A 461,373-nucleotide genomic window follows, 5' to 3' on the forward strand; every position below is an offset into this window, starting at 1 on the left:
TTTGCTGAACAAATATTGCTTTTCTCAGCCGTTCGTTTCCAAATAACTCAAGATAACTCCAAATCACTGGACATCCCAGCGACCAGCCTAGCACTGTTACATCCTGAAGATTGAGCTGAACAAGAACATCATAAAGATCCCTCGCCAATCTTGGTACGTGATAACTGTGATCTGGTTTATCTGAATTACCGTGCCCTCGAAGATCAATTGTGATAACGCGTGCGTGCTTTGCTAAACATTCCATATTTCGTTGGAAAAAGCGTCCTGAAAAGCCCCATCCGTGAATCATCACTAAGGGACGCCCTTCTCCGTGCTCCTCATAATATATATTTGTTCCATCATTTGTTTGAACAGTAGGCATAACTCTTATCTCTCCTTTTGACCGCTTTTTAAAGCTTACAGATATTAATAAAAAACCTGTTCCAAAAGAAGATTTCCCTTGAGATATTCCGATAAACGTAAAATAACCAACTAATCTTATTTATTGAATTGAGTTTCACTAGAACTAAAGGTTTCCTTGTGTAATATGCTAAATATATATCCGCCTAATCCTCCTAAAAGGGACGGAATCAACCATCCTAATCCTATATCACACATTTGAAGAAGCTCGTTGAAAAGATGATGAATTACTTTAATTTGTACTCCAGCAGCATTTAAGCCGTCAAATAAGCTAACAAAAAAAGTAAGAATTAAACTCCCGTGATAGACTTCTCTTCTTCCTTAAAACAGATTTATTAAAAGAACAGTCTTTATCCGGTTGTTCTTTTAATCTTTTCCAATTCCCATAAATTCTTTCTATATTATATTTTTATGCTGTGAAAAAAACACAAGCCAATCCATCATCCGTTAGCTTCTATCTTCTCCTCCAATATACTCGAACGAATGAATATGGGTTTTTGTTAAATCAATAACTTCTTTAATAAATTCCTCTTGGGTTTCTTTAAAACCATTGTGAATCCAATTATGAAGGAGCCCGTAAAAACCATAAGCTGTATAACGTTTGAAATAATCCATATTAACGGTGATATTGTTGATCGTTTCAAAAACAAATTGCTCTTTATAGATTTTTAAGATGGTCTGGGGAAAGCGAGTATGTAATCCTGGTAACGTATCCTCATAGTTAATTAATTCAAAGAAATTTCGGTTTTTATAAATATAAGAAACAATATTAAAAGATGGTTCATTTAGCTTAGTTGTATACACCTTTCGTCCGCGTATATGTGGTCTCCCCACTGAAAACTCTAACCCTTGAAGCATAGAAAGTAGTAAATCTTCAGCTAATTCCAATTTATCTAGGTAATGAATATAAAAGGTACTGCGGTTATAAGCAGCATAATCAACAATGTTTTTGACAGTAACAGAATGATAGCCCTTTTCTTTGATAAGTTCAATTAAAGCTTGCTTCAAATGTGTCTTTGTCCGATTTTGTCGTTGAGATGTCGCATTTTGTTCATGATTCACGAAAAAACCTCCCTCAAAATAGACAGATTCATGATAAGTGTCTAACTGCTAGACACTTAATGATATCTTAATGATTGTTAAATGTGAACAAAGGAGTACAATTAAATTGTGAACAAAACAGCACAGATATAAATTATATCTAGCTATTTCCCTTGAAATATGATAAGGAAATTTTATATTAGGAGGAATTAAGATGGGAAAATTACAAGATAAAGTAGCTGTCATCACTGGGGGAGCATCTGGTATTGGAGCAGCAACAGCACGTTTATTTGTATCAGAAGGGGCAAAAGTGGTCCTTGTAGATTTAAATGAAGAAAAAGGAAAAGCTTTTGAGGAAGAGTTGAAAGCGCTTAATGCCGAAGCTCTTTTCATAAAAACAGATATTACGAGCGAAGAAGAGGTTGAAAATCTATTTAAGAAAACAGTTGAAACATTCGGTAAAGTAGATATCGTCTTCAATAATGCAGGGATAGGCCGCGTGCATCCTTCACACGATTTAGAGTACTCAGAATGGCGAAAAACGGTCAATGTTGACTTAGATGGTGTCTTTTTAGTAGCCCGTGGAGCAATTCGGGAAATGTTACAAACAGGCTGTGGTGCAATTGTGAATACAGCTTCTATGTATGGTTGGGTTGGATCACCTGGTTCAGCAGCTTATAATGCAGCAAAAGGTGGCGTAATTAACTTAACTCGTTCACTTGCGCTTGAATATGCAGAAAAAAATATTCGTGTCAATGCACTATGCCCTGGTTTCATTGATACACCTATTATACCAGAAGAAGATAAGCAAGTTTTAGCTGCAACAACACCGTTAAAACGTCTTGGTAAATCAGAAGAAATGGCAAAAGCAGTATTGTTTATGGCTTCTGATGATTCTTCATTTATGACGGGTAACAGTTTAACTGTTGATGGTGGGTATACCGCTCAATAATAAAGATTCACGATTATGTTTTGTCTAAAACTTAAAATTTAGAAACTAAAAATACTTTTGATTAAAAATATTTAAGCTATATTAAGAGTTCAGTTTAGAAAACTAGAATCTATCGGGGTGATTGATTAAAATGACATTTCCAGTATTAGAAGGTAAAGTAGCTATTATAACAGGTGCAGCAATGGGGATGGGACTTGCGACTGCAAAACTTTTTGCCGAAGCAAAAGCAAAAGTAGTTATAGCAGATTTTAACGAAGAAAAAGGAAAAGCAGCCGTCTCTGAGATTGAAGCTAACGGAGGAACAGCTTATTTTGTAAAAGTTGATATTTCTAAATCTGATCAAGTGCAAGAGATGGTAGCTAAAACAGTTGAGAAATATGGACGTCTTGATGTGGCTATTAACAATGCGGCTCTAACACCAGATAACGCTCCTGCCTCTGAGTTTGATGAGGAGTATTGGAAGAAACTAATTTCCATTGATCTTACGGGAACAGCATTATGTATGAAATATGAATTACAACAAATGATTAAACAAGGCCAAGGCGGAAGTATTGTTAATATATCATCTGTAAGTGGTTTCCGTCCTCAGCCAAATAATATTGCTTATGTAGCGGCTAAACACGGAGTTGTAGGCATGACTAAAGTTGCTGCATTGGAAAATGGGGATAAAAATATCCGAGTTAACTCAGTAGCCCCTGGAGCGATTGATACACCTATGTTAAGAGGATCATTGGAAGAAACTGGACAAACTGAAGAAGAATTTGCTCCTCAGCTTAGTTTATTAGGTCGATTTGGTCAACCTAGAGAAATTGCTCAAGCAAGCCTATGGTTAGCTTCAGATTTATCTTCTTATGTGACAGGTACAACGATTCACGTTGATGCAGGTTATACTAGCCGCTAAAGAATGTAAATACAAAAGCAATCTAAGCCTTTTTCTTATTACAGTCTTCAGCTATTTATTGAGGAGTAAAAAGGGTGTGTAGTTTTTAATACTACACACCCTTTTTATTACGCAGAATGATAATTATATGAAACTTAAATCCTTCGTTCCATTATCAAGAACAATTCCCTTTACAATCTTTAGAACTCCTTCGGCATCATTTAAATTCACTAATTCTACTGGGGAGTGGGAATACCTACGTGGTGTCGAGACGATGCCTACAGGTACCCCTTTATTTGTTAAAGCTAAACTAGCAGCATCTGTTGTATAGAAATCTCCGAGTAATGTAAGAGTTTGTAATGAAACATTTGCTTTTTCTGCTTGCTCTTCAATCATTTCTCTTACTTTTGGATGGATATGGTTAAATATCATTGTTCCGCTAACACTATCTGCAAGGGGACAAGCAGGACCTCTTCCGAGATAAACAGGAAGTGATCTTTCTGTATCAATATCTGGAGTATCGCCTGCTGGTATTGTGTCTAAAACAATCGCGTAATCAGGATTTATTGCATTTCCAGCCGTAACCGCTCCTCGAAGCCCGACTTCCTCTTGAACAGTTATTACACCATATAAAGTCCCTTCAAACTCTAACCCTTCTATTTCCTTAAATAATTCGATTAAAATTGCGCAGTGAATGCGATTATCTATTGATTTTGTCGAGATAAGATTTTTATCTGCCATTTCCATGAAATCACTTTGAAAAACAATAGGATCTCCAACCCTAATCCCTAGATTTTCTACTTCTTGTCTAGATGAAAGACCTACATCAATATAGCATTCACGAGTTGTTTTAACTTTTCTACTTTCTTCAGGTGTTTGCATGTGTCCAGCTTTTATTCCAATAATTCCTGGTATTTTATTTGTTGTTATCCAAACTTTTCTCCCCAATAATAGCTGATCAGAAACTCCTCCTACTTTATCAAATATAATAAAGCCGTTTGGCAGAATATTTTTAACGCAGAAACCTACTTCATCAGAATGAGCGGAAATCATAAGTTTTGGTCCTTGCCCAGCGCCATATTTAATAGCGATAACATTTCCATTGTGATCGACTTCTACTTTATCTGCATATGGGGTCAACTTTTCTTTTAAATATTTCACTACTTCTTGTTCTGTACCAGAAACTCCAACAATGCTTGTTAAATCCCGTAATGTTTCCTTGATTCTTTCTTTTGAATTTCGAATGCTCCCTACAACTTTTTCCATCATTCAACATCTCCTTATAATTTAGAAACCTACTTCTTTTTGGAGTTCAGGGGTTACCAAGCCGTCTGATATATAATTCAAACATGCTGAAACAAATAATTGACCAATCGTTAAAATAGCTCGTTCATCAACGTCAAACTTTGGATGATGATGAGGATAGCTCTTATCCCCTTCCTCATCTCTTCCCCCTACCCAGAAAAAGGTTCCTGGAACTTTTTGTAGATAGTAAGAAAAATCCTCCATCCCCATATGAGGCGGTTCATGCCCGACTTTTTCATCACCAAAAAGTTTTTTTGCTAATTGTTCAATTCTTTTGGTTTCTTCCGGATGGTTCCAAACAGATGGATAACCTCTTTCATATTTATATTGAAATGAAGCTCCCGCACTTTCACAGGCAGCTGCTGTTATTTGTCCAATTGATTTCTCGATTAAATCTTGAACATCTTTATCAAAAGTTCGAACAGTTCCTTTCATTTTAGCTGTATCTGGGATAACATTATAAGCTTCTCCACCATTAAACGAACCAACTGTCACAACTGCAGGCTTTAGAGGATCAACTCGTCTGCTGACAATTTGCTGTAGATTCAATAGGATTTGACTTCCTACTACAAGTGGATCTACAGTTAAATGGGGTGTAGCTCCATGCCCTCCTGCCCCATATATGTCTATTTCGAAGGTATCCCCAGCAGCCATTAGATGCCCTTCACCTACGCCAACAGTTCCAAACGGAAGGTGGGAAGCAACATGAGCCCCATAAATTACATCTACTCCACTAAGACATCCATCTTCAATCATTGCCTTCGCTCCGCCTGGGATCACCTCTTCAGCAAATTGGTGAATGAAAATAACATTCCCTTCAAGTTCATCCTTTACTTCACTTAATACTTTAGCTACCCCAAGTAAGGCTGCCGTATGAATATCATGGCCACATGCATGCATAACTCCAGGAATGCGAGATTTGTAATCTACTCTTTTTTCATCCTGAATGGGCAGAGCATCGAAATCAGCACGAAATGCCACCGTTTTCCCAGGCTTTCCTCCTCTTAAAATCCCCATCACTCCCCTGCCCCCCACTTCTGTCCTAACTTCTAATCCTAACTGGGTTAGAAAATCAGCTACTTTTCTAGGTGTTTCCTTTTCTTGAAAGGAAAGTTCAGGATACATATGGAGATCTCTGCGAAATGTTACTAACTCTGGATATATTTCTTGGAGTCTAGCAAACAATTTTTCCGTCATCATAAATATTCTCCTTAGTATAGATTTAGTTATATAGCAGACGAAAACAATTAGTTTAAAGTCTACTTATGTTCATATACTTTTCTTCTCATAGCTTAGTTGACTGAGAATCCTTCATATTCAGAGGTGAGACTAGATTTTTAGTAAGCAAACTTACAATTACCATAAAGAAAACGTTTATAAGTAAAGCGATAACCCCAACGTTCAAATCTTTCAGCACGTGTGGTAATGAAGGAAATAAAGTCCCGATTGTAGACTCATTGATTGTCATATAAGCAACGGTAATTACACCTACAATCATCCCTGCAGCAGCTCCTTGTTTTGTGATTATACTACGCTTTGACAGACTAAAAACAACAGCCGGAAACAGCTGGGTTATAAAGCTATAAGCCATTAAAAGCAAGGTCACAATAGAATTGCCTCCGTTAAACGTAAAGTAAACACAGATAAGCGATATAACAGGCACTAAAGTTCTTGCAAGGTTTGCAATTTGCTTTTCTGTAGCTGAAGGCGTAAACACCTTATATACATTCTTGGATAACGTTGTTGATGCGGCCATTAATAGCATGGAACCTGGAACTAAAGCTGTCAGTAAACCTGCGGCGCCAATCATTCCCACAAACCAAGGGTCAAAAGTTTGAATGGAAAGGCGCAGCAAAGCTAAATCGCTATCAGCTCCTGTTAACCCAGGCACCTGTTTAATAGCGGCAAAACCAACAAAAAAGATAAACAGTAACATAATGGTATAAAGCGGCGTAATAATAGCATTTTTACGAATAGCTTTTGCACTTGATGCTGAATACGTAGCCACAAATAAATGCGGCCACATTAAACCACCCAAACAGTTCATAATAACAGTGGAAATAAACCATGAAGTGCTCAGCCCTTGATCAGGTAGCGTAAGAAAGTTAGGATTTGTCTCTTGAATCTCTCTAAACATTGGTTCTATGCCGCCATAGTAGTGAAAGGGAATATAAATGCCGATAAAAAGAACAATAACAAAAATCATAATATCCTTAATAACAGCTGTCCAAGCAGAGCCGTGTATGCCGGAAATCATGACATAAGCCGTAACAGCAACAACCCCAATCCAAATGGCAACAGTAGGAGAAATCAATCCGTAAGAAGCCTCAGAAACAATAATCCCTAATCCCTTTAACTGGAGAACAATATAAGGAATCATCGAAATAACACCAATTACAGCTGCAAGAACACCTAAATATGGACTTTTATACTTACTTGTAAAAAAGTCAGACTGTGATACTAACTTGTGCTCCTTCGCGTATTTCCATATGTTCGGATAAAACCAATAAAACAAGCAATAGAGTAGACTTAAATAACCAATGATGTAAAGAGCTGGTCCCCCTTTTCCATATGCCCATGAGCTTGCACCAAGAAAGGTAAACGTTGTATAAGATTCTCCTGCCATTAAAAGAAACACAAAGACTGTCCCAAATCCCCGTCCACCAACTGACCATTGTTCGAGATCCATATCCTTTCCCTTTTTAGCTTGAATTCCTAAGTAGATTGCTAGTAGTAAAAAGCCAAGTATGACGAAAAGGGACGCATTCATTCCGTATCCTCCTTATTGGCCCGATCGAATCTAAAAACAATGGCCATCGTTACAGAAGTTAACATCGCCCATAACACCACCCAAAACATAATAAATGGCATTCCAAGTACATAAGGCTCTACTCGATTTACTAGGGGTAAGAAGCCAAGCATACCGATAAAAGGTAGCATAGATAAAAAGTGAATCCCTTTCATTACACATCACCTCTTCATCATTTTTTCATCTTTACAAGGAGCGAATTTTAAAAGAAAGGTTCTCTCTAGTTCACTTGAATATTATTTTAAAAATTCTGAATATTAATTGCAATGTAGGTTTCTACCTATTAAAATTTAATTAAATGTAGGTTTTTACATAGGAGTTGTGGTAATGATGACAAATACCGGATTAATGCTCTCTTATTTAGAGAAAAATTCAAAAAATATTCCTTATCAAGTTTGGATTGGGAAGCCACAGGGAGAAAAACAGTATGTGACAAATGACATAAATATAAACAGCAAAGTTTCCCCGCCTTCCATTCCTAGAAATCCAACTTTTACAACGTTTCGGCAAAATCAGCATGTTTATCTTTCTTTTGGTTACTTGGAAGACTATGAGGTGATAATTGCTATTCCGGAAACGTTCTATGTGATGAAAGTTGAAGAGTTGGAGTATTTAAATCTTCTTTATCAGCTTTCGTATCAACAAGAAATTGTCCAAAAAAAGGATCTAGAATTGGAAAACCTTATTGAAGGCATTCGATCGATTACTTCATCTCTTGATTTGGATGAAGTATTAAAAAAGATTGTAACAAATACTTTAAAAGTGATTCCTGCTGCAGATAGAGGGTTTCTGCAATTATATGACCCTGTTATCGATAGACTTATCCCTAAAGCATTTGTTGGGTTTAACGACCGTCTCCAGCTTTTTAAAGTTAAAGTTGGAGAATCTATTACAGGAAAAGTATTTGAGGATGGCAAACCAAGAATCTATTATACAGAAGAAGAAGTTTATGCTGCGATGGACAAGTATCATATATCAGAAAAGAATAATGATCATATTCTCTCTTCTACCTCTCCTTTTAACAGTATAAAATCTGCTATGTGTGTACCCATTTCTATTGGAGAAAATCGATTAGGAGTCATGATTGTGCACCAACGGTCTAGAGAAAAGAAATTAACAGATCATCATCTAAATTTATTAAATGGGTTTGCTTCTCAAGCTGCTGTTGCTATTCAAAATGCTCAGCTTTATTCAGAGGTCAAAATGAGATTAGAGGAAGTAACAGAGTTAAGTGAAAAACTAAAGGAAAAAAACCAGTTACTTTCAAAGAGAAATGAAGTCCACGGGACGTTAACAAAGCTGTCTCTGCAAAATAAAGGGGCGGAAACCATTGTTTTAGAATTAAACCGGATGATCGGTAGATCCCTCTCCTATTTTAATGCAACGGAAAATGTATGGTACCCAAACCAAGCAAATCGTGTACCTGTGTTTAGCTCCGATGAAATCGAAAAAGTCTTTTTAAAAAGACGAACACCGGTTTATGTTGACGTCTTTACTCAAAAGAAAGAAAGTTATTATTTATATCCTATTGTTAATGGAGCTATTTTTTTAGGTTGTTTCGTTGTATCCGTTTCTGAACCATTTTCACCACTTGACCAAATTACAGTTGAACAAGGGAGTGCTGTTCTAGCTTTAGAACTAGTAAAAAAATTAACAATGACAGAGCTTTACTATACAAAGACACATGAGTTTTTCAATGAACTATTACAAAATAAAAATCGAGAAACATGTTTAGAGAAAGGAAAAGAATTTAATTTAAACTTGAATTCTTTTTTATTCGTGTCGATATTTGAAATTACTATATATAATGACCTACAAGTGTTAGAAATGAATATTCATCGTTTAGTCTCAAGAATCAAAGGAAAATTACAACCCTTTAGTATCCTTATTTATGGTTTTCATAATAAGGTTGTTCTTCTTGTTTCCCTATCTAATCCAAGCTCTATATCCGCTGTTACTAAACAGTTTAATGTCACGATGAAAGAATGGAGAACAAACAGCGGGGCCCCTTTGCGTGTAGGGGTAGGCACTCTCTATAAGGGGATAGAGAATGTGGCGAAAAGTTATGAAGAAGCAAATCTGTCACTCTCTTATTTAAAAAGTCGTAATAAAACAGAACTTTTCTTTTATGAAAATATAGGGGTAAATCGCCTATTTTTACAACAACCTTCCGATGATATTGAGAGATTTTTGAATGAAGTATTTGTTCCATTACAGACTGAACATGGAGAACATAACGATTTAGAAAAAACTCTCCTCTCTTATATTAAAAATAATAAATCAGCAACTAACACCGCAAAACAACTCCACATTCATATTAATACTCTTTATCAACGGTTAAAAAAGATTGAAAAACAATTAAATTTGAGTTTTGATAATCCAGAAGATGCTTTAAAAATCCAGTTAGCTTGTCATCTTCGAGAGACATTTTCTTATTTGCAAATTTAGAGATGTACTTTCTATATAAAGGGATAAAACAACAACTTTCTTAAAAATTAGGGATTCTACTGTTTCTCCTTTTGCAGACAAACTCACCCTTCTCCAGACAGGTTTCCTTTTTGGGGTATATGTTAATAAATTCAAAGAAACCACCTTATGTAAGGTGGTTTCTTTGAATTTCATCTTAAAACAAGTTTTTGAGATACAGTAAGTCATAACCCCTTTTTACCCTCAATAAATAGTATATAAATAATCGATTTTAATGTGACTTCATTTGCCCATTCTGAGCGATCACAGTAAGTAAATACTGCATTCGTCACAATCCCAGCATTATAAAAGAATGCATAACGTACAGAATAAACAAGTTTCACCTAATCTTGATCAAGAGCACAAATTTACTTTACATCAACTATATTCTCACTTCTATGCTTCTTCTTTTTTCTTCAGTGTACATTGGTAAATATGCATTGCCTCTTCATATGGAATATGATGTAGGGAAACTTTCACTTTTTCTTTTCCTGAAGTTACAGCCGTATTGATGGATGCCAAATGTTTTCTTTCTTGCAACCATGTTTGGCGTAGCACTATCCATTGAATACGTCCTCGTTTAATAATGGCCGTATTACGAAAAAAAACACCGTATTGCAAAGTTAGAAAATGTTCGCTTTGATTCCAACCCGTAGTGCGGTATTCTCTCCACCCTAGCCATAAACTTAAGATTGGGGTAATGAGAGAAAAATAGCGATATGGATCCGGTATATATATCCATAATGGAATTAAAAGAAGACAACCTATAAAAAAAAGTGGTCCTACATAAGAAATTCTAGCTTTCTTTGATGGAGTGTGTAGACTGTCGCTCCTTTTATATCCAGTAAAAACCTCAATTAAAGATTGTGCTCTTTCCTTTTTAACAAAAGGAATCAAAGAAATTGTTTTTTTCACTTGTTCATCTTGACTATTTTGGATAACAACAGCTTCGATTGAGGCATATCCTAGCAGGCGCTGTAATGGTCTTTCGGTGATAAAAATGGCTTGTATGCGGTTTTGTGCAATTGTTCGATGCTTCTTTTCGAATAGTCCTTGTTGAATTTCAATTTCTCCTCGTTCATTTTTATCTAATTTAAAATGATAATCACTAACATAGGTTAGGAACAAGGAAAGAGCAAAAGAGAGAAGAATCATCAGAGTAACCGTAGTGAAGATCCAGTTAGAACCAAACCAACTGGCTAAGTACGTAAATAAAGTGTCCCTATCGTCTCCTTTTGTTATATCCCAATATTTCAGTAATCCGAGAAATAAAAAGGTAAATACAATACCAAACTTCGGAGAAAGCAGGCTATGGACTATTAAATCTTTGTTAGATAATTGAAGGCCGGATTCTTCGCCACTCTCCCCTAGCTTATCCTTGTTATACCCGTATAAAACCTTTCGAATCCGCTGCTCTTCCTCCTTGGAAATGCAGCTAAGGATGATACTAGATTCCTTACCACCTGCAAGTTCAATCGTTAAAGTTCGGGTAGAAAATAAATGATCATACACACGTACTGTAGAATCTAACGATTGAATGCGGTCAGATGTTACCCACCTTTTTTTCGTGACAAATACACCTGTTTCAATATATATTCCTTTTTCTTGAATTTGATAAGTAAAAGCTCGCCATTTCAACCCCGCTACAACTAAAAGTAGAAAAATAATTAAACTACCTGCGGTTACGTTGATTATCCAAGTAGAAATTTGATCTCCTATTTTTTCATGAACAAATAAAACGATAAGTGGAAAAACCCATATAAAAGATAGAGATTCTTTAATAGCAGCAACCATAAAATAAAGAATGGAAATAGGATGAAGCCGGTGAATCGTTAATTTGTCAGACTTGTTCATCGTCTAACCTCGCATACATCTCAATTTCCCCACGAATCTTATCAGCTGTTTCTTCGGATACTCCAGGAATCTCATGGCTACCTGCTGCTGTGGATAAGACAATGGTATAAAGACGATACTTTTTCAAGATAGGACCTTGTTTTGCATCAACATGTTGGACTTTTACCATTGGAATTAATATTTTACGCTTAAACAGAAATCCTTTTATAATTTCAATACTTGTCTCACTTATACGGTATCTCCATATACGGTATTCCCACTTCGGCAGAAAATAAAGATGAAACGGTATAGACAATAGAGATACACATACAGTCACACCTATAATCCATTTTGGCCACTCCCATTTTGACGTGCAATAAAACAATACAAGAATAATGATTGCATATACACCTAAAGAAAGGATGCCTTCTATCATTTTTGCCTGCACACTTTTTTCATTTAATCGTCTAAACCCCGTGTTACTCACTAAATCCTCTCCTATATATTTCTTCTCATGTCATTTACTTTATACAATTCTTTTTTTCGATATTACTTCCTCCTACCTTCCTATTTTAAAATGGTTTTTCCTCTTTCTCTGTTAATTCTACGAGAAAAGGGAAAAAGAGAATGAACAGGATAGCAACGGTTGCACTTATATATCCTAGTCCCATTAAAGGACTTGCATTTTTAAAGGAGATAAACTGCTTTGTCCTACAGACAGGACATTCTCTTCCTTTTTTTGAAAGTCCTAGTTGCCATACTCTTCTTTTTTTCCATTTATAATTACAATTTGTACAATGTGCCATAAGTTCACCTTCCTCTTTTCTTATACGTAACCTCATCGTTTTTGTTTCAATATTTTTGCATTTTTTCTACGGATAGCTCCAATCATAAAAAAGAGCGAGATCCTCTTACGACTCTCTCGTTAGTTAAGAAAAGCCCTTATTTTAACTTTTTCTTAGATTAATATGGTACTAAAATATTCGTTACAGCTGTAGTAAAAAACTTTTAAATCCTCGCTTTTTGTGACAGTTAGAAGTGAATAAAACATAATTTGTTTAGATTCTTTATATTCCAAACAAACACCTTGTTTTTTCACTAATAAAAAAACACTCAGTATGTACTAAGCAGATTATTAAACAAAACCTCGACATTATATTAAAATATAATAACTGAGATAAAAGAAATCCATTTTATTTCCTAACTGCACAAAAAAGGTAAATCTACTGTATACATTAAAAATTGTATGAAGAAAGGACACACTCCTATGTCAAATATTAATATCCCTGTTTCGGTTTTAAACTTAGCTCCTATTCGAGAAGGCCAAGATGGGAAAGAAGCGATTGATGCTGTTGCCGATCTTGCTCAAGCTACAGAGAAGATGGGCTATAAACGATATTGGATTGCAGAGCATCACAATACACCTACACTTGTAAGTTCTGCAACTTCTATTTTAATGAAACATACGCTAGAAAACACAAATAGCATCCGCGTTGGTTCTGGAGGAATTATGCTTCCTAACCACGCTCCATTAGTCGTTGCAGAACAATTTGGGACGATGGCAACAATTTATCCTGACCGCGTTGATTTAGGTCTTGGGCGTGCACCTGGCACAGATATGATGACAGCAAGTGCTCTGCGTCGCTCAAAAAGTGATTCTGTTCATACTTTCCCAGAGGACGTAAAAGAATTATTAACGTATTTTGGTTCAGAAGAAACACAAGGGTATGTAAAAGCCTATCCTGGGGTAGGGACAAATGTGCCCATTTATATTCTTGGCTCTTCCACTGATTCGGCTTATTTAGCTGCGGAACTTGGATTGCCATATGTATTTGCATCTCACTTTGCTCCTGCGCAGATGGAAGAAGCTATTTCTATTTATCGTAGACGTTTTAAACCTTCTCCCTATTTAGATAAACCATATATGACGGTAGGGCTAAATGTTATTGGAGCTGAGACTGATGAAGAAGCTGAATTTCTAGCTTCAACAATGCATTTCTTCTTCCTTAATGTTATTCGCGGTACAAAAATGCCGATGAGACCACCTGTAGAAAACATGCAGGCTCATATGAATCCGATGGAGGAAAACATGATTTCATCTATGACAAGCGTAACCTTTAAAGGAAGTAAAGAGATGATTCGTAAACAGCTAACAGCTTTCCAGAACAACTATAACGTAGATGAAATTATGGCTGTTTCATATATTTACGATCGTGAGAAACAAAAGCGGTCATATGAAATCTTAAAGGAAGTAGTAGACGAAAAATAAAGTGGAGAAATGCGGATATAAAAAGGGTTCCTAATGAGGAACCCTTTTTTTTGCGTTTTTTTCTATTGAATCATAGCTTTATCATCTTTTTGATCATGAGTTCGTACACGCTTGTCTATTCTGAAAGCATAATAACTAATCACAACAATGGCAAGGAAACCAATTCCTACAATAAGGGATATCCTTGTTTCTTCATTAATCCACATACCAATAAGGACCATTAGTAAGAACGCAATGGTGATATAGTTTGTGAAAGGAGCAAAAGGCATTTTGAATGGATGGTGATCCATTTTCGCCCTATTTCTCTTCCTGAATTGAATTTGACTAATAAGAATCACAAACCATGGAATCATACCTGGAAGAACGCTTGCACTATATACATGTACAAATAAGTTTTCTGGTGCAATATAACTTAAAACAACACCAATGGCTAGCCCAATTAAAACACCGAATGTACCAAATAAAGGAACCCCACCATGAGAGACTTTCGCAAAGAATTTAGGAGCTTGTCCGTTTATACCTAACGTATAAAGCATACGTCCTGCACTATAAATCCCACTATTGCATCCAGACATCGCAGCTGTGATAACAACAAAATTAATAAATCCAGCGGCAGCTGTAATTCCAACTTTTGCGAAAGTGGCTACAAATGGACTCCCAATTGCATTCAGTTGATCCCATGGATAAACAGTGACAATAACGAAAATAGCGCCAATATAAAAGATTAAAATACGCCAAATTGTACTTTGAATAGCTTTTGTTAACGTTTTTTTCGGATCTTTTGCTTCACCAGCTGTAATTCCAATAAGTTCTACACCCTGATAGGCGGCAACAACGAGGGATAAGGCAAAGAAAAATCCTTTCCATCCGCCTGTGAATAAGCCACCATGCTCCCATAAGTTCGATAATCCGATGGCTTCCCCTCCACTTCCAAACCCAAAGAAAATCAGTCCAATTCCCGCTACAATCATTAAAATAATCGTTACAATTTTAATGAGTGCAAACCAAAATTCAATTTCGCCAAAAGATTTAACAGAAATTAAGTTAGCTGCTCCAAGAATAATCATGGCAATAAAACCTGGAATCCAAGCAGGAAGATCAGGGAACCAATACTGCATATACGTTCCAACCGCAATAATTTCCGCCATCCCAACAATTACCCACTGAAACCAGTTACTCCACGCTGTCATATACCCTGCTAATGGATGAATATACTTATAGCCAAATGTCGCAAATGAACCTGTACTTGGTTCTACATACAACATTTCTCCCATTGCCCGCATAATGAGGAATATAAAAACACCGGAAATTGCATAAGCTAACATAACAGACGGCCCTGTCCATTGAATTGTGCTCGCTGATCCCATAAATAAGCCAACGCCAATTGTACCGCCTAACGCAATCATCTGAATATGACGACTTTTCAAATCCCTATTCAAATCTTTGTTTGCCATCCTATTTCCTCCTACACTACTCATAGTCAAAGTTTGATGAAACTAATGCTCCTGTTTAAAAGTTTTCTTCACGCTAATAGAAAGCGCTTACTTTTAAAACAATATTAAGAGTGCATAACGTACTGATCTTTTCTTCTCTTTGAATACTACATACAGTACTTCGAATAATAGGTTGATTTAGGCAGTCACTGAAATTGATTTTAATCTTAGCTTTGATAATATATCTTTCGTCATTTTTTCTAAATTATATTCTGGATTAAATCCCCATTCTTCTTTCGCACAAGTTGAATCTATTCGATTAGGCCAGCTGTCGGCAATAGATTGTCTTACAGGATCAACTTTATAATTCAAGACAAACTCTGGAATATGCTTTTGGATTTCAGCGGCGATTTTCGCTGGATCAAAGCTCATAGCAGATACATTAAATGAATTTCGGTGTTTTAATTTGGAAGCATCAGCTTCCATCAATGTAATAATAGCCGTTAATGCATCAGGCATGTACATCATATCCATATACGTCCCCTCAGCAATGTAAGATGTGTATCTTTTATGTTTAATGGCTTCATAGTAGATTTCAACTGCGTAATCCGTTGTTCCCCCACCAGGAGGTGTCATATATGAAATAAGACCAGGGAATCGAAGCCCCCTTGTGTCTACTCCAAATTTGGAGTAATAGTAATCACATAGTAATTCTCCAGATACTTTATTGACCCCATACATCGTTGTTGGTCGTTGAATAATATCTTGTGGAGTCAGATTTTTAGGAGTTGTGGGACCGAAAGCGCCAATAGAGCTAGGCGTGAAGAGTTGACAATTTAGTTCTCTTGCTGCTTCCAACGCATTTACTAATCCACCCATATTTAAATGCCAAGCTAAAAGCGGCTTCTTTTCAGCTGTTGCTGACAGTAAAGCAGCTAAATGAATAATTGTATCCACTTCATATTTTTTAGCCATGTTGAACATTGCTTTTTCCTCTGTCACATCCAAAATTTCAAATGGGCCTGATTGAACAACATCACTTTCTGTTCTTCTAATATCTGTTGCGATGATATTGTCGTAGCCGTAAATCTCTCTCATTTTTAGCGTTAACTCTGAACCAATTTGACCTAAAGCACCTGTTACTAAGATCTTTTTCATGAAAAAACCTCCCCTTTTTTACTTACGATTCTGCAAGTACTCCCCTTAAATAAGTTCCATCTCTTTGCCTACTTTTTCATAAAGAGCTAAGGCATGGTCTAGCATCTCTTTTGTATGCGCAGCCGTTGGCATATTTCTTACTCGCCCTGTGCCTTTTGGAACGGTAGGAAAAACAATAGATTTTGCATACACACCCTCTTCATTCAGTCGCTTACTAAACTCTTGTGTTTTTGCTTCATCTCCGATTACACAAGGGGTGATCGGTGTTTCGCTTGCTCCAATATCAAATCCTAATGCTTTCAGCCCTTCTTTTAAATAATTGCTGTTTTCCCATAGCTTATTTTGAAGATCCGAGCTATCCATCAAAATATCAATAGCTTCTATACAAGCGGCAACTGCTCCAGGTGTGACCGCTGTTGAGAATAAGAATGGACGACTTCTTACTTTTAACCAATCTATTAAATCTCTCTTTCCTGCTACATAGCCTCCTACAACCCCGATAGCTTTAGATAACGTTCCTATTTGAAAATCTACGCGATCTGATAACCCAAAATGTTTCACTGTTCCTGCGCCATTTCCTAATACACCTGATCCATGGGCATCGTCAACATACGTCATTACATCAAATTCTTCAGCAATCTCCACAATCTCTGGAAGCTTGGCAATATCTCCGTCCATCGAGAATACTCCGTCTGTGATAATCATGATTTTGTTGTACATTCCTGACTCTTTTGCTTGGCGTGTTTTTGTTCGTAGATCTTCCATATCAGAATGGTTATAGCGGATAATCTTTGCCTTTGATAATCGACATCCATCAATAATGGAAGCATGATTAAGTTCATCTGAAAGAATAGCATCGTGTTTATCCATCACTGCTGAAATGGCTGCCATATTACAATTAAATCCTGATTGATAGGCAATGGCTGCTTCTGTATGTTTAAATTGGGCGAGTCTCTCTTCTAATTTGACGTGAATATCTAGCGTTCCATTAATTGTGCGAACAGCTCCAGCTCCAACGCCATAGGTTTTCGTTGCTTCTAAACAAGCATCTATTAATCGCTGATCTGTTGCCAAACCTAAATAGTTATTAGATGACAAATTAATTAACTCTCTTCCTGCGATTGTAATGATTGGTCCATTTGGCCCTTCTACAGGGTCAATCACATTATAAAGTCCTTTGTTTTTTAACTCATCCAAGTTTTCTTTTAAAAATTCATGTAATGTTTTACTCGACATTTCATGTACCCCCTTATTGTTTGTAGAAATAAACGTAAAATCTTTAATGATTTACCCCTATTTTCAACGCTGACTTTTAAGAATACTACGCTTATTTCTCTTTTTAAAAAACACATGTGTCCTCCCCATAAAAACACAAATAATCGCTAGAAAGCTTTAATGATAGCGTTTACAAAACTTATAGTAATAGAAAAAAATGATTTTGTCCACCTTTCATGGACAAAAAATCAGAATTTTATTTGTAAATAATTCTTTAGTCCTTAAGGATCCCCATTTCATAAACATGCTCAAATTAAATTTAATTCTTTTGATTAGTCTGTTAGAGAGATAATAAAATACTAACTAAGCATAGTACAGGACAGTCAATATTCTATACCTACAGAGATAAGAAGGAATCTTCCAACTCCTCTTGAAGTAATGTAGCTATAAGATAAATTTAAAAGAGAGGAATATGGGATGAAAAAGAATCTGAACAAGTTATAACCTCTTTCTATTTTGTTGCTTTCACATCGCCCCCGCCCTCCTCCATGGCTAAGTTAAAACAAACTAAATATTCTCAAGTCTCAAGGAGGGATATGGAATGAGGACTGAACAAGAAATGATGAATACAATCATGAACATTGCCAAAAATGACGATCGGATTCGAGCGGTATACATGAATGGCTCACGAACAAATCCTCATGTTCCGAAAGATATTTTCCAAGATTATGATATCGTTTATGTTGTGACAGAAACTTTACCTTTTATAAAAGACAAAAAATGGCTAAATTTGTTTGGTGACGTACTTCTCATGCAGGAACCAAATAAAAATGATCAATCTCAAAATAGTGCTATAGATTCTCCTTGTTCATATGGGTATCTTATGCTTTTTACAGACGGTACTCGAATAGATCTTCATATTGAAAAAAAGGAATATATGCAGGAGCATTATGGTCATGAAAAACTAACCCTTCCACTACTTGATAAAGATCATAGCTTATCACCTATGTCCTCTCCGACAGATGCGGATTATCATGTAGAAAAACCATCAGAGTTTATGTTTATCGAGTGCTGTAATGATTTTTGGTGGAACCTTCAAAACGTAGCAAAAGGCATTTGGCGTGACGAACTTCCATATGCTAAAGGAATGTTTGAATGTGTGATTAGATCAAGGCTAGATGAGATGGTATCATGGTGGATTGGCAGTCAGCACAACTTCGAAATTTCAGTAGGTAAAATGGGGAAATATTTCAAAAAGCATCTTCCTGAAGAGTACTGGGAAATGTACAAAAAATCGTATGGGGACGATAACTATGATACCTTTTGGAATGCAATATTTGTTACATGTGAACTGTTTAGATGTTTAGGAAAAGATGTAGCTAGAACATTAGGGTTCACTTATCATCTTACTGAGGATAGAAATATGATGAGCTATCTTACACATGTAAAACATTTACCTTCTGATGCCAAGAATATTTATTAGGGAAAAATCTTTAGCTTCTAAACGAAAGAGCGTGCTTTAACGAAAATAAAGCATGCTCTTTCTTCTTTAAATAGGCAGAAGATATACCATAGATGGAGATTTCAAGTTTTACTCGACTCTTTTGAAGCCAATTTCTTGTTACATGGAAAACATATCAACTGACCGTTTCCGATAATAATTCCATCTAAAAATCCATTCAAACAATAAATGTCTCTCTTACATTCAATGCATACTCCAATGAGCTCTTTCACTCTTCTCCCTCCCTCTATATTGAAGGTTAATTCCCTTACTTAATGTTTTCGATTAAAGAAATGAAGAAGTTTATAGTCTCTACGATATTCCAATTTATTCTCCTCTATCTTTTGTTTGAACAAATAAAAAGTGGATTTTTTATATTTCTATACTCTAACGCAATATATGATAAAAGTCCCCTATAACCAAATGAACTGTTTTGATAAACCTAATAATTCGAAAGAAAGAAATACTCAAAACCTTGATAAAAGTTGACCAATGCTTTAGTCTTTTCATCAGGGAGTGAATACTATGAGGGAAAATATTTCTGATATTGACTATCAACAAGTAATGGAATATGCATTAGATCCACTTATCATCCATTCAAATCATAAAATTATATATGTGAATCACGCAGCTGAAGAGTTTTTTAGAGGTACAAAAGAAGAAATTATTGGCGCAAGTCCATTAGATATATTTCAAGAAACTTCTAAAGAAGCTATAAGAATGAGAATTCAATCTGCTTATGAACATCCAGCAGAGCTCATTGAAGAAACGATATATAGAATGGATGGAACAACAGTTAATGTTGAATTGTACTGCCACCCTATATTAATGGGAAATACAAAAGTAATCCAAACTTATGTTAGAGATATAACAACAAGAAGAGAACATGAGAAAAAACAAAAAGAAATCGTAAAACAAATAAACGAACTGTCTGCAACCCTTGTTCCTCTTTTAGATGGGATCGCAATCCTCCCATTAGTAGGCTCCATAGATGAGGAAAGAGCACACCAACTCTTAACAGATGTACCCATAAAGGTACAGACTCAAAAAGTAAATTGTTTAATTATCGACTTTTCAGGTATTTATAAATTAGATTCAATTGTAACAGAGCATCTTTTTAAAATTAATCATGTAATGTCATTACTTGGCGTTCATTGTATTTTAACAGGATTAAGACCAGAGCTAGCTTTATCTGCTGTACAACTAGGGATTAATCTTGAGGGGACTTTAAAAATGGCTACTGTAAAAGACGCCCTGAACTCTTTGGGGATCATTTTTACTAGTGATTCCTCAAAATAAATAATATTAAGTTAATCAAACGTGTTTTATGGATATTCTATTCACACCATGTAATTTTAAGGAAATAAAAGGCTCGAGTTGAAATAAACTCAAGCCTTTTTACTTATTACGTAAAAGTACATTTGTTTTTACAAGCTTTTTAAACAATGCCAATCCAAATTTTAAGAGCAGTAGCTAAAATGAATAGAGCTAATAGCCATTGCAGAAACTTTGCATTCACCTTTTGTCCTAGATAAGCTCCTAGTGGAGATGCTAGTAGACTAGCAATAATCAGAACGGAAGCAGGTACAAAGAGAACTTGACCTGTGCCAACTTTGCCAATGACTGTTCCTATAGAAGAAATAAAGGTAATAGCAAGAGAAGAAGCAATCGTTGTTCTTGTTGGAATGTTCAATACACTAAGCATAATAGGAACCAATATGAAGGCTCCTCCTGCTCCTAAAATCCCTGATACTCCTCCAATGATAAAAGCTAACGAGGAAGCTAACCATTTATTAAAGGTCACTTCTCCATTTGCCACGTCTTCTCTCTTTGTCTTAGCAGTAAACATAAAAATAACAGCTATAAGAGCCAAGACTCCATATATATAATTCATTCCTTTTTCAGATATCAAATAAGAAAAGTAACTACTTGCTATGCTGCTTATAAAAATACTGCTTCCCATATATATAATTAAATTTTTGTGTAAAAATCCGCTTTTTCGATAGGCCCAAACCCCGCTGATTGTAGCAAAAAACACTTGGATAGCACCGATGCCTGCAACCTCATGTGCTGTTAATGACATCACCCCTACTAACGGAGGAAGATACAATAACATAGGATAGTTGATAACAGATCCTCCAATGCCTATCATCCCAGATATAAAAGAACCTATAACCCCAATGATAAAAAGAGTTATAACAAAGGCAATATCCATTAGGGTTTCCTCCCTTTCAAGATGAAGGGGTATCCTTTCATCTTGATTGTTCTTTATCCTTTTTTAATCCAAAACATTAACACATGGTCCTCTTCCACTTGCTTTAAAAGTTCATGGCCGTTTGAATTAGTCCAAGCAGTAAAGTCCTTTTTAGCTCCTTTGTCTGTTACATGGACTTCTAAAATTTCACCTTGTTGTAACTCATTGATTACTTTCTTTGTTTTAATAATTGGCATAGGACATGCTAATTTTTTTGCATCTAATACTTTATCTGCTTTCATATTTACAGCTCCTTTGTTATTTTCTTATCAAACTTTTCATATTTTTATTTATCGAATAGCACAGCGATTTGGTCCAATTTCCATTTCACGTTGCTTTTCCTCATCAGGATTTCTTTTCCCCATATTTGTTTCTCGAATTTCTTGGTACGCATGCGGTTGAGGCGGCAGATAATCTGTCACTAAGTGTTTAAATTCTCTCTCATGATCAATATTTAAACCATGATTTTCAGCAAACAACGCACTTAGTAGTTTGGCTACACTTCCATCTTCATTTAACTCGTCAATCATCATAAAGTGAGCTGGTAGTACAATTAATTCATCACATAATTCTTTGTATCGCTTGTAGAGCGTCTCTCTTAAATCGCTTATCCAATCTTCCGCCATACCGGCTAGATCTGGTCTACCAATCGAGTCAATGAACAGAATATCGCCTGAAAGAAGATACTGTTTATCGATGATAAAAGAAGTCGAACCAATCGTATGACCTGGAGAGTAAAGAGCTTGAATAGAAACGTCTGTATTTCCAATCGTAATAACCGTTTCTTCTTCTAATGGTTCATAATCAAACTCAACTTCTTTAGCATCCTTTTCTGGTAACCAGTAAGTTGCTTTTGATTCTTCTGCAAGTGATCTTCCACCTGAAATATGATCTGCATGGAGATGTGTATCAAATACATGAGTGATGGTTGCTCCGATTTCCTTTGAAAAATTTACATAAATATCTGTCATACGTGTAGTATCTATCACAACTGCTTCTTTATTTGCTATAACCATGTATGAGAGACACCCTTTACCGATTCGAACAAATTGATATATCTCTCCACCACCTTTTAGATCTCCTACTTTTACAGGCTCCACATGTTCACTCCATGCTCTCATCCCCCCTTTCAGATATGCTACAGTAAGACCAGCTTCTGAAAGCATATCAGCTACCATAATCGAAGAACCTTCTTTAGCACAAACAACTAAAACCTCTTTATTAGGAGGTATTTTTTCCAAGATCTCTTCTACTCCATCTAAAAGATTAAAGTAAGGTATATTGAGATATTCAAAATAATGGCCCTCAATCTTCCAATCCTTAAAATCATGTTCATTACGAACATCTAAAATAAATAATGGTTCTTTATTCAATATTTTTTGGGTGATCTCTTTCGCAGTAAGAGCATATACAGACATCCTAAATACCCCCTGTAGTATATTTTTTAGTAAAAAATTTTTATAAAAATCAGAATATGAATCATACTTCTTTTTCTCGAAATAGTTCAAAATTTCTCTGACTTTATTTGTAGAATAGCTAGTTTTGTTTAATATACAACACCCCATTTTATTGTTCTATTTCACCTCTCCAATCACGCATTCCAGGGACAACATTAATCAACTTTTTAAAACCTTGTTTTCTCATAGTTTGAGCTGCGATTTCACTTCTTTTTCCAGAATGACAAATAACGTAGATTTCTTCCTCTTTGTTTAACTCATTTGAACGCTTTTCAACTTCACCAAGAGGAATATGAATCACTCCTGGAATATGAGCTTGTTTATATTCCCCTATCTCCCGAACATCTAAAATACAAGGCTGTTTATTACTTTCAACTTTCTTTCTGAATGCTTCTAGTGGAATAGTAGGAATAGCAAATCTCTCCTCTAAGAGATAATCGCCATCTTTACGAAGAAAATGATGAAGTATATTTCCTTCTATTCTCGTTTCTAAATATTTGTGACCTGTATTTTTTGCCCAAGCTTGTAAATCTGCTGTCGAGCCTTTATCTGTTGCTTGCACTTCTAATACTTGTCCAGGCTTTAACTCATCCATTTTCTTTTTTGTTCTTACAATAGGCATTGGACATGCTAATCCTTTTGCATCTAACATAACATCTGCTTTTACCATTCTTCTTCCTCCTTATTTTATATAGGGGGCGGGGTATACCAGAGCTTAAAAATTATTTTTCTTACGCTCAATACCTCTATTATTTTCTAAGAACATTTTTGTTTCTATGTGATGATGAGAAGACTCTATATCCAAGTGTTCATCCCACCTTTTATATTCGTTACTCTTTTAAACCCAAGCTTTGTTAACAATCGACTCCCTTTAGCGCTTCTCATACCGCTTTGACAAATTACAAAAACTTCTCTCTCCTTTGAAAGATGATGGGACTGTTGACGGAGCTCTGCAAGAGGAATATTCTGAAATCCCTTAATATGTTTTGTGCGGAACTCGGAAGGTGTACGAACATCTATAAACTGTTTTTCTTTGTCTTCCAACTCTCTTTTTAACTCTGTTGTTGTAATTTGTTTCATTCCGTTTCTAGTAATAAAACGTTGAAATACAAACAATAAAATGAGCCCAAATATAAGTATGTTAATGAAAATACTCTCGTTCATCGTCTTTATTACACTCCTTTTATTCTGTGAGCTTTTTAACTTATTAGATGAATAAGTTCACATTTCCCTCTTCTGCATCTGCTAAGTAAGCTGCTACACCTGCATATTCGATATCATTCAGCAATTCTTCTTTCTGTAACCCAAGAAGATCCATCGTCATTGTGCAAGCTACTAAGTTCACATCTTGTTCCTGTGCCATTTCAACTAGCTGTGGTAATGTTAGAGCATTATGTTTCTTCATAACGTGCTTAATCATTTTAGGTCCTATTCCACCGAAATGCATTTTTGACAGTCCCATTTTATCTGCGCCACGAGGCATCATTTTGGCAAACATCTTTTCTAACAGCCCTTTATTAACAGGAGCTGATGTTTCCTGACGCAAAGCATTTAATCCCCAAAATGTATGAAAAATAGTTACTTTATGGTTATAGGCTGCCGCTCCATTGGCAATAATATAAGCTGCCATTGCTTTATAGTAATCCCCACTAAATAATACAATTGTTGTTCGTTTCTTTTGTTCGGTCATAATAATTCTCCTTCTCTCCTCTTGAATACATACAGGGGTATAAAAGCGAAAAATAAAATAGTAAATTTCAAGTTTCAGTATTACTTACGGTGATTAATTACACATACCCGTATAGGTATATAAATATATGTAATAAAGCACGTCAACCTTTAATCAATAAGGTTGATGAACTTTATTATCTGCTTTTGACTAATAATTCGACAGCTTCTCTTACTAGATCTTCTGTACTTTCCCCTTTTTCAATGCTTTCACGGACACACTGCTCTAGATTTTCACTTACAATAACGCCCATAGTTCGATCTATAGCGCTTCTGGCAGCTGATAATTGAGTTACGATATCTCTACAATCTTTATTTTGTTCCATCATACTTAGCACACCTTTAATCTGCCCTTCAATTCGGCGCAAACGATTTTTCACTTTTTGATCATATTCCAAAATTCAACACTCCTTTCTTTTTTATTCAGGCTAGGTGGTTCTAAAAAACGATATTCCCAGCTTCGCAACATTAAAAGTACTCCTTCATTTACAAAAAGAACAATGAGGATTACAGTCCCAATATTATACCCCCGTAGGTATAAAGTCAAGGTTAAAAATTATCTTTCTACATTAAAAGTTCATCTTAGCACGGAGGAGAAGTAACCTTAAAAGCTTTCTTCGATTAACAAAAACCTACTTTCTACGATAAGAACTATAATAATAATTGAAGCATTAAAATACATTTCATTCCAATTAAAATATAGAGAAATGTAAGGGTAACAGACTATTAGCCTGTTACCCTTTTTTTATAAAGCGAATGAAAATGAAGCTCTTTAAAAGTTTGCATAATTAGACTTTTAAAGAGCTTTTGTTTAAAAAACCTTTAGATAACTATAAGTCTCTAATTTACGATGATAGGCAATACTAAGACAAAATTGTTTTTCTAAAAGTATAAGAATCTTAGTTTCTTAGTTATTTTACTGGAACACAAATTTCACAATAATCTTGTTCAACTAGTTCAATGCTATATCTTTCAAAAATGGACCTATCATCAATTTGATAGCCGCTGTTTAGCAATTCAGTAAAAATTTCATCCCATGCTTGTTGAATGTCTTCTGCTGTATGTTTCACTTTATAGATCGCATATTTCCCACCAGGTAGTTCACTTTTACTCACAGCCTCATCAATCTCGTAATTGTTTGAAATGACAAGACAAGCATCATAGCGACATTTTTCAGGAGGAGTTGTGTCGGGATGATCCTGCGCAATTCCAAGTATTATCGCCTTCTCATGAAGTAGATTATTGTCTTTAGCCCAGTTTTTTAATTTCCCCATTGTTTGAGCATTCTGAGGACCATATGGACCAACTTGTCTTACGTATGCAATGTGATAGTTTGGTAAATTTTCAATCTTAATCTTCATAAATCACTTCTCCTTTTATTGTTATTTCCTACATTGTAAAAATTATCATGTTATAAAAAAATAAACACTTAAATTTTTAAAATTTTTATTGTATAAAAAATCAAAGAACAGAAAAAGCTATCCACATTTATGGATAGCTTTTTTTCTATTCTTTGTTAGCTCTTCTGAAGTTGTTGATCTTTCCGCTTTAGCGTTAACGCCAATACGAAAGCGAGAGCTGCAAAACCTAAAGCTGTATAATAGACGATATGCACGCCTTCTGTCATCCCTTGTACTTCAAGAAGAGATTGGTCCCCTCCCTCTGCACCTTCTATAAATCTTTGTGACCCCATTGTCATAATACTTGTATAAAGAGCTGGACCAATTGCACCTGAAACTTGGTTAATTGTATTTGAAATCGCTGAACCATGCGCATGCAGTTCTTTTGGAACTTGATTGAGAGCGAGCGTCATGGCAGGTCCTACGCTTAGACCTACGCCAATCGTAAAGAAAGCATATAAAATCGTTGCTTCAGTGGTTGTTGTATCACTCGAAATTCTCGTAAATAAGCTTAGCATGATGATAAGAAGAATAAGACCTACAACAAGAAGAGGCTTGAAGCCTATTTTATCGAATAATCTTCCTCCAATCATGGCTGTAAAAGCAAGCGTAATTCCACCTGGCAGCATAAGAAAGCCTGTTTGGAGTGGAGACAATGATGCTGCTGTTTGAAAATAAAGAGGTAAAATAAGCATCATAGAAAACTGAATCATCATAACGAGAAACATTAAAAGAATGCCTCTTGAGAAAATAGATGATGTAAAGGGTGTCATGCTAATCATTGGTGAGGTCATTTTTGTTTGTTTTCTCACAAAGATAGCAAGAGCAATAATGCCAATTGCAAGTGTAATCCATACTGATGGATTCCCCCACCCAGAACCTTCACCAGCTACACTAAAGCCATAAACAACTCCGCCAAAACCTAGCGTTGAAAGCACCACAGATGGAATATGAATCTTTGGTCTTGAGGTTTCTAATACGTTTTTTAATTTAAAAGCGGCAAATAATAAAATAAGAACTGCTGCAATCAAAAGACCTAAAAAGATAATTCGCCATGAATAGTATTGAATGGCTATCCCTGAAAGGACAGGTCCAATAGCAGGAGCAAATAAGATAGCAACTTGGAAAACACCCATTACTGTCCCTCGTTTATGTACAGGCACAAGCGTTAACATCGTACTCATCACTAAAGGTAAAACAAGACCTGTGCCCAAGGCTTGAATCATTCTTCCTATTAACAATATAGAAAAAAGCGGTGTCATAAAGGCCATCAAGGACCCTACTACATATAAGCTCATCGCTGTCATAAATAACTGTCTAAGTGTAAATCGTTGAATTAAAAAGGCAGATACAGGGACAGATATGCCAATAATGAGCATATATCCAGTTGTGAGCCACTGAGCAGAACTTGTAGGAACGTGAAACTCTGAAATAATTTTTGGTAAAGCCACATTCATGACCGTTTCGCTAATTAAACATAAAAAGTTTCCTAGAATTAAGATGAAGAGAATAAGCTTACTTTGTCCGCTCATTTTTTCGCTGTTTGTCATTTCATTTTTCCCCCTTTAGTATTCTATTTGCTAGTTGTAAGGATATCATAATAAAATATGTATCTCTAGACATATGAATATTAAAAGAATGGGATGTTTTTACGTTTACGAACCAAAACCTGATCTCTCTCTACACCACTTGAAGGGAAAACAGAAGCAGGAAAAGCTGCAAGAAATATGGGGAGGATTGAGGAGAAACGCTTAAAAGGAGAAAAGTTTGATCTACTATTCTTAACAATGCTCTCCTCTTAGAAATGGGAACAGAAAGAATACAAAAGAGCCTTTATTAACAAAGGTTCTTTTGTATTCCCCCCTCCTAAAACTCAGGGTGCTCTCTACAAAAAATGATAGGAAATACTTCATATCTCCTACACTTTCTTTTCCTCTTTTCATATATTAATTATTATAATATATAGGGAGGATCCTTATGAGCGAATTTGAGCAGTTTCAATTGTTTCTCAACCAAACTAGGAAGCGATATAAATACTGTCTAAGGCGCTTTGGCTATTCTTCTTCTATTACTGAAAAAGCAGCTCAGCGGCTCGTTATCCTACTACGAGTTGAAGAGGCTTATCTTAACAGATAAGCGCTTTTTAAATGAAATGTACGGAAGTTTTTTTCACTTTTATTTGTCAGACAACCTTTATTCCACTACTTCCTCTATAGAGTTTAACATTCTGAAATAGATGAACAAGAAAACCACCTTTTGAAGGAGATCTCTCAAAAGGTGGTTTTTATTATCTTTACTTTCCTGTATTTAATACTGTTTCTTTAAAACTTTCATAAACATATGACCATAAAACAGACTCGTTCATATAGCGTTTTTGTAAAGATTTTATCACTTCTTTTTGCTTTTCTGGGAAAGAAGGATCTTCTTTTGGTGGAAGAGCTGAGCGCACTTCGTTGACTATTTCTTGCACTTTTGGCGCGCGTGGTCCCCATTTTCCAATTAGCTCCCCTTCGTTGTTAAGAATGAGCACCATCGGAATGGCACGTCCTCCATTTGTGAGATGGCGGTCAATCAAATTCGTATCTTGATCACGTAAAGCAACGCGCACTTCTACATCTGCCGCTTCCGCTATTTTTCGAATCACGGGATTAATCATCATTGCGTCTCCACACCAATCTTCTGTAATAATTAAGAAATGAAGATTTTGTGTTTTTAGCTGCTCTGCAAACTCATCTTGAGGAAGCTGAAACGCATTATATACAGAAAAGCTTTCTTCTTTTAATGTACTCATTTCCTCCATATATGTTTGAAGTGTTTTTCCTTCTTCAAAATACTGTTGTTCTGTTTTCATACTACTACCTCTTTTACTTTAATATTGATAACTATACCATACTAAATTTTTAACTTTTTCTCGACTATTATGCCCTATTTATCTCATTTCACAGATAAAAACGTCCTCTAAATTACTTTGTTCTTATGAACTTGTTGCCTTAAAGTTCACTTTAAGGTCTATAATGAAAAAGAAAAAAGGAAATCATGGAGGATACAATGGGACTTTATATAAAAGAAGCAGCCAAAAAAGTCGGATTGCCAACACATACACTACGCTATTACGAACAAGAAGGACTTCTTCCTTTTTTAAAACGAGATGAAAATGGAAATCGCGTTTTTGAGGAAAGCGACTTGTCTTGGTTAGAACTGATTATCTGTTTACGAAAAACAGATATTGTTCTTTCTAAGCTGCGTGAGATTGTGGAACTAACAACAGAAGGCGATTGGACGATTCCACAGCGAAAGAAAATTCTCGAAGAGCACAAAGAGAAAATGTTTGAAAAACAAAGGCAGTTAGATCAGGCTTTTGCTAAAATTGATCATAAGCTCCACTACTATGATGAGTTAGAAGAAAACGCTAAAAATAAATTGTAAAAAACGCCGTAGGCATCTAGTCTACGGCGTTTTTATGATTATATTTTGAGATTATAATGTTGCCACATCAATGACAAAGCGGTAGCGGACATCACTTTTTAAAACGCGCTCATATGCTTCATCCACTTGACTTGCATTGATGACTTCAATTTGAGGAGCAATCTTATGCTCTGCTGCAAAATTAAGCATCTCTTGTGTTTCCTTAATGCCACCAACAAGAGAACCTGCAATACTGCGACGTCCCATAATTAAAGAGAACACGCTATATTGATCAGGTTCAGCTGGAGCCCCTACATTCACAAGCGTACCATCAATCCGAAGAAGAGATAAATAAGCATCAACCTCAAGGTTTGCTGATACAGTATTTAAAATTACGTCAAAGCGTCCTGCTAATTCTTTAAACGTCTCTTCATTGCTTGTTGCGAAATAGTGGTCGGCTCCAAAACTTAACGCTTCACTTTCTTTGTTCATAGAGCGGCTTAATACCGTTACTTCTGCTCCCATTGCATGAGCAAATTGAATGGCTACGTGACCAAGACCACCCATACCAACGATTGCTACTTTCTTACCAGGTCCTACATTCCAATGCTTTAGAGGAGAGTATGTTGTAATACCTGCACATAGTAGGGGGCTTGCTACGTCCATTTCTAAAGCGTCCGGAATACGAACAACGAATCCTTCTTTTACAACGATTTTTTGGCTGTAACCGCCGTATGTTTGTTCCCCATCATAGTCTAATGAATTGTACGTTTGCACAACACCTTTTGTACAATATTGCTCATCCCCAGCCAAGCAGTATTCACACTCTCCGCATGAGTCTACGAAACAACCAACTCCAACGCGGTCTCCTACTGCATATTTTGTTACGTTTCGGCCAACAGCTTCGACAACTCCCGCAATTTCATGTCCAGGTACCATTGGGAACATATCTTAACCCACATTCGCAAAGTTTCGTTCCTTTTCGCAAATTCTATAAAAACCTTTATTTAAATAGGAGAAAGAGGGAAAATCTATAATTCTATACTCGTAAGCAATCGATAAATTTGTGGTCATTTACGTGGTCATGTGGTCGTTTATGTGGTCGTTTTTAGTATTGAGCCAAACTATACAGCATAGCCTTTAGTAACATAGGTAAAAGTTGAATGCAGACATAAGCAAGTGAAGTGGTCGTCATCCACTTTATACACTTACCTTTCATTCCAACAATGAAAAGTAAACCTGCTGTCGTAAGAATAATACTAGCGATTGGCTGCGACATAACGAGCACTATATCCAGGAACGGATCTATTAAGTTATAAATTGCATCTACCCCATGCTCTTTTGTTGTTTGGAGAGGATGCAGAATCCAATCAAAGAAAGTTAGGTTAGGGGCTACACCAAGTGTGGCCTCTTTATTTATGAACTCTGATATACTCATAGTTTGCATGATGTACCTCCTAAAAACCTGTTGTAACAGAAGTAAGTAATTTCATAATTAACGGAGCTAACTGTACAACAAAGTAACCAATCGTTGCACCTTGTAAAGTATCCATTGCTCTCTCACGTCTTCCAATGATCCACATGATTCCTGCTCCTGCGATTGCAATAAAAGTGACTGGATAAGCAAGACCTTGTGCTAATTCAATCAGTGGGTTAAAAGCCTCAATGACTTTTGCTTTTACTTCCTCTTTAGTTGACATTGCTGGAACGGCTTCTGCAGCAAATGCAATGTTGGTAAACGATTCGATTAAGAAAGGAAGTCCTATCATGCCTAGAGATAATGGCAACCACTCTTGCCCTGTCTTTACGTCCCCTCTATTCCTCTTTGGATTTGTCTCTTTTCCACCGTTCATAAATTCCTTAATGCTCATCGTTTGAGTTTTCTTAGCTGCTAAGATCATGTTGTTAACCTCTCTTCTTCTTAGTAGTTTTTGTGCGCTTCTTGCTTGCTTTCTTCTTTTCCTTACGCTTCTTCAACCCATAATCTAATGCCATAAACCCAACTTGAACTGCTGCCTTTTTCCACATGATGACCACTTCTTAGTGAAAGTCTGATATAGTGAAAATCTGAAAATCTAAGCCTTCTAATAGCTCTGTAAGCTGTCTACGACGATATTCTGTTGTCGTTACCCATATAAGCTTAGGTGGAGTTTTAAAAACTCCTAAACTAATAAGAGCTTTATATTTATCAACCTTTGCACGGTTCTTGTTCATCTTTTGTGTGTTATCGACTTCAACCAAGTGGTAGCGACCGTCTTTCTGAAAAATAGCATCCGCAATAATTTTGACTTGCCCAGGAACTTCAAGCTTCATTTCATTCTTCCAAGAAGAAGGGCATTCATAAGCGATATACAAATCGTTTCGCATGATATAGTGGAGGGCTTGCGTGGTCTTTTTACACACCTTTTTACTACCTGTCAATTCACGACCTTGTTTGCTTAAATAGTAAATGTTTTCTCCATCGCGGAAAGAATGGACATACTCTTCTAGATCTTTCATAACTCTTGAAGCGTTACGATCACTTCCTAAAGCGTGAAGAATTTGCAGTTGTGAACGGGATAAATAATCAAACTTCTTCAATGACAAGAGTATGTTCTCTGTTCGTTGTTTCTTTTGAATCGTCCTTTGCATGTTTCTCATCCTTTCGCGGTTTTATGTTGATATGAGGTTGTATAGTACGTTTTATCAAATCTTCTCCAACCAAAGGCACTTGGATCTTATGACGAGATACACCATCCATCACTAAAGCCCGACCAGGACATTCCAGCTTTTCCGCTCCCCACTCATCTAGTACAACTTGACTTTGGTTTCCACTTCTTAATTTGAAGCAAACTACCTGATTCAGATTTGATTTTATATCCTTGCTCATAACATCCACTGTTGGGTACTGAGTACAAAAAATCAGAATATAATTGAGCCCTGCTCCTAAACGCGCAATCTCTGATAAACGTTGCTGACATTTGTTCCTCCGCTCTCGTTCATCCTTTTTGATAATAGGTGACAACTCAGCTGCTTCATCGATAATGACAAAGTGTTTCTCAAACATTCCTGCTTCGTCTGCTGTTTCAAGTCCTTTATCCTTAATAACCTTCTGTTTTCCAAGCATCTCTTCATATACAGCATCTAACGTATTTGTAGCCGTATAGATATTTTCAGCAAAATTCACTGTTTGAATAAGGTTCTCGTATCTCTGGAAAGACACACCGCCTTTAAGATCAATAAGAGAGAATTTAATTTGCTCAGGATACAGTTGGAGCAAGGAAGTAATTAATAGCTTGAGAAACTGTGTTTTACCTTGCCTGGTTCCTCCTGCTATCGCCATATGTTCACGCCCGATTTTCCAATTCAACATCTCCTCTCCGTTATCTCCTAGGGGAACACGCCAGTCATAGCAGCCATCGAAGAAAGATTCCTCAAACTTAATCATCGTTTCCCAATCCTTATCAAAGACTTTGAAATGCAGCATGCCATCATAGTTCATTTTGATGGATTTTTTAATGTCATTTTTGGTGAAAAGAATGTTATGAATGTCTCTTCGAAAGGTTGCTCGATTAAAGCGACCTTTTTTTAAATATCTCCACAATTCCTTTAATCCTTTTCTGTTGAACTCATATTCTCTCTTTTTAATGTTCAAGCCATCTTGAAATTCATGTATATGCTTTTCGAACTTCTTAAAAGACAACCCTTGGGGAATTTGATAAACATATTCGGTAAAACGTTCTTCTTCTGTTTTTCGATGAAGGCGAAGAGACTGACCCTGTTTCGTTAAATCGCACGCCTCAGCAATACGAATAATTTTCTCGTGATCGTTAGCTCCTCCCCCTCCCTTTTGCTTCATTGAAGCTTTAATATATAAACCTCCAATCAATGAACCGAAAGCTATCTCTGCAATCATGTTGTTCTCCCACCTCCTATGGATATCTACAGAGTAGATAGTCCCTTTCAATTCGACATAAAAAATTAAGGATGAGAAGCTCCGCTATAAGGGTTTAAATGTCTTTTAGAATGTCTGAGCAGGATTTTAGAAAGGAAGTATTGAAACGACATATAGAACGACATTTGAACAGCTATTTGAAATGCAACTTGAAAGGGTTTTTTGTTGGTATAGTAAAGGGTATTTCATTCAGCTTGGTCATTATTCCGAACTTTTCTACAGATTTGCATAAAACTTCGGATTTCCGGACAAGTTAGAGGTATTAAAGAGGTGATAAACTAATGTTTGGACTAGGGAAAAAGCGAAGTAAATTAGGTGAATGGTTAGACAAAAGAGGCGTTTCTCAACAATGGCTTGCTAATAATTCTAAAGTTAGTCGGTCAACTGTTAGTGAACTGTGTCAAGCCGACGGGAAGCATGCTCCAACTCAGAAAACGATGGCAAAGATTTTAAAAGCTCTTAGAAATATTGATCCTAATATTAAAGTAGATGATTTCTGGAACATGTAAAAAGCCCTTATCCACTTGGATAAGGGCCCTTTGAGGTTTCGCCTACTTCATGCGAGAAGAAATGTACAGCCATACAGCCATACATTTGTATCATGTACAATGCTTACTGTTTTATTCTTTATGGCATAAAAAGCCCCTCTCTTAAGAGAAGGGCTTTTTCGTAATATTAGTCTTTTCCACATGAGGTAAAGTAGAGGAAATCGACATTTGGTATTATGTACTGGAATATTGTTTTTCATTCTCAATCGCATGAAAAAACCTCTGTTTATTAACAGAGGGGATAGGAATAGATGTCTAGTAAATTTGAATAAGATTTCTCTCATTCACTCTATTATATGAAATAAAATAAAAGTTGTCCGTAATGAATTGAAAATGGATACATGACTTATATTATAAACAGGTACCTGCAACAAGGTATTCCACTTATTGGGATAAAAAAAAGAAACCTCCTACTCATTTGAGTAAGAGTTTTCCATTATTAGGGATATACAAAACGAAAATACCATATGGATAAATATCCAAAAGGTATTTCATCTTCCATACATTATATAAATTAATTTAATATATATGATTCATTTGAATAAAATCTCTTTAACTCCACCATACTATAAATACCTTCTCTTATTATCCGTTTTAGTTGCAATAATACCCCTTTTGCAAAAACAAAAGCCCTTTACTTTGTCGAGTGAGGGCTTTTGTGTATTTAATACATACAAATACGAATAGATAGACCTCGAAAGGATAACAAAATATATCCCCTTACCCCATTATATAAAGATGGACAATAAGTTGTGACAAGGATGCATAGAAAAAGGATCCCTAGGTCATAATATAAGTGTAGACTTTACAGCATGTTTTTTCTTTATAAGAAGATAAAAAAGCCCCTACTCGCAATGAGCAGGGGTTTTAATACGTGCTGAATATTGGAGAAAGGGGTTACTTTCTCAATAAAACTTTATACTTTTAATCATTATTGGTAAAGTTTTAACTCTCTAGGGAGAAATCCCATTTAAATTGTTGAACAAGCATATCATTTGAAAGTTCTGCACTCGTAACTTTTGATAAATCTTCTAGGCACACATTTTATAGGTTATTACATAGTATATAAAGGTGGTAGTAGGGAATCTTCACTTCACCTCCCATGGATGAAATTCCAATTTGCTACTGCTCCTCTTCATAGTAAAAGTAAAAAAATGGCCCGCTCGTAATGAGCGGTTTTTTATTTAATGAATAGGAAATAAAAAAAGAACCCTCTCACGATAAAAAGAGGGTAAGAGTAAATATCTAGAAAACTAAGTTGGGATAAAGAGAAATACCTCTTTCCATAGTATATAATGAGATAGAAACAACTGTGTTAACATGTATATAAAATAAATAAATATTTCATAATATGAACAAGGACTTATTCAGATTTCAACCTCCTGTTTTTGTCCTTACTGCGATAACACCAAAAGCCCCCTACTCACACAGAGAAGGAGGCTTTTGATTGTGGGTATAACAATGGTTGATAAGGCCAATGTCATTCCTTAGTATACGCTATCTATTTAAAAGAACGTAATGTAAGTTGTGCCATCAAGTAAATGACTTCTTGTGGCGTTATATCACCGCTCTTTAACTTCTCTTCCCAGTGATCAGGTTTTTGGAGCGGAAGCTTATCTTTTACTTCTATAAACGTCTTAGCTAATTCATTTGTTTGATACGATTGGAACTCTCCAGCTCTTTTAACCATGACCATGACTTCCTCACGCTTAGCAAGATCTTGAGGGCGAGAACCATTTGTAATACCTCTTTCGACCGCTTCTTTTACCTCCTCTTTGAATTGTTCTGAAACCGGTAATTTACTTGTTTCCACTTTTGGTTCCTCCTTTTTAGGTGGTGTTACAGGTTTTTCTTTTGGTTGTTGTGCTGCTTTGTATACTTGCTCTAATTTGTTTAATGTAAGTGTTCCAGCGATTCCATCAGCGGCTAAGCCATATTTCTTTTGAAAAGCCTTTACAGCTGTTTCTGTGGATGGTCCGTATTGTCCATCAATTCCATACTTACCAATGTTAAAACCTAATGATTGAAGCTTTCCTTGGAGCCCTTTTACATAAGTTCCTGCATCACCACGTTTGAGTAAAGTAGGAGCGATGGAAGATGAGGGACCTGATTGAGTTACTGGCGTTTCGACAACCTTACCTCGTAGAGCATCCAATTCATTCTGAATACGTTGCAGAACTTCATTCCATCGTCCTTCTTGCAAAACAAGATGAGGACAGTATTTTCCGCTCCATTGTTGATGCCGTTTTACTCGAGATACACCCCAACCTCTCTCATGCAATAACTGAGCAATGAATTTAATACCTAATTCTTCAGCTTTTCGATAACGTTCTCCACCACTTTTGCTATAGCAAATTTCTACACCAATAGATGTTCTGTTTCCAGACTTAGCTCCTGATCCATCACCACAATGCCAAGCATTACGATTGAGAGGTACAGCTTGTACAACTTCTTTATCATCCACAGCAAAGTGGTAGGAAACAGAATTGTTATTACTGTTCATATACGTTACTTCGTTTTCTGCACTTGCGTCATTCGCTGTGTTATGGAAAGTGATATACGATGGGTTCATAACATGTGGACATTTAATCTTATACTTACTTGAAGAAACAAGTTTCTGTCTTACTGGAATAGTCATATTATTTCTCCTCCTTAACTCTTCTGGCTCGTGCTTTTCGTGTAACATCATTGTTTTTCCACCAAGCTACAAGTGAAGTTACGATTGTGAAGATCATGGAACCTAATAAATACGCTAAATCAACTGTACTTGTAATCTCTTCCTCACCAATTGGAATTTCCGTAAATCCTAATAAAGCTAATGTTTGGTTAATTAAAGCTACAAATAATAAAAGAGTACGAATTAACGTACCCTTGTCGATTTTTTTATTCATTTTTGTTTCCTCCCTTTATTGTTGAGTTAATACTGCAAACAAGACACCAATTGCCCCTGTTGAAATTGCTCCAATGATGGATGCTGTAATGGTTCGTTTAATCCACGTAGTGTTTTCATTAATACTTTCAAGTGTTCGGTTAATAGCTGAAATTTGTTCATCATGACGGATGGTTGTACTTTTTAATTCACTTACTTCTTTTTCTAGCGTTTTAATATCATTCTTCATCTCTACAAGCTCTTTCTCATAAGAATTCACTGGGACTCCCTCCGCTACCTGTGACATGGATATTCCCCCTAAATAAGATTTTGGTTGCCCATTTATTCTGTCTTGACTTGATGATTCTTCAATAGGCATCACCCCTTTTTATCCATAAAAAAAGACACCTATGTGTCATTTAATCTCTTAATATAGTTCTGATACATCTAACCCTTAACGATTCAGTTGATGAAGCTTCTTCAGGGACATCGAAATAAGAGAGGATATTGATATAGTCACTTCTTGTATTAACTCCTTTAACTAATTTGATGCCGTCTGGATAAATCCAAATCTGATAAGATCCTGCTTCTGGAACCGTTAAAACAGTTTCCTTGGTTGTACTGAATATTAATTTCTCTTGGTTGTAATACTCCCCGGAAGAAACAATAATGTTATTCTTTTCAATTCGAATATCAAATGTATAGAAAGTTGTCTCCTTTTCCCCAATAACGTCAATATAGCTAATCATTTGACCGCTCCCTTTCTATCCCATTGCAATCCACCCGTAATCGAAGACTATTGCACCGCTTGATGTATTTTGCCCTGTGATTTGAAAAGAAGTTGTAGTTACTACTCCAATGGTAGGCGCAGGATACTTATCTGGAGAAACACTGTTGTTTATACTTGCTGTAACTACAGGAAAAGCAGAAAACCCTTCTGGAAAAGTAACAGTCGTTGTTTTTATAGAGTTTCCTGGAATTGTTACTGTCACTTTACCGAACTGAATTTTTTCACCTTTTACTTTTCCATCTACATAAGATTTAGCCTTTGTTTCTGCTTGATTGGCTTTAGTTTGAGCACCCGTAGGCGTTTCATACTTGTTGTCAGATTCTGCTTTAGAATAAGCTCCTACTTGCTCTGCTGTTACACTATGAGGATTATCCTTTTTGTTGGCATGTGTATTTACTTTCGCTTCAGCACCTTCAGTTGTTTCAATTCTCACCCAAGAAGTCCATCTAGCGGGTGTTGTATGCCAATGTCGAAGGTATACACCAACTTGAGTATCATTAAAGGCATGTTCAAAAAACCATTGAGACATGCGGGAATTGTTGATCTTACTCGTCACAACAGTTCCAAACAATGTAGGATAGCCTGTTAAATTTGTAGCATCAAAAACAGTCAAACCTGTCGGATAAGAATCCCCACTTACTGTCCCATCTATTGCAGCAACAGCGGTCACTTGTTGGCTTGTGACTTGGTGAGGATTATCTTTTCGATTTGTATGGTTAGCTAGTTCAGTTGTCGTTGCTGCTAGATTTTGTATTTCTTCAATTGCTTTATATGTCGTATACCATTGCCAGTTAAACCAATCAGCGGGAGGATATTCTCCCGCTCCCCAACCGCGTTCTATAGTGCTGTCTGGTGGTTTTTGACCTGGATTGTTCCATATTGGTAAAGGTGCTGTGAAAGGCACATTATCACTCCTTATCTATTTTTAATACAGAAAAAAAGAGAACTACTATCGAGTCCTCTTTCCTCTACATTTTACTTAAATTTATAAAGTTATAAGCTTAGTAACTTTTTTCCTCAAACAATGGCAAAGATAATTCAAGAATATCAAATATCATTTTTTTAGTTTCATTTACAAATAAACATATGAAATCTTCTACCTTATAGAGATACTCACCATCGTTTCTTTCTTTAACCTCTTCGATTTTCTTGTGTAATCCTTCAATATCACTTGAAGAGAAATTCAATGACGCTCCCATTGGTACAATTATTCCTATATTATCGTCTGTTAAGCTGGGATCACCTGGTCTTTTATCTCCACCTATAACTGCACCACCAATAATACGGTGTATCCATTCCATTCGATATTTGTCTAACATTCCTAAAAACTCCTTATACTTATCAAAAAATTGTTGATAAGAAGGGTTAGCTAGTACAATCCGATTTTGGAATAATTCTTTACTCAATGAAATGTTTGCACCGTTAACTGTTAAGGAGTACTGTTTCTTTAACCAGACTGCAATATTGTCCAATGTTGCCTTTAAAAAAAATACTAATGAAGCTGAATGATATTTGGCTTGAACCTGATTTAAATTATAATCTTCTAAGATTTTAACACCTTTCGGCAGTTGATTAATACTTTGATAGGCATATTCCACACAAGCTAAATAATCAAATATCCCTCTCCACTCAACAAAATAAGGATGCCAATTACCAGGACCCTTTTCAAAACATTTTTCACTAAACAATTGTATTGATTTCACATTACAGTAACCCAACTCTTGCAAATATGGGGGTAACATAAGTCTAATATTATCATCCATATAATCAACCTCTATTTTTATTAATGAGTACGATCATATTCACTTAGCGCTGCATTTAATGCTTCTTGGTTTTCAACCCCTTGTTTCATTTGGTACTCCTGATACATTAATTCATCCTCTGCTTCAATTTGCTCAACACTTTTAGATTCTGTTTTCACATCGGATTTTGTGGTGTCTTTAGCTTCTTCTGAAACAGGTTTTTCTTTATGTTGTTTTTCTTCCGAAGCATTTTCTTTTGGCTGAATGAAATAATGATTAACTGAAAGCACTATTGCACATAGTAAAAAACAAGCTACTACTATTTTCCCGACTGTTTTTAGCATCGTCCCAACACTCCAATTTTTAGTATGTTAGTACCATTTTATACTAAAAGATATACTTTGTGGGAAGTATTTAAAAAATTAAATTCCTATAGGCATTCTCATCTCTACCCAATCAGTGTTTAGCACATGAGTGGAGCCATCAGTTAATCTACGCCACCCATGGAGAACCACTTTACTACCTGCATCTCCAGAGATAGTTGGAGTAGGTTTATATATAATATCTCCCGCCTTATATATTCCAGTAGTGGGTATATTATTATGATAAAAGATTCTTGGAGACCTTTGGATTTGCTTGTCGTTAGCACTAACACCTGTCAATCCAGAAAAAATACTGGTATCCCCATTTGTAATCTTATATTTTTTTAAGGTAATATGATCTGCACCAAGAAAACTAATAGATCTAAACATTTTAGAGGTAGAGGTAGTAGCGTTTAATTCGATGTTGTCAATAGTTACAGTTTGAATTCCTGAAGCATGTAAAGCCTCTAACCTAATGCCGTTTTGAGCCCCTTCTAGATATAAACCATCAACAATTAATTCCTTTCCTCGGTAATCAATGTTTTCTGTTTTGGATGAATCACTTATAATCCTTACATTCTTCATAACAAGTTGGTTATTTTTTTCCATAACTCGCATGTAACCATTCAATTTTACATCTTTCATAACCACTTCTTTTACTGACTCTTGAAAGTTTATACCATAGGTACTGCCAGTTCCTAATAGTTCAGAATTCTCAATAATAACACTATCAACAAATTCACATTTTAAACTATTTGAACCTACAGTTCCTTTAACCGTACACTTTATTACTTTAGCAACAGCTAATGTATTTCCTTCCCCTGAATCAAATAAAATACCATCTGCAGCTGGATCTGTAGTGTTCGTCTCTCCATAAAAATCATCCAATACCACTAAATTAGCATTACCGTTGTGTTTAAACCCTTTAATTCTAAAGTTAAAGGCTTGGCACTTACGTATAGTTAGATAATCTCCTGAGACATTAGCAAAAGCAGCATATCCAGCATTATAACTAACACATGTGTCAAAGACATTGTACTTTCCCATATTTACAAAGGTATGTCCATATCCATTATCTAGCGTGTCTCTTGATATACAACGATGGACAGTACAATAGTTACCTTCTAAACGTAAACCCTCAGCTCTTCCTGTATTACTCGCTGTATTAGCCTTATTTCCGTCAAACCATACCCCTTCAATAGTTGAGTAATCCCCTTTAAGTGATAAAATATAGTCGCTTGATGTTGTTCCATCGGCTAATTTTAAGATCCCAAAGCTTCCAACGATATTAATGGTTTTTGTAAAGGTGAGAGAATTTACTGTGTAAATCTGATTTGGAATAAATAACTTTCCACCATCTACTAAAGAATCATGAGCCCTCATGAATCGACCATTATCATTAGCTTCAGGTGTAATTCTAGGGAAACTTTCAATATTTATACCTACACTCGATAAAACATCAATTTTAAAATCTTTATCATCTAACATTTCCTTTAATGTGTTAAATTCTTCTCCACCTGCATTCACTAGGGCCTGTGATATTTCTAAGTTTGTATTTTCTAAAGCCTCTCTAATCTCTGTGTTATCGATTTTTATAAGAGGGTTGTTTTTATTTCCATATCCCATTTAAGAACCTCCTATACATAGCGGGTTACGATGTAAGTAGCAGCACCACTCACCTGAACTATAGCTTTTGGAGTGCCCCCTATATTCGCTTCAAATGATTCACCGGCAGGAACGTGAATATCAATCCCATTGACGTTAAATACTCCTGCATTCTCTTGGTCCGTATTGTAAATACCGATAGAAGAAAGATTCTTAGAGAATGTTAATTTTCCAGATACTGCATCCTTTTCCGTAAGTTGCTGTTCAACATTACTTCCTGCCATTTGCATTTCTCCTAATACTCTTAGTGCACGTGAACCATCTTTATTAAAATATCCAAATAGCTCTGCTAAAGGAAAATTTGACATATAATCATCTCCTTACATTCATTGTTCATACTTTTTCTACACGATATGAGAGACCGAATAAATAAAAAAAGAACAGCTCGACTCCGCTAGCTGTATCAAAGTCTCGATCTTGATTCAGTTTGTACGTTTCACTAATTACATGTTGATTATCTAATAAAGGAATGACCTCAAACCCTTCTAGACTCAACTTGTTATTCCGTTTATTCTCAATATCCACATTAATATCTTTCGACAAGGTATTCACCTCCCCTCATTAGCCATAACTAAATAGGTAAAACATCTTCTTTTTGGGGAGAATAAACTCCACCAAGTGTTCCCCCATCTGTCCCATCACTTGAGAAGCCATCAGGACCCTGTTCCAGTTGGTTTGGATCTATAGATAAGCGGAACGAACCTTGTAAATTTACAAGCGCTACACGAATGCCTCCCGCTACCGTTTTTTGAGCTAATTGAGCAAACTGTTGAGGGCTCATTCCTACACGGTTCAAGGCTTCAAGGGGGGCCTTTGTAATCATAAGAGCAGCGGGTTCATTATCCCCTGTTTCTTTTAAAGTCTTTATTTCAATTTCAGAAGGTTCACAATCGAGAGTGAGAGACAAAACCTCAATCACCTTATTCAGGGTCCCATCTGCTAGATTAAGAGCGGATTTTCCTCGAATAAGAACACGATAAATTTCATCTGACGTTTGTCCCCTTGGTTGATTTAAATTCTCCCCCATTAAATCAAGGGTTGTACCTTCCGCTTTATACAAGTCTCTCCACTCTTCAGTTTTGATAAGAGCGCTCTTAATTTGGTTAATCTCCTCGTCTACAAGAGTAAAGATCTTTCCTATATTTGAGTCTTTGCTTTTCTTAAAGATATCCGTCAGCTTGCTTAACCAATCTTGAATCATGCGAGAATCACCTCAACAGACGCAACATCCGTTTGCGATACTTCGCGTGATCCAATAGGCACGTTAGAAGTACCAAGTGTTCCTCCTTGAACTCCAATAAGAAGGGTCGCATCTTCAATTCCTGTTACCTTATAAATTTGGCTAAATAGCTTAGAATAGATAATATCTTGTCCCATCTTGTTTCCTATCCACGTTGTGCCGTTACTATCTACTCCACCGATAGATTGAATGAGGTTGTCCTTAATCTGTACCTCTCCATCTACAGGGAAAGTAGCATCTGTTTGAAGGGTTAATTGAATCTGTATTTTCTTTTCAACTGCATAATCAAAGCGGACTTCATGACTCACTCCACTTAAATCCTCTACCATCACAACCTCTTGCCCTACGGTTTCTATTCCGGCCGCTACGGAGTTAAATAAAGAAGTTGCAATGGCCTCTTTCGTTCCTCCTAATACATAAGCATGGACAGATTTCGGTGGATTACCTTCTGCATCTGCTTCTAATTTGTTATTAATCACGATGTTAGAAGCCTGAACCCCACTTGTTTGAGTAAGAGCGGAAGAGATAGCGGAAATGGTAGCTTTTCCTCCACCAGCAGCAGAGCTAATAATACGAGCTCTAAATTCAGCGTCCGTTTCAAGAGAGCGCCCACCTGTTGCCGCTTCTGGATTATTCACGCTAATAATCTCTTCTAGCGGTTCGGCAAGTACGGTAATGGTATTAGCCCCTACGTTGGTATGAAGACCTTTCTCGACCGATACAGCGTTTCCTGAGCCGTTTCCCTGACTGTCTAACGTTACATTTTCGATTAGATAAAAGTACACATCGTTTTCTGTAGAGAATTGAGTCTGCTCAGGTATCGTAAACCCCGCATTCCCTGTAAAAACAAGAGAGACATAGGATTCAGCAGCGGGCTCTCGTGATAATCCTTGGATAGTGGAGAGTCTATCTAGTTGAACGCCCTCCGATTTACTTACAAATCCTGAATTATAGACCTTCTCAGCTAATTCCCACCCTAGAGAAAGGAACCAAGCAAAAAGCGTAATAATGATGCCTAGAGGACTCCTAACGGATACATTGATGTTTTCACCAAACAACCCTCTAGCTCTGTTCTGCATATCTTCTAATAAATCCTGATAGGTTTTACGGTGAAACCCATTCTTATCAAGCACCGATTACCACTTCCTCTAACTCCAATTCGGCTCCATCCTCTTTTTCAAGCGTCATCTTGACCTCTCGGATACGAGTCTTAGGATTATCTGAAAAAGAAATATCTGTAACGAAGCGGATTCTTTCTTCTTTAGAAACAGCTTCTATGATGTCATCTCGTGTTGCCGCTTGGTCCGCTACCTTACCTAAGATGTTATCGAATGACATACCGTGTTCTTCATTTAAAAAGAACTCGCCTTTCCGTGTCTGGAGTACAGATGTAACGGATTGAGCAAGTTCTTCATCTTCATCAACCATAATTAAATTGTTATCTTCAATGACTAAATCGCCATCTCTTAACTTAGGAGCAAGCATTCTACACCTCCTATACTTGATAAACCCCTACGATAACAGCATCGTTCATACTGTGAATACGAGTGAAGCCTGGATCAAAGGTTTGATTGTTTCGTAGATTGTCTAAAGCACGATCAGTAAAGTTTACATGTACAACATCACCCACGTTTACTGTACCTACATGTTTTAAAATGTGAGCTCCTAGAACCAGAGCATGTTCCACTAACGAACCATCTTTTTTCTTAACTTTAAATAGCGGTTTAATATCCGCTTTATAACCATATACTTTGGCTACTCTAGCAGGAGCGGACACGTAAATCTGCAAACCTACGGATCTTGTAAGCTCCGAAAAGAACTTATCATCATAAGCCATTAAATCACCTGCACTTCTGTACGAAACTCAGAACCGGTTGCAACATGCTTTCCTTTTTTAGCACGATACTTCCCATTAGCCGTTCTACTCTTTAATTCAATGATAGAAGCAGTTGTTATACGATGTTGCAGCAAAGATTTTACGTTAAATCCTTTTGCATCCTCTTCTTCAAAAGGTTCAGGGGATTCCGTTAAACCTGTACTGGATTCAAGTACAAATCGCTCATCATCACCTTCTTTAATAGAGCGGATAATCATCTTCCCTCGCCTCCAGTACATAGAAGCGCCACAATCTTTTACGACTTCTGTTAGATTGTTTAAAATTTGTCCTGTTGCCGTGTATCCATTGGAATAGGTCTTATCTGTAGGTAACTTCATCTCAGCAATTTGGAAGCCTAGATCCTTTACTAATGTACGGATAATAACAGAGGCTTTTGTTCCTGCTTTAAAAGCAATTCGTAATTCTGAACCTACATTAGTTGAGGTTTCAGCGGTCACCTCTACCTCTGAATAGTCTTTCCCCTCTAATAAGTAAATGTTTGTCACCTTATCTACTCCATCTTGCTCCGTTAAAGTACGATCAATGGTTCCCTCGGTAATCACTCCATAATCAGAACGATAACCCGCTTGGAGTGTAAGATTAGCTCCTTTTTTAATACGGGAAATGGAGTTAGTTGATAAGTTATAAATCATAATCTTGGTTTCATTTGGCTTCTCATCATCATCAAAGGGAGATTCAAATTCAATATGAAACTTATCATTCGTGAAATCCGCTTTGTAATCTCCTTCGATATGCACTTTAATAACGCGGCCAAATAATTCATTTGTCACTACGTATCACTCTCCAAGCTTGGTTCCTCTTGTGTTGGTGCTACATCGTCAACAAAAAGGAAGGTAGTCACCATGAAGTTATCAAATGTTATCCGCTCCGTATTCCCTGACTCATCCATAGGAATAAGAGTGGGAGCAGGGAGGTTATCAGAGACTAAATCTGACCATAAAGGAACGCCTAGCACCAGCTTTTCCCCAATAACGAGCGGGTTTTGTTTGTAATCATATAAATCTACTGTGAAAAAATCATAGGTCTTGTTGTAGTTAAATTGAAAGACAAACGTATCTCCCGCTAGATTCATTTCAAATCGTTCAGGTAAACGATTTTTTTCAATTAGTACGTAATCTCTCATTATTTCACCCTCAATTTCACACCAATGGGAATTCTACGATCAGGATACTTATTCCATGCTCTTAATTGCGAGATAGAAGTACCATACTTTTTCCAACATCCCCAATACGTATCGCCTTTCTTAACCAAATGATAAACGGCTTTAGGTTTTGTAGAAGGATTCACGGGTTTTTTCTGTCCGCTATTTTGCACCTTAACCCAAGGAGTAGAAGCAATCCGGATGGTTCTTAGTTTAATTGAAATGGAACTACCATTTACAATAGTGGCATCTTGGTCACCGTCAAGACTCAAAATAATGACGTTCTTCGCAATATTTCGCCCAACATAGGTCATTAAGGTCCCTTTTTTCATTTCTTGCTTTAAGTATTCTTTATCCGCTTTATAGTTAGAACCAATAATATAACCGGACAAGGAAAACTCGTCCGGCTTTTCTTCTACATGATCACTGAGAGGGACTCCTTGCTCCACTGGATAAGATGTTGCATCCACAGAGCTAGAATCACTTTCTTTCTCAATAAAGAGATTAATCTTACCTAGCTTTGCCATTAATATTCCTCCCCTGACTTAAAGAGAGCTAGTAGCTTTTGATATTGCTCGTCCAATGCTTTTTGAACTTGTTCTTTGACCTGTTGGTTTGTATCGTCACTTGCACCTGATACATTGACATTCACTGTTGGGCTGTAATTAATATTGACTTCTTTACCACCAGACGAAGAAACAGAACTGTTTGACGGATTGTAAGTATCTTCTGAAGAGCTTGATGTACTATCTGACGGATTATATCGACCAGAAATCATATCCATACTATCTGGATGACTAAATATCTCAGTTCCTCTATTTAGTCTCATAAGTTCTGGACCTTGTTCACCAACCCAAGCCCATTGCGAATGAGATAAAGGACCATTCGTACCTTTTGCGTATCCTTTATACGGACCACCACGAGCCATACTCTTAATTCCTGGTGTATTAAATACCGTGCCATATCTTGCTTTAATGTAGTTGATTGCGGCAGCAGCGTTATGAACTGGATTAAAAATATCGTTCATGCCTTTTTGCTTATAAGCATTAAATGTTGGTGGGATTGTCTGCATAAGACCGCGTGATGCTATGCCGCGTTTTGCGTTAATATCCCAACCATTATAAGCTCTAGGGTTACCATTACTTTCTTTCATTGCAATCGTTTCCAAAGCGCTTGCCCATGTGCGAGGAACACCTGTAGCAGTAATGGCTTGTTGAATCCAAGCCTTAACATTTCCACCCGCTCCGCTTGCTCCGCCAAACGCACCACCGAAACCATCCGGATTCATCGCTTTATTCCCTTGGCGGATTTCAAAATGCAGATGGTTACCTCTCGAGTCGCCTGTGTTCCCTACAGTACCGATAATTTGCCCTTTTTGAACCATATCACCGGTTTCAACAAGGTTTCGAGTGTTATGACCATAAAGATAAGAAAGACCACTTTTAGAGCCAACATGGACTACATTTCCGTAGCCACCATCGATTTATTAACTTTAGTTCGCTAGACTAAAGCCAGCCTCTTGTGCTGCTGTATGTCGCCATACAGTCTAGACTATATCTTGCGGCTTTTAACCGCCCTCCCGTTTCGAACGCCAATCGCTTGCGTTCTACTCTACTCACTCGGCAACTGCCGGCTTTCGATAGTCGTTACACCTTCGTTAGACAAGATTTTTGCTTTTTGTTTTCTCGATCTTCTTTCAAACATATTTATTGCTTTTAGTTGTTCTCTTAGATGAGGTAAAACATGTTTTTGTTTTCTGTTGTTTTTAATAGCAGACACAAGTGTTTTTGTTACATTGTATTCTTCTGCTATTTCTTGAATGCTAGCGTCAGTGTTAAGCAATCGGAGAATAATTTTTTCCGTGTCTGAATCACTAAGTTTTTTGCCATGAGCATTTTCACGCATCTTCGCCTTCGACTCTTCTGTGTGATTTATCCCAAATCGTGGATGTGCCTCTCCTTTAAAACTCTTTCCGTAAAAGAAGTTCTTTTCTCCTGCAAACAAACCTTTTCTTTGCTCACTCCATCTTTTCTTTGTTTCTTCAGAGTGTGTTTTTCCGTAAAAGGGGTTCTCCACTCCTGCCATACTGATGCCAAAAAAGTGATTTTCTGAGCCAGCGTATTTGCCTTTTCTTGATTTACTCATTTTAATTCTTGTTTCTTCTGTATGTTTCGCACCATAGAAAGGATTCTCTGGACCTCTCAAAGCATTCCCACCCGCTGAGAGATTATATCCTTTTTCTTTATTGCAAGAATCAAGGTGCTCAATCCAATAACGCTCCCTTTGATCTAAGATTTCGATAGAGCAAGTTTCTAAAATTTCAATTGAGAAATTATCTGCTCCATAAACGTTAAACGAATTTTGAAGGTATTGATTGGTATGTTCTCCTCTGGCTAGTTCTCCCATGTGTTCCCGTCTTCTTCTGTTAAGGTCATTCGTTTGTCCTATATATATTTTTCGGTTTACTTTGTTGATTATTTTATAAATATATCCGTGCACTATTTTCACCCCCTTTTTATTATATTATATAGATATCTTGTCTAACGCTTGGCTCGGGATTGTCTCTGTGAGATTTTCCCCGAATTAGAGAGATTTTATATTTTTTAATGTGGTTTGATTATCAAAAGATAATGTGGGCTATGGTAATTAACCCACTTCCACGCTTCCCAAATCCTGCATAAATAACAGGACCTGCGCTTTGAGAAGGAATTGGTGTACCAGCCGGAGCGGCTAGATCAATGCCTTTATGCATTTTGCCGTTACGCATACCAAAGTTACTTGTTTTACGGAATATACTAGGGAAAGAATATCCACCCCCGGCCGCTCCTCCAAAAGCATCAAATTGTTGCTTTACGTAAGTAGCCATCTTTCCTCTGATGTACTTAACAGATCCGGGACCAATATCTTTCCAAGCGCCACCGATATTAGGGAACGTTACACCTAGTTCATTAAACACTTTGCTCATTAGCTCGCCTGGATTAGAAGCATACTCCCAAACATCGATTGCTAAATCTTTGATTGCTCCTGCAGCATTCTTGGTACCTTCCCAAGCATCACTAGCTACGTTTTTTGTTCCTTGCCAAGCGGCATTCGCTGTATTTTTGGTACCCTGCCAAGCGGCATTCGCTGTGTTCTGCACTCCATTCATGAAGTTATTGATTGTGGTATTCCCTTTAGCATAAGCTGGCATTCCACTATTCATAAGAGCTTGTGTCTGTTTATGAGAAAGAATTTGAGTACCCCGTGGGAGGTTCATCAATGTATCAGTTCCAGGTGACATTCCAACTTGTCCCGCTGGTGTACGATACAATTCAGGTCCACCACCATCACCTAAGATAGCTGGACCACCAGGGTGAAAGTTTGTTCCTTTTGCATACTTAGGAACAGGCCATTCTTTGATTACTGTATCCACTCCAATTTTCCCAAGCACCCAGTTTAGACCTTTGATAGCACCATTAACAATCTTTCCAAAACCGCTAAAAATTTTGTTTCCGAGTGCTGATAAACCTTCTCCTACACCACCAGCCATTGCTTTGATACCGGCACCCATTTTTCCAGGTAAATCTTTTGCGGCACCAACAATTTTCTCAAAAACGTCAGATACATCTTTTTTAATCATTCCTAGCAGAGAAGACATTTCAGAACGTACTGTAGTCCAAGCGGTTTTAATTGCTGTACCGATTCGACCTAGAATTCCCGATATGCTACCATGCATAGCGGTCCAGATTCCAGTTACCGCATTCTTAAAACCTGACATCAAGGTTTCTCCTACTAATTTCATAGCGGTAAACCCTGATTGCACCGTATTTCGGACTGCGTTTACACTTCCAAAGAAGAGATTCTTTAAGAAAGTCCACATTCCAACTAATACATCACGGAATCCAACAACAAAGATTCTTCCAGCACTTAAGATTTTCCCAAACAAGAGTAAGTTTACATAGTTCCAAGCAACCTGGATGGCTCCGAAAAAGATTTGTTTAATCCCTTCCCACATTTTCGAGAAGTCACCAGTAAAAAGACCAGCGAAAACTTTCACTAGCCCCATAATGATATTTAGAGCTCCATTTATGATGCCTTTTATGTTGTTCCAAACGGATTGGATTAACATAACCACCAACGGCCAAATGAACTGCATCACTGACCAAATACCACGAACGGCTCCACCTATGATTGTACTAATGAAACCCCAGATATTTTGTGCCGCCTGAAGAATTTGCTGACCGTTTTGGTCCCAAAAGGTTTGGAGTTGTTGCATTTTTTGTTGTACAAAAGTTTGCACAGCAGAAATGGCTTGCATAATATAAGGTTTCAAGAATCCCCATACTGCTAGCGCAGCATTTTTAATCGCTTGCCACCCTGAAATTACTATATTTCTAAATGTTTCAGAGCGTGTCCAAGCTAAATAAAGCGCTGCTCCTAAAGCTATAAGACCTCCTGCAACTAACATAGCTGTACCTGCTACAGAAGCTAACCCAACAACAAATGGACCAATAATCATCCAAAGAGCAGAAAAAGCAGCAGACATTCCGCCGAGTAAGCCAATTCCTACAGCTAGAGGTGATAAAAGAACAATGAAAGTAGTTGTCAAATATATAAACATACCCGCAATCTTAGTGATCCACGGACTGATTTCATTTAATTTCTGAACGAATCGACCAACCATTGTTCCTGCTCTAACCACGTAGGAAGCAATTTGACCCCAAAAATCCACGAAAGGAGCAAGAGCTACTGCCCAGGTGTTCTTAAATTCTTCCCAAGCAATCCCTAAAGGTTTTAAGCTGTCTTGAAGTGACTTAATTTGCTTATCTGTATCTTGTTTAAGTTGGGATAGCTCATCTGTTGCTTGAGTTCTAGCCAATTGCATCTTTTCACGCCACATACCTACGTACTTATCAAGTTCTGGACGACTCATTTGGTCAATCCTCTTAATTTCAGTAGCAGCGGCAGGACCAGCTTTTTGCAACTCCTGAATTAGCCCTTGATCGACACCCTTTTGAGTCAGACTTTGAAGGCTAGAACGGAATGTCTTCATAGCATCTAGTTGACTTTGCAAAGCATTCATGACATCTGTTTTTGAAACCTTTGGAACAGATACTTGTTCAAAGATATTTACAAAATGAGCAATTTCATCAACTCGTTTTTGCCACTCTTTTGTATAAGCCTCTGTTAGTTCTGCTTGTTGGGCTCGTACCTCAGCGGGGTCAGGTCCAAGCGCGGCATTTGCTAGAATGGCAGTGAATCCAATCCACGCTGTACCCATGACCATTAAGAGCATTTGCTGGCGCATAATACCTTGATTAATCATGTTCGTCATATCCATGAGCTCTTTCATACTCGCGTTCGGTCCCAATGTTTGTAAAGCCAATTGAGCGGCATTACCATTACGAGCCATACGCTCAAGGTTACTTGTAACAGATAGTAAAGGTCGATTGACGTTATAAAAAGTGTTTCCCATACGCTCATAGTTAGCAGAAATCTTCTCGCTTTGACCGCTCATTGCACTCATGGTAGCAACTTGTTCAATCATGCTTTGTCTCATAGCAACATTGCTATTAATCATCTGGTCGTTGATTTTCTTATGCTCTTTTCCTAAGCGACGAACTTCACTCATAAAGTCATTCGTAGAACCAGCGTAATTTCCCATCTGACGACCTAGCTTCATCATTTCGCTTCTATTTTCCATGAGCTGCTGACGGTATCCAGCCATCGCATTATGGTTTTGAATCAAATCACGACGCATTTGTACACTCATACTTCGCCAGTCACTAGCCATTTGAGTAGCAGTAGTACCAGAAGTACGGGCAAGTTGACGAATAATATCATTCTGACGATTGAGTTCATTATTGAAAGCTGTGGCTTGTCTGATTACACCACGGTTCATATTAGCCATATTTCGCGATGCTTGCTGGACACTGCTGTCTGCGCCTCTTACTGTACTATTCAGTTGGGCAAACCGTCGATTCAAATCTGCAAGCGGTGAAGAATCAGCATTAATACCAACATTAATACTCAAATCCCTTAGAGCCATATGTCTTCCTCCTTTCCTAGTTTTTTATAGATCTATTTTTTCTTTTTCATAGCAGCTTCTTCTCGTTCTGCTTTAATTTCAAGAGCCATATTCACTTTCAATAGTTGGGTTTTGGACATCTGTAAAGCTTCTGTAAAAGTGATGGCTTTGTTTATAATAGGTTGCCAAAACCACCACTCGTCTTCTACTTCTTTACGTAAAGAGGTTTTATCCTTACCCTTACTTTCCGTCTCCAAGAAAGGTAGACGCTTCTTTAAATAGCTCGTTAAATCCATCTGTAGGCTCAATGCCCTTCTCTTCATTACCATCAAAGTAATCCCAATCTACTTTAGGATTAACAATGACATGCTTAAACAGTTCCTCTGCCATTTTTTCAGTAGAAATAGTACCTTTTTCATTTACGCAACGATCTTGAATTCTTGTTTGTTCTCTGTGACCTGGAAATTGTAATGTGTATTCAATACCTTCTACTTCTACGATTTTTTGAGTTCCGATTTTAGCCATTTTAAAATTCTCTCCTTTGATATATAAATTTAAAGAGGCAACCCAGTTGGACTGCCTCTCTTCATTAGTTTTTATTTTGTTCTTCCGTTTTTTCTTAGCCATTCAATTACTCTTCCGTATAATCAAAAACTTTGAAAGAGAATTCACGCCCACTCGCTTCATTTCCAAACTCTTTACTTGGTGTCTTAGTAATACGAGCTTGTGTACCACCAGCTTTCTCTTTAGTAACCCCATCGTTGTAATTAACCCATACAGGGAAGGGTGTCTTCCGCTTTGCTAATGCATTTAGATAAGCATATGAGCTAGATGTCTGAGAAAGCGTACTTGCAATTGTACCAAAAGGGTCATTGCTTTCTGTAATAATTGGTACACCTTGCGCATCAGCTTTTGTAGTGAAGAAATCTTCATCTTTTTCTGCTGTAAACATAGCCCCTTCATCAAAACCTGTAATATAACGTCCATCTACAATCAGTGTTGCGTACTTCGGATCGTAAGTTGGCATTTATTTTCCCTCCTTATGCTACTGATAAAATTTCGCCTTTAATATTTGATTCATGAATTGCTCCTTGAGCTGTGTACGAGAATGAAATACCGTTGTAAATACGCTTTTCGCGATCTGCTACGGACATATCTTCACGGCTCTTCGTTGTAACTGTGTAAAGAGCATTTCCGCTAGCATCAGCATCGATAATCCCATTTTGGAATGCTTGCTGAAGAACAGTTGTTACTTCTGCTTCAATTAAGCTAATACCATTGCTGTTATAAACAACTTTATCCGTATTAGCAAAAACAGATTGAATACGACTTTCCATATTGAATTTAATCCAGTCCTTACCGTGCATAACATCGATATATTCACCACTTGCAACAATACCTTCACTTGTTTGAGGAATCCCTGCTTTCGTTACATAAGCAATGGCGCCATCCGCATGAATAGCGTCAAGTTCTTCTTTCGTCACATCAATTGGGGTAATTCCAACAAGAGTTTTAAACTTCCATGTTTGGGAACCAACAGGACGATTTGCTACTTCTCCGATTAATGCAGCGTCAGGATGTTCCCCAGTGATAAGGTGATAAAAATCAATAGTTCTCTCATATCCCTTCACTTTAAAAGCATTTCGGCTCTGCTCATCAACAGTAATTGCTACATAAACTTTGTACCCCTTTTGTTCCACAAAATCCGCTACAGCAATTTGATCTGTCAATTCTGCATCTGAAGTTACAACAAAAACCCAATCCTCGTCGTAATACTTCTCGAGAGCTTCCATCGCACTCACTACATCGCTACCCGCTGAATCATAAGACGCAATAGAAAGGGTAGCTGGTCTATTCTTCTGAGCAAATACAGCTTTAGCTTTCGCATATGCCGTTGTACTCTCTGCAAAATCTACTTTTACTTCATCTAATTCCTTATAATTTTTGAGAAAGCTTGTTCCTGTCTTTTCAGCAAGAATAAGCGGTTTACCGAAACCGATATAGGCAGCAGGTTTCAAGATATCAATTGTTACTGTCACATCTTGTAATGGCATGCTTTATCCTCCTAGATTAATATTTTCAATAGCTTCTTGAATCTCTCGTACTTGTTCTTGAGTTGCAGCAATTTGAACATCAAATCCATGTTTGTATTCGTAATGCTCAACAAGAAACGTAGTACGATCTTGAACATTTCCTACTTGACGAACAGACAGATTGTTTTCAAGAATAAAAGATTCTCCCAAAAATAAAAACCAGTCATGAACCCTTGTTGCAAGCTCAATCGTGGTTTCAACATCTTTACCAAAGAAGGTAAGCGATATAGTCATCTTGTATTCTGCCGTTCTCTTCTCATAGGTCTTGTCATCCTGTGTAAATTGAGTGATACTTCCGCGTCCTCGCCCTTTAATATAAGGAGAAGTAATGTTATATACTCCATAAGGTAGAGGGGGTCTAGGAGCAGTTGTATTCCCTTTAATAATTGAAATGCCCGTATCTCCCTTAATGCGAGCAATCATTTGTTTAATCAGGCTAATATTCATTGTTCAGCCCACCTTGCGACATAAATAAAGACGTCTGTATAATCCGTGTAATCCTTAAAGGTTTGGACGGTATACGAAACGCCTTTATATTGAATCTTTTGCCCTTTTTCAAGAGGATCTAATGTGTAAAGTTTTCGGTCTTGAGTAGGGTAAGTACCACCAATATCGTACTTCAGGTCATCGTCAGATAAGGGAAGAATAACGCCAAAACGATTCTCGGGTGCTGGAACGCTAGGAGAAACCCAATCGCCTGCATCATTGTAATAACCCTCAGTCCCTTCGACTATTGCTACAAAAGGAACGCCATTCTTTTCAACCATTCGTTTAAAGCTAATCGTCTTAGGCATTCCCTTCGACCACCTTCCACGTTACACGAGAACGTAAGCCTCCTGTATCCATTAAAGGATTTGATGAACCTTTATTCTCTTTGGTGATTCCGGCATTTTCGGGGCTTCGAAGTGTTGTTATTTTCTCTTGAATATCTGCCGCTATACGAGCACCAAGGTGTTCAAATAGCGTTCTTGCAGACATTTCTAGAGAAACAGCCTTCTCAATCATCCCTTCCATGAACTGTCCCCAATCGGACTCATTTTCATCGAATGTAGAACGAACAAAAGAGCGTTCTGGAATCGTCACGCTCTCAACAAGAACAAACATTATTTTAATTCCATCTCCATCCTTTACAGCAAGAATGTTTTTTCCTTTAGGACGAAACAAGCCGGGAATTTCAGAAGCTTTACGCCCTTCTGCCGCTGGTTTAGGAATAGTTAAGAATTGTCCCTTTGGTTCAATCTTCATTCCGAACTCATGCACATTAGCAATCATGGCATAAAAAGAATCATCAGATGCAAAGATACCGACCTCAACTGAATAGCGGCTTAAATCTCGTACGGCATTGACTACAGACTCAAAGTTATCTTCATTTGTACTAATATTAACTCCATTCCTACGTCTAGCCATGTTATAGCACCATCAAATTTAAGCTCTTAGGCTTCTCTGTGAGCTTATCAAACAGCCTTTGGTATTCTTGACCATAAGATGTGCTTTCAAGCGCTACAGAAGCGACAGGAGCATGATATTCAGTCTCTAATCCATCTAACTTTTCTCTTTTGATATTCTCAGCTTTTAAGGATGCTAGATGAGTAGCATAAAGACGGACTAACCGCTCTTTGTTACCCTCTGATATATCCAAGTCCTCTACCTCAAGCGTGGCTTCATCAATGAAGATTTGCAATACTGCGGGATCTACATTAGCTAGATGACTCGCTGTTTTCTGAATGATTTCAGGAGTAATCAAAAGACTCACCTGCCTTATTCAGTTTCTTCTTTAGATTCGTTGAATGATTCCAGTTGCTCAGCAATTGCTTCTAGAACACCTTTGCGTTTTTCGGAAGCTTGCCATTCTTTTAAAAGAGCTGGATTGAATGTGTCTTTAACGAGAGTGACAGCTTCTTCTGCTTTTAAGTCCTTGGTACCCTTTGCTTTCTCATGAGCAACAATCTCTCCTTGCTCAATAAGTTTCTCCATAAGTGGATGAGCACTAAAAGTTTTCCAATCTGAATCTTTCACGTCATTTGCTCCAGGCAAAATCATAACACCTGCAGCATGACGGACGTAATTACCTGTATTTTGTACCAACATTAGATACCATCTCCTCTTACGATAGCCATTGGATAACGTACAATTGCCCCGCCTAAACGTTCTTCAAAAGGAACCTTATAGTTCGGGAACTTGTACTCAGTTTCATGACGGAAGATATCCATTGTTAATAGAATTTGAATAACAGATGGAGAGTTATCTAGTACTAGGAAACAATCCGTTCCTCCTGTACCTTGTCCTTCAAGGTCAGAGGTTGCCACAATATTTGTGAACCAATTTTGACTACGGATGTACTCAAGAACTGTTTTATCTGTGTTAGCGTTGTATTCCATTTCCAGCATTTCCATGCCTGCTGGTGTAAGAATCAATGTATTTGCTGTATGACCAGGTAGACGATTGATTAAGTTACGCGCTTTGCGAATATCCGCTACAATCTCTTTTCCTGTTTTATCTCTCCATTCTGTTTTTCCGCTTGCGCCTGCATCTACCGCTGTGGTTTGAATTCCTTCTGCATTTACGACACCTGGAATGTTGTGGTCTGCATCCCCATGCCAAATGATACGGTTTTCTTTTTCTGCAATTGCACGACGTGCGATTTCCGCTTTTGTTGAATCAACAGTAATACCTGCCATTTGAGCATTGCGAAGCTCTTGAATAGAGTAACGAATAGCTGCTGCAATTGAGAAGATGTCCATTTTATGACGACGCTTATCCGCATCTACTAACGGAATATCATCCGCTCCCGGTGCTAGAACCTTAGCTGAACCAGAACGGGTAATAACATCATAGCCATATACTTCAGCTCCTGAAGGTACATCTGTTTTTAAATTAAAAAGTGTACGACCAATGAGCTCTTCCTTCTTTGGTTCGTACACCACGCGATCAATAGCTTCTAAATCTTCTGGACGAATTAACATATTCTTTTCACTCCTTAAGGTAAATTAATTTCAAGTTGAACTAAACCGCCTGCTTTTGCATTTGTTTTAAAAGCAGCGGAAGGTAATGCTACGACTCCAGTAGTTGTTGTATCAGCAGGTCGAAAGTTACCTGTTGTTGGGTCAACCACAACATCATCTGTCATGCTTACATCTTCTAATGCCTCAACCCAAAGAACTCCTTTACGCGCAACGGATACTGGAGATTTCGTCTTGTACTTTTGGTCATCCGCTTGAGTAACCCAATCGTGAACCTCTTGAGCCATAGCAATACCATACGGTTTACCTCCCTCAAAGACTTTCACTGTTTTACCATCACCAGTAAGCTCTGTCATTACGCCAAATGGAATAACTTCTGCAGCGGCTTTTGTATCTGCACTATAATCCTGATAGTTTGCAAGCTTTCCTTTGCCTGTTGCTTCATCCATGTACTTTCCATAGCTTGTAATAGCCAATTAAATCCCCTCCTATTTATTCATGTTTAAACGTTGATTTTTCATATCTTGTACCTTTGAACCATTACCACTATCCCCAGTGAACATATGGTTACTACCTGTAGAAGAGAAGCCTTCTTGCTTCGCTTGACCTACCGTAAAATCAAAAAAGGCGTTGACATATTCATCAGATTGTCCATCGCCTTTAAAATCAGGTTTCGATTTTTGAATAACCGCTTCTTTAATTTCACGTTCTGATTTCCCTTTGAAGTCAAACGAATCACCAAGTAATGTCTTTGCACTACTAAGTAATTCAACACGAGCTTCCACTTTTGCATCTAACTCATCAGCGGAAAAAGTATTTACTTTCGCATCTTTTAGTTCTTGTTTAGTGTTATTGAGTTGGATTTCAAGAGCATCATAACGTCCTTTTAATCCGTCATAATCTTTCACTTTAATATTGGCTGTCTCTAATTGGGCTGCTTGCACCTCTAAATGTGATTTAACAGCGGAATCTACTTCATATTCCTTACCGTCAATTTTATAAGTTGGCATTTCACCGTTTCCCCCTTTATTATTTGAATCAATTTGCCATGCGTCTGAATCGTTTCGGATAGCAACTTCTGGTCCCGCTCTCCCCTGATCTACGATGGCAATATGGTTAATTTCTAAATTTCGTTGCACATATTCATAGTTATCACCGTTATAAGTACCTTTTTCAGCAACAACATCCGATAAGAAGCCAATACTAATCTCTCGTTTACCATCGCGAATCTTTTGGATAAGTGCTTTATCCGTAATCGTCATAGAAACATAGAGCTTAAGGTTTCTAACAGCTGCATCGGTATGAGATAACCCTTTAGCATAGCGGTTATAGTTGTCTATAGTTACAGGCTCATTAGGGTGGTCATCCGTTACTGGCTTAGAACGAGCAGAACGGATAGTAGACTCCTTGAATATCTCATCAGGTAGCTTAGCTTCCATTTGGATAGTTCCATCACTCCGCTGATAAGGGAAAACTCCAGGGCGAGTAATAGGTACTGTAACAGTTAAATAACCTTCTGACGTTTCGTCATAGTCTTGAATAAGTGCTTTGTCAAAACGTTGCGTCTTCACACATTCTCACCCCCTTCCAAAACATAATAAAAAAGACCATTTTAATTGGTCTTTAGAGTGTTAGATTAATATGAAAATTGTTTTATTAGTTTGTCCATGGTGGTCATTATATCCATGGCTTTCTTTCTAGTGACATAATCCTTATTGAAATTATTAGCATGTATAAGGTTTCTAGCATTCCTAACATCGTGCATGATATCCTTTTGCTTCACTGATACAATCTTTTTCTTCACGTGAGCATCATGAATCATGTTAGAGAAAGTAAGATTAGGCATACCTAACTTAGCATAAAGCATACCTTCAAAAACCCCGCCACACATTAAGGCGAATGACAACCAAGCGCCTTGATTAAAACTTCTTTCTGCTTCTTCATAGAACTTACCTATTCTAGTTCGTAATTCAGTATCTTCTATCCATGGAAATAAAAGAGCGTAATCTCTGATACCATGATAATGTAACTTAATAAACACTCCACTGTCAGCAAACGTTTCTATGGATCCATACTCAGACGAAATAACTATATTGTCACCTTTGATTTCACTATCTATATCATCAGACAAGTCACCTAGTGGTCCATATTGTATCTCGAAATATTCGACTGAGAATGCCGGTAATGTTGGGATGTGTATATTCCATATATAGTGGCTAATACTAGTACGATCAGGATTATCATGAATTGTTAAATCTTTTTCTTCTATCTTAAAAAGCATTGATTTCAATATATTTCCCCCAGACTAATTATAATGTCTTTATAATACCAATAATTAGTCTATTAATCATCAAATACCGGAACAGCAACACAACGACAACGATAATCGGTGCCAGGCAAACCAACTACAGGTGGATCTGAGTAAGAAAAGACTTTATTGCTAAGCTCACTATGCGTTTTCCTCACTCGTTCATCTTGGGAAGTTACCCACTTGAACTTACTCACACCCATTTGCTGGTGCCGTTTAGCGGTCATCTGTCCCATAATAGAACCTGTTTGGTCAACAGCAATAAACATGGCCCGTTTACGAGTCATGCCTACACGTTCAACCAATTGGTCCCGTATTTTCTTTGCACCGCTACCATTCTTAATGCCTTGATAAATAATGCTTTCAATTCTAGGAAAGTATTCATCCCGAATCGTTGTAATATAGCTTGTATTCTCTGCTACAGACGTTCTCATAAAGCTCTCTAGCCATGGCTCATATTGCGTAGGGTCAATCCCCTTTATTTTGCCTTGAGCCTGCATGTTGTTTGCATTAAACAGGTTAAGAGAATTCATAAAGCCTTGAGCAATACTCTGAACCTTATTCGAGTTAAAAATGTTAAGAGACAATCCCTTTATCATATCAATAGCGGTTCGAATTACATCAAGTGGAGCATCTTGTCTGAAACTATCCGCTTCATAAAGCTTAATCTGCTTGCGTATATGCTCATCAAACATGCTTAGAGTGGCTTTCCCTAGCTCAGTAATCAATTGGTTTATGCTCCGATAATAAGCAACAGCAACGGCATCCGGGTAGCGTGTTGGCGGTACTCTCCTAGCCATTCTTCCTATGCTCCTCATGAGCTTTATAGATTTCATCAGCTATACGTTTTAAGTCCGCTTCATCACCGCTGAACTTCGTCTCATTCGTTAAACCAAATTGTCCAAAGCGGGTTTCTCTCAATTCATCTGCTGTGACAACTCCATTTACTAAATAAATAGAATCTGTTTCAGCTGTTAACTTACGAATTTCAGCATCTGTTTTAGAATCAACAGACCAAAGGGGGTTGAACTTAATCTCCCACTCTACTGTATCAGGATCTATACGACCACCAAGCTCGTCTTCACACCATAAAAGCATGCGAATAAGCTTTTCGAGATGAGGCTTCATTTCATTCTCTTGTGCAGCCGCAATACGTTTGTAATAGTTCATCACATCATATTGAGCACCTGTAATGGTTCCTGCTTCTTGCCCTTTGATTACAGTTTTAGGCATACGAACAGAACCTGCTAGCATGTCCCATACATAATCCAGCAAGTCTTTCATACCTGACGTATTTGTTGATTCTTTTCGAAGCTCTTCATTGCCTCCAATAATAGCTAGGGCTTCTGTTCGGAACATATAATCTAAGAGCATAGTAAGCTCATTCTTTTGTTCTGTACTCATCCCATCGACTGCATCTGATTTATAGATTTTGAAGGCATAATCGTAAAGGATTTGACCAACAGACCAAAGAGAAGTATCAAGCACTGTGATAATGTCATAGAGCGGTTCAAGAATGGATTGTCCTCTATACTCATCCTCCAACTTTCTCGTTTGATCATGGAGAACACGAGAAGAATGAACGTGATTTTGTTGTACACCCATTACCTGCTCACCGAATTTAGATTGTCGATTGATTTCAAAGGATTCAACTTGTCCGTATTTTGGACTAAACATATCCTCATTCAAGAGAAAATCTTTTACTTTCATTCCGCTAAAAGCATGAATATAATCTAACTTCTTTAACTTATCTTCTTGAATGGCTTGCGATAAAGTGAAATTAGTAGATTGAGTAACACCTAGAGAAATAAAGCCATCACCACGTAACCGCTCGTATGAACGCATCTGTTTAAAGGCAGACTTCGCTTTTAGGTCTGCAAGCTTACTCATGATATTTCGTTGCAACTGGTCATCCTTCATCCTCAATGTAAACCAGCTACTTGTCATATCTTCCGCTGGTATATCAATAATATTTTGAACAATGCTATTGTTAGCATAAAGGTTAGACAAATCTACATCCGTTAACTTTCTTCTCACTGCTGGTTGCTGACGAACAAGAGCATCCTTTTCATTTCCTTTCCCGTGTCCTAACATGAAGTCATTACGAAACTGTTTGGCTTGATCTATTGTTTTCATATCCTCACCCCCTGCCTGTTAAATGCTTGTATCTATTAATCAAGCTCTTAGCATCAGACACCTCGTAATCATCAAGCGCATACCAAATAGCACTGAACGTATGAGGGTCAATGTTAAATTCATCTGGAATGATCTCATCCCGCTTATTCTTTTTATACGTTAGTGGTTTGAGCTCATAGATAGTATTAGTACAGCGGTCGGAACAAACTATTTTCTTAAACCGCTTAACCTTTTTCGTATATTGTAATCTGGAGCCCTGAAACTTCTTAGCCCCTCGTATGTTGAAACCATTCTGTTTAAAGAACTCAATCGTTTTTGGTTCAGCAGAATCAGCACGGATTAATTCTCTTGTTTCCCTGAATTCTTTCAAATCCTCAGCTGTTTTGTCATCCGTCATTTTGTTTTTATAATACTCCCAATAAATATAGAGAATCTTTTTCTCTTGATCTATTGCAAGACGAACAACCGCGTTATAAGAATCCTCAAATCCAAAGTCCATCCCTACACGTTTCAATGGATTAATAGTTCGTCTGATTGTATCCATTACTTCATCATGAGGTTGTACTTCAAATTGTGGTAAAACTTTTTCTCCATTCACGCCAAAATGGCCTTTCCTTGCAATGCGATAAAGGTCTGGATCATAATCTTTTAATTCATCTAACTGAGCAACATAACTTTCAGGAAGAAAGAAATTATCGTCAGCGGTAGAATGGTGATAGTACGTGTCATTGACTATAACAGTGCGTTTCTTATACAATTCTGCATCATCTAAAACCAAACGGTTATTCATTTCATCTTTAAAGAAATGTTTAAATGACCAGTTATCTTCTCCTACAGGGTTTGTAGAGAGAATCATATGAAGCTTTAATGTTGGATGTCTTAAGCGCCCTAAAAGCTCTTTAAAACCTGCATATTTAATTTCTGAGCACTCTTCCAACCAAACTAAAGAAATGTTATTGATAGACTTTAATTTAGCAGGCTTATCCATTCCCTTGAATATAATCTTGCTCCCATTTGGAAAGCGGATTTGCATAGGAGAAGTCATACACTTTACGCGACCTTCTAATCCTAAATCAATGACCAACTCTTCCAGTAGAGAATAAGTAGAATCTCTGTGAGTATCGTATACCTCACGTACCACAAGAGCCGTTCTCTTTTCGCTCAGAAGCTTTAAAATAATCTTCAATGCAATATGATAACTCTTGCCCGAACCGTAGCCACCAACAAGGAATTGGAACTTTGTAGACCAATCAAAAAGGAAATCATCAAAGTGTGGACTTACTTCTTTTTCGAGAGTCGTCATGTGTCCTCACCTTTTCTCTTGATGACAATTTCAATTGGGCCATCATCCTTCTTAGTGCTTAGTTTATCAAGTTGAGCCTTTGATTTATCAATATTTACTTGCATTGCTTCAAGTTTCAAGCGGCGCTCATCATCTATATGAGCCTGTTCATCAAATTGCTTAATTAAATTACGAAGCTCAGCCATAGCTCGAGATTGAGCAACTAAAAAGTTTGCGTATTTGTCCCAAGCAAATTGAACTAAATAACCATGTTGTTCAGTTTCTTGAGAAGAAGAAGATTTTCCTGTAGTCTTATTTGAACTACTACGCATATAGAAATTCTCTTCTTTAGTCATGTCATCTTTATCTTTAACAAACATAATTTGTTGCGCTCGAATAATAGCAGCGTATTGAAGTTGTATCTGTTGCCATATCAAATCAGTGGAAGAAAACTCAAGCATAGCGTCCATGATTTCTTGTGTCTCTTCTGGAAGAAACTTAGAGAACAGACCATGCTTCTCTGCTGCTTTGTTCCGTTTTGTAAATTGATTCTTTGGATTAGGATTGCCACTTCTTTTTCGCTTAGGTTTTGCATCTTGAGTGGATGCAACCTTTTTGTTTTGGGTTGCATCCTTTTTAGTTGGATCCCTTGACCATCCTTCACGACTTTTACGACTTTTCAATGTACCAATTTTGATATCATGCTTTTCTGCTAATGCAGCAAGAGTAATTTTAGTGGTTTCCCATTCATTTTTAATATCCTCCCAATTTGTCATCTCACATCACCATCCACACCTCCAAATAAAAAGAGACCAGCCTTTTTCTAAAAAAGATACGGTCTCTCCTTCTAATTGTAGCTCTTTATTCTAGCTACTATATTCCTTCTTTCATGATTATCCCGCTTTTCTTCCATCCCTTATTTTTATTAAGAGTCTTGTAAACACATAAGGAATCATAGCTAATCCTACATCAATAATAAAAAAATGATACAGTTTCATCCCTTTTTTTAGCTCACCAAGATGAAAAAGATATCCTTCAATAGGATCTAAAACAAAGGAAAATAAGGCACTTAATAATAGCGTAGATAAAAAGAACTTTCTTATATTATTGCTGTAACATTGATATAAAAGCAGAAATCCTACCGGAATTATAGATGCAGTTATATTTAAGGAAATAGGTAGTTGTGGGATCAAAAAATATTTATAAGTAAAGTAACCATCTCTCCCAAGTACAAGATTTATGTATGTACCAAGGAGATGTACTGTATATCCAAAGAAGAATAGTTCAAATATCCGTTTTCTGTCCACTGTAAAGCATAACAAGATTAGAGGCAATGTTAGTGAAGCAAATAAAAACCAAAACTGCCATGTACTCCAATCGGAATATTTACTCCAATAGGAAGTTAATAAAGATTGTAATTCCTCATTGGTTGTATTTATTTTTCTCCAATACTCATCATAATTCATATTCTCACCTTCCTATCTAAAATCCCTATTTATCATCTATGCACTCATAATTAACTTTTTATACCGAAAGGATTCTATTACTATTATTTCTTACAATAAAAAAGCACCCTCGAAAGGATGCTCCTAATTAATCTAAATTTCTTACTTTCATATCTTCAGTTCCTATTCCGCGTTTTGTATGGCTATACAACTCTTCTAAGTATTCCTCATAAGTGATAATACCTTTTTTCTCTAGAAGGTCTATAAGAGCCATAATATGGTTGCCAATTATCGTAGTTGAGTCTAGATCATATTCCTGACAAAGCTTCTCGATTTTTGTAGATAGTATATCTTTTTTAGTATCCATTGCTATCACCTCCCCCTCATCCATTATATAGGATAATAAGGAATATTTACACAATTATTACAATTATTGAACTTATCCCCTGTTATAATTTTCAAACAAGGAGGTGACATATGAACGATTTAGAACAACTTCAATTATTCCTCAATCAAACCCAGCTTCGATATAAGAGATGCGTGAAACGCTTTGGCTATTCCTCGCCTATAACTGGTAAGGCTGGCCAACAACTTATAATCCTTCTCAAAGTTATGCACGAAAGCTTGGACAATTGAAAAAACACCCCTAAAAGGATGCTGGTTATATTTAAATATACGAATATTCCACAATTTAAAACATATACATCAATTAAAGGGAGGTCCTAACTCCCTTTAATTTCCCTCCTAGAAAGGAGGATCTTAATGAAGTACACAGAATTTTTACTCTGCATTGTAAGTGTCATAGTAAGTGTACTTGATTTCATTCTACATGTCGTAGAATACCTGCAGTAACTATTATTTGAAGGTTGCTTTGACACAGGCATGTCAAAGTAACCTTTTTTCTTTATACAATATCCTATGACATTAACAAAAATAAATTACATAAAAAATAAAATAATTATATATTAGTAGCTTTTCTTAACGTCCCATTACGCTAATTTCTATAAAAATTAAAAAGGACGCTCCGAAGAACGCCTCAATGACTTATTAACCTAATATCATAATAGCACGGCAGAACGTGAAATCTTTGCCAACGTTCTGCCGTTTGTCTTTCGGTTTTCTGCCATTTATTTTGCTTCCAATAGGTCTTCTTCAAATATCTTCAGGTTAAGAGCAAAAGCTAATTTATAAAATGCTTTTCCTTTCACCCTGTAGTAACCACGTTCACTCATTCCAAGCTTGTTATACACTTCATAATCATATTGCTCTTCTGGTAACATATAACGCTCTATAATGATTTGACGCTCTTTTAGGGCTAAACGATTAACCGCTTTTTGAATTCGTTGCAGAAATGCATCTCTTTGTCTTTCATAATCTACTTTTTCAATAGCAGCACTTTCTGTAGAAGAATGAAACTCATTCCCGAAATGAGGAGGAACAAGTGAGTAAGTTGCTGTTACTTTCGGTAATTTTGTCTCTGGTACTTGCAATAAGAATAAACGATATTTCTCTAAAATGCCTTCCACCGCTTTTTTTGTTTCTTCACGATCAATTTTAGGTAAAGTAAAGGTTAATTGAGTCATCATTGTTCCTCCTCATTTTATCTTAGTATCTTTGTTTCCAAGCTCCGCCAACGCCTCTTGTTAAACCACGGTTACGGACACCCATCAAATCTTCTAAATCACGTTGCGACAATTTCTCTTTATATACTTGTCTATTTTTCTTTTCTGATCTTTTATCTATGTTGAAATGCTCTCCTAGTTGTTCGTGTAAAGACTTTCTCATGGTCTTCATCTCCCTTTGAACAAATAAAAAGAGGACACCAATCAAAACACAGTTATCCTGTGTAGAGATTAGCGTCCTCCAGTGAGCTGGTAGAACTTATTCTTTTATAGACTTGAGAATAGATAAATAGAGTATACTCCTGTTTTGATCCCTAACAATAAAAAAATAAGCAACAACCGACAAAGATATAATTCCAAAAACCCAAATATTTCCTAAATAATTAAAAATATTACTATAGTCCATCAGATTGTATTTTTCACTTAATTTCGTTGCTTTAACCAATAATTGAATGTTTACATTATATAGAAATACCATAAATGCTAGAATAAAGGAACTAATTATAGTAATGAAAGATATTACTAGACTAAGAAAAAATTTATAAAATTCATTTCGTTTATTCAAATTTAGTTCTAATTCTATTACCATCATTTTAATTTCTTCAACAGATAAGTTCTTTTCTAGGTATTTTCTAAATGTCACTTTATCTTGTTGACTTCTTATTTTATGACTTAAAGCCAACTTCTCTAGCTTTTTTAAGAATTGCAAGGAATCCTTGCTATTTTTTCGAGAGTTTATAAGGTCTAAATTCAAAACTCTTCCCCCTCATCAAACTTAACGCGCTTCACCTTACCTTGATGAGTGATGATTTTGGTCTCACCATGTTGGGGCAATGCTGTAAGCTTTGCTTTACCATCGCTAAAAATAATGGCAAAGTTTCCTTTTTGCTCCATTATATCAACTTCTAGCCTCATTGTACTAGGATCTATCCCGATTTCTTGTAATTTCATCTGAATTCCCCCATATGGTATACTTTGTTCAAACGAATTTAGAGAAACTCATTCGAGAGACGCTCCCACCAGAGCGTCTTTTTTTATAAAGCCATATCTTCAAAAGGAAATACTCATCCTTATTCAAATCAATATCTTTATTGCCAGTCACACAAGATAAATTCATTCTGCTTCCTCCAATACCTTGATAGCTGTAGTTAGTTCTTTCTCCCTTGTTTTTAAGGTTTCAAGTGCCTCTTTTTCATCTTCAATAGATTTAATTAATTGTTTTATATGGATTTCTTTATCCTCAATCTCCTGTTTTATGAGCTCTTTTTGATTTTCTAACATTTCCCTTACCATTTTCACGTTATCCACTCCCTTAATATCCAGTATCTTGTCTTTCATGATTTACTTTATTCTTATCTAAATAGGCTTGTTCAATTCGTTTCCATGTGAAGCCAAGCTTTTCTCCTAAAAGGATAAATTGGGTAAACATATCATGATACTGATCTACAATACCCGCTGGTCTATCTAACCAAATGTTGCCTAGTAAATCGGAAATGGATACAAACACGCTGGTGAATTGTTGAATTACATTTCTATTTTTATTAAAACGTTCATTTCGTACAACATTCCCTGCTATAGATAGCTCCAATCCAATTGACAAGATAAAATGTAAGCAGTCAACGTACTCTTCAAGAAGTGAATTTTTATCTTTTACAAAACCAGTTTCTTCGCAATCATTGCAAGACTCTGTCTCATACTGAGATTCAAATGCGTCAAAGAAGTCAATAAATCCTTTCCCTTTGCATATTGGACATTTCTCTTTAACTCTCGGTTCCTGATCATTACTCCATTTCTTAAAGCCTCTATGCTCATTGGCGCATTCACCTAGTTCAACTTGTAAAGCAAGCAACTTCCATTCTAAATTATTTTGACCTTTTAATTCTGGGTGCTTATCTAGGATTTTTTCATCTAATACCTTTTGAATTTTAAACAATCTCTCCAGGTTCATTTAACGTTCTCCCCCTTTTTAGCTTCTGAGGCAATTTCTTATAATGCAAAGAATGTATCCTGACCAAGCCCTTGAGCAATTAGCAAAGCTTCACGCGGTGTTTTTCCATCCTCCTCAACCAATGCTGCCAAACCTGTGATAATCAACATCTCACCTTTTGAATATTTCATTTCAAAACTCTCCACCCTCACCACTCCTTATATAAGTGTCAACTGTTCATACTGCTCTTTCCGTTTAACAACTGGCTTCCGTTTTCCTTCCACTTCGATATGATCCATGTAAGCTCCGCAGCATGATAGTTTAATAACTGGTTTTGAGTATGTTTCCTTATGTCTACAAGCCGTGCAAAAATAATAGTATGTAGATTCGTAGTTGGGTAACGGCTCGATTATATGTTTTTTCACTTGTACGTCACATTCATCTGCTGGCCTTGCTCAGACATTTTACGAATGTGAATGTGTTCAAGCTCCGTTAGTGTTAACTCGTATAATTGGCACCCATCTAAGCATTTTGTGTAGCCGAATTTATAAATAAGACGATTGATTAAATGGTCCTTTCGTTCTTCCACGCTTTTCATTAACCGCACTGTTTATCCTCCAGTTCCCAAATAGCCATAAGGCCTTGTAATCTTTTCTGTTGCAAATGTAAATCGATGTTTAGATAATGTCTGTCATTTGAACCTAACTGCGTGCAATTTGGGCAAGCAGCAAATTCATATACCCCTATATGACCGTGATGAACAGCTCCGACTCCATTACATAAATGACACATTGCATTCTCCCCTTTACGATAAGCGATGATTTAATTCGCGACGACTCCCTACAATTTCAACTAGATACGATTTACACATTTGATAAATTCGAGATCCTAACGCTTCATCAATGTCTAGTAAGTCATCGATAAGACATTCAGATGAGATTAAGAGTGGTTTATGATTGAGATAACGATAGTTGATGACTGAATACATGGTCTTTACTTCAAACTCCGTAGCACTTCTTTTAAACAGGTCATCGATAAAAAGAACCTCTACTTGTTTCATTTGCTCAATTTTGCCTTCCATAGAGTCAAAATCATCTTTGAAAGCATCAAAGCCTTCACGGAATGGAAAGTATAGAACGGGTACCTTCTTCTGTAGCAAATTGTTCGATATGGCTGTGAGTAAGTGTGTCTTCCCTGCTCCTGGATTCCCTAGTAGAGCAATGCTGTTCTCCCGTGACTCCTTTAGTTCACCATAACGCTTTACATAAGCTAACGACGTTCTCTGAGCATGTACTACTGAAGAGTGCTTACCTTCTAAGCTGAAATTCTTAAACCCTAACTTCGTAAACTCTTCTGTAATATGAGAAGTTTTAAATAACCGATCAATCTTTCTTTGCTCTCTGCAGCTGCATATCTTAGCAGTATCGTTATTAATGAACACTAGCCCTTTATCTTTACAAACTTCACATTTATAAGAGTTCATTGATGCTGTCGTCGATGTTGTGCTCGACTGGTTTGTGGAAGTCACTTTGTTTTCGTTCGCTTTCCTGCGTAGATCGTTGAGCACTTCTTCCATAGTGTTGAACTTTCCCCTTGCTTTGGCCATTTCGTTTCTTCCTCCTTTTCTCTAATTCCAGAGCTCGAATATCGTCCATTGTTCGAGCATTTTTTCCGTGCCAATCCTTTAAGATAGCTTCGATGTATTTCCAATTCCTTGCGTTATGCTCCACAGCTACTTTCATAGCAGCAATGATAACTTCCTGATTTCCGTCAAAGTCATCTATCCATTGATTAATATTTTCAGCAATCATGGGGGCTAAAATCCCTATCTGTTGCTGGTAAAAATCATGAGTATTTTCTTCACTCTTAACTGGGAGCTGTGGCGCTTCTGTTTGGCTCTCTTTAGGCTTTTGATATGTTGTAAGCTTTTGGTATTCGTCATAATTTTTGACTGTAATAAGAATGCCTCTGTTTTGTTTGAGCGTTTCCTTCTGAATAAGGTCCTGACTCTCCAAACGTTTAATAGAATTTGTGATAATATTAGCTGTTACTTTCATTTCTTTGGCTAGATCCTTCACCACATATCGTTGCTGGCCCCGTTCGCAATAATCTGTAGTAGCAAAGTTCGCTTCATCTACAAACAACCCGTACAAAGCTTTATCAAATCGATTTGAAAAGGATAACCGGGGCTTGATGACGTACCCCGATGTTAAATTGTTCATGCCCCGTCTCCTCCTACTTTTTTATACAAATAGCGTGATGTTTTGTGATACTGACCAACTCAAGATTAGGATGATATTTTGCTAGAAATGCCTTGATGTATTGCTCATATTGTTCTGCATCTGAAGACATCCACTTATAACAACTTGGAAAAGAAACTTCATATTGCATCATTTGTTAAACGGTAGGTCATCATCTTGGATTTCGACACCATCAAAAGCGCTTGGTTTTTCTTTTGAAATAGGAGCTTCTAGTTCACTTACTGGCTCATCGTCTTCAAGCTTGTACTCTGCATCAATAAAGGATTCACCGAACTGTCCTTCTTTTACCTGACTGATAGAGTTATCTTGATTTAGACCTTCCATAACCGTTTTTGTTTCTTGCTGCTCAATTGAGATAGGAGCTGTTTTTAAGAGCTTAATAAGAGCTGTTTTCTTCGCCATTTCTGTAAAATGGTCTTTCCACGGACCAAATACATTTCCGTTCTTTTGGCTTTTTGTAAAACGATCACGATGGCTTTCTACTTGTTTGCGACTCATTACTACAAAGTCATAAGCACCATCTTTTAATTTGTACACCGCATAGAAATGAGTGATTTTGTCTTCATCATCTTCACCACAAGGTTTATGTTTTAAATCCTTTTCTAAGCCATAGCTGTAATCAAATTCATCACCTTCATATACTTCATGAGCATAAACACTTGTGATTTCCCCTGTACGTCTTGCTAAGTCAATCAAACCGCGATATCCAAGCTGAAATTGTGCTTCCATCTTTTTTGTTTTTCCGTTAAAGAATGGAACGATATAAGCGTGACCTAGAAGGTTTGGTTCAACACCAAGTACTGAGCAATTCACTACAGCCCCCACAATCGTTTCTGGCGTACATTCCATTAACTTAGGGTTACGACTTACGGCATTAAGTCCGATACGCACTAGACGTTCAGGTGTAACGTGTTTTGGAGCAATTGATTTAATAGCTTTGAATTGGTCTTTGAACATATCGTTCAGTTGCCCTTGGAAGCTGTTTTGTTGCTTTGCAACCCCAGTTTTTTTCTTTGCTAATTGATTTTTAATTGTCGTGTTTGTAGCCATTTATAAAATCCTCCTTATTTAAAACCGAATCGACGGTGTGAACTTGTTTTTGTATATTTTCCAAACAAATCTGGATGGTCTTTTTCAAAAGACTTAGCATCGAACCGATTGGACTGAATGGTTTTCCATATGACCATATGATTTTTTGTTACGCCCCGCTCATTTTCCCCTAGCATGGCTTTTAAACGATTCTCAATTTCTTTAACTTTAGTGTTTGCTTCTGCCCTGGACTGTCTAGCTTCTTCATACTCTTCTAGCAAGCTATCAACCGTATCAGGAAGCTCAATTTCCTCGTCTATACCTTGAGGATACATATGGCTTAACAAATCCGTTGAAGCGTCTGAACCATCGAATAAAGGCGGCTCTTTCATGAGTACATGGTCATTCCAGAAGCTAACCTCAATGTCTATGAGTTGTTCAATTAACTCCTCATCACGATCAACTTTTTTATAAACGAATTTGTTTCCCCCAATAAGAACAGCAATCCACCAAGCTTCATATCCTGTCACCGCCATATAATGTTGACATTGAATAAGATAAGCAGCTGGTACTTCATCTTCTTCCCATTCACCCTTGAGGTATTCAGAAGCTGTTTTACACTCCAGGCCAATTCTTTCGCCAATAATCAGGCGATCTACGTTTGCTAGGATAAAAGGATGTTTTGGATGCTGTAGCATTGCATTTTTGCGTCTTACCTTAAGGCCTGTACGCTTAGAAAACTCTTTTGCTACAAAGTCCTCTAGCTGTGTTCCGAAATAAGCAGCCTCACTATTAATATCTTCATCTGGTGCCTCACCGATTTTTTCAAGATAGACCGCTACAGGTGATTTCCATTTACTTAACCCTGCAATGGCAGCTGCATCTGAGCCACCAATGCCCTTTTTACGTTGTTCAAGCCATTCTTCACGGCTCATATCTTGTGTAGAAACCAAAACAGTTGATTCCATGGCCTACCTCCTTGATTTTTAGAGGTCCATACGCTAAAATAAAAACAACTTAACATTTCGTATGAACCTGAGCTCGTAGTTACCGCTACGGGCTTTTATTCTGCCTCCGAAAACTTAAATTCATAAACTTCTTTGAGATACTTCTCCAAGTCTTCTTTTAATACCACTTCACCAGTCGCTGGATCTTCTACAATGTCATCACCAGCTAAAAGCTCTGTTCCGAAGTAATCAACACCTGCATGTTCTGATTGTTCTACCATGTTTGGATAGCCTGTCCTATTGATTTGAGTGATTTCAGGATGCTCCATTTACTTTTCCTCCTCTCGCATGTAATTTCCAAAAATGCTGTTGCTTTTTACGAGCAAACTGAGCGACATTGAAACGTCCTTGCAAAATCATTCGAATCTCAAATTCCAGAAAGAAAGATGACAACTCCGACGCTTTTACGTTATTCAATTGTTTAACCTCCTTCGTCTGTCTCATCAGTGCCAGGCGACGAACCCTGACAGACTGGGGAACCCCCCAGTTTCGACCTTGTTTTATAAGGGTTTTCGTGGTATAATTTAAGCATTCCAATATATGTTTCAACCTTTCAGCAGTAAGCTACTTCCGATAGCTTGCTGTTTTTATTTTGCTTAAGTGGGTATCGAGAGACGATATCTACATCAAACCCTTGCGCTTGTAATTTCATTGCTAGTTTGTGTGCTTCTGTTGGTGCACTAAGTGTTTGAAGATGTTGAGCAAGACAGACAATTTGATAAGCCTCATGTTCAAGTTCTCCCTCGTTTGTTTGAGTAAGTATCCATAAATCTTCCGCAAGTTCTTTTAATTGTTGAGCAGTTTCATGAATCTTTTCCATGCGCTCGCTGTTCCTCATTGAACAAGCCCCCTTGATTTGAATGACAACTCCATTTGTTGGTCCACTTCTTTCAAAGAAAATCCATACTGATCACAAAACGCTGCAAGTAAGTTATATTCCGCGGCTATTTTTTCAGCGTATTCTTTTACAAAACGCCTTGCCTCTTCCCTTTCCGTTTCGTTTGCAAATTCAGCTGGTACGTGCCAGAAGTCTTTATCCCAGAACTCCATTGCTTCACGACGTTCTTTTTCTACAAGCATCCTGAGCGATGCCACATCACGTTTGACGCGCTTACCATCCATGAAAGGAACTAAATTAATACCGGTTGTTTCTCTGAACGTTGCTACATAATATTTGAAACTATCAATCCCTCTTGCAAGTATTGGCTTTGCATCCTTTCCTACTGGGCGAGTTCCGTTTATCCACTTAGAAATAGTTGATTGATCATAGCCAACCTCCTCCCCAAATTCCATTTGAGTGAATCCTTTTTCCTTAATTGCTCCTTTTAAGTCTGCTTTACGTTTCATACTGATTCTCCTGTCCTATTAAATTGTATTTTTCTGTTTGAACAGCCATAAAACACTGGTTTATTGATGGCGGTTTCGCATGTTACCCTATAATTAAGAGCTATTAAATAATTTTGCGATTGGAATGAGTGTTATCTTCAATCCAACGTGTATTGTTCTCGATCCAAATAATAAATTTATGTTTAGGAATTCTCGTTCCAGCTAACTTGAATACCGGGAAATCTGAACGATTCATCAATTCTGACATCTTTGTTTGCTTGATTCCTAGAATCTCTCTTACGTGGGCAGTGGTTAACATACTTGGGTATTCACTTAACCACTCATTTTCTGTAGGTGATGGAGTTACACTTTGTTTGAACTTTTCTAACTCTTGTTGAAAGATTTCTCGAATTGATTCTTCAAAACTCATTTATGAGCGCCTCCTTTACGCCAATTTGTGAAGCGTTCCTTTTCTTCTATGAAGATGTAAATGATTAGACCAACGCTGAACCAGAATGCTGGAACTATCAAGAAAGCCATTTTTAAAAATTCTGACATGGACATATATGGAACCCCCTATTAAGCTGGTTTTGAAAACTGTTTAATGAGTTTATTAATAAAATAGACTTGACCTTTACCTGTGATTTTAGGTGTTCTCGTTTTCTTCATTTCGCCATTTGAACCCGTGCGTATTCCATGTTTGATGACAATGACACCAAGATCTAAAGATTTTTGAGTAGGCATATTCCACATATCGCCCTTTTGTTTGCAAAGGTAGCCGTTAACACGTAACCAGCTGAACAATCTGTTAGCTCCGATATCAAGACCCTGTTGTTTTAGCGTGATCGCCAAATCCTTAACTAAAACCGTGTCTTCTGATACCGTTACAGCTTCTGCATAAACCACTTTAGGTTTTTGTTCATCAATTAACCGTTCAGCTTCCATACGTTTCTGCTGCTCATCTTTTAATTGAGTTGCAAGATTGATAATGGTATCTGGATTAAGTAATGCTCGTTCAATGGTTTCTGGTGTCATATAAGCACCATGTTTACGAATTGAAGGAATAACTTCTTGTGTAACCCAACGTTTGAATTGTTTTGCTTGTTGTTTACGACTCGTGAGGATTAGACAATAAAGACCGGATTCATTAATAGCTGTCATTTCTTGTTGACCACCAAGGGTGTCCACTACTACCGACTCCCTTTCATCAAGATCTAAGCGAGATATTGCATCTCGGTACTTACTGATTTCTAGCACTTCACAAACATCTTTAGCAATGAACCACGGTTCGTTATCCTTAACAACCGTTCTGATTTGATGGTTTTGATACTGAAACCATTTAGTTAACTTGTCCACGTTATAACTTCCTAAGCTAAACTCTTTTTATTCAACTTTACGTGGAATTCTTCTTCAAAAAAAACTGTTGCTGGAACCTCTAATGCCTTTGCTATTATTTCTAATTCATTTGTAGTGATAGGTCTTTTTCCAGATTCTTTCATACTGTACCCCGATGTTGTCATATCAATCTTCTCAGCGATGAATGTTTGAGAAACGCCTTTAGACTTCCTTAAAAGTCTAATCTTTTCGTGTAACTTCATATCTTTCACCTCCTCTAAATTCCACGTTAAGTGAACTTCTTAAACTTAGTTTAACTCCACGTTAAGTGAAAGTCAACAACTTTATTTAACTTTTAGTGGAATTTATTTAACATAGCGTGAAATATTGATAATCTATTATATATCTCGTGTAATACACTGCCTTACACGAATGTACACAAACATTCACGACTTTACATAAACATTGGAAAAATGAAACGGTAGGTGATACTTATGATGACTTTAGGTAAGCGCCTAAAAGAAGAAAGGGAAAAACGTAAGTGGTCTCAGAAATTTGTTGCTGAAAAGCTAGGGATTACTAATACTGTGCTTTCTAACTACGAACGTGACTACAGAGATCCTGATACAGAAAACCTAAAAAAGCTTGCAGAACTCTATGAAGTTTCGACTGATTATTTGTTAGGTAGAGAGACACCTTCTAAGGAAAAGCCAGATGTACAAGGTCTCTGGTTCTACGATATGGATGGTATTTCTAAAGAAGATTTAGAGGATATTGAAGAAGAACTCACTGAATATATGGAATACTTACTTGCTAAGAAGAGAAAGAAGAAATAATTTTTTTAAAAAACAGCGTTAAGCAAAAGTATCGAAATGGATTCTCGTTTTTTATACATTTGCTTAAGGCTATTCCTTATCTTCTTCTTAATACGTTATTGACGTTATTAATGACGTTATTAATATAAGTTCATTACTTGTTCATTCTTGGTTTATTACTTGTTCATTACTGTAAAAAAATACAAGTGGTTAAACCTTAGAGCCACAAGGGATACAAGATTTGTCCGTTCATTACTTGTTCATTCTTGGTTCATTCCTTCATCATTCTAAAGTGTTTTCCTTTAGAACAAGAAAAAACCTGATATAATAAGGTTTCGAAGAAAACATATAGAAAATTTCGAAATTTATAGTTTAGGTTTTCATAGAGAGGTTAAGGGAGAAGTAAGTACTTTTTTTGCACAAAAGGTTAACTTACTTCTTTACCTTACAACGTATTTATCAAGGGGGCGCATTTATATTATGGATTATCAGTACGTACCAACTCATCTAGAGGAATGGATTTCTAATGAATATATTAAGAGGCAGATTCTTACGCCTGAAGACTTAATAATTGAAAATATTGCCAAGTGCTTTCAAGTAGACTTATTCATTCGTGCTGGTCAAATTTATTCAGCTGAAGTAAACGGACAGTTTGTTATTTTTTTGCGTGAAGAAGAAACGCCACAAAAGCAAAAGGAGAGATTCTTCCATGAATTGTGTCATCTCTTAATTCATTCTGGAAGACAACCAGACATGCCTATTCTTTTACGTGAGCTTCAAGAGAATCAAGCGGAGAATTTTGTTAAGTATGCTTCTCTCCCCTACCACATGTTATCCTACCTCAAAGAAGATGATATGTATCATACTTCCGAGTTATTTAATGTTTCTATTGACGTTTGCAAGGATCGTATGATTTCTTTGCAGAAAAGAAAACCCTATAAAAGAGGTTACATATTCCATCAATTAGTACCAGCGCTGTCCCGCTGTTAATTTTTTACCCTTTTGTTGGTAAATTAGTCCTGTAGTTCTATTTTAATATTAAACTTCCAAAAATCTTATACTCAGGGGGAATTTACGTTGAAAAAGTTAGGAATTACATCATTAGCATTAGCTTTAACTCTAGGATTAGCTGCTTGTGGAAACTCCGAGAAAAGTTCTTCTGAAAGCTCAGAAACGAGTAGCCCTGATACAAAACCAGTAAGTCAACAAGAAGTATCTGTCAAAGTTACAGATAAAGTTTTCTATACTTGGGAAAACGAAGCCATTGGCGACATTCCGCAAATTGTAGCTTATGCAGCTTTAAAAAACACAGGTAAAACATCCGTAGATGTAAGAAATACCAAACTTACCTATTTAGATAAAGATGGTGGAATACTACAAAGCACTTCTGCAAGTCAAACACTAATTACTAGTATTGCCCCTTCAATGATTGCTCCAGGAGAAACTGCGTATCTAGCTATCTCTGAGGATGTTGGAGAAACATTTAAAGATGTTGAAGATATTGAAGTTGAAGTATCTCCTGAACCTATTGATTTTGGTCTTAACACTTTGAAAGCTGAAAATGTAAAGGTAGTAAAGACTGATGACTGGGGTGGAGATATACACGTTACAGGATATTTAAAAAACAGTATTGATCAAGAAGCACCTACGGTAGAGGCAGCTGCTGGGTTATATGATAAGAACAATAAATTCATCGGTGCTATCTTCCCTGGCACTGATCATCAAATAAGTCTCCAAGCTAAGGATAAAACTAGCTTTCAATTAGGGGTTCCGTCATTCCCTTCTGACAGAGTCGAAGATGTAGATCATGCTGAGATTCAGGCAATGGCTGTAAAATTTGAATAAATTATGATTTGCCCTTTCGGGGGCTTTTCTTATAAAATTAAACCGAACGTAGGTTTGTAAAGGAGGAGCATATATTGGCGTATTTTCGAAAAATCAAATCTAAAACAGCTAAAAAAGGTTACACTTGGGGTTTTACTATGGATGTAGGGATAGACCCAGTCACAGGAAAACGAAAGCAAACTTCAAGACGTGGCTTTACAACTAAATCCGAAGCAGAAGTCGCTTATCACAAATTAAAGGATCAGATTTATAAAGGCTTGAAACTCGAATCAAATGACGTTTTGTTTAAAGATGTATTAGCAGACTGGTTAGAAATGTATAAAAAGACCGTAAAAGTTAGCACTATCAAATCACGTAGAAATTTAATTAATCATCTACTTCATTATTTTGGAGATATGAAACTTAAAAATATTAAGCGTCCTATGTATCAGCAAATGTTGAACGATTTTTATAAAAAAGGTTATTCTCTCAATTCAATATCCAGTCTTCATACGACTGCAAATATGATTTTTAAACGTGCTTTAGAATTGGAACTTATCCACCAAAGCCCTACTGATTTTGCTAAGTTACCTAAAAAACAAGTGACTGTAGAGGAAATAGAAAGTAAAGAGTCAAAAATTCGGTTTCTTGAGAAAGAAGAATTAATGGAGTTTCTCAAAATGGCTAAAACAGAAGGTTTATACTTGGATTATCAATTATTTTCTACCCTTTCCTATACAGGAATGCGGATTGGAGAAAGTTTGGCTTTAAAGTGGACAGATATCAATTTTGAGGAAGGTACAATTAGTATTACAAAAACGTTGTTTAATCCAACAAATCATGAAACGAAATATCAATTACTCACGCCTAAAACAAATAAATCTATTCGGACTATTTTTATTGACGAATCTATTCAGGCTATCCTAAAGAAGCATAGAGTACAACAATCTCAATATAAGTTAATGTCAGGTACCGATTATGTAAATGAAGACTTTGTATTTGCTAAGTTAAGTGGGCATCCGTTAACAGTAAAACTTGCTGGTGAACGGATGAAACGAATTTTGAAGAAAACATCTTTAGAAAAAGATATCACGCCTCACTGCTTACGTCATACACATACTTCCCTTCTTATTGAAGCAGGAGCTGGGATAAAAGAAATACAAGAAATACTAGGCCATGGTGATGTACAAACAACTATGAACATCTATGCTCATATGACAAAAGATTTAAAAGAAAAGACCTCTCAGAAATTCGGTGAATTAATGAAAGGCCTCTCGGAAAATCTCTAGTTTTTAACCAAATGTGGTCAGAATGTGGTCGTTTTGCAATCAAACCTCTTACGAACCTTGTTATATCAAGGTTTTCTTCCCTTTCAGGAACCATTGGGAACATGCCTCCTCCCCATTCATCAAAAGCACTATGAATATCAGAGTGACAAATTCCACTGAACTTAATATCAATTAACACATCGTCTGGACGTAATGCTCTTCTTTCTATTGTTGTTGTTTCAAATGGTGCTTTCGCATTTGCAACACTTAATACACGTGTTGGCGTTGTGTTTGTATGTTGATTACACATAAGGAATAACCCAATCCTTTCTCAATAATTTGTTATGCTGTAAGGTTACAAAACTATCATAATCCTTAAAGTACACTTTAAGGCAAGAGATTTTCCTCAAATATTTTAAATCTATGGAAAAGAACCTTCTTTTTCTCTATTTTCTTTGCAGAAAGCTATTAGAGAGAAAATCTAATAAAGTTTCTTTCAAAGTAAGATGCTCATTTTATAGATAGATTGTTTTTTCTCTACTATATTCTCTTTTCTAGGCATAAAAATAATATAAATTGTCACTATTTAGAGGGGGGAGTTTTTAACTTTGAATAAAAAAGCAAATAAATATCATCAAAATCTTGTTGACCAACCAGGATATGTTAATCATATGCCTGCTTCTCATTCTCCTATTTATCCCATTGCAGGGGTTCCGCAACCTAACCAATATGTAACAGGATTAGATCCTGTATTTGTGCAGCATCTAAGTAGACATCAAGGTCAAAAAATTGCGGTGATGACAACAGGAGGTAGAATTGAAGGAATAAATGCTGGAGTTGCTGTAGATCATATTCAAATTAATCTGGAAGACCGTTCTACCCATATCCGAATCTCACAAATCATTTATTTTGAAGGTCCTTTGGCTTCTTACAGAAAATAAATAATTGATAATAACATCTTGACTTCTTTTCATAAAAAACAACTACCTTTGCTCATTTCAAGAAAAGGTTGTTGTCTCTTTTTCATTCTATTTAAAAATGAAAAGTAGATAGTTAGTATGGTTTTTAGAAGGTTCCGCTTTCTTCATATTACTTCCCCTTATAAAAGGTAACCATCAAAATACAGTATAGTACTTCTACTACTAATCAATAATCGTTATTTTTTCTACAATATCTTCACGCGGCTGAGCCTCTGGAACGTTATCGAATTTACCAACCATTAATATACCGACAATCTTTTCGTTTTCTCCTACTCCTACGGATTGTTGGAAGGATGAATTGTGAATTAATTTTCCAGTTTTCCATAAAACACCGATTTTGTTTTCCCAAGCTAACAGAAGGAAATTCTGAATTAAAGCAGCTACAGCGCTAAGGTCTTCTTCTTGTTTTAAAGGATCTGTATTTTCAGGCATGATTACCACAATATTAGCCTGAGCTTGAGTGAACTTTTCTATTTTCTTAGAAGGAATATTATCGGATGATTGAAGTAAAATATCCCTAAGTTTTTCTTTGCCATCTCCATGAAACAATACAAAACGCCAAGGTTCACGTAACTTATGATTTGGAGCCCATGTTGCGTCTCTTAGCATCTCAATTATGGTATCTAAAGAGATAACCTCATTATTAAAATTTCTAATTGTTCGTCTCTGTTTAATAATTTCCCTTATTGATGTAGTCATATTGTTCTCTCCTCGTATTATGTAATAACCATTTCTCTGTAACATTTTTTAAAGCTAAAATGGACAATCAATGTTTAGACTTAAGAGGTTTTATCAGTGTTATTCTTTATAAAAAAGCGAATAGCTTGCGATATATCCATCTTATGTTTTGAACAAAAGTTCAGTAAAGCTTCATACGTATTTTCATCTAATCTCACATGAATAGAGTGGTTAAGGTTCCCCTTCTCTTCTTTTAGAAAATGTTTCTTTCCTCCATGTTTATGTTTCCCTCTTTTTCGATGAAAAGAGATAGTAACAGACCCCTGTTCCTTAATAGCCTTATCACCTTCATTTTCTATCCAAACCTCTTGTATGTGGTGTTCATAGTTTTCAAGATGGTTGTTTAGTTCTTCTCCTTCTATCCCTTTTCTTTTCGCTTTATGAACAAATTTTCTTTTCATAAATTCTTCATACTGGGTATAACTCTTAAATGTTATGGTTCTCATTTCAGTTCACCATTTCTATTCTTTGTATATGGAGGTCCATCTAATTGATAACAATTATTTTGTGTAACGATAATTGTTATCAATTAGATTAAATAAATCATAAGCTAGATTTTATTACTTGTCAATGCATGATAAAAAACTGCACCTCCAATTATTAGCTTTGTCTAACAATTGGGGTGCAGTTTTTTATCAGCAGTTTCTTATATTCATTTACCTTGTATCTGCTCTATATGCTTCTTCATAAATCTTCTCAATTTCTTTAACCGTTAACCATCTTGGATTATTGTTGAGCAGACGATCAATTTTACTTGCTTCTTCTGCGAGGTTTGGAATATCTTCCGCAGTAACCCCTACATCTTTTAAACTAGACGGAATTTCTATATCTTGGGCTAATTGCGTTAATGCGTAAACCGTACAATTAGCTGCTTCCCTCAACGAAAGACCTTCTATATTTTCCCCTAATGCTTTTGCAACTTCTGCAAATTTTTCTAAATCGGTCACCACATTATATTTCATTACAAAAGGAAGAAGAAGAGAATTTGCGACCCCATGAGGAACTTTAAATTTCCCGCCAAGTGGATAAGCAAGTGCATGAACTGCTCCAACGCCTGCATTACCTAGTGAAATACCTGCAAGCAAACTACCCATCGCCATATCTTCACGTGCCTGTACGTCTTTCCCATTGTACACTGCTTTGCGTAAAGAACGAGAAATTAGTTTAATCGCTTGTAAAGCGATTCCATCCGTTAGTTCTCCAGCGCGAATAGCTGTATAAGATTCAACAGCATGAACAAGAGCATCCATCCCTGTTGCTGCAGTTACTGATGGAGGAACAGTTAACGTTAATGATGGATCTACAATTGCTACTTTAGGAAGAAGATAAGGACTAACAATTCCTTTTTTCACCTTATCCCGTACATCTGTAAAAATAGCGTTGTACGTAACTTCAGATCCTGTTCCAGCAGTAGTAGGCACTAGAATTGTAGGAATTCCTGCATTTTGGACCTTTTCAATTCCTACCAAGTCTCGTACATTCTCTTGATTAGTTAACATAATGGAAAGAACTTTGGTGGCATCAAGCACGCTCCCTCCTCCTACACCAATAAGGAGGTCATATTCTTTTTCTTCAAGTTGAATCATCATTTGTTCTAAGTTCTCAAATGGAGGCTCAGGCATTACTTCATCCATAGTGTCTACAGCTAAATCAATCTCTTCTAAAGAGGAAATAACTCTAGATAGGAGACCAGTCTGTTGAATAACCTTATCTGTTATAATCATAGCTTTTTTTGATTCTAACTTTTTAGCTTCTTCCCCTATTTTAGAGATAGAGTCCCTTCCTGTAATTAAAGTTTGAGCTGTTCGAAAATAAGAAATGGTCATAATACTTCCTCCCTATAGTAACTTGACACTCGTAAATTTAAGTTCAGTTATACTTTGTTTCTTAACTTAACGCTGAATTTTTTTAAAAACTTACTATTAAAAGAAATTTTCGTTTTCTCTTTGGAGACCTTTAAAATTGGTACATTTGACGAAAAAAGGCTTTGTAAATCGTTTGGATTACATAGGAGGAAATGCTTTTATTTCATAGTTAGTGGAGGGGGTTTTTTAGAGAGTCAATGAAACTATAAAAAAGGAATCATAGCAAAAGCCATTCAAAACTTATTCTGAATGGCTTTTGTCTTAGTAAACAAAATAATTATTTTTATATATGATATACCACCTAAATATCATAATATCACGGCAGAACATGAAACTTTGCTAACGTTCTGCCGTTTATTTTGCTTTTAATAGTTCTTCTTAAAATACCTTCAGATTAAGAGTAAAAGCCCCAACTTATAAAATGCTTTAACTTTCTACGATAACAATCACGTTCACTCATTCCAAGCTTGTTGAACCTTTCATAATCCTATTATTCTTCTGGTGACATGTAGCGCTCTATAATAGTTTGAGGCTTTTTCAACGCTCAACGATTAACCGCCCCACAATCGAGTGATCACTTTATCTATTTACCTGTTTCCTCTATATTATCTCTCAATTAAAAAATTTTCTTCACAACAATCTCCTGCAGAAGTAAGAAAACACTCCACCCTCCAATGCCCAACATTACGGATACTATTAAAGGGAAAGAAGATTTGAGTGAGATAGCTACAATGATGAGAAGAACGGCTGTTGCTGGAAAACCCCAAATGACTCCTAAAGCAAATCTACTGAGTTCTGTTGTGGTTTCTCCCTGAATAGAAAGCCAAACTAAGCTTAGTAAACTTACTAATGGCAAAGCCGCTATAATTCCGCCATACTTAGGCGAAAGTTGAGCAATTCCTGAGACAATTCCAATAATGAGCGCTGATACCAATACTTTAAGAATTAAAAACATTTTTCGCTTCCTCACTAAGAAGCGAAAAAGCTTTTTCAATAGCTTTAACTTCAGACACTTCCATACTTTCTAATAGTTTCTTTAATTTCTCTGTATCTAATCGAGTATGTCTATGTAGAATATTTGTCCCTTTCTCTGTTAACACGACAAGTACTTGTCTTTCATCTTTTGGACTTCTTTGTTTAGAAACAAGTTCTTTTGCAATAAGTCTTTTAATATGTTCAGAAGCGGTATTATGAGAGACCTGCAAGTATGCAGCTAAATCCCCTATTTTTGTTTTAGATTTCTTTTCGATACGTTGGAGAATACGTATTGCTTGATGGGAGATATTCTCTTGATGAACATAGTGTAAATGATGATAAATATCTGTCCAATTCTCATTTATATGAGTGATAGCTTTTTCAATAGTCATCAGTTCAGTTTTTCTCCTTTTTATTTACATCTTAGCATACGATACAATCGTTTTAAAAGATACTTTTTAATACTATTAAAAATATAAAATGATGTTCCTTTATGAGATAGAAAAAACAGCCTTTTCAAAGAGGCTGTTTTTTCTATAGCAATATATAAAGTTTTATTTCTCTTTTAATTGCTGATATGAAGTAAATAAGCTTGGATAAATAAGAAAACTAAGCATAACGCATGTCAGCGTAGCAGAAGCCATCATCGTAAATACGATTAACAACTGAAAACGGACAGCTTGGACAGGATCAGCTCCAGCAAGAATTTGTCCTGTCATCATGCCTGGTAGTTGAACAAGGCCAATCGTTTTTTGGCTTTCTAAGGTTGGAATCATACTTGCTTTCATACTTGCTTTTAAAATATGAGAAATTGCTTGTCTAGTTGATCCGCCAAGCGATAAAATAAGCAAAACTTCCTCTTTCCTAATTTCTACTTCTGAAGATAGACGATTTAGAAATAAACTAGCAAGAACCATAGAGTTTCCGATAATCATTCCACTGATTGGAATCATGTACTTTGGTGTGGGAGGAATAATGCCTAATAAAAGAAGCAAACCTTGTGTTATGCCTTCTACAACAATAAGTGTAAGCAGAACTTTCCAAAACACGCCTTGCTTCTTCTCCTTTTTTTTCACTACATTTTGAGCTGCTACTAATATCATGCACAAAATCATAATGATCGTAAAAAAAGGATTATTTAAGTTAAAAATGAATGTTAGGAGATACCCAATGAAAAGCAGCTGAATGCTTGCTCGAATTGTCGCAATAATAATGTCTTTTTCAATGCCGATTTTAAATGATTTTGATAGAAACAGAGCAATAAATACAAAAACAATCGTAAATAAAAGTACTATAAAGTCCATGCTGCTTCTCCCATTAAAAATTGCTTTGTTCGTTCATGTGTAGGAGCGGCGAAAAAATCTTGAACAGAAGCTCTTTCAACTAAACGTCCATCTTCAATCAACCAAACTAAATCTCCTACTCTTTTGGCTTGCGCAAGGTCATGAGTAACCCAAACAACCGTTTTGTTCTCTTCTTTATTCAAACGCAACACAAGATCCTCCACTTCGTGTGTGGAAAGAGGATCAAGAGCAGCTGTGATTTCATCTAAAAGAAGGATTGAACTATTATTAGCAAGCGTTCGTGCTAACGACAACTTTTGCTTTTGCCCTCCGGATAGACTTCTAGCATCTTGTTGTAAAAGGTTTTTAGGAAGACCTGTAAAAGCTATCAGCTGTTCAACGCTGTATGTCTGTTTCTTATGAAGTTTATATGTAAGCAAAAGATTATCCTCAACAGTACCGTCTAAAACAGGCGCATTTTGAAATGCAATGCCTACATGCTGTCTCAACTTACTTATATTCCACTCCCGCACCTCCTTCCCTTCTACAATAATTTCTCCTTCATTAGGAGAAATGAGCAGATTACAAAGAGAAAGAAGTGTACTTTTTCCTGATCCAGATGGACCAACAAAAACGACAACAGAATTTCGCTGAATCGTACCAGAAATTCCATGAAGCACAGGCTTCCTTTCCCCATTTTGGATAAAATGTTTACTAACAGATTTAAATTCAATAACAGGTGACTGAATCATGGGTTTTACACCTTTCTTCTCTTTTTATATGTATATTTTTCATACTTTACTTTTCGTATGAATCCTAGTAAATTTTATCATTTATTGCACCTTATAGATAAGCCAAAATATAAGAAAGTTCATTTTAAAAAAGATGCTAGTACAATTTTGCCGTCGCTAAGTGTTAACTAAATGTAAAAGAGGCCTTTATCATTAAGGCCTCTTGTGCATGTTTTCTTTCTGCTTTTTTCTTAATCATTCTCTATTCTTTTACAATTAGCTTCTGTTTTTATTACATATTTATTTTGTTAAACATCATATGTCTAACAATTATTTCTTGCGTCCAAAAGAGGCAATACTAGGATAAATCTTCAACTACACGCCCATCTTTATAAATATGATACCATCCAATTGTACCTGTACCACCTTCATCTATCCAGTCCTTATTGGCTGCTTTAAATCTGTAATAAGACTGCTTTTTAGAGTCTTTTAGTAGTCTACCATTACCACCAAATACAATATTGCTCCCTAATTCCTTCTGCCCTAATGCAATGGCATCATCGACGGTAAACTGCTGTCTTTCCACTTTATTCTGATCTAAAGCAGCCCATGTTGCAGGGCCCACAATTCCATCTGAAGATAGATTGTGATCGGCTTGAAACTGTTTTACTATACTTTGAGTTTTCGGGCCAAAAATTCCATCAATCCCTGTATTATACTTCACATCTGTAAGACTTTGTTGCAGGATTCGTACATAACTAGAGTGAGAACCAAGACGCAAAGTCGGTCGTGTTTCAGCTTTTGTTGCAATCTTTTGAGACTCAGCTTTAACTACTGCATGATTAGGCAATGCTCCCATTGTTAAAGGTGTTGTGACAAGCATGAAAGTTGGAATAACAGCTAACAATTTCTTCTTCATAATAACTAACCTCCATGTCTAGTAATACGGTCCATTCCTTTTTCTAGTGTTCTAAATAAATTAACTTGATCAGTTATTTAGAACGCAATAAAAAAACAGCTAAACAAACTACTCTTCCCCTGCCAGTAGTGAACCATTCGTCAATTAACTTACCTATATATAAACCTAACTATAAACATCCTTCATTTAAAAACCAGTAAAGGAAATTTATATAATAATTACAACGTTTATACTACAACCATCACATAAATAAAACAACATATTTTTTAGAATAATTAAAATTTTTTGATCCCCGAAAGTTATTCTCTAATATATTCTCCCTATCCTTTATAAGTTATTTCCCATAAGAGTGCTCTTTCCTGACGTTGTTTAAATAACTTCTTTGTGACTTCGACCCCTCTCATTGATTTAAAATTTATCTTTTTTAGAAAAAGTTACGCAATGCATACCCCTAATCAAAAAGAGAACAATAAGCTAGAGGTTAACTTTATGACGGCAGATTTTATTCGAGAACCTGCTAAATGCTGGTCCTGCTGATTATCGTTGGTTATGTTGATTAGTACGTTGCTGCGTTGAATGCCTAATCTACTCTCTAAACAATTCTTTAGAGCAGTGTCCAAATGTCATTGTTTTTGGTCTTAAAGAGCTTCCTTTATTATTTTAAATTCATAAGAAAATCTTCATTTATTTAACTTGAAGATAACAAGTATTGTTAGGTGTGAAACAGATGTATAAAAAATTATTAGGGTTCTTCGGATTGATGTTATCTATTACAGTAGTGTTGTTAGAAAAGGATACTTTGTTAGACATAATAAAAGAAGGCACAATGAGGTCTATAATCCTCAGTATTTTATTTATAGCTATTGTTTCTCACTTTCCCATTATTCCTTTCTTTTTAGCTGTTGGTATTATGGGGGCCATCTTCGGTCTTCTGAAAGGAACTTTAATTTCGTTAATAGGCGTTATAATAGGTGTCTTGGCTGTTTTCTTTCTTACAAGATACAGCTTTCGAGATTTGATAAGCAAAAAAGTAAAGAATTCTCCTACAACACGCAAATATGAAGACTATTTTGCTAAAAATGCTTTTACATCCATCCTGTTTTTCGGAGGGATACTCCCTCTTCTTCCTTCATTATTCACAAGTAGTTTATGTGGTTTGAGTAGTGTACGATGGACTGTTTTTTTTCTTGCCTCACTAGTCGGTCAAATTCCAAGAGTTTTTGTTATCACAACAGCAGGTGTTTATTTTCCTACTAACAAGCTAATGTCATTAAGTATATATGTGGGCTATATTGCCGTTACTTTATCGATGAGCTTTCGAAAGTTTCCAAATTTATTTAGAATACCAAAGGGAACAGACAGAGGAATAATGAAAATGATAAATAAACGTATCAAATAAACCAAGAATGTATACGAACTCATCCTTGGTTTATTTTTATCAACTATTAAAATGGTTACTTTGTCATCTCCTTTAAACACGCTGTCTTAACTTCAATATGAATTTCGTGAACCAATAAGCAAGAAACACGATAACGAGATCTATGATATAAAAGTGAAAAAGTGTAATTCCTTTTTTTAATTCAATTATGTTAAGTGCTCCTTCAATAGGAGCCAGAATAAATGCGAATAGAGCGCTTAAAACCAATGTATAGAGAATAAAGCTTTTCTTGTGATTTGTACAATACTGATAGAGAAGTAAAAATCCTATCGGGAGAACAGATGCCGTAATATTTATAGAGCGAGGTAACAAAGGAGTTAAATAATAACCTCTAATAACATAGCCGCTATTTGTTAACGCAAGCTCCGTATACGTCCATATTATATGTACTGTATACCCGAAGAAAAATACTTCAAAAATCCGTTTTCGATCAACCGTAAAGTACAGTAAAATAAGAGGAATAATTAAAGAAGCAAGAACTAACCAAAAATGCCAGTCACCAAAATCTGTATACTTTTCCCAATAAGAAGAGAATAAAGAAGACATTTCTTGCCCTTTACTATAGATTTTCTCTAAGTGCTGCTCACGATTCATAAAAGAACCTCCTAGTGAAACGTTCTTTTTAGTCTTGTTACAACACTTCTTTTTTATACACAATCCTTCTTCTACTCTTTATGTAAAAAAACATGAAGCAAAATAAATTTCTTCATTCGTAACTTATAAATTCTGTAAGAACTGAATAAACTTTTTCATACTTTGAGATCTTTGCTTTCCTTTTTTCACCACAAATTGAATTTGAACATCTTCTGAAAGCTCCTCAAACTGTACGACTTCCCTACTCAGGCAAGAATGTGCTATATCCGCTGGGATAATGCTCATTCCAAGTCCATTAGCAATCCCTTGCAAGATCGATTCTAATGAATCAAATTCCATTAAAACTGGTTTATCGAAATGATGGTTTTGAGAGAACTGTAATATTTTCTTTCTATATATACAATTTGGGTCACTATTTACGAGTAATGTTGGGGATGATTCCCTTTTATCATGTCCTTCACAAGACAGAAGAACAACTTTTTCACGATCAGAATAAACTTCTTCAAATGGATTTTCATCGTTATCTCCACTAAAAAAAAGTCCATCAATTTCTCCATACAAAAGTTGCTCTTGCAGTATTTGTTTTGTATCTGTTTTAACTTTTACTTTTATATTTTTATTTTGTTTTAAGAAATCGGAGAGAAAATGAGGAATTTTAAAGGCAGAAATAGTTTGAGAAGCTCCAATTGTTAAAGAGCCCTCTCCTTTACCCTCCTTCATTTTTGCTTTTACTTCATCCATTAAAAAGAGAATTTTTTCTGTATACTCTAACAAAAGAACTCCTTCATCTGTTAATGTAACTCCTCGGTTTGTTCGACTTAATAATTTAGTATCTAGTTCTTCTTCTAAATGTTTTATTCTTCCACTAACATTTGGTTGAACATAGCCTAATATTGCTGCAGCTTTTGATATTGATTTCTGCTCTGCTACGCATTTAAAAATTCTTAAATCTTGGCTTTCCAAAGGTAAACTCACTCCTTTGATATCATTTAAAATGATACTAGTCTTATTATTAACTATTATATCTTCTTTACATAATAAAGTTATAATAAATTACAATAAAGAGAAAGGAAGGATAAAAACATGAGCGATTTTGAAAACAAAGTATACATTATCATTGGCGGAGGCACTGGTGTCGGAAGATCAATTTCCTTAAAATTAGCAGAAAGAGGCGCAAAAGTTATTATCAATTATCGTAAATCAAAAAAAGAAGCAATGGAAGTAACCGAGAAAATTACAGAGTACGGAAGGGTCGCTCTCCCTTTTAAAGCAGACGTTGCGATAGAAAAGGAAGTGAGTGAAATGATTTCACATGTTATAAAGGAGTTTGGGCGAATAGATGGATTGGTAAATAACGCTAGTATTACTACTCAAATTGCTATGAATGATTTAGAATCTGCCACAGATGAAATATGGGATTCCTTGTACGAGGTAAATGTAAAAGGTATGTTTCATTGTATAAAAGCTGTTGTTCCTTTTATGAAGAAACAAGGCTCAGGCGCTATAGTAAATTTAGGAAGCGTAGCCGGAACAACCGGAATTGGCTCTTCTATCCCCTATGCAGCAACGAAAGCAGCTATTCATAACATGACAAGATCTCTTGCAATTGCTCTTTCTCCTCATATTCGAGTAAACTGCATATCTCCAGGTGCTATAGACACAAGATGGTGGTCTGGCAATAAAGATAAGATGTATGAGCTTGTTGGGAATCTACCACTTCAACGTATTTCATCACCAGACGATATTGCAGAGGCTGTCCTGTTTCAACTCACGCAGGCGTCTGTTACAGGGCAAGTGTTTACTATTGATAATGGTCAAACTCTTTAGTTTTAAAGATGAGTTGTTTTTATATTTTTTGTTTTATATTTCTTTTAGAACAACGTTTATTTAGATAAAATTGCTGCTTTACAACCTATTTTCATTTAAATTTGTAGTTATTTTCAGTTACTTCATTTTAATAAATAGAGGAAGAAAGTAAACTATCGTAAATTTAAAAGCCCTCATCCTATATAGAATGAGGGTCTCCTTTATATAATTGTCCAACCTTTGGTGGATTTCACTTATTTTTTATTTTTGTTAATGAAATAGTCTCTTCGCGTTTACTCTATCTTCCCCTCCCCTTACAATGTAGACTTAACTATCCTAAAAGTGTAAAAAGTTATTTGGAGTAACACGGTTTTTTCTACTGTCCACTAAAGCAATACAATGAGCCAATCGCTCTACTCCTAGTTCAATTTTACTCTCGTTCACTTGAGAGATACTTAATCGGATAAGATTTTCCTTTTTATATTCTGGTAAAAAAAATCTAGAGGCATCATCAACATATACATGCTGTTCGTTTAGCATATGAACTATCTGTTTTGCTGTCACCTTCTCAGGCAAACTGATGGATAGATAGAATCCTGAAGAGGGCTTAGAAAAATGAGTATTAGCCGGTAGCAATAATTCACATGCTTCTTGCAGGATATGCATCTTTGTACGATATATCTCTTTTACTTTTTTTAGATGACTATTAAACATCCCACTTTTCAAATAAATTTCAAGAGCCCCTTGAGAAAGTGCTGGACTATTAAAATCTGAACTAAATTTATATCGTAAAAAATCGTTATTCATTAATGGAGGAAGAACGACAGTAGCAATCCTTAATCCCGGGAGAAAAATTTTCGAAAAACTTTTAATATAAATCACTCTTCCATAAGGATTAAACGAAAATAAAGGATCTGATTTCGCATTTGGATCAAGGTCTCCTAAAAAATCATCTTCTACTATATATACATCGTATTTTTCAGCTAACTCAACGATTTTTTTCTTTTCACTATTTGTGTAACAATGTCCAAGAGGATTGTGGAATCTCGGGATAATATAGAAAAATTTTACATCATTATTTCGAAAAATGTATTCTAGACGATCAAGATCGATCCCTTCCTTCGAAAACTCAATTCCAAAAGTAGTCGCTTGGTGCAGAGTGACAGACTCAATAAACCCAAAATAAGTAGGCTGTTCAATAAGAATATTATTTTTTCCATTTGGAAATGGCATAGACACTAGTAAATTAAGGGCTTGCTGCGAGCCGGATACAACTACTAATCTTTCAGGTTGAGTGAACACCTGTAAATCCTGCAAATATTTCACTATCTGCACTCGTAATGAATAAAACCCTTGCTGATCAGAGTATGTAAAAAGTTCTTCTTTATATTGTTCAATTGCTTGATTCATACAGTGCTGAAATTCAAGATAAGGCATCACGTTTTTATCTGGACCCGCAGATAAGAAATCAATGATCTCATGTTCATTCGTTGCATTTTGAAATTCATTCACAACATAGTAACCACTTTTCGGAACGGAATAAATTAAATGCTCTTTTTCTAGCTCAGCATATGCTTTAATAACTGTATTCTTGCTACATGAAAAATTCTGGGATAGCTGACGAACAGAAGGTAGCTTACTACCTGCAATAAGCGATCCATCCTCTAGGCGACGCTTAATCCCTTCCATTATCTTAATATATTTTGAGCTCATATATTCATTCCCCTTTTAATTGTACCAGTACAGATAGGTGAAAAAACAATTTATTTTAGGATATGTACCCCATTATTATTTTAATTATATCAGAACTGTTTTTTAGAAAAGCAGAAAATGATACAGATATGGTACAAATTTAAAAGATAGGGGTAGAATGCTATGCAGAAAGAAACCAGAGAGAAATTTGGATTATTATTAGGGTTAGCAGGCGTCATTTGTTTTAGCTTAACGCTCCCTTCTACAAGCATTGCAGTAGAGTATTTTGGGACTACATTCGTCGGTTTAGGAAGAACAGTGGTTGCCGCGATTTTAGTAGCTGTCGTATTGATTGTTCGAAAAGAAAAACTACCTTCTCTTCACCAATTCAAAAGTCTATTTGTTGTTGCCTTTGGTGCAGTTCTGGGATTTCCTCTCCTCACTTCTTGGGCAATGGAATCTTTGCCTGTTTCTCATGGTGCTGTGGAAGTAGCCCTGTTACCATTAGCAACAGCTGGATTTGCTATGTTTAGAGGAGGTGAAATTCCCTCACTCAAATTTTGGATTTCAAGTGTAATTGGTTCTTTAGCTGTTATTATATATGCTCTTCATCTTGGATTTGGGGGATTACAATTTGCTGATTTAGCTTTACTTGCATCCGTGCTCATACTTGGACTTAGTTACGCAGAAGGTGGGAGATTAGCAAAAGAATTAGGTAGCTGGCAAGTTATTGCTTGGGCAATTATGATCGGTGCTCCATTTTTTATTGTTCCAGTTGGGCTAAACCTGACAACTGAAATGATTCATGCTCCAATACATGCGTGGGTTAGTTTTATTTATCTCGCAGTGGTCAGTCAATTTCTAGCATATGTTGCTTGGTATAGCGGAATGACTATGGGCGGAATAGCAAGAGTTAGTCAGATTCAATATTTACAACCATTTTTAATGATCCTATTTGCAACCGTATTTCTAGATGAATCCATCACATTTTTCACTCTTTTAATAGCAGTAATTGTTGTCTTTTCTGTAATATTAGGTAAAAATGCTCCCGTAGCAAAAAAGAGAACCTCATTAGATAAAAACTAACTGTATGTTCAAAAATTGTGAAAAAATCCACTTAAACTAAAGGGTACATTTGATAATATTAGTTACATATAATATGGAATGGCCCTTGATTTATATATTTCTTTTAAAATTAGGTAATGATAAAAATTCAAGTTTAGATAGACTATAAGTACAAAAAAGGTTGGGCTTCCTTTGGATACCTAACCTCTTTTGAATATAACAAGATAACTTTTTGCTTTTTCAGTACCATCTATTCGGAAAACTTTACTTATTTATATTCTTCTTAGAGAATTTATTTATATTTCTAGGCAAAAACAGGTTTTTGACGCATAGTACTCATCCAATCTTCGCTTTAACAATTTCATATGATATTACATATAGAGTCGAGGAGGTGAAGATATCTATGTATGAATACGAATACGAGTATGATAGAAAAGACTATTATGATGATAAACATGACAAACATGATAAAGATAAAAAAATGAAATGTTACTATGAAGAGTTAGAGGAACACCCTGAGTATGATGAGTATTATGGTAAATATGATCGTAAACTTGACAAGCATTACAAACATGATAGATATACAAGGTTAAAATGTTACTGGGAAAAACCAGATAATGAGTATGATGAATATGACAAATATAGTAGTAAATATGATGATCAAAAAGATTACGAAGAATGTGACTGTAAAAAAAGATATTACTAAAGTGATTCTACTTTAAAACATCTCCCAATGATAAAAAAGGCTAGTCCAAGAGTTCAGTTTTAACTCTCTCTTGGACTGGCCTCTTTCCCTTCATTTTCTTTATAAAAACCTCTAAATTACATAAGTTAATAAAAAATGAAATTAGATTTACTAATAATAAAACTTCCCTCCTTCATCAAGCTTCACTCCCTTCACTTTCCCTTCATTTGTAATTCAAAATACTTACTACAGCGTTATAATCAAATTATTTAATGGTAACAAGCCTCCCTTTAAAAAGGACAGATTGTTTTAGCTGTTTAAATACACATTAAAACAAAGTTCGAATACGCTAGGTACTAATACAAATAATACTAAGCTTAAAATGAGGGATAATATGATACAAATATTTGGGATGCCTTTTCAACAAACTGACATGTGGCCATCTGGTAGCATTGAAAGTATGATCGTTCAACGAATGAATGAAGACCAAATCGTTTATTCGTATCAATCTGTCGATGAATTATCGTTTGAACTCAAATTGCGGGAAAATATTATAGCAAGCGCAAGAGCCATGAATGAAGGTCATGCAGATTTTGAAATCTTTGAAAACTCTCGTTGTAATCCTCAGTACTGGCATTTAACGCGTTCTGGCGGATTCCAACTGAAGCGTGATGTAATGCCATCTGATGCAATTCAAGATATTTACAAGAACAGTTCACTATATGCTTTTGAATGTGCTACAGCAAAAGTAATTATCTATTACCATGCCGTTCTAAACAGTATTGGTGAACATTTATTTAATCGATTGTTCCGTCCTCTCTATTTATACAGCTGGCATTTTGATCCTGATCTTGGAATACACGCTATTAAGACGAGGCATTTCTTACCTGGAGATATTGTTTATTTTAATAATCCGGATTTTGATCCAGAGGCCTCCTGGTGGAGAGGTGAAAACGCCGTTGTTCTCGAAGATGACACTTATTTTGGTCATGGGGTAGGAATTGGAACCGCTGAACAAATCATTGACGCTCTGAATCAAAAGAGAAAGCCAGGAGAAGGTAATCAATCAGCTTATCTGACAAATTCAGTCGCAAGACCATCTTTTAAACATCTAGCGAACATTTCGATGCTGCCTCGAGGTTATAGAGATTATAAAGTTCAATATATTAAAGTGCATCATAACGAAATTTCGATTTCATGTGATCGACATCTATTCTATTTAAATGAGGTATACAAGAGGATAACGTATTCCAACCCATTTTCATAATGAAAATGGGTTTGGTAATTTTAGAAATCAAATCATTTATGAAAACTCGTAAACTGAGGGCTTACAAAATGGATAGCAAATTATTTTAAATAGAAAATCCAAGAGAACAGATTACCTGCCCTTATTCTGTTAACATGACAGTTCAGCAGAAGGACCTTTTTGTTAAGAGCATAAGAAAAGAACACCGTAATTCCTTTCGCACTTAAAAAATTCAAGTGTGAAAGGAGTCAGCATTCTCTCTTTATAAACAATGTTAAGATTTTCTTTACAAGTAATCCTGTAAACACCCCTGGGATTACAAATAACATCGGTAAAAAAATAGGCCCTAACAGTAACCCGAAAATTTTAATTTTAGTAGAAAACATCAAACCTACAGTAACAAAATACGCAGAAAAAACAAATGGCAAAAATAAAAGGGTCGAATTTTCGCTCTCTTCATCCGCGTCTTTTACAGCATCCCACATCGAAAAAAAATATAAACATGGGTAAAACATAAGCCACTGAAAATCAATTACTTCAATAGAATGATGAATATTTCCAACAAAGCTTGAAATGATTGCCGTGTTAAAGTTGGATTGAATATTGACAAAAAGCTCTAAGAAAATCAACAAAATCCCTTTTACATATTTATAATTTAAAAGTTGTCCAAAACCGGGAAAAGCAATAGACCATAATAATCTTTCAAACATATCCTTGTTCACATTTTTAGCATCCTACCTTCTTTTATCAAATTAATAAATAAAAAAGTTATTTCAACTAAATACTTTAGCTTTGATTTTCTTCTGAGGATTTTGAAAGCCCTTTTCTGTCAGGAGCTGTATACGGTTCCTCAAACCAACCATGTTCAATCATCATATTTACGCCATCATTATTAAATTTTTCAACTAACGAAATTAGCTTTATAAACTCAGCTGCTAAGTCATGTCTTAACATTTGAGAGAGTGCAGCACCAAAGTTTTGTACAGCTATATTTCCTGCTAATGACGCATGGTACCTCATAAGTTTATCTGAAAAAGGTGATGTGCATCCATTAGCTTAGGAGCAGGCAAATCTTGACTCATTAGATGATCAGAAAAGTTCTTTATTTGATTTCCTGATAATTCAGCTCCCTTTTGAAAATATTTTCTAATTTTACTTGAGGAGGCAACCTGACCAAAACCTAACATTAATGATTTACCTAGAACATTGGGATTAATATTGTATTGCAAATGCTTAATTTCATTAGCTGTCAGTGGTCGATCTCTACCTGTAATAACAGAGATAAAGCTTTTTTTCTCTACAAAATCAACTTTTTTAGCATAGGGTATAGTTGGAAAGCTAGGATCCTTCCCCTTTGAGAGCAATAAATGCACTCCTCTTTCATAGGTTTCGGCCGAATCATTCGTACAGTTTCGAAAATATTTTAGAATGTCTTGTCGTGTTGTACATGAGTAAGCATTTCCATAAATCACTACAGAAGCACTTGCCATCTGAACAATGTAAAAAGCCATGAACATATCACTAAAAAGACGAGGAGCGTCTTTTCTAATATCCTGTTCTCCAAATCCAACAGGAATAGGAATATTTTCTGTTTCAAAAATGTCCTGAATTTCCTTCACATGCTTACGGGAGAATTTTAATGCAAAGTTCAACAAAGTCTTTAATTTCATCATCTTGTACGACTTGAAGAAAGTGCTCAAACATACAACTAAATAACGAATCACCCATCTAATTACTAAACAAATCAGCCAATTCAGCTGAAGTTAACTGTTTATTTTGTTGATGTTCTTTTATTTCCTTTTCAGTCAATGAATCTTTATCCATCTTACCCCTCCATTCGTTTATATTTATATTATCTGTAAATAAAGGGAAATTATTTAAAGAAATGAAAGAAGGTAGAAAAAGCGGCTATCAAAATTTATTACAATTAGCATTCATTTTGATAGGGAGAAGCACTCTTTTCATTGGGTATTTGTCACAAAATGAAACGTCTCTCATACTATACGTTAGATTAAATATTCAGCGAAGTGGAGATGAGAGCACGTGTCAACGTCTTATATGGATTATACAAATGCTAATGTTCAATATTTCTCTGATGTAAACAAGAATAGATTAAATACTAGAGATTCTAAAAATTTTATTAATCGATTAGGTCGGGATGTTTTGAATACGCTTGGAAACGTTTCGTTACTTGATATTTATTTAAGTGAAGATCGAGTTGTAGAGCCACATTACCATCAAAATGCGGCTGAACTCGTTTATTGTATTTCAGGCGCTGCTGTTGTTTCTTTAATCAATCCGTTTAACAATAAAGTAATTAACATTTCAATCCGTCCTGGGCAAGTTGCCAATATTCCTCAAGGGTGGTGGCATTGGGAAGTTGCTTCCGAAAACAATACTCACTTGCTAGCTATTTTTGATGCTCCGTATCCAGAGTATATTTTTGGCTCAGATATTCTTACAAAAACTCCGATAGAAGTTCTTGCTCATACGTATTGTTTGGATGCTGAAAAATTAAAAGAAACGTTGGCTCCTTTGAAAAATGAAACGATTGTAATTGGACCGACTAATGAGTGCATCTCAAAGAAATCCAAAAAGAAAAGCAAATATGCCCGCTTCACCTATCCATCTATCTCAAGTTACCAACAGCCGAGGCAAGGACATCATTGGTATCCTTATTACTATCAGTAAAGAACAAACCTTTGTTGCTTCAATTTCGATGTGAAAATCTTTTCCCAATTTAAAACTTTATGGAAGCATTACACTATAAAATCGCATTGCTTCTGACGTTTCGTTTATCTCTAAAATGTTATTTGTAATCAAATGACGCAGTCGATATTCACAATAATCATCACTGTGATACTCGGGGATGTGACCAACAAGCTCACCAATCATTCGTGCCGAGGGAAGGAAATCTCTGTTCTGTTATTCTTTATATAAAGAGAGGCATGTATTAAGAATATAATGATCATAATAGTAATCTACCATACTATGTATGTGATTGTTTTCCCCTATTCTTAATACTTCTGCTGTTTGAGAGCGCATTCTCCATTCCTTCTCAAGCTGACCTCGTTTTTGCGATGAAAGAAAAGTTACCCCCTCTTCACATTTATATATTCCCTCCAATTTTTCATGTCTAATTGTCCTGTCCCATTGATTATGTGCTATATAAGAGGCCTAGCTTCTTTAGACCTCTTATAAGTTTATGGTAGTTCAATCCCTGCCCCCTTTTTTTCTATCATAAGCTTTCATAAGCTTTTTTTCGAAAAGCTAAATAAATGCTGATTCAATCAACTTTATAACTTCTTGTTTTGTTTTGCTCAAATATTCATTTGTCTTAGTTGAGATAAGGGTCCCTATAAGCAAATTTGGTTGAAATTCGTTGACATTAAAAACAATATGGTCTTGTTTTAGAGCCGTTCCTTTAGGAATAATTCCTATTGCATCTTCGAACAACATGTCGGGAATGAGATGAAGGGCACTGCAATTATAGACCCGTTTGAATACTAGATTGTTCTCTGTCAAGAAGGCACGAACAGATTGAGTATAATAACAGCTGTTTTCTCCCATTAGGACAGGGTAATCGACAATATCTGAAATTCTAACATTCTCTCTTTTCAAAATTGGATGTTTAGAAGAGTTAACAATGAACTGAACTTCTTCTTTCCACAGAGGGTTAAATGCTACGTTAGACATGGTTTGATTATATCCACAGACAGCAAAGTCAATTTTATTTTGATTTAATAGCTCTGATAAAAGGGCCGTGTTTCCTACCGTAAAATGACAATGAATATATGGTTTCTCTTTGTTTAAATAGGCTAATATTAACGATACTAGCTTTGTAGAGAGCGATTCTACAATGCCAATTTTTATTGTTCCTTTTTCTTCATTACTAATCCGCTGTGCTTGAGAAATAGAATAGTCCCAATGGGCTAACAAGCTTTCTACCTCTTCTGCAAATAAAATTCCTTCATTTGTTAACCGTGCATCCCATCCTCGTTCAAATAATAAAAAACCAAGTTCATTCTCCAATTTTTTGATATGGGTTGTTACAGTAGATTGGGCATAGTTCAATTTTTGAGCGGCACGTGAAAATGTTCCTTCTTCTACAATCTTTTTAAACGTATGTAACTCTTTTATTTCCATTTGCTCTCCTCTTTATCGCTTTTTTTGATAATTATTTAGTATATTTTCAATTATACAAATAGAAAAGAGAGCAGTAAAATAAATTCATACCGAAAGGAAGTGTTCAGATGCCATTTGTTCATGTTTATTATCCAAAGTCACAGTGGGAAGAAAAAGAACTGAGGGAAGTGAGTGAGGAAATCCACAAATCTTTAATGATCTATTTTAACATTCCAACAGAAGATTATTTTCAGCTCTTTTCTTCTTATGTATTAGGACAATTTTATTATCATTCTAATTATCTTTTAGAACATAAGGCAAAGAGAACAGATAGAATGATACTTGTTTCAATTACTTGTGCTCCAGGTAGAACTGCCGAGCAGAAAACAGGCTTATACCAAGCTATTGCTGATGCTTTTAAAGAATATTTAAATATTCCTATTGAAAATATTTTTATCACACTAAATGAAACTCATCGTGAAAATTGGTCGTTTGGTCAAGGAAAAGCACAGATGATTTCGATTAAGGAGGAAAAGAACAATGAATCATCCTATTGAATCTAAAACGTCAAAAGAGATGAAAGAACTAGCCCCTATTTTTGTAGCTTACGGAGAAAAAATATTATTTGAAGAGGTGTGGCAAAATTCTATCTTAACATCAAAAGAAAGAAGCTTAGTGACACTTGCCGCTCTCATTAGCATGGGTAATACAGAACAGCTGCCATTTCATCTTCAATTAGCTGAAAAACATGGGATAAGTGAAAAAGAAATTGTTGCTTTAGTTACACATATGGCCTTTTATTCAGGATGGCCTAAGGCAGCTGGTGCTTTAAATGTTCTATTAAATAAAAAAAACCTCTAGAGTCATAACTCTAGAGGTTTTCATTTTCGCCTTATTCTTCTATTCCAAATTACTATGTTGTTGAAATGCGTCGCTATGGCTAACTTGATTCAACTGTCCATATTCTAAACAAATCGTATCAAACACAACATGTGCACATTGATCAAAAAGTGAGCCTAATGGTTGAATGGATGGTGCTTCATTTTCATTACGGTATTTAGTTGCCGCCGGAATATGAACAACCTCTGTTGCATGTTCACTTAAAGGTGAAGCAAAATTTGTTGTAACCGCAATAACAGAGCAGCCTAATTGTTTTGATTTTTGTGCGACAGTGACAACTTGCTGTGTTTTACCTGAACCGGACACGGCTATTAATAAATCATTTTTAGTAATAGACGGTGTGATTGTCTCGCCTACGACAAAAACGGTTGCTCCTAAGTGCATAAGTCTCATTGCAAACGACTTTGCCATAAGCCCTGAACGTCCCTCACCAATGACGAAAATACGCTTTGCTCTATGAAGGGAACAAGCAATATCATCAAGGTGTTGTTGGTCGATTTTATTGATAACTTTTTCTATCTCTTTTAGAACATTGTTTAATTTTCTCATTTCACTACCCCTTTATCTTCTATTGTATTTTTAAATGCTTCCGCTGCTTTTTCAATATCTTTTGCTTTTGTAATAGAGGCTCCGATAATAACAACATCTGGCGTTAATGAGGAGAGAGATGACATTGTTTCTAGATTCACGCCCCCTGCAACAGCGACTTTGGCCCCTTCAAAAAAAGGCGCTCGTAAGTTTGTATAAGAGCGAGATGACTTCCCTCCTATTTCTTGTTCATCTTTACTTAAATGATGACAAAAAACGGCTTTGTTATAGATTGCTAGTTTTTGCTGCGTTTCCTGTGTTGTATTCAACAAATCAATCATCATCATTTTGTCCCATTTTTGTGTAACGTCATAGCACGTATGGAGTGTTGCTTGAGGTGAAACACCCATTACGGTCGCAATGTCTGCTCCTGCTTGGTAACATATTTCAAATTCATATTTTGCATTATCAATTGTTTTAATATCAGCGACAACGGACTTGTGTGGAAAAGCGTTTTTGATTTCATAAATACTTTCCATTCCAAATTCTTTAATAAGAGAAGTTCCTACTTCAATCCAATCAATGGATGCTTCTGCCTTTTTAGCAATGTTTATTGCTTCTTGAATTGTTAAGCGATCTAAAGCTAGCTGTATTTTCATATTAAACTCCCCTTAGCTCCTGTTTAATAAACCGGTTTAGTAATAGTATAAAACAAATGTAAGCGCTTCTCAATCATTAAAATAAAAAAGTGAGCCTTTATAACTCACTTTTTTATTTTAAGAGGCTTTGGACCCGTTGTTTCGCGAATTATTAGCATGCATTGATACTCATTTTGTTCAATTGGTGTTGCCTCTTTTTGAATTTGACGAATGAGTAAACTTGCTGCTTTTTCTCCCATTTCAAAGGCTGGATGTGAAACAGTTGTAACAGAAGGCGTAGATACTTCTGCATGCGGAATATTATCATACACAATTAATGATAAATCGTTTGGAATTGATAACTTCTTACGTTTAATATATTTTTGCACTTCAATGAAAACTAAGTCATTTCCAGCAAGCAAAGCTGTTGGAGGTTCAGAATAAGAAAAAAGCTCGTCTAACTTCTCTTGCATGCGCGTTTTTTCACAGTTAATAATAAATTTTTCATCTACAGCAACATCTCGTTCTCGTAAAGCTTGTTTATACCCTTCTACACGTTCGATCCGCGGAGAAATTGTAAGAGGCTCTGTTATAATCGCTATTTTCTCATGACCAAGATCTAATAAATGGGAAATAGCTTCGTGCGTTGCTTCACGGTTATTAACAAAAATAGATGGAACTTTCCCTGTGAGCTCCTCTACTTTTCGGTCCATTACAACAATGGGGTATTCTTCCTTTACCATTTGTTCATAAAGCTTAGTATTTTCTCCTGTTGGAAACAAAACAAGTCCATCCACTTGTTTAGCTTTTAACATTTCAATATATTTCTTCTCTTTTTCCGGGTTATCGTCTGCATTGCAAATGATGGCGTGAATATCATACTTATGGCAGTAGTCTTCAATCGCACGAATTACTTCAGTTGAAAGGTGATGCATAATATTTGCAATAATAATGCCAATCATTGATGTGCGTTTTTGCTTTAGACTTCGCGCTAGATAGTTTGGCTGATAGCCTAATGTCTCAATTGCTTGTTGAATTCTTTTTTTCGTCTCTTCTCCCATATATTGATATCTTTTATTAATATATTGAGATACTGTACTTTTGGATACATTTGCTGCTTTTGCAACGTCAAGCATCGTTACTTTCTGCATATCATCCGTCCTTTTTCTATTTCTATGTTATGGGTGAAGCTGTTTATTAATAGTTTAAACAAAACGAACAGAAAAAGAAAAGCTTTCAGCACCGGAAATTCACGAGGCTTTCCAACTTTTCTTTCGCATTAAAAGAACAATCAGAGGGATGCCTCTCTGATTGATGATTTACGCCATTTTTTCAACGTGTTTTACAGCTTCTTTCTTTCCTGGCTTTTTTGTTGCAACAATCGTAAGGATGGCTGCAATGAATAAGGAACCAGCCATAAATACATAAGAAGCACCGAATCCACCTGTTAATCCGTTCAAATATCCAACAATATATGACCCAAGGAAAGAACCGAGTGCTCCCATACTATTAATCAATGCCATTGCTCCTCCTGCTACATTTCGAGGTAGAATTTCAGGAATAATTGCAAAGAACGGACCGTATGGTGCATACATTGTTCCACCTGCAATAACTAGCAATGTAAACGAAAGCCAAAAATTACTTGTACCAATAAGGTATGATCCAGCAAAAGCAAGTGCTCCAACTAATAGGAATGGCCATACAAAAGCACTTCTATTTAGAAACTTATCAGAAAGATATGAAACCGCTAACATTAATACAACGGCTAAAACGTATGGAACAGAGGAAAGCCAGCCTGTTTTTACTATATCCATGTTTGGCGCTGCTTTAATAATAGATGGTAACCACATTACAAATCCGTATACTCCAATGCTCCATAGTGCATATTGAATACTTAATAAAATAACAGTTCGATTTTTAAAAGCTTCCTTATAGCCTTTAACAGGTTTGATTCCTCTCTGTTCTTTTTCTAACTCTTCTTGTAGATCTCTCTTTTCTTCAGATGATAACCATTTTGCATCTTTTGGTTCATCACTTACTAGCTTCCACCATAGAAATGCCCAAATAACAGCAGGAAATCCTTCTAAAATAAACATCCATCTCCAACCAAATGATTCCAATAGATAACCAGATACAATTGACATCCACAAAACAGTAGCTGGATTACCTAAAATCAGAAACGTGTTTGCACGGGAACGTTCAGCTTTTGTAAACCAGTGGCTTAAGAAAACAAGCATCGCTGGCATAACAGCGCTTTCAACAACCCCTAAGGCAAAACGAATAACAAATAAGAAGCCAACATGACTAACTAAACCTGTCGCAGTCGCAAGTCCTCCCCATAAAATAAGTGACCAGAAAATGAGTTTTTTCGCACTTTTCTTTTCAGCATAGTGTGCGCCGGGAATTTGGAAGAAGAAATAGCCTAAGAAAAACAAGGAACCGAGCAAAGACGAAATAGCTGGTGTAATATGCAAATCTTTTGCTAATCCAGCAGCGGCTCCAAATCCATAATTCGCTCTGTCTAAGTATGCTAAACTGTACGTAATAAATACTACCGGAATTAATCGTAGCCATCTTTGTTTTGCAATCTGTTTTTTCATCTTTACTTCACTCCTTGTGTATGCGATTGTAAATAAGATTGTAGCTCTTTCTCTGTTGGGTATCCATCGTTATCTCCTTTTGTACCAACAGCAAGGGCTCCAATTGCATTTCCTCTTCGGATGGAGTCCCAAATTGATTTTCCTTTTACTAACCCGCTAAGCAAGCCGCATGCAAAGCCATCTCCTGCTCCAACGGTATCAACAATGTGTGGAACTTCAAACCCTGCAACAGTTCCTTCTTCGTAAGAAGTTTTAAAATAGGCCCCTTGTTCACCTAGTTTAATCACAACAACCTCAACCCCGCTATCTAAATAATACGACGCAATGTCTTCGGGCTGTTTGTAACCTGTAAGTAGCTCTCCTTCATGAATACCAGGTAAAACATAGTTTGCTTGTTTAGCTGTTTCATTTGTCACTTTAATCATTTCCTCCTGAGATGACCAAAGCGATGGGCGTAAGTTTGGATCAAAAGAAACCGTTTTTTGTGCTTTTTTCATAAAGTTTAAAGCATATTGAGCAAATTCACGTGTTTCGTGAGAAAGTGCAAGCGGAATTCCTGTCATATGCAAATGAGCTGCTGAGTTAAAATACATATGATGAAAATCACCTATATTTAAATGACTCGCAGCCGAGTTCTTTCGGAAATAAAAAACATCTGGATCTCCTTCTGTTACTTTTGATTTCATTTGGAAGCCTGTTGAATGATGTTCATCATACAATACTCCATCAATATTAACATTCTCTTCTTGAAGTCTATTCATAATAAATGTTCCAAACGGATCACGTCCGACCTTGCTTACCCACGCTGACTGGACGCCTAAGCGAGCTAACCCAATTGCAACATTTGTTTCTGCCCCTGCTAACTCTTTTGTAAATCCATTAATCTCATGTAATAGTCCTTGTTCATTTGCCATAAACATGGCCATTGCTTCTCCGAACGTAATCACATCTAACTTTTTCATACGAATTCCTCACTTTCGGTTACTGAGTTAATATGTTTTGCTAGTGAATCAATGTGGTGAATGGACTCAATAGGAAATTCCAGAGCTTTTACTGTTGCTTGTGGAAACGCTAACAAAATATCTTTCCACTTTTCGTACAAATCATCTAAAATTGACACAGTGACTAACTTACCGTTTAATGAATAAACATGTTTTAAATGAATGTACTGAACATAAGAGCCTAGTTTTTTTATAGCTTCTAAGAAGGATTGATTGGTATATAGCCAGTTGCCGCTATCAAACGTCATAGCTACGTTCACACTAGATTTAGAAGCCTCTTCAAAGAATTTTTGCAATCGCTTAATATTACCTCCATAAGAAGTTTGATCATTTTCAACAAACAGTTGAAGAGTCCGATAATCACTTAAAAAGTGCTGTAACTCCTCTAAGCTTGATTTCCCTTCTTGATAAAAACCTAGCGAAACTTTAATCCACTGTGCGTGAAGCTCTTCCCCTTCTTCAAAAATCACTCTTAGTTCGTGTTGATTTAAGGAACCATCTTCTAACCATAATTGGATTGGTGCAGAGTACACAATAAATAAGGAAGTTTCTTCAAGCCTTTTTTTAGTCTTAGTCCTATCATTCTCTTTGTCTCTAAATAATTCTCGTCTAATTTCAACCCCGTACACGCCCTTTTCATGTAACGGTTTAATAAATGAATGTTGACCGTTTTCTTCAAGCTCATTTTGTGGAAATGCGTTTAAAGGAATAATTAATTTTTCCATAGACATGCTCCTTACATTATACAACCCTCTTTAGAAAACCGGTTTAGTAAAACGGTTTAGTTAGATTATAAAACTATTGTAAGCGCTTTTCAATAGTTTTTTATGAAAAGTCTGATATTGATAAATTTGCCTATTTTCTATCCTCCTTTTTAAACTAACCGCACTCTTTTATTTCAAACAAGAGACTTATAAAATGATAGATACCAAAAAGAGCGCGAAATCCTTCAAAAAAAGGTTTTCGCACTCTTCTATTTTAATGAGTAGTTATAAAGAAATAGCACCTGTCAGTAAAGCAACAATAATCATAACTGTACACGTTCCTAAAGCCCACTTTATTATAAATTTTTGATGATCTCCAAAATCAACCTTTGCCATGCCGACTAATAGATGAGTAGAAGCAATTAAAGGACTCATGGCGTGTATTGGTTGTCCGAGGATAGAAGCTCGCGCAATTTCAACTGAATCTATCCCGTAAGCTTCTGCGGTTTGCGCAATAATCGGGACTACGCCAAAATAATATGGATCATTTGCCATTACGTAAGTGAGCGGAAGACTCGTAATGGCTGTAATAAGCGCAAAATAACCTCCTAACTCTTCTGGAATAATGGCAATTAAACTGTTGGCCATCTCATCTACCATATGTGTTCCTGAAAGAATTCCAGTGAACACACCAGAAGCAAAGATTAAAGCAACAACGATTACAACGCTGTCTGCATGAGCACCGAGTACTTTTTTCTGAATGTCTAGATTAGGATAATTAATTAATAAAGCTAAAGAAAAAGCGATTACAAACAACACTGGTAAAGGAAGTATCCCTAAAACTAATGCTACAATTAGCGCAATCGTTAATAGTGCATTGAACCATGTAAGATGAGGTCGTCTTAAATTCGACTCTAGAGCTGCAGCTTGTTGATGCTGAGATAAATCTCTAGATAAATCTATATTCATGACGCCTAATCGTTTTCGTTCTTTTTTTCCAAGAATATAGGCGGTGAATAATACCCATACAATACCTCCTAGCATAACCGGAACAAGAGGAAGAAACACATCGTTTACATCAAGCTTTAATGCACTTGCAGCTCTAGCCGTTGGCCCTCCCCATGGAAGCATATTCATGACGCCAAACGACATCATGGATACACAGGTTAGAATAAGGGGATTCATTCCTAAACGCTGATATAGTGGTAACAATGCAGAAACTGTAATGATGTAGGTTGTGGTGCCGTCACCGTCTAAGGCAACAAGACCGGCAAGAATTGCCGTTCCAAACACAACTTTTAAAGGATCTCCTTTAACAATAGATAAAATCTTAGAAATGAGTGGATCAAACAAACCGGCTTCAATCATAATCCCAAAATACAGAACGGCAAACATGAGCATAATCCCAGTAGGGGCAACACTGCTTAACCCTTCTAAAATCATTGGTCCTAACTCTTTGGCAAACCCACCAATAAGCGCAAAAACTAATGGAACCACAATTAATGCAAGTAAAGCTGACATTTTCCTTGTTACAATTAAAAAGATGAAGCAGGCCATCATTGTAAATCCCAATAAAGAAATCATCATATCCCCCCTATTTGAATACGCTTACAAAATGAATTAATATAAATCTCAAAAGTCTTTTTTATAACAATAGTGGGAATAAGAATCCAAGACACACCTTTATTCTTGAATTCTTATTTCACTCTTCGTCTTTTTAGGTAAAATGCTACTCTAATAATTATCTCTTAAACTATTATTGAATCATCTTTTAGTGAGATGTCTGGGCTGATTTCCCCTTTTGATTTATCATTTGACGTAAGACGGTTTGCATAATCCCACCGTTATGATAATAATCAATGTCTACTGCATTATCCAAACGTACGATCACATTAAATTCAAAAGAAGTATAATCTTGACGAATAGCTTTAACTTTTATTTTTTGCTTTGGTTTAATCTTGTTGCATAGCCCTATTGTTTCAAACGTCTCATCACCGACAATCCCAAGTGTTGACGCATCCTCTCCTTCTATAAACTGAAGAGGAAGCACTCCCATTCCGACTAAGTTGCTGCGATGAATTCTTTCAAAGCTTTGTGCTATTACAGCTTTCACCCCTAGTAGATACGTTCCTTTTGCTGCCCAGTCACGAGAGCTTCCTGTCCCATATTCTTTACCAGCAATAACAACCAGTGGCGTTTTATCTTCTCTGTACGTCATAGCCGCATCGTAAATAGACATAATTTGCCCTGTTGGTAAATACTTAGTTATCCCTCCTTCATAACCTGGAACCATTCTATTGCGAATTCGAATGTTGGCAAAAGCACCTCGAATCATAACTTCATGATTTCCTCGTCGCGAAGGATAAGAGTTAAAATCTTTTGGACTGACTCCTTGCTGTTGGAGATACATTCCTGCCGGGCTATCAGACTTTATGGCTCCTGATGGAGAAAGATGGTCAGTTGTGATAGAATCACCAAGTAAAGCAAGAGAACGGGCCCCTTTAATATCTTCAATATTTCTAAGTTTTTCAGGTACATCTCTTAAAAATGGTGGTTCTTGAATATAGGTAGAAGATGAATCCCATTCGTATAGATCTCCTTCTGAAATATGGATTGCATTCCAGCTTTCATTCGCTGTATATACATTTTGGTAGCGTTCACGAAAAAGCTCAGGACGAACTGCATTTCCCATCCATTCTTGAACTTCTTCAGAAGATGGCCAAATATCTTTTAAGTAAACAGGCTTTTTGTTTTGATCATAGCCAATTGGATCACTAGTCATATTAATATCCACTGTTCCTGCTAGAGCATAAGCAACAACAAGTGGAGGAGACGCTAAGTAATTAGCCTGAATTTGAGGATGTACACGACCTTCAAAATTTCGATTTCCTGATAAAACTCCCCCCACAGCTAAATTGTGATCACTAATAGCCCTACTTACCTCATCAGAAAGCGGACCTGAGTTTCCAATACAGGTTGCACACCCGTATCCTGCAACATGAAACCCTAATTCCTCCAAATATCTTAACAATCCAGACTCTCTTAAATAATCCGTCACAACACGTGAACCAGGTGTTAACGAGCTTTTTACATAAGGAGCTTTACGAAGACCTTTTTCGACTGCTTTTTTGGCAACTAATCCTGCTGTGATAAGAACGTTCGGATTTGATGTATTTGTACAGCTTGTAATCGCCGCAAGAACAACAGAACCATTTTTTATAATGGACTCTTCTCCATTCTCATGCTTTACGACCACTTCTTTTGCTAAATCGCTCTCACTAAGATCATATCCGCCCTTTTCAACCTTTTCACGCATTACATTATGATATTGTTTTTTCATCCTAGTTAATTCAACTCGATCTTGCGGACGTTTAGGACCAGCAAGACATGAAACAACAGTAGATAGATCAAGCTCAACTACATCTGAATAAATGGCTTCAGGACTGTTTTCATCTAAAAACATTCCTTGAGCTTTGTAATACGATTCCACAAGAGCTATTTGTTCTTCACTACGCCCAATGAGTTTTAAATAGTTTAGTGTTTCTTGATCTACAGGAAAGAAACCCATTGTTGCCCCATACTCAGGTGCCATATTGGCTATTGTTGCTCGATCTGCAGTGCTCATCTTCCCTACACCAGGACCGAAAAATTCAATAAACTTACCAACAACACCCTTTTTCCGCAGCAAATTTGTTACTGTTAATGCTAAGTCTGTTGCTGTTGCTCCTTCAGGAAGAGACCCTGTTAGTTTGAACCCAACAACTTCAGGAATAACAAAATATAAAGGTTGCCCTAGCATTGCTGCTTCTGCTTCAATTCCCCCTACTCCCCAAGCTACTACTCCTAGTCCATTAACCATTGTTGTATGGGAATCTGTTCCAACAAGAGAATCAGGATAAATTTCAATATCGCCGTCCCTTTCTTTTGTAACTGCAACTGATGATAAATATTCCATATTAATTTGATGCATAATGCCTGTTGCAGGTGGAACGACTAGAAGATTGTTAAAAGCGTTTTGAGCCCATTTAAAAAAGCGAAACCGTTCCTTGTTACGTTCAAAATTAATCCTTTCATTTAATTCCATTGCATCAGGTCTTCCGAAGTAGTCCACTGTTACAGAATGGTCGACTACAAGATCAACAGGAATTAATGGATTGACTTTTGAAACATCTTCTCCAAGCCGTTTTACCGTCTCTCTCATTGCAGCTAAATCAACAATGGCAGGAAGACCTGTTGTGTCATGCAGAAGAATACGTGAAGGTTTAAAAGGCACTTCTTGGTTGGAATCACGTTCAACAGCCCAATTGGCTAATCTTTCCACATGCTCTTTCGTAATATTAACTCCATCGTATTCCCTTATGACAGATTCGAGCAGTACTTTTATTGAATAAGGCAACCGAGAGATGTTTCCTATCCCCTTTTCCTCTAATGAATTTATTTTGTAATAGCTATAAACTTTTTCACCTACTTTAAGAGTGGCTTGTGTCTTAAAAATGTCTCTTTTCTCATCCATACTTTTCAACCCCTTAGGTCTTTCTCTATTTTCCATAGGTTTATTGTATTGTAAATAATGAAGTCATAAAAATATCAATATTTCATAGTTATGTATGCAACTTTTTCATGACAAAGGTTTGTCCTTCTTCTTTTTTAACGGGGCTTTGTGTGCTATTGTTCTAGTAAGCTATCCATAAAATAGCCGTCATAAAGACCGTTAAGCAAAGGGGGAACATCACGTGGATAATCGTGATTGGCTTATTTTACATACGTTATTTCATGAGAAAAACATCACAAAGACGGGGAAAATCCTGTATATTGCTCAACCAACGTTAACAAAACGTTTAAAACAAATTGAAACAGAGTTAGGAGTAAAAATTGTTGACAGAGGGATAAAAGGAGTTCAATTTACACCTCAAGGAGAATACATTGCAAAGCGTGCTGAAGAAGTGCTTCATATCTTTCGTGAGATAAAGGAAGATATTGATAACTTTAATCATAGTGTGTCAGGGACGTTAAGATTAGGTGTATCAAACTTTATTAGCAAGTACAAACTTCCCATTCTATTAAAGCTGTTTAAGGAGCAATATCCTGACGTCGAGTTTCAAGTAGACACAGGTTACAGTAAGGATATTTTTAATTTAGTTTACACTCAATCTTCGCATATTGGGTTTATTCGCGGAGAATACAGCTGGCCAGATCAAAAGCACTTATTATTTGAAGAAGAGTTATGTATAGCGTCTAAACATCCCATTCAACTTGACAAGCTTCCCCATTTACCGAGGATTGACTACCGAACAGATCAGCTGTACAAACAGTTAGTGGAAAATTGGTGGACAGAACACTATTCCGAGCCACCATACATTGCGATGTCTGTTGACCAAGGAGATACATGCAAGGAGATGGTGTTAAACGGATTAGGTTATGCCATTATGCCCTCCCTCTTTCTGCGTGACATAGAGAATATTCATAAAATTCATCTAAAAGATAAAGAAGGAAAAAAGATAACTCAAAAGACGTGGATGTTTTATTATAATGAATCAACAGAGTTAAATGTTGTCAGCGCATTTGTAGATTTTATAAAGGAATTAGATGTCTATCACCTTTAATCCCCTAAAAAAATAATAAAAGGGACAAGCTAAAGATTAGTCGTTCCAACGTTGTTGAATACAACTCTCTTTCTGTACTAGTCTGTCCCTTTTTTAATATCTTTCGTTTTCACCCTTTCTTTTACTTTGAAAGAAAATGATCTAGATATTTTATAACTTCTTCCCGATCCCCAGAAACCTTCTCTTCTCTTTTTATATCTAACGCTAATTTATCTAATGCTTTATCAAGAACTTCTCGTTCCATTGCTTGAGGCACTACTACGACCCCATCACCATCACCAATAATAAGATCGCCAGGAGAAATGGTAACCCCTCCACAAGAAATAGGCACATTTAATTCACCATTCCCTGCTTTTCCACTCGCCGCTACTGTTGTTCCTTTACAAAAAACTGGAAAGTCTAGTCTTTTAATTCCTTCAAGATCACGGATAACTCCATCGACAACAATTCCTTTAATTCCTAATGTTTTGGCCATGCCTACTATAAAGTCGCCGGCAATTGCCCGATATGTATCCCCTTTTGCAGCAACAACTAATATATCTCCTGGTCTAGCTTCTCTAATCGCTCGCAAAAAAATGAGATTGTCGCCTACAGGCATTTTAACGGTAAAAGCTCTTCCCATAACTTTATACTTATCTTGTAATGGCTTGATCGATGAATCTAAATTATTAAGACCTTCCATAGCATCAGAAACACAGGTAGTTGAAACCTCTTGAAATTTATTCTCTATACTCATCTGTTATCTCTCCTCTTTCCTCAATAAATGCGTTATCTTTGTGAAAACCAAATGTTCTATCAAATATCTTTTTTCTAGCTACATTTCTTTATATTCGGGTTAAGAGATGTTGAATTTATTTTAACTTAGAATTGTATAGCATAAAAATCGAAACAATTCATACCTATATATGAATTTTAGGAATGCTAGTTTACTCTTAATGTTGGATACAAATGCTATAATGACAGCTGTCAAACGTGAAAATACCCTTAACTAAACCATCGAGTAAATAAAGTAATTAAAGTTTGAATATGAACAAGGATCCTCCATATTTTGGCCCCCTTCATTAAACGATTATAAGTCTGCACTTGTTAGATCACCGGGTTGAAGATGACATTTAAATAAGTATTTTGATTTTAAGTGAGGAAAGTCAGCTTTATTTAAAGGAGACAAATGGGAAAATGACGTTTAAAAAATTCTCATGTAAGAATTGAAAATTAATATAAGGGCAACATAATGATTATTAATTGAACACAGGCTTAGACAAAAAAGATATCGAGGATTATTCCGAATAAATAAAGAGTTGAAAATTTCCTTGTTCTAATCTGTGATTTTCTAAAAGGAATTGAGGTGTTGAGATGTGGACACTCCTAATTGCGATTTTTCCCCAATGAAACAGCAATTGGCAGAAGGAATACAGCAAATTTCGACTGAACTTCAACATAGTATAAGTGTACTAGACAATGAAAGCTATTGTCTTTTAGGGAAACTAGAGGGTATTAAAGAAAAGTTTATTAATATTGAATCTGTCGCTGCTTCTTTTTATTTAAACTGCTATTTAGCAGCTTTTACAGACAAATATGCGGAGCTGTCTCTTTGTGTTCAGCGACTGTCCGACCGGCGTCATGGTGCATTAATCGTCGTAGAACGTCGTGATGTCCTTGATTCTTTCATCCAAAAAGGAACCGATATAGGAGCCAATTTAACTCCTGCATTGTTAGAAGCTATCTTTTACCCTGGGAACCCTCTCCATGATGGTGCTGTATTGATCCGCTCTAACCAAATCATTTCAGCGGCGAATGTTCTTCCTCTTACAGCTACCGTTATAAGTGGAAAAAAACTAGGTACCCGACATCGTGCTGCACTAGGCTTAACAGAGCGAAGTGATGCGCTTGTCCTTATTGTATCTGAAGAGACAGGAAGAGTTTCCTTTGCGCTTAACGGAAAACTCTATCCTATTATTACGACTGCCTCGTTATAAAAAAGAAGGATCATTGTAACGATATAAATCTCCCCCTCTAACATCATGTACTTTACAAAAGTCAAGAAGGCACAAATCATTTGAGTAATAAGAGATTTGCGCCTTCTATTTTTATGTCCATTGTTGATATATAAGAAAGTGAATTTCTCTATGTTTTATTGGGCATAAAAATCATGCTTTTTGATTAATAAAAAAACCGCTTCTTCTTCTTTTTAAATTTATACTAAGGTTATTAAAAAAATGTTCTACCCCTTTAATGAAATATATATTTCATGTTATAATTAAAAAAGAAATATTTATTTAAATAAAGGGTGGAGATTATTTTGACGAAAGGTCAAGAAAATGGATTGTTATCCGAAAGCACGCAAACATCAGCAACTCTATTTAAAAAAGCATGTAAAGTAATTCCTGGTGGAGTGACAGCAAATATTAAATATTTTAATCCTCATCCAATAATGATGGAAAAAGGAAAAGGAAGTAAGCTCTTTGATGTAGATGGAAATGAATACATTGATTACTTATTATGTTATGGTGCTCTTATTTTAGGCCATGGTCATCATAAAGTATTTGAAGCTGTAACAAAGCAAATGATGGAATCTGGTACAACTATCTTCGGTACACCACACAAAATGGAAACAACGATGGCCGAAAAATTAATTGAGTTATATCCAGGTATTGAAATGGTTCGCTATACAAACTCAGGATTAGAAGCAACACTTTTAGCTATTCGTACGGCTGTTGCCTACACAGGTAAACAGAAAATTGCAAAATTTGAAGGGCATTATCATGGCGGCTATGATCAAGTACTTGTAAGTGTTAATCCTGATATGGATAGAGCTGGGGAACCATCAGCTCCTAAAGCAGTAGGTGAATCAAGAGGATTACCAGATTACTATCTTAAAAATACAGTTATTCTCCCATTTAATAATTTAGACGCAACAGAGAAAATTCTAAGAGATCACGCACATGAATTAGCAGGTGTTATTCTAGAACCAATTCAAGGTGGTTTTATCCCTGCTAATCAAGATTTTATGACAGGTCTTCGCAAAATTACAGAAAAGCTGAATATTGTATTAATCTTCGACGAAGTAAAAACTGGGTTTAGATTATCACTTGGTGGTGCACAAAAAATTTATGGGATTAAACCAGATATTACAGCTTTAGGAAAAGTTCTTGGTGGTGGTTTCCCTATAGGAGCTATTGGTGGGAAGAAAGAGATGATGATGATTAGTTCTGCTAGAGATGGTCGCGACATTTTAACAGCAGGTGCAGAAAATACCGATAAACAAGACCCTCTATATCATAGTGGAACATACAATGGTCATCCAACTATACTTTCAGCAGGATTAGCAACGATTAATGTACTAGAACAAGAAGGTACAATGGACAAATTATTTGCAAGAACTCAATTACTAAGAAAACAGTTAGAGGAAATCTATAAATCTTATGGATTAACTATGCAAACACTTGGCATGGGGAGTATTTTTAATATTATCCTTGGTGAAGGAGATATAAGAAATTATCGTGATATGAGCAAAACTAATACAAAATTACGAAAACAAATTGATTATGAATTGTTGAAGTTAGGTATTTATACAAAACCACTTAATCGCTACTCAATGTCAGTAGTGCACACTGAAGAAGATGTACATCGTACAGTAGCAGCTCATGATGAAGCCATCAAACGTGTTTTAAATAAATAAGCGTTCTTCACTAAAGCTAAAGAAGGAAAAATAGAGCTATAACAGGTGTGTATCCTTACACCTCTTTATAGCTCTATTTTCTATTCAATGAGTACAATCATCTCTTTTTTATGAAAAAATATTTGAATAAGTAAACAGATTGTTACCAACACCTTTTAGAAAAAATTAAAGGCTATATACTATAAGATAATCCTGAAATATGTTTCCCCTTTAAAATAAGAGAAGAATTAGCTTCTAGAAATAATATTTTAAAATCTCGAATTCACCTTATTCCTTATATAGGTTTGCTACGCATTTAGAATGATATACAATCTATATAAGATGAGTATTTTTAGTTTATAATCTTAACTATATCCTTCAAACTAAAGCCTTAATATAGTTTATAACATTAACAAAATAAGGAGATTGTCTAAACCTATGGAAAATATATATATACACATCGCAGAGCAAATGCCTAGTATGAGTAAGGCAAATATGAAAATAGCTAAATATATTTTAGAAAACCCTAATACAGTTCCCTTTTTAACCGCAGATAAATTAGCAAAAATCACAAAAGTTAGCCATGCCACTGTTGTACGGTTTGCCACTTTTTTAGGTTGTTCTGGTTATCCAGAGTTACAACAATATATACAAAATTCTGCGCAACAACAGTTGACAACAACCGATAGATTAAAAATTTCTAAAGAGGTTTACAATGATGAAGACCAAGGAATATATGATATCTTTTTAGATGATATCTCAAACATAAAATCAACTTTTGAGAAATTGGACATCGATATGTTTAAACAAGCAGTAGACAGGCTTATACAGGCTAAAAGAGTGTATATTGTAGCGAATCGAAGCGCTACAGCCTTAGGCGTATTTTTACAATACTACTTTCAATTTCTCTTAGATAAAGTTGAGCTGATACACTCAATAGAAACAGTGTCAGAGCGTTTGTATGATTTGAATAAGGATGATGTAGTTATTGGCATTAGCTTTGCGAGATATACGAAAAGCACCATACAAGTTCTAGAGTACGCCAAAGAAAGAGAAGCTTCTACTATAGCAATAACAGATAATCTTTTATCACCTCTTATCCCATACGCAGACATGCCATTAACAGCATCGAGTCAGATGCCTACTTTTATCGATTCATTTGTGGCACCCCTTAGTTTAATAAATGCCCTTATTATATCAGTAGGGAGAGGAAGAGAAGAAAAATTCCAAAATAAATTAGAATCTCTTGAAGAAATATGGGAGAAATTCGATATTTTCTATAAAAAATAATCTTTAAATGTCTTACAATTACATAGTGAATAAGACAAAGCAGATTCATGAAGTATGAAAGCACGCTTTGTCTTATTACATTTTAATAAATGTACTTAAAAACCATCAAAGATTTTGTAATTCAATTCGATCTAATTCTTTTTGTCTTTTCTTTTTAAAACGTTCTCTTCCTGAAATCCATGTGCTTAACAGTCCACATAAAGCAACAATTAGGATGACCCATGTAGAAGAATTATCATTATTATCCATTAATCTATTAAAAAAGAGGCTAATAACACCTATGTATACAATGGGAAGAATCCCACCTAAATAAGGGTTCTTTCGCGTTGATAAATATTCTTGAATAAGCAAAATAAGAATGACTACTAGTATTTTCACTATATAATCCATCATTAAACATCCTTTTCTGTTTTATATTTTTCAATAATGATTTTAGCCACATCGAGGCTCAAACGTTCATCAATAACAAAACCCTTAATCATATTTACAAATTCTACATCTTCCTCTTGACTATGCACTTCAATTTTTTTTATTAAACGATCTAGTTTTGCTCGTACAGTTGGATAAGAAACATCATAGAGACTAGACATGTTTTTTAACGAGCCTGAATTCAAAATAAATTTCCTAATAAATTCTAAAGACTCTTTATCTAATGCAAGAACCCATGAAGGAATTTCTCCTCTTTCCATAAATAACCACCTCCTTATATAAATAATGTTAAATTAAAAATTAATTTTATTCAAGTTTAAAATAAAAATATTTAAAATTATTTCAATTATGTTATAAAACTTGGTTGGTATTATCGATAAAAGATATGTTGTATATGATATGAATTTCTAGTTTGGATAAAACTTCTTCAATAAAGTAGTAAAAGCTCAAACTCGTTGCCATTCAACAAATTTGAGCCTTTTCTTTCCCTTTAGTTATACTTTTAAGGACGTGAATTAAATGAAAAAATGGTTACCAAAGTTAAATGCCGGTCTTTTCATCTTATGATTATTCATTATGATTAAAAATGATTCTCAAATTTCCTTTTACTTTCCCGTTCCTTAAGTACGTAATCTAATGTTTTGTTGTTCGTTCATAATACATTTTAAATTAAATCTGATTACCGTTTTTCCACGTTATATCGTAAAGTTCTTTTCCATTACTTGCCCACTTATTAGCTATGTATACCCTTTTTATTCGTGCCGTTTCATCATACTTATTTTTAAAATAAATTTCTATCTTATCAGGACCAGCAATAAGATGATTTTCGATTTATGCAAGTTATACTTTATTTAGATGATGGAGAGATGACGATTTTAAAAATGTGGTTTTTTTAAAGCTACTCCAATAATATAATAAGCCCAACAAAAGATCAGTCTTATGAAGAGTATTAAAAGAACTATAATAAGTTTTTCTGTTATAAACTCTCATTTCTTGATGGTTTACCGAAATAGGAGTAACACTCCAATCTTCAAGGAAATAACTTCTAAAGATTATATATTAGATACGCTGGGAGTGAAAGAGGATACTAATTTTATAGGAATAGCGTCAGGAAAATATGGATTTATAACTTTAAGGAAAATTCAATATTAAAAAGCCTAATTTCTCAATTTAATGCGAAGAAATTAGGCTTTTTCCTTAATTCATTAAAGCGCCCTTTAGTAGAAAATGGGTGCGAGAATCAGCATTGGTACTGAACAGAAAATCATAAAAACACTGTTAGTCTCTTATATTGACTTACTACTATTGCTAATCCTATAGATTAGGTACAAAATGACCAAAAAGACGAAGCTGTTTCCCTTAAAAAAGGCGACTTAGAAGTTTTATTTAAAGCTTTACTTCTACCTCAGTTCCATCCTTCAATCTCGTTTCAACAAGGATAACTCCACTGTACTTAGAAAATCCTTGCAGCAACAGCTTCAAATCTTTTCTTTCAATTTCCGGGAATATGAATTTGCTGCCGTCTTTTTCAATTGCTTTATTTATTAAGCGATTAATCCTTTTTGATGTAACAATCAAACTAACCAAATTTAAAACCGTATAGGGAACGGGAATGGAAAATCGTTTATCCTTTACTTTCACCTTGACTTTTAACATAATTTACTCAATCACCACGAAGACTTTATCACCCTTGGATGAGGTGATGTCAACAATCTGTCCGTCCAATTCATTTTCAATTGCTTCAATGAGCAGGTCAATGTTAATATCTTTTACATATTTTTCTGCCTCAGGTATTTTTTCAGCAATGTTTGTCCCTACTTTCAAAACAGCCTTTACCAGATTAATTGGTAAATTCACATTTACATTATCTCCTTCTTCAGAGCTCACACGAATCTTTAACATTTTATTTCCATATGGGACTTCTTTATTTATTGTCACTAGCTCTGGCTGATCTTTACCTTGTAAAATATTAATTAATTCACTTGCTTTTTCCTTATCAATCTTTCCTTCCTCCACCAGCGTTAAGACTCTCGAAATTTCGTCCTTCATTATACTTCCCCCTCTTTTAATAACTGAATGGCTTTCTCTGCCGTAATTTCGCCTTTTTCCAATAGCGATACAATTTTTTTCTTATCTACTTCCGGTTTCTTTTGAGAGGAATATCCCAGGGTAGAGATAATTTCATCTAATTTTCCTCTGACAGTCGGATAGGAAATTCCAAGTTCCTTCTCGACTTCTTTTATATTTCCACGACATTTAAGAAAAATTTCAATAAAATGCAGCTGTTCCTGACCGAGAGCCGCCAGTCTTGAAACTTCAAATTCGTTTTCTACCGTTGTCTGGCAATGGTTACACTGTAGCTTAGTAATTTTAAGCGCCTTCGTGCAAACCGGGCAATTAGTGAGTAAAGGATATGCCATACTGTTCTCCTTTCTTTCATTTAATCATATCATACACTACATCTTTTAATTTTAAAATAAATATTTAATATTTTTATAAAAAATCACGATTTTATTTAATAAATCAAATCACAAATTAAATAAATTAATTTTCCAACGCATGATTTAAATTAAAAAACAGACTCATTAGAGAGTCTGTCTGATTGTCGAGAAAGGGATAAGAGCCTATTTGACACTTAAAGAAAGGTTCTTCGATCTATAGTGAGTTCATTATTTTAGAACATTTTCTGAAACTTTTGGAAGACACTTTTCTTCATAACAAACATTACTATTTTATCAAGAAAATCAAGACCATAAAATTAAAACAAGATGAAATCGAAAAAGAGTTTGTGTCGTAAGTAAAGGAGAGCTTCATAACGCTCTCCTTTTTATTTTAATAAATATAAGAATAAATCAACCTACAATCGTCAATTGGTAACAACACATCAACAAGGCATTTTTCTTAATAAAATCACTTAATATTTTAAATTTCCGTTATCTTACCAATTGCAAATTTAAACTTTATTTTGCGTACTTTTTGCATTTTACTTTGTAGAAGGATTAACACCCTGTCCGGAAAACTAGGATTTCTTATATCTTCCTATTTTTTTGGACAGCCCCCTTTTTCCACCAGTTTAAGAAAGACTTACTGATCCTCTGATTCTACCTCAAGGCTTTCCACTTTATTATTTTTTTTAACTTCTAGACGCACTATCTTACCTTGAATATCTTGAGATTTATTGTCAACATCCTTTTCAAAATCATTTGCTTTTGTATAAGTTTTTTTACCATTATGTACTTCTATCGTGACTTCATTACTTGTTTCATTAATTAGCTTTCCAATTACGTTGTAATCTCCATCTGATTCTTTTTCGTAAATACCCTCATCATTAGCTTTAGCTTGAGGGGTTAATTCTAAGCTTTCAGCATTTTGACCTTTTGTGTTTACCTCAATTTTCACCAATTCCCCTTTTATGTCCCCATTTATTTCATCCTCTTTTTCAAAGGTATTTCTTTTTGGTATTTTGACTTTTTCATTATCAATGATAAGGGTTAATTCGTCTTGTGTTTCCTTATCCAGTGTTCCTACTAAATCAAACTCTTCATCTTGATTACCATTCTTTTCGGGATACTTAGTGTATTTCTGTAGATTTGTTTGTTTTTGAGAGGTATCAGTGTTAATGGTAGGAGATTTTTCTTCACTAGCACATCCAGAAAGACTGCTCATAGTAAGAGCCCCCACTATTGAAACACATAGCACAACGGTTTTCTTATTCATATAAACTTTTCCTCCTTCGTCTACTTATGATTATATTGCCCGTCTGGCTAGTAAATAAACAAAAAGAGGTTTAAATCAATAGATACGTCTAACAAAAGTGCAATGAATCTCTAAAACTCCTTATATCTTCATTAAATTGGTTTATTGAAAACAAAATTCATACTCTATGGTGAAGACTGTTCAATTTAAGAAGTCCAGAAGGAAATATTTTTTTATTGATGAGTTTTGAAAAGATGTTTTACGTAAAATATATTCCAGACAAAAAATCAAAGAGACCTATTATTTAGTCCTAACTACATCGTTCTTACCTCTACATTATTAGGAATGTAAAAAACGATAGTAAGATAGAGGTGATAAACATAGCAATCAGTGGCTTAAAGGCTTTTGTTCGGAGATCTTTTAAACTTACGTTTAATCCTAATCCCACCATAGCCATAGTTAAAATAAAGGTTGTTAGACCTGAAATATCATTCATAATATTCTTAGATATAATAATGTACTTTCCTAGAACATAGCTTCCAAAAACACTCATCATAATGAATCCTATTAAAAACCAAGGGAATTCAATTTTTGTATCTTCCTGAACTTTTCCCGTACGTTTCATCCAATACATTAAGATAAAACTTAATGGAACAAGTAGGAAGACCCGACCTAATTTCGCTAATAGACCTATTGCTAAAGCATCGCGTCCACCAGGAGCTGCGGCTAAAGCTACATGTGCAATTTCATGTAGTCCAACCCCTGCCCAAATGCCATATTGAACATCTGTCAATCCGATATAAGGTCTTAAAATTGTATATCCAATAGCAAATATTGTCCCTACCAAAGCAATTATACCAGCCCCTATAGCCGTATCTTTTTCTTTTGCTTTCAAAATCGGAGAAACGGCTGCGATAGCAGCTGCTCCACAAACTCCTGTTCCAATTCCTAAAAGGAGAGATAAAGAAGCATCTGCCTTTAGCCATTTAGCAATTAAAACTGTTAAGAAAATTGAAAAAACAATGGTTCCTACATCTCGGACTAGTAGACCTAATCCCTGATGAATGACTACATCAATATTTAACTTTAAACCAAATAAAATAATAGCAAAACGTAATAGTCTCTTGGAAGAAAATTCAACTCCTGAGCGTATACTTTCAGGATACCCCCACATCTGACGGTAAATTACAGCAATCACAATAGCACAGGCAAGTTGCCCAACGTGATTAAAACCAGGAACTTTAGCCAATCCATACCCCATTAATGCAATAATAAAAGTAAACCCAATGCCCACAAACCATAAGGCAAAAGAAGAGAGTTTCTTAACTTCTGTGCGTAATAACATTGTATTTTTTTCTTTAGCTGTCATATTCTTATCCCCAATACTAATTATTTAGTTTTAAACTAAATAATTTATTTATACTTTTACTATAAAAGGAGATAAAACATTAGGGAAATATAGATAAATTATCTTAATGATTAATAATGTTAATCGTTAACATTAGGGGAGAGGAACTAGGGTATTTTTATCAACAAGCAATTTTACATCACGAATATTGTTCTATGCTACTTAGAGGATTTGACCAAGTTTTTACCCGCTGCCAAAAGACAACAGTCTTTCTTTCTAAAAATTCATTAGGGTATGCCTAGGAGTAACATTCCCCTCCCCCATAAAGACTCACGTGCACGGTCTGTCGTTATAATTTTATCTTTAATTGAAGACTGTCAAACTAACTTACACATCATCTTTAAGAATCTCAATTTACACTTCTACATATAAAAAAATAATTTGAGACTTCTTCTACCCACCATAATTTCTTAGTTTAAGATAAAGCCTCTTCAAGAAACTAATAAAAGCTCAAACACGTTGAATGCCCACTTGCTTGAGCTTTTTCTTGCTTTTTACATATACTTTTACAAAAGTCTAGCAGCTCAATGAATATTTATCTCTTTTAGGTGTTAGAGGGTTAGATCATTTTTATGTTTTAGATAAAAAGTTTTTAAAAATGCTTCATCATGAATTGCTTTCACAAAAGATTCTACTGTTTTACCTTTATTCACAGGACAAACCTCCTCGTATAAAACCAAATATTATACAGGATAGACGGGGTGCTTACGCTCAGAAAAAATTAGGTATTTTGAAGAATATGCTTCAAAGCGTTTAGTTAACTCATCGCGTAGTGAGTTTGCCGGAATGACTCCATCAATAACCATTTCTGAAGCAAGCCGGTAAATATCAATATCTTCTTTATATTCCGCACGCTTTTCAGCAATAAATGCAGCCTTCTCTTCTTCAGGTAATACAGCAATTTTGTTGGCATACACAGCATTGACGGCTGCTTCTGGTCCCATCACGGCAATTGAAGCGGAAGGTAGAGCCAAACAAGCATCGGGTTCAAACGCCGGGCCGGCCATTGCATATAGACCTGCACCGTATGCCTTTCGAACGATAACAGATATCTTGGGCACAGTTGCCTCCGCCATCGCAGAAATCATTTTTGCACCATGTCGAATGATTCCTGCCCGTTCTACCTTTGTGCCAATCATAAATCCAGGCACATCAACTAGGAACAATAACGGAATATGGTATGCATCACAAAGATTAATAAATTTCGCAGCTTTGTCAGCACTATCATGGAATAGCACGCCACCCTTTACACGAGGCTGATTAGCTATGATGCCGATCGGTTTTCCGTCCATACGGGCAAGACCTGTAATAAGCTCGGTAGCAAATAATTTCTTAATCTCAAAGAAAGAACCTTCATCAATAATTCCATTAATAAGGTCATGCATATTAAAGGGAGAGTTTTGATTTGCCGGAATCAGCTCTTCCAATGATTTCTTCATTTGTTTAGGTGCTACTGCCTCATGAACTGGCGGCTTTTCTGAAAAATTTGCCGGAAAGTAAGAAAGATAATTGCGGGCAATGGAAATAGCTTCCTCTTCATTTTTAGCGAGTACATCACCGCACCCTGATACTGAACAATGCATACGAGCGCCGCCCATTTCTTCCAATGTAACTTTTTCCCCGATAACCATTTCGGCCATCCGTGGTGAGCCAAGGTACATTGATGCATTTTTATCTACCATGATAACAATATCGCAAAATGCCGGGATATAAGCCCCACCTGCGGCAGATGGACCAAACAGAAGACAAATTTGCGGTACTTTTCCAGATAGTTTCACTTGATTGTAAAAGATTCTGCCTGCCCCGCGACGCCCAGGAAACATTTCTACCTGATCTGTAATCCTTGCTCCTGCTGAATCTACTAAATAAATTAGTGGTATGCGAAGTTTCTCAGCTGTTTCTTGAATTCGAATGATTTTTTCAACCGTCCGTGATCCCCAGGAACCTGCTTTAATAGTTGAATCATTAGCCATCACACAAACAACCTGGCCATTAATCTTCCCCATTCCTGTCACAACTCCATCGGCAGGAAGTTCCCCCGCCATGCAGTTTGCAAATAGCGCATCCTCCAGTTCAAAGCCAGGATCGAATAACTGTTTTAAACGGTCCCGAACAAAAAGTTTTCCTTGTTCTGTGTTTTTTTCATGATACTTAAGAGCACCCCCTTTTTTAATTCTTTCTACTCTTTCTTCAAGTATTTGTTGTAGAGGTTTCATATCCATTGTCTTTCCTCCTCTATTCATTCCATTTTTTTATTCTCCAATATATATGGGGGTTCTTTTTTCCTTAAAGGCCTGTAAGCCTTCTAAACGATCCTTCGATGGAATCGTTACTTCATAGGCACTTTGCTCAATGGCAAGACCGGTGTTCATATCAACATCATAGCCTTTATCAATGGCGAACTTTGCTTGCGCGACGGCAATTGGACCATTTCGGACAATTTGCCCTGCGATTTCTAAAGCTTTTTTAATCAAATGATTTGAAGGGGCCGTATGCTCTACTAACCCAATTTCTAAGGCTTCTGCTGCATCAATACGTCTCGCTGTAAAAATAAGTTCCTTAGCCCGTCCTTTTCCTACTAATCTCGGTAAACGCTGCGTCCCGCCTGCACCAGGTATAATTCCCAGCGAAGTCTCCGTTAGACCAAGCTTCGCTGTTTCAGAAGCAATACGGATATCACAAGCTAGCGCAAGTTCTGTTCCCCCACCTAACGCAACACCATTCACAGCCGCAATAATTGGCTGTGGTAATGATTCTAAATCATTGATATTCTCACGGATCAAAGCAAGCGTCTTCCGTACCTGAATCTGGTCCATATCTGCGCGTTCTTTTAAATCAGCACCCGCACAAAAGGCCTTTTCTCCACCCCCTGTAATGACTACACAACGGATTGTCCGGTCATATTTACATAATAGAACCGCTTCTTGAAGTTCCCCTAGCATTTGAAGAGATAAAGCATTAGCCGCTTCAGGGCGATTTAATGTAATCATTACGATTCCGTTTTCCAGCCTGTTAACTAATATCATTTTATTCATATTTTCACCTTCCTCACACGGTATTAATGTCTATTGGGAGGTTGAAGCTTGAAGACTTTTACTAGGTAAAGGTCTCCCAATCTTCTTCTGAATAAATTGGGATGCAGATAAAAGCTTTTTCTGATCCACCCCAGTGTGGATTTCCATTCCGTGAAGCATATAAAGTAAATCATCAGTTGCCACATTACCTGATGCTCCAGGCGCATAAGGGCATCCTCCTAATCCTCCAATGGAAGAATCAAAAGTGGTAATACCCATTTCTAACGATACTAAGACGTTAGCTAAGGCTGTTCCCCTTGTATCATGAAAGTGCATCGCTAATTTATCTGCCGGAAATCTTTTCAAGAAAACTTCCAATAACTCTTGGACCTGCTTTGGATTCGCAACACCAATCGTATCTCCAAGTGACAGTTCGTTAATCCCCATCTCAAATAAGGTTTCTGAAACTCTTATAACCTCATTTATATCGATAGGCCCTTCATACGGGCATCCAAAAACAGTAGAAACATAACCTCTGCTGGGTTTTCCTACTGCAAGGGTTTTTTGGACCAGATTTCTTAAGATAGGGAATGTATCGCTAATCGATTTATTAATATTTTTTAGATTATGAGTTTCGCTGGTTGACATAAATACAGCTACTTCATCAACATTTGCTTCAAACGCCCGTTCCAAACCTTTTTGGTTTGGAACGAGAGCCGTATAGGTTACACCTGGCACTTTTGTAATGCCTGTGGCAACCGCAGTGGCATCTGAAAGGGTAGGAATCCATTTTGGATTGACAAAGGAGGTAATCTCAATCGATTTTAATCCGCTAGCAGACAATTGATTAATCAAGGAAATTTTATCTTCTGTTGAAATGAAATCCTTTTCGTTTTGCAATCCATCCCGTGGACCAACCTCTTTAATGGTTATATTCTTGGGCCATTTCATTGCTTTATCACCTTTCTTCCGATGATTTTAGGACTTATTCAACTTTTACAATAATGTCTCCTTCATTCACAAATTCACCCTCGTTCACTTTTACTTCTTTAACAGTCCCACCAGATTCGGCTGCAATCGGAATTTCCATTTTCATTGATTCTAAAATCACTACATCTTGGCCTTCTTCTACTTGATCTCCAACTTTAACAAGTACTTTCCACACATTTCCTGCCATGCTTGCTACGATTTCACTCATCATTATTCCTCCTCTATTCCGCGTTATTTGTTTTTTTAGTTTTTAAATACTTTCCAACAAAGTCCGTTGTCGTATCACCTGAACGAAATGCCGGGTGGGCAATGACTTCTTTCAGCATTGGTATATTTGTTTTAATTCCTTCGATATGATAATCCACTAATGCCCCGTGCAGACGATTTATTGCGTCGTCACGATCATTCCCTTTTACAATGAGTTTTGCAATCATTGGATCATAAAAAGGCGTAACTACAGATTGATCATGAACCGCTAATTCATGCCGAATTCCAGATCCTTTTGGCAATTCTAATTTGGTGATTTTCCCTGGAGAAGGAAAAAATGTTTTTGGATCTTCTGCGTAGATTCTGACTTCAATCGCATGACCTTCACGCTTTACCTCTTCCTGAGAAAAATCCAGTGCTTCATCCCCTGCGATTTTCAATTGTTTTTCCACTAAGTCCAAACCTGTAATTTCTTCTGTAACTGGATGTTCCACCTGCAAACGGGTGTTCATTTCAAGAAAATAAAAATTTTGCTCTTCATCTACTAAAAACTCAATTGTTCCTGCATTTTTATATCCAATTGATTTTGCCGCTTTTACTGCTGCCTCCCCCATTTTTCTGCGAGTAGTTTCAGAAAGAAAAGATGACGGAGCTTCCTCAACGACTTTTTGATGGCGACGCTGAATTGAACATTCACGTTCCCATAGATAAACGGTATTGCCAAAACCATCTGCCAGGATTTGAATTTCAATATGCCTAGGGTTTTCCACAAATTTTTCAATGTACATGGTACCATCGCCAAAGAAATCAGTAGCCCGTTTTTGATTCCCCGCAAACGCTTTGCGGATTTCATCCCCGCTATGGACAACCTGCATTCCGATGCCGCCTCCTCCAGCGGAAGCTTTTAGCATTACAGGATAACCAATAAGGTCAGCCGCTTCTACCGCTTCCTCTGCATCAGCAAGAGGATAGGTAATCCCGGGAACCACAGGGACTCCTGCTTCTTCCATCGCTTTTCGTGATTGGATCTTGCTGCCCATTTTGGAGATAACCTCTGGAGAAGGTCCAATGAATATCAGGCCTTCCTTCCCACAGCGCCGGGCAAATTCGGCATTTTCGGAAAGCAGACCGTATCCAGGGTGAATAGCCTGTGCTTTTGTTAAACGGGCGACTTCTAAAATCTTATCGATGTTTAAATAACTTTCTGCTACACGCGAACCTCCAATTAAATGGGCCTCATTCGCCATTTTTACATGGGGAGCGTCCGCATCAGCTTCTGAATGTACAGCAACTGTAATAATTCCTAGGGCCTTGCATGTCCGAATTACCCGAACAGCAATTTCACCACGATTAGCAATCAAAACCTTTTTGAACATACTTTCCGCCCTTTCTATCTTTTATTTAATGGGACTTTTCGGTATCATCATGAAGCTTAAAGTTTTATGTTATGGAGATATGTGAATCTATTTATAGCTTCATCTTTAACTACCAATCTAGTGATTACAAAGAAAAAGATTAAATGGAATGAGGCATTTGCCGATCATTTTATGAACAAATGACCGACCCGAATAAAGCATTATATAGCTGATAATTTACTAGCAACGATCTTCTGGATTTCTACAACAGTTGATGGGTCTTCAAGCCCTGTAATGTCACCAGCTACCTTTCCTGTTGCCACAATTTCCTTTAATAAACGCCGCATAATTTTCCCACTTACTGTTTTCGGTAACATATTAGTCATAATTATTGCTTTTGGACTGGCAATCTTACCAATTTGTTGGATGATACTCCTATTTATCCGTTCTATCATCTCTTCATTATCTTCAAAACCATCAGCTAGACGAGCAAATACTAAAGGAACTTCCCCTTTTATTTCATCAGGAATCCCGATGACAGCGCATTCAAAAATACCTTCGCATTCAAGTACAGCACTTTCCATTTCCAACGTACTTAATCGATGTCCTGCCACATTAAGCGCGTCATCAGAACGGCCAACCACCCATATATATCCATCTTTATCTATCAATGCAAGATCGCTGGCATAATAACTTCCTTCTACTTGGCTAAAATAGGATGCGTAATATCGCTCCGGTTCTTTCCAAAGTGTACGGCACAGCATAGGAAATGGTTTTCTAATTACTAAGTTTCCTAACTGACCAGATTTAACTGGATTGCCTTCTTCATTAACAACATTAAAAACTGCACCTAAAAATTGAGTCCCTGCAGAACCAGGTTTCATTGGCGTCAGCCAGGCTGCGCCTGCGATAGGAGATCCCGCTGTTTCCGTTTGGCCCCAAGTATTATTGATATATACCTTTTTCTTTCCTAAAACTTCATATGTCCAATGCCATGTTTCAGTATCAAAAGGTTCTCCCACAAGAGAAATGACATCAAGACAAGATAAATCAAATTGTTCTAGTGGTTTTTCTCCCATACTTTTTAACATTCTCAATGCAGTTGGAGCAGTAAATAACTTATTCACCCGGTATTTTTCAATAATTTGATAAAAGCGGTTCTTTTCTGGATAATCAACGGCTCCCTCATAGACAACGGTTGTTACACCATTTGCTAAAGCACCAGTAATACCCCAAATATGCATCGTTAACCACCCAATATCAGCAGTACACCAGAAAACATCATCATTGTGGTGATCCATATGATACTTGGCATATGTGTAATTTTGAATAACAAAAGCCATTCCAGAATGGACGACACCTTTAGGTTTTCCTGTCGTACCACTTGTATAGAATACAATCCCTCCCTCATTTGCTTCTATTCTCTCAGGTTCACAAACGATGCTTGCTGTTTTTGTAAGCTCGTGCCACCAGTAATCACGCCCTTCTTTCATTGGAACTTCTAAACCTAAGCGGCTGACAACAATGACTGCTTCAACAGATGGAATAGTTGGTACAACTTGATCAACTTTTTCTTTTAATCGAATAGCTTTACCCCGACGTTCTGTTGCATCCGCAGTTACCACTATTTTGGGTTCAAAACTGATGAGACGGTCTTTCAATGACTTTTCGGAATAACCTGAGAAAATAGTGTTGTAAATAGCACCAATACGAAAACACGCTAACACGGCAATACATGCTTCGGCCAGGTTTGGAAGAAAAATAGCTACACAATCACCTTTTTTCACCCCAAATGAACGAAGAACATTCGCAAATCGATTCACTTTTGCAAGAAGCATATTATAGGTATAAAATTTTGTGTCTCCGTTTTCACCCTCCCAAATGAGAGCTGTCCGGTTACCTGCTCCATTAGCTATATGCCGGTCAAGTAAATTGACACTTGGGTTGCTAATGCCGTCGACAAAAAAACGAAAATCAGGGAGTTGTCCACTAATGGTTTCTTTCCAAGGTTCATACCACACAAGGTCCCGGGCTGCGCTATCCCAAAAAGCAGCAGGATCTTCTTGAGATTGTCGAAGAAGTTCTTGAAAAGCTTCTATGCTTCCAATAGAGGTAGAGCGTACCTTTTCTTTATTAGGAAAAATAAGTTTACTGTTTGCAACTACTTGTGAAATTCCATTGATATCCATGGAGTTACTCCTTTATCTTTTTTTGAAAGCCGTTACAAAAATGAATCTAGCATCCTATTTGCTTTGCAATTACCATACGCTGAACTTCGGATGTTCCTTCCCCAATTTCTAGAAGCTTCGCATCACGGAAGAATCGCTCAACTTGATATTCTTTCATATATCCATAACCACCATGAATTTGAATAGCTTGATCACATGCGCGCATGCATATTTCGGAAGCAAATAATTTTGCGTATGCTGCCTCTTTTTTAAATATTCGGCCTTGCTCCTTCAACCAGGCTGCTTTGTAAACCATATTCCGGGCAATTTCAATATTCATTGCCATATCGGCCAATTTAAATTGGATTGCCTGGAAGTTCGATAGACTTTTTCCAAACTGTTTTCTTTCTTTCGCATACTGAAGTGATTTTTCATAAGCGCCCTGTGCGAGTCCAACGGCCATTGCCCCAATTCCAATTCTTCCACCATCAAGGGTCGCTAAAAATTGCTTGAAACCCTCTCCTTCTGTTCCCAACAGATTATCTTTAGGAACCCTTACATTTTCCAAGATTAATTCTGTTGTATTTGAAGATTGAAGACCCATTTTTTCGTAATTATTGATAACAGTAAATCCTGGTGCGTTCGTTGGAACGATAAATGCGCTAATTCCATTAATTCCTTTTGAGCGATCTGTTACAGCCGTAACGGCAAGATGTTTGGCATAGCTTGCATTAGTAATAAAACATTTTGAGCCATTAATGACCCACTCCTCCCCATCAAGAACTGCAGTTGTTTGTGTTCCCCCGGCATCGGAGCCTGCATTTGGTTCAGTCAAACCAAATGCCCCAAATGACTCTCCTGTACAAATTGGCGTTAAGTATTTCTCTTTTTGCTCATGGGTACCAAACAAATTAAGAGGTTCTCCCCCTAATGAAATATGAGCTGAATATGTGATTCCTGCTGATGCACAAACACGGCTTAACTCTTCAACGACAATGGCAAAGCTGATCGTGTCAGCATCACCACCACCGTATTGTTCTGGGAATGGAAGGCCCATGATTCCTAACTCTGCTAATTTTGAAAACATTTCATAAGGAAATGCTCCCGTCCGATCTCGTTCATCTGCTCCAGGAGCAACTTCTGCTTCCGAAAAATCCCGAATTAACTTACGTATCATCTCTTGTTCTTTTGTTAAATCAAAATTCATTTTTCAACGACCTCCATTTATTGTCGTAACATTCTAGTTATTATTGATGAATTTTTCCACCTTCAAAAATATACATAATCGACTTTCCTTTTTAATAATTATCAAAATAACAACAAAACTCTATGCACCGACCCCCTTTCGATATTTTTTAATATTTATAATTATCAATATTAAAAAAATATAAATCTATGTATACTTCTATGAAAAATTTGTGTGTTTTACACCAATAAACATAAATGTATAAATATATTAAGTTCTAAAAGTAAGGATGATAAATGAGGCAAGATACATTAACTCACCTGAAACTAAAATTCCTCATCCCTGTTCCAAACGTTATAAATTCTTCCTTAGATATTAATACGATCTTTGATTCTATCAATAAATGAAACGATTTCTATCATAGAAGTTACAGACGGAAGGTCTATTTGGATATTTGACAAAAATCAAAAATGATTAATTGTGGAGTCATCTTAATGATTATTTTATCTACATATTTTTAAATCTATTAAACTACATAGTAGTGCATTAATAACCAGCATGACTTTGAATACAAAAATGCATTTTCGGAATAACAAGGAAATAAAACAGGTTCTAGATACATTAACTTTATATAATAAAGACTTATTAGACAGATCAATATCAAATAACTTTGATTTTATACCTGTCATTTCTTCTCCCCTTTTACAAAAGGGTAAGTATGAATAAATTTTAAATATTTTATATTTTTCATCTGAACGTATATCTATGTTACGATCATGTACGAGTCTATTTATATTGATAAATGGGTATTGTACAAAAAAAGGAGGAAATATAGAATGGATCATGTGATAAAACCAGCGGGATTTTGGATACGCCTTTTAGGCAACCTATTAGATGGTGTAATTGTCAGTATTCCTTTAACCCTCATTGTTTTTTTACTTACAGGAGAAGTCAATGAAAATGACCCTGTTATCTCAATTTTAGGGTTTATCTATACCGTTGCTGTACCTATTTTATGGTCAGGGTATACAATTGGAAAACGAATCGTTGGTGTTAGAATTGTAAAAGTAAACGGAAAGAAGCTTGGAATCGGAGCGATGCTATTACGGGTTCTTGTAGCCGGAATTGTTTATAGTCTTACGTTAGGTATTGCTTTAATTGTGAGTCTTTTTATGGTTGTTTTCCGTAAAGATAAGAGAAGTCTGCATGATTTAATGGCAGGTACCTATGTTACATATGCAAAACCTCACGAAATGGAAGATAAACATACAGTTGCAAGTTAAGTAGGTACCAACTCTAAGTATTACAAACTGGAGGTTTTCACCTTACTTAATCTGTACAATTCTGATTCAAATTTTTACATAAGAACACCAAAAAATAAGACTCCCTCACAGACAAAGGGCAGTCTTATTTTTTTGATGGCGTATATTCGGAACTAACCAACTTAAAATCCCTAGGCGCTCAAGGGATCTCATCTTTATACAGATAAAAAAAGAGAAAGGTAAAAAGTGACTTAATACTTTAATATGACTGCTTCCTTTATTAGTCGAGATTATATGAACTAAGAAATTTTAAAAATAAAAATCACTTTATGCTGCTGGATATAAACATTGAAGCGTCTTGATTCATAAAGATATGATTACCATGATAGAATGTCGTAATTTTAATTGATTTAAATCCAACTTCCGATAATGTTTTTTTCAGTTCTTCATGTGAAAAACCGTTGTGAACTTTCGGATGATTTATCTTATGATTTTTATCAAAATCAATAACAACTAGCTTTCCCTCATCATTTAAAACGTTAAACAATTCTTGTAAAATTTTTTTAGTATCTGGAATATGAAGAAGGACTAGTGACATTAAAACTATATCTGCTTTGAGGTCAGGAGTTCCTTGAGTAAAGTCTGAATAAAGTACCGTTGAATTAGTAATTTCTTTTTGAGAAATTTTAGCTTCCGCAACCTCCAACATTTGCTTTGATGAATCAACCAACAAAATAGAATCTACTAAATCTGATAATTCTAAACCAATTAGACCAGTACCACTCCCATAGTCTATTAAAGAGCTTGATTTACTATTTTGTAATTCTGTTCTTACTTCCTTAACTATAATTTTAGCTAATTCAATTCTTTCTTCTGTATCATATCTTTTTGCTATCTGTTCAAAAACATTATTTTCCATATCTCACTCTACTTTCCTCTTTATTAAAAGCTAGATCTACATAGTGTTCATTATATCAAAAAAACAAAAATTTTAAAAATCACAAAATAGTTAAATCATGTACAGTAAATACATGGCTTTCATTTTATACAAAAGAATTCAGCATGAATGGTGTAAAAGACAAAAACATACTAAAAGAAACATTATCGTTGAATAATTAGCAACGGGCATGAAAAGTTGATTTTGTAACAAAGAAATCAAGTGAAGATGAAATTGAGAATTTGCACTAAAAAAATGATAAAGTAATCTAATTGTTCTTCTGTAAAGTAGCTATATGTATCATATACATTAGATTAAATTATTCAATGTACCACATAGTGCCATTGAACACCTATTTTTAGTGAGTAGAAGAACCTACTACATATAGTAGTAGGCTTTCCTGTTCATGAATGTATAAGATATCCAAATTTAGTTGTTAAATTTTAACTATATAAGCGTTTATTTAAAGTATTATTACTATAAAAAAATATAACGTTTACATAATGTTGGTAATAGGTAGAAAAATCTTATTAGTATCAATAAGTTTAAAATGTCGTAACTTATTTTCAAACAACATAATTTTTTATAAACATAACGACTTTATTTTAAATCTACAGTAGAAGATTAAATGTTACAGTAAATAGTCCTTTAAAGATTGCTGTAGTGTTCCTTTTGTTATTGCCTTTTGATTGAAATTAATGCCAAGGTGAATCATCTCTCTCACCAGTTCTGGTCTCAATCCGGTAATAACTGACTTACACCCCATCATATTAATTCCATCCAGCACTTTATGAAAATGATCGATAACAACCACTTCCATATCCGTAATACCTGATAAATCCATAATTAATGTATGAATACGGGTTCTTGCGATATCAGTTAGTACCTTTTCTTCAATCGTGTCCATTCGATACGAATCAATGGTTCCTATTAAAGGAAGAATGGCAACGGTAGGACTAATTGGGATAATAGGTACAGATAGATGTTCCACATTTTTTCTTTGCCTATGAATTAATTCGTCTTTAAAATCTGAATAGCTTAGGAAAAATGTATTTAGAAACTGATCAATGTTGTTATTGATTCGTTCCTCTAACTCAAAAAAATCTTCTCTAATACTAGGTAAGTTAAATTCAGATTGATATTCATAAATTGTTTTCCATAAGGATCTTCTTATCGCCTGAACCCATTCAAGTTTAAAAGCTAAAGTAAGCGAATATTGAGCCCAAGCGACCCCTTCCTGTTTAGCAAATACAACAATATCTTGATCATTGTTTTCTAAAATATAAACAACTAATCTTTCAGCATTCTTTAAGAGATCAATATTACCTTGCTTTAGAATATCGTGAATAACCTCTGCAACATTTACGGCTTCTGATAACAACTTCTGTTGAAAATCTTCTCTCTTAGCCTTAACATAGTGAATCATCTCTTGAATATCATTATTGCTATTCCTCATTGAACGTAACCCCTTTCAGAACAACCTTATAATATCCCCCTAATTCTGTATTATAACTCGAATATACAAGATATCGCTAATTCTAACCGGCCCCTATAGTAGAAAAAATCCCGCTTCCTTACGACAACCACTCTTATTGTACCTTTAACAAAGGTTTAACTATATAATTATATATGTATATGAACCTACGAAACTGTTCATCATATTCATGTATTTCCCAAAACGAAAAAACTACTGATTAGGCACAGTAGTTTTCTATTTCTATCTTTCCTTCATAAATTTATATTTTCTTTTTTGCCACCTCTGTACTTTTTCACCACGATAGATGCTATTGGTACACCTACAATAGTGGGTAAAAACCAAAACCACAATTTCGGAAGTTTATTTAATAAAGGGAGCATATCTCCAATGTTAACTAAAAGGGCTGTTACAGCACCGATATAAGAACCCAACATACCTCTAATATGATGATTAAGCCAATTTCCCCACCGTCTTTTACCTGCAAGATAACCATAAATCGCAAAGGAATAAGAAAAAAGAGCTACATAAAACAAATAAGCTATTTCTTCCCATCGTAATATAGATAAAGTAATGGCAGTAATAAATACTCCAACGTAAGAAGCATGGTAGACTTCACCCCATTTTGTATGAATCCCTCTTCTTTTGGGGGCTGACATGGCTAGGAGCCCGAAAAGCAAACATATTATTCCACACACAATGTGAATGATTAAAATTATGTTAAAAATCTCCACAATAACTCCTCCTTATTTTATCGTTAGGAGTAGAAAAAACGGCTATTTATTTGATTTAAACGTACGTTAATCAACTAAAATCATCTTCTCCATATGACTATTATATAACCTTAACATTTTAAAAATTAGTGCATTATCTCATCATTGAGATATGAGATTTATCATATTATTTTTAGTTCGCATAATGCTGTTTATCAGGATCTATCTTTATATAGGCAAAAGGCATTTAAGAAACATCTTAAATGCCTTTTGCAATCTTCATGTTATTTTTACTTATCGATGATAATAGTATCAGCGTTTTTATCTTCAAAACAGAGATTTATCGTTCTTTGTTTAGCTCTAGTCCTATGAACAGTTCCAGCTGGAATAAGTATTGTATCATTTGGTTTTAAAACAACGGTATCCTTATCTTTGAGATCAATTAACAATTCACCTTCTAAAACCATAAATAGTTCATCTGAATTAGAATGATAATGCCATTCGTATTCACCTGAAAAAACGGCAATACGAAGACAGTGATTATTGACATCAGACACGGCAAAATTCACATGTTGATCTTTAATATCCTTTGTAATCTCCAGAAGATTGATCTTTTCCAAATCTATTTTTTCTATCATCTTAATTCTCCTTTGATTTTTAAGGGGATTCTAATATAATAAACTATGTTGTGTAACTATAGTTTATTTGGAATTTCTGCAAAGGCTCTAACTGGAAAAGTCCCAAAGTCTTTGATTTTTGGGGAAACAGCATAAAATAAAAAGTTTTCAGTTGAAATTTGTTTTAAGTTGCATAAATGTTCAACGATGAAAATTTCTTTCCCTAATAAAGTGGTATGTACAGGACGATCTTTACCTGACGTATTATCTATATTCACAGAATCAATCCCAACTAAAGCAGCTTTTTTATCCACTAAATATTGTGCAGCTTTCTCCGTTAAATATGGATGATTTTCAAAGTATTGATCTGTATTCCAGTATTGGTCCCAACCTGTGTGAATAAGGACGGCTTTTCCTTCAATATCAAGGTCATAAAACACGTCTTCATTAATCTCTTTTTTATTTTTATCAATATGAATGGTAACTCCTTCTAGACCAGCCATCTTATCAATTGGTATTTCCGATAGATCTTTGCCATTAGCATACCTATGAAATGGAACATCAATATAAGTTCCTGTATTAGACACCATTTCTATTTTTCCAATTTGAAATTCTGTTCCTTCTCCATAATGTTTTCGGGATTCTTCTCGACTTAAATAATCACAAATGATTGGAGCAGGAAGCCCTTTATAAGTTATAATGCCATCTTGAATCGTATGGCTCAAATCAATATATTTTTTTCTCTTCATATTATAATCACACTCTCCTTTTATATTAATAAAAGCGGTTTACATATGGAAATTTTATCATATTTTTCTTTTTAGAATGTATATTATATAAACCTAGGTTACATAAAACTTTTCAAGGAAGTAACAAAAGCACAAACCCGTGATTAACAACAAGTTTGTGCTGTTTCTTTTCCTTAATGTATACTTTTGTGGACGGTAATTAAATTGAAAAGTTCGAATATTATTTTTGAGATTCTGTACATAAAGATATACAGAGAAGAAAATTACTATCTCCTCGTCTTCATTTTAGCGCGAGAGGTTTTTTAGATGTTTAATGGCAAGAGACAGAAATTCTTCCCCTCCAAAACTACCTGATTTCAAAACTATTAGCATATGGCGTCCGATGGCTAATCCTGATGGTAAACCTGTTTCAATCTCTTTCAACACATAGTTTCCCTTTATGTCCAACTTTCTACTGACTGTTCCAGCAGTATCTCCACCTGCTACAATGAGTCTTTTTAAATCAACTTGATCTACAATAACCTTTGTGATATCTGAGATTGCGGCAGATACCATCTTGCTAATTGAAAGAGGGTCAATTTCTAATTTTTTGCCCATCTCCTTAGTCTCTAAGATAATGTCTTTATTGTTGTCGGCCATGATTAAAACATCTTCTCCTTGAATTAACAGCTTTTGAGATTCTAGGGAAACACGCATAACTTCTTTATCATATTCAACAGGTGAAAATACTTTTCTAGAGTCAAAAACTTTATAAGGGACTCCAGAAGAAATAAGGTGTGCTGTTTGCGCTCTTGTTTGAGGAGTTAAACTTCCTGAAACAACAAGTACTCCATTTTGATCTTCAATGTTTAAATCGGTCACTAAGTTATGTGTAGATCTTTTCCCTAAAAATTTAGGCAACTCTTCGGCTATAGCTGAACTTCCACCTAAAATTTTGTAATCATGGATTGCTTCAGCTACAATAGTTAAATCTGATTGAGTTTCGCTATCAATAATACAATAATTGAAATGCTTTCTTATTTCTTCAATTGTCCGTCGTAAAACTGTTGCTCCTTGTCTTACAATAGATAAATCTACAAATGTCACTTTTCTAAGGGTTTGCTTTTGTAAAATGGATACTAAATCTGACTCCTTCATAGGATGCACAGGATCATTAGCAAATGCTGAATATTCTAATGGCTGTCCATAAACAGTATGCATTCCTCCTATTGTTGTTCTCCCATTCTTCGGGAAAGCTAAACTAATAACAGCAAATTCCTCACCGAGCGCATCTAGCATAGCATCAAACTCTTTGCCAATATTTCCACGGAAAACTGAACATGTCTTCTTGAAAAACATAGAACATCCTGTCTCTTGTAATTTCTCTGTAGCTCCATACACTTTTTGATAGCTTAAATTATCCAAGTCTAACCGACTATCTGTATCTACAATAACGACATCAGCATCCCCTTTAACATTCATTTCTTCCTCAAATATTTGAACTTTAGCTTTGTATCCCTTATTACTAAACATAATTCCTATATCGTTTGCTCCAGTGGTATCATCAGCTACCACTCCTATTATTTGTCCCATTACTATCCCTCTTTTCTATCTTTCATTTATTACTAGGCTTAATAGAATGATTCACTGTCTTTCTTGGTTTATAAAAGGACTCATTTAAAAAACTTTGTACAGTTTTCTGTGGAATTAAGCTAAGTTTAATCCCTGATTCTTTTGCTTTTAAAATCATATGACATGCCATCTCTAAAGTTTGTAGTCTCATTTGAGCTTCTAATAAAGACTCATCCAATACTACTACCCCATGATTTTTCATAATGATGATATTGGCGTTGGATGCTTGAGCAGTTACAGCCTCAGCTAATTCTTGTGAACCAGGGTGAAAATAGTCTACGTAAGCAATATCCTCTAGATAATACATCGTTTCTACAAATAATTTAGAAATAATGGCTTCATTACTACAAGAAAACAAAGTCGTATAAAATGGCGATGAATGTAAGACTGCGTTTATGTCTTCACGCTTCTGATAAATTCCGAGATGCATGGGTGTTTCTTTGGAGGCTTTCCTCTCACTGTAATTCTGACCTGTAGAAATATTAAACTTTACAAAATCATCTTCCGATAGATTAGCCATATATGTTCCGGAGGCCGTGATAAGCATTTCATCAGGATCAGTCCTAACGCTTATATTTCCTGATGTTCCCCATGCTAGCTGATTTGAGATAAGATACTTTCCTGTATTCATTAATTGCTGTTTGTAATTCATGAAAAAACTCCTTTTATGAGATAAACTTTTAGATGGAACACCTTCAACAATTTATTAGTTGTTTGATTTTACAGTTATACTACTGTTCATGTAGATGACATATTATCATGATGCAATTGAAATAGCTCCTGTAATTAAGGCAAACACGATTAACATGAGGGATAAAATAATAACTGGAATAAGCGCATAACGTTGAAATGCTCCTAAATCTCTCCTGATAAGCTCTAATAATACCCACAGCGGGGCAGAAGTTGGACCCATAGAATGTAAAGGCTGCCCAATTACTCCTGCCCTTGCTATTTCGATAGGATTTATTCCATATTCAGAAGCCGATTGAGCCAGAACAGGCAAGGCACCAAAGAAGAATGCATCGTTTGACATAAGAAAGCTTAATGGCAGACTAATTAATCCAACAATAATGGTGAAGAAAGGCCCTAAGGATTCTGGAACAATTTGGAGTAAATCAGATGCCATTGAATCTACCATTTTTGTTTCAGATAATATCCCTGTGAAAATTCCAGCTCCTAACACTAACATGACAACTGGCACAGCATGACTAGCATTTTCTTTAATCACGCTTTTTTGTTCTGCAAGATTAGGATGATTAACAGAAAGAGCGATTACAAAACCTATAATAAATAAAATAGGAAGAGGTGCTAGACCCAAGATTAGGGCTATCATAAGAGCAAGCGTTAATAAAAAGTTAAACCAAATTAACTTAACATTTTTAGGAGGATTGTCTGCAACAGTTGCGGCCATTTCATTGTTGCTCTCCATACTTTTATTGACTCTTTCTAAATGTATAATTCCAATCCTTTTTCTCTCCATTCTCCCCATTACATATGCGGTTAGAATAATCCAGGCTGCACCAAATAGAATGGTAGGAATTAACGGTGTAAAGTACTCTGTAGAATCCAGTCCTAAGACACTTATTGCCCTTGTTGCAGCTCCTCCCTACGGTGTCATTCCTGAAACAGTACCTAAAGACATAACAGATATCGTAGCTAATACGAGTGGATTAATACCTATTTTTTTATAAATTGGTAACAAGGCAGAGCAGATAATCATGTAGCTTGTCGTTCCATCCCCATCTAAAGCCACTAATAATGCTAAAATGGCGGTTCCTATTCCAATCCTTACAGGATCACCTTTAGCTAGTTGTAATATCTTTCTAGAAATCGGATCAAATAAACCTGCATTCATCATAATTCCAAAATATAAAACGGCAAATAAGAGAAGTATAGCTGTAGGTGCGACTATCTGGATTCCTTCTAGCATCATAGAACCTAGATTTTTACCAAATCCTCCTATTACAGCAAATATGAATGTCAATTCTCCCCAAACGTTTATAAGCCTGATCAACCATGGAGTAAATTTGGTTAACATTTTGGATATCAGCTATCAGATAAGAGCAATTAGGATTAAATTCAATAAGTTCGCCCGTTGTTTTTTGCAAGTCTTCTTCGTTTCTGCCCGTAATAATCACGTCTGCGCCTAGTTGAACGAAAGCAAGTGCTATATCCTTCCCAATCCCCTTGCTTCCACCTACTACGAGGACTTTTTTTCCTTTAAGTTCAGAAAAATAGTTCATTTCCTTCCCCCCCATTTTGATAGACTGAGAATTTAAGGTGTATTGTTATGTTGTGGCTAAGGATGGAGATTCTACTGTTCCATATGCTTCCTCATAGATGTTCTTAATTTCTTTAACGGTTAACCATCTAGGATTATTATTAAGCAGTCGATCAATTTTCTTGCTTTTTCTGCTAGATTTGAGATATCTTCAGCTGTAACTCCTACATCTTTCTTTGAGGCTTGTTGGAATTCCTACATCCTGAGCTAACTTAGCCATGGCTTGAGCAGCACAATCTGCAGCTTTACTAAGAATCTCTGCACGGCGGTAAGCCGGCATTTTTTTCATTGTTTTATGGAAAACCTGATGTGCGGATTCAATCGCCTTTTTAGCATCTTCTTTTGAAGCTAAACTTACTTTCCCTACTACTTCTCCGCTAAAAGAGTTAATAACTTCCATTGTTTTTTCCTGTTCCTGCGTAACGGGTTTTCCCTCTATAAGTGAAGTAACTTTCATTAATTCAGTATTTATCATAAAACTATCTCCCTTTTCGATATTTCATTGACAATTGCTTTTACACTTATTTGTGGACTTGTTAGGATAGGTGTTGTCACACCGTCTATACTTTTCAAAGCTCTTGCCATACTAAATTGAGCAAAAAGAATAACGTCACAATCTCCACTCAGCTCTTTTACCTTTTCATGGATTAGTTCATCATGCTTGGCAGTGTTTCGATTCTGTAAGGCTTGGAATGCTTGTGGGATAACCTCTGTTTTGACAGAAATCTCTTTTCTCTTTTCACAAGATATCTTTTCTAATAATTTTGTTGTTGTTGGACCAGCTGCCTCTACGGTAGCGATAACCCCTATTCGATGTCCTATCTCTATTGCACGCTCTAACATACTTAAATCTGCGCTTAGTACGGGTACGTCGAATAAATGGCTAATTTCTTCCACGGCAGGAGTAAAAGATGAGCACGTTAGTAAAACACCATCTACGTCACTTTGTACCGCTTTTTCTACCAAATTTAATAAGCGTCTTTTCATATCTTTTGTGACAATGCCTGTTTCGTTTAATTCCACTATAAGACTTTCATCCATGAAATTTATTAATCTAACTTGAGGTTCATAAACTTCAAAAGCCTCTAAGATAGGCTGAACTGAGTTCATTGTGGCATGGACGAGCCCAATTTTATAATCTTTACTTGCCAACTTATTACCTCCTAACCAATTGTTGAATTCACTTTCAAAAGGTTTCCAAGAAAATAAAGTCTCTAAACTTTTTCTGAATACACCTGAAAATAAAAGTTGTAGTAGTGATAAAACAAATGTATTACAATGATAGAAATTAATAAAATATTAAATTCCTATCAAAATCAATCGAAAAAATTAATTACAGAAAAGAGGCTTACTCATGGATAAAAAGGATTGGCGGATTTTAGAGGCCGTTTATGCAGAGAAAAACATTACAAAAGCTGCTGAGCGTCTATATATTTCTCAGCCTACTCTCACATACCGTTTGCAACAAATTGAAAAAGAATTTAATATTAAACTTTTCTATCGAGGAAGAAGAGGAGTTGATTTTACGGATCAAGGAGAAATGTTAGTGAACTATGCTAAAGATATGCTAAAGCAAAGACAAAAAATAGAAGAATTACTTTGGAACTCAGGTAACGAAATACGTGGAACTTTACGATTAAGCGTTTCAAGAACATTCGCCTTCTATCGATTACCGCAAATCTTAAAAGCTTTTAATGAGAAGTTTCCTAAAGTTGAATTTAATGTTAATACGGGGGTAAATATTGAGGTCCTTCACTCTATATATCAACAAGATTCACATATTGGAATTGTAAGAGGCGAGCATAGTTGGCCAGGTAAAGTTGTGACATTAATGCAAGAGAACATCGCCATTTTATCTTCAAAAAAGGTTAATTTAGAGGGCCTCCCGTCTATGCGTAGAATTAGCTACAAAACGGATCCCACCTTAGAAATGGTCATTGATAATTGGTGGAAAGATAACTTTTCTACTCCGCCTATTAGTCATATGAATGTTGACAATGTAGAAATAGCTAAAAGAATGGTTTTTAATGGATTAGGTTATTGTATTGCTCCAAGTATTGTACTAGAGGACAATGATGAGCTATACAAAATTCCCCTTAAAGATTCGAAGGAATCCCCAATAATATGGAATACACGTATCCTATATAGGGAAGAACTTCTAGAATTAGAGATGGTAAAAGAGTTTGTTCACTTTATTCAAGAGTACCATCAATATTAAATTCCTCTCTAAGTCTATTTTATGTAGAAGATAATTACTAGTTTAAGTTCGGTGTAGTATTTAGTATATACCTAATATTTTGAAATATAGAGAGCCTGCTTTTTTATTAACTTAGTTTATAAGATTCCAAATATCCCTCTATTTATTTTTAGGTTCACCTACGTAACTGATTTAATGGTTCTTTCTTAATACACTATATTTTGCATTAAAGTTCTCTCTTTAACATTAGGGATTAAAAATTTCTATTTATAAACATAAAAAAATAATATTTTATTAATTTCTATCTTCGTATTACATTAATAGTATAAAGTTCAAGTTATTACAGGACTATTAAATTACCCTACTATATAGTGAAAGGATTGTTAAAAAATGACCACTTATCGTTTGGGAGTGCTAGCTGGAGATGGAATTGGCCCTGAAATTGTAAGCGCTACAGTTGAAGCGTTTAAAACAGCCGCAGATAAGGTTGGAGTAAATATTGATTGGATTGATTTACCGATGGGATGGGAAGGAATAAAACAATATAATGACCCCCTTCCAGAATTCACTACAAATGCTTTGAAGGATACTCATGGATGGATACTTGGTCCTCATGATTCCGCTGCTTATCCACTAGAACATAAAGTGAAACTTAATCCAAGCGGTGCCCTTCGTCATACGCTCGATTTATTTGCTAACATCCGCCCTGCTAAAACAATGCCAGGGATTAAAAGCGTAGTAGGAGAAGCTGACTTAGTTATCTTCCGTGAAAATACAGAAGGTTTTTATGCCGATCGAAACATGTTTGCGGGACATGGAGAATGGCAAATTACGGAAGACGTTGTTGTGACTTCAGGTGTCTTCACAAGAAAAGCTGTGGAACGAATTGCTCATGCCGCCTTTAAAATGGCGATGAAGCGTCGTAAAAAAGTAACCATCGTTCATAAAGCCAATGTTCTTCGATTAAGTACAGGGTTATTTTTAAACGTTTGTCGTGAGGTCGCAAAACAATATCCTGAAGTCACTGTAGATGATTACCATATCGATGCAATGGCCGCTCATTTAGTACGTCGAGCGAAAGACTTTGATGTGATTGTAACAGAAAATATGTATGGAGATATTCTTTCAGACCTAGCAGGTGAACTTGTTGGAAGTCTCGGATTAGCTCCTTCCATTAATGCAAACGCAACTGTAGCTATGGCCCAAGCAGCCCACGGTTCTGCCCCGGATATTGCGGGTTTAAATATAGGAAATCCAACAGGGATGATGCTTTCAACTGTCATGTTAATGGAATGGCTCGCTGAACGGCATAATGATAACAATCTTGAAGAAATAGGTAAATTGGTTGAGCAAAGTCTTTATCAATCACTTAAAGATGGAATTAAAACGAAAGATTTAGGAGGCAATGCTTCGACTTCAGAATTTGCAAAGGCTATCTCAGAAAGAATTAACCAAATCTTTGTAAATTAATATAATCCCTGTCTGATTTAAAAGTTAATTTTCAAATCAGACAGGGATTTCTATTTATGTATGGCCACTGACTACTGAGGGTTCTGATTTATATTTTTGTCATCTATTTTTTAATTACCATAATGTTCGTTATCCATATTAAAAAACTAATTCTCAGTTTGTATCTGATTTAATTTAATTAAAGCCTCTGTTACTGTTTAATGCTGGTTTAACACTTCTAAAGGGAAGTTTATGATTAACATAATACCTGAATTAAAAAAAATTCAACAAGCAAGATGATAAAACCTATAATAAAGGGTAAAAGAGAAAATTCTTCACCCTCTTCGTCTATAGCAGTTTGGTTCTGAGATATCTGCTCTTCTTTAACCAATTCATCTGGTGTAATAGCATAGATTTTACTCAGTTTAATCAAATTATCCATATCAGGATAATTCTTATTTGTTTCCCATCTGTAAATGGCTCGCCTAGATACATTCATTTGTTGAGCAAGGTTCTCTTGAGACATATTTTTCACTTCTCTTAATTTTTTCAATCGCTTACCCAAAGCCACTTTCATCACCTACCTTTCACTATTACTCTATAACAGATAAGTGAAATTATCTATAAACCCTTTGTAATAGGCATAAATCTTTAGTTAACAAGGTAAATGTTAGATATCAAAGATGTATTTTTAGTTTATAGAGAAACAATTCAAGGAAGCTAAGAAAGCTTAATGCCCTTATAAAGGTAGAGAAATTTGTAAAGTCTGTAAAACCCGATAAACTATTAATGTATTCCCCTATCCTTAATAAATAAGAAAATCCTTTGCAATTTATGGGCAAAGGATTTTTTTTTATTAAGGGCTAGTCATTATAAGTAAATTACCAAGAACCCTCATCATTTACAAATCAATAACATATAATAAATGTTCTTGATTTATACGATATAGAGGATCTATATCTTTATTCATGTATCCTATATCTTTATTAGGTCATCGTTAGAAAAACTTTTCTTGATTCAGTGAGAGCTCTATGAACATTTACTAACGGAAAGGATTGAGAAATTTGGCTAAGTTGTAGAGTGTCATCTCGAATCATTTGTATAAGTTGATGAAAAGTAGCGTGCCATTCCTTTACAGAGATGTTTTTATTCCAATGCCGAAGATGAAAGATATCCGCTTGTGTTTGTGTACGTTCCATAATTTCCCGATAATTCAGAGAAACTCCTGACAGCAACCCAATACTTAAAAGGGTTCCTTTTGGTTGTAAGCAGAAGGCTAGATGAGTTCCTTCTATTCCTCCAATAGAGTCAATAGCAGCTGTAGCTCCTCTTCCCCGTGTTAAATCCATAACAGCTTCCTTTAGAGGTATCTCTTCTGTGTTAATAACATAGGAAGCTCCTATCTCTAACAAGGAGGCTGTGTGTTTATCATTTCGAGTAATAGCAATAAGTCGGAATCCTATAATCTGAGATAATTGGGCAAATATACGCCCTATAGAGGATCCACATGCATTGACAAGGAGGATATCATCCGGTTTAAGCTTTAACACTTGATTACAAATGACCCACGCTGTAATTGGATTAATATATAACTGTGCAGCTATATGATTATGAATATCCTCAGGCAATATAATCGCTAATTTTGCTGGCGATGTCACAAATTCCTGCCAAGTCCCTTGTCCTCTCAAAGGAAGGACTCGTTTGCCAATAAACCATTTCGAAACGGAAGGTCCGACATCCTCTACAATTCCTACCCCTTCATAACCAGGTATGCTTGGCACCGTGATTCGGTTAGCGTATGAACCTGTAATCGGAATAATATCTGATGGATTGATAGGACTCATCTCCATTTTAACTAATAACTCTCCCTCCTGAGGTAATGGAACATCTATTTCCTCTATACGTAAAACATCTGAGGGGTTCCCAAATTCATAATACTTAATACATATACCTTTTAAAGACATCATGTCCCTCCTTGTTAAAATTCTCTATTGAATTGAAAATACTTATCTTAGATTAAGAATATGATATTTTTACTCCAAAGACAAAAATTTAAAAAGAGAAATAATAACATGAGGGAATGTTGAATTAACATACTCAAAGCTATATATTAAAAAAATAAGAAAATGTTTAAAGGGATTATTTTTAACTTTCGTTTGAAGATAATATTATATAGAATGAGTTAGCATAAAATCTATTATCAATAGTATTGGTGAATTAGGAAGCATAGTTGATGATGTTTGGTATTACAAAACTACCGATAGCAAATAATAATAATACAATGATTATAAGTGCGAGAACGTATTTGTCTATAACTAATTCCCCTCCCCAGTACTACTATTAAATATTTATTAAATGTTTAAAATTCTTTTTTATATCCTATACACTCATAGTTAACATAACTTTATTATTGGAAACAAAAAGATGTAATCCTATTGTATAACAGCACGTTTACGCCTTTCCTTTTCCTTTATGTGTATTTTATAGAACCCACTAAGTCATAATTACTACTTTTCTTTCTATGCCTTTTTCATCCTCGAAATTTAATTTGAATAAAAAGCAATTAATCGCTTTTTATCGCATAGCATTCAATATACTTAAAGAGTATCATCGTTTATTCTTCGATTATAACGTGAATTTCCCACCATGATAGCAATAGTAATTTTCAGCTTTAAGATTTTTAATCTTTATCAGAGACTGTTCAGCTTTCTCAACATTTAAACAAAACTGTGGATTAGCAATGACTAATTCATGATTCTCTTTAACAGCTGCATCACCTGTAATTATGCTTTTTAACCTTGGAAAATATAATGAAATATGCCCTGAAGTATGCCCTGGTGTTGCTACTACTCTACATTCATTATCTAAAATCACATCTCCATCATTTACCTTTTTATTAATTAAAACAGGCTTCAAATTCTTTAGTTGTTGTATAAACCATTTACCAAATTCTATATCTTCATTTGACATATTTTCTAGCAGTTCTTCAGCTTGAACCAATCTTTCTGCCTTCAATTCACCACTAATGTATTTTGATTCAATTTCACTAGCTATAATAGTAATCCAAGGATACTTTTCTTTAAATTCATATAAAGAACCTACATGATCATCATCATAGTGAGTAATAATTATATTTTTTAGATTATTCACTCCATATCCATTTTTTAGAATTTCACTTTCGATTAAAGTTAAAAAATTAGTATATCCTGTATCGACCAAGGTTAGTTCCTTATTCACTATAATTAAGCTAGGATAAATATAATTTTTTTGTCTATTAAATTCATATTCAATTGGTAATTCTATTATCTTCATTTTTTCTTCCTCCATTGATTTCTTACTTAATTTTACTATTCACCTTAATAGAATTTTTACATAATCTCATTACTTCACTATGTATAGATTATTCATTTTCAGTTCACATAGTGTTCGCTATAGTTATCAGATAGTCCTGTAATAATCAACTTTACCAAAAGCGGGATGTCTATTAAATAGACATCCCGCTTTTCAGGCACATGCTCTCACTTATTCATTTCTTCCCATTCACTAAAGGAAAGTTTGTTTGTTATATGTCTTAATTGTTCAGGTACTTCTACATAACACATTAACATCTCGAATTGTTACCTTTCCATCATCGCTATTAAGTAACCCAGTAACAATTTTTAATAAGGTACTTTTCCCAGCCCCGTTCGCCCCTAATAAGGCATAAACAAAACCTTGCTTTAAAGTAATATTGACATCTTTTAAGACCTCATTTCCTTTAAAGCTCTTTTTTACATTTTTGATTTCAAGAACAGTTGAGTTCATGGCTCGCTCCTTTATTTAATAGAATTTCTTAATTCATTTCTTAGTTTGTCAATCCAGGTTTCTTCAGGAAACTCAGCTAAGAATGAGTCGGCAAATTCTGCAATATCATTTCCTACTACTTCTCGTATACTTAAACCATCACTGGCACTACTCTCAAACATCTCTAAAATATTGGTTAAAACCTCAAACATACCCGATCCCTTAGCAAAGCTCCACATATAACTTTCAATTGCTTTCATTGCCTTTTTGTATTCTTCAGGTAATTCATTCACTCTTTTTTTATATGCACGATATTCTCGTTTTTCTTGAATCATCTTTTTAAACATCTCTTTGCTCCTTTATTCCATTCATCTTTTCAGCCAAAAATGACCATCTTATCCAGAAATCATTTAATTCTTGTTCTCCTTTGGCATTCAGGGTATAGAATTTTCTCGCAGGGCCAAGCTCAGATTTTTTCTTCTCAATCTCCACAAGCCCTTTTTTCTCTATTCGAACAAGAATGGTATAGACTGTTCCTTCCACAATATCATCAAAACCTAACTCATTTAGATACTTAGTAATTTCATAACCATAGGTTTCTCCTGTTTGAATTTTTTGGAGCACCACACCTTCAAGAACTCCCTTAAGCATTTCCGTTAAATCTTTCATATGTCCTCCTTACAAGCTACTCATCATTACTTAGTACCACTATATAGTATTACAAAGTAGTTAGATGTGTCAAACAAATTTATTCATATTATTTATTTGGGCAGCTTTACTCTTGCTAAGTCTAAGCATTAAGGCAGTTTTTATGAATAATAAAAAAAACCGCTTTCTCACTACAGGAGAAAGCGGTTTTCTCAAATCTGAAAATTTGCTTGATAGAAATTTTCAGACGCATGATTTAGTTCAGTATAAAGTACATCCCTGTAAATATTACCACCTCAAAGTGCAACACTTGATCTCTTAATGAAATAACCTAACTGTCGATTTTAGACATCTTTATTATCTCTCAACAGGCATAGGATTAAATCTCCTCTTCATATATTAAGTGAGAGTGAAAATGGTATATAAAATGAGAAGTCTAAAGGGAGTACAGTGTTGAAACTATTTACTTTTGTTCTTATTATTGGTGTAATCATGTGTTCTAGTATAAGTTTACCTATAATGCTACAACAGAAAGACAACAATTATGGTCAACCAATTAAAAAGAAAACAGGTAAAAATAAAAAAGAAACCCATAAATCATGGGAAATAGTTTGGCATGAAGATTTTCGAAGGTTTGATTCATCAAAATGGACTAAACTTCAACGTAAAGGAAATATCGATGAATTGCAGTTTTATCTGCAAGAAAATGCATTGTATAGAGATGGGAAGCTTTATATAATAGCAAAACAAAAAAAGCACCATGGTCAACAATACACCTCCTCTAGAATTACAACAAAAGAAAAATTTGAAGTTAGATATGGGAAAATTGAAATCATAGCTAAAATCCCGGAAGGTAAAGGGTTATTCCCTGCTTTTTGGATGCTGCCATCAAGTGGAGAAGAATTGCCAGAAATCGACATTTTAGAAGCTATAGGAAGTAATCCATATAAGGTGTATTATGTTAACCACTGGGAAGAAAAAACAAAGTATCGGTCTTATGCTACATTTAAAATTGATAATGTCGCCACTTTTCATAAGTACTCCATTATATGGAATAAGCATTCAATTCATTGGTATGTTGATGGTAAACATATTTTCACTTCTAAACAAGGTATTCCACAAGAACCAATGTTTTTTATTTTAAATTTGGCAGTTGGAGGTACATGGCCAGAAAATCCAAATAAACATACCAAATTCCCTAGTTACTTTATCATTGAAGATTTAAAAGTTTATAAACAGATTAAAATAAAAAGAAAAAAGCCTTCGCGTTCATTTAACCATGATGGCTTTAGAATATAGCATAGAGGTTATTTAAGTTCCATTTGTTTTTAATCGATCTTTCTTCTTGAAACGATTACGAATGAGGGTAACAAGCAGCATTAGCAATGGAATGAAAATATGGAAATAAATAATAATATAACGGGTAAAATAGATACCTTCCTCTGTGTGTTCTGAATAACTGGAGGCCATAGCCATTGACAAAAAGATGATAACAAAAGCAATAGGTAAAATAATCTGCTGATGATTTTTTAATTTGAACAAATCTACGATTCCAATTAGGGCACCATAGAAGAAGATGGATGCTTTGAAAAACACTGTAATCAACAAAGTAAATACAACAATAACATCTAGGCGTTGGATAAATTCAAGAAGATTGATCTTTCCAACCGTTAACAACAAAGGAAAAGTAGATTTTTTCACTTCTTCCACACCAAGGATAGCGATATTTAAACTTGCTGTCCAAGATAAGATAAGCCCGCCTGAAATCAAGGCAGACAACCATACTTTTTTTACTAATCTAGGGCGATTTAAATAAGGAAGTAACGTCATAAAGACAATCAATTGATTAAAAGGAAAATTGCTAGTCTCAAGAAGGGCCGTCGTTAAGATGGGTGTCCACCCGTTTTCCAGAAACGGCTGGACTTTATCTAAATCAATATCGCCTGAAACAAGAGCAAGAAAGTTTCCAGTTACCCCAAATAAAACTAATATAACAATAAATACTTCCGCTGTTCTCCCTACTACTTCAATCCCTAGATAAAGTACATAACACATGGTGAGAACGAATAGGATAATGATGGCTAGTAATGGGGTTTGCGGTAATATCGATGAAAGCAGCAAATCCCCGAAACTACGTATATTGTCGGCAGCATTATACAAAAAGTAGAGAACGTATAACAAGCCAATAATCCACCCTAGGTATTTACCAAATATTTTTCTAGTATGTCCAGTAAGAGGTAAGTTGGGATATTGTCGAAATAAAAAGTAATAAACGAAAAAAAAGACTACTCCTACAAACATTCCTAAAAGAATGGCCAGCCAGACATCTTTTTTCGCATTTATTCCATAACTTGTGACAACTGCAGTCCCCATCTCAAATATAAACATCAAGGCAAATAGCTGAATAACGCTAATTTTAGCTTTCTCCACCGTTTAGGAACTCCCCCCTTTATCCTATTATTTAACCTGCACGCTTGTATATCTTATCTAGTCATTCATCTATCTTCTCCTACTTTCCTATTTTCAATACTTTTACAGATGTGTTGTAATGTGAAATAATTAAATAATAAAAGGATTTCATGAAGAGCAAGAAGGCTTTTTCATCGATCAACCAGATATCTTTAGGTGATTTAGAAGAGGAAAATAATTTGTTAAGAAGCTGATGGAAGAACAAAATCCCGCGAAAAACTTTGCTTTTTAAGCTTTGTACCATTTTTAATTTTATAAATCATAAGAAATATCAAAAGGAAGAACTTGATACCTCTTATAATTTTCTTGGGGAGTGAGAGAAATGAATGCACATGTATTGTTTTATGGTTTGGTGAAGACATGTTTCGTCAAATGAACTACTTCCAGTCATGTATCAGGCAATAGATATATTTAGATATGGTGAAAGAAAATAATGCAGTAACAAAGTATATTTCTAAAAATAAAGATTTACCAACACCAGAATTAAGAAATAGGTTATTTAATCTTTTCCCAACAATAAGATATGGAGATTCACAATACATAGAGCTTATTAATAAAACGAGATAAAAAGAACAACCCCATCACACATACCTACGGTGAAATGGGGTTGTTCTTTTTATCTAAATTATCTTAATACACATCACGCTGATAACGTTTTTCTTTTTTCATAGCCGCTAGCTGTTCTTCGGCATCTTCACGACTCATGTTTCCTTCTTTTTCGATAATGGAAATCAATGCTTCGTGAACATCTTTCGCCATATACTCCTTATCTCCACAAACATAGAAATAAGCTCCATCTTGTAGCCATTGATACAATTCCTTGCTGTTTTCAAGCATTTTATGCTGTACATATACCTTTTGTTCTGTATCACGAGAGAACGCTGTGTCTAACTTTGTAAGTACTCCCTCTTTTTGATACTTCTCTAACTCGTCTTGATAAAGGAAATCTGTTGTTGAATACTGATCACCAAAGAATAACCAAGACTTCCCATTACCTTTATTGACTGCACGCTCCTCAATAAATGAACGGAATGGTGCAATCCCAGTTCCTGGACCAACCATAATGATATTTGTTTCTTCTGATTCTGGCAGATGAAAATGTTTATTTGGTTGAATGAAGATTGGAAGTGTATCCCCTGCTTCTGCACGTTCTGCACATTGAACGGAACAAACTCCTTTTCGGTCCCTGTCGTAAGATGTATAACGTACAACACCAATTGTTAAATGTACTTCATCCGGATTTGCAGCTAAACTGCTCGCAATGGAATAAAGGCGTGGTGGAATTTTTCTTAAAAGAGATACGATTTCTTGGGCAGAAGCCTCCCACGGACCAAAGTCACGTAACATATCAAGTAAATCGCGTCCATAAATATATTCCTTTACCTTACTTACATCTTCAGCATCTAAAAGCGCTTTTAGATCTTCACTTTCTGTAAACTGTGCTGCTTGTTGTAAAATTTTCTTTGTTAGTAACGTAATTTCGAAATAAGTTGTCAACGCTTCCTTCAGTGGAAGTGTATCGCCTTTCTTATTAATCGTTACAACTTGTTCTTCATCCCATTGCATTTCTGTCAGAAGTTCAGCTACTAATTCTTGATCATTTTCTGGTACGATACCTAAAGCATCACCTGGAACATAAGAAAAGCCTGAATCTTTTAAAGATAATTCAATATGTCTTGTTTCTTTATTAGAGCCCTCTTGATTTAAATTAATATTTTTAAGCACCTTTGCTTGAAAGGGGTTTGTTCTTGAATATACTGGCACTTTTTTGTCTCCCTCTGTTTGATCTATAGTAAGTTTCATATTGTTCACCTCACTAAGTTTATCACATAATTATAACATTGAAATAATTCCCTATGTGAAAATAAAACCTAAGTTTCTTAAATTTTTTCTGTCTGATAAATTGAATAAAGCTCTTCCCCCAAAACTCTCAATGTAAGTCGGCAGAAGCTCGTTCAATGAAGAGTAATTATATTAAAAGGATCAGTTATGTAAGACCTTTGCTCATGTGGAGCAAAAGCTTTCTTTATGAGTGTAAAATAACAATAAACCGATTGATAGTCAACCGATTTATTGTTATTCAAACATTTTCTTCTTAAAAAAATCCATAAATACAGACTCTGATTTTCCTTTTAGATATATAAAATCAATACTAATATTAGTCTTTATATCTGGGTCCATTTCTACTCTGAATAATTTATTATGTTCGATCTCTTTTTGCACACAATGTGCAGGCAAAAAACTAATACCTAATCCTTGCAGTACTAGATTTTTAGCAGTTTCCATATTGTCTACTTCTAAATATATATTAGGAGTTATTCCTTTGTTTAAGAATAATCTATGAATGAAAAGCCAATCCATAGAGCCGTAATCAAATAAAATAAGAGGGTGCTCTCCTACGTCTTCTATTGTTACTTTTTCTTTTTTTAAAAATGGATGATTCGGTGGAACAAAAAGGCCTATAGGGTCATTATAAAGACGAATAGATTCAATTTGAGAATGAGCCTCCGTTCTTATAATTCCGAAGTCGACTTCTTTGTTAATGACCTTACGTAGAATATCTTTAGAATGCCCTGTTAAGAGTTTTATTCTAACATCCTTAAATTCAGATTTGAAAGCTGGCAGGATATTTGGCAATACATTGTTTGAAATTGATAAGGCACTCCCAATCACTAACTCATAAGGAATAAAGACTTGTTGTAATCCATATGTTGCTTCTTGATAAGATTGAAGAATTTTCTGAGCATGTGGTAAGAAATACTCCCCTTTTTCCGTTAATGATGTTTTATTCCCGGCTCTATTAAAAAGTTTTATACTCATCTCCCGTTCTAATGACTGGATACGAGCTGTAACAGAAGGCTGAGTTAAATAAAGAGCTTCTGCTGCTTTGTTGAAACTGCCTAGTTGACAAACGTATAGGAAAGCTTCAATGTTTTCAATATTCATTTTCTAATTGCTCCTTATTTATATATAATGGGCGGATATATTTTATTATAACGACTGTCTATTCTTAATATTAACCCCCTCAACACTTTATCAAATCATTGGCATTTTCGATTACAGCTCGAGCTAAAATCTCTGTTGGATCAATAATTACAGAAGCGGAAGAGGATTTAAGAACTAAAGGAATTTCCGTACATCCTGCTATAATGGCTTCTGCTCCTTCTTCAATTAAGCTTCTTGCAATTTCCGAAAGATAAGAACTACCCTGTTCTAACTCCCCTCCTTTAATGGCATAAATCCCTTTCATGACTTCCCTTTGCATTCGCATAGTTGGTTCGATAACTTCTACCTTATAATGATAGCAACTATGTTGGTACAGTTTTGTATTGATGGTTCCATCAGTAGCTAATAATCCTACTTTTTTAAAATGACGTTTCTTTAAAAACTTAGCCGTTTCTAATGGCATATGCAAAATAGGGATACTAACAGCACTTTCTACTGATTTAACAAAGAAATGAGCTGTGTTGCACGCTACTACAAGAAAGTCTGCCCCTGCAGACTCTAAACGGTGTGCAGATTCAATCATAAAAGGAGTAGGATCTGTTCCTTTTCCTAAAATAGCTGTTGTTCGATCAGGTATTTGAGGGAAATTATCTGTTATAAGGTGAAGATGATCTTGGTCTTTCTCAGCAGGGGTAAACAAGATTATTTTTTGCATTAAGTCAACCGTTGCTAATGGACCCATTCCACCCATAATTCCTACTACTTTCTTCACTATATTCACCACTTTTATGTTATTTTGAATCTTGTATTTCCAATAAGTGAAACTATTTTCTTTATTATAGTTTTAGTTTCAAGGTGTGAATTATAGAAATAATCTATATAGTAATAGAAACTGTATATTGATAGAATTTTTAAAAGTATGCTGAAAATAAAAAAATTACCGATATGTACTGTATAACATCAATTTACTTAACGTGAATTCCAGGAAATGAAAAGGATAGATCTCAAATAACGATGGTTTTTGAGTTAGTTGATATACTAACTGTTTGGTAGGAAGCTTGTTCAGCCGTTAAAAAACCGCTGTTCAACTTTTATAAAATATAAAGCAGATTTATAGACATGAACAAGGTGGATCTATTATATTTCAAGTCAGATACATTCTAATCCTAAGGAGGAATTGGATGAAAGAAGTGACAGAATTAATTTCATTGGATTCAATAGATAATTTTATAAACAATCACAAGTTAAGTTTCTTATATATCTCAAAACCAGAATGCGTAGTATGTTATGCTGTTCTGCCACAACTAAGAGTATTGTTAGAGCAGTTTCCAAGTATCAAATTGGGTTATATAAACGCTAACAATGTAGAAGAGGTTGCTAGCAAATTTTCCGTTTTTACTGTTCCAGTACTTCTTTTGTTTATTGAAGGAACTGAATTTGTAAGAGAAGCTCGTTTCGTCCATTTTGAACAGTTGGAACAAAAATTAAAAAGAATCTATCAGTTATACAAAGATTAATTTATGAATTTTGCGTATGGATCTCTTTACATAAAAATAGCGCCCAATTAATTGGGCGCTATTTTTATGTAAAAAGTCATTTTAATTATTTAAACAATCGTTTCGATCCTAATAGCACTCAATATTTATTTGAATAATGAAATAAACCATCTTTATTCAAATAAAAAAGGACATTCCTTATATGCCCTGTTCCCTTGTATCAGCCCCACCTACGCTAAATACTGTGACAGCCACTCATGCCATCCTGCCTACTCTTAGTATAATTGAAAGCAGTTACAAATTAAAAAGTTATTTAACTTTTATATTTTTGAAATGTATATCCTATTCCTTCTTAATCAACATTAGTAATCTAAAAGGAAACTCCTCACTATCTAGGATGTGGGGAACTTTCCTTTAGATGAATAAATTTATCACTATGTGATTATACATCCCTTAATTATGTAAAAAGGATTTTATTGAATTGTAATTTTCATTAAAGATTATCTATGAGTCGGGAAAATCGTGAATATAGTTGCAGTTGCTCCTATCCTTTTGGCTTTGCCCCTCTGCATTGAAAGCTAATCTCTTTCTATTATCCTACTTAGCGTTTCATAACCAGTGTTGAGGGTATTGTCGTTTGGAAAATAGATTATTATAAAAAATTGAAATAAAAATCAATAGTAGGACCCCTAAGAAAATAGGAACTAGAAATCCCCACCCTGTTTGATTGTTCACTACAACCAGTGCGCTAGCTGCTGCAGGAGGATGAAGAGTGTTAGTAAGAGCCATTAAGATTAACACAATAACTAATACTATCCCTATAGAGAACAAACTTTTACCTAGTAAACTCCAAATAATAAGGGCAGAAGTAGTAGAAAGTAAGTGTCCTCCTATCACATTTCGTGGTTGAGACCACGCACCTTTATGAGCCTCAAATATGAGTATACAGCTGGCTCCTAAAGGTGCTATTGCCATAGGGTAGCTTAAATGAAGAGTCATAAAACTAATGATAATAATAGCGATAAGTACACCTGTAGCTGAAACAATAGAATCCCTATAGTTAATTTTAATTTTCCCTCTACTCTCTCCCTTCATTTTTCTTAAATATGTGTTTACCCCTATACTTACCCCATTACTTACATTCTTTTCAAGTTTCTTTTCCATCATAATATCCTGCTGTCCTTTCTACTTCTTTTATAAATACTATGTTAGACTTTCTGTCATTTAGAGTTATTCTATATGAAAACTCTGAATATTTAAAGATATATTCCAAATAAATCTTTTACAAACTTAAAAAATTAGGTTAATAAAGAGTTTTTCAAAAGAGGAAACAGCAAGACTTTTAAGAAAAGTGATAAGTTGTTGAGTTGATTTTGACCGATTTCAATAACTTTTACCCTTCTTCTCTTTTAGCTGATACATATCTTATATCTCTCTTCTAAAATACTAAACAATCTAATCTCTTTTTAGAGTGGTGCATTTATTACAATTAAAGATGATTTGCAGAGCTCCCCTCCGGCCTATTCTCCATATATCTTTAACGTAGACAAACGATAGATGAATTTGTTAGACCGTTTTTATAATCTAAAGTCATATATTGATGTAAACCTTTCTGTAACAAAATCCCATATTATAATGTCCCTTCCTATTAACATAAAATAAATTATTGACAAAAATACGCTTGAATCAAATGATTCAAGCGTATTAAAACATTAACTATAGATTACTTAACATTTGTAGCACCTTTATTTCTCAAATTCTTTCCTTTGTAAAAAGAATTAACTATGAATATAAATGTACCTAGAAACCAGCCTACAATAGGAGAATACTCAAACACATTTTTTAAGGCCATGCCTAAAGAAATAGAGGCTAACCCTAACATTAACAAAAGGATAGTAATACCTTGTTGTTTTTGCATATACGCCACCTCTCTCCAACTAAATTTCACCACAAAATAACGTTTTACAATATAAGTGACTGCTTTACATAATGTGAGTTATCGAAATCCTGTAAAAAAGAATACTTCTTTCTAAAAGAGTTCGTTTCAGTAATTTTTATCTATTAAGGGTTTCCTTTTCACGAAAAATCGTATAAAATTCTAGAATCTATAGCTCACACCGCAAAAAGATATCTTTAAATTTTTTACACATCGTTTAATGATTAGATTCTTGATGGAAAGTATAATTACTTCAATTGTCCTTTTGTAGCATAAGGATAAACTTTTTTATGATAAACAAAAAATATCTTGAAAATTGGAGGTCATGATGAGAAATATTCCTGTGAACTTATTATGGTTTATGTGTTCCATTATATTAAACGCTTTAGGAAATAGCTTTATGATAACTTCTAACTTAGGAAGTTCCCCTTGGGCAGCCGCTGGGCAAAACCTTGCGTTCATATTGCCGCTTTCCACTGGTGCTTGCATTATTATTTTAAATTTCTTTTCGTTTATACTTAGTTATTTAATAAAAACAAAATTCACCCTTGTGATGATTATCAAAAGTATGGCTCTTACCTTTGTTTTTGGAATGTTCATTGATTTGTTTGTATACTTACATCACATTATGTATGTACCGGAGAATCTATGGATCCGTGGTTTATATTCATTAATAGGGCTCAACCTTATGGCAATCGCTGTATGCATTTATTTTCAATCAGGCTCAATATACTTACCATCTGACTATCTTTTAAAAGCATTTGGAAAGCGCATGAAAAATTATACAGTAGGAACAATGATTTGTACATCGATACCATTATCTATTAGCATTGTGATTATTCTTTTTCAACACCATATAACTGGTTTAGGTATAAGCACCTTCTTATTTATGTTCGGAATTGGATTTTTAATTGATCTTTATAATCGCTGGATTGTGATTGATAAAGTTCCCCAACAAAATATGTACTCAGCATAAAAGGTATACAGACCAATTAGATCACGTAATAACTATCAAGATAGTACAAAATCATTCCCTTAATAATATCACTATAAGTATATCTTTTAAGGAAATAAAGGAGCCTACACGCATTGAGAAACAATACGTTTGGGCTTTTTTCCTTTAAATATACTTTTACGAACCTCGCACCTTCTCTATAGGTTCTCTCTATGTCCTTATAAAGTTTACTATAGAGATATATCGCGTAAAATAAAGTGCACGAATTAGCCTTTAAACCTTTTTTCTCATTATAATTTTATCATAAACAACTATCCCCAAATATCAAATGGAGGAGAGATTAGCTGAGAAATATAAGAGAGACTTTTATGTTGATCTATTGCTATTATTCCATGGATTATGAGAAGAATATGATTAATATATATTTGTTGAAAATAAATAAAACTTAACTATTAAATACTTGAATGTGAGGATGAAATCATGCAGATTCGTGAAATGAAAGAAAAGGATAATCAAAGAATGGAGCAAATTATTAAACGCTCTTTGGAATCATTTGACTTGAACATCCCAGGAACAGCCTATTTTGATCCCGAGCTGAGCAGTTTATCACAATATTACCAGCAACAACCAAATGCGAAATATTGGGTTGTAGTGAATGATCAAGATGAAGTGATAGGCGGTGTCGGAATTGCACCATTTGGACAAAAAAAAGAGGTCTGCGAGCTGCAAAAGCTCTATATTTCACCCGAAGCTCAAGGGAAAGGTCTGTCGAAAGAATTGATGAAAGTAGCAATCGACTTCGCAAAGGAACACTATACATGCTGTTACCTAGAGACATTTAAGGAACTCCAAGCAGCTAATTTCCTTTATATTAAATTTGATTTCCGACAACTCGAAAAACCACTAGAGGAATCAGAACATAATGCCTGCGACGCTTGGTATATAAAAAAATTATCATAAAGCTCCTGAGTATGATACTAATGAGCTATAAAAGTTCAGGGATTCTATATATGTAGGGCAATCTAAGAAGCTTGACAAACTATTAACGTATTTCCCTATAATCATATATTCAAAAAACCTTTGCTAAGGCTGAGCAAAGGTTTTTTTCCACAAGAAATTTACCCTTAATTAGTTACCATAAAAACTATTCTCGATAGTTATTCTAATTAAGTAATCATTACTTCATATATTTTCTATTACTCTAGCAACACGATAACTGTTAAGTTTTAATGTTTTAGCTCCACAGCGATTAATAATTTCATCGTTAGTAGTTTGGACTTCATCACGCCCTGAAGCTTGAAATGAATTAGACCAAGCTTCTTCCGATAGCCACTGGGCATAGTTAATAACTCGCTTACCGTCTTCACTAGCATGAAAACTTGATGAAATAAACCCATCGTAATCCTTAAAATATGTTTCAATTTGATTTGTAAGACCATTAATTAAGTCTTGCTGATATTTTGGATTAACTTCCCATTCAATAATTACCGTAAACAACTGATTTTCTTCAATTTTTGGCATATGAACTCTCCTTTATTAATCCCGATATTTATAGTGTATTCCAGTAAAGTTATTCTAGCGTCAACAGTATGAATCCTTCTATAACTTTAGTACAGTTAAAAATGTGTACAATTATATACTAAGCAATTAATTAGCTAGTACAGAAGATAGAAGTGCGGGGATTAATAAAAGGAACTCAACATGAATACAAGATTTATAAAACATAATCTTCCCGATACAATCTTTTCAATCAATAAATACCTTAGTTCCTACAACCTTGATTATGAGACATAAAACCTCTTAGGAGAACTTTTTAAACTATATATGTATATGAATCTATAAATTTGGACAAACTACTCATGTATTCCCCTATTCGTATAAATAAGAGAACCCTTTGCTAACGATAAGCAAAGAATTCTCTTATTAAAAGTAATTCCCGATAAATTAGTTAACATAAACCATCTTTTTCATATAACTACTTTGTTACGTTTACCCTGTTTTTTACGGACACTCTCACAGTTAAAAAAGATCTCACTTAAACCGTAGATGAAGCAAGATAAGGACTATTAAAATAAATAACCTCGGTAAGAATCTTATTTCCTTCGATGTCTTCAAAAGCTTCTCTTGCTTCCTTCTCTGTGTTAAATTCAAACATTTTCGTGTTCTTCCTTGAATGAACCGTAATCACCCACATGAACTATTCCTCCCCCATTTAAAATGGTCCCTTGTACATGTCCTCACTCATATACAAGGAACACTCAAAGACATTATGAACAATATCATACAAAATGAAAACCCTTTCTACAAAAAATATCAAAATATTACAAAAAAATAATCGCATCATAGGAAATGAAGAAGCTTCAATGTTTATTTACAATAAAATAGATTCTCGTACCAAAGAAGGAATTAAATAAAAAGTATTATTCACCTTCAAAAGAAAACTTGTAGAATATAAATAGTTACCTAAAAAGAATACCAAGCACCCTACGTAAACGTGAGGCTTGGTATTTTATAATATTCCTGTAAAGTCTATCTCCTCTGTTACTTGTAGAGTAGCGTAGATAACAAAGTTCATTAAGATTACCTCTAATGTTACTATGATTATTTCTAAATCAAAGCACTTGTTAGATTAAAAGTTTTAAACTTCAAAATCTTTAATTTTAGCATCTGGTCTTAACACTTTTTCTGAATCAAACTCTACTAATGGTTCCCCCTTTTTGACTCTATTGACCCAATCATGGTTAGCAAGAGCCCCTTTACCTAAAGTAATCAAATCGGCTTCACCTTTTTCAACAATTTCTCTCGCCTTAACAGGATCCTCTAAGTGCCCGTTAGCTATCACAGAAATTCCCCCATACTTTTTTGCAAGAGCCGCAAGCGATGCCCCGCCGTTGTCCAAGGCTGAATTAGCTGCAATTGTGGATTTATCCATTGGAAATGCAGGTTGCCATGCTTCATACTCCGTAACATGAATAAAGTCAAGACCTGCACGCCCTAACTGACCAAAGATAATCTCCGCATCTTTTTCTTTTCCTTCCCACTTGTGGTTATAATCATTCACCTTTCCTTGTGAAATCCGAATACCAATAGTAAAATCTTGGCCAACAGCCTCTCGAACTGCCTTGGAAACTTCAACTAATAATCGGACTCGGTTTTCAGTAGAACCACCGTATTCATCTGTACGTTTATTGGTATAATCAGTAAGAAACTGATCAAGTATGTAACCATTGGCCCCGTGAATTTCAACTCCATCAAACCCAGCAGCTTTTGCACGTTTAGCCGTATTAACAAACCCGTTTATCACTTCTGTGATTTCTTCTTTTGTTGCTTCTCTTGGGGTTGGGTACAGGCCTTTTCCTATATAGGCTTCCATTTGTTTTCCTTTTGGCTGAACGGCAGAAGGACCGATTGTTTCTTGAACAAAACGATTTCCTTGTGAAAGGGCTCCCGCATGCATTATTTGTGCAAACATTTTAGCACCTGCTTGATGGACAGAATCTACCACTTTCTTCCATGCTTGTGTTTGTTCCCCATCAAGGAGCCCTGGCTTATTAAAATACCCTTGACTATACTTGTCATCAGTATACATTCCTTCTGTAATAATTAGTCCAAATCCTCCACGGGCAAATGATGTGTAATAGGATACCATCTGCTCGGTTGCCACTCCTTCAAAACTTGCGCTTATACGCGCCATTGGGGCAACCCCTATCCGGTTATCTAATGTTATATTGCCTAATGTAACAGTTTCAAATAACGATTTTGTATTAGTCACAGTGAAGACTCCTTTCTTTTTCAAACAAAAAAACCTGTATAAAAACTTCATTTATACAGGTTTAGGTTACTCTAAAATAAAATTTCAGATGGACCTTATTGAAATGATGCAGCCCTTATTTCAATAAGATGTTTAATTTGGCTGAACAAAAACTTCTCACATATTATTTGTTATCAGCAACTTGTGTTGAGATTTGCCAAGTTACACCAAATTTGTCTGTTACTTGTCCATATGATGGACTCCAAAAAGTTTCTTGAAGTGGCATGTTTACCTGACCACCTTCTTTTAATTTTCCGAACACTTCTTCTGATTTCTCTACATTGTCTATTGTAATGGATACTGTCACTTGTGATCCAATTTGGTATGGGTGACCTGGGAATGTATCAGAAAGCATTAAATCATTATTGCCGATTTTTAAATGCGCATTCAATACACGGTCTTTTGCTTCAGCAGGAACAGAGAAGTCGGGTTTTTCAGGCATGTCTCCGAAAGTTTGAACTCCAATAACTTTTGCACCCAGTGCATTCTCATAAAATTTAACAGCTTCTTGTCCATTTCCGTTCATAACTAAATAAGGAAAAATTCCTAAAATCATGAAAAACACCTCTTTTAAAGTTTTGTTTAACAAACTAAAAGCTATAACTAATCACAAAGAGAACTTACGTTCCCCATTATACTAACATGCAATATATACCTATACAACAACTTTATTAAACTATCCTGCTGCATGATTGATTTTCAGATACTTATAGATAAAAAAAGAAGACCATCTAAATTAAATGTTCTTCTTTTTTTATAAAATTAATCTATATTACCTTAAAACTGGGACTTATAGGAATGAATAAAGAAAAAGAATCCTTACTTATCAAGAACTCTTTGCAAGGTAGTTAAATTATTCTTCCCTTTCTTCACAAGATTTTAAGTTACCTCTTAATATAGCTGGTCCCAGCTTTTGAGTTTTAGAATTAGAAAGCCGTACTTCTACATTAACATTTCGCATTTCTGCTGTAATTAAATCAAATCTTCCAGCCCAAGTAGGACTGTCTTCTTCAGCCGTGGGATAAAGTTTAAAACGCCAACTAATTTCATTAGGTATTGAAGAAAAACCTTCATAGCCATCATAATTACCAAAAGAAGATGGATTAGGAAGGTGCACAGCTAAGATACTTATATTAGTTCGAGCAAAACTCGGTGGATTCAATTGAACTTTGTAAATTAATCCTACTCCTTTAGCGTTTTTAAAATTTTTATCTACAGGTTCTAGAATTAAACTACAAGGCATTTTACTGGCATTTGTTTCAGTTGGATAAGCAATTACAATAATGGATAAGAAGATAACTAAAATAAATTTTTTCATCACATGTCCTCACAGTTTTTAGTTACTATCCCCCTTTGATTGCTAAATTATTATAGCCGTTTGAAATTAACCCATAATTTATATTTAATACATATATAGTTATCCTAATGTTGATTCTCTACAGCTTTTATAGACGAATTTTAATCATTCACCTGTTGAAAGTGACAAAGTATAGAAAGTAAAAAATAATTCTTAAGAAAAGGAGCCGGGTAGAAATGACAACTTCAGAAAAAAAATTAAAGATTTGCAGCAAAGGACATAAATATTATAAAAGTAGCGACTGCCCAACTTGTCCGACTTGTGAGCAAGAACGTAAACCTGCCGATGGATTTCTTTCAAAACTCTCATCCCCAGCAAGAAGAGCATTAGAAAACAACGGGATAACTACTTTATAAAAGCTATCAACATTTAGTGAAAAAGAGATTTTGCAATTCCACGGGATAGGACCAGCTTCTTTACCTAAACTTAAGGTCGCTTTAAAAGAAGAAGGATTATCCTTTAGAAAATTAACTAACGAGAAGTAGTATAGTTACAGAATTATATTTTAAGCTAAGTTCATTAATACATGAAAAATCTCTACTTCTTGATCACAAGTAGGGATTTCTTATGTGTAAATTTATTAAAGTATTCCAAAGAACCATAAATACTATATTCACGTAAAGTTCACAGAATCAATATTATCGCCAGAAAAAACTTACTCCATCTTGAAGTAAAGCTCCCTTTCGTTTATATAAATTATTCTAAAAATATAAAAAAGCTTACTCAAAGAGTAAGCTTAAGTTCCCCTATAAACGCTATCACATGTTCCAGGTTTTGGTTCATAATAACAATGATTTTTAAATTGACCAGCAAAAGGTTGACCGTACCATGTTGGAGGGCATGGAGCATAGGGGTTAAAATACCAAAGAGCATATTTCCCTGGGTGTTCCCTCCAATAATCCAAGTTCTTTTTTGCTAATCTTTTTTCAACAGGTCTCGCTCTTTGATAAAATTCGTTACCTTTTTGAACTGCTTCAAAAGAATAATTTCCTCCTTGGACTTGGAAAATGACTTGTCGAACTGTTCTTAAGTCTTTAAAGTCTAAACAATTTGCTTTAAGACGATTAACAATTACATTTCCGACATATAACATTCCTTGTTTTCCTTCACCTACAGCTTCTGCTCTCATCATCCTTGCCATTAAATTAACGTCTGCATCTCGGTAACTTACTCTTGGCATTTTCTCACCTCAAAATATAGTATGAAAAAAAGCCTATATTGATGTTAGCGTTTATAAAATAAGTGTCTAACCAAATCATTGCCACACTAAAGAGAAAAATCAGTTCACATAAAACGGACTAGAAGAATTCAATACGAAAAGGGAAACCAATACACTTCTTTAAACATTCTAAAAGCCCTATTTAGAAGCTCATGGATTAAGAAAACTTCTTACAGCGCCTAAAAAGGCTGGCAAATTACCTGTATGCACATCATGCCCAACATCCTCTATCGTCACCAATTGGCAATTTGGAACAATCTCTGATACTTCCCTCAATTTATCTTGAGGAATATGACTTGATCCCCCTCCTATGATAAGGGTAGGTGCTACGATATCTGTAAGGTTTGCCCACCATTGAGGATTAGGGTTATTTAATTGTCTTAGAATTGAAGGCACAACCTTCCAATCAAATGGTAGAGGACCAGGAGGTTTAGAAGGAACTTCGAACTGCTTTCCCGAAAAAGGAGGAGGTGTATCTTCAACAATCAACCGTTCTATCCTTGAGGGGAATGTTTCAGAAAAAAGATAAGATACCGTTCCTCCCATAGAGTGCCCTATTAACGTAAAACGTTCCAAATTCATAGCATTTACAAACTGAAGCAAGTCATCACACATTAATTCGAACGTATAAGTGTCAGTTCTAGCACTCCCACCGTGACCTCGTTGATTTAAAGCGAGAACCCGATATTTTTCTCCTAATACAGCTGCTACTTCGTCCCAGGATTCTGCATTCATTCCCAAAGCATGAAGTGCAACAATTGTCGGTGCTGAGGCTTCCCCAGTTTCGCGATATTGAAAAGTTAAACCGTTTAATTCTATTTGATTCATCCGTATTTCCAAATCAAATCATCTCCTCGTTTAGATTTTATTCATTAAAATCTAAATTATTTAAGGTTCATATATATATTAGTCAAGGAGTGAAAATCCCCTTTGTATATCCCACATCCTTCCTTGGATTTGTTGCAGGATACACCATGACACCTATATATTTTATAGATGAGGGAAGTCCTTCTTCTGCCAGAACGTCACTATAGATCTAACCTCAATATTTACTACTCTTGGTGGTTCTCTTAAAGCTGCTGTAATTTCATCACTAGAATACTACTAAACCTAACCTGATCGTATGATCTACGACTTTATGTTGTGTCAAAAAAAAACAACCATCTGGAATGGTTGCTCACATAACATATATTAAAAACTAAGCAATATCTTTTACCTCTTTTGGTTTGTTAAGCGCTAGCTTTTCTTTAAGGGGAGGAATAATCATACCATCTACACCATATCTTCCTGCATTCATAGCAGACACAAGAATAAACAGGGATAATAAAACAAGTTGTGGATTTATGCTTATAGCACCGCTAAACATATAAGAAAAGTTCATTGTGATTCCAAAAAACACGGCTGTTTTTGTAAAACAACCTACTAAGAGACCTAGACCTACTAATAGCTCTCCCCAAGGTACTAGGAAGTTAAATAATTCTATATTAGGAACAGCGATATTTTGTAGAAATACACCCCACCATTCTTGAACAGCCGGCTGTTCTCCTGTTGTTTTTGCCAAAGCCCCCTGTATAAACCCTGAAGTATCAAATGATCCACCTGTGATTTTTCCTAAGCCCGCCATGAACCACGTATATCCGAGATATACACGTAACACAGCTAAAAGTATGGAAACTCTTTTATCCCGTCTTAAAACATCAATAATCATGCTTATCCTCCTAATCAAAATAAGAATTATTAGAAATATAATAGCATAATTGATAATGATTTTTATTATCAATTATGTAACAAATATGTAAAGAATTTAGATTACACGCAAAACTAATTTACATAAACTTGATTCTAAGTAATAAAATCAACAAAATTAATGACCATTTATATGTAATAAATATCTTTGAGAATAATATTTTTGTTTAAGAACTAGGAAAGAAAAAACGTAGATAATAAGAATGAGTCTATATTTGGTATTGGACTTCTCACCCTATTATGAACAACCATTTATACAGCAATACTTTCATCACAGGTAGTGGCTACTAAATATAGAAAAACATAAAAACTAGTTTTGCTGGGAGCTAATTATCATATTTTTTCCTTAAAGGAAGTTTAATATTCTATTCACAAGATTACAGAGCTTTTTTCCGGCTAAAACTTTTAATATTTAAACAAACTACTCAACAAACCTTAGGATGAGTCTAAAGAAAAAGCTATTGTTGAAATCAATAGCTTTTTCTTCTTTAAATTTATATACTCTCTGAAAATCTATTAAAGGAATAACACTCTAAGAAATTAACTTTACCCCTACAGCTGCTCCCAAAATCATTACAATAAAGAGAAGTCTTTTCCAATCTTTTGATTCTCCGTAAAAAATCATCGATAATAAAGCTCCTCCTGAAGCTCCAATACCGGTCCAAACTGCATAAGCAGTGCCCATAGGTAGTGTCTTCATTGCATAGGCAAGGAAGATGAAACTTGCACCAAATCCAATAATTAAAAGAACAAGCGCTCGCCATGTGCGTTCTTTATTGACTTTATTGATCATTATGACGCCGAACATTTCACATATCCCGGCCAATACTAGGGAAATCCATGCCATTATGCCTTCCTCCCTTCTTTAGACTTATCTTTGGTAACGAGCTTTAATCCAACTACACCTATTAATAACAAGAGAATTAAGAAAATTTTAGATACTTTAAATGCTTCTCCGAAGAAGAAAACTTCAAATAACACAGTACCCGTTGTACCCAGCCCTACAAAAACAGCGTAAACAGTCCCTACCGGAAGCTTTCGTCCTGCTGTTATCATCAAATAAAAACTGATGAAAATAGCGATTGCTGTTCCAGACCATGTCCAGAAATCAAAAGCATGTTTTAGTCCAACAACCCACCCTACTTCAAATATTGCTGCTACAATGACTTTAATCCAATTTTTATCCATGTCAATAAACCTCCCTTTTTAATAAAATAAAAAAGCCTGAGAGACAACTGATACACAGTTTCTCCCAGGCTTTTATCCTTCCGTGGCATAGTTTAATCAACTATGAGTTTTCTCTCGGACCAGGCTAACGTATTCGTTACGGAACCCTAGAAAACATGTTTCTTATCTAATTATCTTATAGTATACACACATTAAAAAATTATTCAAGGATATCGTATTTTTCTAGTTCATACGCTATATATCAATGGGCGGAATATATATGTTTACCAAGTATTGTTTCTATATTCACCTAAGAAACAAAGAATATGAATCTATGTTAAAGATAGCTAGTTAATCTAACTCGAATTATTGATACTGTACTGGAACTGGAAAAGGACCTTCAAATGAAGATCCTTTTATACTAGTTGTTGTAATAAACAAATATGAGTTAACGAATATTAGCCTTGCGAAAACCATCGAATACACTAATTGCCGCTGAAATTATAAAGAAGAAAATCCCGCCGCTAATTATCCATGTTTTAAATTCATTACCCGTAATAGTAAATAAATCCGTCATATAAGCAATAAAACCTTGGTTGAGTAAATTTGAATTTACTACTATGACAATAAACACAACGGTACCAATTAGCTGAAGGATAGTATTGGAAATTGCTATTCTTTTCGTCCACTGTCCTTTTATTAATTTATAGAGGGATAATGCTATTTCGAACACAATGACAATAACGACGACTGGCCAATACTCCATTAATACTTCTTGATTTAAGGCTGATGTCACAAATTCAAGTCCGTTTCCACTGTCTCTATATACACCTACAAGATGATTCGCATAAAAATAAAGGGTTGCCCAGATCGCAGTCCACATTAAACTTCCAAATACTTCGAACTTTGAAATAGCCTTTTTCTTAGGAACATAAGCGATGTTTTTCAAATCATCAGGAGTCCATTTTTGTAAGCTTGCTGTTAATGGCTGCTCATCTTTTCTTTTATCCGTTCGTTCCAAAATGGCAAAAACGATTGTTAGCCAAAAGAACACTTGGATACCAACTTCAATAATTTTCCACACGCCGAAACCAATGATATCTAAGACTACATTTATTAAGGCTTCCTCACCCTGATACCCTACAAAGTATTGGGCAATCATTGAGATCAATGAAATGACAGCAGCAATCGGTAAAATCATTTTTAGTAATGTGACATATATATCAAAATAGCGGGGGCCAATTAAGTGCATTGGACGATCTCCATAACCACTAGCTAATGTGGCTGGGTTCCCCAATTTTTCAAGAGCTACCTTTATATCTTTTTCACTGTAATCATCAGGTAACATATCCTCAATAGTCGATTGTAACTCAAGTGCAATATCTTCCCGATTTTTTTCAGGCAGCCTCCGAGTCACTTCATGAATATAAATTTCAATTAAATTCATCCTCTTCATCCCCTTTTAATAAGTCACAAAGCCCTTTAGAATGATTGATCCATTCCTTCTTCAAGTGTAAAAAAACCTCTAAGCCATATTCACTTAAAACATAATACTTACGGGGTCTACTCTCAGATTTATCCCAGTTACTTGTCACCAATTCTTGTTTCTCTAAACGGCGAAGCAACGGATATAAAGTACTTTGATCAATAACAATTCCTGATTTCTCGAGTAATTGAACAAGTGAATATCCATACTGAGGTGTTCGTAATTGACTTAAAACAGCTAAGGTTAATGTCCCTCTCCTAAGCTCTGTCATTAATGAATTTAATAAAGTGTTCATTTATCCACCTCATTTCCACTAATACTATATGTCATACAGTATATGATTTATACTATGTATCATACAGTATAATTGTTACAAAGTCATTAATTCATAGTTCATATAAAATATCTTATAGAAAATAAGGTGAAAATTTTTTGGAAAGGAAATAGTCTTCCGCTAGAGAATGGAATATAGGAGCAACTTTCATTTCTCTAATACAAAAAAAGGTGGGAAATCCTGAATGAATGAACAAATACTAAAAGTGGACAAAGTGGAGATTTGTACTGAAAGCTTTGGAAACCCTGAAAACCCTGCTGTACTTTTAATTATGGGAGCAATGTCCTCGTTAGACTGGTGGGATGAAGACTTTTGTATCAGCCTCGCTGAACAAGGGAGATTTGTAATCCGTTACGATCATCGTGATCTAGGTCGATCTACAACTTATACGCCTGGTACTTCAAACTATACAATAACAGACCTTGCTGATGATGCAATTGGAGTTCTAGATGCTTATTCTATAGAACAGGTCCACATTGTGGGAATGTCTCTTGGAGGAATGATAGGCCAGATTCTTGCTCTCAGATATCCAGAACGCATATGCTCCCTTACTTTAATTGCATCAAGTGTATTTGGAACTGAGATGGAAAAGTTGCCTCCTATGGATCAGTGTATACTCGATTACCATTCAAAGAGTTCCTCCATAGACTGGTCAAATCGTGAGGAAGTAGTTCACTATCTTGCAGGTGGATGGAAAACTTTAAGTGGAGCAAAACTTTATGAGCAGGAAAGAGTATATAAACTAGCAGAAAGAGAAGCCGATCGTGCAAAACAGCTACCGAGTAGATTTAACCATGCTTTGCTTCAAGGTGGAGACCAATACTATGATAGATCGAATGAAATTAGTATACCGGCGCTTATCATTCATGGAACAGAAGATCCAGCACTACCTTACGAACATGGGCTTGCTCTTGCAAAAGCCATTCCCCATGCTAAATTAATAACTCTTGATGGTACAGGACATGAAATTCATAGTGAAGATTGGGAACAAATGATCAAATCAATTGTAGAGATTAGCTCGTAATAAAAATAACTAGTTCATGTTTTAGAATTCAAAAGAGTTGAACAATTTATGAGAAGTAACTGTTTTCAGAAAGTAGGCTTAAACCTGCTTTTTCACCTTATAGAAAGGTAGTATGATACTTTTTAAGCGTTATACTGAAAGTAGATTACTTCTCTAATAATTAGGGGAGGTTTATGCAGATGGAGGTAACATTTACAGTAGACAAATGGGATGAAAAGCCAATTGATAACACTAGACAAGAATACCCTATTAATATTGCTCATGTTGAATATAATATTGATGGTGAATTAAAAGGAAAAGCTTTTGTTGAATATTTACTATATTATTTAGACTCCAATGTAGATGATGGTCACTTGGCCACGTCCAAAATCTCTGGCTTTTTGCATTTTGAGGGAGCTTACAAGGGGAAACGAGGAACATTTACAGCTATAGAGCAAGGAATATTTGATAAAGGTAATTTAGATTCTCCAGCAACAATTATCAAAGCTACTGGTGACTTAGAAGGTCTAAAAGGGTCCTATAATTATAGATTTGCAGGTCAAACTAGTAAAATGATTCTAGACTTTGAGTTCTAGCAAAACAGCCTATAGTTTAGTAAAAGGAACCTTTCTTATAATATTAAGAATATCTTTTTCATCGAAAGAGCCATTCAACTTTCCTATTATGTTAATTGCACACAATCGTAGATAATCAATGAATATTTTATACGAATCTAGTTACTGTAATTTGGTAAGCACGAAATAAAAGAGCAAACCCATTAAGTAACAACAAGTTTGCTCCCTTTCTCTTAGGTATACTTTTATGGACTGGTGTCCAGTCTATATTTCTGTAAAAACTATTAAAAAAAGAGACCATGTTATGAAGTCTAGAAGTCCACCGAATAGATTGTTGTATGATAAAGACTAATTATAGACAAGCCATGATATTCTTTAGATAAATGAAGAGTGAGAGATTGTTAGCTGCATTAGATTTTATAATGCTATCCCCTATTTTAGTTGTGCCTCCTTCCTGCTGATTGTATAATCAATTTTTGTTCTGTTTTAATATCATTAGGGATTGAACAAGATTTCATAGTAACTGTATCTTTTGATTTTTTACACCCTAACGGTAATTACTGTTCTTTTGAAATATTATTATTTCTTTTTACTAAGAGAACGATGGCAATGACAAAAGCAATTACACTATATATCCAGGTAAACATAAAAGCTAATCCCAAACCGATATTGGCATCCACATAATGATTGTTCATATCATCTATGGCTAGATAGAGAAGTGGTGCGCCTCCAATAATCAGCAAGGGTATTAAGAGAATATTCTTTTTCGTCTTTCTAGTTGTTAAGAAAATGAGCAGGAAAGACGCCAAAAGAAAGAATTCTGAAGCTATTGTTAAAATTAACAGTTTGTTCATACTAAATTCTCTCCTTTTCAATAGTCTTATTTATAAAAACATATGTAATGACCCAAACTTATTTAAAAGACAGACAAATGAATGGTGCCCCTTTATAAGCATTAGACGATAAAATCATTAAATAGGTTTTTCTCTTTTTGAATATATTTTTCAAAAATGCAAATGACATTACAAAATGAGTTAACATAACACATTCCCTAGGAATTTAAAAACTAGTTTCTTTCATTAGCAGTCAATTATGACTTAGAGATTCCATATAATGTACATTATGAGCAGGAAAAGCCCTTGAATTCTCAGGAAATCCAGGGGCTTTGTCATATAACTACTTTGTTATGTTTACCCTTTTCTTTACCAAAAAAAGACCTCACTTAAACTGTAGATAAAGTAAGGGTTATTAAAACAGACAACCAAAGATACTTATATTAAGAGAAATAAAGAATCCTTAATATTTAGTTTATATAAAATTGACAGTAGTCTTTAAACAGTAAAAAAAACAAGCAGCACTTTTATCACACTGCTTGTTTTAGAGAAAATTACTAGTGAACCTTATAGTTTTACTTTCCGCGTCACACTCTTTCGTATATTCATTGTTCTATTTCTAAGTATTGCTTTTGAAACATACACATTCTTATTGCATTATGATAGCTACCGTCAACGAAAAACTCATCTTCTAACTCACCTTCAACTGAAAAACCAACCTTTTTGTAAATGTGAATAGCCTTAGCATTTTCTTTATCTACAATTAAATACAGTTTATGCATATTTAATACGGAGAAGGCATATTTCATAGCTAATTTAGTGGCAATCATCGCATAACCACGGCCTTGATGCTTAGGGTCGATGATAATTTGAAACTCTGATCTCCGATGAATATAATCAATTTCTACTAATTCAACTAACCCAAGCATTTCACCATCTTTTTCAAGTATAAAACGACGCTCTCCTTGATCATGAATATGCTTATCATATAAATCTTGTAACTCTACAAAAGCTTCATAAGGTTCCTCAAACCAATAAGACATGATGTTTGCATCATTATTAAGTTCATGTACAAATTTTAAATCTTCACGTTCCAAAGGACGTAATTTAAGATTCTTACTCATTTTTTATTTAGCCTCCATAAATTTGTGATAGCTACAGCTTTTTGAATTGCACCTTTCACTTCTGCTCTCCTTTTCCGGTTCTAACTTTATAAATTCATAGTTATGAAGTCACTCCAAGACCAATAACCCCTATTAAAATAAAAAGCAATGATAAATACTGAAAAATGTTCAATTTCTCTTTAAACCATAACATTCCAACTAGCGCGATCCCAATACTTCCAATACCTGTCCATACTGCATAAGCAACCCCAGCTGGGATAACTTGCATTGCCTTTGATAGACATAAAAAGGATAAAATAAAACCAATTGACATTGTAAGGATGGCCCACTTTTTTCTTTTTCCATTTATATATTTCATCGCAATCGTAGCAACAACCTCTTCAAGTCCAGCTAATAATAACAAACCCCAAACCATTACTTTTCACCTCTAGCTTCATATGTCTCTTTTCCTGTGAATACTTTCATTCCTATTATCCCAACTAATAAAATACCTAAAAAAACAAGTTGTTTAATTGAGAAAGAATCTCCTAAAATAATTCCTACAAGATATGTTCCAACTGTTCCCATCCCGACAAACACTGTATAGGCAGCTGCAATAGGAAGTGATTTATATGAATAAATCAAAAGTATAAAGCTTACTAGAATGAGGATAAAAGTCCCTCCCCATTGGAATCCTGTTTCAGCATGTTTCAATCCTGAGGCCCATACTACCTCTAAAAGTCCCGCAATAAATACAAATAACCAATTCATATCCTCTCAGCTCCTTATAATAATGAATGAACGTCATTCATTTTTTGAGTCATAAAAATTACTGGGTATCCCCAATAATTTTTATTCATTAAGTAATGATCTCTTAATAAAATTAAACAACTCTGCCTGATACTTTTCTAGAGATTGATCTTGTTCTTGGCCTATATAATATCTTTCAGCTGCATTTTCAATCAGATTGATAATCGTCTTGGAAGTCCACTTGACGTTTGTTGTACTTCTAATCTCATTTTGTTTAACGGCCTTCTCCATTACATTCCCAATCCAGCTGTAATAAGGTTCGTATACTAATTCCCATTTGTCTAAAGAATGATTGAAAGCAAGCCCAGAATAAACAAGCACAATGATATCCTTATGCTTTTCGGTAATCTTAAAAGTATCAACAATTAGGACTTTCAAAGTATCCCAGAAGCTCTCTCCTTCCTTTACCTCTTCTTGAACGCTTTTCAAAGTGAGAGTCAAAAGGTAATCTGCAATAGCAGGTATCAAGTCATGTTTTGATTTAAAGTATAAATAAAAAGTTCCTTGTGCAATTCCAGCTTGTTTAGCAATTTCTGATATAGATGCTTTATGAAGACCTTTCTCAGATATAACTTCTATAGAAGCTTGCAAAATTCTTTTATATTTATCATCTGATTTCTTTTGCATAAGGCATCTCCCTTCTTAAATGAATGACGTTCATTCATTCTAACACATTATTTATAGAATTTCTAGGTAATAATGATACAGAAAAATTTAGGGTTATTACCTAGCATGAATGAAAATCATTTTCATTACTAATAATACAAATCATAAAAGGTAACCAGACTTCTGGTTACCTTTTAAAAAATTAATGCTGTGGTTTAAATGTTTTGCAGTCTGTTTCTTCACTATTTGATGCTTCTTCACCCTTATGACTTACTACATAAATGGCATCTGCCTGACACTTGTTTCCAGAACCCCAATACGTACAATTGCTGACTTCGCAAAGAACATCTTGAGCCATCGTTTACACCTCCTTTTTTGTTATTATTAACAGATATAATATAGTCAATACTATTTGTGTATCTTATACAAATCTAATTACCATAATGGGATTTATCAGAAGTATCCCTTTAGAAGTAATGATTATAAAAAGTTTCGGATTAAAAATGATCAATAAATTTTTTCTTATAATTGTGCTGGTTATTGAAGAACAAAACAATTATAGATATCTTACAATGTCGATCAGTAAAAATATTTTATTGGATAATTAATAACCATTTGAAGCACAATTTAATTATAGAAATGGAGGTAAAGTATTGTGAAAAATAAAAATCCCATAAGTGCTTCAGAACTCGGTACCCTTTGGCTTACATATCAAGAAAAAACCATGATTTTAAGAATATTAGAGTATTTCATTGAAAAAGCTGATGATCAACAAGCTAAAAATATAATGGGAGGCTTATGGCAAGAACTAAGTTACTATGTATCAAAGATAAAGAACATTTTTCAAGAGCAAGGTATAACTATACCTATTGGATTTACTGAAGCAGATGTTAATTTAGAAGCTCCTAAGTTATATGACAATGGATTTGATATTATGTTCGTGCGTATTTTAAAAGAAATTAGTATGGGCATGTACACACTTAATATGAATATGTCCTATCAAGATGAGGTTATGGAAATTTATGAAGGTTTGACTTCTACCACCCAAAAAATTTATAAATCATCTACTCTTTATTTACTCGAAAAAGAGATTCTTACCCGTCCACCTAAGGTAACAATGCCTAAGTCCTCTGAGTTTGTTGAAAGTAAAAATTATTTAAATGGATTTAATCCCTTTAATAAAAAAAGAGCTTTGAATGACATTGAACTAGGTTATCTTCATCATGGAATCGAGACAAATAATATTGGAATGCAGTTGATTACTGGATTCGCACAATGTGCAACAAATAAAGAAGTTAAACAATATTTTGTGAAAGGAAAAGAACTGGCTAAAAAACAGATAAAAGTATTTGAAGACATTCTTCTTCAAAATGATGTTCAGTTTTCTGCAACTTCTGGAAGTACTGTAACAACTTCTAAAGAGGCTCCATTTTCACAAAAACTTATGATGTTTTGCATTTACCTTCTAAATGGTTTTGGACTTGTAGGAAGTAGTTTTGGAACCATTTTCAGTCTGAGAAAAGATATATCGATGAAAACGATATTAATTGCAAAGGATATCTACTTCTATGCTGATGATGGAGTTAAAATTATGATTGAAAACGGTTGGTTAGAGGAACCACCACAAATGGAAGATCGAACAAAATTAATGAAGGATTAATCATAACAAAATTAGATTGCATATGAATTGAGCACTCTAGAAAAATAAAAAATAGAAGTGAAGAAAATGACCAAAAAGGGATTAGAAAGTATTTTTTGGAGCATAGCATTACCAGGTTTTCCTCAACTAATGAATAGGAAACTTGTAAAAGGAATTCTATTTATTGGATTAGAAATATTAATCAATGTTCAGTCTAATTTTAATACAGTTATCATATTAAGCTTTCAAGGAGAAATTGAAAAGGCAATTGAGCAAACCAATTACCAATGGTTAATGTTTTACCCCTGCCTTTATTTTTTTGCGATGTGGGATGCTTATAGAGATGTTGAGGATGAGCATTCCCCTTTCATGTTTATTCCATTTGTATTCTCCGCCTATGTTGTTACAGTTGGAGTCATTTACTCCTCTACGTTTACGATAAAGAATATATTATTAGGACCAATATGGCTATCCTTTCTTTGTCTACCAATTGGCTTACTAGTTGGAATGACTATAAAGAAAATAATTCTTTGGAAAATAGAACACTCCAGCTCATAAAAAACTCTTTTTCACCAAAAAGAACAGACAGTAAAAATTCTGTCTGTTTCTCAAAATCTAGCATGTGTATTAAAAATAAAAGATGAACTTCTTCTTTGTATGATAGTCTATTGAACATAATCAAGAACTTTTTGTGTTCTTATTTACATTGCTACCCTTTTCATTGTTGGATGTGTTAGCTATCTTTTTAACATTAGAAGATGTAGAAGCTTTTGATGATGCAACGATATCATCCGTCCACTCAAACAGCTCATCTAAGTCATAATCCCCGCCGTGCGATTGGTCCCAAGGCATAGAGAAATCAACATTGAACCCGTTGTTTTCCAATTTTGCTGATAAAAGAGTTGGAACGGCGAGAGAGGTATCATTATCTACTGTGCCCTGACGAATACGCCAATACGAAGAAGTAGTAGTTCCCTTTGCTCCGATATAGTACAGCGGGTTCATCATTTTTATTAGGGAGGCGTCCGCAAGTGTACTGCTCACTGTGCTATTCTCTAAACCATACTGAGTAAAGTGCTGAGCCTTCGTAGTTGACGTACCAAACAGCTCGTTCTCAGCATTGGTTAAATCCAAGCCATCAAACGCAGACGGAGTCTTCATTCTGCCGACGTATTGGATGTATTGATCAAAATCAAGGTTAGTCACTTTTCCATCTTTAATTGTAATCCATGTAAGAGAAGATAAATCGGTCCCGCTGTCTAGTGCTTTTTGCGCGGAATTCATAACAAAGGATTTAACATACTCTTTAAACGTACCGTTACCATTCTTATTTAATGTTAATGGTGTTCCATTAGAATCGGTAAGCTTTAGACTATTTACATAGTTAGGGAATAGAGCACTTAGTTCGTTTGAGACTTGGATTTGATCGTCGGTCAACGTTCCTTCCACCATTTCTCTTTGAATGTGATAGTCGGTATCGCTAGAAATGACAAGCTTCTTATAATCATTAATACCATTAAATAGCCACTCATAGGCAATATCAGCATGATCTAAATCTGTGATTGCAGCGTAGGAAGATACGGCAAAGATATCGTCACGCTCATTTGCTGCTCCAAGTTTCTTTAAATAAGAGTCGTAATCCTTACTATTACCAGTAGCACCAAGCAAAGCAGAGAGTGCACCACCTGCGCTTGTCCCATTTGAAATAATTTTCTCAGCATCACCAGGCATAATTTTATCGTTATAACGTAAATAACGAACCGCAGCTTTTAAGTCCACAATAGCCGCAGGAGCTTTACCCGTATATTCTCCACTTTCATTTTGCGTTGTTCGACCGCGTGCACCAGACTCTGCTACCACGTATCCTTTTGATAGTGCCACAAGTGCCGCATTTGGTTCCCCACTTCGTTCATCTAGACCAGGACTTCCCGGCTCTGCAGGCATATAACCCCCAACTGTATTTGGAAAGAAGATAGGCGCGGTATCTGCATTGTAGCTACCAATGGATGTTCCATCATAATACTCTTCAGGCACATAAATATTCATAATTTCATACTTCGTGTCAACAGGATTCTTAACATAAACGATTTTTTCGTAAGCACGATAAGTAATCGTTTTTCCGTCTACTGTTGCCGTCTCTTCTGTGTAGTTATTCGAGTTAAATTTTAAACTGTACTTTGTAGTTGTATTAGTATCTGAATTAGCAGCAGAAACATTCATCAATGGCGCGCTTAGAAACCCACACACCAAAACAGAAGTAAGTATTTTTTTAGCTTTCATTTTTTAATCTCCTTCTTAAAAACTATACTTTTTCCTTTTAGACGGGCTTCCTGTATTAGAGGTGTATAGTACAACATCTTTGTACCCTCTATTATAGATAGCTTATATCAAATTTCTCTCCCATCATTACCTGTACTAATAAAAATATTAAAGTGAATTTAAATGAAACTAAATAAGAACTAGTCTCCCTCCTTTCATGTGAAACAGCACCTCTAGATTTAAAATTTATTGACTACACGTATTATTGCGAATAAACCTTAAGAAAACCTTAAGATTTTTCTTTTAGGAATTGAAAGCAAAATAAAAAATCACGCTCTGCGTGATTTTTTCATCGAACTCTTTGTTTTCGCATCCACTGAGTAGCGACCCATTTTTCTCCTTTCACAACAGGCGCTCCGCCGTGAAGGGTGAGTTCATTAAGTTCGGTATTTTCATAAAAATATTCAAAATACAAGCCCATTCCTTTTTGGGGAGATACAGAGAAACCTAGCTTAGGAAAATAAGTTTCTCCCCCCTCTTCAACATCGTTTAAGTACATAATTAATGTACTAATGCGATTATTTTTAGATGCTTTGCTTGTAGAAGCAAAATAATCATGATGTGCTTTATATTCCTGATCAGGTAAGTATTTTAAAATTTGGAGACCTTCAGCATGCTCAATAGATGGGCCCATAATATCAGAAACTCTCATTTCAATTGCATGTACAAGTTCGTTTTCGCTTTCTTCAAAAAACATGCCGCTACTCGTTCTCATATTATTCACTTCACGTGCAGCGCCAATTCTTGAACGTTGCATTTTATCTTTGGATAGTTGTATGAGTTCATCACATTCTTCATTACTTAGGACATTCCCTAACACTAGAACAAGAGGCTCTTCTAAACGAGTAATAATATCAATCTCTCTATCTTTTAATTTAATTTTGCTCCCCAAATGGTTAAAAATTGTTTGTTCTTTAGTCATTAAAGATGTATGATCTAGCTTCATCTTTCACCGGCTCCTCAAAAGAATTATTTTTCTGAATCTTCACCTAACTATATGTAATCGCTTACCTATATGGATTATATCATAACAGACAAGTGAATTCTGCTAGTAAAGTAAATAAAAAGACCGCTCTCATTTCAGAAAGCAGCCTACAGTCTATTCATTCATTTTTCTTTAAAAAGTTTCTTATAAAGCGATTAGCTTCTTCCGATTTCTCATGTTGAGGCGCATGTCCTACAAGCAAAGATCTCTATCATCTTATTCACCTACACCAAACCAAAAATTATCCCATATATTTTGTATTCTTGATTCCATCTTTTCAGGACCATAATAGGAAAATTCAATAAATATTCCGTCAATTAAACATAAATAAGACATAATTAAGTTTTCAATATTTCCTGGACGTATTTCTTTCTTTTCAATACCTTCTAAAAAAATAGCATGTAAAATAGACGAAAAAGAAGATTCAGACGAGAGAAATTTCTCATTTAGAATATGTTTTAGGTGCTTTGGCGGAAAAATCATAGCTCTTTTCAAAAAAGCTGATTTATTTTCATCGTGTTTATAATATTTACATGTGTCAAGAAGAATGGACTTTAGTTTCTCTTTGGGAGCTAATTCGTGAATCTCTTTTATAAGTTGATTAATTTTATAGATATGCTCTTCAAGAATAAATTCAAAAAGGCATAAATAAAGATCTTCTTTACTCTTAAAATGATTATATATTGATGGCTTCTGTATCCCTACTATCTTCGCAATTTCTGATAAGGTCGTTCCATCATATCCATACTCAGTAAAAAGTTTTAAGGAAACGGCTTTAATTTTATCCTTTGTCATTGTTACCCTCCATAATTTCTGATATCACTATATAAAATTATAAACACGTTTCCCCTCTAAATCTAATTCTTTTCATATTCTCACTCATTATAGAGAGCGAGAATACATCATCTCATTACGAAGATGCCTCAGAAATCGAGACTTCTTTCTTTTCATAGACAATATTTCCATCCTTTATTGTAAGTTGCACTTTAGTCTCAAGAATCTCATGTGTTGGCACTTCAAAAAGATTCCGATCCAAAACAATAATATCAGCAAGTTTTCCCACCTCAATTGTGCCTAGCTCATGTTCCCTAAAACATCCATGTGCTGGTCCTGATGTGTAGGCTTGTAGTGCCTCACCGATAGTCAACTTTTGTTCAGGAAACCATGTATTATTTGGATCTCCACTATTATCAATTCGTGTAACTGCCGTATATATTTGTCTCATAGGATTTAGTGATATAGAAATAGGATAGTCTGTTCCCAAACATAAATGAGCTCCAGATCTTAGAAGATTTTTTGCCTGAAAGATATTTCTCTCCCTTTTAGAACCGATAATAGCAGAATACACATCTCTTGATGAAGCGGCCATATGATCTGGTTGCATAGAAGCCATAACCCCTAACTTTGAAAATCGTTCCGTATCCATAGGATCAAGAACCTCAATATGTTCTATCGTATGCCTAGAATCTCTTTTCCCATTCTTTTCGATAGCCTTTTCAAAGGCATCTAAAGCTAAACGAATTGCAGCATCTCCAATAGCATGAAACCGTATTCTAAAACCGAGTTTGTCTGCCTCGATAACTCTATTAACTAAAATTTCCGCATCTAGAGCTGGGTGTCCATAAGAATTTGGTTGATCAGAATAAGGTTCTAGAAAATAAGCGGTATGTCCTGTTACTGTTCCATCTACAAATTGCTTTAGACCTGAGAATTGAAGATTTTTTGATTGATATTTATCACGAAGAACCTCTGCTTTCTCTAAGTCACCATCTAATTCGGGTGTAATATGAAATCGAGTTGTTAATTTTCCTTGTTGGTCAAGTTTTTCATAGAGGCTGTAATCTTGAATAAAATCGTCTATTGGAGCGTATAGGTCATTAACAGAGGTAATGCCATATTGAGCCGTCATTTCTAAAAATTTTTTTAGTAACGTTTCTTTTTTGCCTTGCGTTAATTTTAATGCTTCTTTTAGAACTACCTGTTGAGCTTGTTCATATAAAACCCCTGTAAGTAAACCGTTTTCATCTCTTTCAAAGCGACCAAAGCTTGGATCATCTATATCTTCGTTAATTCCTGCTAAACTCATAGCCTTACTGTTTACCCATGTATAATGACCTTCAGCATGAAAGAGAACAACAGGTTGATTTGGAATCATAGAATCAAGGATTTTGTAATGTGGTTCTTGTTTATCATCCCAATAACCAGCATCCCATTGCATCCCTATAATCCATTCACCTTCCTCACATTCCTTTGAAAATTCCCCAACCTTTTTAGCTACGTCCTTAGCTGACATAGCGTCAGATAGATTAACACTATTTATACTTAATGAACCAAACATAATGTGAAGATGAAAATCATGAAATCCAGGCATAATGAGTTGATTTCCATAATTTAATATTTTAGTCTCATTTCCGATAAGATGTTCAATTTCAGTTTTTGACCCTACCCCTATAATTTTATTATCTAAAACCGCAATTGAGCCTGAAGTTGGTTTCTCCGTAAGTCCCGTAAATAAAGCATCACTTGAAATCACCATATCTGCTTTTTTCATATCCATATAAATTACCTCTTTCCTTATAAAATGATAAATACATATCTATATATAGGCTCTTACATAGAGCTTATATTTTTGTTTTGCAAATCAAATTCTGGAGGACGCTTTTGAAACATTTTGGTTAAATATAGTAAATAAATAAAACCAACCAATAGCCAAGTTCCTCCTAATAATAGAGAGTAAATATTTAACTTCGTTATAAACAATAAAATAATAACAGCACCTATTAGAGGAATGAGTAAATTAAATATGCCACTTCTCAGCGTCCTCTGCTTTCCTCTTATAAAATAGTGAACAATTACAGCAATATTCACAAACATAAAAGAGAATAGAGCTCCAAAGTTAATGAGAGAGGTAGCTGTTTCTATACTTAGAAATATGGCACTTAATGCAATACAAGCAATTATGAATAAGTTATAGATTGGTGTTTTAAAGGTTAAAGAAATATAACCAAACACTTTTTTAGGAAGAACATTATCTCTGCCCATCGCATACAATATCCTCGCTCCACTAGTACCTGAGGCTATGGCAGATGAGACGGAAGAGGTTAATACAACAGAAACAAACAGGCTATTCAGAAAATTACCTCCAGCATATTTTATGACATCTACTATAGCTGTATCAGGATTTTGAAACGTACTAAACTTTGGAAATATAGCCTGTGCGAAATAAGTTGCAATGACGAAGAGTAGACCTCCTATTAATGTAATAGCAAAAATAGCCTTGGGGAGTGCTTTTTTAGGATTTTTAGTCTCTTCAGCCAACGTAGTAATCGCATCAAACCCGAGAAAACTAAAACATAGGAGAGGAACAACAGATAGAATGTTATTCCAATCAACACTTGCACTATAAAAAGGTTCTCTCGTAAATAGTTCCCCTTCCCCCTTTCCTGAGATCAATCCCTGTATACAAAAGAAACTAAAAATGAGAATGAAAGAGATTTGGAAAAAGACAAGAAAGGTATTAACATTTGTAGCAATTTTAATTCCCAAAATGTTAACTATCGTTACAATTACCACAAAAAACACAATACAAAGTTCGATTGGAACTTTTGGAAAATACGCATTTAGCATAGTTCCAAAAAGTAAGGAACTAATCATAGGGCTAAACATATAATCTAGCAAGATGACCCATCCTACTAGAAAACCAAGATGTGAATTAATCCCTTTCTGAACAAAAGCATAAGCAGAACCAGTGGCAGGATAAACTTTAACCATTTTGGCGTAACTATAAGCAGTGAATAAGATAACCATTAAAGCAATAATATAAGCTGTTGGCACCATCCCTTTAGTTTGATTAATAGCGATGCCATATGTGCTAAAAACAGTAATAGGGGCCATAAAAGATAGACCAAATAAAACGATATGCCTTGTATTTAACAAAGGTTTCAACTCAGATGTTTCTTTTGTCATAACACTCTCCTCCTTCATTCAATAATGTCTTAAAATTTATATAAATCTCATTTTATGTAAATACTAAAATGGCACCACAAAGATTATTAAAACGATGATAATTATCTATATACTGCGGAAGAAATGAGAGTTTTTAATAAGGAAGCTAAAATATACTTGTTTATGCAGGATAAGATTTTATAAGTAGATGTATAGGAGTAGATCATCATTTATTTTTATTTTTGACATAACACCCTACCCAATATTAACTACCGTTAGTTAGTATAGGCAGGATGTTGATTTATGACTAATCAGTTAATCGAGTGACTGCACATTAAGAAATACAATTGTAAGGCATTTGAAGAGAAATATGGTTACTGGCTGCTGGTTGTTTTCCATTCCAAGAATAGCATATAGATATATTTTATGTTGAAATTTGTCATCTTGTCTTACATAGATAAGATGACAAATTAACTTTTAATATGGTTTTTACTTAATAATTTTTCTGAGACGTAGATGCAGGTTGTTGTTGTGTAATACAATGAATATTTCCTCCAGCTATCGGAAGCTCACGCGTATCTATTAAGATGACTTTTCGATCTGGATAAATTTCCTCAAATTTCTTTCGAGCTTTATCATCACTTGGATCATCAAATGAAGGAACAATTACAGCTCCGTTGCATAGATAGCAATTAATATATGTGGCAACAAAAGGCATGCCTTCTTCACGCTTATAACTAGACGATGCAAAATCAATATTCTCACTGGCTTCCTTAGAGAGAATAAGTTCATTAGGTAATTCAATTTTATGAATGATTAGAGGTCTGCCCTTCGCATCTGTAGCTTCTTTTAGTATTTTATATGCTTCCTGATGAACATGGTATTGAGGATGATTAACATCTTCTGTCCAGCCAATAGCAACTTCTCCTGGACGAACAAAAAAAGCCAAGTCATCTACATGTCCATCTGTTTCATCTCCTATCAATCCATCTTTAAGCCATATTACTTTTTCAATGTTTAAATACTCCTTTAATCTATCTTCAATTTCACTTTTAGAAAGATGTGGGTTGCGGTTCTTGTTTAATAGACATTGCTCTGTTGTAATTAAAGTTCCTTCTCCGTCTACCGTAATAGATCCACCTTCTAAGATAAATTCTGTACATTCATAACAGTTTTTGTTTTCGATTTCAAGAACTTTCTTTTTCACCATTAAATCAAGATCCCAGGGAAAGTATAATCCTCCTTGAAGTCCTCCCCAAGCATTAAACCCCCAGTTTATTCCTCTTATCTCTCCCTCCTCATTCTTTACAAATGTAGGACCAATATCTCTCATCCAAGCATCATTTGAAGAGATTTCTACAACTCGAACATGATGAGGAAGCATAGCTCTTGCATTTTCGTACTGTTCTGCGTTCACACCTACGGTAACAGGTTCAAACTCAGAGATAGAACTTACTACTTTAGCAAAAACTTGTTGTGCAGGTTTTGCTCCATTGCGCCACGTATCTGTTCTAACAGGCCATAACATCCATGTACCTGCATGTTGTTCAAACTCTCCGGGCATTCTAAACCCGTCCTTTTTAGGTGTACTATTTGTAATTGATAAACTCACTGTAAATTCCTCCTTAAACCTTTCAGTTTCTGTCAGTTATTTATAATGCAAGTTTTGTGCCAATTCATTTTCAATTTAATATTTAGAGATTCGTAAATAAAAAGTTAGGAGATATCATATTTTTTCATTCGACGTACAACGGCAGATTGAGTCAAGCCAAGCTTCTCTGCCATTTTACGAGTAGATTTATATTTAGAATAAGCTCTTAAAATCATCTTACGCTCTATACTATCTAAATACTCAGAAAGACTTTTTCCTTGTAACTCCTCTTCCTCTGCTCCTAATGAAGCTGGTTCATCGTCAGTTTTTAGCATGTGGTATGGCAAGTCATTTTCCAAGATTTTTTCTTGCCTTACTGTAATAACAAGTCTTTCGATAAGATTTTCTAGTTCACGGATATTTCCAGGCCAGTTATAACGATAGAAAAAAGGCTGAACTTCTTTTGATAATACGACATTTCTTTGATATTTATAGTTATACGTTTGAAGAAAGTGATGTGCAAGTGGGAGAATGTCTTCTCTTCGTTCTTTAAGGGAAAGAATCTCTATAGGAATGACATTTAACCGATAATACAGATCTTCTCTAAAACGTTTTTCTTTTACAAGCTGTAGTAAATCCTGGTTTGTTGCTGTAATTATCCTTGTATCAGAGTGCTGTAAAACTGTAGAACCAATAGGAAGAAACGACTTATCTTGAAGAAATTGAAGCAGTTTAGGCTGTAGTTCTAGAGGGAATTCACCAATTTCATCTAAAAATAAGGTTCCACCAGAGGCTTCTTCTATTAAACCTGTTTTTCCTCTGCTGTTAGCCCCTGTAAAAGCTCCTTTCTTATAACCGAACAATTCTGACTCAATTAAATTAGCTGGAAGAGCTCCACAGTTTACTTGAACAAATGGTTGATTTCTTCGGTCACTTAAAACATGGACTTCTTTTGCGAACACGCTTTTTCCGACTCCTGTTTCTCCTTGTAATAGAATAGTAGCGTCAAAATTAGCAACTCTTCTTAAAAGATCCATTACTTCATTATGTGCGTCACTCGTTCCAATAAGTCGCTTTTCTCCTGTTTCGACCCTTTTCTCACTTTTCATTTTCTGTATTTCATTCCAGTATTGACTCATAAGAGTTTCTGCTTTTTTAAGTTTAAAAGCATTTTTAACCATCTCAGAAATATCTTTAACATGCACAATTACGTATTCTTCTCCTGTTTCCTCTAATTCAATTAAACTACCTGTAGCTAAATATTGAATTCCTTTTGAAGTTTGAGCTTTAGATATTGTTTTTCTTTTCTTTAGTACAATTTTTGTGACAGAAGGAGTAAATAAATTTCGTGCTTCTAGTTCATCAGCTGTTTTCCCAATAATATCTTTTCGCTTCACACCTAGTTGTTTTTCACTTGTTTGATTAATCCATAATGTTACTCCATTTTTATTAGCTATATAAATACCATCTTTTAATTGATCAAGCATCATTTTTATTTCTGAGCTTAAAAAGATAGGGCTCATAGCTTTCCCTCCAATCCTATCTGAGTCGATATCGATTTGTATTTGAATCACTATCGATTCATTTTAAATTATTATTCTGAAAATTTCAATTAAACATCACCTTTTTATGTTGGCACGATACTTGCACCTAATTACAGTACGGAGGTGATTTAACAAATATGAATGGTTTAAATATTAATCAAAAAAGACTGCTCCAATCTATAAAAGAAAGTTCAGCAATTGGAGCAACTCCTAATGGAGGCTTACATCGTTTAGCTTTAACAATAGATGATCAACAAATGAGAAATCTACTCATCAATTGGTTTGAAGAAGAAGGATTATCTATTAGAGTAGATGATTTTGGCAATATGTATGGTAGACGTGAAGGAAAACATCCTCATCAAATGCCTGTTGTCATTGGATCACATCTCGATACTCAGCCTTGTGGAGGGCGTTTTGATGGAGTTTTAGGTGTATTAGCAGCTTTGGAGGTTGTTCGTTCTCTGAACGAGGCAAATGTACAAACAGATCGTCCAATTGAGATTATTAATTTTACAAATGAAGAAGGAGCAAGATTTGAACCACCAATGCTAGGATCTGGTGGAGTATGTGGTGTATTTGAGAAAGATTTCATTTATTCTCGCCAAGATAAAGATGGAATAAAGTTTCGTGATGCCCTTTCAGATATTGGTTATAAAGGACTAGAAGAGAATAGGTTACAAAAAGCAGAATACTTTATAGAACTACATATCGAACAAGGCCCTATTCTTGAAGAAGAACAATTAGAAATTGGAGTTGTAGAAGGTATTCAAGGAATTAGTTGGATTAGTGTTACAGTGGAAGGTGAGATGAATCACGCTGGTCCGACGCCAATGGAAAATCGTAAAGATGCAGTTGTAGCAGCAGCAAAGATGATAGAGAGCATAGATAAATTAGCACAAGAATATGAAGGTTTAAAAACTACGGTTGGACAATTAAACGTCTATCCTAACGTACCTAATGTTATTTCAGGAAAAGTTGAGTTTATCGTTGATATTCGCCATGAAGATGATGAACAGAGAGAAAGAGCTCTTGAAGTCATGAAACAGCAATTGAGCACAATCTCAGGTTTATGCGATGTAGAACTAACTTTTCATACCTCATGGGAAAATGATAGCGTTACTTTTTCTGAAAAAGTTATTGAGACAATTAGCAAATGTGCGGGAAACAGAAATTTATCTACTAAACGAATGTTTAGCGGACCTGGGCATGATGCGAAATATATGGCTGAAATAGCTAAAACAGGGATGATATTTGTTCCAAGCCATCGAGGCATTAGTCACAATGAAGAGGAATTCACGAGAGATAACGACTTAGTAAATGGCGCCAATCTTTTGCTAGATGTTGTGTGCCAGTTATCTGGGGCAAAAATCCCAAAAACTATTTAATGAATAGGAGCGATATAAATGAAAAATCAAACGCTTTATACACTAGCTGAATTGGATAAACAACATATTTTACATCCTTCTACGTCCCCTGCTTTTAATCGTAATAATGGACCTACGATTGTTTTTGAGCGAGGTGAAGGACTTCATATCTTTGATATGGATAACAACAAATATATTGATGGTGTGTCTATGTTATGGAATGTAAACGTAGGACACGGTAATAAAGAGTTAGCACAAGTTAGCTTCGATCAAATGCAAAAGCTAGCTTACAGCTCAATGTTTTATGGGTATTCAAATGAACCGGCCGTAAAACTTGCTGAGAAAATTACCTCTATGACACCTGGGGACTTAGACAGCGTATTTTACACCTCCGGGGGTTCTGAATCTAATGATACAGCTTTTAAATTAGCTCGTTTTTATTGGGAAAGAAAAGGATTAGCAAACAAAAAGAAAATTATTTCATTAAAAAGAGGATACCATGGGGTAACGGTTGCCGCTCAAAGAGCTACAGGTATTGAAGTATATCGTGCATTTTCAGGCTCAGGAGATCCCGACATTATAAATGCGGAACCTCATTTAACTTCTTGTGAACTTGGTGATATCAATCACCCTTCTTATCAAAACAGTATTCGCGGTACTATTGAACGAGAAGGTGCTAATCATGTAGCAGCTGTTATTATAGAACCTATTCAAGGCGCTGGTGGCGTCCACGTACCTCCAGAAGATTATTTACAGGCTGTTCGTAAATTATGTGATGAGCAAAACATTCTCCTTATTGCAGATGAAGTAATTTGTGGTTTTGGTCGTACTGGTCGTTCCTTCGGTGTAAATCATTGGGACATTGTTCCTGACTTAATGTCTGTGGCAAAAGGAATTACAAGTGGATATGCTCAACTTGGAGCGGTTGTAATGCGAACACCTATTATGGATGCTATATGTGAAGTACCGGATATGCTTGCTCATGGATTTACCTATAGTGGTCATCCTACAGCATGCGCAGTTGGCTTAAAAAACCTTGAAATTATTGAAAGAGAAAATCTCATTGATCAAGCTGATCAAATGGGGAAACTTCTTTTAAAAGGATTTGATTACCTCAGCGATAAATATCACTTCTTTCAGAATGGTCGAGGACGAGGGTTGTTAACGGGGTTTGATTTAATAAAAGACCCTGAACAAAATATCACATTTACACCAGAGGAAGCTGCCGCAATGAGTATTGTTGAAGAATGTAAGAAACGTGGATTGCTTATTAGAGGATTTGATTTCGAACCTGGGATGAACATTGTGGCTATCGCTCCCCCTCTTATCTCACAACAAGAGGATATCGAGACCATTATCTCAATTGTAGATGAATCACTCTCTACGTATTCAAAACGACTTGGGCTATAAGGAGGAAACACTCGTGTTGAACATAACAAAAGAAGTATTAGCTTTCTTAGAAGAACCTAAAACACTATTTATCAATGGAGAATGGTATTCATCTCCTATGACTCGTACCTTTGAAACATTTAATCCAGCTACCGGCGAACTTCTCGCTCAGGTTGCTGAGGCAACGGAAGAAGACGTTGATCGAGCTGTTTATGCAGCTCGATCTGCATTCGAACATGGAGAATGGGCTCGGATGGATGGCTCAATTCGTGGTCAATATTTATATAAGTTAGCAAACTTAATGGAAAGAGATATTCGCATTTTAGCAGAGATCGATACACTAGATAATGGAAAACCTATCGCAGAAATGCTAGGTAATGACTTACCAAACGCTATTGAGCAGCTTCGTTATTATGCAGGTTGGACAACAAAATGGGGTGGCCAAACGATTCCTATGTCTCCTCAATATTTCACTTATACACAGCATGAACCAGTCGGCGTTGTAGGACAAATTATCCCTTGGAACTTTCCTATTATGATGGCGATTTGGAAAATCGCACCTGCTTTAGCTACCGGATGTACTGTCGTATTAAAGCCCGCTGAGCAAACTCCCCTGTCAGCTTTATATCTTGCTAAATTAATTAAAGAAGCTGGGTTTCCAAAAGGAGTTGTAAACATTATAAATGGAAAGGGTTCTATCACAGGTGAAGCACTTGTACAGCACCCTGATGTCGATAAGATTGCTTTTACAGGCTCTACCGCTGTTGGGAAAGCAATCATGCAGAAAGCTGCACAAACACTAAAGCGCGTAACATTAGAATTAGGAGGAAAATCTCCTAACATTATCTTACCTGATGCAGATTTAACAAAAGCTATACCTGGTGTATTTTCCGGAATTATGGCTAACCAAGGGCAAGTTTGTTGCGCCGGGTCTAGGGTCTATGTTCAAAAAGATTCTTATGACCACGTTGTTCAAGAGTTAAAACATTATGCTGAAAATGTGAAATTAGGAAATGGTTTAGAAGAAGATACAGAGATGGGACCTTTAGTATCGAAAAAACAACAAGATACAGTTCTTTCCTACATTGAGCAAGGAGTTAATGAAGGTGCAACACTATTAGCTGGTGGCCAAAAGTTAGATAAAGGTTGCTTTATTACTCCTACTGTTTTTACTGATGTAGATGATGAGATGACAATTGCGAAAGAAGAGATATTTGGTCCTGTTGTTGTTGTTATCCTTTATGATACACTAGAAGATGTTGTGTCTAAAGCTAATAACTCAATTTACGGTTTAGCAGCTGGAATATGGACAGAAAATGTAAAAAACGCCCACCAATTAGCAAGTAAATTAAAGGCCGGAACTGTATGGGTCAACTGTTATAATCTTACGAATGCAGCTGTTCCTTTTGGAGGTTACAAACAATCAGGATATGGAAGAGAAATGGGATCGTATGCATTAGAAAATTATACAGAAGTTAAAAGTGTTTGGGTAAATTTAGATTAGAGAGGTTATCCTTGGATGAATAATTCAACTAAACAAGTAGCTCCGGAGCGTCAATTGAGGATGAAACATGTAGTAGCGATTGGCTTTGCTTATATGGCTCCTTTTGCTGTATTTGACACTTTTGGGATTGTCTCACATGTTACAACTGGACTTGTTCCCCTTGCTTATTTTATTGTGTTTATCTCTATTTTATTTACAGCCCTTAGTTATCGGAAGCTTGTGCAAAAGTATCCAATAGCAGGTTCTGTATATTTATATACGAAGAGAATTATTCACCCTTATGCCGCAATCCTGGTTGGATGGGTATCCTTTATCGCTTATTTAGCCTTACCTATGATTAATGCTTTACTAGCTAGCGTTTATTTATCATCAGGGTTTCCAAATGTTCCAAAGTGGGTGTGGGTCATTTCATTAATTACTTTTATTACTTTAATGAACTGTGTAGGAATCAAAATAGCGACAACCCTAAATACTTGGCTTGTTATCTTACAATTCATTGTTGTAATAGTTTTTATAGGTCTTTGTCTCAAAGATTTATTAAATACATCAGCTCAATTTATGCCTGTTCATGATTTATTGCCAACACCTAATGAATTTCCTACTCTACTTCCTGGAGCAGCTCTCCTTACGTTATCTTTTGTAGGCTTTGATGCCATCACAAATCTATGTGATGAAACAATTAGGCCAGAAAAAACGATTCCAAAAGCTATTATCTTACTAGCAATAGGTGGACTAGTCTTTTTCGTTACTGTTACCTATCTTATGCAATCTCTTTTTCCTAGTGCTAGTCAGTTTAATAATTATGAAGCAGCTTCTCCCGAGATTGCCGTTCATTTAGGTGGGAACTTGTTTCTTGCTTTCTTTTTAGGAGCAGCTTTATTATCTTGCATTGCTTCTGGATTAGCATCACAGTTAGTCGCATCAAGATTTTTATATGCAATGGGACGAGATGGGGCATTGCCTAAGAGAGTGTTCTCTTATTTGCACCCTCGTTCTAAAACACCCCTTTTTAATATACTAATAGTGGGATTACTAGCAGCAACTGCGCTTTTTTTAGATTTAGAAAAGGCAACAGCCCTCGTTAATTTTGGGGCTTTCTCGGCTTTCACTTTTGTTAACATCTGTGTTTTATATGCCTACTTTAAGAGGAAAAAGAAACCTGCTTTTTTGGAGAATTTCCTATTCCCTTTCCTCGGCCTAGTTTTTACTGGTTTTCTCTGGATAAGTCTTAATCCTTTTTCTTTACTTATAGGAGGCATTTGGACTTTGTTAGGGATAGTGTATCTGACTAGTACAACGCGTTTCTTTAAGAAAGCACCTGTTGATCTTCACTATGATGAACTAAGTGGCATGTAATACCCATATTTACCAATTAATTAAAACTAGTTTCACACTTAGCTAATGACGGAGATGCTAAATCACTTGTTATCCAATCTCAACAGGTCACTGAAGAACATCAAAGATATGCTGATGTAAGGCTTAATACAATTTGCCTATCCATTTGTTCTTAACTTGATTTAAATGAAGCGTTAGAACAAAAAAAGGTCATAAGGAAAGAACACTTCAAAACAGAATGATTGCTCCTTTTAACTCAAAGTGTAAAAAAACAGGTAATTCCCCTAGGGAACTGCCTGTTTTTTTATAAGTTGTACTAAGAAAGCCTATCAGTTTCTTCTTGTGTAAGAGCTATATTGTTTCACTGTCTTCTCCTAGGATTGTAGTCATAACTTGTTTAAGAATTACATTAGAATGCAATATTCTCTCTTTTGTACGCCATGCTACAAAACCATCCGGTCTTATTAATACGGCACCTTCCGAGGAAACATTGTACACGGATTCCCAATTCCCCTCATACTCAACCAGATTACTCTCTGAACCAAGGCCATAAACATCGATACAAATGCCTAGGTGAGAAGCTACATCCTCAGCAGCAGTGCGCCAATATTTATTATCTTCCCCTGTTAATAAGACAAAGTTTTCATCTATTAAATCTAGAACAGATATATACTTATCTCCATCCTTCAACCACATATGTGGAGCACGTGTACCTGGTTTTCCATTTAACTCTAATCGATCCATTCTATGTGTAGTGAATTTTTCCTCAATGATAGCTTCTGAGCTATATTTATATCCTACGGTAATTGCAAGATGATCCATATTATTAAGAGTGCTTACACCTTTATTCATCGCCTTAAATAACAAATCACTAGCATATTTAGTCGTTTTTTCTACAACATCGTATCTTTCGTCATGATAAGTTTGAAGCAATCTTGGATGCGCTTTTTTTTGGATGACTGCTGCTAATTTCCAAGCTAAGTTATGGGCATCTTGAATCCCTGTGTTTGAACCAAATCCTCCAGTAGGCGGCATAAGGTGTGCGGCATCTCCAGTTAAAAAGACTCGCTTATCCATAAAACAAGTAGCTGTATGTTCTACAGCTGCCCAAGGTAAAATACTGAAGATGACAATATCAATAGTTGAAACTCCTATAGCTTTTTTTATGATTTCACGGCATCGCTCTTCAGAAAAATCTTCCGGACGTTCTCCATTTGAAGGATTATAGGCCACGTGGTAAATCCATTCATCACGGTTATTAACCGTGATGAATGCACCGAATGCTTCCGGATTTAAGATTTGAATCCAACCAAACTGGCTACCTTTCAGAAAATAACTTAGATCAGCCTGAAAATAGATATTAATATAGTGGCCTCCTATAACTCCTCTTCCTGTGGTTGGAATTTTCATATGTTTACGAATTGTACTTTTAGCACCATCTGCTGCAACTAAATAATCACTTCGAATGATTTCTTTCGTTCCTGTCTCTCGATCCACGATAGTGGCTGTTACACCTAAATCATCTTGCCTATATGCTACAAGTTCGGTATTATAGCGTATATGCCCTTTCCCTTGCTCAGCAGCTCGAAGAAGGATCGGTTCTAAATCCATTTGATAACAAGATGCTGCTTTTGAAGGGCTAATCTTTTCAATCCTTTCAACTATTTTTTTGTCAATTTCCCTCTGAGTACTCTCTCCCTGTTTTAATTCTGTTAGGTCTATGTTTTTGATTGTTTCTACAGCAATTCGTCCCCGAATATGATCCAACGGCTCACTAGCAGTACGGATGGCTTTCTCTAATCCTAATTGTCGAAATAATTCCATCGTACGAAACGTAATTCCTCCGGCTTTTGGATGAATAGCTGTACCAGCATGCTTTTCAATGAGCAAATAATCAGTGTTATGACGTGCAAGAAAAAGAGCAGAGGTGAGTCCAGTAAGTCCTCCCCCAACAATTAAAACTGGGACATGTTTGTGTTTCATAGACAATTTCCTTTCAATATTATATTTATCCATGGATCTTACTGAATTCAGTAATCAAACTATAATATAAAATTCAATGAACTTATAGACTTTTTTTGCATTATGTTTTATCATATAGATAGAGTACGCCCCTAATAAGGCGTGCTTTTTTCATAACAAATAATGCTTATAATCTCATAAAAATATGTAACTAATACATATTCTAGATAAACTACGCAAAGATGCTGTGAAACATCGATTAATTATATGAATATCTAACAACCCTCCCCTTCTCTCCTAAGAAGTTTCTTCTTTTTTAAAGATATACCTTACATACTTTCAGTTACCGTTACCACAATAATCAAAAAGTTTCAAAAAGCGAATCTGTATGAAAGCTCAAAAGGAGGGCAAACTATGAAAAAATAGTTTTTATACGGAGGAAAAAGAAATTGCAAGAGAATAATCATTTAACATCGCCTGAAATCTCAAATTTATGGGCCCATTATATCCGTGAAACCTTATCTGTATGTGTAAATAAATATATGCTTCAAACAATTCAGGATTCTGAAATACGGCATCTCTTCCAATTAGCCTTAAACCTTTCATCTAACCATATAGAAACTTTAAAGAATTTATTTAAGCAAGAAAATTTTCCTGTTCCTAAAGGATTTACAGAAGAGGATGTAAACCTAGATGCTCCTCCTCTATTTACAGAAGTTCTGTGTCTCAAATCTCTTTATACAATGACTACCCATGGCCTCAATGAATATAGTTTATCGTTTACAGCCTCCACCCGGGAAGATATTGTGGAATTTTATTATCAATGCAATCTTGATGCGATGGAGATTTATAAAAAAGCGAAAGATCTTCTTATCTCAAAGCAACTTTACCTACAACCACCTACATATGTAACACCAAAGAAAGTTAAGATTATAAAAAACTATAAGTATGTCACAAATATTTTGGGTAAACGTAGACCTATGAATGCCGTTGAAAGCGGACATATCTATTTTAATTTAAGTAAAGCCATGACTGCAAAGGCAGTAATGCTCGCTTTCAAACAAGTTGCTAAAGACCCGACTGTACGTACTCTATTGGAAAAAAGTCTGCAAGTAAAAAACAAGCATATTGAAGGGTTCTCCTCCTTATTAATCCAGGACAATCTTCATCTTCCCCAATCGTTGGAGACAGAAGTTACAAATTCTACGGTTTCTCCTTTTTCAGACAAACTTATGCTTCTTCAAACAGGGTTCCTTTTTGGGGTAGCCGTAACTTACTATAATGCTTCTGTCATTTCAAGTATGAGAGCCGATATTTCAGCACACTGTGAAAAGGCCGGGTTGAATAGTTTATGGATATATAGTCGTATTGGAAAAAGTATGATTGATCATAAGTGGATGGAAGAACCACCTAGAGCAGAAGATCGTAAAAAATTAGATGGTTAAATCTTTTTTAATGTCTAGTACTTTGAGGAAATCCTTCAAGTTGCTATAGACTATCTTCCTTTACATAGGTGTATACCATTTACAATTTTAGTTCATATCATGTTGCTTACAGAAAGCTATAAAGTAGAAGAGAAGATTACATTCGTAACCTTCTCTTTCTTTCTACCTAAAAATATTTATTACACGCCTCTATCAACATTATTTTTTAACACAGGTATCCATATTTCACTTTTAAAAGTTGGTGACGTTACCTCTTTATGTTCATTCCATAAAATTTCTGGTCCTTCTACTTGTTCATAATTCGAGGATGGAAACCATTCAGAATAAATTCGTCCCCATACATCTTGTAATGTCTCTGGGAATGGCCCAACTGCTTCGAACACCGCCCACGTTAAAGCAGGTACTTTAAGCTGTTTCAGATTATCTGGACATTTCTTTGTTGTTGCCACACCAATATAATGGTCAAGCTCCCCTTTTTCTTCCATTCGCTCCTCAGAAAAATTCACGGATGCGCTAAGCAGTCCTAATGGTTCGACATTAGAAAGGTTTTTGAGTTTATTTATCGTTTCCTCATTTAAACTTTCCCACATAGCAGCAATATGTGGGTTAACTCCGTGAAAAATGATCGGGACTCTTTCTTTAATACCCACTATACAAAATGCCTCTTTTTCTTCAATTCGATAGTTCATTTCATTTCCTCCTTTAATTGATAACTCGAAGGTCATTCGTGGATAGGCTTTAAGTGAATGGCCATTCTTTTTAGCTTCTGAAGGAGTTATCCCATGTAAATTTTGAAAAGCTCTTGTGAAAGAATCCGGTGAATTATATTGATATTTTATCGCAATATCAATAACTTTCCTGTTACTATTTTTAAGTTCGAATGCTGCAAGAGTAAGGCGTCTTCGCCGAATGTACTCTGACAACGTAATGCCCGCTAGGAAAGAAAACATTCTTTTAAAGTGATATTCAGAACAAAAAGCCCTCCTTGCTACTTCTCTAAAATCCACATCGTTAGTTAGATTCTCCTCGATATATTGTAAAGCTCCATTCATATTCCTAAGCAAATTCATTTATATGACCTCCTTATGATCAGAATAGCAGAATTTAAATTGAGCTATCCGACATTTTGTGCACCATTATGTAGGTTTTCCTCGTTCTATTGGTCTTAATTAGCCTTTCGTTATAGCTTTCCTCTATTACACCTAAAAACTGATTCTGTGGTGAAGTAAACCCAAAACATGAATTTCACCTTTTTAAATTGAATTTCAACACAGAGCTACTTTGTTCATAACAAAGCTATTTCACCAGATATAGTAAAGAGTACATATAACAAATCTATCATTTCATCTATTTAAAAAACAGAAAAAGGAGGCATGCGAGATAGAATATTAGCTCACCTAAATCTTTTCTTGAAGTTAAGAAGGTCCAGTCCCTTAAGCAACAAGGGCTGGACCTTCTATTTATTCTTCTTTATACAGATTTTTATCCATCTTAGTGTATCAAGCTTTCTCTCGTTCTCCGCCATAAAATACTGCATGATAATGAATGATTTTATCCATTTCTTCGTAATATGTAATCCTGAATCCTCTTTAGAAAACGTTTCCGATTTTATATCTCTTGTATCATTCAAAATGAAGAACTCATGTATATGTAATCACATTGCTTTGAAAAGCCTACCCTTCTTCCCTAAACTCAAAGCTACTTTAGCATACCTGCACCCCTTTAATATAATCTGTGGTTATTCTTTATTAATCGCCTCTTTATGGTTACATTGAGGAAAAGAAACACATCCAAAGAAACGTTCTCCATTTCTATGACGTATGCCTAGCGAGTTTCCGCATACAGGACATGTACGAGGCTCTGGCTTGACCTCTCGATAAATATCTTCGGCTGTATGTATAGGATTTACCTCTAAAATCAAAGTTTGAAGAGCATGACGATCAAATAATTGCACATGACACACTTCGGCCAACACTTTAGCCTGCTTTGTAAAAAAACTATTTGTCATCACCCATGCTTCATCCGCTTCATAATAGGCTTGAGCGCCATAGACTTCTTGAACAGCCGACTGGCTAACCTTGTTTTTAACGCCGTAACGCTTGGCTTGAATGACAATTTTCTTTTTCCCTTTCATAATTAAATCCGCCCCAAAATCTCCTGACTGAGGGGCAAGCTGTGCCTTATATCCTAACTGCTGAAATAAAGCTTTTAAATACATCTTAAATTGAAATCCGTCCATCTGGTCAATATAAGGAATCCCTGATTGCATTAAACGCCTCAATGCTTGTCGTTTTAGTACCGTACGATAGACATAACGCATGAGTTGAAATAATACAAGCAGGAGAAAAAAAATGATAAAGATAAATACGCTGTTTGTCATTTTGTTCAATCTCCTGTTCGTGTATAAGTTTATCTCTTCTTCTCATTTGATTAAAAATTTCTTGTTATCGTCTTTAAATACTCTTCTTCACCTCCTCATTTTAATCTTTTTTAGAAGAATAGTAGATGGAAGCATGTAATTTTTTAATGATACTAACTATCACAACTAGTACTATATTAAATCAAAACTGATTCTGAACATAATTGCTAAAAAAACAAGCATTCAAGAAAATGAGTACTTGTTTTTTTAGCAATTAGGTATTTGATAGATGTGACTTTGTTTATATTTCTTCAACATCTTCGGAATCTTTGGATTAATATTACTGTCCCTTGTTGTTAATGAGAAAAAGGAAGGAGCCATACAGGAACCTCTCTTGGCAGTGAAAAGAGATAGCGTGCATTGCATTCTTCTTTCGTAAAAGGCCCTTCAATAAAAGAAGCAAAGTATTCGGCATCTTCTTGACTTCTCGTACCAAATAACCCTTTAACACTATACTTTATCATCTGTTGTGTAGCTTCTTCGCCGTATAAGTTCTGTAAAGAAGATAAATGAAGCACCGTAAGAGAGAAATTTACATTATATTTTCTTCCTGATGCTAGGAATAAAGGAAGATGAGGAACCTTGTAGGCTTGAGCTTCGTCCATCAAAACATGGATGCCCTTATGATAGAACCCTTGTTCTTCAATCGTCTCATATAATGTATTTATCAAGTTGGTAAACGTCTCCTCTTTCTCTTTATTCCCCTCTCTATGATCAAACTGGAGATAAACCACTGTTTTTTCTTTAATTAGAAGCTGTGCTATATATTTTATTGTTTCTTCATCCAATGAAAGAACAGGATAATCTTTTACAATATACCCCTGTTCTCGCTTTTCCCCCTGTGTAAAATGATATCTTGTACCCCGAGGATCAAATACAAGTAAGCTTTTCTCTTTTTCTTCGAGAATATTCGGCAATATATAAGTAGAGGTTTTGCCTGTAGCTACTTCTCCTATGACCACAACATGTTTATTTTCTTCTAGCGAACAAGAATCTCTTTCCTCTATTCCGCCTGATGTAATCGCTGATTTCTTGATTTTATCAGTCTTCATTTTATTCTCCTCCTTCTATCATAGAAAGGCAGTCGCTTTGCCCTCTTCCTCTTTCACCGACCCTTTTTCTTTATGATCTTGTAGGAGGTAGATTTCCTCCAACGTCAAATCCAATGCCTTAGCAATTTTTCGAATCGTTTCATACGTAGGGTATTTTCGATTTCCTCTTTCAAGTTGAGAAATCGTACATTGAGGAACCCCCGATACTTTCGCTAATTCTAACTGAGTCCATCTTTTTTTTATTCTCTTTTCCCTGATGATATTAATCTCTTCCACCCCCTTAATTTAGACCGGTTATTTTTAGAGAATATTAAATATATAGACCATATAGTCATTGCCTACATGCTTCTGTTGAAGAGTATGGATGAATTAGATTCTACTCAAAAGAACCCTTTTTCTTAAATTTATAATGAATAACAAGTCTTAACTATATGATATAAAGTTTATGCAATTTAAGGTAGTGTCATTTTTCGAGGCTCTTCTTTACCAAGAGGGGTTATAAATACTCACCCTTTTTTTTAGATGGGGCTATAAAAAGTAGTCCCTTTATACTTGAGGTTATTACAAAATAAAAAAGGTGATTACGCTTCATCGCGTAATCACCATAAACCTCCTGATTTCACTTTTCTTATCGCCTCTTTGGAATTAGAAACAGACATCTTTTTCAGTATATTTTTAATTTGGTTTTTTAGAGTATTATCTGATTTCATTAATTTCTTTTGAATATCTCTTCGTGAATGGCCTTGCTCTATCAATTTGTAAACTTCTCGCTCTGCATTAGTTAGATCTTTGAGCTGCTCTTCACTCTTCATACGTCGATAGTCTTGTAAAATAACTTCAACTGGATTAGATGGTTCATGATAAATGGAACGGATAATATGTGGTATTTTATGTACATCTTTTTTTAGAATGTAATCCGTTGCTCCTGCAATGAATGACTTTTGAATGATATCTTCATCAGACATTGACGTTAACATTAATACTTTCCAATCACCACTGCTCTTTAACTCTAATGCTGTGTAAATTCCATCCAAGTTATTATCCGTTAGATTAATATCGACAAGGAAAATATCAATATGGTCCAGTGCCTTCGATAAGTTAATAGCTTCTTCCTTTGTAGTGCCACAACCAACTAAAACGATATCATCTTCATTTCCTATAATTGTTTCCATAATATTTAACCAATCAATATCATCTTCAATAAGAACTACTCTAATGGGATTCATAAGCATCATCCTTTTAACGGGAACGTTAGCGTCACAGTTGTTCCCTTATTTAGTTCACTTTCAATGTGTAGATTACCATTACTTTTTAACATTACATCATAGCAATAATGTAAACCTAAACCAAAGTTGGTCCCCCTTCTCCCTTTCGTTGTAAAAAAGGGCTCTGTGACATGTCTTAGATTTTCTTCTGATATACCACTACCATCATCCGTAAAAGAAACCGTAATCTGATTACCATTACCTTTAGTAATGACTATCCTTATATTACCACGTTTATCCATTGACTCTATGGAATTTTTAATTATGTTTAAAAATACCTCTTTTGTATGAGTACCATCACAATAAGCATCGTTATTGGATTCATACACCTTATCTATAGTTATACACTTTGCCTCAATTTCTTTTTGCACATAATTTAAAGTTTCATCCATTAATTCACTTAAATCACAGTTATTTTTTTTAACTTGAATCTCTTGAGTTTGACTTTGCATTCTATCGACCATTTCGATTAAATGATTAGAACTTTTATTAATAATCTCAACTGCCTTTTGACATGAGGCATCAAGATTGTGACTGTGAGGTTGTATAATTTGCAGGCTTGAGTTAATTTTATAGATTTGATTTTTAATAGAATGATTTAATAAGCTTGTTCCTGAAGTCACGACTTTACTTGTTTTTTCTCTCGCTTCTCTTTCATAACGTAATTTAATTCCATTTAATGAGCCGCTCCCTAGAGCTTTCCATATAAAAATAAAAAACGAGATAACAAGAAAAAACACCACGTATCGCCAAATTTGATTACTACTATTAAAAGCTCTTACGATATAGTTTAAAATTAAGGCCGTTAATATAACTGGAAACATGAGAGACAAGGTGATAAAACGACTCTTCTTCTTTTTTTCATCTTTCTCTGTTATATATGCGTAAATGTGAATAATACATGCAATACATATATAAGGGACTGCCCAATAGAGCATAGAATCAAAATCAGGGACAATGTCTGGAACATATACAGTAGTCTCAACCATAAAAGGGATTGGAATTAACAAAATATATTTCAAAGTTCTTATAACTTTAGATGTAAACCTCCCACTATAAACAACTGCATGCATTAAAATTCCATAAGGACAAAAATAAATAGATACAAAGCCCGTGAAAATCCTTAGACTATACAAAAAAGTATTAAGTAAATCAAAGTTCATATCATTCTTGTTTAAAGCCGGGATAAATGATTCTACAATTGCACGCGATAAACCAGCTAATGACGAACATATTAGCAAAAATACGACCCATCTTAAAGATGGTGATTTAGGATCATAGCGATAACAAAGGATAGCGAATATAGCACTAACCAAGAATAAAGCAATCATTTATTAATTCCTTCAATAGTTCTTACAATGTCCAAAGGTTCCTTCACTATATAATCCGGTTGGGCTTCTTGCAATAGCACCTCAAAATCATACCCCCATGTAACAGAGATAATTTTAATATCACTCTTTTCACAAGCCATAATGTCCCGATGTTCATCACCAACAAATATAATGTTTTCTCTTTGAACATTATTACTTTTTACGTAACTATTAAGTGTGATATGGCGACCGAAGAAGCGATGAGATCTGAGAATTTCATCAAAATACTCCATGTCATTTAGTTTTAGAAATTTTTTAATGTTTTCTTGCGAATTTGCAGAAACTAATATTAACTGAAACCCTGATTCTTTTAATGTTTTCAAAACAGATTTTATGCCATCAATAGGTTCTAAATGTGGAATCTCTTCTTTATATTTCTTTACGATATCAATGGTCAACATTGGGATCTTCCACAAAGGAACATTAAATTTCTTAAATCGTTCTTTAAAAGTGATAGTACGGATATAATCACTCTGTTCTTGGGGCATTTTCGTGTATTTATATTTATCTGCAAAACTATTAAAAAGATCAAATACTACTTGTCCTGATTCTACAATTGTTCCATCAAAATCAAAAATTACTGTTTTAATCATTTTTCACATCCACTTTCATAATTCTTCTATGTTTAAACAGAACTTACATTATATATTTATAATACCATATTCTCCTTTTAATTCTGTTAAAATATTCTACTATTGTTTGGAGAAATTCTTTTAACAGATGCTAAATTTTTTTCTTCTTATTGGAAATTAAATAAAAAAGAGTTCATTAGCCAAATTGTTCACCTAATATTATAAGAAAGAATTAGAATTAAAATTGAAACTAAAAACCTAACTCTTGGCTGCAACATAGATTAAAACCTTTGGTCAACTTATTGAAGTAGTTAATTACACAAAAACAAAGAAATAGAACTACTTTTATACCTTGAATTTATCGGTTTCGTAAGCCGTATTCATGTTGTGAAGATAATTAAAAAGCCTTAGTTTTCTTAAACCAAGGCTTTTTAATCTATTAATTCACATAAAATTAGGTATAAGAATAAGTGCGCTTTCTAAATTCCATCTTATTGTATGATTAGCACACACACTACTTCTGCTTATTCTTCTTCTCAAAGCTTAAGCCAATCGTTACTCCAAAGCAAAGGCCCGTTCCAATACCTAAACCAATATGATGAAACCGAGAGCCCTACAAAAATCCAAAAGATAAACCAATTCCTAGCCATAGTGCTAAATAATTTGTACTTCTCTTTTTGTCTTCAGAGAAAAAACCGCTCCCTTATATTATCATTTTTTCTTATAGTTACTAGTACGGAGCAAAATGATATAGGTTCCATAGTTTAAAATGAATAACCTCGTTTTTTAAGGCTTCATTTTGAATATGTTCTGTATGAGAGGCTAGCCAATTCTGTAATTGCGCTCTTAAAAATACCCATGTTAGCCTGCATGATGATTAGTTTGTTTTTTGGAAAATAGAACTTTCATCGCACCTATAATAGCAGCGGGAAGTAAAGTGACAAGGAAAACTGCTGTGAATAAGTTGAATGTTGGATTTTCATATGGAGCAAACTGTTCGTTGAAAAATTTAGCTTCAGTGAATTTGCCTAACACTGTTCCCTCATCATCTCTGAAATTCATTGACCATCCATTTTTATCACAGACAAAAAAGATTAATTGCAAAACGAGTAATGCTATAAGGGGGCGTACCCATTCTCGTTTTAAAATAGAACGTCCTTTTTTTAATTTATTTTTCATTCCACTAGTTCTCCTTTTTATAATTTAAAATGAAATAAATTCCCCTTCTTCAATACGCCTTATATCATCTATAAATTATAACGTTTATTACAAAAAAAGGAATATAAAATCTAGAATAACACTTATATATCTCACACACCTAACTTCTTTCCCTACAAATGTAGTGATAAGGAGCCGCTATTCTGTCTTAAGGAAGTAAGAGAAATATAGTAAAAAACCTAAAAAAATTCTCCTTTACTAAAACGAATAATCACCTTATTGTTATAGTTCTTGGTCAACTTAAAAACCTTTCCTCTTCAGCATCACCTATCACATGACTGAAGAGAAAAGGTTCCTTTAATGTTTAATTCTGACTCCATAAATTGACAAGCTCGGTAGAAAATTAGACTTTTTCTATTGTTTCAATATGTCTAACTTGTTTTTCGTTTATAAGTGACGAAGGGAATACATATTATCCGTAAACAGGTCTTCTTATAATATAAATGGTGGCTACATCGTTTCTGCTAATCTCCAAATGGCAAACTCTTGATTTTTATGTTTTTCAGCAGCCGTTAAATCTCCATTTGCTGTATCAAGAACTCGCCTATAAATTTCTTCCCCTATCTCTTCGATAGTATTAATCCCTTCTACAATTTTCCCTGCATTTACATCAATATGTTCAGACATAATTTCATACAACTTAGGGTTTGTGCCAATTTTTATAACAGGTACAATAGGTGATCCTGTAGGAGAGCCTTTACCAGTGGAAAATAACACAACTTGAGCTCCACCTGCTGCAAGTCCTGCTACAGATTCAACATCATAGCCGGGTGTATCCATAAAAATAAATCCCTTTTCAGTTGGAGGTTGCGCATAGTTGACAACTTCCATTAGGGGAGAATCTCCACCTTTTTTTATACAACCCAAAGATTTTTCTTCTAAAGTAGTTAGGCCTCCAGCCATATTTCCTGGCGTAGGATTTGCAGACCTCATATCCTCCCCTGTGGCTCTAATTCTCTTCTCATAATCTCTTACAATTTTAAGGAAATCTTTTGCTATATGAGATGTGACCGAACGATTAGCTAATATATGTTCCGCTCCAATTGCTTCGGTTGTTTCCGCTAGAATACTAGTTCCACCATCTTTTATAAGGGCATCAGAACAAACTCCTATTGCAGGATTTGCCGTAACTCCTGACCAAGCATCAGACCCTCCACACTCAAGTCCAATCGTTAACTCCGTAATATCAATGATTTCTCGTTGTTCCTGCTTACTCCGTTTGACTGCTTCTTCTAGCCATAATTTTCCTTCTTTAAGAATGTCAGTGATTGTCTTATCCCTATAGAAATAAATAGCATGAACGTAATGGCCCTCATCTTTTAAAAGCTCAACCATTTCTTCAGCAGGATCTCCTTGCCCCATTCCTAAAAATAAAGCGGCACTTACATTCGGATGACCGGCGGTTCCTTTTAGAGTTCTCAATGTCTGTTGAAGGTCTTCTGGAAATTGCGCTTTTCCCGTTTGATGAGATACAGGAATAACTTCCGGTACAAGCTGTGCTAGCTTTTTCGTGAAGCTAGCTAACTCTCCTACCGTATTAATTACAATAACATGATTTCGAACTCCTATTTTCCCGTTCTCTCTTCTATATCCTTCAAATGTTTTCACAAATTTTTACCTCCTTTATAACTTTCTACCTCTTGATTAGTCCCCTACCTTTTTTATGCATTAAAAGAAGACGATTGTTTAAGTATATCTACTCGCTCTTCTTCTTTTAGTCCCCGAACATTTGATATATGAACATGGTATCCTTGATAGATATCTTCAGTCGAAATTCCCATACATTCTCCATATTTTATAATTTTCTCTTCTTTATTAATAAAAACGGTTGCGATTTTATGTCCATAAGGAATGTTCTCCATAACTTGTAATATCTTGTCTTCTCCTTTAATAGAAAGATACTCTCCTTGTTTAATATTCGTTAGCGCCACAGCAACGTTATCAGCTTTGTTTAACTTAATTGCATTAAATGTTTGATTCACTATACTTCCCTCATTCCTCTGTTAAAATGTAGTTCCTATATGAGGAATAGCAAACTCACCTAAGCCGAACTTTTCAAGACTCGTTTGCTTCCCAGAACAAATATCTATCATCATTTCAAGCACTTTCTCCACATGATTAACATTCATATTTTCCGAAACAGTATAGTCCGTCAGCTCATCAAAAGGCACATGAGAATTCTGTGGGGTGATCATCATACAAGGAAGCGCAATGGAACTGGCGAGTAAACCTCGGGTACTTACAATCATCACCATGTTACAGCCACTTGCAGCCATATTTGATAAGGCTTCTACTAAATTGCTTGGAACGGTTAATAGATGAAGACCTTTTTGATTAGGTTGTTCCGTATAACCCAGCCACTTGTAAATAGGCTTAGAACCTGTTAGGTGAGCTTCAACAGCGGCATAAGATTTCTCTGATGACGAAAATTCGTCACATCTACTTGACGTGTTCGTAATTTCTTTCCATCGTCTCCGTTTTAATCCCTCTCCTGCTTCTTGAAGCCTTTGTTGTAACTTTTCACCTATTGCCCGTTTAGACAAGAGAGCACCTGCTGGTTCTAAAGATTTTGACATTCCCACAATCACTGTTGCCTTGTGGTCAACTAAGGTATCTACAACATTCCCAATAACAGGTGTTACTTTAGTTAATGATTCCTCATCTATGTCAATAGCTAATATGCCTACTGTTAAGGAAGATAGAGGTACCTCTACTCTTTTTTCTTCTTCTACTTCTTTTGCCCATTCTTCCACAATAGTTTTTCCTTTAATTACGGTATTCCTACCTCCAGCTAATTGTTGGATTCCAATTCCTTCAATAGGTTTTGTTTTCATGGCGCTTTCAAGAAGCCCACTCACTTGGTTTGTTTCACATCCTAATCCTATAAAAAGTGTCGAATGCAGATTAGGATTCGCGGATATGCCCAACAACGTATTTTTAGTTAATTGAAAATCATCTCCTAATTGAGCACAGCCATTTGTATGAGTAATAGGAATAGCTGCTGGTACTTTGTCTGCAATTTCTTTTGTAATAACACTTGAACAGACGACTGAGGATACCACTCCAATATAATTTCTGATCCCTACCGTTCCATCCTTCCGTGCAAATCCCTTAAAAGAATAGCTCATGTTTAGCTCACCTTTCTTTTATAAAAAATAATGAAATTTTAATTTGAAGTCTCTTTTCATCATTTGAATGCTAACTGAGATCAGTTGGAGGCATTTTAGCGTTAACTTTTACTTCATTAATAGAATGATCTTCTACTTTTCCATCGATTCCTCTTTTTCTTTGATATTTATCAGCTAAAATAACAGCAATCGGGACGAGAACGGCTGTGCTAATTGAGGCAATCGAAATTTGTGCTGTAGCGATACTAGCTATACTTTGGTAGGTTTGAGCTTCTGCAGCTGTCATTAACCCTGTGCTACTTGCAACCCCCGCTGCTGCTGCGATAGCCGCTGGGGTTGCTACTGCATTTCCAGCTGTCGATGCTTCTGCCCAAGGTGCAATAACGCTTTTCTCCCGGAATACTTTAAAAGTAAGAGCCATTACTCCTCCTGAAATAAATACTGTCATGAGAGCTAAAGCAATGCCAGCTCCCACTACTTCAGGATTGAAAAAATTAGATAGATTCATTCCGGCTCCTAATGTAAAGGCAAAGAACGGAATAACAAGCGATTCTCCAGCAGATAAGAAAGTGCGAATTTCACTATCAAGATTTCCTAATATCATTCCTATTAAAATAGGTAAGAGAACGGCAACAAAAGCGATGATCGGAAAGTTAGCTCCCATCATCCCAAGCGCCATTAGTGTAAAAAATGGACCATCATTAAGTGAAAGAACAGCTGTTGCCCCTACATCAGAACGATTCCCATATTGTCCTGTTAAAGCAGCGAACATTCCACCATTTCCATTTGTCATAGCTGCAATAATTGCCATTGTGGATAATCCAAGGAAGCCATTGATTGGGTCTGACATATAGCCCCACAGTAAACCAGTTCCAAGTCCAGCTAAGTATTTAGAAGTAGTCAATAACACCCCTTTTTTTAAAGCTTGTCCTCCCACCCTAAGATTCATTTGACTACCAGCACAAAACAAAAACAGTGCACATAATGTAAGGGCCCCATCTTTAAATAGAGCTTGTGAAAATCCCCCTATTTTTAAAAACTCATAGTAGCCCTCTTCTGTAGGAGCAACCCCCAGACTCTTTAGGAAATTCATAATAAACGGTAAGTGAAGTTGATCAATTGTATTTATTAAAGCACCAACAAACAGCGGAACAACCATCAAACCACCAGGAACTTTGTCAATCCTTTGCTTGATTTTCATCGCTTTAATCAATCCTCCAATTTATAAAATCTTTCGAACTTGAGGCTTAAAGCTTAATCAATTGGCACAAATCGACATTTGTTAACGCTTACAAATTGATCCTTAATAAACTACCTTAATGCTTACTTGCTGTTGAATTTACATAAGAGGGATGCTTTTCCACAGAATTGTTCAAGGTTCCAATACTTTCAATTGTAATCGACAACTCGTCGCCTTCTTTTAACCATACCTGTGGAGTTCTACCCATCCCTACTCCAGGGGGCGTACCTGTTGCAATTAAATCACCAGGCTTTAACGTCATTGATTGCGATAAATATGAGATAATATATGGAATTTTAAAAATCAAATTTTTTGTATTTGATTTTTGCATTACTTCGCCATTTAAAGTTAGCGAAATGTCTAAATTATGAGGATCCTTTACTTCATCTTTCGTTATAATATAGGGACCAATTGGGGCGAACGTATCTGGTGATTTTCCACGTGTCCATTGATTATCTGCAAACTGAAGGTCTCTTGCGCTGACGTCGTTCATAATTGTATATCCAAAAATGTACTCATCTGCTGTTTCTTCCGTAACACATTTTGCCTTATCCCCAATAACTACTACTAATTCTGCTTCAAAGTCTACTTGATTTGAATTAACAGGGAGTTCAATAGCATCGTTATCTCCAATAATTGCATTTGCATATTTTGAAAAAATGACGGGTGTTGGAGGTGGATCCATCTCCGTTTCTTTGCAATGATCAAGATAATTTAATCCAACACAAATAATTTTTTCTGGCTGTGAAACAGGAGAAATGATCTCTACTTCTGAAAGAGAAAATGTCGTTTTTATATCGCTTGTTCCGTGGTTTTTATGATATTCCATCAGCTCTTTAATATAAGGAATCATAGTATCATGATTTTGAATCAACGTTTCCATTGTATCCGGAATAGCAGAACGGCTTTCTATTTTATGTTGATGCAAATCATGAAGGGTTGTTAAATTCACAATTTTATTGTCTTGTAAAACACCTACATACGTATGGGACTGAGAACGAAATGATAGAAGTTTCATATTTTTTCTCTCCAAACTTTAAATTTTTTAAACACCGCTCTGATATTTCCGCAGAGCATAAAAACTCGTAAATTACTCCTTTATGACTTTAAACTATGGGAGAAGAAACTAGTGTGGGAATACCGAGGTCTTTAGTACCGAGTTTGGATGTTTTCGCTTCTGGGCAATAACGCTCAATCATTTGAATCCCTAATGCAGCACGGTGAACTCGTTCTTGCACTAATGAAATGTTGGTTGCTTCCCATTGCTTCCCTGAAGGATACACATCTGGATGATTACGAAGCCCAAATTTAATATATACGGGTGCCAAAACACGAATAATTTCAGGTATTTCATAGTATCGTAGAAACCCGCCAAAATTATCCGGAACTTCAACATATAGATCAATTGGTATATCGATAGATTGACGAATGGAGGCAAGTTTAGCTAAGGTGAGGGCTGGTGGAACATTATAAGTGTCTGCTCCTAAGTCCTGCATTAACTTCACGGAAACTGGATTTGCTGATCCCATTTGAACTGAAACCTTTATAACAAAATCTTCTGGAAGATGACCTTGCTTTTTCATTTCTTTTGTAAGCAGTAAAAGTCCTTCATCTGCGATAAGAGCGCCACGAAGCCCAAGATTTGCTCCCCTTTTCAAATCTTCCATTGCATAAACTAGCTGATCAGCCCCTTCATGCCGTAACCCCTGGGTCTTACCAGCAGATGTTAGAGGACCTGCGCTAATATCCCATGTTCCCCTTGGCCCAACAAACAGACTTAATTCCATTCCTCTTTTGGCAGTGAGCTCACACATTTGTTTGATTTCATCATCTGTAAGAAGCATAATTCCACTTCCTTGTGAGATGCGATGAATCGTTAATCCATAACGATCAATCTCTTTTAACATCTTTTCTAAAGCAATAGGTCCTTCTGTGCTAGGAAGTTCTATACGGTATTGAGCACCATCTGGAAATGTCTTTGTAGAAGTCGGAAGGTCTCTTAGATCTGTTGAAGCATAACCTAAACGTTCTAATAATTCCCGAGATTCTTTCATATCCCTATTCCTTCTTTCTTTTCAAATTTTTTTAGAGATAATAAAAAGGTTCATTTTTATTATGTGCTTTATCTAAATAATGTCTGCATAACAATGTTCCTCTTTTTTTAATTTGAATCCGCCTTCATTTTTTACTAGAAATCTAAGGAATTTCTTAAATTCCTAGTAAAAAGCTCCATTATTCAATATTTTGTCTTGCCTTTCCTGTATAGCCCGCAAGCTGTGATAAACGATAGGCTAGTTTTATAATTTCTTCTTGTGCAGCGTCTTTTTTTGTATTCCAACTATTCTCTAACATAGTAAAGCTCACACCGGCAATTATCTTGTTCTCAAAATTATAAATCGGTGCGGCTACACAGTGAAATCCGATTGCTGATTCCTCATTCTCAGTAGCATACCCTCTCTGTTTTGCTCTTTGAACATTATCATAAAGTTCGTCAATATTTGTAATTGTATTTGATGTCTTTTTCTCTAACTTATGAGAAGCATAGATTTGTTTTAGTTGCTCTTTGCTATATTGGATAAGCTGTATTTTACCGATAGCAGATGCGTAGGCAGGAAAACGCATGCCAGGATCTGTTACAAGACGAACTCTTGAATCTCCTTCCATTTTCCCTAAATACACCACATCCCCTTCTTTTAGAATACCTAACTGGATATGTTCATTAATACTTAGAACAGATGAACTCGCCTCTTTATAAAAGGATTGCAGAATATCAAACTGGTGGAAGTATCCTGCACTAAGTGCCCCTAATGAATGTCCAAGTGAATAGGTATCTCCTTCTTCTTTAGTAATCCAACCTAAAATTTCAAGCGTGTTTAATAAAGAATATAATGAGCTTTTGCTAATTTCTAGCTTTTTGGATAAATCAATTAAACGTAGCTTTTTTGGATGTTCACTAATTTCCTCTAGTACTTTGTGTGCTCTTTCTATTGCTGGGACCCAATACTTTTCTTTCATAAATTCTTTTTCACCTTCTAGTTTAGTTATAATATGGTTCATTATAAAGAACTAAGTTCTATATTAAAAACTAATCTCATTATAACATATTGTTTTGAATTTTCAATAAACTATAATCACTTTTCCCGAAATAAAAAATAAGGAATACCTATCTGCTATCTCTTCCCTTTTCCTTTATTACAACTGTATAACATCCTTTTTACCCCTTATAGCTAGAAGGGGCGTGAATAATAAAAAAAACGGATTAAAGGATACACAGAAAAAAGGCGTTGAAATGAGGAAAATTGGCGGAGCTATGTTATGTCAATAGACAAACGATTAATGAAATTGAAAATAATAGGTAGAATCCTAGCTTACAGTTAGCATTTGAATATCACTAAATATTTGGGGAGGATAATGAAAGAGTTAGTTCCCCATTGGAGAACGGAAACAAAAAATAAATAAATCAAAAACAATTGGGGGGCAGTTCACAGTAGAAAGTTTTTTCTGCTTTTTAACTGTATATAATATTTATTTTCATTTTATGTAATATAAGTTATCAGAAATGTATCTTTAAAATATTCTCTAATTCAAAAGACAGCACCTATTTAATAGATGCTGTCTTTTGAATTTTAAGCTCACTTCTTTAAATTTATACTTTCTTGTAAAAATCCCACTATAGCCATGACATAAGTAGTAGAGATATACCTAGGGATTCGTCCAAACTCCGTTTCTCTTGATTCACCCCAGCTAATTCCTTTTTCAAAAACATAATCTAGCCCTTTATTTAACGATATCCTAATCATCCTGAGAAATACCCTCTCTTTTTATCTATTTCTAAAAAGAATTATAGAAAGGATATGGAAAAAGTTTATCAACTATTTTAGAAAAGAAAATAGAGAGGTAATTTATAATGTTTCTCACATAAAAAGCAGCCAAGACTTTTAAGAAGTGCTTGGTTACTTGGTTAATCCTGGATATACTTATGGGGCAAAATCCATTCTATTAGGAAAACCCTCCCGAATGTAAATTCGTTTTACTTTTTAGGGACCAGTGGTTAGCTAAATAAGGAAGTACTGTGCATAGGCTGAACTTTTGCTGTAGGGTCAATATAAGCTTTAGCATTATTAATTGCTGTAGGACCTTCACCAAATCCTGAGGCAATTAACTTAACTTTTCCACCATATGTACAAATATCTCCAGCAGCATAAATACCTGGAATGTTAGTTTCCTGCCTAGAATCCACTACAATGGCATTTCTCTCGATGTTGAGGCCCCATTCTTTAATTGGACCAAGCGAAGAGATGAAACCATAATTAACAATTAAATCATCTACATCAATTACCTCTTTCTGCTTAGTCTTATTGTGTTCCAAAATGATTTGGGTGATTTGATCTGCCCCTACTAGCTCTGAAGGAATATAGGGTGTTTTGACTTCAACAGAGGAACTTACTAATTGTTTTACACTATGTTCATGAGCTCGAAATTTATCTCTTCGATGAATCAGCGTTACTTTCTTAGCGATATGCTCTAGCATAAGTGCCCAGTCAACAGCCGAATCTCCGCCACCTAAAATGACTACTTTTTTATCTTTAAATTGGTTCATATCATTTATAAAGTAATGTAAGTTCTTGTCTTCGAACCCTATTGCATCTTCTAGTTCTAGTTTACGAGGCTGAAAGGCTCCATTTCCTGCCGTAATAATAATGGCTTTACAAAAGTGAGTATTAAGGTTTGTAGTGATTTTGAATGTTCCATCCACTTGCTTTTCAACCTGCTCAACGGCTTCTTTGAGACAGATTTTGGGGTTAAATACGTACATTTGCTTTTTTAAATTCTCTACTAACTCCTGAGCCCTTACTTTTGGAAATCCGGCGATATCATAGATGAATTTCTCGGGATAAAGAGCTGTGAGCTGTCCTCCTAATTGAGGAAGGCTCTCTATAATTTTCACACTTGCTTGCCTCATTCCCCCGTAAAATGCTGTAAACAAGCCAACTGGGCCACCTCCGATAATTGTTATATCGTAAATCTTTTTTTCTTCTATCATTAGTAATCACCTTTCATTGGATCCTTATTAGAATTCCTGTTTCAGATTGAATATAGGGATATGAAACGTAGGGATGGATTGATAATATTTATTGAGACCACTATATTTTTTCCCTTCTCAATTAGCTAAATGTTTGATACTTATTCTATATTTCATATTCTCTTAGTTAAAAAATACTTTAATTTCAACGAGACATATTAATCTAATATCCTCTAAAATATATAGGGAATTTTATTCAAATTTATGAGGATTACAATTGAAAGTCTTTTCAGCTACTTTAATTGATCCTGTTGGGCATCCTTCTAAAGCATCCATCATATCGTCTACCAACTCATCAGGTATAATAGCTGTTCCTTCGTTATTATCTAATCTAACAGATGCAATCCCTTCCTCATCATAATCATAAATGTCAGGAGCAGCAGCCCCACATGCTCCACAAGCAATACAAGTTTCTCTATCTATAATTGTATACTTTTTACACACCTTCATTTTCCTTTCCCCTCTCCCGGCACCCCGTTTATTATGATGCTTTTCTAAATAACATTTAGAAATCTAAGATAATGTCGATCTTTTTTATTTATCTATTTTCATTAAGAAATTCTATAATTCTTGAATTAAACACTTCAGGTTCTTCTTGATAACATAAATGCCCGCCTTTTGGAATAATTGCGAGCTTGGAATCTATGAGTTCCTTGTGAATAGCTTTTGATTCGTTTACAGGAGTAACGATATCAAGTTCACCACAAACAACAAGAACAGGAACGGTTATTTGAGGTAACAAACTCATTTGGTCTAGATGATAGAGAGAATATGCTACTGAACGATACCCTGCCAATCTTACTTGTGACATAATCTCTTTTACTCTCTTATACACTTCTTTTGAAGCATAAGGAGATAACAATGCTTTTATTCTCTTGTCTGCTATCTCCTCTGGAGAAAGATTTTCAATTGAAAATAATCGATTTTCTAACTTCCTCTTATTCTCTTCTTCATTCAAAGCAGCAGCCCCTCTGGTCGGGTCCGCTATAATAAGTTTTTCAATTCTATTAGAATAAGAGCTACAAAATTCTATGGCAATGGCTGCCCCCATTGAATGACCAAGAAGATAGATTTTTTCTAACTTTAGCTCATCTATCATGCCTTTCAGAATGTGGGCAAACTCTTCAAAGTATCTGAATTCTTCAGCTGGATCTGAACTTCTCCCATAACCTGGCGCATCCCAAGCAATCACTTTATAATTATTTTTTAATTCACGTATTTGTTCTTTCCATGACTGTGAATTGTTGCTCATTCCATGAAGCAATACTAATGGCTCTCCAGTACCTTCTATCTCATAATAAATACTTAAGTCTTTTACTTGTACATAAGGCATAATACAAGTCTCCTCTATTCATTCTTAACTTTAAGAAGGATATTTAATTTTTAATTTTCAGAATTCTGGTTTTTTACTTTTCTATAAAAAAGGGTAACTCTCATAATATTTAACCAAGTCCCCGGACTGATAATCCACCGTCACTCGAAATAACTTCACCTGTAATTGCACGTGACTCATCAGATGCTAATAACACATATGCTGCAACGTGATCTTCTGGTAGCTGGGCAAGTTGAAGAGGGTTACGTTTTTTTATGTTACTTGCTTTAGTATTATTATCTATGATTTTTACAAATGGACTTAGCGGTGGAATGACTGATAGTTCTGTCAGTGTGCCCCCTGGTGCTACTGCATTAACTCTTATATGTGGAGCAAGTTCGAAGGCAAGCTGGCGCATTAGTCCGATTTGAGCATGCTTGCTCGCTGTGTACCATACACCGCCACCGTCGGGATAGAAACTTGCACCAGACACAGAAAAAATAATATTTCCATTTGTTTTCTCCAACTCTTCAAGCGCTGCTTTCGCTCCGAAAAAAGAGCCTTTAACATTAATATTAAGAAGAAAATCATAGGCTTCAGAAAGCGCATGTGGAGGCACATCGGCGAATTTAGCAAATCCATCGAATACACCAGCATTAGCAATAAAAACATCTAGCTTGCCAAATTGATTAATAGTAGCTTGAACAGCTTGATCATTGTCTTCGTATTTGCTGACATCTCCTTGATAGGTAAGAATGTCTGTTCCAAATTCTTCTTTCATTTTCACTAGCTTTTCCTTAGAGCGGCCCATAATGCTCACTTTTGCTCCTTCTTGTATAAAACGGCGTGTGACAGCTTCCCCTATCCCCGAAGCTCCGCCTGTAATCAACACTACTTTATCTTTTAGCATCATTGCCATTGGACACGACCTTTCTTCTTATCTTTTATACATAATGAACTGTTATACAAATATAGCGAGATTTCTTGTATTTATTGTTGTTTGATCTACAATGAATACACGCTTTGAAAGTTTCCACTTTCCATCTTCAAATGTAAACTCATCATTTCGTTCACCAGAAATTAAATCATGATGAATGTCTTTGCTTCGGCTTCGATAAATAAGTAAATAGCTTTTTACAACTGCTTTTTCTCCTTCAACAAAATCCTTGACACACACATTGCTGACAAAGCGGCGTGTTCTTGAAGGAGGAATTTCCGCCCATGCATAGTCCGTTTTTAAACGTTCTACTCGAAGCTTTAGCAACTCAATATCATCATTAAACGTGAACATATCTGTTGAATAGTCTGGACGCTCTGTTCCTTCTTTATTGACACGTACAGGCATTTGATAACGCAAACTAGAATGCATTAAACTAAACCAGTCATCAAATTCAATGTCATCAAGTAATTGTGCTTCATGATATAACCATTGTTCAAACTCACATTTCACTAGCATTTTTTCTATATTCATTTTTCCCTCCTCCTCTCGTTTATCACTTTGTCATGAGTTCCATCCAGTATTTATAAAAATTCCGCTGATTTGCTTCTGTGAATTTGTCATCATAAGCAACACCAGGTCCAACAAATTCAGCAGGTTCACGGTGCAAACCCATTGTGTAGTTATAAGTTAATTTCTTTTGAAAAGGCATAGCGCCTTGGGCAGCTTCTGTAATATCTGTGAATACTTCTGTATCATCTTGTTCAAAAATCCCGGATGGACTAAATGTCAAAATAAATGAATCTCTTGAGCGCTCTTTCCACTCTTTTGGGGCATTTTTTTCAACAAACATCCAAGCAATCACTTCCATCTTATTAAGACCAATTGGTCGCCACATTCTTATGGAAGTGTTAGAGATTAAATGATCTTTTATTTTTGTATGTGAGATTAAAAACGATAAGTTCGGAAAAACATTTCCAATCATATTTTTTAAGTTTGATAATACTTCATATTGGTCTGGGGACAAATTTCTTTTATATTCATCTTTTAATTCTTCAGGAAAAGCGAAATCTGGGTTAGGGGTTCCGAGGTTTAAACCATGTCCGTTTTCTGTATGAATTTGAAAACCGCGTTTGGAATACGTTGCATTTGGCACCATCCCTAATTTTGCAATTGAACCATGTGTAACCATCGTATGGTAAGAATCACCAACAAAGTTATCAGAACCAACTTTCCAGTTAGAATGAACAACAAATCGTTGTGGAGCTCCCACGACTTCCATTTCCGCACGTCCTACAAGGATATCTAAATACCATCTGAAGTCACCTAGAAAATCTTCAAGCGGTTCTGCATGATCATTCCATGTTCCAAATAAAAGCCCTTTATAAGATTCAAGCCTCACTTGGTGGAGCCCCATTTTGGAACGGTCTATCTTTCCGCCATAAGTATCTTTTTGAAGAGGAACGCCAACAAGATCACCCGTGTTTTTAAAACTAAATCCATGATATGGACATGTAAATAAAGATTTGTTCCCTTTATCAGCTCGACATAATTTCATGCCACGATGGGTACACATATTATAAAAAGCATGAATTTCATCATTATTATCACGTGTAATAATAATGGAGTATCCGGAAAGTTCACGGGTCATAAAGTCGCCTTTATGAGGAACTTCGGATTCATGACCAACAAAGATCCACGTTTTTAGAAATACTTTTTCGTGCTCTAAATCATAAACCGTTTGATCACCTAAAAGATAGGCTGGAATGACTCCTTCCTCAGGTTTGACTGTCTCATTCAGATATTCAATAACTTGCTCTTTCGACATTTCCTCTAAAGGTCTATCTGTTTTAATCATTTTATCCTCTCCCCCTCGATGAGCTTCATTATCCAATTTGAACCATTCTCTCTTTGTTTTGCAATGTCGCTAATATACTTAATGAGGCTAAATAACTTGTTTTTGGATTATTTGGCATTGGGTCATTTTCAATTTCAACCTTAAGGTTTCCAAACGAACCCCATGCTTCAATAAGATGATTATTTTTCACGACATTTGGGTCAGCAATAATAGTTACTTTTGTGTTTTCAACACCAAGACCAGCCAAAGATAACACAATCGCAACATTAATATTTCTCGGAAACTGCTTAATAGCTTCCGCTGCAGAGCCTTTAAATAAAATCGTTTCGTTTTCTAATGAAACAGCTTCTGTCAAGGCACTTGGTGGTTTTCTCGTTGTAAGAGATACAGACTTAAGTCCGTTCACAGCTTTTGCAGATTTAAGGATATCAAGTCCTCCAATTGCTCCAGAAGGAAGAAAGACCCTTACCTTGTTTTTGCGACACAGTTCTCCTGCTTTTTCTTCAAAAGTAGCATCTGCCATAACTCCTATGCTACTTAATAACAAATCTTTTTCAGATTTAAGTACCTTCAATGCATACTCCCTAGCAGCTTCAATTGTCGCTACCTCAATAACTAAGTCGATGTCAGAGGTAAGAAATGACTCAATATCACCATAAAACTGGGCATCAAATTCTTTAGCTAGTTGAGATGAACTTTCTTTGCGGCGTGTATAAATTGAACTAATTTTCCCCCCAGGGAGAAATTCATCCTTATTTATGGCCTGAAGCAGAAATTTACCGATATTCCCGCATCCAATTAACCCTAATTTCATGTTCTTTCATCCTTCCTTAATTAGCAAACCCATAGGAGTCTGTGAAAAATTCCAGTCCACAATGTCTTGTTTCCCTAGAAACACCGCTTTCTTTTAAACCTGGAAAATCAAGAGCCAAATCGTTAAAAATAGTATGATTGTTATGGAAAACAGCTCCTGCTTCAAGACGATCAGCCATTTCAATAGCTAATTTTTCATTTTCCGTCCACACCGAAGCTCGCAGACCAAATTTGCTATCATTCGCTAACTCTATAACTTCATCAATATTAGTGAAAGGCAACACAGGGATAACTGGTCCAAACTGCTCGTCCTGTACGATCTCGCTTTTTTGATTTGCTCCTGTAACAATAGAAGGAAGCATATAATAACCTTTATCCCATGTTTCTGGATTAAGTTGAATACCAGTAGTGACCACTTCTGCACCTGAACGAGATGTACGTTCAATTAATTGACTAACGTAATCAAACTGTGCTTTATTATTTAATGGCCCCATTGTTACATCAGGTTGTATCCCATCACCTACAACAACTCGTTCAAATTCTTTTGTTAACTTTTTCACAACTTCATCATAACGTGATTTGTGGACATACACTCGTTTAATAGCTGAACATACTTGGCCTGATGCTCGTAAAATACCTGTTTTGAGTCGTTTGATTGCTTCTTCATCAAGATCGGCATCGTCCAAAATAATGGCTGGATCATTTCCCCCTAGTTCCATATATACTTTTTGGAGGTTTTCGGCAGAATTCTTCATAATATCTTTTCCTGTTGTTGTGCTGCCAACAAAAGCGACAGTACGAACACGGGAATCAGAACAAAGGGTGTCACCAATTACTTTTCCTGAACCTGTTACAATATTAATGACGCCTGGGGGGAAATGTTCGGCAACTACTTTTAAACAGCTCATAATTGTTAAGGGACAATTCGTAGCGGGTTTGACAACAACCGTATTACCAGCTAAAATGGCCGGGATAACTCGTTTAAATGTTAAAATCATAGGAGAGTTCCAAGGGGTAATCACGGCTGTAACGCCTCTTGCCCGTCGTCTAACTTGGACTTTTTGGGTTCCTGTAAGTACTTCCGGGTTCCACCAGTTAAGCAGTTCCGCTGCCCCGCCTTTCATAATCTCAACACAACGTAATAAATCTTTCTTAGCTTCTACAAGCGTTTTTCCATTTTCCCTCACAAACAAGGTGACATTTTCTTCGATGATATTCGCTAGTTTTTCTGCCGCTTTGTTCATTAGAGCAGACCTGTCTTCTACATTAGAGCGAGACCACATTTTATAAGCTTTCTCTGCCGCTTCTATTACTTCATTTACAATTTCTTTAGAACATATTGCAACTTCCCCGACTACTTCTGACGTGTTTGCAGGATTGATGACATTAGCTGTTTCTCTTATTTCTTTCCATTCTCCGTTAATAAGATATTTTCCCGAAATAACAGGATATGTCGAAATCATTTTTATGTCCCCCTTTATCGTTTTTTTGGTTTAAATGCTTCCGCTGCTCCTGGGGGTCCGCCGAATGGCTTTGCCATTGGCCCAACAGCTTCCATATCAACTACAATCATTGAAGGGTTACGTCTTTCTTGTGCTTTCTTTAGTTCGTTGACAAATTCATCTCCAGAACCAATTCTCACCGCATCAAAATGCATGGACTGAGCAAGCTTCACAAAGTCTGGACTTAGTAAATCAACAGCTACTTGACGTCCATATGCAGCTTCTTGAATATTACGAAGAACTCCGTACCCTGAGTCATCAAATAATACAATAATAAGGGGTAACTTTTCTTCTGCTGCAGTCACCATCTCTCCAACATTGAGCATAAAGCCTCCGTCCCCAGCCATTAGCACAACTGTTTGATCTTGACAGCCTATTTGTGCACCAATTGCTGTTGGAAGACCTTGGCCGATTCCACCTCCTGATGCATGAATAGAAGTTCTCGGTTCATAAATTTCGAATAAACGACTTCCCCACACATTTGCCTGTACAGTTACATCTCGAACTAGAATCGTATCTCTTGGTAATATGTCTCTCATTCCATCTACAAATTGCTCATATGGTCCAAGCGTTTTACGAAGTTTGCCGCGTACTTCATTTCTAAGAGAACCTATTTCTTCTATATAAGTAGAAACTGGCGAAACCGATTTTTCTTCAAGTTTTTGAATAAGAGCCTTTAACATTTCTTTCGCATCGCCCACTAATCCAAATGTTGCTTTATAGTTACGATTAATTGCTTGAAGATCTGCATCGATTGCGATATGTTCTTCTGGCACTACCGCTTTCCAGTTCGACGTTTCATTGCCCCTAAACCGCACTCCTACACTAATTAATAAATCTGCATTTCGTAAAAACTCTCTTGTGGACTCATATGCCATAAAATGTCCTATGCATTGCTTATGATCTTCTGGGATCGAACCTTTTCCTGATTGACTTGTTATCACTGCCGCACCAAGCATCTCCGCTAATTTTTGCAATTCTTTTGAAGCATTAGCAGAAATCACGCCACCACCTGCCCAAATTACCGGCCGGCTTGCTTCTATAATTTTTGTCACGGCTTGTTCGGGAATTAATGCTGCTAATGATGATTGGGACGCTACAAGCTGTACTTCTTCAATAGAAAGATCTTCAATGATTGCTGATTGGAAGTCGATCGGGATTTCTAAAGATACAGGCCCCATAGGTGCAGTTAAAGCTTCTTTAATAACCTTTCTCACTACCGAAGCTGTTTGCTCAGGATTTCTAAGCTGAACAGCCTTTTTACATGCACCGCTCATCATTGAAAGTTGATCTTTACATTCATGTATGTAGCCTCTCCCTGTACCAAGATACGCAGAGGCTACTTCACCAGTAAGATGAAGTAGTGGAACACCGGCAGACCATGCTTCCACTAATGAACCAGCCGCATTTCCTGCTCCTGTTCCTGTGCTTGTAATTACCACACCTAACTTCCCAGTCGCGCGAGCATAACCATCTGCCATATTAACAGCACCACTCTCTCCGCGCGAACAAATCAGTTTAATGCTTCCCTCTCTAAGAATGGCATCATAGATAGGCATATTATGAATACTGACTACACCAAAAGCAGCTTCTACGCCTGCTCGTACTAATTCTTTTACAATGGCATCGGCAGTTGTAAACTCTATTATTTCTTGTTTTTTCATTTTCATATCCTACCTTTGTTCAGTGATATAATTAAAGGGCTTTGCCAATTGCTCCTGCAGTTTCAATTGTTGAACCAGCTACATAACTTGCTTTATCTGAACCGAGAAATACAATCACACTAGCAACCTCTTCTGCCTCTCCGACACGACCGAGTGGAATGTTTCGTTTTTCTGCAAGCTCACTGTAATACCTTTCCGGATCCATATCAGGCGCATTTTTTAACCTTCTGCGTTCCCATTGATCCGTTCGAATTAATCCAAGGCTAACGGAATTTACTAAAATGTTATCGAAGGCCAGTTCTTGAGAAAGCGTTTTGCTTAAATTTAAAAGACCAGCTCTGGTAGCAGCTGTAGCAACCATATGACGTTCAGGTTCTTTAGCTAATGTAGCGTTAATATTGATAATTCGTCCCCCGCCTCTTTTAACAAGATGTGGATGAGCTGCACGCACTGCATAGATGATAGCGAAATACTTTAACTGAATTTGTTCTTCCCACTGTTCATCCGTGATATCGAAAAAGTAACCCATCACACTTTGTCCAGCTGCATTTACTAATATATCAATTCCACCAAATCTTTCGGCTACACCGTTAATAAATGAAGCAACGTCTGATTTCGAAGTAACATCACAAGTTGACGTAAAAATATCTTCTTTATTGCCATATGAAAGCAATTGACTTTTTGCCTTTTCCAGTCGTTCTTTGTTCCTTCCACAAATCGCTACTTTTGCTCCTTCGTCCAAAAACATTTCCGCAGTTTTTAATCCGACACCAGATGTGCCGCCCATAATAACAGCTACTTTTTCTTTTAAACCTAAGTCCATCTCATCATTTCCTTTCATAAGCAGCTTCTCTCTAAACGTTATATTGTTGGAAAATGAACAAGATGTGAAGTCTTACTTACAACTATAACGTCTTGTTTTGATGATAATAAGGTGAAGCATTTTTCTAAATTGATCCTATTTTTAGTTATTCCTTTCATTAACGAATGTCAACTGTTTCCTCTACCCATCCTGGATCCGGATCTCCCTTCATTGCTTTACGGGCTTTAGGTTTTGGTGGACCTGCAATTCCCCATTGATCCATTAAATGAGGCACACGTTTCCATACACGTGCTCTCCACTCCGACTCATCTTCAATTGTCTCAAGATAGCACGTATACTCCATAACAAAACCACCTGGATCTTGAAAATAACAGAAGATGTTATCTCCTGGCCCATGACGTCCAGGTCCCCATAGCTCTTCCAGTCCCGCTTTTCGAACGTTGCTTATACCACGCATTAGTTCATCAACTGAATCAACCTCATAAGCAATATGGTTAACTGAAGCATGCTCATCTTGATTGAATGCAATGGAGTGATGTTTTCTATTGCATCGTAAGAAAGACATTTGGTGCTCGCTCCAATCTGTTACTTTAAAGCCAAGTACATTAGTATAAAATTCTACAATCATATCTAGGTCTTTTGTATTCATCACAACATGATTCAACTTCACAGGATCTACATTTTTCTTATTCCAAGTAGACGTTTGAACTTCCACCCAAGCTGAAAGTTCTATTACACGGTTTTCTGGATCTACAAACTGAAGACCATATCCAGCTCCTGCTTCATCTAAATTACCTGGTTCTTTGGTAATACGTACACCTTTTGATTTTAATATTTCAGCTGCACGATCCACGGCATTCTTATCGACCATTCCAAATGAAATATGGTGCAACCCGCGCTTTTCTCCCTTATGAAGGCTTACAATGTGATGTTCTGGTCCTGCACCGCGAAAGTAAACAGTATTCTTTTCTTCCGGAACATCTACTCTGTCTAACCCCCACACCTTCTCATAAAAATTAGCTTGTTCATCAAAGTTCGGAGTAATCATACTAATATGTCGCAAATGAGTAATTCCAAGCACTATTTATCCCTCCTATTAGATGGATCCCTCTTTATAGAAAGCGCTATCATTTATCATTCCACTTAAAAGGGGTACTGCATTATTTTCATAATGCAGCCCTTCCTCCTCTACTTCTCTCGTTAATCTTTAATAATAGCTTCTCTCTCTTTAGCACGTTGTTTACGGAGTTCTTCAAGTTCGCTACCTTCTGGATATGTTGGTAAATTTGGTTTTACCGCTCCAAGCATAACGAGCATACGTGCCTCTTCTTTTCCATGGTTTCTAATGCCACGATATACTCCTGGCGGACTGCTAATGCAGTCTCTCGCACTTAGTTTAATTTCATGCACTTCACTGTCGCTATCTTCCTGAATCAATGCTGTAACTTCTCCCTCAAGGATAAAGAACACTTCTTCTACATCATCGTGAAGATGTAATGGTCCAATACATCCTGGAGGAAGAACCATTGTACTTAGAGTAAAATGTTCTGCTGTAATAACATTTGAATCATTATTAGCTGTAGCACCGCGCCCAATATACCTCATTTGTGCACGTCTATAAGCTGGATCAATCTCTTCTTGGAACTTTAACACATTCCAATCAAGTGTACGATCTTGCAAGCGAGCCACATATTTCTTTTCAAATTCTTTTACGGAAAAAGTTGCTTTTGTCATTTTAAAAATCCTCCCTTTATTAGCTATATATAAAACTATGTTTTGTTTTATATATGAAACTATGTTTTATCTTTGAGTTAATTCTAAAATGAAAATATTATATTGTCAACAAAATTTTCAGATAATTTAAAAATTTATTTAGATAGATCTTTTTTGTGAATAATCTAAGTAGCTAGTTCAAACTATTAAAATACGACCAAGCAGCTTCTCACCTCTAACAAGCATAAAAAATCCATTTAGAAAATTGTTCTTTAACTTTCTAGATGGATTTACGAACTGATAAATATGAAAAAGTGCACAAAGCTCGTGATCGTGAAATCTTCATACATATGTAAATTTATACTCTTTTAAATAAAAAAAGTGTGATTCCCCTTAACAATTGAGGATTCACACTTTTTCAAAAAAGATAATGAGTTTTATAAAGACGGCCTACTGCTTTTTAGTAATCTTTTTAAATAAACGCTTATAGCACCGTTTTACCTCCACTGTAGCCCATATAATCTGATAGTAAGTGAGCTACTTCAAGCAATTTTGGCAATGCTACTTTATCAATAAAGTCTTCCTGATAAACCGATTCTACGGCTACGACATTTAAAGCAGCTACAACTTTCCCTGTCCGGTCAAAAATTGGCGCTGCAACAGAGTAGATATCAGGAAGGAATTCTCCACTTGTTATCGCATATCCTTTTTGACGAATGGATTCCAAATGCTGCTGAAGCTCACCTGGGACTGTTGGAGTCTTATCCGTATAAGGAGTAAGATTTGAAATATGAAACATTTCCGTTACTCTCTCTTTCGGTTCATATGCAAGTAGTAATTTTCCATTTGCTGTTGCATGAGCTGGGAGCCGTAAGCCAATATTTACATTAACAACAGATATTCCTCTAATCGGAGCACTTCCTACATATACAACTTCCTGTCCATCCAAAATGGATAAATGACAAGAGGCACCGATTTCATCACGTAATGTTTCCATATAAGGCTGAGCAATCTCTGGAAATTTTAAACTGTTTAAATAACTAAAACCTAATTCAAGTACTTTTGGCGTTAGACTATAACGCTTTGTATTTTCATCTTGGGAAAGATAACCAAGGTTTTGAAGTGTAAATAACAAACGATATGGGACCGTTCTGCTTACGCCCAAGTGTTTCGCTATTTCTGAAAGCGACAAACTAGGCTGCTCTTCATTGAAAAGCTTTATAATTTCTAATCCTCTTGTTAATGCGTTGGCGCTATATTTTTCTTTCTCTACGCTTGCCATTTAAGTACCCCTCCTGTTGTTTATTATTCTAACTTTCTGCCACCTTAAGCTTACTATAGAAGTAAACTACCTTCACCTTTCTTTCTCTAAAAAAGGTAAAAGCTCCCCTGACAGCCTCTTTTTATCAGACCATCTATCGTCACTATAAATAAGAGTAAAAACTAAGTGACTCTAACTTCCATATGCTTTAGTTAATCATTTTTCAAAAGGTTTATATTAAAGAGTTATGTACAACATTTCTAGTTTTCTTTGCTTAAACCTCTATTTAACCTCTGATTATACAATAATTTCATAGTTAATCGTTAATCGTTCATATCCAAAACATTATTTATATGTAAATTATAGGTTTTTATAAGTTTGAATTCAACACGAATTATGGATTCCTTACAGCCTTAATATTATTTTTTGTAATTACAAGAAATAAAGTTGTCGATGACATAAGTTTAAGTAAAAATGTCAACTCTAAAAAATATTGAATTTTCAAAATATTAAATTGACAAATGATTCTTGTTATCTTATTGTTAAAAAATAAAAACAAAGTTTTATAAGTGAAACATAAATAATAATCCTATTTATTGTGTTTTCATAGAAAAGTAAAGAATGAGGAGAATTATTACTTTTGCTGAAGAGAATAAATCTTTCTTTAGTGTCCCCTTGATTCATTTGCTTTTCGCTTTATATCATAAGAAATTTAATATTTAATAGGGAGAGGATAAGATGTTGCAGGGACAAAAAAGATGGTTGTATATTATCGTACCCGTTTTCTTTTTTTGGTTCTTCGGACAAATCGATAAGGTTGGGATTTCTGTCATTCAAACAGACCCTGAATTTTTAGATGCACTTGGGATAACAGGTGAAAATAAAAATGCAAAAATTGGCCTCCTTTCATTTGTGTTTACTATTGCATATGGGGTGTCAAATCTCTTTTGGGGCTTCATTATCGACAAATTAGGTGCACGAAAAACTGCTATTGCCGGATTATGCGTTTGGACGCTTACTATGATTTCATCAGGTCTCAGTACTTCATATGAAATGTTTTTAATAAGCCGAATTATTCTTGGATTTGGAGAAGGAATGATGATACCTGTATCTGGTAAGTTTATTTCTGCATGGTTTAATAAAATTGAATTAGGACGTGCTCAGGCATCATGGCTTACAGGAAACTATTTAGGGCCTGCTATTGGATCCGTTGTACTTGTACTCGTTATTTCATCATTTCACTGGCAAGCAGCTTTCTTTATGTTAGCAGCCTTTAACTTATTTATTAATATCCCTATGTTTATCTTCCTCACAAGAAATACACCAGAAGAACATCCTGGAGTTAGTAAAGATGAACTCGCTTTTATCCGGCAGGCGGATTATGAAAAAGAAGAAAAACTAGCCGAGAATAAAAATTTTGCTCAAGATTACCGTTTCTGGCTTGTCTGGATTGGGATGCTAGTAAACTCTTTTCTCTTCTTTGGAATTAGTATTTGGCTCCCTACATATCTCATAGAAGCCAAAGGATTTGAACAAGAAGGCATGTCAAGCATTACTTCACTTTCCTGGTTATTTGCGCTTGGGTTTGTTTTAGCATGTGGTTTTCTTGCCGATAAAACAAATCGCCCAAGTTTAATGGCAACCATTTTATTTTCAATGACAGCCCTTTTTTTAACACTAGCTGTTTTTATCCCTAATCCAATTTTAGCGGGAGTTTGTATGGGACTAGCAATGGGCTGTCAGGGAGGAGTTTTCCATCTAAGTAATATGCTAATAGTAAAATATTCAACGCCTAAAACAGCTGGACGGGCAGCTGGTTTGTTAGGATTTGCAAATATTATGGGCGGCTTTTCAAGCTATATTATGGGATGGCTTCGTGATTTATCAGATGGTGACTTCAGTACATCAATTGCTATGTTAATTTTCACATCCCTTCTAGGTGTAAGCGCTTACGTATTTACTATTAAGAAAGAATCTTCTGAACTTCATGAAAATTACTTGTCTATTCAAAAAACGAATGGTCCTGACTCTAAAACTCTTTAATAGCACTACAGAAACTTTGTAGCCTTTACAATGATAAATCATATCCAACATAGAGCCTATTTTTAATAACACAATCATTATATTATAGGTACCTTATACGTCTAACCTTTCATATCTTTAAAATTTCCTCTTTTAACTGTTTAATAGGTAATCATTAGACTCTTTTTATGTCTAATAATAGGTAAGAGGTAGAGTGCCAAACAGCCAAGGCTATTTCGAAAACGCACTTGGCTGACTAGGTATCACTAGATTTATCTACAAGAAAGGCAACCTTCTTTGTTCTTGAATAAACGAACTGATGTCAATATATTAGGAGGTAATGAACTGTGCTATTTCGTTTTATATTCTTTTTATGTATATAAAGCAGTTAAACGTAAATACTGTAACTGTTATAAATGAGAAAGGAGGCTATCAGCATGGATGCGCAAAGAGCACAAGAAATTTCTAATTCAACGGACATGGCAAATATAATGTATAATGGAAAAAGTGTTTATATTGAACATGTAGACCAAGAAAATGGGACAGCTACAATTCATAATATTGACGAACCAAATAATAAACAAAGTGTTTCTATATCAGATTTAACAGAACAATAATTTAGTTAAAAAGATATATAACACAGTGTACTTTTTAAAAAGACTCCTTAAAAGAAGTCTTTTCAGATCGTAGACAAACCCCATCCTAATCTAAAGTTAGGATGGGGTTTGTTTACATATCTGGTAAAATTCTTTATTGATTAGGCTGAACATGGCCTCATCATTTGCAACTAATCATTTAAAAGTAAATTGGCCTCTATATAAAAGCATTTACGATATCTGCTGTCTTTAGTTCTAATAATCTCTTTAGAAATTGTATAGTTTTCTTAGTACCTTCGTTTTCCTTCATATCAGAATTGTTTTGTTCAAATTCAGTAAGATTTTGAGTAATTGCTGCTTTATAACCTGTTGTTTTGATAAACCATTCACCTAAAAGTTGCTTAGTAGCTTCTCTCTCTTCTTCATTTTTAATAGCAAATAAACTTTCCATCTCAGGCTCTTTTAATGTAATTGAACTGAGGTTTTCGTCCATAACAATCCAAAAAGAATTTTTTTGATGTTCATAATGATGCTCATAATGTTTGTGTTCTTTTAGTAACAAATAATCAATTTCAAGCTTAACCCCATAAAAAGGGTTATTTACAGTTGGAATAAGAAGTTCCTTAATATTAACGTTCTTTACTAGGTCCACATATAGTTCTACACCATGTGTAGTGTGAATTCCTTTAGCATCTAACAAACTCATCTCACTTCCCCCCACTCATATTAAAATAAAGTATATTCATTTAATTAATTTACTTTTTAACTGCTTTTTCCCAATCAGCTGCAAATTTTTCAATTCCTTGCTCAGTTAAAGGATGCTTCACTAATTGCTCAATGACAGCATAAGGGATTGTTGCAATATGAGCACCTGCAAGTGCCACACGCGTGACATGATCAGGATGTCTTACAGATGCAGCAATAATTTGAGAATCTATATTTTGAACTCGGAATAGTTCTGCAATTTTAGATACTAAATATACTCCATTTTCAGAGATATCATCTAGGCGTCCTAAGAATGGAGAAACATAAGTTGCACCAGCACGAGCTGCCAAAAGAGCTTGATTCACTGTAAAAATAAGTGTTACGTTTGTTTTTACACCTTTTTTAGAAAGATAACGTGTTGCCTCTAATCCCTCTAATGTCATAGGAAGTTTAATGGTTATCTTTTTATCTCCATTGTTAATTTTAATTAATTCTTCAGCTTGAGCGATCATTTCTTCGGCTGTAACAGCATCTGGCGTTACCTCTGCAGAAACGGATTCAACATCTGGTACTATCTTACAAATTTCTTCAATACGGTCTTCAAACTTTATGCCTTCTTTTGCAACTAAAGATGGGTTCGTTGTCACCCCAGATAAAATACCGATTTTGTATGATTTCTTAATATCCTCAAGGTTTGCAGTATCAATAAAAAATTTCATAATTTTATTCCTCCATTATTTTAAAATTCATATGAGTTTATCTTTTTATTTTTTTTCTACAGCATGACCGCCAAATTCGTTTCGGAGAGCTGCTACAACTTTTCCTGTAAATGTGTCGTTTTCTAATGATCGATAGCGCATTAATAAAGACATTGCAATAACTGGAGTGGCTGTCTGTAAATCTAAAGCTGTTTCAACTGTCCATTTTCCTTCACCTGAAGAATGCATAATACCTCTAATATCATCCAATTTAGCATCTTTAGAAAAAGCATTTTCTGATAGTTCCATAAGCCATGAGCGAATAACCGAACCATTATTCCATACTCTTGCTACTCCTTCATAGTTATAATCAAATTCACTTTTTTCTAATACTTCAAATCCCTCACCAATTGCTGCCATCATTCCATATTCAATACCATTATGAACCATTTTTAAGAAATGCCCACTTCCCGCTTTTCCTGCATAAAAATATCCATTTTCTACAGCTGTATCACGGAATATAGGTTCGACTAAATTCCATGCTTCAGGATCTCCACCAATCATATAACAAGCCCCATGACGAGCCCCTTCTATTCCACCTGAAGTCCCCACATCCATAAAATGAATCCCTTTTTCTTTTAACTGATTATAACGGTTAATAGATTCTTTATAGTGAGAGTTACCTGCTTCGATTACAATATCTCCTTTTTCTAACAGAGGCGTCATTTCCTCAATAACTGAATCTACAACAGTATGGGGAATCATCATCCAAAGAACTCTAGGTGTTTCCAATGAATGAATAAGTTCCTTTAAACTAGATGTGCCTGTACCTCCATACTTTCTCATTTCTTCAACAGCCTCTTCATTTACATCAAATGCTACAACCTGGTGACGTTGGTCTAATAGATTTTGACCTAAATTTATACCCATTTTCCCTAAACCAATTAACCCAATTTTCATCATGATTGCCTCCTACCCTTAATATTTAGCTAAATAAAAATTGTTATTTTCTATTTAACGGTCTAGCTTTTTCGATTTTTAAATATTTGGTTTAAAAAAGCTGTTGTGCTTCTTGTCTTTACATGTTTTTGATTTAGACATGTATTATCCTTTTATTCATGTGAAGAATATTTCCAAATGATTCACCTATAAAGCATATCTCATAGGCGTATCACCAATAGAAATCCAGGATAATCAGATTTCTCCTCATTAACAGTATCGGTAGATAAAACTCGAATGATATTTATAGCAAGTGGTTCAATGTTAGTATTCATAGCTATTATTCCTTCATAACAACTTTTTTATTTTTTTTGTAGAGGTTAAACTAATTTTTACGTTCCACATATTCTTCATCAAGCCACCATTTGAAGCCGTCTTCATCTAGTAAATGATTAGCTTCATCTGGACCATAGGAACCTGATGAGTATAAATAAAGAGGCAAAAGATTTTCTTCAAAGGCTTCTAATATTGGTTGAATCCACTCCCAAGCTAATTCAACTTCTTTCCAATGAGCAAAGAATGTGGAATCACCTGTTAAAGCATCGAAAATGAGACGTTCATAAGCTTCAGGTGCCCCTTTTTGATCTGCTGCAAACTCCACTCTAACCGGTTCGATTTTTCCATTTTTTAATGGGTTTTTACTATTCAATTGTAGAGCTACATTTTCATGGGGGTTAATTTCAATAATTAAGAGATTTGGTTCAACTGTCTCATCCTGATTTTCGTACAGATCTTTTAAGTAGTTTTTGAATTCAATGACAATTCGAGTTGACTTATCCTTCATTCTTTTTCCAGTTCGAATGTAAAAAGGTACTCCATTCCAAAAGGAATTATCAATCCATAAGCGTGCAGCTACAAATGTATCATTTTGAGAAGAAGAATCAATTTTAGGTTCATCGGTATATTTCACAACTGGTTGACCATGAATTTCACCTGCATCATATTGACCTCGGATAATATGCAGACCTACATCTTCTTTCTTTATTGAACGAAGTGACTCCATCACTTTCCTCTTTTCATCACGGATTTCGTGTGAACTAAGTTTTTTAGGAAGATGCATAGCAGTCATCATTACGAGTTGTAGCATGTGATTTTGAACCATATCCCGAATTGCGCCTGCTTGATCATAATAATCAGCTCTTTTTTCTACTCCGACCGTCTCACTTGCTGTAATCTGAACATTAGCAATATGTTGGTTATTCCATAATGATTGAAGAATAGGATTGGCAAATTCTAAAGCCTCCAAGTTTTGAACCATCGACTTTCCAAGATAATGATCAATTCGATAAATTTCATCTTCTTTGAAGGCTTGACTTAATTTTTCGTTTAAATCTTGCGCAGATGTCAAATCATGCCCAAATGGTTTTTCAATAATAAGACGCTTCCACCCTTTCGTAGAACCTAATCCACTTTCTTTAATATTTAATGCAATAAGATCGAAAAAATCTGGTGCTACCGATAAATAGAACATCCGATTTTCTGGAATCCCTAGTTCTTCTTCACGTCGCTGAACAAGATCTAATAAATCTTCATAGTCTTTATTATTTGTCGCATCTAAGGCTTTGTAACAAAAAGAGCTTATAAAATCCTCTATTTTTGAATGGTTATTTATCAATCGTCGAGAAAAAGTTTCTACTGATTGTCTCACCCCATTTTGAAAATCTATATCAGACATTTCTTCTATACCTGACCCAATAATAGAAATAGATGGAGGGATTTTCTCATCTAAAAACAGATTATACAGAGCAGGGAAAATTTTTCTTTTTGCTAAATCTCCTGTCGCTCCAAATAAAACAAAAGTCATCGATTCCATTCCACAATCCTCCTTTTAATAAATTTTTTTTAATTTTTTACATTAACTATGAAGAACCCTATCTCATGTCTCCCCCGTTTAAATAGTTCTTTATTGATTTCACTAGGAACGATTTCATGAGAGGATACCAATAACTGACAAACGAAATTCCTTTGTTTTTAGGAAGTTTTCCCACTTTGAAAAGTTTGTCCCTTTGCTTTATCAATTATGTACATGATAGTAGGATGGATAAAAGATATCAGCAGAACAAGACAATGCTTCTTCCCCCTTTAAGCTAAAAATGTTCTAGTAAGAAGCTGAAGATTTATTTCTTACTGAACTAAAGGATATTAATGTAAATAAGTAGCAAAAAAGGACCTTCAACTGAAGATCCTTTTTTTTCCCTAAATATTTTATGATTTAATTCTGCTTATTTACGATTTATCATAATGACAAGCTTTTCTTAGATAGATACCATTTGAATGTAAGCTTAGCGTCTAAAACCATCCACGTATTGTTTAGGAATTTCAGTTTCTTTGTTTAATTTTTTCGATGCTTCTAATGCCCAGTAAGGATTTCTTAACATGCCTCGGCCAACCGCAATGAGGTCTGCTTCCTCATTTCCAATCACTGCGTTAGCAAGTGTTGGTTCATCTAATCTTCCTACAGCAATAACAGGAACATTAAGCGCTTTTTTTATTTCTCTTGCAAGAGGTACTTGGTATCCCGCGTGTGTTCCAGGACGTCCTCCTGCCCCGATTGGACCTTCTCCACCTGAAGAGATGTCAAAGATATCAACGCCTTCTTCTTGATATTTTTTTGCAAATTCGATGCTTTCTTCGATATCATATCCAGCTTCTACATATTCTTTTGCAGAAATACGCATTATTAATGGCATATCTTCTGGCATTTCCTCTTTAGCTGCACGAAGAACTTCACAACCAAACTTCGTTAAATCTTCTCCATACTCATCATCACGTTTGTTTGTTAATGGAGAATGAAATTGATGAATTAAGTAGCCATGAGCACCATGAATTTCAATCGCATCAACGCCTGCTTTCACTGCACGTTGTACCGCTTTACGGAACTTTTCAACCATTTCCCTCACTTCTTCAGTTGAAAGTGCACGAGGTTGTTTATAATTTTCATCAAAAGCAATGGCGGACGGTGCTACAGGAACTTCTGCATCTTCTGCTTTACGTCCTGCGTGGGCAATTTGGATGCCTACTTTCGCTCCGTATTTGTGACAAGCCTCTACAATGCGTTTGAGTGCTGGAATTTGATCATCAGACCATAAACCTAAGTCGAAATCTGAAATTCGTCCGTCTGGTTCTACATCTGTCATTTCAATTATAATAAATCCAGCTCCACCGATTGCCCGACTTACATAATGTAGATAGTGAAAGTCTGTCGCAATTCCATCTTTCGCATTTACTGAATATTGACACATGGGAGGCATAACAATACGGTTTTTCATCTCCAGCCCTTTTAGTTTATAAGGCGTAAATAAATCGTTCATTCTAAAAACTCCTTTATCATTTTTTTCTGTTTTAATAAACACCCAAAATAAATGGAGAATGAAAAATTTTCTCCACATCTGACATCAGCGATCATCTTTTGGACTATTTATTGTCCATACACTTTAATATGCATGTGCACGCATTTAAATTATTATCCCTATCATGCTTCTATTAAATGATATTTCATCATTCAATGTAGTTCAAAGACCAATCTATATAAATACCGCTAATCTTAAAAGTGATGAACTTAACATGCATGCGCACGCATATAATTTACCATCTTATTTTTCTTCTGTCAAACGCTAATTCTACATAAACTTTAGTAGAAATTCATGTATTACTATAACGATTGAGTGAATACTTAAATGTTAATAATCCCCATTCATTATAAAGTAAAATGGGTAGGAGATAGAATCAAGAGCGCCCTCATATTTATTTCTATCTTCTTATACCCATATCCTTTATTATTGAAATTTGTTTAGAAACGATTGCCACTCACTTTGCATTTTTCCTTCTGCTAAGATTGATTGAAGAATTTCTTCAAAAGTAGCTAAAGCTTTGTTTAATTTTTCTTCCCCTAGTGATGTTAACCGAGTGTAAATACCTCGACGGTCATCTTCACATAAGTGTCTCTCTAATGCTCCACAGCTTTTTGCTTCCATTCTTCCAACTAACCTTGAAATCGCACTTTGACTCAATCCGACCATCTCTTGCAACTGCTGAAGTCTTAATTGCTTATCATCTGTCTGTGATAAAAAATAAAGAACATAAAACTCTTTTAATGATAGACTGTATTGTTCCTCTAGTGCACGTTCTAATGTATTTGCAATGTTTGTTTGGACATTAATGATGGATAGCCAATTATCTAGAAGATTATGTCTTTGATTGCCCTCCATACAAACCCCTCCTGTTTTATCTAAATCATTTGTTAGCTCACTGAACTACATAATAGTTACTATAATAGCATATAACCTACACTCATTATTAATATTTTAGTTTACTAAGTCAAATTTATAAAAATAATCGAGAGCTATTAATATGATCATGTTTAGCTTACTAAAATATGCTGTCTTCCCTAAATATACATTTTTGGACGACGTTTTTCTATCGCACATAAAGTGAAGTAACATGTTCAAGATGGGCGAGAATGAGATTGATTATAATATAAAAGCCAATTCCCCTGTTAAGGAATCAGCTTTTTAAAAAAGGATAATTTATAGACGATCTATATTTCAAATTCTTTAATTTTTGCATTAGGTCTTAAAATTTCTTCTTGATTAAACTCTTTTAGTTGTTCACCATTTCTTACTTTTCGAACTCAATCGTGATTAGCAAGCGCTCCTTTTTCTAAAGTTCTTCTACTTATCTTTACATTGTTTTAGTTAACATAATATTTTTATAGAAAACTTCATTCTCTATGAATTTTATTATTTATTAAAGCCTCTTGCTTACTGTTCTTCCAAAAGCTGATTTACCTTACTTACATTCTCCACCAAACAGAAGATGAATGTGATATCTCTCCTGTTAATTCAACAGTTTCTCCAATCCTAGGAACTACCATATTCACCCCCTCTTTTTGTGCTTCTATTAAGGCCCGTTCGACAGGTTCCGTCCAAGGATGAAAAGCAAGTGTAAAAGCTCCCCAATGGATTAACATCATCTGCTTTCCCCCTACATCGATATTAGCCTGCACAGATTCTTCGGGCTTCATATGAATATCAGACCAGCGTCGATCATATTGGCCACCTTCCATCAAGGTCAGATTAAACGGTCCATATTTTTTTCCGATTTCCTTGAAATGGGCATCATATCCCCCGTCTCCGCTCGTATAAAAACGTGTTTTTTGTCCAAGAACAACCCATCCTCCCCATAGAGTTGTATTTCGATTAAAAACCCCTCTTCCAGAAAAGTGTTTTGATGGTGTTAGCGCTACTGTTAAGCCGCGAAACTCCCTTTCCTCCCACCAGTTTAGTTCAGTGACTTTTTCTTTGACAATGCCCCACCGAAGAAGGTGCGGCCTAACACCGAGAGGAACAAAGAAATGTTCCACTTTATTCTTTAACTTTCGGATTGACAGATAATCAAGGTGGTCATAATGATCATGAGTAAGAAGGACAGCATCAATACGAGGTAACCGTTCAATAATTGTTAATGTATCTTGGCTATAACGTTTACTTCCTACGAACGAAACTGGTGAAGCCACGGAACCTAACATGGGATCGACGAGCAGTTTTTTCCCATCAATACTAAGTAAAAAAGCAGAGTGACCAAACCAAGTTAAACTATCCTTTTCACTGTTGACTTTATTCCAATCAACCTCAACAATAGGGAGGTTTTGATTCGGTTTGCGCTCTTCTCTATTCCTAAAAGAATCTTTAAGCATAGAGAACATATCACCAACACCCACCTTCTCATTCGTTGGTACTAAATTTATGAATCTTCCATTTTTATAATTATTAAGGCTACTATAATTCTCCTTTTGTTCTTTCTTTACACTTCCCCCAAATACAGGATGAAAGTTGATAAATAATACAATGGCCAGACATAATACAAGTAAAACAGCGATTAAATAAATCATCACTAGTTCCCCCATTCCTTTCAACTTTAGCTATGTATTTTATGAAGATGTCTCTTGCTCCTATTAGTATACTCTTATTCTTGTAAATTCAGAAAATAAAAAAGCCTAACAACCATTATAAAACGGTGTTAAGCTTTTTATTTCTAGATTCTCAGCTCATTTAAATGAAATTTCTGAATTTTAATCTCGTTGATTTCCATTTTTATTTGAAGCGCTTACAAGTGTAGAGTTAGTTTCTTTATATTTTTAGTTCTGACTCTCTTTTAAAATTACGCTCAATCTGTTCTAATGATAACCCTCTTGTTTCTGGTAAAAACTTAGCAATCATAATTAAACCGATGATACCAAAAACAGCAAATACGAAAAATGTTGCTGAGATTCCAACTCCACTAAGCAGTACAGGGAAAAACAGCCCAACTAAGAAGTTCGCAAGCCATAAACATAAAACAGCAATTCCCATCCCTAGACCGCGTAGGCGCGCAGGGAAAATTTCTGAAAGTATTAACCATGTTAATGGACCAACTGCTCCTTGAAAAAAGGCTAAATAGAGAACTGTCAAAGATAAGGTAATGTAGGGGAGCATTGAAGATCCTTCCAGTACAATAGAAGAAATACCAATTAAAATAAGAGACAAAGTTACACCCGTTAAACCAAAGAGAAACATAGCACGTCTATTCACTTTATTCATAAGCGACATTCCAATGATACACGCAATTACCGCGATCAGTCCGTTGGCTACATTGCCGATTAAAGCGGCTTTTGTACCAAATCCTGAATCTTGAAGAATTTTTGTGCCGTAGTACATAATGGAGTTAATACCTGTAAATTGTGAAATGACACCAATCCCTATTCCAAGGAAGACAATTCGACGAATCCACGGGGTATTTAAATCTTTAAATCCAATTTTTTCGATTTTTTTCTCCGCTTCAATATATTGATTAATCTCATGTAACTCTTGCTGGGCGTGTCCTTCTTTTCTAATTTTTTGAAGAACTTGCAGTGCATCCCCTAATTTTCCTTTTGTCACTAACCAGCGTGGGCTTTCAGGTAATATTGCTACTCCAATCCACAATGCAATGGCTGGTAATGCAGCAATCACTAACATATAGCGCCATACATGCCCTGTGTCTCCAAAAGTATTTCCAATAATGGCGTTAATCATAAAAGCAAGAAACTGTCCTGTTACAATCATCAATTCGTTTTGAGTTACCATTCTACCACGCCTATCGGCAGGAGACATTTCAGCAAGATATGATGGAACAATAACAGAAGCGCCACCAACAGCTAGGCCTAATAGAAAACGAAAAAACACGATAACAGCTAAATTTGGCGAAAATACACAACCAAGTGTAGAAAAGAAGAAAAGAATGGAAAGATACATAAGGCTTTTTCGGCGTCCTTTATTATCTGATAAACGACCACCAAATAATGAACCAAAAGCAGCCCCTAATACTAAAGAACTTGCTACTACTCCCTCAGTAAAAGCCGTAAGATTTAACTGATCAGGCTGAGCCATAAAAGGAAGTGCTCCATTTACAACTCCAGTATCATACCCAAACAATAATCCCCCAAAAGTTGATACAATAATGACTAATGTTAAAAACTTTCGAGGATCTTTTTTCTCAGGAACTTTTACTTGAATTGACTCATCGGAAACCTTCACATTTCGCATAGTTAAAATCCCCTTTTAGTGATATTGATTTTATCTATCTCATTACCTCATTAGCGGTAATGAACATGCCACATATACCTCTTCTATATTTAAAAATATTGCAAGTATAGGAAGGAGCCTATTTCATAGGCTCCAATCCATTAACTCATGCCAATAACTTTTAAGTATTCTCTTGTTCTTTTCGCAATTGGGAATGGTTTGTCAAACGGTGCAGGGTACATGTCCTGTTCTACAATTGCCCAACCTTTGAAGTCAATGCTTTCTAACACTTCTACAAATGCTTTCATATCAACAACACCTAGTTCTGGCTCACACATAATATCATTGCTTACTGCTTTAGCGAACGGCCAATTTTCTCTCTGCATTTTTTCTCGTATTTTTAAATCACAACTCTTTACATGTAAATAAGGTATTCTTTTGTGATGTTTTTTCATAAATGCCCCAGGATCTCCATCTGCGTAGGCATGATGACCTGTATCAAGGCAAAGATTAATATCTGTATCATCTAAAAGACGCTCGATTTGTTCTTCTGTTTCGATATGACTTTGAGCATGTGGATGGAATACGACTTCTAAGCCATACTGTATTTTGGCATAATCGCGTATTTTCAGAATATTACTCACAAAATTACTCCACTCAGCATCGTTCAAAGTTCGCGGTCTTACTAGCTCACCTGTAAAAAGGTCTGTGTAGCAGTCATCGATTAAAACAACATATTTTGCACTTTCAAATTGGAGCTGAAGTTTAGCCATCTCATCTAGTAGATCCATCATCTCTCTTGTTTTCTCTTCAGACATAAGATCTCCTACAAGTGTTGTTGCCGTCAATTCGAGATTCCTTTTTTCAAGTTCATTTTTTAACTTCTCATACTCATTCGGAAGATATCCCCATGGCCCTAATTCAATACCTTGATATCCTGATTCCGCCATTTCATTCATGCATCTTTCCCAATCAATTTGCTTCTCGTTTTCTGGAAACCATACTCCCCAAGAATCTGGTGCTGTGCCAACTTTAACTTCCATTTTATTTCTCCTCCTTTATTTCACTTCTACTAATGTTTGAACGTCTACCCACGATTGTTCTGAAGCGGATTTTAAAATAGCGCTTACAATCTCATCAATTTTCCAACCAAATTCAAAATCGCATGCATATGGTTTACCTTCTGAAATGGCAGCAAGCAGCTCATGTACTTCTAAAACTTTCATGTCATTGTACCCAATTGCAATTCCGGATGCTGGATAGAATGCACTGTAACCTTTGTGATCTGGCCCAAGGAATACGGTTCTAAATCCTCTGTCAGCACTGTCATCAGATGCAAAATAAACATTTACTTCGTTCATTCTCTCTAGTGAATAGCAAACGGAACCTTCTGTACCTTGAATTTCAAACGTTAAGTAGTTTTTTCGTCCTGTTGCAACGCGGCTTGCTCCTATTGTACCAACTGCCCCGTTTTTATACTCGGCAAGAATCGTAATCAAGTCATCATTTTCTACATCCGCTAACTCTGATGAACCAGCTTGTACGGGTCTTTGTGGAATAACAATTTTCGATAAAGCATTTACACGGCTAATATCACCAAGGATAAACTGAGAAACGCTAAGTAAGTGAGAGCCAAGATCTCCAAGAGCACCGCTTCCAGAATGTTTGTTAACATGACGCCATGTGATCGGCAATGTCGGGTCTAGCAGACCGTCTTGATCATATGTTCCAGAGAATCTCATAATCTTACCTAATTTTCCGGAAGAAACAAGTTCTTTAATATAAGCGTTTGCAGGATTCATTACGTTATTGTAACCAACATAATTGACAACACCTTTTTGTTTAGCAAGTTCGGCTAATATTTTAGACTCCTCTGCAGAAAGTGTCAGTGGTTTTTCACAATATACATGTTTACCATTTTCTAACGCTGCTTTTGCTACTTCGTAGTGAAAAGCATTTGGTGTCGCAATATCAATGACATCCACATTTGAATCTGTCACAACTTCTTGCCAATTATTTGCCCATCTTGCAAAACCTAATTTTTCGCATGCCGTTTTCGCTGCTTCAACGTTCACATCTGCAACAACTTCAAAAACAGGTTTTCCTGCTTGTGGGCCATACAGCATTAGTGCATTTAAAAACGCGTTAGTGTGAGCCTTCCCCATCCATCCAGCACCAACAAGTCCAATTCTAATTTCTTTCATATGTATCTCCCCTTTTTTGAATATTACTATTACTTATTGCTTTCCGTAAATTCATTTTATTATAATAAAAACACAAATACACTAAGTTATATTGCTTAGTAACTTAACAATATTGCTATACAGGGAAGCGTTTTCAAACATTTAATAAATCTACATTATAATGTAGCTAACATCATTTCTATTAGAAGGAGAACTAATATGAAAATCATTGAAAAAGGTGTACTAAATCAATCTGAAATCTTCTTTCATATCCCAAGCGAGTTTGCAAAGAATGCCCTTTACTGTTTACATGATTCAGGGCTATTCTACTGTAACAATACATATTTTATAGAAAGAGAGCATTACAATAACTACCTTATGATGTTGATCAAAAAGGGATCAATGACAATTCGATACCAAAATCAGGAGTTTCAAGCCCCAAAAGATACGCTCGTTTTTCTTAACTGCTGTCAGCCTCATATGTACCAGGCAAATGAAGACGTATTTTTTGAATGGTTTCATTTCTCTGGCATACCTAGTGAGCATTATTTTAATTTACTCTTTGAAAAAAGCGGCTGTACTTTTTCAATTAAAAACAATTTTGTGATTCCAGAATGCATGAGTCAAATTGTCCGTATGGCAGAAAAAGCAAATATTAATGAGCATTTAATCTCTATGAATATTCATAAAACCATGTATGAATTGAATGAAGTCTCACACGAAACAACGGATATTCAAGAAAGAGTAATTACACATGCTATTTCATATATTGAAAATCACTTTACAAATGAGATTAACCTAAAAGAGTTAGCTCAGTATGTTCACTTAACTCCTTTCCACTTTTCCCGTGTATTTAAAAAGTACACTGGCTTCTCACCATATGAATACATTATCAACTTCCGAATCAACTATGCTAAAAGGTTACTTCAAAACACAAACATATCTATTAAAGAAATTTCGATTGAAGCTGGATTTAATAGTGACACCCACTTTATGACAACCTTTAAAAAACATACAAGCTTAACTCCAAAACAGTTTAGAGAAATTCAATTTTAGGTGCTCTGTATAAAAACTTAATTGATAAAGTTCTTATTTAAAATCTCTATAAATAGAAAAAAGCAACTTGCTATAGAAGCAAGTTGCTTTTTTCTATTTTATTGAACTGCATCAAATTTATTTACTTTCCATTGTGTTCCCGCTTTGTAGAATGTTACAGTACGTTTTACAGTTGCTCCATCAACTGTTGGAACTGTAAACTCATAAGAACGAACTGTCGATGTTTGATAAACAAGTTTTGCTTTCGCTTTTGTCCACTCTAGCATGCTGAATCCGTCGCCAACTGGGTGAGCAAGTTTGCCATTGTATGTGATGTAGCTGTATTTTGTTAATCCTTTTTCAACTGCGTTATTTGTAAATGTTTCAGATAAGTAGTTTGTTAATTCTGCTTTAGTATCAAATTCTGGGCAAAGGTATGTGTATGGTGTTCCTTTATAGTTAAATGTGCCTTGTGTACATGGTGTTTTTTTATAACCGTGTAGGGCATTCCAGAAATGATCGCTGGCGCTAGCGGCGATTTTAATCGCATTTGCATTTGTTAGTGTTTGAGAATTTGTCTGGGCTGTAGCTCCTGTGCTTAGAGCAAAAAACATTGCGATTGATGATAATACTAGTCCAATTTTCTTCATTTCTAAATCACTCCTCAATTTTAAATTCATATCTTTATGTAACGTAAATTTTCTTTGTATTACTTTTGTTACATTTATATTACAACAGTTTTTAAAAAAAGAAAAGGTTTTTCTCTCTTTTTATGAAATTTATTTACTATTTCTCTATTTATTACGTATTAAGAGAGAATTTTTGACTTAAGTTAAAAATAAAACGGTTTTTGTGTGACAAAATTGTTACAATAAAGACATTTTCCGACTTATTTTTTATTTACCCTTTTCTTTAGAAAAAAAACTAATAAAAACGGCTCTCATTTATTTTCCATAAAAAGTTTAGGGAAGGTTCTTAGTCTATTCTTGCTCTGATGCCGTATTCCTTCTTCTTATGTTTCTTTATTTCAAATTCTCTACCCTTCTTAAAAAAAGAGAGTTATATTTTTGTTAACGCTTACAAATATCTTTCCCGCCTTTTTACATTTCAAAACCCTATAGAAACCACATTATATTTATCAAGATTTAAACAGAATAGTAGCGTTAGTATGATATAGTAAAATGTATATTCTTTCGCAACCAAAAAGCGACGATGACTCTTATCATCGTCGCTTTTTGGTTTTTAAAATGGAATAGCTCCTGTTAAAACAGCGATTATTGTCATAACTACAGTTGTTCCAATCGCCCATTTTAACAAGAATTTTTGATGCTCTCCAAAATCCACTCCAACAAGTCCAATTAAAATAAATGTTGCTGGAACAAGAGGAGATAAAGGAAAGCCTACAGTTGAATGTCCTAAAAGAGCAGCTCTCCCCACTTCTGCTGGATGTACACCAAAGTTTGCTGCTGTTTCACTTAAAATCGGCAAAATTCCAAAATAGTACGCATCAGGAGAAAAAATAAAGTTAAGCGGAAGACTTGTTAGAGCTACAACTAATGCCAAGTGTGGTCCTAACCAATCTGGAACAATTGAAACAATGGAATTTGCCATAGCATCCATCATTTTTGTACCGCTGAAAACTCCAATAAAAATACCTGCTGCAAACACAAGAGTACTGATCGTAACAAAGCTATGAGCGTGACTCAAAATTTTCTCTTGTTGCTCTTTTGGATTTGGAAAATTAGCAAATAGAGCAATTGTAAAAGCAATTGCAAATAAAATTTGAATTGGCAATACTTCCATAACTAAAAGAACCATAAGCGTTAATGTAAGCAGTAAATTAAACCAAAATAGGCGTGTCCCCCCTTTTTCAGCTGCTATAGCTTGTTCTGCGAGACCTTTTGTTTGAGTTGTTTCTAGATTAATAACACCTAAGCGATCACGTTCTTTTTTGCCAAGTATATAAGCGGAAAAGAGCGTCCATAAAAGGCCTGAAATCATAACAGGAATAAGCGGAATAAATAGATCTGATACTTCAACCCCAAGGCTTGCAGAAGCTCGTACTAAAGGTCCTCCCCAAGGAATAATGTTCATAACGCCCGCTGCTAATGCAACAACACAGGCTAAGATCAGTCGATTCATTCCTAATCGTTTATAAAGAGGGAGCATGGCTGAAATTGTAATCATAAAGGTAGACGAACCGTCTCCATCAAGCCCAACAATGATTGTAATAATAGCTGTTGCCATTACAACCTTCAGCGGATCTCCTTTTACAAACGTAAGAATACGAGAAACCATTGGATCAAATAACCCTACATCAATCATTAATCCAAAATATAAAATAGCAAAAACAATCATCACCGCTGTTGGCGCGACAGTTATAATCCCATCCATCATCATCTCGCCCATATTTGCTCCAAATCCACCTATGAGAGCAAAAGCAACAGATACAAACACAAATGCAACAACAACCGAGAGCTTTTTAAAAATAACGAGAAAAAGAAAAGTAGCGATCATACAAAAACCTAACATCGACAGCATGACCCAAATCCCCCTTTGTATATAAAACAGAAAACTTCGAAATCCACCTTTAAAAGACTAAATATTCTAAAAATTTTACCTGCACATGTTCTCCCCCTCACTTTTTTTATAATAGTGGAACTAGTATGTAAGCCTTATCATAGAAGATTAATGTTCATTATAGCATCTCTGTTAAGCCTTTTTCGTAAAAAAGGTAAATTTTTAAAACTTTTTAGAACGAATCTCGTCAAAAATTATATATAGATAAGGAGAGAGAAAATGGAAAATTTTGTTTGGGCTGTTTTCATTTGTATTATCTTTCTATTAAACATTTGCTCTTTTATTTTTTTGAAACGATCACGATGGCGATTTGTTTTATGGGGAGTCTCTATCATGCTCTTGTCCCCTATCATTGGATTTTTAAGCGGTAGTTTGCTCTTTCATTTTCAACATCTTGAACAAGGGGAAACTGGAGAAGGAGCTGCGTACGGAGGCGCTATTTTAGGGCTTTTCACATGTGCAAATGGATTTCTAATGGTACTAAGCGGTTTTATATATGTACTAGTTCTTAAACTTCGCACGCGTTAAGTAAAAAATAAACAAGGATGAATAACAAAATCCCTCGTTGTTTGCTTTTTCTCTATTATTAATAAAATGTGATGAAATACATGCCATAGTCTGTTTTCATAGAGCTCTATACATTTCTATAGAATTTCTATAAACCTTTATTATAGTAATGAAAAGAGCGGTTTCTATATAAATTGACTTTTGTTGATATCCATAGATTCAGATAAAATTCGTGGTCATTTTTCGAGCCAAACTATGTATAGCATAGTAAGCAGATAATATGGAATTAAACGGAGGGAGAATTGTTTCTTATTACAGTATGTATCAGAGTTTTTATCCTTCCAGATTATCTTTTATGTTTGACCAGGTTAAAAACAGACGGGGATAGTTTAAAGGGAGAGAAATTTGGAATTCATTATGATTTTATTTGTTTTTTTTATTATGATTGTCATTAGTTCATTCTTAAATATAATTTTTAAGCTGACAGAAAAAAAAGATTGGATTATATCTTTGTTATTAAGTATAGTTTTATCAATTATAATAGTTGCGATTTTAGGAGTACCATAAAGAGAGAAACTAAAATTCTAATTTGTAGTCATACATATTCAAAAAGGCATTGGAACTAAGAATTCCAATGCCTTTTCTTCCGATAACATGGTTTTATTAATTATTCTTATATATTATATACATAGGTGTAACCTTCCATTAATTTAAAATAATAGGAGCTTTATTTCATAAAAAAGGATTAATTTTAACTCCTTTCATTTGCTTGCCATGAATAGCTATATTTTTAGTAAATATACTTACAATAAACGTTACTATCAAATTTATTAATAATGCTATAATACCTGTACTAATGTCATTAATTACATGTGGCACATTTGGCAGAAACGTAGCAATCTTTACGCCTGAAATTGTCGCATATAAAACTATAAGTACCCCTGAAATAATTCCTGCAATTGCTCCATACTTATTAATAATATTGTTCTTGGGTAGGCTAAAAAACAACGCTGGTGCTAATTGAGTAATTAAACTATATGACATGATATTCAAAATAGCTAGTGCGTCTCCACCTGTTATAGTTACTATTAAAGCAACGAGAGATAGACCAATAATAATTAGTCTTGAGACAATTAGTTGCTGTTTCTCTGTAGCTTCTGGTACCAGAGCTTTGTAAAAACTGTTTGTTAACCCAACTGATGCAGCCATTAGCATAACAGAAGCTGGCACTAGAGCCGTTAGTAAGCCAGCTGCCCCAATTAAACCAATTATCCATGGATCAAAGGTTTGAACCGATAATCTTAAAAGAGAAAGATCTCCATCAGCTCCTCGCAAACCTGGAATTTGCACAATAGCTGCAAAACCTATAAAAAAGACAAACAGTAGTAGCAAGGTGTATAAAGGTAAAGCAATCGCATTTTTACGAAGCGTTTTTTCTCCATTTGACGATAAAACTACCATGAAAGTTTGAGGTAATAAATAAAAACCTACGGCTTGTAACAAAACGGTGGAGATGAACCAGGATTGACTTAACCCTTGATCTGATAATGTAAACATTTCGGGTTTAACAGCCTGAACTGTTTCAAACATTGGCTGAATTCCGCCAAAGTAGTGAACAGGAATATATATACCTAAAAATATAACAACTACCAAAATCATAAAATCTTTAACTATAGCAGTCCAAGCAGAGCCATGGATACCTGATATCATTACATAAGTAGTAACAACGATGGCACCTATAATACTTGCGGAAACTGGTGAAATAACCCCGTAAGAAGTTTCTGAAACAATTATTCCTAATCCCTTAATTTGTATGACTATATAAGGTATTAGGGCCAAGCTTCCTAAAATAGCTACTATAATCCCCATTGTACGACTTCCATATTTAGATGCAAAATAATCAGGTTGGGAGATAATAGAGTGTTCTTTAGAATATCTCCAAATTTTGGGCAATAACCAATAAGAAAGTACATAAGCTAAAAAAATATATGCAGGAACATAATAAGCAGCTGCTCCTTTTGAGTAGGCCCACCCACTTCCACCTAGAAATGTAAACGTCGTATAAATTTCACCGGCAATTAGTAGGAAAACAAAAAATGTTCCAAAGCCTCTGCCTCCTATAGAAAATTGCTCCATATCCATATCCTTCCCTTTTCTTGCTTGTATGCCTAAATAAAGGGCTAGGGCTAGGAAAATAAAAATAATAATTAATGATATATTCATTTTTCATCACAACCTTTGTTATCAGGATCAAACCTATATACGATTGTTAAAATAATTGAGGATAGCACCATCCAAAATGCAACCCAAAATAACAGAAAAGGCATGCCCAATACGTAAGGTTCAATCTTATTTGCAAAGGGCAAGAAACCCAAGAATCCAATAAACGGAACGAAAAGTAAAAGTTTAATAACTTTCAAATTATACCTCCCTAATAGTTAGTCGATCTTCTGCAGGCACTAACTAGCACCCTAATTTCATGAAACATTGTAGTTAGCTCAACCCTATTTTGTACTATCTGGATTCAGAGTTTAAGTTATATTGACTGTATTGGTATTACAAGAACACTTATTTTAAAAAACCCACATAATACTACAAAAATTACATAGAGATACTTGATGCCATATTAGATTTTTGGTAATTTTTCCCTCGGGTAGATAATCTCGCCATCAATAATCGTTGTTTCTACTTTTAAATCTTTAATTTGATTTGGATTGATACGTAAAATGCTATCATTTAATATAACTAAATCTGCCAACTTTCCGACCTCTATACTTCCTTTTATCTCCTCATCAAAACTCGCATAAGCGCCATTCCAAGTATATAGTTTAATGGCTTCCATTACGCTGATAGATTGATTATCACCAATTTTCATTCCGGACTGACTTTTTCTATTAACAGCAACGTGAATTCCTAATAAAGGATTATAATCAGTAACTGGCGCATCCGATCCACCTGCTGCCATGATGCCACTATCAATAAAATCACGAACAGCATACATGTAATTGACACGTTCACCATAGTGCTGGACATATATCTCCCCAAATTCATATGGAAATGGAGGGTTCGGAATAGGAATAACCTGGAGTTTTTTCATTCTCTCTTGTAAGTCTGGTGACGAAACTCCCGCATGTTCAATCCGATGACGATGGTTTCTTCTTGGTGAGTCCTTTAACGCCTTTTCTATACAATTTAAATACATTTCAATGGCCTTATCCCCTTGTGCATGCACAGTGATTTGGTAACCTTTTTTATGTGCTTCACCTAAAACTTCGTAGATTTCTTCCTCATTATAATAAAGAATGCCAAAATTATCAGAATCACTGGAGTATGGCTCACGAGTTGCAATTGTAGGTCCAGTGCTACTCCCATCTATGAACAATTTTGCTGGTCCAACTTTGAATCTCTCATCTCCCGTACCAGTTACTACACCAGCTTCGACCATTTTATTAACAAATTCATGGGAGTTATTTAACGCACCTATCATTGCATATATACGGACACGAATATCCTTACTCATCACAGCTTGTTGCAGTAAACGGTAACTTTCAGAGCCATATCCACCTGCCTCATGTATACTTGTTATACCTGCCGCAATGAAATGATCAGATGCAATCTTTACAGCTTTCATTAGTTCACTTCCTGTATAACTTGCAACCTCGTTCATTACCATATGTGCTGCTTCAATTAACCTCCCTGTAAGCCTTCCTTCCTGATTCTTTTCAATAACTCCCCCATTAGGATCCGGGGTATTTTCGTGAATTTGCGCAATTTCTAACGCTTTGCTGTTCACCACGCTTATATGGTTACAAGTACGGGATACAATAATGGGATGTTCTGTTGAAATTGCATCAAGCTCAGCGATCGTTGGATAACGCTTTTCCTTCACAACGGTTTCATTGAAGCCCCAAGCACGTATCCATTCCCCTTTTGGAGTTTTTAGAGCTTTCTTCCTCAAGTTGTCTAACAAAGACTCAATAGAGTCCATGTGTTCAGCTTTACAACTTACCGCCAACTGATTAACCCCATATAAAATAAGGTGAATATGAGAATCAATGAATCCAGGAAGAATCGTTTTTCCTTGTAGATCTATTATATCTGTTTCTTCTCCTATAAAATTCTTGACCTCCTGATTTGAACCGACAACTATGATACGATTATCTTTTACTCCCACAGCTTCGACTACTGTATTCTTTTGATCTACTGTAATAACTTCTCCGTTTATCAATACAACATCAGCTTTCACAAACATACCCCTTTCATCATTACTCATTTTTTTGACTAGCTAATTCCAACCATTGACCATTCATGAAGTTCTTTACTGTTTTAATATCTTTTTTCACTACCATTGAAAAACCTCTTTTAATCATTAAGTAATCAAATATTCTGACAATATAATCATATTGGTATATAGTTTCTCTTTCATTGGACAAAATGTAAAAATATTAGGAAACAAATATAAATTTTTTAATTAAGTAAAATATGATTTAGTTAAATTATGTTGAACATAGAATCAAACAAAGGGGTCATAAAAGTATAACTAAGGGAAAAATAAAAAGCGTAAAACGTTTGTTACTCAATAGTTTTACGCTTTTTTACTTCTGATAAGATCTATTATGATAACTAGAATTGTATAGGTATTTATTCTTAGCTCGCATAATGAGAATTAAGTATCTCTTTCATAACTCCCCTTAGATAAGAGAATATCAATTGATTTATTATAAACATCCATCGCATACATATTACATTGATAGTAATAGTGCCGAATGTCTTTCCAAACTGAACCACTAAATGACATGCTATGTCCAGATAATCCATGAGTCGTCACAGTATGTAGGTATTAGGTCCGTAAACAAAGGAGGCTTCTTGGGTAGATTGCTCAAGTTTTTATTTGTTATTCGATAAATTATTCATTAATTCAAAAGAACAGGTAATAATATAATTTAAAATATAGTTTAAGGAAGGAATTTTATGGCTCATTATAGTAAAAAAAAGACTTTTTCTTTAGCAATGATAATCATTCCCTGGCTAACAGTCCCTTTTATGGGGAAGAAATCATTTCTTAGATTTTTACCTGTGGCAAGTTTTATTAATTTATTTTTGAGTTTACTTAGCCTTAAGGCAAACAAAAGAAAATGGTGGATGAATAAAAATCCTTTATCTCCTGGTTCTGTAGATTTTTCGTATATATTAGGGCCTTATTATGTAGCTACACTATGGATATTTAAATTAACATATGGGAATTTCCCTAAATATTTACTTACTAACATGATATTAGACTTTATTAACGCATTTCCTTTTGCTTCTATTTGGGAAAAAGTTGGTATATTTAAATTTCAAAAAATGAAACATCTTACATGGTATTTTGTATGTGTATTCTTGGCAGTTCTTATTTACGGATATCAATATTTAGTGGAACAAGCAATTAGACAAACAAATAATTCTCAATCTAAGTTATAAGGGACTTTTACTTAATTATTAGTTTGTTTTGTTTATGGATTGAAAAAAGATCTTCAATCTTAAAATCCTTTTTTGATGGCGATAATGCGGATTATGGTAACTAATCACTGTTGAATTTCCCCCAATAATAAAAAGAAACCCTTTGCTCAGTCCCACTTATAAATGAAGGTTTTCTTTTATTGTTAAATGTGTATTTCTGTTTTTTTATTCTCCATAAAATGTCTTAGTGGGGGGGGTATGTCATTTTGTTGACAGGCCCCCCGCAGTCAATCGTCTATTCCTTTATTTTACAATATATGATATATTATGTTAAAAAGGAAAATTAATTTTATGATAGGACTTATTATTACCATTATTCTTGTTAATTTTATTGCCTTTAAAACAAATAAAAGGTTAACAGCAAATCAGATTGTTCATCTTTGGTTGTTTACAATCGCTTTTCAAAGTAATTTCGATGTGTATATAGATTTGAAATATCATGGGTACTGGTATTTTACAGACGGTGCAGATTGGAAAGGACTTCTTGTTCATACTGTGTTAATCCCACCTGTTAATATGATGTTCCTCAATTGGTATCCATTTAAAAGCGATTATATTAGGCAAGTTCGATATTTTATTTTTTGGTTGATAGTCATTTTGCTTTATGAAATGTTTACATTATTACCTGAGCCTTGGGGTTATTTCCATTATGGTTGGTGGAATTTATGGCATTCAGCTATTATCAATCCTGTACTTTTACTTATCTTACTAGGCTATTATAAGTCAGTATGTAAGCTAGAGGACAGGCTTTTAACAAGAAAGAAATAAAAATAAAAAGCGACCTCAGCGTTGGCAAGCGAGGTCGCTTTTTTAGGGATACTCATTAGTTTTACCCCATCTTATTCTAGCAGGATTATACAATTTTACACTCTAACATTTTAGCGTAAAGGAATGAATTTAATTTAATCTATTCTTTCAATTATCATCGTAAAATCGCCATTAAGATTTTCAAGCTTTTCTATGCCCGATTCAATTTCACCTAGTTTAATGAGCCTATTTGAATATCCAGAATCCTTATAAAATATAGCTAAGTTCCCCCATGGAGCATAATAAGTGAAGTCCCCAATTGCAGGATCAGTTCCTGCCGGTGCCTCTTCAGTAGATAATTTATTAGAAGGGTAACTAATTTTTTCTGTGCCTGCATAATCCTCAAATGTTAATGTAAATGGGAGTGATGATAAAAATCTTTACTTGCTGGATTATCATACATGTTAACAACGATTTCTTCATTGTTAATTTTCAACTTTTTATAAGTGATGCAAAATTTTATGGTTAGAATACCACTTAGAGTTAACTCTGATTCAATTAAAATATTTTATAGTTGACCTTCTTGGTTTCCATAAGTGAGATGGTCATTCATCCAACAAGACAGCCAATTTAAGATACATAATAGAACGGGAATCTAAATGAGACTCCCATTTTACTTTTTTGATAAAAGTGATAGCTAAGTGGATGTCTTAATTATGCATGTAACGTAATAAGAATCCCTATTGGCTAGTTATTTTATCAAAACTATCGACATCTATTTCAACTTCCCCTAATTCTGTCCTATCGATTAACAGTTCCTTTGATATGCAAAGTTCTCTATGCCTTTCAACAAAATCATTATTTTTTCTTCAGATTTTCTTTGAAGAAGAACTCAAGTTTGTCAAAGGGAATTAAATTCACTCGGTCGTACAGATCCACATGACCTGCACCTGGCACAATGTAGAGTTCCTTCGGTTCGCCTGCTAGCTTGTAGGCGTCTTCACTGAACTCTCTGGAATGAGCATTTTCACCTGCGATGAAAAGCATTGGACGAGGAGAAATTGTCTCTATGTCTTCGAATGGATAAAAATTCATGAATTTGACGTTGCTGGTCAGTGTCGGGTGCGTTGTAAGTTGTGGCGACTGATCCTTAGGCGTGTATTCCCCTCTTGAAGTACGATAGAAGTCATAAAACTCACGCTCAATGGCGGTAGAGTTTTCATTTAGTTCATGTACTGTCCCACTAGTATATTTGGTTTTACCGCCTGTGAACTCGACATAGCGTTGCTCTGCTGCCTCTTTGAGAATCTTCTTTCTTTGCTCGAGAGTCTGCGAGTGTTTAAGCCCGTTACGGTTGGCGGCACCCATGTCATACATACTAACCGTTGCAATGGCTTTCATCCGCGGATCAATCTTAGCTGCGCTAATGGCAAAACTCCCACTGCCACAAATCCCGAGAACACCAATCCGATCCTTGTCAACAAACGACTGGGTGCCTAGGAAATCTACCGCAGCACTGAAATCCTCGGCATAAATATCCGGCGAAACAGAGTTGCGAGGCTGACCCTCACTCTCTCCCCAGAAAGACAAATCCAAGGACAACGTAACGAATCCCTGTTCAGCCATTTTCTGGGCATACAGATTCGCACTTTGTTCTTTTACCGCGCCCATAGGGTGCCCGACAATGATCGCGGGATTTTTGGTGTTCTTCTTCAACCCTTTAGGAATAAAAAGATTCCCTGCCACTTTCATGTTGTATTGATTTTCAAACGAAACCTTCTTCTTCTTTACCTTGTTGCTCTTGTAAAAGTTGTCTGCTCCATTGGACATGTCCGGCTTGTATGAAACATTGGTTGTGGATGCAACTGCATCGCCAGTTTTGGATGTAGCATCAGCATTATTTTGGGATGCAATGCCAACAATGATCACGGATAAAAGCAAGCCCAATGCTATCACCGTGAATACACGCTTGATAATAGATTTTTTTTCATTTTAAAATAACTCCTTTCTTAATTTTTTACTGTAAAGCTTTAATAATTTGTGCTAAACGATCCCATTTTAAATTTTCTGAAAGTTTAAACCTAATAGAAAGATGAGATAGTAGACTCATTCAACGAAAATTATTAACTGCTTTGCTATTTATTCTAGCGTGCTCTTTGTATATATCAAATACTTATATCTTATATCGAGAAATTCCTTTTAGGCATTTCTTGAGCATATAAACTAAAGCGCTATTAAGGAGGAGTTTTATATGGAATTAAGAGTTTTGTATTATTTTCTTACTGCTGCAAAAGAATTGAACCTTACACCGTATAGAGAGACTTATACCTTTTGTAGCATGAAGACCCAACGGAACATGATTGTTTAAAGAATCCAATATCAACGGGACCGAAGAACTTCATAAAAACAACAAAATAGAAATCTCTATTACTAACTAATAGAAAGAGCCACCTGTATTTTAGATGAATAAATACAGATGGCTCTCTTTTATTATTTCTTTATAGCTTACGCTTTCCTAAATGTAACAAATTAGAACTTTGAGGCTTACGAAGATAGTTGCACTTGTAGAAGAAAAACAAGCTAGTTCGCTACCCTCTAAAATTATTAAAATTCTCTATTGCATTAGAGTTAACTCTATGGAGTAAACTCACCCTATATACAAAGGAGGAATAAAGATGGCAATTGAAAATAAAGTAGTTATAATTACTGGAGCTTCATCTGGAATTGGTCAAGCAACCGCAAAATTATTGGCTAGTAAAGGTGCTAAAATTGTTTTGGGGGCTCGTCGCGAAGACAAATTAAAAGCATTAACTGAGGAAATTCAAAAAGCTGGGGGAGAAGCTACTTATCGTGTCACAGATGTTGTTAATCCAGATGATAGTCAGCAGCTTGTTCAACTAGCTAAAGACACTTTTGGTGGCGTCGATGTCATCTTCTTGAACGCTGGAATCATGCCTAATTCACCACTTTCCGAATTAAAAACTGAAGAGTGGAACAGTATGGTTGACATTAATATTAAAGGTGTATTGAATGGCATCGCCGCAGTATTGCCAACATTTACATCACAAAAGTCTGGACATATCATCACTACTTCATCCGTAGCTGGGCTTAAAGCTTATCCAGGCGGTGCAGTTTATGGCGCAACAAAGTGGGCTGTTCGTGATTTAATGGAAGTGTTGCGCATGGAATCTGCACAAGAAGGTACGAACATCCGCACAGCAACGATTTATCCAGCTGCGATTAACACGGAATTGTTGGATGCGATTACGGATAAAAATACTTCAGAAGGTATGACTGCGTTGTACGAACAATATGGTATCACACCTGATCGAGTTGCCAATATTGTGGCATTCGCAATTGATCAGCCAGAAGATACAAACGTTAATGAGTTTACAATTGGACCGACAAGTCAACCTTGGTAATAATTAGATAAGATAAAACTAAAATCTATTCATTTTCTAAAGATTATGCTGTCGAGAAGACCTCGACAGCCTTTTTATTTTTCCTCAGTATTTTATACAGATTTTGAAGTACTACTTAATAAGATAAACGTCATGGTGATTGGATTTATTAGACTTATAAAACAAGAGGAATACATTATAATAAATAACTTCTAATATGTTTACGAGATTTTCCTATACATCTGATAAAATATTTGAAAATTCCACCTGCATTTTTTTAAAAAACATATTAGCAGCAATGGAAAAAACCTGATGCTTTTTCCAAACAATATTTAAGCCAGATTCAAGTCTAGGCTCTAAAGGTTTAAAACAAAGGTTACTATCACTAGACGTATCCACTATTTTATCAAGGGTTATAGCATAACCAAGGCCTTCTTCAACCATAATAGCAGCATTATAGGCAAGATTATATGTAGTGACAACATTTAATTTATCAAAATCTTCTCCAAACCAATCCGCGAATTCATTTTTGGAATATGTCTGTTTCATGGCTTGTCGTGAACAGATTAGTGGAACATTTAATAAATCCACTGCTTGAATAGTATTTTTAACAGCAAGGGGGCTGTCTTTCCTCATTACAACTCCCCAAACATCTTTGGCTGGAATATTAATATAATTGTACCTTGATAAATCTGCGGGTTGAATTAAAATGCCAAAGTCAAGCAATCCCCTATCAAGTCGATCAGTCACGTCTTCTTCATTTCCACTGTAAAGGTGATACCGTATGTTGGGGTAATTTAACTGTAACTCTTTTACTACTCTTGCAATCTGTCTCATAGCATCTGTTTCCCCACCACCTATGTAAACATCACCACTTATTGTTTCTTCCATAGAACTAAATTCTGCCTCTAATTTATCGACCATATCAACGATTTCTTCAGCTCTCTTTCGAAGAAGAATGCCTTCATCTGTAAGAATGATACTGTGACTACTACGAATGAATAGTTTTTTCCCTAACTTTTGTTCCAGCTCTTTTAATTGTCTTGATAACGTTGGTTGGGTAACATGTAGAAAATCAGCAGCTCTGGTGATGTTTCCTTCTCTTGCAACTGTCAGAAAATAACGCAACACTCTCAATTCCATAAATAAATCCTCCTTATTATTGTTTTAGTATATACAACTTAGAAATGACTGTGAAGCATATGTAGATATAAGATATAAGCATTAGCTATATAAAAAAAGTACGCTAGAATAAATAACAAGAGAATTTATATGATGGCTTATATTCCGGACCTTTTGAAAATGCAGGAGAATTACAGCATTCCCAACCTAAAGATAAGTGAATATTATAGTAATTTAACTTTAATCCATTAATAAAGTCAAAAGAGTAAGGCTATGGACCAGTTTTACGTAGATCTTAGCTGACCCACCTCTAACATTTAAAGTATCACTATATCTTTTTAAAGAAATATTTAATACAAAGTTAGCTATATTACCAATTATACGAAGTAAAGAGATAAGAACAAGCAGATAGAATAGGATGAGAGATTATGTTGATGAAGAAGCTTATAGTTAAATTACCTCGAGGACTTCAAGCGAGACATACAGCTTTATTTGCACGCAAAGTGACTGCGTTTGAGAGTAAAATCATTCTTTCTAAAGATGGAAAAACCGCAGATGGAAAAGATATCATGAGGATTATGGATTTAGTAGTCAAGGAAGGAGATGAAATCACACTACTGGTAGATGGGTGTGATGAACAGATGGCAATGGAGACTTTGGAAGTTTATCTTTTAAACATTTCATAAATATAGTTAGCAAAATTCTATTGTTACCCGTTATTTTACTATTCCTGTTTTACTTTTAGTTTACATAAAATAAATTATAAAACGTTACAGTACAACAAATAGGGAGACCCTTTAAAGATCTCCCTATTTCCCTATGTTTTAATTAGTGACGAAGCTTATCAATTTCATCCCGTGATAGGCCTGTAAGTTCACTTATAGTTTCACTGTCTATACCTTTTCGAATCATACCTATGGCCATGTTTCTAATGGCCTCTTATTTTGGCTCGTTTTAATGCAGACTTTTCACCCAATAAGGCCTTTCTTCTCGCTTCATAAGCCAGTAAAACTTCAGGGTCTTGACTCACACGCTCCCATTCATCTATTGCTTTCTTCAGTACTTGATCTTCTTGCATCGCAATCTCCTTCAGTACTTGAGTGATTTCTTCATCTTCCGATGCTTCAAGTAATAATAGTCATCTTACTAATTGATCTTCTCGAGGATCTATCTCTCTTCTACGCCACATAATTAAAAGTTTAGGCAGTTCCATAAAATGAATTTCTAACATGTCCGTTAATAGTAATTTTTCTTCTCGTTCAGATAACTGGAAAACGGAATGATAATGATTGATATGAGACAAATAACGGAAGTTTACAATGTTAATGGTAATCGTTTGACATAGCTCACCACAGTCCATTCCTTCCTTCATCTGACTGCTATACATCTTGGACCAATAATAAAGCGTTCTTTTTTCCATATCATGCTTATATTGAGTTGAATTTCAATGTTTATACGAGTTCCATCTTCTAACCGAGCATGGACGTCCAAGATGGAGCGTTTATCTTCTTGATTTGCTTGATTAAAGGGTGGATCTAATAAGTGAACGATCGTAATTTTCTTTTCCTCTGGTAAGCGAAGGGCTGCATTTAAAAAAGCAGCTAAAATAGATTCATTTCCATGAGTCTCAAAAAGAGATTTAAAGGTAAAATCGACACGTAAATCTAAGCGCTTTATCATTATGTTCTCCGTGGTTTCTTCTTTTCTTTTATTATAACATGAGTTTTACTTTTTCCTCATAAGTATACTTTTACGGACGGGTTGTTCAGCTATTCATTTGCTTGATTAAATGATTCTTTGTTTAGCTCTTCTTTCGTAGGTTTTCTTAGTTTAGCAATGTGTATAAAGTCACCTTTTACTTTTATTTTATATGTCTGCTGTACTATTTGCTTTTGAACTTCTAGCGTTAGCTGAAATTATTAAAGTTTTGGGTATTTGATACCAGTAAACACTTCTATCTAATCGGAATAGATAGCCTCATAATCACAATCCCCTCGTCTTACCATTTCCTCAATTCTTACTTCACGATCATCAATTACATGTTCATGAAGCACTTATCCCTTCAGGATTAGTATGACAAGATTATCTTCCTTTTTTAGGAAGTTATGATAAAATTAACGTGGGAATATGATTAGAAGGTCAACTGATTTACTGGGAGGAGTTCTTATGAATTTGTATAAGGATAAAGGAAAAAGCTTATCCCAAAAAATAACTTTACTATTCCTTGAAACAATTATTTTAATTATAGGCGGATGGCTTTTATTATTTCAGGGTGGACAACAATTAAATAAATGGATTGGATGGGGGTTTTCAGAAAGTAATCATACACGAAATACTATCTTATTTATTTTGTTTTTAATTGTATATGGGCGTATGTATGTTACAATATTTTATCTATTAAAAAGAAAAATTCCATGGGGGGAAGCTTTTACTATCCCTTTAGCTTTTTCGTTATATTATATTGGTTTTTCACTTTTTTCTCTAACGACTAATAAGTCTCTAACACTACTAGATATAATATATATTTTCCTATTCTTATTTGGTTCATTTCTTAACACCTATTCTGAACTGCAACGGAATGAATGGAAAAAGAACTCTGATAACACAGGGAAATTGTATACCAAAGGGTTATTTAAATACTCCATGCACATCAATTACTTTGGAGATCTAGTTTGGGTAACAGCTTTAGCCTTATTTACTAGAACACCTTGGGCGATGACCATACCGATAATTTTGTTCTGCTTGTTTACTTTTTATAACATACCCCTTTTAGATAAGTATTTGTCAGAAAAATACGGAAGTCAATTTGACAAATACAGTAGGGTTACAAAGAAATTCATTCCATTTATTTACTGAATATTATTCCCCTAGAACCTTTACAGATACCATTCACTTTGTTCAATTACAGGACGCTTTAATAGAGCAATGAAAAACGCCTAACTTCTTCGCATTACATTGAGAAATTAGGCTTATTTTTAATATTGAAATTTCCTTAACGTTGTAAATCCACATTTTCCTGACGCTCCCCCCATATACAAAATTAGTTTACATAATAGATCTTACAGGAAGTAAAAAAGCGTAAACCCATTGAGTAATAACGGTTTTACGCTTTTTCTTTTCTCTTTGTTACACTTTTATAGTTATATAATAAGGGCATTAATATAAGGCATGGCAAAGCTATCACGCCTTATATTTTTATGTGTTATTTTACCCACTGCACGACCTGATCCATACTTCTTCTTGTCTTTTCACGCTTAGGTTCATGAATCCGGTAGCCAAACGCTACCATAACGGAAATATCATATTTAGCTTCTTCCAGTAGACCTTCTTCTTTTAAAATTTCATGGACTTGATCATAATTAAACCCTTCAATTGGACAAGAATCGATACCAATTTGAGCAGCCGACGTCATCATATTTCCAAGTGCAATGTATGATTGTTTACTTGCCCAGTCAAATAAAGCTCGTTCGCTTTCAAACAAATGAAAGTCATTCTCTTGGAAGTCCTTATAGCGAGGCATTAATGTTTTTAATACATCGTCTGGCACTTTTTTTACATTCTTTTGAAGATCTAAAACGTATTCAGAATCGTATCTTGCATCTGTGCGAGCAAGGATAATAACGAAATGACTGGCTGTAGGGATTTGACCTTGTGCTCCCCAAGAAACAGCTTTTAATTTCTTTTTCAAATCGTCATTTTCAATAACCAAAAACTTCCATGGTTCATACCCTACTGAGCTTGGAGATAAGCGACCCGTTTCTAAAATAAATTGAAAATCTTCATCGGAAATTTTCTTGGTTGGATCAAATTCTTTTGTGGCATGACGAAATGTAAATGCGTCTAAAATTTCTTGTTTCTTATCTTTGTTGTTCATATGAAATCAATCCTTCTTTAAATATTAAGTAAAGAACCATTTAAAGGAATCTTTTCTCTCTATAGCGTGCAACTAAAGACTAGTCAACATGCAATTTTATATAATTTCCGTTTGTACATTTATAATAAATCCTATAAAACGCCTGAACAAGTACGCACATTTTTGTGGTATAGTATACTTTTTTATACCAATATACATGTTTATAGTGTCTTAAGAGGGAATTTTATAAAAAGTTAGAAATGATGAAATAAAGTAGATAAAGTTTTGCTATTGTTTCAGAGAGTATTTTACTCTAATATACTTAATCAACATAATACAAATTATCGGCAGAAACAAAAAAGCCCCATTATAAAAAGGGGCTTTTCATTTTAATACATATAAGGCATAATTCTCCTCATTAAAAAATCCTAGTTTATTGGCTAACACTTTTGATGATTCATTATTAATATCACAATCCCAAGCAGGTAGAACATTTTTGTCTAAACATTGCTTTATAAACTCCTGCCCTACTATGGTTCCTAAGCCTTGCCCTCTATAGTTAGGATTCGTAATAATATCTATTTCAGCCGTCTTCCCACTGTGAAATATGGAAACACATTCTGCTACAATATTCTCTCTATCCATAATACAAACACCTAAACCATTTTTATTAAAGTTACTCTCTGTTCCCCAATACTCCAATATATATGATTCATTGAAGTTGTCGCTTTTCCTTAAGATATTAGGATTAAAGGTTTTTAAATGATAGGAATTTGGCAGGTTATATTTAGAATCAAATGTTGAAGAAACAAATTTATACTTAGAACGCCTCATTTTTTGTACATAAGGTTTAAATGTACCATCAAAAAAAGACTCCCATTCAGTTGATGGAGTAAAAACAGTAAATCGTTGCTCTTTACCATAAATATTCTCCATAAAATAGCTATGAAAAGCTTTATTAAACATCGAATCATTTGCTTTACCAAATACAAGATAGATGCCTGAATGTGTTCTAAGAAATCCTGATGATGGATTTACAATATCATTTATGTAAATCGATCCTTGAATAATATGATTGGCAATAGCAAAAGCAAATGTTGGAGTCTTAAATGATTCTTCTAAAACATTATGTATCTTACCGTAATCTTTTGGTTCTAAGCAATACATCTTCCCCCCCCCTTTTTTATTAAAAATAATATCATATAAAATCTTCTACGGAATGAAAATACTGCGCCTACCTAGTTAGCATAAAATACAAAAACAGAAGTTAGCTATTGGATTCTTTTATTTTCATCAGGTATATTGTTAAAGACATCTTCCTCTGTATCAAATCCCTCGGGATTCCAACATTCCTCTGGATATCCTTCTTCCTCAAATACTGTTCTTAAATGTTCAATGGCTTCATACCAAGTATCAAATTGCGAAAAGGAATATGGAGGATGACCTTCATCATTCCAAACAATCCATGTCTCCTTTGATAATCGTGTGGCATAATAAGAAGCATCAGGAGGGATTCGAAAGACTTCAAACGTACTCTCCATGACTTCATTCCAGGATGCAAAACCTAATTGCTTCGCAAAATCCTTATAGTTTCCACTCGAAAATGTTTTGAGGAATTTAAAGATACGGTCCATTAATTCCTTTCCCCCTTTTTAGCATTTAATCTATAACATATAAAAACTTAGTTACATAAGCTAAGTTATAAGAAGTAAATTAACTCTTCATTTTTCATCCGACCAAGGACTATACTTTTTTAGTTGATTTTTAGCTTCTCTAATGATCTCTTGAAGCAGCACTTCCTCTGTTACTTCTAAGTCATTATCCTCATACTGAAAATTATCGATCAAATCACTTATATAAACCCAGGCTACTAGCTCTTCGGGACAGTCCAGTTCGCAAAACATATTATACAGTTCATAAGCTTCCGTTATAGCCATGTCTTCATCTTGTGTAATTTTTTGAAGTCGCGTATAGATCATGTAATCTATACATTCTTGTTCAGAGGGGATAGTTATTTTTAATTCTCCTATAGCCCGTTTAAAGTACTCTTCAACCTCAAATATATTATATGGGCTTTGAAGGGATGCTAAGATGTAAAGGGATGGAGATTCATAATCCTTCTCTAGCATGCAAAGGGCCCAAGGTAAATAATGTTGTTCTGCTGTTACATTATTTCTGTAAATATCATAAAAGAGTTTCCGTGTATCCATAATTCATCTCTTTTCTAAATTCTTTTAAATTCCTTTTAGATATATGCAATTTATTAAGGTTAAAATGATTTTAAGATTGACCTTAGATTACCCAAGGCACTTCTATCTCAAAATTCAGCTGAAGGACAGGATTAGTGAATCCATCAGGAACGAATTCTAAATCATTTGAAAAACTAACCTTTAGAGTATTGCTTATTTCAATGACTTCATCCGTCCCTATGGCTTCAGTAATGCATTCAGGAGAGATTATACCTACAATATGATAGCAGCCGATATATAAGTGTAACCCATTCTCTTCAGGTTCAAAATGAGAAACATGATTACATTTTGAAGGATTAACACCTAATCTATTAAAAATTTGAAACTCTACTTCTGATAGAGATTCCATAGCCTGATAAAAGTTTAAGCAATATAAACAACCACATAAATCCCAATCATTTAAATATTGTTTTTTAGTTCCTTCAATATCAATTTCCAAAATCCAATTGTTTATTTTTATCGTTTGGTACAAGGTCTTCACTTCCTCTTCTCGTCTTTACAAAATTTAAATTGTACATATTAGACAATAATAGCTAACCTCTAGTTATTTAGTTTGAAATACAACAAAAAAGAGGGTAAATTGTTATATAGTAAATCATCTATATCCCCTCTTAAATAAAGGGACATAGATATTTATATTACTTTATCTAAATTAGAATTGTCTGTCAGCTTCATCTATCCAATGGTAGTATTTTTTATAAAGAGGATGTATTCGTTCTACATCGAGAGCGATAAGTTCACACCCTCGGTCATCGTAGACAAAGAAAATAATGTCTTTTGTAATGTTTACAAAGAAAACATCAGGATAACCAACGGGGTAACCTCCGAACTTTGGTTTTAATGGAAAGTCTTCATTACTTGCTGCTTTTAGTAATTCATTTACACGTATATCCTTACGTTTGCATAGTAGAGAAAATTGTTACATCTCGTATTCTTCTGCTTTATCTACCTCGAATGGGTAAGGGTATGTCTTCACCTGAATTTGATTTAAATAACGTTTATGCTTAAGAAACGGTTGATATACCTTCAACTTCCTTGGGTATTTCCCTTCCGTTTTATGCTTGTATACATTTGTTACAAGAAATAAATCATCATTTGGTTCAAATAATTCATTAAAGATGGTAAAAGTTTGTTTATATACAAGTCTAAATAGATCCAGATTCAGTTCGTTATTTTCTTTAAATTGATAAATATCCTTACCAAGTGAAAAGTGGATTCCAGTGTTCCATTGATAATAAATACTAGGAACTAATTCGAGAGTTGGAAACTTTATCTCTAAATAATCCTTTATTTTCATTTATACATTCTCGCTTTCATTTATATGGGATAATTTATTATTGTATCTAACAAGTATATAATCTTAACCTATTATAAGTTACATTGGTGGATAAGAAGATAAAGAGTAGGCCTATAAATGAAGGAGCAATTATATGGAATTTAATAAATTAATACCAGAACTATCAGTGAAAGATATTCAGAAATCAAAAAGATTTTACTTAGATATACTTGGATTTCAACTTATTTATGAACGTATAGAGGACCAATTTGCATTTATTTCATTAAATGGTGCTCAGATGATGATTGAGCAATGTAATGGGCATTGGCAAACTGGTAAACTTGAGTATCCGTATGGTCGAGGAATTAATTTTCAAATTGAGATAGAAAATATAGAAATTCTTTTAGAAAATTTAAAGAAACATAACATTCCACTTTTTAGGGATCTTATGACAAATTGTTATAGTGGATTTACTCAAAAGGAGTTTATAGTTCAAGACCTCGATGGCTATTTGTTAAGATTTTGCCAGTCATACTAAGGCGCAATTATTGAATTATTTTTTCTCTTTTGAACATAAAACTATTTTAACTTATATACATGATATATAAAGTTGGTTTACATAAAACATATTATAGGAAATAAAAGCCGTTGGAATCCTTATTTCCAATGGCTTTTTGACTATGTATAACTGCAGATTAAAACTTTAGTTTCTCTCTTCATATTACCCCTAAAATAGCAACTATTATAATTGATAAAACTATACTTAATAACAAAGATATAATCCAATCTTTTTTTGCTGTCAGCTTAAAAATTATATTTAAGAATGAACTAATGAAAAACAAAATAAAAAAACACATAAAAGCATAATAAGTTCCATTTTCCCCCTCCTTAAATCATCTCCATTTCCTCTCCTTTAAATTCCTTTTACTTCCACTTTATTAAAAAGTAAACCATAAAGCACTATATATAAACTATACAAACGAAAACCTCGTTGAAGAAAAACAAAGGTTTTAATACCGATTAATTCCTTTTCAAACTTCTTTTTTATAAAAAACATAAAAAATAATAAATCTGCCCAAACGTACGTATGCAGCACTAAAATACTTTGTTACGATTTATCTTGTTCAATAGATTGATTATAGAATTGAGAGGAGAATGAAATGTCTAGATTGTTATATAAAATAGGTGGCTGGTCTGCCAAACATAAGTTTAAAGTCCTTGGTGGTTGGATTATTATAATGATTGCCATCCCAGGAATTGCCTTTTCGATGAAACCAGCGTTCAATGAGGAGATGACCATTCCGGGCACACCTTCTGAAAAAGCAGCTGATATCATTTCTAAAGAATTTCCATCTACACCTAATTTCGGGTCGATAAGGATGATTTTCGGTGCTAGTGAGAACGAGAAACTTGATTCAAAAGAGGCTCAAAAAGCTATCTCAGATGCGCTTGCTAAAATCTCGCAGGATAAATCAGTAAAATCTATTGCGAATCCTTATGAAGTAGGCACCATCAATAGTGATGCTACTGTTGCCTATGCCGATATTACTTATAAAGAAAAAGCTGAAGATATAACTGAAAAAGCTAAAGAACTAGTAAAAGATAGTGCCAAGATGACAGAAGATCAAGGTATTCAAACAGAATTAAGTGGAGATATTACAGCTTTCAACCTTGAGATTGGAGGCATATCTGAAGTAATCGGAATTGTTATGGCATTTATCGTGTTAATTGTCATGTTCACTTCATTTCTGATAGCAGGATTACCTATTTTTACTGCTTTAATTGGATTAGCTACAAGCTTAGGAATTACATTTTTAGCTACTAATTTCTTCGATATCTCGTCCGTAAGTATGACACTATCCATTATGGTTGGTTTAGCAGTGGGTATAGACTATGCATTATTTATTTTCTCTAAGCACAGACAACAGCTATCTGAAGACATAGATATTCATGAATCAATTGCCCGAGCAACGGGAACAGCTGGGGGAGCTGTTTTATTTGCTGGTTTGACTGTAATGGTAGCGCTCTGCGGTTTAACTGTAGTTGGCGTACCATTTCTCGCAGTCATGGGTTTAACAGCAGCTATCAGTGTTTTAATGGCCATGCTTATCTCTATTACGTTAGTTCCAGCTGTTTTAGGTTGGATAGGAAAGAGGATGAAACCTAATCAGAATAGGTCGGGCATTTTTCGATTTATTACAAAAGGAAGAGAAAAGAGACAAAAGCAATCAACCAACTGGTGGGGAAGATTCCTCAAACGTCAGCCATTGTTGATTACTATTATTAGTATTTTACTTCTATTGACTATTAGTGTACCTGCCCTTCATCTAAGATTAGGTCTTCCAGATGATGGAATGAAAGCTGAAGACACGCCAGAAAGACAAGCTTATGATTTAATGGCAGAAGGGTTCGGTAAAGGAGTTAATGGTCCACTCGTTGCCTTGATTGATGCATCTAATACAAATGGAAATAAAATAGATGTGATCAATACAATTGCTAAAAAATTAACAGAATTAGACAATGTGTCTAGTGCAACTCCCCCCGTACCAAGTGAAAGTGGAGACTACGCAATTGTCAATATCACACCTAAAACTGGACCTAACGATGAAGAGACGACAAACTTAGTACATGATATTCGAGATATTACGGCATCAGATAGCAAAGGTAGTCCACACATATATGTGACGGGTATGACTGCAATTAATATTGATATAGCCGAAAAACTAAATGACGCTATACCGTTATTTGCTGGTTTAATTGTAGGATTTGCTTTCTTACTACTGTTAGTTGTATTCCGATCTTTACTCGTTCCACTGACTGCAGTACTAGGTTTCCTATTAACTATGACGGCTACGCTAGGATTTGCGGTCTTCATTTTACAGGATGGTTATTTGGGTAAATTATTCGGAATTCCAGCAGAAGGACCTATTTTAGCCTTCCTACCCATTCTTGTAATAGGTATCTTGTTTGGTCTTGCTATGGACTATCAAGTCTTCCTTGTTAGCCGTATGAGAGAGGAATACGTGAGCACAGGAAATGCAAGAAAATCTGTTCAAGCTGGTATCAAGTTCAGTGGCCCTGTTGTTACAGCTGCTGGATTAATTATGATTTTCGTGTTTGCGGGCTTTATATTCGCAGGGGACGTAATGATTAAATCAATGGGATTAGCTCTCGCATTTGGTGTTTTATTTGATGCTTTTGTTGTTAGATTGACCATCATCCCAGGTCTTATGATACTTATGGGTAAAGCATCTTGGTACTTACCAAAATGGTTAGATAAAATTATTCCAAATGTGGATATTGAAGGACATAAATTAAACGAAGTACTCAAAAAAGAAGCAAGCGAAAAAGGAAAAAAGCATAGCTTAAGTTATGACAAGTAATAAGGAGACCTCTACCTGGTGTAGAGGTCTTTTTATTACCTGCTTCATTATTTTTACTTACTGATATTCCAGAAATCTATTTTAAACATTTCTAACTTTTTATTGGAGGAACTGTAGTGATACTTATGATTATTTATTCAGTGAATCTTAGCTTTCTATATGTATTATTTATAATAACCTTAAAAAGAAAATCATAGTTAAGTCACAAAAAGAAGAGATGAATCATCTCTTCTTTTTTCTTTGCGAGTCCGCGTTCACTTTATAAATGAATGATACCGGATTGAATGGCTACAGCTACAGCTTCAGTTCTTGAATCAACTCCTAATTTATTATAGATACTGGTTAATTTAGACTTTACTGTTCTCTCTGCAATCCCTATGTCATAAGCAATTTCTCTACTTGTAGAACCATGTGCAACAGCTTGTAAAATGGTCATTTCTCTTGGTGTTAACATTATCTTAGCTTTACTTTGCTCTTTTCGAAGTTTTGTCTTATAGTTTTGAATTCGCTCTGTGATTTCAGGTTGTAGCAAAGTCTCTCCCCTAATGGCTGAATCGATGGATTCAAATAAAGTATCTATACCTGTATCCTTTAATAAATACCCCTTCGCTCCTGCTTCAATTCCTTCCATCATCAATTGATCCTCGTTATAAGTAGTAAGGATAACAATAGGGATTTCAGGATTTGTTCTTCTTATTTCCTTAATGGCTTCTAATCCACTCATTACTGGCATATACAAGTCCATTAAAATGACATCTGGCTTTAGTTTTTCTACTAGATCAATAGCCATTCTCCCATTTTCGGCTTCCCCTACAATTACATATTTATCACTTGTTTCAATAAGTAGTTTAAGACCCTCTCTCACTACAAGGTGATCATCTACAATTAATATTCTATGTTGCATTTACTCAGCTCCTTGCAGTGGGATGTTAATTTGTACATTTGTTCCTTTATCCTTCTTACTATCAATGTCTACTTTTCCTCCTATAATACGTACTCTTTCTCGAATACCTAACAAGCCATAATGACCATCCTTGTTTATTTTCATATCAGTATTAAAACCGATCCCATCATCTTTCACTGAAATGAAAAGAACCTTTTCCTTTTCTTCAATCCTTATCCAAATATTTGTGGCTTTTGCATGACGTGCTATGTTTGATAAACATTCGCTTATAACACGTAAACAGTGTTCTGATATCGTACTGGAAAGCTGTTGCATCACCCTGAATTCAAAATGACATTCTAGTCCGGTTGCAACAGTAAAATGCTGTACTTCCTCTATAATAGATTGTTGGAAGTCGTACTTTTCTTTAGTATTCAGGCGTAAATTATCAATCGTTAATCGAGCATCAGCTAATAATTCACTCACTCTCTTCATAGATTGCACGATAATTTCTTTTGCTCTTTGATCATTTCCCTTAGTGAGGTAGACATTCGTTGCTTCTAATTGCATTTTTAGTCCAGCCATCCCTTGTGCTAATGTGTCATGTAAATCCCTTGCCATCCTTTGACGCTCGTTATGTAGCGTGAGCCGTTCAACTTGTTGGTGAGCCAATTCAACTTCTTCTAACATATACTGTGTCCGTATTCTAGCATTAACCTGGTTAAAGAATATGACCGCATAAGACACAATAATCACCATGGTAGGTAGTGTAATAAGCAAAAATGTATCAATGATTTCAAGAGGGACCATAACTAATGTATTTATCGTGAATAAAACAAGAATCATCAAAAATAGATAGTTTTTTTTGCGTCCTGTGGTTCCTATTGCTTGGCCAACTAATAAGGGATAAAGAGTAATGATTATTACAGGAATATCTTGTGTGAAAAAAGCACTGATATATACGATGAATGACTGCAAGACAAAATACATCCAAAATCTCCCTGGTAAAAATAAATTAGAATAACAATAGATAGTTGTAAAGAGTAAGATGAGTATTGTAAAAATTACATATTGCTCGATTGCAGGCACGGTTTTAATTTTTAATATTAAAGATACAGTATAAGCTATTACTATCCATATTAGTCCAGGTAATCTCGCAGCAATCATGTTGTTATATTCTTTCTCATTCGGTGTTTTATCGTAAGATGGACTGTTCATAACTACTCACTTCCTTTAGTATTAAACATAATATAAATTCTCTGCTTATATATGCCCTTATGGGCAAACAAAATTTCTTGTGTGTTGCCCCTCATATTCAAGAAAGAAAGCTTGCCACACTGGACCTTTTAATTATACGTTTTCCACTTTTTTATTAAACAATGGGAACTTAATTTCTGTTTATATAAATGCTTATTTTAATTGAGAACTTTAAAAATATAACCATATGGCCTAATAGTCACTATATGATTTTAAATAAGTATGCATAAAAGCAAAAGGAAATTTCAAATTTTTAATGCAAAAAATGAAGTTAACATAATAGATTTTATCGGAAATAAATAGAGGAGAGCTTTTGTAGTAAAAACTCTCCTCTGCTATTATTTCAATTTTTTCATTTTCTTTGTACCAATCAATACTTCTAAATCAACGGTTATATGGTAAACATCCTTCTCCATAAACGAGTTCATTTTGTCTTTCTTCACAGCCCATGTCAAAGGCGTCATTCTCAGCAACGATTGTATAGAAGGTTTATTTAATATCACTTTATAATCCAAGCTTAAACGACCTAGCAAATTGAAACTTTCTTTAAATCGTTCAACTGTTTCTTTATTAGAATAAGATTGCTTTTCAGCTTCATTAAAAAAGGCTTCTCTTAATTCTTTTAAATATCCCTTTTGAGGAACAACCTTAATGATTACTCCGTCATCTTTTAACAGTCGGTTGAATTCCCCATAATTTGAAGGAGACAAAATATTGAGGATAACATTAAACTGTTTATCTTTAAAAGGTGTATTTGCAAGATCAGCAACCACCCAAACCTTATGGCTATAACTTCGAGAAGCTACTAAGATACCCTCTTTAGAGATATCAATACCTACCCCTATAACATCCTTATCCTTATAAGAGCTCAGTATATTACAGACAGTAGATAAATGAGAACCTTCACCACATCCCATATCAAGTATAGATAGGTTTTCTTTTTTTACATCGATCTCTTTATTTATAGCATGAACAATGGTTTGACTTAGGGGTTCAAAAAATTTGTCATCTACCATAAGTTTTTTTCGAGCTTCAAAAAGTTCTTTATTATATTTTGTTTTTATTGGATGATTCATCAAGTTGAGATACCCATGTTTAGCAAAATCAAAGGTATGATTATGTGAACAAATTAAACTTTTAAATTCAAAAACTTCCATAGGTGAATCACAAATAGGACATTTGAAAATGTGTTCAAAATGGCCTACATATTGTACATTCTTTCTTTTTTTATTCTTTCCAGTCAAAGAAGACACCTCATTCATTCGTTTTATAGATAAATGAAAAAGGCATAGACAAATAAACCCACAGCATATTTTTTAAAAAAATATGAGTCGGTTGTAAAAGTAGTCTATACCTCTCATTATCTATAGCGCATGAATTGAATAATCATAGTAAAGAACTCCTTTGAAATTTAAGAATGGGATTTACCCCAATAGACATATTAACAATTTGTCGTAGTAATAGCAAATAATTATTAACATATACCTGAGAGTTCAGTAATATATACGCTATTCATTTTTAGTTTACATAAAACATGCTCCAGGCAGAAAAAAATCGCAAACCTGTTTAATAAAAAACGATTTGGATCTTTTCCCCAATATGAACGAGCATAACTCCCCTATCCATTAATTACCTCCCAATTCTACAAAAAGGAAATATAACCATATAATTCGCAAAGTGAACGACCTTAAAAGTGTACTTTTACGGATATTTCCTTTTAATGTGAAGTATATAGATAAAAATAAACAAAAATTCTAATATAACTTGTAGTTTATTACCAATTTAGGAACATATGTGATATTATTGTGAAATTGTTTAATATATAAAGTTTTAGTTATAAAGGAGAAAAAGATGAAGAAACTTTTAAAAATTACGTCCCTCACTTTATTAGCACTTATTGTAGTCGGATTTTTTGTTCTTAAATTAATGTACAATCCTAGTGAGCAAGAAGCACAGAATGAAGACTCAAAATCTATTGAAACGACTAAACAGGAGAATCCAGAAAACTCTCAAGTTGCAGATGAAAACACTAATAAAAAGACTCATGAACAAGAGAAAGCATTTGAAGTTCCTGAAAATCCTACAGGAACAGACATTGAGAGCATTATGCATAAGATGACTCACCAGAAAGTAAGAGCTGAAAGAAAAACGGGAGCCGTAAGAATGACTCCAGAATCTATAGACGAAGTTATTGAGTTAATTAACAACGTTCAACCATCTAATAGTCAAGAGCTTTTAAAAATGGCTAATCATTGGAAGAACGGTAATTATGAACATATTATTGAGGAACATAACTACTTTTGGAATCGTGAAGGTGGAGGCGTGGGAAAAGCTTATGGACGCCTGACTGTAACAGAAGAAACTGAATTTATTCAGCAAAATTTTTTAAGGTAAAAAAGGCTCAATAATATAGTTTATATAAACTATATTATTAGCATTAAAAAAGAGCAAACCTGTCGTTTACCAACGGGTTTGCTCTTTTATTAAGATTCACTTTTACAACTCCATTGTGTACAAATAATACTATAGAATGTTCTTTCCACCTTATATCCTATTTAGTAATGATAATCAAATTTCATTTTGCTCTCTTGATCCTTAAAATCGTAATCTAATGTTTTAGTGATTCGTTCATAATTCATCTTAATTTGAATTTGTTCGTCGTTTTTCCACGTGATTTCATACATTTCCTTCACATTACTTGCCAAATGATTCGCAATATCTACGGTTTCTACTCGTTCTGTATGATAATACTTGTTCTCAAAATAAATTTCTATTTTCTCAGGACTAGCATAAAGACTATTTCCAATTTGAACAAGTTTTACACTATTGATTTGATTTGGAGACGAAGATTCTAAAAATGTGGTTTTCTTATAACCACTCCAGTAAATATAATAGGCACAGCAGGAGGCTAACAGTATGATGATTATCAAGAGGATTATAGGGAATTTCTTTCTGTTGTGAACTTTCGTTTCTTGATGATTTAGGGTAATGGGGTAACACTCCAATCTTTAAGGGAATATCTTTTGAAAATTATATCTTAGATACGATGAGATCGAAAGAGGGTACCAACCTTATATTAACATATTCCCCGAAAGAATTTCTTTTCATCTAAGATAATGGATGATAAATAATTCTCCGAAATGTCAAGCCACCAAACATCCACCTGTAAGTACACTTATTCATAAAAAAATCATTATTTTCCTTCAACTACTTCATTACTTACTTTTACTTACCTTGTGATTCCATAAAAAGTGAACTCAAACAGATAGTTCATAAAGTGCACGTCCATAAAAGTTTACTTTTAAAGACTTTTCTCTTTTATAACAACTCTAGCCCTTTTAATGTTTGTTTAAGTTGAAAATTAAATTACGAATGTCCTTGAAAATACATATGCTTTTACGAGCGTTTTTTAAGAGAATAATAAGGAAAATTAAAAAGGAAGTATGAAAAAGAAAAAAAGGCTCATTCATATTAGAACAAGACTTTTTATCGCCCTATAAATTTACATATCCCGCTAACTGAAAACATATAAGTGTGAGCTAAGCAAATAGCTGACCATAATAATGGATATATACACTTTTTTATCAGCCATCTCTCCTCCTCTGTAAAATTTCATCAGATAGGCCCGCGTACTCGTAAATTTCAAATCAAGATTTTCATATTTTTCTTCTGTATGATCCATCATATCTTCAAGACCCCCACTATAAAATACATCACACTTTAAATTAAATGATTTAAACCTTCATTCGTCTTATAACATCACATGACGTTATGGTATAATCAAAGTTCAAAGTTGTTTAAAAGGAGGGAAAACATGAAGCTAAACACTCATAGTTCGACACCTTTGTATATTCAATTAAAACAAACGCTTACTGAAGATATTAATAAAGGCGTTTACTCACCAGGAGAGAAACTACCGATTGAAACAGATTTATGTGATATATATGGAGTAAGCCGTATTACTGTCAGGAAAGCTATATTGGATTTAGTCGAAGACGGACTTCTTACACGTCAGCAAGGAAAAGGCACATTTGTACAGTACCCAAAAGCAAAAAGAGAGCTATTCGCTGTCAATGGACATGCGGAATATATGTCTGAAATGGGAAAAGCGCCCAAAACAAAAATGCTGTCTTTTGGCCTTAAAGCAGCAAAAGCAAACATTGCTGATATTTTGTCCATTTCTCCTGAAAGTGATATTCTTGAGCTACAGCGTATTTTATTTTACGATGACCAGCCCCTCACCTTAGAAATTTCTCATTACTCTTTAGAATTGCTACCAAAGTTAAATGAATATGTTCATAATTCTGTTTCAATGTATGAAACCATTAAGAAGCATTATAACGTAACCCCTGTTCATAACAAAAAGTTATTAAATATGGTATTTGCTAATGCCGATGAAGCAAAGCATTTAAATTGTGAAGTAGGAGAACCTCTCTTTAAAGTGGAGAAAGTGGCCTATGATGCTCAAAAAAGACCCATTCACTCTTCTTTTCTTTACTACCCTGCAAATCGCGTAACATTTACAATTGATAGTTCAATGTCAAATGAATAAAGAAAGACTCTGCTAAACTAGGCAGAGTCTTTCTTTATTGAACCATTTTATAATTTGGATTATACTCTTTTCCATATCCAAAAGCTCCATAACTTTGACACGTTTGGGAAGCAACAGTTGCTCCTTTTTGCATTGCTTTAACTACATCTTGCTCTTCCCCATAGGAAGAAAGGAATCCTGCAATAAAAGAATCTCCTGCTCCTAATGTATCAACAACTTCTGTGGGAATAATCGGTTGTTTAAATATCTTATCATGAGTAGAAAGCAGAGCCCCTTCTCCACCTCGTGTTATACAAACCATTTTTGTTCCTAATGAATGAGCTTTTTTCATTAGTTCCATACACTCTTCTTCAGATAAATCACTTCCTGAGAAAAAGGCATAATGAATGTATGGACAAACTCTTTTTAAATAGTCGTCTTCATAGGTTGTCGAGAAATCAAACGAAATATCGATAACCTTATTCAATTGTGGTAAACGGTATTCTAAACGACTAAATACACTTGTATGAAGAAGATCGTGCTTGCTAATATAATGAATATCTTGCTCATCTAAAATAAGACCAAGCCTTGATTGAATGCCTCCTTTATTTGAGCCTTCAAAAACACGGTCTCCATCTTTATCTAGAGCAACAAAAGCCATTCCATTTTCACCAATTGCCCTTCTTACTCTACTAGTATCAACTCCTTCTTGCTTCAATGAATCCATAACATGTGCAGCACATTCATCGTTTCCGACAATGCCCATATATGCACAAGGATCATCTGTAAGACGATTATAGAAAACCGCTACATTTAGAGCATTTCCCCCTGGATAAATCTTTCCTTGATCTCTGTAATAGTCAACAACGTTATCTCCAATGCCAATTAATTTCACTGTAAGTCCTCCTTTATTTGACACTTCCACTAGCAATGCCTCTGATAAAGTATTTTTGCATAAATAGAAACAAAATAACGATTGGTGCTGCTGATATTGTTAAGCCTGCTAGCAGTACGCCCCAGTCTGTTTGCAAGGCATCTCTGAACTGCATTAATCCAGCTGGAATCGTGCGTAAGCTATCATCATCAATAAAGATGATTGCAAACATAAACTCATTCCACGTGTAGTACGCTGTTAAAATAGTTGTTGTTAACAAAATAGGCACGCTCATTGGAATAAAAATCCTAAATAAAATACCTATACTTGTACAACCATCAAGCCGAGCTGCTTCTTCTAATTCTTTTGGAATGGATAGAAAGTAAGCTCTAATAAGCAAAATTGTAAGAGGGATACGATATGCTACATAAGGCAAGATCAAAGCCCAATGTGTGTTATAAAGCCCTAGTTTTTGAATAATGTTATATAAAGGAATTAAGCTTACTTGCGGTGAAAGCATTAATCCTCCTAAGCAAATCACAAGAATAAATGTTTTTCCCTTAAACTCAAAACGTGATAACCCATAGGCACCTAGCGCACTAACAAAAATCGTTAATATGCAAGACAAGCCTGTAACGATTACGCTGTTTAAAAAATAGGAAGAAATTCCGCTCTCCCATGCAGCTACGTAATTTTCAACTAACCATGTTTCCGGAAGTGACCAGCTGTTTGTGAAAATTTCCTCTGTACTTTTAAAAGAGCTCATTACCATCCATAATAATGGATAAGCAATAATAAGAAAGTAGAAAATTAACCCAGTATAGACGAATGTTACGCTTTTATATCCTTTTTTTCTCTTTACTCTTTTCACATCACTTATCGTTTCTGGAGTCATCATACTTTGTTTAGGAACTTCCATCATTCATCCCCCTTCCCTGTTTTAAATGCTTTCATTTGAAAGAGTGAGAGAAGTAGCGTAATAATTAAGATAACCGTAGCAATTGCAGAAGCATAGCCCATCATATCTTGAGAAAAAGCCGTTTTATAAAGATACGTACTAAGAACTTCAGAAGAAGTACCAGGTCCTCCTCCTGTTAAAATATAAGGCTCATTAAAAACCGTAAAGGCTCCTGTAAGAGTTAAAATGACAGCTACAAATGTCATCTCTTTTGTTTGGGGCACTGTAATATGAAAGAAACGACGAATTTTATTTGCGCCATCAATTTCTGCTGCTTCGTATAGCTCAGGCGGAATTTTTTGAATAGCAACAATGTATAGCATGGCAATATAGCCGATAGACTGCCATTGAGACACTGCAATAACAGCATAAATAGCTGTATCACTATCTCCTAACCATGGTTTTGCTAGACTTTCTAATCCAATCATTTTAAGAAACTGATTTAACAATCCAACTTCAGGATTATAGAAAAAAGTGAAAAGCAAAGCAATAACAGTCATTGAGACAACGACAGGTAAGAAATAAACCGTTCTAAAAAGGGGCGAGAATCTACGAATTAATTTATCTTCTAATATAGCCGCAATAACTAATCCTCCGAAAACTTGAAAAACAATCGAGATTACAGCATAAAGGACGTTATTTCTTAAAGCCTCATAAAAGACAGGATCTTTGAAAAGGGTAATATAGTTATCTAATCCTACAAATGCTTTTTCAGGAGAAAAGGTACTCCATTCGTATAAGCTATCAAAGATATTTTGAAAGATTGGAATATAAACAAGCAATAAAAACGCTAAGGCTGGAAGAAGATATAAGTACGGTATTAATCGATTTAATTTCATTCTCGTTTTTTCACTCCCTTATAAAAAAGGAAGGAAGAGTAACTCTTCCTTTACTTTTTAGACTCCGCACGCACGCTATTTGCTGCTTTTTGCACATCCTTCATTACTTGCTTCGGTGTTTTATCACCGTTTAACATAAGCTGTGTTCCTGTTAAATACGCATCCGCAATACGACTATCAATCGCCATATCAAACCATGGCGCCATTTCCTCTGCTTTTAAGATGTTATCTACAGCATCAAGCTGTTCTGGCGTTGTATTTTCACTATTTGCCGTATTTTGTACAGCACTATATTTCCCAACATCTTTGACAAGCTTCTCTCCCATATCTTTAGAAGCTAGAAACTTAAGAAACTCCATTGCTTCTTTAGGATGCTTTGTTTTAGAAGAAATCATAAATCCCTCTGGTGCTCCTGTTAAGTTAGTTTGATTTCCTTTTCCATCTTCTACTTTAGGAAAATTAAACATGCCTAATTCAAACTTGATTGGTCCAAAAAGCTTAATCTCTGCTGTTTCAGCGAAAATCATGGCTGCTTTTCCATTTGAAAACTGCTGTCTTGCATATTCATGATCAATCGAGTTTGTATTTTTATTAAAATAAGGAGTTAGTTCTTCAAACTTTTCGAGAGCCTGTATGTAGCCTTTATCTGTGAACTTGCCTGTCTCATTTTTATAATCTTTTGCAAGCACGTCTTCTTTTACAATGCGCTGATTTAATGTTCCAACATAGTGAGAAATTGTCCACGTGTCTTGACTACCAAACTGTAATGGTGTATATCCATTCTTTTTTAATACTTTTAATACATTGATAAGTTCATCCCATGTTGTGGGTGGTTGTAAATTCAATTTTTCGAAGATTGATTTGTTGTAGAAAAACATTTTTCCGTCCATTGTGACAGGAACACCGTAAATTTTTTGATCTACTGTGTACGGTTTAACTTGGGATTGGACGAGTTGAGAAGACCATTTAGCGTCTTTTTCATAGTAAGACGTTAAATCTAGAGCTTTATTTCCTCGTACAAATTGGCGAGCAAATTCATCGCTCCAAGAGAAATAAATATCAGGCGGGTTGTTTGTCCCAGTCATGACTTTAATCTTATCTTTGTAAGAATCATTTAAAACAGCTTCTGTTTTAATTTTAATGTCAGGGTGTTGTTTCTCAAATTCTTTCACAACATCATTGAAGTATGTTTTTTCTGGCTCTTTTGGCCATCTATGAAAGAATGTTAACACGGTCTTTCCATCCTCTGACTCTGAAGTTGTTTCTTTACTAGAACATCCACCAAGCAGAAGTGCAAAACTTAAAAGCAGAAGTACCAAAACCTTTGTCTTTTTCATTTCTTATCCCTCCTTCAATAAGATCATATACTATTAAGTTATACTATAATGTTATAAAACATTATAGTATAACTCGTAAGTAAAATATACAGATTTTTCAGTATGTTAGACTTAATATTCGACTTTCCACATGTAGCGTCTTTTACTTAAAGGATGATTGCGTGCTTCTGCTAGTTCCTCTGCATACTGTCTGAGGACGCGATTTAGAATAAGCGGTGCAATATAGCCTTTCATTTCTTCGTCAATACCTGAAAGGTCGTATTCTTTTGCATCGAGTACAGTAAGTTTCTTACCGTATCGTTTTGAAAAAGATAGAGCTCTTTCTTCAAGTGGACGAGTTTCATCTAAGCCTAGTAAAATCATAAATGGCACATTTTCATCAATAATTTCAAACGGTCCGTGGAAGTATTCCCCTGCATGAATAGCATGTGAGTGAATCCACTGCATTTCCATTAAAATGCAAATACTGAAAGAGTATGCTGCTCCATAGTTTGCCCCGCTTGCCATTGTATAAATCACAGGCTCTTCCTTGTTAGCTTCAGCATATTTTCTTGCATTTTCTTTCTCATATTGAAGTGCTTTTTCATAAACAGATTGCAAGTTTTCTAGAGAAGAAACAGCTTTAGCGAACTTTCCGTTGTTTTCTACAACAGATAAAACACCGAAAACTAGTTGATAAAGAACACCTAGATTTGTTTCAAATGCGTCAACATCATTGCCCCACTCATATTTGATTACGCTATCTGCATTTTGAGCAAGTGGAGAAGTTGGTTCGTTTGTTAGTGCAACAGCGTAAGCTCCTTTACTTTTAGCAAACGTTGCTGCTTCTGCTGTTTCAGGAGTTGTGCCAGACATGGAGCATAAAATGACGAGAGATTCTTTTCCTAGTTGTCGAGGGTTACGATGAATGAATTCATTTGAGCTGTATAAGTCTGAAGTAAGGGTTGTAGCTTCCCGATCTAGTACATATTTTGCTGGATACATAATTGCTGAAGATCCTCCGCATGCTACAAAGAAAATGTTTCGAATATTTTTGTTTTCTAATTCATTTAACACCGCTTGCACATCACTTTTTACATTTACAACAGTTCTACTCATACTTTCACTCCTCTAATTTTTAATAAGATATATAACATTATGTAATGTTATATATTGTTATATTAATCTTTAATGTTTTAAGCGTCAATATATTTATCAGAAAATTTAAAAATATTTTTGAATCCGCTTTTGCTCTTTGATACTAATATTTATAGTCACTAATGCACTCTTCCGTATCAATATCAAAGAAGCTGGCTTTTTCTAACTGAAAATGAAAGTGAATTGTCTCTCCAATAGTGAATTCTTTTGGAGAATTTACGCGAGCTACAAAAGCTTGATCTTCTACACCTGTATATAAAATAGACTCTGCTCCAAGCATCTCTACGACTTCTAGCTTTGCTGCTACTTTGGCTGTGTTTTCAAGTTGAACATCGCTATAAACAATATGCTCTGGGCGGATACCTATAATGACTTCTTTTTTATCATACTTTCGAGCTTTTAACATTTCTAACTTGCTTTGTGGAATTCTCATTTTCGTTTTTCCGACAATAAAATAGCTGTCTTCAATCATCCCTTTGAAAAAATTCATAGCAGGAGAACCAATAAAACTTCCAACAAATACGTTTTTAGGATGATGATAGATTTCTTGCGGAGTTCCTATTTGTTGAATTACTCCATCTTTCATGACAACTAAGCGAGTAGCCATTGTCATTGCTTCAACTTGGTCATGTGTAACGTAGATTGTTGTTGTTTGCAATCTTTGGTGAAGCTTAATAATTTCAGCACGCATTTGCACTCTTAGTTTTGCATCTAAATTAGAAAGCGGTTCATCCATAAGAAAAACCTTTGCGTCCCGCACAATCGCTCGTCCTAAAGCAACACGCTGACGTTGTCCACCAGAAAGCGCTTTTGGTTTTCGATTTAAATAGGTTTCTAATCCTAAAATTTTAGCAGCTTCATTTACACGTCGCTTAATTTCTTCTTTCTTTACCTTTTTCAATTTCAATCCAAAAGCCATATTATCATAGACTGTCATATGTGGATAAAGAGCATAATTTTGAAAAACCATGGCAATGTCTCTGTCTTTTGAAGCAACATCGTTCATTCGTTCTCCATTAATGTAGAAATCTCCATCTGAAATTTCCTCTAGCCCTGCAATCATTCTAAGAGTCGTTGATTTGCCGCATCCTGATGGCCCCACAAAAACAATGAACTCTTTGTCTTGAATATGAAGATTAAAGTCCTGTACGGCAATATTCTTTTTGTCATACACTTTTTGAACCTTCTCCAAATCTAAAACAGCCATATCAAATCACTACCCTTCTGAATATTCAGATATCTTTTAAAGCATTCCCACTTTTTCGTTACTTTCCTTAAAAATAGGTTCACTAACTTACTCACTATCTTAATGAAATATCGCTTAAGGAGAAATAACTGTGTAAAGTATCATAACAAAAAATATCCAAACTGTGTTATATGTTTTTTAAATTTAAGACAAAACCTCCTTAATCTCGATTTGTAAACGTTTCCATGAACCTATTATAGGAGAGGTTATGAGAAATGTAAATATTCATCATTTAAAAAAATAAAATGCTCTTTTACCTTCTACTCTCAAAAATAGGTTCAGTGAAAAAAGAGTCGCTTTGAAAAACGACTCCCTTTTTTAAATTTGATTATACGCTCTTTCCAGTATTTCCTGATAATCTTGTGCCGTTATTTTTCGAACATTGCTACTTGTTGAACCGTTCTGTACAGCGAGTTCGACAAGGTGAGCAAAATCTTTTTCTTGTACATAGGGTAAATCTTTTAACTTCGGAATACCTAGCTTTCTTGTGAAATTTTCAATTCCCTCTATCAACTTTTCGACTGCTACTTCATCCTTATCATTATCTTCAGCAAAAAGCATATAGCGCGCAATCTCAGCATGCATTTTTTTATTTTCTTCAGCGTTAAATTTTAAGACGTACGGAAGAAAAACCGCATTTGCTACTCCATGCGGGGTGTCATAAAGTCCACCAAGTGCTTCAGCCAAGCAATGCACAGCTCCTACATCAGAAGAACCAAAACAAAGACCCGCAAGTAAACTACCTTCTAACATGTGAAAACGAGCTTCTTTATTTCTTCCCTCTTCATATACAAGCGGCAAGGAAGAAACAATTTTTTTCATTGCACTCGCCCCTAACGCTTGTGAAATAGGATTTGTTTTTTTACACGTGTATCCTTCAATCGCATGAACAAGAGCATCAACTCCTGTTGCAGCAGTTACTGAAGAAGGAACCGTAAACGTTAATTCTGGGTCAAGAACAGCTAAAACAGGACGCAGAACTTCATGTTTTAACGTTATTTTACGATGTGTTGTTGCTTCTGTAATAACAGACGATCGTGTTACTTCTGATCCTGTTCCGGCTGTTGTTGGAACGCAAATAAGCGGCGCTACATTTTTGTAATTTCGCTTTCCATCAGCATAATCTGTTGGCGTTCCCCCATTTTGTCCGCACAATGCAATGGCTTTTGCCGTATCCATTGCACTTCCTCCTCCAATAGCGATAACGGCATCAGCTGTGAAATCTTGAAATTGCCTCGCTCCTTCTACGCAATGAGCAAAACGAGGGTTTTGGGCGACAGAATCAAAGATTGAAACACGATAGCCATAAGCTTCTAAATCGTGTTGAATCGGCGTAACAAGTCCTGCTTGAATAACTCCAGGATCGCTTACAAGCAAAATTGAAGAACCAATCTCTATAGATTCTAACAACTGTGGTAGTTTTCGTGAAATTCCATTCCCCATTTCAATTCGCGTCGAACAAAAATAGCTATATGATTTCATTTATATTCCTCCTGTTATGTAAACAAAGTGTTTTCTTTTTATTTCTACTGTTCTACTCTTTTCCCTTTTAACGCACATTTTAACAATCGAAAAAAATAAAATTAAAAACCATGTAGAACATCTTAAACATGCCCTTTTAAGAGAATTTATTGAAAATTGATTGTTGACAAAAAATAATTCGTCCTTTATAGTGATTATTAATTCGAAAGACCTAACAAACACAACTACATGTATAAACGCAATGAATGGGAGTAGTAAAAGTTTTTTCGTAGATTCAGAGAGCTGCGGGTTGGTGCAACGCAGTCTATAAACACTTTGAACTCGCCCAGGAGCAGCAAGATGGAACGGAGTGGAAGTTCCCTATATTTTGACGAATAACCTACGTTATAAGGTATACGAGCAGGATTCGAAAAGAATCAACAAGAGTGGTACCGCGGTTTGCCTAAGAAGCTTATCGTCTCTTTTTTCATTCAAAATGAGAAAAGAGACGATAAGCTTTTTTGTTTTTTAAAACGTTATCCGGCCGGAATAAAACATTGAGATATTAGAAAGCTTGATTATGGAAAAGTGGAGGTAAGTGTTATGAGAGACAACCAGAATTTACAGCGCACAATGACTTCTCGTCATATTATGATGATGGCATTAGGAGGAGCTATCGGGGCTGGTTTATTTAAAGGAAGCAGTTCAGCCATTGATATGGCAGGCCCATCTGTTGTTATTGCATATCTTATTGGAGGCATTATTTTATTATTTATTATGCAAGGTCTCGCTGAAATGGCGGTTCAAAACAATAAAGCAAGAACATTTCGCGATCTTGTTCAGTCTCATTTAGGCAAATATCCTGCTTATTTCTTAGACTGGATTTATTGGAAGATGTGGGTGCTAAACATTGCAGCTGAAGCTGTAGTTTCCGCAATATTCTTACAATATTGGTTTCCGCAGTATCCAATTTGGTTTTTAACATTACTTGTTTCTGTCCTAGTCACTGTTGTAAATCTACTTTCTGTAAAAGTTTTTGCCGAAACAGAGTATTGGTTGGCTTTGGTTAAAATTAGCGTTATTATCTTGTTTATCTTAGCAGGTGTATTGCTTTTATTCGTATCATTTGGCAGTCATGAAGCAGTTGGATTTTCAAACTTAACAAAGCATGATGGATTTTTTCCAAATGGTTCTGTTGGTTTAATTACAGCAATGCTTGTTGTTATTTATTCTTACGGAGGAACAGAGATTATCGGCGTTACTTTAGCAGAAACTAAAAATCCTGAGAAAGTTGTTCCAAAAGCGGTTCGCAGTACGTTAACACGTATTATTGCCTTTTACATTTTTCCATTTTTTATTATCGTTAGCTTGATTCCTTGGAATGAAGTAAATGGCGTTCAAGAAAGTCCGTTTGTAATGGTATTTAAAATGATTGGAATTCCTGGTGCAGATCATATTATGAATGCGGTCATTTTACTTGCTATTATTTCCTCTATGAATTCAGGGTTATACGGTTCATCTCGCGTTCTATATACACAAGCTGTTGATGGTCGCCTTCCAAAAGTATTTGCTAAACTATCAAAAAGAAAAGTTCCTGTTTATGCAATTTTAACATGTACCTCTTCTTTATATGTAGGAGTGATCATTTCCCTTGTTGCAGGAAGTAAAACGTTTGATTACTTAATGGGCTCTTTAGGATATACTGTTCTATTTATTTGGTTAATCATTGGTCTTGCTCATGTGAAGTCACGTAAGAATTCGTTTGAAGTTAGCTCTTATCATGTGAAATGGTTTCCTTACACAACTTGGTTTGCGATTATTGCTTTGCTTTTAATCTTAGTTGGCGTTATTTTTACAACTTCTTTTATTATTACAAGTATCACCCTTGCTATCTATCTTTTGATTACTTTAACGTATTTTTTCAAACGACATCAAATTCAGTAAGGTATTGGAAAAGGTTTGTTTCATATAACTATTGATTAAGTAGACCGTTCTTTATAACTAGCAAAAAAGCATGGACATAAACACCATGCTTTTTTGCTAGTTTTTTAACCATTGATAGACATCTATTCCATAGAAAAGTAAAAGCCCGCTTCCTATCCCCCACACGGTGATGCTTATGACTTGCCACAGAACTATATTTTCTTTTCTCGCACTTGCTGCCACAGATACTAGTGCACTAATATGATTAGCTCCAACAATTGGGCCTAACAGCGCTAGACCAGGTACGCCATACTTATCAAAGTAATGTCTTGCTTTTGCAAACCGTCTGTTTATAGAAGGATAACGGTCATGGTGGTTTAACTTATCCTTGATCAGAGTAACAAACAAGACAACAAGTAACACAGAAATAATATTTCCTCCTATACCTAAAAATGCGGTTAAAACAAATGGTAACTCCAATAAAATACCTAAAGGAACTGCTACATGAGCTTCAAGAAATGGAATAAATCCAATCACAAAAACCATCACAAAACGATACATTAACTGCATTTCTTTAATTCTATACAAAATTTCTTCAACCAATCGATCTCCTCCGTCCTACCTTTTCAATAGGTAAATCTTACAGTTTTCAGTATAAAAGGTGACGTGGGGAGAGGTTCAAGCCATTTTCAACAAAAAAAGAAGTTCATTTTTTGAACTTCTTTTTCTTGCTAAAAACTTAATCGCCCGATTTTATTACATTCTTGGGCAAACCATAGCGCCCCATCAGACCCTAGGATAATACCATGTGGTTCAGCACTTTTTGTTGGAAGTTGATATTCTTTAAACTCCCCTTCTGTTGTAATGCGCCCGATTTGGTCTCTTCCCCACTCCGTAAACCATAGCGCATCATCAGGGCCCGTTGCAATGCCATGTGGACGAGCATGTGATGTAGGAATTTTATATTCTGAAATTTCTCCATCAAGGGTGATGCGTCCAATTTGATTCGCATTGATTTCAACAAACCATAGGGCATCATCAGGGCCTCCTGTTATACCAACAGGACCGGCATTCTCTGTTGGCAAATTAAATAGGGTTATATTTCCTGCTACCGTAATTCTTCCAATCTGGTTACTCTGATTTAACGTAAACCACAGTGCCCCATCAGCACCATATACAATATACGATGGAAAAGCAGCCCCAGCAGGTAAGCTGTATTCAGTAATCTCTCCTGACGAGGCAATTTTCCCAATCCGGTTCCCTTTTGTTTCTGTAAACCATACATCACCGTCAGGTCCTTTTGTAATGCCAAATGGAGCTGAGTCTTCGTGTGGAAGAGGATATTCCTTTATCTCTCCTTCAGATGTTAAGCGCCCAATTTTATTTCCCTTATTTTCTGTAAACCATAGTTCATCATTATATGAGGACGTAATAAGCAATACACCTGCATCAGCAGTCGGAACTTTTGTATACGTAAGTTGTCCATCTAGCGTAATCCGTCCAATGCTGTTTGCTTTATGCTGTGTAAACCACAACTCTCCATCCGTCCCTGCCGTAATTCCATAAGGACTTGAGTTTTCGAGTGAAAGGTTATACTCTTTATATCTCATCTTCATAAGGAACCCTCCTTTTTATGTATAGCTTCTTACATGCTTCTTCATAAAAGGAAAGAATTCCTGTACAAAACAGTGCTTCACACAAGTTTTTTCTTTTCAAACCGCTCTAGTGAAAATAGCGAAAGATCTTGTTCAGTCTCTCCTTTTGTTACAAGCTCGCTTAGCGCTTTCCCAATGGCACTGCTAAATTTAAATCCGTGTCCAGAAAATCCAGCAGCAATCGCAACATTTGGATAGTTCGGATGAGAGTCTACAATAAAATCTTCATCAGGGGTCATCGTATACATGCACGTTTTGCCATACTTTAAGCTCGGTTCCTGCACAATAAACTGTTTTAAAAAGCTTGTTAAATCTTGTTCATCTTCCTTATAGGTAGAAAATTCTTTTAACGGATTATTAGGGTCTACAGGATGTCCTGTATCATGACGGCCTACTTTTAACCCCGCCCTGTTAATGCTCGGAAAACCGTAATACATGCCTTCTTCCGTCTCAAAACCAAAGGCTGGGAACTCTCTTTCGTTATATATTTCCTCATCACTATTAAACCAAGCGAATGTTTTGCGAATCGGCTGTAGCGGTAAATCTAAATGAAGCATAGAAAGCAGCTCATTTGAATAAGCTCCCCCTGAAACAATAAGAGATTTCGAAGTAAACGTTTCATTATCTGTTTCTACTGTCACCCGTTCCTCACTTACTATAAGATTTATCACTTTGCGATATGGCAAAAGAGTCGCTCCTTCCTCCTCTGCAAGCTTACGATATGCTTCAATACATCTCTCACTATGAAGAACACCTGACGTTGGCTCAAAGCACCCTGTTAAATGTTCATCAATTGAAATGCCTTTCCACTTTTCATTCACTTCTTTAGCTGTCATAACGGTTAGTGGTAAATCGTAGGTTTTGGCACTTGAGATGACGTTTTGGACAAATGTCGAATCTTTCGGACCAAGGGTTAAAACACCTGTTTTCGTAAATAAAGTTTGTCCCCATTCTTTTTCAAGTTCAGCCCACAGCTTTTTAGACTGTAATAACAGGGGTACATATTTTTCTCCTTCACCATATGCATAGCGGATAATCCTCGTTTCTCCGTGATGACTTCCCTCTGTGTGTGGAGGATCGAATGCATCAAGCAATAATGTGTTTTTTCCGCTTTTTGCTAAGTAATAGCCAGCTGCCATCCCCATGGATCCAGCTCCAATAATAATGATGTCATAATGCATAGTGATGTCCCCTTCTCTTTTATCGGTTTTTAGTTGATTATAAGATGTATGTATAGAATATTCTCTCTATTATAACAAAAAAGTAGAAGAACTAAATATTCTTCTACTTTCTTGCTATATTAAAGCTCTAAAATCCTTTTTGTTAACTCTTTAAATTTCTGGTCAAGTTCCTCATATTCTTTATGTCCTGGGGCTATAAAACTAAGTTTCCCTAATACTTCTTGCCTTTCCGTTTCAAGTTTTAACTTCAATTCTTCTCTATTGTCTCTTTTTTCGGGTATTTTATTGAATTGTTTTTGAATAGTTCCATTTGTTAATAAGAGCTTCGTCTCTGTTGTTTTCTCAAGAAAATAGCGATCGTGAGAAACAATAAGAAGCGTACCGTTGTAATGAGAAAGCGTCTCTTCAAGCTGTTCACGTGATGGTAAATCAAGATGGTTTGTGGGCTCATCGAGAATAAGCACGTCTTTTTCTTCTAATATATACATCATTAACTTACATTTTACCCGCTCACCCATGCTCATCTTTTCGATTGGCTCTTTCCACTGTGAAGACATAAAACCTAAGTGTTTCATTAAGTTTTGAACTTCACCTCTTTCGGCAAACGTTTCCCGGTAAAAAAGTTGCTCTGGTGTTTGCGCAAACGGCAGGTCAAATACTTCTTGTGTTAAATAGCCGATATGAGCAGATGGCGATATCCATACGTCTCCTTCTGCTGTTTCTTCTCCCATTATAATCTTCAACAAGGTTGTTTTCCCGCTTCCATTTTCCCCTGTGATTGCTACTTTTTCTCCGTGCTGAATCGTAAAATTCGCATTTTGGAACAGTATCTTTTCGTTAAATGCCTTTGTTAACTTTTTAACTTCTAAAAAGCGTTTTCCAACTTTATGATGAGAAGAAATAGAAAACTGTACCGTATATTCATCTTCGACACGCTCCACTTTCTTTTTATCTAACTCTTTTTCAAGCCGTTTTCTTTTAGACTTTATTTGAGAATCCGTTCTTTTCGCTTTCACACGATGATATTCTTTAAAGCCTTCTTTTTTAGTGGACTCAGCATGTGCTTTCTTTGACCATGAAGAAAGTTCATCCATTTGAGATTCAATCCGTTCAATCATTTTTTGCTGTTTTTCATATTCACGCTGCTCAGCGCGTCTTCTTTCTTTTCGCATTTTCATATAGCTGGAGTAATTTCCATGATGCTCAATAAGCTGTTTGTTTTCAATAGCCCATATTTTAGTTACCACATCATCTAAAAAAGCACGATCATGGGAAACAAGAAGAATTGTCCCTTTATAAGCAGTAATTTTACTCTGTAAAATATTTAAACTTTCTTCATCAAGATGGTTTGTGGGCTCATCGAGCAATAAAAGATCACTCTCTTCTGCAAATCCATGTGCAAGGCGCGCTTTTAACTTTTCTCCACCGCTTAATTTTGAGAAATCATGGAGCGGCACTCTCCATTCGTTTAAAAGTTTTCGTTGTAATGGGAGTTCATAGGTCGAAGTGTACGCTTCCTTTTCCTGTTCAACAAACACAACATTTATATTTTTTTCGAGCCACTGAATACGCCCCTTTGTTGGCTGTATCTGCTGATGAATTAGGTTTAGTAACGTAGACTTTCCCGATCCATTTTTACCAATAATCCCGATTACTTCTCCTTTATGAACCGTTCCATTGATTTTGTCAAACAGCTTATTTTCCGTCACTTCATAGCTTACATTCTGCAATTTCAACATTTCTTTCATAAAATCCGTCCCTTTCTATAATGGGAGGACAAAAAAATCCTCCCAAATTAATTGGAAGGATTAGCCGTACCGATACATAGACAAATAAGCTACTGTAAAATAGCTAAAGAGTTATAAAAGTGGGCAGACTAATCCTATTTTGTGTCATTTGAAATATCCGATTTCAAACTAAAAAAATAAGATTAGTTAATCATCGTCCACCCATCACTCCTTGTCATAATATTACTGTTAAGTATAGCATACATTTATGAGAGATAAAACCGTGTATTTACTTTTGAGTCATTAGCCGTTTTTATAAGGAACGTAGTTACGCAAATATTGCCTATTATTCAGAAGTATGAATTCTAAAACATTTAGCCATCCCTATGCTTTACGTTTGAAAAAAAGACCATCTGGACGGTATAATTATCAAAGAATAAAAAAGACCGTCCGGACGGTTTTATAGAGGTGATTTTATGACTACAAAATCTGAAGAAAAACGAGCGCTTATTTTAAAAGCAGCTACAGAGTGGATTGTTGAACATGATTTTCACAATTTAACACTTGAAGCAGTTGCTAAAAAAGCAGGCATTAGTAAAGGTGGGCTTCTTTATCATTTTCCAAGTAAAGAAGATTTATTAGTTGGCTTAACACAATCTATTTTTGAGGAATTTACCCTGTTACTGGATGAAAAAGCAGAGAATGATCCCATTGAAAAAGGAAGATGGTCTAGAGCCTACATTGAGCTTTCAAGATGGGATCTTGAAAATAACTCAAAGCTTAATGTAGCAGTGATGGCTCAATCACTTTTAAATCCAGAAGCTTCTAAAACAATGGTTAAAAGCTATGAATATACTCAAGATCGGCTGTTAAACGATGGACTAGACCCCGTTATAGGAGCTATTATTCGCCTAACAATAGACGGTCTTTATTATTCACAGCTGCTCGATATTGCACCAATTGAAAAAGAGTTAAAAAAGGAAACGTTTGAAAAATTATATGAAATGACAAAGTAAGGAGGATTGGAATGAACGCTATCATTCTTTTAGCTTTTGCGATTATATGTGAAGTTTTTGGCAGTACAATGCTCAAAAAATCAGAAGGATTTAAGAAGTTTTTGCCTTCGATAGGAGTTGTAATAGGAATGGGACTCGCCTTTTATTTTCTATCTTTAGCCATTCGCACTCTTCCTATAGGAACGGTTTATGCGATATGGGCTGGCGCTGGTACTGCTTTAACTACGCTTGTCGGCGTAGTTGTTTTTAAAGATCATTTTAATCTAAAAAAAGGAATCGGATTAGCTTTTATTATCTGTGGTGTTATCGCCTTAAAAATCTCTACAGGTCAAGCTCATTGATTCATAGCAGAGGAGGAATTGAAATGAAGGGATATATTTTGCTCGCTCTCTCCATTATATGTGAGGTTTTTGGAACAAGCATGCTAAAGTTATCTAACGGGTTTACTGTTCTACTTCCTTCTTTTGGGGTTGTCTTAGGATTTGTGCTTGCTTTTTATTTTTTAGCCCTTTCTCTCAAGTACATTTCCCTAAGCCATGGATATGGCATCTGGGCTGGTGCTGGTACTGGATTAACTACACTTGTTGGCATCGTCTTTTTCAAAGAAGCATTTAACGTTATTACATTTATAAGTTTGGCCGTGATCATTCTAGGAGTATTTTTGTTAAACTCTTCTAGCTCTGATAAGGAAGAAGAAAAGCCATCATCAGCTTAAGATGATGGCTTTTCTAATAATATATCAACTTTCTTCCCTTCTCTCCTGTTGATAAACAAAAGGTGTTATCTTCATCACTTTTTTAAACTGATCAATAAAATAACTCGTACTATTAAAACCTACTGCATACGCTACATTCGTCACGCTCGCTTCTTCCTCTAACAATAGGAGCAGGCTCTTTTGAATCCGATATTCCGTTATATAGCTGACTGGAGTTGTGTGTAAAATTCGTTTGAAATATCGACAGCACTCAGAGCGGCTGAGTTGCCCTGATCTGGCAATATCATTTAATGTAATTTTCTCTTTGTAGTGCTCATGAATCCAGTTCAGCATCTTTTTCATACGCTCATTTTTCAGCGTATTTGTCTTAGGGTAATTTTGTTGAAAAGCATGAGAAACTAATTTTTTCCATATCATTGTTAATTGAGTCACAATATCGATTTCAAAGAAAGGAGCTTTTTCCTTTAAGAGCTCTTTCACTTTTAAAATCGATTCTATTATACTTTTCCCCCATCGCTCTGTTCCATCTATAAAAATATACGACAAATGAGGAGCTTTGACATATGGATAACCATATGTTGTATAAAGCTCTTGAGATAAAAATAAATGCGGAAGTACATTTAAACAAATATAAACACAGTTTGACCCTTTCTTTTCTTCTGCCATGTGCAAACAGCCACTGTTTATAAAAAGTGCATCTCCCTCTTTAACAGCCCTTTGGTTTTCATTAATTTGAAAAACGGCTTCTCCCTTTAGGACAATAATAAGCTGAATTTCTTCATGCCAATGAAGCGGAATATAGCCGTTTATATTTTCGCTAATGGTTGTTTCGTAGCATGCAATAGGCAATGTCTCTGTACGGTGTTTTGTGATTTCCTTTAAGTTTACATCAATCTGAAAACTTCTCTCTTTCAATAAGGTCACCTCAATATTGTTATATTTTTTAATCCTATATCGGTATTCTTAACCTTTTTGTTCTTTTATTATAACAATATCGTAGTATAAAGACAGGAGAGATATAATGAATGAACAAAATCGCAAAATAGGGTTATTTTTAGTCATAACAGGAGCTATTTTTTGGGGAATTGGCGGAACGGTCTCTAAGAAACTTTTTCAAGAATATAGCATCGATGTAAATTGGCTTGTAGTCATTCGCTTACTTATCGCAGGACTTCTACTTTTAAGTCTTAAATGTGTGACGAAAAATCGGGGCGAAGTTTTTAAGGTGTGGAAAGATAAAAAAGTAGCCCTTCACCTTATTATTTTTGGAATCTTTGGGATGCTTGGTGTTCAATATACGTATATGGTAGCCATTGATTATGGAAATGCGGCTACCGCAACGCTGCTTCAATATTTATCACCTGTGATGATTATCGTATATCTTCTTTTACGAAAGCGTATTGTTTTCACCCTGAGTGACATGATAACCGTTTTGCTCGCTCTTTTAGGGTCTTTTCTTTTATTAACAAACGGGTCGCTTTCTCAAATGTATGTCCCTATTCCAGCTATCGTATGGGGTGTGTTATCTGGAGTTGCCGCTGCTTTTTATACTTTATATGCAGCGCCGCTTTTGAAGAAGTATGACTCTCTTGTTGTTGTAGGATGGGCAATGGTTATAGGTGGAGTTGCTTTAAACTTTATTCATCCTTTATGGGCAGCAGCGTGGACATCCTTCACATTAAAAACTTATTTATACCTAGCATTTGTTATTGTGTTCGGAACAATGATCGCTTTTTGGTTTTATATTAAAAGCTTACAATCTCTCTCCCCAAAAGAAACGAGTCTTTTAGGAAGCTTAGAGCCTTTAGCAGCTGTTATCACAACTGTCTTTTGGTTAAAAGCACCTTTTGGAACGTTTCAATGGCTTGGTGCATGTTGCATCATAGGAGTTGTGTTTATTTTAGCTTTTTGGAGCAAGAAGCCTGCTAAATTAAAGAAAGGACAAAAAAATGTTAGCTCAAAAATTAGCTAACATAATGCTTTATCACACGAAATCTCCTATTATTAGGAGCTTTCGTGTGAATCAATTACTAAATAATAATGACATTCTTCTTTACTTTCATTAATAAACCGGTGCTTTATATCCCCCTCAAAATAAAAAGAATCTCCTTCTTTTAACTCTTCTAAGAACACGCTGTTCCCTAACTCAATCCTTAATGTTCCTTTAGCTACAAATATATATTCTTTTACCCCTTTTTTGTGTGAGGGAAAAGTGCCTGATTCTTTGAACGGAGGGACAACATTTAAAATAAATTCCACTCCTTTTGAAGGAAGTGAAGGCGATAATAAATGTCGCTCAAATCCTGACCGTTCATCACGGTAAATAAGACGTTCCTTTTTCCTTATTGTGATCGTTTCCTTTTGCTGTTGCTCTTCAATAAGGAACGATAATGTTGTATGTAATGACTCTGCAATTTGGCAAGCTACTTGAAGCGTGGGGTTTTTTTCCTCACGCTCAATTTGTGAAAGCATCGAGACGCTCACATTACTTTGCGAAGAAAGCTCTTGAAGAGTCATCTTTTGTTTTTTTCTCATATTTTTTATATTTGATCCAAAACCCATTTTCATCACACCTTCTACACATTTTCTCAAAAACAAGGGTGGAAATTAATTATACTATAGTGTAAAATTTTATTCTATAGTATAAATACAGATAGGAAGTGTTGTTATTCTCGAGATTATTTTATCTTTTCTTCCTCTTTTCAGTATCTTGTCACTTCTGTTCTTTTTCAAAAAGTCTTCTATTTTCACAGGAATATTCACTCTTATTCTAACAGCTCTGCTTGCTCATTCTCCATTCTTTCATAAGAGTCCAACAGCGTTGCTATATCCTATGGTTAAAACTTCTTTAACAACCTTTATGATTTTCTACATTTTATTCTTCGGTATTTTACTTTTTCATCTCATGGAGAAAGCAGAAGCTATTAAAAAAATTGCATCCTTTATCTCTTTATCAACAAACGACCGAATTTACCAAGTATTAATGTTATCACTAGGACTATCTCCTCTAATAGAGTCTGTTAGCGGGTTTGGTCTAGCTATTATTGTGATCGCTCCTATTCTTATTGCTTTAGGTTTTAATGGTATTCAAGCTTCTCTTCTCTCTTTAATTAGCTTATGCGCAATACCTTGGGGAACACTAGCTTTAGGAACAATTATCGGTGCTGAATTAAGCAATGTAAATTTAGATATGCTTGGTATAGGAAGTGCCTTAATGTCTTTTCCTCTTTATATCTATTTTGCTATTTTAGTATGTACGATTGCTGCGGGAAAAAGGAAAGTTCTAAAAAGATTACCCGAAATTATTTTTGTAAGCTTAGTTCTCAGCAGTAGTATTTTATTATGCAATAGGTATATAAGTGTTGAACTTGCAGGCTTATTTGGGTCACTTATTACAATAATTGTTGTATTTACACTCATTAAAATACAAAATAAAACACCTAATATTTCTTGCCTAGAAAAGTTAACATTCATTAAAAATATAAGCCCTTATCTTTTTTTATCGTTTATTCTTCTTACTTCTAGAATGATTCCTAGTTTTAAAGTAAATTTAAATAATACCTTTAATATAAAAATGGAAAACTATGATTTCGAACTTCCATTGTTATATTCTCCAGGTTTCTTTCTCGTTTTGAGTTGTATTTTCACGACCATTCTTTTTAAACTCTCGATACCAAACATCTTAGAAAGTTTAAATTTAAGTGTTAGGAAATGTTTTCCGGTTATTCTTACAACATTTCTATTTATCTTCATTTCAGAAATTATGGCAGCATCCGGAATGATTCATGTTCTATCAAACTTTGCCGCTTATTCCTTTGGAGCATATTTCATTTACCTTTCTCCTTTTATTGGATCTGTTGGCGGATTTCTCACAGGAAGTAATACAGCTTCAAATACAATGTTTATTAAGCTTCAAACCCAAACAGCTGCTGAAATTAGCTCCAAGCCTCTTTTAGCAGCCTGTACTCAAAATGTAAGTTCTTCAATGGTTACTATGATTAACCCATCTAGAGTTACGTTAAGCACTTCTGTATGTAAAGTTGGAAAATACGAGAGTAGCATTCAAAGGAAAATGACTTTTATCGTAGCAGGAACGCTAAGTTTTTTAGCTTTTGAAATTCTTCTTTTGTCACTATGCATTTGAAAAAACATAATCAGCTACAAACACTATAGGTTAAAAGATAAGCGAAAAAACCTGCTTGTGAGCAAAATTGCAGGTTTTTTGAAAGTTACTTTATTTTGAACCTCATAGAAATCCATTTTTTTTAATGCTCAAGCAATAGGCGTGCCGTTTTTTACAAACTGATCTGGCTTCAATAAAACCACATCACCTTCCTCAGGTACGCCGCCTATAACAAGTACCTCCGATTTAAAACCTGCAATGCGCATAGGAGGAAAATTGACAACAGCAATTACTTGTTGATTTATTAGCGTTTCTGGTTTGTATCTTTTTGTAATTTGAGCTGAAGAGCGTTTAATTCCTATTTCACCAAAATCAATTTCTAATTTAATTGCTGGCTTTCGAGCTTCTAGAAATGGTTCTGCTTTAATAATCGTACCAACGCGAATATCTAAGTTTAAAAAATCTTCGATTGTTGCCATTGCTATTCCTCCAAGACTTAGTTTGTTTTTGTTGATTTAACAGAGTATTTCGGATATTTATGAGGTAATAAAGTGAAAGACTACACTTTCACTAGCTTTCTTTATTTATGGATAATTTCTAATATTTTATATTTGTTATCAACAGGAGATCGTTCTGTTTCATTGTTTTAATAACAATTCGATCTGTTGTTCCATAACGTATCCCAATATGTACTGCTTGTTTTTCTTTTCCAACATATGTCTCATCTTCCGCGACTTCAATAACGTCTTCTAGTGAACTATGAATTGTCGCTAATCTCCATTGAATAATTAATTCTTTCTTTCTCTCTCTTTTCGACATTCATGTCTATTGTAATTAATAGCCCCACTTCCTTATAATTACATTTTAACATATAAAGGAAAAATAAAAAAAGGCTGACTAAAAGGTAATTGTTTTAAGACCTTCTTTCTCTCATAAACCTAATGAACAATGAAAAAAGATGAACATCAAACTTTGCTTTAATATAAAAAAAGACGTTCAAGATAATGTTGAACGTCTTTTTATTTAATACGCAGCTTCTACTCTACTTGGTTCTTGTAAGCAATCTGAAAGAAGACGATAAGCAACCGTGGTTTTCTTATATTGCTTAAAAACGTCCACATGATCGTTATAGCGATAAACTAGAAATGTAATATCTTTGCTTCCTTTTTTCGTCTCAATCACAAGAGGCGTACCATCTGTTTTAGGAAAGAGATCGTAGCGGTTTAAAAAAACGGCTTCGTTAAACGAGCGAAGAACCTCGTTTTTGTCTTGCCCTTCTATTTGATTTTCTCCTACACGAATTGTCACATCTTTTTCTTCAAGCTTTGGATGAAGCTCGAACTTTCCTACAAGCCGTTCTGCCAGAAAGTTTGGCGGACAGGCAATTATTATTTTAACTAAACTAATTACAACTAATGAAATTATAAAAAACCAAGTCACACTAATCATCTCCATTATAATTCAATTACCTATGATATTTACATTCTTTATCTTACCATACGAGCATCCCTTTATCTTTGTCATATTCGTGACATCTCTGCCCTCTTCTCCTCAAAAATAACAGTCATTCATAGTGAAAGAATTCATTTTTCATAAAAATAAAAGATGAAAAATATACCAATATATAGTAATCTCTTAATAAGACATTTAAAGGAGAAAGATATGATTGAACTAAGTGGAAAGTACAACAAAGCAAAAGTATTTACTACGAACTTAGACAACAAAGCAAGAGAACAAATTGTAGAACTTTGTGATCAGGAGTTTGTGAAAGATAATAAAATTCGCATTATGCCTGATACTCATGCAGGAGCTGGATGCACAATTGGAACAACCATGACAATTGGAGATAAAATTGTTCCTAATTTAGTTGGGGTTGACATTGGTTGCGGGATGGCTGTTGCCAAGTTGAATGTAACAGCAGAGCAGATATCTTATGATCAATTAGATGAAATGGTCCGCAAACATATTCCAAGCGGTTTTTCGATGCGTCACAATCCACACTCTTTATCAAATGCGATTCCATATAACGAGGTACGAGCTCCGATTAATGTCCATCGAGCGAAATACAGCATTGGAACATTAGGCGGAGGTAATCATTTTATAGAACTAAATCAAAGTAAACATGGTGATGTTTATCTTGTCATTCACTCTGGCTCCCGCAATCTCGGCAGACAAATTGCCGATCACTATCAAAATCTAGCATATGAAAGATTAACAGATTTAAGCGAACAGAAAAGAGATCTTGTGGAGAAACTAAAAGCAGAAGGCAGACATGGTGAAATCCAAGATGCTTTAAAATCAGTCGCGACCTCAAACATCAAAAAAGCACTCGCTTACTTAGAAGGTCAAGGATTTGAAGATTATATGCATGATATGAAGATTGCCCAAAACTATGCTCTTTACAACCGTCGCGCTATGATTGAAGAAATCGTTCATCATATGAAGTGGAACATCACCGAGCGATTTGATACGATTCATAACTATATTGATATGGACAATATGATTCTTAGAAAAGGAGCAATTTCTGCTCAAAGAGATGAAAGAGTAATTGTGCCAATGAATATGCGTGATGGAAGTATACTTGCGTATGGAAAAGGAAATCCAGACTGGAACTACTCTGGTCCTCACGGGGCCGGAAGACTGATGTCACGTACGAAAGCAAAACAAGTCGTACCTTTTGAAGATTATAAAACAACAATGAAAGATGTCTGGTCAACATCTGTTGTAGAATCTACGCTAGATGAAAGTCCAATGGCATATAAGACCATGAAGGAAATTATCGAGCATACAAAAGACGCGCTGACTATTGAAGAAGTAATTAAACCACTTTATAATTTTAAAGCACATTAAAGAATAAACATCCTAAAAAGGAGACTAGAATACTAGTCTCCTTTTTCTCTCTAATTCATATACGTCCCACCGTTAATATTGATTGTCTCCCCTGTAATAAAGTCAGCCATATCTGAGGCTAGAAACAATACGCTATCTGCAACATTTTGCGGTTTACCTAACTTTCGAAGTGGAATGCGCCCTGTTACAGATTGACGATATTCCTCTGTCCATTGACTGCTCATATCTGTCTCAACAGGACCTGGACATACGGCATTCACATAAATATTGTAAGGTGACATTTCTAAGGCAAGGTGCATCGTTAAATAGTTTACCGCTGCTTTAGATGCTCCGTAAGACGGGGCCGCGTTTTTATGCGCTGTTTTTGCTGTTGTCGAGCTAACGTTTACAATTTTTCCTCCATTTTGTTCTATCATATGAGGTAAAACGGCTTTGCAAAAATAGAGTGTACCATTTAAGTTTACGTCAAGCACGCGCTGCCAGTCTTTAATTTCCATTTCGAGCGTAGATGATCTCATATTCATCCCTGCATTATTGACTAAAATATCTATTCGGCCAAATGTATGAATGGCTACTTCGACAACTTCATGAGCTACATGTGGATCTGCTACGTCTCCCGCTTTTACAATACATTCTCTTCCTAATGTTCGGATTTCATCTGCCAAATTTTCAAGAAGTTCAACATTTGTTCCATGAATAATAAGAGAAGCTCCTTGTTTGGCAAGCGTTAGGGCAATGGACTTCCCAATTCCACGGCTTGCTCCTGTTACAATCGCTATCTTATTTTCTAGCAGCATCGCAAGTTCCTCCACTTATCGTTTAATTTCTTCCTCAGTAAGCTGAACATACTTGATTGTTTGTCTAAAATACGTAAACGCAATATGAAGATTTCCATCTCTTCCTTGCTTAATCGATGGATAGGAATATTCTCGGTTAAGTTTATCCTTTGAGTTATTTGTCATCGCATAGCCGTCTCCAACTTCAATATCCTTCACAAAAGGCCATGTCACCCCGTTGTCTTCTGAAACGGCAACCGTCATCGGAGCACGAGGAGCTCCCCAGAATGCTTCTCTCTCTCCACTATCCTCTACCGCTTCTGTCACTACATTTTCTTCACTTTCTTCGTCCTCAATATCGTCGTAAAGAGATGCTCTTCGTTCCGTGCAATTTTCAGCGTTCATGTTGTTGAAAACAAGAGCCAAATGGCCATTTGCTAACTTTGTAAACTGAATCGAAGAATTGTTGTTTGGCAGTTCTGTCGGCTTAGGCTCACTCCATGTTCTTCCACTATCAGCTGAATAGCTGATGTAAATATAATCTGCCCACCTGCTTCGAAATAGGGCTAAAAGAGTTCCATTATCAAGCTTCTCAATATTCATATGAACACATCCAGTGCTGTTTGGCACTTCGTATTCTTCCCATGTTTTCCCTTCATCTTTTGAAATTTTTACAGCACTTGTATCTTTATGGCCCGTCCACTTTCTCCCTTTCGTTGTATGACAATAAAACACTGGAAGAAGCCATTCACCATTATCTAACACAACAATTGGCTGACGAATAAATGTCCCTGCTTGATCAAATAGCGTTTTAATAGGGCCAAACGAATGCCCATTATCTTCTGAGATTCGGTAGCGTACAATCGCTGTATCTTGATTCCCCGACTTTTGGGCTGTATACAATAACCATATCTTCTCGTCTGGAGCTTTAAATAACACAGGATTTTGTTCTGAACGAGTTGGATCATCTGATACTTTAACTGCTTTGCTCCAAGAACTTTCTCCTTTTTTTAACCGAGATATATAAATATGAATGTCCGGGATTCCTTCTTGCGTTCCCGCAAACCACGTGCATAGTAGATCTCCATTATCTAGTACAAGCAAGTTTGCGGCATGATTTTGAATGCAATCAGAAGGTAAATAGGCTTCTATCCTTTTTAACCCTTCTGTTACCTCTTTTAATTTTCCATCTGAAATAATAACTGTTTGATTGCTCATTTTTTGCCACTCCTTTTGGTTGTTTAAATTTTCGCACCCTTTAATTCTGAACTTTCAGATATATTTCGTTTTTTATTTCCTCCGATGTAGCGATCAATCACCATCACAATAAATGGCGTGATAACAGCAATATACATATTATCAATGCCGTATGGATCTCCAAGTAAATACCATAGGGACGTTAATACACCTGACAAACCAAGTCCAATCGTTGCTCCTCGATTTGTACTGAAAAATGGAAGATAAAATCCCATAGCAGCTACAACAGCAATAGATGTTCTTAATGCACGAGTGAAAAATGACAAACTTAGCAATTCTGGAGCTAATACAACCCCAATTAAAGGCACAAAACCAACCACAATAGAAACAATACGCGTTACTTTCATAAGTTTTTCAGAAGATGGTTTTGCTTTTGGAGCATAAAAGTCATCAATGATTAACGTTGTTGTTGCAAGAGCAACAGTTGATACTCCTACAAAAATAGAAGCGACTAGAGATGTTGCTACAATAGCTGTTAAGATAGGATTCATATGCTCTAAAAATACTGGAAAAGCATAGATAGGGTCAATATTTGGGTACAAATAGCGGGCACAAACTCCGATAATTCCAATGGCAATCGCTAATGGTAAGCATAACAATGCAGCATACAAACTTGATCTTTTCGCTTCTTTTGCACTTTTGGATGAAGTAATTGCTTGAATGATAAACTGTGTGGAAAAAATAGCACCCATATTTCCAATAAGCCAAGCAAAAATTGTTGCACCACCAATTGTTCCATCCCATGTAAAATAGTGTGTGGGAAGCTCTGCTGCTACAGGCTTAAATCCACCGCATAAATAAATGGCTACCACTACTGTGATCATGATTCCCGCATATTTAACAAGTGAGTGAAGAATGGTAACCCATGCTACGCCTTTCATTCCCCCAAAAGTGAAGTAAAACGTACTGACAATTGCTGTAATAATAGCGCAAGTCATAAGCGGTAATCCTAATATAGAAGCAATAGCTGCTGAACCACTTAAATAGTTTCCTAGATTCACAAGAAGAAGGGCTACAATCATAATAACGGATACTACCATCTTTGTTGACTTTCCAAACTTTTGTTCAATAATTCCTGAAATTGTATATTTTCCAGTTCCATAAAACTTATTTACAAGAAAGAAAGAAAAAAGGAAAAAGGCAATTGTTACAGTAATCAGTGACCAAGAGGAAGCAATTCCGTTTGTAAACGATGATTCTGCCGTTCCTACTGTAGACTTTGTTCCAATGAACTCTGACATTAATAGAATTCCAACAACAATCGCTGGCAGTGATTTTGCTGCATTGTTGAATTCAGCACTCGATTTACTTCGCAACCTCATTGTTAGCCATGTTGTAAATAATATATATACGACAATAACACCTAGTACAAAAGTTAAACTCCCCGGATTTAACGTTTCCATCCTCCGCATCCCCCTATAAGGATCTTTTCCAGCTTTTAAAATCCTTGTTTTATAAATCACCTTACAACTCTATCTACCCTATAAAAGATAACGCTTACATGTGTATTCCTAAAGGAGAAGGCCTTAAAAGCCTCCACTTCCTTATGCTATTTCACCGCTTCTTTTGGAGCTAATTCCGCTGCTGAAGCAATAGCTGCCAGCATACTACGTTCATCAACAATCCCAGTTCCTGCAATGTCAAAAGCTGTACCATGATCAACTGACGTTCGGATAACTCCCCCGTTTAATCCAACTGTAATATTAACTCCTTCTTCAAGTCCTAACACTTTGATTGGCACATGCCCTTGATCATGATAGCAAGCAATCACAATATCAAAATCTCCTCGAACTGCTCGGAAAAAGAGGGTATCAGCCGGATATGGTCCTGTAACATTCATTCCTTCGTTTGCTGCTTTTTCAATAGCAGGAACAAGCTTTTCTTCCTCTTCTCCTTCACCAAAGAGACCATTTTCTCCAGCATGAGGATTAATCCCGCAAACGGCGATCTTCGGATCACTGTACCCAGCTCTTTGTAGTGTTTCATGCGCTAATTTCACCACTGTGTACGTTCTTTCCGGATTAATTAAATCAATCGCTTTTCTTAATCCAACGTGAGTTGTAAGGTGAATCACTTTTAGTTTTGGGGATGACAACATCATAGAGTAGCTTTTTGTATCTGTTAGTTCTGCTAAAATTTCAGTATGACCAGGATACGAATAACCACCTTTATGAAGCGCTTCTTTATTTAACGGTGCTGTGCAAATAGCGTGGATTGCTTTCTCTTTGGCTAGATGAATGGCTTTTTCAATAAATTTGAATGCAGCGCTTCCTGCCTCAGGTGAAACCTCCCCAAATGGTAAGTTCTCTGGAAGAAGATCAAGACTAATGCAATTTATCACACCATGAATAAATTTCCCTTCGGTAACATTGTGAATCTCTCGTATCTCTGCAGAAGACTGTAGCAACTCTGCAGCTCTTTTCAAAATTTTTGCATCGCCAATAACAACCGGGTCACACATTTCATAAACCGAAGAATGAGCAAGTGCTTTGACAATAACTTCAGGTCCTACCCCAGCTCCATCTCCCATTGTAATTCCAATAATAGGTTTCATAATAGCCTCCTCAAGCTTCAAATTTCAAACCGTTTTATGATTTAAAGCATCTAAACGATCGCTTTTTCTTCCTTGCAGTTTATAAAGCGATTTCACCATTGCTAGTTCAGTTCCAAAGCTTCCTGCTTTTGTAACGGCAAAAATCTCTTGATTATCAAGCTTTCCGAGTGGAATCCCAGCTTCCACCTCATCCATGAGTTGAAAAGAGTTTGCGTTTAACCTGTTTAGTACTTGCTGAGCGGTATCTCCCCCTGTAAGAAAGAGGTTCTTAAGACCGTAAACTTCTATAAGTTTGCACGAAACGTCTCCAAGCATAGCTGAAATTTCGTTACTTATTCTCACAGCACTATAACCATATTTCTTCGCCATTTCTTGTGTTTCTTTCACTTTTGCAGACGAGAACAAGGCAACATTTTTCCCGTATTTAAAAGCTTCGCCAGCTTCAGTTAGAATGCGATGAATTTCTTTTCTCAACCCTTCCTTTGGCTCTAGAATGTTTTTCGGGTTTATTTCTAAGCCAACTGTGTTTGTTCTACATTGGAGTGTGTGAAGCTGATTTCTACCAACTTTACTTACGCTTCCTACAACAAATAAAACTGGATTGTTATTATAAGTAAGCTGAAGCTGATCTCTTTTTTTTTGTAATCCGTAAAGAGGCGGTAAGTAGTTAATAAGCCCTGTCGATCCGACCCAAACAACAGAAAGATCTGTTTGAGCAACGGCTGTGACAAGAGAGCTTAAATCTCTTTCTTCAATCGCATCAACTGTTATATATGAAATTCCTTGTTCTTTAAATTGAGCAAGCTTCTTACCCACATTTTCACTGCCGATTCGCAAGTCTTTATAAAAAAGGTGACCAACCTTTCGTTTAGCTTGTTGTTCAATTAAATGTGAAATTTCCGACTCTCTTACAGGAGTTTTAGGGTCATTTGCTACTTCTGTTTCGTGAAGCTCCTTTTGATGCAGAAAGTGAATACCATCTACAACTTGACGTCCTGCTTTAGGAAAAGCGGGTGAGATTAACACAAAATCGGGACAAAAAACATCCGCAACAGCATTGATTTCTTGCCCAATGTTTCCTCTCATTGTGGAATCAATTTTTTTGTATACAATATCAAATGGTTGTTTCTGAACCCACTTCGCTACTTTTCTCACTCTTTTATAGGCTTCATTTTCAGCTAAAGCACGGCTATCTGTATTAAAGATAACAGCTTGGTTTTCTTGAACTTTTTCATGATATTTTTGCAGAACAACAGATACATCAAGCCCATATTGGACTAGCTGACCTCCGCAATCACTTGCTCCAGTTAAATCATCAGAAATTACGGATATTCTCATCAATCATCATCACCTTTACGTTAAACAAGTAGTTTGCGGTAGATTGTTTCCATATCTTCTAAGCTTAGCTCTTTTGGATTGTTATTTAAAAGACGCGTTACTTTTGAAGCCGAAACTGCTAATGAAGAAACGTCTTCTTCTGTTACTCCATACTCTTTAAGATTTTGTGGAATTTCTAACAAGTTAGTCCATTCTACGATTTTTTCGACTACTTTTTCTGCTGCTTCTCTTTCGGTTAACTCTCTTGTGTCAATTCCCATTGGTTGGGCTACTAGAGAGAGACGTTCTTCAATTGCGTCCATATTAAATTTCATTACGTGTGGAAGGAGCATAGAGTTCGCAACACCGTGTGGAATTTTAAATTTGCCTCCTAACGGATAAGCTAAGGCATGAACTGCTGCTGTTCCTGCGCTTGTTAAAGCCATTCCTCCGTACATTGAACCAAGAAGCATTTTCTCACGTGCTACAACAGAAGAACCATTTTGATATGCTTCAACAATGCTAGCTGAGATAAGACGAATAGATTCCATTGCTACCATGTCACTAATTAAATTTGCTTTATTTGAGATAAATGACTCAAGCGAATGTGTGAACGCATCCATCCCTGTTGCAGCCGTAATTGGGCGAGGCAAACTAAGCGTTAAAATAGGATCAAGAAAAACAAGGTTTGGAAGAAGATGCTTACTGACTACCCCTATCTTCAGTTCTTCATCAGGAATAGTTACAATGGCGTTTGGCGTTACTTCAGAACCTGTTCCTGAAGTGGATGGAATTAAAAGTGTTGGAATTCCTGGTTTCTCCACTAAATCCGTTCCTAACATGTCTTTAAGGGATTGTTTATTTGTTGCTAGAACAGAGAGAATTTTAACTGCGTCAAGAACGCTTCCTCCCCCAAGTCCAATGAACACATCATATTGTTGATGTTTTATAGATTCGAAAACTTCTTCAATATTCTGAAGTGTAGGTTCTGGAAGAACGTCAATGTTTATATCTGATTCAATTCCATGTTTGGCTAAGTCATTCTTCACTTGCTCAACAAAACCCAAACGTTTCATCGTTGGCTGTGTCACAATTAACGTTCTTTTAAGCTCTTCCCCTAAAAGATGAAGATACTCTCCTATATTTTTGAGACTATCAGCACCTGAAATAATATGATCAGCTGTTTGAAATTGATATAAGTTTGTCATCTACTCGCCCTCTTTCCTTTCTATCATTCACTTACACTTTATTTTTTGTAGCCCTCAACCATCTTCTGAATATGAGCAAGTTCCATTCCTGAAATCGGTTGAACAGGGAACTTCGGTGGCCCGACCGGAAGCCCATAAAGTTCTACAGCCTTTTTTAAAGCTGCTGGTAACGTTCCATATTGAAAAGTATCACGTAAAGGATGTAACTTTTGTTGGGCTTCTTCTGCTTTATCCAGATTACCTTGGGACCAATTGTTGTAAATATCAACAACTATTTCAGGAATCATATTGGCAGTTGCTGCTATTGCGCCAACGCCGCCTTCTTGTAACGTTTTTAGAATAAGAGAATCTGTACCTGCTAATATGCTAAAGTCTTCTTCCTTTGTTTCATAAATATACTGTTTAATATTTTCGAAGTTTCCACTGCTATCTTTAATTCCGATAATATTGTCAACCTTAGCTAAAGTTGCCACTGTTTGCGGATTTAAACTCATCCCAGTTTTTGAAGGAATGTTATATAGAAGAATAGGTAGAGAAGTTGAGGAAGCTATTTTTTGAAAATGAACAATTACCTCTTCTTGCGTTGGAGTAACAAAATAAGGGGTAATGATAGAAAGAGCATCAACTCCTAATCTCTCCATCTTGTTAGACAAAGAAATCACTTCTTCTGTGCTATTTCCTCCTGTCCCTACAACAACGGGAACTCTTCCATTTACTTCTTCTACAAGCACTTCAGCAATTTTTAATTTTTCTTCTTCTGTTAATAAATGAAACTCACCGTTTGTACCTAGAGCAAAGAGCCCGTGTACTCCTGCATCAATAAGCGAGTTTGCTAGCTGGCGCAATACAGGTTCATTAACTTTCTGTTGAGCTGTTAAAGGTGTTAGTAACGCTGGAATGATGCCTTTTACTTTCATTTTGATTTCCTCCTTATTAAAAGCGAGCTTCATTGTTTATTTTTAAAACACAATGTGTTTTAAACTATGTAAAGCGTTTACAATATTCATTGTATTACCTTATGTTTAATTTAGCAACATTAAAATTATAATTGTTTAAAAAATAACGAAAATTGTTTAAAAATAAAACAGTTGCCTTTATTAAAAAAGGCAACTGTTTTATTTACTTTAACTTTCGCCATAGGGTTGTGCGGTTAATTCCAAGTCTCTGAGCCGTTTTCGTTTGGTTCATTCCTTCTTCTTTCCATACTTTTTGGATGATTTTCCGCTCAATCTCTTCTAATGTGCCGTTTAAGTCTATATTGGCTGAAACTTCAGTTCTTTCTTTTATTACAGTAGCTTTCTTAACGTCTTTGTATTCTAAAAATGGGCCTTTGGCAAGGACCATACTCTCCTGGATAAAGCGCTTTAGTTCATTTAAGTTGCCATTCCATTTCAACCGTTTCAGTTCTTCTACTGCCTGAGGACGAATTCCAACAATTTGTTTTCCAAGCTTTATATTTAACTCTCCAATAAGCAAAATAGTCAAGCTTTCAATATCTTCCGTACGATCACGTAAGGAAGGAAGGGAAAGGATCGTTCCAGCTAAAGCATAGTACAATGGCGGATATAACTCCTCAATTTCTAGCAAGTGTTTTGGGTCTTGCTGAGATGAAGAAAGAAAACGAGATGCTTGGGCCTCATTATTTACATAAAAAGCGAGTTTTTTTTGAAGTGATAAAGGGATATATTCCACATTTTTCAAGAAAATACTGCCATGAACATGATTAGAGAACAAGTGCTGCAGACTTTCGTTGCTTAGTAACTCTTCCCATTGATCAGCATCTACAACATTGCAATCAATCACAACAAGCGGATACTGGCGTCTACCGCTATTAAAGTGAATGTATCGTGCAAGTCTGCTTTTTCCTGTTCCCTCTTCACCACTGATCCATACGGATACATCTGTATTGGCACACATTTCAGCATTTGCGATAGCTTCTTTCATTACATTACTTTTTGTTGCTATTCCCCCTAAGCTGTTTTTGGTTATATATTCAGTTGAAGGTGAAATAACAGATATACCATTTGCCTGCTTTTCATCTAGAAGCCCCTTCGTTATTCGAAAAACAAAAAGCTCTGAACTCTCATTTCGAAGTTTGTTCCCTGTGATGTTCCAGAAAGATCCGTTCATCTGTAACATCGTTTTGAATGTTCCTTGTGTTGATGCGTAACGGATGGCTTCTTTTAAATTAAATTTGTGCTCGAGTTCATTTCCAATCTTCTCCGAGAAAGAAGGATTAGAGAATAGAGCAGCTCCGTTTATATCATATACAATAATTGCTTCTTGCTCTTCTTGTAGAAGCTGATGCGATATTAAATATTTTTTGTGTAAAGAAGAGAGAAAACGATAACTTCTTTTCGCTTGTTGAAACGATTTTAATACGCTCTCTTTTCCAGACGTTAATAAAATTCCGTTTAACCCTAATTCTTCTGCTTTCTTTGTTGTACTAGCATCACCAATAATATTTTCATAGCCCTTTTGCTGTAAATTAGCTAAAATAGGCTGAATTTCGTCTTCTTCTGTTATTTTAAAAGAAGAAATATCAATATCTAAGATTTCGCAAATTGTAGCTGCTCCCTCTGAAATAGGAGAAAACCCTACAATAGCTGTTTTACCCGGGTAACCTTTAACAAGGGTTAAAACACGAAGCATATCGTAACCTGAAACTTCTATTTCAACAACGGGAATCGAAACCTTTCTTTCGATAAGCTCCGCTGTTCCACCGCGACTAATAATTACATCTACCCCGTGATCACAGGCTTTTTTCGCAAGCGACAACCCTTCCTCTAAATCTCCAATCTCTACTTGAAGTTCGAAGTCTTCCTGTTCTCCTAAACTTATCATTAATTCTTTTAGCCCTGTATAAGGTGCAATGGCCATTACCTTCATCTTATCACCTTCTGTTTCTGTTGCAAATTTAAACACATCTTTAATATATCAAACTTTCCTATTTATTCAAAAGTAAAATAATTGTGGAAAAGAGATTTTAAAGATAGAACGATAAGCAACATTCCTTTAGACGATGAATCGTTGCCACTTATATAGAAAGTTAGCACCTATACTATTTATAGAAAGAAGTTCATCACTATCCAACAATCAGAAAAAATGGCATAATAAAAGCAGCTATCTTATGAGGAGTCGAAGTATGGAAAAAAACAAGCAAAAAGAACAAAAACTTGCGGAATTTCAGGACGTATTTCAAAACGTATTTCGAAAGCTAAAAAAGCAAAACGACCTTTTCCCTAAAACAAAATATAATCTAGCAGATGGACATATTTTAATTCTTCTCTATCTTTCTAAAAAAGGAAGATGTACAGCTTCTGAAGTGACGTCTTATTTAGGAATCACGTCAGGAGGGGGTACAGTGTTAACGAGCACCCTTTTTAAACATCATTTAATTGACCGAGTGCGTTTAGAAAGCGATCGAAGAGTTATTCAACTTTCACTCACTGAGGAAGGAAAAAAGGTTGTAAATGAAGTGATAAAGCAACGAGCAGAGGCATTTATTGAACTTTTTCGAGATATGAAAGATGAAGAGATTGATCAAGTGACAAATGTGTTTAAAAAGTTGGACAACTTGTTAACATAAAGTAGAAAAGCTGGCCTTTACTAATAAGGCCAGCTTTTCTACTTTAAAATATTTTAAGCAAAATATTTTTCCATGATAATATACGATTGCCCTCCTTTTATAAATTCCTTACCCTTTTCATATAATCCAAACTTTTTATAAAAATTGATCTTATGCGCTCTTGCGTTACACCAAACTTTACATGCTCCCTCTTCTTTAGCTCTTTCTAGTGTATACCTTAACAACTTGCTTCCATATCCTTTTCCTTGCTCTTCTTCGGTTGTTGCAAATTTTCGAAACTGCGCTTGTTCCCCATCTATGAAAAGAGAAACTACAGAAATTAACTTTCCTCTTCTAAAAAAACCAAGATGAATGCCAGATGAATCATTTTCTAATTTTCTGTACTCTATGCTTTTATTCGGCCACATCACTCTGTGCCTTATATCCCAAGCTTGTTCTTTCTCTATATTAACTATTGTCCACTCCATTTTCTCACTCTCCCAACCGAAAGATTGCGATTAAGCAAACTGAACTGTCAATCCCCCCTTCTTAATAGCGCAGTTCAGCCGTTTATTTATCTCCTTTAATTCCTGCTCCGCACAGCGGAATTACAATACGCTCACTTTTTGCACCTTCATATTTGGAGTAACCCGCATAGTTTGCGGCCGTTGTAGGCTCCACGTAAAAACCTTTGTGAGCTAATTCGACGCGCGCTTTTTGAATTTCTTCTTCTGCTACTGTAATAAACTGACCGTCTGTCGCACGAACAGCTTCTAAAATTTGCGAAGCTCGAGCAGGCGCTGCAATCGCTATTCCTTCTGCTACTGTTTCTTTAGTGTCTTTTCTCTCTTGTTTTTCATTATCACTAAAGGAATCTGCTAAAGGTGAACAGTTTTCAGCTTGAACAGCAATTAGTTTTGGCAATTTATGAATTAGCTTACACTCTTGTAATTCTTTTAATCCATAATATGTGCCTAACAGTAACGTTCCATTTCCAACAGGAATAATAAGTGCATCTGGGAGCTTTTCACTTTGTTCAAAAAGCTCATAGGCATAAGTTTTGGTGCCTTCATAAAAGAATGGATTGTAAACATGGCTTCCATAAAATACTTTTTCAAGCTCAACAGCTTCTTGAGCCGCTGAAGCTACTTCTTCTCGTGTCCCTTGAATAGCTCTTACATTAGCTCCATGCGCTTTAATTTGAGCTATTTTCTTAGGAGATGTTGATTCACTAAGAAAAACATCACAATGAATCCCTGCACGTCTCGCATAAGCAGCAATTGACGTTCCTGCATTCCCGCTGCTGTCAGCAATCACCTTTGTAACGCCTAATTCTTTTGCTTTCGCCATTAAGACAGCTGCTCCTCGGTCTTTAAATGACAAAGTTGGCATCATGTAATCCACTTTCACAAAAGTATGGGGCACATTTTCATCTAATCTAATAAGTGGTGTATAACCCTCTCCCATTGTAATCGTCTTCCATATCGAACAATCTTCACTAAATGGCATAGAAGAAACATATCGCCACATTGTACTTTGTCCTTTTTTCCATTTCTCTGGATTTATCTCCCCTTTCTCTTTCTTTAAATCTAACAAACCTCCACATTTACATTTCCAGATCATTTCAGTGACATTATATTTAGTTTCACATGAATGACAAATATACTGCTCTTTCATTTCTAATCTCCTTCTATATTTAGTCTTCAAAAAAGGTTATCTCTCTCTTAAATTCATCATTTCATCTATCTATTGGCACAATAGAATTCAAAATTCTGTCTTACAAAACTATTAAAATTCTTCATTTAGCTATTCCGATTTCTCATATTATTACGGAATCAGTTTAAAAATCACTTGAAATACTCTTCATATAAACTCAATTAATAATTTATAAAAAATTATACAATATTAAGAAAATATAATGTTTATACGTATAATTATATAAAAAAATATACAAAATTCAACTAATATAATCATTTATATACTTTTTTCTATCAATTATTGTATAATATAAAAAAGATTATAGAGCAAACAAGCCTATATCTAATAAGAGGCCAATACAAGGTGGTTATTATAAAGTGAATGTTTCTAATCAAGAATTAAAAAAATATATCCCTATTGCAAATTTAATTGCTAAAACATTTGGAAAAGATTGTAAAGTTGTAATTCATGATTTAACGGTTCCTCAAAACTCTGTCATTTACGCGGTCAATAATCATGTAACAGGAAGAACTATTGGTCAACCTTTTGATCACTTAGTAAAGGAAGTATTATTATCTCGCGAATTTCATGATGATTATGTAGCAGGTTACAAAACATATACAGAAGATGGGGAAGAAATAAAATCATCGACGGCTTTGATACGGGGAACAGATGATAAAGTAGTTGGAGCTCTTTGTATTAATTACAGCATAAAAAATATGATTCATCTCCAAGCATTCTTGCAAGATTTTATAGGAACTGATCAAGAAGAGACAAAGGTAGACACAATAGAGCCGGTAGAAAACGTGGTTGAAATTGCAGATGATTTAATTGAACGAATCATTTCAAATCATAATCAACAACACTTGAAAAGAAAAGATAAAATTAAGCTTATACAATTTATGGACGAAAAAGGGATCTTCCTTATTAAAGGCTCTGTTGATAAGGTAGCCGATAAGCTTGGAATTTCAAAAGTAACAGTATATAGCTACTTAGATGAGATTAAAAAGAATAGCTTTAAATAACAAGAGAAACTCCTTTAGGAGGGGTTTCTCTTGTTATTTTACTCTATTTCCCCTATAAACCAAATCTCACTTTCCTCTTTCCCTCTCTTCAATAATTTGTTCTTTGTAGCCTCATATTTTTAATTCATCAGAAATGGAGAGCCCCCATTTCCTAGAGTTGTCCTCTCCTAATTCTAGAAGCCATTTTTGTTCTTCTTATACTCTAAGATAAAAGGAAGTCTAGGAGAGAACAAAATAACCTCTAGCTTTACAAAGACGATTAAGCAATTATCTTTTTAAAATTCCCCATCATCGCCCTGAAATCTGTTAATAGTCCGTTGCCCCACTCCCTCTGTTCCTTTACACTTAAGAAAGTGAAAAAACAAAATCATTCAAAAGGAGGAAATGAGCGACATGCAAGGAATTTTATTTGCCTTTTTAGGAGGAGCATGCATTACTCTCCAAGGCGTTATTAACACACGAATTAGTGACACAGTCGGCACATGGCAAGCTGTCTCACTTACCCAATTTGTTGGGTTTCTGCTTGCCTTATGCATTTGGGTTGTAAAACGAGATGGACATATAGCTCAAATTAAAAAAGTAAAACCACTTTATCTTTTAGGAGGTGGCTTTGGTGCTCTTATTATATTTAGTGAAGTTACCGCTATTCAACATATTGGAGTAACATTTGCTATCTCTATTCTTTTAATCTCTCAGCTTTGTACAGCTTTTTTAATTGATATAAAAGGTTGGTTTGGGCTTATAAAACAGAAGATGAAGCTTCCTCAATTTTTAGGGATTGCGATTATGATTGTTGGTGTTCTTATTTTAAGTTATAAATAAGCAAGATACATATTCATCACCTCATGAAAGAAGGCATTGGAATGTTAATTGGTATTTTGCTCGCTGCACTTGCAGGAGCCGTTGTAAGCCTACAAACGGTTTTTAATAATAAAGTGAACGAAAAAACCGGTTCATGGACAACAACAACAACTGTACTAGGAATGGGATTTTTATGTTCTTTCATTGTAAGTTTGATTGTAGAAGGAAAAAATACGTTTGAGCTACAAAATTTACAAACATGGCAATGGTTTGGAGGAGTAATTGGAGTTGGAGTTGTTTTTTGTTTAGTACAAGGGATGAAACGCCTTGGACCAACGTTTACAATCTCCATTGTTTTGACATCACAGCTCGGAACCGCTCTTTTATGGGATTCGCTAGGATGGCTGGGATTAGAAAAAATCCCCTTTACATTTAATAAGCTATTAGGAGTTCTTGTTATTATTGCTGGTATTTTAGTATTTAAGTTCGGAAAAGGGAAAGAGGGAAAAAACTAACGATCACTTTTAATCCTCTATACATACATGAAAAAGGCAGCCAAAAGGCTGTCTTTTTAAATACTTTTCATTTCTATCTACCCTTTTACTTTCCTTTGTCCTTTATGTACTGAAATCCATATAAAAGCAGAGAATCAATAAAGAAAATGAGAGCTAGCCCCCACTTTTTTAGGCGTACTAACGACACAATTCCTTGCTTTTTAAAAAAATCTACTAATACAAAGGTAAAAAGGGAATCAACGAACAGATTCAGCAATAAAAACTGAACAAAGCGACCATATGTTAATTTTAAAATCCACATTGAGCCTATTAAATAAGGCCCCCACATTAAAGGAAATTCACCAGATAATTTTGGATGAAGTTTTTCTTCCCAGTGCCACCAATTCTTTTTTTTTGCTATAAAATGAACGATTCTTACAACAAGAGAAATGCATAACGCTGCCGGCAGATACCTCTTAACAGCTCTTTTACCAAGCAATGGTAAAGAGAACCAAGGTAGAATTAGCGTTAGAGATAACAATACCTTTGGGAATTTTAAGATGCTCAAAATCTCCCTCCTTTTTTCATCTGCTAATAGTATTTCCAGAAAAGAGAGAAATATGAAAGTTTGATTCTATACTATGCATAGAAAAGAACATCATAAGTAGGAAGTTTCCTTAGTAAAATGACTCCATTTCCTTCCCATCAGTAGTGTCTTTGAATCGTTTTTATGAAAGGTAAGCTGATTGAAATAAGTGACTCATAATCTAAGTTCCCTGCTTATTTCTCTTAACGAAGAACCTGTGCTACTTCCCTTTGTCGGTGAAATTGAAGAGGACCGAGCTAAACTGGTTATTGAAAACACTTTACAATCTTCCATAAACTTAAGGGTACATATATTCCCGTTGACTTATCAGGCGTATTGACTGTTAATGAAATGGTGGCACATTAATTGTTCCAACTTATACAGTCGCTAAAATTAATTGACGTAAAAAGTACGCTTTCTGGCATTCATCCTGAAATTGCTCAAACGTCAGTTAGAATTGGAATCGAATTTAATAACTTATCAGTTTTGTTAAGCACTTGGAAAGCATTAACTGCTTACAAAATATAATACTAAAAAAACCCTCAGACAAGCTGAGGGCAGAAGTGAATTTATGGAATATGCAAGGAGCATCATGAAAAGCTAATGCTCCTTTTACATACATATGAAAGGAAAAGAAAAGATGTGCACACATACACCATATTAAAAATATTGGAACTAACACATATTTTTTCCTTCTGTGAGCTGGATTGTCGTAGTGTTTCAAGTCATGAAAAAATACATTTTTTTACTAGAGTCACTGAATACATTATGTTTCTTTAAAATTTTAGACTCTGAGTACATATCTTACATTCTAGTCAACACTTGAAGTTTTTCTTTCTTCTCTGACAACCTTAACCATACTCCACCCATTAGTATTGCGCCTGTTAATAAAAGAAATGGAATACCATACCCATGGAAAAAGTCGACGGACAATCCAAATATCATAGGAGACAGCACAATTGCTAATTGGTTCAAAGTCAACGCAAAGCTAACTGTCAAACTAATAAAATGTGACGAAGCTTTCTCGGAAACTAAAACAATAAATAAACTGAACCAACCAATTCCTAAAAACCCAACAAAAAAGCAAAGTACGGTGTTTCCTGCTATTGATAGATGACTTGGTAAAAAGATAAGAGCTAATAGAAAAAAGACTGTGGCCAGTATTGTAAGCTGCAACGGCTTGCTCCGATTTCCGTTAAAAACGGTATCACTTATAAAAGCAAGCACAATTCTTCCGATCATGCCTCCAATTAAACAGACACTAAGCAGAAGACCTGCTGTACCTAATCTAATATGGAAAGCTTGATGAAGATAACTCATAAGATGGGCAACAAGGATGATTTGAAACGAAATCATCGTCACGCCAATGAAAAAAACAGGATAAAGACTTTTGTTATTCTTAATTTGGTGAAGTTTCTCCATAAATCGTTCTTCTCTTTTATCCTTTCTTTCTATTTTCATATCTTTATAGAAAAGAAGAAAAATAATCCCTCCTATTATGGCAACAACAGATTGCAGAAATAATGCAGAAGCTAAATGAAACTGGTAAAAAACAATAGGTAAAAATGCGGAGGCTAAAGCTCCTCCAATTGGAATTCCCGTCTGTCTAATCCCCATCGCAAGGCCTCGCTGTTTTTTAGGAAACCATTTTATAATAACGCTGCTCCCCCCTGGTTGGGCCGTTCCGTACCATACGCCAACAAAAGTGAGTACTACAATAAGGAAAGCATAATGATGAATAAAAGCGGCGAAAAAAATGTTTAAACCAAGGATGATTGCTCCTCCTCCCACAATCCACTTTTCACCAAACTTATCCATTAAATCTCCAAAAAACAACATTGAAAATATCGGACCAATGTTAACGGCAGAAACAATTAAACCTGTTTGGAACTGTGAAAGAGCATATTCTTGTTGATAAAAGGTCGCGAGCGGTCCCATTCCATACGTAACAAATGTTGCCGCTGTTTGAGCAACAGTGGCAATAAGTAAAACAATCCATTTGTAGCTTGTTTTTTCTAAAAGGTGCTGATTCATGTAAGAAGGTGGTAATCCTGATTTGTCAGCCATTGTACCAAGCTCCTTTTAATTTCTAATGTTTTTAGAAAGAGACATAAAAGTTTAGCTCCCTTTCCTTTTGAAACAGAGTTAAAATTAGTATAATATCTTATATCTATAAATGGTAGGGTTCTTAAGGAAGGAGTTTTTCATATTAAAACAATCGCTGATATCGCCAAGCTCGCTGGAGTAGCAAAGAGTACTGTGTCTCGCTACTTAAATGGCGGCTCGGTTAGCTTACAGACAAAAAAGAAAATCGAGCAAATTATTCAAGAACAAAATTATATTCCAAATACGTTTGCTCAAAGTTTAAAAGCTAAGAAAACAAATATGATCGGAGCTATTGTCCCTCGCTTAGATTCTTATGCAACTTCGCAAACCTTAACAGGAATGGACAAAGAACTAAGAGTTCAAAATTATCATTTGTTAATTTCGAATACAAACCAAGAGCAACAGCGTGAAATTGAGGCTATCTATGATTTTGCAAGACAGAAAGTTTCCGGAATAATCTTGCTTGCTGCAGAAGTGACGGAAGCTCATCTAACAGCCCTTAAGAAAGTTGATATTCCTGTTATTTTAGTTGGGCAAAAACACAGTCAATTACATAGTTTAATTCATGATGATTTTAAAGCTGGCTATATAATGGGGAAACATATTTTAGAAAGTGGCCATCAACAAATCGCTTATTTAGGCGTAACAGAGAAAGACGAAGCAGTTGGAATAAAGAGAAAACAGGGATTTCAAAAAGCCATTGCCGAACACCATTGTGAGATTCAATATTATGAAACAAGCTTTAAAATTAAAGATGCGATAGAAGTAGCTTCAAACATTTTTGATGCCTCCCTCCCTTCTATTGCTGTGTGTGCAACAGATAATATTGCACTTGGGGTCATGAAAGCTGCCCATGCGAGAGGCATCCGTATCCCAGAACAACTCTCTATTACAGGATTTGGTGGCTATGACACATCTGAAATTGTTCATCCTGCTCTAACAACTGTGCATTATGCTTACCTACAAGCAGGGGAACTTTCTGCCCAACAAATTATTCAGCTCGTAGAAGATCAAAGCGTTAATATGTGTTCTACGCTAGATGTTACACTAATTGATCGAGAAAGCGTTGACAAACGATAACGTATCTATTATGATAGTCACAACGAAACCGGTTCCATTTCTTGAGTAGAATTTGGAATTGGTTTTTTCAAAAATTTTATTGGAACCGGTTCCTTAAACACCTTAAGATTCAAAACTGGATGATGAGGATGAAAAAAATGAAAAAGATGACAAGAGAAGAGAAGTATAGGTATATTGAACAAGCTCCTCCTGGAGAGCTTGAGCGCTTAAGAGAAAAAGTTTCAAAAAGTCCATGGCGTCAAAAATATCATATCCAACCTCAAAGTGGATTATTAAATGATCCAAATGGGTTCTCTTATTACAATGGAGCTTATCACCTCTTTTATCAGTGGTTTCCCTTTGGTCCTGAGCATGGAATGAAATATTGGTTTCATACGATTTCTAAGGATTTAGCTCACTGGGAAGAAGTTGGCATTGCGATTAAGCCTGGCGGACCCTATGATTCTCATGGAGCGTATTCAGGTAGCGGAATTGTTAAAGATAACAAATTATATCTTATGTATACAGGCAATACGCGTGATCATTCTTGGGTAAGACATCCTTTTCAATGTATGGCAGAAATGGATCAACACCATTCAATTACGAAATTTAATCAACCCGTGATCTCTCACGTTCCATCTGGATATACAGATCATTTTAGAGATCCAAAAGTATGGAAATCAAATGAAGACTATTTTTGTGTTATTGGCGCACAGCGGGATAATAAAACAGGTTGCGTAGTTCTTTATCAATCTAAAGACCTCCTTCAGTGGGTTTTTAAAGGTGAGATTCTTACAGACCTTAATAAATTCGGTTATATGTGGGAATGCCCAGATTACTTTGAAATGGATGAACACGGTATCCTCCTCTTTTCTCCCCAAGGGATTGAACAAGAGAAGGAAAAATACAACAATATCTATCAATCTGGTTATCTCGTTGGCAAACCTTTAGATGTGACGTCAAGAATATTTGAACATCAACCATTTAAAGAGTTAGATAAAGGATTTGATTTTTATGCCCAACAAACAACCGAAACTCCTGATGGTCGTCGAATTTTAGTTGGATGGATGGGGCTTCCTGATTTGGAATATCCGACAGACAAAGAAGGATGGGCACACTGTTTAACACTTCCGAGGCAAATTAGTATAAAAGATGAGAAATTAATTCAGCGCCCTGTTTCAGAGCTAACTCTTCTCCGTAAAAAGGAGAAAAATATAAATATTAATGTTCATAATGAAACGAAAAAATTAGGGGATTTTCACGGCACAGCTTATGAGCTTATCTGTGATATTGAAGACATAAAAGCAGAGCGAGTTGGAGTAGAATTCCGAGCGAGTAATAATGAAAAAACCGTTCTATCCTACGATTTTATAAATCGCGAGCTTGTTCTAGACCGGTCTTTATCTGGGCTCCCTTTAGGAAATAAAAATGGAAACATACGTCGCTGCTCTTTCAATGCTCAAACACTTAAGATTCACATGTTTGTAGACGTCTCTTCTGTTGAGATTTTTATAAATGATGGTGAAGAGGTTTTTACAAGTCGAATTTTTCCTAATGAGAGCAGTCAAGCTATTCGTTTCTTCGCTCAAAAAGGAAGTGCTACGTTTAAAGCTGTGAAATGGGATTATTAAAACATAGTAGGTGAACAGATGGGAACATTATTTGCAATTGGTGAAGTATTGATAGATTTTATTCCTTTAGAAAAAGGAATGGCTTTAAAAGATGTTAAATCATTTGAACGAGCGGCAGGAGGTGCCCCAGCAAATGTGGCGGCTGCAGCTGCTACATTGGGAGCCGACGCTTCGGTCATTACAAAACTAGGTAACGATCCATTTGGAGACTTCCTAATCGATCAATTATTACGTGTTGGCGTACAAACAAACCTTATCAAAAGAACAAATGAAGCCAACACAGGCTTAGCTTTCGTTTCATTACAAGCTAATGGAGAGCGTAATTTCTCTTTTTACCGAAATCCTTCTGCCGATTTACTTTTAACGGAAGAAGAAATTGATTCAAATTCATTTACAAGCCAAGATATTTTACATTTTGGATCTGTGGATTTAATCGAGTCACCAATGAAACACGCTCATTTGCGAGCAATTGATGAAATGAAGAAAAAAGGTGGACTCATTAGTTTTGATCCTAACGTTCGCCTTCCTTTATGGCATGATTATGAGGAATATCGTCGTACCATTCAATCTTTTATTCCAAAATCAGACCTTTTAAAAATATCAGAAGATGAATTAGAGTTTATAACTGGAATTCAGGACAAAAAGAGAGCCATTTCCTCTCTTTTTATAGGAGATGTACAAGCTATTCTTTACACAAAAGGAAAACAAGGCTCCGAGCTTTTTCTAAAAAATCGAAGTTTTGGTTCAGACGGTTATCAAGTTGACGCACAAGATACAACAGGTGCAGGAGATGCTTTTATGGGAGCTTTCTTATATCAGCTGCTTCAATATGATGTACAAAAGGAAAAACTCCATTCTATTCTACTAGAACATCATGAAACATTGCTGCAATTTGCTAATGCAAGTGGAGCTTTAACAACAACTCAAAAAGGAGCTTTTCCAGCTCTCCCAACTCTTATAGATGTACGACAATGTATGAGGAAAGGAAAGGAATGAAAATCAATGTCTGAAAATCAAAAAATTGCAAAAGAAGTATTAGAAGCGATTGGTGGGAAAGAAAATATCGCATCTTTTGCTCATTGTGCTACTCGCCTTCGAATTATGGTTCATGACAAGGAGAAAATTGATCAAGATAAAGTTGAAAATATTGATAAAGTAAAGGGAGCTTTCTTCAATTCAGGACAGTTTCAAGTCATCTTTGGAACCGGTACTGTCAATCGTATTTTTGAAGAAATCGAAAAGCTAGGAATTGAAAGTTCCTCAAAAAAAGATGTGAAAAAAGAAGGAAATGCTTTTCAACGAGCAGTTCGAACGTTTGGAGATGTCTTTGTTCCTATTATCCCTGTATTAGTTGCTACAGGATTGTTTATGGGCCTGCGAGGGTTGCTCACTCAAGATGAAATCCTTTCATGGTTCGGAGCGACACCTAAAGATATTCCGCCAAACTTCCTTCTATATACGCAAGTCTTAACAGATACAGCCTTTGCCTTTTTACCTGCTCTTGTTGCATGGTCTGCGTTCCGCGTTTTTGGAGGAAGTCCTGTACTTGGAATTGTTCTTGGACTCATGTTAGTAAATCCTGCCCTGCCAAATGCTTATGCTGTTGCAGAAGGTACCGAGAAAGCGTTAACAATGTTTGGTTTTATTCCAGTTGTCGGCTATCAAGGCTCTGTTTTGCCTGCTTTCTTTATTGGTTTAATTGGAGCGAAATTTGAAAAAGCATTAAGAAAGCGCATACCTGAAGCGTTAGACCTTATTTTAACTCCTTTTATTACACTAGCCGTTATGATTACATTAGGACTTTTTGCGATTGGTCCTATCTTCCACTCACTAGAAGAATGGGTGTTAACAGGCACAACATCTGTGCTCAACTTGCCATACGGAATTGCAGGACTTGTAATTGGTTTCTTTCATCAAATTATCGTTGTAACAGGTGTTCATCATATCTTTAATTTCTTAGAAATCCAACTCCTTGAGAAGTATGGAAACAATCCGTTTAACGCCATTATTACAGCTGCAATGGCTGCCCAAGGTGCTGCTTGTTTAGCAGTAGGACTAAAAACAAAAAATAAAAAGTTAAAAGCACTAGCTCTCCCCTCTTCGTTCTCAGCTTTTTTAGGAATTACAGAACCTGCTATTTTCGGAGTTAACTTACGCTTTATGAAACCATTTATTATGGGGTTAATTGGCGGTGCTGTTGGGGGATTTCTTGCTTCCTTCTTCGACTTAGCTGGAACAGGTATGGCCGTAACTGTAATTCCTGGTACACTCTTATACTTGAATGGTCAACTTTTTCTTTATATTTTAACAAATGTTGTAGCAATAACCGTAGCATTCACTCTCACATGGTTATTCGGGTATAAAGATGCACCTCAAGAAAGCTCTCTAAACAAAAAGATAAAAGAAAAGGAGACAGTCAATAAAATAAACAACTCGCTCACATCGCTAGAAATTCCTTCTCCAATTAAAGGAGAAGTGATTAAATTAGAAGAGGTTCCAGACCCTGTTTTTGCTCAAAAACAAATGGGAGAAGGAATGGCTATTCAACCGTCAGAAGGAAAAGTCTATGCTCCATTTGACGGTTCAGTCGGTCTTGTAGCTGAAACCAAACATGCTATTTTCCTAGAACATGAAAGCGGTACCCAACTATTAATTCATATAGGAATTGATACAGTGAACTTAAAAGGCAAAGGATTTACGTCCTATATCAAAACAGGAGATACGGTAAAAGCCGGTCAGCTGATTATGGAATTTGATTTAGACGTAATTAAACAAGCAGGTCTTTCATCCATTACGCCTGTTATTATCCCTTCTGGACTTCCGTCAGTCAAAGAAGTATTACCAAAAAGAAAACACAGTAAAGAAACAGTACTCGCTGTTCAACTTAGTTAGCCTCTTCAAACAAAAAGAGTAGATAACAATATCTACTCTTTTCGTTATAAAAATATTCAAAATACTCGTTGAAGTTTAAACACTAGGGAGAAAAACAAAAACAATTTTTTGAATAATAGTAAGAACAAGAAATCCTAGTATGAAAGATAATATTCCTCCCCATACGATACTATTAAGGTCTTTCAATATATTCATATTGTAAACCTCCATATTCTTTTTACTTACTGTTCTCCTCATAGACTTTTTAAGAATCACTGTACATCCATCACATAAGGGGATTTACTATATATAAGCAATAATAAATCTTATAATGATTTAGCCTTATCTACATTATATTTTCCAAAGTGTCCTTAAATTCCTGCTCATTCTACATCATATTCTAAATTGTGCTATCCTGTTCTTTGATTTTTAGGGAACGTAATTTCAAATTTTGTTCCTTCTCCTAGTTTGCTTGTTACCTTCACTTTTCCATAGTGTTTATCGATGATCCAACGAGCAATAGAAAGACCAAGTCCTGCTCCACCTTCGTCTGATCGGGCTTTATCCACTTGATAAAACCGATCGAAGATTTTCGGAATTTCTTCTTCTCGTAAGCCGATTCCATTGTCTTTTACTTCTATATTGATAGCAGAAGCTGTTTCACGGCAAGATACTTCAATGCGTCCATCACTATTTGTGAATTTCAAAGCATTGTCTAATAAAATGATCATTAGTTGATGAATTCGTTCTTTATCTCCCTTAAAATGAAGTGAGTCCTCTATCCTCATCATAATAGATTTACCTTGATAAGATACAAGTTCCTCATAGTATTCATGAAGTTCCTCTAGCAAAATGCTTAATGAAAAGGTCTCTTTCTCCATTTCTAAACTTCCAGAATCAGACCGTGCAAGCATTAGTAAATTGCCAACAAGTTTAGACAAGCGCCGACTTTCCTTTGAAATCAACGAGATATCCACTGCTTTTTCTTGAATGGTGGCAGACGGAGATTTCCAAAGTAAGTCTGTTCGTGATTGGATAACGGCAAGCGGTGTTCTTAATTCATGAGAAGCATCTGAAACAAAGTCTTGCTGTTTTTGCCAGGCCGCTTTAATGGGGACAAGCGCACGTCCTGCTAGTAGAAATCCTGCTCCAACTGCACAGATACTGCCAATAATCCCTCCTACAAGGAGAAGCAGGAAAAGAGTATGAAGCATTTCTTGCTCAGACGTTACATTTCGAACAAATTGAACAGTTACCGTCTCTTTGCCCATTTCTGTTTGAACAGAAAGAGCACGAAATGAGAACTCCTCTGCCTCAATTTCTTGAAACTCGCCTAGTTTTGTAGGAGCGAACTCTTTTTCATTTTCTGCAAAAATAGGCGATAATCTATCTAACTGATTCATGATTTCATTTTCATCATTCCAAATGAGAACAATCATACGAGGGTCTTTTTCAATTCGAGGAGTCTCTTCTCCCCTTACATCTGTGAAGCGTTGAGCAGAATGTTGCAAGTCATTATTAACATCTCGATTTAACCGAGAATCAGCATAAGAGTAAATAATAACCGCAAGAATCCCCATCAAAATAATAAAGACAAGAGAGTTTACAATTGTAAGTTTAAGCCTAGTTTTGTGAAACATAAATCCACCCCTATTATTCCTTCAACATATACCCAATGCCACGTACAGTTTGTAAGTCCTTATGATATCCAAAGGGTTCCATTTTCTTTCTAAGATGATGAACAAACACTTCAACAATAGCAATTGTTGTATCAGAGTCAAAGCCCCATACACGATCATAAAGTTGCTCTTTTGTTAGAATAGCTCCTTTATTTTGGATAATGTATTCAAGCATCTCGTATTGTTTAAATGTTAATCTAACAGGAGTTTCATTTATCATTACTTCTTTTTCTTTGCCAAACAATTCGATCCCTTTATAACGGATTGTTTGACTTCTCGTTAAACTCCCGCTTCGACGCAAAAGAGCACGAATTCGAGCTTGTAGCTCAGGAGCTTGAAATGGCTTAACAAGGTAGTCATCGCCCCCAAAATCAAGTCCTTTCACACGGTCTTCCAAAGAATCTTTCGCTGTTAGAAATAAAACAGGTGTCCGAATATCTGCTTCTCTTATATGTTGAATCACTTCAAATCCGTCCATTTCAGGCAGCATAACGTCTAAAACAATCAAATCATATATATTTTGAAGAGCAAGAAACAATCCATCTTCTCCATTCTCTGCTCCATCAACTTCAAATTCATTTGATAAAATACTTTTAATCGACTCAAGAAGCGATCGATTATCTTCTACAACAAGTATGCGCACTGCAGTTCTCTCCTTTACTATTTATCATCATACCAAAACAAAGCGGTCGCAGTATATACGATCGCTTTGTTTTTTATTCGTATCTCAGAGCTTGAATTGGATCTAGTTTTGAAGCTTTGTTTGCTGGAAATACGCCAAAAACGATACCGACTAGAAGAGAAAAAGCAAAGGACATTAGGATAACAGGAACCGAGTAGACGACAGCTGTCCCTGTTATCTTTGTGAAAGCTTCTGCACTTACTAGTCCTAATCCAATACCAATTAGTCCTCCAAAAGAACTTAAAATTACAGCTTCAATTAAAAATTGAAGAAGAATATTTCCTCTTTTAGCTCCAATGGCTTTTCGAATTCCTATCTCTTTTGTTCGTTCAGAAACAGATACAAGCATAATATTCATAATTCCAATTCCTCCTACAATAAGAGAAATAGCAGCACTTCCCCCAAGCAGAAGAGTTAAAGTATTATCAACAGAGTCTGCTGTTTCCATTAAATCTTCCTGACTTGATACACTATAGCTGTCTTCTTCTCCAATAACTCCCCGCATTGTTTGTTCAAGTCTGTTCGTAATAAAGTTTATATTTTCTTCATCACGAACTTTCACATATACAGACTCAATGCTTGTTGTTGAAGCTAAACGTTGGCCTGTGCTTAACGGAACGATAACCGTACTGTCTCCACTTGTTCCTAATGAACTACCAACAGATTGAAGAACTCCAATCACCTTATACGATGAACCATTAATCCCTATAGATTGTCCAACTGCATTTCCTAATCCAAAGAGCGTCTGTGCTGTGTCTGAACCAAGAACAGCTACTTTGGAATGGTTATCTTGATCAAGGGCTGCAATAAAGCGACCAGATTGAAGCTCTAAATCTCGGACATCTAAATAAGAAGATGTTGTCCCTGTCATGGACACTTGGGTATTTGTTTCTCCGTTCTTCGCTGTTACACGTCCTGAAACAGTCGGAGCTGTAGCATCTACTCCGTTTACTGTTTCGAGCTCTTTTGCATCATCTTCTTTAAAAGTCACATCTGATCCTGTAATACTTACAGTCAAAACATCTTTACCTAAACTGCCAATTTGGCTTTGTACTTCTTGAGTTGAACCTTGACCAATGGCGACCATTACAATCACAGACGAAACCCCAATTATAATACCTAACATTGTTAAAAACGCCCTTATTTTGTTCCCTTTAATGCTTTTCCATGCCATGGAGATGGAGTTCACGTTTATCCCTCCTTTCTTCATAAAGCTCGCCATCATGAATATGCACAATCCTGCTTGCTTTTTTGGCTACTTCTAAATCATGGGTGATTAAGATAATCGTGTGTCCTTGCTCGTGTAAATCCTTCACAATTTTTAAAATATCATCACTTGTTTTGTGATCTAACGCTCCTGTTGGCTCATCAGCTAAAAGGAGCGGAGGATCTCCAGCAAGGGCTCGAGCAATAGCAACACGCTGCTGCTGACCGCCTGAAAGCTGGGAAGGAAGATGATTCCACCTATCTCCAAGGCCTACCTTTTTTAGAGCTTGCAAAGCTTTTTCTCTTCTTTCTGTAACTTTTACTCCACGATACACAAGAGGAAGCTCAACATTTTCGATAGCTGTTAATTTTGATAAAAGGTTAAAGTTTTGAAAAATAAATCCAATCTTTTCATTGCGAATAGAAGCTAACTGAGAACTCTTCATTTTTCCAACATCTTCACCGTCTAATAAATACTCTCCAGCATCTGGACGATCAAGGCAGCCAATCATGTTCATAAATGTGGATTTTCCAGAACCTGATGAGCCAATAATCGAAACAAAGTCCCCTTTTTCAACTGTAAGCGAAATTTCTTTTAGGGCTGTAACGGTTTCGTCCCCAAGCTTATACGTCTTCTTCATTAAACGAACATCAATAAGAGGCTCTGTCATCTTTATTGCCCGCCTCCTTGTCCACGTCCACCAGCAGAAGAAGGTCCTCCATTTGGTGCCTGTCCTGGATTTCCTGACATTCCTCCACCAGATTCGTTTCCAAAGCCACCTTTCATCATTGCTTTCTCATCTTGAGAAGAAGTTTGATTTGAGCTAACCTTTGGAATTTGAACTGTATCTCCTTCCGATAATCCTTTTGTAATTTCAACGCTTGTATCGTTAGAAATTCCTGTTTCAACTGTTACTTTCTTTGTTGTTTGAGAAGAGTCACTTGAACTTGTTGGGACAAGAACATATTTCTCGTCTCCACTTTCGTAGACGGCTTCAACAGGTATATATAGAGCTCCTTGTTTACTTTCAACTTCAATGCTTGCTTCTGTTGACATGCCTACTTTTAAATTCTTTGGATCTGTAATTTGCACTGTAACATCAAATGTCGATACTCCATTTGATGATGTCCCTTCTGAAGCAACTTCTGTTACCGTTCCTTCAAATTTTTCATCAGGAAATGCACTTGTTGTAACTTCTACACTCTGTCCTTCTTCAATATTTGTAATATCGAGTTCATCAACACTTATCGTTGTTTCAAGAGAACTGTAATCAGTAATATGTGCAACTGTTGTTGAGCCTTGAACAGAGTCACCACTCCCAGCAGCAAGACTTGTAATTGTTCCTTTAGATGGAGCTTGTAAAATACTTCCGTCTGTGAAAGTCATAAGCGTTGTTCCTTTATTTACCGTCTGCCCTTCTTTAACATTTACAGTATCAACAATAAGTCCACTTCCTCCTGAATTATTTCCACTCTCTTCAGTAGTTGCTCCTTCAGTAGATGAAGTTCCTCCTGTTTCTCCAGCCGCACTTTCGGTTTCGGCTCCGTTTTGCCCTTCACTATTTTCTCCTGAGTTACTTTCACTTTCTGTTGTTGTTTCAGATGATGTTGTATCAATTGTCGTTCCATTTCCTCTTGTAATAGGAGAAATAAAACCATCTTCATTTTCTATTCGGAGTAAGACAGTTCCTTCAGATACACTGCTTGCGCTCGTTATCCCAACAGAGGTAATTTCTCCGTCAAATGGAGCTACTATCGTCTCCCCGTTTTCAAAAGTTAATAGCGTATCTCCTTTACTCACACTTTCTCCTGACACAACGCTTACGCTTTTCACACCTAATAAAGTGTTCGCCGCTGTCACATCTTGATCTGTAATCGTCGTTACAGAACCAGATCCTGTAACATTTACTTCTAAGTCTCCTTTTTTTACCGTTGATGTTTGAACAGTAGCAGTCGCCATTTGAGGTTGCTCTTCATTATGTAGAAAGAACCAACTTCCTCCTCCTACCGTTGCTACTAAGACAGAACCAATAATCCATTTTTTCATTTCCTTTTCTCCTCCAACTTTCTTTGTTCCGCTTAAAACGTTTTATTTTTTGATTCCTTTTCACGCTGTTTTTTTGGAATAAAGCTAGTATGCAGGTGATTCCTTAAGATTTCCTTAAGAAATAAAGGATATTTTCCAAAAAATGTTTTTACTTATAAGTAATGGAGAATATTGTCTTTTTAAAGCCTATATCGAATATAGAGCTTTCTAAGATTAAGCCTTATTTCTCTATATTTCTTCATTTTTCGCCTTTTTTGCGTGAAATTTGTCTAAACAATAGTAGAGATGCTCTATTACATTCCTCTTTTGAACCTATTAAAATTAAGATATAAAACTAGATTTGGGGGAATGATTGATGACGTTAAAAAAGAAAATTTTATCTCTTTCTCTATCAAGTATAATGGCATTAGGAACCGTAACAGCTGTAGCTGTACCTGCTAGTGCGGTTGGAAATGGGCCGAATGCTGGAAATGGATCTGTTCAGACGTCCATTTTACATACATACGAAAGTATGGTCAGTTATTTAAAAGAACAAGATAAAAAGCAATCTGCCATGGACCTTGAAGTAATTGGGCAAACGGTAAAAGGTCGCGATATTTATATGGCAAAATATATATCAAATCCCGACAATCCCACAATTTTATTTTTAACGCAGCAGCATGGAAATGAGCAACTTACAACAGAAGGCGCTTTAGATTTTATTAAACATTTAGGAACAGGCAAAACGAAAGGTGTATTAGACAATGTAAACATCCTTATCATTCCGATGTTAAATGCAGATGGAGCAATGGGTGATGTAAACTTCTCGCTTGAGGATTATATAGCAGATGGAGACCGGCATTTAACACGCTATAATGCAAACAATGTTGATCTAAATCGTGAACATGCAAAAGATATTGGGGAAATGGAACCAGAAGCCAAGTTCTTATATGAGAACGTGCTAGAAAAATATCCGATCGATTATATGATTGATCTTCACCACCAGGGAACGCTTAGTGAGACAAACGGTGAACTTGTTTCAGGTTCTATTCTTTACCCAACAAATTCAGAAGTAGACGCTGAAGTTGTTGAAAAATCAAAAAAGCTAGGTTCTGTTGTCTACAACACACTTGAGCCTAAAGGATGGGGGCACATTGGGCAATATAACGGTGGCTCTGGAGCTAATATTGGGCGAAATGGAATCGCCCTTCGCTACGGCGTTGCTACCCTTTTGTTTGAAATGCGTGGTATGTCTGACCACTATATTGAATCTTATGCTCTTGGCCAAAAAAGCAACGGCTACCTTATTAAGCAAACCGTTTCAACATTAGATGCGACCGTTCGAGCAATCGCAGACCGCTCAATTGAAAAAGAGGATACAAGTTTTTGGGATACACTACCAACACAAACAAACCGTCAAAATGATGAGTAGTCCTCTCGTCAAAGAGAAACCGAAAGTTCTCCTTTCGGTTTCTTTCAATATGTCAATTTTAAAAGCCTTTTTCTTTCAATTTGAAAATTTTAAAAGCCTTTTTCCTTCTTTATCGAAAATAATACCATTGACATCGTATTAAACATTTACTATTATAAGAAAATACGTAGAATAATAATTTCATAATGCAAAAGGCAATGAAAGGAACATTAGTAGTTTTAATCTCCCTGTACTAGAGAGTTAACGGATGGTGAAAGTTAACACAAAGATTAAAAATGAAATTCACTCCTTGAGCTTCTTTCTCTATTAACATGAGCAAAGACGGGTAAAACTGTTAACATAAATAAAGAGGTAAATATTTATTTACAATTTAGGGTGGTACCGCGATAATTTCGTCCCTGCTGAAAACTCAGCAGGGACTTTTTTATGAATTTATAACCTTGGGAGGAAAGCATGAAAGAACACAACACGTCGTCAACTCAACTTAAGAAACAACTATTGCCGCGTCACATTCGAATGATTGCAATTGGAGGTATGATTGGAACAGGCATTTTTAAAGGAAGTGCCGATACTGTTGGACTAGCTGGACCAGCCGTAATCTTTCCATATTTGTTTGCAGGATTACTTCTTCTTATCATTATGGGCGCCTTATCAGAAATGGCTATTGCTTATCCTGGTCACAACATGAAAGACTTAATTGAAAGAGCGTTTGGCACTCGTTTTTCCTTTATTGTTGGCTCTATTTACTGTTTCATGTGGCTATCTGTTTGTGTTATTGAAGTAATTGCAGCAGGTAGTTTCTTGCAATATTGGTTTACATCCATTCCGCTATGGGTGTTATGTCTAATTTGTTCTCTTGTGTTAATTTTAATTAATGTAACAAGTGTAAAATCGTTTGGAGAAATTGAGTTCTGGTTTGCAGGAATTAAAATTTTCGTTATTATTGCTTTCATTATTGTAGGAGGAGCCATTTTACTTGGATTGATTCCAAGCGATAATAGCGCTCAGCATTACTTACACAACTATACAGACTTCGTTCCAAATGGATGGACGGCTGTATTTGCGACACTTCTTGTTGTTCTTTTCTCATATGGTGGATCAGAGCTTATTGGTCTTACGATTACAGAAACAAAAAATGCAGAAAAAGTACTGCCTGGTGTTGTAAAAGGTGTGCTTGTGCGCGTTGTTTTATTTTATACTCTTCCAATCTTAATTATTTGTGGATTGATTCCGTGGAATGAGATCGATGCAAATGCAAGTCCATTTGTTCAAGTATTTGAAACGGTTGGGCTTCAAGGTGCATCACATATTATGAACTTTATTTTATTAACAGCTGTTCTTTCAGCCGCAAACTCTGGTATTTACGGTTGTACACGAATGATGCACTCGCTTGCTCAAACAGGTGGGGCACCAAAACGCTTGTCATATGTAAATAAACAAGGTGTTCCGATTTTTAGCCTGTTAGTTACCGTTGTTGTCTTGCTTTTTGGCACATATGTTGTTTATTTATTATCTGATAAAGCATTCACATATCTTCTCGCACTTCCGGGTTTCACTGTTTCACTTGTATGGATTTGTATTTGCTTAGCACAGCTAAAGCTTCGCCCATCATATAAGAATGAGCCTTATTTTAAACTGTGGGGCTTCCCTTATTTAACTATTTTCGCTGTCTTAGTGTTAAGCATTAGCTTTGTTACTTTCTTGTTTAGTGAGACTAATCGTCTAAGTTCAATTGCTTGTGTAACATTCCTTATTTTAATGGTTATATGCTCATTCTTTGTCAAAAAAGAACATCGTGCATAATAAAAAGAGGTTCCTATTATAGGAACCTCTTTTTTATACTCCTTGCTTCTCAACGATCTTTAACCTCTTTATAATCTCATTTGTTACTTCTTCTGTTGTATAATTCCCGCCAACGTCAGGTGTTAAAATACTGTCGTTTGTAACGCTTTCTACAACGTCTAATAACACGCTTCCTAACTCTTCTTCTCCAAAATGATCTAACATCATCTTAGCTGTCCAAATCTGTCCAATTGGATTAGCTATTCCTTTTCCAACGATATCAGGAGCTGATCCGTGTACAGGCTCAAACATGGAAGGGTATTTTCCGTTAACATTAATATTTGCCGCTGGAGCAACTCCAACGCTTCCCATGATACCAGCACCTAAGTCTGTTAAAATATCTCCAAATAAGTTACTAGCAACAATAACATCAAACTGATGCGGACGAGTAACGAAAAAAGCAGCGAGCGCATCAATATGTTGAGAATCTGTTTGGATTTCTGAATAATCTTTTGAAACATCTTCAAAAACGCTGTCCCAAAATGGCATAGAATAATAAATTCCATTTGACTTTGTAGCGCTTGTAACATGTTTTTTTCTTTTAGACGCTAATTCAAAAGCAAAGCGCATCGCTCTTTCAGTCGCTTTTCTTGAAAAAATAGCATTTTGAATGGCAATTTCGTCTTCTCCCTTATAAATGTTTCCGCCAACAGAGCTATACTCTCCTTCACTGTTTTCGCGCACAACAATTAAATCAAAATCTTTAGGGTTGAGGAGCGGTGAACGAATTCCTTTTAATACTTTAGCTGGTCTTATATTAATGACTTGTTCAAATTCACGGCGAATTTTAATCAACATTCCCCATAATGAAATGTGATCTGGAACTAGTTTTAAATTTCCAACGGCTCCTAAAAAGATACTATCAAAGTTTTGTAATCGCTCAAGTGCATCTTCTGGCATCATTTCTCCATGTTCTAAATAATGCTCACAGCTCCATGGAAAGTCTGTGAAATTAAACTGTATCCCTCCGTGAATATCTGCAATCGTTTTCAAAACTTTGTTAGCTGCTGGAACAACCTCTTTTCCAATTCCGTCTCCTGGAATAGAAGCAATTTTGAATGTTTTCATTCTCTCTCCCCCTCTTTTAAATGAAGTACTCTTTCATAATGGAGATATTAATCAACACAGTATCCGGTCGACTGTATCTACTCCTATTTTATAGATGAATTTCCTTTCAAGCAACACTTTTCTTAATTTTTAGTTATAACAACATAAAAAAGAGCACGAATGCATGCTCTTTTAGTCTTTCTTATATGTTTGAAACAGCTTTGTATTGTCAGGAACATTTTCGAGATAAGTGATTTTCCCATCCTCATCTAGCTTTGCTATATCTTTGCCTGCTTGTGTATAAACTTCTCCAGAAGCCCGCTTTCCACAAACGGCCCACCGGGTCTCATATGTACGCGTTTCATCTCCCTGAACTTTTTCCCATCCTTGATACATATGTTTGAGATCTTTATTTTCTGTATAAACCATCTTCACAAAATTGCGCCAGTTTTTAATCCCAGCCTGCTTGTAGCCATTTAGCACAAACTCCATATCATCTGTAAATAAATCAGCAAGCTGTTCAAATGCTTCCTCACTTGTTCTAGATTGATCAAATAGCATAAAATACTTCTCCAAGTTTTCCATAATATCTCCTTTTTCCTCCAGAGTTACTATATCTTTTCCTAATTAACAACTTAGCATAACAAAAGAGGAAGGGGAAAAATATGAGCTTGTAGGAAAGTAAGATAAGTAAAAAGTTTACTTATCTTTATTACTTCTTGGAAAAGAGTAATCTCTTGATAATTTGGACATAATTTACAAGAGTTCAAAAATAAAATTTCTACTTAGAGGTTAATCCTAATTCCCGTAATTTATTGAATAAGGTGATAAATTGAAAAAGAAATTAATCTTAATTCTCAGTATAGCTTTTGTAATTTTTATGACCGCTTTATTTATCTTTTATCTTGTTAAAGACGACTCTTCTCGTTGGGAAGTATCGCTAGGAGGCATATTTGTAAGTGCGTTACCTCTGTTATTGTTGTTTTCAAAAAACATCCCTTTTCCCTCTTTGATTATTATCGGTTATTATCTTTTTCTTTTCTGCACGTTATTTTTAGGTTCTATTGAAGAATTTTATAGCCGCTTTAAATGGTGGGATGCGACTCTTCACTTTTATAAAGGGATCTTTATGGGCGCTATAGCCATTTCACTGTATAAATTATGTATCCCTAAACAAACGCGAGACCATGTTTCTAAATGGATCCTCTTCCTTTTCGTGCTTTCTGTTTCAGTAAATGCTACAGCTTTATGGGAAATTTATGAGTTTGTAGGAGATTTAACGTTTACACGTACAATGCAATCAGGAGGCAATACAGATACTATGTATGACATGATTATAGGAATAGTAGGAGGTCTCCTCGTTGCAATTTATTCTATAGTACGGAGAAAAACACTATAAATAAATATGGAGGTGTAAAAATGAATCGCAAACTTGTTCTACTATTGAGTATCATTTATGTCATTTTCATGGGGAGTTTAGCTGTATTTCTTTATATAGATGATAAATCATTTAAAGCATTGGTTGCTATAGGAGGGGTTATCTGTGGGCTCATTCCTCTTCTACTTGCTCTATTTACTAAGTTTACCTTTAATTTACCTCTTGTTATTTCTTACTTAATTTTCTTATTTTGCTCACAATATTTAGGTTCTATTTTAGGATGGTATGGACTAGGTTGGTGGGATACATTTTTACATTTAATAAGTGGAGCTCTTATTGCTTTTCTTGCGATTGCTTTGTATGAACGACTCATACATAGAAGTGCAGGGAAAAGTATATCCGCATGGTTTATTTTTCTCTTTGTTTTTTCTTTTGCTGCTCTCGGGGGGATTCTATGGGAGATTTATGAATTTAGTTCAGATCAACTCTTTGGAATGACTCTACAAGGAGGCGGAAATAAAGATACGATGGTTGATTTAGTTGCTGATGCAGTTGGAGGTCTTATCATCGCAATATGGGCAGGGATACGGACAAAAGTGAAAAAGAATAAATTGAACTAACCCCCTTTACTTAAGATCTTACACTTAAAGAAAGGACTACAGGAAGTTTATATTTGTAAAAAAAGACTTAGATAGATAAATGTCTAACCCTCTCCCTCAGTATTATCGTAATATCAGAAAAGTAATATTACGACATCTTTATGGTGTGTATCATGATATTTTCCAAATGTATACAGTTTATGTTTCTTGCGAAAAAGATCCTTCAGTCAGAATTGTAAAACTAAACACACATAAAGAATATACACAATAGGAATCAAGACTTAAATGGTTGATATTCATTAAAAAATGGGGTTATAATGAAGGTAATAAAAGAGCGCTGGCTGCAACCAACGCTCTCTGTACAGTTTCACTGCTAGAAGAGCAGTGGTCCATATATCATATAAAGAGTACTGAAAAAAGTAATAACTCCCTTTATACTTTAGTAGGGCTAAAGGGTGATATTACTTTTTTTTCGTGACAGCAATAATCGCAACAACAAGAGTAGATAACGAAATAGCAATTGTCATCGCTTCATACACAGTCAACATGCAGGGCACCACCCCCTTTACTCCGGGAGTACCGCTGCTCACCCTAAAAAACTGTACTCTATCATTATATCATATAGGCCTTTATCTTTTCATAAAAGCGAACATATTTTCTGGTGAATAGTTTTGTTTTTTAAAGATGTTTTCCTCTTCTCACATATTCAGTTCGTAATGCTTCCACTGTGATTCTACCCCTCCCATTTTTGCGTATAGTTTTTGAGCTACAACATTATCTTTTGCCGTCTCCCATGTCATACCCCCATATTCATGTTCCTTAACATATGTAAAACATGCTTGAAAAAGCCGCTCTCCTACTTTTTTTCCTCGATATGAAGGAGAAACATATAAATCATTCAAAATAGCTTTCTTTTGTAAACTAAGCGTGCTAAATGAAAAATAGAGAGTTGCAAAACCAATAAGCTCTCCTTTATGCTCGGCAACATATTGCACACCTTGATTTTGATGTGCTAGTAAATATGTAAAATGTTGCTTGATTTTTTCAATTGGCTGCTTTCTTTGATAAAAGTCAACAATATACTCTTTCATTAATGGAACCATTTTCAAAACATCTTCTTGAATTACTAAACGAATCGTAATAGAATTCATATAGTTTCCCTCCTAAAGCGTACGCTTGATTTTCTATAACTTTTATTATAAAAATCCCTCATTGCTCACAAAAGAGACAGTTTATAAAAATTATTTAGATACAGAATAATGGAGGTTTTTACATTGGTTCATATAACTCCCTTTATAAAGAAAAATAGTGGTCCTTTATATGTTCAAGTATACGACGACTTAAGAACAAAAATTATGGAAGGAAAAATTCCTTTCGGTAGTAAGCTTCCCTCAATTAGAGGTCTTGCCAGACATTTGCATGTTAGCAACAATACCATTTCACTCGCTTATGATTTACTCGCTGATGAGGGCTTTATCGAGAGGAAACCACGAAGCGGGATATACGTAAAAAAGCAGATAGAGGATATTTTCCCTTTTCCACATTCCTCAGAAGAGGATAGGAAAGTAGAATACAAGCCTTCACCTCGCTATGATTTTCGCTATGGAACATTAAACTCTACCCTTTTTCCTGCTAAAACTTTTCATAACATCGCAAATGCCATCTACGCTGAGAGGCAACAAGAATTGTTTACATATGGAGATGTCCAAGGAGAATTTGGTCTTCGCAAAGAGGTTCATCACTACTTAATAAATTCAAGAGGTGTCAAGTGTGCTCCTGAACAAATTATTATTACCTCTGGAACACAACAAAGCCTAATCCTGCTTTCTCAAATTTTAAATCTGCCAGACAAATTAATAGGATTAGAAGAACCTGGCTACAACGGAGCTCGAATTATATTTGAAAATTTGAATGTAAATGTAGAGCCTATTCCTATAAAAAATGATGGACTTAGTATTGAAGAACTTTACAAAATTAATCCTTATGCTGTTTACGTTACACCATCTCATCAGTTTCCAACAGGCGTCATTATGACGCAGAAAAAGCGTAAACAGCTGCTTCAGTGGGCAAGAGACCATCATTCTTTTATTATAGAAGATGATTATGATAGTGAATTTCGGTATGTAGGAAAACCTATCCAAGCGATTCAAGGGATGGATGAAGCAGAGAAAGTCATCTATCTTGGTACTTTTTCTAAACTTTTTCTTCCCTCAATGCGAATGAGCTACATCGTACTTCCTTCTCCTTTATTAAGTATCTATAAAGAGCGCTTCTCTCTTTATGAACAAACTGTTCCTCGCTTACAACAGTGGATTATGGAAGCTTTTATGAAGACAAATTATTTAAATAAACATATTGCGAGAATGAGAAATGCTTACCGAAAAAAGCATACTGTTCTTATAGCAGAAATCACTAAAAGGTTTGACTCTAATAAATTTGAGATCTTAGGGGAATGTTCAGGGTTACATATATTAGTAAAAGTGTACGGGAAAAGTGAAGAAGAACTTATTAAATTAGCCTTTTCAAAAGACGTTAAAGTTTATCCAACAAGTCCTTATTGGAAAAGAAAAGCTCAATGTGAAACAGGGACTGTATTATTAGGCTTCGGATCGTTGTCTGAGGAAGAGATTCAACAAGGAGTTTCCATGTTGTCTGAAGTATGGATGTAGGATTTCTCCTATCCTCGAAAAACCCCTATATCCTTAGCATATAGGGGCTTTATGGAATATTATATCCTAGCTTTTTAGAAATCAAGTGTGCTCCTGAAGTGACTTTTTTAATAAGGATTGGGAGCCTTTCTGCTCCATACCTTCCTTCAATTCCAGCAATACTAAGGCCTGCTATCACCTCTCCTTTATGATTAAAAACAGGAGCACTAACTGCTGTTGTATAATTCTCAAGTTCTGAAATACTTACTGTGTAGCCTTCCCTTTTTGATTCCGCTAATATTTCTCTTAATTTTTCTTTATTTGTAATTGTTCCAATTCCAATTTGTTCTAGCTCTATGTGCTCTAGGTAGGCTTCTCGTTCTTCCTCTGGCAAATAAGCTAGAATAATACGAGAGCAGGCTCCTGCATAAAGAGGAGATCGCCTTCCAACAGAAGTGTATAGTCGAACAGGTTGAAGTGTATCTACTTTTTCGATATACATTGCTTCGTTTCCATCTTTAATAATTAAATTTACCGCTTCTTCTACATCATCTCGAAGCTGTTCCATAATGGGTTTTGCAATTATTCTTATATCTAATCGATTTGCAACAAGTTGTCCAAACTGTAAAAAAAGAAGCCCTAAAGAATAAAAGCCGTCCTTATCTTTTGCTAAAAATCCCATTTCTTCAAGTGAACCAACCATACGATGTAGCGATGTTTTTGGAATTTCTGAGTAAGTTAGCATTTCTGTAAAAGTAAGCTTAGAATGCTTAATAAAAAGATTTAAAATTTGCATAGATTTAATAACCGTTTTATTATTTGCTTGCATTTTCTCTTCTCCTTTATGTCCCTACTCTAACTTTTTTGAAGCTAACAGAATACCCATCTTTAATTTATAAAGTTCTTGCTCCTTTTCCAAATAGAGCTCTTCCGCTTCTTTTAAAGACACATAGGTAAAAGTAACAGATTCACCAGGTTTTTTCTGAGCAATGAGTGGCAAGTCAGTTGTAATGACTTGGGCAATTTTAGGGTATCCTCCTGTTGTTTGTCTATCTGCTAATAAAATAATGGGGTTTCCGTCAGGAGGAACTTGAATGGATCCTTGAGATACAGCTTCTGATAAAAGCTCTTTCTCCTCTTTTAGTTGAAGGGAAGGTCCCTCCATTCTGTACCCCATGCGATCTGACTGTGTTGATACTTTAAAAGGATTCTCTGTGAATTCTTGCTGACTTTTTGGAGAAAAAAAGTCAAATTGACTGCCATGTACAACTCGAATGCTGTCATTATTTGCTAGTGAAACAAATTTTTCATAGTGAACAGACCATTGAGACGTCACGACCCCTTCTACAATGTTTTGAGCTAAAAAGGATGGTATTCCATTTAATCCATGGGCAAAATGCAATTCGTCCCCTTCCTTTAGAGCTCTTCCTTTGAATCCACCAATCTCACCGCGTAAATACGTACTTTTACTTTCTAAAACTTGCTCAAGTTTAAATCCTCCTTTAACCGTTAAATACGCTCGACAGCCCCTTTTACATTGACCGAATTTAATGGTACTCCCCTTCTCCACAAATATCGGTTTCCACATGGGAATAGCTTCATCATTGACAGTTGGAGACAAATCCCCTCCTGTAATAGCAAGTACACAGTCTTTTTCTACTTGTAAAAGAGGACCCATTAACGTAATTTCCAGTCCTGCTTCATTCTCGTCATTTCCAACAAGCAAGTTTGCTATTCTAAGAGAGTAAAAATCCATTGCACCGCTTACAATAACTCCATATTTCTGAAAACCTCTTCTCCCAAGGTCCTGTACAGTTGTAAGTAATCCTTGCTTTATGACACGTAAGCTCATTTTTCTCCCTCTTTTCGCTTGATTTCTTCATATTCTTCTTCTGAGATAGAAAAGAACTTCACTCTATCTCCTGCTTGAAGTAAGCTTGGTGGATTTTGATTTGGAAGAAAGAGCTGGATAGGAGTTTGACCGATAAGTTGCCATCCACCAGGAGTTGAAATGGGATAAACGCCTGTTTGCATTCCGGCAATTCCAACGCTTCCTGCTGGAATAGAGGCTCTTGGTGACGAACGTCTTGGTGTTGCAACTTTTTCAGATAAACCACCTAAAAAAGGAAAACCAGGTGCAAAACCAATCATATAAGCTAAATACTCTCCATTTGAATGAATATGAATGACTTCTTCCTTCGCTAAATTATTATAGTTAGCAACATGCTCAAGGTCCGGACCATAATCTCCTCCATAACAAACAGGGATTGACACTTGACGATGTTTTAATTCCCCTTCGTCAGACACTTCATTTAATTTTTCTTTTATAAGACTTGAAACGATTTCAAAAGGTGAAATAAAGTCTTTTATTGTGCGCCCTTTATTTGCTTTTATAACTTGAAGTGGCTCATAAAAAATCGTTACATTTGTAAATGCGGGAACACATTCAATAAATCCTTGAAATGGATGAACTTCTAATGTATCCATAAACATTTTAATTTTCTTATGAATCTCATAGTCAATACGTTCTCCAAATGTAACAACAATAGCTGAGTCACCGAGTGGTGAAAGTGTTGCTTGCTGAACTAAATCTGTTTTTGTTGAACTCATATTTTCACCTCTTTTTCTATAAAACGCCAAGCTTCTCATCACGAATGTCTGTAATAAACATATGTCCTGGTGCATGCGTAATCATAATAGATGGCTTTGTTTCCATTGCAACAGCTTGTGGAGTAACGCCACATGCCCAAAATACCGGTGTTTCTCCTTCTTTAATTGTCACTGAATCTCCAAAATGAGGAGTATTAATATCTTGAATACCAATGACGTGTGGATCTCCGATATGAATAGGTCCTCCATGAACAGAAGGAAAGCGTGATGTTACTTGTGCTGCTCTTACCACATCTTTGTGAGGAATAGGACGCATACTTGCTACCATATTCCCTCGGAAAATGCCCCCTTCAACACAGGGGATGTTTGTTTTATACATCGGAACGTTGCACTCTTCCTCAATATGCCGAACTGAAATATCGTTATTTAAAAGAGCATGTTCAAAGGTAAAGCTGCATCCAATTAAAAAACCAACCATATCGTCTTCCCAATACTCTGTAATGTCTGTTACTTCCTCCGTAAGTTCTCCATCTCTATAAATTCGGTATTTTGGAATATCTGTGCGAATATCTCCTGACGATGAAGCGAACTTTGGAAAAGGAGAGCCAACCTCTGTTACATCTAAAAGAGGACAAGATTTAGGATTGCGTTGACAAAACAGAAGAAAATCAAAGGCATGTTCTTTTTTTAAGATTGCTAGATTAGCTTGAGCATATCCGTTTGCCATTCCTGCTGTTGGCTGCACAAGTTTACCTTCACGAATTAAATTTCGAATTTCTGATGGTGTTTTTTGAGATAAGTTTCCCACTAAAATCTCCTCCTAAAACAATAGTCGCCTGCACATAGCAATAGTCTTTACATGCAGGCGCTCAGCTTACTTAAATAACTGTGGAATTTGATCAACTAGTGTATACCCACCCATTAAGGCCATTACAACAACAACAAAGACACCTGAAATTGTTAGCCATAAAGGATGTTTATAGTCACCAACAATGCTCTTTTTGTACGCCGCAATAAGTAATGTTCCAAGGGCGATAGGAAGAATTAAACCATTGAGCGCTCCAACAAGCAAAAGTACTTTAACAGGTTTTCCAATTAGAACAAAGCAAGCAGTAGAAATAATAATAAATCCAATAATAATCCAGTTTGTATTTTTATCGATTTTTTGACTGAATGTTCTGATAAAAGAAACGGAGGTATAAGCTGCTCCAACTACAGAAGTAATCGCTGCAGACCACATGACAATCCCAAAAATTTTGTACCCAATGTTTCCTGCTGCTAGTTGGAATACGGATGCTGGAGGATTCCCTGAATCAATTGGGAGCCCTTTTGCCACAACGCCAAGGACAGCTAAAAATAAAGCAATGCGCATAACAGACGTAATTAAAATTCCAGTAATCGAGCTTTTTGTTACTTGTGGTAAGGCATTTACGCCTGTGACTCCCGCATCTAATAAACGGTGTCCACCAGCAAAGGTAATGTATCCTCCAACTGTTCCACCAACAAGTGTCACAATTGCTACAAAATCAATTTTGTCTGGTGCAAAGGTTTTTACGACCGCTTCTCCAGCAGGTGGTGACGTTGTAAAAGCTACATAAAGCATTAAGCCAATCATGATAAACCCTGCTACTTGCGTAACTTTGTCCATTGCTTTTCCAGCTTCTTTTACAATAAAAATTAAAACTGCAACAACTGCGCTTATAGCTGCGCCTGTTGTTGGTGAAATACCTGTTATAGCATTTAAACCAAGACCTGCTCCAGCGATATTCCCGATATTAAAAGCAAGTCCACCAATGACAATTAACGTAGCTAATACGTAGCCTAAGCCTGGTAATACCATATTTGCGATATCTTGTCCTCTTTTTTCAGAAACGGCAATAATTCTCCAAACATTCGTCTGAGCAAAAATATCGAGAATAATCGAGATTAAAATAACAAATCCAAAACTTGCTGCGAGTTTTTGCGTAAAAACCGTTGTTTGTGTTAAAAATCCTGGGCCAATTGCTGAAGTAGCCATTAAGAATGCCGCTCCTAACATAAGTGACCAATTAACTTTTGGTGCAGCAGAAAGCTCTTTCTTTGGTGTGTTTTTTTTCCTTGGCTCCAATTTCTTTTCCTCCTATCTATGCTTAGCTCGAAATCGCCTTCACTTCGATTTCAGATGTTGTTAATGATCCTTGGATACGACGAGCAAATTCTAACGCATGTGCGCCATCTCCATGAATACAAATTGTATCTGCTTGCAGTGAAACATCAACGCCTTGCTGAGACTTCACTTTTCCTTCCTTCACCATCCGAACGACTTGTGCTAGAGCTTCATCGTCATTTTCAATAAGCGCATTTTTTTCGCTTCTTGCTGTTAACGAGCCATCGCTTTGATATGTCCGATCAGCAAACACTTCACTCGCTGTACGTAATCCAATTTCTTTTCCTGCTTTAATAAGCTCACTTCCTGCTAAGCCGAATAAAATAAGGTCAGTGTCTATGTTATAAATAGCTTTCACAATTGCTTTTGATAAATTTTTATCTTTAGCTGCCATATTATAAAGTGCTCCATGTGGTTTAACATGCTGCATCCTAAGTCCTTCCGCTTTTAAAAAGCCATCTAACGCTCCAATTTGATACACAACAATATCATAGGCTTCTTGAGCAGTAATTGAAAGATTACGGCGACCAAACCCAATTAAATCTTGAAGACCTGGATGTGCCCCAATTTGAACGCCTTTCTGTGCAGCAAGCTCAACTGTTTTTCGCATAACGCTAGGATCTCCAGCATGGAAGCCACAAGCAACATTTACAGATGTAACAAAATCCAAAATCTCTTCGTCATTTCCAATGCGATAAGCCCCAAAACTTTCCCCTAAGTCACAGTTCAAATCAACTCTATTCATTCTCTTTCCCCCTCTTATGTCCTTATAAAATTAAAGTGCAACCAAGCTCTAGTGTTCAAAACAGAATATTCTGTTAAATGTTAGTAGATTGTTCCGTTTTTCGGAACTACAGTACCGTTATTTGGTCACTCTTAAATTCTAACACTAGTATGTAATATAAACAATATATATGTCAGAACATTTGACAAAGTCTATCTTTTGTTATGTTTTTATTTCCTATTCTTTTAAGGCTTTTGCTTTATTTTTGTAGTTAAAACAATTAATCATTATTACGTGTTAGATTTCCTTCTCTTATATAGATTCGCTCTCAGCTATTTAGCATTTAGGATGGTCTTTAATACAAATTTATTTGTTGCAATAAATAAAAAAAGAAGTTCTCTGAAAGAACTTCTTTTAAATGATTAAGAGTCAATTGAATTTTGTTTCATCTCAGGTAATAAAGGACGATTAGCAACTGAGGTGGATAAAATAATAGATGTATTTACTTGTCCAAAAGAAACAAGACGATCTACTAAATTTTCTAAGTGTCGAGTGGTAGAAACAGCTGTTTTCATAAAATAACTACTTGTTCCAGTCACTCTATGACATTCAAGAATAGCCTCTTCCTCTTTTATTTTTTCTTCAAAATGCCGACATCCACATTTCAAATTCCCAATTTGGATGATAGCTTGCACACTTTTTCCGATAGCTTCTGGTGAAATGAGAGTTGTAAATCCTTCAATAACTCCATTTTCATGTAGACGTTTTAACCGTTCATTTATACTTGGACGACTAAGATGTAATTCTCTTGATAACTGAATAATGGTAATTCTGCTATCTCTTTGAAGAAGCTCTAAGATTTTATAATCAATCTGATCCATATTATCTCCCTCTTTTTCTCTTTTGCTCACTATTTATCGTATTTCTATACAAACCGAAAAGCTAAGTCTCAATATTTGTACAATTATGAATATAAATATACCGTGTTTTTTACTATAATGCTATTAAACATTTAGAAAGGGAGAAAATAACTTGAGGCATTCATTGAAAGAAACCATATCAACTAGTCAAGGTATTGCGTTATATGTTGGGGCTGTTTTAGGATCTGGAATTTTAATATTACCGGGTATGACAGGAGGAATTGCAGGTCCAAATGCTCTCATCGCTTGGATTATAATGGTATTATTAAGTATTCCTTTAGCTTACACATTTGCTTTTTTATCAATTGATTATCCCAGTTCAGGAGGTGTAGCGACATTTGCTCACAAAGCCTTCGGATATTATGCAGGAGCTTTAGTAGGCTGGTTTTTCTTTATTGCCGGAAGCGTTGGCCAAATTATTGTATCTCTTACAGGTGGAACTTATATTGCCTTCTCTTTTGGTTTGCCTCATCCTATTGCTTATCTTGTTGCTTTTATTTTGCTTATTATATCCGTAACTTCAAACTATTTTGGACTAAAAACAAGTGGAAAACTTCAGCTTCTAATTGCTGTACTTACTCTTTTAATCTTGTTGGCAGCTATCTTGCTCGCTTTACCTTCTGTTGATTATAAAAATTTAGAGTGGAGCCTTGAACCTTCTACTTTTCCTTCTATCGCACAAAGTATCATGCTTATCTTTTGGTCTTTTTTTGGATGGGAAGCTATTTCTAGTCTGGCTCCTGAGTTTAAACAGCCGAGGAAGAGAAATATCCTTTTATCAACGTTAGGAGCTATTATTATTGTTGGAATTCTCTATGCAGGAGTCGCTTTTGCTGTAATTGGTACACACTCCTACTCTATGGATAGTAACAATATACATGAGGCGATGAATCATGCCGCTCTCTCTGAAGTCGTAAGAAAAGGGATTGGAACAAACGGAAGCTGGATTACGGCTATTGTTGCTTTTGTTATTTGCTTAGGAACGATGAACGCTTTTATCGCTAGTATGAGTCGATTAGGATATTCCTTAGCTCAAAATAACTTTGCTCCTTCTTACTTACGAAAAATAAATAAAAAGCATTCCACTCCTGCACGAGCTGTATTAATAGTCGGAGGAATTGCTGGTGGTGGTTTGCTCACAAGTTATGTTTTTAATATAGGATTAGAGCAACTTGTCCTTATTCCTAACTCTCTAGGAATGGCAACATATATTGTTGGAGCTGCAGCAGGAATCAAATTAATTAAACATCTCATTGGTAAAATATTTGCCCTTATAGCTTGCATGTTATGTTTGATTTCTTATGTATTTATAGGAGCTTTTTTAATTATTCCAATAAGTGTAGGTGGATGTTGCTTATTCTATATTTGGAGGAAAAAACGGAAATCAGAGAAGGAATTTCAAAACTTTTAAGTTTCTAGACTACGTAGAATGTTGGAAACTTAACTTCTATTTCTTTATTTGTATACATTCTTTTAGAACAATATTTAATTAAATCATTTAGATTAACTGTTCACTAACCATACTATTTCTTCCTTCTTAATATTTCTTTCTTAGATAAATATTAAGAAAGGATCTCTCAAAGATTTTCACTCTTAAAACTTAAAAAGAGAGTGTGTATAGAAAGCAATTCACAAAAAAGAAAAGCCTTTGCTCAATAGGAACGAAGGCTTACTTTTTTGTGAATTTTTTCAATTTTTCCAAGTGCTATCTAATTTGTACACATTTAAGGAAGAGAGATGCACCTCCCCATTCTTTGCATAAACTTCTAAGCCTTCACTGGTAGGCTTAGGGAATATTTGATTTGTAAGCACTCTTTCTCCATCATTTCCAAAGACTTCAACAGAAGAACGATCAACAAAAATATGCATTTTAACTTTGTTACCCGCAGCCTTTAGTGGTGCTGCATAAATTCCAGAAAAATTCTCGCTAAAGTTTGCCTGTCCAGATTTTGTACGGTCAACAAATAATTCTTCCCTTTTTACATCGTATCCAATTTTCGTAAATTCTTCATCTCCTTTTCGAGCATAAAAACCAAACTCGTCTGCTGTACCTAATTCAAACTCAGCTACAATTTCCTGCGTTTGTCCGTCTATCTTTGGAAACTTAATGTTGTCTGATTGAATATTACGGTTTTTTAATTGGTGTTTTTTCTCTCTTATTTTCTTCATTTCCTGTATCGGCTTCTGAGTAAGTAAAATTTCACCTTTTTCTGTAGTTTTTAATCCTACTTCTCGAGGAAGGGTCATAGCACTGCGCCAAGGAGATGTAGGAATTTTTTCAGCGTAATCCCAATTATTCATCCAAGCCATCCAAATCCGGCGCTGCTGTGTATTATCCCAAGATTGAGCAGCATAGAAATCCTTTCCATAGTCCACCCAATTGATTTCTTCTGCTTTCTGCTCAGTTTTAAAGGTTTTCCCGTCAAAAGCTCCTACAAAATATTGTCCACCTGAACCGCCAGCAACTGCCCCTGGATTAAGGTCTACTTGCAGCACCCATTTTGTATGATTGGGGTTTCCATCTACAGGTATTTCAAATAAATCAGGACATTCCCAAACGCCCCCTTGAGCTCCCATACCTTCACCAAATTCACTCATATATTCCCAGTTCTTTAGATTCTGTGAAGAGTAGAGTTGTATACGCTTACCTGCTGCTATTACCATAACCCACTTGTTTGTATCATCGTGCCAAAAAACCTTTGGATCACGAAAATCCGCAATACCCGGATTTTCAATAACAGGATTTCCATTATATTTATTCCATGTTATCCCATTATCTTCACTATAGGCAATGCTCTGCTGTTGCGTATCTCCTGCATGAGTAAAAATAGCAACTAATCCGCCCGAACCCTTTTTGAAAAGTCCACTCGTATTATGTTTATCAACAACAATACTACCTGAAAAAATCATCCCTAATTCATCAGGTTTCATAGCTACATCAAGATGCTCCCAATGTAAAAGATCCTTGCTGACGGCATGACCCCAGCTCATATTCCCCCATGTGTTTCCTTTTGGGTTATATTGATAAAAAAGATGATATTCTCCTTTGTAATAAACCAATCCATTAGGATCATTCATCCAATTCTGATCTGGGGTAAAGTGGAATTGTGGACGATAAAGCTCATTATAATAAGGATTTTTAATATTCATTTGAAGTCCTTTTAATTCCTGTATTCCTTTGACTTGTCTAGAATCTTTGGCTGCCGAACTTGTAGGATAAGAAAACAAACTAGATGCTAATGTAACACTCGTAATAACTGTTCCTAAACGATAAATATTTCTCATCATCTCTCTCCCTTAATTTAGTACTTCATGTACGATAAATCTCTGAGATGACTAAAATCATAAAATTAGTAACTATTGTATTTAAAAACTGGCACTCACTATATTGAAGCGCTTTCAATTAGTATAATATGTCAACCGATACCATATGTCAACCGCTTTCATAAATATTGCTCTCTTATTTACAATAAGATAAAAAAGTCGAATTCCTCTATGTTAAGAACCGACTTTTTTACATTATCTTAATAACTATCAAACTCATTATCTTAATAAATCTATTAAAGCTTCATTTTTAATCCTTCATGTGTTGCCTGAAAACCTAAATGTTTATAAAAGCGTAAAGCATCATCTCTTTTTTTATCTGTTGTTAATTGTATTAAATGACAACCACGTTCTTTTGCACGTTGAATGGCCCACTTGATAAGCTTAGTGCCTACACCTTTACTACGTACAGAAGACGAGGTTCTTACTCCTTCAATTGTAGCTCTCCATCCACCTTGATGTGTAATATATGGGGTAAAAGTAATTTGTTGGACGCCAATAACTTTATTTCCGTCAACAGCTACTACTAACTCATTATTAGGGTCATCCTTAATAGCCTGAAATGCTTTGAGATAACTTTCTGGAAGTGGTTGTTCATAACGTTCACGCTTACTTCCTAAAATATCGTCAGCAAGCATGGCCACAATTTGCCCTAAATCCTGTTCAGTAGCTATTCTGAACTCTAATTTCTGCTCCAATTGAGATGCCTCCTTTAGTAGTCAAGCATTTCCTCACTTTTACACTATCCCTCATCAGGACATAAAGTCAGTATAGTAGTGATTAAAAAGTATATTATAGTGCTTCTTTATATATATCTGTTAACATTTCTAAGGAATGGAGCATATGCTCAATCAAATTCGGAATATCTTCCATCTGATTCTCGTTTATTTTACGATTAAAATTGATTTCAATTGTATTATGAATGGTTTTTTCTTTGCCATACTGATATTGTAAAGTCTGCTTTGGCGGGTTTTGCTGTGTCCAAATGTCTCCGAGCACTTTTTCGATTTTCGAACACTGTGCTTCTACTTTATTTCGATCGATACCTACGTAAAAGAATAAACAAAGCGTGCAGCTCGGGTTGCTGTTAGGCTCTTCTAAAAGCTCACTAGCAAGATCTTGTAAGGAAGCGTACAAACACACCTCCGCAGTAACCGCATGCTCATCGGAAAGTTGGAATCCTAGCCGGAATTCCTTTGCCATGATTGCCATTTCCAATGTATCTTTACGAGAAACAATGGTGATTTCTTCCTCAAGATTATCAAGGTCATATAGTTCATTTTCAAATGCAACTTTTAAATTATCAAAAACAGTTGGATCGTACATCGGCAAACATTTCCTTTCAACAAGTTTCTACCTATTATATATTACTTTTTTCGAAAGCACTTCCTATTTCTCAAATCATAAAAAATTGTTAGGCGATTTTTATGAACTTTACACTCCTATTCCTTTTCACTCGTTCATTAACCTATATTGCCTCTAATGTTAACTCAATAAATTTTTCAACTGCAGGAGCCTGCCACTTTTTTGATTTGACAAGCAAGTGTGAGTAAATAGGCTCGAATTTTTCATTGTGCTTCATCAAATTTAATAACCCCTGTTCAACCTCATTTTTCACTGTAACATAAGGTAATACAGCAAACCCTAACCCACTTATAACAGATTGCTTAATCGCTTCTAAACTCCACAGTTCCATTGTTTGAAATTTAGGAAGCTTATGATGATTAAGGTATGTTTCAAACATAGAACGATAGCTGCATCCTTTTTCATTTGTAATAAAGAAGTCCGTGGTTTCTTTGTTTTTATAATAATCAAAGTGTTGATTTTTATCTGGACTCGTTATTAAAACAATTTCTTCTTTGTGGAGTTGATGATGAATACAATCATGTAGTTCTAACTCCGGCCAAATCATGAAAGCAACGTCAACATAGCCACTCATAAGGTCTTTTTGATTTTTCCCGCAAGTTCCGTTACTCAATATAATCTTAACGTCTGGATATTTACTAGAATATTCTCTAAGAATAGGGCCTAGACGAGAAATCGTTAATGATTCAGGGGCAGCAATCTTTAACTCTCCGCTTATTGTGTTATAATTTTTCATTTGAGTTATCCGGTTATACGTTTGCAACAATTCATCAGCTAACGGAATCAATTCTTTTCCTAAAGAGGTTAAGTTTAATTCCCGTTTAACATAAGTGAATAATTCTCCCCCAATCTCCCTTTCTAATGCTTGAATATGAGAAGTAATAGTTGACTGAGTGTACCCTAATTTTGCAGCAGCCTTTGTATAACTGCCAACATCAACAATCGTTCGAAAAGTAAGAAGTTGTCTTATTTCCATCCTTCATAATCTCCTCTCATCTATTCAAAAAAATGATATTAGATATTTGTAATTTCAATTTCACTAATAGATAAATGCATATTACAATAAGTCACATAACTTATTCAACTATTTTTTTATTGAGAGGACAGATTAACGAAATGAATTTTACAGCATTCCTTTCCTATATCATTATTACATCGATTACACCTGGTCCAAGTAATCTTCTGATGATGAATGAAGCGAGAAAATTTGGATTTAAAAGATCTCTTCCTTTTAACATTGGTATACTTTCAGGGTTTATTATTTTAGGAATTTTGACCTCATTATTAACTACAAGTTTGTACAAATGGATGCCAATGATAGAACCTTACTTTAAAATCGTTGGGGCCGTATATTTACTCTATTTAGCATGGAAGATTGCTTTTACTAAGGGAGGAAAGGACGAAGGTATTAATAATCAGTCTTCTTTCTTTTCAGGTCTATTCTTTCAAATTCTTAATGTAAAAAGTATATTATATTTTTTAACGGCAATGTCAACGTTCGTACTTCCTTATAGTTGTTCAAATATTACGATCCTCTTTTTTATGTCTTTAACGATCGTAATAGGTTGTGTAGCACTACTATTATGGGCCGTGTTCGGATCGGCTTTTAAAAAGATTTTTTCCAAACACAATAAGGCTATAAATATAGTAATGTGTTTATTGCTCATTTATTCCGCTATTACGATTTTCTAAAAAGCAAGCTCGTTCCTTTATAAAGGAACGAGTTTGCTTTAACATTTATAATGAAATGCATTTCTAGAATAAGTTCACATAAAGGGATGAATTTCTTCATTTTGACCTTAAAGGGGCATTACAGCAAAAATCGTTCCCTGCTTGATATAGGATAAATTAGCTTTATGTTAGGAAGTAGGGATATATACAATTAAAATTTGTTTATTCAAAACGATGTTTAATCAATAAATACCTCGTTTAGACGTACTAAAAGCTCACCAAACAATTTTTGTTCTTCACTAGACCAGTCTTTCAACATATATTGATAGCGCTGTATTCTCATTCTCTTATCCGCTAAAAGCTTTTCTCTCCCTAGCTCTGTAATTTGAAACAAACTCCCACGCCGATCGGAAGGATCTGAAAACCGGGAGATTAACCCTTTGGCCTCTACGGCAGAAGCTTGTCTAGATAGTGTTGAAATATCTAATTTAAAAGAATCTGCCAGCGTTGTTAAACGGGCTGGTCCAAACTCTTCTAACTGCCTTAGTAATAAATAAACAGCTCGCTCTAAGTCCCCTATTTTATTTTCTGAGTTATCTTTGTAAACCGCCCGTCTTATAAAAGTTGTAAGCTCATATTCAATCTGCTCAATTGCTTTTTTATTTTCTCTTTCCACAGAATTCCCTCCAAAAGAATAGCTCTGTTGCAGTTCTTTATTGACAAATAAAGATCTACTTGTATAATACAACTATATACTTGTATCATACAAGAAAACAGATGGAAAATAAAGCGAATCTTGATTTTTATCATGTTTTGAAAGGAGGCAGGTTGTTCTTAAGGGAAGAACAACTTTTTCTTATGAAAGCAATACGCATTATCTTACAAATTACCATTTTATATGTTTTTTCAATAGTTGGAGAAGCTCTTCATCACTTTTTTCATATCCCTATTCCTGGTAGTATTATTGGTCTTATTTTGTTAATTATTTGTTTATCATACAAAATTGTTCCTGTTAAAGTTGTTGAAGATGGAGCAAGTTTTTTATTGTCCTTTTTACCGTTATTATTTATCCCCTCTATGGTCGGTATTATTAACTATCCATCTCTATTCTCCATTAGCGGCGGTATCTTATTTATAGTCGTTGTAATGAGTACGATTATAACGATGATTGCTGCTGGAGTTGCTAGTCAATTTATCGAAACTAAAACAAAAAAACGAAAGAAGAGAAAAGAATGCAACAAACACTTATCGCGATCAGTATAATTCTAGTAACCGTTGGTGCCTACTTAGTCATGACAAAACTATACACGCGTTTTTCATATCCTATTTTTCTTCCTGTTATTACAACAACCATCACCATTGTTTTACTTCTATTAATTTTTCACATTTCATATGAAAATTATATGGTTGGTGGCAAATGGATTAATTCTTTGCTTGGGCCTGGCGTTGTAGCATTAGCTTACCCACTCTATAATAGCCGTAAAATTTTAATGAATAATATTTTCCCTATTTTTACGGGTGTATTTATTGGCATGCTGTTTGGAATGGTAAGCGGACTCTTGTTTGCAGAAGCATTTGGGATCAATCGCGATTTAATTTTATCAATTCTTCCAAAGTCCATTACAACTCCTGTAGCTATCCAAATTACGACAAGTTTAGGCGGAGTTCCTTCTATGACAGCGGTCTTTGTCATGATTGCCGGTATTTCTGGCGTTGTTATTGGGCCAGCCATTTTAAAATGGGTGCGTATCCATAGCTTTCTTGGAAAAGGAATTGCGTTCGGAAGTGCCTCGCATGCGCTCGGTACTGCTAAAACAATTGAGTATGGTGAATTAGCTGTTTCTATGAGTTCTGTATCTATGACACTAAGCGCTTTGCTTGGATCTATATTTGGCCCAATTGTAGTATGGATTTTCCATATTTAAAGAAAAACAGATAAGATTTTAGCTTGTTTATAATAAAAGAGAACTTCCGTACAGATGAACTGCACTTCTAATTGTTAGACACAACCTAACAATTAGAGGTGCAGTTTTTATATAAATAAATATTTGTTAGACATAAAGGTTTCAGCTGTTCACGACTACCTTCAGGAGGTGAAATCCCCTAAGGAAGTGTCTCAAGCTTATCGATCCAACATCGTAATACTAAAAAAGTGGGTAGCTCGATTTGAGAGGCATGGAGATTAAGCCTCTCTGTCCCAATATACAAATTATCCATTACCATTTAAAATAAACATAATTAAATATACCCGTACCATAAGAAACGACTACTTTCTTCTACCTTCCAGACGTTGAAATGATATCATGTAGATAATCCAGCTGAATTCTAACAACTACATAAAGCAAAATAAACAAAGCAGAGAAAGATATGAAAAACGATCCTTCTCTGCTTCTTATCTTATTTTAAGAAATGATCTTTGAAAAAGTCTAATTGATAATCTAATGTCATAGAATCATTAAACATAAAAGCATTTCCATCGACTTCAAATACGTGATGATTCTTCACAGCAGGCATTTCCTTATAGAGCTCTGTATTTTGATAAGAGTTCTCTTGATCTCTATATTTGCTAAGTATTAAATAGTCACCAACATATTCAGGGAGAACTTCTGAAGAAATTGTATGATATCCCTCTTTGCTCGTTGTTTCTTTTACTTTGTCAGGCATACTGAGCCCCATTGCTTGATAAAGAACTTCGGTTCCTCTTCCCCAGTTATCTCCTAATACCGCCATCTCTTTATTGTAACTTTCAACCACAGTGACTGTCGCATCTTCACCAATTTTCGCTTTAATTTCTTCACCAGCAGCCTTTGCTCGTGATTTAAAGTCTTCAATCCAACTTTTTGCTTCTTGTTCTTTATTGACAAGTTTGCCAATCTCCAAATGCTGAGTTAAATAATCGACTTTACCATACGTATAAGTGACCGTTGGTGCAATCTTTTGAAGCTTTTCCAGATTCTTATTTGTACTATCTCCTATAATTAAGTCGGGGTTTAAATCTATAATTTCTTCAATATCTTCATCTGATACTACAGGAACATTTTTTAACTGATCTTTAAATAAAGGGCTCTTTTTAGCCCATTCTTCTACTCCTACTATATTTACGTCAAGCGAGAGTAAATCTCCAACATAACTAGTTAACACAACAACTCTTTTAGGATGAGCAGGAACTTTCACAGGTCCATTTTCTGATTGATATGTAATGGTTTCTTTATTATCCTTACTTTCTTCTCCTGATGGCTTTTCTGTAGACTTGCTTCCGCAAGCACTCATTACAAGGACAAGAATTAACACAATCGGTATAAGTATTTTTTTCACTGTTGTTTTCCCCTTCTACTAATTAATACGTTAGATATTTTCATTTAATTCTTCTACATCTACTCTCTTTACCGTTCATCCATCCTTTTAACAAAATTAAAAACCTCCTCCCCATTCCTATTTTTTACATCAAAAAAGTTAACGATAATGATAATCAATTTCAATAGATTCATTCATATTATGCTTTTAAATTCCATTCCTGTCAATATACTCTTATAAGAATAGATCATAAATTCCGATCTTTTATCCTATTCTTCACCTTTCATTTTCTAAAAAAAGACCTCTCTTTATATAAAAGAGAGGTCTTTCCTTACTTTTCACATACATTCGTTAAACTAGAACCAATTACATAAGTCCTTGCTTTTAAGACTACATATGTTTACTTTTCTATATTCATACTATTCATATATCTACGCTATATTCTTAGCACAGCACCTACAATACTTGATACTTTTGAAGGTTAATCTATTGAACGCAATACTTCAAGTAACATTCCTTTAAACGCACTCCGATCAATAGCTTCGCAAACTCTTACATTTTTGAAGCGTTCTAAACGATTATTAATATCCACAAGACTGTATCCTCTTGTGAGTTCACCAACCGTTTCAACATCTACGTGATATAGATTTGACTCTGTCATAATTTCTTCGTTTGCTGCAACAGCAGCTAGTAATGTATCTGGATGAGTTGTTCCATTTAATTTATGAACACTTTTATTAAATTTCATAACTACTTTATTTACATCTTCGAAAAATTGCGCACCCTTTGTTGAAAGAGCTTCAATTTCACGATGATCGTTATCATCCATAACGGAGTACTTTGTACACATTTCCCAACCAACCATTGTAATAGGAATACCTGCATGAAGCACAATTTTTGCTGCTTCAGGATCCACAAAAAAATTATATTCTGCGCTTGGTGTAATATTTCCTAATGCATTGTTTGTACCACCCATAATGTACAAATGAGGAATTTTAGGAACGATAGCTGGATCTTTTTTTATGGCCATTGCAATATTTGTTAACGGTGCAATCGCTAATAAATGAATTTCTCCTGGATTTTCATGAATGGTTTCAATAAGAAAATCTACCGCATGTCCTTCCTCAGGAGGCTGGATTGCTTTTTCAAAAAACGAATCTCCCATTCCATCTTTTCCATGCACATCTTCAACTGTCCGATGTTGATTTTCCCCAAATCCCATTATTGGGCCTTCATATCCTTTATAAACAGGGACCTTTCCGCTTTTTCCCCCAACTTGAATTGTGTAAAGTGCATTTTCAACTTGTTGATCAAATTGAACGTTACCACCCGTTATCATAATTCCTTCAACTTTAAAATAATGAAGAGCCATTAAGATTGAAATTGTGTCATCACCGGCTGTATCTGTATCAATGATAACTCGTTTCTTCTCTAGCATGGAACAACCTCCGTCACTTTCTTTGCTAATTCTGTTATGTATTCAAAGAAAGCATCACGATCAACGTCATATACTACATTTACAGGTCGTCCATCAGAAGTTTCAACTGTTCGTCCTTGGCTTGGTCCCTCTCTATGTACGATACTGTTAATTCGCTCCACTTTCACAAGCTCAGGATTACCAACAAACGCAGTTGTTAATACATCCCACAGATAATAAGTCGAGTTTGTTGAAAAATGAACAAGTGGTGGCACCATGGCGTAGCACTGACCAAGAAAATCTACACCAAGATATCTTCGCTCCGCTGCCCAGCGCTCGCGTACATCTAAAGTGAGTGGTACTTGATTCGTACTTTCAAGTGCGACTAAATCAATTTCTATACTGCTGTCCCAAACGCGTCCAGCTGCTTCAGGGTCCCAAAATACGTTCCATTCTGCTGTTCCATCATGTTCAGGTTCATGAACATTTCCCTCTTCACGAAACGTTCCGCCCATCCAAACAAGTCGCTCAATCTTCTCCTCAATTTCAGGTGCTTCGTCTAATGCACGGGCAAGGTCTGTTAGCGGACCTGTAAATAGTAATGTTGTCTTTTCTTCAGTTGCATAAAGCGTTTCTATTAGATGAAGATGCGCCGGTTTATCAGCTACTTTTGTTACCACTTTTCCAGATTCATTTAAAATAGGTAAAGCGTCAACATAAAATGCGTGCATACGCCAGTCTTTTGGAAAAGGGTTTTTCCCACGTGAATTTGATTCAGCTACACTTAGATTACCGTCACCAAAACGGTCAACTATTTTACGACTTGCAAACATCGCAGGTTCTAAATAACAATCCGCTGGAATAACAGAAACGCCTGTAAGTTCAACATTATCCATCTGTAGTAATAAAAATAATGATATTAAATCATCGACACCGCCATCATGATTAAAGTATATTTTCTTTTTCATCTCCACTTCATCCCCTTTTATGAACTTTTTAAATAATCCTAACTTTATAAACGTATAATGTATCATTAAATTATGTCAATATATTTTCAGAAAATATTATAAATAAAAAGCCATGATATGATTATCCAAAATAAAAAGCTTTTAAGGGCTACCATCCTTAAAAGCTTTTTATTTTACAATCCTCCGACCAAAACGATATTTCTATAATTAATGACTATAATCTCTTCTTTTTCTCAATCATTAACGCTATTGTTGTATAAAAATTTGTTTACTCTTTTGATTCCTGATTACTTTTCATAACCTTCTGATCTTTGTTTTTTAAAGTTACTACTATAAATAAGGGTAACAATAACAATTAAGATTGTGAGAACAGCGTAAATATTACTGTAGTTCAGGCTATTATGTTCTAGTAGGAATGGATTAAGTTGAAGACTTGCATCTTTAATTTCTAGTGCTTTACTAATTAAGGTCGTTGCCGTTGCTCCAGCAATAAAATTCATCATCATGAAAATCCCCATGCCTACTCCTGCTTGTTCTTTTGGAAGTGAACGCGACACAGTGTTTCCTAGTGCGATTTGAATGAACGTTTGGCCAACATAAGCAAGAAGAAGAACAAACATAATTAAATATGGAGATGAACCTGCAATAATGGATAAAACTCCATAACCTAAGAAAAAACATAATAAAGCTGTATATGCGACAAATCCATTTCCTTTCTGATCTGCTAACTTGCCTCCTTTTCTCCCTAGCAGAGCGGCTAAAACAGCTCCAGGAAACATAACAAGCCCACTTAATAATGGGGACAAGCCATTGATTCCTTGAAGTAATAAAGGAGTGAGATACGGAATACCAAAGCCAATTCCTGAACTTAAAGCTGAAACAAGAAGTCCTGCTGAAAAGCTTTTATTCTTAAATAAAGAACCTTGAATAAATGGATTTTCTGTTGTACGAATTCGCCAAAGAAATAAAGTAAAAAAAACAATTCCAATAAACGCAAGCAATAAAGATCCTTGTGTAATGGCCAGAAGAAGAAAAGCAAGCGTTCCTGCCAGTAAAAAGGCTCCAATTAAATCTGTCTTACTTTTCACTTTTGCTTCCTCACTGTCTAAGAAGCTTCGAAAGAATGGGAGTGCAATAAGGATAAGAAGCGAAATTACAAAAAGATAGTGCCAGCTTATAAAGTTTGTAACAAGCCCTGCCACAATAGGTCCGACAGCTGTTCCAAACGCTGTTGCAGATGATGTAATTCCTAATGCTCTTCCCCTTGTTTCAGGTGTAAAATAGCGAGTTGGAATAATCATTGATGTTGCAGGCATAACAGAAGCACCCATAGCTTGCAAGATACGGCCTGCTAAAACAAACCAAAAACTCGGGGCTAAAAATCCGATTAATGAACCAACCGCAAAAATAAGTAATCCAATGGTTAATAAATTTTTCAGTTCATACTTGTCAGCAAGCTTTCCAAACATAACAGATCCAATTGCATATACAACAATATAACCTGTTACAATCCAGCCTGCTTGTGATGGCTGAAGGTGAAATTCCTCTGTAATCGTTGGAAGAGCAATATTAAACATCGTTGAATTCATGACTGAAATAACCATTGCAAAGGCCAAAATTAAAATAAGTTTTCTTTTCCGACTTTCATTGTTTTCTAGGATCGTTTCTTTCATTGTTTTCCCTCTTTCTAATTTAGCACAACATTTAATTAAATAAGGTCAGAGAGAACTCTCTCTCTAACCTTTATCATTTTCATTTGTTCTCTTGATTCGCCATCTTTAGATCAAGATTATGAATATTTGCAACTACTCGATCAAAACGAAGTGCCTGAGGTTCAGCTGGGAAAATATGAGCATCGTACTTATCACCTAAAGTACGGAAGAATGGTTCGAACAGACCTGATACAAGTACTCCTACCATTTTTGTATATGGAGAATCTAAACGGTATGAATGAACAGTATGAGCTGGAACGTGCAGAAAATCTCCAGGATTCAACTGAATTTCTTCCCCATCTGCCCACATTGTCATTTGACCTTCTAGGCAATAAAAAGTTTCTGTATGATGTTCATGATAATGATCAACGATGCGATCGCCTTTTGGTCCTTCAGATGAAACAACGATAAATTGTCCATCTGTATTTGTTTGTGCCGCAACAATTCGATGAAGCTGGTCACCTGTTAGAAGACGATCACCTTCTCCCGATTCAAGGACATATGGAACAACTTCCTCAGGACGTGTTGCATTTGTTACAAGTATCGCTTCTCCTTCTACGCTTTGTTCGTTTGATACAAACTCAATATCTGAAAGAGCTGCACCTTGCAAGAAACGCTCATATGCTAATTCTTCTCCATATGGAGGATGTTCCACATGTTCATAAGGTGTACCAATTTCAGTATAGAAGTTCGCAACATTTCCTTTCATTGTATATGAAACAAGGCGGGTGCGATGACTTTGCATTGTGTAGCTGTGAGTTGTGCCTGCTGGAATTTGAGCATAATCTCCTGATACAAGAAGATGTTTTTCTCCATTAAGGATGAGTTCTACTTTTCCATCTAAAACAAGAATGCCTTCATGTGTTTCTTTATGAAAATGAAGGGGAAAAGCATCTCCTTTGCCACCTGCAAGTAAGACGATTTCAAACATATCGCCTGTGCTTTTTCCATTTGCCATAATTGTAGCTACTTGACGTCCAAAGAGATAGCGTGGACCCTCCCCATTTCGTAATAAATAAGGTACTTTTTCTTTTGGTAATTTACTTGTTAATGTTGCCATTATATTTCCTCCTCTATATTAGACCGATCTATATAATTATACTCGCAATAGACCAATTTGCATATTTTTGTGTACCGACCGGTCTACAATTTTTGATTATAAAGCAAAGAGTAACAAAATGCTACCCTTTTTTTCGTAAAATATATGGGATTTGCTTTGAAATAAGAAGAAGAGGCCCTTTATCTTTGTGTGCTAACGAAAACATAACGCCGCCTTCAATCATCGAGTTGATAGTCATTCCAAGATCTTCTGCTTCGTCCTTTTCATATCCATATTGCATTAATTTATCAGCAAAAATATCAGCCCAATTTTTAAAAACTTCCACACATATACATCGCAAAGGTTCACTAATGAGAGCTGTTTCACTTGCTAATAATCCAACAGGAATTCCTTCAATACGTTCTGGATCATTAAACTGGTTAGCTGTTACACTTATAAAATGTTGAATGGCTTCAACAGGGTCTAAGCTTTTTGCCATGCTCTCTTTAATTTGTTTTTCAATATATTCACCTGTATATTTTACAGCTTCAATTGCTAGCTCCTCTTTTCCATTAGGAAAGTGATAATAAACAGAGCCTCGAGGTGATCCACTTTCTTTTATAATTTGATTCAAACCTGTTGCATGATATCCTTGCAATTGAAAAAGATATGCTGCTGTTTGAATAATTCGTTCTCTTGCTTCACCTTTCACTTTCATCAAACTTCCTCCTACCTATTATGAAGACCAATCGGTTTAAGTATAGAAAACGAACGTTCAAAAGTCAAAAACTACTTGTAATCGTTAAATGTATGCTTTTTTCATCTTCTACTAAAATAAACAACTCTTTTAAAAAATGCTTCCCCTAATACAATGGTATATATATTATAACTCTTTTATAAACATTTTGAGTATACTTACCCTCTTCTCTTAAACAATGCTATCTCCATATTAAGTCAATGAGAAAGAGGGATTTTTCTTTCTTATACGTTTGCCGCTCAAATAAAGAAATTTATAAAATTCTCTCTTATAAATTATTGTAGAATCATTTTTATTAATATACAATATGATAGATAAAACGCAAAGAGCTTCCATATATCTCTTGTAGACACAAATACGAGATACTTCGGTATCCTTTTTCAACTGACTTTTCTTCCTGTTTAAAAAGGGGTTCTCTTCATTTTCTACTTAACTGGCTTTTCCAAAATAAAAGCTGAAACTTATGAAGCCTTATCCCTTCTATTCAGTATAGAGAAAGTTTTTTACTATATTGGAGAATATATTTTAGTGAACTTATGTTGATTTGCCTTATTTGCTCTACAAAGGAAATGGTTCTCTTTTTGCAAAACTTATGGAGGGATATATGAAATATTTAGTGGGGATTTTAGGTCTCCTTATTGTATTCGGACTAGCTTTTTTAATAAGCAAAGACCGGAAAGAAATCAAATATAAGCCACTTTTGGTCATGGTCATTTTACAACTTTTGTTGGCAATTGTACTTCTTAATACAAAGTTTGGATTTGTTGTTATTGATGCCATTGCCACAACATTTTCAACGCTATTAGATTATGCCAGCGCAGGGATTGCTTTTGTTTTCGGTGGCATTGCAAATGACGGGGAAGCTCCCTTTTTCTTAACTGTTCTTCTTCCGATTGTGTTCATTTCAGCTTTAATTGGCATCCTTCAGCATATCAAAGTTCTTCCGTTCGTCATGAAATGGATTGGGCTTGGCCTTAGTAAAATTAATGGCATGGGAAAACTTGAATCTTACAATGCCGTTGCTTCAGCAATTGTTGGGCAATCAGAAGTATTTATCACAGTTAAAAAGCAGCTTGATAAATTACCTCCACACCGACTTTACACACTTTGCACGTCCGCAATGTCGACGGTTTCAATGTCAATCGTCGGAGCTTATATGACAATGATTGAACCTAAATATGTTGTAACAGCCATTGTTTTGAACTTGTTTGGTGGATTTATGATTGCTTCAATTATTAACCCATATAAAGTTTCACCTGAAACAGACCTTTTAGAAGCGGATCAAGACGAAGAAAAGCAAACGTTTTTTGAGATGCTAGGTGAATATATTTTAGATGGATTTAAAGTAGCGGTTATTGTGGGCGCTATGCTCATTGGATTTGTCGCACTAATGGAAGGAATTGATAGCGTTTTTGAGATGATTTTTGGCGTTACCTTCCAACATTTGCTTGGCTATGTTTTTGCTCCATTCGCTTTTATAATGGGAATTCCTGCATCTGAAGTTGTTTCAGCTGGAGGGATTATGGCAACGAAGATGGTAACAAATGAATTTGTTGCCATGATGAACTTATCTGAAATGGCGTCTGAATTTAGTCCAAGAACGTTAGGCATTGTCTCTGTATTTTTAGTTTCATTTGCTAACTTTTCTTCAATCGGCATTTTATCGGGAGCTGTTAAAGGACTAAGTGAAAAACAAGGTAACGTTGTAGCTCGTTTTGGGCTTCGCTTACTATACGGAGCTGTTCTTGTTAGTTTCTTATCAGCCATTATCGTCAGCTTCATTTTATAGCCTATAAAAAAAGAACTTCATATGAAGTTCTTTTTTTTCGTTTCAGCACTTTTTAGTATGGAATGCCTAAGTCTTCTTCTCATATTTCTTGAAGTGTATATCTTAATTTATGCTCTGCTTTTGGATAATACTAACGAACATCAGTAGAATGCCGCTTAATAATCTGATGCTCAACAGTAATCTTCTTACGTTCCTTTGAAGATGTTGCAAGCTGTTTCAACAAGCAATCTGCAGCTTCATATCCTAATTTGTAGATATTGATATCAACAGACGTTAAAGAAGGAGTTGAAACCTCTGCGAGCAAGAGATTATTGAAACTTATCACAGAAACGGCTTTTGGAACAGAAATCTCTAGTTCAGCTAAAATATAAAGTACTTTAAGCGCTACAAAATCATCTGCAACAACTAGAGCTGTTGGACAGTCTTCTAAACTCATAAGATATACTATCTCTTTTTTCATTTCTTCTTCTGTTAGCTCTTCATGGACAATATAACGACTCCTTAATGAAATCCCTTTCTGTTGGAGAGCTTTTTTATATCCTAGTAAGCGATCGTTTGTAAACATAAAGCTAATATCTCCACCAATAAAGCCAATACGCTCATGACCGAGTTCAAGCAAGTAATTTGTAGCATCTTTGCCTGCTTTGTAATTATCATTATCAATATATGTAATTTGTTCTTCATTTTGAAACGGCTTGCCAATTACCGTAAAGGGAAAATTGACATCTAAAAGATAATCAATAATTTGATCGTCCTCTCGTGAATAAAGCATAACAATTCCATCAACCCGTCTTCCTTGTACCATGCCAACAACTGCTTCATAAATTTCTTTTTCTGTTACTCCTGTTGAAATGAGTAGTGCATATTTTTCCTCATGTGCTTTTGTACTTATGCCCCGCAACACTTCAGGAAAAAAAGGATTTTGAAAGGCCTTTTCAGCAGAACTTGGCATCACAAGACCAAGCGTTTTGGTTGAGCTATTCGCAAGACTTCTTGCGTTCAGATTAGGATGATAACCTAATTCCTCCATCGCTTCTCTTACCCGTCTTTTTGTTTTTTCACTTATTCTTGTATTGTTTGCAATAACTCTTGAAACCGTTGATGGTGCTACATTGGCTAGTTTTGCTACATCCTTAATCGTGACTGCCATAATCCTTCCTCCTGATCTATCTTCTACATATTATTGTAAACGAAATGCACTTCCTTTTCCAATGGCATGCTACAATAAAAAAGCCTTATATTTAGACACAATGCTTTTCATAATTACGTACACTGTTACATTAATAACCTTCCATTAATTTATCTATTTAAAATTGACTAGAGTGATAAATTTTAATAGATCTTATTCAATCCCAAAAATATAAAACATACAACTAGCACAGGCACACAGGCAGCTTTAAAAAAAGTCTAATATATATAGTACATCTTTAAGGAAGACTGATATTCTTTGTCCTCAAATTATAAAAGGAGACGTTATTACTATTGAAATCCTTGTTGTCCAATTTCATGATTTATCTTCTCCATGTAAAAAGGGTGAATTAATTTCTTCTGTTTTTAAAGCTCCTAACTTACGAAACTAATTTACGTAAAAATATCTTATAATACAGAAAAGCCGCTGGATACAAAGGTTCCAACAGCTTTCTACATAACGATATACCCAGCCTATTAGAATCTTAAAAACTTAGCTTACCCTTTAATAATATCTATCTTTCTTATCCTCATGACGTTTTTTTTCAAAATAGTATTTATCTTCTTGATAGTCTCTATCTTTTTTAGTACACTTACCAAACATAAATTCATCCCAGTTCATATCATGTTTGCTTTCAACATAATATTTATTCTCGCGTTTATCTTCTTTACAACATCTGTCTTTCTTATCTTCACGTTTTCTTTCAAAATAGTATTTATCTTCTTGATCATCTCTATCTTTCTTATTACATTTACCAAACATAAACTCATCCCAGTTCATAAGTTATCACTCCTAAAGTGAAAAATGACTTGCAATGTATTATACGTTTTTTTTAAAAATATGCTTGTACGAATAACTAGTTTTAAGCATTATGCCCTTTAGAGATAAGCTCATATTAATGAACCCTTCGATCATACTTCTTCATGTATGATCGAAGGGTTTATCTATTATTCTTAACTTTAAACATCCTCTTTCTTTTAATGTAAGGGCAGAAAATCAAGGGGAAATGAAGTAATGAACCATCATATTAAATTCGTTTGTACGATTTCCCTCACTATCAAACAAATAATCCATTCTTAACAATGTAAATCCATCAAACCCATGAGTAGAAATCTTTTCTGATGCATTTTTAAATCCCCACTCGTTTCCTGTTAAAGCAAGAGCATTTTCTCCATTTAACGAAATCCCTCGTTCCTTTGCTAGATTAGCAATTTGAGCAACTAATGTTTCAGGAGCACTATAGTAAGGGGATTCGTATGCTTGATTATCCTTCATCTCTAGGCATGTAAAAGTAAGGGCTAAGCGGGATGCTTTAAATTGATCAAGCAGTTTAGCATAGTTATAGTATCCTGCGCTATATTCAGCAGAGTGTGGCATAACCGGATCATTCATCTTCCAATGAACGCCTGAAATTTTAGCTCCAATTGGCACGTTAAAAAGAGGATCAAAGCGCTTATGAGCGGCTTTCGCTATTTTTGATAAGTGCTGTTCAAGAGCTCCTTGATACCATATCATAAAATCTTTTCCATACTGAGAATAATAGACTTCACTATTTGTAAAAAAAGCATCCGCATTATGCGGTGGCTCTATATCTTCCCAATTTTTCAGTTTCTTTCCCCAAGCATTGTTCACATTTTTTAACGTAGCATACTTTTTACGCATTGCCTTTTGAAAATCTCGTTCCGCTCCTTCTGAATAGGCTTGAAGCTTCCCTCGTTCAGGATATTCCCAACTGTCCCCACCTTGATATGAGGGATATCTTATTTCACCTGCAGGCCCTCCGCTTAGATAGATTTTTACAATAAGCTCCCTTTTATCTAAAAAATGACGTGCGAATGATTTATACAATTCGTCATATTGCTTTTCCGTTCCTTTCCACCATGGTGCAAGAGCTTCTCGATTGATATAGCCACTCTCACTTTTAAAAGCCATGTTTTCTATTTTGTCTTCATTCCATAACCACGTTGGAATAGGATAGTCACATTGATCTCCAACATTTCCACCACATTGGTGAGTAGATAAAATAGGAACCCATTTTAATCCAGAAGTTTCAACAACTTCAGCATATTTTCTATAATAACTCCAATCAAACTGATTATCCCCTTCTCCTTCAACAAGCCCCCACCATATATCTGTTGTTAAAGCATATACGCCATTTTCCTTTAATTGTTCTAACTTTCTCTTAAAATCTTCCCAATCTGTAATTTTTTCTAAAGGAGCCATAACATATAGCTTATAATTTTCGTTGGTTTCAGCTTGTGTTGGCGAAAGAAAAGCTGTAAAAACGAGTGAAAGAGCTAAGAAAGCACACCATAATTTTTTCATTGATTAAACTCTCCTTCTTTATTGTAGTGGAAAAATAAATGATGCATTCAATAAGAAAAAACACAAGCGATCCCCTTTAACAGGAACCTTCACTTGTGTTTTATCTGTGCTGCACCGTTTATATTTTTACTTCTATTCCAAAATGATCAGATATAATAGGTTGTTCCCTTCCATTAAAAACCGTTTTTAAACAGCGTGGTTGAATTGAAACGTTTGAAAGAATAAGATCAAGACGGAGGTTTTGCGTATTTTGACTCCACCCATCTATCTTCCCCTCCACTGTTATTCCATGATCTTTTTCTTCTGCCTGATTGTACAAGTCGTAAAGCCCCTGACTTAGTAAGTAATCATAGCCTTCTCCTTTTATACTCGCATCATTGTTGAAGTCTCCCATTAAATAAAAAGCTTGCTCTCTTTTAATATTTGCAAGAAGGGTATCAACTTGAAACTGAAACGGCTCTTCTTTATCATCCCACCAGCCAAGATGACAAGAATAAAATGTGATGTTTTCTCCCTTATAAGAAATGCGAGCTCCAACAACTTTTCTTGTTTTCCAAAAATTCTGGTCTTCACTTTTAGAAATGAAAAAGGAAGACCATTCATTAACAGGATGTCTTGTAAGAAGAGCTACTCCTTCCTCAAATACGCTGTAGCCTATATGAGAAAAATCCCATATAAATTCGTAATGTTTCTTTCCCCTTCTTTCAAGCTCTTTTTTCAATAAAAAAGCATAATTGTCTTCTCTTACATTTTCATGAATGAATGCTGAATCTTTATGCTGACTAACTTCTTGGAGAGCAATCACATCATACTCTTCATTGCTAACCTTTTCAGCGAGTAAGGCTAGTTTATCTAACTGATTGTCTTCCTGCCATGAATGACAATTTAATGTAAGCAGCTTCATCCTGCTATGCCCCTAACACATCTTGAATGTCTGATTTTAATACATCTGCTTTTGGTCCATAAATAGCTTGAACACCTTTATCTTTTAGAATAAGACCAAGCGCTCCGTTCTTCTTCCATTCTTGTTCATCTGCTACAAGGTTTGTATCTTTTACTGTTACGCGTAAGCGAGTCATACAAGCATCAACTTCTTCAATATTCCCTTGCCCTCCTAAAAGGCCAATAATAACAGGTGCAAGTGAATCATTTTTGACAGAAGTGCTTTCTTTTCCTTCCTGTTCTTCTTCAATATAGTTTCCGTTCCGCCCTGGTGTTGGGAAGTTAAATCGTTTAATCATAAAGTTTGCAACAGCAAAGTTTAATCCAAAGAAAACAAGGCAGGCTAGAACGAAGTTGAGTAAATCGAGCCATAATCCTGCTTTTACAATCATTGGTGTTCGCGTAATAAGCTCAATAACCCCAAACGCATGAACACGAACATCAATGATGTCAACGACTGCAAATGCAAGCCCTGTCATAATAGCATAGATAATATAAAGAATTGGTGCTGCAAACATAAACATAAATTCAATTGGTTCTGTTACTCCTGTTAAAAATACAGCTAATCCAGCAGATAAAAACATTGATTTATATTTTGAGCGTTTCTCACGATCAACATTTCGGTACATTGCAAGTGCAATTCCGATTAATGCTGCGCACGATAAAATCATCTGTCCAACTTTAAATCGGGCAGGCGTTACATCATTTAATAATGCTTTATAGCTTTCTGTATCTCCTGCTGAAAGGAAGTTATTTAAGTCTCCAACCCATGCAAGCCATAATGGATCTTGCCCTGCAACAATTGAACCTGCTCCAGGACCCGTTAAAATTTTATATGTTCCTCCAAGTTCTGTATAGTTCACTGGAACCGTTAACATATGATGAAGTCCAAATGGCAGCAAGAGTCGTTCTAATGCCCCAAACACAAACGGAGCTAGGATTGGCGCACTATCACGAGATGTTGCAATCCATTGTCCAAAGCTATTTAATGACCCTTGAATAAATGGCCATATAATCGAGAGAATAAGAGCGGTTACAACAGAACCTGCAATAACAACAAATGGTACAAATCGTTTTCCATTAAAGAATGAGAGCGAATTTGGAAGTTTATCATAGTTATAATATTTATTAAAAAGATTAGCACCTAAAAATCCAGCAATAATTCCAACAAAAACTCCCATGTTTAGGGCTGGTGCGCCTAAAATAGATGTGAAGTAATCTTTTACAATAAGCTCTTGCCCAAATAAAGATTGAACAGTTGCCTCAGGATCTGTAAGCATCTCGCTTTTCACACCAAATATTGCCCCTGTAATTCGGTTCATTAAAATGAATGCGATTAAAGCAGCAAATGCTCCTCCCGCACGTTCCTTTGCCCATGAACCCCCAATTGCAACAGCAAATAAAACGTGAAGGTTGTTAATAATCCCCCAACCGATATCCTCCATAACCAGCGCAATCGTTTGCACAAAGGAGATGTCTGCGCCCATCATTCCTACAAGCTTTCCAAGTGATATCATAATACCAGCTGCAGGCATGACCGCTACAACAACTAATAATGCCTTTCCAAACTTTTGCCAAAAGTCAAATGAAAGAAACTTTTTCATTTTCATTTCTCCTCCCTTTTGAAAAATCTAACCCCTATGTCTGCGCTTACATTTATTAGTCATTTGAAACTCATTTTTTTCAATCTAGTCTATACACTCTTGCTTCATACGGTTGTAGTACAATATGATTAGCATTTTGTTCTTCCTTTATATCATAGTTGCTTAATAACAACTGATATGCGCTCCCTTTATATTCTAAAGGCAAATGGAAGTGAGCACGTTCTTTAAATAAATTTACCATAACAAGTACTTTTTCTTCTCCTAATGTTCTTGTATAAGCATAAATTTTGTCATCTTCTTCAAGAATAAGATGGTAGTCTCCATAAACAAGAACCTCTTTTTCTTTTCTAAGACTAATAAGCTTCTTGTAATAATGATAAAGAGAATGAGGATCATCTAAAGCTTTTTCTACATTGATATTTTTATAGTTTTCATTGACCTTTATCCATGGTGTTCCTTCCGAAAATCCTGCATTTTCTGTTCTATCCCACTGCATCGGAGTTCTGGAATTGTCACGCCCATTTTTCCAAATGATTGGCATGATTTCTTCATGAGACTTTCCTTTTTCTCTTTCTTCCTTATATAAGTTTTTAATTGCTACATCATTATAATCTTTAATGGAAGAAAATTGAACATTTGTCATCCCAATCTCTTGTCCTTGATAAATAAACGGCGTTCCTTGCATAAGAAAATACATTGTTGCTAAAGCTTTTGAGGATTCTAACCAATAGTCACCGTCGTCTCCCCATGTCGAAACAGAACGTGGCTGATCATGATTTTCTAAAAAAAGCGCATTCCATCCGATATTGTGCAATCCTTTTTGCCACTTTGTGAGTACTTCTTTTAATGTACGAATGTCAATCTTTCCATCTATCCCTTTTCCCCAAAGATCTAAATGTTCAAATTGGAAAACCATATTAAACTTTCCTTCTTCTTCTCCAACCCAAAGGGATCCATCCTCAACACTTACACCATTTGCTTCTCCAACTGTCATAATATCATATTTGCTAAATGTTTCTCGTTTTAACTCTTCTAGAAAAGGTTGAATTCCTTCTTTATTCATGTGCCCGGCAAAAGAGGAAACATAGCGTTTACCATCAGGATTAGGCAGATCTGGTAATCCTTCAATTTTTTTAATATGAGAAATAGCATCAACTCTAAATCCATCAATTCCTTTATCTAGCCACCAGTTTACCATCTCGTACAAATTCTCTCTTACAGCAGGATTTTCCCAATTTAAGTCAGGCTGTTTTTTTGAGAAAACGTGTAAATAATAGTCGTCTGTCTCTTCATTGTATTCCCAAGCAGAACCTCCAAAAATAGACTCCCAGTTGTTTGGCTCTCTTGCCTCTTTTCCATCTCTCCAAATATAGTAGTCTCGATATTTATTATCTTTTGAAGAACGAGATTCAATAAACCAAGGATGTTCGTCTGATGTATGATTAATCACAAGATCCATAATAAGTTTCATTCCTCGTTTATGTACCGCTTCTAACAGTTCATCAAAATCGTCTAATGTACCATATTCTTCAGCAATTGCTTTGTAATCGCTAATATCGTAACCGTTATCATCATTAGGCGATTTGTAAATTGGACTAATCCAAATCACATCAATGCCAAGCTCTTTCAAATAATCTAACTTTGATAAGATTCCCTTAATATCCCCGATTCCATCACCATTAGAATCCATAAAGCTTCGCGGATAAATTTGATATGCAATCGCTTCCTTCCACCATTGTTTTTTCATATGAACCTCCCTTTCTATATTTTTAAAATACCACACTCAAGATCATCTGCGCAACCGTTTGCACAAATTTATTATTGAAAAGTTTTACAAAGTTAGAAAGACAAACAACTAGTGTCCAAACACTTTTTTCTATGATGAATATTGTAAAAGGAAAACCTATATAAGGAGTGGTAGTATGACTAGAATCTCAAATTTTCCGGAGCACTTCATCCGCGAGCATGAAACATGGCACCATGAGCATATGAACATGGGGAATCTTCGGGCGGGAGATGGCATTGAATTCCTTTCCTTTCACCGTGAGTTTATGGAAAGATGTCTCGAGTGGTATAACAGCCAAGGATTAAATTTAGATTGGGTTGAACCATGGCGCGCTGTTCCTAATCAAATTAAAAGACATCCGGGATGGACAAGAGAACTTGAAGAAGCTGAAAACCGTATTCGAAGCAACCCTTCTTCTTTCCGTTCTGGTGACGAACTCGGACGCTTTTTGCAGGAAACGTCTTTGCACGATGCTGTCCATGTATTAGGAAGCGAAGTATTTGATGAGCCTGATTTTGGCCGCATTTCTCTCTCTCCAAGAAGTACGCTTTTTTATAACTGGCATCGCCTTATTGATAATTGGTGGAGAAGCGTTGAAAGAGGATAAGAAAAAGGGGAACTTGGTGTCCAAGTTCCCCTTTTTTCATTGAAGAAGTTCTTCTTTTTTTAAATACTCTTTTGCAACTGTTGAAGGTTTTTTTCCTTCCACATTTACTTTGTAATTCATTTCGCGCATTTCATCATCAGTAATTTTACCCCCAAGTTTGTTTAACGTATCGCGAAGTTCAGGATGCTCTTTTAACGTTTCTTCTCGCAATAACGGAGCGCCTTGATATGGCGGGAAGAGATGTTGATCATCTTCTAGCACAACAAGGTTATATTCTCGTAATTCACTATCTGTTGAATAAGCATCTACAACCGTAATGTCTCCTTTTTTCACCGCATTGTAGCGCAGCTTTGGAGCCATCGTTACAACGCTTCCAAACTCAAGGTTATATTTCTTTTGGATGCCTTTATAACCATCTTCTCGGTCTGTAAATTCACCTGTAAATCCAGCTTTCATACTGTTTTCAACGGCTTTCAAATCTGAAATTGTGTTTAAGTTATATTCTTGTGCAAGCTGTTTCGGAACAGCAAGCGCATACGTATTATTATAGTTCATCGGTTTTAATAAAGCTAAATCGAATTTTTCTTTCATTCCTTCTTTAGCTTGATTATATACTTCTTTTCGATCCGTACTTATAGGAGGCTCTTTCAAAAACTCATTAATTGCTGTTCCCGTAAATTCAGGATAAAGGTCAATGCTTCCTGATTTTAGAGCGCTATAGACAAAAGATGTTTCTCCAAACCCAGGCTTAATTTCTACTGTTAAATCTGTATCTTGCTCAATCAAAAGCTTGTACATATTAATTAAAATTTCGGGTTCTGCTCCTAGCTTTCCTGCAATTACAAACTTCTCTTTCCCACCGTTTGCTGCAAAAGGAATAATAATAAGGAGTGCAATAGCTACAATAAAGGTTGTTAAAACAACAATAGACTTCTTAAATGAAAGCTTTTCAAAACGACGCAATATCACATCAAACAGAATAGCTAAAATAGCAGCAGGGACAGCGCCAATAATAATAAGGTTTGTGTCATTCCGATCAATTCCAAGCATAATAAGTTCCCCAAGACCGCCCGCTCCAATGAAAGCAGCAAGCGTAGCTGTTCCGATAATTAATACGGTCGCTGTTCGAATCCCTGCCATAATAACGGGCATTGCAAGCGGGAGTTCTACTTTTAACAATCGTTTTCGACCATTCATTCCCATTCCTTTGGCAGCTTCAATAAGTGAGGAATCCACTTCTTTTATGCCTGTATATGTATTTCTTAAAATAGGAAGTAGCGCATAAACGATAAGTGCAATAACCGCTGGAACTTTTCCAATACCCATTAAAGGAATAAGTAATCCAAGAAGAGCGAGTGAAGGAATGGTTTGCAAAACAGCGGTAATACCAATTACCACCTCTGCTATTTTCGGCTTTCTTGTAATGTAAATGCCGAGCGGAATAGAAATCACGACGGCAAAAAGTAAGGCGATAAAAGAAATTTGAATATGTTCTAGTAGGGCGCTTAAAAGATCCCCTTTTCGTTCTCCTACTGCATCAATAAACTGATTCATGTTTGTCATCCTTTTCATCTTCTGTTTCTGCTAAATATTGAATAACCGTCTTTCGATCAATTTTCCCTATCACAAAACCTTCTTTTTCAACAGCTACTTCCTCTTCGATTTTTAGAGAAGCTAGCACTTCTTTTAAAGAAGCAGTAGCGGAGATTTTAGATAATGACTGAAGAACATCGTTTTCTAGAAGTGCTGAGCTTAAAAGCTGCTCTGCCTTTATTTCTTTTTCTAATGAAGTTTTCTGCAGCCCAACAAACTTTTTCACAAAATCGCTCTTAGGATGATGTACAATCTCTTCTGGTGTTCCAATTTGTTCTATTTCTCCGCCTTTCATAACGCAAATACGCGTACCGAGCTTTAACGCCTCTGTCATGTCATGCGTAACAAAAATAATGGTTTTGCGAATCTTTTGCTGAAGACGAATGATATCATCCTGTAGCTTTTCGCGACTTAGGGGATCAAGCGCACTAAAAGGCTCATCCATGAGAAGAATATCAGGATCTGCGGCAAGAGCACGAACAACACCAACGCGCTGCTGCTCTCCTCCTGAAAGCTCATCTGGTTTACGGTTTCGATACTGCTTTGGATCTAATCCAACCATTGTTAACAACTCATCAACGCGTCCTTTAATCTTCTCTCGACTCCATTTTTTGAGTTCAGGGACAATCGCAATGTTTTCAGAAACTGTCATATGTGGAAAAAGAGCAATTTGTTGCAGCACATAACCGATATTGTAGCGAAGTTCATGGATATCATAATCTTCAATACTTTTGTTATGAATATAAATGGTTCCATCTGATAAACCGACTAAACGATTGATCATTTTAAGTGTTGTTGTCTTTCCACATCCACTTGGTCCTACTAATATAAAAAATTCGCCTTCTTTTATTTCTAAGTTTAGAGAGTGAAGGACTTCCTTACTATCGTATCTTTTAGATACATTGGAAAATTTAATCATCTTGTTACTCCTTGTTAAGTTGTGAAATAATATGCTAAAATCTCTCTCATCTTAAAGTGTTAGATAAATAAGTATAAATTTATCTATTTTACTTTTTAGTATAACAGCATATAACCTTCTCTTTTCAATAGAATAAAATAGTTATCCTCTTTCTGCTAGTTTAAATAGGTAATGAACTTGTTGTTTATGAACAACTAGGAAGATCACAGCTCTTCTTTTGTAAATAATTACTAATAACTCTTTTAAAAAGCCCATGTTCCATATAGGATCATTAAGAAAGTGTGTCACAAGCTAAACCTTTAAAAAAAGCCTGTTTGATAAAATCAAACAGGCTTTTTCACCGTGACTTCTCTTCTAAATTCCCGTCAAAAACAAAGATTGTCATCGCAATATCTTCTCCAATATTAATGTCCGAAAACATTCTAATAAGCTTTGCTCCAACAAGTTTTTCAAATTTCCTTACTAACTCTGGATTCTCATAAATTTTCTTAATTAAAGATGTTCTCGCTTCCCGTACCATCCGTTCTCCGTCTGGGCTTTTAATCATAAATTTCTCCACGTTTGTAAGGTTCCCCTTCATCTCACTAATTGCCCATGTACCAATAAAACGAGTTGTAATTTCTCTTGGTCCATTCCCAACATGTTCTTTACGTGTTTCACGTACTAAACTGCTGAATTCATGTTCAAATGCTCGACTCATCCCTCTATTTCCCCTTTTCTTGTTTTCTCTGTTTTCTTTGTTAACAGTAAATAACTAATGGTAAGAGCCACAATCCCGATTGACAAAAACAAACTTCCAATTTGATAGCTATTGTTTACAATAATAAAGCGGATTGTAGCGGTGATACCAATATACAATAGATAGCTTAACGGAAAGTGGTGACTTTCTTTAAAATAAGTCATAATCGTTGAGATAAAAGCAAAGTAAAGAAAAAAACTTAATACTTTTCCAAGAATATGGTGAACGTTAGTGTTTCCCTCTATTACATCATTTATAATTTCAAAAAGCTCTTTAAATAGAAAAAAAATAAGAATAAAACTAAGTAAAATTAAAGAAAGATTTAATATCCATTGATAAAGCGAGATTAAATAATTCCTTCGTTTCATCACAATCATTTTTAACATGTTTCTTTCTCCTGTTCTATAAAGTTCTTTACCAAGAAATAATATTGATAGAATCCGTTTGACTTCCTCCTTTTTTCATAAAAAAACCCATCATAAAGAAACCTGTGTAAAACTACACAATTTTCTTTATGATGGGTTAATAATTAAGCATTTTATAATACTCACTATCTGTCCCGTTATATTAGAATTACGAGAGAAAAGTTGTCAAAGATAAAGATCATTCTTTATCAATAAACTTCTTTTCTTTTTTATTATACTCTATTGCAAAAAAGTTTCAACAATTGAGCTAAGTAAAAGAAAGGCCATAGTCAAAATGGCCTTTCCTTCACTTATGTTCCACAATAGGTTTGATATGGACGATTAGATGGTGCAGGTAATGAACAGTACTTTTCTTTTTCTATAGCGTAATTATAAGGTTGGGAAAGAACATCTAAAAGCTCCTCCATGACAGTATAGTCTGCTTTGTTAACCGCTGCTTCTAACGCTGCTTCCACAAGATGATTTCTTGGAATGACAAAAGGATTGTTTTTACTCATTAAATCTTCGACAGATTCTTTTCCTTCTGATTGATTTTCTAATCGCATTTTCCATTGCTTATACCATTCCGTAAACTCTTCTTTCCCATAGAGCACTGTATCTTCTGCTTTACCCATTGTTAGTAAGCGGAATGTATTCGTATAGTCAGCTTTATATTTGTGCATCATGACAAGCAACTTCTCAATAAGTGACTGATCATCTTTTTGTTCTTGGAATAAACCAAGCTTTCTTCTCATACCTGAGAGCCAGTTTTGATGATAAAATTCAGGATACTTTTCCATTGCATTTTGAGCTAACTTCAGAGCTTCTTCTTCATTTTCATGTAAAAGCGGCAGTAGAGCTTCGGCAAAGCGTGCAAGATTCCATCCGCCTATTCCAGGCTGATTTCCATATGAATAGCGACCTTGAGTATCAATCGAGCTGAATACAGTTTCAGGATCATATTCGTTCATAAAAGCACAAGGCCCATAATCGATTGTTTCCCCGCTAATTGTCATATTATCTGTATTCATTACACCATGAATAAACCCAACAAGCTGCCATTTAGCGATGAGGGAAGCATGGCGTTTAATTACTTCTTCAAGAAGAGTAAGATATGGATTCTCACCTTGTTCAACATGAGAATAATGGCGATTTAAAGCATAATCAGCAAGTTCTTTAAGATCTTCTACTTTCCCCCAATTTGCTCCGTATTGAAATGTGCCAAAGCGAAGATGACTTGCCCCAACACGAGTTAAAATAGCGCCTGGAAGCTCTGTTTCGCGAAAAATACTCTCTCCTGTTAATACTACAGCTAAACTTCTCGTTGTTGGAATGCCTAACGCATGCATTGCTTCACTTATAATATACTCTCGAAGCATTGGGCCAAGTGCCGCTCTCCCGTCACCTCCACGAGAATAAGGAGTTCGTCCTGATCCTTTAAGCTGAAGATCAAATCGTTCTCCAGCTGGGGTTAGTTGTTCACCAATTAAAAGAGCACGTCCATCACCAAGCATTGTGAAGCCGCCAAATTGATGACCTGCATATGCTTGAGCAAGCGAAGCACCGCCCTCTGGAATTTTGTTCCCGGCAAGTACCTCGATTCCTTCCTCCTCCTGCAGCTTTTCTACATTTAATCCTAGTGATGTTGCTAACGTTTTATTCAGTTTAACCATTTGCGGGGATGAAACAGGATTCGGACTAATAACGGAATAATAAATAGCCGGAAGCTTTGTATAACTGTTATCTAAGTTCCAGTTTTGTTCTTTCTCGTTTGTCATTTGATCTCCTTTCTCTTGCATTTTTATAGTATAAGATGAAAAGTACACGTTTATTTAATAAATATCAGCAGAAGCACGAAATCTCTCCTATTGTCTGCCTCTACTAGCATATTATACCCTTTTTACCTCTTATAAAGTTCTTAAATGCTTAGAATGAAAAAAACACGCTTTTTCTCACCATATCTATTATATTTTCAGGTCTAAAGTCTCTTAAAAAGGCATTAAATGGTATAATTGTTTTTAAATGAAATTGAATAAATGTAGGTGAAATAAAATGAAGAAAAGAGGATGGTTGATTTTCAATACGCTTATTTTTGCTGTAGCCTGCTATATTATTGTTTAATATTTTATTATGGATGGAACGCAAGCTGGTTTAGTGCAGATGAAGCTCTTATTTCACGATAAACTAAGTCCATTATGGTAGATGATGTTATTTATCCATATTACCACTAGCCTTGTTTCCTTAATCATTGGTCCTTTGACATTATCAAAAACATTTCGGGAAAAAATCTGAAACGTCATCGACGACTTGGAAAAGTATATATGGTTGGGATATTATTTGAAGATCTTTCAGGTTTGTATCTAGCTTGTTACGCAACGGGAGGCCTGATAGCAAAGTTAGGTTTTGGATTCCTATCTTTGTTATGGTTACAGTCTGCATACAAAGCGTTAAGAATGATTCGACAAAGAAACATCTCTGCACATTACCATTGGATGATTAGAAACTACTCCTTAACTTTTGCAGCGATCACGTTAAGACTTTGGTTGCCCCTGTTTATGATGTTATTTGGGCTAGTGAATTTTGAAGTTAGTTACGCTATTATCGCTTGGCTTGCTTGGGTGCCTAATCTCATTGTTGGAGAACTTTATTATAAAATACACAAATAGGATAACAAAAGAGTCCTAAGCAATATTTACCCAGGACTCTAACTCTCTTGATTATTTAGCAAAGGAAATAAATTTTTCATTTTCAGGACGAATTCGTTGCTCAGTTGTTTCATCAAAGAAATGAGCTTTATTTAGATTGAAAGCAACATTAATATGCTGTAAAGCTTGAATTTGGGTACGTGCATCAACGCGAGCAACAAAGTTAATTCCGTTAATAGAAGAATAAAGCATCGTTTCAGCACCCAACAACTCAGCGACCTCTACTTTAATATTCACTTTTGTGCCTTGCGATGCCTCGTTAAATACAGGCTCATCGTGAATGTCTTCAGGACGAATACCTAAAATGACCTCCTGCCCGATATAACCTTGCTCTCGAAGGGATTTCATCTTTCCTTCAGGGACTTTAAGTGAGATATCACCAATATGGAATAGTCCTTCTGCTAATGTTCCGCGGAAAAAATTCATAGCTGGTGAACCGATGAATCCACCAACAAATACATTCTCTGGTTTTTCATAAACATCTTTTGGTGTTCCTATTTGATTAATAATCCCATCCTTCATAACGACAAGCCTTGTGGCCATCGTCATGGCTTCCGTCTGGTCATGTGTAACATAGATAGTTGTAGTTTGTAGCCGTTGATGCAGCTTAGCAATCTCTGCACGCATTTGGACACGCAGCTTAGCATCTAAATTTGATAGTGGCTCATCCATTAAGAACACTTTGGCGTCACGAACGATGGCTCGGCCAAGCGCAACACGTTGACGTTGTCCACCAGAAAGGGCGCTTGGTTTTCGCTTTAAATATTCTTCAAGACCTAGAATCTTAGCTGCATTTCGTACACGTTGATCAATTTCACTTTTTTGAAATTTACGCAGTTTTAAACCAAATGCCATGTTATCATAGACAGTCATATGAGGATATAAGGCATAGTTTTGAAACACCATGGCAATGTCACGATCTTTTGGTGCTACGTCATTTACTCGTTTTCCGTCAATATAGAAATCTCCCTTTGAAATCTCTTCAAGTCCAGCAATCATACGTAAGGTCGTCGATTTTCCACAACCAGAAGGACCAACAAAGACGATAAATTCTTTATCATGAATGTGCAAATTAAAATCCTTAACAGCTGTTACATCTTTATTATACATTTTATATATATTTTCCAATTTTAATTCTGCCATATGTAGCACATCCTTTTTTTATCTTCGGAAGCGTTTTCTTTGATTATACACAAATCTATAAATAATGCGCCTTTTTCTTGAATAAGAAAAACTTAGATTACAACTTTCTAGATTCCTTAAATCTCCTTCTATCTTTATGAGAAAATAATAATCTATTCCTGAATAATTTTCTACATAATTTTAGCGAAATACTCATTACATTTTCTATAGAATTTTATTCACACATTCTACAAAAACAATGATAGCTGAGCTACTTAAAATTCATTGATATTTTAGGAGGTCAATGAATTGGCATTGCGTCAGTAATTTCCATTTACAACAATAAGGGTTTATTTGTCAAAATCACTTGAACACTAGAAGAGATAATACTTATTTTAAAACCTCCATGGGGTAAGGACTAATAAAACTCTCTACTATATTTTTTTCAAACCTGAACTTCTTCCAATATTTATTTAGAATCCAGTTCAGAGTAAAAGAATATCAGAGTTTTATTGGCAGTACTACCTAAACCATTATTTCTTTCCTTCTATCCATTTTTCATAAACATTCCTTATTACATTCCAATGTAATTCATGAGTACTTGATACCTTATAGTTTGATTTATCAAGTTCACTACCTACACCAACCGCAAACATTTCACTAGCTATAATTGATTCTATCCCAGCTATAGCATCTTCAATACCTATAGATTTTTGCGGATTAGCTCCTAATGATTTACATGCAGTTAAGAATATTTCAGGGTCTGGTTTAGATTTTTTAATTTTTGCCGCATCAACACAGTAATCAAATGTGTTTTGTAATTTGAGGGCATTTAAAACAGTTGTAGCATTTTTGGAAACTGAAGCTAGTCCTATTGGTACCCCTTCTGCTTTGATATTAGCAATTAACTCTAAAATCCCTGGCAGAACATGCTCTGGTCCTAATTGCTTTAAATAGTTACAATAATTTGTGTTTTTCTGTTCAGCCATTTCTTCTTTTTCTAATAACGTAAAGTCATTTTCACGGTTACCCTCTTGTAAAATTAACTCCAGTGAATCAAGCCGACTTACACCTTTAAGTCTCTCATTAAACTCTTCATCTATCTTTATTCCTAACTCATCTGCTAGTTGTTTCCAAGCTAAAAAATGATAATGAGCTGTATCTGTTATGACCCCGTCAAGATCGAATACAACAGCATCAATATGATTATTTTTCATATCATAATCCCCTCTTATCGAAGTAGCAATGCTACATTTCGAAGTATTCTTTTTATATTTTCTACAAAAACCCGCATGTATTGCATTAGATACCTGACCGGCAGCTAAACTTTCTTTATAAGAATCTGGCGAAATTATAACTTTCCTTTGCTACCTCTCATGTTAAAAGCACATCTAATTTACTTGATATCAGATATTCCTTACCATTGATCTCCACAGTAAGCTCTGGTCCCCTAACGTTTTTTATCTCGATATTTTGATGAGTTATCGTAATGTTCAAAGTTCTACCTTGCCATTGAATAGGAAAAGTGATTTCTCTCCAATTTTCTGGTAATTCAGGATTGAAAGACAATATTTGTTTCCTATTTATAGAAAGATTCGCAAAACCATTGATCGTAGCTAACCATATTGCTCCTAGAGAAGCCGCGTGAAGTCCTTCATCTGACGAGTTAGACTTCGGACCTAAGTCAATTAGGCATGCTTCTTGAAATAATTCATATGCTAGTTTTCTTTCCCCACACCTCGCTGCAACAAGCGCATGTATGGCTTTACTAAGTGATGAATCATGTATTGTACGCTTCTCATAATAGTGTAAATTTTTTGATACCACATCTTTTGAAAATAAATCTGGAAATAGATAGAGCAGCATGACAACATCGGCTTGTTTTAATATTTGCATTTCATTTACTTCTTGACGAGAGTAGTCCAATAGGATGCCCTGGCTGCCTTGATTTTCTTTGTAAGTCGATAGATCAATTTCAGGTTTGCTTAAGAATGTATCATCTTGAGGAATGATATTATCAACGTTAGGCTTCGGTAAATATAAGCGGTTAAGAAAATCTTGCCCCTCATTCAACAGAGTCTGATTTTGATCGGCATACTTGTTCATAAAATAGATGGCCTGCTCAACATTGTAATAAGCCATATAGTTTGTATATGCATTATTATCGATATGCTCTGTATACTCATCCGGCCCAATAACATCTTTAATAAAGAGTTTTCCATCTACCTCCGTCACTCGACTAATCCAAAATAAAGCAGTTTCTTTTAAAAGAGCAAGGCCTTCTTTTTTCATAAATTCATCGTCCAGAGTTGCTTGATAATACTGTACTGCTGTATAAGCAATATCTGCGACAATATGATGTTCTGCTAGTGCGGATGCTACTTTTTGTCGTTTTCCAGTTCGTATGTTAATTGCAGCAAATTCCGGCGTTTCTTCTTTCCCTGTAAAGGCACTTTCCCAGGGGAATAAAGCTCCTTTATAATGATACAAAACTGCCTTTTCTTTAGCTTGGTCTAGATGCAAGTATCTATAACGTAATAATTTCTTGGCTGTTTCTGGTTCAGTAAATAATTGAAAAGGAGCCATAAAAATTTCCGTATCCCAAAATACATGTCCTTTATAACCTTCACCCGTTAGTCCTTTAGCGCCAATACTAAATCGTTCGTCATGGGCTGGTGTCATGCTTTCTAATTGATAGATTGCATAATCGAGTGCCAATTGATCGAAGTCATTTGTTGAGCTGATTTTGACACGTTTTTTCTGCCAAAAATTATTCCAACTATGAGCTGACTTCTTCATTAGCTTGTCATATCCTATTAAATTATGAGCGTGTAATGCATTCAAACCAGCAGTCTGAGGGTCTAATCCGTCGTATTCTTGATCTAGTGATGAATAGACTGTACCTAACTTTTCAACAATGAATGGTGTATTTTGAGGAAGCTCTATCTCCATTGTTGTTTGCAATTTTCGGTTTTTCGCTAAAAAAGACACTTTGCCTTTTATAGAGTAAGAACAACTCGTTGTAACTGCTACGATATGTCCTGATTCAGTGGTTTCATAAATTCCTTGCATCACTTCTTCATCAAACACTCGAACATTTTCTTCAGTAAGGTGTTGATTTCCAAAGTTTGTTTGTTGGGCATCGATACCCGTCATAATGTTAAATGTTACAGCTTTATCCAAACTAGTAACGGTTACTTTTAATGCAAGTAAGTGTAAATCATTTTTAGATACAAACCGTTGAAAACAAAAACGAAAACGATCTCCAAAACGATTTTCCCATACAATACGACGAGTGATTTCACCATTTACAAGATTTAGAGTACGCTCATAAGAATGGATTTTTCCATCTAACAGTGAGAATATCTCCCCATCGATTTCAAAATGAAAATGAGTTATATCCGGTATATTTACTAATTCGGAGGTTCCCTTAACACTCGATTTATTATAAACTCCAGAAATATACATCCCTCTAGTTTGATCGGGGTAATCTTCTTCATATGCGGAACGAAGTCCTAAATAGCCATTACCTAAAGCCATTAAACTAGCATATTTATTAATAAAATGCAAATCAAATTTTTTATCATAAATTATTTGTTGTGTCTTCATATAGATACACTTTCACCTTTTTCAGCAGATTGATATAATGATTCGATTAATTGTTGAAGTATGTACCCTTGTTTTCCATCAGCAATCATTACGTCTTCCCCTAAACATTTATCAACAAAAGCAGTCATACTTTTTTGGTGGCGATCTAAATCAGCCGTTTCTCTAAAAAGTAGAGAGACTAATTCGCCTTTATCATCGGTATAGATTTGCGCAGGAAAAAGAGTAGCACCTGCCTGATCACCACAAAATTCAACATTCATAATTGAAGTTTCTTTTATATTCAGGGCAAAGGATGTTTCAAGCTGCAACAAGCCGCCTCCTTCTAATTCAATAAAAGCGAATAGAGAATCTTCAACTTCAAATTTTTCTGGGTCCCATTCCCCAAATGATCCATGAGATTTCTTGTTTCCTATTTTCTGATACATTTTTGCAGTTACTTTCTCTATTTTTGGATATCCCAATACATATAAAGCTACATCAAGCATGTGAACACCTAAATCTATGAGCGGTCCCCCTCCTTGGATAGATAAGTTTGTAAACCCTCCCCATCCAGGAACCCCGGAGCGACGTAAAGCTTTAGCTTTTACTACATATATATCTCCTAAAATGCCATTTAACACGTTTTCACGTAATACCCTAGTATCATCTGCAAATCTGTGGTGAAAATTATAGGCAAGGATACAATTGTTTTTTTCTGCCTCTTCTTGCATCTTCTTTGCTTCATCAGCCGTTATCGCAGGTGGCTTCTCACACATAACATCACAACCATAATATAAAGCCTGCATAACATTTTCAAAATGAAAACGATTTGGTGTACATATACTCACGATATCAGGCTTTTCTATAGCATACATTGCAGCAGAATCTGTATAATAACGGGGAATTTCATTTCGTTCAGCAAAACTCTTAGCCCGTTCCTGATTTGGACTTACTACTGCAACCAATTCTATTTCTTCCCGTGTATGATAGTAAGAAACGTGAACCTTTTCAGCAACTTGTCCCCCACCAATAATCGCTACTTTCTTTTTCCGCATGATGACACGCTCCTTTTTAGACCAATGACTCTCTTAGATGAAACAAGCTTTTTCTATATTCTGCTTCTAGATCGTCACCTCTTACTCTACATTCAAGTGTTAAAAAGCCTTCATATCCATCTTCTTTCAACTGATCAAAATATTTTTTAAAATTAAGTGACCCACTTCCTGGCTGATATCTGTGGTTGTCGGCGATGTGTATATGACCAATCAAATCCTTATTTTTATGCAAAGCTTCAGCTATCTCATCCTCTTCAATATTCATGTGATAAAAATCTGCAATGATTTTTACATGGTTCAATCCATTGTCTTCTATATAACGTCTGGCGTCTTCCAAATTGTTAATCATATGATCTTGATAACGATTTAATGGTTCCAAGAAAATCATTGTATTCGTTTCTTCAGCAACTTGATTCAAATATATAAGGGATTCACTCACTACTTTCTTATCTTCGCCTTGACTCCGTGGAGGAACCATCGGAGGTAATCGATACGAAAACATTCCCCAAGCTGCCGGTACAACAATTCCCTTTCCTCCAACTTCATTTAATGCTCTTAAAATTTGTTTAATTTCAGCTAAGCCATTTAATCTGCGTTCTTCAATAAAGTCCCCAATCCAACCACTATAACCACCGCAAGCTGTTGTCACAGGGATTCCTGTTTCAATAATTGCCTCTTTTATTTCATTAATATTGTCGATTAAATATTTTCCGTCAATTTCAAAACCCTCAAAGCCTAACTCTTTTAAATATTGAAATTTTTCTTTAATCGCATTAGGGAAAAAATCTTGATTTTGTGTACCTATTTTCACTAAAAACCCTCCTATATACGCTTTTGGGATCTAAAATTCATGTAAGCTATCATTTAAGACATGGTGCCTAAACTACTTTTCTGCTAGATTTGGCACCATTCTAAAAACTACCTATTTTTTATATTCTATTCCCATTTTAATACTTAGCTCAGGACGCTGATCTACGTATTCCATGTAAGCCTCGGCACTTTCTTCAAATGAAACAATTGGATCAATGATATCTTCACAATTAATGTAACCGTTCATCAATAATTCCCAACATGTATCTTCGATGCGTTTTCTATTCCATCGCGGGTAATCAGGATTCGGTTCGCTTGCCGCTCGAGAAAATACAATTTTAGCGTTATTAAAATGGGCTTCACGCCCAAAGTTTAATCCTTCTGGAAAAGGCTTAGTAAATGCAACATAAGAAATTGTTCCACCGTAAGCAATTCCTCTTAATGCAGCCTGAAGAGCCGCAGCATTTCCACTTGTTTCAATAATTGAATCGGCACCAATTTTATTAGTTAGTTTCTTCACTTCATAGCCCACGTCACATGAAGTTGGGTCTAAACAAACATCTGCTCCATTACGAAGAGCGATATCACAGCGATGACTAATTGGATCAATACCTACAACAATGCTTGCTCCCGCTTTTTTTGCTAATTGGATAGCAATTTGACCAATTGCACCTAATCCAACAACTACTACATAGTCACCCGCACGAACATTGGCATCACGTACCCCACTCATTGCAAATTGTGCGGGATCGTAACATACAGCGTTTTGCCACTTGGCTTCATCAGGCATTTTACGTAATCTGTGGTTATCAATCGTATTTACAATGACCGTTTCCATAATTGGACCATACGTACAAACTGTTTCTCCTACTTTATATTCCGTAACTTCTTTACCAATTTCACTAATTTCTCCGACAACCATATTTCCTAATTGGAATTCACCAAATACAATTCCTGGTGTTGATCCTTCCTCTCTTGGCATGAACATTCGCCATTCTTCAGAGAAATGTTCCCCTATAAATGGGGTAATGCCACGAAAATCGATAACTTCTGTCCCGTGTTTAGGTGAGGCAAACTTAACCTGAATCTTCACTTCATTTTTTTCAATAGGACGATCTTTATAGTCTATTAATGCAGCTTCTCTTGGTTTTACAGCAACTAATTTTTTCATAGTGATATAACTCCCTTTCGTTTTTTAAACTATTAACCTTTCACTCCGCCTGCAGTTAAGTTACCTTTAATAAAGCGCTCGGAAATTGCATACATAATCACAACTGGCAGTGCTGTTACTAGTGAAGCAGCCATCATTCGTCCCCATATATAGTCTGGCGTACTGAACAATGCGTTTAAGCCAATTGGCAAAGTGAAATTTGCAGAATCTGATAAGAAAATGGATGCAAATAAATAATCATTCCATGCAACCATGAATGAATAAACAAATACCGATATGATTCCTGAGATGGATAAAGGAATAATAATATAGAAAATAATCTGTACTCTATTTAATCCATCAATCATAGCTGCTTCTTCAAGATCACCAGGAATCGTATCAAAATAACTTCTTAACATAAAAATGGCAGTCGGTAGTGTTTGTACAATCATCGTAATAATTAAAGCTGTCTTCGTATCGTATAAACCAAGACCAGCTATGATTTTAAATAAAGGCACGACAAGTAAAATACCTGAGAACATATAAACAGTATAAAAACTCGCATTGATTGTTACTCTGCCTTTGAAATTTAATCTCGATAAAGCGTAAGCTCCAAACACACCAATTAAAACGGACAATCCTGCCGCAGTTAGTGAAACTAATAAACTGTTTTTAAAGTAAGCTAAATATGGGAAGATATCAGGGTCGAAGATATCTATATAGTGTTGTAACGTCCAGTCTTTTGGAAGTAGTGTTGGATTTGTGGCAACAGCTTCCTTTGAACTCTTAAAAGATGTCATAAGCATAATAAAAAAAGGAAATAAAGAAACAATTAGAAGCGAAATGAGACCCACGTAAAAAGTTAACACTTTTATCGTCTTGTTTTTCTTATTACTAGCCATTGCCATTTAAATTCACTCGCTTTCTTGCTACCATAATTACGATAAACAGAATGATAAACAGAATTACTGAGATTGAGGCAGCTTTTCCTAGATCGTTAAAAGCAAATGCTGTTTCATACAAATAAATTCCCAGTATATTCACTTTATTCGTTAATAAAAATACATCTGTAAACATGTAGAATAACCAAATGGAACGTAAAGTAATAACAGTTAATAATACTGGCATAATTGCTGGTAAAGTAACAATTTTGAATTTATTCCATATTCCCGCTCCATCAATTTCAGCAGCTTCATATAATGAAGAATCTACAGTCTGAAGGATGGCTAAGAATGAAATGAATGCATAAGGGAAATATCTCCATATTGCAAAAAGCACGACTAATATAAAGCTACTCACAGGATTGTCAAACCAAAGAGGTGCTTGATCAAATAAATGAAGTACATCTCCTCCTAAATAATTCACAATACCGTAACCATTATTAAACATATACTTCCAAGCAAATACTAAAGAAATGGAAGGTGTAACATAAGATAAAATAATTAATGAACGTGCTGTCTTACGAAACTTAAATGGTCGATTAAAGAATAACGCAACCACCAATCCCAATGCTGTGCTTCCGCCTACGGCAAGAACAGTATAAGAAATTGTAATTCCTAGTGATTTGAAAAATTCAACATCTGATAGAATATTAATATAGTTATTCAAATCCACAAAAGTCGCATCTAACCGTTGATTAATAGGTTGATCAAAGAAACTAATTTGGATGTTAGAAATCATCGGATAAGCAACAAGCAATAGTAATAAAAAGATACTTGGAGCAAGTAAAACAACTGCCAACTTCAAATCTGATTTCTCTCTTTTTATTGTTTTCATAGTACCTCCTTAAGAAGAAAATATAGATCATAAACACATGAACAGTAGTCTAGTTAATAGTTGAAAAATTAACTTAATAGCTCAACTAACAAGCTGTCTATGATCATTCTGATTGCTTTAATTAATTTGTTCTTATCGATCTTCTAATACCGCTTTGATTGCTTTATCTGCACCCTTAAGTTCATTTTCTATATGTTTCCTACCAACGGTGATATTATTAATTAATTGGGGTATTTCTCCTGAATTAGTTATATCACCCATCTTCACATAGTTTTTACCGTCTACTAAGCCAAAGACTTGAATATCTTCAAACGATGCCGCAATCTCACTTGAAAGTTCACCAAAAGATTTAACAACTTCATTTTCCTGAAAATCAGGATTATCAGTTACTAGTTTATTAACAGGTTGTGATCCACCAGGAGACATTAACACCCAGGATGTCATATTTTCAGGTTGGGACATGTAAGCAACAAATTTCTCCGCTGCTTCTTTTTGTTTCTCTTCTAATCCTGAAGAAACGGTTAACGCAGAAACGGTTCCAAAAACAGCTTTTGTTTTTTCAGTTGGGATTGCAAATCCAATATTATTTGCATTTCCCTCTTCAAAAACTGCTGGTAGTATATAGGTTGAATATACAGCCATTGGTGCAGTTCCATTCATAAATGCATCTTTAACTTCTGTCGTATCATTAGAACCTGGCATAGTATAATCCGATAATTCTTTATAAAACTCCAATGCTTCTTTCATCTCTAAGGTATTAATAGTTAAATTCCCTTTTGCATCTAACACATTGGCATTATTTGATAAAGCAAATTGAGAAAATGCCTGCTCTGAGAATGCACCTTCGATTGTTGGCAAAGCGATCCCGTATTTTTTATTACTTTTATCCGTAAAGGCTTTTGCAATTGTAAGTACGTCATCCCAATTTTTAGGCTCTTTAAAGTTTTTTTCAGCTAACATTTTTTTGTTATACCAGATACCTTGCACCCATCCACTTAATGGAACACCTGTGAAGCTTTTACCATCTTCTGTTTTAACTAAGTTCAGAGCACCCTCATAGTAATTTTCTTTTCCTACTTGATCTAAAATGTTTGCAACAGAATCTTTATCGATAAGTTGATCTTTGTCCATTACTTTTGCATAGTCTTGTCCAACCTCAATTACTGCAGGCAATTCTCCAGCACTCGCTAATGTCACTACCTTTGTATTATAAGTATCCTCTTCGACAGGAACTTGTTTAATTTTTATCATTGGATTTTCTTCTTCAAATTTAGCTACCAGTTTGTCAATTACATCTAAACGCTCTTGTTCTACTGATGAATGCATAAATTCAATAATTATTTCTCCGTTCTCACCTACATCTTTTCCTTTGCAAGCAGATAATGCCATTGCTAGCACTAAAAAGAGAATGATGATAAAGCTTTTTTTTATCATTCTTAATCCTCCCCATTAACTGCCTTTAACCATAAAAACTCATATGGTTTTAAAGATACAGAATTGTCTAATTCTACCTTTTCCCCAGTAATAATATTTACGAAATTGCCGGTTAGATCACAATTCACCATGGCATTCGTCAAATTATGAATAACCCAAAGGTTTTCCTTTTGTTCATTCACACGTTTGAAAGCGAATACTTTTTCACCCAAGTCCAATACCTCCATTTTTACATTTGGGTGGAAAAGGGCCTCATTTTTTCGTTTTTGGATGATGTCTGTCAGTTCAGTAAATACCATGTTTCTTAATGTATCCGTATTCGTTAATTCATTTTCAATTTCGTTCATATCATACTTTTGTCGGTTAATAGAGCGATTCATTCCCGTTTTTGAAACGCCCTCATAGTCATTTCGTGAGCCAAGTATGCTTTGTATATAAACAGCTGGAACACCCGGAAGAGTTAATAGAATGGAATGTGCAACTAAAAATCGTTTAACACGAATTAAATCATCATCCGCTTTTTTATTTAAAGCATCTAAATATGTCACATTTATTTCGTACGGACTTTCACTTCCATCTGAATTTTTTTTGTAAGAAACTAATGCACCTTCTTCTTTCAAGTCCTCAATCATTAAAAGTATTTCTTCTTCAGGTATTATTCCACGGATTGGGTTTACTCCAATTCCATCATGAGAAGCTAAAAAGTTGAAGAAAGTTGTATCGCTACTTGTTGGAGGAAGTTGTCTTGCCCAATCTGAGAGAGCGCTTCCATTTCCATTATGAATTGAATATAGAACTAATGGCGGTAGTGGAAACTGATATACCATATGAGCTTCATCATTACCATTTCCGAAATAAGAAACATTATCCTTATGAGGTACATTCGTTTCAGTAATGATTACTGTTCCTTTTGCCACCTCATCTACAACATCCCTGAATAGTTTTACAATTTCATGTGTTTTTTCATGATGAATACATGTAGTCCCAATCTCTTTCCACATAAATCCGATTGCATCTAAGCGAATATATTCAGCACCTTGTTCTATATAAAAAAGTAATACATCAACCATTTTTAAAAGGACCTGCGGATTACTAAAATTTAAATCGATTTGGTCTTCACTAAATGTCGTCCATATGTACTTTTCCTCACCATTTTCCAAAGTAAATTTGGTTAATACAGGAGTAGCTCTCGGTCTTGTAACCGCACTCAAATCAACATTAGGATCCATTTCTGTAAAAAAATTTTCATATTTGGGATTACCTTTTAAATACTCTTGAAACCAATCACTTTTAGCGGAGATATGATTACATACATCATCAAACATAATTCTTGTTGAATGAGATAATTTTTCTATCTCTTTCCAATCCCCTAGTATAGGATTAACTTTTTTATAATCTATCACAGAAAACCCATCATCAGATGAATACGGATAAAAAGGTAAGAGATGAACAATTTCAAATTTGTCTTCTAAATAACTATCAAATATATTTTTAAACGATTTTAAGGTAGGTATGTTTTTTTCATAAAATTGATCACCATACGTAATAAGTACAACATCCTCTTGATCCCAATCTTGCTTTCTTCGTTTAAGAGATTTAGTTTTAGTTTCAGTAATTCTCTCTTTCATACTGGTCAAAATATTCTCAATATTTTGATTACTATAAATAAACTCAAGCCGTTTTTTCATTTTTTTCATAAGAACCCTCCTTTTGGTACCGCTCCCATGGTACCGCTTTCAAATACTAATATAGTTTATTAAATATTATCTGTCAACTTAGACAATACATAATGTTCACTGTTATTTTTTACCTGTGTATCCGTACGGGTTTTACATTCTTTTAGACTCGTATAATAAAACTACTATTGCAGTAGGAGATGTACATGATTATAATTTATCGTATACCGCTTTCACTACAATTCACTATAGCTTTAAAATAATGTTTGATCAAAATGTTCAACAACCCCCATATTCTACAGACCAAAAAAGAATCCATTTTGAAAAAAGAGACGCAAAAGGATTCTTATCCAACAAATTCAAGTTTGGTTTTTATAAAAATGTTTGATCAAATTATTTTATAAATGCTGATATAATAATGTTCCCTTTAGATTCATCCTTCTAAAACAGTTAAACTTTTTTCAAAATAACACGTCTTTTTGCTAAACAGAACAACTTTATTTTTAATCTACATTACTGAAAGTAGAAGGTATTCTACTAGTGATAACCATCCTTCAAATGTTAATCACTATTTACGTTAACGCTTTCATAATTATTAACGCTTATTTATTAGCTAAAATAATAACCCTAAATTTATACTACTAAAACAACTAAGGGGGGAAATCAATTGAAGCACACTATTTATGATATCGCCCGTGTCGCACAGGTTTCAAAATCTACTGTTTCTCGTGTGTTAAACAATCAAACCAATATATCTGATGAAGCCCGGTATCGTGTTTTAAAGGCAATTGAAGAATTAGACTATCAACCAAATAAATTAGCCAGGGCTCTTTCTGTTGGTTTTGATGCTATTTTAATTGTCTCTAGATCATCAAAAACTACTGAAAATAATCCGTTTTTTTCTGAAATCATTAATATAATCTCTACCAAAGCCGAAGAAGAAAACTTCGATGTTATATTACAAAATTCAAAAAATAGTAAAGATGAAGTTAAAAAATGTATTACTAAAATACGAGAAAAAATGATTAAAGGGATTATTATGTTAAGTTCTCCAGTAAATGAGGATTTTTTTCAACAACTAGATGTATTTAATATTCCTATTGTTGTTATTGGAAAAGTAGAAGGAAGTTATACTAATATCTATTCTGTGGATACAAATAACTACCAAGATAGTTATGAGTTAACAAAATACTTAATTGAACAAGGACATAGAGATATTGCATGCTTTCATTCTCCACTTGAGTATCACGTTTCAATTGATCGATTGGAAGGCTATAAAGGTTGCATGAAAGATAATAATTTGCCACTACACAATGATTGGATTATTAATAGCGGTTTTAACGTAGATAGTGCATTTAACGCTGCGAAAAAATTATTGCTAAGTGACCATCGACCCTCAGCAGTATTTGCTACAGATGATTTAAAGGTTTTGAGTATTTATAAAGCTGCTGCGGACATTGGAATAACTATACCTGCTGATTTATCAATTGTAGGTTATAGTAATTCAAGTTTCTCGCCATATTTATCCCCCTCTTTAACGAGTGTAGAAATACCAGTTAAAAAGCTTGGAGATATTGGAACAGACATTCTTTTTAAAAAAATTAAAGGGGATAAGTCATTAGTAATAAGTAAAGTGGTAACTACAGAAAGGATTATTAATAATTCAGTAAAAACTATATAGATAAAATAAAAGAGTCTATAAATAAAAAAGATTACCTTATAATCTAGTAGGTAATCTTTTTTTATTTCTTTTTTTAAAGATAAAGGAGATTTCTTTCCTTTATCTTTTAACCTCTTATTATATTCTGAATATTAACAATTGACCGATAAATAATGACGTAATATATTAGTAATGTAAATGTAACATTCCAAGAATATACCAGGAGGGATAGTAGTGAAAAAGTTCGTTCGTCTATTTCTAGTTTTAAGTCTTCTTATTGCAGCAGCCTTGCCTTTTCAGCGTGCAGAAGCTAGCACTACCTTTAAAGATGTGAATCTTTACAAGAAAGAGATTCTTTTCCTTGCTAATAAAAGTATTATTAAAGGATATAAAGATGGAACATTTAAGCCTGAAGCATCAATCAAAAGACTTCAAGCCGTACAAATGCTTCTTCGAGCAAAAGGAATAAAAGATTTCAACGCCAAGGATCCAGGATTTGCAGATGTAAAAAAAGGCGACTATGGGTATGAAGAAATTGCAAAGTCTGTAGAACTTGGCATTATCTCTGGGAAAACAGACCCTCATACTGGAAAGAAATATTTTAATCCGTGGGATACGCTCACAAGAGGTCAAATGGCAAAAATACTAAGTCTTTCGTACAATATTAAAGGCTCAACGCTTAGCGAGTTTTCCGATGTTCCAAATTCAAATGACTTTTATACGTATATTAATGCTCTAGCATACAATAATATTACAACTGGTTATGCTGATAATACATTCAAGCCTTATCAATCTCTTTCGCGTCAACATTTTTCGGTCTTTTTAGCTCGCACACTTCAACCTTCTTTTAAAGACAATGGTGCTAATCGCTTTGTAACAGCTGGATTGAAATTAAATCCTCGTAAAACATTTGTCTATAAATATCCAAGCGATAACTATACAGAAACTTGGAGATATGGAGGAAAAGATGAATTTGGAGAGAAATGGACAGCAAGCGGAAGTGAAGGAAAAGAATATTATTCATATCGTGAAAATAACAAAGGATTAGATTTTGGTATCCAAAATTCTGAAATTCTCCTTACAATCCCATATCCACTAAAGCAAAATACAAAGTGGACTTATCAACTTTACGAAGGTGACCCTGTTACAAACTACGTTGTAACTTCTATGAACAAAACAATCACAACACCTGCTGCTACATTTAAAAATACTATTGAAATTAAAGACTATGATGGCATTTACTATTACTATGTTCAAGGACTTGGCCTTGTCTTAGTTGTAGATGCTTCACATCAACCATCTGAACGAATCTTTGAACTACAAAAAGTATATTGATGACAAGAGCCTTATCCAAATGGATAAGGCTCTTTATGTATGGACCAGAATATAGCTTTTCTCTTTAATTCTCCCATCCTTTACAAACATCTATCCATTTTATATATTTTGAATACTCTTCTAATTGTTCTATCGTTAGCTCGATTGCACTGTTTCCGCTCCCGCATGCAGGAAATACTGTTTGAAAACGTTGAAGTGACTGATCTAAATAGACTGACACCCCTTCATTTACAGCAAATGGGCACACTCCGCCAATTCTATGCCCTGTTAGAGGCTCAACTTCATTTGCGCTCAACATTTTTGCTTTTGTTTCAAATTCTTCGCGGTATTTTCGATTGTCAATTTTAGCATCTCCAGCAGCTACAATTAATACAACTTCTTCTCCAACTCGGAAAGAAAGAGTTTTAGCAATTCTCTCTGGCTCACACCCTAGTGCTTGTGCTGCTAGTTCTACTGTTGCACTTGATTCCTTGAGCTGAATTATTTTATTCTCCATTCCGTAGTTCGCAAAATAAGACTTTACTTTTTCAATTGACATATATTTTTCCCTTCCTATCTTTTTGATTGTATCTAATATTTTTTATCATCAATCTATTTATTATATCATTTTCTAAAATATTCGTTAGCCATCACCCTTCTTCTTATTATGATAAAAACCATCAACTAAAAGAGGAATATAGAAAATATTTTATTAAAAAAGAGAAAAGCTCTTATCCGGGAAAGGATAAGAGCTTTTCTCTTTTTTCTGTAGCTCATATTTAAAATTTCTTTTTGCTCTGATTGCAATAATATCCTTCTTTATTCGAAAATTTTTTTTTCTAAATTAAGTGGTTAATCCCTATCCTCCGGAGGAAATCCTCTCTTAAATTCTATTTTTATCAAAGATTAGATTCTCGCTTGCGCCATCTTCTTCTATAAATCCAATCCTTTTTATTAAAAGAAAAACTGTTCATTTGGGCAATTAAAATTCCACATATGATAATAAATGCGCCTGCAGCATCTCTTAATGTGAATACCTCATTTAAGAAAAGAACGGCGAACAACGCTGCAAAAATAGGCTCAGTCGCAAAAATCAAACTCGTATGCGTTGGTGTTGTATAGCGCTGTGCTACTGCTTGACAAATAAATCCTACTGCACTACAGAATATTCCCAGTCCTAAAATGGCGACCCAGCTCTCTCCTGTTGAAGGAAGTGAAGGATCTTCAAAAATCAGACTGAACAGAAGAGCAATTCCTCCTGCAAATCCGAGCTGAAGCACACCAAGTGTTATAGAATCTTCTCCTTTTGTTAATTTTCCTGTTAAGAGAATATGAATAGCATAGCATAGTGCTGTGCCTATGCATAAAGCATCTCCTGTATTAATGCTTAATGAGCCTTTTAACGTTAGAATGCCAATCCCTGTTAAAGAAAATAAAACGCCGAGAGAAATGGGCAGAGACGGCAGTTTTCTAATGATTAGACAGTGAAGAATAGGAACAAATATGACTGTAAGACTAACGAGAAAACCTGCGCTAGATGCCGAGGTCATTCCTACTCCAAACGTAACGGAAGAAAAAACAAGAAATAGCATCATACCAAGTAAAAATGAAAACAACACCGTGCTTAGTTTCGCTTTTAATAGCCTTCGATAAAAAAAGCCTCCTGCAATCAGGAATGCGAGTAAACATCGAAGCGCAATAATGTTAAAAGATTCAAGGGAATCTAGCCCCATTTTCATAAAAACATAGGAAAGTCCCCAGAATACATTAACTCCAACCATCATTAGATTGGCTCTCATTCTATAACTCATTACCCTCTCCCTCTTTTCCTTTCAATGAATATGTAACAACAGTATACAAGAGTGTTTGATATTAATAAAATGAATCTTTATAATTTATTACATGAACAAAATTCATGAGAAAGGAGAAGCATATGAGCTTAGTTAAATTTGAGATTTTCAGCAAAATTGCTGAAGTTGGAAGTTTCACTAAAGCGGCTGATTCTTTACAATTGACGCAGTCTGCGGTTAGTCATGCCATCACAAGCTTAGAAAAAGAGTTTGAACTTACTCTTATCAACCGTAATAAAACGGGCGTTACACTAACAAATGCAGGTGAACACCTTCTCTTCACTATTCGAAAAGTATTGCACTACAATGAAAAAGTATATCAAGAAGCCGCTAGTCTTAATGGACTTTCAAAAGGAACGATTAAAATCGGGATATTTACGAGTGTATCAATGAAATGGCTTCCTGATATTATTAAAATAATGGAGGCAAAATATCCTGCTATTCATATTGAGTTGAAAGAAGGAGATTATTTCGAAATTGAGCAATGGCTATTAAGTGGAGAAATTGACTGTGGGTTTGTCAATATTACACAATCAAATCAGTTTGACATTATGCCCTTAAAAAATGACCCTTTGCTATGTATTGTTTCTAATCAAAGTGAACTATACAACAAACCTGTTGTAACATTTGAAGACCTTAAAAAAGTCGACTTTATCATGCCCTCATATGGTGGCTCTCATGATGTAAAACGACTGTTTGAAGCATATAATGTTCAACCAAATATTCGATTTGAACTTATGGAAGAAACCGCTATTATGTCGATGATTAGTCATCATTTAGGGATAAGCATTCTTCCCGAGATGGTACTTGATTCTCTCCCAAAACAGCTACGTGCAATTCCCCTTGAAGTAAATAGCTATCGGTCCATTGGCCTTGCGACTCGCTATAACCTATCACCTGCAGGCCGAAAATTTGCAGAAATTACAAAAGATTGGCTAAGTGGTAAAGAACAATGAAAAGAACGATATTCTCTCTTTACTCTTGGAGGAAAGAAAAATACAAAAAAGAAACCGTGCACCTCTCTCCTATTCTCGTTCTAATTTGGGAAGTTGAAATCTTTTCGTCCAAAGAAGAAGTTAAAGAATACGTAAAACCGCTTATAAACTTTCTTTACTATAAAAAAAGAAGCTTCATAACAGAAGCTTCTTTTTTATGTGTTCTTTAAGTATATTTCAGGAGCTTTAAGACGCTCCCTATCTGCTTGATGTACAACGCAAGCAGCCAAATAGGAATTTAAAGAACAATAGCAAAAATAAGCGGAAGAGTAACTAAACTTAACAGCGTACTTATAAGCGTTGCGCTTGAAACAAAATCAGGATCTGTATTAAACTGGACAGCATACATTGTCGTGTTAGCAGCTGTTGGCATTGCTGCCATAATGATGATAATTTGTTTCATCATCTCATCAAGGGGTAAAAAAAGGGTAAATATATAGGAGACACATGGAGAAATACAAAGTTTAATAAGAATAGAGAGAGTAACTTTGCTTTTTTGGATGCTCCGAAGCGAGATTTTAGCGAGCTGCATGCCTAAAATAATCATAACAGTAGGAATGGTTGCATCAGCAACTAAATCGACTGCTTTTGTAAGAGCGTCACCTATTGGAATATGACAAATTTGAAAAAGCGTTCCTGCAATTGCTCCATACACCGTTGGCATGCGTCTTACCGAGCGAATTGCGAACTTTATACCATCACCTTCTTCTCCGCCCTTTGCAGCATAATATACCCCAACTGTACACATCACAAGCTGCTGAATGACCATTAAGATAATAGCAAAGTCAAAACCAGCTGTTCCAAAAAGCAGAAGCGCTACTGGAGTTCCGTAATTTCCGTTATTCATAAAAGAAGATGCTAATATCATCCCACATGTTTCGGCCCGCGAGTATTTTTGAACAAAAGCTATTATATACACGATAAGGATTAATACAAAACAAAGAGCAAACGTATATACCGTCAAATATAAATAGTCTAAGTTAAATTCTATTGTATAAAAAGTTCTAAAAACTAATAATGGAGACATTAAATATAGTGTCATTGTTGATATCGTTCTTGTATCAAAGCCAATCTTTTTCTCTCCAATAAACCCAATGAGAAATATGCTAAATACCGGTAATACAACTGTGAAAAATGTCATTTTATTCACCTTTATTATCATTATTTAAAGCTATGTAACAAGCTTTCCTAACACTTTAAAAGCAATCTATATTATTTATAGATTGCTTTGTCAATGAAATACGCTCTTTCTGTTTCAATCTATTTATTCTTTTCGAAAGCATCAATGGATTTTCTAGCATATATAATACCTGAATGTGCTCCCCCATTCTTCCCCTTATCCAATAACTTAATAAACAGAATATTAAATTAACTTTATTTAATATTATATTTCTCTCCTTATAAACAATCAACAGTTATCGTTTTTATTTTCCTCAAGTGTATGAAAAGTGTTTCATTTTGAAACAAATTCACCAAACTCCATTTTCATAACAAAAAACACCCTCAAACTGAAGGTGTTTTCTCATAGGGAAACCCATTAACTTTCTTCATACCGCTTTGCAGCTTCTCTCCCTTCTGGAGCCATGAGCTGATGTCCTGCTGTGGCCAAGAAATGTGAATATTAGCACCCGCTTTTCCTAACAGATCATAAAGCTCTTTTCATTCTTCAGCTGTACACATTCTCCAATAAAACCCCGTATATGTGTTAGATTCGGTAGCTTTATTCCTCTTCGTAGTATCATTGGATGCTGCGAAATGTCACCTTTTAAAGCATCCTCATAGTGAAAATCAGAATAGAGAACTTTTTATCGTAAGCCCTTGCGGAACGTGTAGAGAGCTTATGTATGATTGTGCCCCAGACTGCTACGTCATTTTAGAGGCCTATTAGGAAATTGTAAAAACAAAGATAAGGGAGCTTCTTCCATTAAAATATATAAGGAGTTTTCCACTTTTATTTCTGGAGAGTTAAAGCTTATTTTCTTGTTGTGAGGTTCAGTAAAACTATATATAATAATTTATAGTTTTACTGAGCTTCTTTAATAAACATAACTATCCAATATAGCTATTAAAAGACATATTTTACTTACAAGGAGATAAAGTTTATGCATAGAAACAACCAATTATATCATTTTCTATTGGAACGCACTCGACTATTAACTGAACAATGGTATGAGTCGATTGATAAATCAAAAGCAGGTGGTGTATATGCTTCTGACGATCCAGAAATAATTGAAAGCGTTAAAAAGCAAAATTACGAATTTCATTTACGTTTTTGTAAAATGTTTGATGAATCATCCACACATGCGGAATTTCTAGAGTCATTTAATGAATGGATCTGTGCTGTTTCAAAAGATGAAGAGCATTTGAATACGCCGATTCATCTTATTCTGCGCGAGTTTTTTAATACAGAAGAACAATACTTAGATCTTGTTGAAGAATTTGTAGAAACGAGCGAAGAAACATACTCATTAAAAACTATTAATCGCTGGAATCGAACAATTATCGAAAACTTCAACTATGTTGTGACTGCTTTTACAAATCAAAGCTATAGCCATGCAGAGAAACGTTTAACGGCTCAAAAAGAAATGATTTATGAATTAAGTTCCCCTATCATCTCCCTTAGTGAAGATTTAGCGTTGCTTCCTCTTGTTGGAGATATTGATACAGAACGCGCAAAAAGAGTGCTAGAAAATACGCTGCAGGAGTGCTCGTCTCAAGGTGTTAAACATCTACTTATTGATTTATCCGGCGTGCTTATCATTGATACAATGGTGGCTCACCAAATCTTCCAACTTATTAAAGCCCTAAATTTAGTTGGTGTGAAATGTACGCTTTCAGGCATTAGACCAGAAATCGCTCAGACCGCTGTTCAAATTGGAATTGATTTTAACGATATGTCTGTTGTTTCTAGCATTCAGAAAGCGTTAGCTTTATATAAATTAAGATAATGTAGGGTAAAAAGCTTCTGTTTTATAAATAGGAGCTTTTTATCGTTAATAGCAGTCGTACTTGCCTCTCCTATTGTTCTTATGCTAAAAATCTCTACACCCTATTATAACGTTCACACTAGAAACTTTTGTTTACTTGTTGTTTTCCTTGTGGTTCGTAAAATGAAATTAAAATAAGACCGATAAATGCAGAAATAATCGGATACATCACATAGTCCAACTGAAAAAAACTTGAAGTATTGATGAAATTACCCATTGCTTTTCCTATTCCAGATAGTAGACTTAGCACAAAAAACATAAATAAACTAAGAGCAATGAAAATTGCTCCTATCATAAAAAGCATATATTCCAACACCTTCCAAATACGTTAACTCTCATTGTAACATAGTCCTACTTACTATTCTTTCCTCTTTCTATCTCCCATTCTCTTAAATGTGTGCGAATATTGTACGCCGTTTCTGTAGGGTCTTCCATTTGAAAAATCACATATCTGTATTTTTTATGCCCTGTGAGCTCAATCATAACAAGCGGTTCTCTTCTTTCGTATGATAAGAAGTACCACTCATCTCGATATTTAAAGCTTCCCTCACGAATACTCGTTCCAGGAATAGATGTACCAGGCATTCTTAGCATGATTTGAGGTGCTTCATAGTAGTCAACTAACACACTATCGATTATGTGATAAGGAATTCGTACTTTTCTTTTTAAACAAAAATAGCTTGTTAATCCTGTTAGCTCTAAAATAAGTTCATTTTGTTCAAAACGGATTTTTCTTCCCATGATTCTTTCCTCCCTTTGTATTTTTCTTACAAAAGTGTAAGATGTATTGTTATCACCTATATCTTATAATTAAAACAGTGAAATTCTCAGGAGATAAGTGAGGTGATAGAAATGAAAGATAATCACGATATCCTTGTTCTTTTTGATGGTGTATGCAATATGTGTAATCACTTTGTACAGTTTGTGATTAAAAGAGATCCAAAAGGTCTATTTAAATTTGCTTCTCTTCAATCTAATACTGGATCTTCTATATTGAATCAATATGGATATAGGAAAGATTTGGATTCTATTGTTCTTATTGAGGGAGATACGTTATATACCGAATCAACAGCTATTCTGCACATTATTTCAAATCTTACGGGGCCTGTGAGAATCCTCTCTTTATTTAAGATCGTTCCAAAACCGCTTAGCGATAGAGTGTATCAATTCGGTGCTAAATATCGATATCGATTATTTGGAAAACAAACTTCTTGTATGATTCCCACAGAAGAAATTAAGAGTCGGTTCCTTGATCTTAACGAATAAAAAATCGAGAAAGAAGGAAAATGAGTGAATAAAACCGTTTTTTTATATAAATTAAAAATGAGCACGATTACTACATTTCGTTACTTTTTAGCATTAGCTTTTTTCATTTACGGAGGAGCGAAGATTTATCCTGGCCAATTTTCGACAGGGGAATTTGTTTTTGATTCCACAAAGGATTCCGCTATGCAACTTGCTTGGCATTTTTTCGGATACTCTGACATTTATAATTTATTTATTGCAGGAGGAGAAATTACAGCAGCCTTATTATTGCTTATACCAAGAACTGCAACTTTAGGAAATATTATTTACTTACCTATTACAGTGAATATTACCATTCTCGATTACTGTTTTAATATCCCTGCCCTTGCCATTAGCTCTCTTCTTACCTTTATGAGCATTTCTCTTCTTCTTTTTGAATATCGAAAGCTTAAAATGATTTTCTGTGATTGTCCACCTCTCGTAAAAAAAGAGATGTCACATCGTAAGAAGGTGAATATTTTATGATTATTTTTGTTGCTTTATTTATTATCTTTTCTCTTTCCCTCCTGTATTATTTTGTCATTCAAAAAGATGGGTAATAGATTAAAAGCACAAAAAAGTTCTATGTTTTTGTGCTTTTAATTTGTTTTTAATACTGTGTTTTCCGTTTACTTTCCTGTTTTCACCATTCACTCTTCTTCTGTCTTATGAAACCTTTGACTTGCTCCGGATTCCTTCCGCTTCACATCTTAATTGGTAAAAATACTTGATTATACGATGTTCTTCTAATATAGATTCTTTACTTCTTAATAATGTTCTCTTTCCTACGCGTCGATCCATCATACATAACATCTTCACAATAGCATTAGAGGAACAGAGCGCTTTTTCTACAGGCAAACTAAAATACTCTTCAAGAGCGGAAAAGAAGTCTATTTTTCATTTCAAATAGTTTAAGGCATACTGAGCAAGCAATGCTCCTCCATACGGAAGAGCTTCTTCATCAAGATCAAACAATGGATGATGAAGGGGGTGCACAATTCCTTTATTCTCATTTCGCACGCCTAATCTGAAAAATAAGCCTGGTACTTCCCTTGTATAAAAAGCAAAGTCTTCTCCACCCATTGAAGGATTAACAATTGAAAAGGAATGCTCATCAAGTATCGTCTTAACCGTTTCTTCTAAGGGAGGAATTAAAGATTTATCATTAATTAAAACAGGCGTTTCGTAGTGATAGTGAAACTTGTAATCTCCGCCTAATGATGAAGTAACACCTGATATGACGTTTTCCATCTTTTCTTTCATTGACGCCCTTACATCTTCATCTAATGTTCTAACAGTTCCACCAAGATTCACAGAAGAAGCAATCGCGTTATCTGCATATCCTCCATGAATTTGACCAATTGTTAAAACAGTAGAAGTGAGGGGATCTATTTGTCTGCTGACAATTTGTTGAAGAGAGGAAATAACGTTAGCTGCCATCGGAATGGGATCTTTAGAAAGGTGCGGGTGTGCAGCATGTCCACCACTACCTTTTATTTCGATATTAAAAAAGTCAGATGCTGCACATACCTCTTTTTTAGAACATGTTACATGTCCTGTTTCTACCATTGGATTAACGTGCAATCCAACAATAACATCAACTTTTGGGTTTTGAAGAACGCCGGATTCAATAAGCTTTTTTGCTCCCTTTCCTGTTTCTTCAGCAGGCTGAAACAAGAGCTTAACATTTCCTTTTTTTAATTTATTTTCATTTAACAACTTTGCTGCACAAAGGAGCATTGTTGTATGAGAATCATAGATAACTTTCGGACAAGTTTGTGGTCTTTCTTATCACTTAACATACTAGTAATTTTTTAAAAAAGTCTCTTGATTTTTCCGTGGTCATTTGTGGTCAAATGAAGAAAATGTGGTCAATTTTGTGGTCAATCTGGTCGGTTTTTAAAATATGAAAAACTCCTGTCTACTGGCAGACAGGGGTACTTTTATATTGTTGTATTGATAGTCTTTCCATCTATATAACTATCACCTCTTTCAAGCCAAGCTATTAACGATTAACCTAAAGTACTTTTTAATTCAGCTTGTACTTGTTTCAACCATTCAACAGGTGTTAATTCTAAGGCAGGAAAATATAAATCACAGTTATCTTTAATAAATAGCTCTTTGTCTTGTTGTGGTAAATCTTCAGATAAAAATTTATCAATCTCCTCTATAGTTATTAATATTCTCTTTTTAGTATTTTCCTCTATATACTCTTGTAATGCTCCCTCAGGAGATTCAATATCCTGGTTAAAATAGGCTATTAAAAAATCGCTTAATTCCTCAAATTTTCCCTCTAACAATAGTACTCTCTCCTTACTCAAGAGGATATCTCATTTTCTAACCTTTAGCTATACCTTGCTTGTTTCTTGTCTTCGTTCAGAATCCTGTCAGCTAACTATTCCATCTTCTAAACTAATTTTATAAGGAGTATCATATAATTAAATTTAAAACCCACTTTAATTTGTGGAAAAGCGGGTTTTATATATGCTAAGTTTTATTCATTTAAAAGCGAATGCTAAAAATTTAATCCTTTAGTGAAGGGAGGAGCTTTTTAAATTCTATTTGCATTTGAATTAACCATTCTAGAGGAGTGGTATTTATAGCCGGAAAATATAAATCGCAATTCTCTTTGATAAATTCCTCTTTTTCTATATGTGATAAGTTTGAATTTAAAAATCTATCTATATCATTAAGAAGTAGAGTTGTATTTTTCCTATTAGCATTCTCTACAATCTCTGCCCATACTTCCTCTAATGGTTCCATATCTTGATGGAAGTAACCACCTAAGAATTCACTTAGCTCTTCAAACTCTTCTATTAATAACCACATTTTTTCTTCTAACAATTATTTTCTCCCCTTACTTAGCTAGAAATAGAACTTCCGTCTCGCTTATATATAAAAATCCCCCGCCTAATAATAAAGAGGCGGGTATTCTCATGTTAATATATTATTCATCTTTTCCTTCAGGATATTGTTATGTAAATACTCTATCCTCCAAACCCATAGATGATTAACTCAAATCTACAGCCCCTTTTAATTCATCTTGTACTTGCTTCAACCATTCAATAAGTGTTAATTCTAAAGCAGGAAAATATAGGTCACAATTATCATCTATAAATTGCTCTTTGTCCTGTTGCGGTAAATCCTCATGTAAAAATTTATCAATCTCTGCTATAGTCGCTAATATTGCCCCTTCACTATTTTCCTCTATAAACTCTTGTAATGCTTTTTCAGGAGATTCAATATCCTGGTTAAAATAAGCTATTAAAAAACCGCTTAATTCCTCAAATTTTCCCTCTAACAATTCTGCTCTCTCCTTACTTAGTTGGATATCCAGTTAAAGTAAAACTTCCGTCTCGCTTATGTATAAAAACACCCCACCTAATAATAAAGAGGCGGGGTATTCTTGTCTGGATAAATTGCTCGTTTATTCTTTCTTATATTATTAAATTAGATAATTAGCTATCATATTTTCCATCCTGAACGTCTTGCATAATGGCCTCAATTGTACTTGTTAGTTCTTCTGGTCTGCGGATATATGCTAGCTTTTCAGGTTCCTCCCACTGCTCGTCAATCACAAATATTAATTGAAAACGTCCAGAAGGATCTGCTTCTCTTTTCCATCCTACATCAATAAGTATTCTTCCGTCATCATATGCCAGAAGAAGTAAATCTTCCGTAAAATCGAGCCATGTATCATCTTTTTCTGATATCTCATCAGGGTCAACATTAATACATGTGTTATATTCTATTTTCCAACCTGTAGGAACACGAAAAGGTATATAATCATAAGGCTTCTTGATATCCCTTCTAAGATCAATATTGAAAATCATATTCTCTAACTCAACAACTAAATCATCTTGATGTTGAACATTAACACTTTTTATCATTTCTGAAGAGGAAAGGCGTCTCCAATCAACTTGAAAACTATCTTGAACTACTTTTACTTCTATCTCTTGATCATTTAATTCCTCTTTTAGGATAAGTAGGAGGCCTTCTACATTTTTGTTCTCTTTTTCACATTCTAAAAGGTTATTATATATTACCTTCCATCCCAACATTATATTTAAAGGTTGTAACTTAGAAATTTCTTTATTCACTTATTAGTTCCTCCTTTGTTCAAGATATGTCTCTTTATCAACCATGAGATTGATATATTCCTTCATATTGTCATCATTACGAGGGTGCCCATGATATGTACTTACTCCATCCTTAAATAAATTTGTTACTTCCGCTCTCACCCAGTAGGCTGGTTTTCCCTCGTCATAACCAACGGGATTATCAAATCGTAGAAAGAAATAGACAGCTCCTTTCCCTCTATCTACTACTTTCCCTCTCTTCATAACTTGTTTTTCTAAATCTCTATTATTGACCTCTGGGAGATATTGAGCAGATTGCTTACTAAGTTTCTTGGCTTGTTCCTCAGTCTTTGCTTTTAAATGTTTATTTCCATGAGAAGTATACTGAGCATTTTCTATCTTAGTACGTAATTCTTTGCGCGTATAGTAACCATCGTGAGCAACATAATCATGATGTTCAGATGTTTGCAATACTTTAGAGGAATTCCAATACATATCCTTAGCATTCTGTAAGTAACGTCCTAGATACCCTGTGTTTAAAGTATTATAAGGTGGTGCGCTACCTGGTCGTCCTGCAAACGCCGGTTGGAGTGCTGGCGCCTTTTGATTCACGGTTACTTTATGAACTTCCTTCATTCCCTTAGCTGTTTTGGATACTGCTCCTGCTCCTTTAACAGCTAAACCTGCTCCTTTGTCTCCAAGAGCTGCAAGTCCAACTTCTGTACCTGCATAAGAAAAGAAATGACTACGACTATAGGCATCGCCATGAATAAGTTTCTCATCTACTACAGTAACAACCCCATCTTTTACTGTGTTGTAGGTACGAATGGGATGCTTTCCCGCTTCATAGACTCCTTTAGCCGTATTAACGGTACTGTCTACAGGATGTTTTGCAAAGGAAACGATCCCATCCCATGTATCTGAAAGGGCATCTCCCGCTCCGTCACCTATTCCTTTTAACGATTGTGTAAAAGTATTTTCTTCTTCTTCCCCTTTTTTCTTCTTACTTGCTCCTTCAGCATTTCCTTTAGATGTTTTTTGAGGAGCAATCTCACTATCTAATCCTAGTGCTTCAAGAAGAGCTTCATCCGCCGCTTTTAATTCCTGATATGTTTTTGAAACGACTTGCCCTGCTCTACCTAGCTCCTCACTATAATCTCGTATGCTTTTCTCCAATTCCTGTTGCAGACCCTCTAATTCTCCATTCCATACTCCACTTAGCTCAGAAAGAGCTCCTGATAAGGAATAACTAAGCTGCCCTGGAATGACATCTATTTTTGCCTTCGCATTTTTAGTTTTTTGTTCAAGACTTTTAAGCTCATTTAAGTCTGCTTGAATGGTCCCCATATCTAGAACATCCTTTCCAAGTTTTCCACCAACTAACATTTTACAACTTCTTCACTAGAAAAAAAGGAGCAAAGAGAAAACGAGTCAAAAATGAATCTGGAGAACTAAGCCAAAAGTTCTAACCTATAAAAATACTGGATAGAAAAAGCCCTATCCAGTGGATAAGAGCTTAATTTTATACTATCTATTGGTGAACAAACAGCACAGGTTATGTTTATTTAATTGTTATTATTCACTCGTACCGCCTTTTTGTATAATTTTATTTGGTGTTCATCTCTTAAATCTTTCTGGAAGTTTATTCTTCTATATTAATATCAATTCTTTAAACTGTTCAGTTTCTATTATATTTTCCTTAGGCTCTTTACTTGTGAAAAAATGTTCAAGAATTGCCACATTCTTTTTGATAAAAACGCTTGTAGTATTTAATTGAATCTCAAAATCATCACATGAGCCATTCGAAACTTTTTCAACATATTCAATATATTCATCTGCTTCTTCCTCTGTCGTAATATCTTCTACAAAATCGGAGAATAATTCTATTTCATCCGGTAATTTTATCCTCAATAAATCAAGGTGATCTCTATAAAACTCGTAACAATCTTTCGTGTTTAAACTCCCTTATAAATGGCTAATAGTTTTTTCTTATCCCATTTCCACCACAGCAGATATCAAGATACCCATCACTACTAAAAAGAGAAAGAGTAAGATACAAAGTGCTAGGACAACATAAGCTACGTATTTCCAAACACCTCTTGGGGCTTTTATCGCTAGTATTAACCCAATGACGATACCAGCAATCCCTACTCTCCAATCATATTTTGATATAAACGATGTAATAATGGAGATTATTACGGAGACTAAACCTAAATACTTTTTCATTTTTTACTCCCTAGTACATTATGTATTGAATTTCTTAAACAACTTATAGGTTTTTAATTAACCCACATTCTACACATTTACGTAAATATTGTCCATTCTTACCTTGGTGTTAGAATGAGTATTACCGCAATTATTATTTAAATCAAGGTTTACATACCTACCTTCTACATTATCTATAATACGTACAAGAACTCCACGATTAAATACACGCTGACTAATCCTAGCATAAAGGTCTGCTAAAAGAACCCCATTTCCTATAAGAAGGGGTTTCTTTTCTATTAAATAAAAAAGGACCACTTCAAAATAAGAGGGGTATAACATGGTATCTTTTAATCTATTTTCCACATTATAGTGGGCTACCAAGGCAAAAGTTGCACCTATATCCTACCTGACTATTTTCCTAGAAAATCTTCTTTTCTATCGTATAGTCAACCCCTATTAGTTGTTAGGATAATAGAAAGGATATATACTGGGCTATGTGCCTAGTTAGAATTTCACTAGACAAGATATTAAAAATGAGGAGGATGTTATAATGCACAGAAATAATGAACTATATCATTTTTTATTGGAACGGACTCACTCATTAACTGAACAATGGTATGAGTCTTTAGATAAAAAGAATTCATCCGGCATATATGCTTCAAATGACCCTGAAGTCATTGAAATGCTCAAGAAACAAAATTATGAGTTTCATCTATGTTTTTGTAAAGTATTTGATGAGTCTTGCTCTGAGGCTGAGTTTTTATCCGCCTTTGATCATTGGATTTATGCCACTTCTAAGGAGGAAGAACACCAACGTACACCGATTCATCTTATAATAGGAGAATTTTTCAACAATCAAGAACAGTATCTAGATTATGTGCAAGAATTTGTAGAAACAAGTGAGGAAACATATTCTCTAGAAACCATTAATAAATGGAACCGTAAGATCATCGAGAATTTTAATTATGTAATTACAGCTTTCACAAAGCAAAGTTATGAATGCGCTGAAGAACGTCTAACTGCTCAAAAAGATATGATTTATGAGTTAGGTTCCCCTATCATTTCCCTTAGTGAGGATTTAGCTGTCCTTCCTCTTGTTGGTGACATTGATACAGAACGAGCTAAGAGAATGATTGATAGTACCTTATATCAATGCGCTGATCTAAGAGTGAAACGCCTCTTTATTGACTTATCTGGTGTGCTTATTATTGACACCATGGTGGCCCATCAAATATTCCAATTAATTCAAGCTTTAAAACTGGTAGGTGTAAAGTGTACCCTGTCAGGAATGCGACCTGAAATTGCTCAAACTGCTGTCCAAATTGGAATAGATTTTGAGAACCTCTCTGTGGTTTCAGATCTCAGAACAGCCTTAATCTCTGCTAAAATTACTGAGCCCTCTAAATAAGCGCTTACCTTTTAAATTAGAGATTTTGTAATTATAAACAAGTTACTTTTGGTAAATGGTAACATAAACTAGAAGGTGTGTTACCACATATATATAATGGTGAAATTACCTACACTATAAATAAGGACCTTTCTAGGTATAATTCTTTCCTTTCTTCAAAAAACACCCCACTCGTTATGAGTAGGGGTGTTTTCAGAAAAGTTAATTAAAAGGAGATAGAAGAATCTACCCAAGCAATTTTATTATACATAATTAGAGAAACATAAAAATAAATAAAAGTATGTTTTTACAAATATTTTACATTACAATCCCACGTATACACGTAGAGTAAAGTGATTACGTTATCGATTACTAACGCAATGGTGATAATAGTAAATGTCTTCAAGGCTTTCCTAGGCTAAAGAAAGTGAAAGAAAGAACAAAAGCCTTTCCTATGTATCATACAACATTGTTAATAAAATAAAAGAGCCCCTATCCAATGGATAAGGGGCTCTTTAGGGACGTCTACACTTCATAAGAGAAGAATTGTACGGTTGTACATTTATATTATGTGCAATGCCTACTGTTTTATTCTTTATAGTATAAAAAAGACCCTCTCCCCTGAGAAGGTCTTTATCGTGATATCTGCCTTTTCCAAAAGAGGTAAAGTAGAGGAAATCGACATTTGGTATTATATATTGGAATATTGTTTTTTATTCTTAATTGCATGAAAAAAAACTCTGTTTATTAACAGAGTGCGTAGGAATAGATATCTAGTAGATTTGAATGAGATTTCTCTCATTCATTCTATTATATGAAATAAAATAAAAAGTGTCCGTAATGAATTGAAAATGGATATATGACTTATATTATAAACAAGTACTTGCGACAAGGGTACTCCACTTATTGGGATAAAGAAAAGAAACCTCCTACTCATTTGAGTAAGAGGTTTCCGTTATTAGGGATATACAAAACGAAAATACCATGTGGATAAATATCCAAAAGGTATTTCATCTTCCATACATTATATAAATTAATTTAATATATATGATTCATTTGAATAAAATCTCTTTATCTCCACCATACTATAAATACCTTCTCTTAACATCCATTTTAGTTGCAATAATATCCCTTTTGCAAAAAACAAAAGCCCTTTACTTTGTCGAGTGAGGGCTTTTGTGTATTTAATACATACAAATACGAATAGATAGACGTCGAGAGTATAACAGAATACATCCCCTTGCACCATTATATAAAATTGAACAATAAGTTGTGACAAAGATGCATATAAAATGGAGAGATGATTCATATTATAAGTAGTTGACTTTAACCAAAACGATTTTCCTTTCGCCAACAAGTGCTTTTGGTTTACAAGAGGTATACCATTCGGGCATAAATTTTCGAAGATTTATGCCCTTCTATACAAGTATATAAACCAATCTTAAAAGTATGAATGAAAATAAAAAGATCCTCCCAATAAGAAAAAGGCTATTTATAAACTTCCGTTATGTATATAAAAAAGCTACCTGGGTCATAATATAAATGTAGACTTTACAGCATGTTTTTTCTTTTGAGAAGGCAAAAAAGCCCCCACTCACAAAATGAGTAGAGGGTTTTTTTTGTTTATTTTATATCACTATATGATTTTTATAACATTTCCTATAAAAAATATATAAAACCCATTCATTATTTTTTGGAAAACTAAAAAAGCCCCCTACCTATATTAAGGAGGGAGCTTTTAATTTTCAGGAAGCTACGGGAAAGAACGGGAAACCTCTCCCTTGTTTAAAGTATAACTCATTGTTCCAAGCTGTCTACAAAAGACAACATCAACTATTTACGCTTCTCTCACATAAATCAACCAACCGTATTTTTTGTGAAGCTCTTCAGCGAACTTTTCAGCCGTATCTTTTCCGACAAATGTACCAGTCAGAATTCGATAAGTAGGATTTAACTCTGTGCTATCAGCCTTTTCATATGTTAGCCAACCATAATCCTTTTTCAAACGTTCAATACCGTCTGCAAGGGCTTCCGCATTTGGAAAAGCCCCTGTCATAAGGCGGTATTTACGAGTATCTTTCGGTACATTTTGCTTTGTTTCCTCTCTCTTCGGTTCACTTGTACCTACTTTAATAATTGGAAAACCGAAAAAGGCAGCAACACCTTCAGCATGAGCAATCCCTAACGCTTTTACATATTCTCCATTCTTTAATAGATTGTTATCATCTACGTTAGAAATGAAGAGATTCTCTGTTAATGTAGCAGGCATGTTAGACTCGCGTACCATGTGTAAATTACCCATTTTCTTCCCACGGTCCCTAGTTACCCCAAATTTCTTGTTTACTTCCATAATGGCATCGTGAACGCAACATTGAAGACGTGCTGTAGCTCCTGATGTTCCAGAGAAACGGAACGTCTCAAAACCTCTGACATCCTTCTTACCTGTTGAGTTGATATGGATAGATACAAGCACATCCACTCTTTCACGATTAGCAGTATCTGTTCTTTTATTCAATGACAAAAAAACGTCCTTTGTACGTGTCAATGAAGCATTAATAGCTGGGTAATATTTATCAAGGTGATCCTTCATATACTTTGCAATACGTAAAACCACATCTTTCTCCAAAATATTATATCCTCCTGCACCCGGATCAGAACCACCGTGTCCCGGATCTATTTTCACTTTATAAGTCATAATGTTTCATCCTCCTTTTTGTCATTCTCATCTTTTAATTGTGAAAACCGACTAGATAGCATTTGTGGAACTTTAATATCCAATCGGCCTAAGTTTTCAATCAAGCTAATCCCCTCTGTCCCAATTAAAAACATTAAAATGGCATAACGAACAAACTGAACTTCATTCCCTAGAATAATGTCCAGTTGAGTAGCAACAATGACAAGGGAAAACATGGCTCCCTTTTTCATAAGCCCTCTAAAGGCATTCTTGGAAGATACTTTTTTATCGTAAAAAGCTGCAGCAATTCCAGTGAGATAATCTAACGTGAGTAAAATAACGAAAGCAATTAACAAATGGTCAATCCCTCCAAGAAAATAAGCAATAGACGATACTCCACCACCTGTAATGGCTACCCAGAAAGTATCTGTATTGTGTTTCATCCTTCTTCTCCTCTCCTTTTTGGACAAAATAAAAAGACACTGTTTTAGTGTCTGATAAGTTACTTATTGTTTTACTTTTTCTCTTCCTGTTGCTTTGTTAGTTTCTGCACCTGAGCTTGTAGAATAATATTTTCGTGGAGAAGCTGTGCTACCTTTTGTTTGTATATCTCCATAACATCATTGGCCTCGACTACTATCTTACTCAAGAGTAGTTTCCTCCCTTCCTTTCATATCATGTAGGAAATCTAATAAAGCTTGGGCTTCTGGTTTTTGATATTCTTCAAAGGAGTCAATATCAACATCTAAAGGAAAGTTGCAGTTAATGAAGATAATATGAGGACACCCTTCATGGCTAATTTTTAGGTTTTCATATTCTCCAAACATCTTTGAATATGTTAATTGGTAATCTTTTGGTAAGGCAAAATGATAGACTTTTCCACACGGACAATGAACTTCAAAGGAATGATCTTCATATTTCCTTATAGCAGTACTCATCTTTTCCCCTCCTAACTTACCGTATAAGTCCCCCTCCATTGTTTATAGGATGGCGTGTTGTCTGCTGATTTAAAGTAAAGAAAGAAACCGTCTCTTGTAAGGTGAGTTGTAAAAGCAGGATCAGTTGTAATCCCTGTAATCGCTTCGGTTGTTAATGTGACACTCGTTGGTGTATTCCTCCTTCTCATTCGAAAATTCACACCTACACCTCCTACATTTACACCATACGGAGCATTTGAATACATTCCGAACCCGCATTTTCCCGTTTCAGGTATATTAGAAGTGGGCTCATTATCTTCTGTGAACCAGATATAAGAGGAACTTCCACCAATTCTAAAATCTTTTATATTCTTATTAAAAACAGGTGAAGTATTAAAAGTTAAAGTTGAATACTTGGAGAATTCTACATCACCAAATCCAAAATAAACATTATCGGAGAATTCTGTTTCCTTAAAGGTCACTTTCCCGCGAAAATTAACCATCACTTTTTCCGTGACACTAATATTCGCCAAATCATACTCACTGTCAATGTCAAGTAAGGCTACTTCTCCACCGCCCTGATTTTCTGGAGGTAATCCAATGTAAATAGTATCGGTACGAGTTTCAATGGCCTGGGATTCTAAATATAAACGGTTTTGTCCGAAGACTTGACTTTGCTCGGGGATCACTCCTATTTTCACTTCATCATTGAAATGTATAGTTCGTTCAATATCCGGTTTAAAAGGGTTTCCATCTCCTAAAAATACGTTGTATCCAACTTTCAAATCTGTCGCTACATCAATAGTGGAATCAGAAGCAATCGTTACTCCCTCAATTTTTCCCGCTTGAATGGCTTCTGCCTTTACCCCTTCTCCTGTAATGGCTGTACTATAAGTTTGACCGCCATCAGCAGAAATCTTTAATCCTTCATCTGCTAGTAAAAGACGACTATTTGGATTCCCAGCATTAATAGCAACAAGCCCTTCATTATCCCAAAAGAAGTATCGGTCTGTTCCAACAATCTTAACGTTATTAACGTCAATTTGACCCGCTGTTAGGAGATTAGTATTGATACCTTCATACGTGATGGCCTCTTTAAAAGTCGCTCCTCCATCATCTGATACACCTAACCCGGCACTGTTAAACGTGACAAGGTGATTAGGATTACTCTCTTCCACCGCTAGAATGCCATTATCAAAGGTGAGTTCCGTTTGAGCGCTTTTTAGAGCTTTGGTTGCTAACTGAACACCTTGATCTAGAGCATTATAAGGAAGCTGTGTACGTCCAGTCATTAACCTCTTTACCTGTCTTACTGTGTCATTTAGTTGGACTTGATATGTTTGTCGGATTCCCTGATTAGAAAGTGTGACTTGCTCCCCAACTAGCTGTTCCTTTGCATTGAAGGTTTCTCTTATTTCTACAATCCTTTCTTCTATATCAAGGTTCAATCGCTCATCAATAACAAAGATACGGTCACCTTCTTGAATTGGTTCTTCTAGACCTTGCTGTCGCAAAGAGGATACATCTAGATTAATAGAAAGTTGTAGTGAATTATCGACTTCTTGTTTCAATCGATTATATAGAGAATTATGAATGGTGTAGCGTTCATCACGTACAGGGGGTGCATGTTTAATCCCATAAATTTCAGCTAATGGTGAAGTGTAAGTTGCTCGTAACCCATCTGCTCCAAACCCTTCAATATAAGTCGCAAAGTCCGTTGCATTCGTCTCTACATTAATGTCTTTTAGGTTAAACTTGTGACGATATTGAAAGTCTGTGTCGCGTCCAATTTGCTTTCGAAGATAAATAACTTTCTCCCTTACTTCAAACTCCGCACCGTAAGCTTCTAGCGTTTTTTGAAACAAATTTAAACGAGAAGAATCCCCGAAGTTTTCTAAGTCTTGGGCATAAAAAGAATCAATAATTTGAAATGTATAACCGCTCCCTTGAAACACCATATTTAAACGTGCTGCTAAAGTCATAGAGCCACTATGTGTTTCATAGACCCACTCATCCCTCATATCAATAAAAAAGCGATGAATAGCTTGTACACTTTTTACGGCCCTACTCCCTTTAGATTGAACTTTAGGAATGATGACTACATATTCTTCTTCATCAAATCCAACCTTCCAATGATGATCTAGCGCATGAAACCATTCTTGATTTTGCTCACTTTCTACAAAAGTTAAAGAAAGTTCCTTCTCTCCATTAACTCGTCTCGTTCGCGTTACTTCCCCTTGAGCAAAATATTGATTTCCTTCTAAATCTTCTACATACATAGTTATCACCTACGCATAATAAAACCGAAAATCAAAGGTGATCTCTTGGATGGAAGAAGCGCCTGTGACCATAAACTCATTCCACCCAGGCAATAAGGTAATTAATCTTCGGTTTGTGTTTCTAAAGATGTTTAAGCTATTCTTCTTGTATGTTACACCCGTTAAATGAACCAGATCGTTTGTAGTCAAAGCTCCCTCATAACGCCATGTATCGCCTGTCGTTTGATTGGTTAATTCGAGAAAAGAGTCACACGCGGCCTGAATCTTAATATCGATTTCACAATAACGAGGATCTAATCTTACGTTTCCATCATTATAAATTTGGAACTCGGCTGTGTTATGTGTATAGACTGCTTCTTCTCCTATTTCTTCTACAGATAAGTTCATCGTTTTCTTTGGCGATTCAGCAAAAGGAAGCTGAATGGTTTCAAAAATCAACTCTGTAAAGCCATATAGAAACTGTTGATCAAAGTTAAACTTTTGAAAACAGCGAACAAGATACCGTTTATCGGTTAACGTTACATTCTCTCCTGTTTGGTAGATTTCCCTTCTTCGCTCAATAAGGTAAAACGGCTCAAGAGAAGTGAGAATAGCAAACAACTTATCTCGTAAGATGGGATAGTTCTTCCAATCTTTCGACTGCATAATAAAAGGAACCCGAATCGTCCGAGTTCCATAGTCTGCTCCCATATCCACAGTTCCTGGTCTTCCCTGTATATTTTCGCTATAACCCATAACTTCAATAGAAGAGATGTCTACATCCTGCACAATAATTCCTATGTCTTCTAAATTTATTCCTGTCCCATCTTGTTTTTCTACTCTTACATCCATCTTCTCTTACCTCCCTTCAAAGATTGTTCGAACTAATCCGTCACGAGCTCCTTCTGTTTCAACATGAGTACGAATCACTTCCATATCGGCTTCATTCCGAACTTGAACATGAATTTGAGGAGCAGCCATAGAATCGGCAGACAGTTGCAGTAATTTCTTTTCTGTATGAGCTGTGTGAAGCTTCCCAACAGAAGGTATATCGTATCCTAATTGAACATGAGGAATATCTGGTTTCATCCATTCTCCCATCTTTTGAGAAGTGGTAAGCACTCGACCTTTCATTTGCTCAATTCCTCTCATCCAACCAAGAATCATATTTCCCCCAATCTCATCCCTCATCCAACGCGAAGGTGAATGAATATCAAACAAGCGATAAAATGCATCCTTCACCCAGTTTGCAATACTAGTCACGGAACGAGTTAGATAATTGACCTTATCCCAGAAACCATTGACGAGTCCATTTAAAATGTTACGACCAATAGATCGTAAATTTATCCCTTTCAAATAATTAATGATAGCCCTGAATGTCCCGGAGATGAGAGAACCTAGACCACCAATTGCTTCCTGAATTCCCGATTTCATGCCGTAAAAAGCACTTGTGGCACTACTCGCAATACCAGAAACTATAGACTTTACCGCATTCCAAATGCCACTAAAGACACTTCTTGTTAAATTAGCGATACCTGATAAGCCTGTGGAGAAGACTTGCCTAATGGATGACAAAATCGAACTTACAATACTACGGATAGTGTTCATGGTATTTCCTATGATAGTAGAGATATTACGGAATCCGCCTGACACTACACCCCATACATTTGAAACAAACGTACTGAAGCTTGTTTTCAAGTAATTTAGACCGGAAAGAATCGTACTTTTAAGCCCATTGACTAAGAGTCCTGCTACTTTTATGATTCTGCCGTAAAATGATAGAGTCCAAAGGTTCCAAATGAACTGAATCGCTCCTGAAAAGAGATTCATAACTCCTTTCCACATTTTTGAGAAGTTCCCTGTCAATAATCCGCTGAAAATATCGATAATCCCCATAATAGCCTTGGTTGCTCCGTTAATTATTCCTTTTATAGAATTCCAAGTTCCTTGGACAATCTTTTCAAGAACAGGATAGACAAATTTGAAAATGGATATTATTAAGTCCATCGCTGTATTTACAATCTTACCTATCATGTTCCATGCTTTATCGGTGATTTTCATAAAATCATTCTGGTTTCTGTCCCAAAAAGCTTTTAAACGATCCGTCACTTGTATGACGTACTGACTCACTGCCTGAATGACTTGCGTAATTACTTCTCGGATAGCTTGCCAAATACGGTTTACCTTTGTTCTAAATTCCTCGTTTTTGTGATACAACGTCACCAATACAGAGATGAATGTGGTAATGGCCGTAATGACAAGTCCAATTGGTCCTGTTAATACAGAAAAAGCTGTACGTAATGCTGTAAGCACGCTGCTTGATTGCGTAACTCCTGTAATCAATGGCTTTAACCATCCTACAAGGGTCGTTACTGATGAAATAATTTTAACAATAATAGGTGCTAAGAGTAGAAAAGCTGTTCCAATTTGGGATGCTACGATAGCTACTTGAGCCATGACCGGATTTGTTGTAAGAAATTGATTAGTCAATTTAATAAACACATTGATAAGGTCTAGCACCACCGCTCCAATCGGCGCTAACACTTTGACAAAATTCACAAATAACTCGATAAGTCCCACAAATAATTGCTTTACCGCTGGGAGGTTCTGTTTTGAGTATTCAATGAACTGCTGGAATCCCTTAGAGTCTTGTAATCTTGAAGACCATTCTACAAATCGTTGAGTCAACCTTACTAATCCATTCTGCATATCATTGACTACTGGCGAGAAAGCTACCATGAGATTTAGTAATCCCCTCAATATGTTCCCAAATGCTTTCCCCCATGCTACTAACGAGTTGCCTGCATTTTGTTTCAAAAATTGAAAGAAGTTCTGTAAATCTTTTGTCTTTAAAGAACGGTCAAAAGCATCGAGTAAGGTTAATATACCTTGTGCGGCTCCTTGGATAGCCGGTTGCAGCTTCTCTAATAAAGAACGAACAATTGTTAGACTCTTTGTAAATGCTTGAAGTACTGGCTTTTGAAAATCTTTAGCAAAACTACTATAAAAAGATTTGAATTCTTGAAGAGACTTTACAGCTTTTAATTGATCCCGGTTTAGTCCTCCATAGATAGCACGTAATTCCTTCAAAGCCTCAGCTTTATCCTCACTTGTCACGGCTTCATCATATTTTTTCTGTGCTTTATTAATTTGCGCTTGAGCATCAAAGATACTAGATAGGTTAGGAATGGCTATTGCAGCAAAGCCAGCCGCTCCTACCCCTGCTGCTACAAAAGAAGAAGCTAATCCCATCACACTTGTTGTAGCCACCGCTCCAATTGGAACGAGTGCTGGGGAGAGTGAAAGCAGTACCCTCATTAATCCTTGCCCTTCTTCTGTTGCTCTTTCTAAATAAGCAGATAAAGTGCCAAGACTAGAACTAGACCTTGACACTCTCCCTATTAAACTCCCTAATCCGCTCATACTGCTTCCTAGACGGCGAGTGTTTCTTTCTGTATTGGTTATCTCACCCCTCAATTGTGATAACGATGAACTGGTATTTCGAAAGGTTCGGGAAGTATCGCTTACTTCGTGACTTAACCGTTGCATTGATCCATGTAAGCTATCTATGTCTTGATCTGTGTGATACACTTCATCCCCAAACCGTTGTACATATCGACCGGCATTCAAAAAAGTTCGAGACAGTTCAGATGCATAGTACTGAGTACGTTGTGTTAAACGAGACACTCGACTTTCAGCTTGCTGAAAACTGTTGGAAAGGGTTGAGCCTGCTTGACGGGCAGAACGGGCAAAAGCCGCAACTTGAGTGCTCCCTTGAGCTAATTTACGAGTCAGCTTTGAAATATCTGCTCCAATTTGGACCGTCATACTCCCTAACATTTATGCTCCCCCTTTCTCAAACGAAAACTGCGCCAACCATTGCTGCTGACGCTTCATTTGTTTCTTCGCTTGTTCCATTGTTTGTTCGGTTGCTTTATCGTCACTCGGACGTTTAAATAAATCCTCTTTTTTGAGTTTCTTTGCATGATAAGCTGCTCGCATCATAAGAGTTTCATAAGCCATTTGTTCTTGATAGTCATAGTTTTTTTGTACTTGAACATCCATAAGTATGAGAAACTCTTTATGTGTTAACCTATAGACTTCCCAAGGTTTTAAATCTAAATAACGCCAGCCATCTTTTACATAATCCTCTACTTGGATAACAGGTCGAGGAGTTTCTTCGTATTTTCGTCCGCTTTGAGAAAGTTCTCCACGGTCTTCTTGTAGAAAAAACTATTTTCTAAGATTGCATGGGCCATCGTAATGATTTGAGCATTATCTAATTCCTCATTCATAATGGCTTGTTCAACTTCCGCTTTGACATCTTTGAGCCTGTAGCTTTCCCCTGTATGAAAGAGGCCCGCATGAACGAGTTTAATGAATGTGTCTAAATCTCCGATTAATGCTCGTCCAATAAGTTCCATCGTTCCACCTTGGAAGTTGCTGTTTAAATAATTCATAGATTCGAAGTTCAACTTCAGTTCATGTTCTTTTCCTTTGATTTCAAAACGTGGCATATTATCTATCTCCTTTTTACATTTTTGCAAAATAAAAAGGACCTATTGGCCCTTTATCTTTTACGTTTCTCTTATTTAATTCATTCTTCTTAATTCGGATTTATAATATGTTTCAATTACTTCTCCAAGAATAGCGTCCGAATTGTCCTCATGTATGCCTTCACCAGATGACACAAAACTTTGGCTACACCCTTCTTTTATCACTTCAGCATACGTAGAAATGATGTCGATTTTATTAGTTGGATCGGTGTCATCTTCGAATCCACTTATTCCTCCAACTCTCACACATTCTTTATTAATTTTCGTGCGATTCCCATCTTCATCTACGTAATAATACCTATCCGTTACTGTTCCATAATCCATATCTGGCGTAGAAGTAACAAAATACCCTTTATTATTTATATCATGCACTTCATACTCACCTTCCTTTTCAACCTTTGGTGCTCCCTTTACGTTATAAAAAGCATAAATATATCCTTCATAACCTTCAGGTATTAAGTAGATATCATTTGTTTCCTCATTATCGCATCCCACTAAAGTAAAAAGGGTAAAAGATAAAGCAAGAAGTTTCCCTATCAATTTGTTTTCCACCTTTCTTCTACCCTTTTTTATAATAGATTAGGATAGAGAATGTTCTCTTTAGTAAAATTACCACATATCCATGCAAAAACGATGTTTTCCACATTTTAAACATTGAAAGAGATATCCCTCAGCGCTTCTTTTACTTAACAACTTCTTAAGTTCGTCTACATTGTTTAATCGATAATCACTCATGATACCTTGTAAATCTTTTTGTAGTTCTTCCTGCAAGGGCTCAATTTCAGGCCACCTTCCATAACCGATAAAAGCGCAAAAATCTCCACAATGTGCAAGCCAACGTTCTTGCTGCCATCCAGTGTAACCTGGGGTACGGTAAATGAGCTCTTCCACGAGTCTCTCTTCTTCTACGTCTTCACAACATCCTTCATCCTGAAATTCGCCATCATACTTTTTAGCCGCTGAACCATCTGCTATACACCATGGGCAGATTCCTTCCACATCTTCTACGGAATAAAAATGTCCTGTATACGTATACTCCCTCTCCTTTTCACAAACAGGGCATAACGTTTCTTCTTTTTCAATAAACTCTAGTTCTAAGGCATTCGGATTATATCTGAATACTGGAAGTTCCATTTCTCTTTACCTACTTTCTGTCTATCTTAATAACTTTGAGTTTATCATAAATAGCCTTCTAGTTTTAGAGATTAATTGAAATATTTGTAAAATAGGAAGATTTAATCCATATAAAATAAATTTTTATTGCCTCTATTAAGTAGTAACAGCCTCGCCTGCTCCTGTGGGAATTTCAGTTAGTGCCTCTTCAGTAATGGTTCCATTTAATGTAGCCTCTAAGGAGTACGTTGAAAATTCCCCATTCGAATGAGTTCTCTCAAAAGAAGAAATCATATACATTCCCTTTTCTGCCTTCTTTGTCCGTGTATTGATTTCATAAATCTCAATCATTTTCTTTTGACGAATCGATTTCTTTACGTAATCAGGAAATGGATCTCCCTCTGTGATAATTCCTTCAAGAGACAAAGACTCGGTCACACTTCCATAATCTGAGCCGCTCTTGTCCTTTGTATTTAATTCAATTTCATCGGATTCCATAGAAGATGACCCATCTGTTTGGTTGAAAGGCCGAACTAAAGTTGAGCCTGTATCATTAGGAATCTTTACGGCATATAGTGTTTCATCTCCACGATATTCTAGTGCCATTTATTTCTCACCCTTTCGATATGGTAAATGTAAAGCGAAGAACGCCATGAAAAGCATCTTCCTCTCGTAAAGTTTGTAAGTAATCTAACCGACTTTTAGACACATAAAAACCATTCATCAATTCGAATGGCTCACGCAAGGCTTGTATCACCTTTTGGTTGTACTCATTAATCTCCTCTTTGCTTTTACTTAGACTAAAGATATGGAGAACATGGTAGATTTCCCAATGGATTTTATTCTTCGTAGATTGATCGGTGAGGTACTCTTCTTCCATTTTGACCATAGGAAACGAATATTCCTTTGGTAATACGGTTGAGTACACATTTAACCCTTGAGCTTTTAACTGATTATAGATTGCTATTTGTAGCTCCTCTGTACCAATATCACTCATGAATCTAATCTCCTTACCATCTTCTCTAAATCACGGATAAATTCTACTTTTACACTTAGAAAGGCAGGAAATAAGAAAGGTTGTGGTCGTGTCCCTGGATGATGTACTTCTTTTCCAAAAAATCGCTTTCCATCGGTTAATACCTTAGCCTTCTTTGCTCGTATCATATGAGGTCTGGTTCCAAATTCCACATAACGAGCATAATCCAGCATGGTAAACGTAAATCCTGTAAAACCATCCTCAGCGAACCGACTTCTAATATCCCTCCTTAAATGTCCTTTATCCACCGCTACATGTTGCTTAGCATACCTCTCCATTGCATAGGTATGTTTATGAACTAGTACCTTGGTTTCTATATTGGCTTTCCTACTCATCTGGCCAAGCTTACGAATTAATTCCTTGTCTCCTTTGACCTTAATGTGAATCCCTCTAGCCATGTGGAGTCATCCTTTCTAAATATAAAATCGTAGAGTGCCGAAAGTGTTTGGTCAAAGTTATCTCATATATTTCCCCCTCAAATTCTACTTTCTCAACCTCCCTCACTTTTCCTTTCATATGAAGCTTTACTCTATGTTGAGAAACCGCTCCATAGATTGCAGTCTGTTCTTCAACCGAGAGGATTTGAGCATTGCAAGCTACAGGATAAGGAGTCATTTTTTCTTTTACTCCTAAAGGGGTTTCTTTTTGCTCAATTCGGTATAAAACAGCTCGCTTATCATATCTCATAGGAACTTAGCCTTTCCTTTACTAACTGGCCTTTGTTGTTTTTCTAAGTAACGGTCTAAATGCGGGATAAAGGACTGAAACGGGTCTTCAATATAAGAAGCACTTCTCCCTTCCTCACTATCCGAAGATGTACCTTCTGAGCCAATTCGATTAAAACGAATAACAGATAATTCTTTTACAATCCATGAGAGTTCAGAAGGCACATTATCCTCTCCAATATATTGTTGCACTCTTACAGATTGATCTTGAATGATAGTGGATAGCAATGCATCTTGGAGCTTATCCTCAATTCCTAAGTAGACTTTAACCGCATCTAATAGAGCCATTTTTACTCACCACTCTTTGTCGTTCGCTTTCGTGCTGATTTTTTCTTAAACCCTAATGGTTTATAAAAAATTTTATATTGACGTTCCGTAACTTCTAATTCCTTTCCGTCCTTCTCAATTTTCATGCACTTTACCTCCTATAAGACTAGATGATGAACTAAGCTTGTTCCGGTACCGGGGGGGTTAACGTAGCAAAGGCTTCATCTTTTAGAATCATAAATCCAACTTGCATCGTAGCTCGTAACGCAAACATATCTCGCTCAAAGAGATTGATAGGTTGGTTGTTTTCCCCAATGACAGACGTTAACGTTGCTTCTTGGGAAATGGCATATTCGATGTTTTGCAGAATGCCATAACGTGCATAATCCCAATCCGCTGTGAACAGAGAAACTTTCGATTTATCAAAGGATTTTCCATTCACATAAGCAATTGGTTGTCCTAAGACGGTTTGAGTTGCTCCTTGCGTTGGTTCATTAAAAATAGGTCGTCCAGAGCTGTCCATTTCTCCACGTAACTTCTGGCGTAAAGAACGAGTTGTAGCAAAACCATTTGGATCTAGCTCGTTATCTTCTACTAAACCGAGAAGTCCGTTTAATTGTTTATATAAAGACTCCGTTTCTACTTCTGATACTGCATTCCCAGCAGAAGTTGCTGAGCCTAAAATGTTTTGCAAAAAGGGAGACTCTGTTCCAAACAGTGTTGCATGGTCAAATTTTGTATAAAATGCTTCTGCAATATGAGGTTTGATTTCATTAAAGAAACCAGACACACTATAACGCAAAAACTCTTTTGATACAGGAATAATAACCCCTAGTTTCTTAGACTCCATTCGAGCGGTTAACCATTGTGGTTTAGATGTTTTAATAACCTCAGCCTCATTCACCCAATAAGCTCCTAGTCCACCTGCTAGATATTGGAACTCTTTTACAGGCTTGGACATCGGTTCATATTTTGCTAATTGCATAATAGCTGAGTTCCTCATTACCTCTTCGACAATGCCCGTTCCTTGCTCTGTTGGAATCTTTCCCGTTGGAGCATCTTGAAGTAACACATTATCAGGATTAAAGGTTGGGTCTGCAAAGAATTGAATATTAAGTTTCAGTAATGGTTTTCCGTTTACTTGATATGGACTTTCCATGTTAAAACCTCCTATTTTCCTACGATTCTATTTTTCTGTGCTAAAATGCTGAAATCTGGAGCAGTTGATGTTTTAGCAACATTCCCCGTTCCTGTTTGAGGTGGTTCTCCTTTCAAACGTTCATTTACCACTTGTTCTACTGCTTCATCAAAAGATTTTTTAAAGACTTTAATGTTCTCCAATGTATTTTCTGCTGTGTCGGACATCAAAAAGTCTGCAAAAGAAGCAGGTAGTTTCTTCTCGTTTAACTCTTTGATCGTTTCTGCTTTTAATTCACGTGTTTCAATCTCTTTCAAGCGGTTATTTAACTCTTCCTCACGCTTTTTATACTCTGCCTCCTTGCGTTCTGTAGCGGATAACTTTGCTAAACGCTCTGCTTCTTTCTTTTCTTCTTCTAGCTTAGTCGCAAAATCTTTCTCCCACTTTCCTTTGGCAGTTTCTAAAGCTTTTGCAATTCGCTTATCAACAAAAGAATCTAATTCACTTTGATTCTTAAAGGAAATAGACTCGTCATTTGGTGGATCAGCGGGAGGGTTTTGTTTTGGATTATTTGATGAAGGTTCACCACCTTGAGCAAAGAACTGAATATCGAGTCTTAATTGCTCTAATGGTGACTTTTCCATTACGTTATAAGGTATTTTCATTCTCCATTCCTCCTTGCCCATAGACACAATGACCATTAGATTCTAACCACCTTCTTTCGTTCCTCATACGCTTGATTTAAGCCTATAAACAACAAAAGAGAGGTATTTATCCTCTCTTGGTTAAAATTGTCCCTATACGCTTTTTCTGAGCCTTTTAACGACATGCTTAGGTCAATAGATAACAGGTAAAATAGCAGAACGACAATTGGGATGTAGAGGTGGAACGTTAACGCCTACTTTTGCTTCCTCAATCTTATAAACCTTTCCATCTTTCTTCTTACATTTGTCGGATGTTCGTTCATCAATGTGAGCGGTAAACTCATACTGTTTAAATCCACTTTTCTTATAAGCTCTTAAGGTAGATTGATTCATAACATAAGCCGTCTCCGTTCGAATTACACGCTCCGAAGCATACTTTGCAACGTTCATTTCTTTTTGCAAAGCCTTTGTCATCTCCTCAATTCCATCCCCACGGATTAAACCTTGAGTGATAATACGTTTTAGATTAAACATAAGCTGTTCTTTATTTTTCCAGAGTGTATCGGAGAAGTGAGCACCTGACCATTCGGCATCTACTATGTCATGGATTTCTTCCTCGGTATAAGAAGTGGATACATCTAGTTCTCCACTAATCTGGTCAAATACTTCCTCTACGATATTTTCCAAATATTCCTCTATTAAGTTTTCTTGCTCATGAAAGCTATCAATCATGTCCAATTCAATTTCATTTATGAGAACATCTAAATACGTTTCAGGAAACTGCCGCTCTAGGTTCTCTAATTGTTGGTCTTGATTTGAATTATCTCTCCCTGAGGCATGTTCTTTCCTAGACTGCTTTCGTCTACGTTTAATTTGCTTCTTCAAGCGCTGTATCTCTTTTTGGGAAGGTTTTTGTTTGGCCCTGTTAAGAGATAATTGATTATCCTCACCTAAACGCAGAACTTGAGATTCGACATGTCTTTGAATCTTGTCAGATAGGTAATTTAAAATGTCTCCGACTTCTAGCTGCGTATCTACTTCTACTGCCCATAAGGCTACAAACACAAGTAATAACCGCTCGTATAAAGAATGCTGAGCGTTTGGAGATAATGTATTTTCAATTTTGATTTCAGTTATTTCGTTTGCCTTGATAACTATGGAATACTTGCTCTTATTTTGTTCATATTCCTTTGGAGCTTGAACCTCGACAAGCAAGTATTCTCCAACAACTAAACCTTGAAAGAGCAAAATACCCTTATCATTTGTAGATCCTTTTTGAATTACCCTATTGCCTTGGTTACGTAATTCAAATTGAGCTCCTGCTAATCGATTTCCAGTTGTACTATCTACTTTTACGATCTTTAATGAACCCTTAGCCATTCATAACACCTTGTTTAAAGAGGGGTTGTTGTTCATACATCTCTTGTTGCTCCCGACTTTCCGCTTTCTTACGGTCCATTTCCGCTTGGACGTCTTCTACAAATGGAAGAATAGAGAGTTGTGTTTCTTCACTTACAATGCCTGTTACGTCTTTAGCGGTTTGCACGAGCTCACTTGTATTCGTTGGAAGGTTTGGTGTGAAGACAATCTCTAAGTCCTCAATATTGGCGTCCTTACGCTTAATCTTCCACATTTGAGCAACTAAACGTAAGCGTACCATGAGAGCCTCTTTAAACAATCGCTCTTTCGTAGAACGTAACTGATCGAGAATGAACAGCTTATATTTCATTGCCTCTCCACTTACATTGGAGCTGAACTCTTCATCTGATAAATCGGGTGTAAACGAGAACTTATGAATGTCATTGACGGTTCGGTTTTTGAATGCTTCCTCTCCTGCTACATCGTAGGTCTTAGTAAGATAAAAAGCATTTGGTTGTACACCCTCGTTCGTAGGGTCATCAAGCACAATCACTCGACTCTTTTTCATTTCTTGAATATCTTCAGATTCGGTATTCGGTTGACCCGCTAATACTAAATAAGAATCGGCAAAGTCCTCCATTCCGTTTAATGTATCGGACTGCGAAACATCATACCCATCAATCTGGTCGAGCACCGTTTCAAAATCACCAATACGGTCATCATTGTTCCAGTATTCGATAAGCGGAATACCCTCAAAATAATGTTGTTGCTCTCCTATAAGTCTCATGTTCTCTAAGTTCTCTCCTGATTGGTACTTATAAATTTTCTGGTCGTCGTATACTTCAATAAACCGATCTACATCTTCCCCAATCTGGACATTAAAATAGCGCGCCCCTGCTACAACATTTCCTTCAACGGTTGTGTCATAGATAAGGAACGCTTGAATCGGGTCAACGATGGCCACACATTCTTCACTCTGTTGATTCATGTACACTAGCTCAAAAGCTCGGCCATAGATAGAAAGATTAAGTTCTAAATTACTGTTATGTGATTGTTCTTTGTTGCGATCATTGAATTCATTTAGAGCAGTCAACAAGTTTTCATTTTCATGGTTATACGTAATGGGCTTTCCTAAAATATAACCTTGAATGAGAATGCTAATATAACGAGCAAAATTGTGACTCATCCGATAGTCCGCTCGTTCTTCATCCGCTCTATCATTTCGATATTTAATGTTTGTATGATTCAGAAAGTAGTCTTTTAGTTTCTTCAACCGCGGAACTTGCTCCGTTTCATGCTTTTCAATAAACTTCTTTAGAGCATCCTCGGACAAGTAATCAAAAGACGGTAAACGATATATTTCGTTCGCATTCTCATGAAATCTTCGTCCTCTCATTCGGACCGCTCCACCTATTTCAAAATTCATCGTCTCCCTCCTTTAGATTCCGAGTTTCTTACGGATATTCTTATCTCGTTTTGGTTTATGGTCTTTCATATCATTTTCAAAAGCATAACGAGTCGCATCGATACTGTGGTTATTTTTATCCTCAAGTTGCGGTTTTGGATTTCCGTCTTGATCTGTGGCATAGTCAATGTCTTCAAACTCTTTCGCAATGTTTGGTGTACGATTTGGGTCAATTACAATCTCCTCTAAGTCATCTAGCCACTTCTCTCCATACTCAATAGAACCTGGTCCCTTCTTCGCTCCTTTGATTTTGCGAATACCATGTTCATACCTCATTTCATCAATGGATTTTGGCTCGGCACTATCAGCAATCGTCCATCCGTTATCAAACTTCTGCTTCTTCATCATGGTTGCTACGTTTCGATTGGAAAGCTTCACACCATAGATTTCATCCATCGCATAAATTCTTCTTCGAGCCTTATCATAATGCCACTGAACAAAAGCAAACGGGTCATTCCCATATCCCCAGTCAATCCCTTGTCGAATGTTATCGAATCTCTTAAGCTCTTCATCTGTAATGGTTCGGAACGTAAGATTATCAAACGGAACCACACCACTTCCGATAGCTTCCCCGAGGTATTCCCATCGATATTTGAGCGGTTGTTTCTTCTTCGTCTCTTCCGCTTCCTCAATGAAAGCCTTGGAGATAAAAGGATTCTGTAAATAAGAAGAATGATGAACAAATGTGTTCTTAGGTACAAAAGCAGACTCGTATTTCTTGTTCACCCATGATTGCTTGCGTTTTGGTGGGTTGTACGAGTAATAGAAGGCATAAAAAAGACCATCGGGTAATTCGGCACGTAAGACCGAGTTTTCGATGGTCGATACTTCATCCTCTGTTTTAAATTCGGCTAACTCTTCTATCCATAGAAAGGCAACTGGATACTTACTAATCTTAATAGATTTAATCTTAGCAGGGTCATCCGCTCCACGAAAAATAATACTGTTTCCCCGTGGTAAGTAGGTTAGTTTAAGCGGTGACTTATTGACATGCCAATACGCCTCCACACCTAAAATGTCGATGGCTTCTTTTAACTGTTCAAATACCGATTCCTCTAAGGTTCGGGCAACCTTACGAACACATAAAGTACTGACCGGATACTTCATCATATCCCGAATGAGTTTGAGCGTAATGTGAGTAGACTTAGCGGAACCACGTCCACCTTTTAACACATGTTTGAGGTACTTTCGACTGTTGGAGGCTTTCCAGAAGGATTGAAAGTGAGGAGTAATGATGTCGCTAATTTTAATCGTGTTCAAGATCATCACCTACATCATCAACAATGGTAACCCCCATATTCCCTTCAATTTCTTTCTTCTCTGTCCACATAGCATACCGTTTACCGAGGAGTTCAGCGGCTTTTACACGGTCCTTGAGAGAAGGATTTTTGTCTTCTAACTCCTGCATTCCTTCCCCTACTCCAATTGGAACTTGTTCGGTAAGTTCTCCGCGCATGACTTGTGTAAGAAAAGAAAGGATTTCATCTTGTTTGGCTACTCGTTGAGCACTCTTCTGAGCCATTCTTTCTTCAATATAAGCTTTAACCTTAGGATTTCTAAGTAATTTACTTCCCTCCACAGCAGCTGCCTTATCACTTTTCACGCTGTAGCCGGAATTCTTGTATGAAGTTGTAGCATTTGCCGTTTTTATATATAAATCAGCAAATGCCTGTTGTTTATGGGTTAGTTTAGACATCACATCATCCCTACCTCCAATCAATAAGCTTACTAAAAAAGAACAACCTTTTAGATTGCTCTTTTTTTATAACTGCGATATTTTATTTCTAACTTTTCCTTACTCTTCCTCACGCACTCTATTATATTTTGCATATTTTTATAACAGGCATCCGCAGTCTCCTCATCAAAGTCTTGTTTGCGAAGACTCCCTTCTAAAAACTTTTCGTAGATGTCTACGAGCTCCAGATCCTCATAATCCATAAATTTATAAAGATTAGATTTATTTTCAGATATAACTTTCATAAACTCCTGGACTTTTTGTTTCATCGCAGAACATTTAGCCTCTTGATCCATAATTGCAAATCTATATATTGTAGAATAGTTTATATACGGCTTAAGTTCATTATAAATACTATTGATAAACAAATGCCTTTCAGCAAACTTGTCTAGAAATGCTTCTCTGTCCTTATGCTTTAAAGTCATCTGAACGCCAATGAGTGTAAGTAATCCCCCAATGATTGAACCAAAGAAACCTATAAATGCTGTAAAAAACCCTTTGATATCTACCTGGAATGATTCCATAATTGCATAAAGAATGATTAAATTCAAAACCCCAACTGTACCTAAAATCAAATAAGGAATCATATATTCTAATTTCTTCATAATTTTCGCCTTCCTTACCTATATCCGTTATATTGGATATAAGATGATTTGAATTTAATTTCATATAGAAAAGCACCCCAAAAAGGATGCTTTAGATTTTGTATTGCTCTAATTGATTAATCCAATACTCCGCATAGTCTTTAATATCGTATAAAGAATGTTGCAGTTTATCTATATTCTTAAAAGCTACTTGATTTACTGGAAGTAATGTTGAATTATGTAGCATATCTCGTAGTGCTGGTAAATAAAATTTCGACACTACCCCGACAGTTTCATATTTTTCTAACTGATTCCACTCGGCTTTTAGATTCTCTTTAATACTTCTGTATTTCTCTTTTATTTCGTTTAATATAATCTTTCTTTTTTCTTTATCGTTAATTAAATCTAATTTCCGAATATCCTCATATATTTTTTCGACGTCTTCACTATAGCTACTTAATCTGTTTAGAGCATCGAATTTAGATATATTAACCTGTTGTTTATTAGTCAACTTTCTCACCTCCCTCTTTTATTATAAGGGATAAAAAGGTCTATTTACATAATTTTAACTTAAACTAGGTTGATAGACAGGTATACTTTCCAATAAGGAGGTGACATATGAACGAGTTAGAGCAACTTCAGTTATTTTTGGATCAAACAATGTTTAAGTATGAACGTTGTATTCACCACTATGGTCTTTTTTCAATTAAGACTCAAAAGGTTGGTCAACAATTACATATCCTGTGGGAATTAAAAAATGAATACTTAAACCAAAAGAAGCATCCTGCAAAGGATGCTGGTTATATTCAAATATACGCATATTCTACAATTGAAAAACATATAAATTAATTAAAGGGAGGCCCTAACTCCCTTTAATCTCCCTCCTAGAAAGGAGGAGTTTAATGAAGTACAAAGAAATTCCCCTCTACATTGTAAGTGTCATAGTAAGTGTTCTCGATTTCATCTTACATCTTATAGGATACCTGTAATAATAATTATTTGAAGGTTGCTTTGACACTGGCATGTTAAAGTAACCTTTTCTTTTATACAATATCCTATGTTGAAAAAATTCAACACATGCATAATAATTAGCAAAAATAAAATACATAAGAAACTTTTACTACCTCGTCACACTAATTGCTTTATAATAATTTAAATCTCCCAATATTCCGAGTCAATTCCACTTTTTTCGTATAAACTTTAGATGCCATGGTAAGAAAAAAGCATAGACAACCCCAAAAATAGGTATTGACCACCATATCTGCCATGCTCCTTTCATTACTCCCACTTTACTTGTTAACCATTCAAGGATAAAGGATATAATGACAAAGAACGTAACCAAAGTCCACTTCTTTTCCCTTTTATATAAATTTAAATAAATGATGGATAAACATGAGGGGATGACACCATAAAGTACAATCTCAGATAATCCGGTTTTTTTAGGATGATTTATATCAAATATGTCAAATGGAACAGCTATCGTTGTGTCAATCATCCAGACAATATAACCAATTATCCCGAAAGTTATATAAATTTCCTTCCAATTTATTCTTACTTTCGGCATAAACAACACGATTAAAAATAAAACTGAACCAAGAATTGCAGGGTACCACCATCCCTGTCCTAAATCGAAATCAGGCTGCTTCATAAACTCCTCCGTTTATGTTTTTAGTTTAGTGTTTCCCTTTAGATAGATATTTATTCTCATTAAGGAGACTTAAAAAAGGATGGCAAAATAAAAGATACTCAGATGATTCTAAGTTCTATAACAAATTGGGAAATAGAAATTCTTTTTAATTCATGATATTTACCCCTCTTTATCCAAAAACCTATAAAGATATTTAAATTGTTCCCTTCAGCAGGAAAATATGACTTTTTACACGTTTTCAACAAATAAAACAGAGATAAATTGATATAATTCTCCTGTAGGAGATGTCATATGAATAATTTAGAACAACTCCAACTATTCCTCACCCAGACACATCTTAAATATGAACGCTATACGAAACGTTTCGGCTATTATTCACTTAAAACTCGAAAAATTACTCATCAACTAGAAATCTTACTCCAACTACATAACGAGTATTTCACATATCAGGCACAAAGAAAGAAGCACTCCTCCTAATGAGAAGTACTTTACTATATTTTATAAGCTAATAACATATTAACATGATAAAGTATGAATGTTTTGTCAGTATTCTGTCTCTTTTCTGTCAACACTACTCTAATTATTTCTTGATATGATATACTTTTTAAAATAGGAGGAATGAATATGTGGTGTATCCCTGTACATACTAATAATATAAGCTTCACCCGTAAAAAGTTTTCTTCTCATGCAAGTATCATTACCGAATATACGGATTCCGAAACCGAATTACATTATTTCACATCAATACATACTAACTCTATTACTGATCCTAAAATAGCCTACTATAAATTGCTGGCTATACTAAAATGCTTAAACAGTATAATACGATTACATGGTAATTATGATATTTCGTATCAAGAGGTAGCATTTAAGACAGATTCTAGAGGGAATTTTATAGAAAGATATTCCCCCAAAAAGAACGAGCACTTTGAATTAGTAGAATATGAGCAGTTATCTAACCCTTTTTCAAAGATAGAGGTTGATTATCCAGAACATCTAGTTTCTAACCCTTACCAGGACTTTATGGAACTAGCATCTAAAGATACCATTTTGTGTGCTAATCTTATTTTATACTATCTGGCTAATGAACAAATCCTATTATTTTTGATAAATATGAATAAGATTCTAGAGAATATTGTCTATGATATGGAACGTATTTCCCCTAAATCTCAAGCTCACCCTGAAGTGAAACAGGATGTATTACAATCTTTGCGTAAGAAGGTAAATGAATATAAAGAGAAAGTAAACAACTACAAGCATTTTATGAACACTGAAGAGGGCTCTGGCCTTTTAAGTCGCCATGGCGTAAAACATAAGTGGACTTATAAAGATAAAGAACGACCTAGTATGCAAGAAATGGATTATAATTTAGTTCACTTATTAAATAGTTGGCTAAACTATAAATTATATCTGTTCAAAGGATATTATTATAATTCAAATGTAATATATCAGGAGCATAAAGATTCTGACAATATCCCTTTAGAAAATATAGATTTCAATTTTGATATATAAAATTACTAGCTTGGGAATTAAATCTACATTATAGGCCAAGTTCTCAAGTTAGCTTTCTATAGTATAGATGTTTCTAAATTTAAAATAAAAGCCAACTTATAAAAGGCTCTTCCCTTCACCCGATAATATCCACGCTCGCTCATACCTAATTCGTTATAAACCTCATAATCATACTTCTCTTCAAAGCCCATATAGCGTTCTATAATAATCTGCCGTTCCTTAAAAGATAAGCGATTAACTGCCTGCTGAACTCGTTTTAAAAAAGCATCTCGTTCCCTCTCATAATCAACTCTCTTGATAACAGCCTCCTCTGTAGAAGAATGATACTCATTTCCAAAGTGTGGAGGAACCAAAGAGTATGTTGCTGTAACCTTTGGAAGCTTTGTCTCTGGTACCTGCAGTAAGTATAATCGATACTTTTCCAGAATTCCCTCTACCGCTTTACGAGTCTTCTCACGATCAATTTTTGGTAAGGTAAAGGATAGTTGATTCATTACTTCTCCTCCTTCTTGTCTGCAACAAATCCATATCTTCTCACACAACGTTGAAACATACATAGATTTTGTTTTAACCACGGACAGCCTTTGCATTGCTTTACTGTCACTTTGACTTTCAATCTGATTTCCTCCTTTATAAAATAAAAAGAGGACACCAAACAAATGCTTTTTGCACTCATTCAGTGTCCTCCAGTGAGCTGGTAGAACTTATTTTTCTATAGACTTTAGGATAGATAAAAATAGTATTCTTCTTTTAGGTAGTAAAATAAAACTTATATATGAAATTCCTATTATGATAAAACTTAGAATTAACCACATATCCTTAAGTGTATTATAAAATTTGTGAATACCTATTAATTGAAATCCCCCTCCCTGCTCAGCTGATTTCAGAGCAAGTTGAAGATCAAAATTGTACTGTGCAATACTTAACACTGCAAAAAAAGAACAAATTACTGTTATAAAAGCTACTCCAAAACTGAATAGCAGCTTTAAGTATTCAGTCCATTTATTTTGGTTTAGTTCAATTTCCGTAATCATAACTTTTACTTCTTCAGTAGAAAGATTGCTTTTAATATACTTTCCAAAGATGAACTTATCATTTTGATTTTTAATTCTATGTCCTAGAGCCATTTTCTCCAACCTATTCAAGAATCCTAGAGCATTCTTACTTTTCTTTCTAACGTTGATGATATCAATCATCAAAACTCTTCCCCCTCATCAAACTTAACACGCCTTACCTTCTCCTACTGAGGAGTAACTCCGTCAAATTTCCTACTCTACTTTATTATACCAATCCAAACATATTTTTCATTTAATTTTTGCTCAGAAAATTAAAAAGACACTAAACAAATGTCATCCGTTCATTTAGTGGCCTTTTCCCTTTTTTACTATCACGACAAATAATATAGAAACTAAGAAAGTAAGTCATATTAATCTTCGTCTTCAACCCACAGTATCCCCATTTTATTGTGATCTATGATAATAACCCCCGTATCAAACGTAGATGATGAGATAGAACTCCATTCTTCGAGTCTAAAATGACCTGAGTCTTCGTCAAAATGAGCATTCGTATAATATTCTGCTTGAGAAGAAAGCAAACTTATAAAATAATCACAAAGCTCCCCAGCTATAGGTGTAGAATCCAGATCACTATCATAGGCTAAATCCATTGATAAGATATAGGTAATAATCCTTCTTGCCATTTGCTCATCTACTGAATCCCAATCATTTCCCAATCCTTGATATCCCAGTTGCTTAACAAAATGATTTATATCATCCAAAGAACTATGGTGAGTCCGTTCCCTCACGCTACAAGTCACTTTTCCTGCATCTCTCTTTGTAAATAATACGTCTCTAAATTCCCCGAAGTCTTTGAAAATCACACTAACTCCTCCCTTGATGTAGTTAGATAATCTTTTTATTTTTCCTTATCTAGCCTTTATGTAGAAGTTCATTGTATACCATAGACAGCTTTATTTCACATAAAACCGATTATCGTACGTAAAAAGCCATTGAAGATTTTTCCCCTTATCTTCTTGATTGTTGATTCTTCTTTATACAAAAAATTGCCCATAAAAAAGAGGGATACCGAAGCATCTCTCTTATCCCCTAAAATTAGGAAGGTTATTGTTAAGATGGAAGCCTACCTGCTTCAAAATGCGTTGCCATACTGGCAAAAGGACTTGACGGAAATATTCGACCAGCACCAGAAGATTGGAAGAAAACTTCCACTCTATCCCCAGCCTGTAATTCAACAATAGTAGTCACTGCTAAGTCTGAAGTTCCTATTCCGGGTACAAAACTCTCGTTATCTGTAGCTCTTAGAACGTTGTTTACAAAAATTTGCAGAGTAAGAGCGCTAGTTACATTTAAGTTATTAGGATTAAATGCTACACTCGCAGTAATAGAGTACATGCCACGTTGGTTTGGGACAAATGTAGCTGGAATTTGATATTCATTATTTAAATCAAACTCTACACCTGGATATAAAACTCTTAAAGGGACATTTGCAGCCACTGGCTGGATGGCAGTTCCAAGAGCTCTAAACCCTGATGATATGCACTCACACTGTGTATTATTTCCTCCTGGATTAACAAAATTATTGGGCATACTCTGTCCACCATTTACTACTGATTCTGGGTACCAGGGCATACTCCGACTATTATTTCTTCTTTTTCTCATAATATCACTCCTTTTTTGCTAGAATATGAATACTAATAGAATAGAGATAGGGACAAAGTGTACAATCTATTAAAAATGTGTCTTTATATTATACTTACTTCTGGTACATGCCTATCAATTTATATAATGTATGTATATATCATATTCATACTTAGTTTACATAATCCTTATTATCGGACACGAAAGAGGTTTAGCATCCTTTGGGCACCCATTTTTAAAAGGTTGGGCGTCTTTTAGACGCCCAACCTTTTTTTGTTACCATAATGATTGTTATCGGCATTGAAAAACGATCCTTAAATCGAAGATCCTTTTTGTTGTGCTACTTGTTATACTAATATATCAGGGGATCACATATTTTGTTGCATACCAAGACCCTTCGTGTCGAGTGGACATGAATGAAATAGGAGATAAATATTTCCGCATGATTAGCGCTAAACATGACATTACCGATATATGTTTGTGTAGCCCTCATTGCAATTACTTTGAATATGTTAAATACATCGTTTACTGAGTTAAGATATCAAGTATTTAAAGTAAATTCCCACTCGATTTTTTCTAGACTGCTTTAAATACTCTTGATTTATTCATTGTTCAGATAAATACGGAATCTTGATGCTATCCCTTATACTTTTCTACCTTTTAGTAAAGAAATGAAATCCGAATTCGGTAGAGAGATTTAATGGGTTACGAATCGTAAATTTCCAGTCGTTGAGACCAAATGCGAAATGTTGGTGGTACCCCTAACTTAAGTAGTCATAAAAAGATTGCATTTGAAATGCAGTCTTTTTATAACTAATACCCACGGGGATATATATCACTCGGGCAATATTGGGAGGTAGGTTTCCAACGACCATTTCTGCAATAATACCTCATATCACCAATACAAGTTGTGGACCCTTCTTGTTGACATGGGCCTATATCATCAGGAAAAGAACCATATTTGTGGCCATGGCTGTAGACCATAACCATATGGTGGCCATGTTGGTGTATTATCACTCTGACAATATTGGGAGGTAGGTCTCCAACGACCATTTCTACAATAATACCTTATATCACCAATGCAAGTTGTGGACCCTTCTCGACATGGACCTATATCATCAGAAAAAGAACCATATGGTGGCCATGTTGGTGTATTATCACTCTGACAATACTGGGAGGTAGGTCTCCAACGACCATTTCTACAATAATACCTTATATCACCAATGCAAGTTGTGGACCCTTCTCGACATGGGCCTATATCATCAGAAAAAGAACCATATTGTCGCCATGGCTGTGGACCATAAGCAATTTCTTTTCTGTAAAATTCTTCACTCATTTTATCGCCTCCTATTGTCTTGGGTATTTCCCTAAATAGTGTATTATATAATCTATTTTGAGTGCTTTGTCTCTATTTAATTAGGCTTAATGAAGAAGATGCAATTCGAAACGCATGAGGAAGACCATGCGTTTTTCATCAAAGAAAAATACTTATTTTAAGGGGATAGTAACAAGTTTTTAGACCAATACATATATATAATAGGAAATCTCCATAAATTCACCAAAATTTAGCTATGTTGAAAAACAGAGAGGTCCCACTCCAACCTCTCTGTTCTTATGTTGTAATATAGAATAATTGATACTTTATTGAGCAAACTACTTACGATGCGATATAGCATCGCTCTATGACATCTCATTTTGTAACAGAAAAACCTACTGTGCATGGGGTCAGTCCCCATGGTCAGTAGGTTTTTCTGTTTTTTTAAATGTATACCCTATTCATTTTTAGTTAACATAATTCTCGTTATCGGAAATTTTTTTGTTATTTAATGCTGTACATGCAATTAAATTACAGCTTAAGTCTTACTATGTTTTAGGTCTATGAACGCTTACTTTTACGTTATATACCATTTACAATAATTAGGAAGTAATCGACATAGGGAGGTTTATATGAAAAGTAAACTATTAAGCGTAATCACTATTGTGATGGTAATCCTGAATTGAAGCTATTTAGAGGAGAAAAGCTACTTGTAATGATTAGTTTGCTTGGATTTGTGCTTGCAATTGGAATTGCTCTTTATGCTTATATATTTGGGAATGTGGTTTTGCCAGAAGGAAACTTAGAACGTGCATTTTCCTTTGATGTAGCACTGGCATTGTTTCTTTTGTCCATAGCAGCCATTTTACCACTATCGGGTCTAAGTTCACGCAAACGTGCTGCTATTCGTTGGTTTTTTATACCTGCCATACTCTATGCCTATGCGATCGAAACAATTCAGCACTTTCGAGGGATTAATCCTCGATTTTCAAGAGTTGCTTCTAACACAGTCGAATCAATTGCTGGTAATTTATTCGCGCTTGATTCACTATTGATTATGATTGTAGTTGTGCTGCTTGCTATCTCTTTTTATCGAAAAAGACAGACGAATGAACGTCCACTTGTAGTACTAGGCATCCGGTATGCGTTTTTATCCATCATGTTTGCCTTTGCCGCTGGATTATGGATGAGCGTTCTCCAAAGTCGATATATAGGGGGAACAGGAAATCTAATTGTCCTTCATGGTCTTGGTTTCCATGCTTTGCAGGCATTGCCGTTGTTAGGATGGCTATCCGAGAAGGCTCATATTAAGAAAAGGCATCCGGAATGGCTAATCCATGTTGGGAGTTTAGCTTGGACTATTTCTATTCTGTTGATTAGTATACAAACAGTCATAGGACGTTCTGTTTTTGAATGGACAGCTCTTCCAATCCTTTCTGGCATTATGCTAATTATCTGGTTTTCATCACTTGTTACAGCTGTATTTCATCTGTTTCGGTCAAAGAAGGTGACTCCCGATCTACCAGCGCATAGTGACTAATCATTATTAAAGAAGGCATTGTAAGTAAAGATGTATGTTATATGTAACTAGATCTGTATATCGTATACAGATCTAGTTACATAATATATCTTCATGGAAGTTAGGAAGGCAAAGAACTCTTATAAATAAAGGGTTCTTTGCCTTCCCTTTTTACTTCATTATGCAAGTTCGTATACATTATTGATATAGAAAGCTTTTCTCCCTACTTCAACATAGGAAGAGTGCATAAAAACCTTGTCTTTCAAAACTCCTCCCCTTCATCAAACTTAACGCGCTTCACCCTACCTTGATGCGTAATAATCTTCGTTTCTCCATGTTGAGGCAACTCTGTTAACTTTGCTTTCCCATCACATACAACCACCGCAAAGCTTCCCCTTGGCTTCGTCACATCCACTTCTAATTTCATGGTATTCACATCTATTTTAAGTTCTTGTAATTTCATCAAAGATTCCTCCTATGGTATAATAATAGTAGCCAACAGACTAGGAGGAATCCTGGTCTTTTTTTATTTCTTTACCTCGTAACTAATAGAGAATTTTTCTCTTGCATACTTCACATACAAAGCTTCTAACTCCGACAAAGTTAGCTCATATAGCTGTTCGTTGTACTCTTCCTTGATATATCCTTTGTCAAAAATAAGCTGTTGGATTAATTGTTCTTTTCGTTGTTCAACCGCTCCTTTTAACTGCATTTCCTCACATCCTGTTGCTCCCATTGTTCCATGATTTTCTTTAACCGCTGCCGTTGCAGATACAAATCAATGTTTAGATAATGTTTATCATTCACTCCCTGACTATCACAGTCAGGACAAGTGGTTGTTTCATATATGCCTCCATGATTATGATGAACCACTCCTACTCCCCTACATAGTTGACACATCCTAAATTCCTCCTTCATGCTAAACGGTGATTCAATTGACGGCGATCTCCAACAATCTCAACTAGATACTGCTTACACATTTGATAAATTCGTGATCCCAACGCTTCATCAATATCTAGCAAGTCATCAACTAAGCATTCCGATGAAATGAGGATAGGTTTATGATTAAGGTACCGATAGTTAATGACGGAATAAAGCGTCTTAATTTCAAACTCTGTTGCACTTCGCTTAAACAAGTCATCAATAAACAGTACATCTATGTCTTTCATTCGCTCGACCTTACTCTCTAGGTCTTCTAATCTATCCTTTAACTCATCAAATCCTTCACGATACGGAAAATACAAAACCGGTATTTGTGATTTCATAAGGTTATTAGCAACCGCACTTAACAGATGAGTCTTCCCCGCACCTGGGTTTCCTAGTAATGCAATACTGTTTGTTCGGTCTTCCCTCAGTCGGTGAAAGGATTTAAAATACAGTACGGCTTTCTTAAACGCATCCTGAATCGGTGCAGGCTTCCCTTCTATGGTGAAGTTATTGAACCCTAATTTTCTAAACTCCTCTGTGATGTGAGAGTTACGAAACAAACGCATAATATTCTTTCTCTTATAGCACTCACACCGTCTCGCTTGTTCCACAACTTGCTCTACGTTTTTATAAAACAATCCAGTCTTTACTTTCTCCCACACAAAACCTGTATCCTTACATATCGCACATTCATAAGAGGTCTCCGATGTCGAGGTCAATGTCGTTCCGGTCTGGGGTTGGTTTATAGAATTCGCTTGTCGTTCGTTTGTCTTTTGGCGAAGATCGTGGAGCACTTCTTCCATACTTTTGAACCGTTTGTTGGCTTGAAGCATTCCGTTGTTCCCTCCTTCTTTTCTTCTCTAGAGCCTGAACGTCTTCTATCGTTTGAACATTTTGGGCGTACCAATCTATTAGAACCCGCTCAATATACTTCCAGTTTCGAATATTTCGTTCTACGGCTATCTTCATAGCCGCAATGATGACCTCATGGTTCCCATTAAAGTCACTAACCCACTTAGTAATATGTTCAGCAATCATCGGGGCTAGAATCCCGATTTGTTGCTGGTAGAACTCATGAGCACTTGTTCGTTTAGAACAGGATTCTACTTGCTCTGTTTTTGATTGAACTTCTTTTGGTTTTTGATATGTTGTTAGCTTTTGATAGTCGTCATAACGATTGACCGTAATTAAAATACCTTTATTTTGTTTCAAGGTCTCTTTTTGAATGAGTCCTTGCTGTTCTAATCGCTTAATCGAGTTGCTTATCACATTGACTGTAACTCTTAAGTCCTTGGCTAACTCCTTAATGACATAACGTTGCTGTCCTCGCTCACAATAGTCGGTTGTAGCAAAATTCGCCTCATCAACAAATAGTCCATATAAAGCTTTATCAAATCGGTTTGAGAAAGATAGACGGGGCTTGATGACGTACCCCGTTGTGAAATTGTTCATGCCCCGCATCTCCTTCCATCATTTCTTCCTACATACAGCGTGATATTTTTCTATCCTTACAAGTTCATAGTCTGGATGGTATTTTGATAAAAACTCTTTGATGTACTGCTCATATTGTTCTGTATTGGAAGACATCCACTTGTAACAATGAGGAAAGGATATCTTGTATTCCATTACTTAAATGGCAACTCCTCGTCTTGAATTTCAACGCCATCAAATACACTTGGTTTCTCTGGCTTAGAAGGCTTCGTTTCCTCTTCGAACTGTTCATCTTCCACTTGATACTCGGCATCAATGAAAGCATCTCCAAACTGTCCTTCTTTAACCTTGCTGACCGAGTTATCCTGGTTTAGCCCTTCCATTACCGTTCTCGCTTCCTGTTGCTCAATGGAGATAGGCGCTGTTTTCAGCAATTTAATCAAAACCGTTTTCTTTGCCATCTCTGTGAAGTGGTCTTTCCATGGGCCGAATACGGTTCCGTTCTTTTTACTTTTGGTAAAACGATCTCGGTGACGCTCTACTTGTTTTCGACTCATCACAATAAAGTCATACGCTCCATCTTTCAGCTTGTACACGGCATAGAAATGAGTGATTTTATCTCCATCTTCTTCACCCGTTGGCTTATGTTTTAAATCTTTTTCTAGACCGTAACTGTATTCGAACTCGTCTCCCTCATAAACTTCATGCGCATAAACGCTGGTAATTTCACCTGTTCGTCTCGCTAAATCGATGAGCCCTCGATACCCTAATTGAAATTGGGCTTCCATGCGATTGGTCTTGTTATTCTTGAAAGGTACAATATACGCATGACCAAGAAGGTTTGGTTCAACTCCCAGAATCGAACAATTTACAACCGCTCCTACAATTGTTTCGGGTGTGCATTCCATTAACTTGGGGTTACGACTAACAGCGTTCAATCCGATACGTACAAGCCGTTCAGGTGTCACGTGCTTAGGAGCAATGGATTTAATCGCTTTAAACTGGTCTTTGAACATATCGCTAAGTTGTCCTTGAAAACTATTCGGTTGTTTCGCCATACTATTGTTCTTCTTGGCTAATTGACTTTTTACAGATTGATTCGTTGCCATTTATAAATCCCCCTTACTTAAAACTGAATCTACGGTATGAATCGATTTTAGTGTATTTCTTTAATAACTCTGGATAGTCTTTCTCAAACGCTCTTTTATCAAAACGGTTGGTTTGAACGTTGCGCCATGTAACCACATGCTCCTTGGTCACGCCACGTTCATATTCACCGAGCAGGGCTTTTATTTGATTTTCGATTTTTTTCACTTTGCTTATAGCTTCCGCTTTTGCTTGTTTAGCAGATTGATAATCTTCTAACAAACGATTAACTGATTCAGGCAGCTCGATTTCCTCGTCGATTCCTTCTGGATACATATGACTCAGTAAATCAGTGGAAGCTTGAGAGCCATCAAATAATGGTGGCTCTTTTAACACCACATGGTTGTTCCAAAAGTCGGTCTCAATTTCGATTAATTGCTTAATCAGCTCTTGATCTCGCTCAATCTTTTTATAAACAAACTTGTTTCCACCGATCAGTACGGCTATCCACCAAGCTTGATATCCTGTTACAGCCATGTAATGCTGACATTGAATGAGATATTGAATGGGAACTTCTTCATCTTCCCATTCTTGCTTCAAATATTCGGAAGCAATCTTACACTCTAGTCCTGCCTTCTTTCCGACAATTAAGCGGTCTACATTTGCGAGAATAAAAGGATAGTCAGGATGTTGAAGCATCGCATTTTTCCGTCTTACTTTAAATCCTGTCCGTTTCGAAAACTCTTTTGCCACAAAGTCTTCGAGTTGCGTTCCGAAGTAAGCCGCCTCACTGTTGACTTCTTCCTCTGGAGCTTGTCCAATTTTCTCTAGGTAAACTGCAACAGGTGATTTCCACTTACTTAGTCCCGCAATAGCAGCTGCATCTGAACCACCAATCCCCTTTCTTCTCATCCCTTTCCACTCTTCGTAACTCATATTTTGAGTAGAAACTAAAATCTTTAACTCCATGAGCAACCTCCTTGATTTTGAGAGGTCTATGCGGTAATATAAGGTCAACCAGGAATGCATAGACCTTAGAGCACGTAGTGTCCGCTACGGGCTCTTTTCTATTCTGCTTGGGAAAATTTAAAATCATAAACAACCTCTAAATACTTCTCTAAATCTTCTTTTAGTACCACATCTCCTGTTGCTGGATCTTCTACAATATCATCTCCCGGAAATAACTCTGTTCCAAAGTAATCAATTCCTGCATGTTCAGGTTGTGCCATCATGTTTAAATATCCGTTTCGGTTCAATTGAGTAATAGTTGGGTGTTCCATATTCCTTCGCTCTCCTTTCTACAACTTTTCTGCTCTTTTTTGTTTTAACGAGTAATGAGGTACAATATCAACATCGTATCCCTGTTCCTGTAACGTAAGAGCTAATTCATGTACTCGATTAGGTTTACTCAATTTCTTTAGATGTTGAACAAGATACAAAGCATCAAACGCTTTATCCTGTAATTCATCCATTTTAGAATCTGTGAGTAATACTAAATCCTCTGTTGTAACCTCTAAACGTTTCACCGTTTGATAAATGCGTTCCATCCGGTCAGTATACTTCACTTTACGAACCCCCTTGTTTTAAAAGCTAAATCCCTTTTCTGGTCTACTTCTTTTAACGAGAAACGATACTGTTCACAAAATGCACCTAACAAGTTAAACTCAATGGCTAGCTTTTCTGAGTATTCCTGTACAAACCGTCTTGCTTCTTGAATCTCTCGTTCGTTGGCGGAATCCGCTGGCACATACCAAAAGTCTTTATCCCAAAATTCCATGGTATCTCGCTGTTCCTGCTCAACGAGAACCCTTAATGAAGCAACATCCCGTTTGATTTTCTTGCCATCCATGTAAGGAGCAAACCCAATCCCCGTCGTTTCCTTAATAAGTGTTGTATAATACTTAAAGCTATCTACTGCTCTTGCCAGAATTGGCTTTGCCTCTTTGGTGATGGTTCGATTCCCAGTAACCCATTTTGAGATGGTTGATTGGTCATAACCCACCTCCTTTGCAAATGCGGTTTGACTCTTTCCTTTCTCCTTCAAAGCATCTCCGAGACTTGCTTTTACTCTCATAAGTTCTCTCCTTGTCATATTCGATTTTATTTTTTAAACACCAGCCATACATACTCCCTATTGCTATGGCGAGTTGACCTGCTATCCTAAACTAGCAAACTATTATATTGCTCTTGAATTAAAATACTCCGTGTTCTCATTCACCCATTGTGTATTTCGTTCAATCCATTTCAACAACATGTGAGTCGGAACCATTGGACGTCCCATCTCGCGAGTAACTGGAAAGTCTTGTCGTTTAATAAGCTCGTATGCCTTCGTCACTTTGATATTTAAAAAATCTTGAAGTTGCTTCATTGTGAGTAAAGGTGGATATTGATGTTTCGCTTGGAACTCTTCCGCGGCTTTTGCCACTTCCTCACGAATAGCTTGACGAATTTGATCCATATCGACTTCTACTTTAATGACATTCATTTCATAGCACCTCTTTTTCGCCATTTCTTAAAGTTCTCTATTTCTTCGAGACATACATGAATGATTAATCCTATGGAAAAATAAAATGCTGGGACGGTAATGAATGTAGCTTTCAAAAATTCTTGTAAGGACATAGACAAAACCTCCTTGATATTTAACTTCTATCTCTCATGCAGAGTTTGTTTTACGTAACGTTTCGTTACTTTTTTCTTCAAAAAAAAGTGTCCAATTAAAATTTAATACTCTTGCAATAGATTTGGCTACGGTAACACTTGGTTTCCTAGCACCTAATTCAATCATTGTATAATATGCACGTTCAATATTTGCCTTCTCAGCTACTTTTGATTGAGTTAAATCCTTCTCCATGCGTATATCTTTTAACCAATCCCGCATCTCTCACCCTCCTTTGTTAAACCATTTAGTAACGATTCGTTACTATCATAATAGTATCACTTCGTTACTATGTCAATGCATTTTTATAAAAAAAAGTGTCATTTTGTTACGTTGCATTTAAAGTAACTAACTGTTACATTAAAATAGCTAGTAGAGAAAGGAGTTGAGCTGAATGTTTTCAGTAAGATTGACTTCCTTGAGAAAAAAAAGAAACGTTACACAACAAAGGGTTGCTGATTTCTTAGGGATTACTAGACCAGCTTATACTGCCTATGAACAAGGTAAAAGACAGCCTGACTATGAGACACTTCAAAAGATCGCTAAGTATTTTGATGTCTCTATCGATTACCTTCTAACAGGCAATGAATATAGACCTGAAGAATCTATCCGTTTTGATGAATTACACTTCCATGGAATTGATAAATTGTCCAAAGAAGAAATTGAGGATGTAAAAAAACAAGCTTTAGAACGTATTGAATACCACCTGTGGAAAAAAGAACGACAAGGCAACAAAAATAATGAGTAAGATTTCGAGTGGATGTTGCCTTTCTCCACTCGTTTTTTTATGGATGTCTCTTCTTCTTATTCTTTATATGTTATTGACGTTATTAATGCCGTTATTAATATAAGTTCATTACTTGTTCATTCGTGGTTCAGCACCCGTTCCTTACTGTTAAAAAACACAAGCTATTCACCCTTAGAGCCACAAGGGACACAAGAATCGTCCGTTCATTACCTGTTCATTCGCGGTTCAGTTCTTCATCATTGGAAAGTATTTTCTTTTTGAACATAAAAATGCTGTTATTACAGGCTTTCTAGCCTCTTATACATAAAAATTTAAAATGTCCCTTTTAATCATTTACTCAGGGGTTAAGAAGAAAAATGAAGATAAGTTTTTCTTTATTTTTGTCTTATCACATTTGCAAGGAGGTTTTATTCTATGAATCATTCTTACGTCCCTTCTCATATGGAGGAGCAAATCTCTAAAGAGTATATTAAACGAGATATTTTAAAACCAAGCGATTTAACGGTCTCTAATATTGCAGAGAGATTTGGAATCGAGATTTTCCACTACCCATACGCTTCTTTCAGTATCAAACGAAAGAACCACCATTTCATGTTTCTAGATACTGGGCTTCCAACGATGCAGTTCAAGCTACTCTTTTTCCACGAACTGTGTCATATCATCCGTCATGCAGGAGAGCAAGATCGAATTCCTCCCTCGTTCAAAGAATTACAAGAATGGGAAGCGAAAAATTTTATAAAATATGCCATGCTTCCATATCATATGGTTCACTACATAAAGGAAGATGATGTTGCTCATACAGCAGAGTTATTTGAAGTTCCTATCGATGTGTGTAAGGAACGAATTTCTTCATTATTGGGGCGAAAACCCTATAAAAGAAATTACATATTCACTAAGTTAATACCATCCCTTTCTGGCCTTTAATTGAATTTAATATTTTTAACAGACTGAAATAAATAACAAGCTTATGGGCTTAGTGATAGCGAGTTAATTATCTCCTATTCTATGGATTACATTGACTTAGAATAAAAGAATATAGTGTATTAAAAAATAAAACATACTACCTGTCTGTTTTCGCACATGGAAAAATAAACCTCTTTAACCATACGTTTCAGTCTGTTATAATTTTTAACTGAGTCTTTTTTAATGAACTAAATTACCCAATTTTCCATTTATATTTTTTCATACATAACTTTGTACCCTGTCCTCCCTTAAATTGTTGTTAATTTAGTAGAGAATATAAAAGACAAAGGACTAGGTATCTAATAATCAAGACTATTTTACTGTTATAAAAATAGTAGAATAAGTTTTTCTTTAATATATTTTAGGAGTGAAGGGCTATCCCTTTACATATATAGTTTTTATGGAAGGAGTTAGATTTATGAAGAAATTTTTTAAGATGGGTTGTTTAGGATTCATTGCACTTATTGTCTTAATTATCATTATCGGTGTAGCTATGGGAGGAAACGACAGTAGCGACAAAGCAAGTTCCACAAGTAGCAATAAACAAACTACTAAAGATGAAAGTAAGAAGTCTTATGGAGTTGGTGACACAGTGGAAGTTGGCGATATGGTTTACACTGTAAACGGTAAAGAAATTACTTCACAAGTTGGACCTGCTGTTTTACCAACAGAAGCAAAAGGAAAATTTTTAGTCGTTGATTTAAAAGTTAAAAATAATGGTGATAAAGCTGTAACTGTTGATTCTAGTTTCTTTAAATTAAAACATGGTGATAAAACATTTGACGCTGACTCGGCAGCAAGTATGTCTGCTAACCAAGGGGAAGATGGAAACATTAAAAATAGCTTCTTCTTAGAGCAGCTAAATCCAGACCTTGAAATGGGAGGAAAAGTAGTATTTGATCTTTCTCCTGAAACAGTAGAAGCTTCTGATTTACAGCTTCAAGTACAAACAGGTGCATTTGGCACACAAACAGAAGTTATTAATTTACAATAAGAAAGATTCTACTAAGAAAGCTCGCCTAAGCGAGCTTTTTTATTTTATTTCAGAGAAGAAAAATTATAATAGAATTATAGAACATCCTTACCTTCCCTACATAAATTCTTAACTAAATAAAGTCTTCCCTAAAGCTTTTCTACCAAATAATCATAGACGTAAGTTTTTAAAGGAGGAACTTTCAATGGCTTATTTTAGAAAAGTAAAATCCAAAAAAGCTAAATCAGGTTACACATGGTCTTTTACCTCTGAACTAGGTATTGACCCCACCACGGGAAAAAGAAAACAAAAAACAAAGCGTGGCTTTGCTACGAAGAAAGATGCAGAAAAGGCCTACAATGAATTTATGAGTGAATTTCAAAAAGGCATTTATGTTGATCCAAAGAAGATGACAGTGAAAGATTTTGTAGGTGAATGGTTAGAAGCAAGGAAGAGTCGTTTAAGCCCTACTACTTATGCGGCTGAAGAATTAAGATGTCAAAACTGGATTATTCCTTTTCTAGGACACTTAAAAATAAGGCAGTTAAAAATCTCTCATGGGCAAGCTTTTATGGAACATCTTTCAGAACACTTAGCTCCTTCTACAGTTAATACCGTTTTCACCTTAACTGTATCTATTCTAAATAGAGCTGTAAAGTATGAGTACATTTATAAAAATCCTTTTATTCATGTAGAAAGAATAAAGGAGAAAAAAACAGAGGTGAAAACGTGGTCGTTTGAAGAGCTTCAAACGTTTCTTAATTTCGCAAAAAAGAGAAATTCTTTTTACTATGGAATATTTGCTATGGCTGCTTTAACAGGCATGCGTAAAGGTGAAATCTTAGGCCTTCGTGAGCAAGATATAGATTTTGTGAATAAGAAAATTAGTGTAGTAAGAAGTGTAGGTGAAGTAAAAGGAAATATATATTTAGGAGATGTAAAAACATCTGGATCAAGACGAAGAATAGCTCTTGATGATCAAACGTTAGATATTTTAAATAAACAACTCACACAAAATAAAAAAATGAAATTGCATTACGGATCAGCTTATAAGAATGATGAAAGTGTTATCTTTTGTCGTCCTGATGGCACTCTTTTTCGCCCGACAAAACTAAATGCTAGATTCAATTCTTATATTAAAATGTCTGGCGTTCCTAAAATTAAATTTCATGCTTTACGTCATACCCATGCTACTTTGCTTCTAAAAATGGGGGTTCATACAAAAATTGTTTCTGAACGTTTAGGTCATTCTAAAATCAATATAACATTAGATACCTATTCCCATGTTTTAGATGATATGCAAGAGGAAGTTGTTAAAGTCTTCTCAGAAAACCTTAAGATTTTATAATATCTATATAAATGTGGTCAAAATGTGGTCAATTTCAGTATTAAAGGTGCACAAACCCTTGTTTTACAAAGGGTCATGCACCCCATGGCATTGTTGTATGAGCGTCATGACCGCAAAGATGACCTTTTCCTTGAACTTTAGACACATAAGAAGTTTCTTTTTCATCCTTAATAGGAAGAGCATCGATATCTGCTCTTAATGCTAGCGTTGGTCCATCACTTTCCCCTTTAATTAAAGCTACAATTCCTGTCTTAGCAACGATGTTAAAAGGAATGTTCATTTCTTTTAATCTTTCTTGGATAAACTGCGATGTTTTCTCTTCTTCAAATCCAAGCTCTGGATATTGGTGAATATATCTTCTCCATTGAATCAAACTTTCTTTTAGATCTTCAGCTTTCTTTCTTAGTTCATTCATATTCTCACTCATCCCCCCTTATAAAAAAAGAAAATGAAAACCTGAATTCTCTATCAGTGTTTCATTTTCTTCTTGTAATCTCAATTATAAATACGCTTAGAAAACACATACTATGTTTTTCTTTACGACTGTGAAGAAAGCTCTTTTTCTTCATGCTGATGAGGATGTTTCCAAGCAAGAGTAATGGCTACCCCAACCGCTGAAAAGAGGGCAGCAAAGTAAAATGGATAGTTTAGATTAATATCGAACAAAATACCTCCAACGATAGGACCGAATACATTGCCAAGACTTGTGAACATGGAGTTCATTCCTCCAACAAATCCTTGCTCATTCCCTGCAATACGTGAGAGATACGTTGTTAAAGCAGGTCGGATTAAATCAAATCCAACAAACGTTACCATCGTGACAAGCAGAACCATATAGTAAGAATTCACAATTGTAAGCAAGAAAACAATGATTGTTGAAAAAATGAGGCTGTAGCGCACAACGCCCATTTCACCAAACCATTTTGTTAAACGCTCAAACAATGCCACTTGCACAATAACACCAAGAATAGCTCCACCTGTAATCATAATTGCGATATCTTTTGGTGTGAAAGCAAATTTATGGTCTGCAAAAAGTGAGAAAAATGATTCAAACGCAGATAGTCCAAAGGAAGAAATGAAAAGAATTAAAAATGCGATAAAATACATAGGCACAAAAATGCGTTTTAAGCGGCCTTGCCCTTTTACGATTTTTATTTCTTCATTTTCAGGGTTCCGCGGGGGTTCACGTAAAGCAACAAGAGAAAAGACAGTAGCAACTAATGCAAGCCCTGCGGCGAAAAAGAACGGCAACCGCGTACCAATTTCAGCTAAAAACCCCCCAACTCCTGGGCCAACAATAAATCCTGTCGAAATAGCAGCTGACATATAACCAAGCGCTTTAGCTCGAGTATTTAAAGTTGTAATATCTGCAATGAAAGCCGTAACTCCAGGCATAATAAAAGCAGCGCTTACTCCACCGAGCATGCGGGAAACAAATAATACTTCAACCTGCTCCCCTATTCCAAATAAAAACTCTGAAAGACTAAAAATAATCAACCCAATAATAATCATTTTTTTACGGCCGAACTTATCAACCCATCGACCTGAGATTGGTGACACAACGAGCTGTGTAAGTGCAAAGGCAGCAACCATATACCCAACAATTGTTCCAGACAAATGAAGTTCATTCATGATAGTAGGTGTTACAGGAATTACAAGTCCAATGCCTAAAAAAGCAATAAATAGATTTGCTAATAGGATAAATAATGTTACATTCTGTTTTTCCATGGTGTTTCTCCTTTATTTTAATAAAGCTATAAACATCTAAAAGATAAGATAATTTTTACTTGTCGTTCCAAATATTGATCAAGATTAACGAACTTTTCTTATCATAAAATCATTTAGCAAGTAAGAAACTAATCTAGACTCATCGTTTCCTACAATAAAGAACCCTATTCTTTCATAAAAGCGAATCTCACTATATCTTCTCTCAAACCTTGCTTTTATATTATTTCGAGCAAACCGCAGTCTTCTTTAAGAAGTGTAGAGATAAACTTCTCGTATGAATCAGCACTTCCCTACACGTAAGAAACGTAGAAAGAAGAGATGTTGTAAACTTCTCTTTTTTGTTTTAACTTAGATTCCTCTCTATACTTACATCACTGTTATTGTTATTTCTCCAGTTTTCATTATTCTCCATCCATCATGCCCCTTTCTTATCTCTGCTTTGTAAAAGCTGCTAGTGTTACATTTTAAAAATCTTAAATTGACAGCTTCTTTTCCCTTTGAGATAATAACTAACGACCGTTAGGTTTTAAACAATACGAATGTATTATACTAGAAATTTTCTTCCAAAGAAAGGGGTTTAACTTCTTTGAGTTCTAAAAATTTAATTCTTACTTCTGCCCTTCATCATTTTTCAAAATATGGATTTGAAGGTGCATCCTTAGGAATGATTGCTGAAGATGCTAACATTAAAAAACCTTCAATTTATGCGCATTTCAAAAGTAAAGAAGATTTATTCATGAATGTCTTTTCCCTCGCTGAATGCGAAGTAAAAAAAAGAACATTTCAATATTTTATCGAACGGTACAATCGTTTAAATATGCGAGAAACATTAGAGACTTTTCCTTTGTTTCTCATTCGAAACTACCAAGACGAACCAAGCTTTGGATTTCTGCTTCGCCATTCTTTCTTTCCCCCGGAAGCTTTAATGAAAGAAGTGATGGATCGAACAAACCCACTGCTTGATTCGTTTCAAGAATTATTAAAGAAACGTTTTGAAAGAATTCCGCAAGAAGAAATTATTGCATCCCCACAAGATGCTTCCATTGCGTATCTTACGCTTGTAGACGGTATTTTAATTGAAATGCTTTTTGCATGGGAAGAAAAAGCAATGCTTCGGATGAATGCTGCATGGCCCATTTTTTGCAGGGGCGTTTTTGCAGATGAAAAGAAATAAAAGCAATAAGATAAAAGGAGTTTTATGAAATATGAATAGGGATTGGATATACGTCATTGGAGCAGGAATTGTAGAAGTTGGTTGGGTAACCGGTCTTAAGCACTCTTCAAACATTTGGGAGTGGCTATTAACGGCTCTAGCGATCATAGTGAGCTTCACGCTCATTCTAAAAGCAACGAACAATCTGCCGGTTGGCACGGTTTATGCTGTTTTCACAGGATTAGGAACAGCTGGAACAGTAGCATCTGATATGCTATTGTTTGGAGAACCTTTTCAGATTGCAAAAATATTATTAATTGCTCTGCTACTAGCGGGCGTGATTGGCTTGAAGTTAATTACAGATAAAGAAGGTAAACAGGAAGGAGAGCGTGCATAATGGCTTGGGGATTTTTAATTGTCGCTGGTCTTTGTGAAGTACTCGGCGTGTTTGGACTTAAACGTGTGACCCTTAGAAAAGATGTATTGTCTCTTCTCATGCTTATCGCTTCTTTTGCATTAAGTTTTACAATGCTTTCATTAGCGATGCGTGACCTGCCAATGGGAACCGCTTATGCGATTTGGACAGGAATCGGCACTGTTGGCGCAACCCTTGTTGGAATGTTCGTCTACAAAGAACCAAAAGAATGGCGACGCATTTTATTTATTTCAATGATTCTATGTTCTGCAATTGGATTAAAACTGTTAGGATGAACAACAGGGCCAGCTTTTTAGCTGGCCTTGTTTCTTCATGTATAAAGTATAGATATATATCGTTACAAAAAATCTATATTTATACATATTTATCACTGTAATTAAGTAATATACACCATTATTTAAGGTGCGAACATATATTAAAAATATTTCTAAAGGAGGCAGACACTACATTCTTTAAAGTATAACTTCTCATACAATTAAGCTGCAATTGCAGCTTTTCTAAATATAAAGTGCATAAAAAGCTACTTTTTCACTCATTTTTAAGGATGTCTATTGGCCTCCAAAATCTTATATATCAACAATGTATGAACCCTGTATAAAGCAAAAAAAGAAAAAACGTCAATCTCTTCTACTACAAAGAGTTGACGCCTTCTTCACTCCCCTGAAGGTGTGTTATGTGGACTAATTTATCTTATTCAGAGCCATTTTGTTACTATTTCCCTTAAAAAATTCAGCTCTAATTATTGGTTAATTGACTATTTTAGCACAATATAAATAATATTTATTTCAACTGAATATTAGGGTTAGTTAAACTAAGATCGTTTTCCCTCATAATTTGTAAGGTTATCTATTTAAACAGCTGTATATCCTCCATCTACTGTATATACACTACCTGTAACAAAAGATGAAGCTTCAGAAGCTAAGTATAAAGCAATTCCTCCTAATTCTTCAGGAATTCCTGGTCTTTTCATAGGCGTTAAGTCTATCCACGTTTTAACCATGTCACTATTTTCTTCAAAATACGACTTTGTCAGCTCTGTTTTCATATAACCTGGAGCTATTGTGTTTACTCTTATATTATGTTGTGCCCATTCTAAGGCTAAACTTTTCGTAAGCATAATAACCCCTGATTTTGATGTATTATATGAGGCTTGACACTGAGGTATATTTGCAATTATTCCAGACATTGAAGATATATTTATAATAGAACCTTTCTTTTGTTTAATCATTACTTTACCAACAGCTTTAGATACTAGAAAAACCCCATTTAAATTAATATTGATTACTTTGTACCAATCTTCAAACGATGTATTCTCGGCTTTTTCAAGATTAGTAATACCTGCATTATTAAATAATACGTCGATTTTACCAAATTGATTAAGCACTGTATTTACCATATCATTAACCTGATCTTCTTCTGTTACATCCATTCTTACTGGAATGGCCTTTATTCCTTCGTTTTTTTGAAATTCGTTAGCAGTTTTAGCTGCTTCTTCAAAGTTTAAATCTGCAATTACTATGTTAGACCCTGCCTGCGCTAAAGCTCGGCCCATTTCTTTGCCTAAACCCATTGCTCCACCTGTAACAATTGACACTTTGTCTTTCAGATTAAATTTATCTAAGACTTTCAATTTCTATACCCCCTTATTTGATTTTTGATAGCGTTTTCATTTATAAAAAAATTATTCCTTTATTTTTCAACTTGTATCTTGTCTTTAATTTTAGTTTTCTCTATACCTAAGGGCTGATTTATTTTCATAAAGTAAGTTAATATAAACCCTATAATATATATAGCAGCAAAGGTCCAAATTACTCCTTTTACACCTGCTAATGGCATAATTGCTGTTGCAAGTGCAGGACCAACAAAGTTACTTAAACCTGCAGAGAGGTTGTGCATGGATACTGCCGCTCCTTTATGTTTTGGTTCAAGCGTTGGAAAAATAGCAGACATCGGGACAAAAGCAGCAATAGCAATTCCGAAGAAAATAGCAACAAACAATCCAACACCCATATTTGGACCCATAGACACTGGTAAATAATAAAACAGTACGGTGGCTACAGCCATACCTATACAACCAAACCATCTAACTTGTCTAACCCAACCAATTCTATCTCCAAGAATTCCCCACATAAGGTTTGTAAAAATAGTAGTAGCATAAACAGCACCCCAAATACGTAACCATTCCGACATTGTAAATCCAATTTGTTCTGTAAATATAATGGGTAGAATAACCACAAAGCCATATAATGAAATTTGATTTATGATTCTTACTACTGATGCAATAGCAATTTGTGGATTTTCATACACAAGGGTAATCCCTCGCAGCATTTCGCGAAGCTTACTGCTTTCATCCTTTCGTTCTTCTTTATAGCTATTAAAGTTATCTTTTATTAAAAACATGGCCATAAGACCGCCTATTGCAATAAAAGCAATTGCTAACCACAAAGTTCCCATGAAACCAATTTTAGGAATAGAGAAGCTAGGAAGATAGGTTCCAAAAACCCCCATCCCTACAGAATACATGCACCAAAACCATCCCATTGCAGAAGCTAACCTTTGTTTTGGAGCTGCATAAGCAATCCAAACTACAAAGCCATAAATGAACATTGGATACGCAATTCCTCTTATGCCATACATTGTAATCATCATAGAGTAATTTTTTTGTTCAAGACCTAAAGTTAGAAAACCTATATGAAAAATAATCCAAAGTACAAAACCCAAAACCATTGTACGACGAGGCCCTGCCATTTCTGCCAAGACTCCTGAGAGCCAAGATGCAATAGCTACAGTAAGACCATACACTGTAAATATGAAGGAAGCTTGTTGTGTAGAAAATCCTAAATCTACTATATATTTTGATAAAAAGGCTTGTTCAATTCCATCTCCAGTCATAAAAAAGGCAATGGCAATGTATCCCCAAATTAGAACAACAGGTAAACCAAAAATTTGCTTTGATTGATCAGTTGATAAACTCCGAGCCATAAAGTTCCCTCCTAAAGGTACTTTTTATAATTTATAGAGTAGTAATTTTAAAATATGGATTTTTTTTAGATCAGCTTATATAATGTAGTACGTAGATTAATTCATGTAAGAAATAGATAGGGTTCTAGGTTCATGTTCTAACAATAAAGACTATTTCGCTGATTCCGAGATGCTTATATATCAATTGACAATGGCACTTGCCAATTGATATATAGAACATGACTATAAGAACTCTATCACCTTTTTAGGGCACTAAAATAACTTTTAAGGATTCCGTCCCTTTTTTCACCATGTTAAATCCTTTCTCAAACTCTTCTAAAGGAAGTTTATGTGTAACTATACCATCAGTAGAAAGTGAACCGGAGGCTATCCCCTTGATTACATTTGGATAACAATAAGGCCCTAAATGAGCACCTAAAATATCGAGCTCTTTTCGATCACCAATGATACTCCAATCCACGGTTACTGGACTAGAAAATACACTGAACTCCACGAAACGTCCAAGTTTGCGTATTGCATGTAAACCTTGAATAACACTTGCTGGTGCACCACTTGCTTCTATATAAACATCACATCCATAGCCATCTGTCATTTTTTTAATTTCTTCTGCTACGTCTACTTTTGAAGGATTGAGCACAATGTCTGCCCCAAATTGTTTCGCCAGTTCTAAACGATCATCACGCATATCCACAACAACGAGGGTACCAGGTCCCCTTAACTTTGCTGCTGCTACCATTCCTAGGCCAAGTGTTCCAGCACCTGAAATTACAGTAAAGTCTCCTAATTGAATGTTTGCTCGATTGACTGCATGCATAGAACAAGCATACGGCTCTATTAATATAGCTTTTTCAATTGGTAAATCATGTGGAACCTTATGATTAATAGCATTTACAGGGAATTTCATATACTCAGCCATTCCACCATTTACGTTGTACTGAAATCCATAAATATCATGTTTCTCACACATCCAGTACTGACCACGCTTACAAAAACGACACTTATTACAAGGTACAATCTGTTCTGAGATAAGACGATCACCAATAGAGTACTCTGTTACCTCTTCACCCACCTCTACAACAATGCCAACAAATTCATGACCTGGAATGACTGGAGCTTTTATATATTGAGGTTGGCCATCTCCTCCCCAAAACATTGGGGCTCCATCCCATGCTTTTACATCCCCAGCACAAATGCCACAAGCTTCTACTTTAATAAGAATTTCACCAGCTTCTGGTGAAGGTGTATTAATTGTTTCAAACTTATATTCTCCAGGCCCATGACACACAACCGCTTTCATTTTTTTAGATACACTTAATTTATCTAGTCTTTCTTTTTCAGATATATTTGACATAATATAACTCCTTCCTTAATAAAAACTTACCCTATCTTTATAAATAACTTAGTGACTAGTCTACTTTTAACTCCACATTTTTTGAATGATAGATATTATTTGTTAAACGGCCTGTAAAACCATTAAGATAATCATATAAGTTATTCTCCTCAATAAATTCGTTTAATTCCTCAAGAGTGGGGATACCTATCTGCGCACCAAATCTAGTAACTTTTAAAGCGCTTACTACGCAAGCAAATCTTGTAGCCTTAAATATATCTTTCCCTTCTAGAAATGCACAAGCTAAAGCTCCAGAAAATGCTCCTCCAACAACAGAATCAACTACTTTAACAGGGATTGCTGCCACATGTTCAATTCGTGTAGGTGTATAAACTAGAGCCCCCCTTTGTCCCATTTTAATAATTGATTGCGAGATACCTAGAGACTCAAAATATCGCCCTGCTTGAATAGCATCATCAATATTTTTAATTTCTATCCCGGTCATATATTTTGTTTCCTGTTCATTAGGAATAATAATATCTGTCGCTTCTAAAACCTTCATAGTAATATTTTCAGCTGGCTTAGGATCTAGAATAACAAGAACATTATTTTTTTTTGCTTCCTGCATAGCATGAACTATTGTCTCTTCCGGCATTTCCATTTGAGCTAAGAGGATACCATAATCTTCAAATCCATTTACAGCTTTATCAATGTCTTCAGGAGAAAGGTAAGAATTAGCTCCTCTCATACCTACCATTGTATTAACAGCTACATCATCAATCATAATGATAGTTGTTCCTGTTGAAGCTTGCATTGTTCGTTTAATATGAGATATGTTCACCTGATTTTTCCTTAGCTCAGCAAGGAGAGCATCCCCAAACGAATCATGCCCTATACAACCAATTAACCTTCCCTCTTTTCCAAGTTTTGAAAGAGTTGTGACCGCATTCGCTCCTCTTCCTCCAGGCAACATATCAAGTTTTTCTCCAAAGACAGTCTCTCCCCGATTAGGGATATGTGGAGTTGATATAACCATATCCGTATTTAAGCTACCTACTACACATACTTTCAAAATACTTCCTCCTATCTAAAAAATTTCTTTTTTAATAACATTACATAGGTGAATATATGGATAATATTGGTAAATACCTGCTTTTACTCTCCATTTTCTCTCAGTGGATGTGAACTTGATGACTTTATAGTATCAGTTTCCTTTTTTGTTTCAAGAGTAATAACACAGAAAAAACAAAATAAAACCACATATAGAATAGTGGTTTATTACATTTAATTGTTAATTAAAAATTTGGTTTTAAATATGAGCATGACTATTATCTAGCTACATCAATGTGAATCCCCTTATTTTTTAAAGTTGTAAGGTCATGAATAGATAATCCGTGATCAAGGATAACTTTGTTAACTTCCTCCATTTTAATAAAGCTAGTTAGCGATTTTCGGCCAAATTTCATATGATCAGCTAATAGAATACTTTCCTCTGAAATTGTCGTAAATTTATACTTGACCTGAGCCTCCATTTCATTACTTTCATATACACCATAATCCACATGAAAACCATTACAAGAAAAGAAAAACTTATCAACGTTATAAGCTACAATTGATCTTTCGGTGTTTGTTCCTACGAATGAAGATAAGTCTTTATTTAGGTATCCTCCTACAGTAATGACTTTCGCTTTAGCTTCTTCGTGTCTATTTAAGAACTCTAAGGTTACTGCAATAGAATTTGTTATCACAGTAATATCATAATGGACTAACCGTTTTGCTAATTGATAACAAATTTGACTACTATCTAATGCAATAATGTCACCCGTTTTTACTAATTTTGCTGCCTGAGTTGCAATCGACTTTTTCAACTCTATATTGGGGTCTACTCTATTTAATAGAACAAGATCACCTGTGTCTTTTCTCAGGTTTAAATGTGCTCCACCATGAGTTTTTTTTATTAATCCCTCCTTTTCCATTTGATCAAGATCTCGTCTTATTGTTTCTGTAGTTACTTTAAAGCGCTTACTTAAATTTGTTACACGAACTGTCTTGGATTGCTTTAATAATGAGTAAATCTCTTTTTGCCTTTCTATAGCAATTTTATTATTCCTCAATTTCTTCACCCTCCAGACTATCCAAGTAAAGATTTGTTGGTCCTTCTCTTTTTGTACTTTAAAATCTTCCTTTGTTATGTTTTTTTCTCTACTAAATGTGATTTTAATTCACAAACAAAACAAAAACAACTTTAATTTTTGTTTTTTTAGAAAAAAACAAATAAAAATCGCTTATTTTTATGGTATATATTTTGTTTTATATCTGTTATTAGTTTTGTTTTTTATTTTTATTAAAGTAAAGAGTACGAAAAACATATATAAGGGGAAAGAAAAAGAGCAAATCCGTTAATTAACAACGAGTTTGCTCTCTTAGTACTTCTTTTAAATTACATTATTTTTCCTTAATCTCAATTAACCTCCCCTATTAGTTTAACCAGAAAATCAACCTTGTTCTTTAATAGATCCAATTTTCAAAATAAATTATCAATTTTTCCATATATATTAACAATATTCGATATGCAAAAGGAACTTCATCTGTGCTTCTAGCTTTCTGACGTTCTAAATATTTTTACGAACACAATACTATTTAGAAAAATTAGAGGACAAATCAACTACACATAATACTATTTAACAGTAGTTGGTCAAAACTTTATATTGAAACTTGTTTTTTAACATGCTAGTATAAATAACAATATGATATTGCCTTTAAGACGGTCCAGAGAGGCCGAAAAGGATGGATTAATAATTTAGTAATGTTTGTTTATTAACATACCCATGCCCTTTTGTCCTCTTTTGACAGAAGGGCATTTATTTTTGTTTACATTTAATGCAAAATTTTCAAAACCTCTTTTAAAAGAAGTTCTGTGAGACTTCAAAAGAGAATGGATAAGATGCTGTAATCGGTTTTCTAATCCATTCCTTCAAAACAAAAAGAGTTTTTACTTCAAAGAATATTACTGGAGGGTGGATTAATTTGAATTATCGTAATAAAACAGTTGTGGCCTCTGTAGCAGGCTTAACATTAGAAGGCATGGACATCATGTTTATCTCTTTTGCCATGTCAATGATTGTAGCGGATTTTAACATTGATTTAGCAACTGGAGGATTTATTTCTTCAATCACAAATATTGGCATGCTTATTGGTGGAATCATTTTTGGGATTTTAGCAGATAGATTTGGCCGGGTGCGAATTTTCACTTATACGATTATCTTATTTGCAATAGGGACAGCCTTAACGGGATTAGCAGCAAATATTGAACAGGTTTATTTATTTAGATTTATTGCAGGACTTGGAGCTGGAGGAGAATATGGAATTGGTATGGCTCTCGTTGCAGAGGCTTGGCCTAAGAATAAACAAGGGAGAGCTTCCTCTTATGTAAGTGTAGGTGCTCAATTTGGTGTTATTCTTGCAGCGTTGCTTAGTGCAATTATTCTTCCTACCTTAGGATGGAGAGCCTTGTTTATCGTTGGAGTGCTTCCTGTTATTTTTGCCTTTATTGTGCGAAAAAATTTAAACGAATCTCCAGAATGGCTAGCAGCAGTAAAAACAGAAAAAGTTGTCAATAAGCCGAAAAAAGTTAATTTACTTCAGCTATTTGACACTCCTAGAACAGCTATAACAACCATTACTTTAGTCGTTATGGCAACAGTTCAAATTGCAGGTTATAATGGATTGATGATTTGGCTACCATCTATGCTTCAACAATCCCAAGGTTTATCTGTTTCAGGCTCAGCGCTCTGGACCATTAGTACAGCTGTTGGAATGATTATAGGAATGCTGATCTTTGGACGATTCATGGATCGATTTGGTGCAAAACGTGCTTTTGGAGTTTTTCTTTTAGCTTCAGCCTCGGCTGTATTCTTATATTCGTACGCTGAAGGTGGCGCAGGAGTGTTAATTGGCGGTGCAATCGTAGGTTTCTTTTCAAATGGAATGTTTGCTGGGTACGGGGCATTAATAAGCAGTTATTATCCAGTTCATATTCGTAGTACGGCCACGAACACAATTTTTAATTTTGGTAGAGCAATCGGAGGATTATCACCCATTCTCGTTGGATATATTTTGCAAAGCTACGATATGACAGTAGCTATGACCTACTTAGCAGCACTATATTGTCTATCTTTAGCCTTTATGCTTACTCTTAAGAAAAGAGAATTTAATAGTAATAATGGAGTCTAGTATCTCGTCACTCCCGCCATATATTTGAAAGTTCGATATAAGCGGAGAAGCGGTCTTTTGGGGGCATCCATTTAACAAGTATCACAAAAGGATCTTCGTTTGAAGATCCTTTTATAGTACCATCCGACTTTCGGCGCTCAGCGCAAGTACTTATCTCGCCTTTACCTAAAATCAAAAAGAATACGTTGATACACTGTTTTTATCTTATCCCCCTCTATAATTTGGTGTTAAATTTATATTTTTATTTTTTTGAAATTATCTTTATATTAGAACCACTGGCTTTATTTATCCTTTAATAAATACAGTTTTAATAGCAGTATAGAATTCTTTCGCTGCTTCTCCTTGTTCGCGTGATCCAGTACTAGATGCTTTCATTCCACCAAATGGTGCTTGAAGTTCTACCCCTGCGCTTTCCGCATTGATTCGAACTAGACCAGCGTCAATATCATCAATAAATTCAAGTAAAGAACTAATATTAGATGTAAAAATGGACGCGCTTAATCCATACCTTGTGTTGTTGGCAACTTCAATGGCCTCTTCTAAATTGGTTGCTCGAAGAAGGGCAATAACGGGTCCAAAAATTTCTTCTTGAGCAATTTTCATTTCTGGTTGTACGTTTCCGAAAATAGCAGGCGTTACATAAAAACCTTTGTCGAATTCTTCACCAGTTAATATCTCTCCACCAGTGATGAGAGTGGCACCTTCCTCTCTTCCTAATTCGATATATTTTCTCACGGTATTAAATTGACTTTCGCTAGCGCACGGTCCCATCCAAATTCCTTCTTTAAGACCGTTTCCTACAGTGATTTTCTTTGTTTCCTGAACGAGTTTTTCTACAAATGAATCGTAAACCTCATTTTCTACAATGACACGACTTGATGCTGTACATTTTTGACCTGTTGAACGAAAACCACCGCTGATTACTGCTTCAACTGCTCCATCTAAATTGGCATCTTTTGTCACAATGACAGGGTTTTTCCCCCCCATCTCCAATTGAAATTTAATACCACGTGATGATGCAGATTTTGCTACTCTCTCACCAACGCTTTCAGACCCTGTAAATGTGATAGCGTCTAAAAGTGGATGGTCAATCAACTGCTGACCTATTATAGATCCAGAACCTGTAATAAAGTTCAATACCCCCTTTGGAAGCCCTGCTCTATCAAAACATTCTACTACTTTTGCAGCTGTCACCGCTGCTTCGGTTGCTGGCTTAAATACGACTGTATTTCCATACACAAGAGCAGGAGCAATCTTCCAAATTGGAATAGCAACTGGAAAGTTCCAAGGGGTAATAATGCCAACAACACCAAGTGGAGTCCGTCTCGTAAACATAAGGGCATCCTTATCAGAAGAAGGGATAACGTCTCCATCTTTCCTCATCCCTTCACCAGCATAGTACCGAAGGATTGCAACACCTCTAGCTGTTTCTCCTTTTGCTTCGGGAAGTGTTTTTCCCATTTCCTTTGTCATCGTTTCAGCAATCTCATCCAAATTTTCCTCAAGAATGTTTGCTACTTTAAATAGAAACTGACCTCTTTCTGCCTGCCCCATTTTCCTCCAAGACTTTTTAGCTCCATGCGCTGCTTTAATGGCTTTTTCTAAATCCTCTTTTATTGATTTTTGGGTATAGCCTACAATTTCGTTTTTATTAGCAGGATTGCTGCTCGCTTCTACTTGTTCATTTAAGCTACTTACCCATTCACCATTTATATGATTTAAATATGTTTTTGCTTTTGTACTTACAGTCATCCTAATCGTAACACCCTTTCTTTAAAAATAGAGAATGGGTACAACCTATTAAAGACCACTGTACCCATTCAGATAGATTTTATAGTTTTTTTAAAATCAAACAGTTAATCTCTTAGAATAATGGAAAGCCTCTTCTATTTTTTGATACTGTTCTTTGCTTAATGGTAAACGAGGTGGACGTGTAGATCCTACTGGTTTACCAGCGAGTTCCATCATGTACTTAATAGATTGAACTAGTTGAGGACTAGCATCATAACGAAAAAGAGGTAAAAGACGCTTATACAGCTTAAGTGCTTCCTTTACTTTTCCTTCTCTTCCTAGATGAAATAATTCTACACCTTCTTTTGGTAAGGCATTTGGAACACCGGAAATCCAGCCTGTAGCTCCAACTAGAGCTCCTTCAAGAGCAAGATCATCTACTCCAACCATTACTTCAAGATCCGTTTTTTCTAAGATTTCTTGCATACGACGGACATCACCTGAAAATTCTTTGACACCAACTACATTTTCGAACTTCGAAATTTCAGCTAGTAAATCAGGAGTTAAATCCGTAGGATAGTCTTTTGGATTGTTATATGCAACGATTGGAAGCCCAACTTCAGATAGTGCTTTGTAGTGTTCAATAATTTCATTCTCTAGAGGTTTATAATTGATTGGAGGTAAAGCCATAATACCTGCTGCACCATGTTCTTTTGCATGCTGTACCCATTTTACAGACTGAGCAGTTGACGGTGCACCTGAACCAACTAAAACAGGCACTCGACCATTAGCCGCTTCTATTACAGTTTCTACTAATTTTGCTCTCTCTTCAGCTGTAAGAGTAGCATATTCCCCTAATGATCCCCCTGGAACGAGTCCGTCTACTCCTTGTTCAATTAACCAATTACATAGTTCTGTTAATCTAACATAATCTACCTGATAATCTTTCGTAAAAGGGGTAACAAGTGCCACATAAACTCCATTGAATTTTGCCATTATAAATTCCTCCTAATTGATTTGTTTTCTTAAAGACTACCTTTTTTTAAAAAAATTTTATCTAATTTTTTGATTTCACCTTGCAGAGATTAAACATTCAAGATCTTTTTCAGTTAATAATTCAAGAATAAAATGCACTTCTTTCTTGAAACCGAAGATGTATATTCTCACTAATCCCTCCTCAGCTTATTTTTAAAGCAATAGTTAATAAAATAACAAAAATTGAAGTGTCACTTCATTTATATTGACCTTACCATACAATCCGAATCTTGTAAACTAAATTTTCTGAATATTTTTAAACCCCTCTTTATCTCCATTTATTTTGTTTAGGATTTTTAGGAAACCTTTTCAATTGTTTGATTTTGAATAAAATAAGATTATAATAAAATTAAAGTCACACTTTAATTCCCAAACAAAAGCGAATTATATTATTGTAAACTACAATTTTTTATCATATATGTTAGAGAGGTATAAAGAATGGATGATTTAATCGGATTTAAAATAAAAGAGTTGCGAAAAGATCGAAAACTAACGCTAAAACAAATATCAGAGAAAACTAATCTTTCTATCAGTTTTTTATCACAAGTAGAACGTTTAAAATCCTCTATTACACTTGAATCATTAAAAAAGATTTCTGACGCACTTAATGTCAATCCAGGCTACTTTTTTTCAGAGTCAGAGAAAAAGGCTAAGTCGACCATTATACGGAACTCTTTAAGCGAGTTAAATAGTAGACCGAGTAGCTTTATTTATAAAGACTTATCTGAAAATATAGAAAATCCACTTTTTGCTCCTTTGTTAGTTATGCTCAAACCGGGTGAAAATAGAGGAAGTTCGTATTCACATCAAGGCCAAGAGTTTCTTTACGTTTTGGAAGGTACTCTTACTGTCCTTATTGATGATGAAGAACATGATTTACATCCTCTTGACTGTATTTATTTAGACTCAGCTACCCCACATAATTGGATTAACCACACTGATGCCGATGTGAAATTTTTATGCGTTTCCTCTAATCCTATCTGATATTCAAAAATTTTGATTTGAAGTAAAAATGACATACTAAGTGAAGTTAATGTGAGTTAAATATTTAAATTAGCAGGTTCACCATGAGGGTGAACTCTGCTCAAACTCGTAAAAAGTTTATTTGTAAATCAAACTATCTTTGCGTTGAAAAATAGAGACTCCCCCATAGCTCCCTCATTTTATTCCTTCCGCTGTCAATCTTAGGATTAAACTGGATGGTAGCTTGCCTTCGAACAGTACGAACATTTTGTATTGCTTGTTGTAATTGCTGATCAATGGTTTCTGACTTTTTCCCAGCATATTTGGCGATTGACAAGCCTGCAGTTGTTCCTTGGGCCATAGCAATTTTACCACTTTCAATACCGGTGATATTCCCCGCTACAAATAACCCATCAAGAGGGGTTTCCATCGTCTCTGAATGATGGGGCACATGGCCGCCAAGTTCTGGAATGTATTGAAATGGACAACCAGCCACGGCAGCAAGCTCTGCCAGCGGATATAATCCTCCTGCTATACAGACAAAATCTGCCTCGTAAATCGTTTCAGATCCAGCAATAACATTACCATTAGCATCAATATCAGCAGCACGAATTCCTTCCACCCTATCCTTGCCTATGATTTCAAGGGCAGCTTTACGGAGCTGGAGAGGGGTCCCGCTCACTTTCATGCCATTTTTGGGATAAAAGTTCAAACCGATTTTTCTCATTCGATTATTTTTCATGACATGACTCCCAATGCGTAATAATGGCGATGGAGCTAGATGAGCTGCATTTAAAAGTGATTTCATAACCGCCTCTGGTTCACCTGCTTTTTGGCTAAGGGGACTTTTTTCTGGAAGTATCACCCGATCAACCTTAATTCCGGCTAGTTGTAATTCATTTAAGATCGCAAATGCTAAAATATTTGCTCCGATAATGATCCCTTTTTTGCCAACTTGGACGCGGTGGACATTCGTCATTACTTGAGCCGCACCGATTGACATGACACCGGGAAGGGTCCAGCCTGGTAGCGGAATAGGGTATTCCGCGGCTCCAGTGGCTACTAATACAAATGGTGCTTCCAGCGTACCTGAACTTGTATGCACATTCCATAGGTGTTCTTCTTTTTCTAAATTATAAACGGATACACCACAACAGATATCGACCGATAATCTTTTCGCTTCTTGATGGAGTCGTTCTGATTCTTTAATGCCATTCCACCATTCACCAGAAGGTTCTTGATGAAGTTGTCCAAGCAAACGGCCACCTGGCTTTATAAACTCATCAATAACTTTTACTTTGAGACCAAAGCTCGCGCAGGCAATAGCTCCTGCTAACCCCGCTGGCCCTCCTCCAATTACAATTACATCAATCATTGCTTTTCCACCATCCCTCTCACAATATTTGGATGACGTTTTCCACTTTCAACAATCATGTCTTTTTCTACAATAGTTAAGCAAGCTCTGACATTTTTTTGATTATTAACTGTTACCCGACACTCCAAGCAATGACCGATGTTGCAATAAATACCTCTAGGTGTTCCGCTATCTTCGTGAACACGGAGTTTTCTAATTCCATTTGCTAAAAGAGCAGCAGCAATTGTTTCATTTTTGTAGGCTTCATATGTAACTCCATCAAATCGAAAAGAAATACGTTCTCTACTATCTAAACTGCCTAGAATAGGATGATCCAATATTCTACTCATTGATTTCCACCTACTGTTCCAAACGTTACTGGTCGAATCGGGGGCTGGTATTTTAATGGAATCTCACTAGATAACACCTCAGGAATGACACTTTCGATAATCCTATCTAAGGTTAGCCTGCATGTACGACCGCCACAAAAACCCATACCTGCCCTTGTTCTTAATTTCAATTCTCTCGCTGTACATTTATGTTCATTTGCTGTTGTTTGAAGTTGCCCATAAGTAACTTCCTCACAGCGACAAATAACAACGCTCTCTTTGTTAGACATTTGTATTCCTCCTCTAATCTCTTTGTATAAAATTATTATGCAAAAAACGTGCCAACTTAGAGGTGGAAGAGGATTAATTTATGCCAAGCCGCTTCAATCGATTATATAAAGTAGCTCTTGTGATACCGAGTTGCTTAGCACATTCTACTTTGTTTCCATTTAGAATTTGTAATGCTCTTTCAATTATTTTTTTCTCATATTGATTCATTTCTTCTTGGAGCGGTAGTATCGTGGAGTCATTTTCTATAATTACACTAGATGCATTCTTTAGAGTACTTTCAAAGCTGATATTACTTGTATTAAAGGGCAAATATTCTCTTTTTATTACGCCATCTGTCGCAAATACGATAAGCCGTTCAACGATATTGCGAAGTTCGCGAATATTGCCAGGCCAATCATAACGAAGCATTTCCTGGATTACCTCTGGAGGAAATTCGTGAATAGGGCGTTGATAGCTTAATGAAAAATCATTTAAAAAATAGTGAGTCAATTCAATAATATCTTCTTTCCGCTCCCTTAAAGGAGGAATGTGTAGACTGACTACATTTAAGCGGTAATATAAATCTTCCCGAAACTTCCCTTCTTTCATTAGTTCATGTAAATCACGATTTGTAGCCGCAATGAGACGAAAATTGATATCGATTTCTTTCTCTCCTCCAACACGATAATATCTCCGCTCTTGAAATACCCGTAGAAGCTTTACTTGCATTTCGAGTGGCATTTCACCTATTTCATCAAGAAATAATGTGCCTCCTTTTGCTAATTCTATTTTTCCTTTTTTTCCTTTACTGTTAGCCCCTGAGAAGGCGCCGCGCTCATACCCGAACAATTCACTTTCAAATAAAGAGGCTGGTATTGCACCGCAATTAATTGAAATAAAAGGTGCGTTTGGCTCTTCGCTCGCTTCATGAATAGCTTTAGCAAACACTTCTTTCCCCACCCCACTCTCCCCTAGTATTAAAACTGTAGATTTAACAGAACACACCTTTCTAGCCAAGTTCACTGTTCTTTGTAAGGCAGAACTCTTTCCTTTAATGGAATGAAAGGGATCAGATGAATCCTTATACTTCGCTACTTCTTGTTCTAAACGATGTACTTCGTTGGACATGTTAAATAACTTCTCATTAAGTGCTACTTGATTCGTGACATCTGTTTCTGAGACGACTGCACCGATAATCTCTCCCTCTAAATAAACAGGATTAGAGTTAATTAAGACAAATAAATCAGATCGAGGCTGATGGTAATGACCTACAATACTTTTTCCTTTATACAGGGATTGCAAAATTTCTAATTTTTTGTAATCGAAAAAGTCAGTAATAGGCTGCCCCATTATATCTTGACGGGTAACCGAGAATATCTTTTCCGCTCCTTCCGTCCATGTGCAAACGTTCTCGTTGGCATCAATAACCGTAACTGAGGCATCTGAAGTTTGAATAATAGTCTTATAAAATGCTTTCAATTGATTGTAATAGTTATAAAGAAAACGAATCATTCGGGAAGCAGTTATACAGCCTACAGGTTTTTTGTTTGAATCTAGAATAACAACTGCCGAATGGTGGCTAAATGCTTCTATTAATGTAGACAATGACTCGTTCTCATCTACGGTCTTACATAGAAGTTCATCTGTTTTGGCTGTTGAACGATAATAAAATTCGCCGTTTTTTCGTTCAATGTGACTCCTATCGAACGATACATTCATTATTAGTTCTTTTACTGACGGTAATGAAAATACCATAGCGTTCCCCTCCTAAAGTGTAAAAAACAATCAACACTGTATAAAAAATTATACATTTGTTCATAAAATGTTCAAAATATTTTTACAATCATTTTTGTTATTAGGTAAGAGGCAATCAATATTATATTTTTTAAAATTGAGAGAATCAGACTGAATGAATATTTGAAAAATGTCTAGTTATATAAATAAATGTCACACTTTCTAAAAAAACCGTATTTTCCCTTAATTTAGTTTCGCACATCTTCATGTTCTTTGGTCTCTGTCAATTAGATCTAACATCAGAAGATAGAAAAATATTCTCTATATACAGAAATTTGAACTAAGTTGGCACATTAATTGCACTATTTAATGATGAAACAAATTCACCGAGGGGAGAAAAGATATGTGAGACACTGTGACGTTTTAGTAATTGGTGGAGGAATTATTGGCTGTTCAATAGCCTATTATGCTTCTAAATACGGTAGAGATGTAACCATAATTGAAAAAGGAGAATTTGTTAGTGGCACGTCTTCACGATGTGACGGCAATATTTTGGCGATTGATAAAGACCCGGGTTTTGATAGTCAAATGTCGTTATTTAGCCAGGAGTTAGTAGATACATTAAGCAGAGAATTAGAGCACCCTTTTGAATACCGAGCTCCAGGAAGCATTCTTGTTTGTGAGTCAGACGAAGAGATGGAAGCAGCCCAAAAATGGGTTAACCGTCAAAAAGCCGCTGGTTTACCATTTCGAATGCTTGATCGTCAGGATATTAAGCAGGAGTCCCCCTTTTTTGCAGATGACTTATTAGGCGGATTAGAATGTGCTACTGACTCCACGGTTAACCCTTATCTACTAGCCTTTTCTCTTCTCAAGGAAGCCAAAAAATTAGGAGCCAAAGTCTTCAAACATACCGAAGTTTTGGAGATTAAAAAACAAAATAGCAGTTCATTTACTGTAGAAACGACTAACGGAGTGTTTACTGCAGATCATGTCGTCAATGCAGCCGGGGTATGGGCTCCTCGAATAGGAAAAATGCTCGATCTTTCGATACCGATTGAACCGAGAAAAGGACATATTATCGTTGCCTCAAGACAAGAACACGTGGGAGCTCGGAAAGTAATGGAGTTTGGTTACCTCATTTCTAAGTTTGGTGGACAGCGTTGTGTTGATCCACTAACTGAAAAATACGGGGTAGCACTTGTCTTTGAACCAACGGAAAGTCAGAACTTTTTAATTGGAAGCAGCAGAGAATTCGTTGGTTTTAATACAAAAGTAAACAATGAGATCATCAAATGTATTGCTAACAGAGCAATCCGCTTTTATCCGAAAATGGCAGATATGATGGTAATTCGTTCATATGCAGGGCTGAGACCATGGACGGAAGACCATTTACCTATCGTTTCGCGGGTGGACAAGATTCCAAACTATTATATTGCTGCTGGTCATGAAGGTGATGGAATCAGCTTAGCAGCAGTAACAGGAAAAATAGTAGAAGAATTAATTAATAAAAAAGAAACGTCTATTCCTATTGAACCGCTTAGCTTTAATCGTTTTAAAGAAAGGGTGTTGGGTCGATGAGAGCACAAAAAGTCTTTACAACAATTGATACACATACGGGTGGCAATCCAACGAGGACGCTGATTAGTGGTCTTCCGGAACTAGTAGGAAAAACCATGTCGGAGAAAATGCTTTACATGCAAAAGAAGTATGACTGGATCCGCAAGCTTTTAATGAATGAACCACGGGGTCATGATGTTATGTCTGGTGCTTTGTTAACCGATCCGTGTCATCCAGAGGCAGATATTGGCGTAATTTACATAGAAACCGGTGGATATCTGCCAATGTGTGGTCATGATACGATTGGTGTATGTACTGCTTTAATTGAATCAGGATTAATTCCTGTCCAGGAGCCGGTTACTTCATTAAAGTTAGATACGCCTGCTGGCCTTATTGAGGTAGATATTTCCGTTGAAAATGGAAAAGCAAAAGAAGTATCCTTTTGCAATATTCCAGCCTTTCTTTTAAAGAAAGTTTCCATTGATGTTGAAGGAATTGGAAGTATCGATGCTGACATTGCATATGGTGGAAACTTTTATGCGATTATTGATGCTAAATCCGTTGGTTTGGATTTAATTCCAGAGAATGCTTCCACAATAATCGAAAAAGCCATCAACATTCGAAACACTATTAATGGAAAAACAGAAATTATTCACCCCCAATATTCATTTATTCGAGGGTTAACTCATGTTGAATTTTTCACTGAACCAACTCATGAAGAAGCAGATGTAAAAAACACAGTGATTGTCCCTCCAGGAGGAATTGATCGTTCTCCATGTGGAACAGGTACCTCTGCTAAATTAGCCGTGCTATATAGTAATCAAAAAATTTCAATTGATGAAGATTTTGTTCATGAAAGTATTGTTGGTTCCCTATTTAGGGGACGTATATTGGAAACAACAGATGTAGAAGGACATGAAGCTGTAGTGACTAGAATCACAGGATCTGCTTGGTTAATGGGATTGCATCAATTCTTCTACAATGAAGAAGATCCACTTAAAGAAGGGTTCTTGCTTATTCCCCCAATGCAACATGAAACGGAGGACGTGAAATGAAAATTCAAAAAATGTACTCAACA

The 461,373-nt window shown here is 35.5% G+C and carries 484 protein-coding genes, 1 other RNA gene, 10 pseudogenes, 1 riboswitch and 2 other annotated features (2 of these 498 cut by a window edge); of the genes and pseudogenes, 109 read left to right on the forward strand and 386 right to left on the reverse strand.

Annotation, left to right across the window (positions count from 1 at the left end; translation table 11 throughout):
* The 3 genes from B9N79_RS10750 to B9N79_RS10755 form a co-directional block, all read right to left on the reverse strand.
* On the reverse strand, positions 1-361 hold the beginning of the coding sequence (locus tag B9N79_RS10750; RefSeq protein ID WP_019394227.1) for an alpha/beta fold hydrolase. The gene continues 458 nt to the left of window position 1, outside the view; only the first 361 of its 819 coding nucleotides appear in the window; the start codon lies at positions 359-361; its stop codon lies beyond the left edge, outside the window.
* Positions 362-477: 116 nt separating this feature from the next.
* On the reverse strand, positions 478-690 hold the full coding sequence (locus tag B9N79_RS25805) for a branched-chain amino acid transport system II carrier protein (RefSeq protein WP_235780395.1): 213 nt from the start codon (positions 688-690) through the stop codon (positions 478-480).
* Between the two features lie 156 nt (positions 691-846).
* Complete coding sequence (locus tag B9N79_RS10755) at positions 847-1,461, reverse strand: TetR/AcrR family transcriptional regulator (RefSeq protein WP_046217358.1); 615 nt, start codon at positions 1,459-1,461, stop codon at positions 847-849.
* Positions 1,462-1,654: 193 nt separating this feature from the next.
* Between B9N79_RS10755 and B9N79_RS10760 the strand changes: the two genes are divergently transcribed.
* Together B9N79_RS10760 and B9N79_RS10765 are read left to right on the forward strand one after the other, a co-directional pair.
* Entirely contained in the window at positions 1,655-2,392 is a 738-nt protein-coding gene (locus B9N79_RS10760) for an SDR family NAD(P)-dependent oxidoreductase (protein WP_040057502.1), read from the forward strand.
* 130 nt (positions 2,393-2,522) lie between these two features.
* Positions 2,523-3,293: an SDR family NAD(P)-dependent oxidoreductase gene (locus tag B9N79_RS10765; RefSeq protein WP_046217359.1), complete on the forward strand. Its 771-nt coding sequence runs from the start codon at positions 2,523-2,525 to the stop codon at positions 3,291-3,293.
* Between the two features lie 123 nt (positions 3,294-3,416).
* Here the strand turns inward: B9N79_RS10765 and B9N79_RS10770 are convergent, their stop codons facing one another.
* The 4 genes from B9N79_RS10770 to B9N79_RS10785 form a co-directional block, all read right to left on the reverse strand.
* Positions 3,417-4,538 (reverse strand): M42 family metallopeptidase, encoded by a 1,122-nt coding sequence (locus B9N79_RS10770; RefSeq protein ID WP_040058359.1) that lies wholly within the window; start codon positions 4,536-4,538, stop codon positions 3,417-3,419.
* Positions 4,539-4,559: 21 nt separating this feature from the next.
* Positions 4,560-5,774, reverse strand: a complete 1,215-nt coding sequence (locus B9N79_RS10775) for a M20 metallopeptidase family protein (protein WP_048896923.1) — start codon at positions 5,772-5,774, stop codon at positions 4,560-4,562.
* Between the two features lie 88 nt (positions 5,775-5,862).
* Positions 5,863-7,347 carry a sodium:solute symporter family protein gene (locus tag B9N79_RS10780; RefSeq protein WP_046217361.1) on the reverse strand — a complete coding sequence of 495 codons (1,485 nt, stop codon included), beginning with the start codon at positions 7,345-7,347 and terminating at the stop codon, positions 5,863-5,865.
* Positions 7,344-7,541 carry a DUF3311 domain-containing protein gene (locus B9N79_RS10785; protein ID WP_019394220.1) on the reverse strand — a complete coding sequence of 66 codons (198 nt, stop codon included), beginning with the start codon at positions 7,539-7,541 and terminating at the stop codon, positions 7,344-7,346. The genes B9N79_RS10780 and B9N79_RS10785 overlap by 4 nt, the downstream gene beginning before the upstream one ends.
* Positions 7,542-7,713: 172 nt before the next feature.
* Between B9N79_RS10785 and B9N79_RS10790 the strand changes: the two genes are divergently transcribed.
* Positions 7,714-9,834 (forward strand): helix-turn-helix domain-containing protein, encoded by a 2,121-nt coding sequence (locus tag B9N79_RS10790; RefSeq protein WP_048896800.1) that lies wholly within the window; start codon positions 7,714-7,716, stop codon positions 9,832-9,834.
* Positions 9,835-10,248: 414 nt separating this feature from the next.
* Here B9N79_RS10790 and B9N79_RS10795 read toward each other — a convergent pair whose 3' ends face one another.
* The 3 genes from B9N79_RS10795 to B9N79_RS10805 all read right to left on the reverse strand — a co-directional run bounded on the left by B9N79_RS10795 (position 10,249) and on the right by B9N79_RS10805 (position 12,491).
* Complete coding sequence (locus B9N79_RS10795; RefSeq protein ID WP_046217362.1) at positions 10,249-11,706, reverse strand: PH domain-containing protein; 1,458 nt, start codon at positions 11,704-11,706, stop codon at positions 10,249-10,251.
* On the reverse strand, positions 11,693-12,172 hold the full coding sequence (locus B9N79_RS10800) for a PH domain-containing protein (RefSeq protein ID WP_048896801.1): 480 nt from the start codon (positions 12,170-12,172) through the stop codon (positions 11,693-11,695). The genes B9N79_RS10795 and B9N79_RS10800 overlap by 14 nt, the downstream gene beginning before the upstream one ends.
* Positions 12,173-12,257: 85 nt before the next feature.
* Entirely contained in the window at positions 12,258-12,491 is a 234-nt protein-coding gene (locus B9N79_RS10805) for a hypothetical protein (RefSeq protein ID WP_046217363.1), read from the reverse strand.
* Positions 12,492-12,952: 461 nt separating this feature from the next.
* Between B9N79_RS10805 and B9N79_RS10810 the strand changes: the two genes are divergently transcribed.
* Positions 12,953-13,954, forward strand: a complete 1,002-nt coding sequence (locus tag B9N79_RS10810; protein ID WP_019394215.1) for an LLM class flavin-dependent oxidoreductase — start codon at positions 12,953-12,955, stop codon at positions 13,952-13,954.
* Between the two features lie 62 nt (positions 13,955-14,016).
* Here the strand turns inward: B9N79_RS10810 and B9N79_RS10815 are convergent, their stop codons facing one another.
* From B9N79_RS10815 to B9N79_RS10825, 3 genes are all read right to left on the reverse strand, one after another.
* Positions 14,017-15,408: an amino acid permease gene (locus B9N79_RS10815; protein WP_019394214.1), complete on the reverse strand. Its 1,392-nt coding sequence runs from the start codon at positions 15,406-15,408 to the stop codon at positions 14,017-14,019.
* A 177-nt stretch (positions 15,409-15,585) separates the two neighbouring features.
* The gene (locus B9N79_RS10820) at positions 15,586-16,545 is read right to left on the reverse strand and encodes an L-threonine 3-dehydrogenase (protein ID WP_019394213.1); all 960 of its coding nucleotides are present in this window, start codon (positions 16,543-16,545) and stop codon (positions 15,586-15,588) included.
* 45 nt (positions 16,546-16,590) lie between these two features.
* The gene (locus tag B9N79_RS10825) at positions 16,591-17,781 is read right to left on the reverse strand and encodes a glycine C-acetyltransferase (RefSeq protein ID WP_046217364.1); all 1,191 of its coding nucleotides are present in this window, start codon (positions 17,779-17,781) and stop codon (positions 16,591-16,593) included.
* Positions 17,782-18,361: 580 nt separating this feature from the next.
* On the opposite strand from B9N79_RS10825, the gene B9N79_RS10830 reads away from it, so the two are divergent.
* Positions 18,362-19,243 (forward strand): aminoglycoside 6-adenylyltransferase, encoded by an 882-nt coding sequence (locus B9N79_RS10830; protein WP_046217365.1) that lies wholly within the window; start codon positions 18,362-18,364, stop codon positions 19,241-19,243.
* A gap of 101 nt (positions 19,244-19,344) precedes the next feature.
* Here B9N79_RS10830 and B9N79_RS26090 read toward each other — a convergent pair whose 3' ends face one another.
* On the reverse strand, positions 19,345-19,494 hold the full coding sequence (locus B9N79_RS26090; protein WP_019394210.1) for a hypothetical protein: 150 nt from the start codon (positions 19,492-19,494) through the stop codon (positions 19,345-19,347).
* A gap of 292 nt (positions 19,495-19,786) precedes the next feature.
* On the opposite strand from B9N79_RS26090, the gene B9N79_RS10835 reads away from it, so the two are divergent.
* On the forward strand, positions 19,787-20,560 hold the full coding sequence (locus tag B9N79_RS10835) for a PAS domain S-box protein (protein WP_085118244.1): 774 nt from the start codon (positions 19,787-19,789) through the stop codon (positions 20,558-20,560).
* 139 nt (positions 20,561-20,699) lie between these two features.
* Here B9N79_RS10835 and B9N79_RS10840 read toward each other — a convergent pair whose 3' ends face one another.
* From B9N79_RS10840 to B9N79_RS10880, 9 genes are all read right to left on the reverse strand, one after another.
* Positions 20,700-21,476, reverse strand: coding sequence for a sulfite exporter TauE/SafE family protein (locus tag B9N79_RS10840; RefSeq protein ID WP_046217367.1), 777 nt, complete (start codon positions 21,474-21,476; stop codon positions 20,700-20,702).
* A gap of 53 nt (positions 21,477-21,529) precedes the next feature.
* Positions 21,530-21,757 (reverse strand): sulfurtransferase TusA family protein, encoded by a 228-nt coding sequence (locus B9N79_RS10845; RefSeq protein WP_046217368.1) that lies wholly within the window; start codon positions 21,755-21,757, stop codon positions 21,530-21,532.
* A gap of 48 nt (positions 21,758-21,805) precedes the next feature.
* A complete protein-coding gene (locus B9N79_RS10850) occupies positions 21,806-22,933 on the reverse strand; it encodes an MBL fold metallo-hydrolase (RefSeq protein WP_046217369.1) in 1,128 nt (375 codons plus the stop codon).
* A 148-nt stretch (positions 22,934-23,081) separates the two neighbouring features.
* Positions 23,082-23,642 carry a sulfurtransferase TusA family protein gene (locus B9N79_RS10855; protein ID WP_046217370.1) on the reverse strand — a complete coding sequence of 187 codons (561 nt, stop codon included), beginning with the start codon at positions 23,640-23,642 and terminating at the stop codon, positions 23,082-23,084.
* A gap of 125 nt (positions 23,643-23,767) precedes the next feature.
* A complete protein-coding gene (locus B9N79_RS10860; RefSeq protein WP_182928717.1) occupies positions 23,768-24,136 on the reverse strand; it encodes a rhodanese-like domain-containing protein in 369 nt (122 codons plus the stop codon).
* 43 nt (positions 24,137-24,179) lie between these two features.
* Positions 24,180-24,662 carry a DsrE/DsrF/DrsH-like family protein gene (locus tag B9N79_RS10865; RefSeq protein ID WP_085118247.1) on the reverse strand — a complete coding sequence of 161 codons (483 nt, stop codon included), beginning with the start codon at positions 24,660-24,662 and terminating at the stop codon, positions 24,180-24,182.
* Positions 24,663-24,837: 175 nt separating this feature from the next.
* A complete protein-coding gene (locus B9N79_RS10870; RefSeq protein ID WP_019394202.1) occupies positions 24,838-25,098 on the reverse strand; it encodes a metal-sensitive transcriptional regulator in 261 nt (86 codons plus the stop codon).
* 513 nt (positions 25,099-25,611) lie between these two features.
* On the reverse strand, positions 25,612-26,061 hold the full coding sequence (locus B9N79_RS10875; RefSeq protein WP_046217372.1) for an AraC family transcriptional regulator: 450 nt from the start codon (positions 26,059-26,061) through the stop codon (positions 25,612-25,614).
* Between the two features lie 155 nt (positions 26,062-26,216).
* A complete protein-coding gene (locus tag B9N79_RS10880) occupies positions 26,217-27,650 on the reverse strand; it encodes a DHA2 family efflux MFS transporter permease subunit (RefSeq protein WP_046217373.1) in 1,434 nt (477 codons plus the stop codon).
* A gap of 427 nt (positions 27,651-28,077) precedes the next feature.
* Between B9N79_RS10880 and B9N79_RS26095 the strand changes: the two genes are divergently transcribed.
* A complete protein-coding gene (locus B9N79_RS26095) occupies positions 28,078-28,236 on the forward strand; it encodes a hypothetical protein (RefSeq protein WP_158512817.1) in 159 nt (52 codons plus the stop codon).
* 157 nt (positions 28,237-28,393) lie between these two features.
* Here the strand turns inward: B9N79_RS26095 and B9N79_RS10885 are convergent, their stop codons facing one another.
* Positions 28,394-28,951: a thioredoxin family protein gene (locus B9N79_RS10885; RefSeq protein ID WP_046217374.1), complete on the reverse strand. Its 558-nt coding sequence runs from the start codon at positions 28,949-28,951 to the stop codon at positions 28,394-28,396.
* Between the two features lie 197 nt (positions 28,952-29,148).
* On the opposite strand from B9N79_RS10885, the gene B9N79_RS10890 reads away from it, so the two are divergent.
* Positions 29,149-29,526, forward strand: coding sequence for a MerR family transcriptional regulator (locus B9N79_RS10890; RefSeq protein ID WP_046217375.1), 378 nt, complete (start codon positions 29,149-29,151; stop codon positions 29,524-29,526).
* A gap of 51 nt (positions 29,527-29,577) precedes the next feature.
* Here the strand turns inward: B9N79_RS10890 and B9N79_RS10895 are convergent.
* The 6 genes and pseudogenes from B9N79_RS10895 to B9N79_RS10915 all read right to left on the reverse strand — a co-directional run.
* Positions 29,578-30,453, reverse strand: a pseudogene (locus tag B9N79_RS10895) (NAD(P)-dependent alcohol dehydrogenase); the annotation flags it as partial.
* A gap of 160 nt (positions 30,454-30,613) precedes the next feature.
* Complete coding sequence (locus B9N79_RS10900) at positions 30,614-30,952, reverse strand: hypothetical protein (protein WP_085118252.1); 339 nt, start codon at positions 30,950-30,952, stop codon at positions 30,614-30,616.
* A 10-nt stretch (positions 30,953-30,962) separates the two neighbouring features.
* Positions 30,963-31,406, reverse strand: coding sequence for a hypothetical protein (locus B9N79_RS10905; RefSeq protein ID WP_085118254.1), 444 nt, complete (start codon positions 31,404-31,406; stop codon positions 30,963-30,965).
* A 4-nt stretch (positions 31,407-31,410) separates the two neighbouring features.
* A complete protein-coding gene (locus B9N79_RS26735; protein WP_275080539.1) occupies positions 31,411-31,533 on the reverse strand; it encodes a hypothetical protein in 123 nt (40 codons plus the stop codon).
* 12 nt (positions 31,534-31,545) lie between these two features.
* Positions 31,546-32,136 (reverse strand): replication-relaxation family protein, encoded by a 591-nt coding sequence (locus tag B9N79_RS10910; RefSeq protein WP_085118256.1) that lies wholly within the window; start codon positions 32,134-32,136, stop codon positions 31,546-31,548.
* The gene (locus B9N79_RS10915; protein ID WP_085118259.1) at positions 32,072-33,400 is read right to left on the reverse strand and encodes an FtsK/SpoIIIE domain-containing protein; all 1,329 of its coding nucleotides are present in this window, start codon (positions 33,398-33,400) and stop codon (positions 32,072-32,074) included. The genes B9N79_RS10910 and B9N79_RS10915 overlap by 65 nt, the downstream gene beginning before the upstream one ends.
* Positions 33,401-33,720: 320 nt before the next feature.
* On the opposite strand from B9N79_RS10915, the gene B9N79_RS10920 reads away from it, so the two are divergent.
* Positions 33,721-33,948 (forward strand): helix-turn-helix transcriptional regulator, encoded by a 228-nt coding sequence (locus tag B9N79_RS10920; RefSeq protein ID WP_085118261.1) that lies wholly within the window; start codon positions 33,721-33,723, stop codon positions 33,946-33,948.
* 1,540 nt (positions 33,949-35,488) lie between these two features.
* On the opposite strand, the gene B9N79_RS10925 is transcribed toward B9N79_RS10920, so the two are convergent.
* From B9N79_RS10925 to B9N79_RS11115, 39 genes are all read right to left on the reverse strand, one after another.
* Positions 35,489-36,625, reverse strand: a complete 1,137-nt coding sequence (locus B9N79_RS10925) for a peptidoglycan recognition protein family protein (protein WP_085118264.1) — start codon at positions 36,623-36,625, stop codon at positions 35,489-35,491.
* 1 nt (position 36,626) lies between these two features.
* The gene (locus B9N79_RS10930) at positions 36,627-36,878 is read right to left on the reverse strand and encodes a phage holin (RefSeq protein WP_040057605.1); all 252 of its coding nucleotides are present in this window, start codon (positions 36,876-36,878) and stop codon (positions 36,627-36,629) included.
* Between the two features lie 15 nt (positions 36,879-36,893).
* Positions 36,894-37,163 carry a hemolysin XhlA family protein gene (locus tag B9N79_RS10935; RefSeq protein ID WP_085118267.1) on the reverse strand — a complete coding sequence of 90 codons (270 nt, stop codon included), beginning with the start codon at positions 37,161-37,163 and terminating at the stop codon, positions 36,894-36,896.
* 112 nt (positions 37,164-37,275) lie between these two features.
* Positions 37,276-37,605 carry a hypothetical protein gene (locus B9N79_RS10940; RefSeq protein WP_085118269.1) on the reverse strand — a complete coding sequence of 110 codons (330 nt, stop codon included), beginning with the start codon at positions 37,603-37,605 and terminating at the stop codon, positions 37,276-37,278.
* Between the two features lie 15 nt (positions 37,606-37,620).
* Positions 37,621-38,550, reverse strand: a complete 930-nt coding sequence (locus B9N79_RS10945) for a hypothetical protein (RefSeq protein WP_085118272.1) — start codon at positions 38,548-38,550, stop codon at positions 37,621-37,623.
* Positions 38,551-38,647: 97 nt separating this feature from the next.
* Entirely contained in the window at positions 38,648-39,409 is a 762-nt protein-coding gene (locus tag B9N79_RS10950) for a hypothetical protein (protein WP_085118274.1), read from the reverse strand.
* 20 nt (positions 39,410-39,429) lie between these two features.
* A complete protein-coding gene (locus B9N79_RS10955) occupies positions 39,430-39,732 on the reverse strand; it encodes a hypothetical protein (protein ID WP_085118277.1) in 303 nt (100 codons plus the stop codon).
* A gap of 78 nt (positions 39,733-39,810) precedes the next feature.
* On the reverse strand, positions 39,811-41,376 hold the full coding sequence (locus B9N79_RS10960) for a hypothetical protein (protein WP_085118279.1): 1,566 nt from the start codon (positions 41,374-41,376) through the stop codon (positions 39,811-39,813).
* A gap of 11 nt (positions 41,377-41,387) precedes the next feature.
* On the reverse strand, positions 41,388-41,723 hold the full coding sequence (locus B9N79_RS10965) for a hypothetical protein (protein ID WP_085118281.1): 336 nt from the start codon (positions 41,721-41,723) through the stop codon (positions 41,388-41,390).
* Between the two features lie 25 nt (positions 41,724-41,748).
* On the reverse strand, positions 41,749-41,958 hold the full coding sequence (locus B9N79_RS10970; RefSeq protein WP_085118283.1) for a hypothetical protein: 210 nt from the start codon (positions 41,956-41,958) through the stop codon (positions 41,749-41,751).
* A 28-nt stretch (positions 41,959-41,986) separates the two neighbouring features.
* Complete coding sequence (locus B9N79_RS10975) at positions 41,987-42,616, reverse strand: hypothetical protein (RefSeq protein WP_085118286.1); 630 nt, start codon at positions 42,614-42,616, stop codon at positions 41,987-41,989.
* Positions 42,613-43,788, reverse strand: a complete 1,176-nt coding sequence (locus B9N79_RS10980) for a baseplate J/gp47 family protein (protein ID WP_085118288.1) — start codon at positions 43,786-43,788, stop codon at positions 42,613-42,615. Before B9N79_RS10980 ends, B9N79_RS10975 begins: the two co-directional genes overlap by 4 nt.
* Positions 43,781-44,140 carry a contractile injection system sheath initiator gene (locus B9N79_RS10985; RefSeq protein ID WP_085118290.1) on the reverse strand — a complete coding sequence of 120 codons (360 nt, stop codon included), beginning with the start codon at positions 44,138-44,140 and terminating at the stop codon, positions 43,781-43,783. Before B9N79_RS10985 ends, B9N79_RS10980 begins: the two co-directional genes overlap by 8 nt.
* A 10-nt stretch (positions 44,141-44,150) precedes the next feature.
* Positions 44,151-44,492: a hypothetical protein gene (locus tag B9N79_RS10990; protein ID WP_046217274.1), complete on the reverse strand. Its 342-nt coding sequence runs from the start codon at positions 44,490-44,492 to the stop codon at positions 44,151-44,153.
* Positions 44,492-45,322, reverse strand: coding sequence for a phage protein (locus B9N79_RS10995; RefSeq protein WP_046217273.1), 831 nt, complete (start codon positions 45,320-45,322; stop codon positions 44,492-44,494). The genes B9N79_RS10990 and B9N79_RS10995 overlap by 1 nt, the downstream gene beginning before the upstream one ends.
* Positions 45,322-45,675 carry a phage baseplate plug family protein gene (locus tag B9N79_RS11000; RefSeq protein ID WP_085118293.1) on the reverse strand — a complete coding sequence of 118 codons (354 nt, stop codon included), beginning with the start codon at positions 45,673-45,675 and terminating at the stop codon, positions 45,322-45,324. Before B9N79_RS11000 ends, B9N79_RS10995 begins: the two co-directional genes overlap by 1 nt.
* Positions 45,675-46,220, reverse strand: a complete 546-nt coding sequence (locus B9N79_RS11005) for a LysM peptidoglycan-binding domain-containing protein (RefSeq protein WP_085118295.1) — start codon at positions 46,218-46,220, stop codon at positions 45,675-45,677. The genes B9N79_RS11000 and B9N79_RS11005 overlap by 1 nt, the downstream gene beginning before the upstream one ends.
* Positions 46,220-47,176, reverse strand: a complete 957-nt coding sequence (locus B9N79_RS26950) for a transglycosylase SLT domain-containing protein (protein WP_376752407.1) — start codon at positions 47,174-47,176, stop codon at positions 46,220-46,222. Before B9N79_RS26950 ends, B9N79_RS11005 begins: the two co-directional genes overlap by 1 nt.
* Before the next feature lie 128 nt (positions 47,177-47,304).
* Entirely contained in the window at positions 47,305-48,192 is an 888-nt protein-coding gene (locus tag B9N79_RS11015) for an NUMOD3 domain-containing DNA-binding protein (RefSeq protein ID WP_167555113.1), read from the reverse strand.
* A 121-nt stretch (positions 48,193-48,313) separates the two neighbouring features.
* Positions 48,314-51,721, reverse strand: coding sequence for a hypothetical protein (locus B9N79_RS11020; protein WP_085118302.1), 3,408 nt, complete (start codon positions 51,719-51,721; stop codon positions 48,314-48,316).
* Between the two features lie 32 nt (positions 51,722-51,753).
* Positions 51,754-51,957, reverse strand: a complete 204-nt coding sequence (locus tag B9N79_RS11025) for a hypothetical protein (protein WP_085118305.1) — start codon at positions 51,955-51,957, stop codon at positions 51,754-51,756.
* Positions 51,941-52,327, reverse strand: coding sequence for a hypothetical protein (locus B9N79_RS11030; RefSeq protein WP_240516686.1), 387 nt, complete (start codon positions 52,325-52,327; stop codon positions 51,941-51,943). Before B9N79_RS11030 ends, B9N79_RS11025 begins: the two co-directional genes overlap by 17 nt.
* Before the next feature lie 4 nt (positions 52,328-52,331).
* Positions 52,332-52,727, reverse strand: a complete 396-nt coding sequence (locus B9N79_RS11035; RefSeq protein WP_085118307.1) for a phage structural protein — start codon at positions 52,725-52,727, stop codon at positions 52,332-52,334.
* 13 nt (positions 52,728-52,740) lie between these two features.
* Positions 52,741-53,754 carry a DUF3383 family protein gene (locus B9N79_RS11040; protein WP_085118309.1) on the reverse strand — a complete coding sequence of 338 codons (1,014 nt, stop codon included), beginning with the start codon at positions 53,752-53,754 and terminating at the stop codon, positions 52,741-52,743.
* A 3-nt stretch (positions 53,755-53,757) separates the two neighbouring features.
* Complete coding sequence (locus B9N79_RS11045; RefSeq protein WP_085118312.1) at positions 53,758-54,240, reverse strand: phage neck terminator protein; 483 nt, start codon at positions 54,238-54,240, stop codon at positions 53,758-53,760.
* On the reverse strand, positions 54,237-54,587 hold the full coding sequence (locus B9N79_RS11050; RefSeq protein WP_085118315.1) for a hypothetical protein: 351 nt from the start codon (positions 54,585-54,587) through the stop codon (positions 54,237-54,239). The genes B9N79_RS11045 and B9N79_RS11050 overlap by 4 nt, the downstream gene beginning before the upstream one ends.
* Positions 54,580-55,200 carry a hypothetical protein gene (locus B9N79_RS11055; RefSeq protein ID WP_240516687.1) on the reverse strand — a complete coding sequence of 207 codons (621 nt, stop codon included), beginning with the start codon at positions 55,198-55,200 and terminating at the stop codon, positions 54,580-54,582. The genes B9N79_RS11050 and B9N79_RS11055 overlap by 8 nt, the downstream gene beginning before the upstream one ends.
* 1 nt (position 55,201) lies before the next feature.
* A complete protein-coding gene (locus B9N79_RS11060) occupies positions 55,202-55,537 on the reverse strand; it encodes a DUF4054 domain-containing protein (RefSeq protein ID WP_167555114.1) in 336 nt (111 codons plus the stop codon).
* 14 nt (positions 55,538-55,551) lie between these two features.
* A complete protein-coding gene (locus B9N79_RS11065; RefSeq protein WP_085118321.1) occupies positions 55,552-55,881 on the reverse strand; it encodes a hypothetical protein in 330 nt (109 codons plus the stop codon).
* Positions 55,881-56,756: a DUF2184 domain-containing protein gene (locus B9N79_RS11070; protein WP_085118323.1), complete on the reverse strand. Its 876-nt coding sequence runs from the start codon at positions 56,754-56,756 to the stop codon at positions 55,881-55,883. Before B9N79_RS11070 ends, B9N79_RS11065 begins: the two co-directional genes overlap by 1 nt.
* Before the next feature lie 14 nt (positions 56,757-56,770).
* On the reverse strand, positions 56,771-57,229 hold the full coding sequence (locus B9N79_RS11075; protein ID WP_085118325.1) for a structural cement protein Gp24: 459 nt from the start codon (positions 57,227-57,229) through the stop codon (positions 56,771-56,773).
* A gap of 12 nt (positions 57,230-57,241) precedes the next feature.
* Positions 57,242-58,324: a DUF2213 domain-containing protein gene (locus B9N79_RS11080; protein ID WP_085118327.1), complete on the reverse strand. Its 1,083-nt coding sequence runs from the start codon at positions 58,322-58,324 to the stop codon at positions 57,242-57,244.
* A gap of 65 nt (positions 58,325-58,389) precedes the next feature.
* On the reverse strand, positions 58,390-59,043 hold the full coding sequence (locus B9N79_RS11085) for a hypothetical protein (protein ID WP_085118329.1): 654 nt from the start codon (positions 59,041-59,043) through the stop codon (positions 58,390-58,392).
* A 53-nt stretch (positions 59,044-59,096) separates the two neighbouring features.
* The gene (locus tag B9N79_RS11090; protein ID WP_167555115.1) at positions 59,097-59,861 is read right to left on the reverse strand and encodes a minor capsid protein; all 765 of its coding nucleotides are present in this window, start codon (positions 59,859-59,861) and stop codon (positions 59,097-59,099) included.
* A complete protein-coding gene (locus tag B9N79_RS11095) occupies positions 59,854-61,197 on the reverse strand; it encodes a DUF1073 domain-containing protein (RefSeq protein WP_085118334.1) in 1,344 nt (447 codons plus the stop codon). The genes B9N79_RS11090 and B9N79_RS11095 overlap by 8 nt, the downstream gene beginning before the upstream one ends.
* A gap of 4 nt (positions 61,198-61,201) precedes the next feature.
* On the reverse strand, positions 61,202-62,500 hold the full coding sequence (locus tag B9N79_RS11100) for a PBSX family phage terminase large subunit (protein WP_085118336.1): 1,299 nt from the start codon (positions 62,498-62,500) through the stop codon (positions 61,202-61,204).
* The gene (gene terS / locus B9N79_RS11105) at positions 62,497-63,255 is read right to left on the reverse strand and encodes a phage terminase small subunit (RefSeq protein WP_085118339.1); all 759 of its coding nucleotides are present in this window, start codon (positions 63,253-63,255) and stop codon (positions 62,497-62,499) included. The genes B9N79_RS11100 and terS overlap by 4 nt, the downstream gene beginning before the upstream one ends.
* A 117-nt stretch (positions 63,256-63,372) precedes the next feature.
* Positions 63,373-63,945, reverse strand: coding sequence for a CBO0543 family protein (locus B9N79_RS11110; RefSeq protein WP_085118341.1), 573 nt, complete (start codon positions 63,943-63,945; stop codon positions 63,373-63,375).
* 127 nt (positions 63,946-64,072) lie between these two features.
* Complete coding sequence (locus B9N79_RS11115; RefSeq protein WP_085118344.1) at positions 64,073-64,291, reverse strand: hypothetical protein; 219 nt, start codon at positions 64,289-64,291, stop codon at positions 64,073-64,075.
* Positions 64,292-64,401: 110 nt separating this feature from the next.
* Here B9N79_RS11115 and B9N79_RS26100 point away from each other — a divergent pair, with 110 nt between their 5' ends.
* Positions 64,402-64,560, forward strand: a complete 159-nt coding sequence (locus B9N79_RS26100) for a hypothetical protein (protein ID WP_167555116.1) — start codon at positions 64,402-64,404, stop codon at positions 64,558-64,560.
* Between the two features lie 491 nt (positions 64,561-65,051).
* Here the strand turns inward: B9N79_RS26100 and B9N79_RS11120 are convergent, their stop codons facing one another.
* From B9N79_RS11120 to B9N79_RS11215, 23 genes are all read right to left on the reverse strand, one after another.
* Positions 65,052-65,507 carry an ArpU family phage packaging/lysis transcriptional regulator gene (locus B9N79_RS11120; RefSeq protein ID WP_085118346.1) on the reverse strand — a complete coding sequence of 152 codons (456 nt, stop codon included), beginning with the start codon at positions 65,505-65,507 and terminating at the stop codon, positions 65,052-65,054.
* 22 nt (positions 65,508-65,529) lie between these two features.
* Positions 65,530-65,709 (reverse strand): hypothetical protein, encoded by a 180-nt coding sequence (locus B9N79_RS11125; RefSeq protein ID WP_085118348.1) that lies wholly within the window; start codon positions 65,707-65,709, stop codon positions 65,530-65,532.
* Between the two features lie 96 nt (positions 65,710-65,805).
* Entirely contained in the window at positions 65,806-66,300 is a 495-nt protein-coding gene (locus tag B9N79_RS11130) for a hypothetical protein (protein ID WP_085118350.1), read from the reverse strand.
* Positions 66,297-66,497, reverse strand: coding sequence for an XtrA/YqaO family protein (locus B9N79_RS11135; RefSeq protein ID WP_085118352.1), 201 nt, complete (start codon positions 66,495-66,497; stop codon positions 66,297-66,299). The genes B9N79_RS11130 and B9N79_RS11135 overlap by 4 nt, the downstream gene beginning before the upstream one ends.
* Before the next feature lie 162 nt (positions 66,498-66,659).
* Positions 66,660-66,884, reverse strand: a complete 225-nt coding sequence (locus B9N79_RS11140) for a hypothetical protein (RefSeq protein WP_085118355.1) — start codon at positions 66,882-66,884, stop codon at positions 66,660-66,662.
* Complete coding sequence (locus tag B9N79_RS11145; protein WP_085118357.1) at positions 66,859-67,494, reverse strand: dUTP diphosphatase; 636 nt, start codon at positions 67,492-67,494, stop codon at positions 66,859-66,861. Before B9N79_RS11145 ends, B9N79_RS11140 begins: the two co-directional genes overlap by 26 nt.
* Positions 67,495-67,532: 38 nt before the next feature.
* Positions 67,533-67,679 (reverse strand): hypothetical protein, encoded by a 147-nt coding sequence (locus tag B9N79_RS26105; RefSeq protein WP_167555111.1) that lies wholly within the window; start codon positions 67,677-67,679, stop codon positions 67,533-67,535.
* A 12-nt stretch (positions 67,680-67,691) separates the two neighbouring features.
* Positions 67,692-67,898 (reverse strand): hypothetical protein, encoded by a 207-nt coding sequence (locus B9N79_RS25815; RefSeq protein WP_139814833.1) that lies wholly within the window; start codon positions 67,896-67,898, stop codon positions 67,692-67,694.
* Positions 67,895-68,071, reverse strand: a complete 177-nt coding sequence (locus B9N79_RS11150; RefSeq protein WP_139814836.1) for a Fur-regulated basic protein FbpA — start codon at positions 68,069-68,071, stop codon at positions 67,895-67,897. The genes B9N79_RS25815 and B9N79_RS11150 overlap by 4 nt, the downstream gene beginning before the upstream one ends.
* Positions 68,071-68,265 (reverse strand): hypothetical protein, encoded by a 195-nt coding sequence (locus B9N79_RS11155; protein ID WP_085118362.1) that lies wholly within the window; start codon positions 68,263-68,265, stop codon positions 68,071-68,073. Before B9N79_RS11155 ends, B9N79_RS11150 begins: the two co-directional genes overlap by 1 nt.
* A 13-nt stretch (positions 68,266-68,278) precedes the next feature.
* Positions 68,279-69,049: a DnaA ATPase domain-containing protein gene (locus tag B9N79_RS11160; protein WP_094041245.1), complete on the reverse strand. Its 771-nt coding sequence runs from the start codon at positions 69,047-69,049 to the stop codon at positions 68,279-68,281.
* Positions 68,943-69,695, reverse strand: a complete 753-nt coding sequence (locus tag B9N79_RS11165; RefSeq protein WP_085118367.1) for a DnaD domain protein — start codon at positions 69,693-69,695, stop codon at positions 68,943-68,945. The genes B9N79_RS11160 and B9N79_RS11165 overlap by 107 nt, the downstream gene beginning before the upstream one ends.
* Positions 69,696-69,863: 168 nt before the next feature.
* Positions 69,864-70,784: a recombinase RecT gene (locus B9N79_RS11170; RefSeq protein WP_085118370.1), complete on the reverse strand. Its 921-nt coding sequence runs from the start codon at positions 70,782-70,784 to the stop codon at positions 69,864-69,866.
* A 14-nt stretch (positions 70,785-70,798) separates the two neighbouring features.
* The gene (locus B9N79_RS11175) at positions 70,799-71,731 is read right to left on the reverse strand and encodes a YqaJ viral recombinase family nuclease (protein ID WP_085118373.1); all 933 of its coding nucleotides are present in this window, start codon (positions 71,729-71,731) and stop codon (positions 70,799-70,801) included.
* A 95-nt stretch (positions 71,732-71,826) separates the two neighbouring features.
* Entirely contained in the window at positions 71,827-72,039 is a 213-nt protein-coding gene (locus B9N79_RS11180) for a YqaI family protein (protein WP_085118375.1), read from the reverse strand.
* Positions 72,026-72,187: a hypothetical protein gene (locus B9N79_RS26110; protein WP_167555117.1), complete on the reverse strand. Its 162-nt coding sequence runs from the start codon at positions 72,185-72,187 to the stop codon at positions 72,026-72,028. The genes B9N79_RS11180 and B9N79_RS26110 overlap by 14 nt, the downstream gene beginning before the upstream one ends.
* A gap of 12 nt (positions 72,188-72,199) precedes the next feature.
* An RNA gene (locus tag B9N79_RS11190) (hammerhead ribozyme type II) lies at positions 72,200-72,265 on the reverse strand.
* A gap of 58 nt (positions 72,266-72,323) precedes the next feature.
* Positions 72,324-72,608: a hypothetical protein gene (locus tag B9N79_RS11195; RefSeq protein ID WP_085118379.1), complete on the reverse strand. Its 285-nt coding sequence runs from the start codon at positions 72,606-72,608 to the stop codon at positions 72,324-72,326.
* Entirely contained in the window at positions 72,605-73,117 is a 513-nt protein-coding gene (locus B9N79_RS11200; protein ID WP_085118382.1) for a helix-turn-helix domain-containing protein, read from the reverse strand. The genes B9N79_RS11195 and B9N79_RS11200 overlap by 4 nt, the downstream gene beginning before the upstream one ends.
* A 103-nt stretch (positions 73,118-73,220) precedes the next feature.
* Positions 73,221-73,526 (reverse strand): helix-turn-helix domain-containing protein, encoded by a 306-nt coding sequence (locus tag B9N79_RS11205; RefSeq protein WP_085118384.1) that lies wholly within the window; start codon positions 73,524-73,526, stop codon positions 73,221-73,223.
* Positions 73,523-73,660 carry a hypothetical protein gene (locus B9N79_RS26115; RefSeq protein WP_167555118.1) on the reverse strand — a complete coding sequence of 46 codons (138 nt, stop codon included), beginning with the start codon at positions 73,658-73,660 and terminating at the stop codon, positions 73,523-73,525. The genes B9N79_RS11205 and B9N79_RS26115 overlap by 4 nt, the downstream gene beginning before the upstream one ends.
* 15 nt (positions 73,661-73,675) lie before the next feature.
* Positions 73,676-74,452, reverse strand: coding sequence for a phage antirepressor (locus B9N79_RS11210; protein ID WP_085118386.1), 777 nt, complete (start codon positions 74,450-74,452; stop codon positions 73,676-73,678).
* Positions 74,453-74,463: 11 nt separating this feature from the next.
* Positions 74,464-74,694, reverse strand: coding sequence for a helix-turn-helix domain-containing protein (locus B9N79_RS11215; protein WP_085118388.1), 231 nt, complete (start codon positions 74,692-74,694; stop codon positions 74,464-74,466).
* Positions 74,695-74,928: 234 nt separating this feature from the next.
* Here B9N79_RS11215 and B9N79_RS11220 point away from each other — a divergent pair, with 234 nt between their 5' ends.
* The 4 genes from B9N79_RS11220 to B9N79_RS11235 all read left to right on the forward strand — a co-directional run bounded on the left by B9N79_RS11220 (position 74,929) and on the right by B9N79_RS11235 (position 78,359).
* A complete protein-coding gene (locus B9N79_RS11220) occupies positions 74,929-75,267 on the forward strand; it encodes a helix-turn-helix domain-containing protein (protein WP_085118390.1) in 339 nt (112 codons plus the stop codon).
* Positions 75,268-75,726: 459 nt separating this feature from the next.
* Positions 75,727-76,236, forward strand: a complete 510-nt coding sequence (locus tag B9N79_RS11225; protein WP_085118393.1) for an ImmA/IrrE family metallo-endopeptidase — start codon at positions 75,727-75,729, stop codon at positions 76,234-76,236.
* A gap of 87 nt (positions 76,237-76,323) precedes the next feature.
* Positions 76,324-77,091: a hypothetical protein gene (locus tag B9N79_RS11230; RefSeq protein ID WP_085118396.1), complete on the forward strand. Its 768-nt coding sequence runs from the start codon at positions 76,324-76,326 to the stop codon at positions 77,089-77,091.
* Positions 77,092-77,165: 74 nt separating this feature from the next.
* On the forward strand, positions 77,166-78,359 hold the full coding sequence (locus B9N79_RS11235) for a site-specific integrase (protein WP_085118399.1): 1,194 nt from the start codon (positions 77,166-77,168) through the stop codon (positions 78,357-78,359).
* A 76-nt stretch (positions 78,360-78,435) separates the two neighbouring features.
* On the opposite strand, the pseudogene B9N79_RS11240 reads toward B9N79_RS11235, so the two are convergent.
* Positions 78,436-78,648 (reverse strand): annotated as a pseudogene (locus tag B9N79_RS11240) (alcohol dehydrogenase); the annotation flags it as partial.
* A gap of 298 nt (positions 78,649-78,946) precedes the next feature.
* Here B9N79_RS11240 and B9N79_RS11245 point away from each other — a divergent pair.
* Positions 78,947-79,279 carry a DUF2642 domain-containing protein gene (locus tag B9N79_RS11245; protein WP_019394194.1) on the forward strand — a complete coding sequence of 111 codons (333 nt, stop codon included), beginning with the start codon at positions 78,947-78,949 and terminating at the stop codon, positions 79,277-79,279.
* 201 nt (positions 79,280-79,480) lie between these two features.
* On the opposite strand, the gene B9N79_RS11250 is transcribed toward B9N79_RS11245, so the two are convergent.
* The 8 genes from B9N79_RS11250 to B9N79_RS11285 all read right to left on the reverse strand — a co-directional run bounded on the left by B9N79_RS11250 (position 79,481) and on the right by B9N79_RS11285 (position 85,829).
* Entirely contained in the window at positions 79,481-80,017 is a 537-nt protein-coding gene (locus B9N79_RS11250; protein WP_019394193.1) for a nitroreductase family protein, read from the reverse strand.
* 80 nt (positions 80,018-80,097) lie between these two features.
* On the reverse strand, positions 80,098-80,457 hold the full coding sequence (locus B9N79_RS26385) for a hypothetical protein (protein ID WP_205208649.1): 360 nt from the start codon (positions 80,455-80,457) through the stop codon (positions 80,098-80,100).
* 255 nt (positions 80,458-80,712) lie between these two features.
* Positions 80,713-81,882 carry an iron-containing alcohol dehydrogenase gene (locus B9N79_RS11260; protein ID WP_046217376.1) on the reverse strand — a complete coding sequence of 390 codons (1,170 nt, stop codon included), beginning with the start codon at positions 81,880-81,882 and terminating at the stop codon, positions 80,713-80,715.
* 655 nt (positions 81,883-82,537) lie between these two features.
* The gene (locus B9N79_RS11265) at positions 82,538-82,876 is read right to left on the reverse strand and encodes a DUF3147 family protein (RefSeq protein WP_046217377.1); all 339 of its coding nucleotides are present in this window, start codon (positions 82,874-82,876) and stop codon (positions 82,538-82,540) included.
* Positions 82,860-83,288, reverse strand: coding sequence for a MarR family winged helix-turn-helix transcriptional regulator (locus tag B9N79_RS11270; RefSeq protein WP_046217378.1), 429 nt, complete (start codon positions 83,286-83,288; stop codon positions 82,860-82,862). The genes B9N79_RS11265 and B9N79_RS11270 overlap by 17 nt, the downstream gene beginning before the upstream one ends.
* Positions 83,289-83,450: 162 nt before the next feature.
* Positions 83,451-84,200 (reverse strand): ABC transporter permease, encoded by a 750-nt coding sequence (locus tag B9N79_RS11275; RefSeq protein WP_040057491.1) that lies wholly within the window; start codon positions 84,198-84,200, stop codon positions 83,451-83,453.
* Positions 84,188-84,931: an ABC transporter ATP-binding protein gene (locus tag B9N79_RS11280; RefSeq protein WP_046217379.1), complete on the reverse strand. Its 744-nt coding sequence runs from the start codon at positions 84,929-84,931 to the stop codon at positions 84,188-84,190. The genes B9N79_RS11275 and B9N79_RS11280 overlap by 13 nt, the downstream gene beginning before the upstream one ends.
* A gap of 337 nt (positions 84,932-85,268) precedes the next feature.
* The gene (locus B9N79_RS11285; RefSeq protein ID WP_182928716.1) at positions 85,269-85,829 is read right to left on the reverse strand and encodes a peptidoglycan-binding domain-containing protein; all 561 of its coding nucleotides are present in this window, start codon (positions 85,827-85,829) and stop codon (positions 85,269-85,271) included.
* Between the two features lie 727 nt (positions 85,830-86,556).
* Between B9N79_RS11285 and B9N79_RS11290 the strand changes: the two genes are divergently transcribed.
* On the forward strand, positions 86,557-87,228 hold the full coding sequence (locus tag B9N79_RS11290) for a TVP38/TMEM64 family protein (RefSeq protein WP_046217381.1): 672 nt from the start codon (positions 86,557-86,559) through the stop codon (positions 87,226-87,228).
* A 72-nt stretch (positions 87,229-87,300) separates the two neighbouring features.
* Here B9N79_RS11290 and B9N79_RS11295 read toward each other — a convergent pair whose 3' ends face one another.
* Both B9N79_RS11295 and B9N79_RS11300 read right to left on the reverse strand, forming a co-directional pair.
* On the reverse strand, positions 87,301-87,861 hold the full coding sequence (locus B9N79_RS11295) for a hypothetical protein (RefSeq protein WP_046217382.1): 561 nt from the start codon (positions 87,859-87,861) through the stop codon (positions 87,301-87,303).
* 123 nt (positions 87,862-87,984) lie between these two features.
* Positions 87,985-88,824 carry a LysR family transcriptional regulator gene (locus B9N79_RS11300; protein ID WP_046217383.1) on the reverse strand — a complete coding sequence of 280 codons (840 nt, stop codon included), beginning with the start codon at positions 88,822-88,824 and terminating at the stop codon, positions 87,985-87,987.
* Between the two features lie 120 nt (positions 88,825-88,944).
* On the opposite strand from B9N79_RS11300, the gene B9N79_RS11305 reads away from it, so the two are divergent.
* Positions 88,945-89,688 (forward strand): SDR family NAD(P)-dependent oxidoreductase, encoded by a 744-nt coding sequence (locus B9N79_RS11305; RefSeq protein WP_085118401.1) that lies wholly within the window; start codon positions 88,945-88,947, stop codon positions 89,686-89,688.
* A gap of 315 nt (positions 89,689-90,003) precedes the next feature.
* Here the strand turns inward: B9N79_RS11305 and B9N79_RS11310 are convergent, their stop codons facing one another.
* Complete coding sequence (locus B9N79_RS11310) at positions 90,004-91,380, reverse strand: aminotransferase-like domain-containing protein (protein ID WP_085118403.1); 1,377 nt, start codon at positions 91,378-91,380, stop codon at positions 90,004-90,006.
* 162 nt (positions 91,381-91,542) lie between these two features.
* On the opposite strand from B9N79_RS11310, the gene B9N79_RS11315 reads away from it, so the two are divergent.
* The 3 genes from B9N79_RS11315 (at position 91,543) to B9N79_RS11325 (ending at position 94,376) form a co-directional block, all read left to right on the forward strand.
* On the forward strand, positions 91,543-92,445 hold the full coding sequence (locus B9N79_RS11315; protein WP_046217386.1) for a DMT family transporter: 903 nt from the start codon (positions 91,543-91,545) through the stop codon (positions 92,443-92,445).
* 382 nt (positions 92,446-92,827) lie between these two features.
* Positions 92,828-93,130 carry a hypothetical protein gene (locus tag B9N79_RS11320; RefSeq protein WP_040057483.1) on the forward strand — a complete coding sequence of 101 codons (303 nt, stop codon included), beginning with the start codon at positions 92,828-92,830 and terminating at the stop codon, positions 93,128-93,130.
* A 373-nt stretch (positions 93,131-93,503) separates the two neighbouring features.
* A complete protein-coding gene (locus tag B9N79_RS11325; protein WP_085118406.1) occupies positions 93,504-94,376 on the forward strand; it encodes a protein-glutamine gamma-glutamyltransferase in 873 nt (290 codons plus the stop codon).
* Positions 94,377-94,603: 227 nt separating this feature from the next.
* Here B9N79_RS11325 and B9N79_RS11330 read toward each other — a convergent pair whose 3' ends face one another.
* From B9N79_RS11330 to B9N79_RS11335, 3 genes are all read right to left on the reverse strand, one after another.
* A complete protein-coding gene (locus B9N79_RS11330; RefSeq protein ID WP_193399790.1) occupies positions 94,604-95,077 on the reverse strand; it encodes a hypothetical protein in 474 nt (157 codons plus the stop codon).
* 64 nt (positions 95,078-95,141) lie between these two features.
* On the reverse strand, positions 95,142-95,375 hold the full coding sequence (locus tag B9N79_RS26740; RefSeq protein WP_272541536.1) for a DUF3231 family protein: 234 nt from the start codon (positions 95,373-95,375) through the stop codon (positions 95,142-95,144).
* Entirely contained in the window at positions 95,372-96,028 is a 657-nt protein-coding gene (locus tag B9N79_RS11335) for a DUF3231 family protein (RefSeq protein ID WP_272541537.1), read from the reverse strand. The genes B9N79_RS26740 and B9N79_RS11335 overlap by 4 nt, the downstream gene beginning before the upstream one ends.
* A gap of 370 nt (positions 96,029-96,398) precedes the next feature.
* Here B9N79_RS11335 and B9N79_RS11340 point away from each other — a divergent pair, with 370 nt between their 5' ends.
* Complete coding sequence (locus tag B9N79_RS11340; RefSeq protein ID WP_046217387.1) at positions 96,399-97,046, forward strand: cupin domain-containing protein; 648 nt, start codon at positions 96,399-96,401, stop codon at positions 97,044-97,046.
* 57 nt (positions 97,047-97,103) lie between these two features.
* On the opposite strand, the pseudogene B9N79_RS26955 reads toward B9N79_RS11340, so the two are convergent.
* Together B9N79_RS26955 and B9N79_RS11355 are read right to left on the reverse strand one after the other, a co-directional pair.
* A pseudogene (locus B9N79_RS26955) lies at positions 97,104-97,481 on the reverse strand (DUF3658 domain-containing protein).
* A 144-nt stretch (positions 97,482-97,625) separates the two neighbouring features.
* Positions 97,626-98,501, reverse strand: a complete 876-nt coding sequence (locus B9N79_RS11355) for a LysR family transcriptional regulator (RefSeq protein ID WP_046217388.1) — start codon at positions 98,499-98,501, stop codon at positions 97,626-97,628.
* Positions 98,502-98,608: 107 nt separating this feature from the next.
* On the opposite strand from B9N79_RS11355, the gene B9N79_RS11360 reads away from it, so the two are divergent.
* Both B9N79_RS11360 and B9N79_RS11365 read left to right on the forward strand, forming a co-directional pair.
* Entirely contained in the window at positions 98,609-99,037 is a 429-nt protein-coding gene (locus B9N79_RS11360; RefSeq protein WP_046217389.1) for a tautomerase family protein, read from the forward strand.
* Positions 99,021-99,341: a carboxymuconolactone decarboxylase family protein gene (locus B9N79_RS11365; protein WP_046217390.1), complete on the forward strand. Its 321-nt coding sequence runs from the start codon at positions 99,021-99,023 to the stop codon at positions 99,339-99,341. The genes B9N79_RS11360 and B9N79_RS11365 overlap by 17 nt, the downstream gene beginning before the upstream one ends.
* Before the next feature lie 39 nt (positions 99,342-99,380).
* On the opposite strand, the gene hxlB is transcribed toward B9N79_RS11365, so the two are convergent.
* The 8 genes from hxlB to acnA all read right to left on the reverse strand — a co-directional run bounded on the left by hxlB (position 99,381) and on the right by acnA (position 109,364).
* Complete coding sequence (gene hxlB / locus B9N79_RS11370) at positions 99,381-99,929, reverse strand: 6-phospho-3-hexuloisomerase (RefSeq protein WP_046217391.1); 549 nt, start codon at positions 99,927-99,929, stop codon at positions 99,381-99,383.
* The gene (hxlA, locus tag B9N79_RS11375; protein ID WP_046217392.1) at positions 99,926-100,567 is read right to left on the reverse strand and encodes a 3-hexulose-6-phosphate synthase; all 642 of its coding nucleotides are present in this window, start codon (positions 100,565-100,567) and stop codon (positions 99,926-99,928) included. The genes hxlB and hxlA overlap by 4 nt, the downstream gene beginning before the upstream one ends.
* A gap of 104 nt (positions 100,568-100,671) precedes the next feature.
* Positions 100,672-101,697 carry a LacI family DNA-binding transcriptional regulator gene (locus tag B9N79_RS11380; RefSeq protein ID WP_048896803.1) on the reverse strand — a complete coding sequence of 342 codons (1,026 nt, stop codon included), beginning with the start codon at positions 101,695-101,697 and terminating at the stop codon, positions 100,672-100,674.
* A 168-nt stretch (positions 101,698-101,865) separates the two neighbouring features.
* The gene (locus B9N79_RS11385) at positions 101,866-103,146 is read right to left on the reverse strand and encodes an MFS transporter (RefSeq protein WP_046217394.1); all 1,281 of its coding nucleotides are present in this window, start codon (positions 103,144-103,146) and stop codon (positions 101,866-101,868) included.
* Between the two features lie 2 nt (positions 103,147-103,148).
* Complete coding sequence (locus tag B9N79_RS11390; RefSeq protein WP_085118408.1) at positions 103,149-104,108, reverse strand: sugar kinase; 960 nt, start codon at positions 104,106-104,108, stop codon at positions 103,149-103,151.
* Complete coding sequence (locus B9N79_RS11395; protein WP_053102082.1) at positions 104,105-104,872, reverse strand: sugar phosphate isomerase/epimerase family protein; 768 nt, start codon at positions 104,870-104,872, stop codon at positions 104,105-104,107. The genes B9N79_RS11390 and B9N79_RS11395 overlap by 4 nt, the downstream gene beginning before the upstream one ends.
* Before the next feature lie 264 nt (positions 104,873-105,136).
* Positions 105,137-106,435: a CitMHS family transporter gene (locus B9N79_RS11400; RefSeq protein ID WP_019394163.1), complete on the reverse strand. Its 1,299-nt coding sequence runs from the start codon at positions 106,433-106,435 to the stop codon at positions 105,137-105,139.
* Positions 106,436-106,622: 187 nt separating this feature from the next.
* On the reverse strand, positions 106,623-109,364 hold the full coding sequence (gene acnA / locus B9N79_RS11405; RefSeq protein WP_048896804.1) for an aconitate hydratase AcnA: 2,742 nt from the start codon (positions 109,362-109,364) through the stop codon (positions 106,623-106,625).
* 220 nt (positions 109,365-109,584) lie between these two features.
* Between acnA and B9N79_RS11410 the strand changes: the two genes are divergently transcribed.
* The gene (locus B9N79_RS11410; protein WP_046217396.1) at positions 109,585-110,454 is read left to right on the forward strand and encodes a LysR family transcriptional regulator; all 870 of its coding nucleotides are present in this window, start codon (positions 109,585-109,587) and stop codon (positions 110,452-110,454) included.
* 121 nt (positions 110,455-110,575) lie between these two features.
* Here the strand turns inward: B9N79_RS11410 and B9N79_RS11415 are convergent, their stop codons facing one another.
* The gene (locus tag B9N79_RS11415; protein ID WP_085118411.1) at positions 110,576-111,190 is read right to left on the reverse strand and encodes an RraA family protein; all 615 of its coding nucleotides are present in this window, start codon (positions 111,188-111,190) and stop codon (positions 110,576-110,578) included.
* A gap of 619 nt (positions 111,191-111,809) precedes the next feature.
* Between B9N79_RS11415 and cdaS the strand changes: the two genes are divergently transcribed.
* From cdaS to B9N79_RS11430, 3 genes are all read left to right on the forward strand, one after another.
* Positions 111,810-112,430, forward strand: coding sequence for a sporulation-specific diadenylate cyclase CdaS (gene cdaS / locus B9N79_RS11420; RefSeq protein ID WP_019394159.1), 621 nt, complete (start codon positions 111,810-111,812; stop codon positions 112,428-112,430).
* Between the two features lie 323 nt (positions 112,431-112,753).
* A complete protein-coding gene (locus B9N79_RS11425) occupies positions 112,754-114,133 on the forward strand; it encodes an aspartate aminotransferase family protein (protein WP_046217398.1) in 1,380 nt (459 codons plus the stop codon).
* 417 nt (positions 114,134-114,550) lie between these two features.
* Entirely contained in the window at positions 114,551-115,402 is an 852-nt protein-coding gene (locus B9N79_RS11430; protein ID WP_046217399.1) for a MurR/RpiR family transcriptional regulator, read from the forward strand.
* 105 nt (positions 115,403-115,507) lie between these two features.
* On the opposite strand, the gene B9N79_RS11435 is transcribed toward B9N79_RS11430, so the two are convergent.
* The 14 genes from B9N79_RS11435 to B9N79_RS11500 all read right to left on the reverse strand — a co-directional run bounded on the left by B9N79_RS11435 (position 115,508) and on the right by B9N79_RS11500 (position 129,876).
* The gene (locus B9N79_RS11435) at positions 115,508-115,792 is read right to left on the reverse strand and encodes a hypothetical protein (protein WP_019394156.1); all 285 of its coding nucleotides are present in this window, start codon (positions 115,790-115,792) and stop codon (positions 115,508-115,510) included.
* A 2-nt stretch (positions 115,793-115,794) separates the two neighbouring features.
* Complete coding sequence (locus tag B9N79_RS11440) at positions 115,795-116,091, reverse strand: DUF2089 family protein (RefSeq protein ID WP_019394155.1); 297 nt, start codon at positions 116,089-116,091, stop codon at positions 115,795-115,797.
* 1,126 nt (positions 116,092-117,217) lie between these two features.
* On the reverse strand, positions 117,218-117,487 hold the full coding sequence (locus B9N79_RS11445) for a hypothetical protein (RefSeq protein WP_019394154.1): 270 nt from the start codon (positions 117,485-117,487) through the stop codon (positions 117,218-117,220).
* Between the two features lie 3 nt (positions 117,488-117,490).
* Positions 117,491-117,880: an SHOCT-like domain-containing protein gene (locus B9N79_RS11450; RefSeq protein ID WP_019394153.1), complete on the reverse strand. Its 390-nt coding sequence runs from the start codon at positions 117,878-117,880 to the stop codon at positions 117,491-117,493.
* Entirely contained in the window at positions 117,880-118,251 is a 372-nt protein-coding gene (locus B9N79_RS11455; RefSeq protein ID WP_019394152.1) for a DUF2089 domain-containing protein, read from the reverse strand. The genes B9N79_RS11450 and B9N79_RS11455 overlap by 1 nt, the downstream gene beginning before the upstream one ends.
* 664 nt (positions 118,252-118,915) lie before the next feature.
* Positions 118,916-119,548, reverse strand: coding sequence for a hypothetical protein (locus tag B9N79_RS11460; RefSeq protein WP_019394151.1), 633 nt, complete (start codon positions 119,546-119,548; stop codon positions 118,916-118,918).
* A 310-nt stretch (positions 119,549-119,858) separates the two neighbouring features.
* Complete coding sequence (locus B9N79_RS11465; RefSeq protein WP_239695510.1) at positions 119,859-120,872, reverse strand: YeiH family protein; 1,014 nt, start codon at positions 120,870-120,872, stop codon at positions 119,859-119,861.
* Positions 120,873-121,618: 746 nt separating this feature from the next.
* Positions 121,619-123,157, reverse strand: coding sequence for an acyl-CoA carboxylase subunit beta (locus B9N79_RS11470; protein ID WP_046217401.1), 1,539 nt, complete (start codon positions 123,155-123,157; stop codon positions 121,619-121,621).
* A 30-nt stretch (positions 123,158-123,187) separates the two neighbouring features.
* Positions 123,188-123,970 carry an enoyl-CoA hydratase gene (locus B9N79_RS11475; RefSeq protein WP_046217402.1) on the reverse strand — a complete coding sequence of 261 codons (783 nt, stop codon included), beginning with the start codon at positions 123,968-123,970 and terminating at the stop codon, positions 123,188-123,190.
* A 30-nt stretch (positions 123,971-124,000) separates the two neighbouring features.
* Positions 124,001-124,900 carry a hydroxymethylglutaryl-CoA lyase gene (locus tag B9N79_RS11480; protein ID WP_040057466.1) on the reverse strand — a complete coding sequence of 300 codons (900 nt, stop codon included), beginning with the start codon at positions 124,898-124,900 and terminating at the stop codon, positions 124,001-124,003.
* 34 nt (positions 124,901-124,934) lie between these two features.
* On the reverse strand, positions 124,935-125,147 hold the full coding sequence (locus B9N79_RS11485; RefSeq protein WP_046217403.1) for an acetyl-CoA carboxylase biotin carboxyl carrier protein subunit: 213 nt from the start codon (positions 125,145-125,147) through the stop codon (positions 124,935-124,937).
* A 13-nt stretch (positions 125,148-125,160) separates the two neighbouring features.
* Positions 125,161-126,522, reverse strand: coding sequence for an acetyl-CoA carboxylase biotin carboxylase subunit (locus B9N79_RS11490; RefSeq protein WP_046217404.1), 1,362 nt, complete (start codon positions 126,520-126,522; stop codon positions 125,161-125,163).
* A gap of 200 nt (positions 126,523-126,722) precedes the next feature.
* Positions 126,723-128,690 carry an acetate--CoA ligase gene (locus tag B9N79_RS11495; RefSeq protein WP_046217405.1) on the reverse strand — a complete coding sequence of 656 codons (1,968 nt, stop codon included), beginning with the start codon at positions 128,688-128,690 and terminating at the stop codon, positions 126,723-126,725.
* A gap of 46 nt (positions 128,691-128,736) precedes the next feature.
* Entirely contained in the window at positions 128,737-129,876 is a 1,140-nt protein-coding gene (locus tag B9N79_RS11500; protein ID WP_048896805.1) for an acyl-CoA dehydrogenase, read from the reverse strand.
* Positions 129,877-130,691: 815 nt separating this feature from the next.
* Here B9N79_RS11500 and B9N79_RS11505 point away from each other — a divergent pair.
* The gene (locus B9N79_RS11505) at positions 130,692-131,138 is read left to right on the forward strand and encodes an RDD family protein (protein ID WP_019394141.1); all 447 of its coding nucleotides are present in this window, start codon (positions 130,692-130,694) and stop codon (positions 131,136-131,138) included.
* Between the two features lie 301 nt (positions 131,139-131,439).
* Here the strand turns inward: B9N79_RS11505 and B9N79_RS11510 are convergent, their stop codons facing one another.
* Entirely contained in the window at positions 131,440-132,036 is a 597-nt protein-coding gene (locus B9N79_RS11510; protein WP_046217406.1) for a class I SAM-dependent methyltransferase, read from the reverse strand.
* A gap of 107 nt (positions 132,037-132,143) precedes the next feature.
* On the opposite strand from B9N79_RS11510, the pseudogene B9N79_RS26535 reads away from it, so the two are divergent.
* Positions 132,144-132,233, forward strand: a pseudogene (locus tag B9N79_RS26535) (HAD family hydrolase); the annotation flags it as partial.
* A 452-nt stretch (positions 132,234-132,685) separates the two neighbouring features.
* On the opposite strand, the gene B9N79_RS11515 reads toward B9N79_RS26535, so the two are convergent.
* The 10 genes and pseudogenes from B9N79_RS11515 to B9N79_RS11560 all read right to left on the reverse strand — a co-directional run bounded on the left by B9N79_RS11515 (position 132,686) and on the right by B9N79_RS11560 (position 140,651).
* Positions 132,686-133,510: an STAS domain-containing protein gene (locus B9N79_RS11515; protein WP_046217407.1), complete on the reverse strand. Its 825-nt coding sequence runs from the start codon at positions 133,508-133,510 to the stop codon at positions 132,686-132,688.
* Positions 133,511-133,782: 272 nt separating this feature from the next.
* Positions 133,783-134,262, reverse strand: a complete 480-nt coding sequence (locus B9N79_RS11520) for a DUF2306 domain-containing protein (protein WP_046217408.1) — start codon at positions 134,260-134,262, stop codon at positions 133,783-133,785.
* A gap of 269 nt (positions 134,263-134,531) precedes the next feature.
* Entirely contained in the window at positions 134,532-134,861 is a 330-nt protein-coding gene (locus B9N79_RS11525; protein ID WP_026009694.1) for a cupin domain-containing protein, read from the reverse strand.
* 74 nt (positions 134,862-134,935) lie between these two features.
* A complete protein-coding gene (locus B9N79_RS11530; RefSeq protein WP_046217409.1) occupies positions 134,936-135,607 on the reverse strand; it encodes a cyclase family protein in 672 nt (223 codons plus the stop codon).
* 285 nt (positions 135,608-135,892) lie between these two features.
* Positions 135,893-137,179, reverse strand: coding sequence for a four-carbon acid sugar kinase family protein (locus B9N79_RS11535; RefSeq protein WP_046217410.1), 1,287 nt, complete (start codon positions 137,177-137,179; stop codon positions 135,893-135,895).
* Positions 137,180-137,201: 22 nt separating this feature from the next.
* Entirely contained in the window at positions 137,202-137,870 is a 669-nt protein-coding gene (locus B9N79_RS11540) for a class II aldolase/adducin family protein (protein ID WP_040057459.1), read from the reverse strand.
* Between the two features lie 105 nt (positions 137,871-137,975).
* Positions 137,976-139,256, reverse strand: a pseudogene (locus tag B9N79_RS11545) (CitMHS family transporter).
* A complete protein-coding gene (locus B9N79_RS11550) occupies positions 139,165-139,461 on the reverse strand; it encodes an SDR family NAD(P)-dependent oxidoreductase (RefSeq protein WP_239695471.1) in 297 nt (98 codons plus the stop codon). Before B9N79_RS11550 ends, B9N79_RS11545 begins: the two are co-directional and overlap by 92 nt.
* Before the next feature lie 189 nt (positions 139,462-139,650).
* Positions 139,651-139,974: an aldehyde dehydrogenase family protein gene (locus tag B9N79_RS26395; RefSeq protein ID WP_040057456.1), complete on the reverse strand. Its 324-nt coding sequence runs from the start codon at positions 139,972-139,974 to the stop codon at positions 139,651-139,653.
* On the reverse strand, positions 139,971-140,651 hold the full coding sequence (locus B9N79_RS11560) for an aspartate/glutamate racemase family protein (RefSeq protein ID WP_040057455.1): 681 nt from the start codon (positions 140,649-140,651) through the stop codon (positions 139,971-139,973). Before B9N79_RS11560 ends, B9N79_RS26395 begins: the two co-directional genes overlap by 4 nt.
* A 202-nt stretch (positions 140,652-140,853) precedes the next feature.
* Here B9N79_RS11560 and B9N79_RS11565 point away from each other — a divergent pair, with 202 nt between their 5' ends.
* Both B9N79_RS11565 and B9N79_RS11570 read left to right on the forward strand, forming a co-directional pair.
* Positions 140,854-141,717, forward strand: a complete 864-nt coding sequence (locus B9N79_RS11565; protein WP_046217411.1) for a LysR family transcriptional regulator — start codon at positions 140,854-140,856, stop codon at positions 141,715-141,717.
* 369 nt (positions 141,718-142,086) lie between these two features.
* Positions 142,087-143,166, forward strand: coding sequence for an isocitrate/isopropylmalate dehydrogenase family protein (locus tag B9N79_RS11570; RefSeq protein WP_040057453.1), 1,080 nt, complete (start codon positions 142,087-142,089; stop codon positions 143,164-143,166).
* A gap of 235 nt (positions 143,167-143,401) precedes the next feature.
* On the opposite strand, the gene B9N79_RS11575 is transcribed toward B9N79_RS11570, so the two are convergent.
* The 6 genes from B9N79_RS11575 to B9N79_RS11600 all read right to left on the reverse strand — a co-directional run bounded on the left by B9N79_RS11575 (position 143,402) and on the right by B9N79_RS11600 (position 147,597).
* Complete coding sequence (locus B9N79_RS11575) at positions 143,402-143,716, reverse strand: helix-turn-helix domain-containing protein (RefSeq protein WP_040057452.1); 315 nt, start codon at positions 143,714-143,716, stop codon at positions 143,402-143,404.
* A gap of 415 nt (positions 143,717-144,131) precedes the next feature.
* On the reverse strand, positions 144,132-145,109 hold the full coding sequence (locus B9N79_RS11580) for a zinc-dependent alcohol dehydrogenase family protein (protein ID WP_040057451.1): 978 nt from the start codon (positions 145,107-145,109) through the stop codon (positions 144,132-144,134).
* A gap of 661 nt (positions 145,110-145,770) precedes the next feature.
* Positions 145,771-146,457: an MBL fold metallo-hydrolase gene (locus B9N79_RS11585; RefSeq protein ID WP_040057450.1), complete on the reverse strand. Its 687-nt coding sequence runs from the start codon at positions 146,455-146,457 to the stop codon at positions 145,771-145,773.
* A 267-nt stretch (positions 146,458-146,724) separates the two neighbouring features.
* The gene (locus B9N79_RS11590; RefSeq protein WP_052264256.1) at positions 146,725-146,949 is read right to left on the reverse strand and encodes an ATP-binding cassette domain-containing protein; all 225 of its coding nucleotides are present in this window, start codon (positions 146,947-146,949) and stop codon (positions 146,725-146,727) included.
* 11 nt (positions 146,950-146,960) lie between these two features.
* Positions 146,961-147,275: a DUF1048 domain-containing protein gene (locus tag B9N79_RS11595; protein WP_019394122.1), complete on the reverse strand. Its 315-nt coding sequence runs from the start codon at positions 147,273-147,275 to the stop codon at positions 146,961-146,963.
* Positions 147,268-147,597: a PadR family transcriptional regulator gene (locus B9N79_RS11600; protein ID WP_019394121.1), complete on the reverse strand. Its 330-nt coding sequence runs from the start codon at positions 147,595-147,597 to the stop codon at positions 147,268-147,270. Before B9N79_RS11600 ends, B9N79_RS11595 begins: the two co-directional genes overlap by 8 nt.
* A gap of 432 nt (positions 147,598-148,029) precedes the next feature.
* On the opposite strand from B9N79_RS11600, the gene B9N79_RS11605 reads away from it, so the two are divergent.
* On the forward strand, positions 148,030-148,875 hold the full coding sequence (locus B9N79_RS11605) for a glycoside hydrolase family 16 protein (RefSeq protein WP_052264255.1): 846 nt from the start codon (positions 148,030-148,032) through the stop codon (positions 148,873-148,875).
* 12 nt (positions 148,876-148,887) lie between these two features.
* Here B9N79_RS11605 and B9N79_RS11610 read toward each other — a convergent pair whose 3' ends face one another.
* Positions 148,888-150,006 carry a GerAB/ArcD/ProY family transporter gene (locus B9N79_RS11610; RefSeq protein WP_046217413.1) on the reverse strand — a complete coding sequence of 373 codons (1,119 nt, stop codon included), beginning with the start codon at positions 150,004-150,006 and terminating at the stop codon, positions 148,888-148,890.
* 407 nt (positions 150,007-150,413) lie between these two features.
* Between B9N79_RS11610 and B9N79_RS11615 the strand changes: the two are divergent.
* Positions 150,414-150,612: pseudogene (locus B9N79_RS11615) on the forward strand (AraC family transcriptional regulator); the annotation flags it as partial.
* Positions 150,613-150,675: 63 nt separating this feature from the next.
* Here B9N79_RS11615 and B9N79_RS11620 read toward each other — a convergent pair.
* The 3 genes from B9N79_RS11620 to cuyB form a co-directional block, all read right to left on the reverse strand.
* Positions 150,676-151,848, reverse strand: coding sequence for a sulfite reductase subunit alpha (locus B9N79_RS11620; protein ID WP_052264254.1), 1,173 nt, complete (start codon positions 151,846-151,848; stop codon positions 150,676-150,678).
* Between the two features lie 273 nt (positions 151,849-152,121).
* A complete protein-coding gene (locus tag B9N79_RS11625) occupies positions 152,122-152,991 on the reverse strand; it encodes a LysR family transcriptional regulator (RefSeq protein WP_040057448.1) in 870 nt (289 codons plus the stop codon).
* 79 nt (positions 152,992-153,070) lie between these two features.
* Entirely contained in the window at positions 153,071-153,763 is a 693-nt protein-coding gene (cuyB, locus tag B9N79_RS11630; protein ID WP_082023577.1) for a cysteate racemase, read from the reverse strand.
* Between the two features lie 409 nt (positions 153,764-154,172).
* On the opposite strand from cuyB, the gene B9N79_RS11635 reads away from it, so the two are divergent.
* Positions 154,173-154,508: a thioredoxin family protein gene (locus B9N79_RS11635; protein WP_040057447.1), complete on the forward strand. Its 336-nt coding sequence runs from the start codon at positions 154,173-154,175 to the stop codon at positions 154,506-154,508.
* 588 nt (positions 154,509-155,096) lie between these two features.
* Here B9N79_RS11635 and B9N79_RS11640 read toward each other — a convergent pair.
* Both B9N79_RS11640 and B9N79_RS11645 read right to left on the reverse strand, forming a co-directional pair.
* Entirely contained in the window at positions 155,097-155,651 is a 555-nt protein-coding gene (locus B9N79_RS11640) for an HPP family protein (RefSeq protein WP_040057446.1), read from the reverse strand.
* 559 nt (positions 155,652-156,210) lie between these two features.
* Complete coding sequence (locus B9N79_RS11645; RefSeq protein WP_040057445.1) at positions 156,211-156,405, reverse strand: hypothetical protein; 195 nt, start codon at positions 156,403-156,405, stop codon at positions 156,211-156,213.
* 379 nt (positions 156,406-156,784) lie between these two features.
* Here B9N79_RS11645 and B9N79_RS11650 point away from each other — a divergent pair, with 379 nt between their 5' ends.
* Together B9N79_RS11650 and B9N79_RS11655 are read left to right on the forward strand one after the other, a co-directional pair.
* Positions 156,785-157,399: a DUF6198 family protein gene (locus tag B9N79_RS11650; protein WP_472924692.1), complete on the forward strand. Its 615-nt coding sequence runs from the start codon at positions 156,785-156,787 to the stop codon at positions 157,397-157,399.
* 459 nt (positions 157,400-157,858) lie between these two features.
* Positions 157,859-158,338, forward strand: a complete 480-nt coding sequence (locus B9N79_RS11655) for a GNAT family N-acetyltransferase (RefSeq protein ID WP_040057443.1) — start codon at positions 157,859-157,861, stop codon at positions 158,336-158,338.
* A 222-nt stretch (positions 158,339-158,560) separates the two neighbouring features.
* Here the strand turns inward: B9N79_RS11655 and B9N79_RS11660 are convergent, their stop codons facing one another.
* The 5 genes from B9N79_RS11660 to B9N79_RS11675 all read right to left on the reverse strand — a co-directional run bounded on the left by B9N79_RS11660 (position 158,561) and on the right by B9N79_RS11675 (position 162,507).
* The gene (locus tag B9N79_RS11660; RefSeq protein ID WP_040057442.1) at positions 158,561-158,899 is read right to left on the reverse strand and encodes an antibiotic biosynthesis monooxygenase family protein; all 339 of its coding nucleotides are present in this window, start codon (positions 158,897-158,899) and stop codon (positions 158,561-158,563) included.
* A gap of 514 nt (positions 158,900-159,413) precedes the next feature.
* Positions 159,414-159,572, reverse strand: a complete 159-nt coding sequence (locus B9N79_RS26125; RefSeq protein ID WP_019394109.1) for a hypothetical protein — start codon at positions 159,570-159,572, stop codon at positions 159,414-159,416.
* Positions 159,573-160,016: 444 nt separating this feature from the next.
* Positions 160,017-161,150 carry an NADH:flavin oxidoreductase gene (locus B9N79_RS11665; protein ID WP_040057441.1) on the reverse strand — a complete coding sequence of 378 codons (1,134 nt, stop codon included), beginning with the start codon at positions 161,148-161,150 and terminating at the stop codon, positions 160,017-160,019.
* 163 nt (positions 161,151-161,313) lie between these two features.
* Complete coding sequence (locus B9N79_RS11670; protein ID WP_040057440.1) at positions 161,314-161,745, reverse strand: VOC family protein; 432 nt, start codon at positions 161,743-161,745, stop codon at positions 161,314-161,316.
* A gap of 297 nt (positions 161,746-162,042) precedes the next feature.
* Entirely contained in the window at positions 162,043-162,507 is a 465-nt protein-coding gene (locus tag B9N79_RS11675; RefSeq protein ID WP_040057439.1) for a YoqH family protein, read from the reverse strand.
* 215 nt (positions 162,508-162,722) lie between these two features.
* On the opposite strand from B9N79_RS11675, the pseudogene B9N79_RS11680 reads away from it, so the two are divergent.
* Positions 162,723-163,031: pseudogene (locus B9N79_RS11680) on the forward strand (RNA polymerase alpha subunit C-terminal domain-containing protein).
* A 251-nt stretch (positions 163,032-163,282) separates the two neighbouring features.
* Here B9N79_RS11680 and B9N79_RS11685 read toward each other — a convergent pair.
* The 7 genes from B9N79_RS11685 to B9N79_RS11715 form a co-directional block, all read right to left on the reverse strand.
* Positions 163,283-163,726 carry a cell wall hydrolase gene (locus B9N79_RS11685; RefSeq protein ID WP_040057438.1) on the reverse strand — a complete coding sequence of 148 codons (444 nt, stop codon included), beginning with the start codon at positions 163,724-163,726 and terminating at the stop codon, positions 163,283-163,285.
* Positions 163,727-163,915: 189 nt separating this feature from the next.
* A complete protein-coding gene (locus B9N79_RS11690) occupies positions 163,916-164,593 on the reverse strand; it encodes an alpha/beta fold hydrolase (protein WP_040058347.1) in 678 nt (225 codons plus the stop codon).
* 370 nt (positions 164,594-164,963) lie between these two features.
* Complete coding sequence (locus tag B9N79_RS11695) at positions 164,964-165,473, reverse strand: DoxX family membrane protein (protein ID WP_040057437.1); 510 nt, start codon at positions 165,471-165,473, stop codon at positions 164,964-164,966.
* A 570-nt stretch (positions 165,474-166,043) separates the two neighbouring features.
* Entirely contained in the window at positions 166,044-166,358 is a 315-nt protein-coding gene (locus B9N79_RS11700) for a DMT family transporter (protein WP_046217415.1), read from the reverse strand.
* Complete coding sequence (locus tag B9N79_RS11705) at positions 166,358-166,699, reverse strand: DMT family transporter (RefSeq protein ID WP_040057435.1); 342 nt, start codon at positions 166,697-166,699, stop codon at positions 166,358-166,360. The genes B9N79_RS11700 and B9N79_RS11705 overlap by 1 nt, the downstream gene beginning before the upstream one ends.
* Before the next feature lie 59 nt (positions 166,700-166,758).
* Positions 166,759-166,860: riboswitch (guanidine-I (ykkC/yxkD leader) on the reverse strand.
* Positions 166,861-167,126: 266 nt separating this feature from the next.
* Positions 167,127-168,125 (reverse strand): HAAS signaling domain-containing protein, encoded by a 999-nt coding sequence (locus B9N79_RS11710; RefSeq protein WP_046217416.1) that lies wholly within the window; start codon positions 168,123-168,125, stop codon positions 167,127-167,129.
* Entirely contained in the window at positions 168,112-168,459 is a 348-nt protein-coding gene (locus B9N79_RS11715) for a PadR family transcriptional regulator (RefSeq protein ID WP_040057433.1), read from the reverse strand. The genes B9N79_RS11710 and B9N79_RS11715 overlap by 14 nt, the downstream gene beginning before the upstream one ends.
* Positions 168,460-168,682: 223 nt before the next feature.
* Between B9N79_RS11715 and mleCBF the strand changes: the two genes are divergently transcribed.
* Both mleCBF and B9N79_RS11725 read left to right on the forward strand, forming a co-directional pair.
* Positions 168,683-169,522 (forward strand): CBF family alpha/beta fold macrolide esterase, encoded by an 840-nt coding sequence (mleCBF, locus tag B9N79_RS11720; RefSeq protein WP_040057432.1) that lies wholly within the window; start codon positions 168,683-168,685, stop codon positions 169,520-169,522.
* Positions 169,523-169,701: 179 nt separating this feature from the next.
* Complete coding sequence (locus B9N79_RS11725; RefSeq protein WP_040057431.1) at positions 169,702-170,097, forward strand: DUF3224 domain-containing protein; 396 nt, start codon at positions 169,702-169,704, stop codon at positions 170,095-170,097.
* Between the two features lie 536 nt (positions 170,098-170,633).
* Here the strand turns inward: B9N79_RS11725 and B9N79_RS11730 are convergent.
* The 6 genes from B9N79_RS11730 to B9N79_RS11755 form a co-directional block, all read right to left on the reverse strand.
* Positions 170,634-170,930 (reverse strand): hypothetical protein, encoded by a 297-nt coding sequence (locus B9N79_RS11730; RefSeq protein ID WP_019391058.1) that lies wholly within the window; start codon positions 170,928-170,930, stop codon positions 170,634-170,636.
* 584 nt (positions 170,931-171,514) lie between these two features.
* Positions 171,515-172,033 carry a spermidine N1-acetyltransferase gene (speG, locus tag B9N79_RS11735; RefSeq protein ID WP_046217417.1) on the reverse strand — a complete coding sequence of 173 codons (519 nt, stop codon included), beginning with the start codon at positions 172,031-172,033 and terminating at the stop codon, positions 171,515-171,517.
* Between the two features lie 100 nt (positions 172,034-172,133).
* Complete coding sequence (locus B9N79_RS11740) at positions 172,134-172,448, reverse strand: DMT family transporter (protein WP_040057429.1); 315 nt, start codon at positions 172,446-172,448, stop codon at positions 172,134-172,136.
* The gene (locus B9N79_RS11745) at positions 172,448-172,783 is read right to left on the reverse strand and encodes a DMT family transporter (protein WP_019391055.1); all 336 of its coding nucleotides are present in this window, start codon (positions 172,781-172,783) and stop codon (positions 172,448-172,450) included. Before B9N79_RS11745 ends, B9N79_RS11740 begins: the two co-directional genes overlap by 1 nt.
* An 81-nt stretch (positions 172,784-172,864) precedes the next feature.
* Entirely contained in the window at positions 172,865-173,449 is a 585-nt protein-coding gene (locus B9N79_RS11750) for a TetR/AcrR family transcriptional regulator (protein WP_046217418.1), read from the reverse strand.
* Positions 173,450-173,630: 181 nt separating this feature from the next.
* Positions 173,631-173,786: a DUF1540 domain-containing protein gene (locus B9N79_RS11755; protein WP_082023575.1), complete on the reverse strand. Its 156-nt coding sequence runs from the start codon at positions 173,784-173,786 to the stop codon at positions 173,631-173,633.
* 297 nt (positions 173,787-174,083) lie between these two features.
* Here B9N79_RS11755 and B9N79_RS11760 point away from each other — a divergent pair, with 297 nt between their 5' ends.
* Both B9N79_RS11760 and B9N79_RS11765 read left to right on the forward strand, forming a co-directional pair.
* Positions 174,084-175,088, forward strand: coding sequence for a DUF3231 family protein (locus tag B9N79_RS11760; RefSeq protein ID WP_046217419.1), 1,005 nt, complete (start codon positions 174,084-174,086; stop codon positions 175,086-175,088).
* A 66-nt stretch (positions 175,089-175,154) separates the two neighbouring features.
* Complete coding sequence (locus B9N79_RS11765; protein WP_046217420.1) at positions 175,155-175,625, forward strand: hypothetical protein; 471 nt, start codon at positions 175,155-175,157, stop codon at positions 175,623-175,625.
* Between the two features lie 120 nt (positions 175,626-175,745).
* Here the strand turns inward: B9N79_RS11765 and B9N79_RS11770 are convergent, their stop codons facing one another.
* The 7 genes from B9N79_RS11770 to B9N79_RS11800 all read right to left on the reverse strand — a co-directional run bounded on the left by B9N79_RS11770 (position 175,746) and on the right by B9N79_RS11800 (position 185,430).
* On the reverse strand, positions 175,746-177,314 hold the full coding sequence (locus B9N79_RS11770; RefSeq protein ID WP_239695511.1) for a subtype B tannase: 1,569 nt from the start codon (positions 177,312-177,314) through the stop codon (positions 175,746-175,748).
* A gap of 361 nt (positions 177,315-177,675) precedes the next feature.
* Positions 177,676-178,332 carry a 2OG-Fe(II) oxygenase gene (locus tag B9N79_RS11775; RefSeq protein ID WP_040057424.1) on the reverse strand — a complete coding sequence of 219 codons (657 nt, stop codon included), beginning with the start codon at positions 178,330-178,332 and terminating at the stop codon, positions 177,676-177,678.
* 255 nt (positions 178,333-178,587) lie between these two features.
* Positions 178,588-179,166 carry a TetR/AcrR family transcriptional regulator gene (locus B9N79_RS11780; RefSeq protein ID WP_046217421.1) on the reverse strand — a complete coding sequence of 193 codons (579 nt, stop codon included), beginning with the start codon at positions 179,164-179,166 and terminating at the stop codon, positions 178,588-178,590.
* Positions 179,167-179,281: 115 nt separating this feature from the next.
* The gene (locus tag B9N79_RS11785; RefSeq protein WP_085118413.1) at positions 179,282-180,928 is read right to left on the reverse strand and encodes an amidohydrolase; all 1,647 of its coding nucleotides are present in this window, start codon (positions 180,926-180,928) and stop codon (positions 179,282-179,284) included.
* Between the two features lie 53 nt (positions 180,929-180,981).
* Positions 180,982-182,337: an APC family permease gene (locus B9N79_RS11790; RefSeq protein WP_040057421.1), complete on the reverse strand. Its 1,356-nt coding sequence runs from the start codon at positions 182,335-182,337 to the stop codon at positions 180,982-180,984.
* A gap of 472 nt (positions 182,338-182,809) precedes the next feature.
* Positions 182,810-183,928 carry an agmatine deiminase gene (gene aguA / locus B9N79_RS11795; protein ID WP_082023574.1) on the reverse strand — a complete coding sequence of 373 codons (1,119 nt, stop codon included), beginning with the start codon at positions 183,926-183,928 and terminating at the stop codon, positions 182,810-182,812.
* 104 nt (positions 183,929-184,032) lie between these two features.
* Entirely contained in the window at positions 184,033-185,430 is a 1,398-nt protein-coding gene (locus B9N79_RS11800) for a sigma-54 interaction domain-containing protein (RefSeq protein ID WP_040057420.1), read from the reverse strand.
* A gap of 158 nt (positions 185,431-185,588) precedes the next feature.
* Here B9N79_RS11800 and B9N79_RS11805 point away from each other — a divergent pair, with 158 nt between their 5' ends.
* Genes B9N79_RS11805 through B9N79_RS11820 form a run of 4 tightly spaced genes read left to right on the forward strand, consistent with a single transcriptional unit; the run spans position 185,589 to position 191,064 of the window.
* Positions 185,589-186,836, forward strand: a complete 1,248-nt coding sequence (locus B9N79_RS11805; RefSeq protein WP_040057419.1) for a M20 family metallo-hydrolase — start codon at positions 185,589-185,591, stop codon at positions 186,834-186,836.
* 18 nt (positions 186,837-186,854) lie between these two features.
* A complete protein-coding gene (locus tag B9N79_RS11810; RefSeq protein WP_040057418.1) occupies positions 186,855-188,225 on the forward strand; it encodes an aminotransferase family protein in 1,371 nt (456 codons plus the stop codon).
* A 13-nt stretch (positions 188,226-188,238) separates the two neighbouring features.
* Positions 188,239-189,708, forward strand: coding sequence for an aldehyde dehydrogenase family protein (locus tag B9N79_RS11815; protein ID WP_094041247.1), 1,470 nt, complete (start codon positions 188,239-188,241; stop codon positions 189,706-189,708).
* 15 nt (positions 189,709-189,723) lie between these two features.
* Positions 189,724-191,064 carry an APC family permease gene (locus B9N79_RS11820; RefSeq protein WP_040057417.1) on the forward strand — a complete coding sequence of 447 codons (1,341 nt, stop codon included), beginning with the start codon at positions 189,724-189,726 and terminating at the stop codon, positions 191,062-191,064.
* A 330-nt stretch (positions 191,065-191,394) separates the two neighbouring features.
* Here B9N79_RS11820 and B9N79_RS11825 read toward each other — a convergent pair whose 3' ends face one another.
* The gene (locus B9N79_RS11825; RefSeq protein WP_040057416.1) at positions 191,395-193,026 is read right to left on the reverse strand and encodes an FAD-dependent oxidoreductase; all 1,632 of its coding nucleotides are present in this window, start codon (positions 193,024-193,026) and stop codon (positions 191,395-191,397) included.
* 428 nt (positions 193,027-193,454) lie between these two features.
* Here B9N79_RS11825 and B9N79_RS11830 point away from each other — a divergent pair, with 428 nt between their 5' ends.
* Complete coding sequence (locus tag B9N79_RS11830; protein WP_040057415.1) at positions 193,455-194,450, forward strand: DUF3231 family protein; 996 nt, start codon at positions 193,455-193,457, stop codon at positions 194,448-194,450.
* 179 nt (positions 194,451-194,629) lie between these two features.
* Here B9N79_RS11830 and B9N79_RS11835 read toward each other — a convergent pair whose 3' ends face one another.
* From B9N79_RS11835 to B9N79_RS11970, 28 genes are all read right to left on the reverse strand, one after another.
* Positions 194,630-195,520, reverse strand: coding sequence for an AraC family transcriptional regulator (locus B9N79_RS11835; protein WP_040057414.1), 891 nt, complete (start codon positions 195,518-195,520; stop codon positions 194,630-194,632).
* 668 nt (positions 195,521-196,188) lie between these two features.
* Positions 196,189-196,830, reverse strand: a complete 642-nt coding sequence (locus tag B9N79_RS11840) for a restriction endonuclease (protein ID WP_040057413.1) — start codon at positions 196,828-196,830, stop codon at positions 196,189-196,191.
* A 335-nt stretch (positions 196,831-197,165) separates the two neighbouring features.
* A complete protein-coding gene (locus B9N79_RS11845) occupies positions 197,166-197,921 on the reverse strand; it encodes a type IV secretory system conjugative DNA transfer family protein (RefSeq protein ID WP_040057412.1) in 756 nt (251 codons plus the stop codon).
* 18 nt (positions 197,922-197,939) lie between these two features.
* Positions 197,940-198,197: a helix-turn-helix domain-containing protein gene (locus B9N79_RS11850; protein ID WP_019391034.1), complete on the reverse strand. Its 258-nt coding sequence runs from the start codon at positions 198,195-198,197 to the stop codon at positions 197,940-197,942.
* 323 nt (positions 198,198-198,520) lie between these two features.
* Positions 198,521-199,147, reverse strand: coding sequence for a response regulator (locus B9N79_RS11855; protein ID WP_019391033.1), 627 nt, complete (start codon positions 199,145-199,147; stop codon positions 198,521-198,523).
* Between the two features lie 5 nt (positions 199,148-199,152).
* Positions 199,153-200,517, reverse strand: a complete 1,365-nt coding sequence (locus tag B9N79_RS11860; RefSeq protein ID WP_040057411.1) for a sensor histidine kinase — start codon at positions 200,515-200,517, stop codon at positions 199,153-199,155.
* Positions 200,514-201,149 (reverse strand): HAD hydrolase-like protein, encoded by a 636-nt coding sequence (locus B9N79_RS11865; RefSeq protein WP_040057410.1) that lies wholly within the window; start codon positions 201,147-201,149, stop codon positions 200,514-200,516. The genes B9N79_RS11860 and B9N79_RS11865 overlap by 4 nt, the downstream gene beginning before the upstream one ends.
* Before the next feature lie 840 nt (positions 201,150-201,989).
* Positions 201,990-202,307, reverse strand: coding sequence for a YfzA family protein (locus B9N79_RS11870; RefSeq protein ID WP_040057409.1), 318 nt, complete (start codon positions 202,305-202,307; stop codon positions 201,990-201,992).
* A 489-nt stretch (positions 202,308-202,796) separates the two neighbouring features.
* Positions 202,797-203,954, reverse strand: coding sequence for a UxaA family hydrolase (locus B9N79_RS11875; protein WP_085118416.1), 1,158 nt, complete (start codon positions 203,952-203,954; stop codon positions 202,797-202,799).
* Positions 203,955-204,007: 53 nt separating this feature from the next.
* A complete protein-coding gene (locus B9N79_RS11880; protein WP_040057407.1) occupies positions 204,008-204,328 on the reverse strand; it encodes a UxaA family hydrolase in 321 nt (106 codons plus the stop codon).
* A 21-nt stretch (positions 204,329-204,349) separates the two neighbouring features.
* On the reverse strand, positions 204,350-205,474 hold the full coding sequence (locus B9N79_RS11885; protein WP_040057406.1) for a UxaA family hydrolase: 1,125 nt from the start codon (positions 205,472-205,474) through the stop codon (positions 204,350-204,352).
* A gap of 70 nt (positions 205,475-205,544) precedes the next feature.
* Positions 205,545-206,675, reverse strand: a complete 1,131-nt coding sequence (locus tag B9N79_RS11890) for a 2-keto-3-deoxygluconate permease (protein WP_040057405.1) — start codon at positions 206,673-206,675, stop codon at positions 205,545-205,547.
* A 115-nt stretch (positions 206,676-206,790) separates the two neighbouring features.
* A complete protein-coding gene (locus tag B9N79_RS11895; protein WP_040057404.1) occupies positions 206,791-207,732 on the reverse strand; it encodes a fumarylacetoacetate hydrolase family protein in 942 nt (313 codons plus the stop codon).
* 88 nt (positions 207,733-207,820) lie between these two features.
* Positions 207,821-208,768: a U32 family peptidase gene (locus B9N79_RS11900; RefSeq protein ID WP_046217425.1), complete on the reverse strand. Its 948-nt coding sequence runs from the start codon at positions 208,766-208,768 to the stop codon at positions 207,821-207,823.
* 178 nt (positions 208,769-208,946) lie between these two features.
* A complete protein-coding gene (locus tag B9N79_RS11905) occupies positions 208,947-209,729 on the reverse strand; it encodes an IclR family transcriptional regulator (RefSeq protein WP_040057402.1) in 783 nt (260 codons plus the stop codon).
* A 1,036-nt stretch (positions 209,730-210,765) separates the two neighbouring features.
* Positions 210,766-211,758, reverse strand: coding sequence for an NAD(P)/FAD-dependent oxidoreductase (locus B9N79_RS11910; protein WP_040057401.1), 993 nt, complete (start codon positions 211,756-211,758; stop codon positions 210,766-210,768).
* 231 nt (positions 211,759-211,989) lie between these two features.
* On the reverse strand, positions 211,990-212,247 hold the full coding sequence (locus tag B9N79_RS11915; RefSeq protein WP_019391020.1) for a ferredoxin: 258 nt from the start codon (positions 212,245-212,247) through the stop codon (positions 211,990-211,992).
* 88 nt (positions 212,248-212,335) lie between these two features.
* Positions 212,336-213,130 (reverse strand): alpha/beta fold hydrolase, encoded by a 795-nt coding sequence (locus tag B9N79_RS11920; RefSeq protein ID WP_046217426.1) that lies wholly within the window; start codon positions 213,128-213,130, stop codon positions 212,336-212,338.
* A 109-nt stretch (positions 213,131-213,239) separates the two neighbouring features.
* Entirely contained in the window at positions 213,240-214,028 is a 789-nt protein-coding gene (locus B9N79_RS11925; protein WP_082023573.1) for an SDR family NAD(P)-dependent oxidoreductase, read from the reverse strand.
* 42 nt (positions 214,029-214,070) lie between these two features.
* Positions 214,071-214,580, reverse strand: a complete 510-nt coding sequence (locus tag B9N79_RS11930) for an aromatic-ring-hydroxylating dioxygenase subunit beta (protein ID WP_046217427.1) — start codon at positions 214,578-214,580, stop codon at positions 214,071-214,073.
* A gap of 22 nt (positions 214,581-214,602) precedes the next feature.
* Entirely contained in the window at positions 214,603-215,904 is a 1,302-nt protein-coding gene (locus B9N79_RS11935) for an aromatic ring-hydroxylating oxygenase subunit alpha (protein ID WP_040058341.1), read from the reverse strand.
* A gap of 28 nt (positions 215,905-215,932) precedes the next feature.
* Positions 215,933-216,718: an aspartate dehydrogenase gene (gene nadX / locus B9N79_RS11940; protein WP_040057399.1), complete on the reverse strand. Its 786-nt coding sequence runs from the start codon at positions 216,716-216,718 to the stop codon at positions 215,933-215,935.
* A gap of 16 nt (positions 216,719-216,734) precedes the next feature.
* On the reverse strand, positions 216,735-218,180 hold the full coding sequence (locus B9N79_RS11945; RefSeq protein ID WP_040057398.1) for an aldehyde dehydrogenase family protein: 1,446 nt from the start codon (positions 218,178-218,180) through the stop codon (positions 216,735-216,737).
* Between the two features lie 14 nt (positions 218,181-218,194).
* On the reverse strand, positions 218,195-219,883 hold the full coding sequence (locus B9N79_RS11950; RefSeq protein ID WP_040057397.1) for a thiamine pyrophosphate-binding protein: 1,689 nt from the start codon (positions 219,881-219,883) through the stop codon (positions 218,195-218,197).
* Positions 219,884-219,914: 31 nt separating this feature from the next.
* Positions 219,915-220,724, reverse strand: a complete 810-nt coding sequence (locus B9N79_RS11955; RefSeq protein WP_019391012.1) for an SDR family oxidoreductase — start codon at positions 220,722-220,724, stop codon at positions 219,915-219,917.
* A gap of 139 nt (positions 220,725-220,863) precedes the next feature.
* A complete protein-coding gene (locus tag B9N79_RS11960; protein ID WP_040057396.1) occupies positions 220,864-221,787 on the reverse strand; it encodes a VOC family protein in 924 nt (307 codons plus the stop codon).
* A gap of 119 nt (positions 221,788-221,906) precedes the next feature.
* Complete coding sequence (locus tag B9N79_RS11965) at positions 221,907-222,440, reverse strand: cupin domain-containing protein (protein WP_019391010.1); 534 nt, start codon at positions 222,438-222,440, stop codon at positions 221,907-221,909.
* Between the two features lie 463 nt (positions 222,441-222,903).
* Complete coding sequence (locus B9N79_RS11970; protein WP_019391008.1) at positions 222,904-223,701, reverse strand: IclR family transcriptional regulator; 798 nt, start codon at positions 223,699-223,701, stop codon at positions 222,904-222,906.
* Positions 223,702-224,418: 717 nt separating this feature from the next.
* Here B9N79_RS11970 and B9N79_RS11975 point away from each other — a divergent pair.
* Together B9N79_RS11975 and B9N79_RS11980 are read left to right on the forward strand one after the other, a co-directional pair.
* The gene (locus tag B9N79_RS11975) at positions 224,419-225,723 is read left to right on the forward strand and encodes an MFS transporter (RefSeq protein ID WP_040057395.1); all 1,305 of its coding nucleotides are present in this window, start codon (positions 224,419-224,421) and stop codon (positions 225,721-225,723) included.
* A gap of 416 nt (positions 225,724-226,139) precedes the next feature.
* On the forward strand, positions 226,140-226,319 hold the full coding sequence (locus B9N79_RS11980) for a small acid-soluble spore protein H (RefSeq protein WP_040057394.1): 180 nt from the start codon (positions 226,140-226,142) through the stop codon (positions 226,317-226,319).
* A gap of 196 nt (positions 226,320-226,515) precedes the next feature.
* Here the strand turns inward: B9N79_RS11980 and B9N79_RS11985 are convergent, their stop codons facing one another.
* The 10 genes from B9N79_RS11985 to B9N79_RS12035 form a co-directional block, all read right to left on the reverse strand.
* Positions 226,516-227,004, reverse strand: a complete 489-nt coding sequence (locus B9N79_RS11985) for a hypothetical protein (RefSeq protein ID WP_040057393.1) — start codon at positions 227,002-227,004, stop codon at positions 226,516-226,518.
* A 49-nt stretch (positions 227,005-227,053) separates the two neighbouring features.
* On the reverse strand, positions 227,054-227,722 hold the full coding sequence (fsa, locus tag B9N79_RS11990; protein ID WP_040057392.1) for a fructose-6-phosphate aldolase: 669 nt from the start codon (positions 227,720-227,722) through the stop codon (positions 227,054-227,056).
* A gap of 45 nt (positions 227,723-227,767) precedes the next feature.
* Positions 227,768-228,661: a phosphogluconate dehydrogenase (NAD(+)-dependent, decarboxylating) gene (gnd, locus tag B9N79_RS11995; RefSeq protein ID WP_040057391.1), complete on the reverse strand. Its 894-nt coding sequence runs from the start codon at positions 228,659-228,661 to the stop codon at positions 227,768-227,770.
* 364 nt (positions 228,662-229,025) lie between these two features.
* Positions 229,026-230,513, reverse strand: a complete 1,488-nt coding sequence (gene zwf, locus B9N79_RS12000; protein WP_046217429.1) for a glucose-6-phosphate dehydrogenase — start codon at positions 230,511-230,513, stop codon at positions 229,026-229,028.
* 469 nt (positions 230,514-230,982) lie between these two features.
* Positions 230,983-232,011, reverse strand: a complete 1,029-nt coding sequence (locus tag B9N79_RS12005; RefSeq protein ID WP_046217430.1) for an NADH:flavin oxidoreductase/NADH oxidase — start codon at positions 232,009-232,011, stop codon at positions 230,983-230,985.
* A gap of 465 nt (positions 232,012-232,476) precedes the next feature.
* On the reverse strand, positions 232,477-232,908 hold the full coding sequence (locus B9N79_RS12010) for a MarR family winged helix-turn-helix transcriptional regulator (RefSeq protein WP_040057388.1): 432 nt from the start codon (positions 232,906-232,908) through the stop codon (positions 232,477-232,479).
* Positions 232,909-233,492: 584 nt separating this feature from the next.
* A complete protein-coding gene (locus B9N79_RS12020; RefSeq protein ID WP_046217431.1) occupies positions 233,493-234,590 on the reverse strand; it encodes an MBL fold metallo-hydrolase in 1,098 nt (365 codons plus the stop codon).
* A gap of 238 nt (positions 234,591-234,828) precedes the next feature.
* Positions 234,829-236,262 (reverse strand): sugar porter family MFS transporter, encoded by a 1,434-nt coding sequence (locus B9N79_RS12025; RefSeq protein ID WP_046217432.1) that lies wholly within the window; start codon positions 236,260-236,262, stop codon positions 234,829-234,831.
* Positions 236,263-236,402: 140 nt separating this feature from the next.
* On the reverse strand, positions 236,403-237,284 hold the full coding sequence (locus B9N79_RS12030; protein WP_046217433.1) for a sugar phosphate isomerase/epimerase family protein: 882 nt from the start codon (positions 237,282-237,284) through the stop codon (positions 236,403-236,405).
* A 15-nt stretch (positions 237,285-237,299) separates the two neighbouring features.
* Positions 237,300-238,445, reverse strand: a complete 1,146-nt coding sequence (locus B9N79_RS12035) for a Gfo/Idh/MocA family protein (protein ID WP_046217434.1) — start codon at positions 238,443-238,445, stop codon at positions 237,300-237,302.
* Positions 238,446-238,643: 198 nt separating this feature from the next.
* On the opposite strand from B9N79_RS12035, the gene B9N79_RS12040 reads away from it, so the two are divergent.
* Complete coding sequence (locus B9N79_RS12040) at positions 238,644-239,480, forward strand: AraC family transcriptional regulator (protein ID WP_085118418.1); 837 nt, start codon at positions 238,644-238,646, stop codon at positions 239,478-239,480.
* Between the two features lie 98 nt (positions 239,481-239,578).
* Here B9N79_RS12040 and B9N79_RS12045 read toward each other — a convergent pair whose 3' ends face one another.
* Positions 239,579-240,109: an IseA DL-endopeptidase inhibitor family protein gene (locus B9N79_RS12045; protein ID WP_019390994.1), complete on the reverse strand. Its 531-nt coding sequence runs from the start codon at positions 240,107-240,109 to the stop codon at positions 239,579-239,581.
* Between the two features lie 592 nt (positions 240,110-240,701).
* On the reverse strand, positions 240,702-242,000 hold the full coding sequence (locus B9N79_RS12050) for a CitMHS family transporter (RefSeq protein ID WP_040057384.1): 1,299 nt from the start codon (positions 241,998-242,000) through the stop codon (positions 240,702-240,704).
* A gap of 258 nt (positions 242,001-242,258) precedes the next feature.
* Here B9N79_RS12050 and B9N79_RS12055 point away from each other — a divergent pair, with 258 nt between their 5' ends.
* Positions 242,259-242,567 (forward strand): hypothetical protein, encoded by a 309-nt coding sequence (locus tag B9N79_RS12055; RefSeq protein ID WP_085118421.1) that lies wholly within the window; start codon positions 242,259-242,261, stop codon positions 242,565-242,567.
* Between the two features lie 711 nt (positions 242,568-243,278).
* Here B9N79_RS12055 and B9N79_RS12060 read toward each other — a convergent pair.
* The 4 genes from B9N79_RS12060 to B9N79_RS26550 form a co-directional block, all read right to left on the reverse strand.
* On the reverse strand, positions 243,279-244,769 hold the full coding sequence (locus tag B9N79_RS12060; protein WP_046217436.1) for a sodium:solute symporter family protein: 1,491 nt from the start codon (positions 244,767-244,769) through the stop codon (positions 243,279-243,281).
* A complete protein-coding gene (locus B9N79_RS12065; RefSeq protein ID WP_040057381.1) occupies positions 244,766-244,966 on the reverse strand; it encodes a DUF3311 domain-containing protein in 201 nt (66 codons plus the stop codon). The genes B9N79_RS12060 and B9N79_RS12065 overlap by 4 nt, the downstream gene beginning before the upstream one ends.
* Before the next feature lie 206 nt (positions 244,967-245,172).
* Positions 245,173-246,792: an amidohydrolase gene (locus tag B9N79_RS12070; protein ID WP_085118423.1), complete on the reverse strand. Its 1,620-nt coding sequence runs from the start codon at positions 246,790-246,792 to the stop codon at positions 245,173-245,175.
* A 420-nt stretch (positions 246,793-247,212) separates the two neighbouring features.
* Positions 247,213-247,344 carry a DUF3231 family protein gene (locus tag B9N79_RS26550; RefSeq protein ID WP_231573132.1) on the reverse strand — a complete coding sequence of 44 codons (132 nt, stop codon included), beginning with the start codon at positions 247,342-247,344 and terminating at the stop codon, positions 247,213-247,215.
* A gap of 173 nt (positions 247,345-247,517) precedes the next feature.
* Here B9N79_RS26550 and B9N79_RS12080 point away from each other — a divergent pair, with 173 nt between their 5' ends.
* Together B9N79_RS12080 and B9N79_RS12085 are read left to right on the forward strand one after the other, a co-directional pair.
* On the forward strand, positions 247,518-248,006 hold the full coding sequence (locus B9N79_RS12080) for a hypothetical protein (protein WP_040057379.1): 489 nt from the start codon (positions 247,518-247,520) through the stop codon (positions 248,004-248,006).
* A 330-nt stretch (positions 248,007-248,336) separates the two neighbouring features.
* Positions 248,337-248,813, forward strand: a complete 477-nt coding sequence (locus tag B9N79_RS12085; RefSeq protein ID WP_040057378.1) for a hypothetical protein — start codon at positions 248,337-248,339, stop codon at positions 248,811-248,813.
* A 134-nt stretch (positions 248,814-248,947) separates the two neighbouring features.
* Here the strand turns inward: B9N79_RS12085 and B9N79_RS12090 are convergent, their stop codons facing one another.
* Together B9N79_RS12090 and B9N79_RS12095 are read right to left on the reverse strand one after the other, a co-directional pair.
* Complete coding sequence (locus B9N79_RS12090; RefSeq protein ID WP_231573131.1) at positions 248,948-249,172, reverse strand: cyclophilin-like fold protein; 225 nt, start codon at positions 249,170-249,172, stop codon at positions 248,948-248,950.
* Between the two features lie 478 nt (positions 249,173-249,650).
* Complete coding sequence (locus B9N79_RS12095) at positions 249,651-250,739, reverse strand: alpha/beta hydrolase (RefSeq protein WP_240516688.1); 1,089 nt, start codon at positions 250,737-250,739, stop codon at positions 249,651-249,653.
* 728 nt (positions 250,740-251,467) lie between these two features.
* Between B9N79_RS12095 and B9N79_RS12100 the strand changes: the two genes are divergently transcribed.
* Entirely contained in the window at positions 251,468-252,214 is a 747-nt protein-coding gene (locus tag B9N79_RS12100) for an SDR family oxidoreductase (protein ID WP_040057376.1), read from the forward strand.
* 213 nt (positions 252,215-252,427) lie between these two features.
* On the opposite strand, the gene B9N79_RS12105 is transcribed toward B9N79_RS12100, so the two are convergent.
* Positions 252,428-253,336, reverse strand: a complete 909-nt coding sequence (locus tag B9N79_RS12105) for a LysR family transcriptional regulator (RefSeq protein WP_040057375.1) — start codon at positions 253,334-253,336, stop codon at positions 252,428-252,430.
* Positions 253,337-253,749: 413 nt separating this feature from the next.
* On the opposite strand from B9N79_RS12105, the gene B9N79_RS12110 reads away from it, so the two are divergent.
* A complete protein-coding gene (locus B9N79_RS12110) occupies positions 253,750-254,001 on the forward strand; it encodes an HPr family phosphocarrier protein (protein WP_411205614.1) in 252 nt (83 codons plus the stop codon).
* Between the two features lie 142 nt (positions 254,002-254,143).
* Here the strand turns inward: B9N79_RS12110 and B9N79_RS26960 are convergent.
* A pseudogene (locus B9N79_RS26960) lies at positions 254,144-254,995 on the reverse strand (Rpn family recombination-promoting nuclease/putative transposase).
* A 486-nt stretch (positions 254,996-255,481) separates the two neighbouring features.
* On the opposite strand from B9N79_RS26960, the gene B9N79_RS12125 reads away from it, so the two are divergent.
* Entirely contained in the window at positions 255,482-256,171 is a 690-nt protein-coding gene (locus tag B9N79_RS12125; RefSeq protein ID WP_019390982.1) for a DUF1295 domain-containing protein, read from the forward strand.
* Positions 256,172-256,517: 346 nt separating this feature from the next.
* Here B9N79_RS12125 and B9N79_RS12130 read toward each other — a convergent pair whose 3' ends face one another.
* The 6 genes and pseudogenes from B9N79_RS12130 to B9N79_RS12155 form a co-directional block, all read right to left on the reverse strand.
* Positions 256,518-257,189, reverse strand: a complete 672-nt coding sequence (locus B9N79_RS12130) for an NAD(P)H-dependent oxidoreductase (RefSeq protein ID WP_040061385.1) — start codon at positions 257,187-257,189, stop codon at positions 256,518-256,520.
* 363 nt (positions 257,190-257,552) lie between these two features.
* Positions 257,553-258,335 carry a GNAT family N-acetyltransferase gene (locus B9N79_RS12135; protein ID WP_040061384.1) on the reverse strand — a complete coding sequence of 261 codons (783 nt, stop codon included), beginning with the start codon at positions 258,333-258,335 and terminating at the stop codon, positions 257,553-257,555.
* A gap of 104 nt (positions 258,336-258,439) precedes the next feature.
* Positions 258,440-258,802, reverse strand: a complete 363-nt coding sequence (locus B9N79_RS12140; protein ID WP_040061383.1) for a hypothetical protein — start codon at positions 258,800-258,802, stop codon at positions 258,440-258,442.
* 87 nt (positions 258,803-258,889) lie between these two features.
* Entirely contained in the window at positions 258,890-259,378 is a 489-nt protein-coding gene (locus B9N79_RS12145; RefSeq protein ID WP_040061381.1) for a hypothetical protein, read from the reverse strand.
* 82 nt (positions 259,379-259,460) lie between these two features.
* A complete protein-coding gene (locus B9N79_RS12150) occupies positions 259,461-259,889 on the reverse strand; it encodes a hypothetical protein (protein WP_040061379.1) in 429 nt (142 codons plus the stop codon).
* A 180-nt stretch (positions 259,890-260,069) separates the two neighbouring features.
* Positions 260,070-260,714 (reverse strand): annotated as a pseudogene (locus tag B9N79_RS12155) (DUF3885 domain-containing protein).
* A gap of 133 nt (positions 260,715-260,847) precedes the next feature.
* Between B9N79_RS12155 and B9N79_RS12160 the strand changes: the two are divergent.
* On the forward strand, positions 260,848-261,231 hold the full coding sequence (locus tag B9N79_RS12160) for a bleomycin resistance protein (protein WP_040061376.1): 384 nt from the start codon (positions 260,848-260,850) through the stop codon (positions 261,229-261,231).
* A 622-nt stretch (positions 261,232-261,853) separates the two neighbouring features.
* Positions 261,854-264,076: an MMPL family transporter gene (locus B9N79_RS12165; protein WP_046218577.1), complete on the forward strand. Its 2,223-nt coding sequence runs from the start codon at positions 261,854-261,856 to the stop codon at positions 264,074-264,076.
* A 259-nt stretch (positions 264,077-264,335) separates the two neighbouring features.
* On the opposite strand, the gene B9N79_RS12170 is transcribed toward B9N79_RS12165, so the two are convergent.
* From B9N79_RS12170 to B9N79_RS12180, 3 genes are all read right to left on the reverse strand, one after another.
* A complete protein-coding gene (locus B9N79_RS12170; RefSeq protein WP_040061372.1) occupies positions 264,336-264,980 on the reverse strand; it encodes a response regulator transcription factor in 645 nt (214 codons plus the stop codon).
* The gene (locus tag B9N79_RS12175; RefSeq protein ID WP_082023782.1) at positions 264,981-266,177 is read right to left on the reverse strand and encodes a sensor histidine kinase; all 1,197 of its coding nucleotides are present in this window, start codon (positions 266,175-266,177) and stop codon (positions 264,981-264,983) included.
* 377 nt (positions 266,178-266,554) lie between these two features.
* Entirely contained in the window at positions 266,555-267,460 is a 906-nt protein-coding gene (locus B9N79_RS12180) for a putative RNA methyltransferase (RefSeq protein WP_231573201.1), read from the reverse strand.
* A 607-nt stretch (positions 267,461-268,067) separates the two neighbouring features.
* On the opposite strand from B9N79_RS12180, the gene B9N79_RS12185 reads away from it, so the two are divergent.
* On the forward strand, positions 268,068-268,610 hold the full coding sequence (locus tag B9N79_RS12185) for a DUF6241 domain-containing protein (protein WP_048896814.1): 543 nt from the start codon (positions 268,068-268,070) through the stop codon (positions 268,608-268,610).
* A gap of 161 nt (positions 268,611-268,771) precedes the next feature.
* On the opposite strand, the gene B9N79_RS12190 is transcribed toward B9N79_RS12185, so the two are convergent.
* Together B9N79_RS12190 and B9N79_RS26130 are read right to left on the reverse strand one after the other, a co-directional pair.
* Positions 268,772-269,146, reverse strand: a complete 375-nt coding sequence (locus B9N79_RS12190) for a hypothetical protein (protein WP_139814834.1) — start codon at positions 269,144-269,146, stop codon at positions 268,772-268,774.
* A gap of 584 nt (positions 269,147-269,730) precedes the next feature.
* On the reverse strand, positions 269,731-269,901 hold the full coding sequence (locus B9N79_RS26130; RefSeq protein ID WP_156134638.1) for a hypothetical protein: 171 nt from the start codon (positions 269,899-269,901) through the stop codon (positions 269,731-269,733).
* Positions 269,902-270,030: 129 nt separating this feature from the next.
* Between B9N79_RS26130 and B9N79_RS12195 the strand changes: the two genes are divergently transcribed.
* Complete coding sequence (locus tag B9N79_RS12195) at positions 270,031-270,768, forward strand: GntR family transcriptional regulator (RefSeq protein WP_040061348.1); 738 nt, start codon at positions 270,031-270,033, stop codon at positions 270,766-270,768.
* Between the two features lie 34 nt (positions 270,769-270,802).
* Here the strand turns inward: B9N79_RS12195 and B9N79_RS12200 are convergent, their stop codons facing one another.
* From B9N79_RS12200 to B9N79_RS12230, 7 genes are all read right to left on the reverse strand, one after another.
* Positions 270,803-271,642: a fructoselysine 6-kinase gene (locus tag B9N79_RS12200; RefSeq protein ID WP_040061346.1), complete on the reverse strand. Its 840-nt coding sequence runs from the start codon at positions 271,640-271,642 to the stop codon at positions 270,803-270,805.
* 13 nt (positions 271,643-271,655) lie between these two features.
* Positions 271,656-272,516 carry a carbohydrate ABC transporter permease gene (locus B9N79_RS12205; RefSeq protein WP_372450228.1) on the reverse strand — a complete coding sequence of 287 codons (861 nt, stop codon included), beginning with the start codon at positions 272,514-272,516 and terminating at the stop codon, positions 271,656-271,658.
* Positions 272,517-272,539: 23 nt separating this feature from the next.
* Positions 272,540-273,418 carry a carbohydrate ABC transporter permease gene (locus tag B9N79_RS12210; RefSeq protein ID WP_040061343.1) on the reverse strand — a complete coding sequence of 293 codons (879 nt, stop codon included), beginning with the start codon at positions 273,416-273,418 and terminating at the stop codon, positions 272,540-272,542.
* 50 nt (positions 273,419-273,468) lie between these two features.
* A complete protein-coding gene (locus B9N79_RS12215; protein WP_040061341.1) occupies positions 273,469-274,755 on the reverse strand; it encodes an ABC transporter substrate-binding protein in 1,287 nt (428 codons plus the stop codon).
* A 111-nt stretch (positions 274,756-274,866) separates the two neighbouring features.
* Entirely contained in the window at positions 274,867-275,853 is a 987-nt protein-coding gene (locus B9N79_RS12220) for an SIS domain-containing protein (protein ID WP_019393675.1), read from the reverse strand.
* Between the two features lie 142 nt (positions 275,854-275,995).
* Positions 275,996-277,099, reverse strand: coding sequence for an ABC transporter ATP-binding protein (locus B9N79_RS12225; protein WP_040061339.1), 1,104 nt, complete (start codon positions 277,097-277,099; stop codon positions 275,996-275,998).
* A gap of 357 nt (positions 277,100-277,456) precedes the next feature.
* Positions 277,457-278,620 (reverse strand): iron-containing alcohol dehydrogenase, encoded by a 1,164-nt coding sequence (locus tag B9N79_RS12230; protein ID WP_040061338.1) that lies wholly within the window; start codon positions 278,618-278,620, stop codon positions 277,457-277,459.
* Between the two features lie 232 nt (positions 278,621-278,852).
* Positions 278,853-279,085 (forward strand) — a binding site (T-box leader).
* A 117-nt stretch (positions 279,086-279,202) separates the two neighbouring features.
* Here B9N79_RS12230 and B9N79_RS12235 point away from each other — a divergent pair.
* Positions 279,203-280,543 (forward strand): amino acid permease, encoded by a 1,341-nt coding sequence (locus tag B9N79_RS12235; protein WP_040061336.1) that lies wholly within the window; start codon positions 279,203-279,205, stop codon positions 280,541-280,543.
* Between the two features lie 96 nt (positions 280,544-280,639).
* Here B9N79_RS12235 and B9N79_RS12240 read toward each other — a convergent pair whose 3' ends face one another.
* From B9N79_RS12240 to abc-f, 4 genes are all read right to left on the reverse strand, one after another.
* A complete protein-coding gene (locus B9N79_RS12240) occupies positions 280,640-281,125 on the reverse strand; it encodes a small multi-drug export protein (RefSeq protein WP_019393671.1) in 486 nt (161 codons plus the stop codon).
* Positions 281,126-281,253: 128 nt separating this feature from the next.
* Complete coding sequence (locus B9N79_RS12245) at positions 281,254-282,138, reverse strand: Vgb family protein (protein ID WP_046217567.1); 885 nt, start codon at positions 282,136-282,138, stop codon at positions 281,254-281,256.
* A 77-nt stretch (positions 282,139-282,215) separates the two neighbouring features.
* On the reverse strand, positions 282,216-283,358 hold the full coding sequence (gene solA, locus B9N79_RS12250; RefSeq protein WP_040061332.1) for an N-methyl-L-tryptophan oxidase: 1,143 nt from the start codon (positions 283,356-283,358) through the stop codon (positions 282,216-282,218).
* Between the two features lie 119 nt (positions 283,359-283,477).
* Positions 283,478-285,106, reverse strand: coding sequence for a ribosomal protection-like ABC-F family protein (gene abc-f, locus B9N79_RS12255; RefSeq protein WP_040061330.1), 1,629 nt, complete (start codon positions 285,104-285,106; stop codon positions 283,478-283,480).
* Positions 285,107-285,561: 455 nt separating this feature from the next.
* Here abc-f and B9N79_RS12260 point away from each other — a divergent pair, with 455 nt between their 5' ends.
* Genes B9N79_RS12260 through B9N79_RS12270 form a run of 3 tightly spaced genes read left to right on the forward strand, consistent with a single transcriptional unit; the run spans position 285,562 to position 286,816 of the window.
* Positions 285,562-286,101 (forward strand): TetR/AcrR family transcriptional regulator, encoded by a 540-nt coding sequence (locus tag B9N79_RS12260; protein ID WP_040061328.1) that lies wholly within the window; start codon positions 285,562-285,564, stop codon positions 286,099-286,101.
* Positions 286,102-286,112: 11 nt separating this feature from the next.
* Entirely contained in the window at positions 286,113-286,442 is a 330-nt protein-coding gene (locus B9N79_RS12265) for a DMT family transporter (protein WP_019393666.1), read from the forward strand.
* A gap of 23 nt (positions 286,443-286,465) precedes the next feature.
* Entirely contained in the window at positions 286,466-286,816 is a 351-nt protein-coding gene (locus tag B9N79_RS12270; RefSeq protein WP_040061326.1) for a DMT family transporter, read from the forward strand.
* A gap of 24 nt (positions 286,817-286,840) precedes the next feature.
* Here B9N79_RS12270 and B9N79_RS12275 read toward each other — a convergent pair whose 3' ends face one another.
* Positions 286,841-287,731 (reverse strand): AraC family transcriptional regulator, encoded by an 891-nt coding sequence (locus tag B9N79_RS12275; RefSeq protein ID WP_040061324.1) that lies wholly within the window; start codon positions 287,729-287,731, stop codon positions 286,841-286,843.
* Between the two features lie 106 nt (positions 287,732-287,837).
* Here B9N79_RS12275 and B9N79_RS12280 point away from each other — a divergent pair, with 106 nt between their 5' ends.
* Complete coding sequence (locus tag B9N79_RS12280; protein WP_040061322.1) at positions 287,838-288,788, forward strand: DMT family transporter; 951 nt, start codon at positions 287,838-287,840, stop codon at positions 288,786-288,788.
* Between the two features lie 32 nt (positions 288,789-288,820).
* On the opposite strand, the gene B9N79_RS12285 is transcribed toward B9N79_RS12280, so the two are convergent.
* The gene (locus tag B9N79_RS12285; protein WP_085118427.1) at positions 288,821-289,378 is read right to left on the reverse strand and encodes a helix-turn-helix domain-containing protein; all 558 of its coding nucleotides are present in this window, start codon (positions 289,376-289,378) and stop codon (positions 288,821-288,823) included.
* 118 nt (positions 289,379-289,496) lie between these two features.
* Between B9N79_RS12285 and B9N79_RS12290 the strand changes: the two genes are divergently transcribed.
* Positions 289,497-290,960, forward strand: coding sequence for an L-lactate permease (locus tag B9N79_RS12290; protein WP_275080543.1), 1,464 nt, complete (start codon positions 289,497-289,499; stop codon positions 290,958-290,960).
* A gap of 128 nt (positions 290,961-291,088) precedes the next feature.
* Here B9N79_RS12290 and csaA read toward each other — a convergent pair whose 3' ends face one another.
* The 3 genes from csaA to B9N79_RS12305 form a co-directional block, all read right to left on the reverse strand.
* Positions 291,089-291,418 carry a chaperone CsaA gene (gene csaA, locus B9N79_RS12295; RefSeq protein ID WP_040061316.1) on the reverse strand — a complete coding sequence of 110 codons (330 nt, stop codon included), beginning with the start codon at positions 291,416-291,418 and terminating at the stop codon, positions 291,089-291,091.
* A gap of 118 nt (positions 291,419-291,536) precedes the next feature.
* Positions 291,537-291,758: a SunI/YnzG family protein gene (locus tag B9N79_RS12300; RefSeq protein WP_040061314.1), complete on the reverse strand. Its 222-nt coding sequence runs from the start codon at positions 291,756-291,758 to the stop codon at positions 291,537-291,539.
* 204 nt (positions 291,759-291,962) lie between these two features.
* Positions 291,963-292,379 carry a YfmQ family protein gene (locus tag B9N79_RS12305; RefSeq protein ID WP_040061312.1) on the reverse strand — a complete coding sequence of 139 codons (417 nt, stop codon included), beginning with the start codon at positions 292,377-292,379 and terminating at the stop codon, positions 291,963-291,965.
* 222 nt (positions 292,380-292,601) lie between these two features.
* Here B9N79_RS12305 and B9N79_RS12310 point away from each other — a divergent pair, with 222 nt between their 5' ends.
* Positions 292,602-293,789 (forward strand): RtcB family protein, encoded by a 1,188-nt coding sequence (locus tag B9N79_RS12310; RefSeq protein ID WP_040061310.1) that lies wholly within the window; start codon positions 292,602-292,604, stop codon positions 293,787-293,789.
* A 50-nt stretch (positions 293,790-293,839) separates the two neighbouring features.
* Here the strand turns inward: B9N79_RS12310 and B9N79_RS12315 are convergent, their stop codons facing one another.
* The 8 genes from B9N79_RS12315 to B9N79_RS12350 form a co-directional block, all read right to left on the reverse strand.
* Complete coding sequence (locus tag B9N79_RS12315; RefSeq protein ID WP_019393656.1) at positions 293,840-294,586, reverse strand: SDR family NAD(P)-dependent oxidoreductase; 747 nt, start codon at positions 294,584-294,586, stop codon at positions 293,840-293,842.
* A gap of 15 nt (positions 294,587-294,601) precedes the next feature.
* Complete coding sequence (locus B9N79_RS12320) at positions 294,602-295,783, reverse strand: sialidase family protein (RefSeq protein WP_040061308.1); 1,182 nt, start codon at positions 295,781-295,783, stop codon at positions 294,602-294,604.
* 23 nt (positions 295,784-295,806) lie between these two features.
* On the reverse strand, positions 295,807-297,225 hold the full coding sequence (locus tag B9N79_RS12325) for a sodium:solute symporter family protein (protein WP_040061306.1): 1,419 nt from the start codon (positions 297,223-297,225) through the stop codon (positions 295,807-295,809).
* Positions 297,226-297,371: 146 nt separating this feature from the next.
* Entirely contained in the window at positions 297,372-298,376 is a 1,005-nt protein-coding gene (gene pdxA / locus B9N79_RS12330; RefSeq protein WP_019393653.1) for a 4-hydroxythreonine-4-phosphate dehydrogenase PdxA, read from the reverse strand.
* A 24-nt stretch (positions 298,377-298,400) separates the two neighbouring features.
* Positions 298,401-299,714, reverse strand: coding sequence for a four-carbon acid sugar kinase family protein (locus B9N79_RS12335; RefSeq protein ID WP_040061304.1), 1,314 nt, complete (start codon positions 299,712-299,714; stop codon positions 298,401-298,403).
* Positions 299,715-299,734: 20 nt separating this feature from the next.
* Positions 299,735-300,901, reverse strand: coding sequence for an iron-containing alcohol dehydrogenase (locus B9N79_RS12340; RefSeq protein ID WP_040061302.1), 1,167 nt, complete (start codon positions 300,899-300,901; stop codon positions 299,735-299,737).
* 38 nt (positions 300,902-300,939) lie between these two features.
* Positions 300,940-301,818 carry a 4-hydroxy-tetrahydrodipicolinate synthase gene (gene dapA / locus B9N79_RS12345; protein ID WP_085118429.1) on the reverse strand — a complete coding sequence of 293 codons (879 nt, stop codon included), beginning with the start codon at positions 301,816-301,818 and terminating at the stop codon, positions 300,940-300,942.
* Between the two features lie 202 nt (positions 301,819-302,020).
* Positions 302,021-303,790, reverse strand: a complete 1,770-nt coding sequence (locus tag B9N79_RS12350; RefSeq protein WP_040061423.1) for a sigma-54-dependent Fis family transcriptional regulator — start codon at positions 303,788-303,790, stop codon at positions 302,021-302,023.
* Positions 303,791-304,046: 256 nt separating this feature from the next.
* Here B9N79_RS12350 and B9N79_RS12355 point away from each other — a divergent pair, with 256 nt between their 5' ends.
* Positions 304,047-304,490, forward strand: coding sequence for a MarR family winged helix-turn-helix transcriptional regulator (locus B9N79_RS12355; protein WP_040061299.1), 444 nt, complete (start codon positions 304,047-304,049; stop codon positions 304,488-304,490).
* A gap of 53 nt (positions 304,491-304,543) precedes the next feature.
* Here the strand turns inward: B9N79_RS12355 and B9N79_RS12360 are convergent, their stop codons facing one another.
* Positions 304,544-304,957 (reverse strand): GNAT family N-acetyltransferase, encoded by a 414-nt coding sequence (locus B9N79_RS12360; RefSeq protein ID WP_040061297.1) that lies wholly within the window; start codon positions 304,955-304,957, stop codon positions 304,544-304,546.
* Between the two features lie 82 nt (positions 304,958-305,039).
* Positions 305,040-306,146: a threonine synthase gene (locus B9N79_RS12365; RefSeq protein WP_040061295.1), complete on the reverse strand. Its 1,107-nt coding sequence runs from the start codon at positions 306,144-306,146 to the stop codon at positions 305,040-305,042.
* 398 nt (positions 306,147-306,544) lie between these two features.
* Between B9N79_RS12365 and B9N79_RS12370 the strand changes: the two genes are divergently transcribed.
* The 3 genes from B9N79_RS12370 to B9N79_RS12380 all read left to right on the forward strand — a co-directional run bounded on the left by B9N79_RS12370 (position 306,545) and on the right by B9N79_RS12380 (position 308,508).
* Positions 306,545-307,192 (forward strand): helix-turn-helix transcriptional regulator, encoded by a 648-nt coding sequence (locus B9N79_RS12370; protein WP_085118431.1) that lies wholly within the window; start codon positions 306,545-306,547, stop codon positions 307,190-307,192.
* Positions 307,193-307,585: 393 nt separating this feature from the next.
* Complete coding sequence (locus tag B9N79_RS12375) at positions 307,586-308,014, forward strand: DMT family transporter (protein WP_040061292.1); 429 nt, start codon at positions 307,586-307,588, stop codon at positions 308,012-308,014.
* Between the two features lie 41 nt (positions 308,015-308,055).
* On the forward strand, positions 308,056-308,508 hold the full coding sequence (locus B9N79_RS12380; RefSeq protein WP_040061290.1) for a DMT family transporter: 453 nt from the start codon (positions 308,056-308,058) through the stop codon (positions 308,506-308,508).
* 85 nt (positions 308,509-308,593) lie between these two features.
* On the opposite strand, the gene B9N79_RS12385 is transcribed toward B9N79_RS12380, so the two are convergent.
* A complete protein-coding gene (locus B9N79_RS12385; RefSeq protein ID WP_048896816.1) occupies positions 308,594-309,055 on the reverse strand; it encodes a hypothetical protein in 462 nt (153 codons plus the stop codon).
* Between the two features lie 384 nt (positions 309,056-309,439).
* On the opposite strand from B9N79_RS12385, the gene B9N79_RS26135 reads away from it, so the two are divergent.
* Complete coding sequence (locus B9N79_RS26135; protein WP_156134636.1) at positions 309,440-309,601, forward strand: STAS domain-containing protein; 162 nt, start codon at positions 309,440-309,442, stop codon at positions 309,599-309,601.
* Between the two features lie 276 nt (positions 309,602-309,877).
* On the opposite strand, the gene B9N79_RS12390 is transcribed toward B9N79_RS26135, so the two are convergent.
* A complete protein-coding gene (locus B9N79_RS12390) occupies positions 309,878-311,140 on the reverse strand; it encodes an MFS transporter (RefSeq protein ID WP_231573199.1) in 1,263 nt (420 codons plus the stop codon).
* A 141-nt stretch (positions 311,141-311,281) separates the two neighbouring features.
* On the opposite strand from B9N79_RS12390, the gene B9N79_RS12395 reads away from it, so the two are divergent.
* From B9N79_RS12395 to B9N79_RS12410, 4 genes are all read left to right on the forward strand, one after another.
* Positions 311,282-312,259 carry a LacI family DNA-binding transcriptional regulator gene (locus B9N79_RS12395; RefSeq protein WP_046217573.1) on the forward strand — a complete coding sequence of 326 codons (978 nt, stop codon included), beginning with the start codon at positions 311,282-311,284 and terminating at the stop codon, positions 312,257-312,259.
* A 137-nt stretch (positions 312,260-312,396) separates the two neighbouring features.
* Positions 312,397-313,869, forward strand: coding sequence for a glycoside hydrolase family 32 protein (locus tag B9N79_RS12400; protein WP_040061288.1), 1,473 nt, complete (start codon positions 312,397-312,399; stop codon positions 313,867-313,869).
* An 18-nt stretch (positions 313,870-313,887) separates the two neighbouring features.
* Entirely contained in the window at positions 313,888-314,865 is a 978-nt protein-coding gene (locus B9N79_RS12405) for a carbohydrate kinase family protein (protein WP_040061287.1), read from the forward strand.
* A gap of 6 nt (positions 314,866-314,871) precedes the next feature.
* Positions 314,872-316,761 carry a sucrose-specific PTS transporter subunit IIBC gene (locus B9N79_RS12410; protein ID WP_040061286.1) on the forward strand — a complete coding sequence of 630 codons (1,890 nt, stop codon included), beginning with the start codon at positions 314,872-314,874 and terminating at the stop codon, positions 316,759-316,761.
* Between the two features lie 389 nt (positions 316,762-317,150).
* Here B9N79_RS12410 and B9N79_RS12415 read toward each other — a convergent pair whose 3' ends face one another.
* The 5 genes from B9N79_RS12415 to B9N79_RS12435 all read right to left on the reverse strand — a co-directional run bounded on the left by B9N79_RS12415 (position 317,151) and on the right by B9N79_RS12435 (position 322,354).
* Positions 317,151-318,380, reverse strand: a complete 1,230-nt coding sequence (locus B9N79_RS12415) for a sensor histidine kinase (protein WP_040061285.1) — start codon at positions 318,378-318,380, stop codon at positions 317,151-317,153.
* Between the two features lie 13 nt (positions 318,381-318,393).
* Entirely contained in the window at positions 318,394-319,062 is a 669-nt protein-coding gene (locus B9N79_RS12420) for a response regulator transcription factor (protein WP_040061284.1), read from the reverse strand.
* Positions 319,063-319,135: 73 nt separating this feature from the next.
* Positions 319,136-320,275 (reverse strand): ABC transporter permease, encoded by a 1,140-nt coding sequence (locus B9N79_RS12425; RefSeq protein WP_040061283.1) that lies wholly within the window; start codon positions 320,273-320,275, stop codon positions 319,136-319,138.
* A complete protein-coding gene (locus B9N79_RS12430; RefSeq protein ID WP_040061282.1) occupies positions 320,256-320,978 on the reverse strand; it encodes an ABC transporter ATP-binding protein in 723 nt (240 codons plus the stop codon). Before B9N79_RS12430 ends, B9N79_RS12425 begins: the two co-directional genes overlap by 20 nt.
* A 2-nt stretch (positions 320,979-320,980) precedes the next feature.
* The gene (locus B9N79_RS12435; RefSeq protein WP_085118434.1) at positions 320,981-322,354 is read right to left on the reverse strand and encodes an efflux RND transporter periplasmic adaptor subunit; all 1,374 of its coding nucleotides are present in this window, start codon (positions 322,352-322,354) and stop codon (positions 320,981-320,983) included.
* Between the two features lie 355 nt (positions 322,355-322,709).
* Here B9N79_RS12435 and B9N79_RS12440 point away from each other — a divergent pair, with 355 nt between their 5' ends.
* Together B9N79_RS12440 and B9N79_RS12445 are read left to right on the forward strand one after the other, a co-directional pair.
* Entirely contained in the window at positions 322,710-323,765 is a 1,056-nt protein-coding gene (locus B9N79_RS12440) for a M14 family zinc carboxypeptidase (protein WP_040061279.1), read from the forward strand.
* 188 nt (positions 323,766-323,953) lie between these two features.
* Positions 323,954-324,168: a binding site (T-box leader), on the forward strand.
* 50 nt (positions 324,169-324,218) lie between these two features.
* Positions 324,219-325,568: an amino acid permease gene (locus B9N79_RS12445; protein WP_046217574.1), complete on the forward strand. Its 1,350-nt coding sequence runs from the start codon at positions 324,219-324,221 to the stop codon at positions 325,566-325,568.
* A 33-nt stretch (positions 325,569-325,601) separates the two neighbouring features.
* Here B9N79_RS12445 and B9N79_RS12450 read toward each other — a convergent pair whose 3' ends face one another.
* Entirely contained in the window at positions 325,602-326,675 is a 1,074-nt protein-coding gene (locus B9N79_RS12450) for a tartrate dehydrogenase (protein WP_040061275.1), read from the reverse strand.
* A gap of 171 nt (positions 326,676-326,846) precedes the next feature.
* Positions 326,847-327,239, reverse strand: coding sequence for a nuclear transport factor 2 family protein (locus B9N79_RS12455; protein ID WP_046217575.1), 393 nt, complete (start codon positions 327,237-327,239; stop codon positions 326,847-326,849).
* A 247-nt stretch (positions 327,240-327,486) separates the two neighbouring features.
* Between B9N79_RS12455 and B9N79_RS12460 the strand changes: the two genes are divergently transcribed.
* Both B9N79_RS12460 and B9N79_RS12465 read left to right on the forward strand, forming a co-directional pair.
* A complete protein-coding gene (locus B9N79_RS12460; RefSeq protein ID WP_085118436.1) occupies positions 327,487-328,053 on the forward strand; it encodes a DUF2238 domain-containing protein in 567 nt (188 codons plus the stop codon).
* 20 nt (positions 328,054-328,073) lie between these two features.
* Positions 328,074-328,652 carry a DUF2238 domain-containing protein gene (locus tag B9N79_RS12465; protein WP_040061269.1) on the forward strand — a complete coding sequence of 193 codons (579 nt, stop codon included), beginning with the start codon at positions 328,074-328,076 and terminating at the stop codon, positions 328,650-328,652.
* A 440-nt stretch (positions 328,653-329,092) separates the two neighbouring features.
* Here B9N79_RS12465 and B9N79_RS26560 read toward each other — a convergent pair whose 3' ends face one another.
* Complete coding sequence (locus B9N79_RS26560) at positions 329,093-329,188, reverse strand: putative holin-like toxin (RefSeq protein WP_221410622.1); 96 nt, start codon at positions 329,186-329,188, stop codon at positions 329,093-329,095.
* 141 nt (positions 329,189-329,329) lie between these two features.
* Positions 329,330-329,782, reverse strand: a complete 453-nt coding sequence (locus B9N79_RS12470; RefSeq protein ID WP_085118438.1) for a GNAT family N-acetyltransferase — start codon at positions 329,780-329,782, stop codon at positions 329,330-329,332.
* Between the two features lie 123 nt (positions 329,783-329,905).
* On the opposite strand from B9N79_RS12470, the gene pdxR reads away from it, so the two are divergent.
* The gene (pdxR, locus tag B9N79_RS12475) at positions 329,906-331,300 is read left to right on the forward strand and encodes a MocR-like pyridoxine biosynthesis transcription factor PdxR (protein ID WP_158512821.1); all 1,395 of its coding nucleotides are present in this window, start codon (positions 329,906-329,908) and stop codon (positions 331,298-331,300) included.
* Positions 331,301-331,349: 49 nt separating this feature from the next.
* On the opposite strand, the gene B9N79_RS12480 is transcribed toward pdxR, so the two are convergent.
* The 7 genes from B9N79_RS12480 to B9N79_RS12510 form a co-directional block, all read right to left on the reverse strand.
* Positions 331,350-332,108 (reverse strand): IclR family transcriptional regulator, encoded by a 759-nt coding sequence (locus tag B9N79_RS12480; protein WP_040061263.1) that lies wholly within the window; start codon positions 332,106-332,108, stop codon positions 331,350-331,352.
* Positions 332,109-332,129: 21 nt separating this feature from the next.
* The gene (locus tag B9N79_RS12485) at positions 332,130-333,131 is read right to left on the reverse strand and encodes a 5-oxoprolinase subunit C family protein (protein ID WP_046217578.1); all 1,002 of its coding nucleotides are present in this window, start codon (positions 333,129-333,131) and stop codon (positions 332,130-332,132) included.
* Complete coding sequence (pxpB, locus tag B9N79_RS12490; protein ID WP_040061259.1) at positions 333,128-333,889, reverse strand: 5-oxoprolinase subunit PxpB; 762 nt, start codon at positions 333,887-333,889, stop codon at positions 333,128-333,130. Before pxpB ends, B9N79_RS12485 begins: the two co-directional genes overlap by 4 nt.
* Positions 333,890-333,905: 16 nt before the next feature.
* On the reverse strand, positions 333,906-334,697 hold the full coding sequence (locus tag B9N79_RS12495; protein ID WP_040061257.1) for a putative hydro-lyase: 792 nt from the start codon (positions 334,695-334,697) through the stop codon (positions 333,906-333,908).
* A gap of 66 nt (positions 334,698-334,763) precedes the next feature.
* Positions 334,764-335,996 (reverse strand): NRAMP family divalent metal transporter, encoded by a 1,233-nt coding sequence (locus B9N79_RS12500; protein ID WP_040061255.1) that lies wholly within the window; start codon positions 335,994-335,996, stop codon positions 334,764-334,766.
* 22 nt (positions 335,997-336,018) lie between these two features.
* A complete protein-coding gene (pxpA, locus tag B9N79_RS12505) occupies positions 336,019-336,780 on the reverse strand; it encodes a 5-oxoprolinase subunit PxpA (protein ID WP_040061253.1) in 762 nt (253 codons plus the stop codon).
* Positions 336,781-337,181: 401 nt separating this feature from the next.
* Positions 337,182-337,640, reverse strand: coding sequence for an Lrp/AsnC family transcriptional regulator (locus tag B9N79_RS12510; protein WP_046217579.1), 459 nt, complete (start codon positions 337,638-337,640; stop codon positions 337,182-337,184).
* A 151-nt stretch (positions 337,641-337,791) separates the two neighbouring features.
* Between B9N79_RS12510 and B9N79_RS12515 the strand changes: the two genes are divergently transcribed.
* On the forward strand, positions 337,792-339,090 hold the full coding sequence (locus B9N79_RS12515) for an APC family permease (RefSeq protein WP_046217580.1): 1,299 nt from the start codon (positions 337,792-337,794) through the stop codon (positions 339,088-339,090).
* Between the two features lie 278 nt (positions 339,091-339,368).
* Here the strand turns inward: B9N79_RS12515 and B9N79_RS12520 are convergent, their stop codons facing one another.
* From B9N79_RS12520 to B9N79_RS12535, 4 genes are all read right to left on the reverse strand, one after another.
* On the reverse strand, positions 339,369-340,964 hold the full coding sequence (locus B9N79_RS12520) for a glycoside hydrolase family 32 protein (RefSeq protein ID WP_048896818.1): 1,596 nt from the start codon (positions 340,962-340,964) through the stop codon (positions 339,369-339,371).
* A 275-nt stretch (positions 340,965-341,239) separates the two neighbouring features.
* On the reverse strand, positions 341,240-341,641 hold the full coding sequence (locus tag B9N79_RS12525) for a GNAT family N-acetyltransferase (RefSeq protein WP_372450227.1): 402 nt from the start codon (positions 341,639-341,641) through the stop codon (positions 341,240-341,242).
* Between the two features lie 154 nt (positions 341,642-341,795).
* Positions 341,796-342,329: a hypothetical protein gene (locus B9N79_RS12530; protein WP_019393613.1), complete on the reverse strand. Its 534-nt coding sequence runs from the start codon at positions 342,327-342,329 to the stop codon at positions 341,796-341,798.
* A gap of 142 nt (positions 342,330-342,471) precedes the next feature.
* A complete protein-coding gene (locus tag B9N79_RS12535) occupies positions 342,472-343,344 on the reverse strand; it encodes a LysR family transcriptional regulator (protein WP_019393612.1) in 873 nt (290 codons plus the stop codon).
* Between the two features lie 140 nt (positions 343,345-343,484).
* On the opposite strand from B9N79_RS12535, the gene B9N79_RS12540 reads away from it, so the two are divergent.
* Positions 343,485-344,060: a LysE family transporter gene (locus B9N79_RS12540; protein WP_085118441.1), complete on the forward strand. Its 576-nt coding sequence runs from the start codon at positions 343,485-343,487 to the stop codon at positions 344,058-344,060.
* Positions 344,061-344,277: 217 nt separating this feature from the next.
* On the opposite strand, the gene B9N79_RS12545 is transcribed toward B9N79_RS12540, so the two are convergent.
* Complete coding sequence (locus tag B9N79_RS12545; protein WP_040061243.1) at positions 344,278-344,715, reverse strand: MarR family winged helix-turn-helix transcriptional regulator; 438 nt, start codon at positions 344,713-344,715, stop codon at positions 344,278-344,280.
* Between the two features lie 182 nt (positions 344,716-344,897).
* Here B9N79_RS12545 and B9N79_RS12550 point away from each other — a divergent pair, with 182 nt between their 5' ends.
* Both B9N79_RS12550 and B9N79_RS12555 read left to right on the forward strand, forming a co-directional pair.
* Positions 344,898-345,302 carry a CidA/LrgA family holin-like protein gene (locus tag B9N79_RS12550; RefSeq protein WP_026009654.1) on the forward strand — a complete coding sequence of 135 codons (405 nt, stop codon included), beginning with the start codon at positions 344,898-344,900 and terminating at the stop codon, positions 345,300-345,302.
* A complete protein-coding gene (locus B9N79_RS12555; protein WP_040061241.1) occupies positions 345,272-345,964 on the forward strand; it encodes an LrgB family protein in 693 nt (230 codons plus the stop codon). Before B9N79_RS12550 ends, B9N79_RS12555 begins: the two co-directional genes overlap by 31 nt.
* A gap of 472 nt (positions 345,965-346,436) precedes the next feature.
* Here the strand turns inward: B9N79_RS12555 and B9N79_RS12560 are convergent, their stop codons facing one another.
* The 6 genes from B9N79_RS12560 to B9N79_RS12585 form a co-directional block, all read right to left on the reverse strand.
* A complete protein-coding gene (locus B9N79_RS12560; protein ID WP_019393607.1) occupies positions 346,437-347,354 on the reverse strand; it encodes an iron-hydroxamate ABC transporter substrate-binding protein in 918 nt (305 codons plus the stop codon).
* A 460-nt stretch (positions 347,355-347,814) separates the two neighbouring features.
* Entirely contained in the window at positions 347,815-348,771 is a 957-nt protein-coding gene (locus tag B9N79_RS12565) for a nucleoside hydrolase (RefSeq protein ID WP_046217581.1), read from the reverse strand.
* Positions 348,765-349,718, reverse strand: coding sequence for a nucleoside hydrolase (locus tag B9N79_RS12570; protein ID WP_046217582.1), 954 nt, complete (start codon positions 349,716-349,718; stop codon positions 348,765-348,767). The genes B9N79_RS12565 and B9N79_RS12570 overlap by 7 nt, the downstream gene beginning before the upstream one ends.
* Positions 349,719-350,005: 287 nt before the next feature.
* Positions 350,006-351,391, reverse strand: a complete 1,386-nt coding sequence (locus tag B9N79_RS12575; protein ID WP_046217583.1) for an MFS transporter — start codon at positions 351,389-351,391, stop codon at positions 350,006-350,008.
* A 79-nt stretch (positions 351,392-351,470) separates the two neighbouring features.
* Positions 351,471-352,490: a quercetin 2,3-dioxygenase gene (locus tag B9N79_RS12580; protein ID WP_040061235.1), complete on the reverse strand. Its 1,020-nt coding sequence runs from the start codon at positions 352,488-352,490 to the stop codon at positions 351,471-351,473.
* Positions 352,491-352,611: 121 nt separating this feature from the next.
* The gene (locus B9N79_RS12585) at positions 352,612-353,187 is read right to left on the reverse strand and encodes a TetR/AcrR family transcriptional regulator (protein ID WP_019393602.1); all 576 of its coding nucleotides are present in this window, start codon (positions 353,185-353,187) and stop codon (positions 352,612-352,614) included.
* Between the two features lie 643 nt (positions 353,188-353,830).
* On the opposite strand from B9N79_RS12585, the gene B9N79_RS12590 reads away from it, so the two are divergent.
* Positions 353,831-355,015: a NupC/NupG family nucleoside CNT transporter gene (locus B9N79_RS12590; protein ID WP_040061419.1), complete on the forward strand. Its 1,185-nt coding sequence runs from the start codon at positions 353,831-353,833 to the stop codon at positions 355,013-355,015.
* A 130-nt stretch (positions 355,016-355,145) separates the two neighbouring features.
* On the opposite strand, the gene B9N79_RS12595 is transcribed toward B9N79_RS12590, so the two are convergent.
* From B9N79_RS12595 to B9N79_RS12620, 6 genes are all read right to left on the reverse strand, one after another.
* Positions 355,146-356,165, reverse strand: a complete 1,020-nt coding sequence (locus B9N79_RS12595; RefSeq protein ID WP_019393600.1) for a LacI family DNA-binding transcriptional regulator — start codon at positions 356,163-356,165, stop codon at positions 355,146-355,148.
* Positions 356,166-356,708: 543 nt separating this feature from the next.
* Positions 356,709-356,984, reverse strand: coding sequence for a hypothetical protein (locus tag B9N79_RS12600; RefSeq protein WP_040061230.1), 276 nt, complete (start codon positions 356,982-356,984; stop codon positions 356,709-356,711).
* 216 nt (positions 356,985-357,200) lie between these two features.
* On the reverse strand, positions 357,201-358,529 hold the full coding sequence (locus tag B9N79_RS12605) for a family 14 glycosylhydrolase (RefSeq protein WP_040061228.1): 1,329 nt from the start codon (positions 358,527-358,529) through the stop codon (positions 357,201-357,203).
* Positions 358,530-358,647: 118 nt separating this feature from the next.
* The gene (locus B9N79_RS12610) at positions 358,648-359,433 is read right to left on the reverse strand and encodes an endonuclease/exonuclease/phosphatase family protein (RefSeq protein WP_040061226.1); all 786 of its coding nucleotides are present in this window, start codon (positions 359,431-359,433) and stop codon (positions 358,648-358,650) included.
* Positions 359,434-359,437: 4 nt separating this feature from the next.
* Entirely contained in the window at positions 359,438-361,075 is a 1,638-nt protein-coding gene (locus tag B9N79_RS12615; protein WP_040061223.1) for a PTS transporter subunit IIBC, read from the reverse strand.
* A gap of 79 nt (positions 361,076-361,154) precedes the next feature.
* A complete protein-coding gene (locus tag B9N79_RS12620) occupies positions 361,155-362,822 on the reverse strand; it encodes a glycoside hydrolase family 13 protein (protein WP_040061222.1) in 1,668 nt (555 codons plus the stop codon).
* Between the two features lie 175 nt (positions 362,823-362,997).
* On the opposite strand from B9N79_RS12620, the gene B9N79_RS12625 reads away from it, so the two are divergent.
* Positions 362,998-363,468, forward strand: coding sequence for a hypothetical protein (locus B9N79_RS12625; RefSeq protein ID WP_019393594.1), 471 nt, complete (start codon positions 362,998-363,000; stop codon positions 363,466-363,468).
* 36 nt (positions 363,469-363,504) lie between these two features.
* On the opposite strand, the gene B9N79_RS12630 is transcribed toward B9N79_RS12625, so the two are convergent.
* The 5 genes from B9N79_RS12630 to B9N79_RS12650 form a co-directional block, all read right to left on the reverse strand.
* Complete coding sequence (locus B9N79_RS12630; RefSeq protein WP_040061220.1) at positions 363,505-365,022, reverse strand: ABC transporter permease/substrate-binding protein; 1,518 nt, start codon at positions 365,020-365,022, stop codon at positions 363,505-363,507.
* The gene (locus tag B9N79_RS12635; RefSeq protein ID WP_040061218.1) at positions 365,006-365,980 is read right to left on the reverse strand and encodes an ABC transporter ATP-binding protein; all 975 of its coding nucleotides are present in this window, start codon (positions 365,978-365,980) and stop codon (positions 365,006-365,008) included. The genes B9N79_RS12630 and B9N79_RS12635 overlap by 17 nt, the downstream gene beginning before the upstream one ends.
* A gap of 337 nt (positions 365,981-366,317) precedes the next feature.
* Positions 366,318-366,680, reverse strand: coding sequence for a Na-translocating system protein MpsC family protein (locus B9N79_RS12640; protein WP_040061216.1), 363 nt, complete (start codon positions 366,678-366,680; stop codon positions 366,318-366,320).
* Entirely contained in the window at positions 366,677-367,105 is a 429-nt protein-coding gene (locus B9N79_RS12645) for a phosphate-starvation-inducible protein PsiE (protein ID WP_046217585.1), read from the reverse strand. Before B9N79_RS12645 ends, B9N79_RS12640 begins: the two co-directional genes overlap by 4 nt.
* A gap of 329 nt (positions 367,106-367,434) precedes the next feature.
* Positions 367,435-368,901: a protein adenylyltransferase SelO gene (locus B9N79_RS12650; RefSeq protein WP_040061214.1), complete on the reverse strand. Its 1,467-nt coding sequence runs from the start codon at positions 368,899-368,901 to the stop codon at positions 367,435-367,437.
* A gap of 274 nt (positions 368,902-369,175) precedes the next feature.
* On the opposite strand from B9N79_RS12650, the pseudogene B9N79_RS12655 reads away from it, so the two are divergent.
* A pseudogene (locus B9N79_RS12655) lies at positions 369,176-369,789 on the forward strand (DUF2306 domain-containing protein).
* Positions 369,790-369,840: 51 nt separating this feature from the next.
* Here the strand turns inward: B9N79_RS12655 and B9N79_RS12660 are convergent.
* The 10 genes from B9N79_RS12660 to B9N79_RS12705 all read right to left on the reverse strand — a co-directional run bounded on the left by B9N79_RS12660 (position 369,841) and on the right by B9N79_RS12705 (position 382,460).
* Positions 369,841-370,971 (reverse strand): ABC transporter ATP-binding protein, encoded by a 1,131-nt coding sequence (locus tag B9N79_RS12660; protein WP_040061213.1) that lies wholly within the window; start codon positions 370,969-370,971, stop codon positions 369,841-369,843.
* 512 nt (positions 370,972-371,483) lie between these two features.
* Positions 371,484-372,167 (reverse strand): beta-phosphoglucomutase, encoded by a 684-nt coding sequence (gene pgmB / locus B9N79_RS12665; RefSeq protein ID WP_040061211.1) that lies wholly within the window; start codon positions 372,165-372,167, stop codon positions 371,484-371,486.
* Positions 372,168-372,324: 157 nt separating this feature from the next.
* Positions 372,325-374,559 carry a glycoside hydrolase family 65 protein gene (locus B9N79_RS12670; RefSeq protein ID WP_046217586.1) on the reverse strand — a complete coding sequence of 745 codons (2,235 nt, stop codon included), beginning with the start codon at positions 374,557-374,559 and terminating at the stop codon, positions 372,325-372,327.
* The gene (locus B9N79_RS12675; RefSeq protein WP_040061207.1) at positions 374,556-375,593 is read right to left on the reverse strand and encodes a Gfo/Idh/MocA family protein; all 1,038 of its coding nucleotides are present in this window, start codon (positions 375,591-375,593) and stop codon (positions 374,556-374,558) included. The genes B9N79_RS12670 and B9N79_RS12675 overlap by 4 nt, the downstream gene beginning before the upstream one ends.
* Positions 375,594-375,609: 16 nt before the next feature.
* Entirely contained in the window at positions 375,610-376,404 is a 795-nt protein-coding gene (locus tag B9N79_RS12680) for a sugar phosphate isomerase/epimerase family protein (RefSeq protein ID WP_040061205.1), read from the reverse strand.
* A 111-nt stretch (positions 376,405-376,515) separates the two neighbouring features.
* On the reverse strand, positions 376,516-377,574 hold the full coding sequence (locus B9N79_RS12685; RefSeq protein ID WP_085118443.1) for a zinc-dependent alcohol dehydrogenase: 1,059 nt from the start codon (positions 377,572-377,574) through the stop codon (positions 376,516-376,518).
* A 32-nt stretch (positions 377,575-377,606) separates the two neighbouring features.
* Positions 377,607-378,455 (reverse strand): carbohydrate ABC transporter permease, encoded by an 849-nt coding sequence (locus B9N79_RS12690; RefSeq protein ID WP_040061416.1) that lies wholly within the window; start codon positions 378,453-378,455, stop codon positions 377,607-377,609.
* A complete protein-coding gene (locus B9N79_RS12695; protein WP_040061201.1) occupies positions 378,448-379,329 on the reverse strand; it encodes a carbohydrate ABC transporter permease in 882 nt (293 codons plus the stop codon). Before B9N79_RS12695 ends, B9N79_RS12690 begins: the two co-directional genes overlap by 8 nt.
* 132 nt (positions 379,330-379,461) lie before the next feature.
* Positions 379,462-380,763, reverse strand: coding sequence for an ABC transporter substrate-binding protein (locus B9N79_RS12700; RefSeq protein ID WP_046217587.1), 1,302 nt, complete (start codon positions 380,761-380,763; stop codon positions 379,462-379,464).
* A 2-nt stretch (positions 380,764-380,765) separates the two neighbouring features.
* Positions 380,766-382,460 carry an alpha-amylase family glycosyl hydrolase gene (locus tag B9N79_RS12705; RefSeq protein WP_040061199.1) on the reverse strand — a complete coding sequence of 565 codons (1,695 nt, stop codon included), beginning with the start codon at positions 382,458-382,460 and terminating at the stop codon, positions 380,766-380,768.
* A 646-nt stretch (positions 382,461-383,106) separates the two neighbouring features.
* Here B9N79_RS12705 and B9N79_RS12710 point away from each other — a divergent pair.
* Both B9N79_RS12710 and B9N79_RS12715 read left to right on the forward strand, forming a co-directional pair.
* Positions 383,107-384,120: a LacI family DNA-binding transcriptional regulator gene (locus B9N79_RS12710; protein ID WP_040061197.1), complete on the forward strand. Its 1,014-nt coding sequence runs from the start codon at positions 383,107-383,109 to the stop codon at positions 384,118-384,120.
* Between the two features lie 213 nt (positions 384,121-384,333).
* Positions 384,334-385,434: an S-layer homology domain-containing protein gene (locus B9N79_RS12715; RefSeq protein WP_053102084.1), complete on the forward strand. Its 1,101-nt coding sequence runs from the start codon at positions 384,334-384,336 to the stop codon at positions 385,432-385,434.
* Between the two features lie 64 nt (positions 385,435-385,498).
* On the opposite strand, the gene B9N79_RS12720 is transcribed toward B9N79_RS12715, so the two are convergent.
* Positions 385,499-385,972, reverse strand: a complete 474-nt coding sequence (locus B9N79_RS12720) for a YbaK/EbsC family protein (RefSeq protein ID WP_040061195.1) — start codon at positions 385,970-385,972, stop codon at positions 385,499-385,501.
* Between the two features lie 340 nt (positions 385,973-386,312).
* On the reverse strand, positions 386,313-387,224 hold the full coding sequence (locus tag B9N79_RS12725) for a DMT family transporter (protein ID WP_040061193.1): 912 nt from the start codon (positions 387,222-387,224) through the stop codon (positions 386,313-386,315).
* A 122-nt stretch (positions 387,225-387,346) separates the two neighbouring features.
* Here B9N79_RS12725 and B9N79_RS12730 point away from each other — a divergent pair, with 122 nt between their 5' ends.
* Positions 387,347-388,219 (forward strand): LysR family transcriptional regulator, encoded by an 873-nt coding sequence (locus tag B9N79_RS12730; RefSeq protein ID WP_040061191.1) that lies wholly within the window; start codon positions 387,347-387,349, stop codon positions 388,217-388,219.
* 277 nt (positions 388,220-388,496) lie between these two features.
* Here the strand turns inward: B9N79_RS12730 and B9N79_RS12740 are convergent, their stop codons facing one another.
* Entirely contained in the window at positions 388,497-389,399 is a 903-nt protein-coding gene (locus B9N79_RS12740; protein WP_040061187.1) for an AEC family transporter, read from the reverse strand.
* Positions 389,400-390,360: 961 nt separating this feature from the next.
* On the opposite strand from B9N79_RS12740, the gene B9N79_RS12745 reads away from it, so the two are divergent.
* Complete coding sequence (locus B9N79_RS12745) at positions 390,361-391,206, forward strand: STAS domain-containing protein (RefSeq protein WP_040061184.1); 846 nt, start codon at positions 390,361-390,363, stop codon at positions 391,204-391,206.
* 118 nt (positions 391,207-391,324) lie between these two features.
* On the opposite strand, the gene B9N79_RS12750 is transcribed toward B9N79_RS12745, so the two are convergent.
* Both B9N79_RS12750 and B9N79_RS12755 read right to left on the reverse strand, forming a co-directional pair.
* Complete coding sequence (locus tag B9N79_RS12750) at positions 391,325-391,549, reverse strand: hypothetical protein (RefSeq protein ID WP_040061182.1); 225 nt, start codon at positions 391,547-391,549, stop codon at positions 391,325-391,327.
* A 47-nt stretch (positions 391,550-391,596) separates the two neighbouring features.
* A complete protein-coding gene (locus tag B9N79_RS12755; protein ID WP_040061181.1) occupies positions 391,597-391,986 on the reverse strand; it encodes a hypothetical protein in 390 nt (129 codons plus the stop codon).
* A 111-nt stretch (positions 391,987-392,097) separates the two neighbouring features.
* On the opposite strand from B9N79_RS12755, the gene B9N79_RS12760 reads away from it, so the two are divergent.
* Together B9N79_RS12760 and B9N79_RS12765 are read left to right on the forward strand one after the other, a co-directional pair.
* Positions 392,098-392,511 carry a thiol-disulfide oxidoreductase DCC family protein gene (locus tag B9N79_RS12760; protein WP_040061413.1) on the forward strand — a complete coding sequence of 138 codons (414 nt, stop codon included), beginning with the start codon at positions 392,098-392,100 and terminating at the stop codon, positions 392,509-392,511.
* A gap of 24 nt (positions 392,512-392,535) precedes the next feature.
* Positions 392,536-393,015 carry a hypothetical protein gene (locus B9N79_RS12765; protein WP_019393578.1) on the forward strand — a complete coding sequence of 160 codons (480 nt, stop codon included), beginning with the start codon at positions 392,536-392,538 and terminating at the stop codon, positions 393,013-393,015.
* A gap of 180 nt (positions 393,016-393,195) precedes the next feature.
* On the opposite strand, the gene B9N79_RS26965 is transcribed toward B9N79_RS12765, so the two are convergent.
* The 9 genes from B9N79_RS26965 to B9N79_RS12805 all read right to left on the reverse strand — a co-directional run bounded on the left by B9N79_RS26965 (position 393,196) and on the right by B9N79_RS12805 (position 398,834).
* A complete protein-coding gene (locus tag B9N79_RS26965) occupies positions 393,196-393,423 on the reverse strand; it encodes an SF0329 family protein (protein WP_420874880.1) in 228 nt (75 codons plus the stop codon).
* A 3-nt stretch (positions 393,424-393,426) separates the two neighbouring features.
* Positions 393,427-394,290, reverse strand: a complete 864-nt coding sequence (locus B9N79_RS12770; protein WP_276208853.1) for a M20 metallopeptidase family protein — start codon at positions 394,288-394,290, stop codon at positions 393,427-393,429.
* Between the two features lie 251 nt (positions 394,291-394,541).
* On the reverse strand, positions 394,542-394,829 hold the full coding sequence (locus tag B9N79_RS12775; protein WP_085118446.1) for a contact-dependent growth inhibition system immunity protein: 288 nt from the start codon (positions 394,827-394,829) through the stop codon (positions 394,542-394,544).
* Between the two features lie 223 nt (positions 394,830-395,052).
* Positions 395,053-395,373 (reverse strand): contact-dependent growth inhibition system immunity protein, encoded by a 321-nt coding sequence (locus tag B9N79_RS12780; protein WP_240516690.1) that lies wholly within the window; start codon positions 395,371-395,373, stop codon positions 395,053-395,055.
* 166 nt (positions 395,374-395,539) lie between these two features.
* Positions 395,540-395,833 (reverse strand): contact-dependent growth inhibition system immunity protein, encoded by a 294-nt coding sequence (locus B9N79_RS12785; RefSeq protein ID WP_085118449.1) that lies wholly within the window; start codon positions 395,831-395,833, stop codon positions 395,540-395,542.
* Between the two features lie 154 nt (positions 395,834-395,987).
* Positions 395,988-396,629, reverse strand: coding sequence for a hypothetical protein (locus B9N79_RS12790; protein ID WP_085118451.1), 642 nt, complete (start codon positions 396,627-396,629; stop codon positions 395,988-395,990).
* A 3-nt stretch (positions 396,630-396,632) separates the two neighbouring features.
* On the reverse strand, positions 396,633-397,994 hold the full coding sequence (locus tag B9N79_RS12795; RefSeq protein WP_085118455.1) for a hypothetical protein: 1,362 nt from the start codon (positions 397,992-397,994) through the stop codon (positions 396,633-396,635).
* A 264-nt stretch (positions 397,995-398,258) separates the two neighbouring features.
* Positions 398,259-398,519, reverse strand: coding sequence for a tRNA-Val4 (locus B9N79_RS12800; RefSeq protein WP_085118457.1), 261 nt, complete (start codon positions 398,517-398,519; stop codon positions 398,259-398,261).
* A 78-nt stretch (positions 398,520-398,597) separates the two neighbouring features.
* Positions 398,598-398,834 carry a hypothetical protein gene (locus B9N79_RS12805; RefSeq protein WP_085118460.1) on the reverse strand — a complete coding sequence of 79 codons (237 nt, stop codon included), beginning with the start codon at positions 398,832-398,834 and terminating at the stop codon, positions 398,598-398,600.
* Positions 398,835-399,366: 532 nt separating this feature from the next.
* Here B9N79_RS12805 and B9N79_RS12815 point away from each other — a divergent pair.
* Complete coding sequence (locus B9N79_RS12815; RefSeq protein WP_085118464.1) at positions 399,367-400,224, forward strand: STAS domain-containing protein; 858 nt, start codon at positions 399,367-399,369, stop codon at positions 400,222-400,224.
* 1,816 nt (positions 400,225-402,040) lie between these two features.
* Here the strand turns inward: B9N79_RS12815 and B9N79_RS12820 are convergent.
* From B9N79_RS12820 to B9N79_RS12930, 25 genes are all read right to left on the reverse strand, one after another.
* Positions 402,041-402,898, reverse strand: a complete 858-nt coding sequence (locus B9N79_RS12820) for an N-acetylmuramoyl-L-alanine amidase (protein WP_085118466.1) — start codon at positions 402,896-402,898, stop codon at positions 402,041-402,043.
* On the reverse strand, positions 402,895-403,320 hold the full coding sequence (locus B9N79_RS12825) for a phage holin family protein (RefSeq protein ID WP_085118468.1): 426 nt from the start codon (positions 403,318-403,320) through the stop codon (positions 402,895-402,897). Before B9N79_RS12825 ends, B9N79_RS12820 begins: the two co-directional genes overlap by 4 nt.
* A 71-nt stretch (positions 403,321-403,391) precedes the next feature.
* Positions 403,392-403,526, reverse strand: a complete 135-nt coding sequence (locus B9N79_RS26745) for a hypothetical protein (protein ID WP_276208846.1) — start codon at positions 403,524-403,526, stop codon at positions 403,392-403,394.
* A complete protein-coding gene (locus B9N79_RS12830) occupies positions 403,519-403,815 on the reverse strand; it encodes a hypothetical protein (protein WP_085118470.1) in 297 nt (98 codons plus the stop codon). Before B9N79_RS12830 ends, B9N79_RS26745 begins: the two co-directional genes overlap by 8 nt.
* Positions 403,816-403,826: 11 nt before the next feature.
* A complete protein-coding gene (locus tag B9N79_RS12835; RefSeq protein WP_085118473.1) occupies positions 403,827-406,073 on the reverse strand; it encodes a phage tail protein in 2,247 nt (748 codons plus the stop codon).
* A 9-nt stretch (positions 406,074-406,082) separates the two neighbouring features.
* Complete coding sequence (locus tag B9N79_RS12840; protein WP_085118475.1) at positions 406,083-406,904, reverse strand: phage tail domain-containing protein; 822 nt, start codon at positions 406,902-406,904, stop codon at positions 406,083-406,085.
* Positions 406,905-406,910: 6 nt separating this feature from the next.
* Complete coding sequence (locus tag B9N79_RS12845; RefSeq protein ID WP_085118478.1) at positions 406,911-409,892, reverse strand: phage tail protein; 2,982 nt, start codon at positions 409,890-409,892, stop codon at positions 406,911-406,913.
* Positions 409,893-410,117 (reverse strand): hypothetical protein, encoded by a 225-nt coding sequence (locus B9N79_RS12850; RefSeq protein WP_085118480.1) that lies wholly within the window; start codon positions 410,115-410,117, stop codon positions 409,893-409,895.
* 86 nt (positions 410,118-410,203) lie between these two features.
* A complete protein-coding gene (locus B9N79_RS12855; RefSeq protein ID WP_085118483.1) occupies positions 410,204-410,569 on the reverse strand; it encodes a tail assembly chaperone in 366 nt (121 codons plus the stop codon).
* 75 nt (positions 410,570-410,644) lie between these two features.
* Positions 410,645-411,148: a DUF6843 domain-containing protein gene (locus tag B9N79_RS12860; RefSeq protein ID WP_085118485.1), complete on the reverse strand. Its 504-nt coding sequence runs from the start codon at positions 411,146-411,148 to the stop codon at positions 410,645-410,647.
* A 69-nt stretch (positions 411,149-411,217) separates the two neighbouring features.
* Positions 411,218-411,742, reverse strand: coding sequence for a CbrC family protein (locus B9N79_RS12865; protein ID WP_085118487.1), 525 nt, complete (start codon positions 411,740-411,742; stop codon positions 411,218-411,220).
* A 135-nt stretch (positions 411,743-411,877) separates the two neighbouring features.
* Positions 411,878-412,327: a phage major tail protein, TP901-1 family gene (locus B9N79_RS12870; protein ID WP_085118489.1), complete on the reverse strand. Its 450-nt coding sequence runs from the start codon at positions 412,325-412,327 to the stop codon at positions 411,878-411,880.
* A gap of 7 nt (positions 412,328-412,334) precedes the next feature.
* Positions 412,335-412,718 (reverse strand): tail completion protein gp17, encoded by a 384-nt coding sequence (gene gp17 / locus B9N79_RS12875; protein WP_085118492.1) that lies wholly within the window; start codon positions 412,716-412,718, stop codon positions 412,335-412,337.
* Positions 412,715-413,155, reverse strand: coding sequence for an HK97-gp10 family putative phage morphogenesis protein (locus B9N79_RS12880; RefSeq protein WP_085118494.1), 441 nt, complete (start codon positions 413,153-413,155; stop codon positions 412,715-412,717). Before B9N79_RS12880 ends, gp17 begins: the two co-directional genes overlap by 4 nt.
* The gene (locus B9N79_RS12885; protein WP_085118497.1) at positions 413,148-413,444 is read right to left on the reverse strand and encodes a hypothetical protein; all 297 of its coding nucleotides are present in this window, start codon (positions 413,442-413,444) and stop codon (positions 413,148-413,150) included. Before B9N79_RS12885 ends, B9N79_RS12880 begins: the two co-directional genes overlap by 8 nt.
* On the reverse strand, positions 413,441-413,770 hold the full coding sequence (locus B9N79_RS12890) for a phage head-tail connector protein (RefSeq protein WP_085118500.1): 330 nt from the start codon (positions 413,768-413,770) through the stop codon (positions 413,441-413,443). Before B9N79_RS12890 ends, B9N79_RS12885 begins: the two co-directional genes overlap by 4 nt.
* Before the next feature lie 2 nt (positions 413,771-413,772).
* Positions 413,773-413,895: a hypothetical protein gene (locus B9N79_RS26750; protein ID WP_276208848.1), complete on the reverse strand. Its 123-nt coding sequence runs from the start codon at positions 413,893-413,895 to the stop codon at positions 413,773-413,775.
* Positions 413,896-413,927: 32 nt separating this feature from the next.
* Entirely contained in the window at positions 413,928-414,908 is a 981-nt protein-coding gene (locus B9N79_RS12895; protein WP_085118503.1) for a phage major capsid protein, read from the reverse strand.
* An 11-nt stretch (positions 414,909-414,919) separates the two neighbouring features.
* Positions 414,920-415,552 carry a DUF4355 domain-containing protein gene (locus B9N79_RS12900; RefSeq protein WP_167555119.1) on the reverse strand — a complete coding sequence of 211 codons (633 nt, stop codon included), beginning with the start codon at positions 415,550-415,552 and terminating at the stop codon, positions 414,920-414,922.
* A gap of 171 nt (positions 415,553-415,723) precedes the next feature.
* Positions 415,724-416,911 carry a minor capsid protein gene (locus B9N79_RS12905; RefSeq protein WP_085118509.1) on the reverse strand — a complete coding sequence of 396 codons (1,188 nt, stop codon included), beginning with the start codon at positions 416,909-416,911 and terminating at the stop codon, positions 415,724-415,726.
* The gene (locus B9N79_RS12910) at positions 416,904-418,316 is read right to left on the reverse strand and encodes a phage portal protein (RefSeq protein ID WP_085118512.1); all 1,413 of its coding nucleotides are present in this window, start codon (positions 418,314-418,316) and stop codon (positions 416,904-416,906) included. Before B9N79_RS12910 ends, B9N79_RS12905 begins: the two co-directional genes overlap by 8 nt.
* 12 nt (positions 418,317-418,328) lie before the next feature.
* Complete coding sequence (locus B9N79_RS12915; RefSeq protein ID WP_085118515.1) at positions 418,329-419,621, reverse strand: PBSX family phage terminase large subunit; 1,293 nt, start codon at positions 419,619-419,621, stop codon at positions 418,329-418,331.
* On the reverse strand, positions 419,602-420,051 hold the full coding sequence (locus B9N79_RS12920; protein ID WP_085118518.1) for a terminase small subunit: 450 nt from the start codon (positions 420,049-420,051) through the stop codon (positions 419,602-419,604). The genes B9N79_RS12915 and B9N79_RS12920 overlap by 20 nt, the downstream gene beginning before the upstream one ends.
* Before the next feature lie 50 nt (positions 420,052-420,101).
* On the reverse strand, positions 420,102-420,695 hold the full coding sequence (locus B9N79_RS12925; RefSeq protein ID WP_085118521.1) for a hypothetical protein: 594 nt from the start codon (positions 420,693-420,695) through the stop codon (positions 420,102-420,104).
* A gap of 91 nt (positions 420,696-420,786) precedes the next feature.
* A complete protein-coding gene (locus B9N79_RS12930; RefSeq protein ID WP_085118524.1) occupies positions 420,787-421,185 on the reverse strand; it encodes a hypothetical protein in 399 nt (132 codons plus the stop codon).
* A gap of 107 nt (positions 421,186-421,292) precedes the next feature.
* Between B9N79_RS12930 and B9N79_RS12935 the strand changes: the two genes are divergently transcribed.
* Positions 421,293-421,523 (forward strand): hypothetical protein, encoded by a 231-nt coding sequence (locus tag B9N79_RS12935; protein WP_085118526.1) that lies wholly within the window; start codon positions 421,293-421,295, stop codon positions 421,521-421,523.
* A gap of 325 nt (positions 421,524-421,848) precedes the next feature.
* On the opposite strand, the gene B9N79_RS12940 is transcribed toward B9N79_RS12935, so the two are convergent.
* A complete protein-coding gene (locus B9N79_RS12940) occupies positions 421,849-422,322 on the reverse strand; it encodes a hypothetical protein (protein ID WP_085118528.1) in 474 nt (157 codons plus the stop codon).
* Positions 422,323-422,946: 624 nt separating this feature from the next.
* Between B9N79_RS12940 and B9N79_RS12950 the strand changes: the two genes are divergently transcribed.
* Positions 422,947-423,834, forward strand: a complete 888-nt coding sequence (locus tag B9N79_RS12950; protein WP_085118533.1) for a hypothetical protein — start codon at positions 422,947-422,949, stop codon at positions 423,832-423,834.
* A 56-nt stretch (positions 423,835-423,890) separates the two neighbouring features.
* Here the strand turns inward: B9N79_RS12950 and B9N79_RS12955 are convergent, their stop codons facing one another.
* The 5 genes from B9N79_RS12955 to B9N79_RS12975 form a co-directional block, all read right to left on the reverse strand.
* The gene (locus B9N79_RS12955; protein ID WP_085118536.1) at positions 423,891-424,328 is read right to left on the reverse strand and encodes an ArpU family phage packaging/lysis transcriptional regulator; all 438 of its coding nucleotides are present in this window, start codon (positions 424,326-424,328) and stop codon (positions 423,891-423,893) included.
* Entirely contained in the window at positions 424,328-424,450 is a 123-nt protein-coding gene (locus tag B9N79_RS26755; protein WP_276208849.1) for a hypothetical protein, read from the reverse strand. Before B9N79_RS26755 ends, B9N79_RS12955 begins: the two co-directional genes overlap by 1 nt.
* 88 nt (positions 424,451-424,538) lie before the next feature.
* Complete coding sequence (locus B9N79_RS12965) at positions 424,539-425,033, reverse strand: hypothetical protein (RefSeq protein WP_139814835.1); 495 nt, start codon at positions 425,031-425,033, stop codon at positions 424,539-424,541.
* 227 nt (positions 425,034-425,260) lie between these two features.
* Positions 425,261-425,713, reverse strand: a complete 453-nt coding sequence (locus B9N79_RS26565) for a hypothetical protein (protein WP_085118543.1) — start codon at positions 425,711-425,713, stop codon at positions 425,261-425,263.
* 247 nt (positions 425,714-425,960) lie between these two features.
* Positions 425,961-426,512: a hypothetical protein gene (locus tag B9N79_RS12975; RefSeq protein ID WP_085118546.1), complete on the reverse strand. Its 552-nt coding sequence runs from the start codon at positions 426,510-426,512 to the stop codon at positions 425,961-425,963.
* Positions 426,513-428,521: 2,009 nt separating this feature from the next.
* Here B9N79_RS12975 and B9N79_RS12985 point away from each other — a divergent pair.
* Positions 428,522-429,346 (forward strand): hypothetical protein, encoded by an 825-nt coding sequence (locus B9N79_RS12985; RefSeq protein ID WP_240516691.1) that lies wholly within the window; start codon positions 428,522-428,524, stop codon positions 429,344-429,346.
* Positions 429,347-429,587: 241 nt separating this feature from the next.
* Here B9N79_RS12985 and B9N79_RS12990 read toward each other — a convergent pair whose 3' ends face one another.
* From B9N79_RS12990 to B9N79_RS13045, 12 genes are all read right to left on the reverse strand, one after another.
* Positions 429,588-429,788 carry an XtrA/YqaO family protein gene (locus tag B9N79_RS12990; protein ID WP_085118554.1) on the reverse strand — a complete coding sequence of 67 codons (201 nt, stop codon included), beginning with the start codon at positions 429,786-429,788 and terminating at the stop codon, positions 429,588-429,590.
* Positions 429,789-429,851: 63 nt separating this feature from the next.
* Positions 429,852-430,037 (reverse strand): Fur-regulated basic protein FbpA, encoded by a 186-nt coding sequence (fbpA, locus tag B9N79_RS12995; RefSeq protein WP_167555120.1) that lies wholly within the window; start codon positions 430,035-430,037, stop codon positions 429,852-429,854.
* Complete coding sequence (locus tag B9N79_RS26140) at positions 430,028-430,225, reverse strand: hypothetical protein (RefSeq protein ID WP_085118558.1); 198 nt, start codon at positions 430,223-430,225, stop codon at positions 430,028-430,030. Before B9N79_RS26140 ends, fbpA begins: the two co-directional genes overlap by 10 nt.
* 14 nt (positions 430,226-430,239) lie before the next feature.
* Entirely contained in the window at positions 430,240-431,055 is an 816-nt protein-coding gene (locus tag B9N79_RS13005; protein ID WP_094041264.1) for a DnaA ATPase domain-containing protein, read from the reverse strand.
* On the reverse strand, positions 430,943-431,704 hold the full coding sequence (locus B9N79_RS26400; RefSeq protein ID WP_205635667.1) for a DnaD domain-containing protein: 762 nt from the start codon (positions 431,702-431,704) through the stop codon (positions 430,943-430,945). Before B9N79_RS26400 ends, B9N79_RS13005 begins: the two co-directional genes overlap by 113 nt.
* Before the next feature lie 173 nt (positions 431,705-431,877).
* A complete protein-coding gene (locus tag B9N79_RS13015; RefSeq protein WP_085118565.1) occupies positions 431,878-432,792 on the reverse strand; it encodes a recombinase RecT in 915 nt (304 codons plus the stop codon).
* A gap of 13 nt (positions 432,793-432,805) precedes the next feature.
* Complete coding sequence (locus tag B9N79_RS13020) at positions 432,806-433,738, reverse strand: YqaJ viral recombinase family nuclease (protein ID WP_085118568.1); 933 nt, start codon at positions 433,736-433,738, stop codon at positions 432,806-432,808.
* A 98-nt stretch (positions 433,739-433,836) separates the two neighbouring features.
* Positions 433,837-434,049, reverse strand: a complete 213-nt coding sequence (locus B9N79_RS13025; RefSeq protein WP_085118570.1) for a YqaI family protein — start codon at positions 434,047-434,049, stop codon at positions 433,837-433,839.
* 18 nt (positions 434,050-434,067) lie between these two features.
* Positions 434,068-434,334 carry a hypothetical protein gene (locus B9N79_RS13030; RefSeq protein WP_085118573.1) on the reverse strand — a complete coding sequence of 89 codons (267 nt, stop codon included), beginning with the start codon at positions 434,332-434,334 and terminating at the stop codon, positions 434,068-434,070.
* Entirely contained in the window at positions 434,331-434,843 is a 513-nt protein-coding gene (locus tag B9N79_RS13035) for a helix-turn-helix domain-containing protein (RefSeq protein ID WP_167555121.1), read from the reverse strand. The genes B9N79_RS13030 and B9N79_RS13035 overlap by 4 nt, the downstream gene beginning before the upstream one ends.
* A gap of 102 nt (positions 434,844-434,945) precedes the next feature.
* Positions 434,946-435,254 carry a helix-turn-helix domain-containing protein gene (locus B9N79_RS13040; RefSeq protein ID WP_085118578.1) on the reverse strand — a complete coding sequence of 103 codons (309 nt, stop codon included), beginning with the start codon at positions 435,252-435,254 and terminating at the stop codon, positions 434,946-434,948.
* 168 nt (positions 435,255-435,422) lie between these two features.
* Complete coding sequence (locus tag B9N79_RS13045; protein WP_085118581.1) at positions 435,423-435,647, reverse strand: helix-turn-helix transcriptional regulator; 225 nt, start codon at positions 435,645-435,647, stop codon at positions 435,423-435,425.
* Between the two features lie 172 nt (positions 435,648-435,819).
* Here B9N79_RS13045 and B9N79_RS26760 point away from each other — a divergent pair, with 172 nt between their 5' ends.
* The 4 genes from B9N79_RS26760 (at position 435,820) to B9N79_RS13065 (ending at position 439,457) form a co-directional block, all read left to right on the forward strand.
* Entirely contained in the window at positions 435,820-436,173 is a 354-nt protein-coding gene (locus B9N79_RS26760; RefSeq protein WP_085118583.1) for a helix-turn-helix domain-containing protein, read from the forward strand.
* A 414-nt stretch (positions 436,174-436,587) separates the two neighbouring features.
* A complete protein-coding gene (locus tag B9N79_RS13055) occupies positions 436,588-437,097 on the forward strand; it encodes an ImmA/IrrE family metallo-endopeptidase (protein WP_085118586.1) in 510 nt (169 codons plus the stop codon).
* Between the two features lie 457 nt (positions 437,098-437,554).
* Positions 437,555-438,130, forward strand: coding sequence for a DUF4352 domain-containing protein (locus B9N79_RS13060; RefSeq protein WP_240516692.1), 576 nt, complete (start codon positions 437,555-437,557; stop codon positions 438,128-438,130).
* A 184-nt stretch (positions 438,131-438,314) separates the two neighbouring features.
* Positions 438,315-439,457 carry a site-specific integrase gene (locus B9N79_RS13065; RefSeq protein WP_085118588.1) on the forward strand — a complete coding sequence of 381 codons (1,143 nt, stop codon included), beginning with the start codon at positions 438,315-438,317 and terminating at the stop codon, positions 439,455-439,457.
* 73 nt (positions 439,458-439,530) lie between these two features.
* Here B9N79_RS13065 and B9N79_RS13070 read toward each other — a convergent pair whose 3' ends face one another.
* Positions 439,531-439,884, reverse strand: coding sequence for an amidohydrolase (locus B9N79_RS13070; RefSeq protein ID WP_205635668.1), 354 nt, complete (start codon positions 439,882-439,884; stop codon positions 439,531-439,533).
* A 110-nt stretch (positions 439,885-439,994) separates the two neighbouring features.
* Complete coding sequence (gene norA / locus B9N79_RS13075; RefSeq protein ID WP_046217588.1) at positions 439,995-441,185, reverse strand: multidrug efflux MFS transporter NorA; 1,191 nt, start codon at positions 441,183-441,185, stop codon at positions 439,995-439,997.
* Between the two features lie 586 nt (positions 441,186-441,771).
* Here norA and B9N79_RS13080 point away from each other — a divergent pair.
* Genes B9N79_RS13080 through B9N79_RS13090 form a run of 3 tightly spaced genes read left to right on the forward strand, consistent with a single transcriptional unit; the run spans position 441,772 to position 443,049 of the window.
* A complete protein-coding gene (locus B9N79_RS13080) occupies positions 441,772-442,359 on the forward strand; it encodes a TetR/AcrR family transcriptional regulator (protein WP_048896819.1) in 588 nt (195 codons plus the stop codon).
* A 31-nt stretch (positions 442,360-442,390) separates the two neighbouring features.
* Positions 442,391-442,735 carry a DMT family transporter gene (locus tag B9N79_RS13085; protein WP_019393574.1) on the forward strand — a complete coding sequence of 115 codons (345 nt, stop codon included), beginning with the start codon at positions 442,391-442,393 and terminating at the stop codon, positions 442,733-442,735.
* Complete coding sequence (locus B9N79_RS13090; RefSeq protein WP_019393573.1) at positions 442,735-443,049, forward strand: DMT family transporter; 315 nt, start codon at positions 442,735-442,737, stop codon at positions 443,047-443,049. Before B9N79_RS13085 ends, B9N79_RS13090 begins: the two co-directional genes overlap by 1 nt.
* A gap of 575 nt (positions 443,050-443,624) precedes the next feature.
* Here the strand turns inward: B9N79_RS13090 and B9N79_RS13095 are convergent.
* From B9N79_RS13095 to B9N79_RS13115, 5 genes are all read right to left on the reverse strand, one after another.
* Positions 443,625-444,404 (reverse strand): SDR family NAD(P)-dependent oxidoreductase, encoded by a 780-nt coding sequence (locus B9N79_RS13095; RefSeq protein WP_019393572.1) that lies wholly within the window; start codon positions 444,402-444,404, stop codon positions 443,625-443,627.
* Positions 444,405-444,463: 59 nt separating this feature from the next.
* Entirely contained in the window at positions 444,464-445,756 is a 1,293-nt protein-coding gene (locus tag B9N79_RS13100) for an MFS transporter (RefSeq protein ID WP_019393571.1), read from the reverse strand.
* Between the two features lie 244 nt (positions 445,757-446,000).
* A complete protein-coding gene (locus B9N79_RS13105) occupies positions 446,001-447,107 on the reverse strand; it encodes an erythritol/L-threitol dehydrogenase (RefSeq protein ID WP_019393570.1) in 1,107 nt (368 codons plus the stop codon).
* 55 nt (positions 447,108-447,162) lie between these two features.
* Entirely contained in the window at positions 447,163-448,158 is a 996-nt protein-coding gene (locus B9N79_RS13110) for a PfkB family carbohydrate kinase (RefSeq protein WP_048896820.1), read from the reverse strand.
* A gap of 256 nt (positions 448,159-448,414) precedes the next feature.
* A complete protein-coding gene (locus B9N79_RS13115) occupies positions 448,415-449,200 on the reverse strand; it encodes a DeoR/GlpR family DNA-binding transcription regulator (RefSeq protein ID WP_048896821.1) in 786 nt (261 codons plus the stop codon).
* Between the two features lie 913 nt (positions 449,201-450,113).
* On the opposite strand from B9N79_RS13115, the gene B9N79_RS13120 reads away from it, so the two are divergent.
* The gene (locus tag B9N79_RS13120; RefSeq protein ID WP_046217589.1) at positions 450,114-451,319 is read left to right on the forward strand and encodes an MFS transporter; all 1,206 of its coding nucleotides are present in this window, start codon (positions 450,114-450,116) and stop codon (positions 451,317-451,319) included.
* Positions 451,320-451,604: 285 nt separating this feature from the next.
* Here the strand turns inward: B9N79_RS13120 and gucD are convergent, their stop codons facing one another.
* Entirely contained in the window at positions 451,605-453,071 is a 1,467-nt protein-coding gene (gucD, locus tag B9N79_RS13125) for an alpha-ketoglutaric semialdehyde dehydrogenase GucD (protein WP_046217590.1), read from the reverse strand.
* A 96-nt stretch (positions 453,072-453,167) separates the two neighbouring features.
* Positions 453,168-454,046, reverse strand: coding sequence for a 4-hydroxy-tetrahydrodipicolinate synthase (gene dapA, locus B9N79_RS13130; protein WP_040061174.1), 879 nt, complete (start codon positions 454,044-454,046; stop codon positions 453,168-453,170).
* A gap of 477 nt (positions 454,047-454,523) precedes the next feature.
* Here dapA (B9N79_RS13130) and B9N79_RS13135 point away from each other — a divergent pair, with 477 nt between their 5' ends.
* Positions 454,524-455,069 carry a helix-turn-helix domain-containing protein gene (locus B9N79_RS13135; RefSeq protein ID WP_040061172.1) on the forward strand — a complete coding sequence of 182 codons (546 nt, stop codon included), beginning with the start codon at positions 454,524-454,526 and terminating at the stop codon, positions 455,067-455,069.
* A gap of 133 nt (positions 455,070-455,202) precedes the next feature.
* Here B9N79_RS13135 and B9N79_RS13140 read toward each other — a convergent pair whose 3' ends face one another.
* From B9N79_RS13140 to B9N79_RS13155, 4 genes are all read right to left on the reverse strand, one after another.
* Complete coding sequence (locus B9N79_RS13140; protein ID WP_046217591.1) at positions 455,203-456,423, reverse strand: NAD(P)/FAD-dependent oxidoreductase; 1,221 nt, start codon at positions 456,421-456,423, stop codon at positions 455,203-455,205.
* Complete coding sequence (locus B9N79_RS13145; protein ID WP_040061168.1) at positions 456,420-456,752, reverse strand: (2Fe-2S)-binding protein; 333 nt, start codon at positions 456,750-456,752, stop codon at positions 456,420-456,422. The genes B9N79_RS13140 and B9N79_RS13145 overlap by 4 nt, the downstream gene beginning before the upstream one ends.
* Positions 456,749-457,021 carry a (2Fe-2S)-binding protein gene (locus B9N79_RS13150; RefSeq protein WP_019393559.1) on the reverse strand — a complete coding sequence of 91 codons (273 nt, stop codon included), beginning with the start codon at positions 457,019-457,021 and terminating at the stop codon, positions 456,749-456,751. The genes B9N79_RS13145 and B9N79_RS13150 overlap by 4 nt, the downstream gene beginning before the upstream one ends.
* 73 nt (positions 457,022-457,094) lie before the next feature.
* Positions 457,095-458,756 (reverse strand): sigma-54-dependent Fis family transcriptional regulator, encoded by a 1,662-nt coding sequence (locus B9N79_RS13155; protein ID WP_040061164.1) that lies wholly within the window; start codon positions 458,754-458,756, stop codon positions 457,095-457,097.
* 384 nt (positions 458,757-459,140) lie between these two features.
* Between B9N79_RS13155 and B9N79_RS13160 the strand changes: the two genes are divergently transcribed.
* The 3 genes in view from B9N79_RS13160 to B9N79_RS13170 are tightly spaced (each overlapping or abutting the next) and all read left to right on the forward strand, a layout consistent with a single transcriptional unit that may run on beyond the window.
* Entirely contained in the window at positions 459,141-460,316 is a 1,176-nt protein-coding gene (locus B9N79_RS13160) for an NAD(P)/FAD-dependent oxidoreductase (protein ID WP_046217592.1), read from the forward strand.
* Complete coding sequence (locus B9N79_RS13165) at positions 460,313-461,350, forward strand: proline racemase family protein (RefSeq protein ID WP_046217593.1); 1,038 nt, start codon at positions 460,313-460,315, stop codon at positions 461,348-461,350. The genes B9N79_RS13160 and B9N79_RS13165 overlap by 4 nt, the downstream gene beginning before the upstream one ends.
* Positions 461,347-461,373 carry the start of a proline racemase family protein gene (locus tag B9N79_RS13170; protein ID WP_040061158.1) on the forward strand. The gene runs 927 nt beyond the window's last position, so the window shows 27 of its 954 coding nt (coding positions 1-27); its start codon is at positions 461,347-461,349; the stop codon falls past the right edge of the window. Before B9N79_RS13165 ends, B9N79_RS13170 begins: the two co-directional genes overlap by 4 nt.

This window comes from Priestia filamentosa (assembly GCF_900177535.1).
In the GTDB taxonomy this organism is placed as follows: Bacteria; Bacillota; Bacilli; order Bacillales; family Bacillaceae_H; genus Bacillus_I; species Bacillus_I filamentosa.

Excerpts from the sequence above, each read along its gene's own strand:
- B9N79_RS10760 (WP_040057502.1), top strand. The coding sequence starts at position 1,655 with ATGGGAAAATTACAAGATAAAGTAGCTGTCATCACTGGGGGAGCATCT.
- B9N79_RS10765 (WP_046217359.1), top strand. The coding sequence starts at position 2,523 with ATGACATTTCCAGTATTAGAAGGTAAAGTAGCTATTATAACAGGTGCA.
- B9N79_RS10770 (WP_040058359.1), bottom strand. The coding sequence starts at position 4,538 with ATGGAAAAAGTTGTAGGGAGCATTCGAAATTCAAAAGAAAGAATCAAG.
- B9N79_RS10775 (WP_048896923.1), bottom strand. The coding sequence starts at position 5,774 with ATGACGGAAAAATTGTTTGCTAGACTCCAAGAAATATATCCAGAGTTA.
- B9N79_RS10780 (WP_046217361.1), bottom strand. The coding sequence starts at position 7,347 with ATGAATGCGTCCCTTTTCGTCATACTTGGCTTTTTACTACTAGCAATC.
- B9N79_RS10785 (WP_019394220.1), bottom strand. The coding sequence starts at position 7,541 with ATGAAAGGGATTCACTTTTTATCTATGCTACCTTTTATCGGTATGCTT.
- B9N79_RS10790 (WP_048896800.1), top strand. The coding sequence starts at position 7,714 with ATGATGACAAATACCGGATTAATGCTCTCTTATTTAGAGAAAAATTCA.
- B9N79_RS10795 (WP_046217362.1), bottom strand. The coding sequence starts at position 11,706 with ATGAACAAGTCTGACAAATTAACGATTCACCGGCTTCATCCTATTTCC.
- B9N79_RS10805 (WP_046217363.1), bottom strand. The coding sequence starts at position 12,491 with ATGGCACATTGTACAAATTGTAATTATAAATGGAAAAAAAGAAGAGTA.
- B9N79_RS10810 (WP_019394215.1), top strand. The coding sequence starts at position 12,953 with ATGTCAAATATTAATATCCCTGTTTCGGTTTTAAACTTAGCTCCTATT.
- B9N79_RS10815 (WP_019394214.1), bottom strand. The coding sequence starts at position 15,408 with ATGGCAAACAAAGATTTGAATAGGGATTTGAAAAGTCGTCATATTCAG.
- B9N79_RS10820 (WP_019394213.1), bottom strand. The coding sequence starts at position 16,545 with ATGAAAAAGATCTTAGTAACAGGTGCTTTAGGTCAAATTGGTTCAGAG.
- B9N79_RS10825 (WP_046217364.1), bottom strand. The coding sequence starts at position 17,781 with ATGTCGAGTAAAACATTACATGAATTTTTAAAAGAAAACTTGGATGAG.
- B9N79_RS10830 (WP_046217365.1), top strand. The coding sequence starts at position 18,362 with ATGAGGACTGAACAAGAAATGATGAATACAATCATGAACATTGCCAAA.
- B9N79_RS10835 (WP_085118244.1), top strand. The coding sequence starts at position 19,787 with ATGAGGGAAAATATTTCTGATATTGACTATCAACAAGTAATGGAATAT.
- B9N79_RS10840 (WP_046217367.1), bottom strand. The coding sequence starts at position 21,476 with ATGGATATTGCCTTTGTTATAACTCTTTTTATCATTGGGGTTATAGGT.
- B9N79_RS10845 (WP_046217368.1), bottom strand. The coding sequence starts at position 21,757 with ATGAAAGCAGATAAAGTATTAGATGCAAAAAAATTAGCATGTCCTATG.
- B9N79_RS10850 (WP_046217369.1), bottom strand. The coding sequence starts at position 22,933 with ATGTCTGTATATGCTCTTACTGCGAAAGAGATCACCCAAAAAATATTG.
- B9N79_RS10855 (WP_046217370.1), bottom strand. The coding sequence starts at position 23,642 with ATGGTAAAAGCAGATGTTATGTTAGATGCAAAAGGATTAGCATGTCCA.
- B9N79_RS10860 (WP_182928717.1), bottom strand. The coding sequence starts at position 24,136 with ATGAACGAGAGTATTTTCATTAACATACTTATATTTGGGCTCATTTTA.
- B9N79_RS10865 (WP_085118247.1), bottom strand. The coding sequence starts at position 24,662 with ATGACCGAACAAAAGAAACGAACAACAATTGTATTATTTAGTGGGGAT.
- B9N79_RS10875 (WP_046217372.1), bottom strand. The coding sequence starts at position 26,061 with ATGAAGATTAAGATTGAAAATTTACCAAACTATCACATTGCATACGTA.
- B9N79_RS10880 (WP_046217373.1), bottom strand. The coding sequence starts at position 27,650 with ATGACAAACAGCGAAAAAATGAGCGGACAAAGTAAGCTTATTCTCTTC.
- B9N79_RS26095 (WP_158512817.1), top strand. The coding sequence starts at position 28,078 with ATGAGCGAATTTGAGCAGTTTCAATTGTTTCTCAACCAAACTAGGAAG.
- B9N79_RS10885 (WP_046217374.1), bottom strand. The coding sequence starts at position 28,951 with ATGAAAACAGAACAACAGTATTTTGAAGAAGGAAAAACACTTCAAACA.
- B9N79_RS10890 (WP_046217375.1), top strand. The coding sequence starts at position 29,149 with ATGGGACTTTATATAAAAGAAGCAGCCAAAAAAGTCGGATTGCCAACA.
- B9N79_RS10900 (WP_085118252.1), bottom strand. The coding sequence starts at position 30,952 with ATGCAAACTATGAGTATATCAGAGTTCATAAATAAAGAGGCCACACTT.
- B9N79_RS10905 (WP_085118254.1), bottom strand. The coding sequence starts at position 31,406 with ATGATCTTAGCAGCTAAGAAAACTCAAACGATGAGCATTAAGGAATTT.
- B9N79_RS26735 (WP_275080539.1), bottom strand. The coding sequence starts at position 31,533 with ATGTGGAAAAAGGCAGCAGTTCAAGTTGGGTTTATGGCATTAGATTAT.
- B9N79_RS10910 (WP_085118256.1), bottom strand. The coding sequence starts at position 32,136 with ATGCAAAGGACGATTCAAAAGAAACAACGAACAGAGAACATACTCTTG.
- B9N79_RS10915 (WP_085118259.1), bottom strand. The coding sequence starts at position 33,400 with ATGATTGCAGAGATAGCTTTCGGTTCATTGATTGGAGGTTTATATATT.
- B9N79_RS10920 (WP_085118261.1), top strand. The coding sequence starts at position 33,721 with ATGTTTGGACTAGGGAAAAAGCGAAGTAAATTAGGTGAATGGTTAGAC.
- B9N79_RS10925 (WP_085118264.1), bottom strand. The coding sequence starts at position 36,625 with ATGACTATTCCAGTAAGACAGAAACTTGTTTCTTCAAGTAAGTATAAG.
- B9N79_RS10930 (WP_040057605.1), bottom strand. The coding sequence starts at position 36,878 with ATGAATAAAAAAATCGACAAGGGTACGTTAATTCGTACTCTTTTATTA.
- B9N79_RS10935 (WP_085118267.1), bottom strand. The coding sequence starts at position 37,163 with ATGTCACAGGTAGCGGAGGGAGTCCCAGTGAATTCTTATGAGAAAGAG.
- B9N79_RS10940 (WP_085118269.1), bottom strand. The coding sequence starts at position 37,605 with ATGATTAGCTATATTGACGTTATTGGGGAAAAGGAGACAACTTTCTAT.
- B9N79_RS10950 (WP_085118274.1), bottom strand. The coding sequence starts at position 39,409 with ATGGATGATAATATTAGACTTATGTTACCCCCATATTTGCAAGAGTTG.
- B9N79_RS10955 (WP_085118277.1), bottom strand. The coding sequence starts at position 39,732 with ATGCTAAAAACAGTCGGGAAAATAGTAGTAGCTTGTTTTTTACTATGT.
- B9N79_RS10960 (WP_085118279.1), bottom strand. The coding sequence starts at position 41,376 with ATGGGATATGGAAATAAAAACAACCCTCTTATAAAAATCGATAACACA.
- B9N79_RS10965 (WP_085118281.1), bottom strand. The coding sequence starts at position 41,723 with ATGTCAAATTTTCCTTTAGCAGAGCTATTTGGATATTTTAATAAAGAT.
- B9N79_RS10975 (WP_085118286.1), bottom strand. The coding sequence starts at position 42,616 with ATGATTCAAGATTGGTTAAGCAAGCTGACGGATATCTTTAAGAAAAGC.
- B9N79_RS10985 (WP_085118290.1), bottom strand. The coding sequence starts at position 44,140 with ATGCTTGCTCCTAAGTTAAGAGATGGCGATTTAGTCATTGAAGATAAC.
- B9N79_RS10990 (WP_046217274.1), bottom strand. The coding sequence starts at position 44,492 with ATGGCTTATGATGATAAGTTCTTTTCGGAGCTTACAAGATCCGTAGGT.
- B9N79_RS11000 (WP_085118293.1), bottom strand. The coding sequence starts at position 45,675 with ATGAGAGATTACGTACTAATTGAAAAAAATCGTTTACCTGAACGATTT.
- B9N79_RS11005 (WP_085118295.1), bottom strand. The coding sequence starts at position 46,220 with ATGGCAAAGCTAGGTAAGATTAATCTCTTTATTGAGAAAGAAAGTGAT.
- B9N79_RS11020 (WP_085118302.1), bottom strand. The coding sequence starts at position 51,721 with ATGGCTCTAAGGGATTTGAGTATTAATGTTGGTATTAATGCTGATTCT.
- B9N79_RS11030 (WP_240516686.1), bottom strand. The coding sequence starts at position 52,327 with ATGGCTAAGAAAAAACGGAAGAACAAAATAAAAACTAATGAAGAGAGG.
- B9N79_RS11035 (WP_085118307.1), bottom strand. The coding sequence starts at position 52,727 with ATGCCAACTTACGATCCGAAGTACGCAACACTGATTGTAGATGGACGT.
- B9N79_RS11040 (WP_085118309.1), bottom strand. The coding sequence starts at position 53,754 with ATGCCATTACAAGATGTGACAGTAACAATTGATATCTTGAAACCTGCT.
- B9N79_RS11045 (WP_085118312.1), bottom strand. The coding sequence starts at position 54,240 with ATGAATATTAGCCTGATTAAACAAATGATTGCTCGCATTAAGGGAGAT.
- B9N79_RS11050 (WP_085118315.1), bottom strand. The coding sequence starts at position 54,587 with ATGCCTAAGACGATTAGCTTTAAACGAATGGTTGAAAAGAATGGCGTT.
- B9N79_RS11055 (WP_240516687.1), bottom strand. The coding sequence starts at position 55,200 with ATGGCTAGACGTAGGAATGGAGTTAATATTAGTACAAATGAAGATAAC.
- B9N79_RS11065 (WP_085118321.1), bottom strand. The coding sequence starts at position 55,881 with ATGTTGGTACAAAATACAGGTAATTACGTCCGTCATGCTGCAGGTGTT.
- B9N79_RS11070 (WP_085118323.1), bottom strand. The coding sequence starts at position 56,756 with ATGTTAATTCGTCCAGAAGATTTAGAAGCTATTGATCGCGTGGTGTAC.
- B9N79_RS11090 (WP_167555115.1), bottom strand. The coding sequence starts at position 59,861 with ATGGCTAGGAGAGTACCGCCAACACGCTACCCGGATGCCGTTGCTGTT.
- B9N79_RS11095 (WP_085118334.1), bottom strand. The coding sequence starts at position 61,197 with ATGAAAACAATAGATCAAGCCAAACAGTTTCGTAATGACTTCATGTTA.
- B9N79_RS11100 (WP_085118336.1), bottom strand. The coding sequence starts at position 62,500 with ATGACGACTCTCGAAAAAGAAGTAAGTCCACACTTTGATGATTTCCTT.
- terS (WP_085118339.1), bottom strand. The coding sequence starts at position 63,255 with ATGACAAATTGGGAGGATATTAAAAATGAATGGGAAACCACTAAAATT.
- B9N79_RS11110 (WP_085118341.1), bottom strand. The coding sequence starts at position 63,945 with ATGAATTATGATGAGTATTGGAGAAAAATAAATACAACCAATGAGGAA.
- B9N79_RS11115 (WP_085118344.1), bottom strand. The coding sequence starts at position 64,291 with ATGGATACTAAAAAAGATATACTATCTACAAAAATCGAGAAGCTTTGT.
- B9N79_RS26100 (WP_167555116.1), top strand. The coding sequence starts at position 64,402 with ATGAACGATTTAGAACAACTTCAATTATTCCTCAATCAAACCCAGCTT.
- B9N79_RS11120 (WP_085118346.1), bottom strand. The coding sequence starts at position 65,507 with ATGACTCAATTAACCTTTACTTTACCTAAAATTGATCGTGAAGAAACA.
- B9N79_RS11125 (WP_085118348.1), bottom strand. The coding sequence starts at position 65,709 with ATGAGAAAGTCTTTACACGAACAACTAGGAGAGCATTTCAACATAGAT.
- B9N79_RS11135 (WP_085118352.1), bottom strand. The coding sequence starts at position 66,497 with ATGAAATTACAAGAAATCGGGATAGATCCTAGTACAATGAGGCTAGAA.
- B9N79_RS11140 (WP_085118355.1), bottom strand. The coding sequence starts at position 66,884 with ATGAAAGACAAGATACTGGATATTAAGGGAGTGGATAACGTGAAAATG.
- B9N79_RS11145 (WP_085118357.1), bottom strand. The coding sequence starts at position 67,494 with ATGAACCTGGAGAGATTGTTTAAAATTCAAAAGGTATTAGATGAAAAA.
- B9N79_RS11150 (WP_139814836.1), bottom strand. The coding sequence starts at position 68,071 with ATGAAAAGCGTGGAAGAACGAAAGGACCATTTAATCAATCGTCTTATT.
- B9N79_RS11155 (WP_085118362.1), bottom strand. The coding sequence starts at position 68,265 with ATGTGTCATTTATGTAATGGAGTCGGAGCTGTTCATCACGGTCATATA.
- B9N79_RS11160 (WP_094041245.1), bottom strand. The coding sequence starts at position 69,049 with ATGGAAGAAGTGCTCAACGATCTACGCAGGAAAGCGAACGAAAACAAA.
- B9N79_RS11165 (WP_085118367.1), bottom strand. The coding sequence starts at position 69,695 with ATGAACAATTTAACATCGGGGTACGTCATCAAGCCCCGGTTATCCTTT.
- B9N79_RS11170 (WP_085118370.1), bottom strand. The coding sequence starts at position 70,784 with ATGGCTACAAACACGACAATTAAAAATCAATTAGCAAAGAAAAAAACT.
- B9N79_RS11175 (WP_085118373.1), bottom strand. The coding sequence starts at position 71,731 with ATGGAATCAACTGTTTTGGTTTCTACACAAGATATGAGCCGTGAAGAA.
- B9N79_RS11180 (WP_085118375.1), bottom strand. The coding sequence starts at position 72,039 with ATGGAGCATCCTGAAATCACTCAAATCAATAGGACAGGCTATCCAAAC.
- B9N79_RS11195 (WP_085118379.1), bottom strand. The coding sequence starts at position 72,608 with ATGAGGAACAGCGAGCGCATGGAAAAGATTCATGAAACTGCTCAACAA.
- B9N79_RS11200 (WP_085118382.1), bottom strand. The coding sequence starts at position 73,117 with ATGAAACGTAAAGCAGACTTAAAAGGAGCAATTAAGGAAAAAGGATTC.
- B9N79_RS11205 (WP_085118384.1), bottom strand. The coding sequence starts at position 73,526 with ATGAGTTTTGAAGAATCAATTCGAGAAATCTTTCAACAAGAGTTAGAA.
- B9N79_RS26115 (WP_167555118.1), bottom strand. The coding sequence starts at position 73,660 with ATGTCCATGTCAGAATTTTTAAAAATGGCTTTCTTGATAGTTCCAGCA.
- B9N79_RS11215 (WP_085118388.1), bottom strand. The coding sequence starts at position 74,694 with ATGAAGTTACACGAAAAGATTAGACTTTTAAGGAAGTCTAAAGGCGTT.
- B9N79_RS11220 (WP_085118390.1), top strand. The coding sequence starts at position 74,929 with ATGACTTTAGGTAAGCGCCTAAAAGAAGAAAGGGAAAAACGTAAGTGG.
- B9N79_RS11225 (WP_085118393.1), top strand. The coding sequence starts at position 75,727 with ATGGATTATCAGTACGTACCAACTCATCTAGAGGAATGGATTTCTAAT.
- B9N79_RS11250 (WP_019394193.1), bottom strand. The coding sequence starts at position 80,017 with ATGACTACATCAATAAGGGAAATTATTAAACAGAGACGAACAATTAGA.
- B9N79_RS26385 (WP_205208649.1), bottom strand. The coding sequence starts at position 80,457 with ATGAAAAGAAAATTTGTTCATAAAGCGAAAAGAAAAGGGATAGAAGGA.
- B9N79_RS11260 (WP_046217376.1), bottom strand. The coding sequence starts at position 81,882 with ATGACCATTTCTTATTTTCGAACAGCTCAAACTTTAATTACAGGAAGG.
- B9N79_RS11265 (WP_046217377.1), bottom strand. The coding sequence starts at position 82,876 with ATGTTTTTAATTCTTAAAGTATTGGTATCAGCGCTCATTATTGGAATT.
- B9N79_RS11270 (WP_046217378.1), bottom strand. The coding sequence starts at position 83,288 with ATGACTATTGAAAAAGCTATCACTCATATAAATGAGAATTGGACAGAT.
- B9N79_RS11275 (WP_040057491.1), bottom strand. The coding sequence starts at position 84,200 with ATGGACTTTATAGTACTTTTATTTACGATTGTTTTTGTATTTATTGCT.
- B9N79_RS11280 (WP_046217379.1), bottom strand. The coding sequence starts at position 84,931 with ATGATTCAGTCACCTGTTATTGAATTTAAATCTGTTAGTAAACATTTT.
- B9N79_RS11285 (WP_182928716.1), bottom strand. The coding sequence starts at position 85,829 with ATGAAGAAGAAATTGTTAGCTGTTATTCCAACTTTCATGCTTGTCACA.
- B9N79_RS11290 (WP_046217381.1), top strand. The coding sequence starts at position 86,557 with ATGTATAAAAAATTATTAGGGTTCTTCGGATTGATGTTATCTATTACA.
- B9N79_RS11295 (WP_046217382.1), bottom strand. The coding sequence starts at position 87,861 with ATGAATCGTGAGCAGCACTTAGAGAAAATCTATAGTAAAGGGCAAGAA.
- B9N79_RS11305 (WP_085118401.1), top strand. The coding sequence starts at position 88,945 with ATGAGCGATTTTGAAAACAAAGTATACATTATCATTGGCGGAGGCACT.
- B9N79_RS11310 (WP_085118403.1), bottom strand. The coding sequence starts at position 91,380 with ATGAGCTCAAAATATATTAAGATAATGGAAGGGATTAAGCGTCGCCTA.
- B9N79_RS11315 (WP_046217386.1), top strand. The coding sequence starts at position 91,543 with ATGCAGAAAGAAACCAGAGAGAAATTTGGATTATTATTAGGGTTAGCA.
- B9N79_RS11320 (WP_040057483.1), top strand. The coding sequence starts at position 92,828 with ATGTATGAATACGAATACGAGTATGATAGAAAAGACTATTATGATGAT.
- B9N79_RS11325 (WP_085118406.1), top strand. The coding sequence starts at position 93,504 with ATGATACAAATATTTGGGATGCCTTTTCAACAAACTGACATGTGGCCA.
- B9N79_RS26740 (WP_272541536.1), bottom strand. The coding sequence starts at position 95,375 with ATGAGGTACCATGCGTCATTAGCAGGAAATATAGCTGTACAAAACTTT.
- B9N79_RS11335 (WP_272541537.1), bottom strand. The coding sequence starts at position 96,028 with ATGATGAAATTAAAGACTTTGTTGAACTTTGCATTAAAATTCTCCCGT.
- B9N79_RS11355 (WP_046217388.1), bottom strand. The coding sequence starts at position 98,501 with ATGGAAATAAAAGAGTTACATACGTTTAAAAAGATTGTAGAAGAAGGA.
- B9N79_RS11360 (WP_046217389.1), top strand. The coding sequence starts at position 98,609 with ATGCCATTTGTTCATGTTTATTATCCAAAGTCACAGTGGGAAGAAAAA.
- B9N79_RS11365 (WP_046217390.1), top strand. The coding sequence starts at position 99,021 with ATGAATCATCCTATTGAATCTAAAACGTCAAAAGAGATGAAAGAACTA.
- hxlB (WP_046217391.1), bottom strand. The coding sequence starts at position 99,929 with ATGAGAAAATTAAACAATGTTCTAAAAGAGATAGAAAAAGTTATCAAT.
- hxlA (WP_046217392.1), bottom strand. The coding sequence starts at position 100,567 with ATGAAAATACAGCTAGCTTTAGATCGCTTAACAATTCAAGAAGCAATA.
- B9N79_RS11380 (WP_048896803.1), bottom strand. The coding sequence starts at position 101,697 with ATGCAGAAAGTAACGATGCTTGACGTTGCAAAAGCAGCAAATGTATCC.
- B9N79_RS11385 (WP_046217394.1), bottom strand. The coding sequence starts at position 103,146 with ATGAAAAAACAGATTGCAAAACAAAGATGGCTACGATTAATTCCGGTA.
- B9N79_RS11390 (WP_085118408.1), bottom strand. The coding sequence starts at position 104,108 with ATGAAAAAGTTAGATGTGATTACGTTCGGAGAAGCAATGGCCATGTTT.
- B9N79_RS11395 (WP_053102082.1), bottom strand. The coding sequence starts at position 104,872 with ATGGAAAAATTAATTATTCCTTTAAACGCATTTCCACAAAATGAGCTT.
- B9N79_RS11400 (WP_019394163.1), bottom strand. The coding sequence starts at position 106,435 with ATGATTTCTTTATTGGGATTTACAATGATGGCCTGCTTCATCTTTTTA.
- acnA (WP_048896804.1), bottom strand. The coding sequence starts at position 109,364 with ATGGATGAGAAAAGAGACATTTTTAAGACACAAGCCACTCTTAAAGTA.
- B9N79_RS11415 (WP_085118411.1), bottom strand. The coding sequence starts at position 111,190 with ATGAGTATAGAGAATAAATTTCAAGAGGTTTCAACTACCTGTGTTTCT.
- B9N79_RS11430 (WP_046217399.1), top strand. The coding sequence starts at position 114,551 with ATGGAAAATATATATATACACATCGCAGAGCAAATGCCTAGTATGAGT.
- B9N79_RS11435 (WP_019394156.1), bottom strand. The coding sequence starts at position 115,792 with ATGGATTATATAGTGAAAATACTAGTAGTCATTCTTATTTTGCTTATT.
- B9N79_RS11440 (WP_019394155.1), bottom strand. The coding sequence starts at position 116,091 with ATGGAAAGAGGAGAAATTCCTTCATGGGTTCTTGCATTAGATAAAGAG.
- B9N79_RS11445 (WP_019394154.1), bottom strand. The coding sequence starts at position 117,487 with ATGTTAAAAGTCAAGGTGAAAGTAAAGGATAAACGATTTTCCATTCCC.
- B9N79_RS11450 (WP_019394153.1), bottom strand. The coding sequence starts at position 117,880 with ATGAAGGACGAAATTTCGAGAGTCTTAACGCTGGTGGAGGAAGGAAAG.
- B9N79_RS11455 (WP_019394152.1), bottom strand. The coding sequence starts at position 118,251 with ATGGCATATCCTTTACTCACTAATTGCCCGGTTTGCACGAAGGCGCTT.
- B9N79_RS11460 (WP_019394151.1), bottom strand. The coding sequence starts at position 119,548 with ATGAATAAGAAAACCGTTGTGCTATGTGTTTCAATAGTGGGGGCTCTT.
- B9N79_RS11465 (WP_239695510.1), bottom strand. The coding sequence starts at position 120,872 with ATGTTATTACGCACAGAAGTTAAGAAACTCTCTTCTTTTGCCTTATGG.
- B9N79_RS11470 (WP_046217401.1), bottom strand. The coding sequence starts at position 123,157 with ATGGATATGAAACCTCTACAACAAATACTTGAAGAAAGAGTAGAAAGA.
- B9N79_RS11475 (WP_046217402.1), bottom strand. The coding sequence starts at position 123,970 with ATGAATAAAATGATATTAGTTAACAGGCTGGAAAACGGAATCGTAATG.
- B9N79_RS11480 (WP_040057466.1), bottom strand. The coding sequence starts at position 124,900 with ATGAAATGGCCCAAGAATATAACCATTAAAGAGGTTGGTCCACGGGAT.
- B9N79_RS11485 (WP_046217403.1), bottom strand. The coding sequence starts at position 125,147 with ATGAGTGAAATCGTAGCAAGCATGGCAGGAAATGTGTGGAAAGTACTT.
- B9N79_RS11490 (WP_046217404.1), bottom strand. The coding sequence starts at position 126,522 with ATGTTCAAAAAGGTTTTGATTGCTAATCGTGGTGAAATTGCTGTTCGG.
- B9N79_RS11495 (WP_046217405.1), bottom strand. The coding sequence starts at position 128,690 with ATGGATATCAATGGAATTTCACAAGTAGTTGCAAACAGTAAACTTATT.
- B9N79_RS11500 (WP_048896805.1), bottom strand. The coding sequence starts at position 129,876 with ATGAATTTTGATTTAACAAAAGAACAAGAGATGATACGTAAGTTAATT.
- B9N79_RS11505 (WP_019394141.1), top strand. The coding sequence starts at position 130,692 with ATGGATCATGTGATAAAACCAGCGGGATTTTGGATACGCCTTTTAGGC.
- B9N79_RS11510 (WP_046217406.1), bottom strand. The coding sequence starts at position 132,036 with ATGGAAAATAATGTTTTTGAACAGATAGCAAAAAGATATGATACAGAA.
- B9N79_RS11515 (WP_046217407.1), bottom strand. The coding sequence starts at position 133,510 with ATGAGGAATAGCAATAATGATATTCAAGAGATGATTCACTATGTTAAG.
- B9N79_RS11530 (WP_046217409.1), bottom strand. The coding sequence starts at position 135,607 with ATGAAGAGAAAAAAATATATTGATTTGAGCCATACGATTCAAGATGGC.
- B9N79_RS11535 (WP_046217410.1), bottom strand. The coding sequence starts at position 137,179 with ATGGGACAAATAATAGGAGTGGTAGCTGATGATACCACTGGAGCAAAC.
- B9N79_RS11540 (WP_040057459.1), bottom strand. The coding sequence starts at position 137,870 with ATGAATTACAAACAGCAATTAATGAATACAGGAAAGTATCTTATCTCA.
- B9N79_RS11550 (WP_239695471.1), bottom strand. The coding sequence starts at position 139,461 with ATGAACTATTTTTCTGAACTTAAAGGAAAAAAAGTCCTCGTAGTAGGT.
- B9N79_RS26395 (WP_040057456.1), bottom strand. The coding sequence starts at position 139,974 with ATGATAAATACTGAATTAATGAAAGTTACTTCACTTATAGAGGGAAAA.
- B9N79_RS11565 (WP_046217411.1), top strand. The coding sequence starts at position 140,854 with ATGGATAAAAAGGATTGGCGGATTTTAGAGGCCGTTTATGCAGAGAAA.
- B9N79_RS11570 (WP_040057453.1), top strand. The coding sequence starts at position 142,087 with ATGACCACTTATCGTTTGGGAGTGCTAGCTGGAGATGGAATTGGCCCT.
- B9N79_RS11580 (WP_040057451.1), bottom strand. The coding sequence starts at position 145,109 with ATGTCTTTAAAAGGTATATGTATTAAGTATTATGAATTTGGGAACCCC.
- B9N79_RS11585 (WP_040057450.1), bottom strand. The coding sequence starts at position 146,457 with ATGAAGATAATAGAATTACCAATTGAATATGAATTTAATAGACAAAAA.
- B9N79_RS11590 (WP_052264256.1), bottom strand. The coding sequence starts at position 146,949 with ATGAACTCAACTGTTCTTGAAATCAAAAATGTAAAAAAGAGCTTTAAA.
- B9N79_RS11595 (WP_019394122.1), bottom strand. The coding sequence starts at position 147,275 with ATGTTTAAAAAGATGATTCAAGAAAAACGAGAATATCGTGCATATAAA.
- B9N79_RS11600 (WP_019394121.1), bottom strand. The coding sequence starts at position 147,597 with ATGAAAGATTTAACGGAAATGCTTAAGGGAGTTCTTGAAGGTGTGGTG.
- B9N79_RS11620 (WP_052264254.1), bottom strand. The coding sequence starts at position 151,848 with ATGAAACTTACTATAGATCAAACAGAGGGAGACAAAAAAGTGCCAGTA.
- B9N79_RS11625 (WP_040057448.1), bottom strand. The coding sequence starts at position 152,991 with ATGAATATTGAAAACATTGAAGCTTTCCTATACGTTTGTCAACTAGGC.
- B9N79_RS11635 (WP_040057447.1), top strand. The coding sequence starts at position 154,173 with ATGAAAGAAGTGACAGAATTAATTTCATTGGATTCAATAGATAATTTT.
- B9N79_RS11640 (WP_040057446.1), bottom strand. The coding sequence starts at position 155,651 with ATGGAAAAGAAACTTGAAAAGAATGTAAGTAATGGGGTAAGTATAGGG.
- B9N79_RS11645 (WP_040057445.1), bottom strand. The coding sequence starts at position 156,405 with ATGCAAAAACAACAAGGTATTACTATCCTTTTGTTAATGTTAGGGTTA.
- B9N79_RS11650 (WP_472924692.1), top strand. The coding sequence starts at position 156,785 with ATGTGTTCCATTATATTAAACGCTTTAGGAAATAGCTTTATGATAACT.
- B9N79_RS11655 (WP_040057443.1), top strand. The coding sequence starts at position 157,859 with ATGCAGATTCGTGAAATGAAAGAAAAGGATAATCAAAGAATGGAGCAA.
- B9N79_RS11660 (WP_040057442.1), bottom strand. The coding sequence starts at position 158,899 with ATGCCAAAAATTGAAGAAAATCAGTTGTTTACGGTAATTATTGAATGG.
- B9N79_RS26125 (WP_019394109.1), bottom strand. The coding sequence starts at position 159,572 with ATGTGGGTGATTACGGTTCATTCAAGGAAGAACACGAAAATGTTTGAA.
- B9N79_RS11670 (WP_040057440.1), bottom strand. The coding sequence starts at position 161,745 with ATGATTTTAGGAATTTTTCCTTATTTAGTTATGAACGGAAATGGACAA.
- B9N79_RS11675 (WP_040057439.1), bottom strand. The coding sequence starts at position 162,507 with ATGAAAAAATTTATTTTAGTTATCTTCTTATCCATTATTGTAATTGCT.
- B9N79_RS11685 (WP_040057438.1), bottom strand. The coding sequence starts at position 163,726 with ATGCCAAGAGTAAGTTACCGAGATGCAGACGTTAATTTAATGGCAAGG.
- B9N79_RS11690 (WP_040058347.1), bottom strand. The coding sequence starts at position 164,593 with ATGAATCAAATAGAATTAAACGGTTTAACTTTTCAATATCGCGAAACT.
- B9N79_RS11695 (WP_040057437.1), bottom strand. The coding sequence starts at position 165,473 with ATGATTATTGATGTTTTAAGACGGGATAAAAGAGTTTCCATACTTTTA.
- B9N79_RS11700 (WP_046217415.1), bottom strand. The coding sequence starts at position 166,358 with ATGGCATGGATTTCCCTAGTATTGGCCGGGATATGTGAAATGTTCGGC.
- B9N79_RS11705 (WP_040057435.1), bottom strand. The coding sequence starts at position 166,699 with ATGGATAAAAATTGGATTAAAGTCATTGTAGCAGCAATATTTGAAGTA.
- B9N79_RS11710 (WP_046217416.1), bottom strand. The coding sequence starts at position 168,125 with ATGAATTTAATTGAAATTTATATTCATGAAGTGACTCGGAGGCTGCCT.
- B9N79_RS11715 (WP_040057433.1), bottom strand. The coding sequence starts at position 168,459 with ATGAACACTTTATTAAATTCATTAATGACAGAGCTTAGGAGAGGGACA.
- mleCBF (WP_040057432.1), top strand. The coding sequence starts at position 168,683 with ATGAATGAACAAATACTAAAAGTGGACAAAGTGGAGATTTGTACTGAA.
- B9N79_RS11725 (WP_040057431.1), top strand. The coding sequence starts at position 169,702 with ATGGAGGTAACATTTACAGTAGACAAATGGGATGAAAAGCCAATTGAT.
- B9N79_RS11730 (WP_019391058.1), bottom strand. The coding sequence starts at position 170,930 with ATGAACAAACTGTTAATTTTAACAATAGCTTCAGAATTCTTTCTTTTG.
- speG (WP_046217417.1), bottom strand. The coding sequence starts at position 172,033 with ATGAGTAAGAATCTTAAATTACGTCCTTTGGAACGTGAAGATTTAAAA.
- B9N79_RS11740 (WP_040057429.1), bottom strand. The coding sequence starts at position 172,448 with ATGGTTTGGGGTTTGTTATTATTAGCTGGACTTGAAGAGGTTGTTGCT.
- B9N79_RS11745 (WP_019391055.1), bottom strand. The coding sequence starts at position 172,783 with ATGAATTGGTTATTTGTATTTATTGCGGGACTTTTAGAGGTAGTATGG.
- B9N79_RS11750 (WP_046217418.1), bottom strand. The coding sequence starts at position 173,449 with ATGCAAAAGAAATCAGATGATAAATATAAAAGAATTTTGCAAGCTTCT.
- B9N79_RS11755 (WP_082023575.1), bottom strand. The coding sequence starts at position 173,786 with ATGGCTCAAGATGTTCTTTGCGAAGTCAGCAATTGTACGTATTGGGGT.
- B9N79_RS11765 (WP_046217420.1), top strand. The coding sequence starts at position 175,155 with ATGACCAAAAAGGGATTAGAAAGTATTTTTTGGAGCATAGCATTACCA.
- B9N79_RS11775 (WP_040057424.1), bottom strand. The coding sequence starts at position 178,332 with ATGAAGCTAGATCATACATCTTTAATGACTAAAGAACAAACAATTTTT.
- B9N79_RS11780 (WP_046217421.1), bottom strand. The coding sequence starts at position 179,166 with ATGACAAAGGATAAAATTAAAGCCGTTTCCTTAAAACTTTTTACTGAG.
- B9N79_RS11785 (WP_085118413.1), bottom strand. The coding sequence starts at position 180,928 with ATGGATATGAAAAAAGCAGATATGGTGATTTCAAGTGATGCTTTATTT.
- B9N79_RS11790 (WP_040057421.1), bottom strand. The coding sequence starts at position 182,337 with ATGACAAAAGAAACATCTGAGTTGAAACCTTTGTTAAATACAAGGCAT.
- B9N79_RS11800 (WP_040057420.1), bottom strand. The coding sequence starts at position 185,430 with ATGAGCCCTATCTTTTTAAGCTCAGAAATAAAAATGATGCTTGATCAA.
- B9N79_RS11805 (WP_040057419.1), top strand. The coding sequence starts at position 185,589 with ATGAATGGTTTAAATATTAATCAAAAAAGACTGCTCCAATCTATAAAA.
- B9N79_RS11810 (WP_040057418.1), top strand. The coding sequence starts at position 186,855 with ATGAAAAATCAAACGCTTTATACACTAGCTGAATTGGATAAACAACAT.
- B9N79_RS11820 (WP_040057417.1), top strand. The coding sequence starts at position 189,724 with ATGAATAATTCAACTAAACAAGTAGCTCCGGAGCGTCAATTGAGGATG.
- B9N79_RS11825 (WP_040057416.1), bottom strand. The coding sequence starts at position 193,026 with ATGAAACACAAACATGTCCCAGTTTTAATTGTTGGGGGAGGACTTACT.
- B9N79_RS11835 (WP_040057414.1), bottom strand. The coding sequence starts at position 195,520 with ATGAATTTGCTTAGGAATATGAATGGAGCTTTACAATATATCGAGGAG.
- B9N79_RS11840 (WP_040057413.1), bottom strand. The coding sequence starts at position 196,830 with ATGACAAACAGCGTATTTATCTTTATCATTTTTTTTCTCCTGCTTGTA.
- B9N79_RS11845 (WP_040057412.1), bottom strand. The coding sequence starts at position 197,921 with ATGAAGACTGATAAAATCAAGAAATCAGCGATTACATCAGGCGGAATA.
- B9N79_RS11855 (WP_019391033.1), bottom strand. The coding sequence starts at position 199,147 with ATGAATCCCATTAGAGTAGTTCTTATTGAAGATGATATTGATTGGTTA.
- B9N79_RS11860 (WP_040057411.1), bottom strand. The coding sequence starts at position 200,517 with ATGATTGCTTTATTCTTGGTTAGTGCTATATTCGCTATCCTTTGTTAT.
- B9N79_RS11865 (WP_040057410.1), bottom strand. The coding sequence starts at position 201,149 with ATGATTAAAACAGTAATTTTTGATTTTGATGGAACAATTGTAGAATCA.
- B9N79_RS11870 (WP_040057409.1), bottom strand. The coding sequence starts at position 202,307 with ATGAAAAATAAATTAAAAAAAGGACGTTCTATTTTAAAACGAGAATGG.
- B9N79_RS11885 (WP_040057406.1), bottom strand. The coding sequence starts at position 205,474 with ATGAGCTATTCTTTTAAGGGATTTGCACGGAAGGATGGAACGGTAGGG.
- B9N79_RS11890 (WP_040057405.1), bottom strand. The coding sequence starts at position 206,675 with ATGAAAATCAAGCAAAGGATTGACAAAGTTCCTGGTGGTTTGATGGTT.
- B9N79_RS11895 (WP_040057404.1), bottom strand. The coding sequence starts at position 207,732 with ATGAAACTTCTATCATTTCGTTCTCAGTCCCATACGTATGTAGGTGTT.
- B9N79_RS11900 (WP_046217425.1), bottom strand. The coding sequence starts at position 208,768 with ATGAAAGAATCTCGGGAATTATTAGAACGTTTAGGTTATGCTTCAACA.
- B9N79_RS11905 (WP_040057402.1), bottom strand. The coding sequence starts at position 209,729 with ATGAAAGAAAAGTATTGGGTCCCAGCAATAGAAAGAGCACACAAAGTA.
- B9N79_RS11910 (WP_040057401.1), bottom strand. The coding sequence starts at position 211,758 with ATGATAGAAGAAAAAAAGATTTACGATATAACAATTATCGGAGGTGGC.
- B9N79_RS11915 (WP_019391020.1), bottom strand. The coding sequence starts at position 212,247 with ATGAAGGTGTGTAAAAAGTATACAATTATAGATAGAGAAACTTGTATT.
- B9N79_RS11920 (WP_046217426.1), bottom strand. The coding sequence starts at position 213,130 with ATGCCTTATGTACAAGTAAAAGACTTAAGTATTTATTATGAGATAGAA.
- B9N79_RS11925 (WP_082023573.1), bottom strand. The coding sequence starts at position 214,028 with ATGGCAATGATGCTAAAAGATAAAGTAGTGTTGATTACAGGCGGAGCT.
- B9N79_RS11930 (WP_046217427.1), bottom strand. The coding sequence starts at position 214,580 with ATGAATATAGAAAAAATGCTAGTGAAATGTGAGTTTGAACAATGGTTA.
- B9N79_RS11935 (WP_040058341.1), bottom strand. The coding sequence starts at position 215,904 with ATGATTAAAACAGATAGACCTTTAGAGGAAATGTCGAAAGAGCAAGTT.
- nadX (WP_040057399.1), bottom strand. The coding sequence starts at position 216,718 with ATGAAATTAGGGTTAATTGGATGCGGGAATATCGGTAAATTTCTGCTT.
- B9N79_RS11945 (WP_040057398.1), bottom strand. The coding sequence starts at position 218,180 with ATGATTTCGACATATCCTGTTATTTCGGGAAAATATCTTATTAACGGA.
- B9N79_RS11950 (WP_040057397.1), bottom strand. The coding sequence starts at position 219,883 with ATGAAAAAACAAGAAATAATAGAGTTTACAACTGCCGATGCCATTGTA.
- B9N79_RS11955 (WP_019391012.1), bottom strand. The coding sequence starts at position 220,724 with ATGAAAGGAAATGATGAGATGGACTTAGGTTTAAAAGAAAAAGTAGCT.
- B9N79_RS11965 (WP_019391010.1), bottom strand. The coding sequence starts at position 222,440 with ATGACAAAAGCAACTTTTTCCGTAAAAGAATTTGAAAAGAAATATGTG.
- B9N79_RS11970 (WP_019391008.1), bottom strand. The coding sequence starts at position 223,701 with ATGGCAAGCGTAGAGAAAGAAAAATATAGCGCCAACGCATTAACAAGA.
- B9N79_RS11975 (WP_040057395.1), top strand. The coding sequence starts at position 224,419 with ATGTTGCAGGGACAAAAAAGATGGTTGTATATTATCGTACCCGTTTTC.
- B9N79_RS11980 (WP_040057394.1), top strand. The coding sequence starts at position 226,140 with ATGGATGCGCAAAGAGCACAAGAAATTTCTAATTCAACGGACATGGCA.
- B9N79_RS11985 (WP_040057393.1), bottom strand. The coding sequence starts at position 227,004 with ATGAGTTTGTTAGATGCTAAAGGAATTCACACTACACATGGTGTAGAA.
- fsa (WP_040057392.1), bottom strand. The coding sequence starts at position 227,722 with ATGAAATTTTTTATTGATACTGCAAACCTTGAGGATATTAAGAAATCA.
- gnd (WP_040057391.1), bottom strand. The coding sequence starts at position 228,661 with ATGAAAATTGGGTTAATTGGTTTAGGGAAAATGGGTATAAATTTAGGT.
- zwf (WP_046217429.1), bottom strand. The coding sequence starts at position 230,513 with ATGGAATCGATGACTTTTGTTTTATTTGGAGCGACAGGAGATTTAGCA.
- B9N79_RS12005 (WP_046217430.1), bottom strand. The coding sequence starts at position 232,011 with ATGAACGATTTATTTACGCCTTATAAACTAAAAGGGCTGGAGATGAAA.
- B9N79_RS12010 (WP_040057388.1), bottom strand. The coding sequence starts at position 232,908 with ATGGAGGGCAATCAAAGACATAATCTTCTAGATAATTGGCTATCCATC.
- B9N79_RS12020 (WP_046217431.1), bottom strand. The coding sequence starts at position 234,590 with ATGATTTATTTAATCGCTGTTTTACTTGTATTATGTCTGGCCATTGTA.
- B9N79_RS12025 (WP_046217432.1), bottom strand. The coding sequence starts at position 236,262 with ATGCGAAATGTGAAGGTTTCCGATGAGTCAATTCAAGTAAAAGTTCCT.
- B9N79_RS12030 (WP_046217433.1), bottom strand. The coding sequence starts at position 237,284 with ATGGAAGTTAAAGTTGGCACAGCACCAGATTCTTGGGGAGTATGGTTT.
- B9N79_RS12035 (WP_046217434.1), bottom strand. The coding sequence starts at position 238,445 with ATGAAAGAAATTAGAATTGGACTTGTTGGTGCTGGATGGATGGGGAAG.
- B9N79_RS12040 (WP_085118418.1), top strand. The coding sequence starts at position 238,644 with ATGAAAATCATTGAAAAAGGTGTACTAAATCAATCTGAAATCTTCTTT.
- B9N79_RS12045 (WP_019390994.1), bottom strand. The coding sequence starts at position 240,109 with ATGAAGAAAATTGGACTAGTATTATCATCAATCGCAATGTTTTTTGCT.
- B9N79_RS12050 (WP_040057384.1), bottom strand. The coding sequence starts at position 242,000 with ATGCTGTCGATGTTAGGTTTTTGTATGATCGCTACTTTTCTTTTTCTC.
- B9N79_RS12055 (WP_085118421.1), top strand. The coding sequence starts at position 242,259 with ATGGAAAATTTTGTTTGGGCTGTTTTCATTTGTATTATCTTTCTATTA.
- B9N79_RS12060 (WP_046217436.1), bottom strand. The coding sequence starts at position 244,769 with ATGAATATATCATTAATTATTATTTTTATTTTCCTAGCCCTAGCCCTT.
- B9N79_RS26550 (WP_231573132.1), bottom strand. The coding sequence starts at position 247,344 with ATGTCATTTAGTGGTTCAGTTTGGAAAGACATTCGGCACTATTACTAT.
- B9N79_RS12080 (WP_040057379.1), top strand. The coding sequence starts at position 247,518 with ATGGCTCATTATAGTAAAAAAAAGACTTTTTCTTTAGCAATGATAATC.
- B9N79_RS12085 (WP_040057378.1), top strand. The coding sequence starts at position 248,337 with ATGATAGGACTTATTATTACCATTATTCTTGTTAATTTTATTGCCTTT.
- B9N79_RS12100 (WP_040057376.1), top strand. The coding sequence starts at position 251,468 with ATGGCAATTGAAAATAAAGTAGTTATAATTACTGGAGCTTCATCTGGA.
- B9N79_RS12105 (WP_040057375.1), bottom strand. The coding sequence starts at position 253,336 with ATGGAATTGAGAGTGTTGCGTTATTTTCTGACAGTTGCAAGAGAAGGA.
- B9N79_RS12110 (WP_411205614.1), top strand. The coding sequence starts at position 253,750 with ATGAAGAAGCTTATAGTTAAATTACCTCGAGGACTTCAAGCGAGACAT.
- B9N79_RS12125 (WP_019390982.1), top strand. The coding sequence starts at position 255,482 with ATGAATTTGTATAAGGATAAAGGAAAAAGCTTATCCCAAAAAATAACT.
- B9N79_RS12130 (WP_040061385.1), bottom strand. The coding sequence starts at position 257,189 with ATGAACAACAAAGATAAGAAACAAGAAATTTTAGACGCATTTACATTT.
- B9N79_RS12135 (WP_040061384.1), bottom strand. The coding sequence starts at position 258,335 with ATGTATTGCTTAGAACCAAAAGATTACGGTAAGATACATAATGTTTTA.
- B9N79_RS12140 (WP_040061383.1), bottom strand. The coding sequence starts at position 258,802 with ATGGACCGTATCTTTAAATTCCTCAAAACATTTTCGAGTGGAAACTAT.
- B9N79_RS12145 (WP_040061381.1), bottom strand. The coding sequence starts at position 259,378 with ATGGATACACGGAAACTCTTTTATGATATTTACAGAAATAATGTAACA.
- B9N79_RS12160 (WP_040061376.1), top strand. The coding sequence starts at position 260,848 with ATGGAATTTAATAAATTAATACCAGAACTATCAGTGAAAGATATTCAG.
- B9N79_RS12165 (WP_046218577.1), top strand. The coding sequence starts at position 261,854 with ATGTCTAGATTGTTATATAAAATAGGTGGCTGGTCTGCCAAACATAAG.
- B9N79_RS12170 (WP_040061372.1), bottom strand. The coding sequence starts at position 264,980 with ATGCAACATAGAATATTAATTGTAGATGATCACCTTGTAGTGAGAGAG.
- B9N79_RS12175 (WP_082023782.1), bottom strand. The coding sequence starts at position 266,177 with ATGAACAGTCCATCTTACGATAAAACACCGAATGAGAAAGAATATAAC.
- B9N79_RS12185 (WP_048896814.1), top strand. The coding sequence starts at position 268,068 with ATGAAGAAACTTTTAAAAATTACGTCCCTCACTTTATTAGCACTTATT.
- B9N79_RS26130 (WP_156134638.1), bottom strand. The coding sequence starts at position 269,901 with ATGATGGATCATACAGAAGAAAAATATGAAAATCTTGATTTGAAATTT.
- B9N79_RS12195 (WP_040061348.1), top strand. The coding sequence starts at position 270,031 with ATGAAGCTAAACACTCATAGTTCGACACCTTTGTATATTCAATTAAAA.
- B9N79_RS12205 (WP_372450228.1), bottom strand. The coding sequence starts at position 272,516 with ATGACTCCAGAAACGATAAGTGATGTGAAAAGAGTAAAGAGAAAAAAA.
- B9N79_RS12210 (WP_040061343.1), bottom strand. The coding sequence starts at position 273,418 with ATGAAATTAAATCGATTAATACCGTACTTATATCTTCTTCCAGCCTTA.
- B9N79_RS12215 (WP_040061341.1), bottom strand. The coding sequence starts at position 274,755 with ATGAAAAAGACAAAGGTTTTGGTACTTCTGCTTTTAAGTTTTGCACTT.
- B9N79_RS12220 (WP_019393675.1), bottom strand. The coding sequence starts at position 275,853 with ATGAGTAGAACTGTTGTAAATGTAAAAAGTGATGTGCAAGCGGTGTTA.
- B9N79_RS12225 (WP_040061339.1), bottom strand. The coding sequence starts at position 277,099 with ATGGCTGTTTTAGATTTGGAGAAGGTTCAAAAAGTGTATGACAAAAAG.
- B9N79_RS12230 (WP_040061338.1), bottom strand. The coding sequence starts at position 278,620 with ATGAAATCATATAGCTATTTTTGTTCGACGCGAATTGAAATGGGGAAT.
- B9N79_RS12235 (WP_040061336.1), top strand. The coding sequence starts at position 279,203 with ATGAGAGACAACCAGAATTTACAGCGCACAATGACTTCTCGTCATATT.
- B9N79_RS12245 (WP_046217567.1), bottom strand. The coding sequence starts at position 282,138 with ATGAAGATGAGATATAAAGAGTATAACCTTTCACTCGAAAACTCAAGT.
- solA (WP_040061332.1), bottom strand. The coding sequence starts at position 283,358 with ATGCATTATGACATCATTATTATTGGAGCTGGATCCATGGGGATGGCA.
- abc-f (WP_040061330.1), bottom strand. The coding sequence starts at position 285,106 with ATGAAAGAAATGTTGAAATTGCAGAATGTAAGCTATGAAGTGACGGAA.
- B9N79_RS12260 (WP_040061328.1), top strand. The coding sequence starts at position 285,562 with ATGACTACAAAATCTGAAGAAAAACGAGCGCTTATTTTAAAAGCAGCT.
- B9N79_RS12265 (WP_019393666.1), top strand. The coding sequence starts at position 286,113 with ATGAACGCTATCATTCTTTTAGCTTTTGCGATTATATGTGAAGTTTTT.
- B9N79_RS12270 (WP_040061326.1), top strand. The coding sequence starts at position 286,466 with ATGAAGGGATATATTTTGCTCGCTCTCTCCATTATATGTGAGGTTTTT.
- B9N79_RS12280 (WP_040061322.1), top strand. The coding sequence starts at position 287,838 with ATGAATGAACAAAATCGCAAAATAGGGTTATTTTTAGTCATAACAGGA.
- B9N79_RS12285 (WP_085118427.1), bottom strand. The coding sequence starts at position 289,378 with ATGGGTTTTGGATCAAATATAAAAAATATGAGAAAAAAACAAAAGATG.
- csaA (WP_040061316.1), bottom strand. The coding sequence starts at position 291,418 with ATGGCAACAATCGAAGATTTTTTAAACTTAGATATTCGCGTTGGTACG.
- B9N79_RS12300 (WP_040061314.1), bottom strand. The coding sequence starts at position 291,758 with ATGTCGAAAAGAGAGAGAAAGAAAGAATTAATTATTCAATGGAGATTA.
- B9N79_RS12310 (WP_040061310.1), top strand. The coding sequence starts at position 292,602 with ATGATTGAACTAAGTGGAAAGTACAACAAAGCAAAAGTATTTACTACG.
- B9N79_RS12315 (WP_019393656.1), bottom strand. The coding sequence starts at position 294,586 with ATGCTGCTAGAAAATAAGATAGCGATTGTAACAGGAGCAAGCCGTGGA.
- B9N79_RS12320 (WP_040061308.1), bottom strand. The coding sequence starts at position 295,783 with ATGAGCAATCAAACAGTTATTATTTCAGATGGAAAATTAAAAGAGGTA.
- B9N79_RS12325 (WP_040061306.1), bottom strand. The coding sequence starts at position 297,225 with ATGGAAACGTTAAATCCGGGGAGTTTAACTTTTGTACTAGGTGTTATT.
- pdxA (WP_019393653.1), bottom strand. The coding sequence starts at position 298,376 with ATGAAACCTATTATTGGAATTACAATGGGAGATGGAGCTGGGGTAGGA.
- B9N79_RS12335 (WP_040061304.1), bottom strand. The coding sequence starts at position 299,714 with ATGAGAATATCCGTAATTTCTGATGATTTAACTGGAGCAAGTGATTGC.
- B9N79_RS12340 (WP_040061302.1), bottom strand. The coding sequence starts at position 300,901 with ATGACAAACTTATATCAATTTCAAACAGCTGATCATATTATTTCAGGT.
- dapA (WP_085118429.1), bottom strand. The coding sequence starts at position 301,818 with ATGAAAGTAAAAGGCATCATTCCAGCGTTACTAACACCTTTAACAGCT.
- B9N79_RS12350 (WP_040061423.1), bottom strand. The coding sequence starts at position 303,790 with ATGAAGGTAATGGCCATTGCACCTTATACAGGGCTAAAAGAATTAATG.
- B9N79_RS12355 (WP_040061299.1), top strand. The coding sequence starts at position 304,047 with ATGGAAAAAAACAAGCAAAAAGAACAAAAACTTGCGGAATTTCAGGAC.
- B9N79_RS12360 (WP_040061297.1), bottom strand. The coding sequence starts at position 304,957 with ATGGAGTGGACAATAGTTAATATAGAGAAAGAACAAGCTTGGGATATA.
- B9N79_RS12365 (WP_040061295.1), bottom strand. The coding sequence starts at position 306,146 with ATGAAAGAGCAGTATATTTGTCATTCATGTGAAACTAAATATAATGTC.
- B9N79_RS12375 (WP_040061292.1), top strand. The coding sequence starts at position 307,586 with ATGCAAGGAATTTTATTTGCCTTTTTAGGAGGAGCATGCATTACTCTC.
- B9N79_RS12380 (WP_040061290.1), top strand. The coding sequence starts at position 308,056 with ATGTTAATTGGTATTTTGCTCGCTGCACTTGCAGGAGCCGTTGTAAGC.
- B9N79_RS12390 (WP_231573199.1), bottom strand. The coding sequence starts at position 311,140 with ATGGCTGACAAATCAGGATTACCACCTTCTTACATGAATCAGCACCTT.
- B9N79_RS12400 (WP_040061288.1), top strand. The coding sequence starts at position 312,397 with ATGAAAAAGATGACAAGAGAAGAGAAGTATAGGTATATTGAACAAGCT.
- B9N79_RS12405 (WP_040061287.1), top strand. The coding sequence starts at position 313,888 with ATGGGAACATTATTTGCAATTGGTGAAGTATTGATAGATTTTATTCCT.
- B9N79_RS12410 (WP_040061286.1), top strand. The coding sequence starts at position 314,872 with ATGTCTGAAAATCAAAAAATTGCAAAAGAAGTATTAGAAGCGATTGGT.
- B9N79_RS12415 (WP_040061285.1), bottom strand. The coding sequence starts at position 318,380 with ATGTTTCACAAAACTAGGCTTAAACTTACAATTGTAAACTCTCTTGTC.
- B9N79_RS12425 (WP_040061283.1), bottom strand. The coding sequence starts at position 320,275 with ATGGCATGGAAAAGCATTAAAGGGAACAAAATAAGGGCGTTTTTAACA.
- B9N79_RS12430 (WP_040061282.1), bottom strand. The coding sequence starts at position 320,978 with ATGACAGAGCCTCTTATTGATGTTCGTTTAATGAAGAAGACGTATAAG.
- B9N79_RS12435 (WP_085118434.1), bottom strand. The coding sequence starts at position 322,354 with ATGAAAAAATGGATTATTGGTTCTGTCTTAGTAGCAACGGTAGGAGGA.
- B9N79_RS12440 (WP_040061279.1), top strand. The coding sequence starts at position 322,710 with ATGACGTTAAAAAAGAAAATTTTATCTCTTTCTCTATCAAGTATAATG.
- B9N79_RS12445 (WP_046217574.1), top strand. The coding sequence starts at position 324,219 with ATGAAAGAACACAACACGTCGTCAACTCAACTTAAGAAACAACTATTG.
- B9N79_RS12450 (WP_040061275.1), bottom strand. The coding sequence starts at position 326,675 with ATGAAAACATTCAAAATTGCTTCTATTCCAGGAGACGGAATTGGAAAA.
- B9N79_RS12455 (WP_046217575.1), bottom strand. The coding sequence starts at position 327,239 with ATGGAAAACTTGGAGAAGTATTTTATGCTATTTGATCAATCTAGAACA.
- B9N79_RS12465 (WP_040061269.1), top strand. The coding sequence starts at position 328,074 with ATGAATCGCAAACTTGTTCTACTATTGAGTATCATTTATGTCATTTTC.
- B9N79_RS12470 (WP_085118438.1), bottom strand. The coding sequence starts at position 329,782 with ATGAATTCTATTACGATTCGTTTAGTAATTCAAGAAGATGTTTTGAAA.
- B9N79_RS12480 (WP_040061263.1), bottom strand. The coding sequence starts at position 332,108 with ATGCAAGCAAATAATAAAACGGTTATTAAATCTATGCAAATTTTAAAT.
- B9N79_RS12485 (WP_046217578.1), bottom strand. The coding sequence starts at position 333,131 with ATGAGCTTACGTGTCATAAAGCAAGGATTACTTACAACTGTACAGGAC.
- pxpB (WP_040061259.1), bottom strand. The coding sequence starts at position 333,889 with ATGAGTTCAACAAAAACAGATTTAGTTCAGCAAGCAACACTTTCACCA.
- pxpA (WP_040061253.1), bottom strand. The coding sequence starts at position 336,780 with ATGAATAGAGTTGATTTGAACTGTGACTTAGGGGAAAGTTTTGGGGCT.
- B9N79_RS12510 (WP_046217579.1), bottom strand. The coding sequence starts at position 337,640 with ATGGATCAGATTGATTATAAAATCTTAGAGCTTCTTCAAAGAGATAGC.
- B9N79_RS12520 (WP_048896818.1), bottom strand. The coding sequence starts at position 340,964 with ATGAGAAATATTTATCGTTTAGGAACAGTTATTACGAGTGTTACATTA.
- B9N79_RS12525 (WP_372450227.1), bottom strand. The coding sequence starts at position 341,641 with ATGCTTGCTGACGATATTTTAGGAAGTAAGCGTGAACGTTATGAACAA.
- B9N79_RS12530 (WP_019393613.1), bottom strand. The coding sequence starts at position 342,329 with ATGTACGATCCAACTGTTTTTGATAATTTAAAAGTTGCATTTGAAAAT.
- B9N79_RS12535 (WP_019393612.1), bottom strand. The coding sequence starts at position 343,344 with ATGGAAATAAGACAACTTCTTACTTTTCGAACGATTGTTGATGTTGGC.
- B9N79_RS12540 (WP_085118441.1), top strand. The coding sequence starts at position 343,485 with ATGAATTTTACAGCATTCCTTTCCTATATCATTATTACATCGATTACA.
- B9N79_RS12550 (WP_026009654.1), top strand. The coding sequence starts at position 344,898 with ATGAAAGCAATACGCATTATCTTACAAATTACCATTTTATATGTTTTT.
- B9N79_RS12555 (WP_040061241.1), top strand. The coding sequence starts at position 345,272 with ATGCAACAAACACTTATCGCGATCAGTATAATTCTAGTAACCGTTGGT.
- B9N79_RS12565 (WP_046217581.1), bottom strand. The coding sequence starts at position 348,771 with ATGCTAGAGAAGAAACGAGTTATCATTGATACAGATACAGCCGGTGAT.
- B9N79_RS12570 (WP_046217582.1), bottom strand. The coding sequence starts at position 349,718 with ATGAAAAAGAAAATATACTTTAATCATGATGGCGGTGTCGATGATTTA.
- B9N79_RS12575 (WP_046217583.1), bottom strand. The coding sequence starts at position 351,391 with ATGAAAGAAACGATCCTAGAAAACAATGAAAGTCGGAAAAGAAAACTT.
- B9N79_RS12580 (WP_040061235.1), bottom strand. The coding sequence starts at position 352,490 with ATGGCAACATTAACAAGTAAATTACCAAAAGAAAAAGTACCTTATTTA.
- B9N79_RS12585 (WP_019393602.1), bottom strand. The coding sequence starts at position 353,187 with ATGAAAGTGAAAGGTGAAGCAAGAGAACGAATTATTCAAACAGCAGCA.
- B9N79_RS12590 (WP_040061419.1), top strand. The coding sequence starts at position 353,831 with ATGAAATATTTAGTGGGGATTTTAGGTCTCCTTATTGTATTCGGACTA.
- B9N79_RS12595 (WP_019393600.1), bottom strand. The coding sequence starts at position 356,165 with ATGGCAGTCACGATTAAGGATGTAGCAAAACTAGCCAATGTAGCACCA.
- B9N79_RS12600 (WP_040061230.1), bottom strand. The coding sequence starts at position 356,984 with ATGAACTGGGATGAGTTTATGTTTGGTAAATGTAATAAGAAAGATAGA.
- B9N79_RS12605 (WP_040061228.1), bottom strand. The coding sequence starts at position 358,529 with ATGAAAAAATTATGGTGTGCTTTCTTAGCTCTTTCACTCGTTTTTACA.
- B9N79_RS12610 (WP_040061226.1), bottom strand. The coding sequence starts at position 359,433 with ATGAAGCTGCTTACATTAAATTGTCATTCATGGCAGGAAGACAATCAG.
- B9N79_RS12615 (WP_040061223.1), bottom strand. The coding sequence starts at position 361,075 with ATGAAAAAGTTTCTTTCATTTGACTTTTGGCAAAAGTTTGGAAAGGCA.
- B9N79_RS12620 (WP_040061222.1), bottom strand. The coding sequence starts at position 362,822 with ATGAAAAAACAATGGTGGAAGGAAGCGATTGCATATCAAATTTATCCG.
- B9N79_RS12625 (WP_019393594.1), top strand. The coding sequence starts at position 362,998 with ATGACTAGAATCTCAAATTTTCCGGAGCACTTCATCCGCGAGCATGAA.
- B9N79_RS12630 (WP_040061220.1), bottom strand. The coding sequence starts at position 365,022 with ATGAATCAGTTTATTGATGCAGTAGGAGAACGAAAAGGGGATCTTTTA.
- B9N79_RS12635 (WP_040061218.1), bottom strand. The coding sequence starts at position 365,980 with ATGATTAAATTTTCCAATGTATCTAAAAGATACGATAGTAAGGAAGTC.
- B9N79_RS12640 (WP_040061216.1), bottom strand. The coding sequence starts at position 366,680 with ATGAGTCGAGCATTTGAACATGAATTCAGCAGTTTAGTACGTGAAACA.
- B9N79_RS12645 (WP_046217585.1), bottom strand. The coding sequence starts at position 367,105 with ATGTTAAAAATGATTGTGATGAAACGAAGGAATTATTTAATCTCGCTT.
- B9N79_RS12650 (WP_040061214.1), bottom strand. The coding sequence starts at position 368,901 with ATGACAAACGAGAAAGAACAAAACTGGAACTTAGATAACAGTTATACA.
- B9N79_RS12660 (WP_040061213.1), bottom strand. The coding sequence starts at position 370,971 with ATGGCAGAATTAAAATTGGAAAATATATATAAAATGTATAATAAAGAT.
- pgmB (WP_040061211.1), bottom strand. The coding sequence starts at position 372,167 with ATGAAAAATAATCATATTGATGCTGTTGTATTCGATCTTGACGGGGTC.
- B9N79_RS12670 (WP_046217586.1), bottom strand. The coding sequence starts at position 374,559 with ATGAAGACACAACAAATAATTTATGATAAAAAATTTGATTTGCATTTT.
- B9N79_RS12675 (WP_040061207.1), bottom strand. The coding sequence starts at position 375,593 with ATGCGGAAAAAGAAAGTAGCGATTATTGGTGGGGGACAAGTTGCTGAA.
- B9N79_RS12685 (WP_085118443.1), bottom strand. The coding sequence starts at position 377,574 with ATGAAAAAATTAGTTGCTGTAAAACCAAGAGAAGCTGCATTAATAGAC.
- B9N79_RS12690 (WP_040061416.1), bottom strand. The coding sequence starts at position 378,455 with ATGGCTAGTAATAAGAAAAACAAGACGATAAAAGTGTTAACTTTTTAC.
- B9N79_RS12695 (WP_040061201.1), bottom strand. The coding sequence starts at position 379,329 with ATGAAAACAATAAAAAGAGAGAAATCAGATTTGAAGTTGGCAGTTGTT.
- B9N79_RS12700 (WP_046217587.1), bottom strand. The coding sequence starts at position 380,763 with ATGATAAAAAAAAGCTTTATCATCATTCTCTTTTTAGTGCTAGCAATG.
- B9N79_RS12705 (WP_040061199.1), bottom strand. The coding sequence starts at position 382,460 with ATGAAAAAAATGAAAAAACGGCTTGAGTTTATTTATAGTAATCAAAAT.
- B9N79_RS12720 (WP_040061195.1), bottom strand. The coding sequence starts at position 385,972 with ATGTCAATTGAAAAAGTAAAGTCTTATTTTGCGAACTACGGAATGGAG.
- B9N79_RS12725 (WP_040061193.1), bottom strand. The coding sequence starts at position 387,224 with ATGAGTTATAGAATGAGAGCCAATCTAATGATGGTTGGAGTTAATGTA.
- B9N79_RS12730 (WP_040061191.1), top strand. The coding sequence starts at position 387,347 with ATGAGCTTAGTTAAATTTGAGATTTTCAGCAAAATTGCTGAAGTTGGA.
- B9N79_RS12740 (WP_040061187.1), bottom strand. The coding sequence starts at position 389,399 with ATGACATTTTTCACAGTTGTATTACCGGTATTTAGCATATTTCTCATT.
- B9N79_RS12745 (WP_040061184.1), top strand. The coding sequence starts at position 390,361 with ATGCATAGAAACAACCAATTATATCATTTTCTATTGGAACGCACTCGA.
- B9N79_RS12750 (WP_040061182.1), bottom strand. The coding sequence starts at position 391,549 with ATGCTTTTTATGATAGGAGCAATTTTCATTGCTCTTAGTTTATTTATG.
- B9N79_RS12755 (WP_040061181.1), bottom strand. The coding sequence starts at position 391,986 with ATGGGAAGAAAAATCCGTTTTGAACAAAATGAACTTATTTTAGAGCTA.
- B9N79_RS12760 (WP_040061413.1), top strand. The coding sequence starts at position 392,098 with ATGAAAGATAATCACGATATCCTTGTTCTTTTTGATGGTGTATGCAAT.
- B9N79_RS12795 (WP_085118455.1), bottom strand. The coding sequence starts at position 397,994 with ATGTTAGTTGGTGGAAAACTTGGAAAGGATGTTCTAGATATGGGGACC.
- B9N79_RS12805 (WP_085118460.1), bottom strand. The coding sequence starts at position 398,834 with ATGAAAAAGTATTTAGGTTTAGTCTCCGTAATAATCTCCATTATTACA.
- B9N79_RS12815 (WP_085118464.1), top strand. The coding sequence starts at position 399,367 with ATGCACAGAAATAATGAACTATATCATTTTTTATTGGAACGGACTCAC.
- B9N79_RS12820 (WP_085118466.1), bottom strand. The coding sequence starts at position 402,898 with ATGACTTATAAAGTGAAAATAGATCCGGGACACGGTGGTTCTGATCCG.
- B9N79_RS12825 (WP_085118468.1), bottom strand. The coding sequence starts at position 403,320 with ATGAAACACAATACAGATACTTTCTGGGTAGCCATTACAGGTGGTGGA.
- B9N79_RS12830 (WP_085118470.1), bottom strand. The coding sequence starts at position 403,815 with ATGAGTACTGCTATAAGGAAATATGAAGATCATTCCTTTGAAGTTCAT.
- B9N79_RS12835 (WP_085118473.1), bottom strand. The coding sequence starts at position 406,073 with ATGTATGTAGAAGATTTAGAAGGAAATCAATATTTTGCTCAAGGGGAA.
- B9N79_RS12840 (WP_085118475.1), bottom strand. The coding sequence starts at position 406,904 with ATGGATGTAAGAGTAGAAAAACAAGATGGGACAGGAATAAATTTAGAA.
- B9N79_RS12845 (WP_085118478.1), bottom strand. The coding sequence starts at position 409,892 with ATGTTAGGGAGTATGACGGTCCAAATTGGAGCAGATATTTCAAAGCTG.
- B9N79_RS12850 (WP_085118480.1), bottom strand. The coding sequence starts at position 410,117 with ATGGATGTTCAAGTACAAAAAAACTATGACTATCAAGAACAAATGGCT.
- B9N79_RS12855 (WP_085118483.1), bottom strand. The coding sequence starts at position 410,569 with ATGCCACGTTTTGAAATCAAAGGAAAAGAACATGAACTGAAGTTGAAC.
- B9N79_RS12865 (WP_085118487.1), bottom strand. The coding sequence starts at position 411,742 with ATGGAACTTCCAGTATTCAGATATAATCCGAATGCCTTAGAACTAGAG.
- B9N79_RS12870 (WP_085118489.1), bottom strand. The coding sequence starts at position 412,327 with ATGGCACTAGAATATCGTGGAGATGAAACACTATATGCCGTAAAGATT.
- gp17 (WP_085118492.1), bottom strand. The coding sequence starts at position 412,718 with ATGAGTGATATTGGTACAGAGGAGCTACAAATAGCAATCTATAATCAG.
- B9N79_RS12880 (WP_085118494.1), bottom strand. The coding sequence starts at position 413,155 with ATGGCTAGAGGGATTCACATTAAGGTCAAAGGAGACAAGGAATTAATT.
- B9N79_RS12885 (WP_085118497.1), bottom strand. The coding sequence starts at position 413,444 with ATGAGATATGATAAGCGAGCTGTTTTATACCGAATTGAGCAAAAAGAA.
- B9N79_RS12890 (WP_085118500.1), bottom strand. The coding sequence starts at position 413,770 with ATGGCTCTATTAGATGCGGTTAAAGTCTACTTAGGAATTGAGGATAAG.
- B9N79_RS26750 (WP_276208848.1), bottom strand. The coding sequence starts at position 413,895 with ATGAAAATTGAGAAGGACGGAAAGGAATTAGAAGTTACGGAACGTCAA.
- B9N79_RS12895 (WP_085118503.1), bottom strand. The coding sequence starts at position 414,908 with ATGGAAAGTCCATATCAAGTAAACGGAAAACCATTACTGAAACTTAAT.
- B9N79_RS12900 (WP_167555119.1), bottom strand. The coding sequence starts at position 415,552 with ATGAAAATACCTTATAACGTAATGGAAAAGTCACCATTAGAGCAATTA.
- B9N79_RS12905 (WP_085118509.1), bottom strand. The coding sequence starts at position 416,911 with ATGGCTAAGGGTTCATTAAAGATCGTAAAAGTAGATAGTACAACTGGA.
- B9N79_RS12910 (WP_085118512.1), bottom strand. The coding sequence starts at position 418,316 with ATGAATTTTGAAATAGGTGGAGCGGTCCGAATGAGAGGACGAAGATTT.
- B9N79_RS12915 (WP_085118515.1), bottom strand. The coding sequence starts at position 419,621 with ATGATCTTGAACACGATTAAAATTAGCGACATCATTACTCCTCACTTT.
- B9N79_RS12920 (WP_085118518.1), bottom strand. The coding sequence starts at position 420,051 with ATGTCTAAACTAACCCATAAACAACAGGCATTTGCTGATTTATATATA.
- B9N79_RS12925 (WP_085118521.1), bottom strand. The coding sequence starts at position 420,695 with ATGAAGAAATTAGAATATATGATTCCTTATTTGATTTTAGGTACAGTT.
- B9N79_RS12935 (WP_085118526.1), top strand. The coding sequence starts at position 421,293 with ATGAACGAGTTAGAGCAACTTCAGTTATTTTTGGATCAAACAATGTTT.
- B9N79_RS12940 (WP_085118528.1), bottom strand. The coding sequence starts at position 422,322 with ATGAAGCAGCCTGATTTCGATTTAGGACAGGGATGGTGGTACCCTGCA.
- B9N79_RS12950 (WP_085118533.1), top strand. The coding sequence starts at position 422,947 with ATGTGGTGTATCCCTGTACATACTAATAATATAAGCTTCACCCGTAAA.
- B9N79_RS12955 (WP_085118536.1), bottom strand. The coding sequence starts at position 424,328 with ATGAATCAACTATCCTTTACCTTACCAAAAATTGATCGTGAGAAGACT.
- B9N79_RS12975 (WP_085118546.1), bottom strand. The coding sequence starts at position 426,512 with ATGAGAAAAAGAAGAAATAATAGTCGGAGTATGCCCTGGTACCCAGAA.
- B9N79_RS12985 (WP_240516691.1), top strand. The coding sequence starts at position 428,522 with ATGATTAGTTTGCTTGGATTTGTGCTTGCAATTGGAATTGCTCTTTAT.
- B9N79_RS12990 (WP_085118554.1), bottom strand. The coding sequence starts at position 429,788 with ATGAAATTACAAGAACTTAAAATAGATGTGAATACCATGAAATTAGAA.
- fbpA (WP_167555120.1), bottom strand. The coding sequence starts at position 430,037 with ATGCAGTTAAAAGGAGCGGTTGAACAACGAAAAGAACAATTAATCCAA.
- B9N79_RS26140 (WP_085118558.1), bottom strand. The coding sequence starts at position 430,225 with ATGTGTCAACTATGTAGGGGAGTAGGAGTGGTTCATCATAATCATGGA.
- B9N79_RS13005 (WP_094041264.1), bottom strand. The coding sequence starts at position 431,055 with ATGGAAGAAGTGCTCCACGATCTTCGCCAAAAGACAAACGAACGACAA.
- B9N79_RS26400 (WP_205635667.1), bottom strand. The coding sequence starts at position 431,704 with ATGAACAATTTCACAACGGGGTACGTCATCAAGCCCCGTCTATCTTTC.
- B9N79_RS13015 (WP_085118565.1), bottom strand. The coding sequence starts at position 432,792 with ATGGCAACGAATCAATCTGTAAAAAGTCAATTAGCCAAGAAGAACAAT.
- B9N79_RS13020 (WP_085118568.1), bottom strand. The coding sequence starts at position 433,738 with ATGGAGTTAAAGATTTTAGTTTCTACTCAAAATATGAGTTACGAAGAG.
- B9N79_RS13025 (WP_085118570.1), bottom strand. The coding sequence starts at position 434,049 with ATGGAACACCCAACTATTACTCAATTGAACCGAAACGGATATTTAAAC.
- B9N79_RS13035 (WP_167555121.1), bottom strand. The coding sequence starts at position 434,843 with ATGAGAGTAAAAGCAAGTCTCGGAGATGCTTTGAAGGAGAAAGGAAAG.
- B9N79_RS13040 (WP_085118578.1), bottom strand. The coding sequence starts at position 435,254 with ATGAATGTCATTAAAGTAGAAGTCGATATGGATCAAATTCGTCAAGCT.
- B9N79_RS13045 (WP_085118581.1), bottom strand. The coding sequence starts at position 435,647 with ATGCGGGATTGGTTAAAAGATATACGCATGGAGAAGGATTTAACTCAA.
- B9N79_RS26760 (WP_085118583.1), top strand. The coding sequence starts at position 435,820 with ATGTTTTCAGTAAGATTGACTTCCTTGAGAAAAAAAAGAAACGTTACA.
- B9N79_RS13055 (WP_085118586.1), top strand. The coding sequence starts at position 436,588 with ATGAATCATTCTTACGTCCCTTCTCATATGGAGGAGCAAATCTCTAAA.
- B9N79_RS13060 (WP_240516692.1), top strand. The coding sequence starts at position 437,555 with ATGAAGAAATTTTTTAAGATGGGTTGTTTAGGATTCATTGCACTTATT.
- B9N79_RS13065 (WP_085118588.1), top strand. The coding sequence starts at position 438,315 with ATGGCTTATTTTAGAAAAGTAAAATCCAAAAAAGCTAAATCAGGTTAC.
- B9N79_RS13070 (WP_205635668.1), bottom strand. The coding sequence starts at position 439,884 with ATGAGTGAGAATATGAATGAACTAAGAAAGAAAGCTGAAGATCTAAAA.
- norA (WP_046217588.1), bottom strand. The coding sequence starts at position 441,185 with ATGGAAAAACAGAATGTAACATTATTTATCCTATTAGCAAATCTATTT.
- B9N79_RS13085 (WP_019393574.1), top strand. The coding sequence starts at position 442,391 with ATGAATAGGGATTGGATATACGTCATTGGAGCAGGAATTGTAGAAGTT.
- B9N79_RS13090 (WP_019393573.1), top strand. The coding sequence starts at position 442,735 with ATGGCTTGGGGATTTTTAATTGTCGCTGGTCTTTGTGAAGTACTCGGC.
- B9N79_RS13100 (WP_019393571.1), bottom strand. The coding sequence starts at position 445,756 with ATGGCTCGGAGTTTATCAACTGATCAATCAAAGCAAATTTTTGGTTTA.
- B9N79_RS13105 (WP_019393570.1), bottom strand. The coding sequence starts at position 447,107 with ATGTCAAATATATCTGAAAAAGAAAGACTAGATAAATTAAGTGTATCT.
- gucD (WP_046217590.1), bottom strand. The coding sequence starts at position 453,071 with ATGACTGTAAGTACAAAAGCAAAAACATATTTAAATCATATAAATGGT.
- dapA (WP_040061174.1), bottom strand. The coding sequence starts at position 454,046 with ATGGCAAAATTCAATGGAGTTTATGTGGCACTTGTTACCCCTTTTACG.
- B9N79_RS13135 (WP_040061172.1), top strand. The coding sequence starts at position 454,524 with ATGGATGATTTAATCGGATTTAAAATAAAAGAGTTGCGAAAAGATCGA.
- B9N79_RS13140 (WP_046217591.1), bottom strand. The coding sequence starts at position 456,423 with ATGATTGATGTAATTGTAATTGGAGGAGGGCCAGCGGGGTTAGCAGGA.
- B9N79_RS13145 (WP_040061168.1), bottom strand. The coding sequence starts at position 456,752 with ATGAGTAGAATATTGGATCATCCTATTCTAGGCAGTTTAGATAGTAGA.
- B9N79_RS13150 (WP_019393559.1), bottom strand. The coding sequence starts at position 457,021 with ATGTCTAACAAAGAGAGCGTTGTTATTTGTCGCTGTGAGGAAGTTACT.
- B9N79_RS13155 (WP_040061164.1), bottom strand. The coding sequence starts at position 458,756 with ATGGTATTTTCATTACCGTCAGTAAAAGAACTAATAATGAATGTATCG.
- B9N79_RS13165 (WP_046217593.1), top strand. The coding sequence starts at position 460,313 with ATGAGAGCACAAAAAGTCTTTACAACAATTGATACACATACGGGTGGC.